Genomic DNA, 453,301 nt, shown 5'->3' with positions numbered 1-453,301 from the left:
CGATTGAAGAGGGCATCAAACAGAAACTGGCGGAAGTGGAAAAAATCGCCAACAACCCGGCCAAGGCGGATTTTGACAATACCCTGGTGGCGCTGGAAAAAACCGGCGCGCTGCTGACGCGGGTGATGAGCGTGTTCGGCGCCATGACTTCGGCCAACACCAGCGACGCGCTGCAGAAGCTGGATGAAGAAGTCTCGCCGAAACTGGCGGCGATGGATGACGCCATTATGCTCAACAGCAAGCTGTTTGCGCGTATTAAGGCGGTGTATGAGCAGCGCGACGCGCTGAAGCTGGATGCGGAATCCCGCCGTCTGCTGGAGGTGGCCTACCAGAGCTTTGAACTGGCCGGCGCCAACCTGTCGGACGCCGACAAAACCAAACTGAAGGCGCTGAACCAGGAAGCGGCGACCCTCAGCACCCAGTTCACCAATAAACTGCTGGCGGCGGCGAAGAACGGCGCGCTGGCCATCAGCGACAAGAGCAAGCTGGACGGCCTGTCCGCCGGCGAGCTGGCGGCCGCGGCCCAGGCGGCCAGCGAGCGCAAACTGGACAAGCAGTGGCTGCTGGTGCTGCAGAATACCACCCAGCAGCCGGATCTGCAGACGCTGAAGGATCGCGATACGCGCAAGGCGCTGTTCGACGCTTCGTGGACGCGCGCCGAGAAGGGCGACGGCAACGACACCCGTCAGACCATCGCCCGGCTGGCGAAGATCCGCGCCGAGCAGGCCAAGCTGCTGGGCTTCCCGGACTACGCCTCGTGGAAACTGCAAAATCAGATGGCGAAAACGCCGAAGGCGGCGCTGAGCTTTATGCGCGATATCGTACCGGCGGCCACCGCGCGCGCACAGCGTGAGGCGAAGGATATCCAGGCGGTGATCGACCGGCAGAAAGGCGATTTCAAACTGGTGGCCTGGGACTGGCAGTACTATGCCGAGCAGGTGCGCAAGGAGAAGTACGATCTGGATGAATCACAGATCAAACCTTACTTTGAGCTGAATAACGTGCTGAACAACGGCGTGTTCTACGCGGCTAACCTGCTGTACGGCATCAGCTTTAAACAGCGCAAGGATATTCCGGTGTATCAGCCGGACGTGCGGGTGTATGAGGTGTTTGATAAGGACGGTAAATCGCTGGCGCTGTTCTATACCGACTACTTTAAGCGCGACAACAAGGGCGGCGGCGCCTGGATGAGCAACTTCGTCGAGCAGTCGAAACTCAACGGCACCAAACCGGTGATTTACAACGTCGCCAACTTCACCAAACCGGCGCCCGGCCAGCCGGCGCTGCTGTCGTATGACGATGTGATCACCATGTTCCACGAGTTCGGCCATGCGCTGCACGGCATCTTTGCCGATCAGCAGTACCCGAGCCTGTCCGGCACCAATACCGCGCGCGATTTTGTTGAGTTCCCGTCGCAGTTTAACGAGCACTGGGCGCGCGACCCGAAAGTCTTCGCCCACTTCGCCAAGCATTACCAGACCGGCGCGGCGATGCCGCAGGAACTGGTCGACAAGATCAACAAGGCCGACAAGTTCAACAAGGGCTACGACATGACCGAACTGCTGGCGGCGGCGCTGCTGGATATGCACTGGCATATGCTGAGCGCCGACCAGCCGCAGCAGGATGTCGACCAGTTTGAGGCGCAGTCGCTGCAGAAAGATAACATCGATCTCAGCTATGTGCCGCCGCGCTACCGTTCCAGCTACTTCCAGCATATCTGGGGCAACGGCTACGCCGCCGGCTATTACGCCTATCTGTGGACTGAAATGCTGGCGGACGACGCCTTCCAGTGGTTCAGTGAACACGGCGGCCTGACGGCGGAGAACGGCCAGCGCTTCCGCGATATGGTGCTGTCGCGCGGCAACAGCGAAGATCTGGAGAAGCTGTATGAAACCTGGCGCGGTAAGGCGCCGAGCATTGAGCCGATGCTGATTAACCGCGGCCTGAAAGAGCAGTGATTTATCTCTAGAGGGTGTCCGGGCAACGAGCCGCCTTCCGCCAGGAAAGGCGGCTCGTTTATTATAGCGGACCAATCAGATGGAGCGGGTGACGCCGCCATCGACGCGGATATTCTGGCCGGTGACGTAGCCTGCGCCTGCCGACAGTAAAAAGGCTACGGTGTCGGCGATCTCTTCGACGGTGCCATAGCGTCCCATCGGCACGCTGTCGCGGCGTTCTGCGACTTCCGGCAGGCTGTCGATCCAGCCGGGCAGCACATTGTTTATGCGCACATTCTTCGCCGCATAGCCATCCGCAAAGAGTTTGGTGAAGCTGGCAAGACCCGCCCGGAACACTGCCGAAGTCGGGAACTCGGCGGACGGCTCGAACGCCCAGGCCGTCGAAATGTTGACAATGGCGCCACCGCCTTGCGCTGCCATGATCGGCGCGACCAGACGGATCGGGCGCACGGCGCTCAGCAAATAGACATCCATGCCCTGGTGCCACTGTTCATCAGTGATATCGAGCAGCGGCGCACGCGGGCCGTGACCTGCGGAGTTGACCAGCGCGTCGATTCGCCCCCACGTCGCCATCGTCAGATCCACGATTTGCTTCACGTCGTCGAGTGACTGGTTTGAGCCGGTGACGCCGACGCCGCCCAACTCGTTGGCCAGCGCCTCGCCCTTGCCCGACGAGGAGAGGATGGCGATACGATAGCCATCCTGAGCCAGTCTGCGTGCGGCCGCGGCTCCCATACCGGATCCACCGCCCATGATAAGCGCAACTTTTTCTTCAGCCATGACGGCCTCCTTTGGTTAGGTTCTGCCGCCATTGTGTCAGGTGACAGCCGAAGTTGCGTGTGATAAATAAACGTCTCAGACTGTAGAAAAACTATAGGGTATCGCTATGACGCCATCCCGCCGTAAACTTCCTCCGCTCAATGCCCTGCGTGCATTCGAGGTCTCGGGGCGCCGGCTGAGTTTTCGGGCCGCCGCCGAGGAGCTGGGCGTCACCCAGGGCGCGGTTGCGCAGCAGGTGCGCGCGCTGGAAGAGCATCTGGGCCAGGCCCTGTTTCAGCGCTTGCCGCGCGGCCTGGCCCTGACGCCGCAGGGCGCAAGCTACCTGACGGAGGTGACCCGCGCTTTTGATACGCTCGGCGATGCCACCGGACGGCTTCTGGAGCGGCCGGACACCGTTACCATCAGCGTGACGCCGACCTTCGCCGCGAAGCTGCTGATCCCCCGTCTGGCCGAGCTGAACGCCGCGCTGCCCGGCGTGGAGCTGCGTACGGTCGCCACCGAAGCGCTCTGCGATTTTGAGCGCGATCAGGTGGACATTGCCATACGGTTAACCTGTCCTCCGTTCCCGTCCGGGCTGGAGGCCAGGCTGCTGTTCCACCAGGAGCTGGTGGCGGTCGCCAGCCCCCATCTGGTCAAAGAGTTACCGCTCCCGCTGTCTCCGGAACAGATTGGGGCGTTTCCGCTGTTGCATGATTCGCAGGGCCACTGGCCGCTGTTTCTGCGTACCGGCGGCAAGCTGCCCGGCGCGGTATTTAACCAGACGACGCTGGCGCTGGATGCGGCGCTGGCTGGGCAGGGGATCGCTCTGGCATGCCGGGCGTTTGTGGCCGGCGATCTCAAGGCCGGGCGTCTTGTACAGGTCGCGGAGGAGAGCATGATCAAAGAGCCCAGCTATTTCCTCGTCCGCAAGCGCTCATCCTTACCGCGCGCCCAGCGCGATGCGGTATGGGACTGGTGCGTAGATCGGCTCTCGCTGGCTGGCGTTTAGCGCGGCCGGCCGGTGCCCGTTGATGACTACGGCGCTAATATTCTCACCCGCCGCCAATCTGAATAGACGCGGTGATATCAGTCCGTCAACCGCCTGATTCGGTCATTATTAAATAGTTAACTTCCGATAATAATATCTTGTTGCCGGCGGCTTGCTAACTTTTAAACCTGGCCTATTATTTATTCACAGCAAATTATGCTGTATCTATGGTGATAATAGGAGAGGTCATGAAAAAGTATAATCTGTACCTGGCGCTGCTGTGCCTGGGTGCACCGGCATTGTCTTTTGCTCAGCCTGCAAACCATAATAAGATTGCCGTCGGCGAAAAATCGCCGGCGCCATTTCACGGCACGCCGACTCAGCCTATTTCTCGTCAGCAGTTATGTTATAACGGCGGGAATTTCCATTGGCCGCCGGATGGCGCCAATATTCCCGATCCGGCGTGTAAGATTGCTTATCAGCATAATTATAATAAATACAAAGATAAGCTCGATAACGAAAATCAGCTGATCGAGCAGTCAAACTATCCCTTTGTGCAAAAAGATGAATTTGCCAAACTGATACCTGATTATAATAATCAGGATAAAGTCAAAGAAGCCATTCCGGACGGGCAGCTGTGTTCCGGCGGCAATGTCGGTACGGAAAAAGACAGCAAGAAGGATTATCTGTGGAATGATAAATCCGGGATGGACGTTGCCGCGAGCTGGACCGCCAGCAATGTTAAGCTGAATGACAACGGTGAAATAGACATTGTTTATCATGCAACGGCGACGCATAACCCCAGCTTTTTCGAAGTTTATTTATCCAATGCGGATTATAAAGCCAGCGAGCGGCCGCTGAAGTGGAGCGATCTGACGCTGCTGAAAAAGGTCACCGATGCCAAATTGGAAGGGTCGGATTATAAGTTCTCCGCACCGGCCAATAATGCCAAAGGTGAGCGCGTGCTGTTTATTCGTTGGCAACGCATCGACCCAGCCGGTGAAGGCTTCTACAGTTGCAGCGATATTAATATTCAATAAATAATAACCGGGGCGAAGCGCGCTTCGCCCATTAAAGAAGGACGGAAGCCGCGATCCTACGGCGTCACGTCCTGATAACCAGCAAATCAGCTTTTTGCATAAAGACCAGAACTTAAAGGAGGCCTTTCTGGGCAAATGTGATCCGGGTCGCCTCATTTAAATCCATGCTTTTCAGTGCGCTAGGGGATACCCAGGCAATCTCCTGAAATTCCTCATTAAACGTAATCGTCCGGTTTGTACTGATACAGTCAAAGATGAGGTAAATCATGTAAATGTCCTCGGTGGTACCATCCGGGTACGTTTTAGTACGGATATCATCACGAAAGGCCCAGGGTCTAACGTCTGTGATATGCAGTACTTCGCCTAGTTCTTCCCTGATTTCACGCCTCAGTGCAGTTTCCATCGTCTCGCCAGGCTCCATTCCGCCGCCGGGCAGCGCCCATTGTCCCGGGAATACCCCACGGTCGGAGGCCATTTTACACAGCAGAAACTCACCTTCATTTTGAATCACTGGGCACACTATTACTCGCTGGCGCATTTCATGTCCTCAACATCATGGCTTTCTGAATAGCTTTATCAGAAATTTCCCGTGTCGGTATATTGGCTACGATGTATAAAAAACGGCCAGGCTTTAGCCTGGCGCGTAATCAATAATGTGCTCTTTATTGGCTACAGCCTGGCGCGATACGCCTCTTCGGCCTGCGTCAGCGTGGCCCAGAACGGCCGTGGCGGCTGATTGTTCAGCCGGTCGACCAGAATATCCAGATGGGTGTGCCAGCCGCCGGCGACGCTCAGCATCTGGCTGCGGTCGGCCAGGCGGCGGTGGGTGACGGTCAGCAGCACGTTGTCGCCTTGCTCGGTCAGCTCAAAGGTAACCTCTGACGGGCGCTCCTGGCCTTTCTCTTCCCAGGTGATGCTCAGCACCTGCGGCGGAAACAGGCAGATAATATGCCCCGGGTTGGTCACCGGGCCGCTGTATGCCTTGTATTCCGCCGGCGCGGGTTCATCTTTGCCCGCCAGTTCGCCGTTGTTGAATACCAGCTCGAACGGCGCGCCGCGCTCCAGCTTCATGTCGCCCGCCGCCAGCCAGGTGGCGCGCTTGTCGGATTCGGTGAGGTAGGCCCAGACGCGTTCAATCGGGCCGGGCAGCAGACGCTGGATCCTCAACGTGCCGGTTTCAATCACCATACCGTAATCATTCATCGTTCACTCCTTGGGAGTGGACGGCTCCGACTGCCGCAGCGCCTGTTCCAGCGCATCGAGTCGTTCCGCCCAGAAATGTTCATAGGATTGCAGCCATTGCATGGCCTGCGCCATCGGCTCTGGTTCGAGTCGGCAAATATGGTTTCTTCCCTGCACGGTGCGCTGCACCAGGCCAGCCAGTTCCAGGGCTTTGATGTGCTTGGAGGCGCCGGCGAAACTCATGTTCAACGGCGCGGCCAGCTCGCCGATACTGCGCTCGCCCTGCGACAGTCGCGTCAGGATCGCGCGTCTTGTCGGGTCGGCCAGCGCGTGAAAAACGGCGTCCAGCTGAGAGTGCGGTAATTTAACCATATGGTTGAATATAGAACGATGCGTCGGATATTCAATCTCTTTTTGTCTGGTTTTTCCTGGCGACGTGATGCAGGTGGCAAAAAGAGGATAAAGGCAGGAAACGTGACGAATAGCGCTATTTTTGGCATAAATACGCTATTTTTTCGCCATAATCCTATATTTTCAGCCACCGCTGTCGGCAATGATCTGCCGTCATGGGAGATTTTTCGGAGAAAACGCATGGAAACCATAGAGCAGCGGGTGCTCGGCGCGCTGGCCAGACTGCAGGGGATCAACAAATCCAATATGTCGATTGACGCGGATTTCTTTTTCGATCTGGAAATGGACTCGCTGGATCGGGTGGAGGCGCTGACGCTGCTGGAGCAGGAGTTCGCGCGGGTCATTCCGCTGGCGGATGCCGCCAAATTCAACCGGGTGCGCGACGTGGTCGATTACCTGACGCCGCCGCGCGCCTGAGGAGCCTGGCGCGTCAGCGCATCGCCTTCATCAACGCATCAAGAAATACGCCGACCCGCAGCGGCAGGTAACGATGGCTGGGAAACAGCGCCCAGACGGCTAACGCCTGTGGCTGCACATCCTGCAGTTCAAGTGCGACCAGCTCACCGCGGCGCAGCTCTTCCCGGATATCCCAGTGGGTGAGTTGCGCCAGCCCCAGCCCGGCCTTACACAGTGTGCGCACGCCCTCCACGCTGCTGCAGCTAAAGCGGCCATCGATGCTGATCCCGGTCGTCTGGCCGTCGTTACAGAACGTCCATTGCAGTACGTTGCTCAGCCGTAAGCAGGTAAAGCGGGCGAGATCCGCCAGCCGGTTCGGGCGACCGTGCCGTTGCAGATACGCCGGCGCCGCGCACAGCACGCGCGGATTATCGGCAATCTTGCGGGCGATCAGGTTGGAATCCCGCAGCGGCGCGACGCGGATCGCCACGTCAAAGCCCTGCGCGACGATATCGACCACCTCGTCGCTCAACTGCAGATCCACTTTCATCTCCGGGTTTTCCGCCAGCAACGTCGGGATAAGCGGCACCAGAATCCGCTGGCCGAGGCCGGAGGGGGCGGTGACGCGCAGCTGTCCGCCTGCGCCTTGCCGCTCGCTGGAAAACAGCACCCGCGCGCTTTGCTCCGCTTCCAATATGGTGCGCGCATAAGGCATAAACTCCGCGCCCTCGGGGGTGAGGGATACCGCGCGGGTGGTGCGGTGCAACAGACGCACTCCGAGCGAGGCCTCAAGCGCCGCCAGCCGGCGCGAGACCGACATCGGTGACATATCCAGACGGTGCGCCGCCTGCGTCAGGCTGCCGGTCTGGGCCACCTGCAGGAAAATTTCAATCTCTTTCAGGTTCATTATAACGAATTCCGTTATACGGGTTTATCTGGCCTCGGTATTTTTCCTAACCAAACCCGGGATTACACTTGGTTTTGTTTATAATAAGCCAGCCGAGGAGGCCTGTCATGAATCATTCCGCATTGTTCCAAAGCCAGCAAATTAACCAACTGTTGTTACCCAACCGGCTGGCGGTGGCGCCGATGACGCGGGTTTCCGCCTCTGCCGACGGCGTCGCGGGCGAGAGAATGCGTCAGTATTATCAACGCTTCGCACAGGGAGAGTTTGGCCTGATCGTCAGTGAAGGCATTTATATCGACCAAGCCTGGTCGCAGAGCTATGAGTTTCAGTCCGGGCTGGTGAACGAGGCGCAGCAGCGCGGCTGGCGACAGGTGACGCAGGCGGTGCATCAGCACGGCGGCAGAATTTTCGCGCAGCTGCAACATGCCGGCGCGCTGTCCCAGGGAAACCGCTACCGTACGCAGACCGTAGCGCCTTCAGCGCTGCGGCCGAAGGGCGAGCAGATGACCTTTTACCGTGGTGAGGGGCGCTATCCGCTGCCGCGGGCACTGGAGGACGGGGAGATTCAACAGATTATCGCGGACTTCGCCGCCGCGGCGGAGCGTGCGCTGCATGCCGGTTTTGACGGCATCGAGATTCATGGCGCCAATGGCTACCTGCTGGACCAGTTCTTCACCGCCTACAGTAATCAGCGCGATGACCGCTGGGGCGGGGATATTATCGGCCGGCTGTCGCTCAGCCTGGCGGTCATCGACGCGGTGCGTCAGCGGATTGGCCGCGCGGTGCCGCTGGGCATCCGCGTGTCACAGGGCAAGGTGAATGACTTTGGCCATAAATGGGCCGAAGGCGAGGCCGGGGCCAAGGCGGTGTTCCAACGGCTGGCGACGTCGGGCATCGATTTTCTGCACGTTACCGAACATGAGGCGTGGCAGCCGGCGTTTGATGCCGCAGGCGAGTCGCTGGCGGCGCTGGCGCATCGCCATGCGCCGTCGCTGACGCTGATTGCCAACGGCGGGCTGCATCAACCGCAGCGGGCGCTGCAGCTGACCGAGCAGGGCGCCGATGTGATTGCGCTGGGGCGCGGTGCGCTGGCGAATCCTGACTGGCCGCGGCGGGTGCGCCAGGGGTTAGCGCTGCAGGCGTTCGACCGCGCGCTGCTCGGGCCGATCGCCGATATCAAAGCCAGCGAGCTGCGGCTGGCATCGGGCGACGTCCCTGTCGCCGTACGGCCTACAGCCAGCCTTTGATCTGCCGGATGATTTCGGCGGTGGAAATACCGTAACGGTCGTGCAGGGTCGGCAGCGCGCCGGCCAGCAGGAAGGCGTCCGGCAGGGCGATCTGCCGGAACGCCGGCGTCACGCCGTTGCGCAGCAGGGTTGAGGCCACGGCTTCCCCCAGCCCGCCGATCTGCGAATGGTTCTCCGCGGTGATCACCAGGCGGCCGCTTACGCCGGCCTCGCGCAGAATGGTCTCCTCATCCAGCGGTTTGATCACCGGCGAATGCACCACCGCCACGCTGACGCCGCTCTGTTCCAGTTGTTCCGCCGCCTCCAGCGCGCGCATGGTCATCAGGCCGCTGGCGATAATCACCGCATCTTTGCCGTCGCGCAGCCGCTGGGCCTTGCCGTGGCGATACTGATAATCATAGCGGTCGAGCACCAGCGGCACCTTGCCGCGCAGCAGGCGCATATACACCGGCCCCTGATGCGCCGCCACCGCCGGCACCATCTGGCTCAGCTCCAGCGCGTCGCAAGGGTCGATCACCGTCAGGTTCGGCATGCCGCGAAAGATCGCCAGATCTTCGGTCGCCTGATGGCTGGGGCCGTAGCCGGTGGTGAGCCCGGGCAGCGCGCAGGCGATTTTAACGTTCAGGTTCTCTTCGGCAATCGCCATACAGATAAAGTCATAGGCGCGGCGGGCGGCGAACACCGCATAGGTGGTAACGAACGGCGTAAAGCCTTCGCGCGCCATGCCGGCGGCGGCGCTCATCAGCAGCTGTTCCGCCATCCCCATCTGGTAAAAACGTTCGGGAAAGGCCCTGGCGAACAGGTGCAGATCGGTGTATTTGCTCAGATCGGCGGTCAGGCCGACGATGTCGTCGCGCTGCCGGGCCAGCGCGACCAGCGCTTCGCCGAACGGCGCGGACTGCGTCGGCTGGCCCTCGGCGGCGATGGAGGCGATCATCGCCGAGGTGGTTAAACGCTTTTTGCCGCCGGCGGCCGTGGTTGTGGTCTGGTTCATGGTTGTTCTCCGATTTCCAGTGCGGTCAGCGCCTGATCCCATTCATGTTCATCCACGCGGATAAAGTGCGTTTTTTCCCGCGCCTCAAGGAAGGCGACCCCTTTGCCCATGCGGGTATCGCACAGGATCACCCGCGGCTGCGGCTGGTCGTGGCGACGCGCGGCGTCGAAGGCGGCCACCAGCGCCGCCAGATCGTTGCCGTCCACCCGCTGCACATGCCAGCCGAACGCCTGCCAGCGGTCGGCCAGCGGTTCGAAGGACAGGATCTCCGACGAGTGGCCGTCCGCCTGCTGATTATTGACGTCCACCAGCGCAATCAGGTTATCCAGCCGCCAGTGCGCGGCGGACATCACCGCTTCCCAGGTGGAACCTTCGTTGAGTTCGCCGTCGGACAGCAGGTTGTAAATAAACGCCGGGTTGCCTTTGCGCTTCAGCCCCAGGCAGGCGCCCACCGCAATACCCAGCCCGTGGCCCAGCGAACCGCCGGTGATCTCCATGCCGGGGGTGTAGGCGGCCATGCCGGACATCGGCAGGCGGCTGTCGTCGGCGCCGTAGGTTTCACGCTCATCAAGCGGCAGGATGCCGGCCTCCAGCAGCGCGGCATAGAGCGCGATGGCGTAGTGGCCGATCGACAGGTAGAAGCGATCGCGCTGTTCCCAGTCGGGATCGTCCGCGCGGTAGCGCAGGGCGTGAAAGTAGCTGACCGCCAGCAGGTCGGCGGCGCCGAGCGCCTGGCCGATATAGCCTTGCCCCTGCACCTGGCCCATAATCAGCGCGTGCCGGCGGATGTTGTACGCCCGCTGTTGCAGCGACGGCGCGGTGGAATGCGGTAAATCAGTGCTATTCATCGTTTAACTCCGTGTTTATCGGTTAACCTGCGCGGCCGGGATGCGGAACACCAGCAGCGAGCCGGCCAGCAACACCAGCGTAATCAGATACATGCCCCACGCCGGCGAGCCGGTGAAGCTGCTGATGCCGCCGATCAGGTAGGGCGAAAAGAACCCCGCCAGATTGGCGAAGCAGTTCACCGCGGCAATGCCGGCGGCGGCGGACATGCCGCCCAACAGGTTGGTGGGCAGCATCCAGAACAGCGAGGAAGCGGAGAGAATGCCCGCCGCCGCCAGACAGAGGAAGGCGACCGACAGCGCGACATAATGGCCGAACTGGGTTGCCAGCAGCAGCGCCGCCGCGCCGACCAGCATCGGGATCGCCAGATGCCAGCGCCGCTCACGGCGGCGATCGCCGCTGCGTCCGGCCAGAATCATCGCCACGATGGCGCACAGATACGGCAGGCTGCTGAGCAGGCCGATCTGCAGCGGTTCGCTGATGCCGGCGTTGCGCACCAGCGTCGGCAGCCAGAAGGTGAGCGCATACTGGCCCATCACCACGCAGAAATAGATCAGCGCCAGCAGCCACAGCCGTCTGTCGCTGATAAACGCGGCGATGGTGCCGTGCTGATGCTTGTGCTGCTCGTCGGCGTCCAGATCGGCGCGCACCAGCCGTTTCTGGTGCTCATCCAGCCACGGCGCGTCTTCCACCCGGTCCTTCAGCGCCAGCAGCACCACCAGCCCCATCAGCAGCGTCGGCACCGCCTCCAGCGCAAACATCCACTGCCAGCCCGCCCAGCCGTGCACGCCGGCAAAACGCTCCATGATCCAGCCGGAGATCGGGCCGCCGATCATGCCGGACAGCGGAATGGCGATAAACCACAGCACCGTCATGCGCGCGCGCCGCGCCGCCGGGAACCAGTAGGTGAGGTACAGCAGCAGGCCGGGCGCCAGGCCGGCTTCCGCTACGCCGAGCAGAAACCGCAGCAGGTAAAACTGCCAGGCGGTTTCCACCAGGGCGAACAGGCCGGAAATCAGCCCCCAGGTGATCATGATGCGGGCGATCCAGCGTCTGGCGCCCACCCGGTGCAGAATCAGGTTGCTCGGCACCTCAAAGAAGAAGTAACCGATAAAGAAAATGCCGGCGCCGAGGCCGTAGACGGTTTCGCTGAGCGCCAAATCGTCCATCATCTGCAGCTTGGCGAAGCCGACGTTTACCCGGTCAAGGTAGGCGCACAGATAGCACAGCATCAAAATCGGCATCAGCCGCCAGGCGATCTTGCGGTATGCGCCGTCGCGCGCGCCGGCAGCGGCGGTCAGGTTAAGCGTTGTCATGATATCCACTCCTGAAACAGACAGGCGATCCCCCGCAGCGCGCGGGGGCCGTAGGGTGACGCGGCCCGGTCAGTGAATCAGCATGCCGCCGTTCACGTCCAGCGTAATGCCGGTCAGGTAGCTGGAGAGATCGCTGGCCAGGAACAGCGCGGCGTTGGCGACGTCCTGCGCATTACCCAGCCGGCCGAGCGGAATGGCGTCGATAATGGCGTGCCGGCGCTCGTCCTGCATCAGGCCGCCGGTGATATCGGTCTGGATCAGGCCGGGGGTGATGCTGTTGATGCGGATCTGCTCCGGTGCGAATTCGCGCGCCATCGCCTTTGCCAGTCCGAGCACGCCGGCCTTGGCGGCGCTGTAGTGCGGGCCGCCGAAGATGCCGCCGCCGCGCTGGGCGGACACCGACGACAGGCAGACGATGCTGCCGCCGCCGTTGGCGCGCATCGCCGGGATCACCGCCTGCGACATCAGCAGCGTGCCGCGCAGGCTGACATCCAGCACGCGGTCGTAATCCTGCATGCCGATCTCCAGCGTTTTTACCGGCTGAGTGATGCCGGCGTTGTTGACCAGCACGTCGATGCGGCCGTAGTGCGCCAGAATCTGCGCCACGGCCTGGCTGACCGCCTGCGGATCGGCGACGTCCGCCGCCAGCCCCAGATGGCCGTCGCCAAGCTGCTGCGCGGCATGGGCCGCCGCGCGGCTGTCCAGATCCAGTATCGCCACCCGGGCGCCCTGGGCGGCAAAGCAGGCGGCGGTGGCGCGGCCGATGCCGCGCTCGGAGGCGGCGCCGGTGATTACGGCGATTTTATTGTTCAGTAACATCTGCGACTCCTGAGGATTGTGGTTTTTTTACGGCCGTCGCGGCCGGTAGGGTGTGTTCAGCATTGGAGGAGACGCACTTTTCGGCAATGCAAAAAAATTCAGTCGATGCTGAATTAAACTTATGTTTTGATCGGCTTAACGTTTTCAGCCCCGGCGACGTGACAGGCTGTGACAATTCATCACCAGCGGAGGTACGGCGGTTGGAAATACAGAAGGCGGCGATCCCCTCAATCAAGGCGCTGCAGGTGTTTGAGCAGGTGGCGCATTTCGGCAATGTGGCGCGGGCGGCGGAGGAGCTGAACATCACGCCCTCGGCGGCCAGCCATCAGTTGGCCAAGCTGGAGAAACTGGTGGGCAACTCGCTGTTTAACCGTTCGGCCAAAGGGGTGAGCCTGACGCTGGCGGGGGAGACTTACCTGCGTGAAATCAGCCAATTGCTGCTGAATCTGGCCCAGGCTACGGCGCAGATCCGCGATGAGAAAGAGAACAACGCCCTGCGTATTCACTGCGCTCCCAGCTTCGGCCTGCTGTGGCTGCTGCCGCGGCTGAAACAGCTGCATGAAGCCTGCCCGGAGCTTAACGTGACACTGTCATGTTCGTATGAAAACCTGTCGTTCAGTCGTGACAATATCGACGTGGCGATCCGCCACGGCTTTCCGGACTGGTCGCCGTTTGATATCAAAACGATCCGCGATGAATTTATTACCGCTATGGCGTCGCCGGACTATCTGCGGCGGCATCCGGCGCCGACGCCGGCGGCGCTGGCGGAGCACCGGCTGATTTTGTCGGAAACGCCGCTGATCCAGTGGCCGCAGTGGTTTGCCGCCCACCATCTGCCGCAGCCGGAGCGCCCCTGGGTGTTCAGCTTCGATCGCTCTTACATGAGCCTGCAGGCCGCGCGTCTGGGGCACGGGGTGGTGCTGGAGAGCGAACTGCTGGCGCAGGACTATCTGCGCGACGGTTCGCTGGTGAGGCTGTTTCCGCCGGCGCTGAGCCTGCCGGTCAGCGCGCATCATCTGGTCTATCCGCGTGGTTTTGGCCAGCTGGCGCGGGTGAAGCGTTTTCTGCACTGGATGCAGCAGGCGCTGGACAGCGACAAGGTGTGCTGAGCGCGCTATCATCACGCCTTTGCCACCCCAGACAGCGGAGAGTCAGCCATCAACCTTGAACATGCGGAACAGTTGTCGCGCGATAAAACGGATTACCGCAAGCGGCTGGCGCTGATCGCACAGCTGCGTCAGCAGCCGAGCGACGGCGGCCGGGCGATTTTGCAGCGTATGCTGCAGGAGGACTTCGTCCTGAGCGTGCGGCAGGCGGCCTGGCAGGCGCTGCATGAACAGGGAGTGAGCTGCAAGCGTCCCAAAGCGCCAAAGCCGGTGCCGCTCCTGCCGCCGGAGCGGCGCTGCAGAAGGGTGCTGGAAGCGATCTATGACCTGCTGTGGCCGTGGACGTAACCTCCGTCAGCCGGAGCGGCGGCTCATCAGGCTACCACGGCGCATTGATACCCGCGCCGTGGAGATCCGGCATCCCGGGCCTTAAGCCAGCGCCTGCATGGCCTGAAGTGCGGGGGTATCGCCTGCGGTGACTTCAATAATTTTGCGGCTGACGGCAGGGGTGTCGATCAGCGCGGCAAGGGTCGCCGCCACATCCTCACGCGGGATCAAACCATAAGGAATAGCGAGGCCCGCGTTAATCCGCCCGCTGCCGGCGTTATTGGTCAGGGTGCCGGGGCGCAGAATCACCCAGTCCAGTGGGCTGGCGGCAAGGTGCACATCAGCCTGTTTTTTCACCGCCATATAGTTTTCGAAGGTATCGGAAGGCGCCGCCTTACCGCGCCCGGCTTCCGGGAAGGCGGAAACCAGCAGAAAGCGCGATACGCCGGCCTTCTGGGCCGCAGCCACGGCAATCTCCAGCCCGCGACCGTCGATGGCGTTAGTCATCTCCTTACCGCCTTTTCCGCCTGCGCCGGCGCTGAACACCAGCACATCGCTGCCGGCGATAAGATCCGCCAGCGCCTGTTCATCCAGCGACTGCAGATCGCCGCGGACCGGCGTGGCGCCCAGCAATTTAAGGGGCGCTTCCTGTTCCGGATGACGGTACATCGCCAGCGCCTGATGGCCCGCCCGGGCCAGTTGTTGAGCCAGACTGCGGCCAACGTTGCCTGCGCCGCCGATAATAAAGACTTTTTTCATTTGCGTTTGCTCCGGAAAGTGAGACATCACGGACTAAGGTAGCATCTGGCCGGGGGCTTTTCATATTCATTGCGTGACAATGTCACTTTAACGCGCTGTTTTTCCGGCAATCGCGGGCCTTACATACAAGAATGACCTGCTGTGGCCGTGGAGGTAACGCCCGTCAGCGGCGCAGCGGCGTCAGGATTAAATCGTCCTGCGCGACGGGTTTGCCTTCCGCAGTAACAAACCCCGGCTGCACCGGCTGGCCGCTGTGCTTCTCCGTCAGCTGGAGATGCGGCTCATCATGTAAGATATGCTGATGGCCCCAGACCATCAGCGCGGCCAGAACCGGCCCCAGACTGCGGCTTTTATCGGTCAGCACATATTCATATCTTTCACGCATTCCGGATTCCTGATAGCTGCGCTTCGCCAGCAGATCCTGCTCGACCATTTTCGCCAGGCGGGTAGTGAGCGTCTGTTTCGTGGCGCCGATATGTTCACGCATCTGTTCAAAGCGGGTAACGCCGTAAAACACCTCCCGCAGAATCAGCAGCGTCCAGCGGTCTCCCAGCAGTTCGGCGGCCTGCGCCAGTCCGCATAGCGCAGGGGATACCGGCGTCAGCGCGATGTTCTTTGACATGATCAATTTCCTCACCTAACATGAGTCTTGTTTTTAGACTTAGATTAACTATACGGAGATTATTATGCCATTTGTGAACGTACAAACCATCAAAGGTATCCTTAACGACGCCCAAAAGCGCGAACTGCTGACGCGGATCACCGATCTGATGGTGGAAGTGGAAGGGCGCGGCGACGCCGCATTTCGTCAGTCGGTGTGGGTCAGAATCGACGAGCATGAACCTGAGCAGTGGAGCCTGGGCGGCCTGCAGCCGACGGCGGCCATGATTGTGGCGAAATTCCCGCCGGCCTGAGTCCGGGATTCCGGGCTGGCCGGACGATTACCGGGCCGCTTTTTCGCGCCGGTAGTCGTCCGCATCAATGCCATAACGTTTGAGTTTGTTATACAGCGCGCCGCGTGACAGGTTCAACGCCAGCGCTACCTGACGGAGGTTGCCGTTCTTTTCAGTCAGACACAGGATAATCAGGTTTCTCTCATTCTCCTGCAGGCTGCGACTGCCGGGTGTCGCCAGGGCGTGTGACGCGCCGACGGCGTGCAGCGTATCCGGCAGATCCTGCTCATCAATGATGCGGCCCTCCGTCAGGTTGAGGGTACGTTCGACGACGTTCTCCAGCTCGCGCACGTTGCCCGGCCAGGCGTAGGCTTCCAGCCGGCGCAGAGCGTCGGCGGTAAAGTTTACCGTCTCGCGCCCCTGCGTTCGGCAAATCTGCTCGCAGAATCCGGCCGCCAGCTCGCTGATATCCTCTTTGCGTCGGCGCAATGGCGGGATATGCAGATCGATAACATTCAGGCGGAACCAGAGGTCGTGTCTGAACGCGCCGCCGGCGGCCTCTTTTTCCAGATCGCGGTGGCTGGCGGCGATGATACGTACATTAACGTTTATCGGACGATTGCCGCCGATGCGCGTCACCTCGCCCTCCTGCAGCACGCGCAGCAGACTGGCCTGCGCCTCCAGCGGCATATCGCCGATCTCATCCAGAAACAGCGTGCCGCCGTCGGCCAGTTCGAACTTACCCGCTGCACCACCGCGGCGTGAACCGGTGAACGCGCCGTCCTCATAGCCGAACAGTTCGCTTTGCACCAAATCGCGCGGGATTGCGCCGCAGTTTACCGCCAGAAAAGGGCCGTTACGCCGTGCGCTGCTGTTGTGAATTGATTGGGCGAACAGCTCTTTTCCCGTACCGCTCTCACCGCTCAGCAATACGGTGCTGTCGCTGCGGCTGGCGGTGCGTGCACGGTTACGCACCGCCTGCATGGCGGCCGACTGGCCGAGGATCATATCGAAGTGGTAGCTGGCGCTGCTGCCAATTACCTTGTGGGTGATATCGCGGATGCGGCGATTTTCCCGCAGGGAGATGACTTTGCCGCCGTCCGGCGTGCAGACGACGGAAATCAGGCAGGTGATGCGGCTGCGGCCGTCGGGACAAAAGGTAATGCTGCGATCTTTACAGGCGTTCAGCGTTTTCAGGGAACAGGATTCCGGCTGTAGAACGCTATCGATATCCAGATGGTCCACGCGCTGTGCGATGCCCAATACCTGACTGGCGTAGCCGTTGAGCTGGCGGATGTTGCCGCGTTGCCCCAGTACGATCACGCCTTCGTTGATGGACTCCAACACCGATTGCTGTTCATCGACCAACTGGCGCAGCATCAGCTGCTGGGAGATCGCCTCTGCCGCTGCCTGCACGGTGCCCAGTGTATGGTAGTGAAAATTGCCGGAGCTGGCGGTGAGCGTCAGCACGCCGATCGTTACGCCGTTTTCATCCCTGACCGGCGCGGCGGCGCAGTGCTTATCGCGCCGCCGCAGGGCGCTTTTGTAATTCTCGCCGTTAAGCAGGTATACCAGGCGGTTTTCGCTCAGACAGCGGCCGGTACAGTTGGTGCCGGCGATGTCCTCACTCAGCATACTGCCGACCGGCGTCAGATCCTGGCCGCAAAAGTAGAGCGTAATGCCGTTGGCATCCGTGAGATTAATGTGTCCGTTCGGGTTATAGGCCAACAGATTGCGCATCACGCCGCGGGCAATGGCGATCAGCGGGGCATTGCGTGCCAGTATCGTCTGCAGCCGTCTCTCTTCACAAAACCGATACTGGAAATGGTCGGGGTCGATACCGTTGCTGCGGCTGCGCGCCCAGGATGCGTGTACGGCGGCGCGTACGCCGGACGGCGTTTCACCGTGCCAGAATACCCGCCAGGCTTGGTGCAGTGCTTTGATATAGCGGCTGAAAGCCTGCTCGTTATTGAGCCTGGCGATTAGCTCCCACTCCTCATCCCAGTAACGTTCCGGTGTGTCATTCATACATGGCGTCCGCAGTGCGCAAAGTGTTCAGTATAGAGACATGTGACGTGAACATGTCTTCTTTGTGAACACTTTGTGATCGCGATCGTTTTTTAATTTTTTATATAAAACAACAGTTTAAATATTGGCATGGCGGTTGCTAAGCATTATCGCTCTGGCGAGCAGAGCAATAAATCTAACAATAAAAACGTGGAGAGAAAGCGCCATGTCGAAACGCAAACACAACGTTCCCTACATTCTGTTCATCTGTGCCATCGCCTCACTCAGCGGCGTGATCCTGGGCTACGACGCATCGGTGATTTCGGGGGTGATTGACCCGTTAACTGAGCATCTGTCGCTGTCGCCGGCGGAGAGCGGCTGGGCCGTCTCCAATGTGATCCTCGGCTGCGTGATCGGTGCCTGGGGCGTCGGATACCTGTCTGACCGCTGCGGACGCAAAAGCACCCTGATCGTCACTGCGCTGTTGTTTATCATTTCCGCCGTCGGTTCTGCGCTGGCGCACGATCTGACCGATTTTGTGATTTACCGCATGATCGGCGGGCTGGCTGTCGGCATGGCGTCCGCCGTCACGCCGCTCTATATCGCCGAGGTATCGCCCAAAGATCTGCGCGGCCGGATGCTGGGCATGCAGCAAATGCTGATGGTCGGCGGACAGTTGATCGTGTATGTGGTGAATTTCCTGATCGCCAGGGGCATGCCGCACGAGTGGTTGGTCGCCACCGGCTGGCGCTGGATGCTGGCTTCAGGCCTGGTGCCCTGCGTACTGTTTCTGCTGCTGGCGTTCTTTATGCCGGAGTCGCCGCGCTGGTACGCGATGCGCGGCAAGCAGGATAAATCTCTGAGGGTGTTAGGCTCGCTGTCTACCCCGGAGCACGGTCAGCGGCTACATGCGGAGATTGTGCGTTCGCTGGCCGTTGAGCAGGAGACAGAGCGAGAGAAGAGGCCGGGTATCCTGCAGGATAAGAAAGCCAGTTACATTCTCTGGATCGGCTGCGCCATCGCCGTACTGCAGCAGGTGTCCGGCATCAATATTCTGCTCTATTTCGCGCCGTCGCTGCTGCAGAACGTGACCGGCAACACGCAGGACTCGCTGTTTCAGAGTATTTTCCTCGGTATCGCATTGCTGGCGGGCGTCGCCGTCGCGCTGTTGGCCGTAGACCGCCTGGGTCGTCTTCCGCTGTTGCGCTGGGGGTCGTTAGGCTGCGCGTTATTTCTGTTCTTCACCGCCTGGACGTTTATGCAGGAGATGACGGGCTATCTGCCGATCGTCGGGCTGGTCGGCTTTGTGTTGGTATTCGGCCTTTCCTGGAGCCTGGGCGCCTGGCTGCTGATCTCTGAAATTTTCCCCAACCGCATACGTGCTGTGGCGATGGGTTTTGCCTTCTGTTCGATGTGGGCGGCCAATTTTATCGTCACGCAGAGCTTTCCGATGATGAACCGCAGCCCTGTGCTGATGGCGCATTTCCACGGCGGGTTTCCGCTGCTGCTATGCGGCGCATTCAGCCTGATTGCGTTTTGGTTTGTCGGGCGTTTCCTGCCTGAAACCAAAGGGGTTTCCCTGGAGCATATTGAACCACTGATGCTGTCGAAATCCCGGCGCTTTGGCGGAGAACAGGCGGATCTCTCCGCCACTCGGCCGGTTTCCCACACTAAATAGTTCGTACCTTACTGATAAAAGGAGCTTGTTATGGCAGTAGCAAAAAGAGTGCGCATTGGTTTGATTGGCGCAGGGCGGATGGGCAGTTTTCACGCTCAGACGCTGGCACAGCGTATACCGGGGGCGATGCTGACGGCGGTGGCCGATCCGGTGCCAGGGGCGGCGGAAAAGCTGGCGGCGACGTTGGGCGCTCCGCACGCCTACACCGACCCGCAGGCGCTGTTTGACGATGAGGATATCGACGCGGTGGTCATCGCTTCGCCGGCACGCACCCATGCTGAACTGGTGGCCGCAGCGGCACGGTCGGGTAAAAGCGTCTTTTGTGAAAAGCCAATGGCGGTAACGCTGGAGGAGGCGGACCAGGCTATCGCAGCGGTACAGCAGGCGGGCGTGGTGCTGCAGGTCGGTTTTAACCGCCGGTTTGTCAGCGGTTTTGCCTCTGCCTATCAGGAGATTAAGGCCGGTCATATCGGCGTTCCGCAGCTGATGCGTTCGGTAACGCGCGACCCGGGTCTGGGGGACCCAACGCCGATCCCGCACTGGACGATTTTCCTCGAAACCCTGATCCATGATTTCGACATTCTGCTGCATCTGAACCCCGGCGCGAAGCCGGTTGAAGTGTATGCCATGGCTGACGCGCTGGTGCGGCCCGACTTTAAAACCCGCGGCCTGCTGGATACCGCAGTGGTCAACATTCGCTTTGATAACGGCGCTATCGCCACCGCCGAGGCCAACTTCCAGGCGGTGTACGGCTACGATGTGCGCGGCGAGGTGTTCGGCAGCCAGGGCATGCTGCAGGCGGGCAATATCAATCTGAATAACTGTGTGCGCTACAACGCGCAGGGAATCGCTATCGATACCGCTCGCCGGGATACGGATCTGCTGCGCGATGCCTATATCGACGAACTCAGCGATTTTGTACGCTGCGTGGCGACGGGGGAAACCCCGCAAGCAACGGGGCAGGATGCGCGCAACGCGCTGGAAATTGCGCTCGCCTGCATCGCCTCGGTGCAGCAGTCTAAGCCTATCGTATTGTAAGGGAGCACGCGCATGTCAAACTTTACGCTTTCCGTCTGTGCCGAAATGGTGTTTCTCGATTTACCGTTTATTGAGCGGGTGCGACGCATTCATCAGCTGGGGTTCGGCGTTGAAATCTGGGACTGGACGCAGAAAGATATCGAGGCGCTGGCGCAGACCGGAGCGCGCTTTACCTCGATGACCGGCTATATCACCGGCAACCTGCATGACGATGATGCGATCGTCCAACTGCTGGACAGCGCGCAGGAGTCGCTGCGGGTGGCACAGCGTCTGAATTGTCCGGTGCTGAACCTGCACGGCACCGGGCTGGATAATCGTGGACTGCCGGTCAGGCCGGTTACGGTGACAACCGGCGAGATGTGGCTGAAAGCCGCGCAAACGCTGCGTTCACTGGCCGCGCTGGGGGAGCAGGCGGGACGCGTCTTTACCCTGGAGAACCTGAATACGGCGGTCGATCATCCCGGCACGCCGTTCGCCAGGGCGGAGGAGACGCTGGCGCTGGTCAGCGTGGTGGACAGCCCGTTCGTCAAGATGAATCTCGATATCTATCATGCCCAGATCGGCGAAGGAAACCTGTGCGAACTCATCCGCCGCAGCGCCGCGCATATCGGCGAAATACAGGTGGCCGACGTGCCGGGGCGCTGCGAACCGGGCAGCGGTGAGATCAACTATCCGGCGATCGCCCGCGTTCTGAGAGAGATTAACTATCAGGGCGTGGTGGCGCTGGAGGGATGGGCGTCCGGCGATGCGGAACGGGCGCTGCAGGCGTTCCGCACGGCGTTTTCGTAGCCGTTTTTTTGATCAGGCGCCCGCGCGGATGCCGCGTCGGCGCCTGTGCAAGAGGAAGATCATGATGGATATCACCAGACGAATACGGATTGGCGTCAGCCCGCTGTCCTGGACTAACGACGTACTGCAGGATCTGGGGGACGAAATTCCGCTGGCGACCTGTCTGCACGAGGCGGCGGCGGCGGGCTATCAGGGGATTGAACTGGGTCGTAAATTTCCCCGTACGCCGCAGGCGCTGCGGCCACTGCTGGACGCGGCGGGGCTGCGGCTGGCCTCCGGGTGGTTTAACGGTTTTCTGGCCGAACGCGATACGGTAGAAGAGTTGGCGGCGGTGCACGAACATGCGCAGTTACTGCAGGCGTTGGGTTGCGAGGTCATGGTGTACGGCGAGTGCGGCGCCATGCCGGGCGATGCGCCGCTGGATCTGCCGTTGTCGCGCTCGCCGCCGCTGAGCCAGGTGCATGTGGCGGAGTACGCCGCGCGGGTCAGCGACTTTGCACGGCGGATCCGGCAGCGTTATGGGTTGCGGCTGGCCTATCACCATCATCTGATGATGCTGGTCGAGCGCGATGACGAGGTGCATGACTTTCTGCAGGCCTGCGACGAGCAGGTCGGCATCGTGCTGGACTGCGGCCACGCTGCTGCTGCCGGGGTGGATATTGCCCGGCTGATTGAGCGTTATGGCACACGTATTGTCCATGTGCATCTGAAAGACGTGCGCGGCGATGTATTGCAGGCGGTACTCGCACAGAATATGAGCTTTAACCAGGCGGTGCGGCAGGGGCTGTTTACCGTGCCGGGCGAAGGCGTGGTGGATTACCGACCGGTGATCGATTTTCTGCGCGCTTTTGCCTATCACGGCTGGATTATTATCGAGGCGGAACAGGACCCGCGTCAGGCCCCGCCTTTAGTGACGGTGTCACGTGCACGTGACTGGGTACGACGGCAGATTGAACGACAGGAGGCGGATTGACTCAGCCGGCGGCGTGTCGCGCCGCCGTTACATCATGGTACGTAATCCCCCGGCAATGACAGGGAATACATTGCCGGATTTCGGCAATTCAAAGGTAAATTAATTGTTTTTCAGCGGCTAAGACGCCCTTTAATAATAACGACATGTTAAATCACATGGGATGACGACATGTCCTGGCGAATCAGCATTCTGGATAAAAGCCCGATCGCGGAAAACGAAAGCGCCGCCGAGGCGCTGGCACGTACGTTGCGTTTGGCGCAGCTGGCGGAGGCCGCCGGTTTTCACCGCTTCTGGCTGGCCGAACACCACAATACCCCCCAACTGGCGAGTCCGTCGCCGGAACTGCTTATCGCCTGGATCCTCGGCCAGACGCAGCGCATCCGCGTGGGTTCCGGCGGCGTGATGCTGCAGCATTACAGCCCGTATAAAGTGGCGGAAAACTTCAACCTGCTGGCGTCGATTGCGCCGGGTCGCGTGGATCTCGGCGTAGGCAAAGCGCCCGGCGGTCTGCCGCTCTCCACGCGGGCGTTGCAGCACGGGCACAACCCGCAGGAGAAAGGCAGTTTTGCCGACCAGCTGACGCAGCTGGACCGCTGGCTGGCGCCCGGCGGCGACGAGCCGGTGCGCGCCACGCCGCTGCCGCCGCAGCCTGCGCAAGGCTTTTTGCTGGGAGCCAGCGTCGAGAGCGCGTTGCTGGCGGCGCGGCTGAACTGGCGCTTTGTCTTTGCCGCGCACCTGAACGGCGATGCCGAACTGCTGCGTGAGGTGCTCAGCGCCTGGCGGGCGCACGGCGGGCGGGAAACGCTGGTCGCCGTACCGGCGATCGTCGCGCCGACGCAGGACGAGGCGCAGCGGCTGGCGAGCCGCGTCGAGGTGTGGGGCGTCGAGCTGGCAAACGGCCAGCGCGTCAGCGTGGCCAGCGAAGAGCAGGCCTACGCCTTCGCCCGCCAGGCGGGCAGTGAGCCGCTGCGCATCGCCCGGCGCGCGCAGTCGCTGCTGACCGGTCAGCCGGCGGCGGTGTTGGAACAGCTCGAAGCGCTGCATCAGCGCTGGGGCATTGATGAATTCATTATTGATACCCCGATCGCCGACGGCGAGGCGCGCCTGCGCTCGCTGCAGCTGCTGGCGCAGGCCTGGCAGGCCCGGGAGGTGGCGGCATAAGCCTGGGCAACGGTGGCTGCCGGCCCGCGCGGTCTGCCTCATTCATCGTTTAATCCTGAACACTTTTAGCGAGCCTGCCGCCCGCGACTTTGGCGCCCGGGCGGAACAAGCGCTGCACCAATGTTAATTAAGGGGAACACTATGTCCGCACCACGACAGCTGCGTCTGGGCACGATGCTGCACGGCGCCGCCGGCAATATGTCCGCCTGGCGTCACCCGGCGGTGAGCGCCGACGCCAGCATTAATTTTGAGTTTGCCAAAGCCACGGCGCTGAAGGCGGAAGAGGGCAAGTTTGACTTTCTCTTCGTCGCCGACGGTTTGTACATCAATGAAAAATCGATCCCGCACTTTCTTAACCGTTTTGAACCGCTGACCGTGCTGTCGGCGCTGGCGAGCGTCACCCGTAATCTGGGGCTGGTCGGCACGCTCTCTACCTCGTACAGCGAGCCCTTTACCGCCGCGCGTCAGTTCGCCAGCCTCGATCACCTTAGCGGCGGCCGCGCCGGCTGGAACGTGGTGACGTCGCCGCTGGAAGGATCGGCAAAAAACTTTTCCCGCACCCAGCACCCGGAGCATGCCCTGCGCTATCGCATTGCCGACGAATATCTTGAGGTGGTGAAAGGGCTGTGGGACTCCTGGGAACAGGACGCCTTTGTGCGCGACAAGGCGAGCGGCCGCTTCTTCGACCCGCAAAAGCTGCATACGCTGAACCATCACGGCGATTTCTTCCAGGTGGCGGGGCCGCTGAACATCGGCCGTACGCCGCAGGGACGGCCGATTATCTTCCAGGCGGGCGCCTCGGACGACGGTAAAAAACTGGCGGCGCGCCATGCCGACGCCATCTTTACCCACCATAACACCCTGGCCGACGCGCAGGCGTTTTACCGCGACGTAAAACAGCAGCTGGAGCAGCACGGCCGCCGCGCTGATGAGCTGCACATTTTCCAGGGCGTCAGCGTGATTGTCGGCCGCGATGCGCAGGAGGTGGAGCAGCAATACCAGAACACCGCGGCGCTGGTTTCGGTGCCGGATGCGCTGAATTATCTGGGCCGCTACTTTGAACATCATGACTTCAGCCAGTATCCGCTGGATGACCCCTTCCCGGAGCTGGGCGAGCTGGGACAGAACAGCTTCCGCAGCACCACCGACGCGATCAAACGCCAGGCCCGCGAACGCGGCCTGACGCTGCGCCAGGTCGCGCTGGAGGCGGCGTCGCCGCGCCCGCGCTTTGCCGGCACGCCGGAGCAGGTGGCCGACGGCCTGCAGCAGTGGTTCGCCGAGTACGGCGCCGACGGCTTTATTATTCAGGGCGGCACGCCGGAGACCTTCCCGCGCTTTGTGGATCAGGTGGTGCCGATCCTGCAGGCGCGCGGCCTGTTCCGACGCGACTATCCCGGCAGCACGCTGCGCGACAGCCTGGGGCTGGCGGAGCCGGCCAATCAGTTCACCGCACGCTAAACCATACAGGGAAACGTTATGCAGAAATCATTGCTTCTTCTGGCGCTGGCGCTGGCGCTGGCCGTGACGCCGGCCGTCCGGGCAGAGAATGTCACTATTAACGGCGCCGGCATCAGCCTGGACGCCAATAAAACGCCGATCCACAGCGTGAAAAACGCCGCCGCCATCGCGCAGCTGCCGCCGGGGCATCGCTTTGCCGTGCCGGGCAAGCTGACCGTCGCCATTGCCGGGCTGAACGTGCCGCCGCTGACGCTGTTCGCCGATGACAATAAAACGCTGCTCGGCAGCGAGGTGGATATCGCGCGCCTGGTGGCCGACAGCCTGGGGCTGGAACTGAACGTGGTGCCTACCTCGTGGGAGGACTGGCCGCTCGGCGTCGCCTCCGGCAAGTATGACGCGGCGATCAGCAATATCACCGTCACCAAAGCGCGCAAGGCCAGGTTTGATTTCGCCACCTACCGCAAAGATATGCTGGGCTTTTATGTCAAAACGGGCAGCCCGATCGCCTCGCTGCAGAAGGCGGCGGATATTGCCGGGCTGCGCATTATTGTCGGCTCCGGCACCAATCAGGAGGCGATTTTGCTGGCGTGGAATGCGCAGAATCTGCAGGCCGGGCTGAAGCCGTTTACGCCGATCTACACCAGAGACGATGCGGCGCAGACGTTGGCGCTGCAGTCCGGGCGGGCGGACGCCTGGTTCGGCCCCAACGTCACCGGCGCGTGGAAGGCGGCGCTGAACGGTAAAACCCGCCTGGCGGGCAGCGTCGACGGCGGCTGGCCGAAAGCGGCGCATATCGCCGTAACGCTGAAAAAGGGCAACGGCCTGGCGCTGCCGGTCCAGACCGCGTTGAACGGCGTGATCAACAACGGCGACTACGCCAAAGTGCTTAATCGTTGGGGGGAAGGCGTGGAGCGCATCACCGCCTCGGAACTGAATCCCGCCGGGCTGGGTGATTAAGGAGGCCGTGATGAACGAACGCTTTCGTGACGTATCGCCGGAAGATGCCGAACTGCAGCCGATCCTCAGCGGGCTGTTCGGCGAGTACGCCGCGCGTTATGACGACTACTTTTCCCGCCATACGGAGGTGGAGCTGACGGAATGGTACCTGCCGCCGCAGGGGCTGTTTATCGTCCTGGAGCGCGACGGCGTGATTATCGCCACCGGCGCCTATAAGCCGTATGACGCGCAGACCGCCGAGATCAAACGCATCTGGACCGACAGGGCGCTGCGGCAGCAGGGGCTGGCCGGCCGGGTGGTGCAGGAGCTGGAGCGCCGGGCGCGGATGGCGGGCTACCGCCATATCTATCTGACCACCGGCTTTCGCCAGCCGGAGGCGGTGAAACTCTACCTGAGCCAGGGCTATACGCCGCAGTTCGATCCCAGCCGCGATCCGGAAGAGTACGCCCGGCCGCCGTTTGACGGCAAGCTGCGCTTTATTAAAACCCTGCTGCACGCCGCGCTGCGCCAAACTGCATAAGGAACGATGAATGAAAAATGGTGAAACCATCAAAGTGGTGCCGGCGCGTTATCCGCTGCGCGCCGTCGGCGCCGTCGTCGCGCTGCTGCTGCTGGCGGCGGTGGTGCAGTCGGTGGCCTTTAACCCGCGCTGGGAGTGGCGGGTGTTTGCCCGCTGGTTTTTCGACCCGGCGATCCTGGCGGGGCTGGGGCAGACGCTGCTGCTGACGCTGATCGGCACGCTGTTAAGCGTCATCGTCGGCGGCATGCTGGCGCTGGCGCGGCTCTCCTCGTCCTGGCTGCTCAGCACGCTGGCGTTCGGCTATATCTGGCTGTTCCGTTCGCTGCCGCTGATCGTGGTGCTGATCGTCCTGTATAACTTCTCCTACCTGTACGACACCTTATCGTTCGGCGTGCCCTTTACCGGCCTCAGTTGGGGCAGCTTCGCCACCATCGACGTGCTCGGTCAGTTCTCCACCGCGGTGATCGGCCTGACGCTGGTGCAAAGCGCCTACAGCGCCGAGATTATCCGCGGCGGCTTTTTAGGCGTCGATCACGGTCAGTACGAGGCCGCCGCGGCGCTGGGGCTGTCGGCGTGGCGGCGCACCGTGCGCATTATCCTGCCGCAGGCGCTGCGCACCATTCTGCCGGCCGGCTTTAACGAGATTATCAGCCTCGCCAAGGGGACGGCGATGGTGTACGTGCTGGCGATGCCGGAGCTGTTCTACACCGTCCAGATGATTTACAACCGCACGCAGGAAGTGATCCCGCTGCTGATGGTCGGCGCGGTCTGGTATCTGGCGATCACCACCGTGCTGTCGCTGATCCAGTATGCCGTGGAGCGCGGGCTGGCGCGCAGCGAACGCCGCTCGGCGGTCAATACGACGCGCGCCGCCGGCCGGGTGCGCACGCCAACCCCACAGGAGCCTGCCCATGTCAGCTGAAGGTCATATTTCCATTACCGGCGTCAGTAAATACTTCGGCCGCCACAAGGCGCTGGACGATGTGTCGCTGGAAATCCCGCCGGGATCGGTCACGGTGATCCTCGGGCCGTCCGGCTCCGGCAAATCGACGCTGCTGCGCGCCATCAACCATCTGGAGCGGGTAGATGAGGGCTTTATCCAGATCGACGGCGACTATATCGGCTATCGCCGGCAGGGCGACCGGCTGTATGAGCTGAAGGAAAAAGCGATCCTCAAACAGCGGATCAACGTCGGCTACGTATTCCAGAATTTCAATCTGTTCCCGCATCTGACGGTGCTGGAAAACCTGATTGAAGCGCCGGTGGCCCACAGGCGGCTGAGCCGTCAGGCCGCCGTGGCGCAGGCGTATGAACTGCTGGAGGTGGTCGGTCTGCGCGATAAGGCCGACGCCTGGTCACGCCACCTGTCCGGCGGCCAGCAGCAGCGTATTGCCATTGCCCGCGCGCTGGCGCTGCGTCCGCGGGTGATGCTGTTTGACGAACCGACCTCGGCGCTGGATCCGGAACTGGTGGGCGAAGTGCTGGACGTGATAAAAAAGCTGGCGCGCTCCGGCACCACGCTGGTGGTGGTGACCCATGAGATTGGCTTTGCCCGTGAGGTGGCCGACCAGGTGGTGTTTATGGTGGACGGTAAAATCGTCGAACAGGGCAGCGGCGATGAACTGCTCAACCGCCCGCGCCACCCGCGAACGCGTCAGTTTTTGTCGAAAGTTCTGTAACGGCGCGCCGCGGTGCGCCGGGCAGCGTCACTCAATCTCCCGGCACGCCGCGGCAATCATCGTTCTGAGCCAGCGGTGCGCGGCAGGCTCCTGCGTACGCTGATGCCACAGCAGATGAAACTCAATCGGCGGCATCGCCAGCGGCGGCGGATAGCTCAGCAGCGCGTCGCGACAGGCCGCCCCTGTCGCTGCCCGGCGCAGCAGCGTGCTGACATAATCCGTACCGGGCAGCAGCGCCGGAATGGCGAACATGCCGGGCAGCGTCAGCGCCACCTGGCGGCTCAGTCCGCGCGCCCTGAGCATCTCATCCACCAGGCCGTAGCGGTTGCCCTCCGGCGACGCCAGAATGTGCTTCATCGCCATAAAGCGCTGCAGGGTCATCTCGCCGGGCGCCGCGTCGCCGTTTTTTCCCGTCAGGGTGACAAACTCATCGCTCAGCAGCGGAACGGACAGGATCCGGCTTTGCGTCTTGCTGGGCGTGACGCTCAGCGCCACGTCAATTTTGCCGCTGTCCAGCAGCGCCACCGTTTCATCCCGATCGGTAAAGGCGCGGATATGCAGCGTGCCGTGCGGCGCCTGCGCCGCAAACGCCTTACTCAGCGCCGGCAGCATGATGTGCAGCGGATACTCCGTCAGCCCCAGGGTAAAGCTGAGCGCCTGCGCCGCCGGATCGAAGGTCTCGGCGGGCTGCATAACGCTGCGGATGCGCGCCAGCGCCTCGGCGACCGGCGGGGCGATGCCCTGTGCTTTAGCGGTCGGCAGCAGGCCTTCCGCACTGCGGATAAACAGCGGGTCATCGAACACCCGCCTCAGGCGCGCCAGCGCCGCGCTCATGGCCGGCTGGCTGACGCCCGCCATCGCCGCCGCTTTGGTGACGTTGCGCTCTGTCATCAGCGCGTTAAACGCCGCGAGGAGATTGAGATCGAAACCCTCAAAATTCATATTTTGTATATTACTCTATACATGATATTTGTTGGATTGATGATGTCACGACGGTGAATACTACGCAAGGCGGTGAGCTGCACCGCTGATTGCAAAGGCTTTCAACCATGACTCATACCGACGATCTGACCCGACGTTTACAGGCGGAGCGCGCCGCCGTCGAAACGCTGTACCGCGCTTTCAATGATAAAAACCCGGAGCTGCTGAACCAGGCGGTCACCGACGACTGGCAGGATATACCGCTGGCGCCGGGACAAGGGCCGGGGCCGGAAGGATTCAAACCGCTGCTGATCGGGTTTATCGCCGCGTTTCCCGATATTCATATCACTATTCACGAGATGCTGCAGGAGCCGGGCAAGGCCGCGGTGCGCGCTGAAATTACCGGCACGCACCTGGGCGATCTGATGGGTATCGCGGCGACCGGCCGCCGCATCAGCGTCCGGCTGCACGAGTTCCACACCCTGAACGGCGAACGCGTCACCGCCACCTGGCACATGGAAGACTGGCTGGCGCTGTACCAGCAACTGGGCCAGCTCCCGCCGCTATAATCAATACGCTTGCCGGCGGCGCGGGTGCGTCGCCGATGTCCAATCAGCCCGGCGAAGGCGCCGGACAGGAGAATACGTATGTCAGTGGAGAGCAAAAGCGCCATGGTGACCGGCGCCAGTAAGGGCATAGGGCGCGATATCGCGTTGGCGCTGGCCCGTGACGGCTTTGATATCGTGCTGGGCTTCGGCCGGGACCGCGCGGCGGCGCAGGCGGTGGCGGAGGAGATCGCCGCGCTGGGGCGGAAAACCGTTCTGGTGGCGGGAGACGTCGCGTCGCCGGAGGTCGTGACAAACCTGTTCAGCGCCGCGCAGAGTACGTTTGGCCGGCTGGATACGGTGGTGATCAATGCCGGCATTATGCGTATGGCGCCGATTACCCGCGCCAGCCTGGCGGATTTTGACGCGATGATGAGCGTCAACGCCCGCAGCGCGTTTCTGATGATGGCGGCGGCCGGCGAACAGCTGCGGAGCGGGGGCAGCATTATTGCGCTGTCGAGCAGCGTGATTGCCAAATCGATGCCCGGCTATGGCCCCTATATCGCCTCCAAGCTGGCCGTCGAGGGGCTGGTGAAGGTGATGGCGAATGAGCTGCGCGGCCGGGATATTACCGTGAATGCGGTGGCGCCGGGGCCGACCGCCACCGAACTATTCCTGCACGGTAAAAGTCAGCAGCAAATTGATGCGCTGGCGCAGGCCGCGCCGCTGGAAAGGCTGGGCCTGCCGCAGGACATCAGCGCCGTGGTGGCGTTTCTGGCCGGCGGACAGGGGCGCTGGATTAACGCGCAGACGATCAGGGTCAACGGCGGTTTTGCCTGAGCGCCACGATCTGGCGATGTGATGATCAGTAGATTTGCTTCACTGCGCTGCGGGGAATATCGCCGTCCAGATAGAAGGCTTCGGACTCCGCTTCGCCGCACAGATTTTCCAGCGCTTTTCGGACGGTGTTCGGCGAGACTTTTTGCGCCGCCATCAGACGGTCCGCATCGTCCAGCAGGATCTGCGCGGTGGTTTTAAAGCGGCCGGAGAAGGCGGTGGCGTCGATTTGCACCACGGTGCGGCCGGCGGCGAAACGGTTGGCGGTTTGCAGTGAGCCGCTCAACGACAGCACGCCGCCGCGGCTGCCGCCGGTGCGCGCGGTGTGTTTGATAATATCCGCCAGATAGTCGTCGCCGTGCTTTTTATCCGTTTCCTCGGAGCGCTCCAGACCGTAAACGTCGATCTCATCGCGGTCGGCAACGTGCGCGCGATACAGCGTCGTGGGCAGCGGGTTGTCGCGGGCGAAGTCCCGCAGGTCATGAATGGAGCGGAAACCGGTCGGATCGACGCTTCTGTCGTTTTGGTCGTGGCCGCGCTGCAGCAGGTCCGCCACGGTGATGGGGCGCGAGGTTTCTTGCTGCTGCGGCTGATTGACGCGGTTGTTGCTGAAGACGTTTTTGATCTGTGGCATTTTCACATTGATGAACCCTGACTGAATAAACTGCCATTGAGTGGCGACAATGCGCGATGAGTTTCAATTTTTTTGTAAAGCCCGGGGATCGACGTATGATAATTCCTACTGCCATCCCGCTTTGGAGAACTGCACCATGACGTCAACGCACCATGCGCCGCCTGCAGAGGACTGGCTGACCCTGCGGCGTGACGACGACACCGGTATTGAAAGCGTTCACGCCCATTTTCGCGGCCACGCTTACGATCCCCACGATCATGATGAAATGCTGGTTGGCGTTACCCAGCAGGGTCTGCAGCGCTTCAACTGTCACCGGTCGCTGCATACCAGCCGTCCCGGGCGGGCGATCCTGATTGAACCGGGCGCGGTGCATGACGGCCACGCGCCGCAGGATGAGGGCTTTACCTACGGCATGCTGTATCTGCCGCAGGGCTGGGTAACGGAGACGATGTGCCGGCGCGGGCTGGGGGATATCTCGACGCTGGAAGGGGCGTTCCGCCATACGCTGACCGACGACGCCGGCCTGAACATGGCGATCCGCCAGGCGTTCTGCGCCGTGCATCACAATGAAGGCCGGCTGGCGCGCGACCAGAGCCTGGATCGGCTGATCGATCTGCTGGCGCGCCATATTCAGCTGAAGCCCACCTCGCTGAGCGATGAGTCGCAGGTATTGATCAACCGTCTGCGTGAGTATCTGCACGCACATATGGCCGACAATATCGGGCTGGATGAGCTGGCCAGCCAGAGCGGCATCGACCGCTTTCGCCTGACCCGCCAGTTTAAAAAAGCCTTCGGCCTGTCGCCCCATGCCTATTTGGTGCGGCTGCGTCTGCGCGCCGCGCGCATGCGGCTGGCGCAGGGCGAACGGCCGGCGCAGGTGGCGATGCAGGTGGGCTTTGCCGATCAAAGCCATCTGGGCCGCTGGTTCCAGCGCGCCTACCGGCTGTCGCCGCAGGCCTATCAGCGTCAGTGCACAAACGTTCTATACTGACCAAGCGCCGATCGCCGATGATGCGTTTTTTCGCAACCCACGGAGTATCGGCAGTCATGTTTGAGAGTAAAATCGCCTTTATCGTACGTAACGATCTGGCCGCCTGGCAGCGGCTGAATGTGGTGGCTTTTCTGGCGACGGGGATTGCCGCCGCCGCCCCGGAGATTCTGGGCGAGCGCTACCAGGACGGGCACGGCCGCCAGTATGGCGCGATCGCCGGCCAGCCGATGCTGATTTTTGAGGCGGATATCGCCGGCCTGCAGAGCAGCCACCGCAAGGGGCTGGAGCGTGAACTGACCCTGATCCCCTATGTGCACGCCATGTTCGCCACCGGGCACGATGAGGCCAACCGCCAGGCGTTCCTGGCCGAGGACGCCGATAACCTGAACCTGGTCGGTCTGGCGCTGCACGGGCCGAAAAAGGCGGTAGATAAGGCAATCAAGGGGCTGTCGCTGCACGGCTGATGCTATTATGGCCGGCGGCGCCCGTTGGCGCCGCCGATATTTTTGAGTTGAGGCGTAGAGAGAAGATGAAAATCAGCGAGCTGGCGAAACGTTCCGGGTTGAACGCCTCACGTATTCGTTTCTATGAGCGGGTGGGATTATTGAAGGCGGTTAAGCGGCAGGCCAACGGCTACCGCAGCTATACGCCGGACGCCGTGCAGGAACTGCGGGTGATCGTGGCCGCGCAGAACGCCGGTTTCAGCCTGGATGAGCTGCGCGCATTGATGCCGGTGACAGCCGGCCAGTGGGATCACCAGCGGCTGATCGACACCTTGGCCAGCAAGCTGCGGGATATTGAACGGCTTGAGGCGCAGTTGGCGCAGAGTAAGGCGCAGTTGCAGACGGTGATGGCGGATATTCTGGCCAAGCCGGCAGAGCTGGACTGTGCCGACAATGCCAAACGGGTGCTGGCGAATATTGAATCCCAGAGCGTCGCGGACGCAGACGCTAAACCGCAGCATTAATCGCCATATCGCGCTCTTGACCTTAAACTTAACGTTAAGGTTAGGCTTTGGGCTTATTATCTCCCGAGGTAAAGCCGATGAATGTATTTGACGAATTAGTGTTGCCGAATGGTTCACGTATCCCCAACCGTATTGCTAAAGCCGCGATGGAAGAGAATATGGCGGATGCGGATCATGCGCCTTCTGACTCGCTGCTGCAGCTGTATCAAACCTGGGCCGACGGCGGCGCGGGGTTGTTGATTAGCGGCAACGTGATGGTCGACAGCCGGGCGATGACCGGTCCCGGCGGGGTGGTGCTGGAGGACGATCGTCATCTGGCGCGCTTTACCCGCTGGGCGCAGACCGGCCAGGCAAACGGCGCGCAGTTCTGGCTGCAGATCAACCATCCCGGCCGGCAGATGCCGGCTGAGCTGGGGCAAACCGCCTGGGCGCCGTCCGCCGTGCCGCTGGATTTGGGCAACATGTCCAAACACTTCGCCATGCCGCAGGCGATGAGCCAACCGATGATCGACGAAACGATCGCCCGTTTTGCCGCCAGCGCGCGGCTGGCGGAGCGGGCCGGATTTTCCGGCGTGGAGATCCATGCCGCCCACGGCTATCTGATTAGCCAGTTCCTGTCTCCCCTCAGCAATCAACGCACCGACCAATGGGGCGGTTCGCTGGAAAACCGCGCCCGCCTGCTGCTGGCGATCGTCCGCGCCGTGCGCGCGGCGGTGTCGCCGCAGTTTGCCGTAGCGGTAAAACTGAATTCGGCCGATTTCCAACGCGGCGGCTTCAGCGCGGATGATGCGCTGCAGGTGGTCGGCATGCTGAATGAGTTAGCGGTGGATCTGGTGGAGCTGTCCGGCGGCAGCTACGAAGCGCCGGCGATGCAGGGCGCGGCGCGCGACGGGCGCACCCTGGCCCGCGAGGCCTATTTCCTTGAGTTTGCCGCGGCGATTCAGCAGGTGGCCAAGATGCCGCTGATGGTGACCGGCGGCATCCGCCGCCTGCCGGTGGCGCAGCAGGTTATCGACAGCGGGGTGGCGCTGGCGGGCATCGGCACCGCGCTGGCGTTGGATCCGGCGCTGCCGCGCGCCTGGCGGCAGGGGCAGCACAGCGAGCCGAGCCTGTCGCCGATCGGCTGGAAAAATAAAACGCTGGCGTCACTGGCGAATATGGCGCTGGTCAAGTTCCAGCTGCGTCGTCTCGGCCGAGATAAAAAGCCGGCGCCGCAGGTTTCACCGCTGCGCGCGCTGCTGGCGCAGCAGGTGATCAACGCACTGAGCGCCCGCCGTTACCGGCGCTGGATCCGCGCCAGAGAGTGATTGGCGGGGGAGAAGGATAGAGACGGCAGCCTGACGCCGCCGTCTTTTCGTCGGGGAGAGGTTACCAGCCTTTAATCGCGTCGCCTTTGTACACTTCCATCGCTTTGTCGGCGACCTGCTGGGACTGGAAGGCGTCTTTCAGCTCCTGAATCTTCTTGCTGTCCTTATTATCTTCACGCGCGACGATCGCGTTGACGTACGGCGAGTCTTTCTCCTCCATAAACAGACCGTCGCGCACCGCGGAAAGCCCGGCCTGGGCGGAGAAGTTGGTGTTGATAATGGAGATCGCCACGTTCGGATCGTCCAGCGTGCGCGCCAGCTGCGGCGTATCCACTTCAACAATCTTCAGGTTTTTCGGGTTGGCGGTAATGTCCATGGTGCTTGGCAGGTAACCAACGCCGTCCTTCAGCGTAATCAGCCCCTGCGCCTGCAGCAGCAGCAGGCTGCGGCCCAGCGTGGTGACCTCGTTGGAGATGGTAATGGTGGCGCCGTCTTTCAGCTCGCTGATATTTTTTATCTTGTGCGAGTAGGCGGCGATCGGGAACACGAAGGTTTTGCCGACAACGGCAAACTTATAGCCGCGCTCCTTCGACTGATCCTCCAGGTAAGGCAGCGTCTGGAAGGCGTTGGCGTCGACGTCCTTATTGTTTAACGCTTCGTTAGGCAGCACGTAATCGTTAAAGGAGATGACGTCGACATTCAGGTCATATTTCTCTTTTGCGACCTGCTGGACGACTTTCCAGATGGCTTCATCCGGGCCGGTATTGATCGCCACTTTAACGTTATGTTCGTTATCCGGTGAACAGGCGGATAACAGCACGGCGGAGGTGGCGATTAACGCCGAAAACAGCAGTTTTTTCATCAACAATACTCTCCGGTATCAATTAGTTAACCGATACTATGATATTCATTACCCGCTGTATAGTTGTTTGCTGAAATCATTCTCCTCCCGCTATCCGACAGGCGGCGCGCCCGGGATCAGCGCGCCGCCGTTCGTTTATTGCGCGCTATGCCGGGCGGCAAACGCCGCCAGCTGCCGGTTAAAGCGCGGCGCTTCCTCGATAAACGGCGCGTGGCCGGAGTCGTCATAGATCTGGCTCTCAATGCGCGGGTTGACGCTCCGCGCCCTGGCCAGCGCGGCCTGCGGGTTGACCAGCGCATCGTGCCGGCCATAGATAAACAGCAGCGGCACTCGGGCGTTTTTCAGCCCCTGTTCCAGCGGGATGGTCATCGTCGGCACCGCGCGCTGCATCGGCCAGGCGGCCAGCGCCGCGTTGGCCAATAGCCGTTCGAAAGTTTCCCGATCCGGCTGCTGATAAAAACACAGGCGCAGGAAGGCGCGCTCGCCGTCCAGATGGGTGGCCAGGCGTTCATCGGTCATCGCGCTGTACACCGCCGGATGGGCGGGGAGCTGCGCGGGGGTTAATTCCACCACGCCGTCGACGTAGACGGCGCCGCTGAGGTTTTTGTCGCCGTAGGCCGCCAGATAGTTGGTGATCACCGCGCCGCCCAGCGACCAGCCGACCAGCAGCGGCCGCCGGGCCTGCGTCGCGTCGATCACGGCGGCCAGATCGTCCGCCCAGCGTTTGCCGTCGCGGTAGGCCGCTTCCTGCTGCGGCTTGTCGGAGAGGCCGTGGCCGCGCAGGTCAAAGGTGATCAGCCGGTAGCGCTGCAGCTGCGGATCCTGCTGCTGCTTTATCCAGTTCAGGTGGCTGCCCAGCAGGCCATGGATAAAGATAATCGGCGGGCCGGCGGGGTTGCCGGACTCTTGCACCGCGATGCGCACGCCGTCGGGCGCGCGGACGCTGTAGCTTTTCTCGGCGGCGGGCAGTGCGGCGGAAACCAGCGCCAGCATCAGCGCCAGAAGAAGGTGACGAAGGGATAACGGCATAAAAAGCTCCTGTCTCAATAACGATTCCCGGCTATGCTAAACCCTGACATTAATGTCAGAGTCAAGCGGCTATTCAGGGGGAAAGATGCAGTTATCAATCGGCGAGCTGGCGCAAAAAACCGGCGTCAGCGTACGGGCGATCCGTCATTACGACGCGAAGGGGCTGGTGGCCTCGGCGCGCGGCGAGAATGGTTACCGCTATTTTTCCGAACGGGCGATCGTTCAGGTGCGCCAGATACGGCGGCTGATTACCATCGGCTTCAGCATTGCGGAGATCCGCGCGTTTCCGGACTGCATGCTGCTGGTGGAGGGCGCCGCCTTCTGCCCGGAAACTCAGGCGCTGCAGTATCAACGCCTGGCGGATATCGAACGGCAGATTGAAGAGCTGGAACAGCGGCGGGCGCAGCTGATGGCGACGCTGGCCGGCGCACCGGCGAGGAAGAGCGCTTAATCCGCGCTGTTACGCAACGCGGCGAAAATTTTCGCGTAAATCTGCCGCACGGTCTCCTGCTTGTTGCGGTTGTAATCGGTCATGGTATTCACGCCTTGCCGCGCGCGCCGTTTACTGGCGACGTACCGCTGCCGGTCTTCGGGGTGGTCGATCAGCCAGTCGCGAAACAGCCGGTGGCGCAGGTGCTCGGGGCTGCCGATGGCAAATACGTGCAGATTGATCTGCGGCGCATCCAGACGCAGCATCCGGTGCTGATACCATGACGGCTCGCGTATGGTATGGACGTAGCCCAGGGCGGTCAGCGGCGGTATATAGCCCGCCTCATTCGCCGGGTCGGCCACCAGCAGATCGATATCAATAATCGGTTTGGCCGCCAGCGCCGGCACCGCCGTGGATCCCACATGCTCAATATGCAGCGCGTACGGCCCCAGTGCGCGCTCCAGCCGCGCTTTTTCCTGCGCGAAGCGCTGCGGCCAGCGCGGGTCATAATCGACGACGTCGATCTCTTCCTGCCGCGGTTTGCCGGCGACCCACGGGTTTTCATCAGGGTCGCCGTCGGCGAAGTGCATCACGGCTTCACGTTCGGCGGCGGTGAGGGGAAATGAGGCAGACATAACGACTCCGTGGCTGAAGGCAAAAAAACACCGCCGTCGGCGGTGTCGTCAGTATAGCCCGGAACCCGGCGCAAAGGGACTACAGGCCCCGTTTTTCCATCAGCAGCGCCAGATCGATCAGCCGGTTGGAGAAGCCCCATTCGTTATCATACCAGGCGAGGATCTTCACCATCTTGCCGCCAATCACCAGCGTCGACAGCCCGTCAATAATGGAAGAGCGCGGATCGCCGCGGTAGTCGCTCGACACCAGCGGCTGGTCGCTGTAGCCCAGAATGCCCTGCAGCGGCCCCGACGCGGCGGCGGCGCGAAACGCGGCATTAATGTCTTCGGCCGTTGCCTCGCGCTGCAGGTTGACCGTTAAATCGACGATGGACACCACCGGGACGGGAACGCGCAGCGAATAACCGGTCATCCGGCCGTCCAGCTCGGGGATCACTTTGCCTATCGCCTTGGCGGCGCCGCTGGAGTACGGCACGATGGAGACGGCGGCGGCCCGCGCGCCGCGCAGATCTTTTTCCGGCTGGTCGTGCAGCGCCTGGCTGTTGGTATAGGCGTGGGTGGTGTTCATCAGGCCATGCTCAATGCCGAATGTCTGATGCAGCACCTGAGCGGCGGGCGCCAGGCCGTTGGTGGTGCAGCTGCCGTTGCTGACCACCTGATGCCGTACCGGATCGTACTGCGCGTCATTGACGCCCATCACGATGGTGATGTCGTCATCCTTGGCCGGGGCAGAGATAATCACGCGCTTGGCGCCGCCGTGGGTGATATGCGCCATCGCTTTGGCTTTCTCGGTGAACAGGCCGGTGGCTTCGATGACCACGTCTACGCCGGCGCTGCGCCAGGGGATCGCCGCCGGATCCCGCTGTGAAAACACGCGGATCGTCCGGCCGTCCACCACCAGCCCGCCGTCAGCGGCCTCGACCTGCGCCGCAAGCGTGCCGGCGAGTGAATCATATTTCAGCAGATGGGCCAGGGTGCGGCTGTCGGTGAGGTCGTTAACCGCCACCACCTGAAAATCCGTCCGTCCGAGCGCCGCGCGCAGCACGTTGCGCCCGATCCTGCCGAAGCCGTTGATGCCTACGTTGACCATGATGAACTCCTTCATTATCGATGTCTGTCATCAATGTAGTGCGGCGGCGCTTTGGCGTAAATGACAATAAACAATCAATTCAGGACAGATGGCGCGCGCAGAAACGCTGCCGGTACTCGGTCGGCGTCAGGTGCAGATTCCTCTCGAACACCCGGCGCAGGTTGAGGCCGCTGCCGAAGCCGGTATCCGCGGCGATTTGCTCAATGCCCAGCGTCGTCTGCTCCAGGCGCTGTCTGGCGGCGTTCAGCCGCACCTCTTCAACATATCTGGCCGGCGTCACGCCGGTAGCGCGGGTAAACACCCGGGTGAAGTTGCGCGGGCTCATCGCAACGCGCTCCGCGAGCTGGGTGACGGAGAGCGGCTGGGTGAGGTTCTCCGCCAGCCAGCTCTGCAGCTGACAAATCGGGCCGTCGCCGGCCTGATGCAGCAGATAGCGGCTGAACTGCGCCTGTCCGCCGGGACGCCGCAGGAACATGACCAGATCCTGCGCTACATCCCGCGCCAGGCTAAAACCGTGATCTTCTTCAATCAGCGCCAGGGTCAGGTCGAAGCCGGAGCTGACGCCGGCCGACGTCCAGACCGCGCCGTCCTGCACGTAGATTGGCCCGTGGTCGACCGTCACCCGCGGAAACTCCGCCTGCAGGCGATCCAGCAGCCGCCAGTGGGTGGTGGCATGGCGGCCGTCCAGCAGACCGGCCTGCGCCAGCAGCAGCGCGCCGCCGCAGATGGAAGCGATCCGACGGGCATGGGGCGCGGCCTGCTGCAGCCAGTGCACCACGCTCAGGTTCTCGGCGTCGGACTGGCCCTTGTTGGCCACCATCACGGTGTCGTAGGGGCGAGCAGGATCGAGATCGCACAGTCGCTGGTCGGCCAGCAGATTCAGCCCCGAGACGCCGTGCACTACCCGGTGCGTCTGGGTGGTGGCAACCGTCACCCGATAAGAGGCGCCGGGCGCATCCGGCGGCAGCAGGCGGTTGGCCTGGGTAAGAATATCGGCGACGCCCGCCGCCTCAAACAGCATGCCCCCGTCGGGGACGATAATCAGAAAATCATGCATGGCGGATAATGTCTGTAAAAGATGAATAAGGACACTATAACGCTTGTTTAACGGGGGAGGCTAGCGCTAGTGCTGGTGATTTAATATGAAGCGCTGCTGAAGTTATTGACATTAAAGCCAGGTTTAAGGTTATCACTACAAGCCGGTGGTTGGCCGGCGTAGGCAACCCATAGGCAGCGTGCGCCAGCCCTGAGGCGGTTAACGCACATGTTGACACCGTGCGGTGTCTCTGCCGGTTAAACCATTTTGATTGAAAATAGCTAATCATTTAATCATAGCGATAGGGAATAGCATCGTGATGAATGTCCATATCGCCACTATCCTTAAACAGAGCCATCGCCGGCATTGCCGCGCAGTTGGCGAAACTGGTTCACACCATAAACCTGAGGGAGAAATGCAATGGGATTTGTCACAACGAAAGACGGCGTCGAAATTTTCTACAAAGACTGGGGCCCGAAGGACGCACAGGTTATCTTTTTCCACCACGGCTGGCCGTTGAGTGCGGATGACTGGGATGCGCAAATGCTGTTTTTCCTGGCGCACGGCTACCGCGTCGTCGCTCATGACCGCCGTGGTCACGGGCGCTCCAGCCAGGTCTGGGACGGGCATGATATGGATCACTACGCCGATGACGTGGCGGCGGTGGTCAGCCATCTCGGCATTCAGAAAGCGGTGCACATCGGCCACTCGACCGGCGGCGGCGAGGTAGCGCACTACATTGCCCGCCACGGCGACAGCCGCGTCGCCAAGGCGGTGCTGATCAGCGCGGTGCCGCCGCTGATGGTGAAAACCGACGCTAATCCCGGCGGGCTGCCGAAGTCGGTATTTGACGATATGCAGGCGCAGCTGGCGGCCAACCGCGCGCAATTTTATCATGATATCCCGGCGGGGCCGTTCTACGGCTATAACCGTCCCGGCGCCAAGCCGTCCGAAGGCATTATCAACAACTGGTGGCGACAGGGGATGATGGGCAGCGCCAAGGCGCATTATGACGGTATTGTCGCCTTTTCTCAGACCGACTTCAGCGACGACCTGCGCAGCATCACCGTGCCGGTGCTGGTGATGCACGGCGATGACGACCAGATTGTGCCGTATGACATTTCCGGCCCGCTGTCGGCCAAGCTGTTGCCGAACGGCACGTTGAAAACCTACCACGGTTTCCCGCACGGCATGCCGACCACCGAGGCAGAAACCATCAACGCCGATCTGCTGGCATTTATCCGGCAGGGTTAATCCGCTTGCATAAGCCGGGGATCTCCCCGGCTTTTTTTATCGCGAGTCAGGATGGCGCGAACAGCGCATGTTTCTCGGCCAGTGCGGCCAGCAGGGCGACGGTCTGGTCAATCTGCTGATAGCTGTGTCTGGCATTGACGATAAAACGGATGCGTCCGTCATGTTCCGCCACCATCGGGTGGGCGACCGGGACGGAAAACACCCCATTCTTGTACAGCTCAAAGCAGGTTTTCAGCAGCTTTCTGGTATCCGGAATATAGATCGGCACAATCGGCGTCTGGCTGTTGCGCAGGTCGAAACCGGCCTTTTGCAGCTGAGCGCGCATATAGCGGTTCTTCTCATGCAGTTCACGGCCGATCTCCGGCTCCGTTTCAATAATCTCCAGCGCCGCCAGCACCGCGGCGGCGTCGGCCGGGGTAAAACAGGCCTGAAACGCATAGGCATTGGCGCTCCACTGCAGGTAAGAGGCATAGCGGCGGGACATGGCGACAAAGCCGCCCAGAGAGGCCGCCGCCTTGGAAAAGGTGGAGGCGATAAAGTCCACCTGCTCCGTGACGCCGGCCTGCTGGCACAGGCCGCGGCCGCCGTCGCCGTAAATACCGAAGGCGTGCGCCTCATCCACAAACAGCAGGAAGTTATAGCGCTGTTTGAGTTGCACCAGCTCCGCCAGCGGGCAGATGTCGCCGCTCATCGAATAGGCGGACTCAACAATCACAATGGTTTTTCCCCGGCAGGTTTGCTGCGCCTCGCCGAGTTTACGCGCCAGATCCTCAATGTCGTTGTGCTGAAAGGTGACCCAGCGCCGCGCCGGCGACTGCCGGATGCCGTCGCGGATCGAGGCGTGGGACTCCTCATCGATCAGCACGCAGTCGCCTTCCTGACACAGCGCCGCCAGCGTGCCCAGATTGGCGGTAAAGCCGGTGGGGAACAGCATCACCGCTTCCTTGTTGAACCAGCGCTGCAGCGTCGCCTCGATTTTCCGGTGCAGAATATTCATCCCGCCGGAGATGGCCGAGGTGCCACAGCCGGTGCCCATCTGCCGCACCGCCTCGATCGTGCTGGCAATCACCTTCGGGTGGCGGTTTAACCCCAGGTACAGGTTGGTTGACCAGATGGAGCAGTCGCGCGGCGCGTCCTCCAGTGAGGTCGCCACCGGGGAGGCGGCGTCGCTGCCGCGGCAGGAAAAGGCGTCGAAGCTGTAAATGCCCTCGCGGGACTGCCTGTGGCGCAGGGCGTCCATCTGTTCGGCAATCACCTCCACGTCCCGAATGCCGGAACGCTTCAGGTGCATCAGCAGGGTGCCGGTGGTGTTGCGGTAAATATCCTCATCGTCTGATACGTCCTGGGTTAAGTTTTCAACAGAAATCATGGCAATCTCCTGGATTACGGATTAACGGGGCGGCCCCGTATGAATACGATAAATAGAACTCTTTATCGTCTCTGTCTGCGATAACCCTGGCGAAAAGAAAAAGAAAACGCGTCACGCCGGCGGGAATATTGGCGCGATAAGGCTGAAATTTGTTGTATAAATCTCTGGCTAAAAAGCATTAGCCTGATTAAGGCTAGAAAACAACGCGGGTTTATTCAAGCTGTCATAAAATAAATATTCAGCGCAAGTGAGTGATTGGGTAAGATGTTGATTTTAAATCTTCTGCTTTATTTATCGTTAGCTAATATATTTTTGTTGAATAATAATTAATGTTAACCTGTGCAGGATTATTTGATTAAAATTAATAAATTCAATAATAAAAATCTGATTATCGTTAACTAATTAAAATCGTGAGCGAGAGTGGTGAAAAGAGGGCGGCGGGCAGGATTATTTCTCTGCCCGCCGCGTCAATTATGGCGGGGTTATTTCACGCAGCGTCACGCAGGCGTCGAGACCGCCCTGCGGCTGGTTGCGTAACGTCAGCGTGCCGGCCATCTGGCTTGCCAGCTGCGCGGCGATCGCCAGCCCCAGCCCGGTGCCGCCGGTGTGGCGGTTGCGCGACGCCTCCAGCCGGTAAAAGGGCGCCAGCACCGCCTGCAGCTCATCGTCGGGGATGCCGGGGCCGTCGTCGCACACGTGCAGCGTCACCTGGCCCCGCTGCGGCGCCGCCAGCGTGACCGTCGCCCGGCGGCCGAACTTCAGCGCATTATCAATCAGGTTGGTCATGATGCGCCGTAACGCCTGCGGCCGCACGGCGAAACGGTCGTCGCCGCTGCACGGCAGGAAGACGACGGCTTTGCCGATGTCCTGATAGTCGCAGGCCAGGCTGTCGAGCAAGGCGTTCAGGCTGACGCGCTGACGCGGCTCTTCCAGCGTTTCCGCCGAGCGGGCAAAGGCGATGCCTTCCCGCACCAGCCGGCTCATGGTATCCAGATCGCCCAGCAGCTTGTCACGCAGCGCCGGCTGTTCCGCCATCTCCACCCGCAGCTTCATCCGGGTAATCGGCGTCTGCAGATCGTGTGAGATGGCGGCGAGGATCTGCGCGCGCTCCTTCAGGTGATCCTGAATGCGCGCCTGCATGGCGTTAAACGCCCGCGCCGCCTGGCGCACCTCCGCCGGGCCGTCCTCAGGCATGGTCTGCGCGGCGTCGGCGGTCGGTTTCAACGCATCGACGGCCAGGGTAAAGCGGGTAAACGGCCGCACCACCTGAAGCACCGCCAGCCAGGCGCAGCACAGCAGCAGCAACAGTTGCCCGCCGAGCACCAGCGGCAGCCAGCGCGCAATTGCCGGCATGCGCGGCCAGAGATCGAGCGTCAGCGGGGCGCCGTCGTGCAGCGTCAGGTGCACCTGAATATGCTCGCGCGGCCCCGGAATGGCGCTGATGTTGATGGCGTAACGGCCGCCCAGCGCCTCCTGCAGTGAGCGCACCGCACCGCGCGTGCGCCAACCGGTGGGATAGGGACCGCTGTCGCCTTTCGTCAGTTGGTAGCGGTAATTGCCGCGCGCCAGCCTGGGCAGCCACTGCGGCCGTTCCGCCGCCGGCAGGCGGTCGAGAATGGCGACGCTGGTCGCCACGTCGTACTCCAGGTTGCCCAGCATCACGCTTTTGGCGCTGCTCATCCGTTCGATCATCAGGCTGACCAGGGTCATGCCGTTGGCCAGCAGCAGGCCGCATGCCACGATCAGCAGTAAACGCGCCAGCAGCGTTCGCGGCCACAGCCTCACGGCCTGGCCTCCTTAATCACCACCGGCGCGGCGAGCACGTAGCCTTCGCTGCGCACCGTTTTGATATAGGCGGGTTCGCGCGCGTCCTCCCGCAGCCGCTGACGCAGGCGGCTGATCAGCAGATCGATAGAGCGTTCGAACAGTTCGGCATCGCGCCCCTGCGTCAGATTAAGCAGTTGGTCGCGCGACAATACCCGCTGCGGGTGATCAAGAAACACCCGCAACAGCCGGTACTCGGCGCCGCTGAGCGCGACGATGGTGTCGTCGCTGTCCAGCAGGTGGCGGTTGACGGTGTCCAGACGCCAGTCGCCAAAGGCGATCACGCGCCCGGCCTCGGTAATCTGCAAGTTGGGCGGCAGCGCGCGGGTGCGGCGCAGGATCGCCTTGATACGCGCCAGCAGTTCGCGGGCGACAAAGGGTTTTACCAGATAGTCGTCGGCCCCCATTTCCAGCCCGAGAATGCGGTCGGTGTCTTCATTGCGCGCCGTCAGCATCAGTATCGGCAGGTTGCGTTGCGCGTCGCTGCGCAACTGGCGGCACAGCGTCAGGCCGTCGTCGCCCGGCATCATGATATCCAGCACCACCAGATCGACATGGCTGGCGGCCAGCACCGCGCGCATTTCGCGGCCGTTTGCCGCACCGACGGCGCGATAGCCGGACTTTATCAGGTAATCCGTGACCAGTTCGCGGATATCGCGGTCATCATCCACCACGAGGATGTTATCAATATGCTCCAAATGAAACCCCTGTTTCTGGTTGGTCGGCGAGCGGCGTAACGCCGGAAAGGCCGCAGCAGGGCGCCGCGGCCTGTATACACCTTACAGCGCGGCGGCGTCCACCACCGCCTGTACAAAGTCGTCCGGCGCTTCTGCCGGCGGGTTATGGCCGATATTGCCGCTAAACGTGCGATGCTGATATTTACCGCTGAATTTCGCCCGGTATGTTGCCGGCGCGGGATGCGGCGCACCGTTGTTATCCCCTTCGATGGTGATGGTCGGCACGCTAATCACCGGCAGCGCGGCCAGCTTGCGCTCATAAGTATCATAGCGGGATTCGCCTTTTTCCAATCCCAGCCGCCAGCGATAATTACTGATGGTGATCGCCACGTGGTCGGGGTTATCCAGCGCCGCCGCCGCTTGCCGGAAAGAGGTCTCGCTGAACGACCAGCCCGGCGAGGCCTGTTGCCAGATCAGCCTGGCGAAATCATGGGTGTTTTTGGCGTAGCCGGTGCGGCCGCGCTCGGTGGCGAAATAGAACTGATACCACCATTGCTGCTCCGCCTGCGGCGGCAGCGGCTGTTTGCCGAGCGCCTGGCTGCCGATCAGATAGCCGCTGACCGACACCAGCGACGTCACGCGCTCCGGCCACAGCGCCGCGACAATATCGGCCGTGCGGGCGCCCCAGTCGAAGCCGGCAAACACCGCCCGTTTAATGCCCAGCGTATCCATCAGCGCCACCACGTCTGCGGCCATCGCCGACGGCTGGCCGTTGCGCGGCGTGGCGGCCGAGAGGAAGCGGGTGCTGCCGTAACCGCGCAGATAGGGCACGATCACGCGGTAGCCTTTCGCCGCCAGCTGCGGCGCCACCCGGGCGTAGCTGTGAATATCATACGGCCAGCCGTGCAGCAGGATCACCGCTTCGCCGTCGCGCGGGCCGATATCCACATAGCCGACGTTCAGCACCCCGGCGTTCACCTGTTTAACCTGGTCAAACGCCGCTGCGTAATCGGCGGTGGTCTGCGCTGCGGCGAGCGCACTGCCTGCGGCGGTCAGCATCAGCGTCGCCAGCAGAGATTGTTGCATCAGTTTTTTCATCGTGGGTTCCTCGGGATTAGGGGCGTTCAACGCAGCGGACGGAAGGCGCGGCGTAGCTCAGCGGTGAAAATGGCGGGCTGTTCCCAGGCGGCGAAATGTCCGCCGCGCGGCGCGGCCTGGTAATAGCTGAGTGTCGGAAACGCCTGCTCGGCCCAACGTTGCGGCGTCTGGTAGATTTCCCCCGGGAAGACGGAAATGGCGACCGGCACCTTGACCGTCGTGGTCTGCTGGGCGGACGCGCTGAAGTTGTTGTTATTGTTTTCCCAATAAAAACGCGCGGCGGACGCGGAGGTCTGGGTCAGCCAGTACAGGGAGAGATCGTCAAGAATTTCGTCGCGCGTCAGTACGCGTTCCGGCTCGCCGCCGCTGTCTGTCCATTGGGCGATTTTATCGTACGACCACGCCGCCAGCGCGGTCGGGGAATCATGCAGCGCGTAGCCGATCGTCTGCGGCCGCGTCACCATCATCGCGCCGTAGGCGGCGTTGCGGGTAAAGAAATGGCTAAGCCGATCGAATGCCCGCTGTTCGTCCGGCTGCAGCGCCACGGGCGCAGGCTGGCCCAGATTAATCGCGCTGACCAGCGCATCCGGCACGGTAGCCGGCATGGTCAGGTGAATGCCCAGCAGACCGGCGGGCGCCTGACGCCCCATCGCGTTGGAAATCACCGAACCGTGATCGCCGCCCTGAGCGACATAGTGCGTATACCCCAGGCGCTTCATCAGCGTATCCCACATGCGTGCAATGCGCGCCGGCTGCCAGCCGGTATCGTGCGGGCGTTGTGAAAAACCGTAGCCGGGAATGGAGGGGATCACCACGTCGAAGGCGTCATCAGCCCGGCCGCCATGGGCGACAGGATCGGTCAGCGGGCCGATAACTTTCAGAAACTCCAGCACGGAGCCGGGCCAGCCGTGGGTCATGATCAGCGGCATGGCGTTGCGCTGGCGCGAACGCACGTGGATAAAATGGATCGCCAGGCCGTCAAGGCGGGTCACATACTGCGGCAGGCCGTTGAGCCGGCTTTCCACCTTACGCCAGTTGTAACCGTTCGCCCAATATTCCACCAACGGACGGATTTTATGTAACTGCAGGCCCTGTGAGTCATCGCTCACCGTTTCCTTATCGGGCCAGCGGGTTCTCGCCAGCCGGAATTTGAGATCGGCCAGCTCGCTGTCGGCAATGGCGATGGTAAACGGATGGATCTGGTCGTCGGTCGGCGGCACAACGGGCTGGCGGACCGGCGTCGCCCAGGCGTGATCCAGCAAACCGATGGCGGCGGCGCCCGCCGCGGAGGCCAGCAGTAAACGCCGGCGAGATGCATCGGGTAACTCGTTATCTGAACGGTTCATATTTCACCTTTAATGGGAGGCGTGCGATACCGGCGCATGCGGCGGTACGGTGAATTCCACGGTCTTGCTGTCAATCGGCCGGTGCGTCGGGTCGGCGAGGGCGATGGTGACCTTATGCTTACCCGCAGGCAGTCCGACCAGGATCACCGGTTCGCCGCTGGCGTCCGCCCAGTGCCACGGGTTGTCGTCGACGGTTACGTGAATATGGCCGATGCGCGGCGCCACCTGGCGCGCCTCGGGGCCGTATACCGGCTCAATCCGCAGGTTTTCCGCGCGGTACTGAATAAACACCGCGCCTTTACGCAGCGGGCCGGCCAGCGGCGCATCGACAATCAGTTTTGCCGGCGGCTGCGGCCGTTCCAGCGGGGCGACGGCGGCCGGGCCGAGAATATCGGCGGCGCTGTGTGCGCCCGGTTCTGCCGACCAGGCGCAGGTTGCCGAGGTAAAAATCAGTAACGGGGACAGGATAAGTTTACGTAGCATGGTGGTTGCTCCTTGTTAGCGCGCCATTCGGAGAGGAATGACAACGCTGTTAGGAGACCACGCGCATGTATAGGGCGTGTTAGCGGAACGCCGCGTTATTGCATCGTCGTGTACCCGGCTGGCCGGCAGATACATTGCGATACAATAGACGGCGCGTTAGTGGCTTGGCGTGGCGGCGATTCAGCCGTCGGCCGCGTGGCTGCCGCGCCGTTTCTCTATCGCCCATTTGAGCAAGGCGGCGCAGCGGTAGAAGCCGTGGGCGAATTTGCCATAGGGGATCGTCAGGAACAGCGCCATCACCACGCCGAGATGGAGGGCCAGCAGGACGCCCATCCAGGCGCCGTCTCGGCCGGCCAGTAGGCCCAGGCCGCTCAGGCTGGTTAACAGCAGCAGCAGGATAAAACCGCGATCCATCGGTTTTTGCCGCGGGTCGCCATGCAGCGGCGAACGGCGCAGGTTCAGCCACAGTAATCCGGCGGGACCGACCAGCAGGCCGATGCCGCCCAGCGTGCCGAGGATGACCGGTACGCTGAGGAACGGATAGGGCGCCTGCCAGCCGGCGAAATAGTGATAGCCGGTGGCGGTGACGGTGGCGGCAAAACAGAGCATAAAGCCGTAGAAGGTGAAATGGTGAAAACGACGGCGCAACAGCGTAAAGGCATCGTCCGACTCATTGCAGCCTTTGCCGTGTCCGCCGTCGAGATACGTCAGGGTAAGGGCATGATGAGAGGCTTCGGCAAGGTCGGCGGAGCGTGGCGCGCCGGGGGATATCTCGCGCCAGAAACGTATAACGCCGGCCATCAGCAGCCCCAGCGCCAGCGTGAATACCGAGCCGAACATCCAGGCCAGCAGGTTGTGCGGGAAGATTTGGTAAAAATCACCGGCCAGCGGCGGATGACGCAGCGATCCCGTCAGCGCGATGGCGAGCAGTAAAAACAGCGTCAGCCCCAGGGCCAGCGCCAGGGTGACGGTGACGCCGGCGCGGCGGTACAGCGCACCCAAGGCCGCCGGACGGGCGTAATGCTGATAGGTCTCCAGCCGCACCTGCGCCATCGCCTGTGGCACGTTGATGGCAAACTCATGGGGCGGCGCGTACTGGCAGGCGTGCAGGCAGGCGCCGCAGTTGTGGCAGAGATTGGCCAGATAATTAATATCCGCCTTAGCGAACGCCAGCCGCTGGGTCATCGCCGGAAACACGGCGCAAAACCCTTCGCAATAGCGGCAGGCGTTACACACCTGCATCACGCGTTCAACCTCGGTTTCCGCCTCGCTCAGCACGTTGACGTCGATAATCCGTTGCTCAAGCGGCTGCATACTGCGCCTCCCGTGCCGCCAGAGCGGCCTCTTTACCGGCAATGCGGCCGAAGGTGGTGCCGATAGACATGCCCACCCCGGCGGTATAGCCCTTGCCCAGCACGTTGCCCGCCATCATTTCCCCGGCGACAAACAGGTTGCGGCTCGGCCGGCCGGCAAAGTGCACGGCCGCGCGATCGTTCACTTTCAGCCCAAGGTAGGTGAAGGTTATTCCCGGGCGCAGGGCGTAACCGTAATAGGGCGGCGTATCGAGCGGGCGCGCCCAGTGCGTTTTCGGCGGCGTCAGATGTTCCGTGCTGCAGTCGTCGAGCGTGGTGTGGTCGAAACGCCCCGGTCTGCAGGCCTGATTGTATTGCGTCACGGTGTGGGTAAAGCGCGCGGCGTCCAGCCCCAGCCGCCGGGCCAGTTCGGCCAGCGTGTCAGCCTGTACGCCGGGGAACACCGGCGGCATAAAATGGCCGATCGCTTTGCTGTCGATAATCGAATAGCCGATTTGTCCGGCCTGAAGGGCTACCAGACGCCCCCAGATGGCGTAACGCTTCGGCCAGAAGTCTTCGCCTTCGTCATAGAAACGTTCGGCATCGCGGTTAACCACAATCCCCAGCGACACGCAGTCTACGCGGGTGCAGATGCCGCCGTCATAGCGCGGCGCTCTGGCGTCGATGGCCACGCAGTGCGACTGGGAAGGGTCGCCGATAATGTCCGCGCCCGCGTCCATCATAAATTTGAGCAGTACGCCCTGATTAAAGCGGGTGCCGCGAATTAAAAAATTGTCGGCCGGCCATTCGCCGCGCGCATTTTGCCCCCAGGCCGCGCGCAGCCACGCGCGGTTGGATTCAAACCCGCCGGCAGCGAGCACGCAGGCTTTGGCTTCGATCCGTTCCTCTCCCGCCATGGCGGCGACAAAGTTTCCTTCCCGTAGCTCAAGCGACTGTACCGGCGTGTTGTAGCGGATCTGCACCCCCAGACGTTCTGCGCTGCGGTAATAGGCGTTCACCAGCGCTTTACCGCCGCCCATAAAGAACGCATTGGTGCGCGCCACGTGCAGCGCGCCCGACAGCGGCGGCTGGAAGTTAACGCCGTGGCGGCGCATCCAGTCGCGGCAGTGCGCAGAAGTGCGGATCACCAGGCGCGCCAGCGCTTCGTCGGTATGACCGTCGGTTACCCGCCGCAGATCCTGCCAGTACTCCTCTTCGCCGTAGCTGTCCACCAGGACATCCTGCGGCGCATCGTGCATGCAGCGTAAATTACGCGTGTGCTGCGAGTTTCCCCCGCGCCATTCGCGCGGCGCCGCTTCCAGCAGCAGCACCGACGCGCCGGCCTCACGGGCCGTCAGGGCGGCGCATAGGGCGGCATTGCCGCCGCCAATCACCAGTACATCGACCATTTCATCTCCACCTAACGCAGGATTAAATCTATCGTCGGAATGTATACGGGTGAGGCAGGCGGCCGCCATGCCGCAGAACTAAACGGGGCTTTAGCCGGCGTAAAGGGTCGCCCCCGGCCAACTGCCGGCATCGACCAGCTGGCGCATGACTTTGCTGAGCACCACGCGGGCGGCGAGGCCCGCCGGCGGAAGTTCATCATCGGAAAGGCTGACTAAAAAGTTGGGACGGCTCAGTATCGGATTCTGGATACCGATCACCCTCAGCGCGTCCTTATCCAGCAGGGAAATGGCCGCGCCGGGCTGGATCGTTGCGCCCACGCCCTCGCGCACCGCGCGCATCAGCAGGGCCAGTCCGTCAATTTCCGTCACGATATCGAGATTGAGCGCGTGCGTGCTGCAGATCTCCTGCAGAATGCCGCGCAGACCGTGCCCTTTGCTCGGCATAATCAGCGGAATGCCGGCGAGCCGGCCGGGAACGATTTGATCGCCGGGAATCTGTGCCAGCAGGGCATGAGCGCCGATTAAGAACAGCCGCTCCTCCAGCACGGGCCTGGCGCTCCAGCGCATGATTTTATCCGGCTGAAAGACCACGGCTAAATCAATCTGACGGGTATTGATCATGCGCTCAAGGTTGCCGGAAAGGCTCTCCACAATATGCAGACGCACGTCGGGATAGTTTTCACGCATGGCGTTAATAAACGGAATGCCGAGAACAGAGGCGGTGCTGGAAGAAAACCCCACGCTGACGTGGCCGGAAAGTCGCGCTTCCCGGGCGGCGAGAACCGCGTCGTCGGCATGACGCAGCGACAGCTGCGCCTGCGAATAAAAGGCCAGGCCGGCGCTGGTCGGCGTGACCCCGCGCGAGGTGCGTTGCAACAGACGGGTGGCGAGCTCATTTTCCAGGCGCGTCATCTGCTGGCTCAGTGCGGAGACGCCGATATTCAGATCCTGTGCGGCGTTACCCATACTGCCGGTTTCAACAATGCGTACGAAGTAGCGCAGCTGACGAAGCTCCATCCGACTCTCCCGATAAGCGTAGCGATAATCTGTCGGCCAACCCGCAGCCGCATTTTGGCGGTTATCTTACACAGAACCTGAAGGTGTCGTCATCCGGGGTTGGCGATATGTGACGTAGTTGTGTTTATCAGCAGGTAGCGGCTGTGAATATCGATATTTTTCTGGTTTGCAAGTGGATATTTATATAAAACAAAATCTATCAACCCAGCCTCGTGAATTTAATTGCGACTACGTTTAACCTAATAATGTAAATATAACGACGTAATATAAATCTGGTTTATTTTAATTTTTTAACAGTTATGTGGACTCATCCCGAAAAATAGCTTATATGAATTGGGGGTGTGAAATAATGGTTTTTCAAGGTGTGTTTATGATTAATGATGCATTTATAAAATTCAATGATATAGAAGGTGAGCTACAGAACTCAACTTGCAAAGATAACATTGAGCTACTGCGCTGGGAGTGGACTGTTGGTCAGATGCCATCTGCTAACTTAGGCAGTAGCGGTGGTACAGGGAAATTAGCCGTCGAGGGCCTTTATTTTGAACGCCACATCGATAAGTTCAGCCCGAAACTGCTTAGGCACTGTTTGCTGGGGGAATGTATTCCTGAGGCTGTTATTACCATAAGAAAGTCAGGTGGTTCGCCACTTGAATATTTTCGCATTACACTTCAAAACGTCATTATCATCGGTGTTCAGCCTGTCGGTTACCGTACTATGCGCGCACCCAGAGAGGAAGTGGGGTTATCTTTTTCTAGGATCAATATGGATTATGTAATACAAAGTGAAAAAGGGATTTTCATGGGTTTATCTTCCATGGGATATGATATTGAAGCCAATATTATAACTTGAGCCATTATGAGATAAAGAAAGGAACGGAATGTTATTTATAGATAAAAATGGCATGATAGATGCTGAACGTATTATCGTCAGAAGATTCAGAATGATAGAGCGAAGAAGACTGGAGAAGGTGAATGGAATTGTTGTACACCAGACCGGCGGATCCACTGCTGATAGTTCTTTTAATAGTTATAAAAACCCAGGGGCAAACGGGGCTCATTTTTTGATAGATAAAGATGGTTTGATTTATCAAACTGCTTCCGTTTTTAAGATCACCAATCATGTTGGAAATATAAGGTCCAGATGTTACATGGAAAGTAAATGCAACCCTTCAGAATTCTCAGCAGTAAAGCCATTATTGAATAAATATAGGCAGCTTTCCCGTTTGGAACAAAAGAAACCGTACCCGGAAAGGTATCCTGCCAACTTTGATTCTCTGGGGATTGAGATTGTCGGCAGGCCTGTTTCCGGCGAAGGTGAAAATGCAATTTATGAAAAGGTAAATCATAAACAAAATAGTGCATTGAAATGGTTATTAGCTGAACTCGCTGATACATTAAACATATCAATGTCTGAAGTATTCAGACATCCGGAAATATCGTATAAAGTTAAAACAGAAGCGAGCACGGCACAATGGTAAAATGTTTAATATTTATAATCTTACTGACAGGCATTATGCATTCCGTTGCGGCTGGTCATATTCCACTCAGGAAAATCACCGAGGTGAAGGTTGATGAAGTTGGGAAAAGCGAAGATACATCGGAAAATGTGAGGAAAGGGTGCCAAACGTTCAACATCACGGTTGCGGAAGTAAAGGATTTTTTCTCAAAATCATATCCTGTTCCGTTAATGTTCAATGCTCATGAGCGCTACTCTCCTTGTTATGCACAAGGAACGATTGCGTTTAGCGACAATACGCAGGGTAAGTGGAAAATATCTTCCAGTGGTGGGGGAACGCTAGTATGGGATACCGGTGATGTAGTCACGTTATTTTATAACGATTATAAATGGGTCGATCCTTTTGCTGACACCTATACCGTTGAAGATGAATCGCTGACAGAATGAAACGTCCGCCAGGTAACCTGCAAGCTGCCCGGGTTATTTGTCACCGTTACAAACTGTCCCGCAGCCGTGTGATGCGGTCATCCAATACAAGGCAGCTACGCACACTGACGGCGCCTCAGGGCCGATACCTATGGCAGGATCGCCGTTGGAACGTCTAACCTATTTTGTTACCCCCTTTGCATTGGAATAAAAATTTCATCAAATCATAGCGGCGATTACGCCAAATGTGATGCTGCCGTTTAGCAAACCAGCCGTAACGTCTGCTGCCATGAGAGAGTCCTCATGTGGCCCACCAAAATAAATATGACCGCCATCAAAGAATGTAATTTTCATTATTGTTAACAATGAAATTAACGTTCAGTATCGGGCGAATTTACTCGACAGAGTGAACGGCATAACGGCCGCAGGTAAAAACACGCTACGCGCTTTGTGATGGCCTTCTGCTGTGTGGCGTTGCCGAAAGTTTGCGTTACTTACAGTTCGTCGGTTTTAAACAGGAGACAACCGTATGATTAATGGCGTTAAACCACTAGACAGATCGCTGCGTTGGGGCATGGTGGGCGGCGGCGGCACCAGCCAGATTGGCTATATTCACCGCAGCACCGCGCTGCGCGACAACACCTTTACGCTGCTGGCCGGCGCGTTCGATATTGACGCATCGCGCGGGCGTGCGTTTGGCGAAAGCCTGGGCGTGGCGGCGGAGCGCTGCTATGCGGATTATCAGGCGATGTTTGCGGCGGAGGCGGCGCGGGAGGACGGCATTGAGGCGGTGTCCATCGCCACGCCTAACAACACGCACTACGCCATCTGCCGCGCGGCGCTGGAGGCTGGCCTGCACGTGGTGTGTGAGAAGCCGCTGTGTTTCAGCAGCCAGGAGGCGGAAGAGCTGGCCGCGCTGAGCCGCCGGCAGAATAAAATTATCGGTGTCACTTACGGTTACGCCGGCCATCAGCTGATTTTGCAGGCGCGGCAGATGATCGCCGCAGGGCAGCTCGGCGAAATCCGTATCGTCAATATGCAGTTTTGCCACGGTTTTCACGCCCAGCCGGTCGAGCAGGACAACCCCAGCACCCGCTGGCGCGTTGACCCGCGTTTTGTCGGCCCCAGCTACGTGTTGGGCGATCTGGCGACCCACACCTTATTCCTGGCGGAGACCATGGCGCCGGCGCTGAAGATTAAACGCCTGATGTGCGCCCGCCAGAGCTTTGTCAAAAGCCGCGCGCCGCTGGAGGATAACGCCCATGTGCTGATGGAGTTTGATAATGGCGCCGTCGGTACGCTGTGGTGCTCGGCGGTTAACAGCGGGTCAATGCACGGGCAGAAAATCCGCATCGTCGGCGAAAAGGCCAGCCTGGAGTGGTGGGATGAGCAGCCCAACCAGCTGCGCTTTGAAGTGCAGGGCGAGCCGGTGCGCATTCTCGAGCGCGGCATGGGCTATCTGGATGCGCAGGCGCTGCAGGACGATCGCATTGGCGGCGGCCATACGGAAGGGCTGTTTGAAGCCTGGTCGAATCTGTACCGTCGCTTTGCCATCGCCATGGACGCCAGCGACCGCCGCGATGAAGCGCTGTTGAAAGACTTCTGGTATCCCGACGTGCACGCCGGAGTGCTGGGAGTGCGCTGGGTGGAGCACTGTGTCCGCTCGGCGGATAACGGCGCTGGCTGGGTGGAATTTAGTTAGCAGGCCGGCGCAAACGGCGACAGGGAGGTTGCCGTTTCTATTGAATCACGATGGCCTGAAAGAAACATTGGGTTAATCGATCCGGTATATGCAACGCATGCGCCCAGCGGGTAACGGTGCGCTGCTCTTGTGCTTCCACCATGCCGCCCCAGACATCGACAAATTTATGCTCGTTAAAGAAAAACACGCCGGGGTCGGCGATCTCCGTAGTGGCAAACACGGCCAGCCATTTATCTTCAGCCAGCACTTTGGTGATGCCGATCGTTGCCAGCTGCACCTTTTCCGTCAGCGCCCCCTGAACCAACTGCTGATAAGTCTGCCGGTTATCGGCGTTAATCGCGCTTTCCAGCGGTGCGCAGTCGGTGGCGGCGGAAGTCATTTTGATAAATAGCAGGAGCGGGAGGGCAAACGCCAGCGCTGTTTTTCTCATCTGCGGGCCTCGTAGTATGTGGTGGCCAATAGAACAGGCGGGATCGGGTAAAGGGGACATCACCGCGTAAACGCGCTGCGGCGCAGGGTACGGCAGCGACTGCAGGGCTATTTTTTCTTTCTTGCTTCCCGGTCCATCGCGCGCTGCGCATCGTCATCCTCGCGTTCGTCTTGCTTCATCATGCAGTTGGCATAGGCATCGGTCCCGCGGGTAAAGCCGTAGCCGTCACAGACTTTTTGGTGATATTCCCGCGTCATGGCATCAAGCTCTTCATTGAGCCCGCAGCCGGATAACAGCACGACAGCCGCCGTAAACAATACTGCTCGCATGTGATTCCCCCGTGTTTTACCTTGAGACGTTTAATCATAGGTAAGGCTTTGGCGTTGCGCCAACCCGGGGCGGAGATGCCGTGCCGGAAGGGTGCCGGGCATCGGCGCTGGCAGGGCGAACGGTTGCGCATCCCTGCGCCCCGCGTTTACTTCAGTTTAAAGCCGCGCTCTTCCAGCGTGCTGCGCAGATGCTGGCGTCCATCCATATAGGCCATACTGGTTGCGGAGCTCTGTACGGCCTGCTTCCAGGTTTTTCCTTTCATTCCCTGCGCGTTGCGGAACGCCAGGAACGTCTCTTCGTAATGCTGCACGTTCTCGTCAAGATTCGCGGCATCGTAGCGGTTATGGTGCGCGACCACCTGTTGCGCCAGGCGCGGGCGAATACTGCCTGCGTCTGCGGCGTCCGGCCAGCCGACCACCAGACCGCAGACGACATAGCTGTGTTCCGGCAAGTTGATCAGCGCCGCCAGCTCTTTGGCTTTGTTGCGGGTTGCGCCGATATACACGGTGCCCAGCCCGATCGACTCCGCGGCGATCGTCGCGTTTTGCGCCGCCAGCGCGGCGTCTACCGTGCCTATTACCAGTGCGTCCAGATAGTCGTGCGCCTCGGGCGTCAGGCCGTCGGCGGTGGTCATGGTGTGATTGCGCGACAGGTCGGCCACCCACAGCAGGATGGCCGGCGCTTCATCAATGTAGCCGTTGGCCAGCCCGTCGGCGCCGGAGGAGAGTTTCCGCACCTGGGCTTTCAACTGCGGGTCGGTCACCGCCACTACGCTCCATTGCTGAAGGTTAGAGGAGGTGGAGGCGGACTGCGCGGCGGCGACCAGAGTTGCAAACCAGTGCTCCGGCAGCGGCTGCGCCGTAAAGCGTCGGACTGAGCGGTGGCTCAACAGGTTTTCAATCTGCGGATTCCAGATGATTTCCGCTGGCTTGTGTTGTTCGCCGTAGCGTTCGCTAAGCAGTGTATCTTTTATTGATGCGTCAGACATCGTTACTCCTGTCACGTCGGTGGTGGCACTCCGCTAATGGAATGACCGTTCAAAAATTAATGAAAAAGAATGGCCCGCAGGCCATAACTTTTGATAATTACAGGTTGTTCAGCAGTGCGACAATCGCCCGTTGCTGGCAGTCCGGCTGATGGACAATCCGGCCGAACGCGCGAAAACCAAAGTAGGCGCACATAAAGGCCATGGCCATTTCCGCCGCGTCCTTGTGGGCGGGGAACTCGCCGCTGGTAATTCCCTGCTGAAACAGCGCAGCGAACATGTCTTCCAGGCGTTTGATATAGGCGCGGCTTAACTGTTGGACCCGATCGTCCTTCGCCGCTCTTTCCAGCGGGGAGAAGATCGCCATACAGCCGTTTCTCTCCACGTCGCCGAGATCGATTTCGGTGCCTTTTTGCAGCAGCGTATGCAGGCGTTGCTTGACGGTGCCGGCAGACGAAAAGATTGACTGATGAAAATCAATACTTTCCTGGTGATAGCTCTCCAGCGCCTTATGATACAGCTGTTCTTTGCTGCCAAAGGCGGCGTAGAGGCTGCCGCGCCCCAGCCCGGTGCATTCAACCAGCATCTGGGCGGAGGTTGCCTCAAAGCCGTTTTGCCAGAAAGCCTCCCTCGCTGCCTGAATGACCTCCTGGTCATCAAATTCACGCGGTCTGCCAGCCATACTTCTCTCCTGCATTAACGATGCGGATCAGTAAACCATTATTGAACGTCCGTTACAATATGGGTTTTTATACATTGGGTGAATCTATCAGTGGGGCGCGTCAGCCATCGGTTGAACCGCTGACCGTTTCCCAGGCGTTGATCTCCGCCTGCATTCGCTGCAGCTTTTCTCTCACCAGCGTTACGGCATCGCTGCCCAGCAGCAGCGCTGTCGGTGGGGCCGGGCTGTCAATCAGCTGCAAAATGGCGTCGGCCGCCTTGCGCGGATCGCCGGGTTGATGGCCGCTGCGCGTCATCCGCGCTTCCCGGATCGGCCCGAAACTGTCATCGTAATCACTGATGCTGCGTGCGGCACGCACCATGGAGCGGCCGGCCCAGTCGGTACGGAACGAGCCGGGCTGAACGGCCGTCACGGCAATATTAAACGGCTTCAGCTCCTGCGTTAAGGTTTCCGAAATCCCCTGCAGGGCAAACTTGCTGCCGCAGTAGTAGCTGATGCCGGGCATGGTGATAAATCCGCCCATCGAGGTAATGTTAACAATATGGCCCGCGCGCCGCGCCCGGAAGTAGGGCAGAAACGCTTTCATCAACGCGACGGCGCCAAAGACGTTGACGTTAAACTGCTGCACCATTTCATCGATGGACGACTCTTCCATTATGCCCTCATGGCCGTAGCCGGCGTTATTCACCAGCACATCGACGGCGCCGACCTCGTGCTCAACCGCGGCAACCAGCGGCGGGATGGCGCTAAAATCCGTAACGTCCAGGGTCCGGCCGAAGCTGCGGCCGGGCGACAGGGCTTCGAACGCCGCTTTGGCCGGTTGATTTCTTACTGTGCCGACTACCCGGTGCCCGGCCAGAAGCGCCTGTTCCGCCAGCGCGCGGCCAAAACCGCTGCTGACGCCGGTGATAAAAAATAGCTTGGCTGGTTTCATGATATTTCCTCCGTTATGTGGAGCAGGCAGCATACGGCGGGCAGGCGACGACGCGTAGCCCGGATCCTCTCGGTGTTTTGCCTATTCCTATGAGTCGGCTGGACGCGACAGGGCTGCGGTGGCACACTGAAAATCTTCCCCACGGTTAGCGCAGGTGCTATGACACAGACATCCTCATCGGTTCGTCAGCAGATGGTGACGCTGCTGGATCGCCTGACGCCGCACGAAGGCTACAGCCTGACCGCGTTGCCCGACGTCCGTTTTTTACGATCCAACCGCCCGCTGCTGCGTACGCCGGTGCTGTATGAACCGGGAATTGTGATTGTGGTGCAGGGCAGCAAGCGCGGCTTTCTCGGTAATGATGTCTATTTGTATGATGCGCAGCACTATCTGATGGTTTCGGTGCCGGTACCGTTCACTATGGAAACGGACGCCAGCGCGGCGGAGCCGATGCTGGCAATCTATATCCGGCTGGATTTCAATCTGGCCGCCGATCTGATGCTGGCGTTGGATGGCCGCGGAGTGAGCGACGTCGATGCCCCGCGCAGTATGGTATCAAGCCGGATGGATGAGCCGCTCAGCCATTCCGTGCTGCGTTTCCTGCAGATTATGGCCTCGCCGCTGGATGCCGAGGTGTTAGGGCCATCGATGCTGCGGGAGCTTTATTACCGGGTGCTGACCGGCGAGCAGGGGCCGGTGCTGAGAAGTGCGCTCGCGCTGCAGGGCCAGTTCGGCAAGGTGGCGAAAGCCCTGCGTAAACTGCATGCCGAGTATCCTTCGCATCTGGATGTGGCCGCACTGGCGCGCGAGGCGGGCATGAGCGTGCCGACCTTCCACAGCCACTTTAAAACCGTCACCAACACCTCGCCGATGCAATACCTGAAATCGACGCGGCTGCATCAGGCGCGGTTACTGATGCTGCGCAATAATCTTACCGTTTCGGCCGCCGGCGTCCGGGTGGGCTATGAGAGCGTCTCGCAATTCAGCCGTGAGTTTAAGCGCCTGTTCGGGCTGACGCCGCTGCAAGAGGTGGAACGGATGAAACGCACCTTCGCCATACCCGCGCCGGTAACGCCTTTAGCATTTGTCTCTTCGCACTGAGCGGGATGTCTTATCCCTGGCCGTGCCAGCGGTTCCAGGCCAGAATCAGCAGCCAGGCGGCCGCCAGCCAGCATATCACCGCGGCGGTCAGCGCCGTCGGCAGTTTGACATAGCCCAGCAGAATATAGAGTGAAACCAGATAGGCCATATAGGGGAACACCGCCCACATGCCAAACAGGATGGTGGTGCGTAAATCTTCCAGGGAACGTTCGGTGCCGACAATATAGTGGGCGATCAGCGCGAAGGTAGGAAACAGGGGAACCAGACCGGCAATATAGTAGTTGCGTGATTTGGATAACACGCCGATCAGAATAACCACCAACGCACCGATTAACGCCTTGATTCCCAGCCCCATATCGCACCTTTGTAAGCTTTAAGCTACTGATTTGGTTATGTTGGCACGTCTGCTGGTCTTTTGCACGTGCAAAGTGGGGGGCGTTTTTGGCAATGGGGATTTGCAGGGCGGGTAGATGCGGGGCATATTACAGTATTGGGGCCCGGTCCCCGAAAGTCATACAAGGATGATGATGCAAATTCATGTAGGTCGCGCAACGTTACTTTTTGCCTCTGTTTTTCTGCTGGCAGGTTGTCCAGGAACCGGTGATCGGTTAACGCCTGACGAGACAGCCATGGCGAGTAACAGCGGGGAAGGCGTGTGTTTCCATGTTCCGGACAGCAAAAATTACCAGCCATCCTTGATTGCCATCAATCCCCGGGATACACCGCCGCAGCGGTTATCGGTGGTTGATGCCCCCGATTTAACGATAAACAACGGTATGTTGTGCATTCCCCCTGGCTTTTACTCTTTTCCGTCAGCAGGACAGTTTATCGTGCGCTATATACTCACCTCGCCGACGGATAGCGAATCACCAAGAAGCGTGGTGGCCGGTATTGAGTTATCGGACGGGCAGATTAAAAATATACCGCTCTCTGACGCAGAGATAACGCGTTGATGCATTATCCCCGCCGGTTCGCATTGTGAGATCGATATCATCTGACAGATAGCGGCAAACTCACTGCTAACTGTCAGATTAGACGTAAGCGCATCGCGATTAAGCGAGGATGCCGTGGGGATCCAGCACGTATTTCGCCGCCACGCCGGCATCAAAGCTGGCATAACCTTCGGCGGCGCTTTCCAGCGGAATCACCTTGGCATTGACAATCTTGGCGATGGGCAGACGGTCATGCAAGATCGCATTCATCAGCTGCCGGTTATAGCGTAATACCGGCGTCTGCCCGGTATGGAAGGTCTGCGCCTTGGACCAGCCGAGGCCAAACTTCAGGCTCAGCGAACCTTCGCGCGCGGCCTGCTCATGGGCGCCCGGGTCATCGGTGACGTACAGCCCCGGGATGCCGATATTGCCGGCCACGCGGGTGATATCCATCATGCTGTTTAATACCACCGCGGGCTGTTCTTTGCCCGAGTGCCCCTTGGCTTCAAAACCGACCGCATCAATGGCCGAGTCAACTTCCGGTACGCCAACCACCTCGGCGATCATCTCGCCAAGCCGATCGTGTTTGCCTAAATCGATCGGCACAAAGCCCATTCTTTCGGCATGCGCCAGACGCTCTTTATTGAAGTCGCCAACCATCACTACCGCAGAACCCAGGATCTGCGCGGAGGCCGCGGCCGCCAGGCCTACGGGACCGGCGCCGGCAACATAGGTGACAGAACCGACGCCCACGCCGGCGGTGATCGCGCCGTGGAAGCCGGTCGGCAGGATATCTGACAGCATGGTCAGATCGAGAATTTTCGCCAGCGCCTGGTCTCTGTCGGGGAATTTCAGCAGGTTGAAATCGGCATATGGCACCATCACGTACTTGGCCTGCCCGCCGACCCAGCCGCCCATATCCACATAGCCGAAGGCGCCGCCCGCGCGCGCCGGGTTAACGGTCAGGCACACGCCGGTATCCAGCTCACGGCAGCAGCGGCAGCGGCCGCACGCCACGTTGAAGGGGACGGAGACGATATCGCCGACGTTAAGCATCTCGACGTCGGAGCCTTTCTCTATGATTTCCCCGGTGATTTCATGCCCCAGCACCATGCCGGCCGGTGCGGTGGTGCGGCCGCGGACCATATGCTGGTCGGAACCGCAAATGTTGGTAGACAGGACTTTAAGAATGACGGCGTGGTCGATTTTTTTGCCCGATGGGCTGACGAATTTTGGTTCATCAATATCCATCACTTCCACTTTGCCCGGCCCCTGGTATACAACGCCTCTGTTTGATGAGTGTCCCATAGTTGCTCCGTATCATGCTGTAAGATGTCTATCTCTGAAGCAGAGCGAGCACTAAGTACCGCGATAGCGCACGGGTTCTGCACGCCCAGTCTAGGGGAAGGCTGGGGTAGCCACTGATCTGATAACGACATAGGTAATTCTTATAACCCGTCTGATCGCGACATCGGGGAAAAAGCATAGGGTATGGCTGCGCGTCGGCAGTGGCTATGGACGGTGCTGACAGATGAAAGCCGAGCATAAAAAAAGAGAATTGCCCATTTAAAACCCTAATAAAGGAGAAATGAATAGAGCAATTCTGAAGGAGGGACGGTACGTGATTATAATTTAATATGATACGGTACGAATAAAATATAAATCGGATAAAAACGACATATCAATATCTGAAAGCGACCAGCGATATGATGTGTTTTTAAACTAAACTACTCGCTATCGATAGATAATCATCAATAAAAACAAAATCAATCGGTTAGTTTCTGCATGCCATTAAATCGAGCGTTCCCTCCCTGTAAATGAAAATCCTATGACGCGGTTAACCCATTTTATTCAGTGGGTTAGGCGTTGATCCTGTCAGGTGAAATGCTGCTGCGCCGCGTATTATCCCGGTTATGTTGAACACGGAATAACTTTATGCAACTCTGTCCGGGTAGCTATATCCTGGCTGTGCTATTTATCCGTAACGGGATTAACATCTGGCCGCCGGTTTTAAAAATAGAATTATTTACGCAATAAACATGCATGGGGAAACCATTCCTCTGTGATGTTAACCCACGTCTGGTCAGAACATTCAAGCAGGGGGAAGATGTCTATGAATAATATAGCGCCCGTTTCGACAGCCACGCTGCGTAAGGTAACGACGGCGGCGGCGATCGGTAATTTTGTCGAGTGGTTTGATTTTGCCGTTTACGGTTTTCTGGCGACGATTATCGCACAACAATTTTTCGCGTCAGATCTGCCGCAGGCGGCATTGCTACAGACGTTCGCCGTCTTTGCCGTGGCTTTTGCCCTGCGCCCGCTGGGCGGGGTGATCTTTGGCGTGCTGGGGGATAAGCTTGGCCGCAAGCGTATTTTGTCGTTGACCGTGCTACTGATGGCGGGATCGACCACGATCATTGGTCTGCTGCCTACCTATGCCAGTATCGGCGTGCTGGCGCCGCTGCTGCTGACGTTAACCCGCTGCATTCAGGGCTTTTCCGCCGGCGGTGAATATGCCGGGGCCTGCGCCTATGTGATGGAGCATTCCCCCAATCATAAACGCGCCTGGTACGGCAGCTTTATCACGGTTTCTACCTTTTCCGCCTTTGCGGCGGCAGCGACGATCACTTATCTGCTGGATGCCGGCCTGAGTTCGCAGCAGATGAGCAGTTGGGGCTGGCGTATTCCTTTCCTGGTGGCGGCGCCGCTTGGCCTGGTTGGGGTTTATCTGCGGCTGCGTATGGAAGAGACGCCGGCGTTTCGCGAGGCGCTGGCTGAATCCGCCAGTGCGCATGCGCCATTAAGCGAAACGTTACGCCAGCAGGCGGGCAACATCCTGCGGTTGGGAGCGTTTATCTCTCTGACGGCGCTGTCGTTTTATATGTTCACCACCTATTTCTCCACCTTTTTGCAGCTGGAAGGGCACTTCAGCCGCGCTTCCGCGCTGCTGGTTTCCACCGTTGCGCTGCTGTTTGCCGCCGGGATGTGCCCGCCGGTCGGGGCGTTGTGCGACTGGATAGGGAGGAGAAAAACCATCGCCCTGGCGGGCGTCTGGGTGATACTGAGCGTCTATCCTGCCTGGCAGTTGGCCAGTTCAGGCCAGCTGTGGGCGGCGATTCTCGGCGATTTGCTGTTGGCGACCGGGGCGGTATTGTCCGGCGTGGTGACCGCGGCGCTGCTCTCGGAAGTGTTTCCTACCCGCGCGCGCTATACCGCCTCCGCCATCACCTACAATCTGGCCTATACGATCTTTGGCGGAACGGCGCCGCTGGTGGCGACCTGGCTGATCGATTACACCGGCAGCAGCGTTGCCCCGGCATTTTACCTGGCGCTGGTGGCGTTGCTGGCGTTGGCTGGTGGCCTGGCGCTGCCGGAAACTTCGCGCATCTCGTTAAACGGTGAACAAGATAAAACGCCGGCGCGGGCCGGCTTCAGCGCCTTGAAAGCAGGGGGAGATAACTAGACGTTTCGTCGGTGTGTCTAACGCTTGCAAAGGATCCCGGCTCCGCTTCAGGGGCTGCCTATTCGGATAATGATTTATTTGTTGCGGGACTGTAAAATGCCACGGTAACGGTAATTATATTAAACGGATAGGCATCCCCCGGGACGGAGGAAATACATTGAGATTACGTAAAAAATTAAGTTTTGCATTGATTGCTTGCTCTTTGACATCTCTCATCAGCGGGTGTGATAACACAAGCACGCAACAAACGGACAATGTATCCAGAGAGCATTATCCGGCCCAGGTGGCTTTAGCCTCAATGGGTGAGACGTTTCAGGACAGTGTGACCAACTTAAGCGTCACTCAGCACGTGAACCGTGGAGAATCGCCTGATAAAGCGCAGGTCACCATTGAAGAGTCAGGCTTGTTGGATGATTCTGTCTATGCGGAAAAAACCGTTTTTACCATGAGTTATCAGGACGATAAATGGCAAATAGTGAGTCAGGTAAAAACGCAGCAATGCAGGCCTGAACGAGGGCATCAAGATTTTTCAGAGAAGCCATGTAACTAAGTTGCCTCTATAACCCTAAATACCACTGGATGATGGTAAATGCTCAAAAGTGATAACGTAATGCCACGTGCCTACAAACAGGTGGACGTATTTACCACCTCGCCACTGCAGGGTAACCCTCTGGCGGTGATCCTCGAGGCCGAAGGCCTGAATGATGCGCAGATGCTGGCGTTAGCGCGCTGGACCAACCTTTCAGAAACGACGTTTGTGTTCAAACCGACCCATCCGGATGCAGACTACCGAGTGCGCATTTTTACCCCTGAAAAAGAGTTACCTTTTGCCGGACACCCGACGCTGGGCACGGCCCATGCCTTGTTGGAGAGCGGGTTAGAGACCCAACGGCCGGGGGTGATTATGCAGGAATGCGGCGTTGGTCTGGTGGCGGTGAATATTATGCCGGAAGGCACGCTGGCGTTTGCCGCACCGGAGGTTACGCTGCGTGCGTTGACGGTTGAGGAACGGCAGCAGCTGACGGCCGATTTTCAGCCGGCGGTGATAGCCACAGATATTATGCCGGTGGTTGCCGATATGGGCATTCGCTGGCTGATGGTGCGTATGCCCGATGCGCAATCCTGCCTGGCGATAACGCCGGATCAGCCGATGATTAAGCAGATGCAAATTGACCATCAGGTTGACGGCGTGGTGGTTTATGGCGCTTATCCATCCGGCGATCCGGCGGATTATGAAATACGGGCGTTTCTGGTTGAGTGGGATAAGTTGGTTGAGGATCCGGTTACCGGCAGCGCCAATGCGTGTCTGGCGCGTTTGCTGCAGGCCAATCACTTTCCCGACGGCGGTGTGACGGAGCAGGGCTATCAGGTGCGGCAAGGCACCCAACTGCACCGGGCAGGCCGGGTCAGCGTGCGTTTTATTGACGGCGAGCCGTGGATCGGTGGCCAGAGCTGCACGTTGATTGAGGGTTTGCTGCGTATTTAGCCGTTGGCGAAATCTGCCAGAGCGCGAATTGATGGAAAATTTCACGTAACGCGCTCAAAAAAGAAGGGCGTTTTGATCCATTTCTCCGGGCTGACGTTGACCAATCACCGGAGATCCCGCGGCATTTGCCGGCGACGCGTCGTAATGCGCGTGTCGTCGGCGAATTGCTGTGAAAATTACAGATGTGATGGTTCGTTTAGGCTGAAGGACAGACTGAATCAGTTCCTCACCTGCTGCCGTAGGTGTGACGCTCTTGGTCGTGCGATTAAGCAGGCGAACCCCGAGCCGGGTTTCCAGTCCCTTCAAGGCATGACTAAGCGCTGACGCACTGACACCTAACTCAATCGCCGCACGGCTGAAACTGCGATGACGTGCAATAGCCATGAAATAAATGAGATCGGCAACATCAGCTCTGCTTATTTGCATACAGAATAGTTTTCCTTGTGTGTTAAGGTCCGAATGGTCAGTTTACAGTTTGTGTTTATCGGCCTGAAATTTCCTGATGGTTGTCAGAAACTATACCGGGCTGTCTGTTGATAAGGGAATGATATATACCATAGACCGATTAGGGCCATCCGTTGCTGAATTTTTTTCACAAGTCCATCCATTCATATCCTCTCACTGAACATGCTGTGCTTCGTTATTCTTGAAAATTATGCGCTCTGGCCGTCGGTCAGGGCGGAACTCTCACATAACGGAGCCGTTTATGAACTATACGCATCTTGGCCGCACCGGTCTGAAAGTCAGCCAGCTTTGTCTCGGAACCATGAATTTTGGTGACGTCACCGACGAGAAAACCAGCGCCCGCATTCTGGATGAAGCGCTTGAGGCGGGTATAAATTTCATTGATACAGCCGACGTATACGGTACTGAACAATCACCCGATATCCAGCAAGGTTCAGGCCTGTCCGAAGAGATCATTGGTCGCTGGCTTCAGCAGGGTGGCCGGCGTGACCGTATCGTTCTGGCGACGAAGGTCTATCAGCCCATGGGACCTGGTCCGAACGATCGCCGTCTTTCTGCTTATCATATTCGCAAGGCCTGCGAGGACAGTTTGCGACGGCTTAAGACCGATCACATTGACGTCTATCAGATGCATCACATCGATCGTCATACGCCATGGGAAGAGGTCTGGCAGGCCATGGAACTCCTCGTTCAACAGGGAAAAGTTCTTTATATCGGTAGCAGTAATTTCGCCGGCTGGGACATTGCAACTGCGCAGTCAGTTGCCACGGCCCGCCATTTCCTTGGCCTGGTGGCCGAGCAAAGTCTTTACAATCTGACGGCCCGCACCGTTGAACTGGAGCTCATTCCCGCATGCCGTCATTTTGGCCTGGGGCTGATTCCCTGGAGCCCACTAGCCGGAGGGTTGCTTGGCGGCGTATTGAAAAAGATGGCAAGCGGGCGCCGTGCAAGGCCTGCATTTGCCCGTCAAGTTGAACAATACCGTTCGCAGCTGGAAGCCTACGAAGGATTATGTGAGGACCTCGGCGAAACCCCTTCCGATGTGGCGCTTGCGTGGCTCCTACAGAATCCTGTCGTTACCGCTCCACTTATCGGGCCTCGTACTGTTGAACAGCTGAAAGAGGCGCTTCACGCAACAACAATAACGCTATCAGACGACACCATAAGCTGTCTCGAAGAGATCTGGCCTGGGCCCGGGGGGGAAGCACCACAGGCTTATGCCTGGTAATTGCTAAATTAATGAATCCTTACCACGTCATATGGAGTTCCAGTTTATGAGCAAGATGATGCATGACAAGCATTCTGCAGCCGAACCCGCTTCCCAGGATCGTCGTAATTTTCTTATTGCCGGAGCCGGTTTGGCGTTGGCCACAGCCACCCTTGGCAGGAGCGGTGCAGTTATGGCGAAACCGGCTGGTCAGGACACGTCGAACAGTCCTTCGGATGCTGTTCCAGTCCAGAAGGAAACCTTAACCACGCGTAAACTCGGCTCGCTGGAGGTTTCCAGCATGGGACTAGGGTGTCTGCCTATGGTGGGGTATTACGGCGGTGGTCCGCGCGATCGTAAAGCAATGGTTTCGCTCATCCGGGCAGCCTTCGAACAAGGTATCACGTTCTTTGATACAGCCGAGGTGTATGGCCCCCATCTCAGTGAAGAATTTGTCGGGGAAGCACTGGCTCCCATTCGCGATCGTGTGGTGATTGCCACTAAGTTCGGTTTCGGCGTGGAGGAAGGTAAGCCGACATCCCTTAACAGCCGCCCTGACCATATCCGCCGTGCCGTAGAGGGCTCGCTAAAGCGTCTGAAAACGGACCACATCGATCTTCTTTATCAGCATCGCCCCGATCCGAACGTGCCGATCGAGGATGTGGCGGAAACCGTGAAGGCGCTGATCCAGGAGGGTAAAGTGAAACACTGGGGGCTGTCGGAAGCGGGTGCAAGGACAATCCGGCGCGCGCATGCGGTGCTCCCTGTGACAGCTGTACAGAGTGAGTATGCCATGTGGTGGCGTGAACCGGAGACGCGGATATTTCCAACGCTCGAAGAGCTGGGTATTGGCTTCGTACCTTACTGCCCGACCGCCCGCAGTTTCCTTGCCGGGGCAGTCAATCCAAGCCAGCGGTTTGACAGCACAGATCGGCGGCATAACCTGCCACGCTTCCAGCCTGATGCTCTCGCCAAAAACATGGCGCTGTTTGAATTTGCGCAGTCGTGGGCCCGTCGCAAAAACACCACTCCGGTTCAGTTCGCACTGGCCTGGGTTATGGCACAACGACCATGGATTGTCCCCATCCCGGGTACTACGCAGTATCCGCACTTAATAGAGAATATCGGTGCACCGAAAGTTCAGTTGACGGACAGCGAACTACGCGAAATCGATGCGGCGCTTGCCAAGATCCCATTGCAGGGCGGTCGCGCAGATCCGTTTACCGAAAGTCAGTTTGATAAAAGTTAAATGGTGATTGCCACCTTCATACATACTGTCACCAGGGGACTGTAGGCGCAGTCTCCCACTGTGTTATTGCAGGGGATAAACCGTATACCGTCTGGCGATCCGACCAGGAAGCCACGAGTTGTTCATTGTCACCAACAGCGGGACCGAACCTGGTGGAGCGATGATTTTTCTTTCGGCTGCATTCGCGCCGGTACCGCTTATTTTTTCACATCAGTGACCTAAAATAAGTGGCTTGGGAGACCCGGCAATGCCGGGCCAGGGTAGGGTATTAACGGTTCTGTATTGCTGACGGCGGCGTGAGTGAAGGCGGCGTATCCGGAAGCGGGGGAATGATACCGTCAACGGGGTGCGGCAGATAGAGTGCCTCGAGTTCCGTGATTTCTGCTGCGCTAAGTGAAAAGTCCAGCGCGCTGATAGCCGTAGAAAGATGCTCTGGTTTCGTCGCGCCGATGATCGGTGCTGTGATGACCGTTTTTGATAACAACCAGGCAATGGCAACATGGGCTCTTGGCACATCGTGCTTTTCGGCAATTCTGGCAACAACATCAATAACGGGTTTATCCAGAAGGGCTGCGTTTTCATACATTTTTAACGCAAAGGCATCGTTTTTCGTTCGTCGGGACATGATACTCCAGTCGCGGGTGAGCCTGCCGCGTGCCATCGGGCTCCAGGGGATTACACCAACGCCCTGGTCTTCACAAAGTGGCAGCATCTCGCGCTCTTCTTCACGGTAAAGCAGGTTGTATTGCGGTTGCATCGTAATAAATCGGGTCCAGCCGTTACGCTCAGCAGTATGCTGCATTTTTGCAAAGCGCCAGGCTTCCATAGAAGATGCGCCGATATAACGTACTTTTCCTGCTTTAACGAGGTCATGCAGAGCCTCCATGGTCTCTTCAACAGGCGTAGTGTGGTCAAAGCGGTGAATCTGAAAGAGATCCACATAATCCATACCTAAGCGCATCAGGCTATCGTCAATAGATTGAAAAATGGCCTTGCGGGAAAGAAACCCGGTATTGGGTGAGTTACGCCACGGAAAGAAGGTTTTTGTCGCCACAACGATCTCGTCGCGTCTGGCCATTTCTTTCAGCGCCTTCCCTGTGATCTCTTCAGAACTTCCGCCCGAGTAGATATTCGCGGTATCAAAAAAATTAATGCCAGCTTCAAGCGCCTGACGAATGAGCGGACGTGACGACTTTTCATCCAGGGACCAGGGTTGAGGCAGACGTTTAGGTTCACCATAGCTCATACAACCGAGACAAAGACGGGAGACTTGCAAACCGCTACGACCCAGATTCACATACTTCATTCTGTGTTCCTTCTTATTTGCCAGTAATTCTGTATGTGACAGGTTATTGCACTGGCATGAAGGGAACCAGCATGTGCGATCGAATGGTGTTGTGAGTTTTTTTCACAAATAGTCGTAATCGACTGTGGATTTTACATAGAAGGACAGAATCGCTTGAAATGATACTGCTTGAGTCGACGGTGCCCGGAAGCCAAGATGAGCAGCGCAATAACGTAATGGATAGAGAAGGGGCAAACAGGTTGTCACATCCATTAGTATTCACTGGCCAGGCACATCAAGTAGAGCGAGAGAGAACGTGAACTAATGGTCCCACGAACATCATTTAACATAATATACATTATGCGCACCAAGGTAACGATGCGCGGAATCTAAGGCTTTGGGCTTTGCTATGGGCTTTATGTGAATCATCCGCGCTTTTGCCACTGCCATCCTGCGGACTCATTTTTTGCCTGTTGACTGGATCGATGCCAACAGCTCAACGATATTCTGCGGATAAACAGTCTCTCTGGTTGTTTTGAGTTCTTGTTCACTCCACCAGTGATGCGCGCTGATAATCTGCTGTTCATCGTGGTTCCGGTTATCACCGTTGATCTCCTGATGACCCATCACGCGCACGACGAAAAACTTTTCTTCAGCTTTCACCGTTTCACCACTCGGTAACGTCATGACAAAATCTCGCTGTGCTACGCTTGCGCCTATCTCGTCACACACAATGCCGGTTTCTTCCTGTAGTTCTCTGATGGCGGCTTGTTCAAATGACTCTCCGTGTTCAACGCCGCCGCCTGGCGTTGCCCAGTATGAACGTCCTGCCAGCGCATCGGCATCATGCGTAAACTTAAACAGCAAAACATAGCCTGACGAATTGATAACAAAAAGCCTGGCTGCCGGCCGTGATCGCATCCTTCCTCCCGATCGCGCTACGTGAAATCTGAGAGCCATTGGCTATCCTAGTCCTGCAGATTTCACCAAAACGCGCCATTTTTGGTGTTGTTTTTGCTTGGTTCTGCCAGTTGATCATCTTATCCAGACCAGATAATAATGCTGGAAAGTAACTCTATGCCATAAGACTCATTATGGTGATCGGACATTGTTTATCAAGGAAGGATATGCTTATTTAACGAAGCTACCCATAATAAATCATACAGATACCCTATGGGATATCCGATCGGTGCGTTTATCGGGCTGGTTTTTATCCTCGCAAGCTTAATCTGTCTCAACAGCGCCATGTTCGTTAAGACAATGGCATTCTATTTACATAACCGCGTGTGGCGTCGGCAGCTCAAACTGCAGCAATTACCTAAACGGAAATAATGGCTGCTGTTTCACGGGCCAGAGACAAATCGGGATGCCCTTTGGCATCCCGCGATGAGTTTTAAACCGACCCTTCTTTTTCGATCACCAGGATGCGCGCCTCTCCCTGCGGATGCGCCACGTGCTCGCATCCGACATCGGCATAGAAGATATCGCCGGCATTAAGCAGCACCTTTCTGATCTCGCCTTGCTGTTTGTAATGCATCTCGACGCTGCCGTCCATCACGGCAAAAACCTCTTGTCCGTCATTGATATGCCATTTATAGGGCCGATCGGTCCAATGCAGGCGTACCGTCGTACCATCTAAATTGGCAATATTGAGCGCTCCCCAGGCCCGATCTGCAACGAACTCTTTACTGACGAATGTCTTCATAAACCATCCAGGCTGATTTATCGATTAAAACGGCGCTGTCTACTTTACTCCCTGCGCGCAGCGATTGGTATCAGGCAGTGTCTGAGCAGACCACCGTTTGGGCAACCTTTCATTCGCCATCAAAATCCCTCTATGATTTAACATAATACCTCCTGCATCATACCTATTTGTGACGCTGTCACATAAATATATCCAGTATCCCCTCCGCCAGATCAAATTCTTGCGTGATTTACCCGCCAATTTGGTCGTTTTGATCTACGTTTAAAGCGAGCGCCGATAAGGTCAGTGAATTATCTACGTGACACTGTAACACTTACCTATGCCCTCGGGCACGACACACTTTCACCACGAGAGGAAAACGCCATGATGAACCGATGGATTTTATCCGCCGCCCTGCTGCTGCCCGCCTTTGGCGCGACGGCGGGCGCTTACGACAGCCTGGCCTTTGCGCTGAATCAGCAAACGTTGATTAACGATCTGCGTGCGCACTGCCAAATCGCCAAAGAGGTGCCGGACGAGAAGATAAAATCGGTCTTTACCAACAGCAAAGAAAACCACGAGGCGCTCATCGCCACTGCCAGCGCGCTGAAGAACCACCAGCAAGAGCAGTATCAGCAGCAGCTGCAGCGTATTCGCTGCCCGGACTTTACCCGGCAGTAAACTCAGTGTGACCAGCGGTTACGTCCGGCCTGCTTGGCGCGGTACAGCGCCGCGTCGGCCTCGGCGAGCGTCTGCTGCGGCGTCTGCCGCCCGTCGGTGGCGGCAACGCCCAGGCTGACGCTGACAAAACGGCCGATCGCCGAGGCGGCGTGGGGCAAAGCCGCCTCCTCTATCCGGACGCGGACGCGTTCGGCAACCTGCGCCGCCTGCTGTGCATCGGCATGCGCCAATACCAGCGTAAACTCTTCGCCGCCGTAGCGGGCAACCAAATCTTCCGGCGTTCTGACCGCCGTCGCCAGCAGCCCGGCGACCTTGGTCAGGCAGGCGTCCCCCGCCTGATGACCATAGCGATCGTTGTAATGCTTAAAGAAATCGACATCGACCATGATCAGCGCCAAAGGAACCTGAACTGCGTGCAGACTGGCAAGATGAGACTCCAGCGCCCTTCTGTTGGCCAGCCCGGTTAACGGGTCCTGCAGCGTCAACGTCTCCAAACGGGCAATCAGCTGCCGGTTTTCCTGATGCCTGGCCCAGGCCTCATCGAACCAGCGCAGCAGGATCCGGCGGCCGTAAATCACGATGGCGGTGAAGATCAGCCATATGGCGGCAAAATGGAGGTTTATCCCGTGGTTGAGATGCACGCTGGCCAGCGGCATGGTCAACCATAGCGGCGTCAGGAACAGCGCCAGTCCCGACAGGTAAAAATAGAGCGACGCCATACCGGTCAGCATTAAAATACATACCAGCGGCCAGGCGAACGGCAGGCGCCAATAAGCGACAAATCCATAGCTGCTGACGGCCCAGCACACTCCCAGCAGCGGCAGCAGCAGTAAGGCGCAGCGGCGCACATAGCGGCCGCTGCTATCGCGACGGGAAACGCCCCACAAAATCAGTGACGCCGTCACCACCAGCAGCATCACACCATCCATCAGTAAAGGGATAACGGCGTTGATATGCAGCGCGGCGTCAAAACCGGGGAACAGCAGATTACGCAATGCCACCAGCATGGCGAAGGCGATATTGACGGACGCCAGCCAGGGAAGACTGGCGCCTATCGCCTGGTTAACCATATCGCGCCGGTTTGCCCAGTGCGACGATGCGGCCAGCGTACGCCGACATTGTTCCATTTTATTCATAGACGCAGACGACTCCTGAATGGTGGCCTGCTGTCATAGTAGTGCAAAATGCGCCTGCCGGCGTCAGCGTCCGTTACGTTCAGGACAAACGTTGCTCCAGCCGCTGGTAAATCAGCATGCCGGCCACCATCGCCAGCACGAAAACCAGCCCTTTGACTGCCCCCGCGCCCAGCAGCACCAGCCCCGGCCCCGGGCAGATCCCCGCCAGGCCCCAACCGATGCCGAACAGCGCCGCCCCGCCGATCAGCCGTTTATCAATCTGCGTGGCGACGGGCAGCACCATTTTCTCGCCATAGCGCGGCCGATGACGCCGTTGCGCCATGCGGAAGGCGAAAAAGCTGACGCCGATCGCCCCGCCCATCACCAGAGCCAGCGATGGATCCCAAACGCGGGTGACGTCCAGAAAAGCGAGGACTTTTTGCGGGTTGGCCAGTCCGCTGACGATCAGGCCCAGACCGAACAGCAGACCGGCAAGCAGTGAGAAGACAATGTGCATATCAGGCTCCTATCATCCAGACGGTGATCATCGCCGTCACGATAAATGTCGCAGTGGCCGCCAGCGAACGCCGCGACAGCCTCGCCAACCCGCACACCCCGTGCCCGCTGGTACAGCCGGAGGCGTAGCGCGTGCCGATGCCCACCAACAGCCCGGCAACGATCAGCCGCGGCCACGAAGCCGCAATCTCAATCTCCGGCAGCGGCGCGGCCAGTCGGTACAGCAGCGGTGACAGGACCATGCCGATCAAAAAGGCCAGCCGCCAGCCTTTATCCCTGGTTGCCCGCGTCAATAGGCTGCCCATGATGCCGCTGATACCGGCGACGCGGCCGCAAAACAGCAACAGCATCCAGACGGCGCCGCCGATCAGCAGGCCGCCGAAAAAGCTCTGCAGCGGCGTAAAGTGCGCGATATCAATCGTCATGATGCTTCTCCTCTTCATTCGCTGCCGGGCAATACAGCTGATACAGCGTCGTCAGCAGCACCAGCACATCCGGCGAGGCGATACGATAGAAAATCTGTTTGCCGGCGCGGCGGGTAGCCACCAGCTGTTTACGCCGCAGGACGCCCAGCTGTTGCGACAGCGTAGGTTGGGTAATGCCCAGCGCGGTTTCCATTTCCCCTACCGACGCCTCGCCCTGGCTGAGATGGCACAGCAGCAGCAGGCGATCTTCATTGGCGATGGATTTGAGGATCTCTGCCGTCCTGGCGGCGGCAGCGCGCATTTGTTGTTGATTTATCGGAGTCATTGTCAGGTGCACCGCAATATCATTCAATATACATATTTATATAATATAAAGTTGCATATTGATGTCAATCGGATCGGCGTGTTGGGTGATGACGCAAATAGGTGGAACACGATGCCGGGCGATGGCACCCGGCATCAGCAAGCGGCATTAACCGTTGGTCAGTTTCGCTTTGGTTGGCGTGGCGGTAAAGCTGACGTCGCTACAGCTGAAGAAGGTTTCCCGCGCCGGATCGATGCGCTCCCACTGTACATACAGCAAGGTATGTTGACTGTTTACCCGATCTTGCGGAATTTCCACCTCGATCTGATAAACGCCACCGTCAGTACCCGGCGGAACAATCACCTCGGTGACCTTCAGCGGTTCCAATGCGTCCCAGCTCAGCTTCTGCGTGGTTGGGTCAAACTCTTTTTTGGCGATATAAATATCCCACTTGCTGGGCTCATGGATCTTGGTGGCGTCATAGTACAGCGTCGCCTTGCCGTCTTTAACCGTGACGCTGGACACCTGCCAATCTTTATGCGGCTGGTCGATGCCTTCAAACTTGGCGATCCCGGCGGAGCACAGATGCCCGTCAGGCACTTTATCCGCTGGCGAGCCGGTGCCTTCCAGGTTTTGTGAGTAGGCCGGCCATTCGGTGAACATCTGTCGACGCTCCCAGATCGGGATGCTGTCCTGTTTAAACAGGAAGGCGGCGCGGCAGGCGGCGTTCGGAATTTTAGAGCCGTCGTCGGGGTAGTTATAACCGCCGTCATTCTCGCAGACCACCTGACGCGCTTTGGGGATCAGCGTAGCGCCATGTTTCGGGCCGATGCTTTGTTGGGCTTCCTGCCCCGCTTGTTGCTTGGCTTCCTCAGCCTGCGCGGACAAGGAACAGGTTAACGCCAGCAGAGCACATAATGACAGGGTCTTGGTGTGGTTACTCATCGGGTACTTTCCTTATGCGAACGTTCCAGCCTTCAGGCAATGAAGGCTGACCTTGATACGGCGGGGTTAATAACTGCCCCGCCACCTACAAAAATCCGCATGGTGTTGAAGTAATGAATAACAGCAAAGTCGGGCAAGGAATATGACAGTTTCGTGACGCCAGATTACTGTAGGCCAGGCCCCGGGAACGCGCAAACTTGCTTCGGTGAACCAATTATTAGATGAGTAACGGTTAACAAACGGCGCCGGTAAAAAATTCAGAGCTTTCTGTCTGTGCGGCAATGACGGCGTTCGATATGCCTTTTGCTGGTTTAGCCGGCGGTTAATTAATAACTTTTTGCTCTATGCGCACGCAGGTTATCCCGCCGTAAAAACCCTTATTATTTATCCTGGAAACGGCTAGCGATAAAATAAATGTGGTTTATAAATAATCGCTTAGCGTTTGCCACCGTCGTCGCAGGCATCTTCTTCTTCTACATAATGATAAAAATTCCTTTACAAGACAGTATGTTGCAAAAAAGTAACAGCCCGCCCTCTTGTTAAACCCGTCGCGATTCTGTTATGGCGCCCACTTCCGGCCATTAAATCAACAACATATTGATTCATATAGGGAAAATCTAAACAAAATTAAACAAAATAAATGATTGAGCCACAGGTTAAAAAACAATATATTGGGCGCGCTTTTAGGTAGAGCAAATCATTTGTTAATTCAATTTATTCAATCAGGGGTTGCCAATAACCCTGGTTGTAGGAGTGATATGATGACGGATAAAGTCCGTATTGATACTTTAGGTGCCGATTCATTTAATGGAAACAACGAAGCCTATTTGGCCAGACAGGCCGAATTTGAATCAAACGTTAGGAGTTACCCTCGTAAATTGCCATTAGCGATTGCGAAGGCTCAGGGTGTCTGGCTGACCGATGTTGAAAACAAACAATATCTGGATTGCCTGGCCGGCGCCGGTACGTTGGCGCTGGGTCATAATCATCCTGATGTCCTGCAGAGCATCCAAAATGTCATTACCAGCGGCTTGCCGTTACATACGCTCGATCTGACCACGCCGTTAAAAGACGGTTTCTCCGCCCACCTGCTCTCTTTACTGCCGGGCCAGGGGAAAGAGTACTGCCTGCAGTTCTGCGGCCCGTCCGGCGCTGACGCGGTGGAAGCCGCGCTGAAACTGGCGAAGAAGCACACTGGCCGCAGCGCCGTGATCAGCTTCTCCGGCGGTTACCACGGTATGACCCACGGCGCGCTGTCGGTCACCGGCAACCTGTCGCCGAAAGAAGCCATCAACGGCATGATGCCGGAAGTGCAGTTTATGCCTTACCCGCATGAATACCGCTGCCCGCTGGGTATCGGCGGCGAAGCCGGCGTCAAGGCGCTGAGCTACTACTTCGAAAACCTGATTAACGATGTCGAAAGCGGCGTACGCAAACCGGCAGCGGTGATCCTGGAAGCCGTTCAGGGTGAAGGCGGCGTCAACCCTGCCCCGGTCGAATGGCTGCAGCGCATCCGTAAGGTGACGCAGGAGCACGGCATTCTGCTGATCGTCGACGAAGTGCAGGCTGGCTTTGCCCGTACCGGTAAATTCTTCGCCTTCGAGCACGCCGGTATCGAGCCGGACATCATCGTGATGTCGAAAGCGGTCGGCGGCGGTCTGCCGCTGGCGGTGCTGGGCATCAAGAAGCAGTTCGACGCCTGGGAGCCTGGCCACCACACCGGCACCTTCCGCGGCAACCAGCTGGCAATGGCCACCGGCCTGACCACGCTGAAGTACCTGCAGGAAAACAACATTGCCGATAAAGTCGCCGCACAGGGCGAATGGCTGAAAGGCAAACTGGCTGAACTGCAGCAGCGTTACCCGGTTATCGGCCACGTGCGCGGCCTGGGTCTGATGCTCGGCATCGAGATCGTCAAGCCGCACGAAGCGCCGGATCACATGGGCAGCTACCCTGCCGACGGCGAGCTGTCCGCGCTGCTGCAGAAAAAATGCTTTGAAGGCGGCCTGATTCTGGAGCGCGGCGGCCGTCACGGTAGCGTGCTGCGTCTGTTGCCTTCCCTGCTGATCAGCAATGAAGAGCTGGGCGTGTTCCTGGATAAATTTGAAAATGCTCTGTTGAGCGCGGGCGTCAAGCCTGTCTGAGTGGAGTTGAACGTCATGTCCAAACCAAACCCGATTCTGGCCGGTTCAACGCAGAGCATTGAAGCCTACCAGCAGGCGATCGCCCAGAGCAGCGAGGCGGTGGCGCAGTGGCTGCAGCAGCCTGAAATGTATCAGGGTAAAACCGTGGCCGAACTGCGCGAACGCATTCAGCTGGACTTCAATCCGCAGGGCCTGGGCAACCAGGCGGCGATTGAACGTGCGGTGGAATACTTCCTGCAGGACAGCCTGGCGGTGCACCATCCGCAGTGCGTGGCGCACCTGCACTGCCCGAGCCTGGTCGTCAGCCAGGCCGCCGAGGTGCTGATTAACGCCACCAACCAGAGCATGGACTCCTGGGACCAGAGCCCGTCTGCCACCATCATCGAGATGAAGCTGATCGAGTGGCTGCGCGAGCGCGTGGGTTACCAGGCCGGCGACGCCGGCGTGTTCACCAGCGGCGGCACCCAGAGCAACCTGATGGGGCTGATGCTGGCGCGCGACGCCTTCTTCGCCCGCCAGGGACATTCTGTGCAGCAGGACGGCCTGATCGGCGACCTGCGTAAAATCAAGGTGTTCTGCTCTGCCAATGCCCACTTCTCGGTGCAGAAGAACATGGCGCTGCTGGGCTTCGGCTATCAGTGCGTCACGCAGGTGAAGACCGACGAGTACGCGCGCATGGATCTGAACGATCTGGCGGAAAAAGTGGCGCAGGCGCACGCCAACGGCGAACAGATTATGGCGATTGTCGCTACCGCCGGCACCACCGACGCCGGGGCGATCGACCCGCTGCGCGATATCGCGCAGATTGCGGCGCAGCACCAGATCTGGCTGCACGTCGATGCCGCCTGGGGCGGCGCGCTGCTGCTGTCTGAGCAGTACCGCCACTATCTGGACGGTATTGAACTGGTGGACTCCATCACCCTGGACTTCCACAAGCAGTTCTTCCAGACCATCAGCTGCGGTGCGTTCCTGCTGAAAGAGGCGCGTCACTATGAGCTGATGCGCTATCAGGCGGCCTATCTGAACTCCGAGTTCGACGAAGCGCAGGGCGTGCCGAACCTGGTGTCCAAATCGCTGCAGACCACCCGCCGTTTTGACGCGTTGAAACTGTGGATGGGGCTGGAAGCGCTGGGACAGAAGCAGTATGCCGAGATTATCGATCACGGCATTACCCTGTCGCAGCAGGTGGCGGAATACGTCAGCGCGCAGCCGACGCTGGAACTGGTGATGCAGCCGCAGCTGGCCAGCGTGCTGTTCCGCTCGCGCCCGGCGCAGCAGACGGACGACGCCGCGGTGGCGTTGCTGAACCAGCGCATCGGCGATAACCTGCTGGAATCCGGCCAGGCCAACGTCGGCGTGACCGAGTTTAACGGCGTCACCTGCCTGAAGCTGACGCTGCTGAACCCGACGGTCACGCTGGACGACGTCAAGCGTCTGCTGGACCTGGTGGACAGCGCCGCGCAGGGCCTGGCGAACGCCTAACCGCTCCGCCGTCACGGCTAAGCCGGTAACCTGCGGGTTGCCGGCTTTTTTTATGCCTCACTTCTCATCGTGCTGCGCATTGCGCGCCAGATTCTGCTCCATTTCATCCAGCGCCGCCTGGTTATCCAACCCCCACTGATACATCTGCTCAATCGGCTGCGCCAGCGTGCGCCCCAGCGGGGTCAGCGAGTATTCCACCTTCGGCGGCACCACCTGATACACCTTACGGGCAATCAGCCCGCGCAGCTCCAGCTCACGCAGCGTCTGGAACAGCATCTTCTTGGAGATCCCCTGCAGGCTGCGCTGCAGCTCGCCGGTGCGTGCGCCCGGCTGCGGCCAATGCCACAGCGCATGCAGCACCATAGTGCTCCACTTGACGGCAAACAGCGACATCAGCCGGCGCGGCGCCGAGTCGGCATAAAAATAGACTTTCCCATCGATCCAATCCGGCATGTCACACTCCTGAACTTCATGGTTACCAAATGGTGACTACTATCAATAAAGGAACCTTTTGTCTATAGTCTGCCGCCCTAGCGCTGTAGCCTCTACGGCTGCGGGCAGACCAGATAACTGAAGGTGACACGATGAAAATTAACGCTATCGCGGCCAGCCACGCCGACCGCCCGTTGGCTCCCGTCCAGATCGCGCTGCGTGATGTGCAGCCGCAAGACGTCAGCATTGAGATTCTGTACTGCGGGGTGTGCCATTCCGATTTGCATATGGCGCGTAACGAATGGGGCGTCAGCAACTACCCGCTGGTGCCGGGCCATGAGATTGTCGGCCGGGTGCGGGCCACCGGCGCGGCGGTAACCCGTTTTCAGCCGGGCGACCTGGTGGGCGTCGGCGTGATGGTGGACTCCTGCGGCGACTGCCACTTCTGCCGCCAGCAGGAAGAGCAGTACTGTGAAAGCGGCTTTGTGCCGACCTATAACGGCACCGACAGATACACCGGCAGGCTGACCACCGGCGGCTACGCCGAGCAAATCGTGGTGGACCAGCATTTTGTGGTCTCGGTGCCGCAAAACCTGCCGTTGCACGCGGTAGCGCCGCTGCTGTGCGCCGGCGTGACCGTCTGGTCGCCGTTGCAGCATCTGAAGCTGCAGCCGGGCGCCAGGGTCGGCGTGATCGGCCTCGGCGGCCTGGGACATATGGCGGTGAAACTGGCCAGCGCGCTGGGGGCGGAAGTCACGCTGTTCACCACCTCGCCGGAAAAAGGCGCCGATGCACGGCGTCTGGGCGCCAGCCAGGTGGTGGTGTCTAAAGATGCCGGGCAGATGGCCGCCCAACAGCACTCGCTGGACATCATCCTCGACTGCGTGGCTGCGCCGCACCAGCTCGATCCCTACCTGGCCTGCCTGAAAACCAACGGCCATCTGGTGCTGGTCGGCATTCCAGACAGTCCGCACCCGCCGACGGACGTCACGCCGATGGTGTTCCGCCGCCTGAGCATTACCGGCACCTCCATCGGCAGCATTGCGGAAACGCAGGCGATGCTCGATTTCTGCGGCCGCCACAATATCACCGCCGACGTAGAGCTGATTGCGGCCGATGAGGTGGAAACGGCGTTCAGCCGCATGCTGCAGGGCGATGTAAAATACCGTTTTGTTATCGATATGCAGCGCGCCCGCTGGGATCAATAACGTTTATCTTGCGGCCCGCCTTAATTGGCGGGCCGATTGTTGTCGACAAATGAAATACGCGTCATACCTATTTCTTATTATTAATTCAGCGTGAGATAAAGATTATTGCCTGACGCCAGTTGCAGCAGGAAATGTTATTAATTTTGACGCAGCGCACAATTGGCGGCATTTCTGTGAACTGCATCATTGTTAATTAACTGGTCATATCAGTTTAAAACCATGAGCGATATCACGAAAAACAACTTCGGGTTCTTTATTGGCCGGCTGCGGGTAGCACTGATTATCCCCCACGTGTTGCCATTGAGTTTCAGTCATTTAAAATCAACTAATTACGTAAAAGCCTTTGTGGTGGAAACATCTTTTTAACCAGCGGATTATGCCATTGATTCAGCCAATCATCCCACCGTCGGCGGGATTTACCAGCATTCCGTCCGCCAAAGAAATAAATAAAACCTATGCGGCCATAATTATTTCCTTGGCCCTATTGAATCAGGCTGATTTAGCGTCCATTGCAATCACAACAGAAAAAAACCAATAATTACCACGCTGAAACAGAAATTATTTTCTCACGCTTTCTCTTATCTTCAAAGCATCCCATGTGCCTTTCCCCCGCTGACTATTTACCGGGGAGCAGACCGGCGCCGCTGTTGTCCGGCGCTAAGGAGAACGCAGATGAAGTTAGAGGATCCCCGTCTGTTTCGTCATTTCGCCTGGATTAACGGCGAGTGGTGCCACAGTGAATCCGGCGCTGAATGGCCGGTGCATAACCCGGCCGATAACAGCCTGCTGGGCTATATCCCGCTGCTGGAGCCGGCGCAGATCGACCGGGCGGTGGATGCCGCCGAGCAGGCATTCGCCCGCTGGCGTCAGGTGCGCGCCGACCGGCGTGCGGCGCTGCTGATGGCCTGGTATCAGCAGCTGTTGGCGCACCGCGACGATCTGGCCACCCTGCTGGTTTATGAGCAGGGCAAACCGCGCCGCGAGGCCGAAGGCGAAGTGGACTACGCCGCCGGCTTTATCCGCTGGTTTGCCGAAGAGGCGGTGCGGATCAACGGCGAAACGCTTGCCGTGCATATCGACGGCACCCTGCCGGGCACGTTGAAAGAGCCGGTAGGCGTCTGCGCGCTCATTACCCCCTGGAACTTCCCGCTGGCGATGATCACCCGCAAGGCGGCCGCGGCGCTGGCCGCCGGCTGCAGCGTGCTGGTGAAACCCGCCAATGAAACGCCCTTTTCCGCGCTGGCGCTGGCCGAACTGGCGGAACGCGCCGGGCTGCCGAGCGGCGTGTTTAACGTTATCACCGGCGACCCGCAGGCGGTCTGCGCTCAATTGTGTGAAGAACCGCGCGTGCGCGCCCTGTCGTTTACCGGCTCCACCCGGGTGGGCAAGCTGCTGCTGGCACAGTGCGCCGGCAGCGTGAAGCGCGTGTCGCTGGAGCTGGGCGGCAACGCGCCGTTCGTGGTGGCGCCGGATGTGAATATCGACGAAGCCGCAGCGGCGGCGATCGACGCTCGTTTCCAGACCAGCGGTCAGGACTGTCTGGCCGCCAACCGCATTATGGTGCATCAGCAGATTCACGAGGCGTTTATTGAGGCGTTCACCGCACGGCTGCGGGCGCTGAAGGTCGGCCCCGGCGACAGCCCGGACAGCGATATCGGCCCGTTGATCCACCGTCAGGCGGTCGACAAGGCGCAGGCTCTGGTGGATGACGCCCTGTCCCGCGGCGCGCGCCTGATCCACGGCGATCAGCGTCAGGCGCCCGGCGATAACTACTTTATGCCCACCTTGCTAATCGGCGTGACGCCGGCGATGCGGGTCTGGCAGGAGGAGAGCTTCGCGCCCATCGCCGCCGTGGCCGCCTGGCAGCACGATGATCAGGCGATCGCGCTGGCCAACGCCAGCGAATACGGGCTGGCCGCCTACCTGTGGACCCACGACCAGCGCCGGGTGTGGCGCTACATCCGCGAGCTGGAGTACGGCATGGTGGCGGTGAACAGCGTCAAAATGACCGGCGTCACCGTGCCCTTCGGCGGCATCAAGCAGTCCGGCCTGGGGCGCGAAGGCGGCCGCACCGGCATCGATGAATATCTCACTACCCGCTACTTCTGCCTTGGCGGATTGTCAGGCGAACCCACTCAGCCCTCAGTGACAGGAGAATGATCATGGAACAGCGCAACGATTTGATTTCCCGCGACCGTCAGGTGACGTTTCACGCCTCCACCCATCTGCGCGACTACGCGCACGGCGAGCTGCCGGGCCGGGTGATGACCGGCGGCAGCGGCATTATGGTGCGCGACGCCGACGGCAATCAGTTTATCGACGGCTTTGCCGGTCTGTACTGCGTCAATATCGGCTACGGCCGTGAGGAGATGGCCGAGGCCATCTATCGTCAGGCCAAAGAGCTGGCGTACTACCACACCTATGTCGGCCATACCAACGAACCGTTGATTGAGCTGTCGGAAAAAATCATCGCCAAGGCCGGGATGAACATGTCCAAAGTCTATTACGGCATGTCCGGCTCCGACGCCAACGAAACCCAGATCAAGCTGGTGCGCTACTACAACAATATCCTCGGCCGGCCGCAGAAAAAGAAAATCATCTCGCGCCAGCGCGGCTATCACGGCTCCAGCATCGCCGCCGGCTCCCTGACCGGCCTGGCGTCGTTTCACGACCATTTCGACCTGCCGATTGACGGCATACTGCATACCGATGCGCCCTACTACTACCAGCGGGCGCCGGAACTGGCGGGCATCAGCGAGCAGGCGTTCTCACGCCACTGCGCCGAACGGCTGGAGGCGCTGATCCTGGCGACCGGCCCGGACAGCGTGGCGGCGTTTATCGGCGAACCGGTGCTGGGCACCGGCGGCATCGTGCCGCCGCCGGAGGGTTACTGGCCGGCGATTCAGGCGGTGTTGGACAAGTACGACATCCTGCTGATTGCCGATGAGGTGGTCTGCGGTTTCGGCCGTACCGGCCGCGAGTTCGGCTCCCATACCTACGGGATGCGGCCGGATCTGATCACCATCGCCAAGGGGCTGACCAGCGCCTATCAGCCGCTGTCCGGGGTGATCGTCGGCGACAAGGTGTGGCGCGTGCTGGAACAGGGCACCTGCGAATACGGCCCGATCGGCCACGGCTGGACCTACTCCGGTCACCCGCTGGGAGCGGCGGCGGCGCTGGCCAACCTGCAGATTATCGAGCGGGAGAATCTGGTGCAGAACGCCGCCGACACCGGCGCCTACTTCCAGCAGCGCCTGCGCGACAGCTTTGCCGACCACCCGCTGGTCGGCGAGGTGCGCGGCGTGGGGCTGATGGCGGCGATCGAATTCTCCGTGGATAAACAGCGCTGCCGGCCGTTTGACCCGGCGCTGAAGGTCGGGCCGCGCGTATCGGCGGCGGCGCTGGACAACGGGCTGATCGCCCGCGCCATGCCGCAGGGGGATATTCTCGGCTTCGCGCCGCCGCTGGTGATAAACCGCGCCGAGGTGGATGAACTGGTCGATCGCGCGCTGCGGGCGGTGAACCGGATGGCCGACCAGCTTGCCGCCTCCGGCCAGCTGCGCTGACGGAAGGAGTGACGATGAACCCTGAACTTCCGGGCGGCGTGACGCTGGCGGATGTCTGGCAGGCGCGGCGACGCATCCGCGGCCAGGCGGACCACACGCCGCTGCGCTATTCGCCCTATCTGTCGCAGCGCTATCGCGCGCGGGTCTGGCTCAAGCTGGAGAACCTGCAGCCCACCGGCGCCTTTAAGCTGCGCGGCGCCAGCAACATGATCGCCGCCCTGCTGGAGCAGTACGGGCCGCAGCGGCTGCAGAGCGGCGTGATTACCGCCTCCACCGGCAATCACGGCCGGGCGGTGGCCTGGGCCGCCCGCGAGCTGGGCATTCCGGCCACCGTCTGTCTCTCCTCACTGGTGCCGGCCAATAAGGTGGCGGCCATCGAGGCGCTGGGCGCGGAGGTCTGCCGCTGCGGCGACAGCCAGGACGAAGCGTTTGAGACGGTGCATGAACGGGTGCAGAGCCGCGGCCAGGTGGCGATCCCGCCCTTCGACCACCCGCTGATTATCGCCGGTCAGGGTACGCTGGCGCTGGAGATCCTCGAGGCGCGGCCGCAGCTCGATATGGTGCTGGCGGGCCTGTCCGGCGGCGGCCTGCTGGGCGGCATCGGTCTGGTGATGAAGCAGCTCAGCCCGCGCACCGAGGTGGTCGGCGTCAGCCTCAGCGCCGGGGCCGCGATGTGGCATAGCCTGCAGGCGGGCAAACCGGTCAGCGTGGCGGAGACGCCGAGCCTGGCCGACTCGCTGGGCGGCGGCATCGGGCTGGATAACCGCCACACCCTGGCGCTGGTGCGCGCGACGATGGACAGCCACTACCAGGTGCCGGAGGCGGCCATCGCCCGGGCGATGGTCACCCTGCTGGAACAGGAAAAGATGTTGCTGGAAGGGGCCGCCGCCGTCGGGCTGGCGGCGATTGAACACCACCGGATCCCGATCGCAGGCAAGGAGGTGGCGCTGGTGCTGAGCGGCAACAACGTCGCGCTGGAAACCTTCGACCGGGCCAGACAGGAGCAGGCACAGGATGCAGATCTATAACCGACAGCAGATTAGCGCCGCGGTGCGGCTTGACGCCGACGCACTGGCGGCGGTCGAGGCGGGGTTTCGCGCCCTCGGCATGGGCAACGTGGTGCAGCCGCCGATCCTCTCGATGGCGCTGCCGGAGGTCAACGGCGAAGTGGACGTGAAGACCGCCTGGATCCGCGGCAGCGACAGTTTCGCCATCAAAATCAGCCCCGGCTTTTTTGATAACCCCCGGCGCGGGCTGCCCAGTCTTAACGGGCTGATGGTGGTGCTGAGCGCCGAAACCGGCATTCCGCGGGCGCTGCTGCTGGATGAGGGCTACCTCACCGCCATCCGCACCGCGCTGGCCGGCGCGCTGGCGGCCAGGTACCTCGCCCGGCGGGAGAGCCGCCGCGTCACGCTGATCGGCGCCGGCGAACAGGCGCGGCTGCAGCTGGCCGCCCTGCGGCTGCTGTTCCCGGTCGAGCGGGTGTCGGTCTGGGCGCGGCGTCCGGAGGCGGCGCAGCGGCTGGCCCGCGAGCTGGCGGAGGACGGGCTGCAGGCGGCGGGATACCCGCAGATCGGCGCCGCCTGCGCCGGCGCGGACATTATCGTCACCACCACGCCCTCCCGTGAGCCGCTGCTGTTTGCCGAGCACCTGACGCCCGGCGTACACGTCACCGCCATGGGATCCGACAGCCCGGAGAAACGGGAGGTGGATATCAGCGCCCTGCTGCACGCAGACCACGTGGTCTGCGACCTGCGCAGCCAGAGTGAGCGCAACGGCGAGCTGAAGGTATTTCAGGGGCGGCAGCCGCCCTTCACGGTGCATGAATTGGGCGCGTTAGTCGCCGGCGGTACGCCGCTGCGCCTGACGACGCAAGAGATCACCCTGTGCTGCCTGACCGGCACCGGGGTGCAGGACAGCGCCATCGCCGCTTTTGCCCTGGCGCAGTTAGAGCAGTCGCAGTAACCCCGCGCCCTGGGTACAGGGTAAACAGGCCGGCCTCTCCTCAGCCGGCCAGGGCTTCCACGCTTGCGATAAGTGATAAAACAGCATGTTGACGAAAACTTTGCCCTTCACACGCGAAGAGTACGACCAGCGGATCGCCAAAACCCGCGCCGCGATGGCGCAGCAAGGCATCGAGCTGTTGGTGGTCAGCGACCCTTCCAATATGGCCTGGCTGACCGGTTATGACGGTTGGTCATTTTACGTACATCAGTGCGTGCTGCTGGGGCTGGAGGACGATCCGGTGTGGTTCGGCCGCCTGCAGGACAGCAACGGCGCGCTGCGCACCTGCTGGATGGATGACGAACGGATTATCGGCTACCCGGAACGGCTGGTGCAGAATCCTGACGAACACCCGATGCGCTGGCTGGCCCGGGAGGTGCTGCCGATGTTCGGCTGGCGTCAGGCGCGCATCGGCGTGGAAATGGATAATTACTACTTCTCCGCCAAGGCATTTCTCAGCCTGCAGCTGGACTGCCCGCAGCAGGCGTTTATCGACGCCACGGCGCTGGTGAACTGGTGCCGGGCGGTCAAATCGCCGCGCGAGCTGGAATATATGCGCATCGCCGCGCGCATCGTCGGCAAGATGCATGAGCGCATCTACCAGATGGTGGAACCGGGGCTGCCGAAAAACATGTTGGTGGCGGAGATCCAGCGCTGCGCCATCGAGGGCTGGGTGGACGACAGCGGCGTGCGCTTCGGCGGCGACTATGCGGCGATCGTACCGCTGCTGCCGGGCGGCGCCGACGCCGCCGCTCCGCATCTCACCTGGGATGACCGGCCGTTCCGTCAGGGTGAAGGCACCTTCTTTGAAATCGCCGGCTGCTACCGCCACTATCACGCGCCGCTGTCGCGCACCATTTTCCTCGGCGACGCGCCGGACCACTTCCTGCGCGGCGAAGAAGCGCTGCTGTCCGGCATTGAGCTGGGGCTGGCCGCCGCCCGTCCCGGCAACAGCTGCGGCGACGTCGCCCGGGCGCTGGAGAGCGCCATGCGCCGCGCCGGCATCGATCGCGGCGGCGCGCGCTGCGGCTACCCGATCGGCATCAGCTACCCGCCGGACTGGGGCGAGCGCACCATGAGCCTGCGCGCCAGCGACGACACGCCGCTGCAGCCCGGCATGACCTTCCACTTTATGCCCGGCCTGTGGATGGACGACTGGGGGCTGGAAATCACCGAGAGCATCGTTATCACCGCACAGGGCGCTGAAGTGCTGTGCGACTATCCACGACGTCTGTTTGTTAAATAAGGAGCCAACAGCATGAGTCATGAAAAACCCAGCCCCGTGTATGCCGGGGTGGATTTCGGCCAGCCCGGCGTGCAGCACGGCTTCCTGAAGCTGCCCTGGTCCCACGATAACTCCGCCTGGGGCGCGGTGATGATCCCGGTGACGGTGATCAACGGCGCGCCGGGGCCGACGGCGCTGCTGACCGCCGGCAACCACGGCGATGAGTACGAAGGCATTATCGCCCTGCTGAAGCTGGCGAACACGCTGCAGGCCGAGGAGGTTCAGGGGCGGGTGATCATCGTGCCGATGATGAACGCGCCGGCGGTGCAGGCCGGCACGCGCACCTCTCCCATCGACGGCGGCAATCTTAACCGCAGCTTCCCCGGCGCGCCGGACGGCGGCGTCACCGCGCAGATTGCCGACTACTTTACCCGGGTGCTGGTGCCGATGTGCGACGTGGCGCTGGATCTGCACTCCGGCGGCCGCACGCTGGAGATTATGCCCTTCGCCGCGCTGCATGCGCTGGACGATGAGCGCCAGCAGGCCGACAACCTGGCCGCCGCGCAGGCCTTCGGCGCGCCGCTTACCGTGATGATGTATGAACTGGACGCCAGCCAGCTGTACGACACGGTGGTGGAAAGCCAGGGCAAAGGCTTTGTCACCACCGAGCTGGGCGGCGGCGGCACCACCACGCCGCAGCGTCAGCAGCTGGCGGAGCGCGGCGTGCGCAATTTTCTGGCCCATCACGGCGTGCTGACGCAGGCGCCGCAGCCCTGGGAGGGAGAAACGCAGCTGCTTGATATGCCTGATGCATCCTGTTATGTACAAAGCGAGCACTGCGGCATTCTGGAGTTTCTCTGTCCACTGGGCCAGCGCGTAAGCGCGGGTGAACGGCTGGCCCGCGTTTATGATCCCTCCCGCAGCGGCCAGCCGCCCGTGGAATACCGGGCGCAGCGCGACGGTATTCTGCTGGCGCGGCGCTTTCCGGCGCAGGTTGCGATGGGAGACACACTGGCCGTTATTGCCCGGGAGATCGTATCGCCATAGCGATAAACGGCCCCGGCGCGCCGGTCGCCATTAAGGATGTAATCACCGTATGAAACTCGATCGCTATGACCTGAAGATCCTCGACATTCTGAGCAAAGACGGCCGCATTACCAAGTCGCGGCTGGCGGAGTCGATAAACCTGTCCGTCAGCCCCTGCTGGGAGCGGGTAAAACGTCTGGAGCAGGCCGGACTGATCGAAGGGTATTACGCCAGGCTCAACGCCCGGGTGCTGATGAAGCGCCTGCCGATCTGGGTGTCGATCGAGCTTAACCAACATAACGCAGAGAGCTTTGCCCGTTTTGAAAAACGCGTGCTCAATACGCCAGAACTGACCGAATGTGTGGCAGTGGGCGGCGGCGTGGATTACTGGGCCAAATTCGAAACGCTGTCTATCGACGAGTATCAGCGTCTGATTGACAGCTGGCTGGATTCTGACCTGGGCATCGAACGCTATTTTACCTATATCGTCACCAAAAACGTGAAGTCCGTCGCGCCGCTGCAGAGCCTGCGCCGCGAAGGCGACATAGAGGTATAAACGCAGGGAATATGGGTAATGCCGTGGGCGGCGCTTCGTTCCCGCCGCCCCGCTCTCCAGATTAATCATGGAGAAAAATAATGAATAGCAACACAACACCTGCACCACAAAATCACGCAGACGCGGTACCCGATGTCACCATCATCGACAAATCCCTGGTGAAACGCGCCGTGGCGGCGGCCTCGCTGGGCAACGCCATGGAGTGGTTCGACTTCGGCATCTACGGCTATCTGGCCGTGACCCTGGGGATGGTGTTCTTTCCTGAGATCAGCCCCGGCGCCCAACTGCTCTCCACCTATGCCGCTTTTGCCGTCGCCTTTCTGATCCGCCCGCTCGGCGGCATGTTCTTCGGCCCGCTCGGCGACCGCATCGGCCGCAAACGGGTGCTGGCGCTGACCATGATTATGATGGCGCTCGGCACCTTCGCCATCGGGCTTATCCCGAGCTACGCCAGCATCGGCCTGTGGGCGCCAGTGCTGCTGATCATGGCGCGCGGCGTACAGGGCTTCTCCACCGGCGGCGAATACGGCGGCGCGGCCACCTTTATCGCCGAATACGCCCCGGACAGAAAGCGCGGCCGGCTGGGCAGCTGGCTGGAGGTCGGCACCCTGCTGGGACTGATCTTCTCCGCCGCGCTGGTCACCACCATGACCCTGCTGCTGGGCAATGAGGCGATGCGCGAATGGGGCTGGCGGGTGCCGTTTCTGATCGGCGGTCCGCTGGGGCTGATCGGCGTCTGGCTGCGCCTGCGGCTGGAAGAGACCCCGGCCTTCGCCAAGCATATGGAAAACAGCGCGCCGCCGCCGGGGATGCGCCAGCAGTGGCAGGAGATCGTCACCCATCATCTGCGCGCTTTCCTGCTGTGCATCGGCATGGTGTTTATCCTGAATCTGGCCGATTACATGCTGCTGACCTGGATGCCCGGCTACCTGAACGTGGTGCTGGGGCTGAGCGAACTGGCGGGGCTGACCATCGTAGTGGCGGCGATGCTGTGCATGATGGTGGTGCTGCCGTTTATGGGGGCGCTGTCCGATAAAATCGGCCGCAAGCCGCTGTGGACCATCGGCTGCGTCGGCTTTCTGCTGCTGACGCTGCCCTGCTTTTACGCGCTGGGCAGCCAGAACCTGGCGCTGACCTTTATCGGCATGCTGGTGATGGGATTGCTGTTGACCTGTTTTCTCAGCACCGTGGCCTCCACGCTGCCGGCGCTGTTCCCCACTGCGGTGCGCTACGGCGGGCTGGCGATCGCCTATAACCTCTCCACCTCACTGTTCGGCGGCACCGCGCCGCTGCTCAGCGCCTGGCTGGTCAACGTCACCGGCAACCCGCTGGCGCCGGCCGGCTACCTGATGTTCGGCGCCCTGGTGGGGCTGATTGCGGTGCGGATGAGCAAAGAGAGCGCCTGTCAGCCGCTGGAAGGCTCGCCGCCGGCCATCGAATCCCGCGCCGAGATTATGGATCACCTGTATCGCCATCAGCGCCGCAAGCGTCTGCGTCTTTCAGCCCTGTCCAGCGACGGCTGAGGATAAAAAAACGCCGTCCGGCTGATGCTGCCGGACGGCGCTCGCAGTTTGGCCGGGTTAGCGGGCGGCGCTGACGCGCCAGACGCTGTCGCCGGCGTCATCGGCAATCACCACGCCGCCCTGCTTATCCATCGCCAGGCCGACCGGCAGGCCGCGCACCTGCTTCTGGTCGTCGGTCAGGAAGCCGGTGACCACCGGCTGCGGCTGGCCGACCGGTTTGCCGTTTTCAAACTTCACCCACACCACCTGATAGCCGTTGAGCGGCGTGCGGTTCCAGCTGCCGTGCTCGCTGACAAACGCCCCGCCGCGGTACTGCGGCATATTGTCGCCGGTGTAGAACAGCAGCCCCAGCGGCGCAACGTGCGAACTGAGCGCATAGTCCGGCTTGATCGCCTTCTCCACCAGATCCGGCCGCGGCGGCTGCGCGCGCGGATCGACATGCTGGCCGAAGTAGCTGTACGGCCAGCCGTAGAAGCCGTTTTCCTGCACCGAGGTCATATAGTCCGGCACCAGATCGGAGCCGATCTCATCGCGCTCGTTGACGATAGCCCACAGTTTGCCGCTCTGCGGCTCCCACTGCAGCCCGGTCGGATTACGCAGGCCGGCGGCATAGATACGGCTGGCGCCGCTGGCGGCGTCAACCTCCAGCACCGCCGCGCGCCGATACTCGGCGCCGATGCCGTTTTCCGTGATGTTGCTGTTGGAACCGACCCCGACATACAGCTTGCTGCCGTCCGGGCTGGCGAGCAGCGCTTTGGTCCAGTGGTGATTCAGCGGCCCGCCCGGCAGTTCGGTCACTTCAACCCCCGGTTCGCGGATCTCGGTCTGTCCCTCCTGGTAAGGGAACTTCACCAGGCTGTCGGCATTGGCCACCCACAGCGTGTTGCCGATCAACTGGATGCCGAACGGCGAGCGCAGGTTTTCGATAAAGGTATGTTTTTGCCACTGGCCGTTAACGTTGCGCAGCAGCGTAATGCGGTTGCCGCCCGCGCCGCCTTTGCCGGAGGCTTTCTGCACGATGCCCATAATCAGCTGCTTCGGCCGCGTGGTGGGCTTGGCCGGCGCGTTGGATTCGGCCACCAGAATATCGTTGTTCGGCAGCACGTAAACCTGGCGCGGATGCATCAGGCCATCGGCGATTTTCTCAATCTTCAGCCCTTCCGCCACCTTCGGCTGCTCACCCTGCCGCCAGGCGGCGCCTTCCGGCACCTGCATCGGCGGCATCAGGAAGTTTTTCGCCTGCGGCAGCTCCGGGTCCGGGCCAATCTGTTTCTGCGGATCCAGCTGCGCGCCATTATCGCACCCGGCCAGCAGTGCGCTGAGGATGGCGGCGGTCAGGACGGTATTGAATTTTTTCATGGTCGGCTTCTCCTTAAGCGGCGCGTTGACGTAACGCAAATTGCACATTGCCCAACAGCAGCAGGATCACCACCAGGGTCGAGAGCGTAACGCCCAGCGGCACCACCGCATAGGCGTCGCGGCTGTGAATAAAGGCGTTGACGATCGCCAGCACGATCGCCAGCAGATTCAGCCAGAAGTGCAGCGTGGCCCCGCGCTCGCGCGCGCTTTTGCTGAACCAGACCTGCCCCAGATTAATCAGCCGGGGAATAATGGCGATCACCAGCCCGAAGGCGATCAGCCAGCTGGCGGCGTGGGTCCACATCAGGACAAAGGTTTTGAGGTAAATAATGTCGAAAATCCAGGCGGCGACAAAGAATCCGAGCGGAATCGGGTTCAGCAGTTCATACAGCGCCACGGCAAGCGTCGATTTTCCCGAGGTATTGTGGTGGATATTCATGTCCGTCTCCTAAACGCATCCAAAGGTAGGCATAACGACCAACGTACAGCCGCGCCTGTAATAGATTAGTAAAGATGATGAAAGACGCGGACAAGGCGGATAAAAAAAACGCAGAAGAAAACAACGAAAAAAACAGGGGTAATCGATTTTAGAATCCTCTGAGCGCACGGATATATTGTTGCAGAAAAACTAAGGATATATTTCACCGGCGCGGCAATAGCCATAAATAACGTGCGCTATTTGGTGGTAAATACGCCATGCGGCGCTACGCCGCGATAGCGAAGCATGAATTGTTCAGCAGGCGCACCGCAGTGCCTCAGGCCGCATGATTGCTGGCTCCAGACGATCCGCGGCCTGCATGGCGGCGGCGAAAAAACGCGCGCCCTACCATTAAAGCTCTACCATATCTGTGAAATAAGTCTCATACTTGCGCATCTTTATTGGTTCCAGGGTCAATAAAGCGACCGGCCGATCGCTATTTTCGGCTCGGTTAAACAAAAAACAGAATGCTTTTTGAGATTTGGCTTATTCTCAAAATGAAGCTTTTTTAATTCACGGTGGTTAATTCTATGGAAAAAAAACACCCCTCATCCATCCTGATCCTATTAACAGCGCTGTTCGCTGCGTTAAGCGGCGTATATCTGTTAGTCGGCGGGATATGGTTGACCAAACTGGGCGGCTCGTTCTATTACATCGTCGCCGGTGTGGTAATGTTAATAACCGCATGGCTGTTGTACCGTCGCCGTGCTACTGCCCTGTTGCTGTACGCCCTGTTCCTGCTGGGCACGGTGATTTGGGCGCTGTGGGAAGTCGGCCCTGACTTCTGGGCGCTGACGCCGCGTCTCGACGTCACCTTCTTCTTCGGTCTGTGGATGGTGCTGCCGTTCATTTACCGCAAACTGGTTGCCGGCGGCAAACTGGCCTACGGCGCGCTGAGCGCGGTGCTGGTGCTGACCGTGGCGGTGCTGGCCTACGCGGTGTTCAACGACCCGCAGGAGATCCACGGCACGCTGGATCCGGCGCAGACGCAGGCGGTGGTCGATCAGGCCGCGCAGGCTGACGCCGCAGACTGGCCGGCCTACGGCCGCACCCAGGAAGGCACCCGCTACTCGCCGCTGAAGCAGATCAACGACAAGAACGTTGCTCAGCTGAAAGAAGCCTGGACCTTCCGCACCGGCGATCTGAAAACCGAGAATGACCCGGGCGAGATCACCAACGAAGTGACGCCGATTAAAATCCGCGACACGCTGTATCTGTGCACCGCGCACCAGAAACTGTTTGCGCTGGACGCCGCCACCGGTAAAGAGAAGTGGCAGTTCGATCCGCAGCTCAAATACAACTCAACCTTCCAGCACATCACCTGCCGCGGCGTTTCTTATCATGAAACTCCGGCTGCGGCGCAGGCCGATGCCAACCATACGCCGGCAGCCCAGTGCGCCCGCCGCATTATCATGCCGGTGAACGACGGCCGTCTGTTTGCGCTGGATGCCGAAACCGGCAAACGTTGCGCGGACTTCGCCGACAACGGCGAGCTGAACCTGCAAAGCAACATGCCGCATGCGACGCCGGGCCACTATGAGCCGACCTCGCCGCCGGTGGTCACCGACAAAGTGATCGTCATCGCCGGTGCGGTAACCGATAACTACTCTAACCGCGAACCTTCCGGGGTTATCCGCGGCTTTGACGTCAACAGCGGCAAACTGCTGTGGGCCTTCGACCCGGGCAGCGCCGATCCGAACAAGATCCCGGCCGACGAACACCACTTCGTGCCGAACTCGCCGAACTCCTGGGCGCCGGCGGCCTATGACGCCAAGCTGGATATGGTTTACCTGCCGATGGGCGTGTCCACTCCGGATATCTGGGGCGGCGACCGCACGCCGGAAATGGAGCGCTACGCCACCGGTCTGCTGGCGCTGCACGCCAGCACCGGTAAACTGGCCTGGTTCCACCAGACCGTGCACCACGACCTGTGGGACATGGATATCCCAGCCCAGCCGACGCTGGCGGATATCACCGGTAAAGACGGCAAGAAAGTGCCGGTGATTTACGTACCGACCAAAACCGGCGATATCTTTGTGCTGAACCGCACCAACGGTGAGCTGGTGGTGCCGGCGCCGGAACGTCCGGTGCCACAGGGCCCGGCGAAAGGCGACCGTCTGTCACCGACGCAGCCGTTCTCCGCCCTGACCTTCCGTCCGGCGGAAAAACTGACCGGTGCGGACACCTGGGGCGCCACCATCTACGATCAGCTGGTGTGCCGCGTGATGTTCCACAGCCTGCGCTATGAAGGCATTTTCACCCCGCCGTCCGAGCAAGGCACGCTGGTGTTCCCGGGCAACCTGGGGATGTTTGAATGGGGCGGCCTGTCGGTGGATACCGACCGTCAGGTGGCGATCGCCAACCCGATGGCGCTGCCGTTCGTCTCCAAACTGATTCCGCGCGGTCCGGGCAACCCGATCGAGCCGGATGAAAACGCCAAAGGCGGCAGCGGCTCCGAGTCCGGCATTCAGCCGCAGTACGGCGTACCGTACGGCGTAGAGCTGAATCCGTTCCTGTCGCCGCTGGGCTTCCCGTGCAAACAGCCGGCCTGGGGTTACATCTCGGCGGTCGATCTGAAAACCAACCAGATCGTGTGGAAGAAACGTATCGGCACCGTGCGCGACAGCTCGCCGGTCCCGCTGCCGTTTAAAATGGGTATGCCGATGCTGGGCGGTCCGGTGACCACCGCGGGCAATATCTTCTTTATCGGCGCGACCGCGGATAACTACCTGCGTGCGTTTAACGTCAGCAACGGCGATAAACTGTGGGAAGCGCGTCTGCCGGCCGGCGGCCAGGCAACGCCGATGACCTATCAGGTTAACGGCAAGCAGTATGTAGTGATCGCCGCAGGCGGCCACGGCTCGTTCGGCACCAAGCTGGGCGACTACATCGTCGCTTACGCCCTGCCTGACGGCACCGAAAGCAAGTAATCTGACGCGCTGACGCGTGTGAGTACCGCAGATGGCCGCCCCGCAGGGCGGCCATTTTTTTGTCTGCCATTCCTGAAACCCTGTCTCATCTCCACAGGGCGCGCCGGAAAACAGCCTGAGCTTGTGCTGCTGATTTTTTCAGCATAACGAGGTATGCTTGTATGCATACCGCGAGTATGTATACAGAGGTGCATGATGAAGCAGCGTATTACCGTGACGATCGACAGCGACAATTACCGGGTGCTTAAAGAGGCCGATGTGAATATATCCGGATTGGTCAACAGGGCCATGCAGAATGAAGCCCGGCGTCTGCGTGCCGAACGCTGGCGTGCTGAAAATCGGGAGGGGATGGACGAAGTGGCCCGCTTTATTGAAATGAATGGCTCGTTTGCTGACGAAAACCGGGACTGGTGAGATGCAGTTCCGCGTTTACACCTACCAGCGTGAGAGCCGCTACAGTCTGTTTGTGGATGTCCAGAGTGATATTATCGATACGCCCGGCCGGCGGATGGTTATCCCGCTGGTCAGCGCCCGGCAGCTGTCAGACAAGGTTCCGTATGAACTGTATCCGCTAGTACAGATCGCCAATGAAAGCTACCGTCTGATGACGACGGAGATGGCCAGCGTTCCGGCTTCGGTAACCGGCGATGAAGTCGCCGACCTCAGCCCGTGGGAGACGGAAATTAAGGATGCGATTAACCTGATGTTCTGGGGGATCTGAGGATCCGGTGAGCCAATGGCCGTTGCGCTCTGCCGCACAAATCGCCGTTTGGCACCGGCGGCGGTTGCCCTGTCCCGGCAGATCGGGGAACATAGACATTCACCTGCCGATATAGTGAAACCATGATGACCCCCTTACCGCCCCGCGCCGTATTTGACGGCCATAACGACCTGCTGCTCAAACTGTGGCTCGAACATCCCGACGATCCGGCCGGCGCTTTTTACCAACAGGTCCCAGGCGGCCACCTCGACTATCCGCGCATGCGGCGCGGCGGCTTTGCCGGCGGGCTGTTCGCGGTGTTTATCCCGCCCGTGGCGTATGTCGCCCAGCAGCGCGGACAGAGCGAAGCGCAGGTGCAGAGCTATTTCGATCCGCTGACCATCGTCGAACAGCAGATCGCCATCATGTATCAGCTGGAACAGGCGGCGCCGGAACGGCTGCGCATCTGCCGCACGGCCGACGATATCCGCCAGTGCCGGGCCAGCGGGCAGATTGCCGCGGTGCTGCATATTGAGGGCGCCGGCGCGCTGGACGCGGAGCTGTCGCAGCTGGAGCATTTCTACCGGCTGGGCGTACGCAGCATAGGGCCGTTCTGGAACGTGCCTAACGCCTTCGGCGAAGGGATCCGCGGCGCGTTTCCCGGATCGCCGGACAGCGGCCCCGGCCTGACCGCCGCCGGCAAGGCGCTGATCGCCGCCTGCAACCGCCGGCGCATCATGATCGACGTCTCACATATGAACGAAAAGGCCTTCTGGGACACCGCCGCCCTCAGCGACGCGCCGCTGGTGGCAACCCACTCCAACGCCCATGCGCTCTGCCCGCAGCCGCGCAACCTCACCGACGCCCAGCTGGACGCCATTGCCCGCAGCGGCGGCATGGTCGGCGTCAATTTCGGCACCGCCTTTTTGCGCGCCGACGGCAAACGGGACAGCGCCAACACCGATTTGACCGAAATTGTTAAACATATTGAGTTTTTAATCGCTAAACTTGGTGAAGATCACGTTGGCTTCGGCTCGGATTTTGACGGTGTGAATGTGCCGCAGCCGCTGGCGGACGTCAGCGGGCTGCCGGCGCTGATGGAGGCGCTGGCGCAGGCGGGGTTTGACCAGCCGCTGCTGGACAAGCTCTGCTGGGACAATTGGCTTAAAACGCTAACTGTCAACTGGCGCGCATAGCCAAAAACTTTTACCCTTTAAAGGTTGCGAAGTTCATCACATTTATTCAACATCGCAGCGGCCGGATGTAAACGGTTTTCTTAATGGGCGTTTTTTGCCCACGACAATAAAATAGGAGTATGACATATGACCACCTGGACCAAACCTGAATTCGTCGACCTGCGCCTGGGCCTGGAAGTGACGCTGTACATTTCCAACCGTTAATTGCCCGTCATGCCCGCCCCGTGCGGGCATCTCTTTGGTTTCCCCTTATCTGGTCCACACATGCAGATTAAAGTTCTCGGCTCTGCGGCAGGCGGCGGTTTCCCCCAGTGGAACTGCAACTGCAAGAATTGTCAGGGCGTGCGTAACAACACCATCAAGGCGTCGCGCCGCACCCAGTCCTCCATCGCCATCAGCGACGACGGTAAAAATTGGGTGCTGTGCAACGTCTCCCCCGATATCTGCCATCAGCTGCTGGCTTCGCCTGAATTGAATAACCCCGACGTGCTGCGCGGCACCGGCATCGGTTCGATCATTCTGACCGATAGCCAAATCGATCACAGCGCGGGTTTACTCAATTTGCGTGAAGGCTGCCCGCACCACGTCTGGTGCACCCGCGAAGTGCACGACGACCTGAGCAACGGCTTCCCGCTGTTCACCATGCTGTCGCACTGGAACGGCGGGCTGATCCACCACCCGGTCGAACCGCTGGCGAGCTTCCAGACCGCGGTCTGCCCGACCATCCGCTTTACCGCCATCCCGCTGCTGAGCAACGCGCCGCCCTATTCGCAGTATCGTCACCGTCCGCTGCCGGGCCATAACGTCGCGCTGTTCGTCGAAGACACCGCGCGCGGCAGCAGCCTGCTGTATGCGCCGGGGCTGGGCGAGCCGGACGACGCCCTGCTGCCGTGGCTGCAGCGCGCCGACTGCCTGCTGATTGACGGCACGCTGTGGCGCGACAATGAGCTGGCGGACACCGGCGTCGGCCGCAACACCGGCAAGGACATGGGCCATTTGGCGCTGGCGGAAGAACAGGGTCTGGCGGCGCTGCTGGCCTCGCTGCCGGCAAAACGCAAAATCCTGATCCATATTAATAATACCAATCCGATCCTGGACGAAGATTCCGCCGAGCGTCACAGCCTGACGCAGGCCGGCATCGAAGTGAGCTGGGACGGTATGAACATCGACCTGTAGGTTAACGCCATGACACAGCAACCCCCCCTTTCCCCGGCCGAATTTGAAGCGGCGCTGCGGGCGAAAGGCGCGTATTACCATATTCATCATCCGTACCATATCGCCATGCACAACGGCGAGGCGACGCGCGAGCAGATCCAGGGCTGGGTCGCCAACCGCTTCTACTATCAGACCAGCATCCCGATCAAGGACGCGGCGATTATGGCCAACTGCCCGCAGCCGGACGTGCGGCGCAAATGGGTGCAGCGCATCCTCGACCACGACGGCTACGGCGGCAGCGAAGGCGGCATCGAAGCCTGGCTGCGGCTGGGGGAAGCGGTGGGCCTGCAGCGCGATACCCTGCTGTCCGAAGAGCTGGTGCTGCCGGGCGTACGCTTCGCCGTTGACGCCTACGTCAACTTCGCCCGCCGCGCCTGCTGGCAGGAAGCGGCCTGCAGCTCGCTGACCGAACTGTTTGCGCCGCAGATCCATCAGGCGCGCCTCGACAGCTGGCCGCAGCACTATCAGTGGATCGAAGCCGAAGGCTACGACTATTTCCGCAGCCGCCTCGGCCAGGCCAACCGCGACGTGGAGCACGGGCTGGCGCTGGCGCTAGAGTACTGCGACAGCGTCGAGAAGCAGCAGCGTATGCTGGAGATCCTGCAGTTTAAACTGGATATTCTGTGGAGCATGCTGGACGCCATGACCATGGCCTATTCCCTGAACCGAGCGCCGTACCACACCGTGACCGATGCGCGGGCGTGGCATACCCAGAGGCTGGTGTAATGACGTTGAATCCTGAACAGACCCCGATGTTCCGCCGCGGCTACCGCCTGCAGTGGGAAGAGGTGCAGCAGAGCCATGTGATTCTGTACCCTGAAGGCATGGCTAAACTGAACGACAGCGCCGCCGCCATTTTGCAACTGGTGGACGGCAAGTCGACGCTGCAGGGCATTATCGACCAGCTGAACGCGCGCTTTCCCGGCGCCGACGGGCTGGCGCAGGACGTACTGGATTTTTTCCAGCGCGCCTATGAGCAAAAATGGGTAATTTTCCGTGACTGAACATGCTGTAAAACCGTCGGTCAACCCGCCGCTGTGGCTGCTGGCGGAGCTGACCTACCGCTGCCCGCTGCAGTGCCCCTACTGCTCCAACCCGCTCGACTTCGCCGCGCAGGAGCAGGAGCTGACCACCGAGCAGTGGATTGAGGTGTTCCGCCAGGCGCGGGCGATGGGCAGCGTGCAGCTGGGCTTCTCCGGCGGCGAGCCGCTGGTGCGCAAAGACCTGCCGGAGCTGATCGCCGCGGCGCGCGATCTGGGGTTCTATACCAACCTGATCACCTCCGGCATCGGGCTGACGGAGAAAAAGCTGCAGACCTTCGCCGACGCCGGTCTGGACCATATCCAGATCAGCTTCCAGGCCAGCGATGAAACGCTAAACGCGGCGCTGGCCGGCAACCCGAAGGCCTTCCAGCAGAAGTTGGCGATGGCGAAAGCGGTCAAGGCGCTGGGCTACCCGATGGTGCTCAACTTTGTGCTGCACCGGCATAATATTGACCAGATCGACCGCATTATCGAGCTGGCGATCCAGCTGGAGGCCGACGACGTGGAGCTGGCGACCTGCCAGTTTTACGGCTGGGCGCAGCTGAACCGAGAAGGCCTGCTGCCGACCCGCGAGCAGATTGCCGATGCGGAACAGGTGGTGCAGCGCTACCGCGAGAAAATGGCCGACAGCGGCAACCTGGCCAACCTGCTTTTCGTCACGCCGGACTATTACGAAGAGCGGCCGAAAGGCTGTATGGGCGGCTGGGGCGCGATCTTCCTCAGCGTGACGCCGGAAGGTATGGCGTTACCCTGTCACAGCGCCCGCCAGCTGCCGGTGAAGTTCCCGTCGGTGCTGGAGCACAGCCTGGAGCATATCTGGTATGAATCGTTCGGCTTTAACCGCTACCGCGGCTACGACTGGATGCCGGAGCCTTGCCGCTCCTGCCCGGAAAAAGAGCAGGACTACGGCGGCTGCCGCTGCCAGGCGTTTATGCTGACCGGCGACGCCAGCAATGCCGATCCGGTCTGTTCCAAGTCACCGCACCACGGCACGATTCTGGCGGCGCGCGAGGCGGCGAACCAGACGCAGATCGGCATCGATCAGCTGCGGTTCCGCAACCGTACCAACTCACAGCTGATCTTTAAAGGTCAGGCCTGAACATGTCCCAGCCCCCGCTCACGCTGCGGCTCGCGAGCGGCCTGCGGCTTAAGCTGCTCGCCGATGCCGCCGCGCCGCGCGCGGCGGCGTTGATGCAGATTGACGCCGGCAGTTACCACGAACCGTCGGACTGGCCGGGGCTGGCGCACCTGCTGGAGCATATGCTGTTTCGCGGCAGTCACACCTTTGACGGCGACCAGCGGCTGATGAGCTGGGTGCCGGCCCACGGCGGCCGCCTCAACGCCACCACCCGCGAAACCGCGACCCACTTCTTTTTTGAGCTTGACGGCGAACGCTTCGCCGACGGCCTGGCGCGGCTGATCGACATGCTGGCCGCCCCGCTGCTGGCCCTGCCGGCGCTGGCGCAGGAGGTTGAGGTGATCGACGCCGAATACCAGCTGCTGTGCCAAGACGCCGATACGCTGTGCGAGGCCGCGCAGCAGCAGGCGTTTGACGGCATTGCCGCCATGCGGCGTTTTACCGTCGGCAACCGCCGGGCGTTTGGCGACGATATGCCGGCGCTGTGCGCCGCCCTGCGTGATTTCCACCGCCGCCATTACCACACGGCGAATATGACGCTGTGGCTGCAGGCGCCGCTGCCGCTTGCGCAGCTGCGGCAGCTGGCGGAAACGCTGACGCAGCCGCTGCCGTCCTGCGTCGTCGCCGACAGCACGGCGGCACCACGGCTGATCCCGCGTGACGATCGTCGGCTGAATTTGCCGGGACTGCCGCAGCTGCGTTTCACCTTTGCGCTTAACGCGGCGGATGCCGCCGCCCGTGACGGGCTGCGCCTGCTGGACGCGCTGCTGCAGGACGAAGCGCCCGGCAGCCTGATGGCGCACCTGCGCCGCAGCGCCTGCTGCGATGCCGTCCGCCTGCAGCATACCCCCTGCGCCGACGATCGCGCGCTGCTGACGTTTATCTTCAGCGTCAACCGCGGCAGCGCGGCGGAGGCGGCAATCATTGAAAACGCCCTGCTGGGCTGGCTGCAGCAGCTGCCGTCGCTCAGCGCCGCGCAGCGTGAACACTACGCCCGGCGCGGCAATCAGGACTTTATGCGACTGACGCCGCTTGACCAGCTGCGGGCGCGGGCATTCGGCCTGCCGCCGCTGGCGGAAAATGCGCCGTGGCCAGCCTGTCTGGCCGAACTGACGGCCGGCAACCTGCGCCGCCTGTTGGTCAGCGCCGAGACGGCCGCCGAATCGCGAATGGTGCAGGGGTTGCCGCTGGCGCTGACGCCTTTTGTCGCCGCCCACAGCGCGCGCCGGCCGCCGGATTACCGTTTCTACCCGCGCCACGACGCCCCGTCGACGCCGTTGGCGCTGCCTACGGAACGCGCGCCGCTGAGCTGGCGCGCCGACGGCGATCATCCGCCGGTGCTGCTGCTGCGCCCCGCGCCGTCTACGCCGCTGGCGTCCGAACAGGCCGCGTTGCTGACGTCGGCGCTGCGCACGCTGGCGGCAGAAATTACCCATCAGGGCGGTTCGCTCGGCTTCACGCAGAGTTACGGCGTCTGGACGCTGCAAGTGTCCGGCGACGCGCCGCTGCTGTGCCGGGCGCTCAGTCAGATCAATCAGCGCCTGACCACTCTTGACGATGCACTTAAGCAGGAGGCGGCGCTCAGCTGGCAGCGTACGCAGCTGCGCGCTCAGGGCGAAATCGCCGTGCGCCGTCTGGCGGCGCAATTGCCGGAGGTGCTGGCGCCGCCGGTCGACGCGGTGAGCTGGCAGGCGACGCTGTTTGCCGGCGATGCGGCGCTGCATCAGCAGCTCAGTCAGCTGCTCTCCGCCTTTCCGGCGCCGATCGTCACCGCGCAGGATGTCATGCCGATCGCCGCCGCGCCGCCGGTGCGGCTTAGCGACGACCGCGCCGATGACCGCACGCTGCTGCTGTTCTATCCGCTGGCGGACGCCACGCCGACGGCGCGGCTGGCGCTGCGGTTGCTGGCGCAGCTGTATGCGCCCCGCTTCTTCCAGCGGCTGCGCGTCGAGCTGAATATCGGCTACGTGGCGCACTGCGCCTATCACCGCTGCGCCGATCGCGACGGCATGCTGTTTGCCTTACAGTCGCCGCGCTGCAGTCTTGAGCAGTTACACAACTATACCCATGAGTTTTTACAGCAGATGAGGCAGGAATTAGCCGCGCTGGACGCAACGGCGCTGCAGCAGGCGAAACAGACGCTGGCGCAGAGCCTGCAATCCGCCGCCGGCGATTATTGGCAGCGCACGCGGGACGAGGTGTTGGAACAGCGGCCGGACGCCGCCGCGCTGGCGGCGCTGGATTTGCCGGCGCTGCTTGACGGACAGCGCCGGTTGTTTACTGCGGACTGAATGAGCGTTTAGGTCGCGACATCCTGGATAAATTCCAGACACACAGCGCTGCCATCCTATAACGGTAGTCCGTCGTCGCGACGCCATGCCTCAGATCTAAATCTTCACATTAATCATTTTTATACGACACATATCTGTAACGACAAAAAACGAATCAAATGGTACAATGCCTGTCTTAACGGTCTCATCGCCCCGCCATGCCCCGCTTCGGTGGCGCAATGCCGGCCAGCGATTACACTTTGTTAACACATGACGATAGGTAATATGATTCGGGAGAGTCACTGATATGTCTGATATAAATGCCCGACCGGGCATGAAAATATGGTGCGTGTTATTGGGGATCGTCCTCGCCGCCACCGGGCTGTTTTTCGCCATTGCCGGCGGCAAGCTGGTCTCGCTGGGCGGCAGCTGGTACTTCCTGATCGCCGGCGTGGTGACGCTGTTGGCGGCCATCCAGCTGTTCCGCCGCCGCTCGTCGGCGGTAGTGCTGTTCCTGCTGGTGTTTATCGGCACCCTGATTTGGTCGGTGATTGACGCCGGCTTCGACTTCTGGCCGCTGGTGTCGCGCCTGATGGTGCCGACCGGCCTGATGCTGCTGGCGTTTCTCACCTGGCCGGCGCTGCGCAAGGCGGAAGGTAAAGCGCCGCTGGGCAAACTCTCCTATCTGCTGTCGGCGCTGTTGGCCGTTGGTATGGGCGTGACCTTTGTGCAGATGTTCCAGCCGCATCCGACCGTGGCCTTTAGCGGCGAGCAGCTGCCGCTGGTGCCGGTGGATAAAGCCAAACAGCAGAAAGACTGGGACAACTACGGCAATACGCCGGGCGGCGACCGTTTTGTGGCGCTGGACCAGATCACCCGCGACAACGTTAAAGATCTGAAAGTGGCCTGGACCTTCCACACCGGCGACATCCCGCTTAGCCCGGACGGCAACGGCGCGGAAGATCAGCAGACGCCGCTGCAGGTCGGCAACCGCATTTTCCTCTGCACCCCGCACAATAACGTGATTGCGGTTGACGTCGACAGCGGCAAACAGATCTGGAAGCGTGAAATCAACGCCCAGTCTCAGGTCTGGAACCGCTGCCGCGGCCTGGCCTATTTCGACGTTAACAAGCCGATTCCGCAGCCGAGCGTTCCCGGCTCCACCCCTGCCGCGCCGGTAGCGCTGGCGGCCGGTGACAGCTGCCAGCGTCGTATCCTGATGAACACCATCGATGCTCGCTTGGTGGCGATTAACGCCGACAACGGCGAGTTCTGCCAGCACTTTGGCCAGAACGGCATCGTCGATCTGAAAGCCGGCCTCGGCGACGCCGCCGATCCGAAATATCAGCTGACCTCCGCGCCGACCCTGGCCGGCACCACCGTGGTGGTGGGCGGCCGCGTGGCGGATAACGTTCAGACCGATATGCCCGGCGGCGTACTGCGCGGCTTTGACGTCATCACCGGCGCCATGCGCTGGGCGTTCGACCCGGGCAACGACGACCCGAATGCGGCGTTGAAGCCGGGCCAGCACTATGTGCGCAGCACCCCGAACTCCTGGGCGCCGATGTCCTACGACCCGGCGATGAACACCGTGTTCCTGCCGATGGGCAGCTCGTCGGTGGACCTGTGGGGCGCCAACCGCACCAAGCTGGACCACAAATATGGCGCGTCCATCCTGGCGCTGGACGCCACCACCGGCAAAGAGAAATGGGTCTACCAGACCGTGCATAACGATCTGTGGGACTTCGATATCCCGATGCAGCCGAGCCTGATCGACTTCCCGATGAAGGACGGTAGCACCAAACCGGCGCTGGTGTTTGGTGCGAAAACCGGCCAGATCTTCGTGCTGGATCGCCATACCGGCAAGCCGCTGACCGAGGTCAAAGAGCTGCCGGTGAACACCCGCAATATCCCGAACGAGCAGTATTCCGCCACCCAGCCGTTCTCGGTCGGCATGCCGCAGATTGGCGCGCAGAAGCTCAGCGAATCGGATATGTGGGGCGCCACGCCGTTCGATCAGCTGATGTGCCGCATCAGCTTTAAATCGATGCGCTACGACGGGCTGTTTACCGCACCGGACACCGACGTCTCCCTCAGCTTCCCCGGCTCGCTCGGCGGCATGAACTGGGGCGGCCTGTCGGTTGATCCGAACAACCACTATATCTTCGCCAACGATATGCGTCTGGGCCTGTGGGTGCAGATGATTCCGCAGAAGCAGGAAGACGCCAACGCGCCGGCCAGCAACGGCGGTGAGTCGGTGAATACCGGTATGGGCGCGGTGCCGCTGAAAGGCACGCCGTATGCGGTAAACAAAAACCGCTTTATGTCGCCACTGGGCATTCCGTGCCAGAAGCCGCCGTTCGGCACCCTGTCCGCCATCGATCTGAAGACCCAGAAAGTGGTCTGGCAGGTACCGGCCGGCACCGTGCAGGACACCGGCCCGTTCGGCATCAAAATGCATGCGCAGATGCCGGTCGGCATGCCGACGCTGGGCGGTACGCTGGCCACTCAGGGCGGCCTGGTGTTTATCGCCGGTACGCAGGATTACTACCTGCGCGCCTTTGACTCGTCCACCGGTAAAGAGGTGTGGAAAGCGCGCCTGCCGGTCGGCAGCGGCGGCACTCCGATGAGCTATATCTCACCGGAAACCGGCAAGCAGTACATCCTGATCTCCGCCGGCGGCGCACGTCAGTCGCCGGATCGCGGCGATTACGTGATTGCCTACGCGCTGGATAAATAATCCCGCCCCGTAAGATGAGATAGCCCGCTTGGTAATCAAGCGGGCTTTTTTATGCCTTCTCTGCCGCTGTCGCGTCAGCCGACGGTCAGCACAATTTTGCCGATATGTTTACCGCTGTCCATTTCCTGATGGGCGCGCGCCACATCGTCTAATGGCCAGGTCTGGTAGATCAGCGGCGGGCGGCACTGGCCGCTTTCCAGCAGCGGCCAGACGTGCTGCTGCAGCTCACGGGCAATCTGCGCTTTTTCCGCTTTGCTGCGGGCGCGCATGGTGGAACCGGTCACCCGCGCGCGCTTGAGCACCAGCTTCATCAGGTTGGCCTTTTCCGCCTCGACGCCGCCGAGGAAACCGATAATAATCAGCTGGCCGTCCTTCTTCAGCACCTCGATATTCTGGTTAAAGTAGCTGCCGCCCATAATATCCAGCACCGCGTCAACGCCGACGCCGTTGGTGTGCCGGGCAATCGCCGCCACAAAATCTTCGCTGCGGTAGTTGATGCCGATGCCGCCCAGTTCGGCGATGGCGGCGCATTTCTCATCGCTGCCGGCGGTGGCGTAGGCGGTGATGCCCAGCGCCCGGCACAGCATCAGCGCCGTGGTGCCGATACCGCTGGTGCCGCCGTGGATCAGTACGCTGTCGCCCGGCTTCACCCGCTGGTCGGCCAGCAGGTTGGCCCAGACGGTGAAGAAGGTTTCCGGCAGCGCCGCCGCCTGCTCCATGCTGAACACCTGCGGTACCGGCAGCAGTTGGGTTTCCGGCACCACGCAGTACTCGGCATAGCCGCCGCCGTCGGTCAGCGCGCAGACGTTAGCGCCCAGGGCAAAACGCGTCGCCCCTTCTCCGCGCGCCACGATCTCGCCGGCGATCTCCAGGCCGGGGATCGGCGTCACGCCGGCGGGCATCGGATATAATCCCTGCCGCTGCATAATATCAGGGCGGTTAATCCCCGCCGCCCGGACGCGCACCAACACTTCACCGGCGCCGGGACGCGGCAGCTCCGCGCTGACCGCCTGTAATACCTCAGGGCCGCCGGCCTCGCGGATAATGATTTGCTTCATACTGGCCGGCAGCGCCGTGCCGTTCGTTTCAACTGACATACCATGATCCCGTTTTACGTTAACTCTGTTACCATTTAGCTTAAACTTGGTACACACAGGCCACAAATGCCAGTTTTAGAATTCATTGTTGCAATATTGGAACGTAAAGATGCAGAACCTGGATGATATGTATTACTTTGCCCGCGTGGTCGAACACGGCGGCTTCAGCGCCGCCGGGCGCGCGCTGGGAATCCCCAAATCACGGTTAAGCAGACGCATCAATGCGCTGGAAGAGCGGCTGGAGATCAAACTGATCAACCGCTCCACCCGGCAGTTCTCCGTCACCGAGCTGGGCCACGCCTACTACCGCCACTGTATGGAGCTGACCGCCGCGGCGGAGGCGGCGCAGGCGATCGTGCACCAGAGCCAGACCGAACCGAAAGGCGGCATCCGCATCGCCTGCCCGACGGCGCTGCTGAATTTTCTGGTGACCGGCATGCTGGCGCGCTATATGAAGCGCTATCCGAACGTTGAGATCTATCTGGAGAGCACCAACCGCCAGGTGGATATTCTGCGGGAAGGCTTTGACCTGGCGCTGCGTATCGACGTGCCGCCGCTGCCCGACAGCGGATTGGCGAGCAAACGGCTGTCGCCCTGCACTTATCAACTGGTCGCCAGCCCGCAGCTGCTGGAAAAGTACGGCGCCATCGGCGATCCGGCGGCGCTCGACCGCTACCCCAGCCTGTCGGTCACCACCGCCTATCAGTCGCACGAATGGCAGCTGCACGGCCCCGACGGCGCCGAACGCCGTATCCGCCACAGCCCCAATCTGGTGACCGACGATATGATCACCCTGCGCCGCGCGGCGCTGGAAGGCCGCGGCGTGGTGCAGCTGCCGACCTTTGTGGTGTATAAGGATCTCAAGCGCGGCAAACTGCGCACGGTGCTGCCGGCCTGGCAGCCGAAACCGGCGGAGGTGAACGCCCTGTTCCCGTCGCGGCGCGGCCTGATGCCCGCCATCCGCAGCCTGCTGGATGCGCTGACGGAGGAGTTCGCCCATATTGATGTGGCCGCCCTGTACGCCCGCTACCAGCAGAGCGGCGACGGCGACGCCTGTATCCTGATGGATGAGTCCTGACCGCCGGGCAGCGCTAGCCGATAACCAGAATGCCCAGGCGCTCCATCAGCTGCGCCGCCTGCTCGCTGTCCAGCTTCACCCCTTGCAGGTCAACGCCGCGCACGTCCAGCTCGCCCAACTGCGAGTTGGTCAGGTCGCAATGGGTGATATCGGCGGCGCGCCAGTCGAAGGCGTCAAATTCACCGCCGGACAGATCGGAGCCGCTGAAATTCGCCCCCAGCACCTGCGCGCCCTGCCAGCGGTTTTCCCACAGCTCGCACTTTTCCAGCACCACTTTCGAAAAGTTGGCGTAACTCAGGTTGCTCTTGGTGATGTAGGCGCTGCAAAACCAGGTGCGTGCGGTGATCATGTTCATAAAGCTGGCGCCGCGAAAATCCGCGCCCTGCGCCCGGCATTCACGGATTTCAATGCCTAACGCGCTGACGTTTCTGAAGTCCGCCATGGATAAGTCACAGCTTTGGAAGCTGGCGTCCTTCAGCTGCGCGCGGTTGAAGCTGCACCCGAGCCGGCTGTCGCGGTCGTAGAAGGTGCAGCCGATAAACTCGCTGCCGGTCAGGTCCGCCCCCGAAAAATCACAGTTGTGAAAGGTCGCATTTTCCGTTTTTGCGCCGGTAAAGCGGTTGCGGTCGATCTTTTCGCCATCCAGGGTCAGCGTCATAGCAAGTACCTGTTTATCCATACATATATTGCGTATTGTAGCCCCCTTTTTGCCGCCGGGTAAACTGGATAATAGCGTCCGGCCTGTGTTATTATTCGCCACGTTTCCTTTTCCCATATCACCCTGAGGCATTGATGCTGGAGCATGTAATCATCTGATAATTGGTTTCCCATTTCTCTGAAAACGGGACTGATTATCACCACGCTAAAACTTTTTACGCTGACACCCGGTGTCGGTTCGTTTTTGCATATGATGATTACAGGTAATTAACAGCATGAATATCTCCCGTCAGGAACAGCGGACGCTTCACGTCCTCGCCAAAGGCGGACACATCGTCCACACCCGGGCCGCCTCCGGCCGCGTAATTGCAGTGGAATGTTACAGTCGTGAAGGACTGTTGCTGAGCGACTGCACGCTTACGGTATTCAAAAAACTGCGGACGAAGAGACTGATTAAGTCAGTCAATGGCCAGCCGTACCGCATCAATACCACCGGCTTGGCGCACGTCCGCGCGCAGCTCGACAATCGTTAAAACCCCATTGCCTACCGGCGCGATCGGCTCCGCCGGTAGGCTTATTGACGTGACAGCAATATCTATCAGGTAATGATATGAACATAACCATTAGTTTAGAAACCCCGCAGGATATCCCCCAGGTGCAGCAGGTGATTGCTGACGCTTTCGGCTCCCACGAAGAAGCGGCATTGGTGAATCAGCTGCGCCAAGACCCAGGTTGGCTCCCAGCGCTGTCGCTGGTTGCCAAAGACCGCCATGGTGCGGTTATCGGCCACGTTGTCTGCACCCGCGCCAGCGTCGGCGCCCATCCGGCGGTAACGTTGGCGCCGCTGTCGGTGCATCCGGCGCATCAGGGTTCCGGCGTCGGCAGCGCACTCATGCTGACCTGCATTGAGGCAGCGCGCGCCGCCGGCGAGAAAATCATCACCGTTCTTGGGCATCCGCAGTATTACCCGCGTTTTGGCTTTATGCCGGCGGCCGGCTGTGGGGTGACCTGCCGCCTCAATAACGGCCCTGACGACGCCAAAATGGTGATGTCACTGGATGGCGCGCCGATTCCGCCCGGCGAAATGGGGTTTTGCCGCCCGATGACCGAGGCGATTCAGGCCTATCAGCCGGCGGCGGATAACCCGCCGGCAACGAATTAAGACCTCCACCCGCAGCGCCTGATAATAAGGCGCTGTTTTTTCGGTCGATATAGGCGAACCCGTATTGAAACGGCACGGAGATTAGGTAGTATCCGCTGTGCGAATTATGCACAGCGGCATAGTGAACAGGGACAGGAAGGATTCTTAGGGATGAGCAGAGCAAGGGTTAGGGTATCGGCAATCGTGCTTGTTGCCATTGGCGCTATGTTCGCCTTCGCCTGGCCCTATATAAAAATGGAATTTGCCGGTAGCGCATACTATACCCAGCAAGATAGTCGGGAATATGCGTTCTACACGCCTGAACTGCTGAAAAACATGCCGCGTATCGCGGAGCACTACAGATTTGAGTTTGGTAACGTCAGCGGGCCGGAGGCGCAGGTCTTTACTGTTAGATTCGACAACGCAACGGATACAAGCAAGATTCGCAGTTACCTAGCGTCTGCGGGCTATCAACCACAGTCGCGATGCGACGTTGAAGCAGAGTGCTGGCGCACTCCGCAGTCCAAAGATGTTGTGACCTTGATTAAATATACTTCGCCAAATAGCGTTGTGGTTCAAATCTACCGCAGCCCATATATAGAGTAAGCACTATGCCTTCCACCCCATCAGCAGCGCGCCGGCAACCAGCAGCGCCGCGGCAATCAGCCGCTGTGCGGAGAGCGGTTGAACGGTCATCGCCAACCAGCCGGTGCCGTCCAGCAGCATCGCCACCACCACCTGTCCGACCATCACCAGCGCAATCATACCGGCAGCGCCGATCTTCGGAGCGACGGCGGTGGTGGCCGACAGCACAACCGCACCGCATACGCCGCCCAGCCAGGCCCAATACGGCAGGCCGGCCATCTGCGACAGCTTCGGCCAGGGTTTACCGGCGGCCAGGGCCAACAGCGCCAGAATCAGCGCCACCGCCAACGCGGAGATGGACGCCGCCCACAGCGGCCCGCCAACCGCTCGACCCAGTCTGGCGTTAACCGCGGCCTGCAGCGGCAGCATCGCGCCGGCGGCAAGCGCCAGCGCCGGATAAAGACCATTCATAACGTCGCCCAGAATGCCGTTAGCTCATCCGCTATACGGCCGGGCGCCTCTTCCGGCAGATAGTGTCCAGCTCCGGCAATCACCCCGCCGCTGACGCGGTGCGCCAGCCCTGCCATTGCTTTAACGATGCCGTCGCCCACGCCGCGCTCGGCGCCCAGCGCCAACACCGGCAGCTGCAGACGCGTCTCAGCCCGACGCTGGTTAGCGGCCACGCCCGCCGGGGAAAAGGCCGCCTGATAATAGGCCGAAGCGGCGGCCAGCGCGCCGGGCGCCGCCAGCTGACGGGCGTATACGGCAATATCCTCCGGCGCAATCGTCCAGCCGCGCAGCGTTTTGGCGCGGAACAGCCAGGTCAGAAAGGCGCTTTCTTTGCCGCTAATCAATATCTCCGGCAGATCGTCCAGGCGGTTAAAGGCAAAGTGCCAGCTGCGCAGGTTGGCCTCGGCGGCATCCAGATCGTTGCGCGGCGTCGACAGGCCGGGGATAAGCGCATCCATCACCGTCAGGCTGCGGAAATCCTGCGGCCAGTCGCTGGCGCAGGCGTAGGCGATCCAGCTGCCGACGTCGTGCCCGACCAGATCAATCGGGCCGTCCGTCAGCAGGCCGCTGGCGACGGCGAACTCATGCACTTCCGCCGCAACGGTTTGCAGATCATAGTCGCCGCGCGGCGCATCGCTCTCGCCCATGCCGCGCGGATCTAACGCGATGACCCGGCGTCCTGCCGCCGCCAGCTGCACCATCAGGTAGCGCCAGGCATACCAGCTCTGCGGCCAGCCGGGGATCAGCAGTACCGGCTCGCCCTCGCCGCCGGCGACGTAGTGCAGATTAACGCCGCGCACCGTACAGGCGCCGTGGTGAAACCTGGCCCAAAAATCGGTGCGGGTAAAAAACTCTGCGCCGACGTGCGCCGGCATGTCGTGATGGTCAGACATCGTATCCTCCTTTAAATGGAAATAATCATTTCCTATTTGGGTAAAAAATTTTTAATCGAGCAGGCACATCGCTTTATGAATGATGCGCGTCATAGATTCTTCACTGGCGCCGGTCTTACCCAGCACGCGCATGCCGCGCGTCAGCGCGATCAGCAGCGTGGCGGTGACGGCCGGCTCGCACGACGCGGCGACGCTGCCGTCTTGCTGCCCCTCTTCCAACAGGCGGCTCAGCTGGCTTTCCCAGCGCTGCTGTTGGGCGGCCAGCCGCCGGGCGATCTCGTCATCATAGGCGGACAGCTCAACGGCGGTGCCGACGATCAGGCAGCCCTGACGCCCTTCAGAGCCGCTGCTGAGTTTGGCGTAGGCGGCCAGAAAGGCGTACACCTTCTCCCGTCCGCTGCGGGCGGCGTCGGTGGCAGCCCGCACGCTCTCAATACGCTGCGCGATATAGTAATCCAACGTGGCGAGGAACAGCCCGCGCTTATCGCCCCAGGCTTTGTAGATGCTGCCCGAGGTGAGATTAAGCGCCCTGTTCAGATCGGCGATGGAGGTGCCGTGGTAGCCATACACGCTGAACTGTCGCACCGCCTGCTGCAGTGCGCGTTCAGTATCAAATTCGCGCGGTCGGCCGCGCTGGCTTGGAGAGATATTATTCATACCGCCAATATAGGAAACGATCATATTCTTTGTCAACCGAAGGTTTTCCCGGCGGCGGTATCGCTATCCACGGCGGTGCGATTACTCCAGCAGGTAAACCCGCGCCTCGTAAGGGCGCAGCGTATGTGACACTGTCACATCGAGGTAGTTGCCCAGCTGCAGCACCGCCCCGTCCAGCGGCAGCGCGTCGGCGGCGAATGCGGCGTCGCGCGCGCTCAGGTTGCAGAGGATCAGCATCTGCCGCGCCTCTGCCTGACGGGCGTAGGCGTAGATCTGCGGATGCTCGGGCAGCAGCAGCTGATAGCGGCCGTACACCAACAGCTGGCGATACTGCCTGCGCAGAGCGATCAGCGCCCGGTAAAACTGGAAGACCGAGCCGGGTTGCCGACGCTGCGCCGCCACGTTGATCTGCCGGTAGTTCGGGTTGAGCGGCAGCCAGGGCGTGCCATGGCTAAAGCCGCCGTTTTCGCCGCTGTCCCACTGCATCGGCGTGCGCGCATTATCGCGCGCGCTGCGGCGCAGCAGGGCCATCGCATCTTCTTCTGTTCTGCCCTGTCGGCGCAGTTCGGCATAACGGTTTTTCGCCGCCACGTCGTTAAAATCGCCGACGTGGTTAAACGGCGCGTTGGTCATGCCGATCTCCTGCCCCTGATAGATATAGGGCGTGCCCTGCATCAGAAAATACATCGCCGCAATCGCCGTGGCGCTTTCACGCCAGTAGCGCCGGTCGTCGCCCCATTTGGACACCACGCGCGGAATATCGTGGTTTTCCACGTACAGCGCATTCCAGCCCTTGCCGTCCAGCAGGGTCTGCCAGCGGGTAAAAATAGCTTTAAGCCCGGCCAGATCGAGACCGGCGTCCGGCTGCTGCTCCCAGAGTCTGACGTGTTCGAACTGAAAGATCATGTTCAGCCGCTGCCGCTGCTCGCCCACCCAGTCTTCACCCTGCTCGGCCGAGGCGCCGTTCATCTCGCCCACCGTCATAATGTCGTAATGGTGGAAGGTTTGGCGGCACATCTCATCCACATAATCCAGTAGGCCGGGATAGTTCAAATGGCTGGCGAACGACGGCACATAGGGCAACCCCTGCGGATTAGGCAGATCCGCCAGCGTCGGCTCTTTTTTCATATGGCAGATGGCGTCGATGCGGAAACCGTCGATGCCCTTATCCAACCACCAACGCATCATGTCATACACCGCCTGGCGCAGCTGCGGGTTCTCCCAGTTCAGATCGGGCTGGCGGGCGGAGAACAGATGCAGAAAATATTGCCCGCTCTGCGCATCGTAGCGCCAGGCGGAGCCGTTAAAGATGCTCTCCCAGTTATTCGGCTCTTTGCCGTCGCGGCCATCGCGCCAGATATACCAGTCGCGTTTCGGGTCGTTTTTTGATGACCGGGACTCAAGAAACCACGGATGTTCGTCGGAGGTGTGGTTGACCACCAGATCCAGAATCAGCCGCATGCCGCGCGCGTGAACCTGCGCCAGCAGCACGTCAAAGTCGGCCATGGTGCCGAACTCCGCCATAATTTGCTGATAGTCGCTGATATCGTAGCCGTTATCGTCGTTGGGTGAGCGATACATCGGGCACAGCCAGATCACGTCAATCCCCAGTTCCTGCAGATAGTCCAGTTTGTCGCGCACGCCGTTCAGGTCGCCGATGCCGTCGCCGTTGCTGTCCATAAAGCTGCGCGGATAAATCTGGTACACCACCGCCTCTTTCCACCACCGTTGTTTCATGCCTGCTCCTTCGGTTAGTGCGCCTGCACAGAGGGAAGCTGGCGCGGGAACGCCCGGCCGTAATGATCAAACAGATAGCAGCACTCCACCGGCAGCCGCACGCCGACGGTCTCGCCCGCCGTAATCGGCGATCGCTGCGGATTACGCAGCACCCAGGGTTCGCCGGCGTTGCCGTTGTCCAGGTAGAGGTAGGTCTCGTTGCCCATATGTTCGACAAACATCACCTCCCCCTGATATTCGCACTCCTCCAGCCGGCCGCCCTGAATATGCTCCGGGCGGATGCCGAGGTTGACGCTTTGCCCTTCCGCCGCCTGCGGCGTCGCCACCGGCAGCACCAGCTGCTTGCCGTTATCCAGCTCCACCACGCTCTGCCGTTCGCCGGCGCGCTTGAGCACCGCCGGGATCAGGTTCATTTTCGGCGAACCGATAAACTGGGCGACAAACTCGTTGGCGGGATGGTCATACAGCTCCAGCGGCGTGCCGACCTGTTCGATATGCCCTTTGTTCAGCACCACGATGCGGTCGGCCAGCGTCATCGCCTCCACCTGATCGTGGGTGACGTAAATAATGGTGGCCTGCAGGCGCTTATGCAGCGCGGCCACCTCCATCCGCATCTGGACGCGCAGCGAGGCGTCCAGGTTGGACAGCGGCTCGTCAAACAGAAACAGTTTGGGTTCGCGCACGATGGCGCGGCCGATCGCCACCCGCTGACGCTGGCCGCCGGACAGGTCTTTGGGCTTACGATCGAGCAGGTGATCCAGCTGCAGCACGCGCGCGCTGTCGCGCACCCGGCGGTCAATTTCGCTTTTGCCGACCTTCGCCAGCTCGAGCGCAAAGGCCATATTCTGATACACCGTCATATGCGGATAGAGCGCGTAAGACTGGAAAACCATGCCGATGCCGCGTTCCGCCGGCGAGTCGTCGTTAACGTAGTTACCGTCGATATACATGCCGCCGCCGCTGATCGCCTCCAGCCCGGCGATCATCCGCAGCAGGGTCGATTTGCCGCAGCCGGACGGGCCGACGATCACCACGAATTCGCCGCTGTTGATCTGCAGATCCAGCGATTTAATCACCTCGGCGTGGCTGCCGTAGCGTTTTTGCAGTTTTTCCAGCGTAAGTTGCGCCATAAGGGTCTCCTGTTCGCGACGTCGATGGCGGCGGAGCGACGTGCGCCCCGCCGCAGCGGCTTATTTCAGATAGTCCAGCCACGGGCTCTGGCGGGAGATCATCAGATCCACCAGTTCCGGAATGGCGCGGCACTTGTCGTTCACCGAATCCACCAGCAGCGCCTGGATCACCAGATCGCGCGAGCCGTTGATCACCGCCTCGGCGGTCAGGTCGTGCACCGCAATCTGGTTGCTGAGCAGCCCGCCGATGCCGGCCGGCATCTCCACCTTGATGCCGTGAATGCCCTTTTTGTCGACGATCGCCGGCACTTCCACCGCGATAAACTCCGGCAGCTGTTTGATAAAGCCGCGGTTGGGAATATTCACCGCCGCCTCTTCATAGCCGGCGTCGGTCAGCATGCCTTCCATAATCGGCACCACGCGCTCTTTCAGCTTCAGCTCGATGCGCGGCTCAACGTGGCCGAGGTAGTTGCGGTAGAAGGTGTAGAAATCGAGAATGCCGCGGTGGTCGCTCACCTCGTAGGCCCAGCGGATATACTCGCCGAAGTGGCTGTCGCCGGTGATCGGCAGATGATGGAACTTCTCCAGCACCTCTTTGAACAGCGTGCGGTCCGCCCACGGATAGAGGCTGTCTTTGCCGCCGAGCGCGTCGCGTTCGGTGCTGCCCTCCGTCTCCACCAGTTTGCCGTGCTGGCGGGTGTAGGCGAGAATATCGCTGTAGCCCGGCAGACGCTCGAAATAGCCCGGCGCCTTGGCGCGCACGTCCGGATAGGCGTCGCGTCCGCTGTCCTTATAGCTGGCCTCCAGCAGGACGCTGAAGTGGTTCAGACCGGCGGCGCGCAGCTGCAGGTTGCTGAACGGCGTGCCGAGCATTTCCGGCAGATAACGCTCCAGCGAGGCGATTTCGTGGCACATGCCGACAAAGTTCAGCTCGGGGAACTTGCGCTGCACCGTGGTGCAGATACGGCTCATCGGGTTGGAATAGTTGAACACCCAGGCGTCCGGACAGATATCGGCGACATCGGCGCAGATAGCCAGAATCGGCGGGATGATGCGCAGCGAGTGGAACAGCCCGCCCGGGCCGCCGTTTTCGCCGTAAACCTGCTGGATGCCGTACTGCTGCGGGATCTGCCAGTCCTGATCCCACAGGGCGAAGCGGTCGCCGACCTCGATGGAGATAATCACGAACTCGGCGCCCTGCAGCGCGGTTTTACGGTCGGTGGTGGCGCTGATGCTGAACGGCAGATCCTGCGCCGCCAGGAAGTCGCGCGCGGTTTTTTCCGTTACCGCCAGCGAGGCGGGGTTGATGTCGTGCAGCACAATCTCACTGCCGTACAGCGTCTTGCTCTGGAAGATATCCCCCAGGGTGCCGAAGCCGAACTGTGCGCTGCCCGCGCCCACCAATACGATTTTTGTCGCCATTGCGTTTTCCTCTCAGGGTTAGTCGAAATATCAGCCTTTTACGGCACCGTTAGTTAAGCCGCTGACGATGCGGCGCTGGAAAATCAGCACCAGCACCACAATCGGCAGCGTGACAATCACCGAGGCGGCCATAATCGCCCCCCACGGCAGTTCAAATTGCGAAGCGCCCTGCAGCATGCCGATGGCCACCGGCACGGTGCGTTTGCCGCTGGAGATGACAAACGTCAGCGCGAACATAAATTCATTCCAGGCGCCGATAAACGCCAGCAGCCCGGTGGTCACCAGCGACGGCCCCATAATCGGCGCAAAGATGCGGCTGATGATGGTCCAGGTGCCGGCGCCGTCGACGATGGCCGCCTCTTCCAGCTCCTGCGGGATGGACTTCATAAAGGTGGTCAGCACCCAGACGGTGAACGGCAGCGAGAAAGTGGCGTAAGACAGCACCAGCGCCCCCAGCGAGTCATACAGACCGAGAAAGCGCACCAGCTCGAACATGCCGGACAGCACCGCCACCTGCGGGAACATCGACACGCACAAAATGGTGAACAGCAGGTATTTGCGGCCGCGGAAGGAGATGCGCGCCAGCGCGAACGCCGCGGTGATCGACACCAACAGGCACAGCCCCACCGTTACGCCGGCCACCAGAATCGAATTCAGCAGGCTGCGGGCGATGCCGTTTTCCATCAGCGCGGTAATATAGTTGCCCCAGTGCCAGGCATCCGGCAGATAGGCGACGCGGAACAGATCCTGTCCGCCGCGCAGCGAGGTAATCAGCGCGTAATAGAACGGAAACAGGCAGATCACGCTGGCCAGCGCCGCGCCGGCGTAGATCATCGCGCGGTGGCCGAACTGCCGTTGTTGACGCGTCAGTTTCATGCGCGTTTCTCCTTATCGTTCAGGCGGGACAGCGTCAGGAAGCAGGCGGCAATGCCGGCCACCATCATAAAGACCAGCACCGAGGCGGCCGAGCCGCTCCCCATCTCCTGGTAGCTGACCATCTGGTCGCGGGCATAGCCGGAGACCGACACCGTGGCTTCGCTGTTGGAGGTCAGCACGTAGATCAGGTCGAACACCCGCAAAGCGTCCATCACCCGGAAAATCAGCGCCACGATCATCGCCGGCATAATCAGCGGCAGCGTAATGCGGCGGAAGCGCTGCCAGGCGTTGGCGCCGTCCACCCGCGCCGCCTCGTACAGATCGCCGGGGATCAGCTGCAGCGCCGCCAGCAGCATCAGCGCCATAAACGGCGTGGTTTTCCACACGTCGGCGATCACCACCGCCCACATCGACAGCCCCGGTTCGGCCACCCAGGCCAGCGGCGTATCAATCAGGCCGGTTTTCAGCAGCAGATCGTTCACCACGCCGTACTGGTCATGGAACATCCAGCCCCACATTTTGGCGGAGACGATGGTCGGGATGGCCCACGGCACCAGAATGGCGGTGCGCACCAGCCCCTGGCCGCGGAACTTCTGGTTCATCAGCAGCGCCAGCAGCATGCCGAACAGCAGCTCCAGCGAGACCGACAGCAGACTGAAGCGCAGGGTATTACCCACCGCCTGCCACCACAGCGGGTCGGCCAGCACGCCGTAGCTGCGTTCCTCGGCCAGGTCGAGATAGTTGGCAAAGCCGACAAAGCGCCACTCGTCCGGCGTATCCAGCATGGCGTCGGTAAAGCTGTAAAACAGCGTGCGCAGCAGCGGCCAGCCGGCGATCGCCAGCAACAGCAGCAGCGCCGGCGCAACCAGCAGCCAGGCGATGCGGCTGCGCTTTTGCTGATAGTTCAGTTTGTGGCGCGTTGGCGCGCGCTTCTCCAGCGGCGGATGGGCCACCGTCAAGGACACAGAGTGCGTATCGCGTTTCATGGCATATGGCTCCTGATGGTTAATCGGCGGCGCTTAGCGCCATCCCCGGGCGCGGATGCGTTCCAGACGCGCCTGCAGCGTCTGCACGGCGCCGGCCCCATCGCTGTCGCGACGCAATACGTTGAACGAGGTGTTGTAAATCGCCTTGGAGACCTGGGCGTATTTGCGCCGCGTCTGGGTCGCCGGCCGCGGCGTGGCCTTGGCCAGAATGCCGCTGAAGGTCGCCAGATACGGCGCCTGCGCCAGCACCTGCGGATCCTGATACAGCGCCTGACGCGACGGCGCCCAGCCCAGCAGCCCCTGCGCTTTTTTCTGCGATTCGGCGTCGCTGACAATCTTCAGCAGCGCCACCGCCGCCTGCGGATTCTTGGTGTAGCTGCTGATCGCCCACTGCCAGCCGCCCAGGGTGCTGACCGACTGGCCGTCGGCGCCGCCCGGCACCGGCATCACCCCCACCTTGCCGCGTATCGCGCTGCTTTTGTCCTGCGTCAGTACATAGGCGTACAGCCAGTTGCGCATAAAGACCGCATCGCCGTTCTGGAACAGCGCGCGCCCTTCTTCCTCCATATAGCCCAGCACGCCCGGCGGCGCGATGGTGCCGACCCAGCCGGCGGCCATTTCCAGCGCCTGCGCCGCGCGCGGGTTATTGACGGTGATATTGCCGTCGGCGTCGATAAAGGTGCCGCCGCCCTGCGAGGCCACCCACTCCAGCGCGTTGCAGGTCAGCCCTTCATAGGATTTGCCCTGGAACACCAGCCCCCACAGCCCTTTATGCCCGTTGGCGCGCTCCGCCTGTTGAATGCGCGCGGCGATGCGCGTCAGCTCGGCCCAGGTTTTAGGCGGCTGTTCGCCGTATTTCTCCAGCAGGTCCTTGCGGTAGTAGAGTGCGCCGGTATCCATATAGGCGGGGATCGCCTTGACGCGGCCATTCACCATGTCGTTCTGCCAGGCTGCGGGAAAGAAATCCTGCCGCATGTCGCTGACGTACGGCGTCAGATCGAGCAGGTGTTTATTGAGCACGCCGATCCACACCGTATCGGCCTGGAACAGATCGATGGCGTTGGCGTCTCTGGCGGCAAACAACTGCTGAAACAGCGACAGCTTCTCGTCAGAGGCGCGGGGTAAATCGATAAACGTCAGGGTGTGCCCGGTCTGGGCTTCAAAGCGCTGTTTAACGTAGCGGCAGAACTCGCGCCCCTCTTTGCTGGGTGCGCACTCCATCCTCAGCGTATCGGCCTGCGCCAGCGCCGGCAGCAGCGCCAGCGAGCAGGCGGTCAGGTTTAACAACAGTTTTCTCATGGCGTCCCCTGTGCGGAATCAATCGGCATAGGAGCACGCTATCGGCTGGGGGACATTGGCGGAAATTGTTTTTCACACCTACGATATAGAAACTATCTATATCAACAGCGGAAAACATGATCGTGGACAAAATTCTGCGCCAGTTTATCGAAGTCGCCATGTTTAAAAATGTGAGTCATGCAGCAAACAAACTCTGCCTCAGCCAGCCGACGCTGACGCATAACATGAAGAAACTGGAGGAGAATCTGGGCGTCCAGCTGCTGGAGCGCACCTCCACCGGCGTAACCACCACCCAGTACGGCGAGCTGCTGCTGGAACAGGCGCAGATGATGCAGCGTATCTATGACAATACCCTGCTGAAGATGGCGGCGATCAAGGCGCGGCAGGCGCAGAGCCTGCGCATGGGCAGCGGCCACGCCTGGTGGCATATGTTTGTGCGCGACTGCTTTAACCGCTACCGCGAGCAGCACGCCACGGTCAATATCCATATCGATCTGGGCAACCATCTGCGGCTGATGGATCTGCTGCTGGGCGGAGATATCGATCTGTTTATCGGCCATGAAATCCAGGGGCTGAACCCGAAGGCCGGCATTACTTTTCTGCCGTTGTTCGCCACCTCGGACACGCTGTTTGCCCGCCGCGACCATCCGCTGCAGGGGCGCGCCGTGCGGCCGGACGACCTGCTGGATTATCCCTGCGTAGAACTGACGCCGGATGAGACCCGCTATCAGCATATGGTGGCGGACATGCAGCAGAAGAAGCTGACGCGCAACCGCCAGCATCTGGCGGAGCGGGTGATCTGGTCCACCAACTCGATGATGTCGGCCATTGATATGGTCAATGATTCTGACGCGGTGATGCTGACCTATCCCCGCTGTATGGCCGGCTACTTTGCCCGCTACGGCATCGCGCCGCTGAACATGGAATCATCCAATATCTGTACCGTGGGGATGTATCTGATGCGGGAAAAGGCGGACGCGCCGCACGTACAGCAGATGCTGGCGCTGATGCGCCAGCATATTGAACGGCTGGGGCCGCAGCTTCAGTAGTCGCGGCCGGCGGCCTCGCTCAGCGCCTGATACAGCGAACGGGCGTTGCCGGGGCCGACCACCAGTTGATACTCAACGCCGTTTTCCCCGTCCGGCACCTCCAGCAGGGCCTTGATGCCCTCCAGCCCGGCGATGCCGTCACGGTTCAGGCCGCGGTCCTCATTCAGCGAGACGCGGATGCGGCTGGCGCAGTAGCGCAGACGGCGCACGTTCTGCGCGCCGCCGAAGGCCGTCAGCAGTACGTCGGCCAAATTGCAAAGCGTCATAACTCTCCCTCCGAAAGCATGGACATGCCCTTTCAGCATAGAGCGGGCGTCCGGGGAAGGGAAATTGATTTAATCCGCGGGGATATAGATTCTTTCTATGTCCGGCGCGGCATACGCAGCGCCGGTGCGGGAATCAGCCGTTCTGTTCCTCTTCATCGGCCGCCAGCTGCTGCTGGCGCTGTCTCATCACCACCACCTCCTGCGGGCTGGAGAGATGCACCTGCTCCTGACGCAGCAGCTTGAGGATGTTGAACAGCAGCTCGCTTTTGGTGGATCCGACCATCCGCGGGCTGGCGACATAGCCGGTGACGCTGAGGATAATGCCGTCTGGGCCAAGCTGGCTGAAGCGCACATAAGGGGCCGGCGACTCCAGAATCGCCTCATATTCCTGGTAGGCGGTCAGCAGCAGGCTGCGCACCTGCTCGGGGTCTATTTCGGTCGGGAACGTCAGGGCGATGGTCACCACCCCCTGCGCATTGCCCATGGTGGCGTTGCGCACGTTCTGCGAAATCAGCTGCGAGTTCGGCACGATCATGGTGGAACGGTCGCTGAGCTGGATTTCAGTGGCGCGCACGTTGATGCGCCGCACGTCCCCTTCCACGCCGCCGATGCCGATCATATCCCCCACTTTCACCGGCCGTTCGGTCAGCAGAATCAGGCCGGAGATAAAGTTCTTCACAATCTCCTGCAGGCCGAAACCGATACCCACCGACAGCGCGCTGACGATCCAGGCCAGGTTATTCCACTGGATGCCCAGTGCGGCCAGCGTGATCAGAATCAGCAGCACATAGCCGACGTTGGTGAACAGCGTCACCAGCGAGGCGCGGATGCCGACGTCGTTGATGGTTTTCGGCAGCAGCTCGTTATTCAGCCAGCGGCTGCTGGCGCGCAGAATATAGCCGCCGATCAGCAGGCAGATCAGCGCGTTGATCAGATTGCCGGGCACGATATGCAGCTTTTTCAGCCCTTCGCCGCTGAGAATGGCGACAATTTTTTCCAGCAGCGAGTTCGGCGTGGTGGTGCCGAAGGTGCCGTTGAGCAGCGCCACGATCATCAGCAGCAGCAGCCCGCATTTGAAGGCGGCGGTAAAGACGATGGTCAACTGTTCCAGATGGCGTTCACTCAGGCCCAGCGAACGCATCAGCGAACGGCCGCTGGCGGTATGCGGCGAGAAGATGGCGCTCCAGAGGTCAGTGGAAAACTGAATCAGGAAGTAGAACGCCATCAGCACCAGCGTTGTCCAGATCACCTGGTAAATCAGGAAGCGGGCAAACGAGATATAGCCGATCAGCAGCGCTAGCAACACCGCCAGCGACACCAGCAGCGTGGCGATTTGCGCCAGTCCGCCGATCATCGAGCGTTTTTCCAGCTGTTCGCCCTGGCGTTCGCTGTGCTGACGCAGGCGATGGGCGCGCAGCGGTATCGCCAACAGCACCAGCGCCATCAGCGCGGCCAGCAGACCATTGCCGAAAATGGTGGTGCTGAGGCTGGCGCCGATCACGTTGTTAATCAGCTCGACGGTGCCGAACGCCAGCACCAGCGCCGCCAGCAGCGGCGAGAAGTTGCCCAGGCCGGCGGCGATGGTGTCATCAATGGCCGCCAGCCGCCAGGAAGGACGCCGGTTGGATAAAAACGCCCGCCCTAAACCGGCGATCAGCGCGCAGAAAATCCCCAGCCGGGTAAAGCCGTCGGCAAAGTCCTGCAGCATCGGCGACAGCTCAGCAACGCGGGAAAACGTCTGGTACAGCAGGTTAAGCGCCAGCGCGGTGGTGCACAGCGTAATCAGCGAGGTGCCGAGCGCGCTGAAGCTGCGGCGCAGTCGGCCGTCCGGCAGATAGCGGATGCTGAACCAGGCGAGCATCTGCTCGGAGAAATAGCGCCCCAGCGACCAGATAACGCCGGCCAACAGCAGCAGCCCGGCGGTGCCGTAGCGCCACGGCTCCTGCCAGCTGGCGTTCCAGACGGTGCGCAGTTCGCCGGCAAACTCCGTCAGCCGCTGGCTGTCCTGCGGCTGCGGCGCGATCGCCGGCGCCCAGAATGACAGGCTGAGCACGCTGCCGGAGTTCAGCGCCAGCTGGGTCTTAAACGCCACGCGGCGTAAATCGCCGATCTGCTGCATCAGCTCATGGGTGCTGCTGCGGATGGCCTGCGAACGCTTCACCGAATCATCCAGCAGCTTTTTGCTGTTGTTCAGGCTGTTGCGCTGCTGCGCCACCGCGGCGGTTTCCGCCAGCGCGCCCGGCGCCGGCGGCGGGCCGAGCACGTCAAGCTGCCCTTTCAGCTTGTCCTGCATCGGTTGCAGGTCGGTCAGCAGCTGTTCGGCGTTGGCCGCCAGCTGCTGCGTGCGTTCCTGCAGTTTGCTCAGCTGATTATCGGTAGTGGCCTTGGAAACCTGTTGCTTAATATCGTCCAGGTCTTTTTGATAGTCTTTCAGCGCGGCGGTAATATCCTGCTGGCTCAGCTCGGCCTGTTCGGCAGGCTGCTCCCCTTCGGCGGCAAAGGCGCCGGATGACGCCAGCGGCAGCCCGCACAGCACCAGTATCAACAGAACGATCCGTAACGGCCTTATCATAAATCTCGATGCTCAACATGATGGATAGACAGACAAAACAGACGGAACAGCCCCGGCTCTTCCGTCTATAACAATAAACCGAGATTATGATAGCTGCTTAATGATGGGCAGAACATCGGAATCCTGCGCGCCGTCACCACGGCCGCGCGGCGGCGCTCAATCCTGCGGTTTAGGGCGTTTTTTTTCGCCGCGCCGGCCGGCAAAACGCCAGATCAGGCCCAGCAGCACCAAGGCGCCGAAGAAGGTCAGCAGCAGGCTGATAAAGAAGGCGGATTCACCGGTAGAGGTGAAGTAGATCTCGTTGATACCGACGGAGATCATCAGAATGGCATACAGCAGAACAAAAATTGAAATAATCATGATAGCGACACACTGTGCAACAGCATCCAGGTTAGGTCGTTACAATCTCCTCCCCGTAATACGCAGCGTGATTGCGGGGAGGAGCGGACTGGGTGGATCGTTAAGATTCATTTAGTCGTCCCATTTGGTGCTCAGATAGGCTGCCAGCAGTCCAAGAGTGCTGATCACACCCAGAAAGCCGAGAAATACCGTCATGTTTCCCATTTTCATTTCCTCAGGTTTAAGTGTTTTCGATAATGACCTCACGTCGTCGCATTAAGGGTTTCAACCTCCGTATCGCCAGGAACAGGAATCTGCAGTGGGGTTATTGATGGCGGAACCACCGCCCCGCTACGCTTTTATTTCGCGGGGATTATAGGTTGGATTGATTTATGTTGCCGATAAATATGCCGTTTGTTTAGGGGATGTTTAATAACCGCCGCCGACGCCGGGCCAGTCGCTGTCTTTCGGTGTTTGGTTAAATAAATCCAAGCAAACTCCTGTTTTGCTATAAAAATTGCAAGCCGCTAATTAAAAAAATTATGCCGCGGTTTATGTTGTCCATTCGCAGGAACAGCGGTTTTATATCAATCACGGATAGAAAACATGGCACTATATGGAAAGTTTATAGTTAATGATGCGGATTATTCACCGCTGACGCTTTATGGTATCGGTACGTTTCTCGCCTTCTCCGGCAACGGGAATTACCGTAACGCGCCGGGGTGCGGAGCCATCCCCGATAACGGCCCAATCCCGGCCGGGAAATACTGGATTGTGGATCGCCCTTCTGGAGGCGTCAGGGAGCCAATAAAGACGTGGTTTAGTGACGTGGTAAACAATAACTTATATAACGTGCCAACGAGTAAAAATGACTGGTTCGGACTATTCAGAGACGATAGTTCGATAGACGATTACACATGGATAAACGGGGTTAGGCGAGGAAACTTTAGACTACATCCGGGCACTCTGTCCCTTGGCTGCATTACGTTAAAACACCACTCGGATTTTGCTGCAATTCGTACCGCGTTGCTTAGAACCAAGACAGTCTCCGTCAGAAATACGAGATTGCATGCATATGGTATGATTGATGTGATTAGCCACGGAGAATGCAAGGTAAACGGATGAAAAAGACAGTTTTAATACTGGCAAGGATAGCTGTTTTCATCGTATTAATGATGATCATGGGTGCGTGGTTACCATATCTCTATTTCATTAGAGTAAATATGAGTCATATCATGTCATTGGACACTGCAATATATATAACGGATATTATCGGTGGATATCCAGAGCCATATGACCTTGCAGCGCTATTAATTGCATTTTTTTTGAATATTCTTATATCAATAGTGTGTTGCAAGTTGATCTTCATGTTAGCCCGGCGATTGAAAAAAACAATTTCCCCGTTAAATTAAATTATGGCCGGTTAACACCGGCCGTTTTCCAGCCGATCGCCGGGAAAACGACGCCCGAGCGTGTTCTTACCCACACTGGATTATACCGCTCACCACGCGCCGCTCGGCGCTCTCAGGCCTGCGGGTGTTACCTGCCTCATCCTGTCGCTTCCGGAATAAAAGTAATAACAGTAAAATCAACCTATTGAAAAGTTACGTCTATCGCAGCCATAGGTTAATAAAATCACCGGGGTAAACTACGATTAATGAGCACCCGGCGACAAGCGCCGGGTACGGCATGAGCGTCCCATGCTGGGGCGCCCTTATCATTAACGGGTATATGGCGCCCACAGCGGCGCCGAGTCAAACGCCACACGGCTAAGCAAGGTTAATTATGGCACGCACTACCCCTATCGAACGTTACCGCAATATCGGCATCTCGGCACATATCGATGCCGGCAAAACCACCACCACCGAGCGGATTCTGTTTTACACCGGGGTCAGTCACAAGTTGGGCGAAGTTCACGACGGCGCGGCAACGATGGACTGGATGGCACAGGAACAGGAGCGCGGGATCACCATCACTTCGGCGGCGACCACCTGCTTTTGGAACGGTATGGAACATAATTATCCGCAGCACCGCATCAATATTATCGACACCCCCGGGCACGTCGATTTTACCATTGAGGTCGAGCGCTCCATGCGCGTGCTCGACGGCGCGGTAATGGTCTATGACTCGGTGGGCGGCGTGCAGCCGCAGTCGGAAACCGTCTGGCGGCAGGCCAATAAATATCAGGTGCCGCGACTGGCGTTCGTTAACAAGATGGACCGCGTCGGCGCCAACTTTTTCCGCGTGCGGCAGATGATGATCGACCGCCTGAAGGCCAACCCGGTGCCGATCGTCATTCCGATCGGCGCTGAAGACCACTTCAGCGGCGTGGTGGATCTGATCCGCATGCAGGCCATTTTGTGGGACGACGCGACTCAGGGCATGACCTTCCGCTTTGAGGCGATCCCTGCCGAGCTGCAGGCCGAGGCGGACGAATGGCGGGAAAAAATGGTGGAAGCCGCCGCCGAAGGCTCGGAAGCGCTGATGGAAAAATACCTGGCCGGCGAAGCGCTGAGCGAGGCGGAAATTACCGCCGGCCTGCGCGCGCGCACCATCGCCGGCGAAATCCAGCCGATGTTGTGCGGCTCGGCGTTTCGTAATAAAGGCGTGCAGCGCATGCTGGACGCGGTGATCGAACTGATGCCCTCGCCGCTCGACGTACCGCCGATGGCCGGCCACGACGAGGATGACCATATCGTGGTGCGCCGCGCCGACGATGAAGAAAAATTCTCGGCGCTGGCGTTCAAACTGATGACCGATCCGTTCGTCGGCCAGCTGACGTTTGTGCGTGTCTACTCCGGCGTGCTGGCGAAAGGCAGCAGCGTCTACAACCCGGTAAAAGGCAAGAAAGAGCGCATCGGCCGCATCGTGCAGATGCACGCCAACGACCGTAAGGACGTCGACGAACTGCACGCCGGCGATATCGCCGCCTGCGTCGGCCTGAAGGACGTCACCACCGGCGATACGCTGTGCGATCCCGACGCGATTATCACGCTCGAGCGCATGGTGTTCCCGGAGCCGGTGATCGCCCAGGCGATCGAGCCGAAAACCAAGGCCGACCAGGAGAAAATGGGCATCGCCCTGCAGCGTCTCTCCTCCGAGGATCCGTCGTTCCGCGTGCGTACCGATGAGGAGTCCGGCCAGACCATTATCTACGGCATGGGCGAACTGCATCTGGAGATTATCGTCGACCGCATGCGGCGCGAATTTGGCGTAGACACCAACACCGGCAAGCCGCAAGTGTCATACCGCGAAACCATCCGCAGCAAAGTGAGCGATGTGGAAGGCAAATTCGTGCGCCAGTCCGGCGGTAAGGGGCAGTACGGTCACGTGGTGCTGACGGTCGAACCGAACGAGGCCGGTAAAGGCTTTGAGTTTTTCGATGAGATCAAGGGCGGTGTGGTGCCGGGGGAATATATCCCGGCGGTGAAAAAAGGCATCCAGGAAGCGCTGAACAACGGCATTCTGGCCGGGTTCCCGGTGGTGGACGTCAAGGTGCATCTGACCTTCGGCTCTTACCACGACGTCGACTCCTCGGAACAGGCGTTCCGCATGGCGGCGATCTTCGGCTTCAAAGAGGCCTGCCGTCAGGCGAATCCGGTGATCCTGGAGCCGATTATGAAGGTGGAAATAGAAACGCCGGAAGAGTATGCCGGCAGCGTGATGGGCGATCTGTCATCCCGCCGCGGCCAGCTGCAGGGGATGGAGGATATCGCCGGCGGCGGCGGCAAAGAGATCCACGCCAAGGTGCCGCTGTCCGAGATGTTCGGCTACTCCACCACCCTGCGCTCGATGACCCAGGGACGCGCCACCTTTACCATGGAGTTCAGCCACTACGCGGAAGCGCCGCGCAGCGTGGCCGATGAGATCATCAGCCAGCGCGCCCGGTAAGTTCCCTCCCGCCTGCCGCCGTCGGCGGCAGGCATTACGCCTTGCTGTCCACCGAGACCACCACCGGCTCCGGCCGGATGCGCATGGCGTAAATCACCCCAATCATCAGACAGGCGATGCCGGCGCAGGTCAGCAGCGGCGGCCAGCTCTGGCGCAGCATAAAGGTATAGGCCAGCCCGGCCAGAATTTCGAACACGATCAGCGGCCCGACCAGCACCGTCGGCAAACGTTGGCTGGCTTCGTTCCAGCACAGCGTGCCGATCCACGAACAGAAAAGCCCGAGCGCAATCATCAACGAGACAAACACCCAGGGCCTGGGGCCGAACGGCAAAGCGAACTCGGGCTGCGTCAGCGCCAGCTGGCCGCACACCAGCAGATAGCCGACCAACGACAGCGGCAGCGTCGCCACCCCCATCGCCGTCGCCCAGGTGGCCGGCCGCAGCTGCGGATGCTCGCGCAGCCAGCGCGCATTGCGCAGCGGATACCAGGTCCAGCAGATCACCGCCAGCAGCGCCAGCGCCAGACCGCTGACGTAACGCCAAAGGTCCACCGGCACCGTACTGCCGCGCAGTTCGGCAACGTTAACCAGCACCAGCCCCAGGGCAATCAGCAGCAGCGCCGGCGTCAGCCGACGCCAGGAGAGCCGCCCTTCATGACGGCCGTAACACAGGTTGGCGGTGACCGACATCACCACCGGCAGGGTGCCGATAATCATGGTGGAGATCGGCGCACCGGTGCGCTGAATAGCGCTGGCCAGGCACAGGTAATACAGCAGGTTACCGATAGCGGTAAACTTCAGCGCCTCCAGCCAGTCCCGCCGCCGCAGCTTTTTCAGCCGCTGGCGATCGAGCCAGGCCAGCGGCAGCGCAATCAGGCCGAACGCCAGATAGCGGCCGGTGGACTGCAGCGCGGCGGGATAATCCGGCACGATCAGCGGCCCGACGAAAATCAGCCCCCACAGCAGCCCGGCAGAAAGCGCAAACATAATCCCTAAAAACATGGTGACTCCATAAAAAGAGCCAGAGCGTAGCAACGCTCTGGCAGTGTGCGAACCGGTAACGGCCGCCAATCTAACGCAATCGGGCCGGGTTGGCTTGTAGCAAATTGCTGTTTTAGCGCTTATCAGGCGGGAAATACCTGTTTTTGATAGCCGCTGGGGGTGACGCCGTAACGCGCGGCGAAGGCGTGCGTCAGATGCGACTGATCGCTCAGCCCCACCGCCGTCGCAACCTGCGCCGCCGGCAGCCCCTGCGTCAGCAGCTGTTTGGCGCGATACAGGCGGATCGCCATCAGCATCTGGTGCGGCGTCACGTGGAACTCCGCCTTGAATTTACGCTGAAAGTGAAACGGGCTGAGCATCACCAGCGCTGCCAGCTGCGCCAACGTTACCGGTTGGGCATAGTTGTCCCACAGATATTCCCGCACCCGCGCAAAACGGTGGGCGGTTTCCGAGCAGGCTGGCCGCGCGCCGCGCGCATGGGGACGAAAAATATCGACAATATCCAGCAGCAGGCCGTCCTGCGCCAGCGGATCCTCCGCCTGCCACAGCGCGCTCAGCGTGGCGGTGATGCGCTGCGCCGCCAGCGGATCGTGGCGTACCGCCTCGTTGAACCATAGGGTCTCTTCACCGCTGATTTGCGCCAGCGTTGCCGGTTCCAGATAGATCATGCGGTAGTGCCAGCCGCCGTCGCTGGCGGATTCGCCGGTGTGCAGTTCATCGGGGTTCATCAGCACCAGCGAACCGGGCGCCGCCAGGTGCTGCGCCCCCCGGTAGCGAAAACGCTCCGCGCCCTGCACCACGGTGCCGATGCCAAAGGCGTCATGGGTATGGGGCGCAAAGGCGTAGCGCTCGATGTAGGCATGATAAAGCTCTACGCCGGCATGCTGCGACAGATGACGAAAGCGGGCATGGTCTTTTTTATCGGGGAATCTGTCGGGTACGCCTTGCACGTCAGAGCATCCTGTTGGCTACAATTCAGTAGCGAAGCATAGTTGAAAATTGCCTGGCTTTTGAGTGGTACGTTCACATCTTGTGCGTTGCCGGGACGAAAATCCACGCCGGGCTAGAATTCGCCGGGCGAACATGCCACCCTAGACGACTGGTCTAATCCCACCGAAGGAACCCATGATGAAAATTCTAATGGTGCTCACATCACATGACCAACTGGGCGACAGCGGCAAAAAAACCGGCTTCTGGCTGGAAGAGTTCGCCGCGCCCTATTATATCTTCAAGGATGCCGGCGTGCAGCTGGTGCTGGCCTCGCCGGCCGGCGGCCAGCCGCCGCTGGATCCGAAAAGTAACGAAGAGGATGCGCAAACCGCCGACACCCGCCGTTTTGTCAACGACGCGCCGGCGGTAGCGGCGCTCTCCTCCACCCGGAAGCTGGCGCAGATCGTACCGCAGGAATTTGATGCGGTGTTCTATCCGGGGGGCCACGGGCCATTGTGGGATTTGGCCGAAGACCACCACTCGATCGCGCTGATCCAGGAAACGCTGGCGCACGGCAAGCCGGTTGCCGCCGTGTGCCACGCGCCGGGCGTGCTGCGCCACGTCAAAGACTCCCGCGGCCAGCCGTGGGTGAAAGGCAAGTCCGTCACCGGTTTCAGCAACAGCGAAGAGGACGCGGTCGGTCTGACCGACATCGTCCCGTTCCTGGTTGAAGACGTGCTGAAACAGAACGGCGGCCGCTATAGCAAAGGCGAGGACTGGGCATCGTACGTGATCACCGACGACCTGTTGGTGACCGGCCAGAACCCTGCCTCATCGGCGGCCGCCGCCAAAGCGCTGCTGGCGCTGTTGAATCAGAAGTAAGACATGAAAAGAGGCCTTATGTACCCAAATACGCAATTATTTATTGATGGTGAATGGCGCGACGCCGTCTCCGGTAAAACCCTGAACGTCACCAACCCGGCCACCGATGCCGTTATCGGCCAGGTAGCGCACGCCGGCGAAGCCGATCTGGAGCTGGCGCTGGCCGCCACCGAACGCGGTTTCAAACTGTGGCGTGAAACTTCCGCCCACCGCCGCGCCGCCATTATGCGTCAGGCGGCGGTGCTGCTGCGCGAGCGCGCCGGGGACATCGCCAAAGTGATGACTGAAGAACAAGGTAAGCCGGTGGCGCAGGCGAAAGTCGAGATCCTCGGCGCCGCCGACGTGGTCGACTGGTTCGCCGGCGAAGCCAGCCGCACTTACGGCCAGATTATTCCGTCGCGCCAGCAGGACGTGCAGCAGCAGACGCTGAAGCTGCCGGTCGGCCCGGTGGCCGCCTTCACGCCGTGGAACTTCCCGATTAACCAGATCGTGCGCAAACTGTCCGCCGCGCTGGCGGCCGGCTGCTCCATCATCGTGAAAGGCCCGGAAGAGACGCCGGCCTCACCGGCCGCGCTGATTCAGGCCTTCGTCGACGCCGGCATTCCGGCCGGCGTGATCGGTCTGGTGTACGGCACGCCGGCGGAGATCTCCGAATACCTGATCCCGCACCCGACCATCCGCAAAATTTCCTTCACCGGCTCCACCCGGGTGGGCAAGCATCTGGCGGCGCTGGCCGGCCAGCATATGAAAAAAGCCACCATGGAGCTGGGCGGTCACGCGCCGGTGCTGATTTTTGACGATGCCGACCTGGACGCCGCGGCGAAAGAGCTGGCGGCTGCCAAGTTCCGCAACGCCGGACAGGTGTGCATCGCCCCGACCCGCTTCCTGATCCAACAGGGTGTTTACGACGCCTTTGTCGAGAAATTTACCGCCGAGGTGAATAAACTGGTGGTGGGCAACGGCCTGGAGGACGGCGTCACCATGGGGCCGATGGTGCTGGGCCGCAGCGTCGACGCGATTGAAGCCTTTGTTGAAGACGCCATCGCCGCCGGCGCCAAACTCACCACCGGCGGTCAGCGTCTGGCCGGCAACGGCAACTTCTTTGCGCCGACCGTGCTGCGCGACGTGCCGTTGAGCGCGCGCGCCATGTCGGAAGAGCCGTTTGGCCCGGTGGCGCTGCTGCGTCCGTTCAAGGATTATGACGAAGCCATCGCCGAAGCCAACCGCCTGCCTTACGGCCTGGCGGCCTATGCCTACAGCCGCAACATCGCCACCGTCAACGCGCTGGGCCGCGACGTGGAAAGCGGTATGCTGACCATCAACCATATCGGTTTCGGCCTGCCAGAAACGCCGTTCGGCGGCGTGAAAGACTCCGGCCACGGCACCGAAGGCGGCAGCGAAGCGATCGAAGCCTATCTGGAAACCCGCTTCGTCACCGTCGCCGGCCGTTAATCCGTCGACGTTGGTTACCCAACAGCCGGTTAGCGATCGCTAACCGGCTTTTTTTATTCCCGTCATCCCTGCCGCTGCATAAAACGCCGGCGCCACGGCAGCAGCAGCCACAGCGCCAGACCGGCGGTGATAAAGTCCAGCGCAATCGCGCAGCCGAACACCAGATGCCAGCCGCCGGTGTATTGATACATCAGCGCCGCCAGCGGCCCGCCGAGAATCGAACCAATGCCCTGCGACATGTACAGCCAGCCGTAATTGGCGGTGGCATGCCGGCTGCCGAAGGTATCCGTCAGCGTTGACGGAAACAGCGAGAAGATCTCGCCCCAACCGAAAAACACCACGCCGGACAGCAACACAAACAGCAAGGCGTTATCCCGCGACAGCAGCCACAGCGTCATCGCGCCCCCTTCCAGGGCAAACGCGATAAACATGGTTTTTTCCCGGCCGTAGCGGTCGGAAATAAAGCCGAACAGCGGCCGCGTCAGGCCGTTGGTAAAGCGGTCCAGCGTTAACGCCAGCGGCAGCGCCGCCATACCGAGCACCACCACGTCGGCAATGCCGAAGTCACGGGCGAATATCGCCATTTGCGAGGTCACCATCAGCCCGGAGGTCGACATCATCGCCATCATGGCGAACATCAGCCAAAACAGCGGCTCGCGCAGCATCTCGCCGGAACGGTACTGGCGCGACGACTGCGCCACAAAGCGGCTGGCCGGCGCCGTGGCCTCCTCCGGCGGCGCTTTCAGGCCCTGGCTGGCCAGCAGCCCGACCAGTGAGAAAATAGCGCCGAACAGCCACAGCGTATGCTCAAGACCGTAAACCGCCAGGCTGTTCGCCACCGGAAAAGTGGTCAGGATAGCGCCCATGCCGTAACCGGCGGCCACCGCCCCGGCGGCAAAGCCGCGCTGCTGCGGGAACCAGCGCACCATCAGCCCGACCACGCCGACGTAAACAATGCCGGTGCCCAACCCACCCAGGCAGCCATAGGCCAGGTACAGCCCGGTCAGGTTGGCGACCTGGGAGGCCAACACCCAGCTCAGTCCCGACAGCAGCGTGCCGATGGCGATCAGGCGGCGCGGGCCGAAGCGGTCAATCAGTTTGCCCTGAAACGGCGAGAAAAAGGTCTGCAGGATAATCAGCAGTGAAAACGTCACCTGCAGTTCCGCCAGGCCGACGCCCATTTTCTCCGCCAGCGGACGGGTTAATAATGTCCAGACATATTGCGGGCTGGATATTGATGCCATACAGACCAGCCCAAGAAATAACTGAATCCATTTGGTGCGTGCGCTGACAACGACGGGAAGGTTAAGCGTGGTCATATTTCCTCCGGCAAAAGGCCATACGCCCTATTTGGCGCAGGCAACGATGCGTTATATTGAATAAGCGTGCTTCCGGAGGTATGCATCAGGCATGCCACTATCAATAAGTTATTATTAAACAGTGGGTAACAGCAGGTGCGCGCTGTTTTATTACGGCATAAATTCACTGCGGGCGTGCAGCGGGAGTTATTTTAGTGCAGCCAGGTCGCGCTTATTTGCCATTAATGAAAAATATCACTATGTCTATTAATTTAATTTATTACATCTTCACATGATCAATAAACGCCCTGAGCTTCGGCGCCAAATATTTTCTGCTGGGGAAATAAAGATAGAAGCCGGGGAAAGTCGGTAGCCATTCATCCAGCAGCGTCACCAGTTCACCACGTGCGAGGTATGGCTGAAAGGTCTCCTCCATGCCAAAGCTGATGCCGCCGCCTGCGCAGGCGGTGCGCACCATCACGCCCATATCGTTCGTGGTGAGCTGAGGATTGACGGCCACATCAAAATCGCGCCCCTGCTCGGCAAACTCCCAGCGATAGGGAGAGGCGCCAGGCTCTTTGCGCCAGCCGATGCAGCGGTGATGAATCAGCTCATGCGGATGCTGCGGCGTGCCGTTCCGCGCCAGATACGCCGGCGAGGCGACTGCAATCTGACGCTGCATGGCCGACACCGGCACCGCGACCATATCCTGTTCGATAATCTCGCCGAGCCGCACGCCGGCGTCATAACCCTGCGCCACAATATCGAACTCATCATCGGTAATGGTGATATCCAGCTCTACCTGCGGGTAGGCGGTGATAAAGCTCGCCAACAGATCGCCGCCGATCATACGTTCGGCAATGGAGGAGATCGCCAGCCGCAGCAGGCCGCGCGGTTCCGCCGCCCGTTCCACCATCTCCCTGACCGCCCCGTTAAGCTGCATGATGGCGGGCGCGGTCTCCGCGTACAGCCGTTCCCCCGCCTCGGTCAGTCTGATGCTGCGCGTGGTGCGCTGCATCAGCGAGATATTGAGGCGAGCCTCCAGACGGCGCAGCGTCTGGCTGACTGCCGATCGCGTTACGCCCAGCCGTTCCGCCGCCAGGCGAAAATTACGCGTTTGCGCCACGATGACAAACACCTCAAGCGCGTTTTTATCAAGCATCATTGGTTAGCTACCGTCACCAGTCTGTAAAGCAGTCAGCGGATTATCTTTATAGTCCGGCCAACGTAAGATTGCCAACGTTAATCAGACAGGAGAAAAACCATGACGCAGAAAGTGATCTTGATTACCGGCGCCTCCAGCGGCATTGGCGCGGGCATCGCCCGGGAGCTGGCCGCTGGCGGCGCCCTGCTGCTGCTCGGTGCGCGTCGTGAGGCGCGTTTGGCCGCCCTGGCCGATGAGCTGCGCTTCAGCGGCGCGGAGGTGGCGGTTCAGGCGCTCGACGTAACCCGCCGCGACTCGGTGCAGCGCTTTATCGACCGCGCGCTGCAGCAATGGGGCCGCATCGATGTGATGATCAATAACGCCGGCGTGATGCCGCTGTCACCGATGGCCTCGCTCAAGGTGGAGGAATGGGAGCAAATGGTCGACGTAAACATCAAGGGCGTACTGTACGGGATTGCGGCGGTATTACCGCCGATGCTGGCGCGCGAGTCGGGACATATCATCAATATTGCCTCGATCGGTGCGCTGTCGGTGTCGCCGACCGCGGCAGTTTACTGCGCCACCAAATTCGCGGTACGGGCGATTTCCGAAGGGTTACGCCAGGAGAACCGCCAGCTGCGGGTCACCTGCGTGCACCCCGGCGTAGTGGAAAGTGAACTGGCCGATAGCATCACCGACCCCACCGCCGCTGAAGCGATGAAAAGCTACCGCGCCATCGCCCTGCAGCCGGACGCTATCGGCCGTGCGGTGCGTTACGCCATTGAGCAGCCGGAGGATGTCGATGTGAATGAGATCGTAGTCAGACCGACGCGCACGCAGTAGCCAACAGCCGGCCCGCGCTGCATGCCGGTGCGGGCCGCACCATTCTTCCGTTTGCGCCATATCACGAAACCCGACCTTCATCCGGCGTCCGGCCGCTTCTGCTGCTACTTTCTTTAGGCCGAACGCTGCACCGCCCTGCAGGCTGCCGTCCGGCAAGGAAAAACCTAATAAGAATCTACCCTACAAGGAATCATTATGCAGACCCGTCTGTTCAAAATCCTGACGCTCAGCGCCGCCATCATGGCGGCAAGCACCCCGCTGCTGGCAGCGGAACTCAACGCCGGCGCCGTCGCCGCGCCGGATGAATACGGCGCCAAGGTGGCGGCGCAGATCCTGAAGGCCGGCGGCAATGCGGTCGACGCCGCGGTGGCCACCGCGTTTACCCTGGCGGTGACCTATCCGGAGGCCGGCAATATCGGCGGCGGCGGATTTATGACGCTGTATGTCGACGGCAAACCCTACTTCCTCGACTACCGTGAAACTGCGCCGCAGGCTGCCAGCAAAGGCATGTACCTGAATGAAAAAGGCGAAGTGATTGAGAACCTCAGCCTGATCGGCAGCAAGGCCGCCGGCGTGCCGGGCACGGTGCTCGGGCTGTGGGAGGCGCATAAAAAATTCGGCAAGCTGCCGTGGGCCGAGCTGCTGACGCCGGCCATCGGCTATGCGCAACAGGGCTTTAAGGTCGCCGGTCAGCAGTATCAGTACCGTGAAGACGCCAATAAGCTGTTTGCCGGCAAAACCAACTTTGGCGACTACTTCGGCAAGATGCAGCCGGGCGTGGTGTTTAAACAGCCGGAGCTGGCGAAGACACTGGCCCGCATCGCCGACAAGGGCGCGACGGACTTCTACCAGGGTGAGACCGCCGCCCTGCTGCTCAAGCAGATGCAACAGGACGGCGGGCTGATCAGCGCGCAGGATCTGCAGAACTACCGGGTTAAATGGCGCGAGCCGATGCAGATCAGCTGGCGCGGCAATACCCTGTATACCGCCCCGCTGCCCAGCTCCGGCGGTATCGCGCTGGCGCAGCTGCTGGGCATCAAGGAAGATCGCGCGGCGGATTTTCGCGGCGTAACGCTGAACTCGGCGCGCTATATCCACCTGTTGGCGGAAATTGAGAAACGGGTATTTGCCGACCGCGCCGACTATCTGGGCGATCCGGACTTCAGCCAGGTGCCGGTAGAGAAGCTGACCGCCGCCGACTACCTGCAGAAGCGCGCGGCGGAGGTTAATCCGCAGGCGATCTCCGCCACCGAGAAAGTGCGGCCGGGCCTAGAGAGCCACCAGACCACCCACTTCTCCATCGTGGATGCCGACGGCAACGCGGTCAGCAACACCTATACCCTGAACTGGGACTTCGGCAGCGGCGTGGTGGTCAAGGGCGCCGGCTTCCTGCTGAATGATGAGATGGACGACTTCAGCGCCAAGCCCGGCGTCGCCAATGCGTTTGGCGTGGTCGGCAGCAACGCCAACGCCATCGAACCGGGTAAACGCATGCTCTCCTCGATGAGCCCGACCATTGTCACCCGCGACGGCAACGTGACACTGGTGATCGGCACGCCGGGCGGCTCGCGGATCTTCACCTCAATCTTCCAGGTGCTGAATAATATTTATGACTACCACCTGCCGCTGCAGCAGGCGGTGGCGGCGCAGCGGGTGCACCATCAGCTGCTGCCGAAAGACACCATCTACTTCGACGGCTTCGCGCCGTTAACCGGCGACGTGGCCGCACAGCTGAAGAAGATGGGCTATACGCTGGAAGATCAGGGTTGGAATATGGGGGATATTCAGGTGATTCGGGTCAATAACGCGACGCCGGAAACCGCCTCGGATCCGCGCGGACGCGGCACCGGCCTGGTGGTCGCCAGGTAAACAGGTAAAGACACAGCCCGGCTGCGGCCGGGCTGGTGCAATTACGCTTTATTCAGTTTGGCATTGACGGCCGCCGCGATGGTTTCATAGCGCTGCCGCATTTCCTGCGCCTCAAGATGGTTGTCATACAGCGCCTGATAACGCTCGGCGCAATAAATCAGCACGATGGGCAGCAGGCTGCACAGGTAAAACGGCACAAAACTCTGCGGCAGCTTCAGCATCTGGAACAGCAGACAAATCGCCACGCTCCACAGCGCCACCGCTATCAGCCAAATAACCAGCCGCCACGGGCGCGCCAGCCTGGCGGTCAGCGCCCAGGGGGCGCAGGGCGCGAAGTCCGCCGCGATATTGCCGATCAGCATATCGCCCAGGATCACATAGCGGCGCGGACGGATGGCAAAGAAGAACATAAACAGCATCACTATCGTCAACAGAATCATAAACGCGACGATAAACGCCGGATTGCCGTAGCCGGCCGCCAGGCTGAACTCGGCCTTGCGGCCGATAGGCAGCACCAGCGCGAAGTTGACCAACAGCCCGAGCAGCAGATCCTCCGCCAGACAGGCGGGTAAACGCCGCGGCCGCGACGCATAGTTTGCTTTGTCTTTATGAATCATCATCGCCTGCCGGATTAAGAAGGGAACGGAACGATCCAGCTGCCAGAGCATCACCGCCGGCAACAGCACCACGCCCAGCAGACCGATCAGCGGATAGCGGTACTGCGGCCCGCACAGCCACGCCGCCAGGCTCAGCAGCACCACCACGGTGAGCGTCAGCAGCGAGGCGGCCAGCGGCTGATAAAACAGCCGGGACGCGCCGCCCAGCGACAGGTGCTCGATACGCCGCGCAATTTCCTCCGGCGTTTCATACACCCGCATGGTAAAGACCGTATAAACCCAGTAGCCGCGACCGTCGCGCATCATGCTCCAGACGATCGACAGGCTAATCGCTCCCAGCCCGGCCACCATCTCCCACAGGCTGATATCGATCACATTGCGCAGCAGCGATGAGGTCAGCAGCGCGGAGACCAACACGACAGGAATGCGCGCTGCCCGCAGGTAGCGCGTGCTGAAGGTATCAAAATTCGGGATCATCCGCGTTACCCTGCCTGCTGCTGCACGTCGCGCTGCAGCTGATAGTAATGTTGAATATCATGCCCGCTGTCGGCGGCGTAGTGCTCATGCAGCAGATGGCTCAGCGTTTTTTTATTGCTGATCTCCAGAAAACGGCGGTAGCCCATGCCTGACCACAGATCCATGCTGTCGCGCCAGCGCACGGTATCGGTCAGGTGATGCGCCAGGTTTTCCTTAATCTGCGCAATGGCGTACTCCGCCCGGCCGCTGCGGTTCATGATGACCGGGCAGCTCGGCGAGGAGAACGGCAGCGCCGCCAGCGCTTCGCGCATCTGCGCCACCCCTTCCGCCATCAGCGGCGTATGCCAGGCGCCGTTCACCGCCAGCTTGATGGTGCTCACGCCCTGACGCGCCAGCTGGCCGATCAGCGTTTTCAACGCCGCCACATCACCGCCGACCACCTGCTGCTGCCGGCCGTTATCGCAGCAGACATTCAGCCGATCGCTGAGCTGCATCTCGTCGATCAGCTGCCGCAGCGCCGCATACTCGAGCGGTTTCACCACATACATCGCCCCTTTGCGCTGCTCCGCCAACTGCTGCATGATGGCGGCACGCCGGCTGACGGCGCGGAACAGGGTTTCCAGATCCATGACCCCGGCCGCGTACAGCGCGCTGTATTCACCGGCGCTATGGCCGGCATAGCCGCTTTCCAGCGGCGCCTGACGCTCGCGCAGCAGCGTCAGCATCGCCGTGTTGACCGTGGTGACCGCCAGCTGCTGATACAGCGTTTTGGTCAGCCGCATCATCGGCCCTTTCTGGCACAGCTTACGCACGTCGATACCGGAGATATCGCTGGCGCAGTCCCACACCGCGCGGGTGCCCGGCGACACATCGCACACATCGCCGCCCATACCGACCATCGGCGACCCCTGCCCCGGAAAGAGCACCATCCAACCCTCGGCCAACGTAGGCGCCATACAACGATTACCAACTGATTCGCATACCTGCATACAAGTTCCCTTTTTCGCCAAAGATGCCAAATTCGCTGTCTCTGCGGCCAAAACTGGCGATGGCGCCAGCGTACAATTCAATATTGTTTTTCATCGGCGCGCGGAGATGCACATTCAGTACCGTGCTGTAATCGATCAGATTGGCCATGCTCGACACGGACCAATCGATCTCCCCGACCCGTTCCTTGTTGGTACGGGTGTAAAGCGTCAGATAATGTTTGCCGAACAGATTGCCGCTGCGGCTGACGTTGGTGTTTTCCGCCGCCATCAGGCGTGAATACTGCTGGAAACTGTCGCGTACCACCGGCAGCCAGAACGGATCCAGTATGTTGGCGTAGCCGCCGTTGACAAACTTGATGGTGTCGGTGTTGTTGCGCCATTCACTGCGGCTGTAGCCCTGACTTTGGCCATAATATTCCACGCCGAACTCCGTCTGTTCGGCGGTGGTGTAGCGCAGCCCGACGCCGATCTCCCCTTCGACGCCCTTGCCGTTGATCCGGTAGGCCTCCTCGCGGTAGATCAGGTCTTCACGCATGCCGCGCGCGTAGCGGCTGTCCAGGTGCCGCCAGGTTTCCCCGTGGGATAGCGACCCCTCGATGCTGAAAATCAGGCTATCGCTCAGGTTGCCGCTGGTGCCCAGCGCCAGCGTTTTTTGCTGGCCCGCCAGCAGCGATATCGTCGGGTTGAACTTATTCAGCCCGGTCGAGGTGTAGCTGGCGTAGTAGCGCTCGCTGCCGTTGGTGCGCAACAGCGCATCCCATTCCGACGCGGCTTCGCGCCGCTGCGGAAAGCGCCTCAGCCGCGGCAGCACCGCCAGCGTATAGGTACCCTCTTTGCGGTACAGCGTGCCGCCTGCGCCGTAGCTGCCTTCATCGTACAATCCGCGCCAGCTGTCGCCGGTGGCGTATACCCGCGCGGTGCGCAACCCACCGCTGACGTTGCGCAGCACGTCCAGTGGCGAGCGTGAGAACAGATAGCCGCTGGTATGGCGCAGTTTGCCCAGATCGAGATACAGGTTATCGCGCAGCGTCAGGCTGGCCACCAGTTCATTGAGGATCGCCACCCCCTGCTGCCGTTTATCCTCCAGATCGCCGGGAGTACGCGCCTGCTGCGTATAGGCGCCGCTGGCCTGCCCCTTGACGCTCAGCGTGTCGCCGAGGGTGCAGCGCGCCACCGACGTCAGATACAGGTTGGCGATGGCGTTGTTGCGAAACGCCGGATCGTCAAACTTCCATAGCGATCCGGACGTCAGCGCCCCCACGCCCTCCACGCCGGCGAAACCGCGCTGCAGCCGGCACTCCGCCGCCGCCCAGGCGTTGCCGCCGCAGGCCAGCAGCATCAGCCCCGCCAGCGGCAGCCGGTTGACGCGGATCATCCGTTCAGTCTCATCAGATACTCTTTCTGGAAATTACTCTCCGGCAGCGATTCCAGCACCAGATTGCTGTATTGCATGGTGGTGTAATTGTCCTTGCGCAGCGCGTCCTCCACCACGATGGTGCCCGGCCGCATGCGCCCCAACGCCTGCTGATAATCGCGGTAATAAGAGCGTTTGATCAGCACGCCGTCCGCCGACAGGAAGTCCGCCCGGCTGGGGTTGCCGCTCTCCTTCTCCACCCAGTAATCGATCGCCGGATAGGTGACGTAAGGCCAGCGGCGCTTCAGCGTCAGCTTGTAGCAGACTTTGTCGCCGCAGGCCTCTTCGCCGACCAGCGTGGAGATGTAGGAGTAGTCAAAGTCCGCCGCCACCACGTCGCCGTTGGAAACCTGTCCCATCAGCCGCTGCTGACGCGATATCGGGATCGGCCGCCGCAGATCGGGGGCGTAATACCACATTTTGTCCAGGTCGGAGAGCAGCGCCTTGCCGCGATCGCGCGCCGGCGACACAAAGCGCACCAGCGCGCGCGCGTCGCCTTTCTCATAGCGTTCCGACGGTTTATAAAAACGCATCGAAATATCCAGCACCTGCTGGTTCTCGGTAATATCGCGCCCGCCGCGGTGCTCGGTCAGCGTCAGGGTATAGCGGAACGGCTGCTCCGGCGCCCTGACCCGGTCGGCATGGCGGATAATGTCGCGCGCGCGCTGGTCTTCCTGCGTCAGTTTCTCCAGCTCGGCGCGATCCAGCGACTTCGGCAGCGACTCGTCGGCCCACGCGCCCAGCGAGGTGGCGCAGAGCAGCCAGCCGGCAATCATTGAGATTCTCATGGCCTGTTCTTCCGTAAATAGGGGTTAAGCTTCCAGCGACATGCCCAGATCCGCCGTCAACGTAGTGCCGCGTATGGCGCTGGAACGGTCGGAAATCAGGAACGACACGATATCCGCCACTTCCTGCGGCTCCAGCAGCCAGCGGCGCGGCGAGTGCTCGTAACGGTCATGCAGCGACGGCCACAAATCTTTCAGGAACTGCGCCATATCGGTGTTGACCATGCCGGCGCACACGCCGTTGACGCGGATATTGCGCGGATACAGCTCCACTTCGAGGTAGCGCACCAGGTTCTCCAGCGCCGATTTGGCGATGCCGAGCGGGTATTTCGGCAACACCCGCTGGCTGCCCATGCTGGAGATGGCGCAGATCGTGCCGCCGTCGCTCATCAGCGGCGCCACTTCCTGCACGCAGGCGGTATTGCCGATCAGGTTGGTGTTGAACAACAGCTTCCAGTCGCTGCGCGTCATCTCCATAAAGCCTTTGAACGGCGCGGCGGCGGCGTTCAGCACCAGGTGGTCGATGCGCTCCACGCCGTCCGCCCGCAGATTTTTGATCATCGCCTGAATATCGCGCGTCTCACCGATATCGGCCTTCGCCAGCCGCACCTTGACGCGGGTTTCCGCCGCCTGAAAGCGCTGCAGGCCGGCGGCGCTTTTGCCCTGATCCTTGCGGTAGTTGAGGATCAGGTCATAGCCTTCCGCCGCCAGCGTTTCCGCCACGGCCATGCCGATGCCGCGCCCGGCGCCGGTAATCAGTACGGTTTGTCCTTTGGTCATTGATGTTCTCCCTGAGTGTTAAACGAAACGGAACGCTTCTGCGATCACCAGTTTTGAGGCGCGACGCGCCGGAATAATGGAAGCAATCAACGCGGTCACCAGCGGCAAGGCGCAGGAGAACCAGAACAGATTGATGTCCTGATCCCACATGACAAAGGCCAGATAGCCCTGGGTGTAGCCCGGTGACGGCGGCATCGGGATGCCGTTGATATTGATGATGGAGGCGATCAGAATGCCGAAGCTGACGCTCAGCACCGAGCCGATAATGCCGATAATGATGCCTTCCAGAACGAACAGGCGGCCGATATAGGATTGGCTCAGCCCCAGCGCCCGCAGCGTGGCGATCTCACGCGTGCGCTCCACCACGTTCATCATCAGGGTGTTGCCGATCATAAACACCACGATCACGCTGACGATAGATTTGATAAACAGGAAGATGCCTTCAAACAGGTTCACCACCTGGTGGTAGAACACCGCCAGATCGTCCCAGGAGCGCGCCTCCAGCGGCAGCTGCCGCTGTTCGATCAGCCGGTTGATCTGCGCCAGCACCGCCGGCGTCTGTTCGGTGTCCTGCAGCATAATGATGATTTTGCTGACGTCGCTGGTCTGCAGCAGGCGCTGCGCGGTTTTCAGCGGCAGTTTGATCGCCGTGTCGTCATACTCTTTAATGCCGGACTGGAACACGCCGCGCACCTGGGAGGACATGGCGTTCTGCCCGCCCTGCGGGTTAACTACCAGCATATCCACCCAATCGCTGTAGCCGGCCGACAGCGTGTTGGCGATGCCGGAGCCGACGGTGATGTCCTGCTGTTCGACGCGCGACAGATCGCTGCCGGAGACAATGCGGTCCAGCGAGCCCAGCACCAGCGAGGTTTCCGGCTCAATGCCCACGCCGGTAAAGAAGGTCGAGGTGCCGGTATCGTACTGGGAAATAATGCCGGAAAACGCCAGCTGCCCGGTGACGGTGGCGATCTGCGGCGCAATCTGCGCATCCGCCAGCAGCAGCTGCTTCACCTCGTCATAGTTTTTAATGGTGTACTGCAGCGAGTTGTTGGCGCCGCCGGTGAGATAGCCCTTCTCATACAGCTGAATATGGCCGATGTTGGTGCGGATGGTTTGCTCCCGCAGCGCCCAGAACGAGTAGTCGACGAAGCCGCCGAAAATAAACACCGCCACGCCGCCCAGGGTGATGGCCAGCAGCGTCACGCCGGAGCGCCGGCGCTGGCGGAACAGGTTGAGGAAGGTGTAGCGGATATCGGTCGGTTTACGCAACGCGGTGACGATCACCACCAACAGCGCGTACACGATAATGATATTGGAGATCCAGAACAGGATATTCATCATAACGCAGCCTCCGCCAGCGGCTGGATCACCAGCTTCAGCTCAGCCGGCGACCACGCCGGCGCCGGCTGCTTGCGCAGCGCCAGCAGGCGCTGCCCCTCGTCACCCTGCTCGCCCAGCGCCGTCCAGGCCGCGGCGGCCTGCTCCTGCTGCCGGCAGGTTTCCAGCGCGCGCGCCGCCATCAGCGTCACCATTGGCCGCAGCGCCGCCGGCAGCGCTGCGCTCTGCTGCAGATAGCCGGTATCTTTTACCGCCACCACGCAGCGGCCGTTGTCGGCCGGTACAAAAGCGTCCATCCGCGCCCGCAGAAAGCGCAGACGCCAGTTGTCTTCATCAGTTTCCGCCGCCTCGTCAATATAGAAAAAGCCCAGCTTGGAGGCCTCGGCGGCGCGCAGGTAGTTCTTTTTGTTTAAAAAATCCGTGGCGATAAACAGCTGACCGTAGCCATAGAACATCTTGCCGACGCTGTAGTCCGGATGCTGTTCAAACTGCGCCTTCAGGCTGGCGGTCGCGCGGTTCAGCTCGGCGATCGGCGCCTGGGCGCTCACCGTCAGTATCGCCTGCAGCCGCTCGTTCCCCGGCGCTGCCCGCTCATCGGCGACGGCCGGGGCGCTGACGCCGGCGGCCAATAACATTGTTACACCGTAACGCTTAAGCATTGAGAAAGTCATTGTTCAGCTCTCCGTCCTTGATTTCCAACACGCGTCTGGCCTGATCGCGCAGCTGCAGCGAGTGGGTCGAAATCACAAAGGTGGTTTTCAGTTGCTGGTTCATCGTCAGCAGCAGGTCGACAATCTCCTGCCCGGTGCGGGTATCCAGGTTACCGGTCGGTTCGTCGGCGACGATCAGCCGCGGCCGCTTGACCAGCGCGCGGGCAATGGCCACCCGCTGCTGCTGGCCGCCGGACAGCTCGCCGGGCTGGCGGCGATAGTGGTCAATCAGCCCCACCTTCTCGATCATGTCCATCACCTGGTCCTGCGCCACGCGGCGGCTGAAGCCGTTGAGCATCAGCGGGTAATAAACGTTGTCGAACACGCTCAGCACCGGCAGCAGATTGAAGAACTGAAAGACAAAGCCGATGGCGTCGGCGCGCAGGCGCGCGGTCTGCTTATCGTTGAGCGTCGCCAGATCGTTGCCCAGCAGATAAACGTGGCCGCCGGTCGGGTAGTCAATGCCGGCCATCAGGTTCAGCAGCGTACTTTTGCCGCTGCCGGACGGCCCGCACAGCGCGATAAACTCGCCGTCGTGAATCTCGGTGCTGATATCTGCCAGCGCGGTGATGGCGCCGGGGCCTTTACCGAAGCGTTTGCTGGCCTGTTGCAGGGACACCACCGGCAAGGGTTGCGCAGCCTGTATCGTCATAATCCTTTTTCCTGAACGTTGGGCGGTAAATGGGAGGCCTCCGGCACCAGCCGCAGGCGATAGTCGGCGGAAATTTCGTACGCCAGATAGCCGTCCCGGTTGACCCAGGTGCGGTGATTGGCGTCCCGCCGTTGGCCGCTGCTGACGATCTGGCACAACCCCGGCGTCGCAACGCCGTCGCCGGGCAGCGTCAGCTCGCCGACGCCGACGTAATGGCTCTCGGTCTGCACCACCGCGCCGTCAATCGGCATCAGCATCCGGTGGCTGCTGCGCGTCCCCGCCTGCTGCGGCGCACAGGGTTTAGGAAAACGCAGGGCGAACAGCGGGAAATCAAACGTCGCTTTGGCCACCGTCAGCGTCTCCGGCGGTTGCTGGTCGCGGCGCACCGTCAGCGTCAGCGCCTGCGCGCCGGGTTGCCAGCCGCCGCTGACCTGGCGCGTCCTGCCGTCGTTATCTTCCTCAATCCGGTAGCTGAACCCGCCGTCGACGCCGTAGCGCACCTCATCGCGGTAGCGGTACTGGTGCGAACTCAGCAGCACCCGCCAGCGGAACTGAATGCTGGCCTGCTGCAGATAGCTCTTGCTGTCCGGCTGCCAGCGCTGGCTGACGCGGTACTCCCCGATCGGCGTATCGCCGCGCAGCGGCAGAATGTGGTACACCGCCTGATAGTCGGGCCGCGGCGCGGCCGAAAGCGGCGCGGCGGCGAGCAGCAGCAATAACGCGCCTCTCTTCACGGCATCGCCTCCGTCAGCCAGTTCTCCAGCAGCCAGGCGCCGCCCTGTCCATCCAGCACGCTCAGCAGCGTATGGCCGGGCGACGACGGGAACTGCTGCAGATAGCGCCAGAACAGCGCGGGGTTCATGCAGCCGCTGTCGCCGTACAGCTCATTCAGCGCCTGATGGCCCAGCGCGGCGGGCAGGCGCTCGAACGCCCGCTGCTGCAGCTGGCGCAGCGCGCCGGCCGGCGGCGTAACGCCCAGCACCTGGCGGGTATTGGCGCCGCAGTGCTGCAGCCAGCCGTCCGCCAGACAGCGCGCGGCCTGACCCGCAGCGTCCGGCAGCCGCAGGTAGCGGCTGAGGTGCAGCCAGGGGCCGCCCGGGGCGGTTTTTTTCAGGATCAGGCAGCCGACCCGCTCCACGCTGGCCTGGCTGTTGCCTTGCGCGCCGCCGCGCGGGCGGGCGTAACGCTGCATCTCCGAAAAGACCAGCACCGGGATGCTGCGGAAGTGGCCGCAGATAATCACGTTGTCGCTGAGGTCGCTGTTCAACATGTCCTGCGCGATCAGCAGCGCGCTCATCAGGCCGTTGCGCTCGCCGCGCAGCTTGCCGCTGAAGCCGTTGATGCCGTAGTCGCGCACGATATTTTTCGGCAGGATGTCGACGCTCAGCGCATCGCGCCAACTGTTTACCTCTTCAAAGGTGGTGGTTTCCCCCCAGGAATCGACGTACAGCAAGGCGTTACGCTCATGGCGCAGCTGAAACTCGCCCTTGGCGCCCAGTTGCGCCACCGCCTGATGGCAGGCGTCCCCCAGGCCGTTCAGCCAGTCGCGGTAGTTGGCTTTACGCAGCGCCTCGGCGGGCTGTACCGCGTCGTCAATACCGAAACGGCGCAGCAGCCACTGGCCGCTGCCGGCCCTGGCGTTGGCTTTCTTATACTGGGCCGCTTCCCAGACGTTGAACCAGGTGGGTTGAAAACGCTGCAGCAGCGTACCCGGCTCCAGCAGGGAGAAACCGGCCAGACGGACGGCCGCCGCCGGTATATGACGTTCAGACGAATTACTCATCGATGCCCTCCCGGCAGTCTGAAAGCACCATGGCGATCACCGATCCGTCCAGCCCGATGCCGGACTTGAGCAGGTGCGGCGTGCGCAGCGGCAGCGGCGGCGCATCCATATGTACGCGGATCGCCAGGGCCGCGTCGACCGGGTGGCGGCCGGTGGCGGCCAGCAGACGCCGCTGCAGCAGCGCATCCGCCGCCAGCATAAAATCCAGCACGCCGCTGCAGGTGGCGACATAACCCGCCTGCCCCTTGTAGCTGACCACCGGAATGCCGTTTCTGCCCCAGACCTTCTGCAGCGCCATCGCTTCGGCCTTGTCGCCGGCGACGGTGCCGTTGGCGTGCGGCAGCGCACAGGCGATATCCTGCGGCGTCAGGCCGGCCGCCTGCAGCGCGCCGTCGATGGTTTGCGCAATGGTGCGGAAATCGGCGGTAAAGGCGCCGCCGCGGCCGCCGCTGCTCTGGCGGCACACTGAACTGCTGATGGCGATCGCCGGGGTGACGCCGCGCCGCCGGGCGTGCTCTTCGCTTTCAATCACCAACGCCACCGCGCCGTCGGCCAGCAGTACGCTGTTGTCCTGATTATTGAACGGCTGCGACTGACCATTGCCGAGCATGTCCTGCCCGCCCATAAACACCACGTCCTGCAGCACGATCTTCAGCCAGCCGGCCACCAGCGCCACGTCGGTCTGGCCGGCGGCGATGCCGGCCTGCGCCAGATGCAGCGCCGTCAGCGAGGAGTTGCTGGCGCTGTACACCGAGGTCGGCGGCCAGTCGAGGCGATAGGTCTCGACAAAGCGGCGCGCCAGCGCGTCCTGCGCGTAGCTGTCGGCATGCAGCTGTTTGATCGCCGGGAAAAACAGCAGATCCTCCGCATCGTTGCGATCCTGATAGCCGGCAAAGTCGGCGATATTCGGCCGCATGCCGTTGCCGGCCAGGAATACCCGCACGCGCGGCCCCTGCAGCGCGGACGCCGACAGGCCAGCCATCGTCAGCGCCTCATCAATCACCGGCTGCAATTGCTGCCACGGCGCGGCGTCGGCGCGCGCCGCCCGCGCCGTATGCGGGTTATTGCCCAGACGCAGGTTCTGCCAGTCGTCGTCGTTGTCAAACCAGGGCGCGCTCGTCGCGCAGCGTCCGGCGGCAATCGCCTCAATCAGCGTCGGAACATCCGCCGCCAGCGGACTGCACTGCCCCCAGCCGCTGGCTATCACCCGCTGTTTCACGCTGTCTTCCTCAGCACCACGGCGTAGTGGTTGCCGCCTTCAGTAGCGCCGATCACCAGCGCCGTATTCACCGCCTGCTGCAGCGGCGCGGTCACGAAATGGAAATCTTCGGCGCAGAACTCCTGCGTATACGGGATCGGCAGGATCTCACCGCGCTGCATAATCTCGCTGACCACCGCGATATTGAGCAGGCCAATGCTTGATTCGACCAGACCGAACCAGCCGTTATAGTTGACCAGCGGCACCCTGCGGCGCGCCTCACCAAGGCTGCGGCGCAGCGCATCGATCTCCACCGCGTTGCGCAGCGGCGTGCCGTCGCTGGTGCCGCACACCAGGTCTAGTTGATGCGGTTCGAGCCCCGCTTCCTGCAGCGCCTGTCCGATGGCGCGCGACAGCGAGGCAGACCGGGCCACAACATCATGGGGTTCAAAGAAGCTGCCGTCGTTGTCTTTGCCGTAGCCGATGATTTCGGCGTGAATATGCGCCCCGCGCGCCTGAGCATGGTGCAAATCTTCCAGGAGCAGCATCGCCGCCCCTTCACCCGGGATGTAGCCTTGTGCATGATTGCTGTACACCTGAAAAGCCGCCGGATCGCAGGTCAGCTGCAGATCGCCGCTGAGCGCCTGCAGATACACCGCGAAGGTGCTCATGTTTTCATCCGCGCCGCCGACGATTACCTGCGGCTGCAGCGCCTGGCGCACCAGCTCGTAACCATAGGTCAGCGCCCCTAATCCGGCGTTGATGCCGGTCGCCAGCGAGGTGTTATACCCCTTGATGCCCTCGGAGATGGAGCAGAAGGTGGAGATGGCGTTCATCAGCGAGCCGGGGAATTCCGAGGTCCGCACCTTGGTCGGGTCCGGGAACAGGCTCTGCAGATAGCGGTCCACCGTCGCCTGCGGGCCTTTGGACATGCCGAGGATCATCCCCAGCGTCTGGCCGTCGCGCTTGATTTTGCGCCCGGCATCATTCATCGCCTGCGTCAGCGCCAGCAGCGCAAAGGTGCTGATCAGGTTGGCCTTGCGCGGGTCGAAGCGGCGCAGCGTCTTACGCGGGTCCAGATCGGTGATCTGGTGTACGCCGGTCGCCTTGTCCAGTTCGCTGTCAATGTCCATGCCGGCGAAGCGCTGGTTGAGGAAGGCGCGGGATTCGCTGTTCTTGTTGACCGCCCCCAGCATCTGCCGGAACTCTTCGCGCGTGCTCTCATCCAGCTGCAGCTGCGTCAGGCCGTCCGGCGTCTGCTGTTGCCACATGCGCTGCAGCATCGCCTGCAGCGTGTGGCCGGCGGCGCTGACCGCGCCCATCCCGGTGATCGCCACGCGCTTCGCCGCGTACACGCTCGTCGGGCTCTGCTCCGGCTTCACGCTGGCGATAACGCAGCAGTTGTTGCCGCCGAAGGCGTAGTTGTTTTTCATAAACAGCCTGACGTCGCCGTCCTGGAACTCGTTGGGCACATAGTTGAGGTCGCAGTTGGGACGCGGCGTGGTGAAATTGAGCGTCGGCAGGATTTTGTTTTCCGGCAGCGTCAGGAAGCAGGCGATCAGCTCAATGATGCCGGCGGAACCGATATTGTGGCCGACATAGGCCTTGGTGGAGCTGACCGGAATGTCCATGATGTTGGGAAACACTTTCTTCATCGCCAGCGTTTCACAGCGGTCGTTGGCCTCGGTGCCGGTGCCGTGCGCGTTGATATAGCCGATATCTTCCGGCGTCAGCGCCGCATTCTGCAGCGCGTGGCGCATCACCTGCACCGCGCCCTCGCCGCGCGGATCCGGCGCGGTTTCATGGTAGGCGTCGCAGGAGGTGGCGTACGACACCATCTCACCGTAGATGGTCGCGCCGCGCGCCACCGCGTGCTCATACTCTTCCAGCAGCAGCGCGCCGGCGCCTTCGCCGATCGACATGCCCGGCGAGCCGGAGAACGGGCTGGACGGCGTGCGTTTCATCGCGTGCAGCGCATAGAAGCCGGCGAAGGTCGGCAGATAGATAGGTTCGGTGCCCACCACCAGCGCGGTGCTGTTTTTGCCGTTCTGGATCAGGTCATAGCCGATGCCCATGGCGTTGGTGCTGGCGGTACAGGCGGTGGCGACCAGCTCAAAGCCGCCCTTCAGCCCCAGCAGCGAAGAGACAATCGCGCTGCACGAGGCGAAACTGCCGGAAATGATGGCCTTCTGCAGTGAAAATGCCTCCATCCGCTGCTCAATCAGCGGGATAAAGGCTTCGGTGCCGGCCGAGGAGACGCCGATGATCAACGCCGTTCTGTCACGCAGCGCGCCCGCCGGCAGTTTCCCCTGCTCCAGCGCCTCATGGCCCACTTTATAAGCCCACAGCGCGGCGTTATCCAGCGAGGCGACCATCTCGTCGGACAGCCCCGGCCAGCTCAGCGGCTGCAGCACTTCCGAGGCGTTGGCGTCTTCAAACCACTCCAGGTATTTTTTGCTCGGTTTAATACCGCAGGTTTTATCGAACAGCGCCTGTTTGAATTCAGGCACGTTGGTGGCGATGGAGGAGAGATGCCCCATCCCGGTGATCACCACCCGTTTGCGAGTAACAGTCATAATGTCTTCCGTGTCATGTCTTCCGTGTCGGCAAACCCGAATTGAGGGTGACGCGCCCGTGACGGGCGCGTCGTGAGCGTCAGGCCTGCGGCGGCTTGTCGGCCGACGCCTGCTCTGCCTGCTCCTGCGCGGCTTTTTCCGCCGCTTCCTGCTCTTCCTTGATGCGCTGCCATTCAAACTGCTGCAGCAGATCGCGCGGACGCGTGCTGTCGACGTAGCTGTGCTCCGACGGGTTGATCAGGAAGCTGTAGTTGCGGGCAAACGGCACCGCAGCGGTGTTTACCGTCACCAGCGCGTCGCCGCACTGCACCTGATAGCAGTCGATATCCGCCCAGGCCCAGGCGTTGTGCAGCATCAGACGGCCCAGACAGGCGTCCAGATCGGCGGAGTAGTCGCAGACGATCACTTCACCGATGCACTCGCCGTTCAGCAGCACTTTATCGCCGCGCTGCGGCATCGGCTCGCTGCGGCCGGCGATGGTCATGCCGACGGCGCGCTGGGCGACGCCCTGTTCAACGCGCTCGCCGACGGCCTCCTGGCCGGTAAACTGATCTTTGTCGTAACGCACCGTCCACTGCATCTGCAGCTCGATCGGGCAGCGGCTGTAGTCGTTGAACAGCCCCGGCTCCCAGCACGGGTTCTCCAGACGGGCCAGGCGCTGATAGTCCAGACCGCCGGTGCGCAGGTCGAACTTCTCGCCGGCTTCCAGCAGCTGCTGCCAGACGTCGGCCAGTTCATCGCGCGGCCCCATCAGCTTGTAGGAGAACTCGCCGTGTTTGCCGCTGCGCAGCAGGATCAGTTCGTCAACGTGCATATGTTCCTGGAACGGCAGGCCGATCACGTCCATTCCGTACAGTTCCGCCAGCAGCTCCCAGGCGTACGGCCCTTCGAGGTGCAGCGTGCCCCAGTCCGGCGTCAGCGGCTCAATGGCCTCGATTTCATCGAACTCTTCCTCGTTGCCCGCCAGCTGGTCGCGCAGCAGCTGGCACAGGGCTTCGCCGCTCATCCACTCGGAAATCAGCAGGAAACGCTCATCATCGCAGGCGATGTACAGATCGCTGACGATCATGCCGTCCCGATCGAGGATCAGACTGTACATCGCCTGTTCGTCGCGGATGGAGGAAACGTCGCCGGCCACCACCTGGTTGAGCAGCGCCCAGGCGCTGTCGCCGCTGACGCTGGCGATGCCGAAGTGCGAGTAGTCGACCAGTAGAATGTTTTTGCGCAGCGCCTGATGCTCCGCCGCAGCGTCGAAGTAGCGCAGCGGGACGGCCACGCCGTTGCGTTCGCCCATGATGGCGCCATTTTGCTGATGAATATCGCTCAGTTTCATGCCTTCTCCGCCTCTTCTGCTGCCTTTTCTGCCGCCATTTCGCCCTGTTTGGCGATCACAAACGACGCCAGGGTATTCACACTGCGCATATAGGAAGGGTCGTCGCCCTCCTTCACCCGGATATTGAAGGTTTCATCGAGCAGTACGATCACCTCGGTGGCGTCCACCGAATCCAGCTTCAGCCCGCTGCCGAACAGCGGCGTATCGTCATCGATCTGTTGTACGTTCTGGTACAGGTTGAGACGTTCGATCAGCCCCGCCTTGATTTTTTCCAGTACCTGTTGTCGTTGTTCAATTACGGCGTTTAGCCCGGTGTTACTCATGGTGTTGCTTCCCCACGGTTAATTAATCTGGATGCCCTTGGCTTCCGCAATGCTGCGGTCGATGCGGAAATTGACGATGCGGCCGGCGCAGGCGATATGACGCCCGACGCGGGCTTCCACTTCGTAATGGTGGAAGCCGTTGGGATCGGCGAACGCCAGCTTGCTGTGCACTTCAATGGTGTCGCCCGGGTTGACCACATGGCGGTATTTGACGTCCTGCGACGCCAGAAAACCGATGATGCGGTGGCGCTCGGCCATCACCCGTTCGACCCCCTCGGCGTTGGCCAGCGAGCGCGCCACCTCATCGAACTTCTTCAGCGGCGTTGCGGTTTCCCGCTCATGGCGCTGGCAGTAATCGCACAGCAGGCTGAAATATTCGCTGGCCTGGCCGAAAATCTCAGCGATCAGCACGCCCGGCATCACCGGGTTATCCGGGAAGTGGCCTGGAATATAGGGTTCATTAAAGGTGACGTGCTTGATCACGGTGATCGAGCCTTTCTCGCCGGGGGTAAAATCCACGATGCGATCGACCATGAAGATCGGTGCGCGCCAGGCGCCCATCCGTAGCAGCACCGAAGGGGTAACCAGACTTTTGTTATAGTTAGCCATGCGACTTTCCTGTCAATTAACGCATAATCAGGCCGCCATCGGCGATCAGGGTCTGACCGACGATGTAGCTGGATGCGTCCGAGCTCAAAAACGCCACCACGTTGGCAATCTCGTCCACATGACCAAGACGCTTGAGTGGAATGGCGGACATCACGTTGCGCACAATCTGGCGCGGAACTTTCTTCACCATGCGCGATTCGATCATCCCCGGCGCCACCGCGTTCACGCGCACCCCTTTGCTGGCCATCTCGGCGGCCAGCGTGCGGGTAAAGCCGACGATGCCGGCCTTGGCCGCGCTGTAGTTGGTCTGGCCAAAGCTGGAGGTGACGCCGGATACCGACGAAATATTGACGATCGCCGCCTGACGCGCGAGGCGCAGCAGGCGCATACACTGCTTGGTCATATTAAAGGTGCCGTACAGGTTGACCTTGATGACCTGATCGAACTCCTCAAAGCTCAGGGCGCTGAATAAATTATCTTTATAAATACCGGCATTATTAATTAATACATGAATAGAACCGGCTTCAGCATCCAGCGTATTCACCAACTCATCGACGGATTGAATATCCGACACATTGCACTGGTGAATATTTAACGCCTGGCCCTGCGGGTGTTTGGCCTTTAATTTTTCCAGACCGCTAACGTCGTTATGGTAAATTGCATACACCGTTGCGCCCTGTTCAAGATATTTCTTGCATATAGCCAGACCAATATCTCCACTTGCGCCGGTAACCAGCACATTTTTCCCGTTTAAATCAGGATATATCGCCATAAATAATCCTTTATATTAACACGTCAACTAAATGCCGCCGCGGCAATAGCATGCGTACGGCAATGTGAAATACTCAGCGTAGATTGCGCCAGGCCGCGCGCTTTCATCAGGCGGGCAAACTCACCGGAGAAGAAATAAAAGGGCCGGCCTAATTCATCGTGGCGCACTTCAATGTCATGGAAGGCAATACCAAGGCGGAAGCCGGTGCCCAGCGCCTTCACCGCGGCCTCCTTGGCCGCCCAAAAGCCCGCAACGCGCTCGCAGTTGTGCGTAATGTCGCCCAGCTCACGCCGTTCATCATCGGTTAAAAGGCGGTGCAGTAATTTATCTCCGCTGCGCGTTATTGCCGTTGCGACACGATCTATATCTATAATATCGACACCAAGATTCACTCTGACTTTATCCTTAGTCATTAAATCCAAAAAATTATTGCCCGACGAATGCGGACAATATTTAACGGTAGGAATGAAGAATATCCATTCCTGAAGGCTGAGTGCGATTTTCATTGAGTAAATACGGCGGGATTCCATCCGCGTCTGATGGAGAATGTTAGCGCATGTTATTTCAAACAATCAACAAAGCACCAAATAAAAAGAGCTGACCATATCAAATTGGAGCTTTAACCTGAATTTCAAATTAAAATCAAAACATAAATGTTAAATAAAAATAAAATACAACATAAAAAACCATAAAAATAATTTTATGTGACATTTCATGCCTTGAGAATCTTCCTTGCGCGTTAAAAACCTCCTACGTCGGCAGGAATATTTTTTGATAATGAGTGAGAAATTACCCAGAAATTGATTATAAATATAAAAACCAGCCAATAATTCGGCTGGCTTAATGTTTTATTGCAGCGAATAAATAATAAAGCCACACTCACGCCATCCCTGATGCCGGATGGCGTGACGCGCGGTGAACCTTACTTCGCCAGCTGGGTGGAGTAGTTGGCCGGCACCCAGCGATAGCCGTTGCCCTCACGCTGCACGTGCCCCAGCCCCGGGAAGGAAATATGCGCGGCGGCAACCCAGAAGCCCTCTTTCGCCGCCTGCGCCAGGATGCGTTCGCGCGTGGATATCGCCTGCCGCCGGTCGACGTCAAAGTGAATCGCCACCTGCGGCTCCGGCATCTGCACCGCTTTGGCATGGATAATATCGCCCCACAGCACCAGCGTCTGCCCTTCGCTCTCCACGCGGTAGGTAACGCTGCCCGGCGTATGGCCGTAGGCCGCCTGCGCCTGAATGCCCAGCGGCAGCCGCGCCGGAGCGCTGAAGGTTTTCAACTTGCCGGCGGCGATCAGCGGGTTAAGCGCATCGGCGGATTCTTTAAAGGTGTGTCGCTGGCTCTCTTCCACCTTGCTTTGGTTGGCATCGTTCAGCCAGAAGTCCGGATCGCGCTTATCGACATAGACATCCGCATTGGGGAACGTCGGTTTGCCCTGCTGTGACACGCCGCCGGAGTGGTCGCCGTGCACGTGCGTCAGCAGCACCGCATTGATGCTGTCAGCCGGGTAGCCCGCCGCACGCAGGTTTTCCAGCAGGTGGCCGCCATTATTGCCAAACAGCTGGCCGGCGCCGGTATCCACCAGCACCCGCTGCTTGCCGTCGTCAATCACGAAGGTGTTGAGCGAGGTTTCCGCCTGCGGCGTCATTGCATCTTCCGCCATACGGCGCTGCAGCGTTTCCTTGTCAATCGGCACCAGCAGCTGATCGAGCGGAATGGTCACCGTACCGTCAGACACTGCGGTAACCGTCAGTTTGCCCAGCGTCATGCGGTAATACCCCGGCGCCTGCCGTGTGGTATCAGCGGCCTGCGCCGCAGCGGTGGTCATCAACAGGCCGGCGGCCAGCACTAAATGTCGTTTCATAGCTTCCCCATATGATATTTAACGTCGTCTTTAACGCTGGCAGAGATTATTGTATTGTCCAATAACATCATTCAAATTGATTGGGCTGATTGTGAACATCAGAGAAAATGATTTTAATCGTATCGATCTGAATTTACTGACGGTATTGCTGGTGCTGTACCGTGAACGCAGCGTGACGCGCGCGGCGCAAAAGCTGTTTCTGGGGCAGCCGGCGGTCAGCGGCGCACTGGCGCGCCTGCGTGAGATGTTTAACGATCCGCTGTTTGTCCGTTCGGCCAAAGGCATGGAGCCGACGCCGCGCGCCGTGTCGCTGGTGGCGGAGCTGGCGCCGCTGATGGAAAATATGCAGCAGGTGCTGTTTCAGCAGCCGGAGTTCTCTCCCGCCCGCGCCCGGCAAACCTTTCGCCTGGGCGTGACCGACTGGGTGGAGAGCTGGCTGATCCCGCCGCTGTATCAGTTTCTGCGCCGCCACGCCCCCGGCGTCCGTCTGCAGGTGACGGCGACCGATCCGTTTCAGGATGCCGCGCTGCTGATGCGCGACGAGATCGATTTGGCGATTTCGGTCGCGGTTGACGCACCGCACGCGGTGGTGCGCCAGGTGCTGACCACCATGGGTTACCAGACTTTCTGGCACCCGCAGCAACAGCAGCCGTCGACGCCGCTGACGCTGGAGGCCTATACCCGCGCCGACCATCTGCTGGTTTCCTACCTCGGCGCCGACAGCAGCCAGATCGATCGTCAGCTGGCCACGCTGGGTAAACGCCGCCGGGTGGTTTACACCACGCCGCACTTTGCCACGCTGCCGCTGCTGCTGCAGCGCAGTGCGGCCTTCGCCACCGTGCCCGCGGGGCTGGAGACAAACTGGCGACAGCATTACGGGCTGTGCGCCAGCCCGCCGCCGCTGGAGATCGCGCCGTTTGAGGTGGCGATGCTGTGGCACCGCCGTCGCGACCGCGAACCGGCGCTGCTGTGGCTGCGTCAGACGGTGAACACGCTGCTGGCGGAGGCCGGCCGCCGCGGCTGATAGCGTAAACAGACGGCGATTTTGCCCCGTTTTCCCCTCTTTGCTTTCCTTACGCGCGCATTACAGTGACCGTTGGTGTTGTAGCAAGTCTTACACAAGGTCTTTCTGAGCGTGACGAAACCTTTTTTACGCAGCGGCAGTCTGGATAGGCTGGTCGCGCTGGGGGAAAATGGCCAGCCCATTTATGCCCAGGCGCAGTCAATCCGCGAGGCGCTGCGCCTCAAACAGCAGCCGGCGATCGCAGATTGTCTGGCGATTCCGCAATTAAACGCCCAACAAGATCGCATCGATTGGTATGCGCCGTTCAGCGGCCAGGTGCGCCCGTGGTCCGCGGCCGACGATAATCAACGACGTGCGGCGCTGACGCAGCTGGACGCCTGCCTGACTGACGTTGAAGCGCTCAGCCGGCAGGCGGTGGCCGCGCCGCAGGCGGCCCTGCAGCGCTTCGGCGCCTTACTGCGCTACCTGCTGCGCTTTCCCGATATGCAGCACGTCTATCTGGTTGACGGCAAACCGGTGCTGACCTTCTGGGGGTTCAGCCATGCCGAGCAACGCAGCGACGACGATCCGTTCGCCTGCCTGCGCCCGGACGACGCCCCGCCGCCCGCCGTAGCGGCTCCCGCTGCCGCCACCGCACCCGACATGCCGGCTGCAGCGCCGATGGTTCCGCCCCAGCCGCGCGCCGCCGGCCGACGCCGGCTGCTGCTGCCGGCTATCGCCGTGGTGATGGCGACGCTGGCCTCGCTGGGCTGGCACTGGCGGCAGTCTACCCCCGCCGACACGCAGGCCGCCGCGCCCGTACCTGCGCCTGCGCCAGTGCGTCCGGCCGCGCCGCCGGCGCTCAAACCCCTGCCGCCGTTGCCGCTGGACAAGGCGACGCTGCTGCCTCCCCCCGCGCCGGTTACCGCGCCCGTCGCGCCGCCGGATGAGGGCAACGCGCTGATCATGCCAGCGGCGGCGGTGAAAGCCGGCTCTACCCGCTTTCTTAACGGGCAGTGGCGCGCCATGGCGGACGTCAAAACGCCGCTCACCGGCAGACTGCCCAGCCTGCTTTACCGGCTGCACAACGGCACAGGCAGCGTCACGCTCCGCCAGGCGGATAACGTGCGCTGTCAGGTCAATGTCGAAACCGGGCTGATGCCGTCCGGCAAGCTGGTGATCAACAGCCGCAGCAAAGCGCGCTGCAGCGACGGCTCCCGCTATCAGATGCCGGAAATCGTCTGTCTGCCGCAGGAAGAACGCCCCGCCGCATGTAGCGGCCGCTACGGCCCCGACACGCTTTATCCCATGACGATCACGCGCGAGAAAAAATAATGCTGGCGACGCTTCCCCATTACCCCGCTCAGGTTACGCTGGTGCAAAACAGCGGCGTACAGTTTCTGGACTTCGGCCTGCCGCCGGAGGAAACCACGCCGGCGCTGCCCGGCGCCTACGTGCGTAAAACCGCCAACGGCCCGCTGCTGCAGCTGCGCTTTGACCCAGCATCAGGCAAACATCTGTTGAACCATGACGACGGCGCGCCGCCGGAAACGGTGCGGCCGGAGCTGCGCCTGCCGTTCGAGCGTTCGCTGGCGCTGCTGGCGGAGCAGTGGCTGCCGCTGCCCTTTTTCCGTTTCAGTCAGGCGGGCGGATTTCTCAACGGCCCGGCAAACTGGGCGCGCATGCGTTTTACCCCGTTGACCCAGCCCGATGAGGACGGCTGCCTGTGGCGCATCACCCTGGCGTTTGATACCCAGCGGCAGGAGACGGATCCGCCGGCGCTGGCGCCGGACGCTAACGACGTCAGCGCCGGGCTGGCGTTCGCCCTGGCGCACCATAGCCGCGATCTCGATGAATTTCTCGATCAGACCTGGGTAGACGGCTGGCTGCGGGACGTGTTCCGCCAGCAGGCCGCGGCGCGTGAACGGCGCAGTGAAAACGCGCTGCATGGCGCGCTGAAGACGTTTGAATACCAGGCGCACTATCTGAACCTGCTGACGCTGCTGGGAGAGCGGCTGCGGCTGCCAACGATCCGCCTGATTGCCGACGGCCCGCAGGCGGCGCCGGTGCCGGTCGACCTGATCCTCGACGTCGGCAACTCCCACACCTGCGGCATAGTCGTCGAGCAGCATGCGCAAGAGCGCGACGGCCTGAAGCAGACCTGCGCGCTGCAACTGCGGGACTTCAGCCAGCCGCACCGGCTGCATCAGGCGCCGTTCGACAGCCGGCTGGAGTTTGCCCAGGCGTCGTTCGGGCCGGAGAATTACTCTTTCCAGAGCGGGCGCGAGCGGGCGTTCTGCTGGCCGTCGCTGGTGCGGGTCGGCGGCGAGGCCAGCCGGCTGGCGGCGCAGCGTCAGGGCGCCGAGGGCAGCACCGGCCTCTCCAGCCCGCGCCGCTACCTGTGGGACGAGCAACCTTATAGCCACGGCTGGCGCTTTAATCAGCCGCAGGAGCCGATGGCCGCCGCCGCGCCGCTGTCGTTGCTGCTGAACGATGAGGGGCAGCCGCTGTACACGCTGCCGCCGGCGCAGCGGCTGCCGGTCTTCAGCGCCCACTACAGCCGCAGCGCGCTGATGACCTTGATGCTGAGCGAGCTGCTGGCGCAGACGCTGATGCAGATCAACAGCGTGGCCCAGCGGCTGACCCAGCCGCACGGCAACGCGCCGCGGCGGCTGCGGCAGATTATCCTCACCCTGCCCGCCGCGATGCCGAAACCGGAGCGCGAACTGTTCCGCCGCCGCATGGGCGAAGCCGTCGTTCTGGTCTGGACGGCGCTCGGCTGGCAGGCCGACGACGCGCCGCCGCAGCCGGAGATCCAAATGGAGTGGGACGAGGCCACCTGCGGCCAGATGGTGTATCTGTACAACGAAACGCAGGTCAACTTCGCCGGCGACAGCAAAGCGTTTTTTGCCGCCATGGCGCGCCCGGATCGCCCCGCCGACCAGCGCGGCGCGGCGCTGCGCATCGCCTCCATTGATATCGGCGGCGGCACCAGCGATCTGTCGGTCACCCAGTTCTCGCTGGATGACGGCCTGGGACATAATGTAAAAATCATCCCGCAGCTGCTGTTCCGCGAAGGTTTCAAACTGGCGGGAGACGATATCCTGCTGGATGTGATCCAGCGCTATCTGCTGCCGGCGCTGCAGCAGACGTTGGAGCGGGCCGGCGTGGCGCACCCCGCCGCGCTGATGGACACGCTGTTCGGCAATCAGGGGCGGCTCGACGGCCTGTCGACGCGCCGCCAGCAAACGACGCTGCAGCTGTTTATGCCGCTCGGCCGGGCGATTCTGCAGGCCTACGAAGCGTACGATCCGCTGGACGCCGGCGCAGAGCTGGCGGCCACCTTTGGTGAGCTGCTGAGCCAGAGGCCGACCGACGGCGTACTGCACTTTATCAACGCGGAGGTTCAGCGCCAGCTTGGTTCTGACGCGCCGGCGTTCGACATTCTGCACACCCCGCTGCTGCTGCCGCTGCGCGATCTGCACGCGGCGTTTTTATCCGGACAGATCCGCATCGCCGCCTGCCTGCGCGCCCTTTGCGAAGTGGTGGCCCATTACGCCTGCGACGTGCTGTTGCTGACCGGCCGCCCCTGCCGGCTGCCGGGCGTACAGGCGCTGCTGCGCCACCTGCAGCCGCTGCCGGCGGGCCGCATGCTGTCGCTGGACGGCTATCACGCCAGTCAGTGGTATCCGTTTGCCCGCCACGGACGCATCGACACGCCGAAATCCACCGCGGCGGTCGGCGCCATGCTGTGCCTGCTGGCGCTGGACCTGCGCCTCGGCAGCTTTTACTTCAAGGCCGGCGATTTTCAGCCGTATTCCACCCTGCGCTACCTCGGCATGCTGGATGCCCGGCAGAGCCTCAGCGACGCTAACGTCTACTACCGCGATATCGATCTGGACCGCCGCGACTTCAGCCTGGATGCGCGCGCCTTTAGCCTGCGCGGCCCGCTGCGTCTGGGCTTCCGCCAACTGGATAATGAGCGCTGGCCCGCCTCGCCGCTGTATAGCCTGCAGATTGTCGATGCGCAGCTGGCGCGTCGGCTGGCCGGCAACGCGGTGCTGCAGGTGCAGCTGCAGGTCGCCGACGGCGAACGGTTCGAACTGGCGGCCGCCACGCTGGACGACGGCGAAACGGTGCCGCTGTCGCACCTGCAGCTGAGATTAAATACCCTGGCGGCCGGCGACGGCGCGGCAAACCATTACTGGATCGACAGCGGGAGCGTGTTTCAACCATGAATGCTATTTCTTTACCGGCACGCCGCCTGCAGGACGTTGCGCAACAGGCGCTCGACTGGCTGCAGGACGCGCGTCCTGATTCGGCGCGGCTGGCGGCGGAAGCGGAGAGTCTGGCGCTGCGCCTGCGCCGCTGCCGGCGCGACGCACGGCGGCTGGCCGCCGCCTTTGACGACCACTGCAGCCTGGGGATCTACGGCCATGCGCCGCAGGTAAAAACCGCGCTGCTGCGTCAGTTGGGCATAGCCCGGCTGCCCGTCGGGCAACCGGCGCTGACGCTGCGCTATCGCCGGACGCCGCAGCCGGCAACGCCCTGCCTGACGCTGCTGGAGGAGAGCGACCTCGCCGGGCTGCTGTTTTTCGCCGCCGGCGCGCTGCCGCCGGACCGCCAGCGGCTGGCGGCTGGCCTGTCCGCCCTGAGCCGTCAACCCGCTTCATCACCGTCGCCAAGCCTTGACGAAGACCGGCTGCTGACGCTGTGGGAGACTCTGAGCCATTACCAGCCGCAGATCGCCGACGATCCGTTCTGGCCAGCGGCGCTGACGCTGGCGCCGGGCCTGAGCATCGACCAGCGCACGACGCTGTTCGCCCCGCTGTGGGGGGAACGGCCGGCGTTCAGCGCGCTTTATCGCCGGCTGGCGCACCGGCTGCAGGATCTTGGCGGCCGCCGCTTTGCGCTGACGACGGACAGCGACGCGCTGAGCGCGGTGATCGACGGCTCAGCGGCGGAGTGGCTTAACGACGAAGATGCATGCTATACCGTACTGCAGCCGCTGTCGGGGGAACAGACGCCACAGCGCTGTTCGCAGGCGGAGCTGGCGCTGCTGGCGGCCGAGCTGACGCTGAGCACGCCGTCGGGCGACGACATCTTTAATCATCCCGTCGATCTGCTGGATATTCCCGGCGTCGACGCCGAATGTGAGCAGACGCTAACATCAATCCTGCTGTCTGCCAAACGCCGCTGGCTGTTGCACCGCAGCGGCGATTGCAGTCAGCCCGATCTGCTGCTGGTCAGCAGTGCGGCGGCCGAGCGACAGGCGGTATTACCGGCCGCTAAAGCGCTCGCCCGCTGGCAGCGCGTGCAGCAGGGCTGCCTGCCGGCCCCGGCGGACAAACCGGATGTTATCTGGCTGCTCACCGCACGCAGCGACGCCGCACAGGCGTATGAAGCCGCCGTACAGCGCCATATCGGCCTGCCGGGCGTCCACTGGGGCACGCTGCTGGCGCAGGATGCGCAAGACACCCGACGCATGCTGGATTACCTGACGACGGCGATCGATCGTCACGCCCGCCAGCGGCGGCTGGACGACCAGCGGCAGGCGCTGCTTGATATTCTGACGAAAACGGTGCTGGGCGACTGGCTGCCGACGGCGGACGGCGATGAACACCGGCAACAAGAGCAGATCGCCCGGCGTCTGCTGCAGACGCTGCAGGCGCGCACCGGGACGCACGGCGATCTGCTGCAACAACTGCTGCCGCCGCAGGAAGCGCTGCTGCATCTCTATCAGCAGCCGGCGCCGCTGGCCGGCGATCGGCCGCTCGGGATCGGCATCGAGCTGGATCTGCTGGCGCCCTTGGCCGCCGGCGGCGATAGCTCCCCGCCGGCGTCATCTTTTGCCGACGCTGTGCTGCGCCTGTGGCTGGCGCACCTGCGCCGTCTGGCGGATAACCGCGCGCTGCAACGGCAGCTGGATATCGACGGCCGCTGCCTGAACCTGCTGGCCGATACGCTGATTAACGCCGCCTGGCGGCTGGGCATCGACCGCCAGCTGCGCGACGCGCTGGCGACGGACAGCGGCAATGCACAGCGGCAAACCTCGCTGGCGCTCGGCGTGCTCGGCGACTTTGTCGCCTGGCTGGGCTTTCAGCAATGCCCGCCGCCTCAGCGCCCCGCCAGCCGCATCCATCAGGGACAGCCGATTTTTGTCTCCCCGCATGCATCGTCCGGCGATCCGGCGACGTCGCGCCTGACCCGGCTGGCAACCGCGCCGGTCAATAACGCCGCTTTCTATGTCTATGACTGGCTGGTGGGATTGCAGACGCTGGCGGAAGACAACGCCGGCCAGCGCGCGGCCGCCAGCCTGCCGACGCGGCAGCAGCAGCGTCTGGCGCACATTGTGGCGGCGCTGGATGATGACGGATTGACGGGGGAGTAACCGGCAGACGGTGAAGAAAAAGTCGTATCAATACAGGATATAAAGCAATATGGGGCCGCAGCCCCATAGCGGGAACGATCAGTAACGATCGACGCTGACAATCTGCTCCAGCGGCAGTTTGCCGATGCGCGGATAAGGCTGGCTGATGCCCTTGCCGATCGCCACCATCAGGGCGATCTGGTAATGATCCGGCTTATTGACGACCTTGCCGACCGCCTCAAAATCGAAGCCGTCCATCGGGCAGGAGTCATAGCCCTGCGCCTGGGCGGCCAGCATCAGCGTCTGGGCGAAAATGCCGCTGCTGCGCATGATTTCATCGCGCTGCACCTGCGGCTTGTCACGGTAATACTGGTCAATCGCCGGATAGATAAACTGCTGCACCGGCTCCGCCGCCTCGCCCCAGATGTTTTGCACCTGTGATTCCCAGCTGGACAGGTCGCCGCACAGCAGCACCAGCATGGAAGCATCGGTCACCTGCGCCTGATCCCAGGCCAGTTCGCGGATCGCCGCACGCTGAGCGGCATCTTCCACCAGCAGCGGACGCCAGTGCTGCAGGTTAAATGCGCTCGGCGCATTTTGCAGCGCGATATTCAGCAGCGCCTTTTTCTCATCCAGCGTCATCACATGCTGGCTGTCGAACTGTTTGGTCGCCCGGCGTTGGGCAATTGCGTCAAGCGTATTCATCCGTAACCTCATTGAATTTATATGTAACGTCGCTGCTATTCTCAGAATATTTCATCGCATGTCCAGCCCGCGCCGTGCCGGTGAGCACGTTTTGTCAGGTTCCCTGCCGCAGATAGGCGGCCATTTCGTCCTCCGGCACCATCCCGCCGCCGGTGGCCCACACCACGTGGCTGGCGTTTGCCATCTGCTGCTCACTCAAACCTTGCTGCGCCTGCCACTGCGGGTTAGCAACCACTCTCCACGGCCCCGGCATGCCGGCCAGCGCCGAAGGCTCCAGCCGGATCTGCTCATGCCGATCCAGCAGCGCCAGCAGCTGGTACATCTCCTCATCGCTCAGGGTATAAAAACCGTCCAGCAGGCGCTCCATCGCCCGGCCGACAAAGCCGGAAGGCCGCCCCACCGCCAGGCCGTCCGCCGCCGTCAGGTTATCGATGCCGATATCCTGCACTGCTATCGCGTCGTGCAGGCCGGTATGCACGCCCAACAGCATGCAGGGGGAATGGGTCGGTTCGGCGAACAGGCAGTGAACATGGTCGCCGAAGGCCAGCTTCAGGCCGAACGCGACGCCGCCCGGCCCGCCGCCCACGCCGCACGGCAGATAGACAAACAGCGGATGCTGCTCATCCACCACGATGCCCTGCCGCTCGCACTGCTGCTTCAGCCGGCCGCCGGCCACCGCGTAGCCGAGAAACAGCGTTTTTGAATTTTCATCGTCGATAAAGAAGCAGTGCGGATCCGCCGCCGCCTGCTGCCGCCCCTGCTCTACCGCCACGCCGTAATCTTCTGCATATTCGATGACGTTCCCCCCATTTTCCCGCAGCTTCTGCTTTTTCCAGCCGCGGGCGTCGGCGGACATATGCACGCTGACGTTAAAGCCCAGTTTGGCGCTGATAATGCCGATCGACAGCCCCAGATTGCCGGTCGAACCGACGGCGATGCGGTAGCGGCTGAAGAACGCGCGGAATTCGTCGGAAAACAGGCGCGCATAGTCATCTTCCGGCTGCAGCAGGCCGGCGCCCATCGCCAGCATTTCCGCGTGGGTCAGCACTTCATAAATACCGCCGCGCGCTTTGATTGAACCGGAGATCGGCAGATGGCTGTCTTTTTTCAGCCACAGCCGTCCCGTCAGAGCGCGGCCATAACGGTCGTTCAGCGCCTGCCGCATGGCGTCGATCGCCACCAGTTCCGATTCAATCACCCCGCCCGTCGCGCGGGTTTCCGGGAAGGCTGCGCTCAGATAGGGCGCAAAACGCGCCAGACGCTGCTCCGCCTGCGCCACGTCCTCGCGCCCCAGGCCGACAAACGGCAGTCCCTGCGCCAGCGTGGTGGCGCGCGGGTTAAACCAGGTGAGCGGTTCCAGAGCCTGCAGTCTGGCGACCAGCGGATAGTCGGCGATTAACGCGTTAAGTTGTTGCGGAGTCATGGCATCAGGCCTCTTGGGTGGGTAGGTCGACAGCATGCCATAAACCACGTGGAAACATCACTCAGACGATAAGCGCTTTATGCATCTATCACGTCGCCGGCCGTTTGATTTTTTTAGCGTCGGCAATCGCGTCCGCCAGCCGATTCAAAATATTATCCACGTCTTGTGCGCCGATAATCAGCGGCGGCAGGAAGCGTAATACCGCAGCGTGGCGGCCGCCGGTTTCCAACAGCATGCCGCGCTGGAAAGCCGCCTCTTTAATCCTGCGCGCCAGTTCGCCGTTACGCTGGCCGCCAAATTCGCCATGGGGATGGATGATTTCAACGCCTAACATCAGCCCGCGGCCGCGAATATCGCCGAACTCCGGGTGCAACGCGGCCAACGCATGCAGTCCCGCCGACAGTTTTTCCCCCATATTGCGCGCATGGTCATCCAGCCTATCGCGCTGCAGGATTTCCATGGTCTTTTCACCGGCCGCCATGGCGATCTGGTTGCCGCGGAAGGTGCCATCGTGGATCCCTTTGGGCCAGACATCCAACGCCTGGTCATACACAATCAACGACAGCGGGTAGCCGCCGCCGACGGCTTTTGACAAGATCAGCACGTCAGGAACAATACCCGCCTGCTGGAACGCAAACATGCTGCCCGTGCGGCACAGACCGGTCTGTACTTCATCAATAATCAGCGGAATTTGGTGCTGCTGCGTCAGTTCGCGTAACGCGCGCAGCCACTCTGCAGACGCCGGAATACAGCCGCCCTCGCCCTGTACGATTTCAACCAGTACGCCGGCCGGTTTGGCGACGCCGCTTTCCGGATCGTCGAGAAGATTTTTCAGGTAATCGATGGAGAGTTGGTCGGTCTCTTGACCGTCAGTACCGAAGGGACAGCGGTAGCGATACGGGAAAGGCGCAAAATGAATATGCTCGGCGCCGACGCCGGCATTCACTTTGGAAAACAGATTGCCCATCGCCGCCAACGCGCCCCGCGTCATGCCGTGATAGGCGCCGTGAAAAGCGACGATCGGCTGACGCTGGGTGGCAAAACGCACCAGTTTCATCGCCGCTTCAACGGCGTCTGCACCACAAGGGCTACAAAAATGAATTTTCGCGCGCTGGGCAAACGTCGGCGGCAAAAGATTAAACAGCCGGTTGATAAACTGATGTTTGGCCGGCGTGGTGAGATCCAGCACCTGCTGCACATGGCCGGAGGCAAGAAAATTCAGCAATGCCTGTTTAACCTCAGGATGGTTATGGCCTAATGACAGCGCCCCCGCACAAGACAGGCAGTCAATATACTTTTTGCCCGTATGATCCTGCAGCCAGATCCCTTCCCCTGATGTAAACAAGGTGGGAAAGGTTACCGCGTAATTCCGTGCGTTGGATTCCCTTTGCGTCACCGCTTCAAACTCATGCATAGTCTCTCCTGAAAATCAGATAAAATTAATTAACGATTAGAATCAATGAGATAAGACAAGCTCATACTGTACTAAGGAAAGAGAGATAAGCTTTGTTTATAAATCGCCAATAGTCAATTTATGCTAATGTTTGCCACTTGATTAAATATCGCCATTTTAATATTAAATATCGCGATAATTAAAAAGTAAGGAATAACACACCAGAACAAATAAAATAAGCAGAGGGATATATGAAATAAAAGAATGGGAGAGATAATTACAGATAAGGTTTTTTACTTAACAATATTCCGCTATCAATCAACAATCTGTCTGGAAAATAGTTTGCCCGTCACTCCGGGGGCGTTTTCCCTCCCCGCGGCGGAGAGGGAAAACGTCGTAGCTGCTTTACCCTTGATGATTAGCCGCCGCCTCCAGCGCGGCGATGTCGATTTTACCCATTTTCAGCATTGCTTCGGCCACGCGCTGCGCTCTGGCCCGATCGTCGCCGCGGATCAGCTCGCCCAGCCGTTTCGGCACCACCTGCCAGCTGATGCCCCAGCGGTCCTGCAGCCAGCCGCAGGGTTCGGTCTTGCCGCCTTCGCTGAGCGCCGCCCACAGGCGATCGACCTCAGCCTGATCGTCGCATTCGGCGGCAATCGCAAAGCGGTGGGTAAAGGGATCCATCGGGTGAGCCTCAAACGCCAGATAACGCTGGTCACCCAGGATAAAGCCGGCCATTTTGACGCTGCCCGCCGGGCCGGACGGTGAATCCGCGGGCAACGTTGAATGCCATTCCAGCTTCGAGCCGGGAAACAGCGCGATATAGCAGGTCAGCGCTTCTTCCATCTCTTGCGCAAACCACAGTTGCTGCCTGATGATGGCCATAGCGCCCTCCTTTACTCATCGAGCAGCGTGGAAAAACCGCCGAAAATCATCCGCGCACCGTCAAAGGGCATCTCGTTGCCGAACTCCTGCATGCGCGGGTCGCTGCGCATCTTGCCGTTCGCCTCGTCGCGCACCTGTTTGGACGGATACTCAATCCAGCTGAATACCACCACCTCGTCAGCCGTGGCCTTCACCGCGCCGCGAAAATCGGTGACTTTACCGTCGGGTACGTCGTCCCCCCAACACTCCACCACGCGGGTGGCGCCGAACTCCTTAAACAGCGGCGCGGCTTTCGCCGCGAGCGCCCGGTACGCCTCCTGATTGGCGGCGGGCACCGCCACCACAAAACCGTCTACATATTTCATGTTCAGGCTCCTCTGTCTTGTCAGACAGTCAGGTTGTTGACGGCGCCGGCGGAAAACCGGCGCCCCCTACCATTTTAGTCGCCCGTGCAGATAGTCACGCAGGTTAATCAATTTTATCCGCCGCCGGCAGCGCCGTGCCGCCGCCCATCACCTTATACAGCGTGATCAGGTTCTGGTAATGGGTCTGCTGCACGGCGATCAGCGACTGACGCGCGCTGTACAGCGTGCGCTGCGCCGTCAGCAGGTTCAGATAGCTGTCGACGCCGTGGCGGTAGCGCAGCTCCGCCAGCTGCGCGTACTGCTGCGCCGCCGCAACGTTGCCGCGCTGCGCGCTCAGCTGCTGATGCACGGTGGCGCGGCGCGCCAGCGCGTCCGACACCTCCTGAAAGGCGGTCTGCACCGTCTTCTCATAGCTGGCGACATAGGCCTTCTGCTGGGCGTTGGCGTAATCCAGCGTCGCCGAGTTATAGCCGCCGCTGAAAATCGGCAGGCTGATGCTCGGCGCAAACGACCAGATTCCGGCCCCCTGGCTGAACAGCGATGACAGCGACGCGCTGCCGACGCCGCCGCTGGCGGTCAGCGAAATGGTGGGGAAAAACGCCGCCCGCGCCGCGCCGATATCCGCGTTGGCCGACTTCAGCGTGTGTTCGGCCGCCAGCACGTCCGGCCGGTTCAGCAGCACCTGCGACGAGACGCCCGCCGACAGTTCCCGCATGCTGCCGGCCAGCGCCTCGATGCCCGCCGGCAGCAGATCGGCCGCAACCGGCTGGCCGACCGCCAGCACCAGCGCATTGTTGTCCTGCGCCACCAGGGTGGCGTATTCGGCCACGTCGGCGCGCGCCGCCTGATAGACGGTGTCCGCCGAGGCGACGTCCACCAGAGAAACGATGCCGTGCCGCTGGTTGTTGCGCGTCACCGCCAGCGAGCGCTGCGCGCTGGCCATGGTGTCCTGCGCCGCCGCCAGATTGCTGCGATCGGCCGCCAGCGTGATCCACGCTTCCACCACGGTGGCGATCACCGATAAGCGCGTGCTGCGCGCCGCCTCGGCGCTGCTCAGGTAGCTTTCATACTGGGCGCGCGTCTGGCTGCGGTTTTTGCCGAACAGATCCAGTTCAAAAGCGCTGGTGCTGGCCTGCGCCTGATAGCTCTGACTGATGGCGGTGGCATTGCCGCTGCCGCTCAGCGCCCGTGAGCGGCTGCCGTCGAGGCCGGCGTCAAGGGTCGGCAGCAGCGAGGCGCGGCTCTGCGCATACTGCGCGCGGGCGGCGGCGATATTGGCAATCGCCTCACGCAGATCGCGGTTGGCGTCCAGGCTCAGCGCCACCACCTGCCGCAGACGCGGATCGGTAATGTAATCGCGCCACGCCACCTGCGGATACCCCGCCGTCTGGCTAGCCGCGGCGCTGTCGCCGAGCGTGACCGGCAGCGCCGGCCGCTGATAGTCCGGATCCAGCGACAGGCAGCCGGTCAGCAGCCACGGCAGTGAAACCACCGCCAGCCGTTGCAACAGCTTATTCTGCGTCATGTGAAGTATCCTTATCATCGGTCAGTCCCTGCGGCTTACCGGCGAACACGCGGCGCACCAGGACGAAGAACAGAGGAACAAAGAAAATGGCCAGGACGGTCGCGGTCAGCGTGCCGCCAAGGATGCCGGTGCCGATGGCGATCCGGCTGTTGGCGCCGGCGCCGCTGGACAGCGCCAGCGGCAGAATACCGGCGCCGAAGGCCAGCGAGGTCATCAGAATCGGCCGCAGCCGCAGCGCCGCGGCCTCCACCGCCGCCGCGGTCAGGGTGGCGCCGCGCCGGTAGGCGTCTTCGGCAAACTCGACGATCAGAATGGCGTTCTTCGCCGACAGGCCAATTACCGTCAGCAGCGCCACCTGGAAGTAAACATCGTTCTCCAGGCCGCGCAGGCCGATCGCCAGCAGCGAGCCGACCACGCCCAGCGGCAGCACCATCATCACCGAGAACGGAACCGACCAGCTTTCATACAGCGCGGCCAGGCACAGGAACACCACCAGAATGGAGATGGCGTACAGCGCCGAAGCCTGCCCGCTGGTCAGCCGCTCCTGATAGGACAGACCGCTCCAGGCGTAGCCGGTGCCGGCCGGCAGCCGCTCCGCCAGTTTGGCCATTTCATCCATCGCCGTGCCGGAGCTGACGCCGGATGCGCCCTGTCCCTGGATTTCATACGCCGCCAGACCGTTGTAGCGCGACAGGTTTTCCGGCCCGTTGATCCAGCGGCTGCTGGCAAAGGCGGAGAACGGCGTCATGCTGTCGTCGCTGCCGCGCACAAACCACTTATCAATGTCCTCCGGTTTACTGCGGTATGGCGCATCGCCCTGCAGATAGACCTTTTTCACCCGGCCGCCGTCGATAAAGTCATTGACGTAGCTGCCGCCCAGCGCGCTGCTGAGCGTGCTGTTGATATCGCTGGTGCTCAGCCCCAGCGCGCTGGCTTTGGCATCGTCAACGTCCACCTGCAGCTGCGGCATATCCGGCAGCGTATTGGCGCGCACCGCCGACAGCGAGGCGTTTTCACCGGCCTGCTGCAGCAGCTGGTTGCGCATCGCCAACAGCTGCGCGCGCGTGGTGCCGGCGCGCGCCTGCAGTTCAAAGGTAAAGCCGTTCGACTGGCCGAGACCGGACACCGACGGCGGCGTCAGCGAGAAAATCTGCGCGTCGCGCTCGCGGGAAAAGTGGGCCATCGCCCGCTTGGCGATCGCATCGGCGCTGTTCTCGCTGCCCGGCCGCTCGCTCCAGTTTTTCAGCGAGATAAACCCCATGCCGGCATTCTGTCCGCTGCCGCTCAGGCTGAAACCGGAGACGGTGAACACCACGCTGACGTTGTCTTTCTCTTGAGTCAGGAAGTAATCCTTGATTTTATTGCTGATAACCGCGGTGCGCGCGTCCGTCGCGCCGGCCGGCAGGGTAAACTGCACCATCACATAGCCCTGATCTTCCGTCGGTAAAAAGCCGGTCGGCAGGCGGAAGAACATCAGCCCACAGCCCGCCAGCACCACGGCGTACAGCAGCAGATAGCGCGTCGGGCCGTGAATCACCCGGCCGACCCGCTGTCGGTAACGCGCCTGCAGCCGCTGGTAGCCGCGGTTAAACCGGCCGAACAGCCCGCGGGTGCCGTGCTGTTCATCCAGGGGTTTGAGCAGCGTGGCGCACAGCGCCGGGGTCAGCGTCAGCGCCACCACCACCGACAGCACCATGGAAGAGACGATGGTGATCGAAAACTGACGGTAGATGACCCCAGTCGAACCGCCGAAGAACGCCATCGGCAGAAACACCGCCGACAGCACCATCGCAATGCCGACCAGCGCACCGGTGATCTCCCCCATCGACTTTTCCGTCGCCTGGCGCGGCGGCAGCCGCTCTTCACGCATCACGCGCTCAACGTTTTCCACCACCACGATGGCGTCATCCACCAACAGACCGATGGACAGCACCATGCCGAACAGCGTCAGGGTATTGATCGAGTAGCCGCACGCCGCCAGCACCCCGAAGGTGCCAAGCAGCACCACCGGTACGGCGATCGCCGGGATCAGCGTGGTGCGCAGGTTCTGCAGGAAGACAAACATCACCACCACCACCAGCACAATCGCTTCCAGCAGGGTTTTCACCACCTCTTCGATCGAGATATGGATAAAGTCGGTGCTGTCCAGCGGGTAGGCCACCTTATAGCCCTGCGGCATGCCGCGCTGGAAATCGCTGATGGCGGCCTTGACCGCCTGCGCCGTCGACAGCGCATTGGCGCCCGGCGCCAGCATCACCGCAATGCCGGCCCCCGGATGGCCGTTGACCTGCGAGTGGGCGCTGTAGTCTTCCGCCCCCATTTCCACCCGCGCCACGTCGCCCAGGCGCACCAGCGCACCGCTGCCGGCGCTTTTAACGATAATCTGGCGAAACTGCTCCGCCGTCTGTAGCCGCGAACGCGACATCACCGTGGCGGTCAGCTGCTGATCGCCGCCCGACGGCAGCGCGCCGAGCTTGCCCGACGACACCTGAGTGTTCTGCGCTTCAATGGCGCTGGTCACGTCCGACGGCATCAGCGAATAGGACGCCAGCTTGGTCGGGTTAAGCCAGATGCGCATGGCATGCTGCGCGCCAAACACCCGCACGTCGCCCACGCCCTGCACCCGCGCCAGCGTATCCTGCATATTGCTCACCAGGTAGTCGGAGATATCGTTGGCGCTGCGGCGGTCGGTTTCATCGTACAGCGCCATAATCAGCAGAAAGTCGCTCTGCTTTTTGGTCACCGTGATGCCCTGCGCCGTCACTTCGCTCGGCAGACGGCTCTCCGCCTGCTGCACCTTGTTTTGCACCTGCACCTGGGCGATATCCGGATCGGTGCCCTGATCAAAGGTGACGCTGATCGAGACCGAACCGTCGGAACTGCTGGAAGAGGAGAAATAGAGCAGACCGTCGAGGCCGGTCAGCTGCTGCTCGATCACCTGCGTCACGCTGTTTTCCAGCGTTTCCGCCGAGGCGCCCGGATAGGTGGCGGAAATCGCCACCGACGGCGGCGCCACGTCCGGGTACTGTGAAATCGGCAGCGAGCGGATCGCCATCAGGCCGCACAGCATAATGATAATGGCGATGACCCAGGCGAATACCGGGCGACGGATAAAGAATTTCGCAAACATGTTACTGCACCTTATCCTTGGCGGTCGCCACTTCGACGGCGCTGACCCGGCTGCCCGCCTTCACCTTATCGGTGCCTTCGACAATCAGCCGATCGCCCGCCTGCAGGCCGGAGGTCACCAGCCAACTGCTGCCAATCACCCGGTCGGTAACCACCCGGCGCTGTTCCACCTGATTCTGTCGGTTTACCACCCAGGCGGTGGCGTTGCCGTCGGCATCGCGGCCGATCCCCTGCTGCGGCGCCAGAATCGCCTGCGGATCGACGCCGTTTTCCACCGTCGCCCGCACATACATGCCCGGCAGCAGCTGGTGCTGCGGGTTGGGCACCACCGCCCGCAGGGTGACCGAGCCGGTTGACTCATCCACCGCCACTTCGGTTAATGCCAGTTTTCCCTGCTGGGCATAGGCCGTGCCGTCCTCCAGCTGAACCTTCACCGGCACCGTCTGCGACGTTTTGACCCCCGCCAGGCGTTTGCGCAGCTTCAGCAGCTGGCTGCTGGACTGCGTCAGGTCGATATAGATCGGATCCAGCGCGCGGATAGTGGCCAGCGCGTCGCTCTGACCGGCGGTCACCAGCGCACCGGGAGTGACGGCGGAAATGCCGATACGGCCGGCAATCGGCGCCCGCACCTGGGTGTAATCCAGATTGACTTTGGCGCTGGCTACCGCCGCGCGGTACTGCGCAACCGACGCCAGCGCCTGTTGATAGCTCGCCTGCGCATCATCGGCGTCCTGCTGAGACACGCCGTTTTCTTTCACCAGCGCCGCATAGCGCTGTGCCTTAAGGCGGCTGGATTTTACCGTCGCCCGGGCATTCTGCAGCTGCGCCAGCGCCTGATCGTAACTGGCCTGATAGCTGGCCGGGTCAATCTGATACAGCAACTGACCCGCCTTCACCTCCGCACCCTCGGTGAACAGCCGCCGTTTGATAATGCCGTCAACCTGCGGACGCACTTCAGAACTCATCGCGGCGGTCACTCGTCCGGAAAGCTCGCTGCTCAGCGTCACCGGCCGGGCCTGCAGCGTCCGCACGCCTACTTCCAGCGGCCCCGCCGCCGGCGCGTCCGACGGCCGATCGCAGCCGCTTAGCAGCAGCGACAGGCCGAACAGCGCAACACGTGTTACTCGCATAGAAAATCACCGATAGATAAAGAATGAACGTTTATTCTCAATGATAAGGAGATCGCCGATGCGCAACCGTCAGGATTTGGTAAAGGTTACAGAAGCAGAGTGAAAAAGTGGTTAACAGCAGCGAAATACTGCACACAGTGTGCAGAACGCGCTGCGGCGGTTTACGATAAAAAAAGGGCCGAATCGTCTGCCGATTCGGCCCTGCTTGCTGGCATAATGCGATTATGCTTCGGCGTTGGCGGCCGTGGGTTTGACGCGCGCTTCCGTAGCCGGCTTCGCCTGTACGGCGGCGGCTGGCGCAGATTTTTCTTTCTTCTTGCCGGCGTTGGAAATCAGGTTAAACAGTTCGCCCAGGCCGTAAATCGCCCCGAGCAGCACCGCTACCATCACCGGCACCAGAATCACCACCATCGCCAGGCTTTCTAACATCTCAATCATCGTCGTCTCCTGGTCAATACAATTAATAACGGCGCACCTGGCCGTCAGCGGAAAAATGAGCAAAATATCCCCTCCCGAAGAGAGCGTTCTCTCAGGGATTTTTCCTCATCGAATAAAGATGTCCTATCTGTGACAAGAGTGGTCACACTTTGACGTGGATCAATGTAACGTACACAGTTACATTAAAGCAATGCAAAAAAATGCTCTTTAAAGAGCCAATGATTCATCGGATTGATTAATTGGGCAGGTGTGACGTCGATGCCGGTTCGCAGGGGGTAAAAGGATAGCCGGCGCAGGCTTCTACCCGGCCGACGATATCGGCCAGCGTGGTTTTCGCCAGCGCATGGTCCATCTGGCGGCTGATGCGCTCAAACTCGTCTTCCAGCACGGGAACTATCGCGTGGCCGATATAGCAGGCATCGTTGGGTTTGGAACGGTGCAGCGGGAAGTAAGGCTGCTCTTCCACCGCATGGTAGATATCGCGCAGCGTAATCTCGTCGGCCGGCCTGGCCAGCAAGGCCCCGCCCCCCTGTCCCATTTGCGAATGCGTCAGCCCCGCTTCCGCCAGCGCGCCGAGAATGCGGCGCACCACCGTCGGGTTGGTATTCACACTGCGGGCAATATCCTCAGAACGCACCGCCTGGCCGCGGAACAGCGTAATATTGGTAAGTATGTGAATAGCAACGGCAAAACGGGTTGAGGTAGACACGCTGGCACCTGCTGTATTTCTTATGACCGGATAAGAATGTCATATCTGTGACACGAGAGTCCCATACTGAATAGCGGGTCGCCAAAAGTCAATTCATGCGGCGTACGCTTTTAGCTTTTTGTGTCATTGGTAACACAATCGCACCTGCGCCGATAATATCGCGCTTTTCTCCGCCATGTCCGCGTCCGCCGCGCGGCGCTGCAGGCTGCCTCTGCGCACGCGACGATTTCCCGCACAGGAAAATAAGGTTCCCCCTACAAAAAATTAAGAATATTTCCCTATTTTATTTTTGAACGGCGGAATACATTCACTGCAACTTTTACCGAGGCATTAATCTTTACGTTATCGTTTATTAATTCCTCACTTTTACCAGGAAATACTATGAACATTAAACGTACCGCTGGCGTAGCTGTTTTGATTCTGTCAACGCTGTCTGTTACTGCGTGTGGTCACATGTCTAATCGCGATCGTAATACCGCCGTCGGCGCCGGCGTCGGCGCTCTGGGCGGCGCGGTGCTGACCGACGGCAGCACCCTGGGAACCCTGGGCGGCGCTGCACTGGGCGGCATCATCGGCCACCAGACCAGCCGTTAATCACCGTTAATTCCGACGTTGCAGCCGCTCCCTGGCTGCAACGTCGGCTAATTTATTTCACGGCTAATTAATACCTTTATTTCCCTTTCACCGCGGACGCTGAAAAATAGCATAGCGCTGCCGCCGTCTATTTTCTTTTTAACGTTCACCACGCGTCGCTTATTCCAGCGCCTTATCGCCGGTTTCTTCAAAACGGGCGACCGCCAGCAGCGAAATTAATACGCAGATCATCATATACCAGGCCGGCGCCATTTTATTGCCGGTAATGTCCAGCAGCCAGGCGGCCATCAGCTGCGCGGTGCCGCCGAACAGCGATACCGCCACCGCGTAGGCGCTGGCCATATAGCTGGCGCGGATATGGCGCGGGAAGCTTTCCGGCATCAGCGCGTAGGCCGGCGCGGAGCCCATGGTGTAGAACAGCATCAGCACAATCATCACCGACATGACCGCCGGCAAGGTGGGAAAGTGCGTCATGGCCCAGAAGGCCGGGTACAACAACAGCAGCAGCATCAGGCGGCCGAACATCGCCAGCGGTTTACGCTTGCGCAGTTTATCCGACCAGGCGCCGTAGATCGGACACATCACAAACGAAATCACGCTGGTCGCCAGCGCCACCATAATCGACAGCCGCTCCGGCAGCCCCAACTGCTGGATACTGTAGGTCGGCAGGTAGTAAATCATGATATAGCTGGAGACCGACATGCCCATGATTGAAAAAACCGTCAGCAGCCAGTTGCGCACGTGGCGCGCCTCGAACATCCGCCGCTCTGCCGGTTTGGCCGCCGGCGGCTCGTCAACGATATGCCGGCGCAGATAGATGCCCACCGGCACAATCAGCGTGCCGAGCAGGAACGGAATGCGCCAGCCCCACTCCGCCAGCGCCTCCGCCGACAGGCTGAAGGTCAGAACGGCGGCCACCGCCGCCCCCAGCAGCGCTGCCGCTCCCTGGCTGGCGAGCTGCCAGCTGGCGCGAAAACCGCGGCGCTCGTCGGAGCCGGTTTCCAACAGCGTGGCGGTAGCGGCGCCGAATTCGCCGCCCTGGGCAAAGCCCTGAATCAGCCGCGCCAATACGATCAGCGCCGGTGCGGCCACGCCGATGGCGGCATAGTTGGGCGCCAGGCCAATCATCGCCGCCCCCAGCGCCATCAGCATAATGGTCAGCGTCAGCGCCGCCCGGCGTCCCTTTCTATCGGCATAGTAACCCAGCACCACCCCACCGAGCGGCCGGGCGACAAAGCCGATGGCAAAGGCGGAAAACGCCAGCATGGTGGAGATGACCGGATCGTGGCTGGGGAAAAACTGTTTACTGATCGCCAAGGCGAAATAGCTGTAGACGGTAAAATCATAAAACTCGAGAAGATTACCGAACACGGCAGCGACAATAATCTTCCGCTGCGAGGTTTCAACCGTGTGCATAGACCCTGCTCCTGTCTGTTAACCCTGTCTGTCATTAAGGCCGCGCCAGGCGGCGTATCGTTGTTATGGTTATGCCGTGAGGAAACGTTCCGTCAGCCGCGCCCAGTAAGCGGCGCCGACCGTCAGGTTGGCATCGTTAAAGTCGTAGGCGGCGTTGTGCAGCATGGCGCTGTCGCCATTGCCGAGGCGCATAAAGCAGCCCGGACGCTGCTGCAGGTAGTAGGCGAAATCCTCACTGCCGGCGATCGCGGGAAACGGCGCGACCACCTGCTGTTCGCCCAGCAGCTCTGTGGCTACCTGACGGGCGAATTCAGTTTCCTGTGGGTGATTGATCAGCACCGGGTAACCCGGCAGGATGTCGACCTCGGCGCGCGCGCCGTAGCCGGCGGCATGCTGCTGCGCCAATTCGCTGATGCGCTGTTTTAACTGCTCGCGCACCTGCGGATTAAACGAACGCACGCTCAGCTCCATCGTGGCGCTTTGCGGGATGACGTTGGCGGCGTGGCCGGCATGCAGCGAGCCGATGGTGACCACCGCCGCCTCGGTCGGGTCGATATTGCGCGCCACCACCGTCTGCAGCGCCATCACCAGGCTGCTGGCGGCAACCAGCGGATCGACCGCCAGATGCGGCCGCGCCGCATGGCCGCCCTTACCGTGCAGCGTGATGGTGATGGTATCGCAGGCCGCCATAAAAGGGCCGCTGCGGAACATCATGGTGCCGGCGGGATAGCCGGGATGGTTATGCATGCCGAAAATGGCGTCGCACGGGAAGCGTTCAAACAGACCGTCGGCGATCATGCGCTGCGCCCCGCTGTTGCTGCCCACCTCTTCCGCCGGCTGAAACACCAGGTGCAGGGTGCCGGAGAAGCTGCGGCTCTGCGCCAGATAGCGCGCCGCCCCCAGCAGCATGGCGGTATGGCCGTCATGGCCGCAGGCATGCATTACGCCCGGCTGCCGGCTGCGGTAGGCGTGGTCGCCGCTTTCCTCGATCGGCAGCGCGTCCATATCGGCGCGCAGCGCCAGCCGCTTGCCGCCATCGCCGACCTGCAGCGTGCCCACCACGCCATAGCCGCCGATGCCGGTGGTGACCTGATAGCCCCACTGCCGCAGCTTGTCCGCCACCAGCGCGGCGGTTTGCTGCTCAACGTTGGACAGTTCAGGATGCTGGTGCAGGTGGCGCCGCAGCGCGGTCAGCTCCTCCTCCAGCGGCGCGACATCCGTCAACTCCGTATAATTACCGTTACTTTTCATTTGGTTACACCCATCAATCAGTAAAGGGAACCATCGAGTCTAGCACCGGTTTTTTACTGCTCACATAACATACCGCGTGCTATTGTGTTGCCTTTAAGTCAACAATCGAGGCGGCAATCATGCGTGGGGACAGCTTTGTCAGCGAGGTGGATGAGCGCCAGCTGCGTTATCTGTATGAAGTGGCCAACTACGGCGGCGTGCGCGCCGCCGCCGATAAACTGGGCGTTAACGCCTCCGCCGTCAGCCGCCAGCTGGCGCAGTTGGAACACAAGCTGGATATGGTGCTGCTGGAACGTCAGGGGCGCGGCGTCACGCTGACGGAAATCGGCCTGCATCTGGTGGATTTCTACCGCGAACGTCTGCAGCGCCAGCAGGAGCTGACGATGCAGCTGCAGGAGTTCCGTCAGTTAAAGCGCGGACATATCGCCATCGGCGTCGGCGAAGGGTTTATCGACCGGCTGCTGGGCCGCGCGCTGCGCGATTTCAGCGAGCACTATCCGGATATCGTGGTGGACGTGCGCTGCGGCTCCACCGCCGAGATTATCGCCATGGTGCGTGAAGGCCAGGTGGATATGGGGCTGTGCACCGGCGTTGACGATTTTGATCCGCGGCTCAAGGTGCGCTCGTTTCGCGGTGCGCCCTTTTCCGCCGTGGTCAGCGTCAGCCATCCTTTGGCCGGACAGCGCAGCGTGACGGTGCGCGAGCTGCAGGCCCAGCGGCTGATTTTTATGCCCGACCACTTTGGCGTACAGCGCTATCTGCACGCGCTGGCGCAGGCCGAACAGATCCACTTCGCCCCGTCCTACCGCTGCAATATGTTTACCGCCGCGCAGGCGATCGCCGCCGCCGGGCTGGGCGTGGCCTTTATGTCCAGCGACGCCACCCGGCATCCGCTCGACGAGCGGCGCGTCACGGCGATCCCGATCGATCATCCGATCGCCCGCGCCTTTCCCAGCCAGCTGATCTGCCGCGCCGGGCGGCGTATGACGCCCGCGGTCAGCTACCTGTGGAAACAGCTGGAGCGCGGCATGATGCGCACGGGCGGGAAGTCATAACGGGAAGAGACGGCCTGCCGGTACGTTGCCCGGCAGGCCGCGGGGGATCAGCCTTTAATGCTGGATACCACGTTCAGCGGCTGGGCGTCCGGCAGGATATTCATATGCTCCAGCACCTGGCCCATGATTTTACCGAACACCGGGCCGGCCACCGAACCGCCGAAGTGTTTGCCGGCTTTCGGGTTGTTAACCATCACCACCAGCGCCACCTGCGGGTCGCTGGCCGGCGCGACGCCGGCGGTGTAGTTGATATAGCCGCCGTCGTATTTGCCGTTGCTGCCCATTTTCTCCGCGGTGCCGGTTTTAATCGCCAGACGGTAGCCCGGCACCGCGGCGCTGACGCCGCTGCCGCCCGGCAAGGCGTCGCTTTCCATCATATGCACCACCGATTTCACCACCGAGGCCGGCATCACACGCTGGCCCACCACCGGCGGCGTCACCTTGGTGATCGACAGCGGCCGGTAGACGCCGAACGCGCCGATCGCCGCGTACTCGCGCGCCATCTGCAGCGGCGTCACCCGCAGGCCGTAGCCGAACGAGAAGGTCGCGCGCTCAATATCCGCCCAGCGAGTGCGGTGCAACGGCAGATAGCCGCTGCTTTCGTTACCGATGCCCAGCTCGGTCGGTTTCCCCAGGCCAAAGTTCTGGTACACCGCCGGCAGGATGGTGGCCGGCATCGCCAGCGCAATATGCGACACCGCGATATCGCTGGATTTTTGCAGCACGCCGGTGATACTCAGCTTCGACCAGTGCCCCACGTCGCGGATCAGGTGGCCGTTAACCCGGTACGGCGTGGTGTCCAGCACGGTATCGGGCTGGATCAGATGGCGGTTGAGGCCGACCATCACCACCAGCGGTTTCACGGTGGAACCCGGCTCGAAGCTGTCGCTGCTGCACACATTGCGGATATTCTGCGACGGCGCGTTGGCGTAGTTATTCGGGTTAAAGGTCGGGTAGCTCGCCATGCCGAGCACTTCGCCGGTGTTGACCTTCACCAGCACCGCACAGCCGGAGTCCGCCTGGTTGGCGATCACCCCGTCGCGGATCTGGGCAAACAGCACATACTGAATAAATTTATCAATGCTCAGCGTAATGTTCGGCGGCGGCACCGGATCGACGTTTTTCAATACGTTAATCACCGCGCCGTTGCCGTCTTTCTGGTACACCCGCAGGCCGTTTTTGCCCTGCAGCAGGTGGTTAAAGCCGCGCTCGATGCCTTCCAGCCCCTGATTATTCTGGCCGACAATGCCGATCAGCCCGGCGGCGTCTTGCCCCATCGGATAAAAGCGGCTGAAGTCCTGCTCGCTGCTGACCCCGGTCAGATGCAGCTTCTTGATATATTCCGCATTGTCATCCTCTACCTTGCGCGCCAGGTAGACGAAGCGTTTGCGGGCGTTGCGCTGGATCAGCGCCTGAATATCGCTCAGCGGCATCTTCAGGATATTGGCCATGCTCTGCCAGCGTTCGTCGCCGGTATTGGTATGGGTGTCGATAATATGTTTCGGGTCAAGCACGATATCGCGTGAAGAAACGCTGACCGCCAACGCTTCGTTATGGCGATCGCTGATCATACCGCGGTTGGTCGGCACCACCTGAGTACGCACCGAGCGCTGATCCGCCTGGCTGGTCAGCTGCTGGTGCTCCAGCAGCTGCAGATAACCGACGCGCAGCATCAGCAGGATAAAGCACAGCAGTATCCCGGCGCAGATCCAGCCAAAGCGTAATGATGAGTAATTTTTAACGTTCTTTTTTGAAGATGGTGCCACTGTTAACCCTGCGTTTTTATTCGGATTCTTTATCTCTGCAGTCTACCCAGAAAAATCTAAGCGGAAGGTTGCAGTTTGTAAGAAAGTAACAATAAGCTTCAGTTACTGTTGCACATCGGCACTGTCACTCATCGGCGCCTTCACTTTCTCCGGTTCACCGGCCGGCGGTGCGTTGGCCGGGTCGAAAATATGGTCGAGGATCGCCCGCGCGGTCGGCCCGGCGACCACGCCGTCTCCCCCGCCGTTCTCCAGGATCAGCGCCATCGCCACCTTCGGGTGTTGATACGGCGCAAACAGGGTGTAGAAGATATGGTCGCGCAGCCGCACCGGGATCATTTTGGCGTTATAGGTCTGGTTCTCCTTCAGCCCGAACACCTGCGAGGTGCCCGACTTGGCGGCAATGTGGTAAGGCGCGCTGTGGAACAGCTTGTAGCCGGTGCCGTTAGGCAGGTTAGCCATGCCGTACATGCCGTTGCGCACAATGCCCCAGTACGGCGAGTTGGGGTCGCCGACCTGCGCGCCGTGCGCCGGCTGCCGGTAAAGGCTGACCTGCGCGCCGCGCTTCATGGAGTACAGCAGGTGCGGATTTTTCACCTTGCCGTTATTGAGCAGAATGGTCAGCGCCTTGACCATCTGTATCGGCGTGGCGATCCAGTAACCCTGGCCGATGCCCACCGAAATGGTATCCCCCTGATACCAGGTCTTTTTGTGCACCCGCTGTTTCCACTCACGGCTCGGCAGCACCCCGTTGTACTCTTCATTCAGGTCGATGCCGGTCGGCCTGCCGTAGCCGAACTGGCTCAGCCAGCTGTGAATGCGGTCGATCCCCAGGTCGAAAGCCACCTGATAGAAGAAGGTATCGGCGGATTCTTCAATCGCTTTGGTGACGTTCAGCATGCCGTGGCCGCTTTTCAGCCAGTCGCGGTAGCGGCGTTTGGTGCCGGGCAGCGTCCAGGTCGGCGCGCCGAAATAGGTGGTGCTCGGCGTGATCACGCCGGAAAATAAAGCAGACAGCGCCATATAGGGCTTCACCGTTGACGCCGGCGGATACAGCCCCTGGGTCGCGCGGTTGATTAGCGGCAGATCGGGGTTGGACAGCAGCGTTTTATACGCCTTGTAGCTGATGCCCTTCACAAACGGGTTGGGATCGTAGCTCGGGCTGGAGACCATCGCCAGAATACCGCCGTCGCGCGGATCCTCCACCACCACCGCCGCGCGCTGGTTCTTCAGCACCGATTCGATGTACTGCTGCAGACGCACGTCCAGCGTCAGATAGATGTTTTTACCGGCCTGCGGCGGCTGCTCTTTCAGCAGCCGGACGATGCGGCCATGGTTATCCACTTCCACTTCCCGATAGCCGGTCACGCCGTGCAGCTCTTTCTCGTAATAGCCTTCGATGCCCTGCTTGCCGATGTTGTGGTCGGCCGCATAGTTCTCCATCTCTCCGCTTTCGCTCAGCCGTTTAATGTCGCGATCGTTGATTTTCGACACGTAACCCACTACGTGCGCCAGCTGCGCGCCGTAGGGGTACTGCCGCTGCTGATAGCTGTCAACCGTCACGCCGTTAAAGCGGTACTGGTTAACAGCGAAGCGCGCCACCTGCGTTTCGCTCAGTTCGCTTTTTAACGTCACCGGCTTATAGCGGCTGGTGTGCGCCATTTCATCGCGGAAGCTGCTGATATCGTCCGGCGTTAAATCGACAATCGGCGTCAACGCCTGCAGCAGCGCTGACATATTGGTGATTTTGCTGGGGACGACCTGCAGTTGATACAGCGTAAGGTTGCGCACCAGCGGCACGCCGTTACGATCATAGATCAGCCCGCGGCTGGGGGCGATCGGCACCATTTTGATATCGTTCTGATTGGAGCGCGTCTGATAGAAATCGTGTTGTTTCACCTGCAGGCGGTACAGGTTGTAAATCAGCGCGCCGAAGCAGGCCACAACGACCAACAGCGCCACGCCGGCGCGGCGGACAAACAGCATTTCCTCGGCGGAATGGTCGCGAATTTTCTCTTTTAATAGGGCCATGCGGGGCGGGTTACCTGTCTGACTGTCTCTTTCCCGCTGTAAAAACAACGGGTTGAAAAACGGCCAAGCATAGCGTTATTCCGCGGGCCTCCCCATGAAAAGGTTGCTAATGATGTAGCAGAAATGTTTCAGCATGTTTGAATGTGTCGCGAAACGGTAATTTCTCCGCGCGCGGGCATTGAGCCGCCAATCAGGCCGGTGCTATAATGTGATCCGGATCACGTTGCTGATCCTGTTTTTCTTCACGTCGCTTCCACCGCTCTGCGTTATCGGCACGCCGAATTGAGACGGACGAACGCCAATTTGTAGTCAAGGATCTGTTTCGATGAGTACCATAGCCACGGGCTTTATCATGATGCGCTGGGAGTTGCTGAGCGCCGTCATGATGTTTATCGCCAGTCAGTTAAACGTTGTTTGCCGTAAAGCCAGCCGTAACGGCATGGCATTTATCTTCAGCAGCCTCGGGCTGTTTACCACCATCTGGTTTGTGATGGGCCTGATGGGCATCACCCTGACCGTGGAAGGCGTATCGCACTTCTGGGCGGTGAGCAAAGATGTGTTTATCGATGTGATGAGCCAGATGCCGACCGACTGGCCGATCCCCTGAACGACATGCGCCGGCCTGACGACCGGCGCGCTGGGTTTATGGCGCCGGCGGTACCGGGCAGCTGGTATCACCTTCCGGGCAGTTCAGCAGCTTGTCAAACTCCGCGCTGCGGGCCTGCGTTTTCTCCGTCAGGCAGCTGCTCAGCACAAACCCGTGCAGCGAACCGCCTTCGCTGGCGCCGGTGCTGAACTGGCAGTCCGCATCGCGAAAGCCAATCCAGGCGCGCTGCGCGGCAACCAGCCGTTTGGCAGCGGCCTCATCCCCTTTTAGCCGGCTCTGCAGCTGTTTATAACGCGCATTAAGCTGCGCATCCGCCTGCTTGTACTCGCCGGCGGCGCAGACGTTCATTTCGGTCTGGCTAGTTTTATCGCCGCACGCCTGCGCCGCCCACGCCGTTTGTGATGCCGTCAACAGCAGCGCGACACCCAACAGAGCTACTTTCATCATGCCTCCCGGCCAAGTTTGTTCTTTTGCGAATTTGCGTATTGAGCTGTCAGTGTAATCCCTTTAATCAATTGGCGGGAATTTTATGACGGGATGTTGTTTCGCCGCACTATCCACCTGATTCAGTGGGGAGATCGCTGTAACCGCTCTGAGCACTTAAGGTCCGCTAACTTTTTCTCCGCTTTTTGCTGTATCAGCGTGAAGAATTCTTGCGCCGAGCTTCCCCAGCACTCTGGGACAAAATCGCTAGAAAATTGTATAGCCATTTCCTCGCTCAGACGCTCGGCATAGGTGGCTTGAAACTCTCTCGCCTCCTCAAGAATATCACCGATCACTTGGTAACCGCTTTGTTCCAGAAAACCATCAATCACCCCTTCTACAGTTTCAGCATCGGTAAACAGGTCGTAGTCCTGACCAAAATAGAGACTAATCAAATGGTTTAATTCGCTGAAATCTCCATTAAATCGCATATGTAGGCCCCTGCCTGAGAGAAACATTGGCCGACGCCGCTGCGCGGAGCCGGCGCACGGTGCTCAATCCTTCAGCTGTTTCTCCAGAATATCCGCCGCTTCGGACGCAGCCCCTTTATACAACGCCATGTGCTTGTTCGTTTTCTTGCCGATATAAATAAACATGCCGGCCATCAGCAGGAACGGGCTGGCCACATAAATCCCCAGGAAGCCCAGCCCGAAGAGCAACGGAACCAAAAGAATAATTGCGGAGATAATTAAGCAAATCCAGCCCAGCACGCTAAAACTTTTACCAAACTTCTGCACGCCATTGGTCTGAGCTTCCAATAATTTCCTGGTATGACTCATTAGCAAACTCCCTGTTTGTTATCGATAGAATTAAACCGTTTCAACCGCGGCGGTTGATATTGGCTGCGCTGATTCTATGCCTGCCCCCGATAAAATCAACGCTCCAGCACGCAATTTTATACCTTACAAAACAATAACATCACAATCTCATCGACGATAAAAAATAAAGACGAATGACTCATCATAAAAATGAATTCACGACTTCATCTGTAAACGAAATATTCACAAAAAACGGTAATTACACGCGCTAAAAATATCTATTTAATACGCAGCCCGCAGCGGCTGTTTATTTCTCCGCTCCGGCCACCACCAAGCCGCGGATGATTTCCCTCACTTCCTCTCATCAAATCCATCCTGAGGCGCGGAAACTTGCGCGAACCGGGATAACCCATTAGGGTTAATTGTGATGCGTATCACAAAATCCACTCCGGGGCGCGCGCTCCGCGCCGGCCGCGCCACGTAATGATCGATGGAGATAAGATGCTGACGTTGAAAGACAATTTGCTGATTTTTTCCGACCTGGACGGCTCACTGCTGGATCACGACAGTTACAGCTGGCAGGCGGCGCAGCCCTGGCTGCAGCGGCTAAACGCCGCGCGCCTGCCGGTGATTATTGCCAGCAGCAAAACGGCGGCGGAAATCATCGTGCTGCAGCAGCGCCTTGGCCTGAGCGCCTTTCCCTTTATCGCCGAAAACGGCGCACAGGTCGTCTTCCCTGCCGCCTGGCACCGTCCTGCGCGCGTTTTTGGCGCAGACTATGCCGCCATTGTTAACGCATTGCGCCGGCTGCGCGCCAGCTTCGCCTTCCGCGGCTTTGCCGACGTCGACGACGCAACGGTGGCGCAGTGGTGCGGATTTACTCCGGCTGAAGCCCGGCTGGCGCGACAGCGGGCGGGCACTGAACCGCTGCGCTGGCTGGATGATGAACGGCAGTTGGCCCAGTTTCGCCGTGCGCTAGCGCAGCAACGGCTGGCGCTGACCCGCGGCGGCCGCTTTTACCACGTAATGGGACGCGGCGTCAGCAAGGGCCGCGCCGCACGCTGGCTGACCCGTCGCTATCAGTTACGCCATCAGCGCGCCTTCGCCACGCTGGCGCTGGGGGACGGACCGAACGACCTGCCGCTGCTGCAAAGTGCGGATTATGCCGTCCTGATCCGTGCGCGGCATGGCGCAGCGCTCCGGCTGCCGGCGACGCGCCGTGGCCGGCTGTACCGCAGCCGGCAAACCGGCCCGGCCGGCTGGAGCGAGGGACTGGACCATTTCCTGTTATCCGGCAACGTACGGAGGATCGCCCATGAGTGAGTTTTATCAGGACGGTATCATTACCAACTTCCATAATCTGACCCGCCGGCCGGTCGAGGAGCTGGAGTATGAACTGCAGGTGTTCGCCGGCCGTACGCCAATGGGGCTGATTTTGCCTTCGCTCTACTCGGAGCTGGAGGGCGCGGCGCTGGACCATATCGTCGCCACGCTGGCGCAGGTGCCCTATCTACAGGAGATCGTTATCGGTCTGGACCGCGCCGACCGGCAACAGTTTGAACATGCCAAACGCTTCTTCAGCCGCCTGCCGCAGCGACACCGCATCTTGTGGAACGACGGTCCGCGCCTGGCCGCCATCGCCAGCCGGCTCAGTGATAAGGGGCTGGCGCCGAGCGAACCCGGCAAGGGGCGCAACGTCTGGTTCTGCAGCGGCTATACCCTGGCGTCGCGCCGCAGCAGCTGCGTAGCGCTGCACGATTGTGACATTGTCACCTACGATCGTCAGCTGCTGGCCCGCCTGCTCTATCCGCTGGCCAACCCGCACTTCCATTATGATTTTTGCAAAGGCTATTACGCCCGCGTGGCGGACGGTAAATTAAACGGCCGGGTCGGCCGGCTGCTGGTGTTCCCGCTGCTGAAATCGCTGCAAAAAGTGTACGGCAACTCGGACTTTCTGGACTATCTGCGCAGCTATCGCTATCCGCTGTCCGGCGAGTTCGCCATGCGCACCCATATACTCAACAACCTGCGCATTCCCAGCGATTGGGGGCTGGAGATCGGCGTTCTGTCGGAGGTGCAGCGCACCACCGCCACCAACCGTATCTGCCAGGTGGATATTGCCGATAATTACGATCACAAACACCAGCCGATGTCGGAACACGACCCCGCCGGCGGCCTGCAGCGGATGGCGACCGATATCACCAAGGCGCTGTATCGCAAACTGGCGATCCAGGGCGTCAGCATCACCGGCGACTCTTTCCGCGTGCTGCGCGCCACCTATTATCGCACCGCGCTGGATATGATCGACGCCTTCGACCACGACGCCAGAATCAACGGCCTGACGTTCGACCGCCACAGCGAGGAGTCGGCGGTGGAGCTGTTCGCCCATGTGATTACGCAGGCCGGCCAGCAGTTTATGGAGGCTCCGGCGGAGAGCAAACCGTTTGTGCCCAGCTGGAATCGCGTGCAGTCGGCCTTCCCCGATATTCTGCAGCAGCTGTATCAGGCGGTGGAGGAAGATAATCAATAAGGCGGCTCAGGCCGGTGCGTTTCCCTGGCGCATTTGCTGCGGCGTCATGCCGTAGTACGTCTTGAAGCGGTTGCTGAAGTGGCTGGCGGAGCTGAAACCGCAGGCCAGCGCGATCTGCGTTACCGGCAGTCCGCCGTGACGCAGCAGGTGCGCCGCCCGCTGCAGCCGCGCCCGCATCACGTATTGGTGCGGCGCCAGGCCGGTATCGTGTTTAAACATGCGGGCAAAGTGAAATTCGCTGAGCCCGGCCTGCGCCGCCAGTTCACCCAGCAGCAGCGGCTGTTCCAGATGTTCATGGATAAACTCACACACCCGGCGCAGCACCGCCGGCGCCAGCCCGCCGCGCACCGACGGCAGCCGCCACTGCAGCTGGGTATAGTGCTGCAGCAGGTGCGACATCAGCATGCCGGCCGCGCTGCTGATGGTCAGCTGATTGGCGCGCTCCTGCCAGTCGACGTTCAGCAAAAACTGCCGGTAGAGCCGCGTAATCTGCGCATCTTCACCGAAAGAGCGCGCCTCGACGTTGATCGCCGCCGGGCTGCGATCCCAGGTCTGTTCAACCAGCTGCCGCAGATGACCATCGGTACAGTACAGATGGACAAACGACAGGCTGCTGCGCACGTCCCAAGTTGACTCATACTGGCGCGGCATAATGCAGAAATGGTCCGGCCCGCCGCCGTTGCGCCAGCCGCCCGGCACTTTTTGGTAGCACTCGTAGCCGTCGGCGACGTACAGGCTGAGGGTATGGTGGTCGGCGCTTTCCTGGGTGATGCGATCGTCGCAGTTGGACCAGGCAGCCAGCTCCACGCCGGACGCCAGGCGCAGGTGATGATGCAGCTGTGCCTTATGCTCATGCAGGGTGGCAAACGCCTTGTACGCTGACATGCCGTGCTCCGGGTGGTAAACAGGTTCTCAGTGTAAGGCGTTGCACGGCGCGGCACCACCGGGCCGCGAAAAAAAGCGCAAGAATATGCAACTCGCCGCAAACGCCGGCAAGCGCCCTGCGGCCCGGCCGCGCATAATCGCCCCTCTTGCCCTTTTCCCGTCGGAGTATTTACCTGATGAATGTGTTGTTATACCTGGCGGTGGTGCTGATTTGGGGCACCACCTGGATTGCGATTAGTCTGCAGCAACAGGGGACGGTCGCCATTCCGGTCTCCATCAGTTACCGCTTCGTCATCGCCGCGCTGGTGCTGTGGCTGGCGCTGCTGCTGACCCGCCGGCTACGCCGTATCAGCCTGCGGGACCATCTGTTCTGCATCCTGCAGGGCTGCTGCGTGTTCGGCCTGAATTTTTACTGCTTCTATCTGGCGGCCGCCACGATCGGCAGCGGGCTGGAGTCGGTGATTTTTTCCATGGCGGTGCTGTTCAATGCGCTGAACGCCCGGATTTTCTTTGGTCAGCGCCCCGGCCCGAACCTGCTGCCCGCCGCGTTGCTCGGCATCTGCGGCATTGTCGCGCTGTTCTGGCACGAGCTGCGCGACGCACAGCCGGCGCCGGAACTGCTGCGCGGCGTGGGGCTGTGCCTGCTCGGCACGCTGGGCTTTTCGCTCGGCAATATGATCGGCAGCCGCCATCAGCGCCGCGGGCTGGATATTCTGTCGACCAATACCTACGCCATGAGCTACGGCGCGCTGCTGATGGGGCTGCTGGCCTGGGCGCAGGGCGCGTCGTTCCAGATTGAGTGGAGCAGCCGCTACCTCGGGTCGCTGCTGTATCTGGCGATTTTCGGTTCGGTCATCGCGTTCGCCGCCTACTTCAGCCTACTGGGGCGCATCGGCGCCAGCGCCGCCGCTTACAGCACCCTGCTGTTTCCCCTGGTGGCGCTGACCATTTCGACGCTGTATGAAGGGTACGTCTGGCATGGCAACGCGGTGCTCGGCCTGTGTCTGATCCTGCTCGGCAACCTGGCGATGTTCAGTAACCCCCGCTGGTTCAGGCGCTTAGCGCCGCGCCGCGTCGCATAACTGCACGCATCATGGTGCAGCTGCCCGCCCACCGTGATGCGTTAGCGGGCAACGTCGGATAGCTGCACCTATAAATCAATGAGTTATAAGTTGGCACGATTCCTGCCACAGCTCCCTGCCACAATTTTTCAGCAAGGAGAAGTGCAGATGCAAGACAGCCATACAATGAATGTAAAACGCAGACAGTTATTAAAACTTTCGGGCGCACTGGCCGGCGGCGTCGCGCTGGCGGGGCTGAGCCGCAGCGCCCTGGCCGATGCGCTGCCGTCGTCATCCGCGACGTTCAGCGCGCCGACGGCCGAGCATCCTATCCGCATCAATTTCAATGAAAATCCGCTCGGTATGTCGCCGCGGGCGCAGGCGGCGGCGCGCGACGCCGTGGTCAAGGCCAACCGCTACGCCAAAGAGGAAATTATTGCGCTGCGCAGTCAGCTGGCCGGCCGCTATCAGCTGCCTGATGAGTCTATTCTGCTGACCGCCGGCTCTTCGGAGGGGATTCGCGCGGCCATCGAGGCTTACGCCACGCTGGATACCCAGCTGGTGATCCCGGCGCTGACCTACGGCGACGGCGAGCATTTTGCCGCCATCGCCGGGATGAAAATCACCAAGGTGCCGATGCTGGCCGGCTGGCAGTTCGATATTAACGGGCTGAAGCAGGCGGTCGCCAACCACGCCGGCCCGTCGCTGGTGTATCTGGTCAACCCGAACAACCCCACCGCCACCATCACGCCGGCCGATGCGATCGAACCCTGGATCGCCAGCAAGCCGGCCAATACGCTGTTTATTGTTGATGAAGCCTATGCCGAATTCGTCAACGATCCGCGCTTCCGCTCGGTCGGCCCGCTGCTGAAACAGGGCGCCGACAACGTGATCCTGCTGAAAACCTTCTCCAAAATCTACGCCATGGCCGGCATGCGCGTGGGGTACGCCGTGGCGCAGCCGGCGCTGATCGCCCGCCTGGCCAATCACGTGGCCGGCGAGAAGATCAATTTTTGCGGCGTGGACGCCGCCCTGGCTTCGCTGCACGATGACGCCTTCGTCACCTACAGCAAGAAAAGCAACGATACCTCGCGGCAAATCTTGCTGCAGGCGCTGGATGCGCTGAACCTCGACTATTTGCCGTCGGAAGCCAATTTCGTGTTCTTTAAGCTCAACACGCCGCTCGCCGCCTTCCAGCAGCAGATGAAGCAGGCGGGCATTCTGGTGGGGCGCGCGTTCCCGCCGGCCGACGACTGGTGCCGCATCTCGCTGGGGACGCCGCAGGAGATGACCTATGTCGCCCACACCCTGAAACAGTTCCGCAGTCAGAAACAGCTGTAACCGCCCGTCGCCCCGTCGTCACGGCGGGGCTAGCGCCATCCCGTTGACCGTTCTTTACCCCGTGCGCGCCTATTAGCCACTATACTCACAACTCTTTCGCTTTTTATAAGGACTTCAGGATGTTAAAGCTTTCCCGTTGCGCCCTGCTGGCGGGCGTGCTGCTGCCCTGCACCGTCAGCGCCGCGGCAACCGCGCAGTACGGCGTCGAACTACAGGGTTTTCACTACCCTTATCCGCTGCAAAAGTTCAGCTTCCGTACGCAGGGCCAGACGCTCAGCATGGGGTATATGGATGTCGCGCCCGACGGCGACGCCAACGGCCAGACCGTGGTGCTGATGCACGGGAAAAACTTCTGCGGAGCCACCTGGGAAGAGACGATCAAGGCGCTGAGCCACGCCGGTTATCGGGTGATCGCCCCGGATCAAATCGGCTTTTGCAGTTCCAGTAAACCGCCGCATTATCAATACAGCTTCCAGCAGCTGGCGCAAAATACCCACGCACTGCTGAAAAAACTCAATATTTCTACGGTCACGCTGGTCGGCCACTCCACCGGCGGCATGCTGGCAACCCGCTATGCGCTGATGTACCCGCAGCAAACGCGGCAGCTGGTGATGGTCAACCCGATCGGTCTGGAGGACTGGAAGGCGAAAGGCGTGCCCTGGCGCAGCGTCGATCAATGGTTTGAACGCGAGCTGAAAACCAGCGCCGCCGGCATTAAACAGTATGAGCAGCACACCTACTACGGCGGCCGCTGGCAGCCGCGCTACGACCGCTGGGTCGATATGCTGGCCGGGCTGAACAACGGCCCCGGCAAACGACTGGTGGCGTGGAACTCGGCGCTGATCTACGACATGATCTATACCCAGCCGGTCTATTACGAATTTAACAACCTGCAGATGCCGACGACGCTGCTGATCGGCACCGACGACACCACGGCGATCGGCAGCGATATCGCCCCGCCGGCGGTCAAGGCGCAGGTCGGTAACTATCATCAGCTGGGCAAACAGGCGGCGAAGCTGATCCCGCAAGCAACGCTGGTCGAGTTCCCGGGGCTGGGCCACGCGCCGCAGATGGAGCAGCCGGAGAAATTCCATCAGGCGCTGCTGAAGGCGCTGCGCGCACAGGGGTGAATTGGCGGAGTCGACGCCCGCGCTCTACCCTTAAAAGGTAATAATCAACCGAGGGTAGCATTATGCGACGGATTATCGTTGGCGCCTTTCTCAGCCTGGACGGGGTGATGCAGGCGCCGGGCGCGCCGGAAGAGGACCGCGCGGGCGGCTTTCGCTACGGCGGCTGGACGGTGCCGTACTGGGACGACCAGATCGCCGCCGCCATGGGCGACCTGTTCTCGCGGCCGTTCGACCTGCTGCTGGGGCGCCGAACCTATGACATTTTCGCCGCGCACTGGCCCTATGTGGAAAGCGACCCGGACGCCGGCAGTTTCGACCGCATCAGTTACGACGCCGCCTGCCTGTTCAATCAGGCGACCAAATATGTCGCCACCCATCACAGCGACACGCTCTGCTGGCATAACAGCCACTCCCTGGGGCCGAACGTGCCGGCGGCGCTGAACGCGCTGAAGGCCGAAGACGGGCCGGATTTGATCGTCCAGGGCAGCGGCGAGCTGGTGCAGCAGCTGCTGTCCTACGATCTGGTGGATGAACTGCGGCTGCTGATTTATCCGGTGCTGCTGGGGGACGGCAAACGGCTGTTCGCCGAGGGGCTGACGGCGATGGCCTTTACGTTGGAAAAAGCGCTCAGCACCCCCAGCGGCGTGGTGATTGCCAACTACCAGCGCGGCGGGGAAATTGAGCTGGGCACCTTTGCGTTGGAACGCGCCCGCGAGCCGGAGCATCCCTGGTGAACTGCGCGCGGGCAGAGGCTGTCCGCGCCCGGCATCAGGCCACCAGCAGCCCCAGCAGCGCGCCGCCGGCCAGCACCCACAGCGGATGCAGCCGCTTGCTCATACCGAGCAGCGTGGCGACGCCAATCAGCAGCGCCAGCCGCCAGTTGCCGGCCGACGCCTCGGCGATTAACGCGCCGCTGGCGGCGACCAGCCCTACCGTCACCGGCACCAGCCCCGCCTGCACGCAGCGCCGCCATGGCCGATCCTTAAAGCGTTTCCACCCCTGCATCACCAGCAGGGTCACCAGCGATGACGGCACAAACTTGGCCAGCGATGACACCAGCAGCCCCGCCCAGCCGGCGACGTGCCAGCCGATCAGCGGCACCACCATCATATTCGGCCCCGGCGCCGCCTGCGCCATGGCGAACAGCGCGCTGAACTCCTGCGCGCTCATCCACTGATGCACCTCGACCACCTGCCGCTGCATCTCCGGCAGGATGGTGATACCGCCGCCGAACGCCATCAGAGAAAGCTCGCTAAAAATAACCGCCAACGCGATCAGCAGCGGGATCATAACCATTTCCTCCAGGCCAGCAGAATGCTGAGCGGCGCCAGCGTCAGCATGGTCGGCAACAGCGGCAGACGCAGCCAGGCGATCGCCAGCAGGCACAGCGCGGCAATGGCCAGCGCCAGCCAGCGGCCGCGCAGCGGCTGCAGCATCTTCAGCGCGGTCGACAGCAGCAGGCCGGCGGCGGCGGCGGCCAGCCCGGCGAACAGATGCTGAACATGCGCGTCGTTCTGAAAGCGCGCATAGACCGCGCCTAGCGCGACCACAATCGCCGTCGGTGCGCAAATCAGCCCCAGCAGCGCGCAGCAGGCGCCGCGCAGGCCGCGAAACTCCATGCCGACCGCCACCGACAGATTAATGATATTGCCGCCGGGCAAAAACTGGCACAGGCCAAGCAGCTCGGTAAACTGCTCGCCGCTGAGCCAGCGTCGCTCCTCAACCAGCATCCGCCGCGCCAGCGGCAGTACGCCGCCGAAGCCGATCAGCCCCAGCAGCAGAAAACCCTGGAACAGCGCCCAATTGCCGGGCGCCGCCGCTTCTGTCGGCCCCTTCACCACGTTCGTTTCTGCCATCACGTCTCTCGCTCATTATCTGATGGCTGGTATGATGCGCGCGCGCATGCCATGATGTCTAATGCATTTCCTGGACATCAACCATACTTTAAAGGTATCTCAATGATTGAACTGCGCCGGCTGAAAGCCTTCGTCACCGTGGTTGAGGAAGGCAATATTACCCGCGCCGCCGAGCGGCTGTGCATTCAGCAGCCGCCGCTCAGCCGCCTGCTGCAGGGGCTGGAGGAGGAGCTGGGCGTGCAGCTGCTGCAGCGCCTGCCGCGCGGCGTACGTGCGACCGACGCGGGCAACGTGCTGCTGCACGAGGCGCGGACGCTGCTGGCGCGCGCCGCCACGCTGGGAGACGCGGTGCGCCGCGCCGCCCGCGGCGAACAGGGGCATATCGCCATCGGTTTTACCAGCTCGGCGGCGCTGCATCCGTTCGTACCCAATCTGCTGCGCCGCTACCGCGAAATCCTGCCGGATGTCACCACCCAGTTGGAAGAGGCCGGCAGCGGAGAACTGATGGACGCCTTGGTTGATGAGCGTCTTGACGCGGCCTTTGTGCGTTCGCCGGTCAGCGAGATCCCCGGCGTCAGTATCGAACCGGTGCTACGCGAAAGTATGCTGATCGCCCTGCCGGTCGGCCACCGGCTGGCTGACGAGCCACAGACGCCGCTGCCGCTGGCGGCGCTGGCCAGCGAGGCGTTTATTCTTTACCGTCGCCCGGCGGGACAGGGGCTGTACGATGCCATTCTCGCCGCCTGCTACCGCGCCGGCTTCAGCCCGCGCATCGTGCAGGAGGCGCCGCGCCTGCCGGCCACCCTCAGCCTGGTGGGCGCCGGGCTGGGGTTGTCCATCGTGCCGGCCTCGATGCGCCGCCTCGGCGGCGACGGCATCGTTTATCGCGCCATCAGCGACGCCGATGCGCCCGGCGCACCGCTGTATCTGGCGCTGCGCAGCAATCGCCACTCGCCGATCGTCAGCCGCTTTCGCGATCTGGTCAGCGAAGCGGTGGCGGCAGAAAAATAGCCTGCTTATTATTAATCTCGGGGCGTTTGCTCAAAACCTCGCCCCGTTCCCCCTATTTTCTCCACATTTGCTCGGCAGACTCACGACGGTATCTGTTAATCGTTTAGTCAAAAAGTCACGGTGTCATGTCATTGTTGAATTCTCTTTCCCGCCGGCTGATTGCCGCCGCAGCCGCCTGCGTCATGCTGTCCGCAGTTTCCGTCGCCCAGGCTGCTGCCCCGCTCGCCCTGCACTCCCGCGCCGCCCTGGTGGTCAACGCCAGAACCGGCAAAACGCTGTATCAGAAGCAGGCCAACCGACGCATGCCGATCGCCTCGCTGAGCAAGCTGATGACCGCCATGGTGGTGCTGGATAACAAACGCCCGCTGGGCAATAAAATCAAGGTGACCGGCGCCGACCGTGATTTACTGAAGAAAACCCATTCGCGCCTGACCATCGGCTCGGTCCTCAGTCGGCGCGATATGCTGCACATTGCGCTGATGTCGTCGGAAAACCGCGCGGCGGCGGCGCTGAGCCGCTACTATCCCGGCGGCCGACCGGCCTTTGTCGCGCGGATGAACCGCAAAGCGCGCCAGATCGGCATGACGCACACCCGTTTTCGCGATCCGACCGGGCTGACGCCGCGCAATGTCTCCACCGCGCGCGATCTGCTGAAAATGGTCAACCACGCCTATCGCTATCAGACCATCCGCGCCTTCAGCACGGATAAACAGCAGATTGTCCATCCCGGACGCGGCCAACTGGTGTACCGCAGCTCCAACGGCCTGATTAATAACCCTGCCTGGCATATCCGGCTGCAGAAGACCGGCTACACCAACGAGGCCGGCCACTGTCTGGTGGTGCGCACGGTGATTAAAGGCCAGCCCGTGGTGATGATTCTGCTGGGTTCACAGCAGCGCTACGGCCACTACAGCGACGCTATCCGCCTGAAAAGCTGGCTGGAATCCTGATCCCGAACGGCCGCGTCCCGCGCGGCCGCCCTGCTGACCGCCAGCGCCGATATTTTCTCCCGCCGTGACGCTTCCGCTATCTGGCTATCGCATCTTGCCGCGCGCAGCGCGATAATCGATGACAGACTCTTTTCGATTAAAGGAAGCGCCCATGCCACAGTTTTCCCCTTTGTCGCCTGCGCCGATCGATGTGATCAGCATTCAGTCGCAGGTTATTTACGGCAGCGTCGGCAACGGCATTGCCTACCGCACCCTGCTGGCCAAAGGGTTGCAGGCCCTGCAGGTGCCGACGGTGCTGTTCGGCTGCCCGCCCTACTATGGCCCGCCGCACGGCGGCGTGATTCCCGACGACTGGTTCGGCGGTTTTCTCGAGGATTTGCTGGCGCGCGGCGTGGCGCAGCAGGCGCGCGCGGTGATCGTCGGTTACCTGGGCAATGACAGCCAGTGCCGGCTGCTCGATGACTGGCTGCGGCGCGTCCGGGCGCTCAACCCGCAGGTGCTGATCGTGATTGACCCGGTGATGGGCGACTACGGCGAGGGGGTGTACGTCAATCAGCGCCTGGTTGACTGCTATCGCTCACCGTTCCTGCAGCTGGCCGACGGACTGACCCCCAACGGCTTTGAGCTGGAGCAAATCAGCGGCACGGCGCTGACCAGCCGGGAACAAATCGTGAGCGCCGCGCGGGCGCTGCTGAATGACGTCACCCGCTGGGTGCTGGTGACCAGCGCCCCCGACCAGCAGACGGCGCCGCAGGATATCAGCCTGCTGTGGGTCACCGCCGATGAGGTCAAGGCCATCAGCCACCGCAAGATTGACGCCAACGTGAAAGGCACCGGCGATATGTTTACCGCGTTGCTGGTCAGCCGGCTGCTGGCCGGGGAACCGGCGGAAAACGCCGTTTACCAGGCGATTGACGAAGTCTGCGCCGCACTCACAGAGGCGGCGCGTTACGGGTGGGGAGAAATTGGCCGCCTGTCGACGTCGGCGTAACGCAGGCCGGCGCGGTACGCCGCGCCGGGATTCTAACGCTTTTTCTTTTTATTGAAGTCCAGATCGAAGGCATACACGGCGCTTTGCAGTTTGCGCATCGTGATGGGACTGACATCGGTAAAGCGGCAGGAAAGACGGGAAAACTGCCGCTTCTCTCCCTCTTCTTCCGCGTTAACGTCGTGATCTTCAGTGATCGCCAGCAGCTCCATATTCACTTTAAAGGTGCCGTAGCCGTCCAGATTCAGCTGGACTTTGTGAAAGATAAAGCCGGGATGCAGGAAAGATGGGATCTCCCCGTCCAGACGCAGGCCAGCGCCGCCCACGGAAATATCGTGGATACGCAGCTGCAGCGGGGAACCGTCGGGATACTCGCCATGGCAGTAGAAATCGCGCCAGTAAGGCGTGGTAATCCGCGGTTGGCGACGGCGCTGAATATACTTCAGCTCTTTCGGCAGCTGGGCGGAAAACGCCTCGCTTTCCTGATGCCGCACCCGCTCCGCGCTGTCGACCAAAAATTCAATTTTGGCATCATAGCCTTCAACCACCACCTGCAGCTGGCCGCCGGTGCACTGCTGGCAGTCGCTGCAGTCAAACACGATATTGCCGGCGCCCACACTTAATAGCTGGCTGTAGAAAAATTGCTGTTGTTGATTCGCGATGCGCATCGGCGTGCGCTGCTTGTAGATATCCCGCAAAATAGCCAGAACTTCAAAACGCTCTTGCTTGATAAACAGTCCGTTATTGAGCTGCTCCACTCGTCTCTCCTGACTTTTCCACTCGTGCTTACAAAATCCTTACGCTTATCATCACTGGGAATAATCCTAAAGTCAAATTTACATACTTTTACACCTAATCCAAGGGATATCTGCTACTTACCACTTTCCGGGCCGGCGCGACGGCGGACAAAAGCGCGCGCGCCCCTGACGGTTGCGGCGTCAGGGGCGGCGTAAATGGAGGGATAACGGGTTAAGGCGCGGGGCGCTGGCGCGGCAGATCGTCTGCGCCCGACGCCGCCTGATGAATGGCGATATAGCGCTGATAGCGGGCCGGCTTGAGCCTGGACAGATCGACCAGCACCAGCCCGTCGATGCAGTTATTAAAGGCCGGATCGGTGCCGAAATCGATAAACTGTACGCCGCCCGGCTCGCACAGTTCGCTGTACTGTTTGTACAGCGTCGGGATTGAGCAGCCCAGGTTATTCAGCAGGCTCTTCAGCCGTACCAGATCGCCTTGATAATCATCGCCGGCGAACTGCGCCAGCACCTGCGGCAGCGAAGCAGGATAAGGCTGACGCGACTGGGCCAGCGGATTGTCCGCGGCAAAATAGAGCCGGTAAAAGGCAATCAGCAGATCCCGCGCCGCAGCCGGCATGCCGCCGGAGATTGACACCGGGCCGAACAGATAACGGTATTGCGGATACTTGGCCAGATAGGCGCCGATGCCCAGCCACAGATAGTCCAGCCCGCGTTTTCCCCAGTAGGTCGGCTGGATAAAGCTGCGCCCCAGTTCAATGCCCTGCGCCAGTATCGGCATCATATCGCGGTCATAGTCAAACAGGCTGTTGCTGTAGATGCCCGCCAACCCTTTACGCTCCAGCTGCTCGCCGGTGGGGATAAAACGGTAGGCGCCGACGATATCCAGCGCATCCTCATCCCACAGCACCAGGTGATAATAGTCGTCGTCGTAGCTGTCCAGATCGCGGCGGCGGCCGGAGCCTTCCCCCACCGCGCGGAAGGCGATTTCCCGCAGCCGTCCCAGTTCCCGCAGGATCGGCGAGCGCGCGTCGTCCTGCCGGCGATAGAGGAAAATTGCTTTGCCGTCGGGGGTGTTTCCCAGCAGTTCGCAGGCCTTCAGCGCCTTTTTCAGCTCCTGACGCTCTTCCGGCAGGGCAATCGGTGATTCGCTGGCGAACAGCCCGCTTTTTCCCTGGCCCAGACGGTAGACATGGCGGCGAAAACGTCCGGCCAGCTCACGGGCGCTGGTGTGGCCGTCATGCCAGTTGTTAAACGGAATGCGGCCGCCGATGCGCAGTTTGATGCGGCCGCCGCGCTGCTGGAACATTTCACGCACCAGCAGCAGCGTCGACAGCGGGCGATAGGCCAGCGAGGCGAGGTAAAACAGCGTACTGTTGCGGGCGCTGATATGAATCGGCACGATCGGCGCGCGCACTTTAGCCGCCAGTCGCAGAAAACCGGTATGCCAGTGGCCGTCGCGGATCCCCTGCGGGCTGATGCGCGACACCTCTCCGGCCGGGAACATAATCAGCACGCCCTGCCGCTCCAGCTGCTGCTGCATGGCCTGGATCTGCTGACGGCTGGTTTTGTACGCCACATTATCGACCGGCACGAACAGGCTGCTCAGCGGTTCGATATAGCTCAGCACCTGGCTGGCGACCACTTTCACATCCTGACGCACCGCCGCCACGGCGCGCAGCAGCGCCAGACCGTCCAGCGAACCAATCGGATGATTAGCCACCAGCACCACCGGCCCCTGGCTCGGGATGTTTTCCAGATCGCCGTCCACCAGTTCGCAGCTGAGGTTGAAATAGTCCACCACCTGTTCCACCAGATCCAGACCGCGCAGGTGCGGATAGTCGGCGGCAAACTGTTTAAATTCTTTTTCGAAGAGCAGATTTCTCAGCAGGCTACGCTGCCAGGCGGGGGGATTGCGATGTGGAAAAGCGTCTTGCAGCAAAGTGTCCAAGCTAAACATCGTGTTATCTCCTTGGCCTAGTCGCAGCAACGGTAAGCCAGCGGTATGACTGCGACATGTCAGAAAGATGACGAAAAAATTAAACCTCCCGCCGCGCCGCGCCATCCCGGGCGGTGAAAAAGGCATCAGGTGTATTGAGCATAGTTCGGCTTTGGCTCTGATTCAAAAATACGCCGCCGCCGGCGCAGTAATCCCTTGTGGGTAATGCGCAGGTTAATGTCCGAAAACCGCCATCGCCGTACAGGGTTTCATGCAATAATCGGGGCATCAGTAAAGAGGAGTGATCGTATGCAGACATTTTTAATTGACCGGATGCCCACCCCGGTGGGCGAGCTGGTGCTGATCGCCGATGAGCAAGGTCAGCTGCGCGCCGTCGACTGGACCGACTATTACGACAAGCTGATCAGACTGCTGAACACCCATTACCGCCGCGACGGTTTCCGACTGCAGGAGCAGCGCGACCCCGGCGGCCTGAGCAGCCTGATGCAGCGCTACTTTGCCGGCGAGCTGGCGGTGATCAACGATATCCCGGTGATGACCGCCGGCAGCGAGTTCCAGCGCACCGTCTGGCAGCAGCTGCGCCGTATCCCGTGCGGGGAAACCATCACCTATGGCGAACTGGCCAAACGCATCGGCCGACCGACCGCCTCACGGGCCGTCGGCATGGCGAACGGCTCCAACCCCATCAGCATTGTGGTGCCCTGCCACCGGGTAATTGGCTCACAGGGCGCGCTGACCGGCTATGCCGGCGGCGTGGCGCGCAAGCAGTGGCTGCTGCAGCATGAAGGCTTTCTGCCCAAGGCGTTGCTGTAGCCGTCTCTGCCCGTCTTAATCATGATGGCCGCCCCTGCGCGGCCATCATGCCCCGAAAGAGCGACGCTTAGCGTGCTAACAGCATAAAAGCGCCATGAGCTGATTAAATATCGCACAACATGCCCCTATTCTTACTATTGTTTCCCTTATCAGCTGACGCAAAAGATGTTAAAATTGACACATATCAATTATTGCGTGAGCGTAATCTATGATCCCTGAAAAACGCGTGACCCGTCGTATCCAATCCGGTGGTTGTGCGATCCACTGTCAGGATTGCAGCATCAGCCAACTGTGTATCCCCTTCACCCTCAATACCCATGAGCTTGACCAGCTCGATAACATCATTGAAAGGAAGAAGCCGATCCAGAAAGGCCAGACCCTGTTCAAGGCCGGTGATGAACTGAAATCCCTGTATGCGATCCGTTCAGGGACCATCAAGAGCTACACCATTACCGAACAGGGCGACGAGCAGATTACCGGTTTCCACCTGGCCGGCGATCTGGTTGGCTTTGACGCCATCGGCTCGCTGAAGCATCCGAGCTTTGCCCAGGCGCTGGAAACCTCCATGGTGTGCGAAATTCCGTTCGAAACCCTTGATGACCTGGCCGGTAAAATGCCGAATCTGCGTCAGCAGATCATGCGGCTGATGAGCGGCGAGATCAAAGGCGATCAGGATATGATCCTGCTGCTGTCGAAGAAGAACGCGGAAGAGCGGCTGGCGGCGTTTGTCTATAATCTGTCGCGCCGCTTCGCCGAACGCGGCTTCTCACAGCGCGAGTTCCGCCTGACCATGACGCGCGGCGATATCGGCAACTACCTCGGCCTGACGGTAGAAACCATCAGCCGCCTGCTGGGCCGCTTCCAGAAAAGCGAAATCCTCAGCGTCAAAGGCAAATACATTACCATTGAGAATGCGGACGCGCTGTCGCAGCTGGCCGGCACCCCGCGCATTAGCGTCGCCACCGTCTGATACCCTCGCCGGATCAATAATTTCTAATTATTGATCCGGCTCATCCTCTCTCCACTGTTCTGTTTTTCAATGTTGGGTTACTCTGTAAATTAACAGACTGTTGATTTCAGCTGTAAGGAGGCCCTAATGGCGATGTATCAGAATCTTCTGGTGGCTATTGACCCCAACCAGGACGACCAGCCGGCGTTGCGCCGTGCGGTATACCTGGTCAAGCGGAATGGCGGGCGCATCAAGGCCTTCCTTCCTATCTATGACTTCTCTTACGAAATGACCACCCTGCTGTCGCCCGATGAACGCACGGCGATGCGCCAGGGCGTGATCAGCCAGCGCGCCGCATGGATCAAGGAACAGTGTCGCTTTTACCTGGAAGATGGCGTGCCGATCGAAATCAAAGTGGTCTGGCACAACCGTCCGTTTGAGGCCATTATTCAGGAAGTGCTGAGCGGACAACATGATTTACTGCTGAAAATGGCGCATCAGCATGACCGGCTGGAATCAGTGATTTTTACCCCGACCGACTGGCATCTGCTGCGTAAGTGCCCGTGCCCGGTGTGGATGGTGAAAGATCAGCCCTGGCCGGAAGGCGGCAAGGCGCTGGTGGCGGTTAACCTGTCCAGCGAGGAGCCGTACCACGACCCGCTCAATATTCGCCTGGTGCAGGAAACCGTCGAACTGGCGGAAAACGTTAACCAGACTGAAGTCCATCTGGTCGGCGCCTACCCGGTTACGCCGATCAATATCGCCATCGAACTCCCCGATTTTGACCCCAGCGTTTACAACGACGCCATTCGCGGCCAGCATCTGATCGCCATGAAAGCGCTGCGCCAGAAATTCTGCATCAATGAGGAATTTACCCACGTCGAAAAAGGTCTGCCGGAGGAAGTGATTCCGGATCTGGCCGAGCATCTGCAGGCCGGCGTGGTGGTGTTGGGCACCCTGGGGCGCACCGGTATCTCCGCCGCGTTTATCGGCAATACCGCCGAACATGTGATCGATCATCTGAAATGCGACCTGCTGGTGATCAAGCCGGAAGACTTCAACTGTCCGATTGAGGCCGATGAGGATGATGAGCACGACGATGAGGACTGAGGCCGCGCCGCAGCCGTAAAAAACAAACAGGGCCCCGCGGGGCCCTGTTGACGTCTGGCTGAGAATTACAGCTCGATAACGTCGAAGCGTACGTCCGGGTTGACGTCCGCATCGTAGTCCACGCCTTCCAGACCGAAGCCGAACAGGCGCAGGAATTCCTGCTTGTAACCGGTGTAGTCGGTCAGCTCGCTCAGGTTTTCCGAGGTGATGGACGGCCACAGGTCACGACACGCCTGCTGCACGTCGTCACGCAGTTCCCAGTCGTCCATACGGATGCGCTCGTGGTCGTCCAGCGATTTGTCGTCGCCGTACAGACGGGTGCGCATCAGACGGTAGACCTGCTCCATGCAGCCTTCATGGATGCCTTTCTCTTTCATGATCTTGAAGGCCATGGAGATATACAGCGGCATCACCGGAATGGCGGAGGACGCCTGGGTCACCACGGACTTCAGCACCGCCACGTGCGCGGTGCCGCCTTTGGCGGACAGGTCGCCGCGGATAGCGGTCGCTGCGCGGTCCAGATCTTCTTTCGCCCGGCCCAGCGTGCCGTGCCAGTAGATTGGCCAGGTCAGGTCGGTGCCGATATAGGAGTAAGCCACGGATTTCGCGCCTTCCGCCAGCACGCCGGCACCTTCCAGCGCGGACATCCACAGTTCCCAGTCCTGGCCGCCCATCACGGTGATGGTGTTTTCAATTTCTTCTTCCGTCGCCGGTTCAACGGTGGCGGAGACGATCTGATCCTTGTTGGTGTCAATCGCCGTGGTGGTGTACACCTCGCCGATTGGCTTCAGTGCGGAACGCACCACTTCGCCGGTTTCCGGCATCTTACGTACCGGAGAAGCCAGCGAGTACACCACCAGATCGATCTGACCGAGGTCCTGCTTGATCAGTTCAATCACTTTCTCGCGGCATTCGTTGGAAAACGCATCGCCGTTGATGCTTTTCGCGTACAAGCCTTCTTCTTTGGCAGCCTTGTCGAATGCGGCGGAGTTGTACCAGCCGGCGGTGGCCGGTTTGGTTTCGGTGCCGGCTTTTTCAAAGAACACGCCGATAGTGGCTGCGCCGCTACCGAAAGCCGCAGCGATGCGGGAGGCCAGACCATAACCGGTGGAGGCGCCGATAACCAGTACGCGTTTCGGGCCATCAGCGATAGCGCCCTGCTGCTTGGTATAGGCAATCTGGCGACGTACATTGGCTTCACAGCCCACCGGATGAGTGGTGGTGCAGATAAAGCCGCGAACCTTAGGTTTGATAATCATATTGGGTCTAGGATCCGTTAAATGGATGAAATCGGGACATAAGATACCGCATTACGCCCCTTAATTGTGATCTGATGTGTTGGATTGCACAAGTTATGAGCAATTCGCCGCGAAATTCCGCATTTTTTACCCGCCTATCCGCCCATGCTGCCCGACGGCGCGCCGCCAGACGGGCGTCAGTCGTCCGGCAAGTCCCAGTGCGGGTTCCAGGCCACTTCCCACAGATGCCCGTCCGGGTCACGGAAATAGCCGGCATAGCCGCCATAAAACGTCCCCTGCGCAGATTTGACGATCCCGGCCCCGGCGCGCTGCGCCGCCGTCATAATGGCATCAACCTCCGCCCGGCTGGCGACGTTGTGCCCGATGGTAAAGGCGGTTGAGCTGATGGGCGTTTTCGCCAGCCCGGTGTCGTGCGCCAGGTCGTCCTGCGCCCAAAGGGCCAGTTTGACTCCGCCGGCCAGCTCAAAGAACGCCACCGCGCCGTGCTCAAACTCGCGGCCGATGATGCCTTCGGTCGCCAGGCCCAGGCCGTCGCGGTAAAAAGTCAGGGATTTTTCCAGATCGGCGACGGCCAGCGTCAGCACGGAAATTCTCGCTTTCATCTTTCACCTCAGGCTGCTTATAGGTGACATTGTCACTCAGTCGCGCGTGCAACACGCGTCCCCTTCGCTCGGTGATTCACCGTTTATAAACTACTCAGCATAGGCGGCGCGCCGGCCTGGCGCAAAAAAATGCCGGCCACGTAATGTGGCCGGCATGGTGGTTTTCAGCAGGATGACGCCGGACAATTACAAGGCGTTTTTAATCGCATCCACGCTGGCTTTGGCGTCGCCGAACAGCATCTGGCTGTTTTCCTTGAAGAACAGCGGATTCTGCACGCCGGCATAGCCGGTGTTCATCGAGCGTTTAAACACGATAACGTTCTGCGCCTTCCACACTTCCAGCACCGGCATGCCGGCGATTGGGCTGCGCGGATCTTCCAGCGCCGCCGGGTTGACGGTGTCGTTGGCGCCGATCACCAGTACGGTATCGGTATCGGCGAAGTCGTCGTTGATTTCGTCCATTTCCAGCACCACGTCGTACGGCACCTTGGCTTCCGCCAGCAGCACGTTCATATGGCCCGGCAGACGACCGGCGACCGGGTGAATGCCGAAGCGCACGTTGATGCCGCGGGCGCGCAGTTTTTCGGTGATTTCAGCCACCGGATACTGCGCCTGCGCCACCGCCATACCGTAGCCCGGGGTGATGATCACCGAGCTGGAATTACGCAGCAGCTCGGCCACCTCTTCCGCCGTGGTTTCGCGGTATTCGCCCATCTCTTCCGCCTCGCCGGTGGATGAACCGTCGGTGCCGAAACCGCCGGCAATCACGCTGATAAACGAACGGTTCATCGCCTTACACATAATGTAAGACAGGATGGCGCCGGAGGAGCCGACCAGCGCGCCGGTGACGATCAGCAGATCGTTGCTCAGCATAAAGCCGGCCGCCGCCGCCGCCCAACCGGAATAGGAGTTGAGCATCGACACCACCACCGGCATATCCGCCCCGCCGATCGAGGCCACCAGATGCCAGCCGAACGCCAGCGCAATCGCCGTCATCACCAGCAGCGCGAACACCTGCAGCCCGACGCTGTCGCTGGAGACGAACATCACCATCAGCAGGAAAGAGACCACCAGCGCCGCCAGGTTCAGCTTATGGCGGTTCGGCAGCATCAGCGGCTTGGAGGAAATTTTGCCGCGCAGCTTGCCGAACGCCACGATGGAACCGGTAAAGGTCACCGCGCCGATAAAGATGCCGAGAAACACTTCGCTCAGATGGATATTTTCCATCACCGGCTCCATCGGCGCGCCGTGGTCCAGATAGCTGTTGAAACCGACCAGCACCGCCGCCAGGCCGACGAAGCTGTGCAGCATCGCCACCAGCTCCGGCATCTCGGTCATTTCCACCTTTTTGGCCAGATAAACGCCGATTGAGCCGCCGATAATCATCGCGATGATGATCCAGCCTACGTTGCCGGCGTCCGGCCCGAGGATGGTGGCGATCAGCGCAATCGCCATGCCGGCAATGCCGAAGCGGTTGCCCAGCTTGGAGGTTTCATGACGCGACAGCCCCGCAAGGCTCAAGATAAATAAAATAGCGGCAACAATGTATGCAGCTGTAACTAATCCACCAGACATTGGTTACCCCTTATTTACGGAACATCTTCAGCATGCGCTGAGTGACGGTGAATCCACCAAAAATATTGATGCTGGCAATCAGCACGGCGATAAAGGAGAGGAAACTCACCCAGCCGCCGTGGCCGATCTGCAACAGGGCGCCCACCACGATAATGCCTGAAATCGCATTGGTGACCGACATCAACGGCGTATGCAGCGCGTGGCTGACGTTCCACACCACGTAGTAACCGACCACGCAGGCCAGCGCAAACACGGTGAAGTGCGACAGGAACTCTTTCGGCGCCGCGTCCGCCAGCCAGCCGAACAGCACCACCGCCAGCGCCATCAGGCCATACTTCAGCCATGGCGAGAGCGGTTTTTTCTCCTCTTTGACCGGCGGCTCCACGGCCTGCGCCTGCGGTTTCGGCTGGGCGGAGACCTGGATCGGCGGCGCCGGCCAGGTAATCTCGTCCTCGCGCACCACCGTCACGCCGCGGATCACGCTGTCTTCAAAGTCGATATCCAACTCGCCGTTTTTCTCCTTGGCCAGCAGCTTCAGCAGGTTGACCAGGTTGGTGCCGTACAGCTGGGAAGATTGGGTCGGCAGGCGGCTCGGCAGATCGGTATAGCCGATGATCTTCACCCCGTTATCGGTGGTGGTGATGCGGTCGGCCACGGTCAGTTCACAGTTGCCGCCGGTTTGCGCCGCCAGATCGACGATCACGCTGCCCGGCTTCATGCTGGCGACCATCTCTTTGGTGATCAGCTTCGGCGCCGGTTTGCCCGGGATCAGCGCGGTGGTGACGATAATGTCCACCTCTTCCGCCTGCGCGGCGAACAGCGCCATCTCCGCCTTGATAAAGGCCTCGGACATCACTTTGGCATAGCCGTCGCCGCTGCCCGCTTCTTCCTCGAAGTCCAGCTCCAGGAATTCCGCGCCCATGCTCTGCACCTGCTCCTTCACTTCCGGGCGGGTGTCGAAGGCGCGGACGATCGCCCCCAGACTGCCGGCGGCGCCGATGGCCGCCAGGCCGGCAACGCCGGCGCCGATAATCATCACTTTCGCCGGCGGCACTTTACCGGCGGCGGTGATCTGCCCGGTAAAGAAGCGGCCAAATTCGTGCGCAGCCTCCACAATGGCGCGATAGCCGGCGATATTGGCCATCGAGCTCAGCGCATCCATCGACTGCGCGCGTGAGATCCGCGGTACGGAGTCCATCGCCAGCGTGGTAATGCGCCGCGCCGCCAGTTTTTCCATCAGCTCAGGGTTCTGCGCCGGCCAGATAAAGCTGACCAACGTGCTCCCTTCACGCATCAGGGCGATCTCCTCTTCCTGCGGCGCGTTGACCTTCAGGATCAGATCCGACTGCCACACCTCGGCGGTGTCGACCACCGTCGCGCCGGCCTGTTCGTAAGCGACATCTTCAAAGCTTGCCAGTTTGCCCGCATCGCGCTCAATGGCGACGCTGAAACCCAGTTTCAGCAGCTGCTCCACCGTTTTCGGCGTGGCAGCGACGCGAGCTTCATTGGCCAACCGTTCTCTAGGTACACCAATACGCATAATATTCCCTTCCGGATTATGATCTTATTATCTTCCAACCCCATAGTGATAACGCCGTCCCCGCCCCCTTTGCCCAAGGCTGGCGGCGGATAGCGGGCGGCGCTATCTATAACCTACTGAAAATAGGATCGATGATCTACGTTTGCTTAACCCATCGGATGAGTTTTTACATAAAAATTCACGCACGGATATGACAAAACTCAATTTTCCCCGAGAAAAACGGCCGGAGCGCCAATAAAAACAGGCAGTTTTCTTCTCACCGCAAATCCGCGCAAACACAGCCTGCTGCGGCGATGCGGCATAAAAGTTATAGAAATGTGAATAAACAACGCTTATCCAAACAAAATCTTTATTATGGATACTTATACTTGAAGCCAACGGAAAATAACGCCGCCGCATTAACAGATTTGTCTCATGCGATGCCATAAAATGCTGAGACACCTGCCAAGATTACATGTAATAATCAATGGCTGAATAACACCTCAACAGTTCAGCACGTTATAAACGTTAATGCGCTAGGCGAAAGGATTTTTTATGAAGCTGAAGAACACGATCATCGCATCAGCCTTGTTATCACTTACCGCGCTGTCCGCTCATGCTGCGCAAGAGTTAACGCCTGAGAAAGCGGCGGCGATCAAGCCGTTTGATCGCATCACCATCACCGGCCGTTTCAACGCCATCAACGAAGCCGCCACCGCCGTCTCTCGCCGCGCCGACAAACTGGGCGCCGACGCTTTCTATATTCAAGACATTAATAATAGTAACAACGGCGGCAACTGGCGCGTAACGGCAGACATTTACCGCAGCGATGCGCCGGAAGTAGAGAAAAGCCACTACCGCGTCTTCAACGGCGTGAAAGAGCTGCCGAAAGAGCAGGCCTACCAGTTAGAGCCGTTTGATACCGTCAGCGCCAGCGGTTTCTTCCGCAGCCAGCCGGACGTGAACGACGCCATCTCCAAACTGGCGAAGAAAAAAGGCGCCGATTCCTTCTTTATCGTCCGTCAGGTCGACGCCAACCAGGGCGGCAACCAATATGTGACCGCCTACGTCTACAAAGCCAATGCGCCGAAACGCGTGGTACAGAGCCCGGATGCAATTCCGGCCGACTCGGAAGCCGGTAAGGCCGCGCTGGCCGCCGGCGGCGCCGCTGCGGCGAAGGTCGAGATCCCGGGCGTCGCCTCTTCCGGCTCGCCAAGCCGTGAAGTCGGCCGCTTCTTCGAAACGCAGTCGTCAACCGGTAAGCGTTACACTGTCACCCTGGCCGACGGCACCAAGATTCAGGAAGTGAACAACGTGACCGCCGCGCAGATGCAGCCGTTTGACTCCGTGACCTTTACCGGCCACTTCAACAGCATGACCGACGTCTCCACCGAAGTGGCGAAGCGTGCGGCCGCCAAAGGCGCCAAGTACTACCACGTCACCCGCCAGTGGCAGAACAAGAGCGGCGGCAACCTGACCGTCAGCGCCGATCTGTTCAAATAATCCGCGTTTTACTCCCTTCTGCGGGCAGCCCTGGCGCTGCCCGTTTTTCTTTCCGCCGCGACTGAATAACTTTTTAACCGTTCCGCATATTCAATCATTGCATCCCGCTGCGTCCGTCCGTAGAATCTGCGCCGTTTTTCAGGGTTGATTGTCTCCAGCCTGAAGTATGGCGGCGATAAACGCACGGTGATCGTCACCCTGTCTTTACTGCTCAATCGGCGCTCTCCAGCTGTTTATTCTGTATTCGGGATCCTTCATTGGAAAAAAAATTAGGTCTACTCGCATTAACCGCTCTGGTGCTCAGTTCCATGCTCGGCGCCGGGGTATTCAGCCTGCCGCAAAATATGGCGGAAGTGGCCAGTCCGGCGGCCCTGCTGATCGGCTGGGCCATTACCGGCGTCGGCATTCTGTTCCTGGCCTTCGCCATGCTGCTGCTGACCCGGCTGCGCCCCGATCTGGACGGCGGTATCTTTACCTATGCCAAAGAGGGTTTCGGTGAACTGGTCGGCTTCTGCTCCGCCTGGGGCTACTGGCTGTGCGCGGTGATCGCCAACGTCTCTTATCTGGTGATCGTCTTCGCCGCGCTGAGCATTTTTACCGACCGCAGCGGCTCGGTGATCTTCGGCGACGGCAACACCTGGCAGGCGCTGGTGGGGGAATCCGTTCTGCTGTGGGTGGTGCACGCGCTGGTGCTGCGCGGCGTACAGACCGCCGCCAGCATCAATCTGGCCGCCACGCTGGCCAAACTGCTGCCGCTCGGGCTGTTTGCCGTGCTGGCGGTTATTGCCTTTAAAATGGACGTATTCACCCTCGACTTCACCGGCGTAGCGCTCGGCAAGCCGGTGTGGGAGCAGGTGAAAAACACCATGCTGATCACCCTGTGGGTGTTTATCGGCGTGGAAGGCGCGGTGGTGGTGTCGGCGCGCGCGCGTAATAAAAAGGATGTCGGGCTGGCCACCATGCTGGCGGTGGTGTCCGCGCTGGCGGTCTACCTGCTGGTGACGCTGCTGGCGCTCGGCGTGGTGCCGCGTAGCGAGCTGGCGCAAATGCGCAACCCGTCGATGGCGGTGATGATGGTCGATCTGCTCGGCCCGTGGGGCGATGTGATTATCGCCGTCGGTCTGATTATCTCGGTGTGCGGCGCCTACCTGAGCTGGACCATTATGGCGGCCGAAGTGCCGCTGCTGGCCGCGCAGCACGGCGCCTTCCCGAAAGTGTTCCGCCGGCAGAATAAGAACCACGCCCCGTCCGCCTCGCTGTGGCTGACCAACGGCGCGGTGCAGATTGCGCTGGTGCTGATCTGGTTTACCAGCAGCAACTACAACTCGCTGCTGACCATCGCCTCGGAAATGATTCTGGTGCCCTATTTCCTGGTCGGCGCCTTCCTGTTCAAAGTGGCGCTGCAACGCAATGACAAACGCCTGATTGCGGCGGCCAGCGGCGCCTGTCTGTACGGCATCTGGCTGCTGTATGCGTCGGGACTGATGCATCTGCTGATGTCGGTGCTGCTGTACGCGCCGGGGCTGCTGGTGTTTATCTATGCCCGCCGCGGCCATGATGAGGTGAAGTTGCTGAACAAGCTGGAAAGAAGCAGCATTCTGCTGCTGTTGCTGGCCACCGTGCCGGCCGGCTGGTTTATGCTGCAGTGATAACCAAAAGGACCGGGTGCAACACCCGGTCATTTTTACTGCGCGCTGATGGTGAGCCGCTCACCCACCTGCGTTAATACCACCCTTGCCGCACACTCCTGCTGAATCGCCGCCAGTTGGGCTTTGTCCAGCGCATAGGGCAGCAGAATATCAAATACCGCCAGCCCCTGCTGTTGCCCCAAATCGATCAGGCGTACGATGTTGGTTTCATCGCTGACCTGGGTGGAGACCACCTGCAGGGCCAGCTCTTTTAACTGCTCAGTACGCGTCTGCGTGGATACCGTACGTGATTTCAGCACCATGCCGAATATCGGCATAACGCCGTAAATTGCATCAACAAAGCGCCAGTGCTTCTTGCACGATGCAGACAGAAATTCCATGTAGTCAAAGCAGATTGTTTCACTGCGCGCGACGGATGCAAGGTGACCGTTACTCATCCCCTCAGTTCCTCTTTTGGCCAGCGTATACCCTGTCGCCCTGGATATTCAGGGTATATTACATCCTGAAATGGATAATCGATGCGAAGCTATAACGATTTTACGCCGTATAATGGCATAATTCCCCTATTGTTTGCCAGCCTGTCCAGGAGCTTTAATCGATGGAACCCCATGACTCTGCGCCGGTACTGATCACCGGCGGCGCCCGCCGCATAGGCCTGGCGTTGGCCCGCTCGCTGCTGCAGCGCCAGGTGCCGGTGATCGTCGCCTACCGCAGCGACTATCCGGCACTCGCCGAGCTTAAATCACTGGGCGCCACCTGTATTCAGGCCGACTTCGCCACCCACGACGGCATCTATCAGTTTGCCGAACAGGTGCGGGAAATCGCCCCCAAACTGCGGGCGCTGGTGCATAACGCCAGCGCCTGGCAGGCCGAATCGCCGCATACGCCGCCGGAACAGGTGATGGCGTCGATGCTGCAAATCCACGTTTACACCCCCTATCTGCTCAATCAGCTGCTGGAGCCCTGCCTGCGCGGTCAGGGACAGGCCGGCGCCGATATTATCCATCTGACGGATTACGTGGTGGAAAAAGGCAGCGACAAGCATATCGCTTACGCCGCCAGCAAGGCGGCGCTGGATAACATGACCCGTTCGTTCGCCCGCAAGCTGGCGCCGGAGGTGAAGGTCAACGCCATTGCGCCGGCGCTGATTATCTTTAACCCCGGCGACGATGAAGCCTATCGCCAGCAGGCGCTGCAAAAGTCGCTGATGAAAGTCGCCCCCGGCGAAAGCGAAGTGGTCGAACTGGTGCACTACCTGCTCGGCAGCCGCTATGTGACCGGCCGCACCCACGGCGTCGACGGCGGCCGTCCGCTGCGTTGACCGGAGCGCATGGCGCAATGTGTAACGGCGCGCTATGCTGAATGCCGTCTTGCTGAGAATCCCCCGGAAAAAATGCACAAAATTGTTTTTGTAGAAGACGACGCCGACGTCGGTAAATTAATCGCCGCCTACCTGGGTAAACATGATATTGAGGTGCTGGTCGAGCCGCGCGGCGATAGCGCCCAGGCGCGCATTGCCCAGGAGCAGCCGGATCTGGTGCTGCTGGATATTATGCTGCCCGGCAAAGACGGCATGACGCTGTGCCGCGATCTGCGGCCGCAGTTTCACGGCCCGATCGTACTGCTGACGTCGCTCGACAGCGATATGAACCATATTCTGTCGCTGGAAATGGGCGCCAACGACTATATCCTGAAAACCACGCCGCCGGCGGTGCTGCTGGCGCGCCTGCGCCTGCATCTGCGCCAGGGCGCCGCGGGGCATGACGACGCCGCGCCCCTGACGCCGCACAACGCGCTGCACTTCGGCCTGCTGTGCATCGACCCGGTTAATCGCCAGGTGACGCTGGCGGACGAAACCATCACCCTGTCCACCTCCGATTTTGACCTGCTGTGGGAGCTGGCGACCCACGCCGGGCAGATTATGGACCGGGAGGCGCTGCTGCAGAACCTGCGCGGCGTCAGCTATGACGGCCTGGATCGCAGCATCGACGTCGCCATTTCCCGCCTGCGTCGCAAACTGTACGACAATGCGCTGGATCCCTTCCGCATCAAGACCGTACGCAACAAAGGCTACCTGTTCGCCCCCAACGCCTGGGAACCGGCGCAGCCATGAGAAAACTCTTCGTACAGTTCTTTCTGCTGCTGTTCGTCTGCTTTCTGGTGATGGCGATGCTGGTCGGGCTGGTGTACAAGGTCACCGCCGAACGCGCCGGCCGTCAGTCGATGGATGACCTGATGAAAAGTTCGCTGTACCTGATGCGCAGCGAACTGCGGGAAATCCCGCTCAAGGACTGGAATAAAACCATCGATACGCTGGATCTCAACCTCTCCTTCCAGCTGCATATTGAACCGCTGGGCAAGCAGAAGCTGAGCGATGAGATGAAAACGCGGCTGCGGCTGGGGGAAATCATCGCGCTGGACGATCAGTACACCTTTATGCAGCGCATTCCGCGCAGCCATTACGTGCTGGTGGTCGGCCCCATTCCCTACCTGTTCTATCTGCATCAGGTGCGGCTGCTGGATCTGGTGGTGCTGCTGCTGATCGGCCTGTCGCTGGCGCTGCCGGTCTTTCTGTGGATGCGCCCGCACTGGCAGGACCTGCTCAAGCTGGAAAACGCCGCACAGCGCCTCGGCGCCGGGCATCTGGATGAGCGCACCCATTTTGATCCCACCTCCAGCCTCAACCGGCTCGGCGTGGCCTTTAATCAGATGGCGGACAATATCAATACCCTGATCGCCAGTAAGAAACAGCTGATTGACGGCATCGCCCACGAGCTGCGCACCCCGCTGGTGCGGCTGCGTTACCGGTTGGCGATGAGCGATAACCTGTCCGACGGCGAACAGCAGGCGCTGAACCGCGATATCGGCCAGCTGGAGTCGCTGATCGACGAGCTGCTGACCTATGCGCGCCTCGACCGCCCGCAGGTGGCGCTGAATATCGAGCCGATCGACCTGCCCGGCTGGCTGCAGGACAAAACGGACGATCTGCGGCTGATTCATCCTGAGCGCGATATTGCGCTGGATATTCCCCACCGCGGCGACTTCGGCGGCGTGGATCTGCGCCTGATGGAGCGGGTGCTGGATAATCTGGTGAACAACGCGCTGCGCTATGCGCAACGGCGTCTGCGCATCGGCCTGTGGTTCGACGGCGATATCGCCTGCCTGCAGGTGGAAGACGACGGACCGGGCATTCCGCCGGACGAGCGCCAGCGTATTTTTGAACCCTTTGTACGGCTGGACCCCAGCCGCGACCGCGCTACCGGCGGCTGCGGCCTGGGACTGGCCATCGTGCATTCCATCGCCGTCGCCTATCAGGGCCAGGTGTTTGTCGACGCCAGCCCGCTCGGCGGCGCCAGTTTCCGCTTCTGCTGGCCGGTAAAATCCCCGCTCCTATTAAAAAACGCCGCTACCGCCGATTAAGCGCTGCCGCTGTTTAGTAAACAGCGGCGGCTGCGCATGACAGTTTTCACAAAAGCGATATTCGCCGGCGTTCCCCGCCCGCTTGCCGCTTGCCTGCGCCACCGTTCCCTTATAGATTGCAGCCTATCGGCGCAGCAACGCCGTCCGCAACGGCTTCTCGCGGCCGGCAACCATAAGGATAGCAACAAGATGGCCAATATTCGTGACGTTGCCCGGCTGGCCGGCGTTTCTATCAGCAGCGTGTCGAACCTGCTTAATCATCGCACCCATCAGATGAGCGCGGAAACGCGGTTGCGTATTGAGCGGGCGATGGAGGAACTGCATTACCGCCCGCTGAGCGCGCCGCCGCGCCAACCCGGACAGCCGAATATTATCGGTTTGCTGGTGCCGTCGATTGTTAACCCCAGCTTTTCGGCGCTGGCGCACGAGGTTGACCTGTCCGCGCGGGCGTATCGCTACCGCGTGCTGCTCGGCAACTCATACCGTCAGGAAGACGAGGAGCGCGCCTTTATCAGCGATATGTTCGCCCACGGCGTGCGCGGCATTATCGTCGCGGCCAGCGATATCCGCCAGACGCATTTTGTCCGCAGCGCCGAGCAAGGGATGATGATCGTCAGCTATGACAACCGCTTTACCGGTAGCATGGCGGCCGATACCCGGCTGGTGGACAGCGTCTCCATGGATAACGTTGAAGCCGGCCGTCTGGCGGCGCAGCACCTGATTGAACGCGGCTGCCGGCAGATTATATTTGCCACCGAAGCCACCCTGACGCTGAGCCGCAGCAATAAAATCGACGGTTTTCTGGCGGCGCTGCGCAGCCATCAGCTGCCGGCGTATGAACGGGTAATCGAAGGCAAGGCCAGCAGTGAATATGGCGACACGGAGATGTTTGAGCTCGGCCGCTCGATGGTCAACCGTATACTCGCCATGACGCCCCGCCCGGACGGCATTGTGGCGATCAACGATGCGCTGGGCATTGGCCTGATGACCGGGCTGCGCGCCGCCGGAGTGCGCATACCGCAGCAGATGTCCATCGTCGGCATCGACAATATTTCGCTGGCCGGCTTTGCCGAACCGGGGCTGACCTCGATGATGCCGCCGCAGGCCGCCATGGCGCAGGTGATGGTTGAACGCTTAATCCGGCGCATCAACGACCCTCAGCTGCCGCCCGGCGAATTTCTTTTTCCGCCGACCCTGGTCAGCCGCCGGTCAGTCAAAGCGTAACGGCCGCTCAGCGCCAGCTGCGATATTGCAACGGTAGAGATAAACAAGAGGAATAAATAATGAATGCCAACGGCACGGTCATCATCGATTAACGCCCAATAGCAGCACGCAAATAACACGTTTATTCATTACACCGGCGAGCGCCAAGCGCCGGGGACGGATCACGCCAATAAACCTATCTCGGATAAATAATCATGAATAACAGAACGCCGCAGGATATTGAACGCAGCGCAATAAGAAAGCTGACGCTGCATATCGTCCCTTTAATGATTTTATTATATTTCCTGGCTTTTCTTGACCGCAATAATATGGCCTATGCCGCCATGGCGCTGGAAGACAGCCTGGGGCTGACCGCCTCGGCGTTCGGCTTTGCCTCCGGCATTTTCTTTATCGGCTATTTTATGTTTGAGATCCCCAGCAACGCCGGCACGATCAAGTTCGGCCCGCGCATCTGGTTCGCCCGCATTTTGATCTCGTGGGGCATCTTCGCCACCCTGCTGGGCTTTGCCCGCACGCCGATGGAGCTGTATATCTACCGTTTTATGCTGGGCGTATGCGAAGCCGGCTTTTTCCCGTCGGTGGTTTATTACTTTACCGTTTTCTTCCCGGAAAAGTACCGCACCAAAATCCTCGGCATGTTTATTATTGTGCAGCCGCTCTCCAATGCCATCGGCTCGCCGATCTCCGGTTTTATTCTGAATATCGATCAGGGCTGGTTCGGCCTCGAATCCTGGCAACTGCTGTTTATTATTGAAGGCGTACCGCCCATTATTATCGGCCTGCTGATTCCGTTTATCATTAAAAACTCACCGAAAGAGGTTGGCTATCTGGACGTAGAAGAAAAAGCCTGGCTGATGAATAATAACCAGCGCACCAAGTCCGGTTCAAAAATTACCCTGGGCGATTTTTTTAACGGGATTAAAAATAAAAAATACCTGATTTACGCCCTGCTGAATTTCGGCATGGTCTGCGGCATTTATGGCTTTGGCATGTGGCTGCCCTCCATCCTGACCGCCATTTCCGGCGGCGATATTCTCCACGTCAGCCTGCTGGCGTTGCTCCCCTACGGGCTGGGCGCGCTGCTGATTTATCCGTGGAGCCTGTGGGCCAGTAAAACCCGGCAAATCGCTATTTTTGCCGGCATCAGCATGGTGATGGCCGCCATCGGCCTGGCCGGCGCGGTGGCGTTCTTCCAATACAACCTGTTTGTCTCACTCTCTTTCCTGTGCCTGGCCGCCGTCGGCATCTACACCGCCGTGCCGTCGTTTTTATCCATGCCGGCCAATATCTCCTCGGGCGCGTCGGCCGCCGCCGGCCTGGCGGTGGTGAGCTGCATCGGCAACATCGGCGGTTTTGTCGCCCCCTATGTGGTGGGCGTCCTTAACGACCTCACCCGCAGCAGCATCCCGGGGCTGATTTTCCTGGCGCTGTGCCTGCTGGTCACCGGCCTGATCTGCATTTTTTACTGCGCTAAACAGCGCGAAGGCGTCATCAGGGCGTAACTCACTTTTCATCCTTAACACGAGGTATTCATCATGGGTCATCTTAGCGGCAAGAAAGTCTTTATCACCGGCGCGGAGCAAGGCATCGGCCGGGCCACGGCGGAGCAGCTGATTCAGGCCGGCTGCGATATTTACCTGCACTACCACAGCGGCGAAGAAGGCCCCAAGGCGTTGGTGGCGCTGGCGCATTCGCTGGGGCAGCGTGCGGCTTACGGCTACGCGGATTTGATTGAGACCGCAGACGCTGAACGCTGCGTGCGCGCCGGGGCCGAATTTCTCGGCGGCATTGATATCCTGATCAATAACGTCGGCGGCATCGTCGGCCGTAAATGGCTCGGGGAGATCGACCGTCAGTTCTGGCAAACGGTGCTGGACGTAAATATGACCACCATGCTCAACGTCACGCAAAGCGCGCTGCCGTTCCTCAAGGCGGCGCCGGACGGCGCCAGCGTCGTCAATCTGGCCTCGCTGGCCGGCCGCGCCGGCGGACATTCCGGTTCGCTGGTTTATTCGTCCTGTAAAGGCGCGGTGCTGACCTGGACGCGTTCGCTGGCGGCGGAACTGGGGGAGCATGGCGTGCGGGTCAATGCGGTGGCGCCCGGGCTGATCCTCGGCACGCGTTTTCACGATCGCCACACCACCCAGGAATCGGCGGAAGAAACCGTCCGCGCGATCCCGCTGGGCAGAGCCGGCACGCCGCAGGATGTGGCGCGGGTCATCACCTTCCTGGCGGCGGAGTATGACGGTTTCGTCTCCGGCGCCACCATCGATATCAACGGCGGTATTTACCGTATGTAATCCCTCCCCCAGCCGGTAGCCCGCAACGGCGGCCGGCAATGCTGACGGAGAACTAACCATGATTAAATCAGCGCTTATCCACCCGCAGCTGCTCGGCGCATTGGCGGCATGCGGCCACAAAAGTCAGCTGCTGATCGCCGACGCCAACTACGCGGTCACCACCAACGCCCGCAAAGACGCCACCGTGGTGTACCTCAATCTGTCGCCGGGAATGATCCCCGCGCCGCTGGTGCTGGAAAAAGTCCTGACCTGCATCAACGTGGAACATGCCGCCCTGATGACGGCGCCGGCCGATTATCCCCATGCGCCGGCGGATGAATACCGGCGTTTGTTGCCGGACGGCTGCCCCGTCGCCTATCTGGAGCGGGAGCAGTTTTACGCCGAGGTCAAATCGGAACGCACGGCGCTGATTATCGCCACCGGCGAGCAGCGGCGCTTCGCTAACCTGTTGCTGACGGTCGCCCCCGTCTTCTGATCGGCCCTGCTGCGCGGCCGATTTCATAGCGCACTTTCCCTACCAACAACGCGGCGGCCGCAGAGTGCCGCCTTGCCGCTCATCCAATGTATGTTGTAACTAAAATAACAGAGAAACGCGCCAGCATACCACACGCGGCCGGCGCGTTTCCCTGTCAGTGCGGCGACATATGCTGCGCAATCAGCGTCGCTAACGGCACGCGCAGCGGCTGCGGCAGATCATGGCCCATATCCGGCACAATATGCAGCCTGGCATGCGGAACCGCCCGCGCCACCGCTACGCCCCCGGCCTTGCGCACCATCCGGTCGGCGCTGCCGTGGATCACCAGCGTCGGCGCCTGAATACGCCGGCTGTAGCGCCGCAGATCGCCGCTGCCCAACAGGGCGGAAAACTGGCGCTGCAGCCCTTCGCTGTCGCCGCCGCGCTGCAACAGCCGGCGGACCAGCGCATCCAGCTCCGGCTCCTGCATCGGGTACCGTTTACTGGCCAGCAGGCGCAGGCGGGTTTTACAGTAGTGCTGCTGCTGCGCGCGCGACGCCTTAACGGGAAACGGCCGCAGCAGCTGGAATAGCAGCGACGGCGCCGGCGGCGGCAGCAGCGGCTGATTGGTGCTGGAAAACAGCACGATTAGGCTGCGCACCCGCTGCGGGTATTCCGCGGCCAGAACCTGGGCAATCATGCCGCCCATCGAACCGCCCAGCACGTGCGCCTGTCGAATCTGCAGATGGTCCAGCAGCTGAACCGCATCGGCCGCCATATCCGCCAGCGTATAAGGCACCGCGCTCTGCCAGCCGAGCTGGGCGCGCAGTATCAGCAGCCACAGCGGCTGCCGGCGACGCCCGCTGGTTTTGCCGGACAGGCCGACATCGCGGTTGTCAAAGCGAATCACCCGATAGCCCTGCTCAACCAGCGTCCGACAGAATTCGTCCGGCCACAGCAGCATCTGCGCGCCAATGCCCATAATCAGCAATAAGGGCGGCGCGCTTTCGTCGCCCCAGTCTTCATACGCAATCGGCAGGCCGCCGTTTGGCGCTATCCCGGTTCGCACCGTAATCTGCTGCATAAACAACCTCTTAATCTCCGCCTCGCTGAGGCCAGTGTAGCATGTACATACCGTTACACGCCGAAACCAATCATGCACGGAAAGCCGGCGGCGCTTCCCCTATGCTGTTATCCACGGCCCCGCAGTGGGGTTAAGACACGAAAAATCACTTGAGGAACCGACAATGAAAAAAGCATTAGCTCTGGTTGTTGCCGCTGCAATGGGCCTGTCCAGCGTCGCCTTTGCCGCCGATGCCGCCACTCCGGCAACCCACACCCACGCCAGCCACCATCACGCGGTTAAAGCGAAAAAAGCGCCGGAACAGAAAGCACAGGCGGCGAAAAAACACGTGAAATCCGCCCACAAAAAGGCGCCGGTGCAAAAAGCCCAGGCGGCGAAAAAAACGCACAAGCACGCCAAACACCAGAAAAAAGCGGCGCACTAATCCGTCCGGGCGCCCCGCCTGACCGCGTATGACGTTCATCCAGACACCCGGCCCGCCGGGTGTTTTTTATCGGAGGCTGTCATCTATGCTGCGCCGTTATCTGTTCGAAATCGTACTGGCCGTGCTGATTGTTTGCGGCCTGATCGCCGCGGCGTTTTATCTCTGAGCATCAACGCCCGTTCATGCAGAATTTATTGAAAAATCAATCAGCGAACGTTCCAACACGGCAATTTCCGTCTATAGTAGACATTCAGTGAGTTTATGGATTACCCCGTATCAGGCAAGAGATCTATGCGCATATCCGCTTTGCTGTTGTTGTGCTCATTTCCACTGATGACCGCCGGACCGGCCCGGGCCGACGGCCCCTCCCATGCGGAGAAAACCCGCCTGTTTTTTGGTAAAGACGATCGTATCAAGGTCAGTGAAACCCAAGGCTGGCCGTGGCAGGCTATCGGTCAGATCGAAACCGTCAGCGGCAACTTATGCACCGCCACCCTGATTTCACCGCACCTGGCGCTGACCGCCGGCCACTGCGTACTGGCGCCGCCCGGCGTGCTGGACAAGGCGGTAGCGCTGCGTTTTATCGCTCAGCCCAAAGGCTGGAAATACCAAACGGATAAGATTGAAACGCTGGTCGATCGGAAATTGGGGAAGAAGCTGAAGCCGGACGGCGACGGCTGGATCGTGCCGCCGGGCGCGGCGGCCTATGATTTCGCGCTGATACGCCTCAAAGAGGAAAAACCGCTGCCGCTACGGCCGCTGCCGCTGTGGCAGGGCGATACGCCGACCCTGACTCAGGCGATGAAACAGGCCAGACGGCTGATCACTCAGGCCGGCTACCCCGAAGACCATCTGGACAGCCTGTACAGCCACCAAGGCTGCAAGGTGACCGGCTGGGCGCAGCAAGGCGTGCTGTCGCACCAGTGCGATACCCTGCCCGGCGACAGCGGCTCACCGCTGCTGCTCAAAACGGCGGACGGCTGGCGGCTGATCGCCATTCAAAGCTCGGCGCCGGCGGCCAAAGACCGCTATCGCGCCGACAACCGGGCGCTGGCGGTGACGGCCATTTACGCACAGCTGAAAACGCTGGCAGAAAAGAAACCTCATTAGCGCACCAGTCCTGCGGCCCCTGCACCGGGGCGCAGGGTCATAGCATTAATAAAATTTACAATTCATATTCCCGGCCGGTGAACAGCAGCCGGCCACGCCCGCCGCAACAGCGATTAATACAATGATTTTTCAGATATCATACGCGACTTGATCGATATTACTCCGCTGCTTTTTATCATCCCGCCCACAAAACCCGTCATTTTATATTAGGGTTAACGATGTAACAGCGTACATTACGCCCAGTTATCTCCACGCATCCGCTATGTTACCCACGGAGAAAACCATGAAAAAACCATCCGGCGCCCACTACACCCATCTTGCCAACATACTGTTATGAGCAGGGAAACCGCTGCCTGGTCTCTGCACACGGCGCTGCAGGCGATACGGGAACGAAAATTAAATGCGTCCGAATTTCTGCACGATCTGCTCGCTCATGAACGACAGGTCGGCGATTTCAACGCTTACATCACGCCGACCCGCCGACAGGCGCAGAACCACGCAGCTACGGCCGATAAGCTTGCCGGCCATGCAGGCGCACTGTGCGGCATTCCCTTGGTGGTCAAAGATAATATTGACGTCGCCGGCGTACCGACAACCGCAGCGACGCCAAGCCTGCGGCACCATGTGCCAACGGTGGATGCGGCAGTGTGGCGACGGTTATCCCATGCCGGCGCCGTGCTGCTGGGTAAAACCAGTATGCATGAGCTGGCTTATGGCATCACCGGCGTTTGCTCCGCGGCTCCCAGCGCGCTCAACCCTGTGCTGCCAGGCTATCTGGCCGGCGGCAGCAGTTCCGGCACCGCGGCGGCGGTTGCCGCCGGCCTGGCGCCTGCCGGGCTGGGCACCGATACCGGCGGTTCAGTACGCATTCCGGCGGCGCTATGCGGCATTGTCGGCTTCCGGCCTACCACCGGTCGCTATCCTCACGATGGCATTCTGCGTATTTCCCCCTCCCGCGACACCGCCGGATTAATGGCGCGTACGCTTGAGGACATCATCCTGTTGGATGCGATTATCACCGGCAACGCGCGTAAGACGCAGACAGCGGCCATCTCGCCCCGTCAGATACGTCTTGGCGTTCCGCTGCCGGCATGGCGCGGCCTTTCACCTGAGGTAGCACAGGTGGCCTACAGCTCCCTAGACATGCTGGAACGGGCCGGCTATCAGCTGGTTGAGACCGGCTCCGAGCTGCTTGCGGCCGCTCCGGAGGCGCTGCTCGACAGCGCAACGTCAATCCCTCTGGCTGAAACCGCCGACGCCATTGCGGACTATTTACACGCTGCAGGGTCGCGCATCACTTTCTCTGAGGTAGTGCAGGCCATTGCCTCGCCGGATGTCTTTCAACTGCTCGCCCCGCTGCGCGACGCGCCCTACCCGCAGCTACGCTATCGCCGGGCCATTGCCAGACAAAGCAGCCAGCGGTTGGAAGCCGCAGAAGCGCGCCGGGCGTACCGCGTCGATGCCGTCGTGATGCCAACCACCGCTCTGACGGCCGCCACCGCCAATATCGGCGAGCACGTAGAGATTAACGGCGCAAGCATGCCGACCTTCCAGGCCTATATCCGTAATACCGCCCCTGCGACCATTTTAGCGCTGCCTTCCATCACCCTGCCCGCCGGCGTCACCGTCGGCGGTGCGCCCGTTGGTTTACTGTTGGACGGCCATCCTTATCGCGACACACATCTGCTGCACATTGCCTCGCACTGTTTTCAGCTTCTCAATCCATAGGGAAAATAGCCTGATGCAATCACCTGACGATATCTTGAATTCCGGCAGCCTGCCAAATCCACTGACCGATGCGCAGCTGATTCACGACTGCGCCCTACCGGACAGCCTGATCTACCTCAGCCTTGGCGAAACCTGGACGCCGCCGCCCGATGGACTGACTGCCGCCTTGCAACGGCTGCCCGCCCACACCCATGGCTATACGCTTTCTCCTTACGGCCTGCCGGCCCTGCGCCAGATTTTGAAGAGCTATATCACCCGCACGCATCAACTGCCCGCCGACGGCGCCTACGACGTCGCCGTCAGTCAGGCCGGCACGCGCACGGCCATGGCTAATTTTGCCGAATACCTGTTAAGCCGCCATAACGGCCCGCAAAGCGTACTGGTTCCCGATCCCGGATGGGATTACTCGGGGATATTCGCACCGATGGGGTTTACCGTTCATCGCTATCCCATGCTGGCAGAGCAGGATTGGCAGCCCGTCCCCGAGCAGCTGACGCCGCTCATGACGCCCCATTCACTGCTGGTGCTCAACCCGCAGCACAACCCCACCGGCGTCGAATGGTCGCCGCAGACGGTTACGCGACTGATTCAGGCCGCGCTGGAGCGCCAGTGCGCCATCCTGATTGATGACGCCTACTACGCGCTGCATACGCCCGGACAGTCGCCGACCAACGCACTGCGTACTTTAATTGAACAGGCTGGCTCATCAGCGGTTCCTCCCTGGCTGGCCGTGCGGACGCTGGGCAAACAGTTCCGCTGTAACGGCTGGGGGATTGGCGCGCTCAGCGCCGCGCCGGAAACGCTGGCGGCGCTCGCCCATATCGCCCATCAGCGCACCTATGGCACGGCGCTGCCTCTCCAGGCGGCCATGGCGAGCTGGCTGCAACAGCCGGCCGCCGACCACTACCTCGACCGTTTGCGTCAGCACTATGCCGCTAACCGGGAACTTGTGGCGCAGCGGCTCGCCGGGCTGCTGGGCTTCCCGCAAAGCGCCATTCACGCGGGGACATGCACCTCTTATATGCGCTTTCAGGTGCCGCCCAGGTTAGTGCGGCATGGCGATGAGGAGTACTTCCGTCGCCTCTGCCTCAGCGCCGGCGTGCTTCCCGGACGCGGCAGCATGATCGAGGGAAACGCCCCGGATGCGCCGGCCTATGTACGCCTCCACCTCGGACATACGTCAGAAGAACTTGAACGGGCGCTGCAGCGGCTTCGGAGAGCGGAATTAGGCTGGGAGTAATGCGGCAGGAATGGCGAAAACGGACGGGAAGCCGCCCCGGCCGTTTTCGCCGGCTGACGTTAAGCCGACAGCTGTTCGATGGTCTGCAGGATGCGTTTGTCAGACACCGGATACGGGGTGCCCAGCTGCTGGGCGAACAGGCTGACGCGCAGCTCCTCAATCATCCAGCGCACCTCTTTCACCTCCGGTTCTTCCCGGCGCTTCGGCGGCAGCTTGTGCAGCCACTGCTGCCACGCCTGCTGAATCTGCTCCACCCGCAGCATCTGGGCGCGGTCGCGGTGCGGATCGATCGCCAGTTTCTCCAGACGGCGCTCGATCGCCTGCAGATAACGCAGCGTATCCGGCAGGCGCTTCCAGCCGTTATTGGTGACAAAACCGCGGTACACCAGCCCGGCCAGCTGCGCTTTAATGTCCGAAAGCGCCAACGCCAGCGACATATCCACCCGTCCCTTCAGGCGTTTGTTGATGTTAAACACCGCGGTCAGGATCTGCTCGACCTGCTGCGCCACTTCCACCACCGTGTCGTTCAGCTCGGCGCGGATGCGCTCCTGCAGGCTGGCGAACGCCTGTTCCTGCCACACCGGACCGCCGTATTCGGCAATCAGCTTGTCGATGCCGCAGGAAATGCAGTCGTCGATCAGATCCAGCACCTTGCCGTACGGGTTGAAGTACAGCCCCAGCTTGGCCTTGTTCGGCAGTTTTTCATGCAGGTACTTGATGGGCGAAGGAATATTCAGCAGCAGCAGGCGGCGCGTGCCCTGCCACATCGCCTGTTGCTGCTCCTGCTCGCTGTCAAACAGGCGGATCGCCACGCTGTCTTTTTCATCGACCAGCGCCGGATAGGCCTTCACCGAGTAGCCGCCGCGCTTCTGCTCGTAAAACGCCGGCAGCTCGCCAAAGCTCCAGATATGCAGATCGCTCTGCTCCAGCCCGTCGTCGGCCACCGCCGACAGCGTTTCCTGCACCTGCTCTTTCAGCTGCAGCTTCAGCGTTGCCAGATCTTTCCCTTCGCGCAGGGTCTTGTGCTTGTCGCCCAGCACGCGGAAGGTCATTTTCAGATGATCGGGCACCTGTTCCCACTGCCAGTCGTCGCGTGACACCGTCACGCCGGTCATGCGGCGCAGCTCGCGCTCCAGCGCATCCAGCAGCGGCATCTCCAGCGGCGTCACCCGCCCCAGAAAGGCTTCGGCATAGTTCGGCGCCGGTACGAAATTACGCCGCACCGGCTTCGGCAGCGATTTGATCAGGGCAATCACCAGTTCACGGCGGATCCCCGGGATCTGCCACTCAAAGCCGGCCTCTTCCACCTGATTCAGCAGCGGCAGCGGTATATGCACCGTCACGCCGTCGGCGTCGGTGCCCGGCTCAAACTGATAGCTCAGCCGCAGCTTCAGGTTGCCCTGATGCCAGAAATTCGGATAATCCAGCGCGCTGATTTTATTCGCCCCATCTTTGATCAGCATCGCTTTCTCAAAGTTGAGCAGCTCCGGCTGCTGTTTCGCCGCCTGTTTCCACCATTTATCAAAGTGGCGCGCCGACACCACATCGGCCGGAATACGCTGGTCATAGAAGCTGAACAGCGTTTCGTCATCCACCAGAATGTCGCGCCGGCGCGATTTGTGCTCCAGCTCTTCCACCTCCGCCCGCAGCTTCAGGTTGGCGCTGAAGAACGCATGGCGCGTCTGCCAGTCGCCCTCCACCAGCGCATGGCGGATAAACAGCTCCCGGCACAGCAGCGGGTCGATGCTGCTGTAGTTGACCTGGCGCGCCGCCACAATCGGCAGGCCGAACAGCGTCACCTTCTCACTGGCCATCACCGCGCCTTGCGATTTCGACCAGTGCGGCTCGCTGTAGTGCTGCTTCACCAGGTGCTGCGCCAGCGGCTCAATCCACTCCGGTTCGATACGCGCCGCAATGCGTCCCCACAGTTTGCTGGTTTCCACCAGCTCCGCCACCATCACCCACTTCGGCGGCTTTTTAAACAAGCCGGAACCGGGGAAGATGGAGAAGCGCGCGTTGCGTGCGCCGCTAAACTCCTGTTTATCGGCGTCTTTCTGGCCGATATGCGACAGCAGCCCGGTCAGCAGCGCCGTATGCACGCTGCGCGCGTCCGACGGCTCGCTGTTGACCGGCAGCCCAAGCTCCTTCACCACCTGCCGCAGCTGGGTGTAGATATCCTGCCACTCGCGCACCCGCAGATAGTTGAGGAAATCGGTGCGGCACAGGCGGCGGAACTGGCTGGAAGAGAGCGCCTTCTGCTGCTCTTTCAGGTAATCCCACAGGTTGACGAAGGTCAGGAAGTCGGAATCCTTGTCGGCGAAGCGGCGGTGCTTCTCGTCGGACGCCTGCTGTTTATCCAGCGGCCGCTCGCGCGGATCCTGGATCGACAGCGCCGCGGTGATGATCATCACCTCGCGCACGCTGCCGCTGTTGCTGGCCTCCAGCACCATCCGCGCCAGACGCGGGTCGATCGGCAGCTGCGCCAGCTGGCGGCCGCGCGCGGTCAGCTGGTAGTGGCCGTTCGCCGCGCTGTTAATCGCCCCCAGCTCTTCCAGCAGCCGGACGCCGTCCTGCACGTTGCGCTTGTCCGGCGCCTCCACAAACGGGAACGCGGCGATATCGCCCAGCCCCAGCGAGGTCATCTGCAAAATGACCGACGCCAGGTTGGTGCGCAGAATCTCCGGGTCGGTAAACTCCGGCCGCGACAGGAAATCCTGCTCCGAATACAGGCGGATGCAGATACCTTCCGAGACGCGGCCGCAGCGCCCTTTACGCTGGTTGGCCGACGCCTGAGACACCGGTTCGATCGGCAGCCGCTGCACCTTGGTGCGGAAGCTGTAGCGGCTGATGCGCGCGGTGCCGGGATCGATAACGTATTTAATCCCCGGCACCGTCAGCGAGGTCTCCGCCACGTTGGTGGCCAGCACGATGCGCCGGCCGTGGTGCGACTGAAACACCCGGTTCTGCTCGCTGTTCGACAACCGCGCATACAGCGGCAGCACCTCGGTATGCGGCAGATTCAGCTTGTTCAGCGCATCGGCGGTGTCGCGGATTTCGCGCTCGCCGCTCATAAAGATCAGGATATCCCCCGGCCCTTCGCGCCCCAGCTCGTCCACCGCGTCAAAGATGGCCTGCAGCTGGTCGCGGTCGCCGTCGTCGGCGTCATCCGCCACCGGCCGATAGCGCACTTCCACCGGGTAGGTGCGGCCGGAAACCTCAATCACCGGCGCATTATTGAAGTGGCGCGAGAAGCGCTGCGGGTCGATGGTGGCGGAGGTGATGATCACCTTCAGATCCGGACGCTTCGGCAGCAGCTCGCGCAGATAGCCGAGAATAAAGTCGATGTTCAGGCTACGCTCGTGCGCCTCATCGATAATCAGCGTGTCATACTGCATCAGCAGGCGGTCCTGCTGGATCTCCGCCAGCAGGATACCGTCGGTCATCAGTTTGACCAGCGACTGTTCGCCGACCTGATCGTTAAAACGCACCTTATAGCCGACGCTGCCGCCCAATGGCGTCTCCAGCTCGTCGGCGATGCGGTTGGCGACGGTGCGCGCCGCCAGACGACGCGGCTGGGTATGGCCGATCAGCCCTTTCACCCCGCGCCCCAGCTCCAGGCAGATCTTCGGCAGCTGGGTGGTTTTCCCCGAGCCGGTTTCACCGGCGACGATCACCACCTGATGGTCGCGAATCGCTTCCAGAATCGTCTGTTTCTTCTGGCTGACCGGCAGCCCCTGCGGATAGCTGATGGCCGGACAGGAGGCGGCGCGCGACTGCACTTTCTGCAACGCGACGGCGATATCGCCGGCAATTTCATCGGCGACCGCCTGCTGAGCATCGGAATTTTTGATTTTGCGCGCGCCGTGCAGCCGGCGCTGCAGGCGCTGTTGATCACGGAGCATCAGCTCGCCCAGTTGGGAAGATAATGCCGCGAGCGGAGATTTCACGTTTGGTATTCCTTTTTCCGCGCTGCCGCAACGGCTGGTCGGCAGCGCCATGTCAATTGAGTTCAGCCGATAACGCTGTTATCCCCGTCATACTTCAAGCCGCAGATGCGTTGGCCGCGCTCAGTCACCTGAATCATTGACCAGCGTCAACTCATCGGAAGTCCATCCCTTGCCGCCTTCCTGCAACTTGAATTATTTAGGGTATATGTCCGATAGAGTAGCACAAGGCGTTTTTTCTCCATAACCCCCCTGTTTAGCCACAGAATTGTCTTTCAATAAAATCGAACAAAGATCTCGAAATATTCCGCTATCCCTGCCGACGAAAGCCAAATAAAGTGTAATCCATGCGAGGGGTGCCGAGTCCTGCGGCTCCCCATCCTCACCCAACGGTTCCAACACGGCGGGTATTACGATTACGTAAGGAATTAACGATGAGCAAATTACTGGTTCTGAAATCGAGCATCCTGGCAAACTACTCACAGTCTAACCAACTGAGCGACTTCTTCGTCGAGCAGTGGAGCAAAAACCACGGCGGCGATACCATCACCGTACGTGACCTGGCGGCGAACCCGGTGCCGGTGCTGGATGGTGAACTGGTTGGCGCCCTGCGCCCTTCCGACGCGCCGCTGAGCCCGCGTCAACAAGAAGCGCTGGCGCTGTCTGATGAGCTGATCGCCGAGCTGCAGGCTAACGACACCATCGTGATTGCCGCGCCGATGTACAACTTTAACATTTCAACCCAGCTGAAAAACTACTTCGACCTGATTGCCCGCGCCGGCGTAACCTTCCGTTACACCGAGAACGGCCCGGAAGGTCTGGTGAAAGGCAAACGCGCAATTATTCTGACCAGCCGCGGCGGCGTTCACAAAGGTACGGCGACCGATCTGGTTGAACCTTACCTGCGTCTGTTCCTGGGCTTTATCGGCATCACCGACGTGGAGTTCGTGTTCGTCGAAGGCGTGGCCTTTGGCCCGGACGTCGCCGGCAAAGCGCAGGAAGAAGCCAAAGCCGTACTGGCTCAGGTGCTCACCGCCTGATTCTGCTCCGAGGGCGCCGCGTGCGCCCTCAAACGTTTCTCTTCTCCGCCCGCTATTTTTTCAGCCACTGGCCGTTAATGCCGCGCACGTATTCCCCCTGCGCCGCCCGCGTCACCAGCTTCTGCCCGGTCATGCGCGCCACTTCGTCCAGCGTAATGTGGTTACCCTCGGCAATTTTCTGGTACTGCTCCGTCCGGCCGTCATTAATACGTTTCACCAGCGCCAGCGTCTCGTCATCCTGCTTCAGCGGCGCCACATAGCCGCTCAGCGTTTCGCCGACGCGCCCCTGCTGTTTCGCCTCGTCCAGCGTCAGCGCCATCACGCTGCTGCTGAGCAGCCAGCCGGCGCCGACCAGCCACAAATATCGCTTTTTCATTTACCGGCTCCTAAAACAAATCGCTGCGGTTTTTCAGCATATTTTCGACATCCTTATCCACTTTGATATGGATTTCATGCTCAATCTTGACGTTCATATTGATGGTGATCGGCTCTTTCGGCGTCGCCACCTCAATACGCGGCACGCAGCCGCTGAGCAGCACGCCGCCGACGGCGACCGCCAGGGCCGGCCCGGTAATGATTTTCATGGTTGTTCCCCTGGTTGTGCGAGGGCCTGTTCCAGCCACTCCTGCAGGTTGTCGCCAAAGCGCAGGCTGCGCCACAGCTGAAATACGTTTTCCTGATGGCTATAGTTCAAAATAACCTCTCGTTTGGCGCTTTTCTGCGGGTTAACCCCGTCGATTTTGGCCGTTAACGTCAGTACGCCCAGGTTGTCGAGATCGACCCTGGCCTGTGAACGGTGTATTTCCATATAGCGCAGCCAGTCGATCGCCGCGCCGGTCGCCATATTGTTGCCGGCGATGGCGTCGGCCATATCCTTGTCCAGCCGCAGCGTCAGCAGGCCGGCGTTGGCGATCCAGCCGTCGCGCACCAGCCACTGCGAGTTGTTCAGATACAGCGGCAGCTCGCCGTTCACCCGGCCGGACATGGCGAACTGTTTCGGCTTCAACGCGGTAAACAGCGCGCTGAGATCGACGCGGTCCAGCTTCAGCACCGCGGCGTCGTGCTGCGGCAGGCGCAGCGCCGACAGGCCGATATGGCCGTTCAGCATATCCACGCCGACGTTGCTCAACGTCAGCGGCTGCCGCTCGCTGTAGGGATAGTAGCCCTGCAGGTCGGCGGTGATATTCTGCATCTCAAACAGATTACTGAGCGATTTGATACGCAGCGTCACCGGCTGCTTGGCGCCCAGCAGCCACAGGTGGTTCTGCAGCCGGTAGGACATCACGAAATCCAGACCGCTCAGTTCGCCGTCCTTCATCCACATGCCGCCGTTTTTCACCACCCAGTGGCCGCCGGCGGCGAAGCCCTGTTCGCGCGCGGCAGAGAACGCCGCCTGCGCGTAAAACTCGCCGTCGCGCAGCGTCATGTTCAGATCCGGAGCCAGAAACGGCTGGAACACCGCCAGCCGCTGCTTCGGCCACCAGCCTTCTCCGCGCAGGCGCTCGCCGTCCCAGCGGCCGCGCAGCGCGATCGGGCCGATATCCTGCGCCTGCAGCTTGCCCTGCCATTGGAAGTTCTGCGGATCGCGCCCTTGCAGCCGCAGCGCCAGCGTCGACGCCGGCAGATGGCCGCCGCCGCTGAAGCTGACCTTGTCCGCCACCAGCTGCAGTTCGCCGTTCAGCGCCGGACGCGCCTCATCGCGCTGCCAGCTCAGCGGCTTGTTCAGCGTCAGACGCGGCGCATCCACCGTGACCATGCCGTATTTCAGCCGGTCAAAGCCGGTGGACAGCCGGTCGAGCGTCAGGCGGCTGTCCCGCCAGTCGCCGCTGCCCGCCACGTCCCACTTCGCCTGTAGCGGCGGCAGCTGACCGTTGCCCCAGTAGCGCCACTGCCAGCGGCCTTTGTCCGGCCAGAAATCCTGCGCCAGACCGTCGAGATGCAGCCTGAAGCGTCCCCAGTAGCTGTCGCTGGCGCGGATAATCGACTGCAGGCGGCCGGTAATGCCGTTGGCGGTAACCTTGACCCCGGCCAGCGGCAGGCGCGCCTCTTCCAGCTTCATTTCCGGCGAGGCCTTGCCCCAGGCGCGCAGCAGCGAGCCCGGCCGCAGCTCCAGCGTCGGGTTAAGAATAGAACCGCTGACCACGCCGGGAATCGACGCCGTCAGTGAAAAATCCGCCAGGTTGGCCTGCCCGGTGAGCTGAAAATCCAGGTTGCTGCGCGTCAGGCCGACGCTGCCCGGCCCCAGCGTCAGCACCGCATTGCCCTTGCCGTTGTGCCCGGCGGTGAGCACGTTCAGCCGGGCGCTGATTTGCGTTTCATCCAGCCCCTTGCTCCAGTCGTGCAGCGCAATGCTGACGCCGCCGCTTAGCGGCTGATCGATATACGGCCAGCGCCATTCGCCTTTATCGATGCGGATCTGCTGCGGCGTGATCGCCCAGGGTAAGGTCGCCAGCGGCTGTCGATCGCCTTTTTCCGTCAGCGTCACCACCCCTTGCCCCTGCTGCCAGCTGATATCCATCAGCAACGGCTGCTGCAGATAGGCGGTCTGTACTTCACCGCGAAGCTTGCCCTGCGGCGGCAGCGTGGAGAAATCACTGGCCACGCTGATAGCGCCGCTTAGCTGCAGCGGGTGCGGGCTGTTGGGCGGCAGCACGTTCAGCGAGGAGATCGTCAGCTGCTGCCGGTCGTCCAGCAGCGCTTCGGCGTTGAGGTTTTTTCCCTGGTAAGACAGCCGCTGGCCCGCCGCGGTGTTGCGCAGCTGCAGACTGCCGGCGTAGTGCTGCCAGGGAAGAATGGAAAGTTGTTTGATGGTCAGGTCGATCGCCGGCAGCTGGCGCTGCAGCGCGTCCAGCGTCAGCGGCGCGTCGCCGTCGTCACCAGCGGGCAACTGGCTCAGGCAGGCGCTGTCGACGCTGAGTTTATCGCTGTCCAGCTGCCAGCGGCCGGCGCGGTAATGCAGACGCGTCGGCCCCAGATCCGCCAGCAGGCACTGCTGCGCTTTATATTGCGCCCCCGCCAGCGATAAACCGCCGTCTTGCCAGCGCAGCGGCCCCTGCAGCGCCAGCTGACTGCCGGCCGGCAGCCAGTGCGAGAGCACGCGCGGCAGCCAGCGCGGCGTTGTTTGCCACAGGGCCGCCAGCAGGATCGCCATCCCCGCCACAATCCCTATGAATATTCTCAATCGTTTAGCCATTAAATGATTGCTTCATTCCTAGATAAGGCACGCCCGCAGTTGCATTAAGTCTATGCCAGAAAGGGGAATTATGATGGCACGATTTTAGACCAGGGTGAAGTTAGACAGGACGCTGACGGGCTGTTTCTGCCATTTTCACCGATTTTTATTCAACATGTGTCGATTTTGTTTACATATTAGCCGCCGGGAGAACAGCATATTTCAGACTTTTGTTATTGTCGTTGCTGGTGATGATTAATAGTCTTGCAATGATTCTAATAAGTAAGTGATATACCCACCGTATCCTAACGTGATGGTATATGTGAAGAAGCCATTTCCCCACCCCCAGACGTGGGGATTTTTTTGCCCGCGCCGCGTCTTTCCCGCCCCGTCTCCTGATGGCTAACTAATTGTCAAAATTGGCAAAAAAAACTAAACTAGCCGTAAGAATTATCGGTGGAGAAACCACAATGAAACTGGCGATATACAGCACGAAACAGTATGACCGCAAATACCTTGAGTTGGTGAATCAGCAGTTTGGTTATGAACTTGAGTTCTTTGATTTTCTGCTCAGCAAGAAAACGGCCAAAACCGCGATCGGCTGTAAAGCGGTATGTATCTTCGTCAATGACGACGGCAGCCGCGAAGTGCTGGAAGAGCTGGCGGCGCTGGGTGTGGAAATTCTGGCGCTGCGCTGCGCCGGCTTTAACAATGTCGATCTGGCCGCGGCGGAGCAGCTCGGCATCAAGGTGGTGCGCGTGCCGGCCTACTCGCCGGAAGCGGTGGCGGAACACGCCGTCGGCCTGATGATGAGCCTCAACCGCCGTATTCACCGCGCCTATCAACGCACCCGCGACGCCAATTTCTCCCTGGAAGGGTTGATCGGCTTTAATATGCATAACCGCACCGCCGGGGTGATCGGCACCGGCAAAATCGGCGTGGCCACCATGCGTATTCTGAAAGGCTTCGGCATGACGCTGCTGGCCTACGATCCCTATCCCAGCGCCCAGGCGCTGGAGCTGGGTGCGGAATACGTCGATCTGCCGACGCTGTACGCCCGCTCGGACGTCATCACCCTGCACTGTCCGCTGACGCCGGAAAACCATCATATGCTGGATGCGCAGGCCTTCGCCATGATGAAAGACGGCGTGATGATCATCAATACCAGCCGCGGCGGCCTGATTGACTCCGCCGCCGCCATTGACGCGCTTAAGCAGCAGAAAATCGGCGCGCTCGGCATGGACGTGTACGAAAACGAACGCGATCTGTTCTTTGAGGACAAATCCAACGACGTGATTCAGGATGATGTCTTCCGCCGACTGTCGGCCTGCCATAACGTGCTGTTTACCGGCCACCAGGCCTTCCTGACGGAAGAGGCGCTGACCAGCATTTCTGAAACCACGCTGCAGAATATCGACCAGCTGACGCGCGGCGAAGCCTGCGCCAACCAGCTGCATGGCTGAACCCCAGGAACAATAACCTCAGGAGAGTAAACGATGAAAGCATGGATCCCGCTGGCGCTGGCCAGCACGCTGCTGGCCGGCTGCGCCGGCGGTACGCCTGCCGGCAAACCGGTACAGGAAAGCGATCTGCTGCACCACAACTTTGTGCTGCAGAGCGTAGACGGCGTCGCCGCCAATGCGCAGCAAGGGCGCGGCCCGAGCATTGAGTTCGGTGAGAAAATGCATATCTCCGGCTCAATGTGCAACCGCTTCTTCGGCAACGGCCAGCTGGACAACGGCGTGCTGACGGTCAAGAACCTGGCCACGACGCGCATGATGTGCCCTGACCCGCAGCGTAACCAGTGGGATCAGATCATCGGCAGCGTGCTGAATAACGGCGCGCGCGTTACGCTGGCCGCGCAGCAGCTGACGCTGAGCGATGGCCAACACACGCTGGTCTATACCCTGAAAGACTGGGTGCAATAAGCCCGCACGATCCTCCGGGGGGCGGCGCTTAGCCGGCGCTGGCGCAGGCCCCCTGACCTAACGCCCACTCCTCGCACTGCTTGCCGTCCGGCATCTGACACATTCTGACCGCTTCGCCGTTCAGCGTATGGGCGATGGTGGTGGTGCCGCCGACGTTGGCGCAGTGCGCGCTGGTCGGTAAGTGGTCAATTCTGGCGCTGGTGCCCTGCTGCTGCGGCTCATCATTATTGCTGCTGCACGCGGCCAGCAGCAAAACGGCGCCGGCCAGCGACCATTTGTGCATTTGCATTGCCATTGTTTTTCTCCTGAACCCGATGTGATAAAAAATAACAGCGCCTCTTGGCGGGCGCATGGTATTGCAATTAATACAAACCTATTTAATTTAGCCTGTTCGTTTAATAATGAGAATAAGGCGACGTCATTATTTTGCGTTTTTTTTCACCACCTGCAGCGTAATAAACGGCAAGCCGTATCACACCCCGCCGCCGGCCCGGCGCACCGTGGCTCAGGCGGCCGACGGCACGCCGCATTTTCTGCCACGTGGCAAGCGCGGCGCAGCGCGTATGCTAGAGACGCTAAGAGATTAGCATTCCACTATTTTTCAGTTAATTAACTGAGCTCTTCACCCCGCATGATTAGCGTCATGCGGGTTTTTTTATTCATCGTATATATTAGTGAGCGCTGGTTTTGGACAACAGATTAATCACTAATACGCCGGCGACGATTAATCCCATGCCGATAATTGCCGGCCAGTCGAGCTTCTGGTTATAAATAAACACCGCGGCGATCGATACCAGAACGACGCCCATGCCGGACCAAATCGCGTACACAATGCCAAGCGGCATGCTTTTCACCACCATCGACAGCCCCCAAAAGGCCACGCCATAGCCCAGCACCACCACCAGCGAGGGCCACAGCCGGGTGAACCCCTCCGACGCCTTCAGCATGGTGGTGGCGATCACCTCGGCGATAATCGCCATGGTTAAATACATCAGTCCCGTCATTTGCCTAACTCTTCTGTTAATACCCAACGCCGCCATTATGGCGACCAAGCGCTAAATTATGGTTAAACCGCGCCGCGGCCGCCAGCAAATAACGTGCTTTTATTGCGACATATCAGGTTACAACTCCCCTGCCGCCAAAGCGTCCCTCTGCACACAAACGTGATAAAGAATGCGATTTTCCCTCTGCTAGACTTTATTTAACGTCCTTTTTGCCGGTTTTTTTCCCGATTCCGGGGCATTTTTTTCCGCATGGCGCAACGCCATGGCGCTGAAATAAGGTACTTCCCATGATTACGACAGATGGCAACCATGCCGTTGCGTCGGTGGCTTACCGCACCAGCGAAGTCATCGCGATTTACCCCATTACTCCCAGCTCCACCATGGCCGAGCAGGCGGACGCCTGGTCCGGCGACGGCCGCCAGAACATCTGGGGCGACACGCCGCGGGTGGTGGAAATGCAGTCGGAAGGCGGCGCGATCGCCACCGTGCACGGCGCCCTGCAAACCGGCGCGCTGTCGACGTCGTTTACCTCCTCGCAGGGATTGCTGTTAATGATCCCGACGCTGTATAAACTGGCCGGCGAGCTGACGCCGTTTGTGCTGCACGTCGCCGCGCGTACGGTGGCGACCCATGCCCTGTCGATTTTCGGCGACCATTCCGACGTGATGGCGGTGCGCCAGACCGGCTGCGCCATGCTGTGCGCCAGTAATGTGCAGGAGGCGCAGGACTTCGCCTTGATTTCACAGACCGCGACCCTTAACAGCCGTATCCCGTTTATTCACTTCTTCGACGGCTTCCGCACCTCGCACGAGATCAACAAGATCGTGCCGCTCAGCGACGATACCCTGCGGCAGATGATGCCGCAGGCGGCCATTGCCGCCCACCGCGCCCGGGCGCTGTCGCCGGAACGCCCGGTGGTGCGCGGCACCTCCGCCAATCCGGACACCTATTTCCAGTCCCGCGAGGCGGCCAACCCGTGGTACGCGCAAACCTATCGCCACGTCAGCGAGGCGATGACGCAGTTCGCCGCGCTGACCGGCCGGCAGTATCAGCCGTTTGAGTATTACGGCCATCCCGACGCGGAACGGGTGGCGATCCTGATGGGATCGGCGATCGGCACCTGTGAGGAAGTCATCGATGCGCTGCTGGCGCGCGGTGAAAAGGTCGGCATGGTGAAAGTGCGGCTGTTCCGTCCCTTCTCGGCCATGCACCTGCTGGAGGTGCTGCCGGCCAGCGTGCAGAAAATCGCCGTGCTGGATCGCACCAAGGAACCCGGCGCGCCGGCCGAGCCGCTGTATCTGGACGTGATGAGCGCGCTGGCCGAAGCCTTCAGCCGCGGCGAGCGCGCCACCCTGCCGCTGACGATCGGCGGCCGTTACGGTCTGTCATCCAAAGAGTTCGGCCCCGACTGCGCGCTGGCGGTCTTTGCCGAACTGGCGCTGGAACGGCCGCGGCCGCGCTTTACCGTCGGCATCTTCGATGACGTCAGCGGGCTGTCGCTACCGCTGCACGACAATCCGCTGCCGTCCCGCGCCACGCTGGAGGCGCTGTTCTACGGCCTCGGCAGCGACGGCTCCGTCTCCGCCACCAAGAACAACATCAAAATCATCGGCAATAGTACGCCGCTGTTTGCCCAGGGCTACTTTGTCTACGATTCGAAAAAGGCCGGCGGCCTGACGGTATCGCACCTGCGCGTCAGCGAACGACCGATCAATTCCGCCTATCTGGTCAGCCGCGCCGATTTTATCGGCTGCCACCAGGCGCAGTTTATCGATAAGTACCAGATGGTCGAACGCCTGAAAGACGGCGGGATTTTTCTGCTCAATACGCCTTACGACGCCGATGAGGTCTGGGATCGGCTGCCGCAGGAGGTGCAGGCGCTGCTGCGGCAGCGTCAGGCGCGCTTCTATATTATCAACGCGGCCAAACTGGCGCGTGAGTGTCAGCTTGGCGCGCGTATCAACACCGTGATGCAGATGGCGTTCTTCCATCTGACGCAGATTTTGCCGGGTGATATCGCCCTGCAGCAGCTACAGGACGCCATTGCCCGCAGCTACAGCAGCAAGGGGCAGGAGATTGTCGAGCGCAACTGGCAGGCGCTGGGGGCAACGCGTCAGGCGCTGACCGCTATCGCGCTGCGGCCGGTCAACCCCGCCAGCCCGCAGCGTCCGCCGGTGGTGGCCGACGCCGCGCCGGACTTTGTCAAAACCGTCACGGCGGCGATGCTGGCCGGGCTGGGCGATGTGCTGCCGGTTTCCGCCTTCCCGCCGGACGGCACCTGGCCGGTGGGCACCACGCAGTGGGAAAAACGCAATATCGCCGAAGAGGTGCCGATCTGGCGGCCGGATCTCTGCACCCAGTGCAACCACTGCGTCGCCGCCTGCCCGCACTCGGCCATTCGCGCCAAAGTCGTGCCGCCGGCGGCGATGGAGCACGCGCCGTCCAGCCTGCAGTCGCTGGACGTCAAGGCGCGCGATATGCGCGGGCAAAAATACGTGCTGCAGGTAGCGCCGGAAGACTGCACCGGCTGCAATCTGTGCGTGGAAGTGTGCCCGGCCAAAGACCGCCAGCAGCCGGAGATCAAAGCGATCAATATGGCTTCGCGGCTGGAGCATCTGGAGGAAGAAAAAGCCCATTACGACTTCTTCCTGCAGCTGCCGGAAATCGACCCGACGCAGCTTGAGCGCATCGATATCCGCACCTCGCAGCTGATTACGCCGCTGTTCGAATATTCCGGCGCCTGTTCCGGCTGCGGGGAGACGCCTTATATCAAGCTGCTGACCCAGCTGTACGGCGACCGTCTGCTGATCGCCAACGCCACCGGCTGTTCATCCATCTATGGCGGCAACCTGCCCACCACGCCGTACACCACCAATGCGGCCGGCCGCGGCCCCGCCTGGGCCAACTCGCTGTTTGAGGATAACGCCGAATTCGGGCTGGGCTTCCGCCTGACGGTCGATCAGCACCGCCGGCGCGCCCTGCGTCTGCTGACGCTGCTGGCGCCACGCCTGCCGGCGGAGCTGGTCAACGGGCTGCGGCTGGAAGATATCGCCCCCGCCCTGCGGCTGCAGCAAATCGCCGAGCTGCGCACCCGGCTGGCGCAGTTTGACGATGACGACGCCCGTCAGCTGGCCGACGATGCCGATCACCTGCTGGATAAATCCATCTGGCTGATCGGCGGCGACGGCTGGGCTTACGATATCGGCTTCGGCGGATTGGACCACGTGCTGAGCCTGACGGAGAACGTTAATGTGCTGGTGCTGGACACCCAGTGCTATTCAAACACCGGCGGCCAGCAGTCGAAGGCCACGCCGCTCGGTGCGGTGACCAAGTTCGGCGAACACGGCAAGCGTAAGGCGCGTAAGGATCTCGGCGTCAGCATGATGATGTACGGCCACGTGTATGTGGCGCAGATTTCGTTAGGCGCGCAGCTGAACCAGACGGTCAAGGCGATTCAGGAGGCGGAAGCCTATCCCGGTCCGTCGCTGATTATCGCCTACAGCCCCTGCGAGGAGCACGGCTACGATCTGGCGCTGAGCCACGACCAGATGAAACAGCTGACCGCCAGCGGTTTCTGGCCGCTGTTCCGCTTCGATCCGCGCCGCACGCAGGAAGGCAAAGCGGCGCTGGCGCTGGATTCGCGGCCGCCGAACAGCGAGCTGGCCGCCACGCTGCTGAAAGAACAGCGTTTCCGCCGTCTTAACAGCCTGCAGCCGGAGGTCGCCAGCGCGCTGTATCAGGAAGCGGCGCAGGAACTGCAGCAGAAATACGATTTCCTCAGCCTGCTGGCCGGCAAGGCGGAGAGATCCACCAGCGAGTAACCTCATCGGGCGCGCCTAAGGCGCGCCTTTCCCGTTATGCCGCCTCATCTCACCTTCCTACGCCAATGCGTACAGACTAATTACATCCACCTATCCTGCTGGAGCGTCATATGCATCAACTATCCGAACTCATTGCTCGCGAACAAGAAAAATTTGCTGCCAACGATTTTTTTTACCGGCTGACCGATCGGACCCGCCCATTAGAACAACGCTTATCTTTTCTTCCCCGCATGTCCCACTTTATTATGAGCTTTGCCGATATTAATCAATTCGTGTTGCCGTTTTCCGCGCCCAAAGACCAATGGGAACGGGCAGTCAACCAACATGCTCACGAAGACGCCAATCATTGGCCCTGGTTTATCCACGATCTGCAGCAGCTTGCTATCGACCACAGCGCGCCGCTCAGCGATACGCTGCGTTTTCTCTGGTCAGAGCAGTTAGCCGCATCAAGACAACTGACTTATCAACTCATTGCCATGATCGCTAATCAACCGGCAAAAATCCGTCTGGTGGTCATTGAAGTAATGGAAGCTACAGGCAACGTGATGTTTACCGCCTTAAGTTCGGCCATCGCCGACAGCGGTCTGACGCTGAAATTTTGCGGCGATCTGCACCTCAGCCATGAATCCGGCCATGCGGCTAATGCGGCGGTCAGCACGATTGACGACCTCCCCTTTAGCGCTGACGAATACCGGGAGGTCCAAGCTATTATCCATCAGGGTTTTACAGCCTTTACGCATTTTGTTCATCGGCTGTAGCCGGGTTTCGACAAAAAATAGATGGGGCCTGCGTATAGCCTGTCGTATGGTTTTAACGCCACAATATAAATCTCATCTCATGTCGACACCTCCCCCGTTCGCCGCCATGCCAGGTGAACGCCCGGCAGCAGCAAAACCCGCTGGCATTCGTCGCCATAATCCGTACCATACACGCCAAACTGCACCGATGCCGCAAGCCATGTTGATGCTCTGCGGTCAGGGCGTCACCGCATTTCAGCACTCGGCAGGCGGATGGATTTCTCCTATCCGTCCGTTGAATGGTAAACTGGCCGCTACCGGCGCCATATCCCTAGTGCAACCCAATGAGAACGAGCACGATTTAAATGTCAGAAAAACAAACAGTGAGCCAGAAAGAACAGTACAACCTCAACAAGCTGCAAAAGCGCCTGCGCCGCAACGTGGGCGAGGCCATCGCCGATTTCAATATGATTGAAGAAGGCGACCGCATCATGGTTTGTCTGTCCGGCGGCAAAGACAGCTACACCATGCTGGAAATTCTGCGCAACCTGCAGCAGAGCGCGCCGGTTAACTTCTCGCTGATCGCGGTCAACCTGGATCAAAAGCAGCCGGGCTTCCCGGAGCACATCCTGCCGGCCTACCTCGATGGGCTGGGGGTGGAGTATCAGATCGTCGAAGAAAACACCTACGGCATCGTGAAAGAGAAAATTCCGGAAGGCAAAACCACCTGCTCACTGTGCTCGCGCCTGCGCCGCGGCATTCTTTACCGTACCGCCAGCGAGCTGGGCGCCACCAAAATCGCCCTTGGCCACCACCGCGATGATATTCTGCAGACGCTGTTCCTCAATATGTTCTACGGCGGCAAAATGAAGGGCATGCCGCCCAAGCTGATGAGCGACGACGGCAAACACGTGGTGATCCGTCCGCTGGCCTACTGCCGCGAGAAAGATATCGAACGCTTCGCCCAGGCGAAAGCGTTCCCGATCATTCCCTGCAACCTGTGCGGTTCGCAGCCCAACCTGCAGCGCCAGGTGATTGGCGACATGCTGCGCGACTGGGACAAACGCTACCCCGGCCGTATTGAAACCATGTTCAGCGCGATGCAGAACGTGGTGCCTTCGCACCTGTGCGACACCGAGCTGTTTGACTTCAAAGGCATTCAGCACGGCGACGAAGTGGTGAACGGCGGCGATCTGGCGTTTGACCGCGAAGAACTGCCGCTGCAGCCGGCCGGCTGGCAAGCGGCGGAAGCCGACGACATCGTCGCCGCGCCCGAGCGGCTGAACGTATTGGAAATCAAATAAGTTCACGCGCCATGCGTCCCCGACGGATGGCGCGTTCCCCTCGCCTGGCTTTACGATCCCGCTCACATTTGGCGCTAAAAAATCGCCTGTCGTCACCGGCTTTACCCTATACTGTTTTTTCATACAGTAATATGGAGTTTACCGATGAACATTACCCCCTGTCTGTCCCACGTCTCCGTCGGGACCAACCATTTTGACCAGGCGGCGGATTTTTATGACCGGGTGCTGTCCGCCCTGGGCTGCCGTCGCGTGCTGGAGCACCATGGCGCCATCGGTTACGGCCGCGACTACCCGGAATTCTGGCTGCAAACCCCGATCGACGGCCTGCCTGCCGGCGTTGGTAACGGCATCCACATCGGTTTTTTCGCTACCAGCAAGCAGCAGGTCGATGAATTCTATCGCCAGGCGCTGCAGGCCGGCGCGACGGATGAGGGCGCACCCGGCTCCAGGCCGCACTACGGCGAGCAGTATTACGGCTGCTTCGTCCGCGATCTGGACGGGCATAAAATTGAAGCCAGCTTCTGGGATGAAGCGGCGGCCTGAGCCGGCAGCGTAACGCGCCGACGGCCGGAGGCGGTGAAAAAAAGACAAAAAAATGCCGGTGATAAAACACCGGCATCGTGTGAATCAAATTTGCTATGCAGTAATTCTAAAATAAGAAAGTAAGACAATTATGGAGCGCAACGCCCATCGCTTGACGTTGCATTCACCTGCGAGAAGAATAATGCCGCATTCTCCGGCGGCAAATGTTGATTTCGCGCAACTTTAATCAGGTTTTGCCGAAGTTTCTCCGCCTGATGGCTACAGCCAGCGGCTGCGTTTCAGCCACCAGGTCACCCCCGCCCCCAGCGCCACCAGCAGCAGGCAAAACAGCGCAAAGCCGAACGGCTTGTCGCCGCCGGGAATGCCGCCCAGGTTGACGCCGAACAACCCGGTCAGGAAAGTGGCGGGCAGAAAGACCATCGCCAGCAGCGACATCGTGTAAGTACGCCGGTTCATGGCGTCCGCCAGCACGCTGGTGATTTCATCGGCGAGTATCGCCGTCCGCGCGATGCTGCCGTCCAGGTCGTCCAGGCCGCGCCCCAGCCGGTCGGCAATGTCCTGCATACGGCGGCGGTCGTCATCGCTCATCCAGGCCAGGCGATCGCTGGCCAGCCGGGCGAACACGTCTCGCTGCGGCGCCATATAGCGGCGCAGCACGATCAGCTGCTTGCGAATCAGCGCCAGCTGGCCGCGCTCGGGGATCTGCTGATCCAGCAGCGCATCTTCCAGATCGATAATCTTATCGTGCAGATCCTCGATAAATTCGCTGGCATGGTCGGTCAGCGCGTCGCTGACTTCCACCAGCCAGCTGCCACAGTCGGTCGGCCCCACGCCGCTCTGCAGTTCATCAACCACTTCATCGATGGAATACACTTTACGGTGGCGCGTGGAGACAATCAGCTTATCGGTGATAAACACGCGGAACGTCACCAGCTGGTCAGGACGCGAATTAACGTTAAAGTTAATCCCACGCAGCGTAATCATCGTGCCGTCCCCCTGCCGCGCCACGCACGGCCGGGTGCTGTCGCCGGCCAGCGCATCGCGGACGGAATCCGGCAGCAGCGGCGTTTCACTCAGCCATTGCTGGCTCGCCGGATGGGCATAGTCCAGATGCAGCCAGCCAGGCTGCTGACTGGTGATGCTATCCTGCGGGCCGATCGGCGTTACGCCCCCCTTGCCATCCAACTGAAAGGCGTACACCGCATCGGCAATGTGTAGTTGGCTGCCGTCAATGACGTCCATTCACTACCCTCTTATCTTGATTCATTAGCGCAAAGTCTAGTCTTTATGCTTTTAAAATCAAAGCAGAAGCCGGTAAGCACCGATGTCAAAGGCGGCTAGAAAAGCCCCGATTTCCTGCGTAATTGTTACCCTTTATTATCCATTAACATTTGCACATCCTTTTTAATTCCAAACAACAATAAAAAATCAACAAAAGTAGGTTTACCTCAAATTTCATCGGCATATACTTGCGTCTACCTACGAGGAGGTAGTGTAGTTATGTTAAGAGATCATTTGAAAATAGATGAAAGCCATACGCTGGAGAAGGTTAATCATATCCAGCTGCGTCACCAAGGTCAGGAAGAGATTAGCGAATTTATCGTTAAGGACGCCGGCGGTAACCCCATCGGCAAGGTTTCCGTTCATGACCACCTGAGTACCCGCCGTTCCTACCCAACCTCCTACCGTGTGACTCAGACCGACATGGCTGGCCGCGTTGTCGTTGATACCCTGAGAGAAGTTCTCTAACGCCGTTATCTGACGAGCCGGTGAGAACCCAAACCCGCTATTTCAGCGGGTTTTCTGTTTCTGCCGCACAACAATCGTTCGCTGAACTCAGCACACTCTGACTCCAGTCATAAAAAGCGCGCACGGCGGGAGGCAGATATCTGTTCTGCGGATACACCAGGGATAAGGGTAAATCAAAGGCGTCGTCGTTCAGGCACGCAATAAGCGCCCCGCTGCGCAAATAGGGAGCCGCCAGATAGCTGGCTACGCGAATTAACCCCAGCCCCTGTACGCCGGCCTGTATGTAAGCATCCGTATCGTCTACCACCAGCGTTTCCGGCATCCTGATCGCCCGCACGGCGGCGTCATGCGCAAAAAACCACTCTGTCGTGCGTCCGGTCCGGTGGTTAAGGTATCCCACCGCGCGATGAGCATTCAGATCGTCCAGACACCTCGGCTCGCCATAGGCATCAAGGTATTGCGGCGCCGCCAGCACCACCCATTTAAAATTCGCCAGCGGACGGGCCACCAGCGTGGTGGAGTCCTCAATTCTCCCCGCCCGGATCACGCAGTCGTAGCCCTCCCGTATGAGGTCCTCCACCTGATCGCTTGAGCAAAGCATGAGATCCAGCTCGGGATAGTGCTGCAAGAACGTCTGTATTTTGGGAATGATGCAGTGCCGGGCCAGGGATTGCGGCATACCGACTTTAAAGCGCCCTTTGGGTTGACCCGATTTGCCGGGAAATGAAGACTCCATGGCGGCGATATCAGCCAGCAGCCGTTTACATTCCGTGTAGTAGCCTTCTCCGTCGGACGTCACGCTGAGCTTACGCGTGGTTCGCTGCAACAGCTGCAGCCCCAGGTAAGCTTCCAGCTCCTTAATCACCCGGGATACCGTTGAGCGCGGCATCCCCAGCACTTCCGCCGCCTTGGCAAAACTCTGTGCCTCAACGACCTGCGCATATACCCGCATTGATTCCAGTCTATCCACCTTTTCCCCCCGACGGCGCACCACAATTATCCCATATTGACGAACAGTCTAACCTACAGCCGCTGACTTATCGAACGCGGCTCACCACCGTAAACTTGTCCCACACTCCATCAACACCAGCAGTGAGGTAGCAAATGCCACAACATGACGTGAGCGCAGATAAACGAGTATTGGTGCTGGGAGCGGGACAACTGGGAGATGCGGTACTGGATGCGCTGCTGCCGGCGGTCACACAACGCAACGGGGCGGTTACCGTCATTGTTTCGCCCGCTTCCCGCGATACACACGGCAAACTGCGGTCGGCGACTCATCAAAAACATGCTGATGCCGGCGCAACCTTTATCGGCGTAGATCTGGCCGCCTGTTCGACTGAACAGTTAAGCAGGATATTTAAGCCGTTTGATACCGTGATTAACTGTATGGGGTTCGTTGCCGGGACCGGTACGCAGCTCAAGATCACGCGTGCGGTGCTGCATGCCGGGGTACGGCGATACTTCCCCTGGCAGTTTGGCGTTAATTACGATGTGGTCGGTAAAGGGAGCGGCCAGCCCGTCTGGGATGAACAATATGATGTCCGGACGCTATTACGGGCGCAGAGCACCACGGAGTGGGTGATTATTTCAACCGGTATATTCACCAGCTTCCTCTTCGAACCGGCATTCGACGTCGTCAATTTATCGGCCAACACCCTCAACGCATTAGGGGGATGGGACACTCAGGTTACCGTCACCTCGCCGGCCGATATCGGCCGGCTGACCAGTGCCATCTATTTACATCAGCCGCGCATCGTCAACGACGTCATCTTTGTCGCGGGGGAAACGACATCATACCGGCAACTGGCGGCAACGGTTGAGCACGTGACGCAACGGCGCTTTAGCAAAAACGTGTTCACCCTGCCGGCGCTGCTGGAGGAACTGCGTTTACGCCCGGATGACCCGATGCTGCGCTATCGCGTCGCATTCGCCCGGGGTGACGGCATGTGGTGGCCAATGCGCGACACCTACAATGCGCAACATGCGATTCAGACCCAGGATATTGCCTCCTGGCTTACGGCATCGATTTAGCCCCCAATAAGAAACGGCCGGTGCGTAACAACGCACCGGCCGCTTTAGCGAGGAAACAACGCCCGTCAATGTTTGACGATATACATCGTCTGGCTATAGGCCACGTCTTCCGGGTTGGTAATCGGGTAGCCTTTTACCCAGGGTTTGATCAGGCGGCCGTTAGTGTACTGGTAAATCGGTGCGATCGGCGCCTGATCGGCCAGGATCTGCTCCGCCTTGTTGTAATCGTCGTTCAGCGCCGCCGGGCTGGTGCGCCGGCTGGCTTCCGCCAGCACGCGGTCGTAATCGGCATTGCGGAACTTGGCAATATTACCGGCATGCGACGACCCCAGCAGCGACAGGAAGGTGGACGCCTCGTTGTAATCCCCCACCCAGGAGGCGCGGATCACGTCAAAGTTGCCGGTATTACGGCTGTCGATATAGGTTTTCCACTCCTGATTCTGCAGTCTGACGTTCACCCCCAGCTTTTTCTTCCACATTGAGGCCACGGCAATGGCGATCTTCTGGTGGCTTTCCGAGGTGTTGTACAACAACGTCAGTTTCAGCGGGTTGTCCGGGCCATAGCCGGCAGACTGGATCAGCGCCTTGGCCTGCGCGTCCAGCTCCGCCTGCGATTGCTGCTGCAGCAGGCTCTCTTTGGCTTTAAAGCCGGCGGTCACGTCCGGGGTGAAGTGGTAGGCCGGTTTTTCACCGGTGCCCAGCACTTTTTCGGCGATAATTTTGCGGTCGATGGCGTAGGACAGCGCCTTGCGCACCCGCACATCGTTGGTCGGCGCGCGCTGGGTGTTAAACGCATAGTAATAGGTGCCCAGCTGATCGGGGGTGTAGACCTGATCCGGAATATCCTTCAGCAGCTTGCGGTACATATTCTTCGGGAAGGATTCGGTAATGTCGATATCCCCCGCCAGATAGCGCTTGGTGGCGTTGGATTCCTGATTGATCGGCACAAACGTCACCTTGGTCAGCACGGTGTGTTTATGGTCCCAGTAGTGTTCATTCGGCGCCAGCACCAGCTTCTCATTCACCACCCGCTGCTGCAGTTTAAACGCGCCGTTGCCGACCAGGTTGCCCACCTTGGTCCAGTCGCTGCCGTATTTCTCCACCACCGCTTTCGGCGCCGGGAACAGGCTGAAGTTGGCGGTCAGGCTGACAAAGTACGGCACCGGCTTGTTCAGCTGCACCTTCAGGGTATGGGCGTCCACCGCCGTCACTCCCAGCTTGTCGGCCGGCAGCTTGCCGGCGATGATTGCGTCGGCGTTCTGGATCCCCGCCAGCTGGGCAAACCAGGCAAACGGCGACAGGCTTTTCGGGTCTACCAGCCGCTGCCAGCTGTAGACGAAATCTTCCGCCGTGACAGGGTCACCGTTTGACCAGCGCGCATCTTTGCGCAGGGTAAAGAGGAAGGTCTGGTTATCCGAGGTCTGCCAACGGCTGGCGACGCCGGGGATAATATTGCCCTGCGCATCCTGATTCACCAGCCCTTCAAACAGGTCGCGCGCCACCTGCGCCTCCGGCAGGCCAACGGCTTTAATCGGGTCGAGCGACGCGGGCTCATCTTTGATATGGCGCACGATTTCCTGTTTATCCGCCAGCACCGTACCGGCCGGCACCTGGGCGGCGCTGACGCCGACGCTCAGGCAGGCGGCCGCTGCGCACCCTGCCAAACGGAAACCCCGTTGAATTTTTTCTCTCGCCATCGTTATTATCCCGCGTTAACCATCTGAATTTTTTATCATATACCCAAAAGCGCCGCGGCGCATCATGGCGGCGGCGGCGCTGTGGGAAAAACGGTGCTGACGGTGCAAAAATGCGATAGCGGCCCGCTTTACGCCGCCGAACCATCGGCCGACGGCGCGCTCCGGGGCTTAGTCGTAGAGGTGGATGGTGCGGATACGGTAGGTGAACTCTTCACCTTCTTCTTCATCAAAGATGGTGAACTGGCCGTTCTCCTCCAGCGCCCTTTGCTGAATATCGGTGGTCTGCAGCTGGCGATCGTTGGCGTCGTCATAGCCGTAATCAAGGTAGAAGCTGTTTTTCTGGTAATCCACATGCAGAGTAAACGGGTAGTTGGATTCGTCCCCGCGTCCGTCATCGTTTTTCACCACGCCGAACCACTCCCCCTGGCGGATCTGATTCTCATCATCCACGCCGCACAACAGCGTGATCGTGTCCTGCTCGTGTTCCGTGTAACTGGCGACTATTCTGGCGACTGGCATAGTAAATCTCCTTGCTGATTATCGGCTTGGCTGTCTGCTTAGTATAACAAGCGGCGGCGGCGACGGCAGCGAACATTACGCCGCGCCGCCGCCGACCGCTCAGATAAGCCGCAGGGCAACAATGTAGTGGGAAAGTCGCAGCAAAGCGTAATACACTGAATAAAATAACAATGCATTTTCACCGACTGACGACACAGGGCGACACCATGACTCAACAACGACCGCGTAGTGAACGCGGCCAGCTGGCCGTGGCAGGAGAAAGTTACGGAAAATCGTTATTAGGCGCACCGCTGCTCTATTTTCCCGCCGCCGCGCGCGGCCCGGACACCGGGCTGGTGATAGCAGGCACGCACGGCGATGAAAATGCCGCCGTCGTTACCCTGTCCTGCGCCTTGCGCAGCCTGTCTCCCGCCGCGCTGCGCCACCATGTGGTGCTGGCGGTCAACCCGGACGGCTGCCAGCTCGGGCTGCGCGCCAACGCCAACGGCGTGGATTTAAACCGCAATTTTCCCTCCGCCAACTGGCGCTCCGGCGATACGGTGTACCGCTGGAACAGCGCCGCGCCGACGCGGGAGGTGAAGCTGTCAACCGGCGGCCGCCCTGGCTCCGAACCGGAAACCCAAGCGCTCTGCCATCTGATCCACCGGCTGAAGCCGGCCTGGGTGGTCTCTTTTCATGAGCCGCTGGCGTGCATTGAAGATCCGGCCAGCTCACACCTTGGCGTCTGGCTGTCGCACAAATTCGCCCTGCCGCTGGTCAGCAGCGTCGGCTATGAAACGCCGGGATCGTTCGGCAGCTGGTGCGCCGACCTGTCGCTGCCGAGCATCACCGCCGAACTGCCGGCCATCTCCGCCGATGCCGCCAGCGAACAGTATCTGGAGGCGATGATTGAGCTGCTGACCTACCCGCTGGCATCCCGCCCTTAGGCGTCGCCCAGCCGGATGACGCCGCAGGCAAAATCCAGGCCGGGTTCGACGTCCTGCGCCAGCCAGGTCGGCCCGTCCAGATCGACAAAGCGCGCCGCGGGCGCCAGCGGCAATGCCGCCGCCACCGCCCGCGAGGTGCACAGCATACAGCCGAGCATCAGCGTAAATCCCTGCTCGGCGGCCTGTGCGGCCAGCGCCAGCGCCTCCGTCAGCCCGCCGGTCTTATCCAGTTTGATATTGACCATCTGATAGCGGCCGGCGAGCCGGGCCAGATCGTCACGGGTATGGCAGCTTTCATCGGCGCAAATCGGCAGCGGATGGATAAAATTGGCCAGCGCCCGATCGTTGCCGGCCGGCAGCGGCTGTTCCAGCATCGCCACCCGTAAATCCGCCAGCAGTTGGCAGCGCGCCGCCAGCCCCTCCGCCTGCCAGGACTCATTGGCGTCGACGACCAGCGTCGCCTCCGGCGCCGCGTCGCGGATCGCCACCAGGCGTTCGCTGATCAGCCGGTCGTCCAGTTTGATTTTCAGCAGCGTAGCGCCGCGGCGGCTCAGCTCCAGCGCGGCCCGGGCCATCGCCTCCGGCGTATCAATACTGACGGTCTGCGCCGTCGTCACCTGCGGCGGCGGCTGTACGCCCGTAGCCTGCCACAGCGTCTGCCCCTGCCGGCGGCACGCCAGATCCCATAAGGCGCAGTCCAGCGCATTACGCGCCGCGCCGGCCGGCATCCGCTGCTGCAGTTCCTCACGCGACAGGCCGCGTTCGATCTCCGGCCTGATCGCTTCCAGCTGCGCCAGCACCGAGCTTTCACTCTCGCCGTAGCGCGGGTACGGCGTGCACTCTCCCACGCCGCAGACGCCCTGCTGCTCGATTTCCACCACCACCACGCTGGCCGCGCTGCGGCTGCCGCGTGAAATAACAAACGCGGCGCGCAGCGGCCAGGCCTGTGGGTAAAAACGCATGCTTCTCATCACCGCTCCTGGTTGAATAGTACGCGTAATATCAGCGCGCTACGCAGGGGTATGCCAATATATACAACTGTTTAGCCAATTTTGTATACCCAAGCGCCATGCATTGACATAGACTGACGGCAAGGTGTGAACCTAATGTTAAAATGAGCGTCAGCCGCTCGCCGATTAGGTGCACATCTTTTGTATAAACACCTGTCAAAGGAATCTAACCATGACTCAGACCGTAAAGTTCCAGAGTAACCCCGTTGCCGTGGCCGGCCAACTGCCGAAAGCCGGCGAGCAAGGTCAGCCGTTCACCCTGGTGGCAAAAGATCTGTCCAACGTTGCGCTGAGCAGCTTTGCCGGCAAGCGCAAGGTGCTGAATATTTTCCCAAGCATCGACACCGGCGTCTGCGCCACTTCGGTGCGTAAGTTCAACCAGCTGGCCAGCGGCCTGGACAACACCGTGGTGCTGTGCATCTCCGCCGACCTGCCGTTCGCCCAGTCCCGTTTCTGCGGCGCGGAAGGCCTGAGCAATGTGGTCACCCTATCCACCCTGCGCGGCGCCGAGTTCAAGCAGACCTACGGCGTGGAAATCGCTGACGGCCCGCTGGCCGGCCTGACCGCGCGCGCCGTGGTGGTGCTGGATGAGCAGGACAAGGTGCTGTACAGCGAACTGGTGGCAGAGATCACCTCTGAGCCGGACTACGACGCCGCGCTGGCGGCGCTGAAGTAATTCGCGCATAAAAAAGCCCGGGCAATCCGGGCTTTTTTCCGTCCTTACTCGTCGGCGTCTTCCGCCGGCTTGCGGCTGCTGAGGCCGTAATCGCGCAGCTTATTGGCGATCGCGGTATGCGATACCCCAAGACGCTTCGCCAGTTTACGCGTGCTGGGATAGGTGCGGTACAGCCGGGTCAGCACCGAACGTTCAAAACGCTTGCTGATCTCATCCAGCGTTCCGTCAATCGCCTCATCCCCCAGCGACATCTCCACCTCAAACTCCGGCAGCACGATATCCTGCGGGCGCAGCTCAAAGCCTTCGGTCTGCGTCAGCGCGCGATAAATTGCATTTTTCAGCTGGCGCACGTTCCCCGGCCAGCCGTACTTGCTGAGGAAGCTGTTCAAATCGCTCGACAGCTTCGGCCGGGCGACGCCCTGCTCATCGGCAAAGCGCGCGACGAACAGCTCGGTCAGCGGCATGATGTCCTGCGGACGCTCGCGCAGCGGCGGCACCGTAATGGTCAGCACGTTCAGACGGTAATAAAGGTCCTCGCGGAACTCGCCGCGCTGCACCAGCTCAATCAGGTTTTTCTGCGTGGCGCAGATCACCCGCACGTCGACGTGCACCTCATGATCTTCGCCGACGCGGCGGAAGGTGCCGTCATTCAGGAAGCGCAGCAGCTTGGTCTGCATCTGCGGCGACATTTCGCCAATCTCGTCCAGCAGCACCGAGCCGCCGTTGGCCTGCTCGAAAAAGCCCTTCTTTGCCGCGCCGGCGCCCGGGTAGGCGCCCGCCGCATGGCCGAACAGTTCGCTTTCCGCCACGTCATCCGGCAGCGCCGCGCAGTTGAGCGCCAGGAACGGCTGTTTGCCGCGCGGGCTGCGCAGGTGGCAGGCGCGGGCCAAAATGTCCTTGCCGGTGCCGGTATCGCCGACGATCAGCAGCGGCGCATCCAGCATCGCCAGTTTGCGCGCCTGCTCCAGGACCTGACGCATCTTCGGGCTGACCGCCACGATATGGTCAAACTCGGTATCGTCGTTCACCGACAGATTCTGCAGCTGCCGCCCCATGCGCGCGGTGGATTTCAGCATCACCACGGCGCCGACCACGTCCGGCTGCTGGTTTTCATCTTCCAGGTGGATCGGCGTAATATCCATCAGGAAATCCTGACTGCGGATCACCACCCGCTCAGAGTGCGGCGCGGCGTGCTCATTCTCCAGCCAGCGGCTGAAGTTATAGCCGCCAATCAGCTGCCCCGCCGTCTGGTTGCGGATCTTGTCTTCGTTCAGGGCGAACAGCGCCAGCGCCGCCGGGTTAGCCAGCTCGACCTTGCCTTTCATATCGATGGAAAATACCGGCTCCGGCATGGATTCCAGCAGCGCGCGCAGCGCCCGGTGTTCACGCTCGGAAGGCATAAAGCTGACGGTGCGCACGTCGGTCACGCCGGCGATGCGGCGGATTTCCGCCATCAGGGCGCGGAAAGTATCGAAATCAAGCTGGGAAAAATTCAGGTAAATCCGGCCGATAGGATCGATTTCGATACCGCGTAGATCAATGCTGCGTAATACCAAGAGATCCAGCAATTCTCGGGTCAGACCGATCCGGTCTTCGCAAAATACTTCCAAACGCATCAGTATTGGCCTTCTCTGCAGGTTTTGCGTACGCGGGATAAGTGGCGCTCATCATACTCTCTCATCCCGGACAGAAGAAACGTTCTGTCAGCAAAAGTTGACAGAACGCTGATTTATCATTGTGGTTATTGATTCTAAGCGCAAATGAATAACACCATCCGCGTCATTTTAGCTTATTGTCAGATATTTATCATGGCCTTGAGATTATTTTTGGATAATTATCACGAAATTACAGCAGGATGTTCTTTCGTCAACGCCGGCTTACGCCGTACGGGAAAACGCCGCACCGGGCGGTGCGGCGGCGGGATTATCAGGCTTTCTTATCGCCCTTTTTCATCACGTCCTTCAGCTGACCAACCAACTGGCCGCGGAAATCACTCAGTTTGGGCTTGTCGTCCTCCAGCCACGGCAGCGGCCGGCACAGCTCCATCGCCTTGATGCCCAGACGCGCGGTCAGCAGACCGGCGCCGATGCCCTGCGCGGCGCGGGCGGACAAGCGAGCCGCCAGATCCTGCGACACCCAGTCCATCCCGACTTCGCGCACCAGTTCCGAAGCGCCGGCGAACGCGATGTTCAGCAGCACCAGACGGAACAGGCGGATGCGGCTGAAATAGCCCAGCTCGATGCCGTACAGCGCGGCGATGCGGTTGATCAACCGGATATTACGCCAGGCGATAAACGCCATATCCACCAGCGCCAGCGGGCTGACGGCGATCATCAGCGTCGACTCCGCCGCCGAACGGCTGATTTCACGCCGCGCCTGGTTATCCAGCACCGGCTGCACTAACCGCGCGTACAGCGCCACCACCTCACGGTCGTTCTGGGTTTCATGCAGCGACGCCTGCCAGCGCTGCAGCGCCGGATGCCCCTGATCCAGCCCGGCCTGGCGCGCCAGTTTTTCGCAGAACTCTCGCCCCTTGCCCAGCCCGTGGCTGTGCAGCAGCTCCCGCGCCTCGTCGCGCTCTTCGGCGCGCTGGCGCAGGCGATACAGGCGGCGCCATTCCGCCACCACCGATCCGACGCCGGCGCCGACGATCAAACCGCCGGCGACGCCGCCGCCGAGCGCGATCCAATCCTGCTGCAGCCAGGCCTGATGCACCCACTGCACGCCCTGCGCCACCACGCTGACGCCGAACAGCGTCAGGCCGGCGGTGACCATTTTGCGCCACAGGCTGCGCTTCGGCTTCAGCGCCGCATTGACGATGCCTTCAACGCGCCCTTCTTCTTCTTCCTGCTCCAGCTCCGGCGCGGCGGGAAAGAAGTTATCCGCCTGCTGCTGATCAAAGGCCATGCCGGCGCGCAGCGTCGGCTCCTGCGGCGGCTGCAGCGGCTCTTCAAAATCGATCCGCGGTTTTATCGGCTCGCTCATCGCACTTTATCTCCCAGCAAAAACTCCATCACCGCGTCCAGACGAATATGCGGCAACGGGCTGTCCACGCTCATCGCGCGCGGACGAAATTCATCAAAGTGGAACCCCTGCTGCTGCCAGAACGCCGGTCCCGGCAGGCGCGCCGGCACTTCGCCGGGGAAAACCGTCAGCGGCGCGCCGTCCGACAGGCGGTTGCCTTTTAGCGCCGGAATGCGCTGGCCCTGATGATCCACCATGCCGCTCTCGGTCGCCTGCACCGAGGCCAGCCCGACGCAGTCCATGCTGATGCCCTCAAACGCCGCGTTCTGCCAGGCCTCCTGCACCAGCTGCTGCAGCAGCGACACCAGATTGGCGTGCTGATCGGCGGTGATATGGTCGGCCTTGGTGGCGGCAAACATCAGTTTGTCGATGGTGGGCGCAAACAGGCGGCGGTACAGCGTGCGCTTGCCGTAGTGGAAGCTCTGCATCAGCTGCGTCAGCGCCAGACGCATGTCGTTAAACGCCTGCGGCCCGCTGTTGAGCGGCTGCAGGCAGTCCACCAGCACGATCTGGCGGTCAAAGCGCACAAAGTGTTCTTTGTAGAAGTTCTTCACGATCGACTGGCAGTAATAGCCGAAGCGGGCGCGCAGCATGCCGATGTTGGTGTGCTTGTCAGCCTGCGCCAGCCTCGATTCGCTGCCGGCGTCGACGTTCGGCCACGGGAAGAACTGCAGCGCCGGCGCACCGGCCATATCGCCCGGCAGCACAAAGCGTCCCGGCTGAATAAAGTGCAGCCCTTCGGCCTTGCAGCGCAGCAGATAATCGGTGTAGGCCTGCGCGATCGCCGCCAGCTGGTTTTCATCGGCGGGCGCCAGCGGATCCAGCGCGTTGCACAGCGTCAGCCACGGTTTGGCCCATTCGGCGCGGTCGCCTTGCAGCAGCCCGGTCATCTGTCGCGACCAGGCCAGATAGTCCTGCTCCAGCATCGGCAGGTCGAGCAGCCATTCGCCCGGATAATCGACGATCTCCAGATACAGCGTCGAGGTCTCTTTAAAATGGCGCAGCAGGGAGTCGTTGGAACGGTAGCGCAGCGCCAGGCGAATTTCGCTGACGCCGCGGGTGGGGGTCGGCCAGGTCGGCGGCGTGCCGTACAGCTGCGCCAGCCCCTCATCATAGGTAAAACGCTGAATGCCGAGATCGCGTTGCGGGATGCGTTTTACCCCCAGCAGGCGCTCTTCACGCACCGGCGAAAACAGCGGCAGCCGCGCGCCGCTGTGAACGTGCAGCAGCTGATTAACCAGCGCGGTAATAAAGGCGGTCTTCCCGCTGCGGCTCAGGCCGGTCACCGCCAGACGCAGGTGGCGGTCCATACCGCGGTTGACCAGCGAGGTTAATTCATTTTTTAATCGTTTCATTCTTCTCCTTGGCATAAATACCCAAAATCACTCAGCGCTGCGGCGGGGCTGCGTCGTCCACCGCCCAAGGCAGCCTGCGACTCAGCGGGTATAACGCCCGAATGCCTTATTCAGCCCCTTGCGGAACATCGGCTCCAGCACCATCGCCAACAGCAGGCGCAGCGGTTTACGGCTGACGGTTCTCAGCAGCCATGAGGTGGCCCCCGCCGGGCCGTAACTGAGTAACGCTATGATGATGACTTTAGACAATCTCTTCAACATTGCACCAGCTCCTCGTTGGAAAGTGGCGGATTTGCCGCCGTTGGCGGCGTGGTTTGCTCTGGTCATAACAGCCCTCCGGCCAAGGTGACGGCGGCGCTCGGGCGGCAACCGTCAATTACAGCTGACGAAAACGGCTCTGTACGCCGAAGGTATCCGAGGTCACGTAGCGCTCAACCTGGCGCAGCTGACGCTCGCCGCTGCCCAGTTCATACTCCAGCTGATCCAGCAGCTGGCGCGGCGTACGCTGATGTTCGCCGTCAAAACGGCTCGCCGGCGCCGCTTCCAGCAGGTAGCCCATGGCGAAATAGGCGACGACGGTAAAGAAAAACAGGCCGAAAATCATCGACAGCACTACCATCACGCGGATCAGACGTACCGGGACGTCAAAGTAGTGCGCCAGACCGGCGCAAACGCCCTTCACCATGCCCTCTTCAGGCACGCGATACAGTTTTTTACTGCCCAACAAATTTGCCATCAGGACTGCCTCCAGTTCGGATGTTCGGCATCCAGGATCTCTTCCAGCGCCTGAATACGTTCGCGCATGCGTTTGGCGTCTGCCGTCAGCTGCGTCAGCCGCTGCATTTCCTGATGCGACAGCTGGATCCCGTTCTGTTGCCGATTGCTGTAATGCAGCCAAAGCCAAATCGGGGCGACGAACAGCACAAAAATCGTCAATGGAATGGCTAACAATAACGCACTCATTTCAACTCCTTGTTATTCCCGCCTGCCGGACGTCGCGCTGCGGCGTCGGCACGCCGGGGTTCTGTTATCGGATATCGGACGGCGGCCGCCGGGCGGCCGCAAAACGGTTACTCTGAGCGGTTCATCTTGGCTTTCAGCGCCGCCAGCTGCTCGCTGATGGCGTCATCCGCCTTCAGTTCGGCGAACTCCTGATCCAGGGTTTTCTTTTTCCCCAGGCTGACGCTTTCGGCTTCCGCTTCCATATGGTCGATACGGCGCTCGAACTGCTCGAAACGCGCCATCGCCTCATCCAGCTTGCCGCTGTCGAGCTGACGACGCACCTCGCGGGAGGAAGACGCCGCCTGATGGCGCAGCATCAGCGCCTGCTGGCGTGCGCGGGTTTCGGTCAGCTTGCTTTCCAGCTCGCCGATTTCGCTCTTCATCCGGCTCAGGGTTTCTTCCACCGTCGCCACTTCCTGGCTCAGGGTGGCGATCAGATCGGACACTTTCTGTTTTTCAATCAGCGCCGCACGCGCCAGATCTTCTTTATCTTTGCGCAGCGCCAGCTCCGCTTTTTCCTGCCAGTCGTCGAGCTGTTTCTCACCCTGCTCGATACGACGCAGCAGCTGCTTCTTCTCCGCCAGCGCGCGCGCCGAGGTGGAACGCACTTCAACCAGCGTGTCTTCCATCTCCTGAATCATCAAACGCACCAGCTTCTGCGGATCTTCCGCCTTATCCAGCAGCGTATTGATGTTGGCGTTCACAATGTCGGCAAAACGAGAAAAAATACCCATAATTCACTTCCTCTTGGTGTCAGTGGCGTCTTCAGCGCCGTCGTAAGTCATACTGCGGACGCCAAGATATAATCAAAATGCGTGCCAACTTTTATTTCACTGAAATTAAAGGATTATTTATTTTTGACTCTGCCGCACCATGCTGTAAAGTGATTATTTTCACCAACTATTGGCGAATTTCATCATGAGCGAGCAGATCGAACCCCTGTTGGGCGAAGCGAACGCCTTTGTAGAAGTATTGGAACAAGTCTCGCAGCTGGCAACCCTGAACAAACCGGTGCTGGTGATTGGCGAGCGCGGCACCGGCAAGGAGCTGATCGCCCACCGCCTGCACTATCTGTCCAACCGCTGGCAGGGGCCGTTTATCTCCCTCAACTGCGCCGCACTGAATGAAAACCTGCTGGATTCCGAACTGTTCGGCCATGAGGCCGGCGCGTTTACCGGCGCGCAGAAGCGCCATCTGGGGCGGTTTGAACGCGCCGACGGCGGTACGCTGTTTCTCGACGAACTGGCGACGGCGCCGATGCTGGTGCAGGAAAAACTGCTGCGGGTGATTGAATACGGCCATCTCGAACGCGTGGGCGGTAGCCAGCCGCTGCAGGTGGATGTGCGCCTGGTGTGCGCCACCAACGACGATCTGCCGGCGCTGGCGGCGGCCGGCAAATTCCGCGCCGATCTGCTCGACCGGCTGGCGTTTGACGTGGTGCAGCTGCCGCCGCTGCGCCGGCGCCAGCAGGACATCATGCTGCTGGCGGAGCACTTCGCTATCCAGATGTGCCGCGAACTGGCGCTGCCGCTGTTCCCCGGCTTTACCGCCCATGCGCGCGAGACGCTGCTCGGCTACGGCTGGCCCGGCAACGTGCGCGAGCTGAAAAACGTGGTCGAGCGCTCGGTGTACCGCCACGGCAGCAGCGAGCAGCCGCTGGACCGCATCGTGATCAACCCGTTCGCCCAAAGCGCGCCGGCGGCTACCCCGGCGGCAGAACCGCAGGCGAACGGCGGCCCGACGCTACCGCTGGATCTGAAGGGTTGGCAGAACGAACAGGAGAAACGGCTGCTGGAACAGGCGCTGCGCCAGGCGCGTTTTAATCAGCGCAAGGCGGCGGAACTGCTGGGGCTGACCTACCACCAGCTGCGCGGCATGCTGAAAAAACATGCGCTGCAGCCCGGCGAGGAGCCGTCCGCCTAGCGTTACGCCAGCGACGCCATAATGTGCGCCCGCAGCCACTGGTGGGCCGGATCGCGGTGGCTGCGCTCATGCCATAACATCACCATCTCGAAGCCCGGTACGGCCAGCGGCGCTTCCTGTACCTGCAGGGCGGGATTGCCGCGCGCCAGCCGTTCCGGCAGCATCGCCACCAGATCGCTGGCCAGCAGCGCCGAAATGGCAAACAGAAAATGCGGCACCGACAGCACCACCCGGCGCGACAGCCCCGCTTCCGCCAGCGTTTTATCGGTCACGCCGTAAAAACCGCCGCCGTCCGGCGATACCATCACATGCTCCAGCGCGCTGAACGCCGCCGGCGTCAGCGGCGCCGCCAGCGCCGGATGCCCGGCACGGCCCGCCAGCACATAGCGTTCGCTGAACAGCCGCCGCTGCCGCAGCCCCGGCGGCGCATCGTCCAGCGTGTGCAGCGCCAGATCGATATCGCCGTTTTCCGCCCCTCTGGCTATCTGCGCCGGCGCAACCTCCATCACAGCCAGCCGGCTGCCCGGCGCGGCCTGACGCAGCGTGCGCAGCGCCGGCAACAGAATCGTCGATTCGCCATAGTCAAACGCCGCCACCCGCCAAGTGTGGCTGGCCTGCGCCGGATCGAACGGGCTGCCCGGCTGCACCGCCTGCTCCAGCGTCGCCAGCGCCTGCCGTAGCGGTTCGCGCAGCGCCAGGGCGCGCTGCGTCGGCCGCATGCCGCGTGGCCCCGGCAGCAGCAGCGGGTCGTGGAAGATCTCGCGCAGCTTGGCCAGATGAACGCTCACCGCTGGCTGCGACACATGCAGCCGCTGCGCGGCGCGGGTAACGTTATTTTCCGCCAGCAGCACGTCCAGCGTCACCAACAGGTTAAGATCCAGCCGCTTGAAATTATCCATGCTTATACCTGGAATATCTGAAATTAATTTCTAATATACCTCAGCGGCGCCTACTCTGCAGTCTCTGACCATCACGGAGAGTACAGCATGAAGATACTACTGGTTTACGCCCACCCGGAGCCGCATTCACTGAACGGCGCGCTGAAAGACTTTACCGTCAGCCACCTGCGGGAGGCCGGCCATCAGGTGCAGGTTTCCGATCTGTACGCCATGCGCTGGAAAAGCCTCCTCGACGCCGACGATAATCTGGCGGCCCAGACCGACGCGCCGTTTAACCCGTCGCTGGATTCTCAGCGGGCGTTCGCCAACGGCACGCAGAGCCAGGATATCGCCGCCGAGCAGGAAAAACTGCTCTGGGCGGACGTGCTGATTCTGCAGTTTCCGCTGTGGTGGTTCTCGATGCCGGCAATCATGAAAGGCTGGGTGGATCGGGTCTACGCCAACGGCTTTGCCTATGGCGTGGGGGAACACTCTGACGCACGCTGGGGCGACCGCTACGGCGAAGGCACGCTGGCGGGCAAGCGCGCCATGCTGATCGTCACCGTCGGCGGCTGGGAGTCGCACTACGCCGCGCGCGGCATCAACGGACCGATTGAGGATATTCTGTTCCCGATTCAGCACGGTATTCTGCACTTTCCCGGCTTCGCGGTGCTGCCGCCGCAGGTGATCTACCGCAGCGACCGTATGGATGACGAGCGCTTTACCGAGCTGCGCAACCAGTTGGCGCAGCGCCTCGACGGCCTGGCGCATACGCCGCCGATTCCGTTCCGGCGGCAGAACGGCGGCGACTATGAGATCCCGGCGCTGACGCTGCGCGCGGATCTCGCCCCGGGGCAAAGTGGATTTGGCGTGCATCGTGAATAAACAGGGATCGACAGGCAAAAAAAAAGCCAGCACCCGAGCTGGCTTGAAAAATAATACTGGAAGCAATGTGAGCAATGTCGTGCCTTTCACGTCTGTGCCGCAGGGAGCGGCCTTCCGTGAACGACCAGCTGATGATAATGGTTCTCAATATCAGCTGTAAAGCTTTTTATTGAGAATTTTTCTCATCTCCATAGCAACATTGTGCAATTACCAGGCAGGGAACGGGTCGGCCATCTCCCTCCAGTACTCCACTCCCGCCGCCATCTCCGCATCGCTCAGCAGGCAGGCATCCAGCCGACGCACGATCTCCGCCTGCGGCAGGTGCTGGCCGATAAACACCAGCTCCTGCCGCATATCGCCGAACGGTTCGACCCAGCGCTGCAGAATCTGCGCCCGCGTCTCATCGTCCTGCGGCCACTTCTCCTGCGGGATGGCGCGCCAGAACAGCCCGGCAAGGCCATAGCGGGCAATGCCGCCGGCCTGGCTCCACTGGCCGGCGTGCTGCGGCCGCGTCGCCAGCCAGAAAAAGCCTTTCGAACGCAGCAGGTTGCCGCCGCCCCAGTCGCCGTTAATCAGGCGGTAGAACCTGTCCGGCGCAAACGGCCGACGGGCGCGGTAGACAAAGCTGCTGATGCCGTAGTTTTCCGTTTCCGGCAGGTGCTCGCCGCGCAGCTCCTTCAGCCAGCCGGGCGCGCGCTGCGCCCGTTCAAAGCTGAAGCGACGGGTGTTGAGCACCTCGTCCAGCGGCAGCGTGCCCGGGGCGATCGGGATAATTTTTGCTTCGGTATTGAGGCTGGCCAGCGCCGCCGTGACCTCCGCCAGCTGTTGCGGCGTCAGCAGATCGGTTTTACTCACCAGTATCACGTCGCAAAACTCGATCTGTTCAATCAGCAGGTCCGCCACGCTGCGCAGGTCATCCTCCCCCAGGCTTTGTCCGACTTCCTGCAGGCTGGCCGCCTGCTGGTACTGAGCCAGGAAGTTAACGCCGTCCACCACCGTCACCAGCGTGTCCAGCCGGGCAAACTGCGACAGGCTCTCACCCGCCTCATCCTCAAAGGTAAAGGTCTCCGCCACCGGCAGCGGCTCCGAAATGCCGCTGGATTCGATCAGCAGGTAGTCGAAGCGCCCGGCCTGCGCCAGCTCACGCACCGATACCAGCAGATCCTCCCGCAGGGTGCAGCAGATGCAGCCGTTGCTCATTTCCACCAGCTTTTCCTGCTGCCGGTCGAGGGTGATTTCATTAGTCAGCAGCGCAGCATCAATATTCACCTCGCTCATATCATTGACGATCACCGCCACGCGCATGCCCTGGCGGTTGTTCAGTATATGGTTAAGCACCGTGGTTTTACCGGCGCCGAGAAAACCGGACAGTACCGTAACCGGCAGTGGTTGCATGGCCGTCTCCCTAAAATTCATTGCGTAATGCCTGATAGCCGCGCACCAGTTCGACGTTGGTGGCGGCCACCTCTTCAGAAAATTGCAGCGCGTCGCGATCGACCCGGCCGTAGCGCGACAGGTCGCAGTCCGCGCCGACCCGCTCGGTGGAGGGGATATAGCACTGCTCCGGCAGCGTCACGCCGTCCACCACCGCGTTGTAGCGCACCACGCAGCCGCGGCGCAGGTGGCAGTTGAACAGCACGCTGTTAAAGCCGACGAACACCCGCTCGTCGATGCGGCACGGCCCGTGCACAATGGCGCGGTGGGCGATGGAGCTGTAGCTGCCGATGGTTACCGCCGCGCCGCTTTTGGAATGGATCACCACGCCGTCCTGAATATTGGCGTGGGCGCTGATAACGATCGGCGCCATATCGCCGTCGGCGTTCAGCTCATCGGCGCGGATCACCGCGTAAGGTCCGACGTAAACGTAATCGCCGATAATCACCCGCCCGCAGATAATCGCGGTGGGATCGATATAGGCTTTGGCGGAGACCTGCGGCAGATGGCCGCTGGGATTTTTACGCAGCATCCGCGCCCTCCCGCCAGCTCAACTGGGCCACCGCGTTATGGGCGTGCAGGCTCTCCTGATGCTCCACCCGCACGCTGAAGGCGCGGTAGCAGCAGGCGCGGCGCAAGGCGTCATGCAGACGGCGCGCGGCGTCTTCACAGAACATCAGGTTGCGGCCGTTGGCCAGCGCAAACGCCTGCTCGTCCTGACGCTTGACCAGCGTCTGCACCGGCGTCCCCAGCGCCTGCTCGATGCGGTCGATCAGCGAGATCGCCGGCAGCACTTTTTCATCGCCGGACAGGGTCACGGTCACCCACGCCCAGCTGCGCTGGCTGTGCGGCGTCGCCGGCATGCCGTGCGCGCCCAGCCAGTCAAACACCTGCTGCACCTCGAGCGCCCCGTCATCCGTCTCGATATCCACCAGAAACTGCTGCTGCGCCGCCTGACGGCTGAGGGCCGCCGACGCCGGGCAGGTCGATGAATAAGGCACGCCGACCTGCAGCGTCAGCATCGGCCGGCGCTCCAGCGTCGCGCTGATGTGCAGCGGGTAGCTTTTCCAGCCGCGCTGCGGGCTGAGCAGCGCCGCACGCGACAGCAGCAGCTCGCCGCCGATCTCCAGCCGCACCCGCTCGCTGTCCGCAGTTTGCGACTGTAAACACGCCGCCAGCGTATTGATGATGCGCCGCGGCGTCAGTTCGCCCTGCGTCAGCGCATCCAGCGTCAGATACAAACGCGACATATGAATGCCGCGCGCGCCGTCGCGGTTGGCGCAGACGCTGACGCCGACGCTTACTTCGGCATTGAACGGACGCCCCGCCACCTCCAGCGGCAGCGCAATGCCCTGCATGCCCACCCAGTCAAGGGCGATATCGCTCAGCTCGCCGCGCCCGCTCTGCACGTCCGGCAGCGGCTGCCGGTAAGCCATGGCCGTGTTTCCCATATTTCCCCTGCAGTTGTTGGTAACCAGGCGAAAACGGTAACATGAAATAGATATGTTATAACATAACAATTTACTTTTTTTCCCCGCCTGCGCGCCGCCGGCAGGCAGGTTGCTCAATCAAGCCGCAGAAAAATCGACGTTTTTATCTGAAGAATTGGGCAGTTCGCCAGAGTACGGTACACTAACGCTATCGCTTATTAACCCATGAAGCCTCTATGCGTGGTTTACCCATTTGGATCCTGTCGTTATGCCTCGGCAATTCGCTGCTGGCCGCCGCTGCGGCTGCGCCCGCCGCCAACGCGCCGGCGCCCCTGCCGGACGTGCATCGCAGCGGTTTTGTCTATTGCGTCAACGGCATCCTGAACACTTTTAATCCGCAGATGGCCAGCAGCGGCCTGACGGTCGATACGCTGGCGGCGCAGCTGTACGATCGCCTGCTGGACGTTGACCCCTATACCTACCGGCTGATTCCGGAGCTGGCGCAGCGCTGGGAGGTGCTGGACAACGGCGCCACCTACCGCTTCCACCTGCGCAAGGACGTGCCGTTCCAGCACACCGCCTGGTTTACGCCAACCCGCAAGATGAACGCCGACGATGTGGTGTTCAGCTTTGAGCGGGTGTTTAACCACAAGCACCCGTACCACGACGTCAACGGCGGCGACTACCCGTACTTCGACAGTCTGCAGTTCTCCGACTCGGTGCAGAGCGTGAAAAAGCTCGACAACTACACCGTCGAGATCCGCCTGCAGGCGCCGGACGCCTCGTTCCTGTGGCATCTGGCCACCCACTATGCGCCGGTGCTGTCGGCGGAGTACGCCGATAACCTGAGCAAGGCGGGCGACCAGCAGTTGATCGACCGCGAGCCGGTCGGCACCGGGCCTTTCCTGCTGAATGAATACCGCTCCGGGCAATATATCCGCCTGGCGCGCAACGAAGCCTACTGGAAAGGCGAGCCGCGCATGGCGCAGGTGGTGATCGATCTCGGCGCCGGCGGCACCGGCCGGCTGTCGAAACTGCTGACCGGCGAATGCGACGTGCTGGCCTATCCGGCCGCCAGCCAGCTTTCCATTCTGCGCGACGACCCACGCCTGCGCCTGACGCTGCGCCCGGGGATGAACATCGCCTATCTGGCCTTCAATACCCGCAAGCCGCCGTTCAATAATCTCAAGGTGCGGCAGGCGATCGCGCTGGCGATCAACAACCAGCGCCTGATGCAGTCGATTTACTACGGCACCGCCGAAACCGCCGCGTCGATTCTGCCGCGCGCCTCCTGGGCGTATGACAACGACGCGCACGTCACCGCCTACGATCCGCAGCAGGCGCGCCGCATGCTGAAAGAGGCCGGCGTCGATAATCTGCAGCTGAAGCTGTGGGTGCCGACCGCTTCACAGTCCTATAACCCCAGCCCGCTGAAAACCGCAGAGCTGATCCAGGCCGATCTGGGCCAGGTCGGCGTGCACGTGACCATCGTGCCGGTAGAGGGCCGCTTCCAGGAGGCGCGGCTGATGGAGATGAACCACGATCTCACCCTGACCGGCTGGGCCACCGACAGTAACGACCCGGACAGCTTCTTCCGGCCGCTGCTGAGCTGCGCGGCAATCCGCTCGCAAACCAACTATGCTCACTGGTGCGACCCCGGTTTTGATGAAACGCTGCAAAACGCCCTGCTGTCGCAACAGCTGGCGCAGCGCATCGAAAGCTACCGCCAGGCGCAGAAAATTCTGGAGCAGCAGTTGCCGGTGCTGCCGCTGGCGTCATCGCTGCGCCTGCAGGCCTACCGTTATGATATTAAAGGGCTGGTGCTCAGCCCCTTCGGCAACGCGTCATTCGCCGGCGTGTATCGTGAAACGGCGGAGGGAGAAAAACCGTGATTATCTTTACTCTGCGCCGCTGTCTGCTGCTGATTATCACCCTGTTTTTCCTGACGCTGGTGGGCTTCAGCCTGAGCTATTTCACCCCGCACGCACCGCTGAGCGGCGCCGGGCTGTGGGACGCCTACCAGTTTTACTTCACCAGTCTGCTGCACTGGGACTTCGGCGTGTCCAGCATTAACGGCCAGGCGATCGGCGAACAGCTGCGCGAAGTGTTCCCGGCCACCATGGAGCTGTGCATTCTGGCCTTTGCCCTGGCACTGTTTATCGGCATTCCGCTCGGCATTATCGCCGGCGTGATGCGCGGCAAATGGCAGGATACCGCCATCAGCACCTTTGCGCTGCTGGGCTTCTCCATGCCGGTGTTCTGGCTGGCGCTGCTGCTGATGCTGTTCTTCTCGCTGCATCTGGGCTGGCTGCCGGTTTCCGGCCGCTTCGATCTACTGTATCAGGTGCAGCCAGTCACCGGTTTTGCGCTGATCGACGCCTGGCTGTCCGACTCGCCGTACCGCAGCGAGATGATCGCCAGCGCGCTGCGCCATATGATTTTGCCGATCGCCGCGCTGGCGGTAGCGCCGACCACCGAAGTGGTGCGGCTGATGCGCATCAGCACCGACGAGGTGTTCGGCCAGAACTATATCAAGGCGGCGGCCACCCGCGGCCTGTCGCGCTTTACCATTATCCGCCGGCACGTGCTGCACAACGCGCTGCCGCCGATCATCCCGAAGCTGGGGCTGCAGTTCTCCACTATGCTGACGCTGGCGATGATCACCGAGGTGGTCTTCAGCTGGCCGGGGCTGGGCCGCTGGCTGATTAACGCCATCCGTCAGCAGGATTACGCCGCCATTTCCGCCGGCGTGATGCTGGTCGGTTCACTGGTCATCACCATCAACGTGCTGGCCGATATTCTGGGTGCGGCAACCAACCCATTGAAACATAAGGAATGGTATGCCCTTCGATAACGTATACCGCGAAAAGAAAATGCCGAGCCCGCTGCGCTATACCTGGCGGATCTTTTACGGCGACGCGCTGGCGATGATCGGTTTCTACGGCGTGATTGCGCTGGTGCTGCTGTCGCTGTTCGGCAGCCTGCTGGCGCCCTATGCGCTCGATCAGCAGTTCCTCGGCTATCAGCTGCTGCCGCCCTCCTGGTCGCGCTACGGCAACGTCTCGTTCTTCCTCGGCACCGACGATCTGGGACGCGACCTGCTGAGCCGTCTGCTGACCGGCACCACCGCCACCTTCGGCTCGGCGCTGGTGGTGACGCTGGGCGCCGCCTTCTTCGGGGTGATCCTCGGGGTGCTGGCCGGCGTGACCCACGGCCTGCGCTCGGCGGTGCTGAACCATATTCTCGACACCCTGCTGTCGATCCCTTCGCTGCTGCTGGCGATCGTGGTGGTGGCGTTTATCGGCCCGAAACTGGAGCACGCCATGCTGGCGGTATGGCTGGCGCTGTTGCCGCGCATGGTGCGCACCATCTACAGCGCGGTGCATGACGAGCTGGAAAAAGAGTACGTGGTGGCGGCGCGGCTGGACGGCGCCTCGACCCTGCAGATCCTGTGGTATGCGGTGCTGCCCAATATCGCCGCGGTGCTGGTGACCGAATTCACCCGCGCGCTGTCGATGGCGATCCTCGATATCGCCGCGCTCGGCTTCCTCGACCTCGGCGCGCAGCTGCCGTCGCCGGAATGGGGCGCCATGCTCGGCGATTCGCTGGAGCTGGTGTACGTCGCCCCCTGGGCGGTGATGCTGCCCGGCGCCGCCATCCTGATCAGCGTATTGCTGATCAACCTGTTGGGCGATGGCATGCGCCGCGCCATCAATGCGGGAGTGGAATAATGCCGTTGCTCGATATCCGCAATCTGACGATTGAATTTATGACCGCCGACGGGCCGGTCAAGGCGGTGGACCGCGTCAGCATGACGCTGAGCGAAGGTGAAGTGCGCGGCCTGGTGGGCGAATCCGGCTCCGGCAAGAGCCTGATCGCCAAGGCGATCTGCGGCGTCACCAAAGACAACTGGCGCGTCACCGCCGACCGCCTGCGCTTTGACGACATCGACCTGCTGCAGCTGACGCCGCGCGAACGCCGTAAACTGGTGGGCCACAACGTCTCGATGATTTTCCAGGAGCCGCAGTCCTGTCTCGACCCGTCGGAAAGCATCGGCCGGCAGCTGGCGCAGGCGATCCCCGGCTGGACCTATAAAGGCCGCTGGTGGCAACGCTTTAACTGGCGGCGTCGCCGGGCGATTGAGCTGCTGCACCGCGTCGGCATTAAAGATCATGACGACATTTTGGGCAGTTTTCCCTATGAACTGACCGAGGGCGAGTGTCAGAAAGTGATGATCGCCATCGCGCTGGCCAACCAGCCGCGCCTGCTGATCGCCGATGAGCCGACCAATGCGATGGAACCCACCACCCAGGCGCAGATTTTCCGCCTGCTGGCGCGGCTGAATCAAAACAACAACACCACCATTTTGCTGATCAGCCATGACCTGCAGATGATGAGCAAATGGGCCGACCGGGTTAACGTGCTCTACTGCGGCCAGACGGTGGAAAGCGCCCGCTGCGAGGAGTTGCTGGCGGCGCCGCACCATCCGTATACCCAGGCGCTGATCCGCGCCATGCCGGATTTCGGCCGCTCGCTGCCGCACAAAAGCCGGCTCAATACCCTGCCGGGGGCGATCCCCTCGCTGGAGCACCTGCCCATCGGCTGTCGGTTGGGGCCGCGCTGCCCTTACGCGCAGAAAAAATGCATCGAAACCCCGCGCCTGCGGGCGGTGAAAAATCACCTGTTCGCCTGCCACTTCCCGCTCAATATGGAGGAACAGTGAGATGGAAACGCTATTGGAAGTGCGCAACCTGAGCAAAACCTACCGCTACCGCAGCGGTCTGTTCCGTCGCCAGCACGTCGAGGCGGTCAGGTCGGTGAGCTTTACCCTGCGCGAGCGCCAGACGCTGGCGATTATCGGTGAAAACGGTTCGGGCAAGTCCACGCTGGCGAAGATGCTGTCCGGCATGGTGGAGCCAAGCGCCGGCGAACTGCTGATCGACGACCATCCGCTGAGCTACGGCGACTACCGCTACCGCAGCCAGCGCATCCGCATGATTTTTCAGGATCCGAGCACCTCGCTCAATCCGCGTCAGCGCATCGGTCAGATCCTGGACGCCCCGCTGCGGATGAATACCGATCTGGAACCGCTGGAGCGCGAGCGGCGCATCAACCAGACGCTGCGCCAGGTCGGCATGCTGCCGGACCACGCCTATTATTACCCGCATATGCTGGCCTCCGGCCAGAAACAGCGCGTGGCGCTGGCGCGGGCGCTGATCCTGCAGCCGAAGGTGATCGTCGCCGATGAGGCACTGGCCTCGCTGGATATGTCGATGCGCTCGCAAATCATCAACCTGATGCTGGAACTGCAGGAGAAGCACGGCATCTCCTACATCTACGTCACCCAGCACCTGGGGATGATGAAGCATATCAGCGATCAGGTACTGGTGATGCATGAGGGGGAAATCGTCGAACGCGGCAGCACCGCCGAGGTGCTGGCGGCGCCGCTGCACGAGCTGACCAAGCGGCTGATCGCCAGCCACTTCGGCGAGGCCCTGACCGCCGACGCCTGGCGGCGCGACGGCGGCGGCCGCTGATGGCCACACGTCCGGGCGGCCTCGGCGTCGCCCGGACGGCGCGCGGTTTATGCGTCAGGCGCAAATACAAATTACATTTTTGTGATATATCCTTATATTTTATTCCCTTCAGTTATTGATTAGCACGTAACATTATTTTATCTCGCTATTCGAATCAGTGAAGATATCCCTACGTTGAGTTGATTAAACAACAGGATATCTCACTGATGACGAGTCCACGCCTCAGGGAACAACCGCGCCAACCTCACAATAGCCAGTGGTATCATGAGACCCAGCGCAGCGTACGCGGCTATCTGCCGCTGGAGCCGCAGGCCGCTCTGATACGCGATCGCTTTTTACTGGGGCTGGGCGAGTTCACTGACCCGGCATTGAATCAGGCGCTGATCGCCCGCGCGCCGGTGTTTGGCGCCTCGCTGGCCTGTTGTCACGTGCTGTTTCCCGAGCAGGTTGCGCTATCGCGCCACGTGACACTGTCACCCTACGATCGCCTCTGTACCGCGCTGACGGTGGCGCAGGTCACCGGCGTGCAGTCGCTGTGTAGCCACTACGCCGCCCGCCTCGCCCCGCTCGACAGCCCCGACGCCTCCCGTGAAAGTAATATCCGCCTAGCGCAAATCACCCAATACGCCCGCCAGCTTGCCACCCAGCCCACGCTGATCTGCCGTAAGGCGCTGCAGCAGCTGAGCGACGTCGGCCTGAGCGTGGCGGATATCGTTTCCTTCGTGCAGATAATCGGCTTTGTCAGCTATCAGGCGCGGGTGGTCGCCGGCATCGCCGCGCTGGCGGGCCGTCCCGCGGCGGTGGCGCCGGGCTTCACCACCCAGCAGGACGCCGAGCCGCTGCGCCTCGACCAACGCCCGCCAATCTGGCAGGCACGCCTGGCGCCGCTGCAGCCCGCCGAGGCGGCGGCCGAACAGCTGGACGTGCTGGACCAGAGCCACCCGGACGCGCGTACGGAGGATTACTACCTGCTGCTGGCCCACGATGCCGCCGCCCTGCGCGAGCGCAACGGCGTCTTTAACGGTATTCATGGCGGCAATAATGATGAAGAGAACGGCCGGCTGATGGCGCTGGCGGCGCTCTGCGCCTCGCGCATCAACGGCAGCCGTTACTGCGCCGCCGGCGTAGCGGCGGATCTGCAGCACCCGCCGCTGGTGCACGCCCTGTGCGACAGCATCGACGACGGCTATCAGCGCGCGACGCCCCGGCAACAGGCGGTGATTCAGGTCAGCAGCGCGTTAACCCGCAGCCCGGAAAAGTTTACCCCGCACAGCGTACAGCCGCTGTTTCAGCAGGATGTGACGCAGGCACAGGCGCTGGACCTGATATTGACCAGCGCGCTGTATGCCTGGGAAAACCGTCTGCGCTATAGCCTGGGCGATACCCTGGCCGCCGGCGCGCAGCAAGAAGACGCGTAGTTTACTGCAGCAGCCAGCTCTTGGCGGCGTCAAAGAAGTGCTGGGCCAACGGCGTCGCCCGGCCCGGCTCGGCAATCACCACCGCCGCGTGGCGCGACATCGGTGCAATGGCGATCGGCCGCCGCTGCAGCTGCGGCGTCATTTCCGGCAGTAAATTGCCGCGCGGGAAGATGCCGCAGCCCAGACCGACGAAAATCCCCTGCACCAGCTGCAGCAGCGAGCTGGTTTCCAGCCGCGTATGCAGCGTTAGCCCGGCTTCGCGGAAATTTTGATCGATATAACGGCGGAAGTAGCGCGACGGCTCGGCCAGACACAGCGGCAGCGCGGCCACCTCGTGCAGCGTCAGCGGCGCATCCCCCACCAGCTGCGGGAAATGCTGCGGATGGAACAGCAGATCGATGCCGCTGTCCTCCAGCGGCTGCGACTGAAAATGCAGCTCGTGCAGCGTCTGCAGCTCGAAAAAGCCGATGCCGATATCCACCGTATGGGCGGTCAGGGCCTCCAGCAGCTGATCGGCGCTGAGCACCGAGACGCGAAAGTCCAACTGCGGAAATTTGGCGCTGACCGATTTAAGCAGCTGCGCCAGCGTGATGCTGCACTGCGGCACCGCGCCAATCACCAGCGTGCCGTTCACCCCGTGCTTGAGCGACGCCACCTCCAGCTTCAGCCCCTGATACACCGAGACGATTTCCCGCGCCCAGGCCAGCACGCGCTCGCCTTCGGCGGTAAAGCCTTCGAAATTATTGCCGCGGTTGATTAACGCCACGCCCAGCTCTTTTTCCAGATTTTTCAGCCGCATGGACAGCGTCGGCTGGCTGACGAAGCTGGCTTCCGCCGCCCGGCCGAAATGGCGTTCGCGCTCAAGGTTACACAGATAAATCAGCTGCTTAATATCCATTAATTTGCTCGGATGATGATTTCTGAAATCAGTATATCATTAAGCGCCGAAAAGCGGACCCGCACTGCGTCAGCCGGGCCCGGGCGGGAGGCGTTATAGTTTGAGTTTGACGTAATCCGCCAGGCGTGAGAAGACGCCGCCCTGATTCACCGGCTGCAGCGCCACCAGCGGCAGCGTCGCCAGCTGCCGGCCGTTGTCGCTGAGGCGCACTTCCCCGACGGTCTGTCCCGCCTTCAGCGGCGCTTCCAGACGCTTGTCATTCAGTACATACTGGGCTTTCAGCTTCTCCATCTCGCCTTTCGGCAGGCTGAGGACGTGATCCTGACTGACGCCCACCTGCACCTGCGATTTATCGCCGTACCAGACCGCCTCATTACCCAGCGCGGCGCCGGCCTTGAACACCTGAACGGTGTCAAAGTCACGCAGCCCCCAGGTCAGCAGCTTACGCGCCTGCTCTTCACGCCCCTTCGAGCTTTTACCGCCCATCACCACCGCGATCATCCGGCGGTTGCCCTCGGTCGCGGAGGCGATAATGTTGAAGCCCGCCGATGCCGTGTGGCCGGTTTTCAGGCCGTCGACGTGCAGCGTTTTATCCCACAGCAGGCCGTTGCGGTTCTGCTGGGTGATGCCGTTCCAGGTCAGCGATTTTTCGCTGTACATATGGTACTCCTCCGGCTCGCTCAGGATGATCGCCCGCGCTATCTGCGCCAGGTCGCCGGCGGTGGTGAACTGCCCCGGCGCATCCAGGCCGTGCACCGTTTCAAAGTGGGTGTTTTTCAGCCCCAACTGCGCCGCTTTTTGGTTCATCAGCTGTACAAAGGCCGACTGGCTGCCGGCTACGTAGTCAGCCATCGCCACGCAGGCGTCATTGCCGGAGTCGATAATAATGCCGCGGCTGAGATCGCGCACCGTGACCCTGTCACCTGGTTTTAAAAACATCAGCGAAGAGCCTTTGAACACCGGATTGCCGGCGCCCCAGGCGTCCTGACCCACCGTCACCACGTCGTCCAGGCTGATTTTATGCTGGTCCAGCGCATGGTCGACCACCAGCCCGGTCATCAGTTTGGTCAGACTGGCGGGGTTGCGCCGCTCATCGGCATGATCCTGCGCCAGGATCTGGCCGGTCACCGAGTCCATCAGGACATACGAAGCCGCATCGATTGCCGGCGGAGTCAGCGCCACACTCTGCGCCGGCGCTGCCGCCGCCTGGGCTGCCAGCGGCAGTAACATTCCACATACAACGGCCAATACACTAGGCTTCACAAATATATCCTCTTCATATCATTCTATTTTAGCCGGGCTAGACTGCACCAAACGGCGCGGCAGCGGAATCGCCAGTCTTTTGCAGCAGATAACAGAGTGCAACCATTTGTATGCGTTACTCCCGCCCGGTAATAAACCGCGTCTATGGCGCCATTGGCACAGTTTATTAGACGCCCACCGCGCGTCTGCCTACACTGGCGCCGATCATCAGCAAATATTTAAAAATAATTTCACCTTTTCATTACAAACACCTGCGGCGAATAATAAGATGAAATTCAAACCTGCAATCAAACCCTACACCTCACCGGCCGGCGGCTGGGGCGCATTAGCCTCCACCACCCGTTACCTGCGCGACAGCAAGCAGGTGCTGAAAAATATCCGCAACCTGCTGCGCGTCAATCAGGCGCGCGGTTTCGACTGCCCGGGATGCGCCTGGGGCGATGACAGCCACAGTACCTTCAACTTTTGCGAGAACGGCGCCAAGGCGGTCAGCTGGGAAGCCACCCGTCAGGCGGTGACGCCGGCGTTTTTCGCCGCCCACAGCGTCAGCACGCTACGCCGCCAGAGCGACTATTTTCTCGAATATCAGGGGCGGCTGACCCATCCGATGCGCTACGACGCCGCCAGCGACCATTACCGCCCTGTCTCATGGCAAGAGGCCTTCGCGCTGATCGCACAGCATATCGCGCGCCTGGACAACCCGTCGCAGCTGGAGCTGTATACCTCCGGCCGCGCCAGCAATGAAGCGGCCTACGTCTATCAACTGTTCGGCCGCATGCTGGGCACCAGCAACTTTCCCGACTGCTCCAATATGTGCCACGAAGCCAGCGGCATCGGGCTGAAACAGAGCATCGGCGTCGGAAAAGGCACCGTGCGCCTGGATGACTTTAATCAGGCCGACGCCATCTTCGTATTTGGCCAGAACCCCGGCACCAACCACCCGCGCATGCTGCACAGCCTGAAGCAGGCGGCCGACCGCGGCGCGCGCATCGTCAGCTTCAATACCCTGCGCGAGCGCGGGCTGGAGCGCTTCGCCGACCCGCAAAGCCCGCTGCAGATGCTGACGCCGGCCGCCACGTCCATCAGTTCCGCCTATTATCAGCCGAAACTGGGCGGCGATATGGCGGCGGTGCGCGGCATGGTGAAGGCGCTGCTGGAAACCCACCGTCAGCAGCTGGCGGACGGCCTGCCGCCGCTGTTTGATATGGCGTTTATCGAGCAGCATACCGTCGGCGTCACCGCCTATCTGGCGCAGGTTGACGCCTGCCGCTGGGAGACGCTCGTCGCCCAGTCCGGCCTGAGCGAGGCGCAGCTGCGCGAGGCGGCGTCGATTTATCAGGGCGCCAAACGGGTGATTTGCACTTGGGCGATGGGCATTACCCAGCACAAACACTCGGTGGCGACGGTGCGCGAGATCGCCAACCTGCAGCTGCTGTTCGGCCAGTTGGGCAAGCCGGGCGCCGGCCTGTGCCCGGTGCGCGGCCACAGCAACGTGCAGGGCAACCGCACGGTCGGCATCGACGAGAAGGCGCCGGCGGCGCTGCTCGACAGCCTGGCGCAACACTTTAACTTCAGCCCCAACCGCCAGCCCGGCCATAACACGGTGCAGGCCATTGAGGCGATGCTGCGCGGCGAGGTCAAGGTGCTGCTGGCGCTCGGCGGCAATCTGGCCGCCGCCGCGCCGGACAGCGAGCGCACCGCCCGCGCCCTGCAAAACTGCGCGCTGACGGTGCAGATCAGCACCAAGCTGAACCGCAGCCACCTGTACGTCGGTAACGATGCGCTGATCCTGCCGACGCTGGGACGCACCGAACAGGATATTCAGGCCGGCGGCGCGCAGTTTATTACGGTGGAGGACTCGTTCAGCATGGTGCATGCGTCGGAGGGCATCAGCCCGCCGCTGGCGACGACCCAGCGCTCGGAAACCGCCATCGTCTGCGGCATCGCCGACGCGGTGCTGGGCAACCAGCGTCTCGACTGGCAGGCGCTGGCGGCGGATTACGGCCTGATCCGCGAGCATATCGCCGCCACGCTGCCCGGCTTTGACAACTTTAACCAGCGCTGTGAGATCCCCGGCGGCTTCTATCTGGGCAACGCCGCCGCCGAACTGCGCTTCGCCACCCCCAGCGGCAAGGCGGAGTTCAGCGCCGCCCCGCTGCCGGCGCAGCGCTCGCCGGCGGAGGACGGCGCGCCGGACGCCTTCACCCTGCAGACGCTGCGCTCCCACGACCAGTACAACACCACCATTTACGGGCTGGACGACCGCTACCGCGGCGTGTACGGCCAGCGCGAGGTGCTGTTTATCAACCCGGAGGATCTGGCGCAGCTGGGGCTGAGCGAGGGGGAGCACGTCGAGATTGAGACCCGCTGGCATGACGGCATTACCCGCCGGGTCAGCGGCTTCAAACTGGTCAGCTACGCCATTCCGCGCGGCAACCTGGCGGCCTACTACCCGGAAACCAACCCGCTGGTGCCGCTGTCGAGCTTTGGCGACGAAACCGGCACGCCGACCTCGAAATCCGTTCCGGTTGTTATCAGACGTTGCCAGATGTTACCGTCGGGCACACGCCTCCTGTAAGACAGGGTATACTCGGCACAGCGTCACAGATCAGGCAGCAAGGAGAAAAACGATGCCTCTGAACGATTTATTAAACCTGCCGGGCGTTACTGCCCAGCCGGAAAACGCCACCGACGGCTATGTGTTTAACCACACCATGATCCGCGTAAAGGATCTGAGCAAAGCGCTGGATTTCTATACCCGCGTGCTGGGCTTTACGCCGGTGTACAAAGAAGACTTCGCCGAAGCGGCGTTCACCATCGTGTATCTGGCCCGCGTACCGCGCGACCAGATCCCGCAGGACGACGAGCAGCGCAAACAGTGGGCGCTGAGCCAGCCGGGGATCCTCGAGCTGACGCACAACCACGGCACAGAAACGCAGCCGGACTTCAGCTACCATAACGGCAACGGCGAGCCGCGCGGCTTCGGCCACCTGTGCGTCACCGTGCCGGACGTGCGCGCCGCCTGCGAGCGTTTTGAGCAGATGGGCGTCACCTTCCAGAAACGCCTGCACGAAGGGCGGATGAACTACGTGGCATTTATCAAAGATCCGGACGATTACTGGATTGAGATCCTGCAGCCGACGCCGCTGCAGGCATAACGGCCCCGCCGTCCCGGCCCCACACGGCCGGGACGCTTTCCCCCTCGCCCGCAGAATGGGCAAAAATAGCCCGCCCGGCCGGGAAAAGCGTGACGTCAGGCTTGCCCGCAGCGGGTGATTCGCGTAAAACTGTCAGCCGCAAATCTTGCCACTCACAACCCATTCACTGGACGATATGTTTCAAGATAACCCGCTGCTGGCGCAGCTTAAACAGCAACTTCACTCTCAGACCCCGCGCGTTGAAGGCGTGGTAAAAGGTACTGAGAAAGGCTTTGGCTTTCTTGAGGTAGACGGTCAAAAGAGCTATTTCATCCCACCGCCGCACATGAAAAAAGTCATGCACGGGGATCGCATCGTCGCCACGCTGCATACGGAAAAAGAGCGTGAAATCGCCGAGCCGGACTCGCTGGTCGAGCCGTTCCTGACGCGCTTTGTCGGCCGGGTGCAGAAAAAGGACGACCGCCTGTCGATCGTGCCGGACCATCCGTTGCTGAAGGACGCCATTCAGTGCCGCCCCGCGCGCGGCCTGAGCCACGACTTCCAGGCCGGTGACTGGGCGGTGGCCGAGATGCGCCGTCACCCGCTCAAGGGCGACCGCACCTTTTACGCCGAACTGACGCAGTACATCACCCACGCCGATGACCACTTCGTGCCGTGGTGGGTGACGCTGGCGCGCCACAATCTGGAGAAAGAAGCGCCGGAGATGGCGGCAACCCACGCTCCAAACGACGCGCTGCCGCGTGAAGATCTGACCGCGCTGAATTTCGTCACCATCGACAGCGCCAGCACCGAGGATATGGACGACGCCCTGCTGGTGCAGGAGAACGCCGACGGTACGCTGCAGCTGACCATCGCCATCGCCGATCCGACCGCCTTTGTTGACGAGGGCAGCGCGCTGGACGATATCGCCCGCGTCCGCGCCTTCACCAACTACCTGCCGGGCTTCAATATCCCGATGCTGCCGCGCGATCTGTCCGACAACCTGTGCTCGCTGCGCGCCAATGAGCGCCGTCCGGTGCTGGCCTGTCGCGTCACCCTCGCCGCCGACGGCGCGCTCGGCGACGATATTCACTTCTTCGCCGCCGAGATCGAATCGAAAGCCAAACTGGTGTACGACGAAGTCTCCGACTGGCTGGAAGGCATCGGCGACTGGCAGCCGCCAAGCGACGCCATCGCACAGCAGATCACCCTGCTCCAGCGCGTCTGCGCCGCGCGCAGCGCCTGGCGTCACCAGCATGCGCTGGTGTTCAAGGACCGGCCGGACTACCGCTTCGTGCTGGGCGAACAAGGCGAAGTGCTGGATATCATCACCGAGCAGCGCCGCATCGCCAACCGCATCGTGGAAGAGTGCATGATCGCCGCCAACGTCTGCGCCGCCATCGTGCTGCGCGACCGCCTGGGCTTCGGCATCTACAACGTGCATAACGGCTTCGACCCGGCGCTGGTTGAGCAGGCGGTCACCGTGCTGCAGGCCAACGGCGTGGAAGCCGATGCCGGCAAGCTGCTGACGCTGGACGGCTTCTGCGAGCTGCGCCGTCATCTGGACGCCCAGCCGACCCAGTTCCTCGACAGCCGCATCCGCCGTTTCCAGACCTTTGCGGAGATCAGCACCGAGCCAGGTCCGCACTTTGGCCTGGGGCTGGAAGCCTACGCCACCTGGACCTCGCCAATCCGTAAATACGGCGATATGGTCAACCATCGCCTGCTGAAAGCGATCATCAGCGGCCAGCCGGCGGAAAAACCGCAGGACGCCATGACGCTGCAGCTGGCGGAACGCCGCCGCGCCAACCGCATGGCGGAACGCGACGTCGGCGACTGGCTGTATGCCCGCTTCCTGCAGGACAAAGCCGGCACCGATACCCGCTTCAATGCGGAGATTATCGACGTGACGCGCGGCGGCCTGCGCGTACGCCTGCTGGATAACGGCGCGGTCGCCTTTATCCCGGCGCCGTTTATCCATGCGGTGCGCGATGAGCTGGTGTGCAGCCAGGATACCGGCAGCGTGCAGGTGAAAGGCGAAGTGGTTTACCGCCAGAGCGATACGCTGCAGGTCAACATTGCGGAAGTCCGCATGGAAACCCGCAACGTGATCGCCAAGCCGGCGGCGTAAGCCTCCGCACTCCCCTCCGGGAGTACAAACATGACCAGGCCGGGCTGACGCCCGGCCTTTTTATTGGCCGCCGACGGTGTTTCATCACATTGTTTTTACAATAAAGCAATACTAGCCTCACATTTCTTCGCCGAACGACTTCTTTTCCCGCCTAAAACTCCTATTTTTAAGCTGTATTCATTACCCATAACAACATCTCTGTTTATCTCTCTGCACACCAAGGAGTTGTTTACCATGAAGAACGTCAAGTCCGGAATTATCTGGCTGGTGGTGGCGTTAGTCGGTGCCGGCGCGTTCGCCATGCTGGCGCTCAGCCGCGGCGAACACGTGAATGCGGTCTGGCTGGTGGTGGCGTCCGTCGCCTGTTACAGCATCGCCTACCGCTTCTACAGCCTGTTTATCGCCAAGAAGGTGTTCGAACTGGATGACCGCCGGCTGACGCCCGCCGAACGGCACAACGACGGCCTGGACTACGTGCCCACCAACAAGTGGGTGCTGTTCGGCCACCACTTTGCCGCCATCGCCGGCGCCGGCCCGCTGGTCGGCCCGATACTGGCCGCGCAGATGGGCTTCCTGCCCGGCACCATCTGGATCCTGGTCGGCGTGATGATGGCCGGGGCGGTGCAGGATTTTCTGGTGCTGTTTATCTCCACCCGCCGCGACGGCCGCTCGCTGGGGGAGATGGCCAAACAGGAGCTGGGCGCCTTCGCCGGGGTGATCACCATGCTGGGGGCGCTGGGGGTGATGATCATCATCCTGTCGGCGCTGGCGCTGGTGGTGGTCAAAGCGCTGGCGGACAGCCCGTGGGGGCTGTTTACCATCGCCGCCACCATTCCTATCGCGCTGTTTATGGGCATTTACATGCGCTTTATCCGCCCCGGCAAAATTGCCGAGATCTCGCTGATCGGCTTTGTGCTGATGCTGCTGGCGATTATCTACGGCGGCAACGTGGCGCAGCACCCTTACTGGGGCCCGTTCTTTACCCTGCACGGCACCACGCTGACCTGGGTGCTGGTGATTTACGGCTTTGTCGCCTCGGTGCTGCCGGTCTGGCTGCTGCTGGCGCCGCGCGACTATCTGTCGACCTTTATGAAGATCGGCGTGATTATCGGTTTGGCGGTGGGCATCGTCTTCGCCATGCCGGAGCTGAAAATGCCGGCGGTATCGCGCTTTATTGACGGCAGCGGCCCGGTATTCTCCGGCGCGCTGTTCCCGTTCCTGTTTATCACCATCGCCTGCGGCGCCATCTCCGGCTTCCACGCGCTGGTATCCAGCGGCACCACGCCGAAACTGGTGGAGCGGGAAAGCCACATGCGCTTTATCGGCTACGGCGCGATGCTGATGGAATCCTTCGTCGCCATTATGGCGCTGATCTGCGCCTCGGTGCTGGATCCCGGCGTCTACTTCGCCATGAACTCGCCGGCGGCGCTGATCGGCACCACGGTGGAAAACGCCTCGCAGGTGATCAACGGCTGGGGCTTCGTGGTGACGCCGGACACGCTGGCGCTGATCGCCCAGGAAGTGGGCGAAAACTCGGTGCTGTCGCGCGCCGGCGGTGCGCCGACCTTTGCCGTCGGCATGGCGCATATTATCAGCGAGGTGTTCAACAGCCGCACGATGATGGCCTTCTGGTATCACTTCGCCATTCTGTTTGAGGCGCTGTTTATTCTGACCGCCGTCGACGCCGGCACCCGCGCCTGCCGCTTTATGGTGCAGGATCTGGTGGGCGTGGCGGTTCCGCGCCTGGCGAATAACCGCTCCTGGCTCGGCAACCTGGCCGGCACCACAGTGGCGGTGGCCGGCTGGGGCTTCTTCGTCTATCAGGGCGTTATCGACCCGCTCGGCGGCATCAATACCCTGTGGCCGCTGTTCGGCATCGGCAACCAGATGCTGGCCTCCATGGCGCTGATCCTCGGCACCGTGGTGCTGTTTAAAATGAAGAAGCAGCGCTACGCCTGGGTCACCATCGTGCCCACCGTCTGGCTGTTCATCACCTCGATGACCGCCGGCTGGCAGAAAATTTTCCACGAAAAGCCGAGCATCGGCTTCCTGGCGCAGGCGAAGAAATTCTCCGCCGGCATTGAGCAAGGGGAGATTATCGCGCCGGCCAAAACGCTGCAGGATATGCAGACCATCGTGTTCAGCAACCAGATTAACGCCGCGCTCTGCGGGTTCTTTATGCTGGTGGCCGTCACCATGCTGATCTCGGCCTTCTTCGTGATCCGCCGCGCGCTGCGCTCCAATACGCCGACGGTGCAGGAAAGCCCGGTGACGCTGCGGGAGGAAGCCCGCCAGGCCTGAAGCGCCGGTTAACCAGCATTGCCGTCAACCGGCGGCAATGCTTTCCCCGACCCACAGCGCACGCATGGAGATGACGGCGTGGGCATTACCCGCTACTCTATGGCGCAGTTTGCCTTAACCCGTTATCCAGGAAGCCGTTTATGTCTCACGCTGAATACAATCGCATTGGCGGTTGGCTGCTCGCCCCCATGGCCTATCTGATCGTTACCCTGCTCAGCGCCAGCCTGATGCTGGTGCTGTACGCGATGGCGATTATCACGCCGGAATCGCGCGACTATCTGCTGACCAACGCGCATGCTTTTACGCTGCAGTGGTATTTCTCCGTGCTGACGACGCTGGCGATGTGGGTCTTCACCCTGTGGCTGCTGTGGCTGTTCTGCCACCGCTCGCAGCGCTTTCCCAAACTGTTTCTGGTGTGGCTGCTGATTACCGTGCTGCTGGCGATTAAATCCTTCGCCTTCGCGCCGATTCCCGACGAAGTGGCGGTGCGCAGCCTGGGCTGGCCGCTGCTGATGGCGGCGATTTTTGTTCCTTATCTGCGCCGTTCGCAGCGGGTGAAACATACTTTTACCGAATAATTACAGTGGGAAACGCACGATCCGAACGGTTATTCGTGCGTTTTTTGACCAATTCACGGCAAAAATGTATTATCGCTGCGATTCATTGGTTGTCGTTCTACCGCTGATTTCCGATAATAAGCGGCTTTTCTTTTTTTAGGCGTTGCAATGACCGAATACCTGCTTCTTTTTGTCGGCACCGTACTGGTGAACAACTTTGTCCTGGTGAAGTTTCTTGGCCTGTGCCCGTTTATGGGCGTCTCCAAGAAGCTGGAGAGCGCCATCGGCATGGGCATGGCGACCACCTTTGTGATGACGATGGCTTCCATCAGCTCCTGGGTGATCAACACCTTTATTCTGGTGCCGCTCGATCTGATCTACCTGCGCACGCTGGCATTTATCCTGGTTATCGCCGTGGTGGTGCAGTTCACCGAAATGGTGGTGCGTAAAACCAGCCCGGCGCTGTACCGTCTGTTAGGCATCTTCCTGCCGCTGATCACCACCAACTGCGCGGTGCTCGGCGTAGCGCTGCTCAATATCAACCTGGGCTACAACTTCCTGCAGTCCGCCGTCTACGGCTTTAGCGCCGCGGCGGGCTTCTCGCTGGTGATGGTGCTGTTCGCCGCCATCCGTGAGCGTCTGGCGGTTGCCGATGTGCCTGCGCCGTTCCGCGGCTCCTCCATCGCGCTGATCACCGCCGGGCTGATGTCTCTGGCCTTTATGGGCTTTACCGGTCTGGTGAAATTCTAATGAGCGCGTTGTGGATTGCCATTGCGGCATTAAGCGCCCTCGGGCTGCTGTTTGGCGTGGTGCTCGGCTTTGCCGCGCGCCGTTTTGAAGTGGAAGAAGATCCGGTTGCCGAGCAGATCGACGAAATCCTGCCCCAGAGCCAGTGCGGCCAGTGCGGCTACCCCGGCTGCCGTCCCTACGCCGAGGCGGTCGCCAACGGCGAGATGATCAACAAATGCGCCCCGGGCGGCGAGCAGGTGATGCTGAAGCTGGCCGAACTGCTCAACGTTGAACCCCAGCCGCTGGACGGCGGCGAAGAAGTCGCCCAGCCGGTACGCAAAGTGGCGTTTATCGACGAAGCCAACTGCATCGGCTGCACCAAATGTATTCAGGCCTGCCCGGTCGACGCTATCGTCGGCGCCACCCGCGCCATGCATACCGTTATTGCCGATCAGTGCACCGGCTGCGACCTGTGCGTCGCGCCGTGCCCGACAGACTGTATTGAAATGGTGCCGGTCGCCGCCACCACCGCCAACTGGAAATGGGATATGAAAACTATCCCGGTGCAAGTCATTCACGTGGAGCAACATGTTTAATCTGTTCACCGCCTTTAAAAAAGATCGCATTTGGGATTTCGACGGCGGGATCCATCCACCTGAAATGAAGACGCAGTCCAGCGGCGCCCCGCTGCGCACCGCCCCGCTGCCCGATACCTTTATTATTCCGCTGCAGCAGCACCTGGGGCCGGAAGGCGAACTGCTGGTACAGGCCGGCGACAGCGTACTGAAAGGCCAGCCGTTGACCATGGGCCGCGGCCGTACGCTGCCGGTGCATGCGCCGACCTCCGGTACGGTGATCGCCATCAAACCGCATATCACCGCTCACCCGTCCGGCCTGGCCGAACTGTGCGTGATTATCCGCCCCGACGGCGAAGACCGCTGGTGTGAACGTCAGCCGGCGGCCGACTTCCGCCAGCTGGCGGCGGACGAACTGATTCAGCGCATTCATCAGGCCGGCATCGCCGGGCTGGGCGGCGCCGGCTTCCCCACCGCCAGTAAGCTGCAGGGCGGCGCTCACGGCGTGGAAACGCTGATCCTCAACGCCGCCGAGTGCGAACCCTATATCACCGCCGACGACCGCCTGATGCGCGAGTGCGCGGAAGAAATTCTGCAGGGCACCGATATTCTGCGCCATCTGCTGCAGCCCAAAACGACGCTGATCGGCATCGAAGACAATAAGCCGGAGGCCATCGCCGCGCTCAAAGAGGCGCTGCGCGCGCATCCGGACATCGGTCTGCGGGTGATCCCGACCAAATACCCGTCCGGCGGCGCCAAACAGCTGACCAAGATCCTGACCGGCAAAGAGGTGCCGCACGGCAAACACTCTTCCGCCATCGGCGTGCTGATGCAAAACGTCGGCACCGCCTTCGCCATTAAGCGCGCCATCGTCGACGGCGAACCGTTAATCGAACGCGTGGTCACGCTGACCGGTGAGGCGCTGAGCCAGCCGGGCAACCTGTGGGCGCGCATCGGCACCCCGGTGGAACATCTGCTGAAATTCGCCGGCTTCCGGCCACAAAGCCAACAGATGGTGGTGATGGGCGGCCCGCTGATGGGCTTCACCCTGCCCGCGCTGAACGTGCCGATCGTTAAAATCAGCAACTGTCTGCTGGCGCCGAGCGTCGATGAGATGGCGCCGCAGGAGCCGGAACAGTCCTGTATCCGCTGTGGACTGTGCGTCGACGCCTGTCCGGCCGGCCTGTTGCCGCAGCAGCTGTACTGGTTCAGCCGCGGCCAGGAACACGACAAGGCGCGCCAGCACAATCTGTTTGACTGCATCGAGTGCGGCGCCTGCGCCTATGTATGTCCGAGCAATATTCCGCTGGTGCAGTATTACCGCCAGGAGAAGGCGGAGATCAAGGCGATCGATCAGGAAGCGGCGCGCGCCGCCGAAGCCAAAGCCCGTTACGAAGCCAAACAGGCGCGCATGGAGCGCGAGAAACTGGCGCGTGAAGAGCGCCACAAAAAAGCGGCGGTCAAACTGACCGATAACGACCAAAGCGCCGTTCAGGCGGCGCTGGCGCGCGTACGCAGCAAAAACGACGCTGCGGTTGGCGAGGTGCAGCCAGGCGCCGCACCGGATAACAGCGCCGCCATCGCCGCCCGCGAGGCGCGCAAGGCGCAGGCGCGGGAGCGTAAAGCGCAACAGCAGGTTGATGCGCCGGCGGTTGACGCCGCCGAGGCTGACGATCCGCGTAAGGCCGCCGTGGCCGCCGCGCTGGCGCGGGTAAAAGCCAAAAAAGCCGCCCAGCAGGCGGACGACGCACCGGCTGAAGCACCGGCCCCGGTTGCTGCGGAAGAAACTGACCCGCGTAAAGCCGCCGTCGCTGCCGCCATCGCCCGCGCCAAGGCCAAGAAAGCAGCAGCCCAGCAGGCGGACGACGCGCCGGCTGAAGCACCGGCCCCGGTTGCTGCGGAAGAAACTGACCCACGTAAGGCCGCCGTCGCTGCCGCCATCGCCCGCGCCAAGGCCAAGAAAGCGGCAGCCCAGCAGGCAGACGACGCGCCGGCTGAAGCGCCAGCCGCTGCGGAAGAAACTGATCCGCGCAAGGCCGCCGTCGCTGCCGCTATCGCCCGCGCCAAGGCCAAGAAAGCGGCTGCTCAACAGGCAGACGACGCGCCGGCTGAAGCGCCAGCCGCTGCGGAAGAAACTGACCCGCGTAAGGCCGCCGTCGCTGCCGCCATCGCCCGTGTGAAGGCCAAAAAAGCCGCTCAACAGGAGGACGACGCGCCGGCTGAAGCGCCAGCCGCTGCGGAAGAAACTGACCCGCGCAAGGCCGCCGTCGCTGCCGCCATCGCCCGCGTAAAGGCCAAGAAAGCGGCGGCTCAACAGGCGGACGACGCGCCGGCTGAAGCGCCAGCCGCTGCGGAAGAAACCGACCCGCGCAAGGCCGCCGTCGCTGCCGCCATCGCCCGCGTGAAGGCCAAGAAAGCTGCCCAACAGGCGGAAACCGAGAAATAGCCCTGACCAACGCCTCGCGCTCTGCGAGGCGTTTTTACCGCATTGCAGACGCAAGATAATCAGCAGAGAAAGGATCGTAACACGGGGGATTCCCCACGCGGCCCCGCGCTAGCGGATTGTCGGCCGACGTGCGGAATTAGTCGATAGAAATCAGGTAGGTATAGTCAACGTCAATCTGACGCAGTTTAGAGTCCATCTGCCATTGGTTAATCTCGATAATCTCCATCTCCACGCTGCCCTTCACGTCATGACGCAAGCCGGGCATCACATGGGTGCTCAGGTAGGCAAAAAATTGGATGCACTCTTTTGCCGACCCCTTATGGGTAATCGAAATATACTCCCGCGGCGGCAGCGTAATATTATCGGTATGGTGACCGGACACGATATCCTTGCGGTGCTGCGCCTCAACCGCCATGGAGTGGATGCCGGAGCACAGCCCCTCGCTTTGCAGCCGCGCGGAGTAGATGCTGTACACCTTGCGGCAGCCGACGTCCAGCCCCTTGAAGAAGTCATTAAAGATCTCATCTTTCATCGCCATACAGGAGTCATGCTCAATCTCCTGTTCTTCAAAATCCAGCTGGCGTGAAAAACCGACCAGCTGCATTTCCGGCAGCGTCAGGCGTTTGACTTCCGGGTAGTAGCCTTTGTCGTACTGCGCTGCAAAGCTAAAGCGCGGCATCAGATTTTTCACGTCCCATTTATCCATGGAACGGTAGCGATTCGGCGTGGTGCCAAAGCGCTGTTTAAACATACGGGTAAAGGTTTGTTGTGAATCAAATCCCAGTTCGTCAGAGATATCGATAATCGAACGGTGGGTGATGCGCAAAGCCACCGCCGCGCGGGTCAGGATACGCGAGCGGATATAGGTCGCCAGCTGAATGCCGGTGATGCGCTTGAATTTACGTTGCAGATGCCATTTGGAGTAACCGGAGATGCGTGCCACTTCATCCAGGTTCGGGCGTGTTTCCAGATGTATTTCTACCCACTCGATCAGCTCTTCAATAAAAAATATGTCTTCATTCGTCATTATTATCAATTCACTAACTTAGTAAGACTCGGGATAGTAACCTGTATACATTATATCATGGTTGATATTTTGTGCGAAAAAATGTACCTAAAATAACATGTTATCAGTACGGGAATAGGGTCTGCGTGATTTTATACTGCACGCCCGGGTAGTCCAGAATTAAGCTAACGCAAAACGCGGCGGAATAAAACCAACACGATGACACGGGTAAAGCTAACAACATGTGCTAAAAACCCAATACCCTCATCATCAATGCGTATTACCCTTGGTATGAATAAGGTAGAATGCTGCGTTTGCGCCTTCCGTGCAACGCGGCTGCTCTGTAGAGCATCGCGGCCAATCGGTTAGCGCGTTTCAATTTTCCTGCGCCCGCCTTGGGCGCGTTAAATCTGCCGCAATACGGCAAAGACAGGTGTAGTGATTCTATGAAGTTTAGGCCGGTAAAACAGTCCGCCACCAAAGGCTTACATATCGCCAGTTCCCCTTTTACCCATAACCAGCAGAGCACCAGCCGCATTATGCTCTGGGTGATGCTGGCCTGTATTCCGGGGCTGGCGGCGCAAATCTGGTTCTTCGGCTATGGCTCCCTTGTGCAGACGGCGCTGGCTATGGCGACCGCCCTGCTGGCGGAAGGCGCGGTGCTGGCGCTGCGCAAGCAACCGGTGCGCGCCCGGCTGGCGGACAACTCCGCCCTGCTCACCGCCCTGCTGCTCGGCATCAGCCTGCCGCCGCTGGCGCCGTGGTGGATGGTGGTTATCGGCACGCTGTTCGCCATCGTGATCGCCAAGCAGCTGTACGGCGGTCTGGGGCAAAATCCGTTCAACCCGGCGATGGTCGGCTACGTGGTGCTGCTGATCTCCTTCCCGGTGCAGATGACCAGTTGGCTGCCGCCGGAAGCGCTGCGCGCCGAGGCGCTGCCGTTTCACGATGTGCTGCTGAGCATTTTCAGCGGCCAGACCGGCCAGGGGCTTACCCTGCACCAGCTGCAGATGGGCGTTGACGGCGTCAGCCAGGCCACGCCGCTGGACGGCTTCAAAACCGGGCTGCGCAGCGGCCACTCGGTAGAACAGGTGCTGCAGACGCCAATCTTCGGCGGCGCGCTGGCCGGCGTCGGCTGGCAATGGGTAAACCTCGGTTTCCTCGCCGGCGGGCTGTTTATGCTGGGGCGCAAACTGATCCACTGGCAGATTCCGTTCAGCATGCTGGCCGCCATCGCGCTGTGCTCGGCCCTGGCCTGGCAGCTTGACCCGGCGCATCAGGCGTCGCCGCTGATCCATCTGTTCTCCGGCGCCACCATGCTCGGCGCATTCTTTATCGCCACCGACCCGGTCAGCGCCTCGACCACGCCGAAAGGCCGCCTGATTTACGGCGCGCTGATCGGCGTGCTGGTCTGGCTGATTCGCGTGTACGGCGGCTACCCGGACGGCGTGGCCTTCGCAGTGCTGCTGGCGAACATCACCGTACCGCTGATCGATCACTACACGCAGCCGCGTGTTTACGGCCATCGCTAAGGAGCCATCATGCTAAAATCAATGCGCAAGCATGGCACAACGCTGGCCTTGTTCGCCGCGGCCACCACCGGCATGACCGCGGTGGTTAACGGGCTGACTCAGAAAACCATCGCCCACCAGGCGGCGCTGCAGCAAAAAGCCTTGCTCGATCAGGTGCTGCCGCCCGAACATTACGATAATGATATGCAGGCGGAGTGCTATCTGGTCAGCGATCCGTCGCTGGGCGATACCGGCGCGCACCGGCTGTATCTGGCGCGCAAACAGGGTAAGCCTGTGGGCGCCGCGCTGGAAACCACCGCGCCGGACGGCTATTCCGGGGCGATAAAGCTGCTGGTCGGCGCTGATTTCAGCGGCACCGTGTTCGGCAGCCGGGTGGTTGAACACCATGAAACGCCGGGGCTGGGTGATAAAATTGAGCTGCGCATCAGCAACTGGATCACCTTCTTCAGTAACCAGAAAATTACCGGGCCGGATGATAAACGCTGGGCGGTGAAAAAGGACGGCGGCATGTTCGATCAGTTCACCGGCGCCACCATCACGCCGCGTGCGGTGGTCAACGCCGTACGCCGCACCGCGCTGTATATGGAGACGCTGCCGCCTAAACTCGACCATCTGCCGGCCTGTGGAGTCAGCCAATGAGTGAAGCAAAAGAGTTAATGATTCAGGGGTTGTGGAAGAACAACTCCGCGCTGGTGCAGCTGCTGGGGCTGTGCCCACTGCTGGCGGTGACCTCCACCGCCACCAATGCCCTTGGCCTCGGGCTGGCGACCACGCTGGTGCTGATGATCACCAACGGCTCCATCTCCGCCCTGCGGCGGCTGGTGCCGAGCGAAGTGCGCATCCCTATCTACGTGATGATTATCGCCGCCGCGGTCAGCATCGTGCAGATGCTGATCAACGCTTACGCTTTCGGCCTGTACCAGTCGCTGGGGATTTTTATTCCGCTGATCGTCACCAACTGCATCGTAGTCGGCCGCGCCGAAGCGGTCGCCGCCAGAAAACCGGTCAACCTGGCGCTGATCGACGGCCTGTTTATCGGCCTGGGCGCCACCGGCGCGATGTTCGTGCTCGGCTCCATGCGCGAGCTGATCGGCAACGGTACGCTGTTTGACGGCGCCGATATGCTGCTGGGCAGCTGGGCCAAGGTGCTGCGGATTGAAGTGGTGCATTTCGACAGCCCGCTGCTGCTGGCGATGCTGCCGCCGGGCGCCTTTATCGGCCTCGGGCTGATGCTGGCGGTAAAGTATGTGATTGATGAGAAGATGAAAGCGCGCAAGGCGCAGGCCACCGCCGCCGATGCGACGCCGAAGCACGGAGAGCCAGAGAAAGCCTCATGAATAAACAAAAACGCCTGGAAATACTGACCCGTCTGCGTGACAACAACCCGCACCCTACCACCGAGCTGACGTTCAGCACGCCGTTTGAACTGCTGATCGCCGTGCTGCTGTCGGCGCAGGCCACCGACGTCAGCGTCAATAAGGCCACCGCCAAGCTGTATCCGGTGGCCAATACGCCGGCGGCGATGCTGGCGCTGGGCGTGGACGGCGTCAAAGAGTACATCAAGACCATCGGCCTGTTTAACAGCAAGGCGGAGAATGTGATCAAAACCTGCCGCATTCTGCTGGAGCAGCACGGCGGCGAGGTGCCGGAAGATCGCGCGGCGCTGGAAGCGCTGCCCGGCGTCGGCCGCAAAACCGCCAACGTGGTGCTGAATACCGCCTTCGGCTGGCCGACCATCGCCGTTGATACCCATATTTTCCGCGTCAGCAACCGCACCGGCTTCGCGCCGGGTAAGAATGTCGATCAGGTGGAAGAGAAGCTGCTGAAGGTGGTGCCGCCGGCGTTCAAGGTCGACTGCCACCACTGGCTGATCCTGCACGGGCGCTATACCTGCATTGCGCGCAAGCCGCGCTGCGGCTCCTGCCTGATTGAAGACCTGTGCGAATATAAAGAAAAAGTCTACCCGGACGCCTGATCGACCGCCGGGCGCATACCGCGTCCGGCGCCGCCCTCCTGACGCTCCTTTTTATCAGAAATGTGACGTTGCGCAGCATTAACCGCGTCAATGACGCGGATTTACGCAGAATCTGATATTCCACTTAATTTCAAGCGAAAAATTAGCATAAAATTGCGGCCTGCATCACGATTCACTCGAAACAACTCATTCACAACTGAGCTACACGTTTTGCTATATTTCGATAATTCCATAAAACAACCGTTATGCATGACATTGCAACAGATTATCACTCACAGCTATTGATATGGTCTAATAAAAAGACAAATAGCAGAACATATCACTACGCTCGGCGTGAATATCTTTTATACAAAACAAAAGCTCGGTAAAACAAAAAAATGCAAACGTTAATTCTGCATAACATTTGCAACATAGTTGTTTCCCTGCGTCGCCGTTATATGTAACCGAATATGACAAAGTGCTTGCCAGGTTGACAAAGATAGTGAACATTAACCGCCGTCATCCCATCTTATAACAACGCAGAAGGATGCTTTCGGCATCACCTTTTGTATTTTCCTGTCACTTATGACGGGTCGTGAAAAATCGAGGTACTTGTGTCAACAGCAAACAACAAACACCCGGAAGACATCAGTCTTAATGCTTTTAAACAGCCGAAAGCATTCTATCTGATCTTCTCCATCGAACTCTGGGAACGCTTCGGCTACTACGGCCTGCAGGGCATTATGGCGGTGTACCTGGTCAAGATGCTTGGCCTGAGCGAAGCCGACTCCATCACCCTGTTCTCCTCTTTCAGCGCCCTGGTTTATGGCTTTGTCGCCATCGGCGGCTGGCTGGGGGATAAAGTGCTCGGCACCAAGCGCGTGATCGTGCTGGGGGCGCTGGTGCTGGCGGCCGGTTATGCCATGGTGGCCTACTCCGGCCACGAGATCTTCTGGGTTTACCTCGGTATGGCGGCCATCGCCGTCGGCAGCGGCCTGTTTAAAGCCAACCCGTCCGCGCTGCTGTCCACCTGCTATGAAAAAGATGATCCGCGCCTGGACGGCGCCTTCACCATGTATTACATGTCGGTGAACATCGGCTCCTTTATGTCGATGCTGGCCACCCCGTGGCTGGCGGCCAAATACGGCTGGAGCGTCGCCTTCTCCCTGAGCGTGGTCGGTATGCTGATCACCCTGGTCAACTTTATGATGTGCCATAAGTGGGTGAAGCAGCACGGCTCCAAGCCGGACTTCAAACCGCTGCACCTGCCGAAACTGCTGATGGTGCTGGCCGGCATCGTGGCGCTGATCGCCGTCTCCACCTGGCTGCTGCACAACCAGACGATCGCCCGCTGGGCGCTGGCGATTATCTCCGCCGGCATCGTGATAGTGTTCGCCAAAGAGACCTTCTCCATGCGCGGCGCCGCGCGCCGCAAGATGATCGTCGCCTTCCTGCTGATGCTGGAAGCGGTGGTGTTCTTCGTGCTCTACGCCCAGATGCCGACCTCGCTGAACTTCTTCGCGATTCATAACGTGGAGCACAGCATTCTGAGCATTCCTTTTGAACCGGAACAGTATCAGGCGCTGAACCCGTTCTGGATTATGGTGGCCAGCCCGATTCTGGCGGCGCTGTACAATAAAATGGGCGACCGCCTGCCGATGCCGCACAAGTTCGCCTTCGGCATGATCCTGTGCTCCGGCGCCTTCCTGGTGCTGACCTGGGGCGCCAGCTTCGCCAACGACGCAGGCATCGTCTCCGTAAACTGGCTGATTCTGAGCTACGCGCTGCAGAGCATCGGCGAACTGATGATTTCCGGCCTGGGCCTGGCTATGGTGGCGCAGCTGGTGCCGCAGCGCCTGATGGGCTTTATTATGGGCTCCTGGTTCCTGACCACCGCCGCCGCCGCGCTCATCGCCGGTAAAGTGGCCGGTCTGACCGCTACCCCGGCCGGCGAGATCAACGACGCCCACGCCTCGCTGGCGGTTTACAGCCACGTCTTCCTGCAGATCGGCATCGCCACCGGGGTGATCGCCATCCTGATGATGCTGACCGCGCCGAAGCTGCACCGCATGACGCTGGACAACCCCGAGGACGCCACGCAGAAAGCCCCGGCGACCTCCACCAGCCACTAACCGCTCTCTGGGCACAAAAAAGCCGGTCAACTGACCGGCTTTTTTTATGCGGCCGTTTACCCTGCCGTTTTGTCTGCGCCGTTCAGGCTGTGCCAGAGGAATTCGCTGACCAGCGCGGCGTTAAACGCCGACTGCTGCTTATCCGCCGCAGCGCTGTGGCCTCCGGCGGTATTTTCATAGAAGTACGCCTGCTGATAGCCCATCTGCTGCATGCGCGCCGCCATTTTGCGCGCGTGGGCCGGGTTAACCCGGTCGTCGCTGGTCGCGGTCAGGAACAACACCGGCGGATAGGCGACGTCCGCCTTCAGGTTATGGTACGGCGAGAAGGTGCGGACGTATTCCCACTCCTGCGCCTTGTCCGGGTCGCCGTATTCGGCAATCCACGACGCGCCGGCCGACAGCTTGGTATAGCGCCGCATATCCAGCAGCGGCACTTCACAAACGATACAGCCGAACAGTTGCGGGTAGTGCGTCAGCATATTGCCGACCAGCAGGCCGCCGTTGCTGCCGCCGCGCGCCGCCAGCTTTTGTGACGATGTCACTTTTCTGGCCGTCAGATCCTGCGCCACGGCGGCAAAATCCTCATAGGCGCGGTGGCGGTTCTGCTTCAGCGCCGCGCGGTGCCAGGCCGGGCCATACTCACCGCCGCCGCGGATATTGGCAATCACATACACGCCGCCCCGCTCCAGCCAGGTCGGCGCACGCGCCCCCAGATAGCTCGGCAGCAGCGAGACGTCAAAACCGCCGTAGCCGTACAGCAGCGTCGGGTTAGTGCCGTCCAGCCGCAGTCCTTTACGCGCCACCTGGAAATAAGGCACCCGCGTGCCGTCCTGCGACGTGGCAAAATGCTGGCTGACCTGATAATCCTCGGCGGCGAAGTCCTGCGGCGCCTGCTTCAGCAGTTCCGGTTCGCCCTCCTCGTCCAGACTGCCCAGATACAGCGACGTCGGCTGCAGGAATCCGCTGACCGTCAGAAAATAATCATTGGTCTTATCGTCAATGCCGCCGGCGGCGACGGTGCTCAGCTCAACCGGTACGCCCAGCGGGCGCGACTGCCAGCGCTCGCCCTGCGGCGTCAGCACCTCCAGACGGTTGGCCACATCCTGCATGATGCCGACGATCAGGTGATCGCGCGTCGAACTATAACCGCTCAACGCCTGGTTGGCGCTGGGGGTAAACAGCACCTCCAGCCGACGCCGGCCGGCCAGATAGTCGTCGAATTTGGCCGCCAGCAGCGCGCCGGCCGGATAAGTCCGCCCCTCCAACTGCCAGTCACTTCTCGGCTTAATCAGCAGCCAGTCGCGGTGGCTGTTGATCTCCGCATCAGACGGCGCCTCAATACGCTGCTGCTCGCCATTGGCATGCAGCAAGAAGGTTTCCTGCCGGTAGAAGTCGATCATGCGCACGATATAGTCGCGCTCAAAACCGGGCGTATCGTCGTGATACGCATAGGCGCGCATATCCTCCGGCTGCGCCTGATACAGCGTTTCTGCGCTCTCCAACGGCGTACCGCGCCGCCAGCGCTTCACCGTGCGCGGGTAGCCGGAATGGGTCAGCGAACCGCTGCCGAAATCGGTGGCGACAAACAGTTCGTCAGCGCTGGCCCAGGACACCACGCTTTTCGCCGTCGGCAGACGGAAGCCCTGTTCGACAAAGCGTTTGTCGTGTAAATCGAACTCGCGCACTTCCACCGCATCGCCGCCGTCCGGCGACAGGTTAATCAGGCAGTAGCGGTATTCGGGCGCCAGCGGCTGTGAACCGTGATACACCCACTCTTTCCCTTCCGCTTTGCCCAGCGCGTCGATATCCAGCACCGTTTCCCAGGCCGGCTGCGGCTTGCGGTACTCATCCAGCGTGGCGCGGCGCAGCAGACCGCGCGGGTTTTTCTGGTCCTGCCAGAAGTTGTAGTAATAGTCGCCATATTTACGGACCCAGGGGATCTGCGTCTCTTTATTCAGAATGTCCAGCACCTGCTTTTCCAGCTGCGGAAAAGCGCGGCCCTGGGCGAACTGCTGCAGCGTGCGCTGATTCTGCTGTTTGACCCAGCTGAGCGCTTCGCTCCCCTGCAAAGGTTCCAGCCACAGCTGATCGTCAGCGGGCGGCTGTTCGCCCGCCATGGCAAGGCGGATACTGTTAGGCAGTGAAGTCATGGCGATAACGGCTCCTGCGGTTTGTGCACCGAGTTTCAGAAATTGACGTCGATTAGCGAACGGCACCATCAAGCTCCTTTTGCTGTGCGGCATAACCGGCACGGTTAAACAATCAAATGAGAGTAATTATCAACAAACTACCCCGTCGTCGCCGGGCTGTCAAAACGCGCGTGCGGGATTAAGCCCGCGGATAGTGGATCAGATCGTGAATATGCACCACCTGCGCGCCACTGTTGCGGTAGGCATGGCGACGGTCGGCCTGAAAGCGCATCGCCTCACCGGCCGCCAGGCGGTGCCAGCGGTCTTCGATCGCCAGTTCCAGCTCACCGCTCAGCACCACCACATGTTCAATCACCCCCGGTTCGTGGGGCGTCGATTCGCTGAAGGCGCCGGGCGCCAGCTCGATGGCGAACATATCAAAACCCAGCTGCGGGTCAAACGGGAACAGCGGCGTGACGCGCATCGCGGCGTTCTCCTGGATAAAGGCCGGCAGCGCACCCTGACGCTGCACCGTCGGCGGCGGCGATGACGGCGCCAGAAAAGCGGAAAACGCCACGTTAAAGCCGGTGGCGATCTTCCACAGCGTCGCCACCGTCGGGCTGGACTCTTCGCGTTCGATTTGCCCCAGCATCGCCTTGCTGACGCCGGTTTGCTCGGCGGCCTGGCTCAGGCTCCAGCCGCGCTGGCGGCGCAGCGTTTTCAGGGTGTGCGCCAGGTGGCCGCTCATCGGTTGCATGGTTTCTCCTTCTGTGACTGCGCCGATTATAGCGCCTTGTGCGCTATAACGCACAATGCTATGCTCGGCGCAGATCGTGCGCTATAACGCACAGGCGTCGGGGGAGACGATGAAACAGGCAAGCGGGACACTTCTGCCGGCGTTGATCGCCGGCTTTGTCGCCGTACTGGTAGGCTATACCAGTTCGGCGGCGATTATCTTTCAGGCGGCCGCAGCGGCCGGCGCCGACGCGCAGCAAATTGGCGGCTGGCTGAGCATGCTCGGGCTGGCGATGGGCATCAGTTCGCTGGGGCTGTCATGGTATTACCGCACCCCCATCCTTACCGCCTGGTCAACTCCCGGCGCGGCGCTGCTGGTCACCAGCCTGCCCGGCACCTCGCTGCCGGAAGCCGTCGGCGTGTTTATCTTCGCCTCCGGGCTGATGCTGCTGTGCGGTATTACCGGCCTGTTCGCCCGCCTGATGCGCGTTATTCCGCCGGCCATCTGCGCCGCCATGCTGGCGGGCATTCTGCTGCGCTTCGGACTGGACGCCTTCGGCGCGCTGCAGGGCAATCTGCCGCTGGCCGGCACGATGTGTCTGACGTATTTGCTGGCGCGCCGTCTGCTGCCGCGTTACGCCATCGTGCTGACGCTGCTGGCCGGGCTGGCGGTCGCCGCGTGGCAAGGCGCAATTGCGCCGATACCGCTGCAGGGCGCCATTGCGCCGCCGGCATTTATCGCGCCGCAGTTCAGCCTTTCCGCACTGCTGGGGATCGGCGTGCCGTTCTTTATCGTCACCATGGCGTCGCAGAATGCGCCGGGGATTGCCACGCTCAGCGCCGCCGGCTATCAGGTGCCCACCTCGCCGCTGATTAGCTGGACCTCGCTGACCGCGCTGCTGCTGGCGCCGTTCGGCGGCTTTTCCGTCTGCATCGCCGCGATTACCGCCGCCATCTGCATGGGGCCGGAGGCGCACCCGGATCCCAAACGGCGCTATCTGGCCGCAATGGCGGCCGGCGGTTTTTACCTGCTGGCCGGGCTGTTTGGCGGCATCATCGGCCTGTTGCTCAGTGCGCTGCCTGCGGCGCTGATCCACACCATCGCCGGGCTGGCGCTGCTGGGCGCCATCGGCGGCAGCCTGCAGCGCGCTCTGCACGATGAGCGACAGCGTGACGCGGCGCTGATTACCTTTCTGATCACCGCCTCCGGCGTCACGCTGTTCGGCGTCGGCGCGGCGTTCTGGGGGCTGGCCGGCGGCGTATTCGCCCATCTGCTGCTGGCGTGGCCGGCGCGGGCCGGCCGCTGAGGGAGCGATCGCATCCGGGCGGGTTTTCTGCTTAACTGGAGAACAACACGTTGGCAGCACCCCGTCTGCACAGCGTCCATTTCGCGATAACGTGACAAGGTAACGCATCTATGTCTGAACATGCCGCACAGCTACGCCAGAAACTGATCCGCAATTACCATCAGGTCGCCAAACGGCACGACAGCCGGCCGCCGCTGTACGACAGCATGTCGGCACGGCTGGGCACCGGCACCGCCGCCAGCAAGCTCGGCGCCTCCATCGATACCGTCGCCCCCGGAAAACGCTCCTGCCCTTACCACTTCCACTACGGACAGGAGGAGATGTTTATCATTCTGGAAGGCTGCGGCACCCTGCGCGTCGCCGGCGAGATGCTGCCGGTCAGCGCCGGCGATACCATTTTTATCCCGCCGGGGCCGGACTATCCGCACCAGTTGATCAACAGCTCCGACGCGCCGCTGACCTACCTGTCCATCAGCACCCGCGAGCAGCCGGAACTGGTGGAATACCCGGATTCCGGTAAATATCAGGCGATGGCGTTTACCGGCGACTATCAGGCACGCTATCTGCAGCGGCCTTCAGCGTCGCTCGATTACTGGCAGGATGAACCCTGAGTCGTCCGGCGGCGACAGCCCCAGCGCGTTTGCCGCCAGTTCCGCCACGCGGAAATCAATATCCGCCGTATCGCCGTCCTCCATAAACCAGGCGGCGGACAGTCCGGCCCAGGCCAGGATCCACTGCAGCAGACGCCGCCTCTCAAAGCCGGCCAGCGCGCAGACCTGCTCAACCCGGCGCTGAAAGCGCTGCGGGTCGGTGGCGATGCCGTAGTTGGGATTGCAAAAGATGTTAGCGTAGTCAAAACCGCGCTCGCCGTACAGACGTTTGGGATCGATGGCCAGCCAGCCGCGCTCGCCGAAATCCAGCACATTGTCGTGGTGAATATCGCCATGCAGCACGCCCTGCTCGCGCGGGCTGCCCAGCAGCTCCGCCGCCACGCTGGCGCTCAGCCGCAGCATGCCGCCGTGCGCCTGCGCCGCCGGCCACAGCGAAGCAAACCACTGATCCAGCGGGATCAGCGTCGGCAGCGGCTGCGCGCGCGGCCGGTGCAGCCTGGCGACCACCTGACACAGGATCGCCGTCGCCCGTTCGTCATCACCGGCGCGCACCAGCTGGGTCAGCGACTGCGTCCCCTGCGCGCGCTCCAGCAACAGCGCGTCGCCGTGGCAGGCCAGCACCTGCGCTGCGCCGTCGCCCTGCCACCAGCACATCAGCCGCGCGCCGAATTTTTCCTCCGGTTCGCGGGCAATTTTCAGCATCGCCGGCGCCCCCTGATGGCGCACCGGCATCAATAGGCTACTATGGGTTTCAAACGCCTTACCGTCCGGCGTCAGCGCCCAGCGCTGCAGATAGGGAGTAAAAGCCTGATTCATCGCCCTCTCGCATCTCGATAACTGAAAGCGCGGGCGCACGCACGCGCCGCCCCAACGTCCAGTGTACTGACTTTTTTACCTTCGCCTTAAGGAGAAATCACCCATGTCTGCACCAAAACGCATTAATTACCCATTTTTGACCGTTCCCGGCGGCCCGTACGTGCATGCGGTGCGGCACCGCGATCTGCTGTACGTTTCCGGGCTGACGGCGTTCGGCGGCGAGGCGCAGGGCGCATCTGCCGCGCGGCAGACGCAGGCCGTTTTACAGCAGTTGGAGGCCATCGCCCGCCATGAGGGCGGCGACCTGACGGGGCTGATTAAACTGACGATTTTTCTGACCGATATCGCCGACCTGCCGGCGGTGCGTCCGGTGCTGGCGGAGAAACTGGCGGACGCGCTGCCGGCCTGCTCCCTGCTGGCCGTCAGCGCGCTGTTTTCTGCGGACGTAAACGTTGAGATTGAAGCCGTTATCGCGCTGTAAACGGCGTCACAGCGCCCCTTCGTCCACCACGCAGGGGCCGACGGTCATCCAGGCGCGGGCGATTTTTCCCTGGCTAATCTCATAGCTCACCAGCACGTCCATACTGCCGCGCCCGTTCGGGAAGTTACGCGTTACCCGCAGCTGATCGACCACTTGATTGGCGACCACAATCCGCTTCACGCGCTCGGCAAACAGGCTCGGCTCGCGAAACAGCGCGATATGGTATTCGCGCAGCTCCGCCTTGCCGCTGGCCAACAGCTTGTCAGGATGTTGATAATACTGCGCATCCTCGGCCCAGCAGGCGAGAAAAGCGTCGATATCCCGCGCGTTGTGAGCCTCAAGCTGCTGTTGCACCAACTCTTCCGGTCGTAACGTTCGATGGTTCATCACATTCTCCTCGCGGTGGTTACAGTGCGGCGATCTCCGTCACCCGGTGCTGAAACACATAGGGGTCTGAAATCAAACCGTATGCCTCATCATCCGGATAAGTGACCGCCTGCTGATAATTCTCGCCGGCAAACAGCCTGATGGCCGCCAGCGATTCCCAATACGTCGCCAAAAAGAAGTGCGCATAGTCGCCCTGCAGTTCCTGCCGGACAAAAGCGCCACAGTTTCCAGCCGTTGCCTTAGCATGCTGCACGCCTGTGACAGCCAGATGATCGGCAAAGCCCTGCCGGTGTTGCAGCGGCACACAGCCGTGCCAGGTGCGTACGATCATATCGCCCTCCGCGATGAATAAAAAATCACATTATCAGAATAAATAAGTGAGCGGGTAGTAAAAGCCGCTTCCCGACGTCCCGTGATGCCTCGCCCCGACGCCATCATTAAGAAAAAACTCAGATTAACCGGTTCGGTAATCGCTAAATCTCTGCTAATTTATTGCTAATAAAAATCTCAGACAGGGCAATCATGCAGAAAAAACCGGTGCTCGACGAAGCCAGACAGTTGAAACGCCTGAACGCGGCAACGCGGCGGCAGTCCCACGTCTATAAATGGTTTGCGCTGATCGCCGCACTGGATACCCTGCTGGTGTACTGTTATGACCGGGATATGCGCAATATGGTGTTTTCCGGCACGGTGGCGCTGGTATGCGGCTATCTGTGGATCCGCGATCGCAACAAGGCGCGCGCCTACCGGCGTGAGTTTGACCGCAAATACGGCGTCCGGAACGACGTCTGACGCCGCCGCCCCGGCTAGGCAGCCACCACAAAAAAGTTATCATTTTCGCCGCAGTAATTCGCCGCTATGCGCGGCTTTGATAGATGGGATGAATCATGAGCAAAATGGTATTTTGCCGCGGCTGCGGCAAAGAAATTCACGAAACGGCAAGAAGCTGTCCACACTGCGGCGCGCCTCAATCGGTGCCCGGCGAGAAAAACCGCATTGCCGCCGCGCTGCTGGCGTTCTTTCTCGGCGCATTCGGCGTACATAAATTCTATCTGGGGAAAATTGGCCAGGGTTCCTGTACCTGATTTTCTGCTGGACGCTGATCCCGTCCGTTATCGCCTTTATTGAGTTTATTCTCTACCTGTGCCAGTCCGACGAAGAGTTTGCCAGAAAATACGGTTAAACAACGCCTCGATATAAAGGGGTTACGGCAAGTCCTTATATCTGATCCTTCAACCGCATCGCAGGCAGCGGCTTTTTTACCATTGTTGCAGCAACGAGCCGCCCCTCTCTGTAAACATGACCGTCGCCACAGCGCCATTAACTAATGACAGCTGTGGCGGCATATGCCCAATATCAACATCATATAGAACGGGAATGGTAAGCTGGCCTAATGCGGAACAAATAGCATCAAAATAATTTTGTTGTTCAGGATTCGTTACAACCGGCGCGGCACTTCTGCCAATCAATATACCGCTAACGGCGTCAAACCAGCCGTGTATACGCAAGCTGTATAAAGTCCGGGTTAACTCACAAGGCGCCATTTCTGCATTTTCAAAATACAATATAACGCCATCATCGCGATACTGCCGACAAAATAACGGAAAATTGCCAAATTTTGTCCCGGCTAATCGTGATATTGTCTCTAAACAGCCGCCAAGCAGACGTCCTCTAAAACTGACAGAAGTGAGTTGTTCATCCAGACATTTCCATCGTGTCGGTTGCGTAAGATTAAACCCTTTATCTGTCGCTTCTCCCCATCCATTTTCAGCAAGTTGAAAAGCGTTTGATGAGCGCTGTGTAACCACTGTTCCGCGTTCGCTTTCCATAATGCGCCAGATCGCCTGCGTTGTCGGATCCAGAGTTTTGGCGCCAAGATCCATCAGATTAGGGCCGTGTAACGTCGCCCAGCCGGCCAGCGTCGTTAAAGGGAAATGTAAGGTACTCAGATCGGAAAATCCCATAAACCATTTCGGTTCGTTTTTCGCCAACAGCTTAAAATCCAATAGTTCGAGCAATTCCATCGCCAGTTCGCCCCCCCACGGCGGCATCACCGCTTTGACCGCTGGATCCGTTAAAAAAGACATCAGCTCTTGCGCTCGCTCTCGCCTGCCCGCACTTTTATTCTTAAACTGCTTACGCAGGCACTCTCCTTCAACAACGCTAAAGCCTCTTTGCTTAAGCGCGGCTATCGCAAAATCCAAACGAGGATGCAACGCGGCCGGAACGCCAGATGACGGCGCTGTTATGGCAATCAGATCACCCTGAACCAATTTGGGGGGGAAACGGAGGCCCATATCACTCCTTATAACACCCTGGCGTTATTCCAGGACAGAAATCCAAAATGCCAAGTCTAGTTGAGAATTACTGCAAGCTCGAGGTCAGGCATTTCCCGCCATTGAAAATTCAGGCGACGCAGATATATCAACGCGTCCCGCCATACGGGTTTTATTGCCCGCGCCGCGCTATTAGCGAAACTCATCAGCCTGCGGCCATCATGAATAACAATGTTATCAACCTGTTATAAATTGACAGCCCGATCGGGAATATTCATCATCACCACCTATTATCCCGCGATGAGAACGCCCTCATGCCGCTGCAACGCGCCCTGCCGTAGAGACAGAATGCGCTGACAGGACGATGCGCCGCTTGCCCACCCGGCTTCTCTGAACGGTCACTCAGAAGGAATTTTTATGGCCTCTTTTTCCGGTATTTGGGTAGCGTTAGTCACCCCGTTTAATCAACACAGCGTCGACTTTCCCGCGTTAAAACGCCTGGCGCAGCATCTGCTGGCCGCCGGCGTTGACGGGCTGGTGGTATGCGGCACCACCGGCGAAGCCGCCGCGCTCGATAAAGAGGAACAGCTGGCGGTGCTGGACGCGGTGCTTACCGTCGCGCCGGCGCACCAGGTGGTGATGGGGCTGGCCGGCAACAATATGACCGCCACCCTGCAGATGCAGCAGGCGATTCAACAGCGCGATATCGCCGGCGTGCTGGTGCCCGCCCCCTATTACATCCGTCCGTCGCAGTGCGGGCTGGTTGAGTACTTCACCACGCTGGCCGACGCCTCGCGCGTACCGGTGATCCTGTACAACGTGCCTTACCGCACCGGCGTGACGCTGGAGCTGGATACCTTGCGCCAGATTGCCCGCCATCCGCAGGTGAAAGCCATCAAGGAGTGCGGCGGTAATCCGGACGTCACCATGGCGCTGATCGATGACGGCGAGATTGACGTGCTGACCGGCGAGGACAACCTGATCCTCTCCACGCTGTGTCTGGGCGGCACCGGGGCGATCTCGGCCTCGGCGCACCTGTATCCGGAACGCTTTGTACAGCTGGTGCAACAGGTCGCCGACGGCGATCTGCCCGCCGCGCGCGCCAACTTCTATGCGCTGCTGCCGATGATCCGCCAGATGTTCAGCTTCGCCAACCCGGCGCCGGTCAAAGCGGCGCTGGCGCAGCAAGGGCTGTTGCGCAACGAGCTGCGCGCGCCGATGCAGACCGCGCCGCAGGCGCTGCAGCAGCAGCTCGCCGTCACGCTGGCGCAGCTGCAGCCGCAGGGCGAGGCTGTCAGCGAAATTTGTTAGCTGAAGCGCGGCAATTTCATCGCGGCGACGCTAGGATAGAGAGTTAGGCATGCACGCCTTTCATCCTTATCAAGGAGTCAACGATGAAACTGTTCTATAAAGCCGGCGCCTGTTCCCTGTCCCCGCATATCGTGCTGCGCGAGGCGGGGCTGGATTTCACCGCGGAAAAAGTCGATCTGGCCAATAAAACCACCGAGAGCGGCGCCGACTATCTGACGATTAACCCCAAAGGACAGGTTCCGGCGCTGCTGCTGGACGACGGCAGCCTGCTGACCGAAGGCGTGGCGATAGTGCAGTATCTGGCGGATCGGGTGCCCGACCGTCAGCTGATCCCGCCGGCGGGCACGCTGTCGCGCTACCACGCGATTGAATGGCTGAACTTTGTCGCCTCCGATCTGCACAAGGGCTTTAGCCCGCTGTTTAATCCGAAAACGCCGGAAGAGTATCTGGCGATTGCGCGCGCCAAACTGGAGCAGCATTTCCGCTATCTTGACGACACGCTGGCGCAGCGGCACTACCTGCTGGGCAGCCGCTTCAGCGTCGCGGACGCCTACCTGTTTACCGTACTGCGCTGGGCGGTGGCGCTGCAGTTCGATCTGCAGCGCTATCCAAACCTGGCCGGCTATATGAAACGGGTGGCGGCGCGTCCGGCGGTGGCCGCCGCGCTGAATGCCGAAGGGTTGCAGTAAGCGTTGGTCTTCCCCGCCGTCGCGGCGGGGAAAGTCTTATTCCCCGAGCTTCACCGCCGCAAAATAGCAGCGCGGGTTGACGATATAATCCTGCGCGGCGACCACCTGCAGTTCATACTCGCCCATCTCCTTGGTGATCAGCATCACCTCATACACCGCCGCCGTCACGTGCTCCAGCGCCTGATCCAGCGCCTTACCCTGCAGCAGATCCACCAGCAGCAGGCCGCTGGTCAAATCGCCCACGCCCACCGGCTGACGGCTGCCGAAATCCACCAGCGGCCGGCTGATATGCCAGGCCTCATCCGCCGTCACCAGCAGCATCTCAAACGCGTCGCGGCGATAGCCGGCGCGGCTCAGGTGCTTCACCAGCACCACTTTCGGTCCGCGTGCAATCAGCACGCGCGCGGCGTCAACCGCCTGTTCGACGGAGGCTACCTCACGCTGGCTGAGCTGCTCCAGCTCCAGCACGTTCGGCGCCACCATATCGCTGCACGGCAGCGCCTGCTGACACAGAAACTCCGCCACGCCCGGCGCCACGATGCAGCCCTTCTCCGGGTGGCCCATCACCGGATCGCAGAAATACCAGGCATCGGGATTCGCCTGTTTCACCTGACGCACGATATCCAGAATATGGCCGCCCTGCTCGGGGGAGCCGATATAGCCGCTCAGCACCGCGTCGCAGCGCTGCAGCTGGTCGATATCCGCGATGCCCTGGGCGATCTCGCTCAGGTGGCTGGCGGGCATCACGCAGCCGGTCCAGCGGCCGTACTGCGTATGGTTGGAGAACTGCACGGTATTCAGCGGCCAGACGTTAACGCCCATGCGGCGCATGGGGAACTCCGCGGCGCTGTTGCCGGCATGACCGAACACCACGTGTGATTGGATGGAAAGAATGTTTTTCATTGGCGTGCGCAAATCTCAAAGGCCGGGGGCGTGCCGTTCCGGCCGGGTAATGACAAAGGGGCCCGCTGCGGGCCCCTTTCTGTTAATTGCGGTTACTGCCACTCAACCAGGCAGTAATGTTTTTTACCGCGACGCAGCAGCGTATAGCGGCCGAACAGGCGGTCGTCATCGCTGAAGACGTATTCCGCGTTGGACTGCTTCTCGCCGTTCACGCTTACCGCGTTGGAGCCGATCATGGTGCGCGCCTGGCCGCGTGACGGCACCAGCTCGGCGTTAACCAGCGCCTGCTGCAGATCGGCGTCTTTGTCCAGTTTGACCGACGGCATGCCGTCCTGCGCCAGCTGTGCGAAGTCGGCTTCGGTCATCTCATGCAGCGCGCCGGAGAACAGGCTCTGGGTAATACGCTGCGCCGCCGCCAGCCCCTCTTCGCCATGCACCATACGGGTGACTTCTTCCGCCAGCACGTACTGGGCGCGCGGCGCCTTGCCGCTGTTGCGATCCTCTTCCTCCAGCGCGTTGATATCTTCCAGGCTGATAAAGGTGAAGAACTTCAGGAAGCGGTACACGTCCGCATCGGCGGTGTTGATCCAGAACTGGTAGAACTTGTACGGGCTGGTTTTTTCCGGCGCCAGCCATACCGCGCCGCCTTCGGTCTTGCCGAACTTGGTGCCGTCCGCCTTGGTGATCAGCGGCACGGTCAGACCGAACGCCTGCTGCTGGTGCATGCGGCGGGTCAGGTCGATGCCGGAGGTGATGTTGCCCCACTGGTCGGAACCGCCAATCTGCAGCACCACCTGATGACGGCGGTGCAGCTCGGCAAAGTCGTAGCCCTGCAGCAGGTTGTAGGAGAACTCGGTAAAGGAGATGCCGACGTCGTCACGGTTCAGGCGCTGCTTCACCGCTTCTTTGTTGATCATCTGGTTAACGGAGAAGTGTTTGCCGATATCGCGCAGGAAGGTCAGCACGTTCATATCGCCGAACCAGTCATAGTTGTTGGCGGCGATGGCGCTGTTGTCGCCGCAGTCGAAATCGAGGAACGGCGACACCTGTTTGCGGATCTTCTCCACCCACTCGTTAACGGTTTCCGTGGTGTTCAGCTTGCGTTCCGCCGCCTTGAAGCTGGGATCGCCGATCAGGCCGGTCGCCCCGCCCACCAGCGCCACCGGCTTGTGGCCGGCGAGTTGGAAACGCTTCAGGCACAGCAGCGGCACCAGATGGCCCAAATGCAAGCTGTCAGCGGTCGGATCGAAGCCGCAATACAGCGCAATTGGCCCTTGCGCCAGTCGCTCTGCTAACGCTACCTCGTCCGTCACCTGGGCCACCAGGCCCCGCTCTTGCAATTGTTGAATCAGGTTGATGCTAGCCATCAATTTCTCCATGTATAAACGAATGCACCTTTGCCGGTACACGGCCTTCCGCCCGCTGGCGGAATAATAAAATCGGAATGAAGCGCATAGAATAAAGCGCCGGCCTCAACTCTGCCAGCGCTTAACGGTATTTTCTGCCCGTCAGGGCGCCAGTCGGTCAATTTTCCAGTCATTCCCGTCACGCTGGTACAGGAAACGGTCATGTAAACGGTGTTCACCGCCCTGCCAGAACTCAACGGAGTCGAACCTGACGCGGAAACCGCCCCAGAAGCTGGGCAGCGGCACCTCGCAGGACTGGAATTTCTGCTTCAGCTCGAGGAATTTGCTCTCCAGCACGCCGCGCGCCGAAATACGCGTCGACTGCTGCGATACCCAGGCGCCAATCTGGCTGTCCTTCGGCCGGCTGCTGAAGTATTTCATCACCTCCAGCGTCGACAGGCGCTCCGCCGTGCCGAGGAAGCTGACCTGCCGGTCCAGCATATGCCAGGGGAAATGCAGGCTGATTTTCGGGTTATGCGCCAGCTGCTGCGCCTTGCGGCTGCCAAGGTTGGTATAGAACACCAGCCCTTTGTCGTCGTAGTGCTTGAGCAGAACGATGCGCTGATACGGCTGCCCCTGTTCATCCACCGTCGCCACACACATGGCGGTCGGATCGGCCAAGCGCGCTTCGCAGGCCTGCTGCAGCCAGCGTTCAAACAGATCCAGAGGGTTCGCCGTAAGATCCTGACGACGCAGGCCGCCGCGGGTATATTCGCGGCGCAGGTCCGCGACATCAAACTGAGAGTTATCAGACATCTGGTGTATCAACCAACCGAAAAATAGGTGGGGTTATTCTGCGCCCGACGCGCCATAATCTCAATCTTTACCGCACGCCGGGCGCCGTGTCAGTTCACCAGCGTACAGTCGCTCATAATCACTTTATCGTCGCGTTCGACGAATGCGCTCTGCCCTTTGGACCAAAAGGTATATTTGCCGTCGCCGTATTTGGCGCCGGAGGCGGCCAGCTGCTGCTTCAGCGTCAGTTGCTGGCCGTCCAGCAGCAGGTTGACCGTGCTGTCCTCACCGTTAAGCGCCACGGTCAGCGGCGTGGTGCCGCACTGATAGTGCAGCACCTGACTCTGCTGCGGCAGGAAATAGCTGCACCCGCCGAGCGCCAGCGCCAGGCCGGCAAGAAGATATTTTTTCATCGGGTTATTCCTTAATAGTCAGGCGATCGTTTTTATCCTAACAGAGCGTGCGCGGGTGCGACGGGAAAACCGGATAAATCCCACCGAGCAGCGTTTCGCGGCTGGCGCCGGTCACCGACGGCAGGTTACCCGGCTGGCCGGACAGGGTGCGGAACGCCAGCCAGGCGAACGCCAGCGCCTCCATATCGTCGCCGCTGATGCCGAAGCTGTCGGTGGTGCTGACCTCGGTGCCGGGCAGCAGCGCCGCCATGCGCGCCATCAGCAGCGGGTTGCGCGCCCCGCCACCGCACACCAGCAGCCGCTCGCTGCCGCCGGCCAGCATCACCTGCTCGCAGATGGTGACGGCGGTCAGCTCCACCAGCGTGGCCATCACGTCCGCCGCGCCGATGCCCGGCAACTGCGCCAGCTGCTGCTCCAGCCAGCCGATATTGAAGTACTCCCGGCCGGTGCTCTTCGGCGCCGGCAGCGCAAAATAGGGATCCGCCAACATCTGCTGCAGCAGCGGCAGGCAGACCCGCCCGCTCATTGCCCAGACCGCATCCTGGTCATACGGCTGTTGGCGATGGCGCCATATCCAGGCGTCCATCAGCATATTGCCCGGCCCGGTGTCAAAACCACGCACCGGCATGCCCGGCAGCAGCATGGACAAATTGGCGATGCCGCCGATATTCAGCACCATGCGCCGCTCCGACGGGTGCGACAGCAGCGCCTGATGAAACGCCGGCACCAGCGGCGCGCCCTGTCCGCCGTAGGCCATATCGCGGCGGCGGAAATCGCCGACGGTGGTAATGTTGGTCAGCGCAGCGATGCGGTTATTGTCGCCCAGCTGCATCGAAAAGCGCGTTTCCCCTTCCGGCTCGTGCCAGATGGTCTGCCCGTGGCAGCCGATGGCGGTGATCTCATGCGCCGGCACGCCGGTCTGCGCCAGCAGCCCCAGCACCGCTTCGCCGAACAGCGTGCCCAGCCGGGCGTCCAGTTGCCCGACGGCGGACACCGTGGTTGGCTGGCCCTGGCACATGCCGAGGATCTCATGCTTGAGCGCAATCGGCAGCGGATGGCTATAGCTGGCCTGCTGCGCCACCATACGTTCATCAATGGCGGCCAGCACCACGTCCACTCCGTCCAGACTGGTGCCGGACATCACGCCGATATAGCGGCCTGACTTCATAAACCTATCCTTTACCCATCACGGGTATGCCTAATCGTTGTCACTCAGATAAATAAACCAGAATTAAACTATTAACGCCATGAATTAGGATGCCTTTTTTGCGATTGTGAGAGAAAACGTTTATTTTTAACGCGCGCCGGGCGCATGTTTCCCCCCAAGCGTCACGGGGAATGTGTGATAAATTTAAACCACCGTTTATTATTGGTTGAGCGGTGTACGATTATGCTGGAAGGAGCGATAAAGAGTGGCGCTGCGCGGCCTTATCCGCCCAAAGTCATTCGAGTTGCAGGAAGGCGGCCAGGGAAGGAATCCCGATGAGCTTGCTCAAGGTGGCGGAGTGCAGCCAACACGCCGGCAGCCTGAAGTATGGCGGGTATAGGCATTTACGCAGCTTTGGACCATACTTTGTCTATCTTTCACCGAATCTCGCCTGGGATGGCCAGGTTATGGAATACTAAAATCAGGAGTTTTATATGATCAAACGTCTTATCGTTGTTGCTCTTGCCGGGCTGACGCTGGCCGGCTGTGCCAATGATTCCATGTCTGGCGATGTTTATACGTCGGCGCAGGCGAAGCAGGTGCAGCAGGCCAGCTACGGCACGCTGGTTTCCGTGCGTCCGGTGAAAATCCAGGGCGAAGGCGGTTCTAACATGCTCGGCACCATCGGCGGCGCGGTGATTGGCGGCTTCCTGGGCAACACCATCGGCGGCGGCACCGGCCGCAGCCTGGCCACCGCAGCGGGCGCGGTTGCCGGCGGCGTGGCCGGCGATCAGATCGGCGAAGTTGCCGGCCGCACCGCCGGCGTCGAGCTGGAAATCCGTCCGGACACCAAAGGCGACAACATTGTCGTGGTGCAAAAAGCGGGCGCCACCAAGTTCAGCCCGGGCCAGCGCGTGCGCATGGCGCGTTCCGGCAACACGGTTACCGTTTCCCCGCTGTAAACGCACCGTTTTCCAACGTAAAACCGGAGGCCCTGGCCTCCGGTTTTATTTTTTGCTGCTGTAAATGTAATCGTGCAATGCTTTAAAAATTATTGTTTATTCTGTAAATCGGTAATGTTCTGCTCAAGTTTACTAATCAGCGTCACCAACAGCTGCACCTCTTCCGGCGTGATGCCGCTCAGGATTTCGCCGCGCGTCGAACTGATAACGCTGTCCACCTCACGAATAATCGGCGCTGCGGCCTCGGTCAGTTTAATACGCTTCGCCCGCCGATCGTTGGCGCAGATATGCCGCGTGATCAGCCCCTTCTCTTCCAGCTGGTCCAGCGTACGCACCAGTGAAGGTTGCTCAATGCCAATCGCCTTAGCCAGCTGAATCTGCGACTGCTCCGGCGGCAGCCGACTGATATTGTGCAGCGTTACCCAATGCGTCTGAGTGAGCTCCAGCGGTTTTAGCCGATGATCGATGAGCGCGCGCCAAACACGAACCAATCGTGCTAAATCCGAACCTAACGTTGATTCCACTTACCCCTCCTTATAATTAGCATGCTAATATTAATCTCCCAGATGATACTCTATTTTGGGTAAATCACATTAAAAATACAAATGTATATAATGGATATTCTCAAATTCGCCAGTAAACTTAGCAGCATTTGGTTACCAAATATTCGAATATATTACACATTTGCACGTAGGAATAGTTAAATTGATTACCCCATGGTTACATTCGAGCGCACCGCTGCCCGATTTGGTATTGGGCGCATCGCTTTATTTCCCCCCCATGTTTAAAGCATTCTTACTGGGCCTGGTTTTTTGGCTGCTGGCGCATCGCCTGCTGCGCAACTGGCTCTATTCCGGCGAAATCTGGCATCCGATGTTAATGGATTTATCCATTTTCATCATTGCCGTCAGCGGCTCTTTGTGGATCTTAGCGAGTTGGTAACCGATGAAGTATAAAACATTAAAATATTTTTCCACGGTGATTGTCTGCGCCGTCGCCATTTGCGCCGGCTGGTGGCTGTGGAATTATTATATGCAGTCTCCCTGGACCCGCGACGGCAAAGTGCGCGCGGAACTGGTCAATATCACACCGGAAGTCTCAGGCCGGCTGACCCAAATAACCGTACACGATAACCAATATGTTTCCGCCGGCAGCCTGATTTTCAGCCTGGATGCCGAGCCTTACCGCATCGCGCTGGCGCATGCCGACGCGGCGCTTGCCAAGGCGCAGTCTGACCTGGCGAAGGCCGAGCATGAAGCCGCGCGCCGGCGTGGACTGCCGCGCGACGTTATTTCCAGTGAGTCGTTAGACGCTGCAAATTTAACCGCCCAGGCAATGAAAGCGGCGTATAAAGCGGCGCAGGCAAATCTTGAACAGGCAAAATGGAATTTAAGTAAAACGCAAATTTATGCGCCGACCGATGGCTATATCACTAATTTGCAGGCGCGGGTGGGTAACTATGCCAGCGCCGGCTCCCCGCTGGTGGCGTTGGTCGATGTGCACTCCTTTTATGTGCTCGGCTATTTCGAAGAAACCAAGCTCAAGCATATTAAAGAGGGAAACAAAGCGGACATCGTTTTATATAACGGCAATGTGCCTTTACAGGGTGAGGTCGAGAGCATCGGTCGCGCTATTTATGACCAAAGCGTCGAAAACGGCGGCGATTTATTAATGGATGTTAAACCCAATGTCCCCTGGGTGCGTTTGGCGCAACGCGTACCGGTGCGGATAAAATTGCGCGATGTGCCCGCCGATCTGACGCTGGTGGCCGGCACCACCTGCACCATTTCGATACATCAGTAGGCTTAATCAATGAACCTGCCGTTTCTGGAGTGGAAACGTACGCCCTGGGGCCGCGCTACCGGCGGCCAGTGGCGCTACGCGCTGCGTAATTCGCTGGCGATGTGTCTGGCGCTCTGGGTGGCGTTCGCCCTCGACCTCGACGAACCCTACTGGGCGCTGACCTCGGCGGCGGTAGTCAGCTTCCCCACGGTGGGCGGCGTTATCAGCAAAAGCATCGGTCGGATTATCGGCAGCCTGGTCGGCGCCGCGGCGTCGGTCGCCATCGCCGGCCACTGCCTGAATGACCCCTGGCTGTTCACGCTGTTTATCGCCGCCTGGATCGGGCTGTGCACCTATATTTCCAACCACTACCAGAATAATGTCTCCTATGCCTTCGCCCTGTCGGGCTACACCGCCGCCATTATCGCCTTCAGTACCGTCAACATGACGGATACGCTGGATATCTTCGACCTCGCCCAGGCGCGCGTCTGCGAGGTGATTACCGGTATCCTGTGCGGCGCGCTGATGATGATGATCCTGCCCAGCACCTCCGACGGCGCAACGCTGCTGACCTCGCTGCGCCGCATGCATCTGCGCCTGCTGGAGCACGCCGACATGCTGTGGCGTCCGGAGATTACGCCGCAGATCCGCACCTCGCACGAAGGGGTCATCAGCCAGATCCTCACCATGAACCTGCTGCGGATTCAGGCGTTCTGGAGCCACTACCGGCTGCGCCGGCAAAACCATCTGCTCAACTATATGCTGCACCTGCAGCTGCGCCTGACCAGCGTCATCTCCAGCCTGCGGCGCATGCTGCTCAACTGGCCGGATCCGCCGGCCAACCTGGCGCCGGTGCTGGCGCAGCTGCTGGAAGAGCTGCGCGATGCGCATACCGACAAATACCGGCTGGCGAAAATCCTGCAGCAGATCGCACCGCGGGACGAGGCGGACTACCGCCACCGCGCCTTCTTCCTGCGGTTGCGCAACTTCTGCTGGCTGTATCTGCAGGCCAACCGCTGGCTGCTGCAGCTGGAAAGCGCCACGCCGGTCAGCAGCATGCAGCCTCCGGCGGTCAGCGCGCTGGCGCGCCATACCGACAGCTATGAGGCGGCCTACAACGGGGTGCGCACCTTTTTAAGCATCGTGATCGGCTGCGCCTACTGGATTAACACCCAGTGGGAGGCCGGCAGCGCCGCGCTGACGCTGACCGCCATCAGCTGCGTGCTCTACTCCGCCACGCCGTCGCCGATCAAAAGCATCACCACGCTGTTAAAGGCGCTGATTCTACTGTCCGTCGGCTGTTTTGTGGTGAAGTTCGGCCTGATGGTGCAGATCGACGATTTCTGGCTGTTCTGCGCCTTTCTGTTCCCGGTGCTGGTCACCATGCAGATGCTCAAACTGCAGCACCCGCCCTACGCGGCGCTGTGGGGACAGCTGATCGTTTTTATGGGCTCTTTTCTCACTATCACCAACCCGCCGAGCTACGACTATCAGTCGTTCCTCAATGACAATATCGGCAAGATCGTCGGGGTGCTGCTGGCCGGGCTGGCCTTTCAGATCCTGCGCCCCAGCTCGGACAAGCGCAAAAGCCGACGCATTATTCGCGCCCTGCGGCGCGACTTTATCGACCAGCTGAGCAGTAAGCCGCAGCTGCGTCAGAGCCGGTTTGAATCGCTGATTTACCACCGCATCAGCCAGCTGAATCAGAGCCAGGATCAGGAAGCGCGCACCTGGCTGCTGCGCTGGGGCGTGGTGCTGCTCAACTGCAGCCATATCGTCTGGCAACTGCGCGACTGGCAGACGCGCTCCGACCCGCTCGCGGCGGTGCGCGATCGCTGTATTCACTGCCTGCGCGGCATTATGACGGAGAAAGGCGTCCAGCACCGTTCGCTGGATACAACGCTGCAGGAGTTACAGCGGATCAGCGATGCGCTGGCGCAGCATCATGAGCCGGCGGCGCGGGAACTGGCCGGGCTGGTGTGGCGGCTGTACTGTTCGCTGCAGCAGCTGCGACAGGCGATCGCCCCGCCGCAGGACGACGGAGCCACCGTCACGGCGACCCCGTCCTGACGCGTGGTTATTTAATCACCCCGCAGGCGAAGCGATCGCCGCCGCCGCCCAGCGGTTTCGGCTGGTCGGCATGGTTATCGCCGCCGACGTGCACCATCAGCGCCTTGCCTTCAATCTCGCTGATTTTTTTCAGCCGCGGCGCCAGCACCGGGTAGCTGGCGGTGCCGTCCTCGGCCACGTAGATGGCCGGCAAGTCCCCCAGGTGGCCATCAGCATACGGCCCCAGGTGTTTGCCGGTTTTCTGCGGGTCAAAGTGGCCGCCGGCCGCCAGTGCCGCCACCGCCTTGCCCTCTTTCATCGCCGGTTCGCAGCTGCCGTTTTCATGTACGTGAAAACCGTGAATGCCGGCAGGCAACGCTTTTAGCTGCGGCGTGAACTGCAGCCCGTACGGCGTTTCGCTGATGGCGATCTTGCCAATATCCTGACCGATGCCCTGCGCGGTCACCAAATGTATCTCCACCTCTTCCGTTGCCGCCTGGGCGACGCCGCAGGCCAGCAGACCGATTGCCGCACACCAGAAATGTTTCATAAATCAACCTCTCCATTCATGTCCGTTATCGAACCTTGAGTATATACCCGTCATACTTCAAGTTGCAGGTGCGTTGCCGGCGCTCAGTCACCCGAATCACTTACCGGTGTAAGCTTATCGGGATTCCTTCCCTTGCCGCCTTCCTGCAACTCGAATTATTTAGGGTAACTACCCGTCATACTTCAAGCTGCAGGTGCGTTGCCGGCGCTCAGTCACCCGAATCACTTACCGGTGTAAGCTCATCGGGATTCCTTCCCTTGCCGCCTTCCTGCAACTCGAATTATTTAGGGTACAACAAACAGGCATCACCACACCCGGCGGGTGCACAATATTGCCTGTCCGGCTCGCATAATTATCCATCTGTGCTAATACTTTTTTACCGCTTGTGGTCTGTCATCTGACCAGTTGTCATTCGGCTTACCCTGTTTAACCTACACCCCGGCTGCCGAAGATCATCATACGAATCACCAACATAACGGCAACCGGCATCAAAAGGAACTGGCTATGGGCATTTTTGATTACCGTGAGACGGACGCTGCGGCGTCTAAAACGCTGTTCGCCGACGCGATGGCGATCTCCCACTATGCATACCATAACATCGACAACGGTTTCGCCGTCGGCTACCAGCATAACGGCTATGGCCTGGGACTGCCGCTGACCCTGGTCGGCGGCATCCTCGGCAGTACCGACTCGCAGGGCGCGCTGCCCGGCATTCCCTGGAACCCGGATGCGGAAAAAGCCGCGCTGGAGGCGGTCACCGCCGCCGGCTGGACGCGGGTCAGTGCGCAGCAGCTGGGCTACCAGGGAAAAACCGACGACCGCGGCACCTATTTCGGCGAAAGCAAGGGCTACGAAACGGCGCAGGCGGAGGTGCTGGCGAAATATGACGACGCCGGCAGGCTGACCGAGATTGGCATCGCCTTTCGCGGCACCAGCGGGCCGCGCGAGTCGATCATCAGTGACAGCATCGGCGATGTGATTAACGATCTGCTGGCCGGCTTCGGCCCGGCGGGCTATGCCGACCACTATGCGCTCAACGCCTTTAATACCCTGCTGGGGGACGTGGCGCGTTTTGCGCAACAAAACGGCCTGAGCGGTGAAGACGTGGTGGTCAGCGGCCACAGCCTGGGCGGCATGGCCGTCAACAGCATGGCCAGCATGAGCGACGCGCACTGGGGTGGTTTTTACTCGCACGCCAACTATGTGGCGTTCGCCTCGCCCACCCAGCATCAGGGGGACGATCGGGTGCTGAATATCGGTTACGAAAACGATCCGGTGTTCCGCGCCCTCGACGGCAGCACGATGACCGCCGGTTCGCTGGGGGTGCATGACGGCGTGAAAGAGCACGCCACCAATAATATCGTCAACTTTAACGATCACTACGCCTCCACCGTCTGGAATGCGCTGCCGTTTTCCATCCTGAATATTCCCACCTGGCTGTCGCACCTGCCCAGCGCCTATCAGGATGGCCTGACGCGGGTGCTGGACTCGGCGTTTTACGCCCTTACCGAGCAGAACTCGACGGTGATCGTCTCCAACCTGTCCGACGTTACCCGCGGCGACACCTGGGTGACAGATCTCAACCGCAATGCCGAGACCCACAGCGGGCCGACGTTTATCATCGGCAGCGACGGTAACGATTTGATTAAGGGCGGCCAGGGCAACGACTACCTCGAGGGACGCGCCGGTGATGACACCTTCCGCGACGGCGGCGGCTATAACTGGATCCTCGGCGGCGACGGCAGCAATACGCTGGACATTGAGCAATCGCTGCAGCAGCGTGAGGTGGCGTACGACGGCGTCAACCTGTATCTGCGCGACGCCGACGGCGGCATTACCCTCGCCGAGAATATCGCCACGCTGCGCAGTAAAGAGTCGCAGCTGATCGTGCTGAATAAAAACGTTGACCATCAGGTCACCGCGGATGGTCTGCTTTCGGCGTCCGGGCTGACCGCCTACGCCGATTCGCTCAACGGCGGCGACGGCGCCGACAGCCTGACGGCGACGCAGGCCGGCGGCTGGCTGTTCGGACTGGCGGGCGACGATACGCTGAACGGCCAGTTCGGCGGCCATACGTTTGTCGGCGGCGCCGGCAACGACCAGCTGCAGGCCGGCGGCGGCAACAATACGTTTCTGTTCAGCGGCAGCTTCGGCCACGATCGGTTGGAAGGATGGCAGGCGAGCGACAAACTGGTGTTTATCGGCGCCGGCAGTCAGGTCGAGTATCACCAAGCGGATAACAACCTGACCATCGGGCTGGGTGACAACAGCGTCACGCTGGTCGGCGTCAGCCAGCAGTCGCTGCAGGACGGCCAGCTGATTGTGGCCTGATTAACGCGCCGGCCGGCAGCGGCCGGCGCACGCCGTCAGGGAACGTCGTACCCCAGCGCCGCCTTGCGGATGCGGAACCACTGCTCGCGGCTCAGCGTCAGCTGCAGCGCCCCCAGCGCCGATTTAACCCGTTCAATTTTGCCCGAGCCGATAATCGGCAGCGGCGCGGACGGCAGGCGCATCACCCAGGCGTAGACCACCTGTTCAATCGTCTCGGCGCCGGTCTCCTGCGCCACGCGCTGCAGTTCGTCACGCAGCGGCTGGCACTCCGCGCCGCTGAACAACCGCCCGCCTCCCAGGCAGGACCAGGCCATCGGCCTGATGCGCAACTGCTGGCACTGATCGAGCGTACCGTCCAGCAGCGCCGGCTGGTGCAGCGGTGAAATCTCAACCTGATTGGTGACCAGTGAAAACGGCAGGCGGGACTGCAGCAGCGTAAACTGCGACGGGGTAAAGTTGGACACGCCGAAGTGGCGCACCTTGCCGCTTTTATGCAGCTCGACGAAGGCCTCGGCCACCTCGTCGGCCTCCATCAGCGGATCGGGGCGGTGAATCAGCAGCAGATCGAGATAATCGGTATGCAGCTTGTGCAGCGACTGCTCGGCGCTGCTGACGATATGGTCACGGTCGGTGATATAGTGGCCGATCGGGTTGCCCGGTTTGGCGGTGGTGGCGATGCCGCATTTACTGACCAGCTCCAGCCGCTGACGCAGCGCCGGCCGCAGCCGCAGCGCATCGCCGAACGCCTGCTCGCACGCATAGCCGCCATAGATATCCGCGTGATCGACGGTGGTGATCCCCAGTTCCAGGTGCTGCTCAATAAACCCCAGCAGCTGCTGCGGTGACATGTCCCACTCCATCAGCCGCCAGTAGCCGCAGACCATGCGGGAAAATTCCGGCCCCTGCGGCGCAATATGAATACGATGACCCATGTTCAGACCTCATAACGGTGTTTTCTCCAGCATACACAAGCCGGCGACGCAGGGAAACGCCGCGCGCGGCGGCCCGTGCGCAGGATCGGAAAATTCGTGGGAATGAGGCTTAGAACAGCGAAGGCTGGTCGGGATCGTGCTCTTCCGCCGCCTTATTGGCGCGCTGCAGGCGCAGCAGACGCTGGCGGCACAGGCGCAGCACCTCGCGCTTTTGCGCGTCGCTCATGTTCATCCAGCCGAAACGCTCCTCGCGGCTGCGCAGGCAGCCACGGCAGTATCCGCGCTCATCGGCCTGACAGATGCCGCGGCACGGGCTGGGAATGTCGAAGAACTCAAGTTGCTGCGGCACACCACCTCCTGACTCGTCCCTTAATTGAAGACGTCATCGCCGTTGATGGCAAGCGACTTTTCCGCCAGACGGCGAAAATAATCGCGTAAATAGCGCAGCGCCTGGCGGGTTTTCTCCGGCATGGCGCGCTCCAGCGTCAGCGCATGCAGCCGCAATGGCGTCGGCCGCCAGGCGGGCAGCAGCGCAATCAGCTCGCCGCGCCGCAGCTCATCGCCGATCTCATACAGCGGCTGGCCGGAGATGCCCAACCCCATCCGGGTAAAGGCGCGCATCACGTGCATGCTGTCGCTGACGATCTGCCCCTGCGCCTGCCGCAGTTTGAACACCTCCCCCGACGCATGATGCAGATCCAGCGGAAATCCGGCGTTATTACCGCTGATCCAGCGGTGATGCTGCAGCGCCTGCGGCGTTTCCGGCACGCCGTGCTGGCTCAGGTAGCGCGGCGCGGCGCACAGCACCATCGGCCATTCGCTCAGGGCGTGCGCGATCATCGAGGTGTCCGCCAGCTGCCGGTTGACCCGCAGCGAAATATCCACCCGCTGCTCAATCATGTCCACCACCCGGTCATCCGCCAGCACCCGCAGCGTCAGCTGCGGATGCGCCTGCAGCAGCGGCGCCAACGCCTCGGCCAGCGGCCCGCCGCCGATGCCGACGGTGGTGGCGATGCGCAGCTCCCCCACCAGCGTATCCCGCAGTTCCGCCAGCCGCTGCTGCGCCTGTTGCGCCTGCTGCAGCATGGCTTCACAGCCGGGGTAGAACGCCGCGCCGGCTTCGGTCAGCGCCAGCTTGCGCGTGGAGCGGTGCAGCAGCGGCACGCCGAGCGACTGCTCCAGCGTGCGCAGGTGCTGGCTGACCGCCGATGACGACATGCCCAGCCGCCGCGCGGCCGCCGCCAGTGAGCCTTCGGCCACCACCACGGCAAACACCGCCATTCGGTTGAGTTTATCCATCACTATAAAGTTTTACTTAATAAAGAAAGCACCAATATGGCACTAATCAAATCGGTTGTTAAGGTCTAGAGTAACCATATCGCGCCGGATATTCCGGCCCCTCGGTTGCCTTATCACTTATCAGGAGTCAGCAGATGAAAATTGCCATTATTGGAGCCACCGGTTTTGTTGGGCGTCGCGTCGTCGATGAGGCGCTGGCGCGCGGGCTGGACGTCACCGCCATCGCCCGGCAGAAAAAAGATTTGCCGGATAACCCGCGCCTGCATATCGCCCTGGGCGACGTGGCCGATACCGGCTGGCTGACCACCCAATTGCGCGGCCAGGATGCGGTGATCAGCGCCTTTAACCCCGGCTGGGGAGAAGAGAACCTGTATGACAAAACCGTGGCCGGCATGCAGCAGATCCTCCGCGCGGTAGACGCCGCCGGCGTGACGCGTTTTCTGGTGGTCGGCGGCGCCGGCAGCCTGCAGGTCGCGCCCGGCGTAGAGCTGGTCGATACGCCGGAATTCCCGGAAAACATCCGCCCCGGCGCCCGCGCGGTGCGCGACTTGCGCAACCAGCTGCTGCAGAACCACAGCCTGGACTGGACCTATCTCTCGCCGGCCGCCATGCTGGAGCCGGGGCAGCGTACCGGCCAGTTCCGCCTCGGCACCACCAGCCTGCTGATGAACGGCGATGCGCCGGCGCACATCTCGGTAGAGGATCTGGCGGTGGCGATCGTCGACGAAATTGAAAAGCCGCAGTTTATCCGGGCGCAGTTTACCGCCGCCTACTGATATCGCCGGCCCCGGCCGCCCTGCGCGGCCGGCGTGCCGCTAAGGTTATCTTAAGTTTCACCCGCTAAATTTCCCCGCATTATCTTCTACAGGATGACAATGCGGCAATGCGGTTACCTTCAAAATTCTCCTGCGGCAGTCTGGGCTTTATTCTCGCCTGTACGCTGTTTTTTACCCTGTTCCAAAACGCGCTGTTTTTGCATACGGCGTGGTCATATATCCGTTTCGGCAGTGTCAGCAGTCTGCTGTTCGCCGCCAGCATGCCGCTGGTGATCTTCTGCGCGCTGAACATCATTTTCAGCATACTGACCGTGCCCTATCTGCGTAAGCCGTTAATGATCCTGTTCCTGCTTGGCAGCGCCGCGGCCAACTACTTTATGTACAGCTACGATGTGGTGATCGACGGCGATATGATACAAAACGCCTTTGAAACCAACGCGCAGGAGGCCAGCGCGCTGCTGACGCCGCAGCTGGGGCTGTGGCTGCTGCTGCTGGGCGTGCTGCCCGCCGTCGCGGTGTACTTCGTCAACATTCGCCAGACCCGCCCGTGGTGGTACACGCTCGGCCTGCGCGCCGCCAATATCATGCTGTCGCTGGTGGTGATTCTGCTGATCGCCGCGCTCTTCTATAAAGACTACGCCTCGCTGATCCGCAACCACAAAAACGTAGTGAAAATGCTGACGCCGTCGAACTTCGTCGCCGGCACGATTAAGTTCACCGAACAGCGCTACTTCACCCGTAATCTGCCGCTGGTGAAAATCGGTGAGGACGCCCATAAGGGGCCGCTGATCCGCGCCGAGCAGAAAAAGACGCTGGTGATCCTGGTGGTCGGCGAGACCGCGCGGGCGGAAAACTTCTCACTGGGCGGCTACGAGCGGGACACCAACCCGCGGCTGCGGCAGGACAACGTGATCTATTTTAACCACGCCGCTTCCTGCGGTACCGAAACCGCGGTGTCGGTGCCCTGCATGTTTTCAAATATGACGCGCAGCGAGTATGACGCTACCCGCGCCGAGCATCAGGAAGGCCTGATGGACGTGCTGGCCCACGCCGGGGTCAATGTGCTGTGGCGCGATAACGATAACGGCTGCAAGGGCGCCTGCGACCGCATTCCCCACATCGATATGACCAAACTGCAACTGCCGCAGGATTGCGACGGCGACGTCTGTATGGACAACGTGCTGCTGTATCGTCTGAAGGACTATATTGACGGCCTGAAAGACGATGGCGTGATCGTGCTGCACCAGATGGGCAGCCACGGGCCGGCCTACTACCGCCGCAGCACATCTGCGTTCCGCCGCTTTACCCCGACCTGCGACAGCAACCAGATCCAGGACTGCAGCCACCAGCAGCTGGTCAATACCTATGACAATTCGCTGCTGTACACCGACGCCATGCTCGACAGCACCATCAAGCTGCTGCAGCAGTACAGCGGACGTTTTAATACTGCGCTGGTTTACCTGTCGGATCATGGCGAATCGCTGGGGGAAAACGGCATGTACCTGCACGGCACGCCGTACCTGTTCGCACCGAGCCAGCAGACCCACGTGCCGTTCCTGATGTGGATGTCGGCGGACTATCAGCGCAGCTTCGGCATCAACCGCCAGTGCCTGCAAAACCGGGCGCAGCAGGACGCCGTATCGCAGGATAACCTGTTCCACACCCTGCTCGGCATGCTGAACGTGCAGACTCGGGAGTACCAGCCGCAGCTGGATATTCTGCAGCGCTGCCGCAGCGACGGCGCTTAACTTCCCCGCGCCGCTGAGGCACAATACCCACCGTCACGGCCGGCGCCCGCAGCGCCGGTTTTTTTCTTTCCCTCTTGATCTAGACCAACTGGTCTATTATGCTCACCCTCATGACGACGAAACATACGCACGGCAACATCGATACACGTGAACACCTGCTCGCCACCGGCGAGTCGCTCAGTCTGCGCCTGGGGTTTACCGGCATGGGACTCAGCGAGCTGCTGGCCACCGCCGGGGTGCCGAAGGGCTCGTTTTATCACTACTTCCGCTCGAAGGAAGCCTTCGGCGAAGCGATGTTGCAGCGCTATTTCGCCAATTATGACGTCGCCATGCAGGCGCTGTTCAACGACAGCGGCAACGATGCCCGCCACCAGCTGCTGAGCTATTACGCGCAGGCCATCAGTTTCCACTGCCGCAGCGAATGCCATAACTCCTGCCTGGCGGTAAAACTGTCTGCCGAAGTCAGCGACCTGTCGGAGCCGATGCGCCATGCACTGGAAACCGGCAGTGCGCAGGTGATCGGCCGTCTGCAGGACGCCATCGAGCGCGGCATTCGCGAGGGCTCGCTGGCGATAGCCATGAGCCCGGCGGCCACTGCCGAAACGCTGTACGCACTGTGGCTCGGCGCTTCACTGCGCGCCAAGATCCGCCGTTCGGTTGCGCCGCTGACCAGCGCGCTGGAAAGTATTGAACTGCTGCTGCGCCCGGCGCAGCTTTAAACCCGCCCCTGCGATGCGCCAAAAGGCGCCACAGGGGTTTTATTTAACGCGTTACTAGACGACCGGTCTATTCAATATAGGATGCGCTATGAAAGCTGAAAAATTGTTCACCCCGCTGAAGGTTGGCGCGACCACGTTGCCCAACCGTATCTTTATGGCGCCGCTGACGCGTCTGCGCAGTATTGAGCCGGGCGATATCCCCACCCCGCTGATGGCGGAGTATTATGCCCAGCGCGCCAGCGCCGGCCTGTTGATTACCGAAGCCACGCAGGTTTCCTTCCAGGCGAAGGGCTATGCCGGCGCGCCGGGGCTGCATACCCCGGAACAGATCGCCGCATGGAAGAAAATCACCCAGGCGGTGCATGAAAAGAACGGTCATATCGCCGTACAGCTGTGGCACGTCGGCCGTATCTCCCACACCAGCCTGCAGCCGGGCCAGCAGGCGCCGGTCGCCCCGTCCGCCATCAACGCCGACACCCGCACCACGGTGCGCGATGAAACCGGCGCCTGGGTGCGAGTGCCAACCTCCACGCCGCGTGCGCTGGAAACGACGGAGATCCCCGGCATCATCAATGACTTCCGCCAGGCAACCGCCAACGCGCGCGAAGCCGGCTTTGATTACATTGAGCTGCACGCCGCGCACGGCTACCTGCTGCACCAGTTTATGTCGCCGGCCTCCAACCAGCGCAGCGACCAGTATGGCGGCAGCATCGAAAACCGCACCCGCCTGACGCTGGAAGTGGTCGACGCCAGCATTGAGGAATGGGGCGCCGAGCACGTCGGCATCCGTATTTCCCCGCTCGGCCCGTTCAACGGCCTGGATAACGGTGAAGATCAGGAAGAAGCGGCGCTGTATCTGGTGGAAGAGCTGAACAAGCGCAATATCGCCTTCCTGCATATTTCCGAGCCGGACTGGGCCGGCGGCAAGCCTTACTCCGACGCGTTCCGCGATGCGGTGCGCGCGCGCTTCAGCGGCATTATCATCGGCGCCGGCGCCTATACGGCGGAAAAAGCCGAAGCGCTGATCGACAAAGGCTATATTGACGCCGTGGCCTTTGGCCGTAGCTATATCGCCAACCCGGATCTGGTTGAACGTCTGCAGCAGGATGCAGCACTTAACGAACCCCAGCCGGAGAGCTTCTACGGCGGCGGCGCACAGGGCTATACCGACTATCCGTTCCTGACGAAGTAACCCGCAACGCCTGCAACAAGGGCCGGCACGCTGCCGGCCTTTAGTTTTTTATCGATAATGGTGCACGCGATTTAGTGACAACGTCACAAGGGATACTCCCCCGCCGCGCCATTTGAATTCCCTTCTGCGACAACGCTATACTGAACGTCGTTTCAATAACTCGGCCGTTAACCACGGCAAACACCTGCTATTAGAGGAAATTATGCGCTTACTCCATACCATGCTCCGCGTCGGTGATCTGCAACGCTCTATCGACTTCTACACCAAGGTATTAGGCATGCGCTTGCTGCGTACCAGTGAGAACCCGGAATATAAATACTCGCTGGCCTTCGTCGGCTATACCGAAGAGAGCGACGGTGCGGTCATTGAGCTGACCTACAACTGGGGCGTCGACAGCTACGAGATGGGCAGCGCCTTCGGCCATCTGGCGCTGGGCGTCGACGACGTCGCCGCCACCTGCGACGCTATCCGTCAGGCCGGCGGCAACGTCACCCGCGAAGCCGGCCCGGTCAAAGGCGGCACCACGGTGATCGCTTTTGTGGAAGATCCGGACGGCTATAAAATCGAACTGATCGAGAATAAACACGCCGGCCACGGCCTCGGCAACTAAGTTTCCGTCGGGCGCATTCTGCGCCCGTTTTATTATCCGCCTGATAACCGCCTGCACGCCGCGGCAAAATTTGCCATAATGCGCGCTGCATTCGATGAAGATAAGAAACTGATGGCCGAGAAAAGTGATCTTAACGCCCTGAGTGGTCGTTTTCGTGGGTTTTATCCCGTAGTAATAGATGTAGAAACCGCCGGCTTTAACGCCCAGAGCGACGCGCTGCTGGAAATCGCCGCCGTAACGCTGAAAATGGATGAGGACGGCTGGCTGCAGCAGGATGAGACGCTGCATTTCCACGTTGAGCCGTTTGAAGGCGCAAACCTGCAGCCGGAAGCCCTGGCGTTCAACGGCATCGATCCGCACAACCCGCTGCGCGGCGCGGTCAGTGAATATGACGCGCTGCACGCCATTTTCAAAGCGGTGCGCAAAGGCCTGAAAGAGCAAGGCTGCAACCGGGCGATTATCGTGGCGCACAACGCCAACTTCGACCACAGCTTCCTGATGGCGGCGGCAGAACGCGCCGGCCTGAAGCGTAACCCGTTCCATCCGTTCGCCACCTTTGACACCGCCGCGCTCAGCGGGCTGGTGCTGGGGCAGACCGTGCTGGCCAAAGCCTGCATTGCCGCCGGCATGACCTTCGACAGCAGCCAGGCGCACTCCGCGCTGTATGATACCGAGCAGACCGCCCTGCTGTTCTGCGAGCTGGTCAACCGTTGGAAACGACTCGGCGGCTGGCCGCTGGCGCTTGACGCCGGCGACGACGAGTAACGCAAAAAAATGGGCGCTGCCGGTTTGTGCCGGCTGCGCCCACGTGCTTTACGTCAGAAACAGCGCCGTTACGACTGCTGATCTTCCTGCTTATACTTTGCCGCCGTCTCTTTGATCAGCGACTGCAGTTCGCCGCGCTGATACATTTCGATGATGATATCGCAGCCGCCGACCAGTTCGCCGTCAACCCACAGCTGCGGGAAAGTCGGCCAGTTGGCGTACTTCGGCAGCTCGGCGCGGATGTCCGGGTTCTGCAGAATATCTACGTAGGCAAAACGCTCGCCGCAGGCGGACAGCGCCTGCACGGCCTGGGCGGAGAAGCCGCAGTTCGGCAGCTTCGGCGAACCTTTCATGTACAGCAGAATCGGGTTTTCTGCGATTTGTTGCTGAATTCTTTCAATCGTCGTCATTATTGCTTCCTCAAGCCATCGGATGGCTACAACATGCGTTACACCGGGCTATTGTAGCGGCTGCGGCCGTTGCAAAAAAACGCCATCTTTTGCAAGGACATTCCGCCGGCCGCACCTGCGGCTCCGGCAACGCCCCTGCGCGCTAAACATGCCCGCAGAATAACATTTTTAATCCGACCATTTCACTAATATATTTTCAGCGCCGTCCGGCGACGGAATATTAACCAGCGCGGGCAAGGCGACGCTTTTTTCCTCGCTCGGCGATTAAATTTCAGTCAGGGGAAATGTTATTAACGTTTTCTCACAATATGGATTACGCTTTATTAAGTTCCGCGCTGTTTTATATCGCGGATTTGGGGAATACTGTGTTTAATTCAATCTCTGACTCGGGACCAAGGTTGGTAACGTCGACATGCGTCTAATTGTTACGCTTTTTGTGCTGCTGTTTACCCAGCTGTTCTTCAATCTGGCGCACGCTGCGCCACAGTCGCGCGTGGCCGCCGAACCGCGCAAAAGCCACGTCAGCGACGCGCGCCCGGACGAGCGCAGGAAAAAGAAAGCGCTGAAGAGCAATAAAAAAAGCCGCACCGCCGCGACGCCGAAAACCACCAAGGTTAAAACGGTTAAAAGCTCGACGATTAAAACCGCCAAGAAAACCACCCGCGTTAAATCCACGCGTAAAGCAACGCATCTGGCAAAAATTAAAGTTACCCCGCCGAAGAAAGGTTATAAAAAAGGCTACGGACGTCATCGCACTCACGGCCAGGCCACCAGCAAACTGCTGAGCGACGATAAACCGCTTAAACTGACCGCCGCGCATAAAAAACGCTACCAGCGGGCGAAGCAGACCGCGATGGCCAAGCTGATGAATCAGATGGGCAAGCCCTATCGCTGGGGCGGCGCCTCGCCGCGCACCGGTTTCGACTGCAGCGGGTTAATTTATTACGCCTATAAAGACGTGATGAAAATTAAAATGCCGCGTACGGCGAATGAAATGTATCACCTGCGCGATGCGGCGCCGATTAAGAAAAGCGAATTGGAAAAAGGCGATCTGGTATTCTTCCGCATTAACAACCGCGGCGCGGCCGATCACGTCGGCGTTTATCTCGGCGACGGCAAGTTTATTCAGTCGCCGCGCACCGGCAAGGATATCCGCATCAGCCAGCTGGATAATGACTACTGGCAGAATCACTACGTCGGCGCCCGCCGCGTGATGACGCCGAAAAACGTGCGTTAGTTCCCCCATGGCTGAGCCTGGCTCAGCCATTTATCCCCCGCCGGCGTCACTGTCGACGCTTTAAGCAGTTGAACGCTTAGCACGTTTTAAACCTTCCCTTCCCTTTGAAAGTCGTTAGAATTAATAACCTTAAAAAAAACATAACAACTCGATGCCCGGATATACCCGCAATAATTCGCGTGGCGGACAGCGGCAAGGGAAGGCATCCCGAAGGACTTACTGCGGGATGACTGAACGCAGCCAACGTCTCTGCAGCCTGAAGTATGACGGGTATAAGCAGCACGGTTTCGTCTGAGGGGTCACCCGCACCACCACATCCCGCAGGCGGCCATGGGCATCTGGCGCTATATCAATAAGGAGAAAGCAATGTCGTTTGAATTACCTGCATTACCGTACGCCAAAGACGCTCTCGAACCGCACATTTCCGCTGAAACGCTGGAATACCACTACGGCAAGCACCACAACACCTACGTGGTAAACCTGAACAACCTGGTGAAAGGCAGCGAGTTCGAAGGCAAAACCCTGGAAGAGATCGTGAAAACCTCTACCGGCGGCGTGTTCAACAACGCGGCGCAGGTGTGGAACCACACCTTCTACTGGCACTGCCTGTCGCCTCAGGGCGGCGGTGAACCTACCGGCGCGGTGGCTGACGCCATCAACCAGTCCTTCGGCTCTTTCGCCAAGTTCAAAGAAGAGTTCACCAAATCCGCCGTCGGCAACTTCGGCGCCGGCTGGACCTGGCTGGTGAAAAAGGCCGACGGCTCGCTGGCGATCGTCAACACCTCCAACGCGGCTACCCCGCTGACCGGTGACGACAAACCGCTGCTGACCGTGGACGTGTGGGAACACGCTTACTACATCGACTACCGCAATGCGCGTCCTAACTACCTGGAAAACTTCTGGGCGTTGGTTAACTGGGCATTCGTGGCGGAAAACCTGGCGTAATCGTCAGTTATCTGGCCAACAGAAAAGGCGCAGTGTTTACTGCGCCTTTTTATATTTCGCCGAACAATCAGTTCAGCGCAGCAATAAAACTAAAGGCAATAATCATCACCAGCGCGCAGGCGGTGGTGAACAGTGACAATTTTAACTCGGTTTCCATCAGAAACTCCCTTATCTGTTTCTCGACGCCAGCATAAAGCCCACAGTATTAATGGGTCAAATTATTTTCCCACAGTTCGCGGCAATCCCCAATTGATTTTGCGCAACGCCCGATAATGTTGCGGCAAAAAAAGGGCCAAGATTAAAATATTCGCCGCTTTCCCGACGGATAATGCTGATTTGCTCTTCCACTTTTGCGCAATATACGCCAAAATTCGCAGTTCACTGCTGCGTACCGGCCACGCGCCCCTCCGAACTAAGCAAGCGGCTTACGACTTCCAAACTAAAAACTACGTTTTCGAGATTTTGGAGCAGGATATACGCAGGCAAACGATTAACAACATACTTACATACTGCAAACATGTGAGTTCAGGAGTCATCTTTACATGGCAACGATTAAAGATGTGGCCAAACGCGCGGGCGTTTCCACCACCACCGTTTCCCACGTCATCAATAAGACCCGTTTCGTCGCCGAAGAGACCAAGGCGGCGGTCTGGGCAGCCATTAAAGATCTGCACTATTCGCCGAGCGCGGTTGCCCGCAGCCTGAAGGTCAACCACACCAAATCCATCGGCCTGCTGGCAACCTCCAGCGAAGCGCCCTACTTTGCTGAAGTGATTGAGGCGGTGGAAAACAGCTGCTACAGCAAAGGCTACACCCTGATTCTGTGCAACTCGCACAATAATCTGGACAAGCAGCGCGCCTATCTGGCGATGCTGGCGCAAAAACGCGTCGACGGCCTGCTGGTGATGTGTTCCGAATACCCCGATCAGCTGCTCGGCATGCTGGAAGACCACCGCAATATCCCAATGGTGGTGATGGACTGGGGCGTGGCGCGCAGTGACTTTACCGACACCATTATCGATAACGCCTTCGAAGGCGGCTATCTGGCGGGCCGCTATCTGATCGAACGCGGCCACCGCGAGATCGGCGCCATCCCCGGCCAGCTGTCGCGCAACACCGGCGGCGGCCGCCATCAGGGTTTCCTGAAGGCCCTGCAGGAAGCCAATATTGAGTTGCGCAACGAGTGGATCGTACAGGGCGACTTCGAACCGGAATCCGGCTATAAGGCGATGCACCAGATCCTGTCGCAAAAGCACCGCCCGACGGCGGTATTCTGCGGCGGCGATATTATGGCGATGGGCGCCATTTGCGCCGCGGACGAGCTGGGCCTGCGCGTACCGCAGGATATTTCAGTGATCGGTTATGACAACGTGCGCAACGCGCGCTACTTCACCCCGGCCCTGACCACGGTGCACCAGCCGAAAGAGCGTCTGGGTGAAATGGCCTTCACCATGCTGCTGGACCGTATTATCAGCAAGCGAGAGGAGTCGCAGGTGATCGAAGTGCATCCTAAACTGATCGAGCGGCGTTCCGTGGCCGACGGTCCCTTTATCGATTACCGCCGCTAAGCACGGCAGGCCGGCGCGTTTACGCCTCCGCCGGCCCCTGCTCCTCACTCAGCCACTCCTGATTCAAGGTTTCACTGTCCCCCAGATAATCCAGCAGCCAGGCGATGGCCGGCGACTGGTTAGGCTGCTGCCAGGTCAGGCAGCAGGCGCTGGGGGGAAACGGCTCCTGTAACTGCAGCACCGCCAGCTCACCACGCGCCACCAGCGGCAGCACCCGGTGCGCCGGCGCCATGCCGACGCATAAGCCGCCGCGCAGGCAATCCACCGCCGACACCCAGTCCGGCACCACCAGCCGACGCTGGTTATCCAGCGACCAGGTGACGCGTTTGGGCAGGCTGCGCGAGGTATCCTCCAGCAGCAGCGCCGGATAGGGGCGCAGCTGTTCATCGCTGAGCGCGCCGCTCAGCCCGGCCAGCGGATGCTCGGCGCTGACCACGCACAGCCAGTTCATAAAGCCCATATCGCGAAAGGCGAACCCGCCGCCGGTGGGCACCGCGCGCGTGGCGCCGATCGCCATTTCGGCGCGGCCGTCCACCAGCGCATCCCAGACGCCGTTAAACACCTCCGGCTGCAGCAGCAGTTCAACGTCCGGGAAGTGGCGATAAAAATCCAGCACCAGCTGCCGGCAGCGCTGCGGCTTTACGATCAGATCGACGGCGATCTTCACCTGGCCGCGCCAGCCGTTGGCGACCTGCTGACACTGACGCCGCGTGTCGAGCATTTTTTTGATAACAGCGCGCGATTCCTGTACAAACAGCGCGCCGGCCGGCGTCAGCGTCACGTCGCGATGGCGCCGCTCAAACAGCGGCACCGCCAGCCACTGCTCCAGCTGGCGCACGGTATAGCTGACCGCGGAAGGGACACGGTGCAGCTCCTGCGCCGCCGCGCTGAAACTGCCGGTACGCGCCACGGCGTCGACCACATCCAGAGAATATTCAGACCACATGCGTTTGCCTGCAAAATTTTTCAAACCAGTATGCAAATATTACCGTTTCACAACCAGAGATCCAGCCGGATACACTGCGCGGCGTGAAAACCTGCATCACAAATAACGACTGAGAACGACTATGCGAAACTTTGGATTTATGTGTTATCTGGCCGGCCTGAGTATGCTCGGCTTTCTGGCCACGGATATGTACCTGCCGGCCTTCGGCATGATGCAGCACGACCTGCAAATTTCTCCCGGCGCGATCAGCGCCAGCCTGAGTATCTTCCTGGCCGGCTTCGCCTTTGCGCAACTGCTGTGGGGCCCGCTGTCCGACCGGCTGGGGCGCAAACCGGTGCTGCTGATTGGCCTGGCGCTGTTCGGCCTCGGCTGTCTTGGCATGCTGTGGGCCACTAATGCGCTGCAGCTGTGGACGCTGCGCTTTATCCAGGCGGTCGGCGTCTGCGCCGCCGCGGTGACCTGGCAGGCCATCGTCATCGACCGCTATCCCGGCAGCCGCGCCAACCAGGTGTTCGCCACCATTATGCCGCTGGTCGCCCTCTCCCCGGCGCTGGCGCCGCTGGTCGGCGCCTGGCTGCTGAACCATCTGAGCTGGCGCGCCATTTTCGCCGTGCTGCTGGCGATCACGCTGCTGTTGCTGCTGCCGACGCTGCTGCTGCGTGACAAGCCGCGCCCGCGCGCCGACGAAGGCGCCGCACCCGGCATCGGTTTCCTGCAGCTGCTGAAGTCGCCGCTGTACAGCGGCAACGTGCTGGTATACGCCGCCTGCTCAGCCGGTTTCTTCGCCTGGCTGACCGGTTCGCCGTTTATTCTGGGCAGTATGGGCTACACTCCGAACGATATCGGCCTGAGTTACGTGCCGCAGACGCTGGCGTTTCTGCTCGGGGGGTTCGGCTGCCGCAGCGCATTAAGCCGTACGAACGGCAATACGCTGCTGCCGTGGCTGCTGGTGATGTACGCCGTCAGCATGGTGGCGCTGTATCTGGTTGCTACCCTGACCACGCCGACGCTGACCACGCTGCTGATCCCCTTCTGCCTGATGGCGCTGGTTAACGGCGCCACCTACCCGATCGTGGTGGCGAATGCGCTGACGCCGTTCCCGGAAAGCACCGGTAAAGCGGCGGCGCTGCAAAATACCCTGCAGCTGGGCCTGTGTTTCGTCGCCAGTATGCTGGTGTCCGCCTATATCGCGCAGCCGTTGCTGGCGACGGTAACGGTAATGGTTGCCACGGTCGTCCTGGCCGCCGCCGGCTATCTGCTGCAGCGCGGCAGCGGCGCACGCCCACAGGACGCCGAGCACCGTCAGCATGCTAACTCTGCGTCATAATTACCCATAATAATATTCACTTAAATGACATGTCTGCCGAGCACGATTTACGGTTGAGTAAGCGTCTCGGCAGGCCTATACTCAAAAAAGCGCTAAAAATAACATAGCAATTTCTCGTATTAACCCGTGGCGTTTCGTGGTCGCCAATGGCGTCACTTTTTTACTTTAATTGATGAGTTTACCCTGCCAGCCGGTACGGGCTTCTCTTTTGAATTTTCCTCTGTTCATGTCGGATATCGGACGCCGCGGTGCAATCTTCCGCAGGTATACGTATGTGCCTACCCAAATTGGCTAAGCTTTTTAGGTGGCCATAAGTCAGAAGAAAGGTGATGGAGAAACTAAATGAGTTCATCGTGTTTAGAAGATCTGAGCATCCAGGATAACCAATGGTATCGTATCGCCCATGAAATGCTCAGCATGGCCGATATAGAAATAAACGGCACCCGACCTTTCGATATTCAGGTAAAGAACCCCGAATTTTTTAAACGCGTGCTGCAGGAAGGCTCTCTCGGGCTGGGCGAAAGTTATATGGACGGCTGGTGGGAGTGCGAGCGGCTGGACTGTTTCTTTCAACGCGTGCTGACCGCCGGCCTGGAAAGAAAACTCCCCCACCATTTTAAAGACACGCTGCGCATTGCCGCCGCGCGCCTGACCAATCTGCAGTCCAAAAAACGCGCGTGGATCGTGGGGAAAGAGCATTACGATCTCGGCAACGATTTATTTACCCTGATGCTGGATCCTTATATGCAATATTCCTGCGGCTACTGGAAAAGCGCCGAGACGCTGGAACAGGCGCAGGAAAATAAATTGCGCATGATCTGCGACAAGCTGCAATTACAGCCGGGCATGCGCCTGCTGGATATTGGCTGCGGCTGGGGCGGGCTGTCGGCGTTTGCGGCCAAAAATTACGGCGTGTCGGTGGTGGGCGTCACCATTTCCGCCGAGCAGCAGAAACTGGCGCAGGCGCGCTGCGCCGGGCTGGACGTGGATATTCAGCTGCAGGATTACCGCGATCTGCATCAGCAGTTTGACCGCATCGTCTCGGTCGGCATGTTTGAACACGTCGGGCCGAAGAATTACCGCACCTATTTCGAGGTGGTTGAGCGCAATTTAAAACCCGACGGTTTATTCCTGCTGCATACCATCGGCTCAAACAGAACCGATATGAATGTCGATCCGTGGATCAATAAATATATCTTCCCTAACGGCTGCCTGCCCTCCGTGGCGCATATTGCCCAGACCAGCGAAGGCCGCTTCGTGATGGAAGACTGGCATAATTTCGGCGCCGACTACGATCGCACGCTGATGGCCTGGTATGAGCGCTTCCAACAGGCGTGGCCGCAGCTGGCCGAACGCTATTCCGAGCGCTTTGAGCGGATGTTCAGCTACTATCTTAACGCCTGCGCCGGCGCCTTCCGCTCGCGCGATATTCAGCTGTGGCAGGTGCTGTTCAGCCCGAAAGGCGTTGAAGGCGGCATCCGCGTCCCGCGCTGAGCGCCGCAAGCCAGCAGATGACCGGGCGACATCATGAAAAGCCGCAATTCATTGCGGCTTTTTGGTCGGTAACCGTCCCATTTTAGCGAACATGCTGCGTACGGCCGGCATAAAAAAATCCGTAACCCCTGCAGGTTACGGATAGTCTTCACAGCGCGGCGTCATCCTAACGCCCGGAGGTGATGATTCATTGTCCATCACCCCGTCCTGGCGCGGCCGCAGGTCATTGCGCCGCTATCAGCCGCAGTAGACGCGCGTGATTTTATCGTCCCGATCGCCGAGGAAGTTCAGGCGGGTCAGGTTGAAATCCATGGTGACCGCTGAATTATAAGGAATGGTGCGCACCTGACGGGCGTCGATCTGCACGCCGTCCAGTGAAGAGAGCGGTTTGCCCACGTAGTTTTGATATTGCGACGCGCCGCAGGTGTCATCCGCATCGACCGACGACGCCGTCGCGCCGTTTTCTGACGTACTGCTACAGGCAGCCAGCGTCATCAGCGCCGCCAACATCAACGTTTTCCGATAAAACTTCACGTTTAGCTCCTCTTTTTTTGCGTTCAACCCTGTCACGTCCGCTCAGGGGTTCGGCGTAGCCGCGCCTGGATTCTGCGCCAGCGCCGCTTCTCGGCTGGCCAGGACGCGCTCTACGGTATCCACCACCGCCTGCGTTTGCGGATCGATTTCAATATTCACCTTGTCGCCCAGGCGTTTTTTGCCCAGCGTCGTGCGCTCCAGCGTTTCCGGGATCAGATGCACGCAGAAGCGGTTGTTCACCACCTCGCCGATGGTCAGGCTGATGCCGTCAATACCGACAAAGCCCTTGTGCAATACATACTTCATCAGATCGGCACTCGGCATGCGCAGCCAGACCTGACGGTTGTTTTCCGAGGTAAAGATCTTGGCGATTTCTGCGGTGCAGATAATATGGCCGGACATCAGGTGGCCGCCGATCTCATCGTTGAACTTCGCCGCCCTTTCCACGTTGACCTTGTCGCCGACCGCCAGGCTGCCCAGATTGGTCAGGCGCAGGGTCTCTTTAATCAGGTCGAAGCTGACGCGGTTGCCGTCGACCGCCGTAACGGTCAGGCAGCAGCCGTTGTGCGCCACCGACGCCCCCAGCTCCAGGCCGGGCAGCAGCTCGTCGGGCATTTCAATCACGTGGGTACGGAAATTGGGTTTTTCTTCTACTGCAACCAGCGGCGCAATGCCTTGTACGATACCGGTAAACATGGATGCCTCTTTCTGAAAATTGATATACAGCGCTGGTAGGCAGTGTGCCCCAGATGGCGGAGAAAACCAAACCCGCAGCGGTAAAAAATCGCTGTCTGCGCACGAAATAGACCCACAACGGCGCCGTTAACGACTATTGTGCACTACACTGCGCCAGTGGCTTAAATAAGTCCGAACGGTTACAATACGCCGGTAATAATTCCGCGATTAAATTGCTGTCCATTCGCGACAGCCGTTCTTTCATTGCTTAATACTCAAAAAGGTGTATGCGTGCAGAAGTACTTTATTGAAGCGCGTAGTTTATTAGCCCTCGCTATTCCGGTAATTATCGCGCAAATCGCCCAGACGGCGATGGGCGTGGTGGATACCATTATGGCGGGTGCATACAGCGCCACGGATATGGCTGCGGTTGCAGTCGGCACATCTATCTGGCTACCGGCTATCCTGTTCGGCCACGGCCTGCTGTTGGCCTTAACGCCGGTGATCGCCCAGCTTAACGGCTCCGGCCGCCGCGAGCGCATCGCGCATCAGATAAGCCAGGGGTTCTGGCTGGCGAGCGGCGTCTCGCTGCTGATTATCGCCGTGCTGTACAACAGCAAATATATGATCGATATGATGCACAATGTCGATCCGCAACTGGCGGAAAAAGCCGTCGGCTATCTGCACGCCATTATGTGGGGCGCGCCGGGTTATTTATTCTTCCAGGTGATGCGCAACCAGTGTGAAGGATTATCAAAAACCAAGCCGGGGATGGTTATTGGTTTTATCGGTCTGCTGGTTAATATTCCCATTAACTATATTTTCATTTACGGCAAATTCGGCATGCCGGAACTGGGCGGCGTCGGCTGCGGCGTCGCCACCGCCAGCGTCTATTGGGTGATGTTCCTGCTGATGCGCGGCTACGTGCGCCGTGCGCCGTCGCAGCGCGACATCAAACCGGAGCGCGCCTGGTCGCCGGTCGACTGGGCCACGCTGCGCCGCCTGGTCGGCATCGGCCTGCCGGTCGCCCTGGCGCTGTTCTTTGAAGTGACGCTGTTCGCCGTGGTGGCGCTGCTGGTGTCGCCGCTCGGCATCGTCGCCGTCGCCGGCCACCAGATCGCGCTGAACTTCAGCTCGCTGATGTTCGTGCTGCCGCTGTCGCTCGGCGTCGGCTCCACCATCCGCGTCGGTCACCGGCTGGGAGAAGGCAACGTCGACGGCGCGCGCGTCGCCGCCTACAGCGCCATCGGCGTCGGCATCGCCATGGCCTGCTGCACCGCGCTGTTCACCGCCCTGCTGCGCGAGCCCATTGCCTTGCTGTATAACGACACGCCGGCGGTGGTCGCCATGGCCTCCCACCTGATGCTGCTGGCCGCGATCTACCAGATCTCGGACTCGATTCAGGTGATCGGCAGCGGCGTGCTGCGCGGCTATAAAGATACGCGTTCGATCTTCTTCATCACCTTTATCGCTTACTGGGTGCTGGGGCTGCCGAGCGGTTATCTGCTGGCGCTGACCGACTACATCGTGCCGGCGATGGGGCCGAGCGGTTTCTGGATCGGCTTTATTATCGGCCTGACCTTCGCCGCCATCATGATGGTGCTGCGCATGCGTTGGCTGCAGCGTCAGCCGGCGGCGCTGATTTTACAGCGCTCCACCCGCTGATTTTTCCGCCGGCCCCTCCCCGGGCCGGCCACTTCCCAGCCGCAATCTGCGGAAAAAACCGCCTCACTGCGCATAAGCGCAGCAGTCGCGCGAAATCGCGGATAAAATTACGTTTTTCCCCTTGCCAGCAGACAGCTTGCTCGTTAATATTCGTCCCCGCTGTCAGCCATGACAGACAGGAAAACGATGCGTCCGTAGCTCAGTTGGTTAGAGCACCACCTTGACATGGTGGGGGTCGGTGGTTCGAGTCCACTCGGACGCACCAAATTCCTACAGCAGTTCAGTGCGTCCGTAGCTCAGTTGGTTAGAGCACCACCTTGACATGGTGGGGGTCGGTGGTTCGAGTCCACTCGGACGCACCAAATTACTGCAGCAGTTCAATGCGTCCGTAGCTCAGTTGGTTAGAGCACCACCTTGACATGGTGGGGGTCGGTGGTTCGAGTCCACTCGGACGCACCAAATCATCTCTCCTGATTTGGCGCCCAGAATTTTTCCTTTTTTATCCCCTATTATCCGTTCCTTGATTTACAGCGTCTGACCTTATGTCGCCTCACGAGCCTATTTGGCGCCCGCCATGGCGAACGCCGCGTTGACTTATTTGGCCGGTTTAACCTCGGTCACCCAGGTGGGTAAGTCCCAGGTGCCTCCCAGCCGGATATAGCGACACATCCCCGTGGTGGCTTCTATGCTTTTGCGGAACGTCATGCCATCCCACACCCAATTAGCCATCCCCCAGCAGTCACCCAGACCACGTCCTTTCTGGCTCATGAAAATTTCCCCCTCATCATAGCCAGAACCTGATGAGGTGATGAGCTGCGGTTTGCCCTCGAGTTTACTGTCAACCACCCAATAGCCGTACCCTTCGTTATATGCCGCCCGCCAGCAGAGCGCGGAAATCAGCACGTGCGCGTCGTCCAGCGGCGTCAGCCCGATCGTTTCTGCGTGTTCTTCTTCCTCATCCTCTGTCGGCCGGATGCGCTCACAATCCTCATCTTCACCCAGGGTTGCCAGCAGTTTCGGTTTCAACACCGCCAACTCCGGAGCTGTCAGCTCCCGCTCCTGCGCCTTTTCCATCTGAACACGCTGAACGATCGGTGCGGGTATCGCGGCACGCACGCTGCCTTCCGGTTTATTACCGGTTTTGCTCAACGCGCCCGGCGTCCCGATACGTCCCTGCACGTCATCCATTTTCAGCAGCACGGCATAGGCCCCGTCGCCGGAGAGCACGAAAGACTCGCTTCCTCCTCTGAATTCCACCTTCCCGCTGCCTTTAATCGCCTGAATCAGACTGCGCGTCTGTTTTTCCGACAGCAGCCAGGTATCGTCGTCACCAGATCTAACGCTGCCGGCCTGCTGGTCGTTAATCCAGAGCGTCAATGCGTCAAACGATAAATTACCGTCAGACTCAATTTCCCCCAACCGGACTGCACCGGTAACAGCACTTCGCGCCCCGGCCTGGCGGATTAACAGCACGGAACCGCCCTTTCCCTCACCGGAACTGTACCCCGCCGCCCGGCAGGTCAGCGTGTTATCACAAACCACTTCCCAATCTTTGTGGCTGAATGACACGCCGCTGTTTGCCGCCAGCGCGGGCGCGCTGAGGATCATCATGCTCAATAACCCCGTGAAGGCGCTATTTTTCATTGTTCCATCTCTCCATAATGGGTCATTGCAGGTCGTCCGCGCTATACTTACGCCAGAACGCATCTCTCCCTGGCATATCTTCTTTTCATTAATCAAACCTTCTTGCCGTATCCTCGGCTATTTCCTGTCAACCGGGAAACGAAGCCCTATCATTATCGTTTTTATCCCTATAATCAACGAGGATTAAGGGTTGCTCGTCATTCGCAGGCTAACAGACAAAAACTGCATCGAGCAGGCAACACGCCTTATCCGACGGTGCAAAAACTTTGGCGCCGCCGCGCCGATCGGCTATCATCGGCGGCCTGATTGACCAAGAGGGTATTATGTTGAAATTTATTGCCGCATCGGCGTTTAGCACGCCCGATAATGGCCAGTCCCGCCGTGAGGGACAGCTGAGCGACGGCCGCGCCGCCGCGGAAGTCCGCTTTGACGCCGGCGCCTTCGGTCAGTTGCAAAAGCGTGATGGCGCCGTGCAAATCCGGGTGATCGACGGCGAATTCGAATTTACCGTCGGCAGCGATATTCTTCTGCTGCAGGCTGGTGAAAGCGTGACGGTTGCGGCGCAGGTGCCCAGCGGCTGTTTCTGCCTGGCCGCCGGCACGCTGCTGGAAATCAGCGCCTTAGGTTAACGAGCGCGACGTTTTATTTACACCGTGATAATTTGCGCAACAAACTCGCCGCACCAGCGCGCATTTGCGCCACATCTGCTCTCTTTTTGACTAAACCTGCGCCAGTCATCGGTTTTTTGTTTTGTTTCCCACCCTGATGGCCTTATAATGCGCGCGTCTTTCAGTTGAATGGTTTCAGCCCTTGATCTGTGAAAACGCAATAACAACAATCTTATTTTCCGCACGTTTTCGCCGTATCCCCGCACGCCGGCGCGGGCTGAATTTTTCCGCCCCATTTCAGCCGTGGTCACCTATTCTTAACTATGCTCTGCCCTATCAGGCTCGACTCAAATTCCATACCGACGGTCTGACCGCCGGCTTTATTCGCTTTATTATCCATCACAACTTGTAGAAAAAATCGTCATGAAAAAGACCAAAATTGTTTGTACTATCGGTCCCAAAACCGAATCGGAAGAAATGCTGACCCAGTTGCTGAACGCCGGCATGAACGTCATGCGCCTGAACTTCTCACACGGCGACTATGAAGAGCACGGCAACCGCATCAAAAACATGCGTGCGGTAATGGCCAAGACCGGCACCACCGCCGGCATCCTGCTGGACACCAAAGGCCCGGAAATCCGCACCATGAAGCTGGAAGGCGGTAAAGATGCGGCGCTGGTGGCCGGCCAGACCTTCACCTTCACCACCGATCAGAGCGTGATCGGCAACAGCGATCGCGTTGCCGTCACCTATCCTGGCTTCGCCGCCGACCTGAAAATCGGCAACACCGTGCTGGTTGACGATGGCCTGATCGGCATGGAAGTGACCGATATCAGCGAAAGCGAAGTGGTGTGCAAGGTGCTGAACAACGGCGACCTCGGCGAAAACAAAGGCGTTAACCTGCCGGGCGTGTCCATCCAGCTGCCGGCGCTGGCGGAAAAAGACAAGCGCGACCTGATCTTCGGCTGCGAGCAAGGCGTGGACTTCGTCGCCGCCTCCTTTATCCGCAAACGTTCCGACGTGCTGGAAATCCGTGAGCACCTGAAAGCCCACGGCGGCGAGCAGATTCAGATCATCTCCAAAATTGAAAACCAGGAAGGCCTGAACAACTTCGACGAAATCCTCGAAGCTTCTGACGGCATCATGGTAGCGCGCGGCGATCTGGGCGTGGAAATCCCGGTGGAAGAAGTGATCTTCGCGCAGAAGATGATGATTGAAAAATGTAATCGCGCACGCAAAGTGGTCATCACCGCCACCCAGATGCTCGACTCGATGATCAAGAACCCGCGCCCTACCCGCGCGGAAGCCGGCGACGTCGCCAACGCCATTCTGGACGGCACCGACGCGGTTATGCTGTCCGGCGAGAGCGCCAAGGGCAAATACCCGCTGGAAGCGGTCAGCATCATGGCGACCATCTGCGAGCGCACCGATAAAGTGATGCCGAGCCGCATCGACAGCCTGAACGACACCCGCAAACTGCGCATCACCGAAGCGGTATGCCGCGGCGCGGTGGAAACCGCCGAGAAACTGGCGGCGCCGCTGATCGTCGTTGCCACCAGCGGCGGCAAGTCGGCCAAATCCGTGCGTAAATACTTCCCGGACGCCAACATCCTGGCGCTGACCACCAACGAAGTCACCTGCCACCAGCTGGCGCTGAGCAAGGGCGTGATCCCGCAGATGGTCAAAGAGATCGCCTCTACCGACGACTTCTACCGCATTGGTAAAGAAGCGGCGCTGGCCAGCGGCCTGGCGCAAAAAGGCGACATCGTGGTGATGGTTTCCGGCGCGCTGGTGCCGAGCGGCACCACCAATACCGCTTCCGTTCACGTGCTGTAATTTAAAAAGTGACAGAAATCTGCTGGACAAAACGCCGCTCTGCGGCGTTTTTTTTTACCTGAGTAAACGATATTTCCGAAAACGCAATAGCCGACGCGTCATTATTAAGGCAATAATGAATAGGAGCAGTCTGATGGAATCCGGCTGTTTTGCTTCACTTTTTTAACTATTGTGTAAAACAAGATGCAAGTTTGAGCGAACGATCAAAATAAAGCCCTCCAACGCAAAAAATTTATTCTCTTTCGAAAAAAGTTTGTGTAATACTTGTAACGCTACATGGAGATTAACTCAATCTAGAGGGTGTTATAATGAATCGTACTAAACTGGTACTGGGCGCTGTAATCCTGGGTTCTACTCTGCTGGCTGGTTGCTCTAGCAACGCTAAAATCGATCAACTGTCTTCTGACGTTCAGACTCTGAACGCTAAAGTTGATCAACTGAGCAACGACGTGAACTCTATCCGTTCCGACGTTCAAGCAGCTAAAGACGACGCAGCACGTGCTAACCAGCGTCTGGACAACCAAGCTCATTCTTACAAAAAGTAAGAGAGTTTCGGTAACTGAAAACGGCGCGCTCTGTGCGCCGTTTTTTTATGCCTGTCGTTCCCGCTTCGCCCGCCCTTTCCTGACATCCCCAGCCAATGAGATAAAAAAAAGCCCAGCGCCTGGCTGAGCTTTACCGTTTACGCGCGCTGTACGCTACTGTGCCTGGCTGATCGGCGCCGCCTGTGTCTCGGCCTGCTTACTGCCGCCAAACAGCTGTACCGACGGCAGAGGGACGTCTGCGGGGTTCTGCCCGACGCTCACCAGCACCGGCATGCCGGAGCGGCGCGTCATCGCGCTGTCAAACACCGACTTGTCCGTTTCTGCGCTATCGACGAATTTCTGCTGCGACTTGGACAGCGTAATCGGCATGGTCTGCGGATCGTCGCTTTCCACTTTCGACAGCGGCTGATGCACTTCCGCATAGCGCTTACCGTCCGGCTCCACCGATACCTTCACCGGCTCGTTGATAATCTGCACGCGGGTGCCCCTCGGCACGCTGTTGAACAGCGCTTCGATATCGTCAGGGCGCAGGCGGATACAGCCGGAGCTAACGCGCATGCCGATGCCGAAGTTGGCGTTGGTGCCGTGGATCAGATATTCCCCGTGTCCCATCGCCAGGCGCATGGCGAACAGCCCCATCGGGTTATTCGGCCCGGCCGGCACCACCGCCGGCAGCGTCTCACCCTTCGCCGCGTAGCGCTTGCGAATATTGGCGGTCGGCGTCCAGGTCGGGTTCGGGATCTTCTGGCTGACCGAGGTGACCTTCAGCGGCGTATGCATGCCGGTCTGGCCGATGCCGATCGGGTAGACAATCACCTTATCTTCCCCTTTCGGGTAGTAATACAGCCGCAGCTCCGCCAGGTTGACCACAATGCCTTCACGCTTGGTGTCCGGCAGCAGCATCTGCGTCGGAATGGTCAGCACCTTGCCCGGCTTGGGCAGGTAAGGATCGGTGCCGGGGTTGGCCTCCAGCATCCCCAGCAGGCCAATCTGGTATTTGGCGGCGATCGCCTCCAGCGAGAGACCCTCATTCGGTACGGTGTAGGTGGTATTTTCGCCAATCAGGCGGCTATTCGCCGGCGGCAACGGATATTCGGTCGCGTTAGCCGCCTGACTGCCGGCTAACACGGAGGCGAATAGTACGCCCATCAATGTCAACGCACGTTTCATACTCTTCCCTATTTTTCAGTACGGTTCGGCCACAAGGCTAACTGCCGCCGGTTTACGGGTAAATCAGACATTCACCTGTTTAATACTAGCAACGTTGGGTGTAAAGGCAATAAGTCGCCTAAAAATCAAGGTGTTATAACCTAACTCCAGGCAGGATTTGTCAAGATAACGTCAACAACTAAGCATTTGAAAAAACGTTGATTTGCGATGGACGGGGCTATTTGGCGGCGTTTTGTAAAGGCTCATTGACATAATCAATGAGCCGGTACGACGGGCGGGAAAAGTATTACAGCTGCGCGGCTTTTTGCCGGATGGCGCGGATCATCGCCTCCAGCCCCTGCGAACGCGACGGCGTCAGATGCTGGCTGAGCGCCAGATCGGCAAAGAAAGGACGTACGTCCAGCTCGACGATCTGCTGCGGCGTCAGGTCGCGGTAGACAATAAACACCACCGTCAGCAGGCCTTTGACAATCGCGGCGTCGCTGTCGCCGCTGAACTCGACCTGGCCCTGCGCGTTTTTGCGCATCAGGATCCACACCTGGCTCTGGCAACCCGAAATCAGGTTCTCCGGACGGTGCGCCTCCTCCGCCAGCGGCGGCAGGCGGCCGCCCAGCTCGATCACATACAGGTATTTCTCTTCCCAATTCAGGCAGCGTGAAAAATTACGCGCCAGTTTATCTTTATCCGGCAAGTTGGCCATCAGGCTTCCTATCGTTGTTCCGCCGCCGGGCGCTTAGCCCAGCAGCCGCTGAATTCGCTGCAGACCGGCCACCAGCCGATCCACTTCCTCGCGGGTATTGTACATCGCCAGCGAAGCGCGGCACATGCTCGGCACCTGATAAAACGCCATCAGCGGCATGGCGCAGTGGTGACCGGTGCGAATAGCGATGCCGTACTGGTCCAGGAAACTGCCGACGTCATAGGCGTGGTGCTCCCCCAGGTTGAAGGCGATCACCCCGGCGCGCTGCGCCGGCCCGTAGGCGCGCAGCTGCGGCACCTGCTGCAGCGCCTCCTGCGCATACTGCATCAGCGCCTGCTCATACTGCTGAATCTGCGCCAGCCCCAGCTGCGATACGTAGCTCAGCGCCGCGCCCAGCCCCATAATGCCGGCGGTATTGGGCGAGCCGGCCTCAAAGCGCCACGGCGCCTCGGCATAGGTGGTGCCCTGCGTCAGGCTGACCTGCTGGATCATCGAACCGCCGCCTTCCCACGGCGGCATCTGCTGCAGCAGATCGGCCTTGCCGTACAGAATGCCGATGCCCGACGGGCCGTACAGCTTATGGCCGGAGAATACGTAAAAATCGCAGTCCAGCGCCTGTACGTCCACCTGCTGATGCATCACCGCCTGCGCGCCGTCCACCAGCACTTTCACCCCGGCGGCGTGCGCCCGGGCGATAATGTCGTGCAGCGGGTTGACGGTGCCCAGCACGTTGGAGACCTGGGTAATCGCCAGCAGCCGGGTGCTGTCGTCGATCAGGCCGGGCAGATCGGCCAAATCCAGCGTACCGTCCGGCTGCAGCGGCCAGACGCGCAGCGTCACGCCGCGCGCCTGCGCCAGCATCTGCCACGGCACGATATTGGCGTGGTGCTCCATCTCGGTGATGATGATGCTGTCGCCCGGCTGCAGCAGGCTGCCGTAGCTGTTGGCCACCAGGTTGATGCCCTCGGTGGTGCCTTTGACGAACACAATCTCTTCCGCCGACGCGGCATTGATAAAGCGCGCCGCCTGTTCACGCACCGCCTCCATCTGCTGCGTCGCCTCGGCGCTCAGGCTGTGAATGCCGCGGTGCACCGCGGCGTAACCATGGCGGTAGAACGCCATTTCGCGCTCAATCACCGCCTGCGGCTTTTGCGCGCTGGCGGCGCTGTCGAGGTACGCCAGCGGCTGACCGTTGACCTCACGCGCCAACAGCGGAAAGTCCCGGCGCACCTGTTCAATCGGAAAACTCATACGGCCTCCCGCGGCAGGCGCTGTGCAATATGCGCCAACACCCGCTCGCGAATCACATCATTGCCGATGCCTTCGGTCAGTTCGGCGGCAAAGGCGAAGATAATCATCTGCTGCGCATCATGCTTGGCGATGCCGCGCGACTGCAGATAGAACAGCTGCTCTTCGTCGATGCGGCCCACGGTGGCGCCGTGGCTGCACTTGACGTCGTCGGCGTAAATCTCCAGCTGCGGCTTGGTGTCCACCTCCGCCACCTTGCCCAGCAGCAGGTTGTGGTTGGTCATCTGGCCGTCGGTCTTGATGGCGTGCTGCGCCACCTTGATCATGCCGTTAAACACCGCCCTGGCGCGGTCGCTGACCACGGTTTTATGCAGCTGACGGCTCTCACAATAGCCTTTGTTATGCTCCAGATAGCTGCGGGTATCGCAGATCTCTTTCCCCACCGGCAGCACCAGGCTGTTGAGCTGCAGATTGGCGCCTTCGCCGTTCAGCTGCGCGCTGGTGTTGTGCCGCGTCAGGCCGGCGCCCAGCAGGAAGCTGTCGCTTTTCACCCGCGCGTCGCGGCCAATCTTCAGGTCGTTATGGGCAAAGTGGTAGCTCGGCTGATTCTCAAACGCCAGCTTGCAGTGGTGCAGTTGGGCATTGTCGCCCACCGTCGCGGTCAGGCGCGCGCCGGTAAAGTGCGCGTGCTCATTCAGACTGACGTAATGTTCGATCACCTCCGCCTGCGCGCCGGCCGCCACCTCCAGGTGGTGGCGATGGTGCACGCTGTTGATCTCGCCGGCGCCGCTGCGCCCGCTGCTGATATGCAGCAGATAGAGCGGACGGGCGGCCACTTTGCCGGCCGGCAGGCGAATCAGGCTGCTTTCCGGCGCCAGGCTCTCGGTCAGGTGCAGGAAGATCTCCGGCTGAATCGGCTCCGGCAGCTGATACCCGGTCAGTTCCAGCTGGTAGTCGCCGAGATCGGCGTCGCTCAGATCCGCCTGATAGCGGCCGTCGACAAACACCAGCCGGTAGGCGTCGAGGGGCAGCGCCAGCTCGGCGCAGCGCTCGGCGCTCACCGCCGCCGGCTGCGGCGCATGGAACTGCTGCTCCAGCAGGCCGTCCAGCGGCGTATATTTCCAGTTTTCATGTTTGCGCGTCGGCCAGCCCAGCCGCAGCGCCTGCTGCCAGTTGGTCAGGGCATGCGGGGAGTGCTCACCGCCCTGCGCCTCAAACAGGCTGTAGAGCTGTTGCAGCGCGCGTGAATTATTGTTGGTCGGCAAGCCAGCCATAGCCCTGCTCCTCCAACTGTTTCACCAGAGAGAAATCACCGGATTTCACGATGCGCCCCTGGGAAAGTACGTGGACGTAATCCGGTTTGATGTAATCCAGAATACGCTGATAGTGGGTGACGATAATAAAGGCGCGCTTGCCGTCGCGCAGCGAGTTCACGCCGTTGGCGACGATTTTCAGCGCGTCGATGTCCAGCCCGGAATCGGTCTCATCCAGAATGCACAAATCCGGCTCCAGCGCGGCCATCTGCAGAATATCGTTACGCTTCTTCTCACCGCCGGAGAAACCGACGTTCACCGAGCGGCTCAGCAGGTCGGCCGGCATATCCAGCAGCGCGATCTTCTCTTCGATAAAATCGGCGAAGTCGAAACGGTCCAGCGCCTCCAGGCCGCGGTATTTGCGCACCGCATTGACCGAGGTCTGCAAAAAGAAATGGTTGCTGACGCCGGGGATCTCCACCGGGTATTGGAAGGCGAGAAAGACCCCTTCGCCGGCGCGATCTTCCGGATCCAGCTCCAGCAGGTCCTTGCCCTTAAAGGTGACGCTGCCGCCGCTGACCTCATACTCTTCACGCCCGGCCAGCGTCGCGGACAAGGTGCTCTTGCCGGAGCCGTTCGGCCCCATGATGGCATGCACTTCGCCCGGTTTAATCTCCAGACTCAGTCCTTTCAGGATCTCATTGTCTTCCGCGCTGACGCGTAAATCTTTAATACTTAACATGCTGTATCCTCAGGTGGCGTTGTCACGCCCAAAATCTTGTCGCTGCCGCCAAACCGGCAGGGTTAACCGACGCTGTGCTCCAGGCTGATGGCCAGCAGCTTTTGCGCTTCCACCGCGAATTCCAGCGGCAGTTCGGAGAAAACGTCCTTACAGAAACCGTTGACGATCATCGAGATGGCGTCATCTTCGCTGATACCGCGCTGCAGGCAGTAGAACAGCTGGTCATCACCGATTTTCGAGGTGGTGGCTTCGTGCTCCAGCTGCGCGCTGTTGTTGCGCGCCTCGACGTACGGGAAGGTGTGCGCCCCGCTGTCCGGGCCGATCAGCATCGAATCGCACTGGGTGAAGTTACGCGCGTTTTCCGCCCCCGGCAGGATTTTCACCAGTCCGCGGTAGGTATTCTGGCTGTGGCCGGCGGAGATGCCCTTGGCAATAATGGTCGATTTGGTGTTTTTGCCGATATGGATCATCTTGGTGCCGGTATCCGCCTGCTGATGGCCGCTGGTCAGCGCCACCGAGAAGAATTCGCCGATCGAATTGTCCCCCTGCAGGATGACGCTGGGGTATTTCCAGGTAATGGCCGAACCGGTTTCCGACTGGGTCCAGGACATTTTGGAATTAGCGCCTTCACACAGCGCGCGCTTGGTGACGAAGTTCAGGATGCCGCCTTTGCTTTCGCCGCCGGCGAACCAGTTCTGCACCGTCGAGTACTTCACCTCGGCGTCTTTATGCAGGATCACCTCCACCACCGCCGCGTGCAGCTGGTAGCTGTCGCGCACCGGCGCGGAGCAGCCCTCGATATAGCTGACGTAGCTGCCCTCATCGGCAATCAGAATGGTGCGTTCAAACTGGCCGGTTTTCGCCGCGTTGATGCGGAAATAGGTGGACAGCTCCATCGGGCAGCGCACGCCTTTCGGCACATAGACGAAGGTGCCGTCGGAGGCCACCGCGGCGTTCAGCGCCGCATAGAAGTTATCGTTAGACGGCACCACCCGGCCGAGGTACTGACGCACCAGCTCCGGATGTTCCTGAATCGCTTCGCCGAACGAGCAGAAGATCACCCCGCTCTCCGCCAGTTTCTCCCGGTAGGTGGTGGCGACGGACACCGAGTCGAAAATGGCGTCCACCGCCACTTCACTGCCCTCGCGCACCGGCACGCCCAGCTGTTCGAACGCCTGCTCCACTTCGCTGGTCAGGTAGCCGTTGTCGTTCAGCGCGGCGCCCGCCTGCTGCTCGGCCCCCGGCTGGGAGCCGCAGGCGTCGTCGCAGCTGCCGCAGGACGGCGCCGAGTAATAGCTGTAATCCTGATAGTTCAGTTTGTCGTAGTTGGCCTTCAGCCAGTGCGGCTCTTCCATCTGCAGCCAGGCGCGGTAGGCCTCGAGGCGGAACTCCAGCATCCACGCCGGTTCGTTGCGCTTGGCCGAAATCGCCCGCACCACCTCTTCGTTAATGCCTTTGGCAAGCTCATCGGTCTGCAGCTGGGTAAAGAAGCCTTCCTTATAGCGTCCCTCGCTGACCCAGGCCTGCACGTTATCAGGAACTTCTACATTTACATTGCTTCGTGTCATGGCGATCACATCACTCAAACGCCAAAGCTCTCGCCGCACCCGCAGGCGTGCTGAGCTTTGGGGTTATTGAACTTAAATATCTGATTCAGCCCTTCGCGGACGAAATCCACCGTGGTGCCGTCGATAAACGGCATCGCTTTAAGCGGCACGTACAGTCTGGCGCCGTCGCGCTCAAACAGCAGATCGTCGTCGGCCGGCTCGCGGGTCAGATCCAGCACGTAGCCGAAGCCGGCGCAGCCGGACTGTTTTACGCTCAGCTGCAGCCCTTTAACCTGCGGGTCCTGCTGCATCAGCTTGATAATTTGCTGCACGGCGCTGTCGCTGAGCGAAATGCCCTGCCAGGTCTGCTCGTCCAGCGAAAAAGTGCCAACATTTTCTGTTTGCATATGACCTACCTCTTACTGGTCTCTGACGAGACGCATCATCCTCTTCCCGTCGTGTTACACGCGACGCGCGCACGCTGCGCGGGATATCTGCCAGCCATGTTAGTGATAATGATTATCACTTCAACCGTTGGTTTTGCAGGGGTATCGCCCCAGCGCACCAATTTTCCCTCTTCCGGCCGGCAAGCTACGCGGACACCTGCCGCCACCACGGCCGACCTTCGGCGCAAGCTCATCGCTAATCAACTGAATAACATAAACTTTATTTACCCCTACGCCGCCTGACGCGCTGTCCCGTTTTGCTGCCGTGCGCGTCCTGGGACGCTGCCTTAAACATTCATAGAAAATACCTATTTCTGCGTGCTGTCTGGTTTAAAAATGCCCTCGCACGCCAAAACGCCACCGGCATCACGCCGGCGGTAAATTTCCCTTACAGGTTAAAGTTTAGTCGCTCACGGACAAATGGATCGTCGTGCCCTGAGTGCCGGCGCAGGAAAAAAATTTATCACGGATGATTGATCGCCGCCGCGGCTGCAAATATGATAATGATTATCATTTACTTTATCAGGCGTAGGCGAATGAATATCTCGATGAATGCATGGCTGCTGGGCAAGATTGATGACTACAAATTCAGTATCCGCGACGCCACGGTGGATTTCTATATGGCGGAAGCAGCGCTCAAGCGGCCGACGTGCAACGTCGACCACCTGAAGCGTTATAACAGCGTCTGTCTGAATATGGCCAATCTGTGTCTGGAAAACGGCGATGACGACAGCTACCTGCACGCCCTCAGCAAGCTGCATAACCGGCTGATCGTCGAGATCAACAACCCGCAGCGCTGTCAGCTGTTTCGGGTGCAGAGCTACCATTTTGCGCGCCATACCCTGACGCTGATCTGTCAGAAATACGCGATGGAGGGAACCTGGGAAAAGGCCAACGCCTATCAGAAGGACTTCGTCAAACGCGTGCCCTTTCAGCTGTAAGGGCGCGGCATAAGGCCCGGCGCTGACGCCGGGCCGTGACGTGTTATTCAATCACCGCCGTAGTCAGGCGGGAGATACAGCACAGCTTGTCGCGCTTGTCGAAAATCTCGATCTGCCAGACCTGATTGCGCCGCCCGGCGTGCAGCGCGCGGCAGACGCCGCGCACCCGGCCGTCGAACGCCGGCCGCAGGTGGTTGGCGTTGATCTCCACCCCTACCACCTGCTGGTCGCCGGTGGTGCACAGGTAGCCGGCCATCGAACCCAGCGACTCCGCCAGCACCACCGACGCGCCGCCGTGCAGCAGGCCGAACGGCTGCGTGGTGCGCGGGTCCACCGGCATGGTGGCTTCCAGAAAATCATCGCCGATGTGGGTAAATTCAATCCCCACATGGCCCACCATGCAGCCCTCACCGGAACGGTTTAACTGTTCCAGCGTTGTCTCTCGTTTCCACAGCTTCACGCAATCATCTCCAGCAGCGCCTGTAATGGATGCCGCACGCCGTTGCCCTCAATCCGTTTGACCTGGCTGCGGCAGGAATAGCCGGTAGCCAGGCAACGTTGACGCGGCAACCGCTGCAGCGCCTGGTGCCATGATAACTCATAAATCCCGAGCGAATTTTGCAGGTTCTTGCTTTCATGGCCGTAGGTGCCGGCCATGCCGCAACAGCCCACGCTGACGTTTTCCAATTTGGCGCCGAAGCGGGCGAAGATCGACGCCCACTGCTGGCTGCTGGCCGGCAGCGCGGTAGTCTCGGTGCAGTGGCCGAACAGATACCAGGCTTCGCCGGTCGCCGGCTGCTCGGCCCGCTCCGCCAGCAGCGTCTGCAGCCATTCATGCACCAGCTGTACGCGGAAGTCGCCGCGCGACTCGCCGAGGATCTCCTGGTACTCATCGCGGTAACACAGCACCAGCGCCGGATCGACCCCGACCAGCGGCATGCCCAGCCGGGCGACGCGGTTGAGGAAATCGGCGGTCTTGCGCGCCGTTTTGGCGAAGCGCGTCAGGAAGCCTTTCACGTGCTGCGCCTTGCCGTTCGGCGAGAACGGCAGCAGCACCGGCCGATAGCCGAGTTTTTCCACCAGCCGGACAAAATCCGCCACCACCACGGCGTCGTAATAGCTGGTGAACGGATCCTGCACGATCAGCACATACTGGTCGCGCGCGGCATGCGGCAGCGCCTCCAGCTGTTCAAGCGTCATATTGATCGCCTGATGGCCGGACAGCTGCTGGCGCAGCGTCGGGCTGGACAGCAGCGGCACATCGACCATACCGATGGCGTTACGATTGAGATCGCGCAGCCACGGCTGCTTCAGGAAGAAGTTGAACACCTTCGGCGCCTTGGCCATCAGCGGCGCATAGCTCTCCACGCCGGCCACCACGTAGTCGCTGGCGGGGCGCAGATAGCGCGTGTGGTACAGCTGCAGAAAGCGCGAACGGAACCCCGGTACATCGATTTTGATCGGGCACTGGGTGGAGCAGGCTTTACAGGCCAGGCAGCCGGACATCGCCGCTTTCACCTCGTGCGAGAAGTCATACTCGCCCTTACCGGCGTACCAGCTGTTGCGCGTTTTTTCGATCAGGTTGCGGAAGCTCATGCGCTGCTGCGGCAGCTGCTGCTCCAGCTGTACCGGATCGACGCCCTGCTCGCTCAGCAGGCGCAGCCATTCGCGCACCAGCGCGGCGCGCCCCTTCGGCGAATGAATGCGGCTGCCGGTAATTTTCATCGACGGGCACATCGGACTGCGCGCGTCAAAGTTAAAGCACAGGCCGTTGCCGTTGCACTCCATGGCGCCGCGGAAGGAGCTGCGCACGGCGATCGGAATGCGGCGATCCAGCGTGCCGCGTTTTACCGCGTCTACCTTCATCATCGGCGCATCGACGCCGAGCGGCGGGCAGATTTTGCCGGGGTTCAGGCGGTTGTCCGGATCGAACGCCGCCTTGATGCGGCGCAGCTCTTCATACAGCGCCTCGCCGAAGAACGCCGGGCTGTATTCGGCGCGGAAGCCCTTGCCGTGCTCGCCCCACAGCAGACCGCCGTACTTGGCGGTGAGCGCCACCACCTCGTCGGAGATCTGCTTCATCAGCATCTCCTGCTGCGGGTCGCACATATCCAGCGCCGGCCGTACGTGCAGCACCCCGGCGTCAACGTGGCCGAACATGCCGTAGCTGAGGCCGTGGCCGTCAAGCAGCTGGCGGAATTCGGCGATATAGTCCGCCAGATGCTGCGGCGGCACGCAGGTGTCTTCCGCAAACGGAATCGGTTTGGCCTGCCCTTTGGCGTTGCCCAGCAGCCCGACCGCCTTTTTGCGCATGCCGTAGATCCGCTCGATGCCGGCCAGATCGCCGCACACCTGGTAGCCGATCACGCCGGCCTGCCGCTCCGCCATCAGCGCGTCCAGCCGCTGACACAGCGAGTCCAGCTGCTGTTCAATCAGCGCTTCGTCATCGCCGGCGAACTCGACGATATTCAACCCCAGCATCTCTTGATCCGGCACGTCGGCGATCAGCTCGCTGACCGAGTGCCAGACAATATCTTCCCGCGCCAGGTTCAGCACCTTGGAGTCGATGGTCTCCACCGACAGCGCCTTGGCCTCCACCATAAACGGTGCGTTGCGCAGCGCCGAGTCGAACGAATCGTATTTGACGTTCACCAGCCGGCGTACTTTAGGCAGCGGCGTAATATCCAGCCGCGCTTCGGTGATAAACGCCAGCGTGCCTTCGGCACCGGTCAGAATGCGCGTCAGATCGAAGGTCTGCAGATCGTCGCTCAGCACGTGGCGCAGGTCATAGCCGGTCAGAAAACGGTTGAGCCGGGGGAATTTCTCCAGGACCAGCGCGCGCTGGTCGCGGCAGCGGTTCAGCACGGTGTGGTAGATGCGCCCTTCGGCGGTTTGTTCCTGAGCAATCGTTTCCGCCAGCGTCGTCGGCATAGCGCGGGTGTCGATCATATCGCCGCCCAACAGCACCGCACGCAGGCCCAGAACGTGGTCGGAGGTTTTACCGTACACCAGCGAGCCCTGCCCGGAGGCGTCGGTATTGATCATGCCGCCCAGCGTGGCGCGGTTACTGGTGGAGAGTTCCGGTGAGAAGAAGTAGCCGAACGGCTTGAGGTATTGATTGAGCTGGTCTTTGATCACCCCGGCCTCAACCCGTACCCAGCCCTGCTCCAGATTAATATCCAGAATGCGGTTCATATGGCGCGACATATCCACCACGATGCCGCTGTTGAGCGACTGGCCGTTGGTGCCGGTGCCGCCGCCGCGCGGGCTGAAGGTCAGCGTATTGAAACGCTCCTCGCCGGCCAGACGGGCGATCAGCGCCACATCGGCGGTTGAGCGTGGAAACAGCACCGCCTCCGGCAGCAGCTGATAAATACTGTTATCGGTCGCCATCGTCAGGCGATCGGCATAGCTGGTGGCGATATCGCCGTTAAATCCGTTGTGCTTTAACGCTTCCAAAAAATCCAGCACCCGCTGAACCAACCCGGGCGCCTGAGCTATTTGTGGGATCATTGCTTTTGTAGACCCTGTCCGTCTCGTTTTTATGCGCTGATAAACGCGGAATCAGGTCCGTCGCGGGCCTGCCCTAAATTTTTGTTATCGCTATCTATGCCCTGCATAGTTCGAGTTACAGGAAGGCGGCAAGAGAAGGAGTTCCGCTGAGCTTGCTGCGGCAAGCGATCGGCTGACTGAACGTAGCCAACACGTCTGTAACTGGAAGTATGACGGGCATACACGACATATTGAAATGGATATTCAGGAAAAACAAGCGGAACGGGCCACCTTTAGGCAAACGCTTGCCGGATCGGATAAAACATCGTCGTCGCCAAAAAGGCGGTACGCCAGAGCAGGTATTCCACTTCCCCTCGATGGCACTCTCATCAGTATTAATTATCTGTCTCTCTGTGAAATTTAACCAAAATGCATCATGATTAATGGGAACAACGGAATCTATCCCCCGTCATGCGCTGGCGGGCGGGTACTACCAACCATAGGATGAGAGCCTTTCATGACACTCCCACAACCTCGTTACGATTTACCAAGGCTAATTTTTGGCGTGCTGTTTATTGCCATTATGATCATCGCCTGCTTCTGGGTGGTGCAGCCCTTTATACTCGGCTTTGCCTGGGCCGGCATGGTGGTGATCGCCACCTGGCCGGTGCTGCTGAAACTGCAGAAGCTGCTCTGGGGACGACGCTCGCTGGCGGTGCTGGTGATGACGCTGCTGCTGGTGCTGCTGTTCGTAATGCCGATTGCGCTGCTGGTTAACAGCGTGGTGGACAACAGCGCGCCGCTGGTCGCCTGGGCCAGCACGCCGGGCAAGGTACATATTCCCGATCTGGCCTGGCTGCATGCGGTGCCGATGATCGGCGACAAGCTGTATGACAGCTACCACACGCTGATCCAAAGCGGCGGCGGCGCGCTGATCGCCAAGGTTCAGCCCTACTTCGGCCGCACCGCGACCTGGTTCGCTTCGCAGGCGGCGCATATCGGCCGCTTCCTGATGCACTGTTCGCTGATGGTGCTGTTCAGCGCGCTGCTGTACGCCCGTGGTGAACAGGTGGCGCTGGGTATCCGCCACTTCGCCGTGCGCCTGGGCGCCGAGCGCGGCGACGCCGCCGTGCTGCTGGGCGGCCAGGCGATCCGCGCCGTGGCGTTGGGCGTGGTGGTCACCGCGCTGGTGCAGTCGGTGCTGGGCGGCATCGGGCTGGCGATCGCCGGCATTCCGGCGGCGGTGCTGCTGGCGGTGCTGATGTTTATCTTCTGCGTCGCGCAGCTCGGCCCCCTGCCGGTGCTGGTGCCGGCCATTATCTGGCTCTACTGGAGCGGCGACACCACCTGGGGCACCGTGCTGCTGGTCTGGAGCTGCGTGGTGGGCACGCTGGACAACTTCCTGCGGCCGATCCTGATCCGTATGGGCGCCGATTTGCCGATGGTGCTGATTCTGTCCGGCGTCATCGGCGGCCTGCTGGCCTTCGGCATGATCGGGCTGTTTATCGGTCCGGTGGTGCTGGCCGTCTCCTACCGTCTGCTCACCGCCTGGATGAACGAAACGCCGGAGCCGACCGCCGACCTGGAAGAAGTCGCCAAAGATTTGGAAGAGATGTAATTCAATCGCGCCTGCCCGCAATGGGCAGGCGCATTGACAGCATTAATCTCATTCCCCCCCCCTCAGGCCAATCCGTATTAATATAAAACCTATTTTGTCACACCGAACGTCACGTTAATAAACATGCTGAAAGAATACATGTTCCATTGCGCTAAATAAGAAAAAAAAATAGGCATTTAATGATTCAAATTTCAATTATTAGGACAAATCTTAATGACTAAATCGCGCTAAGTGCTTAGTATCATTGCCATATCTTACTTTAACTCGCTGAAGCCAAGCAAGTTTCCGAACAATGTAATGCCATACATATGAATTGCTGTGTGTAGTCTTTGCCCATCTTTATGATGGGCTTTTTTTTATTCTATTTTTCAACGCCATTATTTTCTCACCCCAGCCAAGTTACATTCGGAAATAAAATAGCCGCAACAAAGTTGCGGCTATGGCATTATTCTTAATTTAATTAAAATGGCTTATTTTTGTTGCGCCAGATTAATCCAGGTCTGCACCACGGTATCCGGGTTCAGCGACAGGCTGTCGATGCCCTGCTCCATTAACCACGCGGCAAAATCTTCATGGTCGGAAGGCCCCTGCCCGCAGATGCCGACGTATTTGCCGTGGCGTTTGGCCGCCTGAATCGCCATCGCCAGCAGCGCTTTCACCGCCTCGTTGCGCTCATCAAACAGTTCCGACACCACGCCGGAGTCGCGGTCCAGCCCCAGAGCCAGCTGCGTCATGTCGTTGGAGCCGATGGAGAAGCCGTCAAAGTGCTCAAGGAACTGGTCCGCCAACAGGGCGTTGGACGGGATTTCGCACATCATGATCACTTTCAGGCCATTTTCGCCGCGTTTCAGCCCCTGCTGCGCCAGTTCGGCCACCACCGCTTCCGCCTGCGCCACGGTACGGACGAACGGCACCATGATTTCGACGTTGGTCAGCCCCATGTCGTTACGCACGCGTTTCACCGCTTCACACTCCAGCGCAAAGCAGTCGCGGAAGCTGTCGGAAACATAGCGACCCGCACCGCGGAAGCCCAGCATCGGGTTCTCTTCGTGCGGTTCGTATTTGTCGCCGCCGACCAGGTTGGCGTACTCGTTGGATTTAAAGTCGGACAGGCGCACGATCACCCGCTTCGGCCAGAACGCGGCGCCCAGCGTCGCAATGCCCTCCACCAGGCGGCCGACGTAAAACTCGACCGGATCGTCGTAGCCCTGCATCATGCCGCGGATTTCCGCCTGCAGTTCCGGCGTCTGCTGGTCAAACTCCAGCAGCGCGCGCGGGTGCACGCCGATCATGCGGTTGATGATAAACTCCAGACGCGCCAGGCCGACGCCTTCGTTCGGCAGGCAGGCGAAGTCGAACGCCCGATCCGGGTTGCCGACGTTCATCATGATTTTCAGCGGCAGCGCCGGCAGTTCGGTCACTTCAGAGCTCTGCACGCTGAATTCCAGCTCATCCTGATAGACATAGCCGGTGTCGCCTTCGGCGCAGGAAACGGTGACCTTCTGGCCGTCTTTCAGCAGATCGGTGGCGTGGCCGCAGCCCACCACCGCCGGGATGCCCAACTCACGCGCGATAATCGCCGCGTGACAGGTGCGGCCGCCGCGGTTGGTGACAATCGCCGCCGCCTTCTTCATGATCGGCTCCCAGTCCGGGTCGGTCATATCGGTCACCAGCACGTCGCCCGGCAGAATGCGATCCATTTCACTGATGTCGTGGATCACCTTCACCGGGCCGGCGCCGATGCGGTGGCCGATAGCACGCCCTTCCACCAGCACGCTGCTGCTGCCGTTCAGCTGGTAGCGTTCCATTACCTGGCCGTTGGAGCGCACGGTCTCCGGACGCGCCTGCACGATCAGCAGCTTGCCGGTATGGCCGTCTTTGGCCCACTCGATATCCATCGGGCGGCCGTAGTGTTTTTCAATCAGCATCGCCTGGTGCGCCAGCGCCTGCACTTCGTCGTCGCTGAGGGAGAAGCGGTTGCGCTGCTCGTCCGGCACGTCTTCGATCTGCACCTGCTTGCCGTGATCCTGCGACGGCGCGTACACCATGCGGATTTTCTTCGAGCCGAGGTTGCGGCGCACGATGGCCGGCTTGTTGTTCTGCAGCGTCGGCTTGTGCACGTAGAACTCATCCGGGTTCACCGCACCCTGCACCACCATTTCGCCCAGGCCGAAGGCGGAGGTGATAAACACCACCTGATCGAAGCCGGATTCGGTGTCGATGGTGAACATCACGCCGGAAGAGGCCAGATCCGAACGCACCATGCGCTGTACCCCGGCGGACAATGCCACGCCGCGGTGATCGTAGCCCTGATGCACGCGGTAAGAGATGGCGCGGTCGTTAAACAGTGAGGCAAACACGTGTTTAATCGCCACCATCACGGCGTCGATGCCCTGCACGTTAAGGAAGGTTTCCTGCTGGCCGGCAAACGAGGCGTCCGGCATATCTTCAGCGGTGGCGGAGGAACGGACGGCAAACGAGGCCTCCGCTTCGCCGTCGGCCAGCTGCTGGTAAGCCAGAGTGATTTCGCGCTCAAATTCCGGGTGGAACGGCGTATCAATAATCCATTGGCGGATCTGCGCGCCGGCCTGCGCCAGCTGCGTGACGTCGTCAACGTCGGTGTTATCCAGCAGTTGGTAAATGCGTTGGTTAACGCCGCTTTGTTCCAGGAAATCGTTAAACGCCTGTGCGGTGGTGGCAAAACCGTTTGGCACGGCCACGCCCAGATCGGAAAGATTGGTGATCATTTCACCGAGCGAGGCATTTTTGCCGCCAACGCGGTCAACATCGTTCATGCCAAGCTGGTTATACCAAAGCACATTACGCAAGTCTGGGCCATTGTTGGGCATCGAGACAATCCTTATTGCTATCAGTAGGGTATAGACGGACTTTAGGCTGCGCATCGGCTGAGCACCCTGCCGACATAAATGCCGGGCCGGTTATTTCGCGTTGCTCATCGCTTATGGGGCCTGAGCGCAGCCTACTTCAATTGCGTTAACTGCTCGTTGGTTTGAGCGTAACCAGACTAGCACAATCATTCATGAGAAATGGAAAGGTGAATCGTTCAACCCAATGAAGAAAATGGATTTTAAGAGTATTACCCAAGTGAAATATTACGCGTGGTATCGTTCCCTTTTTGGTCAAGCGCGTTTTATTTCAATAAATTACATAATATTTAAACTTTAAATTGAAAAACTGCCCCCGCCGACGCGAGGAAGCTCGCTTTTCCGCCCCCGCGCCCTCTTTGCGGCCAGGATTAATATTTCATAAAAACAGAAAAAGGGTTTCAGACGGCAATCGGCTGCCGATTATTCCTATTTTGCCCCGCCGCTGCCCATTCCCTGAGCAAGCGTCTCTTGTCGTCACACTTTTTTTGTTAGCCTCTTTACCGCCGAATCATCTGGAGCCCATTATGCTTAACCTTCAGGCAGCGCTATTGCCGCAGCAGCAGGATTACTGTTTCTCAATTAAGGAGTCACGGGTGGAAAGAAGCGTTTTCTATATTTCGGACGGCACCGCCATTACCGCAGAGGTATTGGGCCATGCGGTGCTGTCGCAGTTTCCGGTCACGGCGACCACCTATTCGCTCCCGTTTGTCGAAACCGAAGCGCGGGCGCGCGCCGTCAGCCAGCAGATCAACGCCATTTACCAGCAGACCGGCGAACGCCCGCTGGTGTTCTATTCGATTATTTCGCCGGAAGTGCGTCAGGTGATCGTGCAGAGCGAAGGCTTTTGCCAGGATATCGTGCAAGCGCTGGTCGGCCCGCTGCAGCAGGAGCTGAATGTCGATCCGACGCCGGTGCCGAACCGCACCCACGGCCTGACCGCCAGCAACCTGGGCAAATATGACGCGCGCATCGCCGCCATCGACTACACCCTGGCGCACGACGACGGCATCTCGCTGCGCAATCTCGATCAGGCGCAGGTGATCCTGCTGGGCGTCTCCCGCTGCGGTAAAACCCCCACCAGCCTCTATCTGGCGATGCAGTTCGGCATCCGCGCCGCCAACTACCCGTTTATCGCCGACGATATGGACAACCTGCAGCTGCCGGCGGCGCTGAAACCCTTCCAGCATAAACTGTTCGGCCTGACCATCGATCCGGAACGGCTGGCCGCCATCCGCGAAGAGCGGCGGGAAAACAGCCGCTACGCCTCGCTGCGCCAGTGCCGGATGGAGATTGCCGAGGTGGAGGCGCTGTTCCGCAAAAACCAGATCCGCTACCTCAACAGCACCAACTATTCGGTGGAGGAGATTTCCACCAAAATCCTCGATATCCTCGGCATGAGCCGTCGCATGTTCTGATCGTGCCGCTTCGCTCACGCCGCGTGAGCGGCGTGACGGTACGCCACGCATTTTTTTTGCCGTGTCAGGTCAATAAATCTCATTTTGTACGGTTGAAATCAGCTGCTTTTGCGTTATTGTGATCGTCATCACTTCCCGGTACTCCCGCCGTAGAAGAAAAACAGATTCAGAGAACGACATGCACAAAACAGATGAACTGCGGACCACGCGCATCGACAGCCTGGTTACGCCGCAAACGCTTGCGGACAAGCTGCCGATTTCCACGGCGGTTGCCGCTAACGTGACAGCGTCACGTAAACGTATCGAACGCATCCTGTCAGGGGAAGATAAACGCCTGCTGGTGGTGATCGGCCCCTGCTCGATTCACGACATCGACGCCGCGCTGGACTACGCCGGCCGCCTGAACGCCATGCGCGAACGCTACCAGGATCGGCTGGAAATCGTGATGCGCACCTACTTTGAGAAGCCGCGCACCGTAGTGGGCTGGAAAGGCCTGATCTCCGACCCGTCGCTGGACGGCAGCTACCAGGTCAACCGCGGCATTGAAATGGCGCGCAAGCTGCTGCTGGACGTCAACCAGCTCGGCCTGCCGACCGCCACCGAATTTCTCGATATGGTGATCGGCCAGTATATTGCCGACCTGATCAGCTGGGGCGCCATCGGCGCGCGCACCACCGAAAGCCAGATCCACCGTGAGATGGCCTCGGCGCTCTCCTGCCCGGTCGGCTTCAAAAACGGCACCGACGGCAACACCCGCATCGCCATCGACGCCATCCGCGCCTCGCGCGCCGGCCATATGTTCCTGTCGCCGGATAAAAGCGGCCAGATGACCATCTACCAGACCAGCGGCAACCCGTACGGCCATATCATTATGCGCGGCGGCAAAACGCCGAACTACCACGCCACGGATATCGCCGCCGCCTGCGACAGCCTGCGCGAGTTCGACCTGCCGGAGCAGCTGGTGATCGACTTCAGCCACGGCAACTGCCAGAAGCTGCACCGCCGCCAGCTGGACGTGGCCGAGGACGTCTGCCAACAGATCCGCGCCGGCTCCTCCGCCGTCGCCGGGGTGATGGCGGAAAGCTTCCTGCTGGAAGGCACGCAGAAAATCGTCGCCGGCCAGCCGCTGACCTATGGCCAGTCCATCACCGACCCATGCCTCAGCTGGTCGGACAGCGAACAGCTGCTGGCGATGCTGGCGGACGCGGTGGATACCCGCTTCTGACCCGCCCCCGGCCGGGGTTTAGCGCCCCGGCCTGCCGCGACAGCGTCTTGCACCTTACGCCGGCGCGGCGCATTTTTTTCCCCGACCCCATTTTTACGATAAATCCCCCACCGAGGTTTAAGGCATACTGCGGACTGTTTCAATCAGCCTTGACAGCCGACATGACCGAACAACTTCATATAACACTTGTCGTGGAGCTCAGCCGTTGGATAGAAAACCATCTGGGCCGAGCCATTCAGTTACCCGAACTCGCCGCCTACTCCGGCTATTCGCTTTGGTATATGCAGAAGGTTTTTAAGGAGATTTCCGGCCATTCGCTGGGGCGTTACATCCGCGAACGCCGGCTGATGGGCGCGCTGCGCAAGCTGCGTTTTTCCGAGCAGAGCCTGTTTGATATCGCCATTGATTTTGGCTTCGGCTCGCAGTCGCACTTTTGCTATATGTTTAAAAAGCGCTTCGGCTGTACCCCGTCCGAGCTGCGCAGCTCACCGGCGCTGCCGATCGCGCTGACGCCGCCGCTGCATGAACAGCTGCCGCAGGCCGCTTAACCGGGTTTTCATCCATACGTAAGTTATATCAGTGCCGGGTGCCGTCAACGCCCGCTGTTGCTCTGCCACCGCAGTGAACGGCAATTGCCGGAGCCGTAGACGCGGCGCCGGCCCCCGCATTTAGGCACGTTCTGCCTGTGCCACCTCAACCGGACATCCCTGTCCGGTTGCCCCTGTCTCAGGTTCCTTGTTCGACAGCCCGTGACGCGCACTGAAGGTCAACACCCGAATCTGTCGCTACCGGGCCACCTAACCCACCGCACTGACGTTAAGCCCCCTTTCATCTTAAAACTCATAGCTTACCGATACTTTCACCGTGCGCGGATCGCCCTGGAACAGGTAGGTGCCGGTGTCCTCAACCCCTGACCAATACTTCTCATTGGTCACGTTATCCACCCCGACGCGCCACACCATCTCATGGCGATCCTGATTAAGCCGCTGCCGGTAGCGCACTCCGAGATCCAGCGTGGTATAGCTGTCAAGCTTCTTGCTGTTGGCGGCATCAGCATATTGCGAACCGGAGTGCCGCAGCCGCGCGGTGGCGGTCAGCCCCTCGACCGGCTTGATATCGTATTCGGCCCCCACCACCGCGTAGAAACGCGGTACGCCGATCGCATCATGGTCGTCGTTGACGCCGTTCTGGGTTTTGCTCAGCGTCGGCTGCAGCCAAGTGGCACTGCCGTTCAGCCGCAGGCCGTACAGCGGCTCGCCGAACACGTTCAGCTCGACGCCGCGGTTGCGCTGTTCGCCGTCCAGCCCGTAGCGTCCGCTGTCATCCTGCAACGCCGACGGTTTTTTAATCTCAAACAGCGCCAGCGCGCCGCCGATACGGCCGAAATCCACCTTCACGCCCACTTCGTTCTGCTTCGAATGGGCCACGCCGGTGCTCTGGCCGTAGTTGCTGGCGCCCAGCGGCGCAATGCTGCCCGGCTGCAGGGCCTCAGTATGGTTGGCATACAGCGACAACTGACGCCATGGCTTGTACACCACGCCGTAGGTCGGCATCCAGCGACTGGCGTTATAGCGCGAATCGGCCTGCTCCGCGCCGCTGGCGTTATCATAATCGCGCACCACCACTTTCTGATGACGCGCCGCCACGGTCAGCAACAGCCGGTCGTCCAGCAGCCCCAACGTATCGCTGAACAGCCAACCCTGCGTGCGCGAACGGCTGGTGGTCAGCGGATCGTCGTAGTTGCCGCCGAAGTAGCTGTTCTCGGGGATCGCCACCTCATCGGTATGGTAAATATTGGTGGTCGGGTTATTGGTCGACATGCGCCAGGCGGTTTTATCGCGCTTGGTCAGCGCGGAGTAACCCACGTTGACCTGATGCGTGATCGGCCCACTGGCGAACCTGCCGCGCACGCCGGCCATCCCGCTGAATGCGTCGATAATACGGTTGGTATCCAGCCGGCCGATGGTGGCGTTGCCGCTGGTGTCCAGCAGCTTCGGCGCGCCGTAGACGCCGGTTTCATGGCCGTGCTGGCCACCGACGCCGGCGTATGCCGTCCAGGCGGCGTTCAGATCGAATTCGGCGCGCGCCATGCCGAACTGGTTGTCGATATCGCTGTAGGCCCAAGGCTGGCTGTAGTTATGGCCGCTGTCCGGCACCGCCGGCACGCTGTCGATACCGCTGATATTGACGCCCATGGTGCCGCCGTGGAAGCTTTTCTTCTGGTAGCCCAGATCCAGCGAGGCCCGCAGCCGCTCGCCGCGGTAGTCCAGCCCCAGCGACAGCATGGTGGTGCGCAGTTTACTGTCGTCAACCGCGGCTTCCCCTTCGCGGTGCACCAGATTCACCCGCGCGCCAAAGCGGTCGTCGTCGCCAAAGCGGCGGCCGGCGTCCAGCGTACCGCCAAGCTGCGACGCCGAGGTATAATCGACGCCCACCCGCGTCAGCGGCGTCTCTTCCGCATGCTTCGGCTCCAGATTGATCATGCCGCCGACGCCGGACGAGGCGGCGCCGTTAACCAACGAATTAGCCCCTTTAAAGATCTCGACGCGGTCGATCATCGCCATATCCACCACCTGACGCGGCAGCACGCCGGCCAGACCGCCGAGGGTCAGATCGTCGCCGTCCAGCTGGAAACCGCGGATGCGATAGCCTTCGGCAAAGTTGCCGTAGCCCTGCACCGGCTGCACGCCGGCGTCATTGCTGACCACCTCGCTGACGGTCTTCGCCTGCCGGTCCTGCGCCATTTTCGCGGTGTAGCTGATGACGTTGAACGGCACGTCCATCGCCCGCTGCTCGCCCAGCATCCCCAGACGACCGCCATAGGCCACCTGCCCGTCCAGATAGGCCGGCAGCGGATCGTTACCGCCGGGGGTAAAGCCGTCGTCGCGCGCGCCCTGCACGACCAGCGTCTCTTCCTGCGGCTGCGCCGCCTGTACGCCCTGGGTCAGCGCGCCTATCGCCAGCGCCAACAGCGTTTTGCCCAAACATTGAGCGTATATGGTGTTGTGCATAATAGTTTCAGCAAAGTAAGCAAAAAATGGCCCGCATCAGCGGGCCTGAAAGATTATTGATTCAGCGGCAGCCGCACGATGCTATCCGGCCCCTGGGTGGAGCCGTCTTTGTTGAACGCCTGCTTCACCGTGACGTACAGGGTTTGTCCGTCGGCGGACAGCAGCAGGCTGTTCGGGTGCGGCGGCAGGCTGACGCTGCGTTTTGTCGCGTAGCTGTGCGCATCCAGGATCAGCAATTTGCCCGATTCGCGCTGGGTGAGGTACAGCTCCTGGCGCTGCGGGTTAAACTTGACCGCCAGCGAATCGCCGTTGTCCAGTTGCTTCAGCAGTTTGCCGCTGCGGATATCCAGCACCAGCGTGGTTTTGGCTTTCGAGTTGTCGGTAACGAACAGCCGGCCGTCGCGCGTATCTTCCGCCAGATTAAGCAGCAGCGCCGGCTTCTCCCCCAGCGGCCGCCAGCGCTGCTCAATCGCGTAGCTGTGCGGGTTGATCACCAGAATTTCGCCGCCGCCGTTGGCGGCATACAAGCGCCCGGTCTGTGCGGAATAGTGCAGGCCGGTCACCCACTTCCCGGCGTTGTTAATGCGCTTTTTCAGCTTCAGCGTTTTGGCATCCACCACCCAAATCACGCCGGGATCCGCCACGCCGCCGATAAACAGCCGGCCGTCGTGCCAGAGAATTTCACGCGCGCCATACGGGAAGCCCTTGTCATTACGCTCGCTGAACAGCAGGCGGCCGGTGATTTTGCCGCTGGCGATATCCAGCGCGCTGACGCCGCCGTCGAGCGAGTTGGTGACATACAGCGTCTTGCCCTGCGGATCCATCGCTACGCCGAAGTTTTTCAGATCGGTATGGGTGATCCCCAGCACCTTCAGCGTGGCGGGATCCAGCTTATAGATCGCGCCGCCCTGCACGTCCTTAAAGCCCTGCGCGCTGGCGACGTACAGCGCCTGCCCGTCCGGCGTCAGGGCCATTTCATACAGCCCTTCGCCCAGCGCGTTGTTTTGCAGCCGCGCATTGTTTTGCAGCGGCGCGCCCTGCGCGGCCGCCGGCGCGTCTGCCGCCGCGGCGGAAACGTGGCCGCCCTGCTGGGCGCTGCAGCCGGCCAGCGCCAGCCCGATCAACAACATCAGCGCAGATTTTTTCTTATTCATCGGAACCCTCTTTTTCAGCATAAAAATTAGAAACTGTAGTTGGCGGTCACAGACAGATTGCGCGGCGCGCCGTACACCACGTACTGGCTCACGCTGGTGTCGTAGCGTTTATCAAACAGGTTGTTGAGGTTGGCCTGCAGCGACAGCCGTTTGGTCAGCTGATAGCGGCCGAACAGGTTGACCAGCGCATAGCTGCCCTGCTCGGCGTGCAGGGTGCCGTTGCCTTCCGGCCCGGCCACGTCCTGCCAGGTGTGCGACTGCCAGTTCACCCCGCCGCCGACGGTCAGCTCACGCAGCGCCGGTGGGTTGTAGGCGGCGAACAGCTTCACGCTGGTGCGCGGCAGGGTCGGATTGACCGCCTCGCCCTCGCCGTCCTGCGCCACATAGCGGGTCGCGCCGAAGGTCATCTGCAGGTTGTCGGTCACCGCCCCGTTGACTTCAAACTCAATGCCTTTACTGACGGTGCCCTGCGCCGCGTAGTAGGCCGTTTCGCTAGTGCCGGGGATCACATGGCCGCTGCTTTGCGCCACGTTGTCCTGTTCAATGCGGAAGATCGCCAGCGAGGTGGTCAGGCGGCTGCTCAGCCAGTCGCCTTTCAGGCCGGCCTCGTAGTTTTTACCGCTGACCGGCGACAGATAGCGGCCGCTGCTGTCACGGTAGGTCTGCGGCTTGAACACCGAGGTGTAGCTGGCGTAGGCGGACCAGGCGTCGTTGATGTCATACACCAGCCCGGCGTACGGGGAGACGTTGTTTTTCGCCATATTCTGCGTCAGCGTGCTGGTGCTCCATTGGGTATAGCGCGCGCCGGCGATCAGATGCAGCGGATCCGCCAGTGAAATGCGCGTCGCGGCATAGGCTGATTTCTGGTGGATGGTGTCCTGCTGCGCCACGCTCATCTCGCCCCAGTCGCTTTCCGGGAACTGGCCGTTCCAGTGATTGAAGTTGCCGACGTCATCGGCCGACAGGTTGGCGAAGGCGTTCAGGTAGCGGTTGGTCTGCCGGCTGTAGCTGACCCCGGCCATCAGCTGATGCTGGCGGCCGAACAGCTGATACGGCCCGCTGGCGAAGGCGTCAATGGCATGCACCTTGCGCGTACCGGTGTTGTAGCCGGTGCCGCCGACCACCGGATAATCCGGGTAGGCACTGACGCCGATGCCGCTGTCGCGGTCGAAGAAGCCGTCGATATACAGCTGTTTGCTGTCGAGTTTGGTTTCGCTGTGGGTGCCGTTCAGGGTGAACTGCCAGCCGTTGCCGAAGCGCTGCTTCAGCGTGGCGAACAGTTTGCGCGACTGCTTGTCGTTATAGGCCCAGTCCGGCGCGGTGTTGAACGAACGTGAATAGTCGGTTTTGCCGCCGTCGCGATACCAGCGCGGCACGCCGCCCCAGGGCGGGCTGTCGGCGTTGGTTTCCTGATACTCATAGCCCGCCGACAGCGTGGTGCTGTCGCTCAGGTCGGCGTCCACCACGCCGTACAGGAACTTCTTGTTGGCGCTGTAGCGGTCGATATAGCTGTCGTTATCCTGATAGCCGGCTACCATGCGGCCGCGTACATTGCCCGAGTCCGTCAGCGGCGCGGAGAGATCCAGCACATAGCGCTGTTTGTTCCAGCTGCCGTAGCTGGCGGAGAGATTGCCGGTAAAGGTTTTGCTGTCCGCATGCTTGCGCACCATATTCACCGCGGCGGACGGGTTGCCCGCACCGGTCATCAGGCCGGTTGCGCCGCGCACCACCTCAATGCGCTCATACAGCGCGGTGTCCGAGGCGGAATCCCCCAGGTTCCAGCGCTCCTCGAACACCGTGGGAATATCATCCACCATATAGTTATCAATCAGAAAACCGCGCGAATAGAAGGTGCTGCGGTCAAAGTCGGCCACTTTTTCCGATACGCCGGTGGTGTTTTTCAGCACGTCGCCCAGCGTTTGCATCTGCTGGTCCTGCATGCGCTGCCGGCCGATCACGCTGACCGACTGCGGAATATCGCGGGGGGTCAGATTCATCTTGGTGCCCGCCCGGGTAATCGGCACGCTGTAGTCCTGCTGCGTGGCGTCATCGTCGCCGGCGGCGGCTTCCACCAAGATGTTGTCTTCCTGCTCCGTCGCCTGCGCGGCGGCCTGCGGCAGGTGCAGCGCGGCGCTCACCAGTACGGCAAGGGCTGACAGCGCCGGCATCGCCCGGCCGCCGACGATCAGGGTACGGACGCGGCCAGGCCGGCTACGGCGTTTAGCCAAAATCATTATTTTATCCTTACGGGTTTTATTATTGTCAGTGGGCGACATGCGCCGGCGTGATGGCCGCCGCGCGCTGGCGCCGATTTTCCCTGTGCCCGTGTTCAATCACCTGCAAGCGCGGCGATCCCGGTATTGATGTCTTTCCCTGCGGCATATTAATCACGCGATAGCACAAAGGCCTCGCACAGTAATACGAATGAGAACTATAATTATTTGTATTGTTGATGTAAAAACATATTGCAAAAAATCGTTAGTCAGCTAGCTATCGCCCTGCAGCCTGACGCGATGTATCTTTCAGTTTCGCTATCAAGGAGTGACCGGCCGTGCAGCCCTCGCGTTTATTTCCGCTGTTTTCCCCCCTACTGACCTGTCTGCTGCTGTCCGCCCCGGCGGGCTATGCCGCGGACGCCGCCTGGCCGCGCACCCTGCATACGCCGCAGGGCGACGTGGTGCTGCAGCAGCCGCCGCAGCGCATCGTTTCCACCAGCGTGACGCTGACCGGTTCGCTGTTGGCGATTAACGCCCCGCTGGTCGGCACCGGCGCCACCGCACGCAACTCGACGGTGGCCGACGGCCAGGGGTTTTTCACCCAGTGGAGCCAGGCCGCGCAGGCGCGCCGGCTGAAGCCGCTGTATATCAGCGAGCCCAACGCCGAAGCGATCGCCGCCGAAGCGCCGGATCTGATCGTGATGTCCGCCACCGGCGGCGACTCCGCGCTGAAGCTGTACGACCAGCTGTCGGCCATCGCCCCGACGGTGGTGATTGATTACGGCAATATCAGCTGGCAGGGCCTGACGCAGCGGCTGGGCAAGATCACCGGCCATGAGGCGGATGCGCAGGCCGCCGTCGCGCGCTTCGAGCGGCGGGTGGCAACGCTGAAACAGCGTATCGCCCTGCCGCCGCAGCCCACTTCGGCGCTGGTGTATTACGAAGACGGACGCGGGATGAATATCTGGACGCCGGCGTCGGCGCAGGGGCAACTGCTGCAGGAGCTGGGCTTTACCCTCGCGTCGCTGCCGCCGGGCATCAGCGGCAACAGCGCGCAGGGCAAGCGCAACGATATTATTCAGCTCAGCGGGGAAAAAATGGCGCGGGCGGTCACCGGCGCTACCGTCCTGCTGTTTTCCGCCGACGGCCGGACGGTGAATAAGTTTGCCGGCAACCCGTTTCTGTCGCAGCTGCCGGCGGTGCGCCGGCAGCGGGTTTACGCGATGGGTCTGGATACTTTCAGGCTGGATTATTACAGCGCCAACAATCTGCTGGACGCTCTGGAGCAGCAGTTCGCCAACGTGACACCGTAACTCAAAGCGTGCAACTCAGGGCCGGGAGTCCGCCGCCGCCGGCTCCCCGCCCGCCGGTTCCTCCTCTTCCTCCTGCGGCGACGCAGGCAGCGCACAGTGGCGCAGCGTACGCACGCAGCACGCCAGCAGCACGCCGATCGCCGCGGCCGCTCCGCCGAAGGTCAGCACGCTGAGCAGCGGCGTCAGCACCCTGCCGACCACGCCCAGCCCCAGCGCTCCCAGCGAGTCGCCGGTAACGTCCTGCGCGGTGCCGAGACTGTTCACCCGCCCCAGCAGATGGTCCGGCGTGTTGCTCTGGATCAGCGTAAACTGCAGCAGCGAGGCAATGGCGTTGGCATAGCCGTAGCACACCAGCGCGATCAGCGCCGGCAGCAGGCTGCTGAACACCCCCAGCGAGGCGATGGCGACAAACGCACAGATCGCCGCGCTCAGCATCAGCACCCCCGGCCGCGGGAAACGCGGCACCCAGCCGCTGGTAAAGGCTCCCAGCATCGCCCCCAGCGGCACCGCCGAATACATCAGGCCGACGGCCGAGGTGCCCACCTGATAGGTCTCCTGCGCCAGCGCCGGAAACAGAATGCGCACCGCGCCGACGATGCTCATCAGCATCCCCAGCAGCACCACCGATCCCACCACTTTGTGCCGCCAGACAAACTGTACGCCGCTGGCCAGCGCCCGCAGCGGATGTTCCGGCTCCTGCGCCTGCGGCCGCAGCGTCGGCAGCCGCGTCAGCGGGATCAGCGTGCCCAGGGTGCCGGCCGCCGCCACGGCAAACGCCGCCCCCACGCCGCCGGCGACGATAATCACGCCCCCCAGCGCCGGCGCCAGAATCGCCCCCAGACGCACGGTGATCATGCTGAGCGCGCCGGCGGCGGCCAGATTTTCCCGCCCCACCAGCAGCGGGATCACCGCCATCAGCGCGGTCATGCCCAGCGCACCGAAGAAGCCGTCCCAGGCGGCCAGCAGATACAGCGCCCACAGCGACGGCGCCGGGGCGAAGGCGTTCAGACTCAGCGCCACAAAGCCCAGGCCGCAGGTGCCGCGCGCAAACAGGATCAGCTTACGGCGGTCGAAGCGGTCGGCCAGCACGCCGCCCAGCATCAGGCCGATAAACATGCCGACGCCGTCCAGCGCCACCGCCACCCCGACCTGCAGCGTCGAACCGGTCATCGCCTGGATCTGAATCGGCACGCCGACCGCCAGCATCCCCAGCGAAAACACCGACAGCATGCGGGCGCAGAAAATCGCCCGGAAATGCGCATTGTTTTTCAGCAAACTGAAATCAAGCAAAAAAGAGGGTTTAGCCATAATGTCTCACATTCAACCTTGTCATTATTGTCCGCACTCGTTAGCTGAGGCCGGCGGCCGCGGCAGCCGCCGGCCCGTCGGTCAGGCCAGTCGGTACTGGCGGGTTAACAGCGAATGCAGCAGCGGCCCGAGCGTTTCCAGCGACGCCGGCGACAGAATATCCGCATGTTCGCAGGCCTGCGGGTAGCAGATCAGCCGCTGCAGATACGGCGCCCAGGCGGCGTTGACGTCCATCTCCGCCGGCAGCGTCTTGCTGGCGACAAACAGCGTCGCCGTGCCGTCGAAGCGCGCGCTGTGGGCCGTGGACAGCAGGCGCACCGCGTCCTGGTAGTTGGCGACGATGTCGTTGAACATCGCCGTCTTCTCCGCCCGCAGCGCCGGATCGCCATCATCCTCCGCCATAAACTCCGCCTGCTCCTGCGCCACTTCCTGCTGCGCCTGTTCCTCGCTCGGCCCGCTCCAGTCCTGACCTTCCGGCGGATAGGTATCGAGCATGCCGAGGAACGCCACCTCTTCCCCCTGCTGCTGCAGGCGCGCCGCCATCGCATGGGCCAGCGTACCGCCCAGCGAGTAGCCCAGCAGGTAGTACGGGCCGTGCGGCTGCAGGCGGCGCAGGTTCGCCAGATGACGATCGACCATCTGTTCCAGCGTGTCGCAGCGGGCGATCGCCCCGTCCGGCCGCGGCGACTGCAGGCCGATCAGCGGGAAGGCGCCCGGCAGATGGCGCAGCAGGCCGGCGTACTGCCAGGCGAAACCGGAGGCCGGATGCAGACAGAACAGCGCCGGGCCGTCGCCGTCGCGCAGCCGCAGGATTTCGCCGGCGCCGCGGCTTTCGGCGCTGCCGCCCGGCTGCGTCTCATCCAGCAGCGCCGCCATATATTCCACGCTGCGGGCAAACATAATCTGCCCAACCGACAGCGAGCGCCCCGACTGCTGACGCAGCTCCGCCGCCAGCCGCATGGCGAGCAGCGAATGCCCGCCCAGCGTGAAGAAATCGTCCCCAGCGCAGATGCCGTCGCGCTGCAGAATACGGCTGAACAGCCCGGCCACCAGTATCTCGCTGTCGCCGTGCGGCGGCCGCCCCGTCGCCTGCCGGTACTGCGGCTGCGGCAGGGCTTTGCGGTCCAGTTTGCCGTTGGCGCTGAGCGGGAAACTGTCGGTCAGCACGTAGCTGACCGGCAGCATATGCGCCGGCAGACGCTGCGCCAGCGCCTGCTGCAGCGCGGCGGTATCCAACTCAACGCCCGGCTGCGGCACCAGCCAGGCCACCAGCTGGCGCATATCCGCGCCGCCGGCGGGAGCGGCCTGCGGCGACAGCACAATGGCATGCGCCGCCGCCTGCGCCACGCCGGGCTGGGCCAGCAGCGCCTGTTCGATCTCACCCAGTTCAATGCGCTGACCGCGGATCTTCAGCTGGTCGTCGCTGCGTCCCAGATATTCGACGCTGCCGTCCTCCAGCCAGCGGGCGATATCGCCGGTGCGGTACATACGTTGGCCGTCCCCCGCCGGCGACGCCACAAAGCGCTGGGCGGTCAGATCGGCGCGCTGCAGATAGCCTATCGCCAGCTGTACGCCGCTGAGGTACAGATCGCCCGCGCAGCCGACCGGCACCGGCCGCAGCAGCGCATCCAGAATGTGCAGCTGGGTATTCCACACCGGCCGGCCAATCGGCACGCCGGCGCCGTCGATCGCCGCCAGCGCCGCGCCAAAGGCCGGCTGATAGCTGACGTCCACCGCCGCTTCGGTCGGGCCGTACAGGTTATGCAGCGGCGCGCCAACCTGCGTCTGGTAGCGGGCCGCCAGTTCGCACGACAGCGCCTCGCCGCTGCAGAACACCTGCTTCAGGCTGCGCACGCCGCGCGGCGACGCCTGTTCGGCCAGCGCCTCCACCCAGATGGCCAGCATCGACGGCACAAAGTGCAGCGTGGTGACGCCGTAGTCGTCGATCAGCGCCGTCAGCGCCTGCGGATCGCGGTGCGCCTCCGGCGGCGCCATCACCAGCCGCGCCCCCACCATCAGCGGCCAGAAGAATTCCCATACCGAGACGTCGAAACTGCACGGCGTCTTTTGCAACACCACGTCGCGCCCGTCGAGCGGATAGGCATGCTGCATCCAGTACAGCCGGTTGATAATCGCCCGATGGCTGACCACCACCCCTTTCGGCCGCCCGGTCGAACCGGAGGTGTACAGCACATAGGCCGCGGCGTCGGGGTCGACCACCGGCGCCGCGTCGTCCGCCGGCAACGGTTCGCCAGACGGCGACACCTCATCAAACGTCAGCACCGACGCCAGCGCGGCGAAGCGCGGCTCCAGCGTGCTGTCGCTGATAATCAGCCGCGGCCGCGCGTCCGCCACCATATAGGCCAGCCGTTCATCCGGGTAGCCGGTATCCAGCGGCAGCCAGGCGGCGCCAAGCTGCACGATGGCGCTCAGGGCCAGGCTCAGCCGCACCGAACGCGGCAGAGCGACGGCGACGATATCCCCCGGCCGGATGCCGGCCTGATGCAGACGCAGCGCCAACTGCCGCGTCTGCTGCTGCATTTCGCGGTAGCTGAGGCAGTGCTGCGCATCCTGCAGCGCCACGGCGTCCGGCGTGCGCGCCGCCTGCTGCGCCACCGCCTGCGGCAGCGTGGTCGCCGCCAGCGGCTGCGCGGTCTGGTTCACCGCCGCGATCAGCGCCTGCTCCGGCGGCGTTTGCAGCTGCCACTGCGCCAGCGGCCGGTCCGGCTGCTCGATCCACTGCGTCAGCAGCAGCATCAGCCGGTCGGCAAAGCGCTGCGGCTGCGGCACCGACGTGCGGTACTCCATCAGCAGACGCAGACGCTCGCCCGACAGCACCAGCAGCGTCAGCGGGTAGTGGGTATAGCCTTTGTTGGCGATGGCGTCGCAGCGCAGCGCCCGATCGCCCCCCAGCAGCGCGCCGTTGTCGGGATAGTTCTCCACCACCAGCAGCGTGTCGAACAGCGTGCCGGCCCCTGCCAGACGCTGAATTTCGCCCAGCCCCAGATCGTCATGCTCCAGCAGCGCGATCTGCTGCTGTTGCAGCTCCGCCATCTGCTCACACAGCGAACGCTGACCGTCCAGCCGCACCCGCACCGGCAGCGTATTGCTGAACAGGCCGACGTGCTCCTCCACGCCGTCAATCTGGCCGAAACGGCCGGACACCGGCGAGCCGAACACCACGTCCTGCTGGCCGCTGTGGCTGGCCAGCTGCAGCGCCCAGATGCCCTGCATCACGCTGTTCAGCGTCAGGCCGCGCTCGCGGCACAGGCTCAGCAGCCGCTGCTCCAGCGCCGGCGGCAGCGTCATCGCCAGTTCGTACACCGCCTCATCGTGCGGACGATCGCCGAACAGCAGCGTCGGCCGCGCGTCCTGCAGCGTCTGTCGCCAGATCTGTCGTGACGCCTCGGCGTCGCGCGCCGTCAGCTGCCGTACTATATCGCCGTAGCGCGTGCGCAGCGGCGTCAGCGCCGTCGGCCCCTGATACAGCGCGGTCAGCAGATCCCCCAACACCACCGGCGTCGACCAGCCGTCCACAATCAGGTGGTGAGCGTTAAGGAACAGCGTATAGCGCGCCTCATCGCCGTGCCTGACCAGCAGCGCATGCAGCATCGCCCCGCCCTGATTGAACAGATCGCGCGTCAGCTCCTCCTGCTCCAGCGTGTGCAGCGCCTGCGCTTCCTGCTGCGCCGACAGCGCCGGCAGCTGCTGCACGTCCAGCGGCCATGGGCTGTCGCCCTCCGCCAGCAGCGGCAACAGCTGCAGCGGCTCGCCCTCATTGGCAAAGCGCGCCGCCAGCTGCGGATGACGACGCACCACCGCATCCAGCGCCTGCTGCAGACGCTGTTCATTCAGCTCGCCGCTGAGGCTCAGACGGGTCAGCGAGTTATAGCTGCCGCCGACCGCCGCGGTCTGGGCATGGAACAGCAAACCGTGCTGCAGCGGCAACAGCGGCAGCGCGTCCGCCAGCGGCCCGTGACGCTGCTGCCACTGCTGCAGCTGTCCGTCGCTGACCGCCAGCGGCGCCAGTTCGGCCGCCACCAGCGTCGCCGCCGCCTGCGCCGGCTGACGCGCGGCAAACGCAACCAACTGGCTCAGCGCCTGTCCGATGCCGTCGTGCAGCGCCGCGATATCCTGTTCGCTGAAAATCGCCGGCAACCAGCGCCAGTTCACCGCCAGACGCGGCAGCGCGCCCTCCTCGACAAAAATATTCACTTCCAGCGGGTGGCTCAGCGTCTGCTGCTCATCCTGCGCCACCGCAAAGACGTCGCGGAAACGCTGCTGCGTGCGCTGCGGCGTCCACAGCGCCTGTTCCTGAGCAAAGCGCCCGAGATAGTTGAACAGGATCTCCGGCGCATTGCGCGCCGCCAGTTCGCTCAGCTCAGCCCGGTGCTGCGGATGCAGGTAGCGCAGCTGGCCGTAGCCGATACCGCGATCGCGCACCGCGCGCAGCACGCCCTTCACCGCGCGCACCGCCTGATGCGCCGGCGCGTCGTCCAACGGGATCAACAGCGGATACTCCGCCGTCAGCCAGCCGAGGGTGCGCGCCAGATCGTTGGCGCCGACGTCTGCGCGGCCGTGCGACTCGACGCCGACGCGCAGCTGCGCGGCGCCGAAACGCTGACGGCAGGCCAGCGCCAGCGCGCTGAGGATGATCTCTTCCACGTTGGCGCGGTAGCTGTGCGGCAGCGTTGCCAGCAGCGCGGCGGTCAGTTCACCGTCCAGCAGCATGCGTCGCTCACGCAGCGCCGCCGGGCGATCGTGCTCCACATCCAGCGCGCGCGTTCCCAGCCGCGGCGCGCCGTCCGCCAGCATCGCCCGCCAGAACGGCAGCTCCGCCGTGCGCGTCGTGCTATCTTCCCGCAGCCAGCGCGACCATTCATACAGCGAGGTCTCTTCCGCCGGCAGCGTCGGCGTTTCGCCGTGCATCGCCGCCTCCGCCAGCTGGCGCAGCTCCTCCAGCAGGATGCGCCAGGAGACGCCGTCGGTCGCCAGGTGGTGAATGGTCAGCACCAGCCCCTGCGACCGGCCGTCGCCCTGTAGCAGCACCGCCTGCATCATGACGCCGGCGGCGGGATCAAGCCGGCTCAGCGCCTGGTCGAACGCCTGCTCGGCGGCCGCTTCCAGTTCCCCTTCCGGTGTCTGCACCCGCAGGCAGTCGGCCCCGGCGCTTTCACCCACCCACAGCTGCCCGTCGCGGGTGCGCGCGTCCAATACCGGGTGCGCCGTGCGCAGCTGCGTCAGCGCGTGGCGCAGTTGGCCGGCCTCCAGCGCCGCCGGCACGCGCAGAAATACCCCGTGAGCAAACAGGCGGTTGATATCGCCCTGTTCGCCGAACGCATGCAGAATCGGCAGGCCGTCGAGCGGCCCGTGCTGCACCGCACGCGCCGGCTGGCGCTGCATCGCCAGCGGCTGCATCGCTTTCGCCATCCGCGCCGGCGTAGGCTGCGCAAAGATATCGCGCGGCCGCAGCAGATAGCCGGCGCGCCGCAGCGCGGTGCCCAGCCCCATCGCCGAGATGCTGTCGCCCCCCAGCGCAAAGAAATCATCGTCGGCGCCGACGCGCTCCATACCCAGCAGCTGCGCCATCGCCTGGCAGATCAGCCGCTCGGCGTCGTTGGCCGCGGCGCGGCTGACGCGACTCACCGCCTGCTGCGGCTGCGGCAGCGCCTGACGGTCGATTTTGCCGTTAACGTTCAGCGGCAGCTCGTCCATCACCACCAGCAGCGCCGGCACCATATAGTCCGGCAGGCGGCTCGCCAGCGCCGCCAGCAGATCGTGTTGCAGCGTCGGCGACGCCCGCAGCGCCGCATCCTGCACCGAGCAGTAGCCGATCAGCCGGTGAGTGGCGCCGATCGCTTCGGCAATCACCACCGCGCGTCCCACCTGCGGCAGCGCCGCCAGTGCGCTTTCCACCTCGCCCAGCTCCACGCGGAAACCGCGCACTTTTATCTGGTGATCGGTGCGGCCGATAAACACCAGCTGTCCGTCACTGTTCCAGCGCATCAGGTCGCCGCTGCGGTACATCACCTCGCCGCGGCGGAACGGGTTGGCGACAAAGCGCGCCGCGGTCAGGTCCGGGCGGCGCAGATAGCCGCGGGCAATGCCTTTACCGGCGATATACAGCTCGCCGGCGACGCCGATCGGTACCGGCTGCAGCCGTTTATCCAGCAGCCACACCTCGGTGTTGGCCACCGCGCGCCCCACCACCGGCTGGTCGGCGGCGGCAACCGGCGCGCCCAGCGTATCCACGGTGTACTCCGACGGCCCGTAATAGTTGTGGATCTCCACCTCCGGGTGCTGCTGCATCAGGTTCCACAGCGTCGGCGTCGCCGCCTCGCCGCCGATCATCACAAACGACGGCAGCGGGAACTCGCCCTGCAGCAGCCCGCAGTCCACCATCTGCGAGAAGAAGGACGGCGTGATATCCAGCAGATCCACCGGCGTCCGGCGGGTCTGCTCCAGCAGCGCCCAGGCGTCGCGCCGCAGCTCTTCGTCGAAGATATACAGCTCGCAGCCCATGATCATGCAGAACAGCGGCTCCCAGGAGGAGTCGAACGAGAACGAAGCGGTGTGTCCGGCGCGCATGCGCCGCCCGTGGCGGGCCTGGTACTTGGCAATCGCCGGGCCGAACAGATAGGCCTGATGGGACAGGAACAGATTCAGCAGGCCGCGATGGGTCGACATCACCCCTTTCGGCCGACCGGTCGAGCCGGAGGTGTAGATCATATAGGCCAGATGGGCCTCATGCAGCGGTTCGCGGCGTTCGGCATCGTCAAGCGGATGAGACGCCGCCGCGGCGCACAGCGCCCGGCAGTGCGCGTCATCCAGACACCACACCTGCGGCAGCTCCGGCATCTGCGGCAGCGTGCCGCGCTGCGTCAGCAGCAGCGCCGGCTTGGCGTCGTCACACATCAGCGCCAGACGCTCACGCGGGTAGTCCAGATCGAGCGGCATATAGGCCGCGCCGCTGGCCAGCACCGCAAACAGCGCCACCAGCGTGTCGACCGAGCGCGGAATGCCGATCGCCACCACGTCTTCCGCGCCGATGCCGTGGTCAATCAGCACCCGCGCCAGCTGCATCACCCGCTCCGACAGCTGGCGGTAGCTGAGGCTCTGGCCGTCGCACGCCACCGCCGTTTCCTCCGGCTGCTGCGCCACCCGCTGCAGCAGCGCGTCAACGATCGAGGTCATGCCGGCGGGAGCCGCCAGTTCGCGCCCCCGTCCCCAGGCGGCCAGCCGCTGCAGCTCCGCCTCGCCAATCAGCGGCAGTTCGCCGTTCGGCTGGTGCGGCTGACGCGCCAGTTGCTGCAGCAGATGACCGATGCGCTCGGCATGCTGACGCAGCGTGGCGGCGGAATATTTCTGCGGGTTGGCCACCAGCGAGACGTACAGCGCCTCGTTGCGGAAACCCAGCTCAAACTCCAGATCGTCCACCGGCCCCATCGCCAGCGTATGCGTCACCGCCGGCTGGCCGTCAAAGGATAAGGCGCTGTGATACACCTTGACGTTGATCACCGGGCCGTACAGCTCCTGCTGCTGCCCCACCAGCCCCAAATCCCGCCGGATCTGCTCCGCCTCATAGCGCTGATGGCGACGCACCTGTTTGATCTCCGCCACCACCGCCCGGCAGGTTTCCGCCAGCGACATCTGCTGCGTAACCGTCAGCTGCAGCGGCAGCACATTCACCACCGGCCCGATCGCCGCCAGCGCCTGCGATCCCATGCGGCGCATAAACGGGAAGCCCACCGACAGGCGGCTTTCGCCGCTGATGCGCGCCAGATACACCACCAGCGCCGCGGTGACGATGTCCGCCGGCTGCGCCTGCTGCAACGCGTCATCCGCCTGCAGCGCGTCGAACAGCGCCGCCGGCAACACCAGCGACTGCTTGAGCGGCCGCGCATCGTCTGCCACGGCGCAGCTTTCGTGCGACAGCGACAGCGTCGGCGGCAGATCGCTCAGCCGCTGCTGCCAGAACAGCGCCGCCCGCTCCGCCGCCGGCGAGCTTTCCCACTGACGGTACTCCTCCACCACCTCGCCGAACGGGGTAAACGGCGACGGCGACGGCGCTTCCCCCTGACGCAGCGCACGATAAATATCGGCGATACGCCGGGTCACGGCGTCAAAGCTGAAACCGTCCAGCATGATATGGTGGAAACGCTGATACCAGAACCAGCGCCCGGCGCCGACGCGGATCACCGCCTGACGATACAGCGGCCGCTCGCCGTCGGCGGGCAGCGGCTGCGCCAGATCGTCCTCCATCAGCGCCAGCGCGGCCTGCTCCGCGTCCGGCCGCTGGCTGAAGTCCAGCCACTCGGCGGGCGCGACCTGCGCCGGATCGGCCCGCAGCGGCAGGCGCTGCTGCGGCACACCGTCCGCCGACTCGTAGAACTGCGCCTGCACGGTATCGGCCTCCGCCAGCCCCTGGCGGATGGCGCGCTCCAGGCACGAACGGTCAATCTCGCCGCGCAGTTCGGTGTAGTGCGCCACGGCAAAGCTGTTGCGCCGCTGCGCAATCTGATCGGCGATCCAGATGCCCGGCTGCGCCGCAACCAGCGGACAGGTTTGATAATCGAGCCGGGTTTCAGGCAGTGAAAGGGTTTCTGACATGCTTGCTATCCTTTTCCTTAAACGGAATCTATCGGAACTTGAGCGCGCGGGTTACTGCGCCGGCGTCACGCTGTTTTTCAGCACCGCGGGGCGCATGTCCTGCCAATGCGCTTCGATAAACGCGATGCACTCGGCGCGCGTCGCCGGCCCCATCACCTCGTGCCAGCCTGCCGGCACGGCGGCAAACTGCGGCCACAGCGAATACTGCTGTTGCTGATTGATCAGCACCAAAAACGGCAGGCTTTCATCATCAAAAGGGTTTTGTTGTTCCTGAGTCATTTCCATCACCTGTTAGTCGAAATGTATGTCGTCCATAGCGGAAAGCAGCCAGTGCAATCCGTCCAGCAGCCCGCCGCGCCAGCACAGCGCGTCGTGGCCGCCGGAAAATACCCGGTAGTTGACCCGATGCCCGGCGGCCTTCAGCGCCTGCTGCATCTGTTGATTAACGAATTCAATATCCTCTTCCCGGCTGCCGGCCTCCTGAAACACCGTCAGCGTGCCGGCGGCCACCCGGCCCTGACGCACCTGCTGCGTCAGCCAGCCTTCGTCAAACTCCGCCCGCCGGGCGAAATCGGTGACGTACTGCACCGTCGGCCACCAGAACGAGCCGGACTGGCTCAGCACCCGGCCGAAACGCTGCGGCCAGTGCAGCCCGGCGTACATCGCCGCCAGACCGCCGTAGCTCTGCCCCGCCACCACGGTGCGCGCGCCGCTGTCGCTGAACGCCATGCGTTGCCGCACCAGCGGCAGCAACTCCGCCTGCAGCGCCAGCCAGAAGTCGGCATTGCAGGGCAGCTCCCGCTCGCGGTGCTGCCCGTCAATCACGTCAACCAGCAGATAACAGGCGGCCGGCAGGCGGCCCGCCGCCGTTTCACGCGCCAGCACCGGCAGCAGCGGCTGGCCGTCAACCCAGTTCTGGCCGTCCAGCAGGATCACCAGCGGCCGCTCCGCCGCAGCGGCGCCCTCGCCGCTGGCGTAGGCCCAGATGCGGCGCTGATTGCCCAGCGCTTCGCTGCGCCAGAGGAACTGATGTATATGCGCCGGATCCAACGGCGGCGGCGCGGTCAGCCAGGCGCGCTGATCGGCGGCGTCCGGCCCCTGCGCCAGCGACAGCGGTTGACCGATGCGGGTCGACGCGGCGGGATACGGGTTTAACGGGTCGGCAATCGCCAGCGGGAAAAGGGAGATCCACCAGGCGCGCTGCTGCTGGCGGCACTGCGCCCGATCGGCGCTGAAAAGCGGAGGAAGCTGCGCGTCCTGCACCGGGATCAGGCTGTAACTGCCGCGCCAGTCGCGCGGCAGCAGGAATGAGCCGTGCCAGATATCCGTACCCGCCAGGCGCCGTAACGTGCTTGGCTCGGTACTGTGGTGGTCGGTCACGCCGTTGATATCGAGATAGACCCGCCGGATCGGCGAGCGGCGTTCGTCCCCGTGCGGATCGCGCCACAGCCAGGTAAAACGCACCTGTTGCCGGTCATGCTCTTCGACCACCGGCGTTCCCCGCTGGGCAATCTGTCGCCACCACGCCGGCTGCCCGGCCGTCTCGGCCTGCAGCCAGCGGCTGACCGTCCCTGCCGCTACCGTGCTCTGTGCGCTTACTGCCGCTCCCTGCCGGGCGGCTGGCAAAATATGCATGTAATTCCTTACGGTAAAATGAGGTACTTTTACGAAGATTTACAATCGTATTGATAATCATTCTTATTTTCAATATCATTTGCGAGCTTTTTTGCTGTGGCGGAAATGACAGCAAATCAGTGACGGCCAACTGGTGGGATAAACGGGGCCGCAGCAGGCGGCGTGGACAGCCACGTACGCCTCCATACAGCAAAAATTGACTCAGGGGTTAAAATGAGATTGAAAAACAAAGGGATAACTAGAAAACAACCGGCCGCGCCCGGGCAGCTGTTCTATTTGTTATTTTCACCTTCCCTCATCCTGTTGCCGGCGCTGCCGGGCCATGCGGCGGACGAAGAGAACATCATCGTGACCGCGCAAAGCGTCACCGCGCCGCTGAGAGGACCGGTGGCCAAAGACAGCGCCGCCGGCACCAAGACCGCCACGCCGCTGCGCAAAACGCCGCAGGCGATTTCCGTGATCACCCGCCAGCAGATGGACGACCAGGCCGCCCTCTCCGTTTCCGACGCGCTGAACTACACCAGCGGCCTGCTGACCAACTACCGCGGCGGCTCCAACCGCAACGACGAGGTGATCGCCCGCGGCTTTCGCTATATGCCCAAGTTTCTTGACGGTCTGAGCTACGGCCTTTCCGGTCAGGCCGGCGCGGCGGGCCAGATCGATCCCTGGCTGCTGGAACGCGTTGAGGTGGTGCATGGCCCGGCCTCCGTGCTGTACGGTCAGGTAAACCCGGGGGGCATTATCAGCATGACCAGCAAGCGCCCCACCGCCGAGAGCATTCATAAAATCCGCCTCAGCGGCGGCAACCGCCACTACGGCGAGGCGGCGTTTGACTTCGGCGGCCGGCTGAACGATGACAATACGCTGTTCTACCGGCTGAACGGCGTCGCCAGCACCCAGCACCAGTCGATGAAAGACAACAAGCAGCAGCGTCTGGCCATCGCCCCGGCGCTCACCTGGCTGCCCAATGCCGACACCAGTTTCACCCTGCTGACCAGCTACCAGAATGAGCCGAAGGCCGGCTTCCGTAACTTCCTGCCCGCCAACGGCACGGTGTTTTCCACCAGCGCGGGGCGGATCCCCTACGACCTTAACGTCAGCGATCCGAGCTACAACCAGGCGAAGCGCGAGCAAACCTCGGTGGGCTATATTTTCGACCACAGCCTCAGCGACGCGCTCACCTTCCAGCAGAACCTGCGCTACACCAATATGGATGAGTCCTACAAATATCTGGTGTACACCTTCGACGCCGACGACCGTAACGACCACTCCATCAATCGCCGGCCGCAGCACGATAAAATCGAGTCGCAGGAGCTGGGCATCGACAACCAGCTGAAGGCTGAATTCGCCACCGCCGACGTCAGCCACACGCTGCTGGGCGGGCTGGATTACAAATGGAGCGACGTGGACAGCAAGCTGTGGCGCGACAGCGGCGACCAATACATTCTCGACTGGGCGCACCCGACCCCGGTGCATATCGATGAAAGCACCTTCAGCCTGGCCACCAGCAGCCGCAAAAAGCTGGATCAGTTGGGGATCTACCTGCAGGATCAGCTGGAGTGGCAACGCTGGAACCTGCTGCTGTCCGGCCGGCAGGACTGGTCGGAAGTCCGCACTCAGGATCGCGTGGCGGACAGCGACGTGCAGCAGAACGACAGCAAGTTCAGCGGCCGTGCCGGCCTGCTGTACGCGTTTGATAACGGGCTGTCGCCGTACGTCAGCTACAGCACCTCCTTCGAACCCAACCTGAGCAGCGGCGCGCCGGGCAGCGATCCGTTCAAACCCACCACCGGCGAGCAGACCGAAATCGGCCTGAAATATCAACCGCCGGGCAGCAACACGCTGCTGACCCTGTCGGCTTTTGATATCACCCAGAAAAACATCACCGCCTATAACAGCGTAACCGGCTATAACGAGCAGGTCGGCAAGGTGCGTTCCAAAGGGATTGAGGCCGAAGCGCACGCCCAGCTGACGCCGTCCATCAACCTGATCGCCGCCTACAGCTACACCGATGCGGTGACCAAGGAGAGCGCCATCAGCGGCCAGGTCGGCCATACGCCCGCCAGCATTCCGCGCCACGCCGCCTCCGCCTGGGGCAGCTACCGCTTCCGCCACGGCGCGCTGCAGGGGCTGACGCTCGGCAGCGGCGTACGCTATACCGGCACCAGCTGGGGGGATTCTGAAGGTGGGTTTAAAATTCCGCACTACACGCTGTACGACCTGATGGCGAAATACGAGTTGGAACAGGCCAGCCCGGCGCTGCGCGGCGCCACGCTGCAACTGAACGTCAACAACGTGGCGGACAAGCACTACGTCGCCTCCTGCGGCAACACCTCCGCCTGCTTCTACGGCAGCGGCCGCAGCGTTATCGCCTCGCTGGCTTACAGCTGGTAAGCGCCCCGCCGGCGGCCGTGATAACGCGGCCGCCGGCGTTTTTCGTCACCACGTCTAGCTTATCCGGACGGCGGCGCCGCTCACCGACAGCTCCAAACGCGCTGCCATGGCGGGTCACTAAATTGCAAATAAAGCGACTATCGAATCCTTAGCCTCAAAAAGCAAGAAAACCTGTTTAGTTTCAATAAATTACAAACCAATCACCATGAATTTAGGCATGCAACACCTTGCATTCCATTCCAATAAAATCATGCACTTACCAGTTCTCTCGTTTTAATTCGGGAAAATTTCGGCAGCACAATCACCAAAACAAATATGATGCAGGGAATCATAATTAGACCGAGCTCCATCCCGGCCACCATATCTTTTGAGGTGCTGCCCCTGCCGATGTTCAACCCACACGAACACTACGAGGCCGGCATTGGGGCAGCAGATTTTATATAGGTTCAGAGTTTAAATTTTCAAGGCGTCGCAGTGGGCAGTTGATGGCTGTATTGACGGTTTCTCATGCCCGTCTATACTTTTCAACAAGGGCAGATATAGCCCGCATATACCTACCTGATATACCCGGCGTCGTGTCCGGGCTTTTTTTTGCCCACAGCGCAGACGTGATCGATCACCAGCTCCTCCATATATAGTCCAATCATGCGTGGGTACCGCTCGACTATCCTCGATACACATCACAAATCAGAAACATTATGTTGCAAATAGCAAAATAATAACACACACTAAGTTTAAGTGGACTTTTACGTACCCACTTACTAAATGGATATCCCAAACTTTAATCCCGGCATGCTATCCATCATGCTGGGATTTTTTTGCACCCTGCCGATATTGATTTAAAATTAAAAATCAAAGGCACTTATAGCCTCGACATATGCCTACCTAATAGCCCGGTGCCGTAGCCGGGCTTTTTTTTCGTCAGCATATGAACTGCAGTAACTACAACCCAAGATTTAGCTCGACCCCGTCGGTGATTTCAGCCGATTTTTTACTTTGTCATTTCAAAGTTAAGGAGCAGCAATCGAATGACCATAGATGAGAAAATCGCCAAATCAAAAGTCCTAGCATCTCGAGTCCCACGTGAAATAATTGAGGAAATGGAAACCGTAAAGTTAGAAGGGGAATCGACAACACACTTCATCGTTTCGGCCATGCGTGGTGAAATTATCCGCAGAAAAACAGAGGGTGGGCGCGAAAGCCCCCTCCTATCCTCCTTAGATGCACTAACTCGCGTTGAAACCATCGGAACAAAAGCTGTCTCTGAAATAGAGCAGCTCATTGATATTGCTCGTGAGGAGCTTCAACGCCGGATAAGCGGTAAGGTTGGAAGTGGGATGTAACCCGCCATGAAATAGTATGTCATATCTCTTGAGCCAATCATTTCAATCCGTTATCGTTACCCAGTGAAAGAATTCCTTTCACACTGTCTATTGCTTTAAGCCGTTCATTCCCCCGGTTGTCGTGGCCGGGATTTTTTTGCCTGCCATGTGCTCGTCTATACAACTTGATCGATTTAACCGATCGATACCAAAAAACCGATCTATACAACCAATTGTTATTTTGCATACAAACCGTGTAATCATTGACCACATACCAACTACAACAGCACCAGGGAATCCCCTCACTGCGCCCATGCCTGCACCGCATGGGCTTTTTATTACGGCAGGAACAGCATGAATACCTTCATTAAAGCATTCGTTCGACTCGGCGCCGCTGTGTCTGCGCTTTCCCTTATCTCTGGGTTCACCCACTGGCCCGAGGCCATGTTCATCTATAACTTCGTGATGTTAGCCATCTGGGTGCATGCAGAGTGGGACTGGCATCGAAAATGACTAATAGCCGGGAGATATCCCCCGGCGCCCATCACTAAACGACCACCCCATACGTGTTTTTGAAGTAACGCTGAGAACGGCCGTATTGAACCTTCAGCTCATCCAAAGATAACACCCGGTCATAAATCAACACTTCAGCAACAGCCAGCCCTGTATTGGGACTTGAAGGCGGCACCGGCGGCAAGTTTGGATTGCGCCAGGTGATAATGCGATAGAAGCTTTCCGCATCCTTTTCCGTCACCGAACGTTCGGCCAGATTCGCGCCTTCAGCGAGTGTTGCCGGGATAATGTCAGCGCTGGCAGAAGGTACATATAAGCCGCCCTGGTTACCTGCGCCATCAACAGTGACAGCAGTAAATACAAAGTTGTTACGGCTTGAAGTCGCCTCAGAAGGCCCTGCCGCCGTACCATACAGTTTTTCATTGTAGGCTTGACCGCCAATACTCAATGAACGCCGGCGAAGTGCGTCCACTGATACATCCGTAATGGCAATGCCTTCCCCGTTTGCCGAGGCCGACTGCACAATGTTCCCTACGGGGTAACCGAACGTATTCACATCAGCAGCCTGGCGGTACACCGCAATCATGGTGCGCTGCAGTCCGTCCGGTACATCGGTAATAAAACCGTTATCTTTATCGCCTGTCACAAAGAACGCGTTAAATACTGGCATACCGACAGCCTTTAACGTGTGTCCGTTCCCAGACAGATCGGAGAAACCATCCCCAAAACGCCATCCAGCCATCAGGCCCGACACCGTGGCAAACGGCTCAAACAGCGGTGGTAATGTTGGGTTCTTAATTTCCATATCCAGATTGCGAATAATCGTTGTCATTTCGTTACCTTACTTAAAAAATTACGCACCAGTTGTGCAGTTTGCGCAAAACACCTGCGCTGTCTGTGTAGTTTTCGCCAGGTAAATCCCCTTCGCTATCGCGCAGGTTGCCGCGCGGCCCCGTCGTTCTGCCGTTCGTCAGCGGATCACCTGCCTTGCCCCATCCGTAAGTGACGATTTCGCTATCGCGCAGTGGCCGCGATGTCGTGATGCGGACACGGTCGGGGCCAGCAATATCGACGGACGTGATAATGTCTATGACGTCGAGCGAAACGCTGTCACGAATGTAGAACCCCATGTTTTCCGCCGGCGCCACCCAGTCTGTATCGAAAACCAGCGGCGGAGCCGGCACGTTGAAATAGAGCATGGTGAAGATGCCCTGCCGGATTTCATCGATCACATCAAGACGATGCATACGCGTCACGCCCTCCAGCATGTCCCGCCGCTTTTTGTAAATCATGCGGCCCGTATACTGAGAGAACATGTAGTACGTTTCAGGCATACCGTGGATGTGGTCTGATGCGTAGTAATCACCGATGTAGCCGGGGTAAGCGATTTCCGTTTTACCCAGCATTGCAGCGTCACGCAGTGCCAGAGCGACAAGCGGGTCACGGCGTCTGTACGCCCGGTGCGTGCTGAGCTGGTAGCTGATAAAAATGGGGTCAAACAGTTGGCCGGTGATCGCTTTTTTGTCTGCCAGCGAATCGGCGATGTACTGCAGGTAAATAGCGAGATAGTCAGCGCGCGACGTCTGATCGCGATAATCTGATTCGCCCTGCATCCACACAACAGCCAGTTCAGCAAACGTTCTTCCTTCGTCAGCGGCCAGGCGTAGACTGTTGGTAACGTGGGCGATCATGCGGCTATAGGCTGCAGTGCCTTTAATCAGGTTCTTGATAGGCTGACCGCCAGTGCCGGGCGCAGAACCGATATAGGCGCTGGCCTGATGGTCAAAGGGTAGCCCAGTTTCTGCCTGGATCATTTCCACCAGCTTATGCGTCGCGCCGGTAACAGGAGTTTCCGCCGCCGGCCAGGTTCCCTCTGACGGTTGGTAACGCTTTTCCACCAGTGGCACCAGTGTGTCCGTGTCGGTCATCCCGCTGTTGTTATTGGTGCTGAATCCCTTGTTCCCATAGCGCTGTTCTGTGCTGACCGGTTGCGGGTCATCGTTAGGGTTCGCTGCACCAAGAGACAACGACTGCCCCTCACTGCGCACCCCCATGTAGTCATAAGGACGGAACGGCACCGGTGGAACATCAGGCTTTGGTGGCGTAGAGCCAATCACGGGAATATCCAGGTCGGTTTCATACCCTGGATCACAGGCATAAGGGACATAACCTTTATCGACAAACACAACGCCTGGTGGCCCCGGAATTTCAACAATCTCAACCCGGCCAATGATAACGCCGCCCATTTTCGAACCGCCGATATACGGCACGTTTTTTTTATCCGTCTGCGCCCAATCATATTCATGATGGTTGGCAAAGTTTTTAAACTGTACGCCGGTAATATTTACGTCACCGTTTTCTGTATAGTTAATCGGTGACACGCCGTTCGCAGCAAAAAAACCGCCCCCGACTAATACCCCTTCTGTGTCATAGACCTTTTTTTCAACGCCATACCCCTGCGTGCGCTTATCTACCTCACCACTCTGTGATAATGATTTGCTCGCAAAGTCAATGGCATTCTCAACATCACTGGCACCGGCTGCACTTGCAAACTCCAGTGCGGTGCCATTCAGGTTCATATAATATTTAAAACCTTTCCCTTCCCCCTGGCCGACGCGGAAGCTTTTCCCGAAAGGCGTACCGGCAAGGCCGGCAATCGTTCCATCAGGATCATCAGGGGTGATGTAATACGTGTTGGCGTCAGCAGTATTCTCCGCCCTTCCTGCGGCATCCTCAGCCCTTTCCGTCAATCCGTCCAAAACAGACTTGTCGGCAAAAAGTTTGAAACCGTCTACAAGACTGACGAGATTACCGGAGCGATCAGAAACCAGCGACTTAATGAGTAATGACATTAATATTTTTTTGGTTCGCAATAAACCATCACCGTCGCTTTGAGAAATAACAAGAAGGTCATCAATTAACGAATTTTCAGCCGAAGGAAGTTCCGATATTTTCATTTCCTTATCGACACCGATGGGGTCACTGACCACCTTTTGCTTTAACCTGCTAACCATGCTGCAGACTCCCGTTATGTTTTATAAAAATAGCCAATACCATCATCTTTCTTTTTCCCCGATTTTTTCCCGCCCTTCCCTTTTGGCGGCTTGATATCCGTTGCCAAATTGAACGCGAACGACATTCCCTGGGAGGTGAGAGAAAACACCAACGATTCGATTAACCAGCTCCGATCCTCCACCGTGCCGAAGCCCTGGGTAATAACCCGGCTCTCTGCCGTCAGTGGAATATGTGCCGGCCGGCACGGCCCGCTGAGCGTCATGCGGCGCTCATTACGGCTTACCTGCGTTTTTCTGGATTGCGCGCTGTGGTTGGCGGCGGTTTTGGTCGGCTGGGTGAAGGGGTGGGATTGTGACGGACCATCATGTTCGAGTGACTGCGTTTTCGTTCGCCCGTCTTCCGGGTCAAAGTACGCGACACTGATTTTTCCCTTCTTCCCACCCTCACCTTTTTTACCGGGGCCAGTCGTTGCGCCGCGCTGCTGGCCATCGGTATAACTCCATTCCGATACCTCCTCCTTTAAAATCGTTACGCTGGCAAGCGCCTTCCCGCCGACGCTTAACGATTCCCCCTGCTGGAGAAACAGCCAATAGCCGCCGGACGGCTTACTGATCGCATTAAAACGACTGGCCAGCCGGGTCATTAACGCGGCATCCGATTCATTGACCTGATCGAGGTGCCCGACAGCGATATCTGCCAGTGCGCCGGCCACTTTGGGGATCAACCCGTTGTCACTGGCGACAGTCTTCACAATGTCGCCCAGGTTCACGTCGTCCCAGCTGCGGCTTTTCTGGTTCAGCACGTCACCGGGCTGGCGCTGGGCGTTCATCGGCGCAGCCGTGGCATAAATAACGATTTTGCGCGGCGGGCCACTGCTGGAAATACCGCTGACAACAAACCATCCCTTGTCCTGCAATACCCCGTTAAACCCCAGCCCTAGCCGCAGTCGCGCGCCCTTGTTAGGGAGCGCCATGGTTTCCGACAAAATGGTGATCTGCAGTTCGTCGGCCTTTGCCGTGGCGCCGCCGTTATCCGTCAGCCTGATTTCCACCAGGTTCTCACGCATCAGCGCAGTAATATCCCGCCCTTCCGCCGTGAGGCTGAACTCCGGGCGATATTCTTCTCTCTGCACGTTTTCCATATCAATCCCACAGTTGAACCGTTGACTCTGCAACCTGCGTTTCGATATCAGGCAGCGTAATGATCAGGCCGGAAGGGTATATCGCCCCCAGCGCGGCCAGCTCCCTGTTGGCATCCAGCACTTCCGTCAGCGTCTGAGGGAGGTTTGCCAGACCGTAATGCCTGGCGCAGATGGCATCCAGCACATCGCCTTCATGGGTTATGTATGTCGTCGGCATAATGTTTTATCGTGATCGAGTAGGTTTTCTTTCGCGGAGAACCACCAGGCAGGAATGCCAGCGTGGTATCGGTAAAGTCCGTAATCACCCACCAGCCCAGCACATCCCCGGCGCCACTAACTAGCTGTTGAGGTTGAGCCTTGTCGGCGAGATCATAAAGCGCATCGATGGACGTGACCCCGTTGCGAAAAAAAGCGTGGGCCTCACCGTCCAATTTGACGCTGCGGGCTTCCTTGCCCGTGTACTGCAGCAGGTCCTGTTTGCCGATCCGCTCCTGCTCCTGCCAGCGCCAGCGCGCCTCCCGTGTCAACTGGTTATAGGCTGCCGTATCGATGGAGAATTCAAAGTCGCCCAGCATCATCATGATCTTGGCATTTTCTGCCGGGCGCCCGTTCGGCGCATTGTAGCTGTACGCACCGGTTATCGTTCCGATGATGTCTATATCGCTCATCCGCTCCAGCCTCCCGGCGCGTCATACATCGCATTGTTCCCGTTGAATACGTCCAGCTTGCCGATCTGCGTTACCGCGTTATCGGCGATGCTCTTGGCGTCCTGCCCCGGTGAACCGTTGACGGTCATATAAATATTATTCCGGCGGTTGTCGGTGACAGTGGACTTCTCTTTATCTGGGCCTGCCGCGCTCTTCAGCGCTTTCCAAAACTCACTCATAACAGGGTCGGGGGCTGTTTTATCTCCGCCAACAGCGGACAGCATCTTATCCTCAGCTTTAGTCCAGTACTGCCAGGGGTTGGTAAAGCGGTCTTTTGACATTGACCACTGCGTGTCATGGTAAATATCCTTCAGCTTGCCGACCTTCTCCGGGTCGCTGATAACCGACTCTAACCAGGAACTTTCCCCCTTCTCTTTGGCTACCGACCTGGCTTTATCCACATCACCCGATGCCAGTGCGTGAACGATGGCACGGCGATCAGTGTTTTCATCCGGGACAAATTGCCCCAGCCACTTCGCAATGCGTATGGCCACCTTGCTGAAAGTGATCAATCCGTTCCCGAACTCAATCAGCGCAGGTATCCATGAGTTGCGGATCGTTGACGCAATCACCTCAATACCGCCGTTTTTGAACCAGTCGGACAGCTCATCGGCCAGTTTCGTGACCATCGGAGCCAGGTCGCCGCCCAACTTGCCGGCGATCTGGTCCACAGCGCTGCTCCAGACCGTCCGCAAGTTGCTGAACGCGATGTTGCTGCGCATCGCCCCCTCAGCGCCGTCACGGGTCACCAGGTTGTATCGCTTCTGTTCGTTCATCAGGTCACGATAGCTTTTACCGGTCAGGCGCATGTAGGTCAGGATTTTGTTGGCTTCACCGCCGAAGATGGAGTCCGCGTACCCTGCAGCCAGCTGTTCGTTATCCAGTTTCAGCAGACGTTCAAAAATGCTCGATACCTGGTCTTCATTGCTTTTGCCGTACATATCGCCGGCCTTGAACCCCAGCAACGGGAAGTTCTCTGCGATAGCGCCTTTCGTCGGGTCCTTCTTAAAATCCGAGACCTTATTGCGGTACTCTTCAAACAGGTCTCCGAAGTTCTCCCCGTTCAGCCCCATCTGCTTACCGAGGCTCTGCCAGGCATTGAACGTATCGATGTTCACACCGTAGCTTCGGGCAATGCCGTATGACTCAGCGGTTTCCGCATTAGAACGAACAGGAGACATGACCGCACCGATCCCCGCCCCGATTAACCCGCCGGCAGCAGCAATCCCCAACCCGGCGCCAAGCGTCCGGCCTGCCCGGCCAATAAAGCCACGCCCCACAGCGCCCGCCCGGCGAAAACGTTCAGCGCGCTGCAGGCTGCGGTTCAGCGATTCCTGCTCCTGCTCAGTCCGTTTGATAGAGCGCGTCACAGTGTCGTAATCGCGCTTCAGGGCGCTGACATCCTTGCCCGCCAGCTTGGTTTGCTTCATCCGATCCGCCAGCGCCTTTTGCTGCTTGGCGAGGTGTTCAGATTGTTTCTCGACGGTTTTCAGCCCTTTGTTAAGCCCGTCCGTCGAGCGGCCCCAGCTGCCGTCGATGTTGCCGCCAAACGTTATGACGGCTTTCAATTTTTGACTTATGCTGCTCATTTACTCACCCGCTCATATTCGTCTTTAACAAAGTCGTAAAAGGCGGAAAACGGCATGGAGAGCCAGTCCCCCATGCTGTAATTCAGGGTGCGGCCAACCAGCCTCAAGGCTTGTCGGATGTCGCCTTCTGACGCTCCCCAGGAGGCAGCAAAAAATTGTTCCAGGCCGCCTCAAGCTGGTAATAGTCAGCTGCAGTCAGTTGATAGACGTCCTCAACATTCATGCCGCACAGATCGGCCAGCATGCCGATTTCCTTTTCTGCATCGCTCCCCGGACGTTTGACATACTCGATGCGGTCACGCACCAGCGGTTCGCGCATCGTGACTTTTTCAAGCTTGCTGCCATCGGCCAGCGTCAGCGGGGAGTACAGTTTGATTTCTACGTTGCTGCCTGGGTAATTCATGGTATTGCTCCAATAAAAAAGCGGCACAAAGGCCGCTTAATGGTTGTTGAGTGGGGATTAGATGCGGATTTTGCTGCGCAGGCCGCCCAGCTGATCCACGCCGTTCACACGGCGGATAAAACGCTCGGTGTCGATTTCAAACAGCTCCATACCGTCGCGCGTCTGCTTGTAATAGCTCATCGCAATCTCAACCGTGATCGCCGTTTCCCCCATGTTTTCATTGCCCCGCGCATCCGGCGTGACCTTCGAGACGAACCCTTCAATCTCTTCGATCGTGCCGACTGCCCGGCCGTTACTCAGATAGCCCTGATACGCCATAAAGCGCGGGCGGCTACCGGAGATAAAGCCAAATCGGCTCAACACGTCGGTATCAATGCCCCAGAACTTGATAGAGCACGTCAGCGCCTCCATGCCATCATCCAGCGGGGTCGGTGCATCCTGGGCACCGGTACGCAGCTGGGTGGTGACAATGGACAGCTCCGGCGGCGTAAACTCATGCGCGCCGGTAACACGGAAGCCGCCGGCAAAAATGGTCCATGCCCGTAACGTATTTTTTTCGCTCATTGTGCGGTCATCTCCTCAACGGCGTAATCATTATTGATGCGCACACGCATGGTGATGCGCTCGGTCGGCGACTTCGGCCCGAAGTCATAGTTGATATACAGCACACCAGCGGCCAGGGATTCCGCCGTGTTCAGTTCTTCGTCCAGCCACGCAGTACCGCCAAAGATGGCACCCAGGCCAACAAGCTGGCGCAGGTAGGCATTCACCGTGCCGAGAATGTCATCAGCCGTCTCTTTATCCAGTGGCCGGTCGTTATAAATCATGACCGTGTTCTGGATACTGTCTTCGATAACGTCTGCAGTGCGGCGAACCGACTCGAAACGCCACTGGGGATGATCGATGCACAGGCGGTTGCCCCAATGCTTGTACCCCGTGCGGCGGATGATGGTGCTGACGTTCTGCATGTTCAGCAGGTTTGCTTCACAGTTCGGATCGCCGAGAATAAACTCGTCAACCTGCTCAAGGCCGAGAATGCTGTTGATGTCCTGATTGGACTTGCTCCACCACCAGCCTTTCTCCAGATCGATGCGCGCCCGCAGGCCAGCCGCAAAGGCGGAATACGGCCGGAACTCCAGCTCGCCGCTGGCATTCACTTTTTGCACCCGAGGCCGCAGCAGTTCGACGCGGCCACCGTACATCTGCCGGCGCTGCACAACTTCCGGCAACGTTGCCATCGAGGCGCAGTCCAGATACGCCACCGCGCGGAGTTTTTCGGCTGCCGTTTCCAGCCCTTTGCCGATACCGTCATCTTCACTGAACCCCGGCGCAATCAAGATGCGAGGGCGATAACCGTTGACCGATTCACTGGATGACCAGGCGCTGATCCCCGCCAGGATATTCGCGCGGATATCGATATTGAAAATCTGGTCAGACAACAGGCGCTGTTCATCCTCGGCGGTGATCGGCTCTTTTTCCTCGGTAGAGACAGTGACCGGCTGTTCATTATCTTCAACGCGCACAATGACGATCAGCGCGTTGGTCTGGTCGGCAATCTCCTGCACAGCCGGAGGGATAGTCCCTGCACTGCCCAGCGCCCGCATCTGCGTACCGCCAACGACGGCTACCGGTGTGTTGAGGGGAAAGGGTTCATCCTGCCCGCCGGACAGTACCACGCTAAACGGGCTGACCTTGCCGGTGTCGGCGCCCGGTAATACGGTGACCAGGCTGTCTGTCAGTGCCAGAACCGCGTCGGACACCTCTTGCGCGGTGGCGGTGAGTTTGCCGTCGGCATCGCTGGCCAGCAGAATGTCCAGCACGCCTCGCGCATAGGTAGCACTGGTTTTTCCGCCGGCCGGCGCCGCAGCAGCGGTCACGCGGAGCTGGTTACCTGCCCGCCCCGGCTGCGAGGCCGTAAACGTCAGCTCATTATCCAGCAGCGCAGTCCCGGTGACGGCCTGCGCCTTGGTTCCCGGCGATGCGTCCGGGGCTGTACCGACCAGGCCGATAACCGCAGTCTGGATCGTGGTAACGGCAACCGTCCCACTTGTCAGTTCAATTGTTTCTACGCCGTGCAATTCGGCCATAGTATCCTCCAGGCATAAAAAAACCCGCTCGGCGGCGGGTCATTGTTTAATTGGGGTTGGTCGGGTTGGCCAGGAGATATCCGGCGCCTGATTAACATCGATACGGCTTAGCGCCAACCGGTATTTTTTCCACTCTGTCAGAGCCGTCTGTTCAGCGTCTGTCGCGTCGCCGAACTCTACCGCGTCCTGCAGCGGTGCAATGGCTTCAGCGGCTTCAGCGCTACGTTGCGCCAGCTCATTCTTTGCCATTTGAATCTGATCGCTCAGCGCCTTCGCTTCATCCGTTACCCATTTCTCACCGTCCCACGTGTCATACGGTGTTTTCGGCGGAGTAAACGTACAACCGTCAGGTAAAGGGCCGACCTCAAACATGATGTGTTTATTCGCCTGCGCATCCCAGTACGGTGAGCCTCGGTAATCATTAACATATTGCCATTGCCCATCATTCCAGACGCCAGCCTGGCCGGTTTTCGGCGCACACTTCGTTGTCGTGCAGTTGGCTGGTAGTCCGGTGTGTGGCGCGACATAAAAATTCAGGGTGCCGGTAAAAACGTTATTTTCATCGAAATTGTAAATCCACATCCAGCGCGGCTGGGCAGAAAATTCGAAGTCTGTGCTCATTATGCAAGCCTCACGATATAGTTAAATGCAATGTTTTTGACGGTGGTTTCCGGGTTGCCGTCCGGGTTTATGCGACCGCCGTGGCTGTGCCAACCTATCGGGACATCGTGCGTATGAGACGGCAGAGGTTCAATCAAGCCAAAGTCAGCGAAACTTCTTTCCTGGTCAATGCTGTGGCGTGAACTTTCGCCGCCGTCCAGAGAAGTGTTAGAGCGGTATGAGCGTAATTTCAGCTGATAAGCGCCGCCCGGCGTAGTCTGCCTGGTGCCCAGGTCAGTGCCATCAATCTCCAGTCCATGCCCGTGATATTTGTTGCCGTCGGCTTCAAAGGTCAGCAGCTCGCGACCGTCCGGTTTGCCCTTAATCGTATTACCGCGCATATCCGGCAACACGCCGGACGGATAGGCTTGCGCAAGGCGCGGGTAAATGGTCTTATCAAATCCCTGGCCTAACAGGAATGCATAACCGGGTGGCGGTGAACTTAGCGGCCAGGGGATAGGGGCACCCACCGGCATCAGTGGTGCGTTGCCCACATAAACTTCATCGCTGACCGTCAATGTGCCGATTTGTGCCGTTTTGGCAATGGATAGCGTGTTTGCGCCAAGTGCTCCACCGATACTCACTTCGCCATCGACAGCAATATTATTTTGGACATGTAATTTTCCGGACATAACGTCACCGGATTTTTTCACATATCTCTTATCTGCCTCTGAAATGGTTAACGCGGAGACATTGGGATCGACCTCAATCACCACGCTCTCAGCATGCGTCAGCGTCATCACGAAGTTAATGATGATCTCTTTCATCACCGGCGCACCGTCAGCCGGCAATACCGTGTCCGGGTAATCACCGTACGCCACCAGCACACCGTCGGCGCTGACCAGCCCCACTTCTCGCAGAACTTTGCCGGGATACTTCCTCGCTTCGATAACGGTCTGGCCGCTAATCATTCCTTCCGTTGATGCCCCGCCGGTAAAGGGGGCATCGCCGAACTTGTTCACCAATGCCGTCGCGCCGGGATTCGGGGTTATTGGTTTACCGCCACCGTCACCAAACGCCGCCAGCGTAATTTTTACGACGGTTCCCGCCTGGTAAGCGGCCTCGATCGCCGCCGCGCCGGCAGTCGTCAGAATAAGACCACTCATTAAGTTAACTCCCGTAACTGGTTATCTCGGACGTCACCATGTAGGAGGCCGAGTATGCGGTGCCTTGTGTAGCATTTTGAAAGGACATGTCGAACCACGAACGCAGGTTTTTACTGCGCATCACCGCGTTCTTAAAATCCTGAATATGCTGCTCGTTCACCGGGTTCCCGGCTTGCTCAACCACCAGCGAAAACGTGTACGGCTCCCCGCGCGGCGTCTGTTCAAACCACTCGGTTAACTGGTAGGTGAAGGGCAGACCTTCCAGCGCCGTCTCTATCGCACCACGCGTCCCCCGGTGCCGGTGAATATAGGTAGCGCTCCGTATGGCTGCGCGCTTTTGTTCCTCGCTCCACTCAGGCAACCAGGTATCTACGCTGTATTCCCATGCCAGCCATGGGAGCAGCTCCGCCGGGCACGTGTCGGGGTTCTTTACGGCGCGGATGAGGTCGGGGATCGACAGCACCTCTGTCGTGGTTGCCTCTTCCAGCGCCCGTTCGGCGGGCAGCGCATTAGGCGGCAATAACGTTTTATGCATCGACATTGACGATCACCTTTTTCAGCGTGATTTCCGTGCAAAGCGGCGCCTGACCGATATCCATCAGCAGATCATCGACCGGCGAGGCCAGTTTAACCGTGACCACACCCGGCTGATGCAGCGCCCGGTCAATCCCCGAACGTGATACGCGGCTGCCGATCCGGTGTGTCTGTTCGAGGTAGGTTTCCAGCGCCCGCCGTGATGCACTCATCACCGTGTCGATATCCGGGCCGGAGGGGATGTAAATATCTGCCGTTACCACGAACTTCACCATTGCCGCCGGCTTCACGGTGACAAAGTCGGTCATGGGCCGGACGTCCTTCGCATTAACGGCCTGATTGACCTTTTCCAACACCTCCGCCGTGGGGATACCGTCGTTATCACGGGAAAGCACGTAAATATCAACCTCGCCGCGTCGGCCATGATCCAGCGGCCCATAGGCGCGAACATCCAGAATAGAGGGGTCTGCAGAGGCGGCAAAGAAGGTGTAGGCGTTCTCGGCGCCGGCGGTGCTGAGTCGTGACCAGGCCAACTGGATGCGCGTGCGGAACGCGTCATCATCTTCATAAACCGGCTCAACCGGCGGCACTGCATTCGGATCGCCCGGATTTATCAGCAGCCGCGCCACGTCAAAGTTTGCGCCAATCTGGTCAAGGTCTGCGCCTTTTGCGCTGGCCAGCAGCACGGCGCGGATGGAGTCATTCATCGCCACGCGTAACAGCGTGGAGTGATAGGCCAGAACTTCGCCCTGTTTGTACACCGGATCGGAAGGTAGCAGCGCATCATAGACCGGGTCCAGCCCGCGCAGACGGTTTAACCATCCTTCAAAAATCAGGCCGGCGTCCGGGACTTTCACCGCATCCGGCACCGGCAGCTCGGAAAGGTTAATTGTTGCTGAATTCGTCGCCATTAATGCTTATCTCCGTCAACGTGATCGGCTGGCTGCTCTCTATGTCCGTGCCAACGATGGTGAGGTCAAAATGACCGTGGGTAACAAACGCCACCTGCACCGATGACACACGAATGCGTGGCTCCCAGCGAGCCAGGGCGCCGGCCGTCGCCGCAATAATACGGACGCGGTTGCTTTCGTCCTGCGGGTTATCGACCAGATCAACCAGCTCGCTCCCGTAGTCACGGCGCAGCACACGCGAGCCGATCGGCGTGGTGAGTATGTCAATGACGGATTGCCGTAAATGCTCAGTGCCGGAGAGCCGCTTGCCGTTGCCGGCATTAACACCGTGCATGATTACCCCCATAATAAAAAACCCGCACAATCGCGGGTCACATCTTGCTGTTTGGCTCGCCTGTCGTGCCGCCGCTGTCTCCTGGGTGAGCGTGGTTGTTATAAACCTCCCTCACCCGATCCAGCGTGCTCTTGCCATCCGATATCTGGCCGCTGACGGACAAGTCCCCGTTAATGCCGGTGTTGGCATTGATCTGCGTGACACCCTGAACCGTCAGAGTGTCGGTGATCTCCACCGGGCCGCGCAGCGTCCCCTTACCCTCAATCTCATACGTGCCGCCTTCGGCAATAATGATTTTCAGGGCATGGGCATCGCGGTCATAACGGATTTGTGTGCCGTCACTGTATCGGGTGACATGCTCGCTCTCGCTCCCGTCCGGGACCGGCATTTTCCCCGTGTTCCAGCCGGGGAACACCCGGCCGTTATTCAGGTCGCCGGCTTCGCTGATGACGGTAACGGCATCCCCTACGGCAATCGGGTTAGAGTCAGCCCTGTTGGCGCTGGATGACGGCTGGCAGACCGGCAACCAGGTCGTGGTGATGCCGCCGATTTCTACCCGGCATTGCGGCTGCGGGCCGTGCTTAACTGCCTGAACGACACCACGGCGGATCATGTTGGCCACGCGCCGGGCAAGGTCCCCCATATCCTGTGACATCATTCCTCCTTGCGCTTGTAGATAAGCCGGTAATCATTAATGTGCGCAGCACCAATTTCCGGCGCCGCACCCAGCCAGACTTCACGCAGCGGACCGGCAACCGATTCGAACGGGTCTTCCCCCATGGCCGCAGACTGGCTATACGTGATGCGCCAGACGATATAATCATCCATTGCAGGATCGAAGCTGTCCGGCCCCGCGCTGATAAACGCAGCCGGCTGCAGCCCTTCAAGCCCGAAGGTTTGTCCGTTGATCCACTGGCTGATATCCGCCGCCGCCGATCGGGCGAAAATTTGGGGTTTATCAATGGTGTTGCTGGCCTTGTCGATCACCACAAACAAATCACATTCAAACTCAACATTGAGCTGCCCGTCACTGCTTGGCGACTGTTCCCAGCCCATGATCGAAAAGAACACGGCCGGCGTGGTGAGCTGCGTTGCCTGTTCCGGGTAGTCGTCGGCATTGTTTACCCACGACAACGACCGCAGCGCTTCAATGACCGCGTCGTGATAGGTCGGCATTAAAATAGGCTTGGCCACTTACTTCCTCCAGCTGTTCACATTAACCCGCGCCTTTACCCTGCCCCGGATATCGGTTTCAAAGTGATGCAGAAATATTTCAACAACATCCGCAAACGCGTTGTCTTCGATGTAATCCAGCATCGGCGCATAAATATCGACTTCGGCTTCGCGGGTACGCCGCGTCGCCGGGTCGCGGATCAGCACCGTCCGGCGTCCTTCTCGTTTGCTCCGTCCGACCTCGCCATTCTCAAACGTTTTGGCTGACAACAGGTTGCCGCGCGGTTCAAAGCCCACGGAGTTTGCCCGCCGGCGCGACGGAGCATAACGCCCGGTTTTCGGGTCACGGCGGGTATGATGCGGACGCATACGTCCGTTAATACGCCCCTTCAGGTCCTTGACCTTGATTGCATTCAGACCGAACCACAAGCGCCCTTCATCCAGCAACGAGCCGCGAGAAACACGAAAGGAAAGCAGGCGCTTTCTCACCATTGCCATACTGCGCGGCGCCAGCCCATCCTTGATATCCGCCATGGCCCGTTTGCGCATGGTGGCGGCGGTTCGCTTCAATGCGCGGGAATACGCGGTCATGTACTGCTTGTGCGTTGCCCCGACGGCCAGGGCAATGTCACGCAGAACCATGGTGTCGATATCGATCGGGAGATCACGGCGTAACCGCGTAGTCCTGGCCATCGTTACTTACTCCATGTGTTAATGGGGTCCACCTCTTTCCCAGGGACGCCTCTGGCAAGCTTCACGCGCGTTCTGCCCGCTTCATCAGCACCAATATGCGTCACCCAATAGCTGGCCCCGCCGATCAACGCCTGGCATTTTTTTTCAAGTCCAACAATGTCAGCCGTATACACGCTGATAGCTGGCGCATGATCCTGAATTTCACCGCCGCCCTGCACCAGGGCCATATCATCCGGGCTTTCAAAAATTGCGACGACCGGACGGGCTTGCCCCTCAATGACTAAAACCACCGAGGGGTCTTCGGCGAAATAGCGGTCCACACGACGATCAGCACGCTGCATCCGTTCCGTGAACCGGTTCATTTAGAAACCCAGCCGCACCGGGGCTTCTTCCTGTCCGGCCTCGCCGGCGCTCCATGCCGAGCCGGCCAGTGGGAACGCTGCAGCAGCTTCTGCGCCGTCGGTAGCTTTTGCTGTCAGCGCGCCAGTGGCATCCAGGTAAACCTTGTCACCCACCGCCCAGGTTTCATCCGCTACCTTTGGCAGAACAAACACCCCGACGGTATGCAGCACGCCCCACGCCCCTGCGGGGATATCGGCATGTGCAACACCGACAATGCCACCGACAGCCACCGGCTGACCGGACTCAATCAGTGTTGCCGACGTGTTCTCGTAATCCAGCGTGGTGCCATCCTGCTGTAAATTCTTTGCCATAATGATTTTCTCCAGAAAGTAAAATGGGTGGCGACGCCACCCACGGACATAAAAAAACCGCCGTATCAGGCGGTTTATCAGGCTTTGCCGGTAGACTTCACCAGACCGCGCCAATCCATCGGCGCGACGCCGGCGTCAATGCGTACCTTGAACGCCGCACCGTCAATGGTGAAGCCCTGCTGCTGCTCCAGATACGGTGTATCAATGCCATCCAGATACGCCACTTCGATCGTGTCCTTGCCCTGTGCTGCCGTCAGATACCATGCTTCCGCGCTGTTATCATCCAGACGCGCTTCGGAGATAACTTCCACAAAGTTCTGGATCGGGTTGTTGATGCCGCTGTTGGCATCTGCGCCCGGTACGCTGGCAGAGCGGATCAGCTGATTGGCTTTCGACTCCAGCGCCACCGGCGTCAGCATATAAGCCGGACGAATGTTAAGCTTACGCTTGCCGTTGGTCTGCAGCAGCATCGCCTGGCGGGCCTTATCCAGTCCGTCAATAGTGAGAGGCTGGTTCACCAGGTTATTGTGATCCGCACTGAACAGGGCTTTCCCGTCGCTCATTTTCTGGTTGCTGGTCAGCACCGCCCAGACCAGCTCACCGACGGTGTAACGTGCTGCGCCGCCCATCATTGCAGGAATACGCGTCAACATGTCCATGTCATCGTTAATGATGGTCTGGCGGTCAATGCTGAACAGTTCGCCATAGGTTGCCAGGGCGATAGGCTCCCCTTTATCACCGACCGTAATGTATTTGTATTCCGCACCCGGCTTCACTTCACGCAACTTGTCCAGCGCGCCCAGGCCAACGCGGTGCGCGGTTTTAAAGTCGGTCAGCGTGCCTTTACGCGTCCAGCGGTCAAAGGTTTCATTCGCCTCTTCCCACCCTAACAGCGCAGATTTATGGGCCACATCCATCAGGATGTTGCCAAAGTCGGAACTTGAATGGGTGAATGCCAGACCGACCACACCCTGACCAGACATGCCGGCAACACCAATGCCGCGATCAGCCAGCGAGGCGCGCGCCAGTTCACGCAGCGTCATCCCCTGATATGGGTTGTCTTTTTCCGCCTGCGCATGACCGGCACGGCTCATTACAGAGGCGCGGACCGAATCACCGACCAGGTTACCGTTGCCGGCATGGATATGCGCGGCACTGGCGCCAATGCTCGGCGTGGTGCCTTCCGCCAGCTTAGCCAGCAGACGATCTTTCGCCATGTTCGCATCGCAGCTCATGTCGTTGATGCACTCGGTGCGCAGCGCGGCCAACTGAGGAAAACCATCAAAGACGGCACTCACATCCGTGATGCGTGCGGTGTTGTTGGCCTGCAGCGTCTGCTGCAGCTGCGCCGCCAGCGCCGCCACATCGATTTGTGGAGCCTGTGCGACCGGCGTGGATGGCGCAGGAGCCGGTTGAGAGACCGGAGCCGGGTTCTGTGGATTTTGCGCGTTAGGTACCGAGGTCTGCGCACGTGCGCCGAAGAGGTGATTAGCTGCTTGTGGCATATTGTGATAATCCTTCAGTTTGTTTTGATTGAGCGATGCGGCTGCATCGAGTGGTTCTTCCAGCACATCAGCGAAGCCTTTAGCAACCGCCTCCGCACCATCCATCCAGGTTTCGGCCTTCAGTAACGCCGCGATTTCTTCCCGCGACAGACCGGTTTTCGACATATACGCCGCCAGCATCATCTCCTCGTTACGATCGAGGAAATTGGCATAATCGCGCATTTCGTCAGAATCCCCGGCCATGCCGCCCCACGGCTTGTGGATCATGATCCAGGCATTGGAGGGCATATGTACCGTGGCATTCGGCAGGCAGGCGATAACAGAAGCCATGCTCGCCGCCAGGCCGTCGATATAGATATCGACCTGCCCGGTCAGCCGCTGCAGCGTGTTGTAAATGGCAAACCCGTGCATCACATCCCCGCCGGGGCTGTGGATGTGCAGCTCAACATTTGTGGCCTCGAACACGCCGGCGTCGCGGCAGTCGTTGATAAAGGATTGCGCCGAAATACCCCAGCGGCCGATCTCTTCATAGAGGTAGATTTCTACCTGTCCCGGACGGCCCAGCGCGGCGCGGATTTCATACCAGGTTTCGGTATTCACCGCGTCGATACCGCTAAGACTTGCTTTCGGGGTCATCCACCCCGGATTTTTTTGTTTCATTCGCTTTCGCTCCTGAGTCGTTGGCTGCGTCAGAGTCCAGCACCAGACCGTGATCGCGGTTAAATTCAACTTCACGTACACGCTGGCGTTTAATCTCCTGCGGTGACTTGCCGCGCGCGCGTACCCATTCGGCCTCGGTGCCAGCCCCACCGCGCACGATGGTTTTCCACGATTCAGCCTCTTTCACCGGATCAATCCACGGCATTACCGGCCCCAGATAGAGCGCGTTGTACAGCGAGGACATATCCACATCATCGGGAAGGCGGATTTTAGACAGACGCAACATGTCTACCCAGGCACGGTAAACCGGGCGGCTGTATTGACCGACAAACCAGTTCTGCAGGACGTTGTAGCCCTCGAACCCTTCCACCAGCTCCTGGCGCTGGCTGGAATAACTGCCGTTATAGTCGCGGGAAATACTGGAATAACCGCTGCGCGTACCGCCGGCAACGGCGCGGAGCTGGCCGTTACGGTATTCAGACAGGTGTACATTGGGCCGGTTTGACTCAACCATCCCCAAATCCTCACCGGGGCGCAGTTCGTCGAAGATCATGCCCGGCGCAATGTCAAAGTTACGCGCCGTGCCTGGCTCCGAAAACTCCGCCTCATCACCAGAAGCGCCATCGCCACGCTTGATATAGAAGCTCAGCGCCGCAGCGATACGCGCGGCAACACGTTCCGACTCTTCGTAATCTTTGATATCAGCCAGACGGGTAATCACACCGTGTAGCAAACTGATCCCGCGCAGCTGGTGCAGCCGCTTGCGCATTGCCAGGTGCAACATGTTTTCGGCCGGCACCCGCTTGGTCGCCGTAGACATACGCAGCGTGCTGGCTGGATGTGCCTTATACACGTTGTAAGCCACCGGCCGCCCCCAGGCATTAACCTCAATGCCCTGCTGAACATTCCCGCTGCCAAGGCTCCCCAGATTCATCGGCACAAAGTCCGCCTCCAGACATTCCAGAGACAGCTGGATGCCTGTGGCATGCTTCAGCCCCGACACCGGCCCCCGCACCAGTTGCGAGAACACTTCGCCGTCACGCAGTGCTGAGCGCAGGATCAGCCGTTCAACCTCGGCGCGCGTAAACATGCCGGTGACTTCTGGCCGGACGGACCATTCGGACCAGTGCGTAGCCAGCAGCTCCGCGCATTCCTCATGCAGCGTGCCATCCTTCCGTAACGGCTGCGGCTCGACCTGAATACCCTGCGCCCCGACGACTCGTTCTTCCAGTTTGTCGAGGATGCCGATCACAATGTCGTGGTTTTCGTCCAGCCAGCGCGCCTGCTCACGCAACGACACACCGGCCGCGAATACGGCCGAATCAGCAGAACGCCCCTCGCGCTTGGTTTTTTGCAGCCGTGACACGTTGGCCGCTTCATACGCCCGCAGCTGATAACGATTTTTGGCGCGTGACAAGGCCCACCCTGGCGCCACAACGCCGAGTGTCTTTTCTATAAATCCCATGGGTTACCTACACGAAGTTAGCGAGCTTATACCCACCGCCACGACAGGACGCCTTTCGTAGCCGGCCTTCCCAATATTCCAGCTCTGCACGCATCGCCGCCGGATCGTGGTTTGTGATGGTGCGGCCGTTGACGCCGGTAAAGGACACGGATTTACCGTCGAGCGAGTCCGTGTAGAACCCCCTGACACGCACCACCATGTCCCGGATTTCCTGTTTCGTCATAACCAGCCTCCTCCCCCCGTACCGCCACCGTTCATCCATCCGCTAGAGGTATGCTGAGGCGCAGCCTGTTTCGGTTCCGCCTTGGTTTTTTTCTTCGTCAACACGACCTCCCTTGATGAGTTCTCGTTGAAAATATTGGGGTTCGTATCTTGTGATTCAGCCCAGGCTGGCGGCTCATCCCACTTGATACGCTCGTAACGGCGTAACATCACGACGGCATGCACATAACAAAACAGGTCAAAGGCTTCGTTATTGCCCTTCCCTGGCTTACGCCACTTGCCATCTGATCCACGCTCTTCGTAGGTAAGTTCGTCAAAAAACCATTCCCCCAACCAATTCGGGAAGTGAATATACCCGGCGCCTGGCGCTTCACGACTCAGCGCGTTACTGAGCTGGTCTTTCAGCGTGTCGGTCTGCAACAGGTAGACAGGAACGTCACCGCGCGCAGCTGCGCGGCGGTCGCTTCGGTCTGTGTTGTCCGGGTGGATTTTTGTAATGGTTTTCTGACGCCGGGTGCTGTCCCCTTTAATGAGATACACCCGCTTATGCACGCCATCGCGGCGGCACTGACGCCAGAATTTATACGCGTTGTCGGTCACGCCATCTTCGCCGCCGCTGTCTACGGCCATGGCGAGGATTGGCATACGCTTGTCCTGATTGCTTTGCAGCCGGTACGTTTTATCGAGCACGTCAGTGATCAGCAAGTTCCAGTCCTCCGGGTATGCCCCCGGATGGATCGGCAACGCTTCACCTGTATCGGGATCACACCGCATCGACTGCTTGATGTTGTACCGGTCCACCAGCCACCGCTCGCCGTTTTCGCCATAGCCGACAATCTGGACCACAAAGCGGCGATTCTTGCCGCCCTGCACATCCACCGCCGCGATCAGGAATCTGACCTTTGGCGGTACCAGGCGTTTACCGTAATCCTCCACGCGCGCCAGCAGTTCGTCACTGCGGCGCTGTTCAGAGGCAGAACGCGGCAAATACGGCCGGCCCCAGTCGGTATTGATAACCGCCTTGAGCGTTTCCTCCGATCCCGTTGTTTCGTAATCCTGCTCAGCGGTCAGCAGCTTGTAGACGAGCTGTGACCAGGTCTGATATGCCGCCGCCGGCCCCTCCATCCAGAATGACGCAATACGGGAGCGGCGCGGCTCGCCTGTCCGGTTGCCTTCGGCGTCGATCGACTCCCCTTCACGCAACCACACACCAGACTGGTTCAAGGTTCGTTTCATATCTGCCGTTATCGTGCCGCTGCAGTGAGGGCAACACATATGCGCAGACTCGCTGGCCTTGACCGGATCGGGAATTTCCCGGTATCCGGTCATCACTTCCATGATCGGCTGGAAATATTCGCCGCAGTGCGGACACTGCCAATACCATTTGCGGCGATCGCCACGGTTGAACAATGAAAGGATGCCGGTGGTTGGCGGGGCCTCATGCTCTGAGCGGCGGCGCCATTTTGAATCCAGAATATCTCGACCTGGTGAACTCTCTACCAGCGTCATGCCGGCACTCATAAACGTTGTGGTACGTTTTGACGCCAGCGTGAACCCGTCGCCCTCGCCGTCGATATCTTCCTGCATCCGGTCATAATCTGTCAGCGCGGTGCATTTGTAGTCCGACGAGGACATGATATTGACCGATGGCCAGCCAATCTTCAGATAGTTCCCCGCCAGAAAGGTCCGATCGTGAACGTTGTTATCATTGCGCCGGGGGCTGAGACGCTCAGCCACGTCTGGACTCACGCGGAACGTTCGCGCCAGGCGCTTTTTGGAGTGTTCCCGCGCTTTCTCTTCCGAAATTTGTACGACCAGCATATCGGAGGGATCGCACACGATGTTGTAAACAATCCAGCCATCAATCAGGCCGATCGTTTTCCCCGTACGCGCCGGGCCAACAAACACCACCGCGTCGTATTCACGTGACGCCAGGCAGTTCATCGGCTCAATCACATACGGCGCCACGCTCGGGTCCCACTTAACAGAGTTGCCCGCGCCCATAGGCACCCGCATAAACTTTTCAACAGCTTCGGCAACCGGCATGCGGCGCGGAGCCTGAATAATACCGGCCATATTCCGCCGGGTTTCTGCTGCTGATGCCTGTGCGACCATTACTCCTCCTCGGGCATTTCCTCCTCAATCTCTGTATCAGCGTTCATAACCTTCAGCGCTATCTGATCGCGCAGGTCATCGATAATAGACTGCACACGAGAAACGGCAGACGGCGGCAGCGCGCAATCACGCTCCAAAATATCCGGTAATGTTTCCAGCACCTGAACCATCGCCTTTGCCATCGCAGAGAATTCGCGGGCAACGTCTTCTGCAGGGATCAGTTCATTGGTTTCCTGTTCAAACTTGAGCCGCTCGCGTTCCGACTGGAACCAGGCTTTTCTGTCAGGCGGTAGCATTTTGTCAACATCATCCACCGGCGCAGACTTCACCAGTTCAGCCAGCACATCCGGCAGCGTGTAAAGCTTCAGCTTGGCATTACTGCCGGGGGCAGGTTCAACGTTTTTCAGACGCGCAGCGATGGTTTGCCGATGTGATCCCGTAATTGCCGCCAGCTGATTCAGGTTCAGCCTGACGTTCTCCAATTCTTTATCCATGATGATGAACACTTTTTATACGATTCGACATCTTGAAAAAATAATCTCAAGTGAAAACAATTACGTGAGCACATGATGATGATGTCAATAAAATGCAAAAAACTAGCCGTTTCCCGCGTGTCGCCGCCCCCTCGGTGTTCAAAATCACGAAAGGGACCCGCAAAAATGGGAATAATTATCATTTATCAGGTCATTTTCACCGGGGTGACGCCGGAGGTGGAGACGGCTTAACGAGTGGGGTTTCGATATCGGCAGGCTTTTCTATGAATCCGACGCCATGCTCTACCTGAAACGCTTCTGAAAGTGTTGCGTCTCGCCAGGCTGTTTCATATTGGCGCGCTGTAACCTGCGTTCCTGCAGTAATGGTTTTCTTTTCCAGCACAACCTCAACCTGCAGCACAGGCTTACCTGTCAGCAACTGACACCGGCCACGTGCTCGCCCTGTGATGCCTTTCTCAATAATTATTTCATGCGTCATAGGTCTATGCATGATGAGGCCTTAGTTAATGGATTTTGAGCAACAAAAAACCCACCAATTGGTGGGCTTAGCTCAGTGCTTTGAAGTGGCTTCCGCTATCTTCTGCTCGGTTTTCTCTTTCAACCTTTTGGACTCAGCAATCACTTCATCGACTGTTTTACCGTCCATAATCTTTAGGTACATGTTCTCCGCTTCTTTTTCCGCTTCGCGCCCTGGTCCGATGTCCACGCTAGTAACAACATCGGTGTACCGCGAAATATCCAACGTGGCCTGCTTTAACTCCGCTTTCTTCTCATCAGACAATGAAGCGGAAATATTTTCACCTGAATACAACAGCGCTCCCTTGCTGGAACCATCAAACTTCGGTGCCTGGTCACAACCTACAAGTGATAGTACGACGATTATCGGTAATAAATAGCGTTTCATTTCGCCTCCTGCTCATTCGATATTGCGTAATGTAACAGGCTTGCCATTATCTGTAATGCCTATCTTGGTGTCGGCGGCTTTCTTCCCGCCATTTATCTACTCATTGAGGGCGAGAAGACTCAGTGGCTTTGTTTTTCGCATTCGGTATCGGTCAATAAGCAACCTTTGACTTACAAACCCTCATCACTCCGATGCATTTTTGCTTTTTGTTTATTGACTTACATCAACTAATCTAAGTCAGTTCCCGGTAGCATTGGGACAACCGTGAAATTCCCTGGTGTTGTGTCTGTGTACACTTTGCCCCTCTCCTTGAGGGGCTTTTTTTGCGCATTACGCAAACTCCTTGTGAACGCTAAGTGATAGAGAGCAAAAACCACCTCCAAAAGAGGTGGCTCTACTCACTTTAGCGATTAAATCAAATCACCGATAAATTTAGCTGTAACGCGAAGTTGAGCTTGTGGGATTCCTCTGACTGCCCCAGATAGAACATAGCCATTTTGCGTTTCACCAATAAGCATCTCCATTGTGTAATTATTCACGCCTTGAATAACATTCACTGCTTGAGGATTATGTTGAGACACATGCAGGTCCAGCTTATCGCCTTGAACACGCCCCTGATAGGTAAAGCCGAAATCCCCACCGTTAATTGCGTTGTCTTGTACAACGACAGTTCCTTGACCAACATCGTTGTTATTGCTGCTGAATGTAACAAAATAAATACCGTTTTTCATATTTCACCTTATTTTATTGTCAAATAGCTTAGGCATTATAGCTATTTTATAGACTCAGAAAAGGCGATTAATTACACATTCCTAAAAGAGTTGACATCCTTTAGCTGACTGAACTCAAAATTGTGAACTACAGAACATATCTTATCTTCTGCCTACAGTCTCCCGCCATTCTTTCAACGTGACTACCTGCCCGGTACAGATTGATAGGGCCATTTTCAGCGCCAGAGTATATGCGCCAATATCTCCCCACGTGCTGCCGGCCAGTTGCGGCTGTTCGCAGGGTTTGAACACTGATTCAGGAGGAAGTCGAACTATCGGATCCGGCGGATCCGGCACCCGTTCCGCGCAGGAGGTCAATGACAGAGCCAGGAGCATCACGCTTAGCGCAGTCGTCATTTTTAATCGCATCACGATATTTCCTTTGATAATCTTGGCCTTGCTGGCGCAGATGCTGCTCTCTCTGTTGCTGTTCCGCCATCAATGCACGATTACGGGCGTCATCCGCGCGCATTGTTGCGAGCAGTTCGGCCTGCTGCGCCAGCGTCTTTTTCTGCTGTTCAGCCTGCTGTTCCACCATCCGCAACTCTTTGCGCAGCCCCCAGTTGCTGGCCGCGAAATAAATCAGTGACGTGATAGCGAAAGCCACCAGCGCGGCCTTGATGTGGAATAACAAGTTCATCGCTGCCCCCAGGTGCAAACGGTATTTTCCACCTCGCGACGGGTGACAAGCCCTTTCCACTCTTTGCCGCCGGCGTACTTCCAGCGCTTCAGTTCACCACATGCGCCGGTGGGATCGCCCGCATTCAATTTTTTCAGCATCGTCGAACGAATAAATGCATTCGGGCCGACGTTGTAGGAGAACGAGTAAATCGCGGCGCGCTGGGTTTCCGTGGTTTTCACCTTGATAAACGGATCGACGATGCGAGCAACTTTTTGCAGATCGGCATTAAGGAGCGCGTCGCATTCTGCGTCGCTGTATCGCTTGTCGGGGATAATATCGGCACCGGTATGTCCATCGCAGACCGTCAGAACGCCGACGACGTCGCGATAGGCCACATACCGCCGCCCCTCTAATCCATCATGGCCGCCGAGCATCGCAGTCGCGATAACGACAGCACCACCGCCGCCGGTAATGGCTGCGATAATTTTCTTCCTGAGTTGTGGTGTCATGGTTAGTCCTTCTGCGGCGGCGCCGTCACATACCCACGCTTTAGCGCCGCTTCATATGCTTTCGTCTGCCGATTTTTGAAGTAGACGTTAACGGCGAAGGTCGCCACGCCGATAACAAAGCCGCCGACGACGGCGATCAGGTTCCAGTCGAGGTCATGCAGCCAACGCGCAATACCGCCCCAACAAATGAGGCCGCCCGATGTGCAATACCCGACCGCGGTGGCGATTTTGTCAGGCATGATTATCTTCATCCTTTCCCCCTTGCCGGGGCTTGTCCCGGTCTCCGGGTAATAGAAACGAAAAAGGCCGAGTGTTAGCGCAGCCTCGAATAGGTGCCAGATACGATCTGGCTGTGCATTCCGGTCTCTGATATCGTTGAATCGCGACAAACAACCCTATAGAGATGGAGAATTTTATATGAGTCAGTCAAATAAGCCTGCCGGCGAGAGTAAACCTCAGCCAGCAGAACAACCGAAACCAGCACCAGTAAGACCCGGCGACTTTTCGGTTGGTCGTATGTTTGTTGGCAACTCCCAAGATGATGTCAACAGAAAAAATAAGCAATCGCAGAGATAAATAGAGCGCAGACCGGAGTGATGATGGTCGCCATCCTTGCTTTGGTCAGCCTTTTCCTTATTTTCTTGTTGTCGCTTGCTAATTCACTGGCGGTTAGACACAGAGCATGCAGCCTATACCGCCTCATCACTGACAGGCGATTACACTCACCGCTGAATCCATTGCTTTTGAAATAATCAAAATGCTCTTGGTTAATGGACTTATAATTTTGAGTGTAAAGCTGATCCGGAGATGCATAAACTAGTCCACGCATGTGAACGGTTAGAACCTGCGTTACCAGGTAGATCGCGCACAGTGACCAGTAGAGGATAAATATCGCAAGCCCTGCACTGAGGAAATCTATACTCGCCCTCTGCGTAATCAGCAAAAACGACGAGCCAATACCTACAATCAGGATACTGAGCAGCTTGTAGCCGTTTTCTTTATTCACCATGTTTGACTGGTAAATATCCTTGATGCACGCCTCGCCCTGAGCTTCCAGAAAATCGACCAGTTCATCGTCGGCATCCAGAAAGTAATCATCAGGCAAATTTTTCATAGCTATGTCCCTGTTGGCGTTGCAGTGAAAGGATTTTACCTCAATGTCATCTGGTACAACATACATGATGGGTCCTTGCCGTAATCTCGCCCCTAAAATAGAAAAGCCCCGACATTAGTCAGGGCTTGTTACCAGTCTTTCCTGGTCGTCACTTTTAAGCACAGTAGCATCTGGGGGACATCACTGTTCAAAAAGCATGCCACGAAGAAGCGCGTCATGTATATCCAACTATTCTGAATTCATAAGAGAGAAGATGCCTAAAAGTCGCTATCGCTCTCAGTGAAACCCCGTCAGAACGAGGTTTTGGAAGTTGCTAAGCTACGTGACTACGTAACCACTCTTATCACGTTACAACACTTTTTGCGTACGCGTTAACACTTTTGTGCTTTAATATTTTTAATGTATTGCATTTTTCAACAATTAAAGCATTCGCAATATCTTCTTGGTATGGACCTCCCTTTTATGTACTGTATATAAAACCAGTACAGTGTAAGGATTTTTTGATGAACAAGTTTGCAAGATTACTTTTAACAGCAAGCTCTATCGCACCAGTTTGTATAACTCTGATATTTATAGGTTTCGCCAAAAATGTGCATTGGTTGATTTATTCATCTGCAACTATTTGCATTCTAAGCTTTATCTCATGTGTGTTTTTTATACAATACGCAAAGAAATACCTTGTCGAATTAAGTAAAAATATCGACTCCATATCCCCTGCTAACAAGGAGGTCACTAACTACTTCCTAAGCTATTTATTTCCATTACTAGGGACTGACTCTATCTCGTCAGATTGGAAATATGCTGTATTTTTTTATATATCACTACTTTTTTATATTAGTTTTTCTGAGAACTACAATTTCAACCCACTCCTTTCCTTGATTGGATATAAATTTTATGAAGCGGAAGATGACACCGGAGTTGGTTTTGTTCTTATATCGAAAGAGGTAATTACAGATGTAAAAAGAAAAAATTTCAAAGTGGTAAAACTAACCGACTATACTTACCTACACATTAATAGGTGAAAATATGCCTTTATTTGCAGTAATGGACAAAAACACAGCAACTAGAATCGTTAGGATCGAAACTGACAAGGATGCTGATGAAAAAATAACCAGCCTTTTCAAGGAGCAGTATGAATATTTCGAGACTCATTACGAAGATTCTATTGAATACTGTGCAGGTTATACCCCGAGTTATAATGAGTGTCATTTTTTGGATGGCTTTGTTGAGGCTGATGATCTAACTGATGCAGTAAAAAGAAGTACCGCCATTACGACGTGGGATCCTACAGTTATTCCTATCGATAATATTAAAGCATTGTTCGTTGGGGTAGACTTCCCTAACGATAATAAGAAAATAGCCCTGCAAGCCTTCAATCGGGGCCAAATTCTAGATGTGAGCAAATCACTATGGCTTAGCAAAAGTGCTTTCAAAATGTCAACATCTATCGGATTCAATGTAGATGAGAAGCTTGTTGCAACGATTAGAGGAAATAAAATAAAATTTAAAAGCCTTCAAAAACTAAGAGGAATTTTCGATATGGATCGATATTTCTCTGAAGCAACAGATGCTGACATTAAAGCCTTCAGTCAACATGACAAGTTCAAGACGGAAGACGGTTTTGATATGAGTATTATTGCAGATACGGTTATCAGAACAAAAATAACCCTAATCAACAATTCAGGAGTCCTAGATAATGAAACCAGCTTGTTAAAAAAAGCCGCTGAGGATGTTGGATTTGAATTGAAAACTTACAATGAAAATGGAGTAGAGAAAATTCTCATCCCAACCACAAAGAAAGAAGTTAAATTATTGCTGACCTTTTTAGATGAAGACATTTTCATTGCTGCCATTAGCAAAATAAGATTCAAGTCCAATTCAAAAAGACCAATGAAATAAATAAAGGCCCGTATAATCGGGCCTTTACACCTTTTTATACACTTGTAGTTAGCCTAACATTGAGCATAGCCAAACATCCCCCGATAAACCCCTCGGCAGTTTGCATTTCCTTCCGCACCGTGCCATCAGAACACTTACGCCGCTTGGCTATCTTGCGCAGCGAAATGCCATAAACATGGTGTGCAATCACCAGGTCGTACTCGTCGGGCTTATACTTTTTCAGCCTGGCCACGCAGCCATCGATTAGCAGCCCGTCATCATCGTTACAGGACTCTTTCCCCGCACTTGCCGGCGGCAGCAGCCCTTTGAAACCGGCGGCGATCGGTGAGTAGTCGATACCACTGCTTTCACGTGCCCATACGCCCCAACGAGACAACACCTCATACATATCGAGCATCATAATTTCCCCTCACCTCTCAAGATTGCTTGCGTGCGGAATACCCCCTCGGCGTGCATCAGCCGCAGGTCATCGCGCGTATATTCTGTTTTCGTTCTGCCGTCTATCGCGTCGTGGCATGCGCTGCACGCCCACGCCGCTTGTGCGTCGTCCGGCTTTATCGCTGTCCCGCACGTACCTGCGAGCCGGTAATGCGCGGATACCGTGGTTTCTGGGTTGAAGTTGCAGACGCCGGGGATCCGCACCTGGCATTCTCGACCGCGAGCTTCTTTGGTTAATTTGCTCATGACGTGTACCCCATCAACTGGGCGGCCGCGTTTTCTGCAGACTGTTGATCGGGGAAAGTGCGAAACAGGATGTAGTTCCAGAGCACATCAAGGACGGCTTTATAAAATTCGCCGAATTCGATGTCGTCCATTTTGGCGAACGAGATCGACTTTGGCTCATTACGAGTGGTTCCGTCAGGCATGACGAATTTGGTGGAGAAGCCCGCCTGAATAGTTACCCATGCCCGGAAAGCTTCGAATGATTTTGCGGCGCTGATATTCCCGGCTCGCTTTCCTGCTATATCCGCAAGATATTCATCGGCGGCGGCCTGCAACGCATCTTCACCGCCGGCGTAATATGCGAGGAATTTTACATACCCATTCACAAGCGCTTTGTCTGTGGGGGATATGGCGCCACCAGTCGGCTGCCAATAGTCGAAGCCGAGATTCAGCAACGAGAACAACTTGCGGTGAAATGCCGGGTTTCTGGCCTGTTTGAAATCGGCGTATAAAACCGAGCCGACTTTTTTGGATCGCAGAAAATCCCTGGCATCCCTGGTTGCGGGTACCAGCAGGTCACCTGCTGCTTTGATGTACGAATACTGCGCCATTGATAATCTCCAGTAGCGCAGCAGTTGCTCAGAATTTTAACGAGCTGGGTGTTCAGTCCAGCCGGTTAATTATAGCGCGTTTCCATCAGGTCTTACAACTGAATAACCTGCGGATTTTGCCAGTTCAATCAACGCGTTAAATGATACTATGTATTCGTTATCCTTAACGATGCGAGTGCCGGTTATCGCTCCATTCTCGCAGGTGATAACCATTCTTCCTGTGCTTGGCAATGATTTAACTAAATCTTTAATATCAATCAATTATCTATCTCTTCATTGTGTATTGCAAGGTTATCACAACAAACAACTGTATAAAAAAACAGTATTGATTTTTGTTTCATTGCCAAACAAACATTCTATTGGAATACTAATGCGCTGCATTTTCTTTGGGGGGTACTATGGAAAGAAATCATGAAATATTTTCATTTTTTAAAAGCATCTCAACCACATTAGCTTTAGAGTATGGGAGAATTTCTGCACGCTCAAAAGAGGATCCAGGCACTGCCGGTGACGAAGGGGAAGAAAACTGGAAAGAACTACTTGAACATTGGCTTCCAGCAAACTATCGAGTTGTGACTAAAGGCCGATTATTATCAAGTAATGGCGACGCCAGCCCCCAAATTGATATAATAGTTTTGAAACCTAGTTATCCTCCATTCCTTACCGACAAAAAATACTATCTGATAGACGGAGTTGCTGCAGCATTTGAATGTAAAACAACACTCAGGCCAAGAGATTTAGAAAAGGCATTTGAAACGGCAGCAACCATCGCAAAACTATGCAAGAAAAAAACAGGAAACCCATGTGTTGAACTTCTCCCTCCTGTTCCCTATGGAATCTTAGCTCATTCTCATGCATGGAAGGGCGAAGAGGAGGATGTGGTTAATCAACTTTCAGTAAAAATAAGAGAATTGGGTCAAAAGTATGCACAACATCCTCGAGAACTCTTAGAAAGCATTTGTATAGCAGATCTTGCTGGCTGGACTACTGGACACGCAACGCATATGTTTTTTATGCTAAACAACGATCAAGAGCCATCCCGAGAAGTAAAAAAAGCAGCATTTGAAATAATAAAGGGGAAACATCCAGGATTTCACTCAAGAGCATTATTTCAAGCCAATGGGTATGATGTCTTGTTTATATACAGATCCTACTCGAAATACTTCACTCAATATGTAAAGAAACCTCGTGAAGGCATAAAAACAGAGATTCTCAGAGAGCAATTTACTCCTATTGGAGCGTTCGTTTATTCGCTATACAAAAAATTATCTTATCGGGATAAAGCTGTAGCAAGTATTTCTGACTATCTTTCAGACGTGCATATACCTGGGGGGTCAGGTGCTCTAGGGCCAGACAACGGCATTATATGGGGCAATGATGTGTTTTCCAAACATGTTCAGGAACAAATAAATCAAGGCCGCAGGGAACATGACGGTGATTGGCGCGATATGTATTTTTAATATTATCGGGATGAGCCGATATGTGGCGGATAACTCCGCCACTATAAATCACGCTGCCTTTCTCCAAACGCAATAATGCGGCATGTTCACCCTTACCAGTGCCTCTGCAAATGGCGGCGGCACAGAGTTACCACAACGCGCAACCTGCTCAGATTTAGCCCAGCGGGTGCCGTCGATATCCTGATCTATGATGTAGCTACGCGGGAAGCCATTTGCGTTATACAGCTCGCGCGGCTCCAGCATGCGCATACAAATATCGACCACCATGTATTCGCCGACCTGGATAATCTGCGGGCGCGGCGCCGGGAACAGGTGGCTGTCGTCCGGTTCGTCGCTGAATTCGTCCATCAAACGCGCGCAGCACCAGGCGTTATAACGTTGGTCGTCGGTGATCAGCGTCGGCTCGCATTTCACCTCGGTGAGGCCAAACCGATCATGCGTCGGCACTGTGTGCATCGGGGCGTCGACGTCGATCCCGTCTTTCTCGTTGCCGTAGTATTTCTGCAGGTACGCCGTTACATGCCCGATGTGATTGCCACCGGCGGTGAGGGTTGGCGCTGGCGCATTCGTCGGCCGCCCGTCTTTGCATGTACCACGCAGCTGCACCAGATGCGACGTACATAGTGAGTGGTGATCGACCTGCGTCACCGTGTGCATTGGTTCGTCCATTCCCAGCCCGGCGCCGGTGTAGTTCCCGCCGTAGTGCTTGATCAGATTTGCGGCTACAACGGCGTGCTTGATGCCACCAGCAACGACGGTTCCCAGTGGCGCGCGAATATTCAGGATGCGCGGCGACTGTCCTTTCCGTTCTCCATAGCCCATCTGGATCAACGATGCCGATGCCAGCGCGGTATGCGATTCCGTCGGGATAGTCGCCATCGGTGCAGTAATGCTGCGCGGCTTGCCGGAATATGTCGGGCCGCCAGCCCCCACCAGCACCGCGCTGGCCAGCTGCGTTTTACCGCCACCACCAGGCATAATCGTGCCCACTGGAGCATTGGCGCGCTGGCCGGTGCTGTTCCCAAACTGACGCACAACCACCGGCGCCGCCACTGCGAAACCATGGGTTTGCGTGACCGTTTGCAGCGGCAGGCGGCCGGACTGGCCCCGGAAACAGTCGTATTTGGTTCGGTTGGACGTGTGATTGCACTTCACAGCGAACGGTTCGATCAGTAGGTGTTCTGCTTTGCTGGTGACAGTAGTCAGCGGTGTGCCGGTGGCATACTGCCGGCCGTCTCCACCGAACCCTGTTTGTCCGATTTGGACGATGTACGGATCCGGACAGTCGATAACGTAGCGTTTCAACCCTTTCACGATACGGCGCAGCGTGTTGTCCGCCAGCGGCTTTTTTCGGCCCATGATGCTGCGCGTTGGGATTGACCAGTCGATGCACTCGGCGGCAGTACGGTAGGGCTGCAGTTGCCCCGCCAGCACCCCTGCGCTATCCGGTGCGCCATGTGACGGTTCTGGCCATACAACAGATTCCCCGTCACAACGAGCTACGACAAACAGGCGCTTGCGGATTGTCGGGGCGCCATAGTCGCAAGCCCGTAACTCCTTGTGATCGACGTTGTAGCCCAGGCCGGCCACCAAGCGGCGAGCATCTGGGCCGTCAATATCGATCTGCAGGAATTCGCAGGCTTCGGCCAGCGCCGGACAATCTGGCGCCACGCCACTGCTCAACATGCCGATAAAAGCGCGGAACGTCTCGCCAGCGCGTGAGGTGTCAGGGAATAAATGCCCCTTACTGTCCGTTTTCAATGGCCCCCATGACCGGAATTCCTCCACGTTCTCGAGCATCAAAAACCGAGGCCGTACCGCCAGCGCCCACCGGAGCACCACCCATGCCAGGCCGCGGATCTCCTTTTTAACTGGAGTTCCGCCTTTGGCTTTACTGAAATGCCGGCAGTCGGGTGAAAACCAGCCCAACAGCACCGGTAGGCCCCCCGTGGAGATCTTCGGGTCAACGCTGAAGATATCTTCCGGGTAATGCAGGGTTCGCGGGTGGTTAACGGCATGCATGGCCATGGCCACCGGGTTATGGTTCATTGCGATATGCGGCTCATAGCCCAGAGCCTGCTTGATCCCTTCACAGCTTCCGCCACCACCGGCAAAGCCGACAACGACAAGCCCGTGATCAATGTCGGGGCGAAAATCGACAATCTGCTGTCGGCGCGCCAGGGCATGTGCGTTTTTTTGGATATCCCGAGGATCTAAGCGGTTCAGGAACATCCTGTTCATCTGTTGCAACACTGCCTGTTTTTCGTCACTGTTCAATGGGTGTACCGGCAGTACCGACGATGCACACTGCTTCACTTCCGTTGGCCAAATATTCATTACAGCCCCTTCCTCTCTCTGCATTCACGCCAGTAATTCAGGCGCGCTCTGAAATGTTCGCGGTATTGCTCCGGTGCTTCTTCAATCGCTACCAGCACTTTTGTGCGGGTGATTTTCCGTGCGTACAGGTCACGGATCAGGCCGCAGGCGCGCAGGTCGTACTGCTCCAGGTCGCGTTGTTCCTGCGTCCAGGCTCCTCGATTGAATGGCAGGCCGGGCGGTAAGTAATCCGATTGCCCGGCCATCGGTCAGACGCTCCCTGATGACTTCTCAGAGTTGGCGTAATAGCACCCGTCTACTTTTTTCAGCGTGTATTCAGGGGTCGGTTTTTCGTGCCGAACGATATCGACGTGCGGGGAGTTGAGCATCTGCGTCAGGCGCGTCTGCAGGTTCCGTTTCGTCAGTCCATGCCCCGGGTAATGTTTATCAAGGGCCATCATCACACCGTTAAACGTGAGGGTTTTACCGAGCATGACAGCGGCAAGATTTCGCGCTGGAGAGCCCGTTTTTACCGGTTTCACCTTGGCGCGAACCGTCCGATCTTTTTTGGCTGGCTTGGCTTTTTCGTGGCGTGGTTTGATTACCTGCACCGGTACCGGCGGCAGAACGAACGCAGAACGGGTACGCGCCCGGGCGCCGGCATTCATACGCCAAATAATCAGCGCAGTGTGATCGCAGCCATCATCGATAACTGCCGAGGATTTTGCGTAGAACAAATCTGTAGTCGTCATATGGGTCTTTCCTATGGTCAAAAACGCGCTGGTCAGGCGCTGGTTAAAATTTCTTGCTTGAGTAAGGTCTTTGCTTGGGTTGTGGGTTTTGAGCCTCCTGAGCCATTCTGGTGGCCTCCTGTGCGCTGACTTGATCAACCGGCAGGAAGTGGCCGTTTTTGAACTCTTGGTAAACGGTGCCGTTCTCGCCAAAGCGGTTTTTGCCGACGATGACTTCGGCGAAGCGTGCTGCCGGGCTGTCGGGGTTGTAAACGCCCTCCCGGTACAGCATGAGGATACTGTCTGCGTCCTGCTCAATAGATCCGGAATCACGCAGGTCGGACATAATCGGCCGCCGGTTTCCCGCCGGACGTTCATCGACTTTGCGTGACAGCTGGCTGAGTGCGAAACACGGCGTTCGTGTGCGCATCGCCATCGTTTTCAGGCTGCGTGATATGTGCCCGACGGCCAGGTCGTTACGCTCCGCCTTGGGCTTTTTGATCAGCCCGAGGTAATCGACCATGACCATGGACAGATGCGGGTGCCGGCGCTTGTGCGTCTCCGCGATTGCCTGTATCTGGTCAACGGTCAGATCCGTGGCATCGACGATCCAGATATCGCGCTCGTTCAGCGTTTCCAGCGCGCTGCTGATACGGCCCCAGTCTTCGTCGCACATCTCAAGAGGATTACGCAGCTTTGAAACAGGCAGGTTCCCGGCGCCGGCGACGGAACGTTCCACCATTTGCAGGGCGGCCATCTCCATGCTGAAAATCAGTGCACCGCCGCCGTTCCGGGTCGCTCCCTCGACAACTTTCAGCGCAAATTCTGTTTTACCCATGCCCGGGCGGCCGGCAATCACAACGAGATCCTGCGGGTTGAAACCGCCGGTTATCGCGTCCAGCTCATCGATGCCGCTCAGCAGGTTCCGGGTTTCCGCATCACCGGTCATACGCTTATCCAGCAGATCCATGTAACCACCCAGCAGCTCGCCAAGGTGTACCGGCACCACACCACCAGCATCAGCAGTCATCTCGATCAGCTTCGTGACCGATGCCTGCACGGCCTCGTCGCGTTGTTCTTGGTTCCTGGCGCCGCGGATAGCGTCGGCCCCTTCCTGCAGCAGTTCGGCCATCACCCTGCTACGCCAGCCTTTGACGGCCAGATTGGCAAAGCCTTTCAGGTTGGCCAGTGCGCCAGGTGCGCGGCTGATCTCAACCAGCGACGACAGGCTGCTGCCGCCCAACTTTTCGCTGATCAGCACGACGTCGATCACGCCATCTGTCAGCGCCTGCTTTTTGATTTCCCGGTATGTGTCACGGTGAAACCTGACACTGAAAGCCTCTTCAGGCATGGTCGCGATAACGTCCATCGCGTCCGGCGTGGCGCCGCCGATCAGCAGGCCGCTCAGCACCACGGCTTCCATTTCCTGCTGTGTCATAACGCACCCTCACGGGTTTTTGTCAGCACGTCAGAACGCAGCAGGTAATCGAACCCGGCGCGCCAGGTGCGGTTGTTGTCGCCAAAATAAAACGGCCCCGCAGAATCCCGGAACGTCTCAAAGTACGCCCGGACGACATCGAGCGTCGGTTCATGCAGCTCGCCAAGCAGGCGTTTGATTTGCCGCTTGCGCTTGTCGTTCAGCTCCTGAACCTTCGGCAGTCGTTCACCGAGGATTTCGTTGTAGGCGTCAGCCACGTCCTGGTATTTAATTTTTGGCGGCTCAACCGGCGCGTCAGCGTCGTCCCCCTGGGGGTTAGGGGGTATAGGTTCATTGACTGGTTCTAAACTGACTGGTTCTGGGTGCAGCTCCTGCACCCTCCCCCCTGCAGCAGATGCACCCATGGGTGCAGGATTTGCACCATAGGGTGCAGCATTTGCACCATACTCCCCCAGCACTAAGTGATAGATATTTGAGCGATTAAGGCCGTTCTCTGCTTTGCGCTCTTCGATGCGCAATAAGCCATCTTTCACCAGTTGCTGAATGTGATTTTGGGCGGAGCGTTTGGAGATCTCACACTGTTCGGCGATGTACTGAACTGCTGGCCAGCACTCCCCCTGATCGTTGGCGTTATCAGCCAGCTTTAGCAGCACCAGCTTGCGCAGCGGGTTTCCCACTTTGATTTTCATCGCCCGAACCATCATTTCCATGCTCATGATCAGATCCCCAGTGAATCCGCAAGCTGGCGGCACGCATCCTGGTACTGCTCCGGCGATAGATTTTCGTCACGCAGCTCTGCCTTGTGCTGCTCGTACTGTTCCCAGATGCTCGCCCTTCTCTCTTCGAAGATCGGACGAATATCCGCGATGTCTGCCGGTGCCCCGTTCAGGCGCCAGCCATTCCGGTATGTGATGTGATCGGTCATTGGTCTTTCCTAGCTGTGGTGTTAAACGCTGGTCAGGCGTTGTGTGTCTTGTAATGCGCTGAGCGCTCCGGCAATTCGCTGCTGCGTATCACAGGCATCGAGCAGAATTGCGATAACTGCCGCGGCAAATTCACGGATGGCCACGGACAGCAGATACTGCATCGACACCCCGCCCAGGCGGGCGCGCCTATCAGCAGGTAAAGCTGCGGCCATCGCGTCGGCCAGCTCTCTAACCTTTGCCCTGGCGGCCTTCGACTCCCCGCGTAACCAGCGGAAAATCTGCTGTCGGTTATTGTTTATTGCGCGCCAATCAGCCCGGCCGAAATCATCCTCGATCGGGTGTAGGCGCACCGCTGACGAATCGCCGCCCAGCATGAACCACATCCGGCTTATCTCGATGGCCACATGTTCCTGTCCGCGTTCTGTTGCCCAGGCTGCTATCTCGTCTTTCAGGTTTTCGATGTTTTCCACGTCGCGTCTCCTGTCGCTGTAAATCTGATTACGCGTAATCAGATTTTGTGGGGGTTGGTTGTTAAGCTTCATTCGTTTGTTGCTGATAAAGCGCCGGGTCATATTTCAATGCGCCATCGGTAAGCCGTTCTAAACGGGCCGCTCGTTTCTCTGGGATTAACACTCCCCAGGCGCTAGCAGATGGCAATTTAACCCCAGCTGCCTGAGCCAATTTGGTCAGGTTGCCGAAGTGCTTAATAGCTTCAGATTTGTACATATCGCCTCCGATTTGTAAGTTATGGCTAACAAATTAGATGGTAATACTAACTTAGTCAATAGAATTTAGTATTAGCTAACTATGACAACACAGACTCCAGGCTCTCGAATTAGAGCACGCCGCAAAGAAATGAAGTTAACGCAACGGAGCCTCGCGCAGGCTCTGGGTATTTCTCACGTCTCAGTTTCACAGTGGGAACGCGATGATAGTGAACCCTCTGGAAAAAACCTTTTTAGCCTTAGTCGCGCCCTGCGGTGCTCGCCTACCTGGGTTCTTTTCGGTGATGAAGAGCAACAACCATCTCAGGTCGATGAAATCCCGCGCCAACTCAATGAGCAACAAATACAGCTACTTGACCTGTTTGACCAACTGCCAGAGTCCGAAAAGGAAATCCACCTATCAACGCTGCGGGACAAAGTTGACGACTTCAATAAGCTATTTGAAGAACTACTGAAGGCCCGTAAAGGCAGAAAAAATATTTAATGTAATATCAATAATTTAAATTATTCACGCCAAAAATGTTAGCTATAACTCAATTTTAATATTGCAATTGAAATTAGCCATGACTAACATAATCCCATCAACAGCGCACTAACCATGCAGCGGTTGTTCAGAATGTTCCGCCAGCCGGGCGTTACGCGGCAAAAAATTACCATTGCTGTGTGTAGTCTTCGCCCCGTGCGTCGGGGCATTTTTTTCACACTGCATGAATTAGGAAAGACCGACGGGCATGACCAGCCCTGACAGCCGGGAAAGACCGGCAACATACAGACGTAAAAAGGCCCGCCGAAGCGGGCCTCTTTACCCCGGCGCCGACCAAAGCAACCGGGATTTGCCGGGAACCACCCCGGCTAGGAAAGACCGATATCACCAACGAAGGCACTACCGATCAGTGCCGATTATATCAGGAGTTGCTATGAAAGCACTACAGATACCCGTCACGCTCTACATTCACGCAAATATTGACCAGTACGCACAAAACAAAATCTCCGTGTTCACCATGGATATGTCGCAATACCCCGAGTACGTGCTGCTGGAAACCCGCCAGATCCACATCGATGTAAACCAGCCAGAACCGATCGACATTATCGGCAAACAGGTTGAAGCGCTGCAGCTGGAAAAAGCACGTCTGACCGATGCCACTTGCAAGCGTATTTCTGAAATCGACGATCAGGTGCAGCAGCTGCTTTGCATTGAGCACTGCCCTGTCGATGCCGACGAACTCCCGTACTGAGGTCGCGGCCATGGATATCGAAACCCACAACCTGCGCGCCGAGCTGGCGCTCTACGAACAACACGACACCGCCGCGCAGCGCGACCAGTTCGAGGCGGCAGCAACGCACGGATACTCCGACGAGGCGATCGAGGTGTTTACGTACATCGACGGCGAAGATGCGGACACCCGTGACCGGCTTCTGATTGCGGTAATGATGGCAACGCCCGACACCCTGCCGCAGCGCCAGCGTGAGTTATACAGCTGGTATTGCGACAACGTGAAAGCCGTATTGCGCGATAAATTTTAACCAACCCCGGCGCCTGACCAGCGCCGGATACTTCAAAAGGAAAGACCGAAAATGCCAACTTATATCTCACTTTTTGAACCAAAGAAAAAAGCCCTGGCGGCCGGCGCCGTACCTCTTGTTATTGCACTGGATGCACCGAGCAAGCGTGCGGCTGAAAGCATCGCGCTCGGTAAGCTGTTCGAAGCGTATCCAGAAGGTGGCGACAGCTTCCTCTCCCCAAAAACCGTAGAGGATCAACCTGGCGCCCCTCGCCCAGCCATTGGCCAGTTCGATGAACAGTTTGCGGCCGAGAACGAGTTCGACGGTAAGGCGTGGTCACCGAAAGCGCCCGAACCGGAGCCAGAAGCGCAGACCGGTGCGGTAGATTTAATGTCTCAACCGGCGAACGTTCGGATCGCCGCGGTAGTGATGTATGGCGACGGTGACATCGATAACAGCCAGCTGTCGCTTGTAGTCGATATGCTCAATGATGACGAAACGCCTGATGATACGGGTATGCGCGCTGTAATCGATGGCCTGGCATCGGTGACGCAAGTCGGTGCCATGTACCCATCTGCGGTGTATAAGCTGGTTTCCGCACTGTTCCAGCAGGCTGGCGAATCCATGCCATCACAGGAGGATGTGGCAGCGTTCGCGCACTCCTGGGTAACCAACCCTTCAGACCGTGAAAGCCTGAAGCTGTCCGGCACCGCTACAAACGTAGCTGTCGAAAATGATGCGCCAGCAGAATCCGTGCACGATGACGAGCGAGGGTACCCACACACACTGGACAGCCTCGATTACGAAATCTCTGCAGCCCTTCTGCCGATGGACTTCGATATCTTTAACATTCCAGTGGCGATCCATCGCCAAGCAAAAGAGGTTGTGGCCAAGAAGGAAAGCCCATGGAAAGAATGGTCGGCAATGCTGCGTAAAACCACTGGAGTTTTGGAGTTTAGCCGCGCGCAAATCTTCGACCTGATTCGTTCGGCTAATCCTGACCTGCACCAGTTCCCGACAAGCCACAGGGAATACATCAACGCCAATCTCGGCCGCCAGTCAGCACCCAAAGGCAAAGCCAAAGAACCGCAGGTCGCTTCTCTGGGGGATGGGAAATTTACCATTGACGGCCTGACCGGTGAGCAGCCGGACACCGCCACAAATCAAGCCGAAAAAACGGAAGTGGCTCAGCAGCAGGAAGTTAACGACGCCACGGCGGAGCAGGCCAAGCAGCAACTGGATCAGATGGGCTATGGCGTTTACGCCAGCGCGCCAGAGGATAAATCCCCGGCTCTGCAGCAGGCTGAAGAAAACGCAGAGCGCGCAGAGGAACTGGCAAAGCAGCCAAAGGCCGACGATTTCCAGCAGCGCGCTGCACAGGTTGAGCAGGTGATCGCCGAGCAGCCAGCAGAAGCCCAGCAGAATCTCGACATCTGGAAACGCGTCATGCGCACAGATCCTCGATACACGAAGCCGATCGAGGGGGCCGGTTATGTCGGTACCAGCATCAACAGCGAATACATGTTTATGCGCGCAACCGAAATTTTCGGCCCTATCGGCACGGGTTGGGGATTTGACATTGTCGAAGAGAAGATGATCGCCGGCGCACCAATGAGCGAGGCGGTATTCGAAGGCGGGAAAATTATTGGTAACCGCATTTTGCGCGACGCCGACGGTTCTATCTTGTTCGAGCAGAACCATAACCTGCAGGTCGAGTTTTGGTATGTCCTGAACGGAACCAAAGGCCGCGTTACAGCTTATGGCGCCACGCCGTACATGTACAAAACGAGACGCGGTTTTATGGCTGACAGTGAAGTGATGAAAAAGAGCCTCACCGATGCGATCAAAAAGTCACTTTCCATGCTGGGCTTCTCTGCCGATGTATTCCTCGGCTGGCATGACCTGCCTGAATATCGGGAAGAGAACGCAACGGAGTTCGCTATCAAGAACGCCAGCGACAAAGCCGAAGACGTCACGCGACTGCGCGAAGAGCTGGACGAGAAACTGTCTGCAGTGGCCGACACCATTAGCACGGCCGTTACCGTCAATGAAGCCAGCAAAGTTTATAGCTCGATCGCTCGCGAAGTGGAAACGCACCGCAAAGCAGCCGAGGCCAAAGGTGATACAGAACACGCTAAATACCTGGCCAGCCGTCTGCGCCGCCTTACCGTTCTGAAAGAAGAGCGCATCGCCACACTGTCAGAGGAGAAAGCATCATGAGCGTCAACGCCATTGCATTAGCATCCGATTACGCCAAATTACAGGCGCTGGTTGAAACCTCTGACGAGCTGACGCCGGAGATGATCGCTGACACCCTCGAGGGCATCGAGGGTGCACTGGGCGACAAGCTGGACGCCGCCTTTATCCACGTGCGCAATATCGAAGGGCAAGCCGCCATATTGGCAGAGGAAATAAAACGCCTGACCGAACGTAAGAAGTCATTCGAGAACCGTGCAAAATCGATCCGCAAGTACGTGCTGACGTGCCTGCTAGCCAGCGGCCAGGGCACCATAAAAACCACGGCCAATACGTTCACGGCCAGAAAAGGTACGGCGAGCATTGTTGTCGATAATGCCGATATTCTTCCCGACGAGCTGGTTACCGTGCAAACCGTCGTTTCACCAGACAAGAAAGCCATTAAGGAGGCAATCGAGAACGGCGTGGAAGTTAAAGGCGCGCATATCGAAATCGGCGAACCGTCTCTGCAGGTTCGGTAATCATCCGGCCCCGGCAACGGGGCCAATAATGAGGATCTCACATGCTGAGAATGTATCTGGCCAAGGGTGATGCCGTGCACGTGACATTCCCCGACGGCTCAACCGGAATTATTGAAGTAGAAAGCCGCAGCGAATTGGCGTTTCACTTTCCCCAGAAAGTGCGCCTGGCGCGGGAAAAGCAGGCGTTCAAAAAGTTGATTAATGATAATCAGAAATAACCCGCCGCCACCGCTAAATTGTCCCCTCTCCCACACAACGAGGAAATGGCAATGCAGCGGTGGCAACCAGGAATGATCCTGCTTTCTGATTTCGATCTAAAAATTGGCCGTCTATCTTCCAGCGTTCGCAAAACAACACTGGCCGATGCGGACATTAAACGGGCTTGTCGTGTGACCGACGACAGCATAGCCAAGATGATAAAACCGAGGAAAGACCATGCCCAACAACCCGATCCCAAGGGGGTGGGATAATCACCGCCCCGCTGACTGTGGCAAAGAAAAGCTGCTCACTTTGAAAGAATGGTGCGACGGCACGTACGAGAGCTACAAACCGAACATTCAGACACTCTGGCGCTGGGCGCGCAACGGCAATTTCTACCCACCAGCGGAGAAGCACGGCAGTCGTTACATGCTGAAGCCCGGCACGATTTACATCAAACCCAACGATCCGTCGTTGGGCAAGAAAATTAAGGAAGCGCAGAGCGCCGCGCCGGCGCGCGAGGCGTTTATGGAGAAAGTGATCAATGACACGGCGAAAAGGGAGGTATGACATGCAATTGCCTAAAAATCTGACTTATCGCCAAAAAAGCAAGTCATTCTACTGGCGGAATCCGATCACCAAGAAAGAGATTTCAATGGGGGCAATTTCCCGCCGTGATGCAATCGCTCAGGCGATCGAAGCCAACCACTACATTGATCAGAACTACTCACCAGTACTGCTGCTGGAGAAGATTAAAGGCACCCACGAATACACGCTAAACAACTGGTTAGAGCGGTACTACATTCTATTCGAACGTAGAAATCTATCAGCTAAAACGTGCAGATTCCGCCGTCAGCAATTTGCCGTCATCAGCGAAAAAATGGGCAGCATGATCCTGTCAAAAATCACCACTCGGCATATCGCAGAATTTCTTGAAATATGGGTAAGGCAGGAGAAAAAGACAATGGCGGCAGCGATGAGGACAGTGCTATCTGACATCTTCCGAGAGGCTATCGTTGAAGGTCATATCGAAAGCAACCCGGTCACTCCAACGAGATCGGCCAAACCGGTTATAAAGAGGGAGCGGCTGGAGCTAAAGCAATACATTCCAATACGTGAAGCAGCTGACACCCTGCCGGCATGGCTCTCATTGGCAATGGATCTCGCACTTGTCACCGGCCAGCGACGTGCAGACATCGCAAAAATGAGGTTTGATCACGTCGTGAATGGCCGTTTGCTGATCGAGCAGGATAAAACAGGGGCAATGATTGCCCTTCCCCTGAACCTTGAGCTGCAGGCCGTTGGCTTGCATTTGGGAGCAGTGATTGACCGTTGCCGCCAGGTCAGCAAGACAGATTACATGATTAGCGCTGGCATCCGTAAAAACAGCCCTGACGGGGCGATAAGCCTAAATAGCCTGACTGGTAAATTTGCTATAGCACGGAAATTGACGGGAATAGAGTTTGAAGCCAGTCCTCCACCATTCCACGAGATCCGCAGCTTGTCTGGCCGGCTTTATGAGAAGGAAAAAGGGAAGGATTTTGCACAGAAATTGCTGGGGCATAAATCGGGGGTTATGACAGAAAAATACCTTGATGCACGCCGGAAAGAATACGTTATGCTTTAAAAAGTAACTATCAAAATTCGAGTAAATTTCGAGTAATTTCGGAACGATAAAAATAAAAGGCATGGAATCAGATAGTTACAAAAAGTATACCTATCGAATCCGTAGGCCAATTCAAATATCTCTTACTAAAACCAAAGGATATCTTAACGGTATTCATCGAGTGCAAAGGGAGTAAGAAATGAGCAATCCAACCGACAAATCAACGTCTTCACCGACCGCGAAATGCCCTTTCCATGCCGACGTGCCTGAGCAGTACGCCGGCGGCGGCACCACCAATCAGGACTGGTGGCCCGACCAACTGCGTGTGGATCTGCTGAACCAGCACTCCAACCGCTCTAACCCGTTGGGTGAGGATTTCAACTACCGCGAAGAGTTCAAAAAGCTGGACTACGCCGCGTTAAAAGCGGATATCCACCATCTGCTGACCGATTCACAGTCGTGGTGGCCGGCGGACTGGGGCAGCTATATCGGCCTGTTTATCCGCATGGCCTGGCACGGCGCCGGCACCTACCGCGCCGTTGACGGTCGCGGCGGCTCCGGCCGCGGGCAGCAGCGCTTCTCGCCGGTCAACTCCTGGCCGGATAACGTCAGCCTCGATAAGGCGCGCCGCCTGCTGTGGCCGATCAAACAGAAATACGGCCAGAAAATTTCCTGGGCGGATCTGTATATTCTGGCCGGCAACGTGGCGCTGGAAAAATCCAGCTTCCGCACCTTCGGCTTTGGCGCCGGCCGCGAGGACGTCTGGGAACCGGATCTCGACGTCGACTGGGGCAATGAAAAAACCTGGCTGGCGCACCGCCACCCGGAAAGTCTGGCGCACCAGGCGCTGGGCGCCACCGAAATGGGGCTGATCTACGTCAACCCGGAAGGCCCGGAAGCCAGCGGTGAACCGCTGTCGGCCGCCGCCGCCATCCGCGCCACCTTCGGCAATATGAGCATGGACGATGAAGAGACCGTCGCGCTGATCGCCGGCGGCCACACGCTGGGTAAAACCCACGGCGCAGCGTCCGGCGACCTCCTCGGCCCGGAACCGGCCGCGGCGCCGCTGGAGCGTCAGGGTCTCGGCTGGGCCAGCAGCTACGGCAGCGGCTCCGGTCCCGACGCCATCACCTCCGGTCTGGAAGTGATCTGGTCGCAAACCCCGACCCAGTGGAGCAACAACTTCTTCGAAAACCTGTTCAAATATGAGTGGGTGCAGACGCGCAGCCCGGGCGGCGCCATTCAGTTTGAAGCTAAAGACGGGCCGGACATTATTCCCGATCCGTTTAACCCGGGAGTGAAACGTAAGCCGACCATGCTGGTGACCGACGTTACGCTGCGCCTCGACCCCGAGTTTGAGAAAATCTCGCGTCGCTTCCTGAATGACCCGCAGGCGTTTAACGAAGCCTTCGCCCGCGCCTGGTTCAAACTGACCCACCGCGATATGGGGCCGAAAGCGCGCTACCTGGGGCCGGAAGTACCGAACGAAGATCTGATCTGGCAGGATCCGCTGCCGCCGGCGGTGCACCAGCCAAGCGCTGCCGATATCGACAGCCTGAAGACGGCGATCAAAGCCTCCGATCTCAGCGTCAGCCAGCTGGTCTCGGTCGCCTGGGCGTCGGCCGCCACCTTCCGCGGCGGCGATAAGCGCGGCGGCGCCAACGGTGCACGACTGGCGCTGGCGCCGCAGCGGGACTGGGAGGTCAACGCCATTCCGGTCAGCGTGCTGCCGACCCTGAAGGCGATTCAGCAGGCCTCCGGCAAAGCGTCGCTGGCAGACGTGATCGTGCTGGCCGGCGTGGTGGGCATTGAACAGGCCGCCGCCGCCGCAGGCGTACAGGTTAAGGTGCCGTTCACCCCGGGCCGCGTCGATGCGCGTCAGGATCAGACCGACGTTGAAGCGTTCAACCTGCTGGAACCGCTGGCCGACGGCTTCCGTAACTACCGCCGCTCGCCGAACGGCCCGACCACCGAAGAGCTGCTGATTGACCGGGCGCAGCTGCTGACGCTGACCGCGCCGGAAATGACCGTTCTGGTCGGCGGCCTGCGCGTACTCGGCGCCAACTTCGACGGCAGCCAGCACGGCGTCTTTACCGACCGCGTCGGCGTACTCAGCAACGACTTCTTCGTCAATCTGCTGGATATGCGCACCGAATGGCAGGCCACCGACGACAGCGCAGAGCTGTACGAGGGCCGCGACCGCCAGAGCGGCGAGGTGAAATACACCGGCACCCGCGCCGATCTGGTGTTCGGCTCTCACTCGGTGCTGCGCGCGCTGGCGGAAGTTTACGGCAGCAGCGACGGGCAGGAGAAATTTGTCCGCGACTTCGTCGCCGCCTGGACTAAAGTGATGAACCTGGATCGCTTCGATCTGGCGTAACTGAACGATAACGGCAATACTCAAGCCTCCGCATGCGGAGGCTTTTTTATTTGCTGTTATTACGCCGCTACTAAGGCTAGCTGGCCGGCAGAGGATACGAAGCAATCATCAGGGAGCAGCATATGGGATTTCTGGGATTTATCAGCCAACGGGCGTGCCGGCGCTGGCAAGACGCGTCGCCGTTTCTGCCGGCATTCAGCTTTTATGAAAGACACCAATCGGCGCCGATCGACGCCGCACCGCAGGCCATTATTCACGCGGTGCAGACGCTGGACGTGCTGGAGGATCCGCTGATTCGGCGCCTGATGGCATTGCGCCAGCTGCCGGAGCGGCTGCGCCGGCGCGCGGCGCCCGTGCGCCCCTTCGGCTTTGACAGCTTTACCCCGCTGCATCAGGATAGTCACGAACTCTCCCTCGGGCTGGTCGGCCGTTTTTGGCGGCCGACGCTGGCGCTGCCGAGGCCGGAGGACGCCAGACAATTTCTTCAGTTTGCCGACCCCGGCGCCGCCAAGTTGGTGCTGCGCTTTAAGGTGATTAGCGACCCGGCCGGCCAAACGCGTCTGTGCACCGAAACCTTTATCTACTGCCCGACGCCGCAGGTGAAAGCGCGTCTGGCCTGCTACTGGCTGTTGATCCGCCCGGCCAGCGGCTGGATCCGACGCCGCACCCTAAGCGCGGTCCGGCGTAAGCTGGCGGCAAACGCCTCATCGTTCCAGCCGTAGAACACTCTGACTTACTCTCGCCAACTACCTGCCTTTACCCGCCTGAGCTAAGGTTATCAACAGAGCGCGGCAGCGGGTCGCGCCCTCCCTGCCGGCGGCGTTTGCGCCGGCGTCCTGCACCAATATCGTCATCATTAAAGGAGTAAATTATGGGCAAGCCTTATGTCAGACTGGATAAAGAGCAGGCGGCGGTACTGTTGGTCGATCATCAAACCGGGCTGCTGTCCCTGGTGCGCGATATCGACCCGGATAAATTTAAAAACAACGTGCTGGCGCTGGCCGATCTGGCCGCCTATTTCAACTTACCCACCATCCTGACCACCAGCTTTGAAACCGGACCCAACGGCCCGCTGGTGCCGGAGCTGAAGGCGCAGTTTGCCGACGCGCCCTATATCGCCCGTCCCGGCAATATCAACGCCTGGGATAACGAGGATTTCGTCAAAGCGGTGGAGGCCACCGGCAGAAAACAGCTGATTATCGCCGGCGTGGTGACCGAAGTGTGCGTGGCATTTCCGGCGCTGTCGGCGATTGAAGCGGGCTATGAGGTGTTTGTGGTGACCGACGCCTCCGGCACCTTTAACCCTATCACCCGCGATGCCGCCTGGCAGCGCATGACCCAGGCCGGCGTGCAGCTAATGAACTGGTTCGGCGTGGCCTGTGAGCTGCACCGCGACTGGCGCAACGATGTCGAAGGGCTGGGTAAACTGTTCAGCGAGCATATTCCCGATTACCGCAACCTGATGAGTAACTTTGATTACCTGATGCAAAAATAATCCCCCCCTGCGGCAGACGCCCGGCGTCTGCCGTTTTTACTGCGAATCCGTGACCTGATACGGGCGCTTGCTCTACACTATGAGGGTCATTTACCGAGACAGGATCCGCCGCATGCTCCCATCGCTGTTATCCATTCCCTGCACCACCTTACAGGGCGAAGCCAAAACCCTGGGGGACTTCCCGGCGCGCGCCTATCTGGTGGTGAACACCGCCAGCAAATGCGGCTTTACCCCGCAATACCGCGGGCTGGAAAATCTGTGGCGCTACTATCGCGACCGCGGCCTGGTGGTGATGGGCTTTCCCTGCAACCAGTTCGGCGCGCAGGAGCCGGGCGACGCGCAGGAGATCGCCAGCTTCTGCAGTCTCAACTACGGCGTCAGTTTTCCGCTGTTCGCCAAGATAGCGGTCAACGGCCCGGAAGCACATCCGCTGTTTAACGAGCTGAAGCGCCGCGCGCCCGGGCTGCTGGGCAGCCAGCGCATCAAATGGAACTTCACCAAATTCCTGCTTACCGCCGACGGCCAGCGCGTCACGCGCTTTGCGCCGCTGACCAAGCCGGAGCGCCTGTTCGAGCGTATTGAGACGCTGCTGAAATAACCCTTCCGCCGGGCGGCCGCCCTTGCCCGCCGCCCCCGCTTGTCACGTTAAAACCCCGATCGCACCGGTAAGCAAATTTTCCTTGCTGTAACCGAATGTTCACATGATAATGATTATCACTACGATAAACATTATCAGTTAACCCCTTATTTTTCAGACGGCCATTATGGACAATAAACAGCACGCAGCGCCCGTCGCACCTGCCGCCTCCCGGCAGGAAACGGCCACCCTACCCAGCTATGACAGCCAACAGCTGCTCGGCCGCGACGGCGTGGCGATTATTACGCATCAGGGTCAACGCTATCAGCTGCGCCAGACCAAAGCGGGTAAGCTGATTCTGACCAAGTAACACCCACAGTTCCCATGCCAGCCACCCCGATCGGGCACGATCCAGGCAGCCAGCAAATCATTTGATATGTTGTAAAACATACGGAGAGTTGCACTATGCCTGCTATTTTCGCCACCCCGCGGCGTCTGTCCGCCCTGAGCCTGGCCATTGCCTGCGCCCTGCCTACGGTGGCTTTTGCCGACGCCAGCACAGTTTCCCACGCCGAGCCGCAGCCCGCGGCCGACGACACCATGACGGTGGTCGCCACCGGCAACCCACGCAACAGCTTCAGCGCGCCGATGATGGTCACGGTGATCGACGGCGCATCACCGCAGGCGCAGACCGCCGGCAGCGCCGCCGATCTGCTGCGTCAGGTGCCGGGCATTACCGTCACCGGCACCGGCCGCAGCAACGGCCAGGATATCATGCTGCGCGGCTATGACCGCCGCGGCGTGCTGACCCTGGTGGACGGCGTGCGTCAGGGCACCGATACCGGCCACCTTAACGGCACCTTCCTCGATCCGGCGCTGATCAAACGGGTAGAAGTGGTGCGCGGCCCGTCGGCCCTGCTGTACGGCAGCGGCGCGCTGGGCGGCGTGATCGCCTATGAAACCGTCGACGCCGCCGATCTGCTGCTGCCGGGACGCAACAGCGGCTTCCGGGTTTACGGCAGCGCCGCCAGCGGCGATCACAGCCTCGGCATGGGCGCCAGCGCCTACGGCCGCAGCGACAGCCTGGACGGCCTGCTGTCGTTCGGCACCCGCGACGTCGGCAACCTGCGTCAGGGCAACGGCTTTGACGCGCCGAACGATGAAAATATCAATAATCTGCTGGCCAAAGGCACCTGGACCATTGATGAAAACCAGTCCCTGAGCGGCAACCTGCGCTATTACAACAACCGCGCGCAGGAGCCGAAAAACCCGCAGACGCCGGCCGCCTCCGCCAGTAATCTGCAGACCGATCGCTCCACCATTCAGCGCGACGGGCAGCTGACCTACAAACTGAAACCAACGGGCCAAGCGTGGCTGGACGCGCAGGCGCAGCTGTATTACTCCGAAGTGCAGATCAACGCCCACCGCGACGGCAGCGAGGACGAGGCGCGCAAGCAAACCACCCGCGGCGCCAAGCTGGAAAACCGCACCCGACTGTTCAGCGACAGCGCGGCGGCGCACCTGTTCACCTACGGCGGTGAGGCGTACAAGCAGGAACAGACGCCGGGCGGCGCCACCGAAAGTTTCCCGCAGGCCAAGATCGACTTCACCTCCGCCTGGCTGCAGGATGAGATCACCCTGCGCGATCTGCCGGTGACGATCCTCGCCGGGACGCGCTACGACAACTATAAGGGCAGCAGCGACGGCTACGACGACGTCAACGCCGATAAGTGGTCGTCGCGCGGGGCGGTCAGCATTACCCCCACCGACTGGCTGATGCTGTTCGGCTCCTATGCGCAGGCGTTCCGCGCGCCGACCATGGGGGAAATGTACAATGACGACAAACACTTCTCGATCCCGATGGGTCCCACCACCATCACCAACAACTGGGTGCCGAACCCGAACCTGAAGCCGGAAACCAACGCCACTCAGGAGTATGGTTTCGGCCTGCGCTTCGACGACCTGCTGCTGGCCGACGACAGCCTGCAGTTCAAGGCCAGCTACTTTGACACCAAAGCCAAAGACTATATCTCCACCGCCGTCACCATGGAGATCGGCGCCGGCCCGCGCGGGCCTTACTGCATCAGCTGCACCACCTACTCCACCAATATCGACCGCGCCAAAATCTGGGGCTGGGACGCCGCGCTGAACTATAAAACCCGCTGGTTCGGCTGGGATCTGGCCTATAACCGCACCCGCGGCAAAGATGAAACCAGCGGCGACTGGATCGCCAGCATCAACCCGGACACAGTCACCAGCGTACTGGACGTGCCGCTGGGGGAAAGCGGCTTCGCCACCAGCTGGGTCGCCACCTTCACCCAGCGCTCGACCCACGTGCCCAGCGGCACCGCCGAACAGGCCGGCTACGGCGTCAACGATTTTTACCTCAGCTACAAAGGCCGCGCCGGGCTGCAGGGGCTGACCACCACCGTGGTGCTGGGCAACGCCTTCGATAAAGAATATTACTCGCCGCAAGGCATTCCGCAGGACGGACGTAACGCCAAACTGCTGGTCAGCTATCAGTGGTAACGACAGGAGAATAGCCATGAACAACGATCTCTATGCCCGCTATCAGCAGGCGAAACAGGATCACCCCGGTAAATACGCGCGCGATCTGGCGGCGCTGCTCGGCGTCAGCGAAGCGGAGCTGACCCACGCCCGCGTCGGCCACGATGCGCGCCGTCTGCAGGCCGACGCCCGCACGCTGCTCGCCGGGCTGGAGCAGGTCGGCGTCGCCAAAGCGCTCACCCGCAATGACTATGCGGTGCATGAGCAGATGGGCCGCTATTGCAACCAGCGGTTAGACGGCCACGCGGGGCTGATCCTCAACCCGCGCGAACTGGATCTGCGGCTGTTTCTCGGCCAGTGGGCCAGCGCCTTCAGCCTGAGCGAAAGCAACCAGCGCGGCGTACGCCACAGCATTCAGTTTTTCGATCGTCAGGGCGATGCGCTGCATAAGGTGTACAGCAGCGATGAAACGGACCTCAGCGCCTGGCTGGCGCTGGTGGAACGCCACGCCGCGCCGGACAATCCGCCGCTGGCGCTGCAGCCGGCAGAGCCGGCCCGGGCGGAAAACCGCGACGCCGACGCTGCGCGCATTGACGGCGAATGGCGCGCCATGACCGACGTGCATCAGTTTTTCCAGCTGCTGAGCCGCCATCAGATTGGCCGTCAGCAGGCGTTCCGCGCCGTCGGCGACGATCTGGCCTACCGGGTCGATAACGGCGCGCTGGCGCAGCTGCTGAACGCCGCGCAGCAGGCGCAGAACGAAATCATGATCTTCGTCAGCAACCGCGGCTGCGTACAGATCTTTACCGGCCAGATTGAACGCCTGCTGCCGCAAAACGGCTGGCTTAACGTGTTCAACCGGCGCTTTACCCTGCACCTGATTGCAGACGCCATCGCCGAAAGCTGGATCACCCGCAAACCGACCAAAGACGGCATCGTCACCAGTCTGGAGCTATTCGCCGCCGACGGCACGCAGATCGCCCAGCTGTACGGCCAGCGCAGCGAGGGCCAGCCGGAACAGACCCTGTGGCGCGAGCAGATCGCCGCCCTGCAGACGCGGGGCATCGCCGCATGACGCGCTCACTCTCGCGGGCGCTGGCGCTGTGCGCGGCGCTGATAACGCAGCTGGCCGCGGCGGCGGAACGCATCGTCTCCATCGGCGGCGACGTCAGCGAAATCGTCTATGCGCTCGGCGCCGGCGATGAGCTGGTGGCGCGCGACAGCACCAGCCTCTCCCCCGCCGCGCTGCAGAGCCTGCCGGACGTCGGCTATATGCGTCAGCTGAACGCCGAGGGCATTCTGGCGCTGCGGCCAACGCTGGTGCTGGCGAGCGATCTGGCGCAGCCGGCGCTGGTGTTCCGCCAGCTGGCCGACAGCGGCGTGCGCGTGGTGCATATTCCGGCCGACAGCGCGCCGGAGGCGGTCAGCGAAAAAGTCACCGCCGTGGCCGCCGCGCTGGATCGTAAACCGCAGGGAAAACGGCTGATCGCGCACTATCGTCAGCAGCTGGCGGCGCTCAACGCCCGACCGCTGCCGGTCAAAGTGCTGTTTATCATGAGCCACGGCGGCATGACGCCGATGGCCGCCGGGCAGGACACCGCCGCCGACGCCGCCATCCGCGCCGCCGGGCTGCGCAATGCGATGCAGGGCTTCAGCCACTACCGGCCGCTGTCGCAGGAAGGGGTGATCGCCAGCGCGCCGGACCTGCTGCTGGTTGGCCGCGACGGCGTGAAAACCCTCGGCGGCGTGCAGCAGCTGTGGCAACTGCCGGGCGTCGCGCTGACGCCGGCGGGGAAGAAACGTCGCGTGCTGGTGGTCGATGATATGGCGCTGTTGGGATTCGGCCTGCAGACGCCGGACGCCCTGATTAAGCTGCGCCGCGCCGCGGAGCAGCCGTAATGCCGTGCCGTCGCTCACCGCGGCTGGCGCTGGCGACGTTGCTGGTTCTGCTGACCGTGCTGTCGCTGGCTGCCGCCAACTACGGCGCGCTGACGCTGTCGCTGCGCACCCTGTGGCAGCAGCCGTTCAGCGACGCCGCCTGGCATATCTGGCTGAATATCCGCCTGCCGCGGGTGCTGCTGGCCGTGCTGATCGGCTGCGCGCTGGCGCAGGCCGGCGCGGTGATGCAGGGGCTGTTCCGCAACCCGCTGGCGGATCCCAGCCTGCTGGGGATCAGCAGCGGCGGCGCGCTGCTGGTGGCGCTGTCGATCGTGATGCCGTTCGCCCTGCCGGCGGTGCTGGCGCTATATGGCCAGATGCTGGCGGCGTTTATCGGCAGCCTGCTGGTGTCGGCGCTGATTTACGCCATCAGTCGCGGCGGCCACGGCAGCCTGTCGCGACTGCTGCTGGCCGGCATCGCCATTAACGCGCTGTGTATGGCGGCGGTCGGCGTGCTGTCATACCTCAGCAACGACCAGCAGTTGCGTCAGTTTTCCCTGTGGATGATGGGCAGCCTGAACCAGTCGCAATGGCCGACGCTGGCGGTGGCGGCCTCGCTGATCCTGCCCGCCGGCCTGCTGACGCTGCTGCAGGCGCGCCGCCTCAACCTGCTGCAGTTGGGGGATGAGGAGGCGCACTATCTGGGGGTGAACGTGGCGCGGGTCAAGCTTCAGCTGCTGCTGCTCAGCGCCCTGCTGACCGGCGCGGCGGTCGCCGTCAGCGGCGTGATCGGCTTTATCGGCCTGGTGGTGCCGCACCTGATGCGGCTGCGGCTGGGCGGCGATCACCGCTGGCTGCTGCCCGCCTCGGCGCTGGGCGGCGCCTGCCTGCTGCTGGTCAGCGATACGCTGGCGCGCACGCTGGTGGCGCCGGCGGAGATGCCGGTCGGCCTGATGACCAGCCTGCTGGGCGGCCCCTATTTTTTATGGCTGGTGATGCGCCAGCAGGAGCGTAACCGTGGCTAAACCCGCCAGCCTGACGGCGCAGCAGCTGCGCTATCGCCTGGGCGAACGCCGGCTGATTCATGATGTGTCGCTGAGCATTACCAGCGGCGAAATGGTGGCGATTATCGGCCCCAACGGCGCCGGCAAATCAACCCTGCTGCGCCTGCTGACCGGCTATCTGCAGCCGGACTGCGGCGAATGCCGCCTGCTGGAGCGGCCGCTGGAGCTGTGGACGCCCGAGCAGCTGGCCAGAGTGCGCGCGGTAATGCGCCAGCACAGCGAGCTGGCCTTTCCGTTCAGCGTCGAGGAGGTGGTGGCCATGGGGCGCACGCCGCACGGCATGCGCGACGCGGCGCAGGCGGTGCAGGCGGTGATGGCGCAGACCGACTGCCTCAGCCTGGCGGCGCGGGATTACCGCCAGCTCTCCGGCGGCGAACAGCAGCGGGTGCAGCTGGCGCGGGTATTGGCGCAGCTGTGGCAGCCGCAGCCGGCGGCGCGCTGGCTGTTTCTCGACGAACCGACCTCGGCGCTGGATCTCTACCACCAGCAGCATACGCTGCGCCTGCTGCACGACCTGACGCGGCGACAGCCGCTGGCGGTATGCTGCGTACTGCACGATCTCAACCTGGCGGCGCTGTACGCCGACCGCATCCTGCTGCTGCATCAGGGACGGCTGGTGGCCGACGGCACGCCGGCCGAGGTGCTGCAGGCCGAGACCCTCACCCGCTGGTATCAGGCGGATCTCGGCGTGATGGCGCACCCGGAATCCGCCACGCCGCAGGTGTATCTGCGCCGCTGAGCCGCCGTCAGCTGGAGCAGGAGATCTCCAGGTGCTTGCCCCACTCCGGCGGCAGCGCCGCCAGCGCGTCATAGCGCGCGTCGTCGTCATACGGCTTCAGCAATGCCTGGTGCAGATGCGCCAGCTTGCTGACGTCGTCCTGCTCCGCCGCGGCGATCGCCTCCTGCGCCAGGTAGTTGCGCAGGATCAGCTTCGGGTTCACCGCCTGCATCGCCTGCCGGCGCTGCGCATCGCTCACCTGCTCCTGCTGCAACCGCTCGCGGTAGCGGCGGTACCAACCGTCAAACGCCTCGCGGTCGATAAACTCATCGCGCAGCGGCGTCTGCGCCTGCTGCTGTTCCACCTCGCTCAGCAGGCGGAAGGTGCGGGTATAGTCGCGCCCCTCCTGCGCCATCAGGCTCAGCAGCTCGGTAAGCAGATCGTTATCCTGCCGCTGCTGGCTGAAGAATCCCAGCTTGGCGCGCATGCGGTCGCCATAGGCGCGCATCAGCGCCGGCTCATACGCCGCCAGCGCCTGCTGCAGCTGCTGCGGGGTCATCAGCGGCGACAGCGCCTGCGCCAGGCGGTGCAGATTCCACAGCGCCACCGCCGGCTGGTTGTCAAAGGCATAGCGCCCCTGATGATCCGAGTGGTTGCAGATATAGCCCGGCTGATAGTCGTCGAGAAAACCGTAAGGGCCGTAGTCGATGGTCAGGCCGAGAATCGACATATTGTCGGTATTCATCACGCCGTGGGCGAAGCCGACCGTCTGCCAGTCCGCCATCAGCCGTGCGGTGCGCTCCGCCACGTCGGTGAACCAGAGCAGATATTTATCCTGCTGGTCGGCCAGCTGCGGCCAGTGACGTTCAATGACAAAATCGGCCAGTTGCCGCACCTGATCCGGCTGCTGGCGGTAGTAGAAATGTTCGAAATGGCCGAAGCGCACGTGGCTTTCCGCCACCCGCAGCAGCATCGCGCCGCGCTCGGGCTGCTCGCGGTAGACCGGCTGGTCGCTGGTGACCACCGTCAGCGCGCGCGTGGTGGCGATGCCCAGATGGTGCATCGCCTCCGACGCCAGAAACTCGCGGATCGCCGAACGCAACACCGCGCGGCCGTCGCCCATGCGGGAATACGGCGTCAGGCCGGCGCCCTTCAGGTGCCAGTCGAGGTGCGTGCCGTCCGGCAGGCGCTGCTCCCCCAGTAAAATACCGCGTCCGTCGCCCAGCTGCCCGGCCCAGACGCCGAACTGATGGCCGCTGTAGACCTGCGCCAGCGGCTGCATGCCCGGCAGCAGGCGCTCCCCGCTCCAGACCGGAGTATTTTCCGCGTTAAACCAACTGTCATCCAGCCCCAGCTGCTGCGCCAGCGGCGCACTGTGGTACAGCAGGCGCGCCCCTGTCAGCGGGGTGGGCGTCAGGGCGGTATAAAAACCGGGTAGCTGCCGGTAATAGGCATTATCAAACTGCGGCATAGGATCTCCGTGGCAACGGGGCGCGCCGCCTCTGACGGCGGTGCGCGGGGATTCCGCCTACTCTACTGCCTGCGACGGCGGATTAACACGGAGTAATTGCAAGGAGAAAGGCATAGGTAGGAAAAACCGGCGAGTTTTCAGCGTGCGTCACTACCATCTGCGGTTAAATCAACGCCGGTTACACGCTTTATTTATGTGGATATATTGACGATATTAAATACTTTCCGGGCTATTCATTATCCGGCGCACCGGCGGTAATAAATTCTGTCGGTATTATACGCAGCGTATCCAACCGTTCTGCATCGACGGCCGGCCATAAGAAACCCTGCAGGCCGAAAACACCGGCGCGATCCAGATGGTTAAAATAGGTTTTATTTTCTATACCGCTGACGATAATGCCCTTACACAATAAATTGATATTTCTTAACAGCGAATCCAGCACCGTATCGGAACCAGGGTGGGAAAACAGCCGCCAGTAAAAGCGTTTGTCTATTTTTACATAGCTGAACAGGCCATCGTACAGCGGCGTCAGCGTAGCCTGTCCGGAGCCGAAATCATCCAGCCACAGCGTGAAATTCTCGCTGAGCCGGCGGATAGTCTCATTGTTTTTCCCGTCCGACAGCCGGGGAAAGCTTTCGCTGATTTCAATCACAATAAACGGCTGCCGCCGCAGGCGCTGACGCAGTTCATTATCCTGCAGCAGTAATGTCGCCAGCGCCTCGTCAACGTTAATCGTTAATAACACCTGATGCATAATAAACCAGTCTGCCCAGGCCTCGATCAGCGCCAGCTGCTCATAAAATAACGCGGCCTTCTGCGCGGCAGGCAATAAATTAACGCCAATCTCCGTCGGCATCGCCAGAGCGCCGTCCTGGCTATTGAAACGGCTTTGAATGTCTACCGCCAGCAGTCGACCTCCGAGAGTATAGACAGGCTGAAATACGTGGCGAATGATAAAGTCGGTTTCAAATTGGATTTTCATTTTAATGCCGGAATAAAAATGGCGAACATCTCATCGTATATCAATAATTTTTATCGATCAATCATCGATGGATTGATCGGAAATAACGATGCGCATACCAATAAATAAGTATTAGATTGATAGCTTTAAACGATAAAAAAGTCACGCCCGCGGCTGAAAAATGAGATAAAACTGAGGGAGCAAATAGTTTACAGCACCCGACCCTGCGCTATTTCTCACTTAGCGCATTGCAGTATGCTAACAATTTGAGTTAATTATTTTAATTAACCAGAAACACCCATCACCACCAAGAAATATCTTATCTTTTGTTTTTTCATGCACGCCGATTTGCGTTACGTCGGATTTAATCTGATTAGAGAACAATTATCGCCGTTATTCGCGACATTGAATGACGGGGAAAATGCTCATCCGATTTTTTGCCGCGCAGGACCCCGCAACGGACGATAAATCACGGGCAGCGACGGACAAGATCCGCCGTCGCCCGGCTTGAACGAGGATTATTTGATGGTTTCGCTGAGCCAGTCGCACAGCTGCATCAGCTCCGCCCGCTGGGCCGGATACTCATCGGCCAGCTGCCGGCAGCGTGCCGCTACCGCGTCGCTGCGGTAGGCGCAGCCCACCAGCAGTTCGGCCAGCCGCTGCAATGCCGCCGGCTGCAGGCTGTCGGTAAAAATCTGCGAGCGGCTGATCGCGCCCTGCTCAACGTCAAAAAAGATATCCACCCCGCCCCAGCTGAAACGCTCGTCCAGCAGATGGCTGAAGGCCGGCGCCTTGCCGAAATTCCACGCCCAGCTGCTCTGTTTGGCAAACTGTTCGGCAAAATTGGGCAGGTCGGGATACACGTCGGGCGAGATCACTTCCGCCACGGCGCTGCCGCCGTAATAGGCGAAAAACGCCTGCACGATGGCGTCGCACACCTGTTGGTGGCCGATCGTCGGTAAAAACTCCGCCAGGTTGGCCACCCGTGAACGCACCGAGGTAATGCCTTTGGCCTGCAGTTTTTTCTCATCGGGGTTCAGGTAGTCCGCCAGGCGGTTCAGATCGGCGTTCAGCAGCAGCGTGCCGTGGTGGAAGCCGCGATCCTGCGTTTCACGGTAGGCGGAGCCGGAGATCTTGCGCGGGCCTGCGGCGGTGTCGATCACCAGATCGTTGCGCCCGGACGCCGTAGCCCGGATGCCCAGCGTCGCCAGCGCCTGCAGGATAATCTGCGTCGATACGCTTTTATCGTAGCCCGGCTTGCCGGCCATAAAGGTAAAGCAGGTGTTGCCCAAATCATGGAACACCGCCCCGCCGCCGCTGCTGCGGCGCGCCAGCCGGATGCCGTCCTGCTCCATACGCCGGGTGTTGCACTCTTTCCACGGGTTTTGCGACTGGCCGATCACCACCGTTTCCGCATTGCGCCACAGAAACAGGATTTTTTGCGTGCTCATCTCGCGGAAGATGCACTCCTCCACCGCCAGGTTGAACCAGGGATCGTAAGAATCAGAAATCAATACGCGCAGGGCCGTCATTGCCGTTACCAGTCAGAACATCATGCCGTCATGATAACGGAATACGACATTTTCGCTTACCGAAAAAAGCGGGCGCCTAGATGCGGCGCGCCTGCCAATACACTTTTTTCCAATACACGTTGTTCAGCGAGGAGCGGATCACCCCGCGGCTGGTAGAGGCGTGAATAAACTGATCGTTGGTGTCATAAATCCCGACGTGCAGGCCGTTTTCTCCGTGGCCGGTTTTGAAGAACACCAGATCGCCCGGCATCAGTTCATCGCGCGAGACTTTATTGCCGATTGAGGTCTGATCTTCCGTCGAGCGCGGCAGCTGCATATCGAAACGGTCGCGGAAGGTGCGGTAGACAAAGCCGGAGCAGTCAACGCCGCCGCGATCCAGCCCGCCGTAACGGTAAGGCGTGCCGTGCCACTGCTGCAGCTGTTCGTTCAGCTGCGCCACCACCACAATGGAGTCCGCCAGCCGGCCGCTCGGCGGCGGCGCGTGGCTGCTGCAGCCGGCCAGCACCAGGCTGAGCAGTAAGAACCAGGTACGCATTGTTATCATCCCTTGCTTGCCTAGATTGCCGCATCGCCCGCGCGGCGGGAAGTCACGGCGCCATGCGGCTAATTTATCCTCGCCGGCGTAAAAAAGGCAAGTTTCAACCGGGATAATTCTGATATCACGCCAATTTTTAGCGCTGCCGCGCCTTCCGCCGCGTAATCAGCCATACCCCCAGCAGAATCAGCAGCGTCCCCAGGCTTTTTGGCAGGCTGGCGGATTCGTTAAACCACGGCAGCGCCACCGCCGCCAGATACACCAGCGCGTAGCTGATGCTCAGCAGCGGATAGGCGCGGCTCAGCGCCAGGGTGCGCAGCGCCATCAGCCAGCACAGCATCGACAGCCCGTAGCCGGCAATGCCGGCGGCCACCGCCAGCAGCGGCGTCAGGCTCTCCGCCGTCGGCAGCGTCATGCTCAGCGACAGCGGCGGCAATTGCATCATGCCCCACTTCATCAGCAGCTGTGCAACGCTGACCAGCAGCACGCTGGCGATGCCCCAAACGTAGCCCTTGTTCATAGCGGCAGGCTCATCAGCACAATCCCCGCGACAATCGTCACCACGCCGCACCAGTGGCGCGGGGTAATCGACTCCTTAAACACCCGACGCGACGCCAGCGTCACCAGCACGAAATTCAGGCTGAGCATCGGATAGGCCTGGCTGAGCGGCAGCCGCTGCAGCACCGCCAGCCATACCGCCATCCCCGCCGCCAGCAGCGTCAGCGCCAGCGCCAGCCAGCGCAGCAGGTAGCGACGGCGCACCGCGGCCGGCAGCCGCCAGCCGCGCGCCGCCTGTTTCTGACACAGCTGTCCGCCGCAGGTCAGCAGACACGCCAGCAGCACCAGCAGATAGCCGCTCATGGCTGCTGCTGATACCAGTACAGTACGTAGCGGTTCATGCGCTGCACCTTATCCGGCGGCGGCAGCCGATCGGACAGCTGCTCCCCGCGCGACAGCTGCAGCGCCAGCGACACGCTGCCCTGCCGGCGCGCCTGCGCCAGCCACGCGGCGAATTCGTCGCCGCCGATAAACCGCTCACGCGCATCGGCATAGCCCAGCCCATACCCCACCTCGCCCTGTTCGTTGTACATCAGCACGTCGCTGCGCTTTAGCTGCCAAGATAAACCGGCGGCCAGCCCCACGCTGTCGCTCAGCACGTAGCGGCTGTGCGCCAGCAGCGTCTGATTGGCGCGGATAAAGTTCTGCGGCTGTTTGGCGTCAATCACCTGCTGCGGAATGGCATAGCCGATCAGCAGGCACAGCAGCAGCGGGCAGGCCGCCGCCCACGGCCAGCGACGGGCGCCGTTGCCGAGCGACAGCACGGCAAACAGCAGCCAGCCGGCAAACGCCGTTGCCCCCAGCGCCAGTTTTATCCCCTCGTGCGCGCCGAACAGCGGCGCGCCCGGCAGCAGGCCGCTGCCGAGCAGCAACAGCGCCATCAGCCCCAGCGCGCCGAACAGGCCGTTCAACAGCGCGTTCACCCGGAATACCCGGCTGCGCAGCGCGCTCAGACGCTCTTCGGCATACTCCGCCATCAGCAGCGCCAGCGGCGCCATACAGGGCAGAATATAGGTCGGCAGTTTACCCTTGGCGATGCTGAAAAACAGCAGCGGCATCAGCACCCAACTGAGCAGGAAAAACAGCTCCGGCCGCGCGGCACGCTCGCGCCAGCCCTTCAGCAGCGAACCCGGCAACAGCGCCAGCCACGGCAGTACGCCGGCCATCAGCACCGGCAGGTAATACCAGAACGGCGCCTTATGCTGCGCGTCACTCTCCGCAAAGCGCTGGATATGCTCCACCCAGAAGAAGTAGCGCCAGAAGTCCGGCTCACGTTCGGCGATCGCCAGCGCCCACGGCAGGCTGAGCAGCGTCGCCGTAACGATCGCCAGCGGGCCGTAGATCAGCAGGTCGCGCACGCGCCGCTGCGCAATCGCGATCGGCAGCACCGCGATCACCGGCACCGCCAGCGCCAGAAAGCCTTTGGTCATAAACCCCATGCCGCAGGCCAGACCGAGCAGCGCATAAGCGCCCAGCTTGCCGCGCACCGAGGCCGCCTGCAGCGCCAGATAGTAACTGACCATCGCCGCCGTCATCCACAGCGCGATCATCGGGTCGAGCACGCTGTAGGTGCCGATGCTGAACACCAGCACCATCGACAGGAATATCAGCGCCGCCAGGCCGGCGCGGCGCGCGTTGCGCCACATCAGCAGCGCCAGCGCAAACACCAGCAGCGCACTGACGCCGCTGCAAAACGCCGAACCGAAGCGCACGGCAAAGTTGGAGTCGCCAAACAGCCACTGGCTGATATTGTTAATCCAGTAGCCCGCCACCGGTTTTTCAAAGTAGCGCAGCCCCAGCAGATGCGGCACCACCCAGTCGCCGCGCTGCAGCATTTCGCGGCTGATTTCCGCATAGCGGGTTTCATCCGGCTGCCACAGCAGACGGCCGTTCAGCGGCAGCAGATACGCCAGCGCAAAAAACAGCGCGGCAACGATGGCCCAGGCGTGTTTTAACGACTTCATGCAACGTCCTTCACTTCAGTTTGACGGCCCAGCCAGCCTTCACGGCCGGGAAACGGCGCGCGCTCAATGTCACCGACCGGCAGCGACGTCACGTCCGCCGGCAACAGCGCGCTCAGCGGGCAGAATTCTATGCCCTGCCGCTGCGCCCGCTGCAGTAGCTGCTCAAACATCGCCGCCTGCGACATGCCCTCCACCTCGGTGTGGATGGTGTACACCGGCACGCCGGCGTCCCGTTCTATCGCCTGCAGAATGTAATCATTAAAGCCCGCCATACTGACTTCGCGGCCGATCGCCTCATCAAAGGTCGGCAGCGTCACCGGGATTTGCACCGTCCCCAATGAGCCGTCGTCAAGACGCGGACGGAACGGCCGCGTGCCGCGGCAGTCGCTGTTGTAGTCAAAGCCGAAGCGCTCTTTCACCGTCAGCACGCGCCGGTCGGCGCGCCAGCCGGCGACCGCCGAACAGCGCACCGGCTGGCCGATGGCGGCGCTCAGCGCATCAACGCCCAACTGCACCTGCCGCGCCAGCTGCGCTTCGGACCAGCGCCCGGCGTTGGCCTGCCAGCCCTGGTGATCCCAGGCGTGCAGCCCGACCTCATGGCCGGCGGCGGCGGTCTGCTGCATCAGCGGCGCCAGCGTGCGCGCAATATGGCGGCCGGGCCAGGCGGTGCCCGCCAGCAAAATATCCCAGCCGTAAAGCGAGGCGGCGTTGGAGCGCAGCATCTTCCACAGAAACTGCGGCCGCAGCAGGCGCCATAAATGGCGCCCCATATTGTCCGGCCCGACGCTGAAGAAGAAGCTGGCGCGGATACCGTACTGCTCAAACAGCGCCAGTAGACGCGGCACCCCGTCCCGGGTGCCGCTGAAGGTGTCAACATCCACCCGCAGGCCGACTTTCCTCATGCCTCCTCGCTCTCCTGCACGGTGGTGCGCAGGAAGTAGTCCAGCGTTTCGGCGACGGTCTGCTGCATGGCGATGGTCGGCTGCCAGTCCAACAGGCGACGGGCGTTGCGGATGCTTGGCTTGCGGTGTTCCACATCCTGATAGCCCTGACCGTAATAGCTGCTGCTTTCCACGTTTTTAAAGCCGGCGAACGGCGGGAAACGGTCGCGCAGCGGGTGGTCGTTAAAGCTGGCCAGCAGCATCTCCGCCAGTTCGCGAATGCTCGCCTCGTTGGTGGGATTGCCGATATTGACGATCTGGCCGTCGCACAGACCGTCGCGGTTTTCAATAATGCGGTACAGCGCCTCGACCCCGTCGTTAATATCGGTGAAGCAGCGCTTCTGCGCCCCGCCGTCCATCAGTTTGATCGGCGAGCCTTCCACCAGATTGAGGATCAGCTGGGTGATGGCGCGCGAGGAACCGATACGCGCGGCGTCCAGGTTGTCCAGCCGCGGCCCCATCCAGTTGAACGGCCGGAACAGCGTGAACTTCAGCCCCTCTTTAGCGCCGTAGGCCCAGATCACCCGGTCGAGCAGCTGCTTGGATACCGAATAGATCCAGCGCTGTTTGTTGATCGGCCCGACGATCAGGCGGGAGCGATCTTCGTCGAACTCCTTATCGTCGCACATACCGTACACTTCCGACGTGGACGGGAAAATGATGCGTTTGTTGTACTTCACGCAGTCGCGCACGATCTTCAGGTTCTCTTCAAAATCCAGTTCGAACACCCGCAGCGGATTGCGGGTATATTCGATCGGCGTGGCGATCGCCACCAGCGGCAGCACCACGTCGCATTTCTTGATGTGATATTCGATCCACTCGGAGTGAATGCTGATATCGCCCTCGACAAAGTGGAAGCGCGGATTGTCCAGAAAACGGCTGATGGCGTCGGAGCCGATATCCAGCCCGTAGATCTCATAGCGGTCTTCCCGCAGCAGACGCTCGGTCAGGTGGTTGCCGATAAAACCGTTCACCCCCAGGATCAGCACGCGGGTGCGGCGCTTCAGCGCCGACTGCGGTTTGGCCAGCAGGCGCACATCGGTCACGATGCCCATCTCCTGCGCCAGCCGGCTGCCCTGCACGTACAGACCGGCCTCATTCTGCCCGGCGATAATCTCCAGCGCGCCTTCGCCGCAGGCCACCACCAGCGGCGCGATGCTGAGCACCGTGCCGGGCTGTTTGTCATGCTCAATCGCCAGCGGACGCGAGCGCCAGACGATCAGTTTGCGCTGCCCCAGATAGCTGAACGCGCCGGGATACGGCTCGGTCACCGCCCGCACCAGGTTATGGATAGCGCCGGCGCTGTGGTGCCACTGGATTTCACCGTCGGCGGCGCTGCGGCGGCCGAAATAGCTGGCCTGGGATTCATCCTGCGGGCTGAAGGTTGCGCTGCCGTTTTTCAGCTTCGGCAGCTGCTCTTCCAACAGGTGCGCGGCCGCCGCCAGCACTTTTTTGTGCAGCGTCAGCGCGCTGTCCTCCTCGGCGATCGCCACCCGCTGCTGGCCGACGATATCGCCGGCGTCCGGCCGTTTGACCATTTTATGCAGCGTAACGCCGGTTTCGCTTTCGCCGTTGACCAGCACCCAGTTCACCGGCGCGCGGCCGCGGTAGCGCGGCAGCAGCGAACCGTGCAGGTTGAAGCCGCCCAGCGGCGCCAGCGACAGCACCTCGTCGCTCAGCAGGTTACGGTAGTAGAACGAGAAAATAATCTCCGGCTGCAGTTCGCGGATACGCTCGACCCACAGCGGGTGGTTGACGTCCTCCGGCGCATAGACCGGCAGCCCCAGCTCGGCCCCCAGGCGCGCAACCGAAGAGAAAAAGTGGTTTTCGCCAGGCGCGTCGGTATGGGTAAACACTGCCTGAATATCGTAGCCTGCGTCAGTCAGCGCCTGCAGACCGGCGCAGCCAATATCATGGTAAGCAAATACAATCGCTTTCATCGTTCTTCTTCCTGAGTCTTTGGGTCTGACCGTTTGCCGACCACTTTCTGAACAAAATAACGCGGGCGCGCACGCACGTCGGTGTAGATGCGCCCGATGTACTCACCGAGCAGCCCCATGCCGACAAACTGCGCGCCGATAAAGGTGAACAGCACGGCAAACAGCGTGAAGACCCCGCCCTCCGCCCACTCCGGCCCCAGCACCAGACGCAGCGTGAACAGCAGCAGCGCCAGGACAAACCCGCACAGCGCCACCACGCTGCCGACCACGCTGAGCAGACGCAGCGGCGTGGTGGTCAGACAGGTGAGCAGGTCGTACATCAGGTTAATCAGCTTCATCAGGCTGTATTTGGAGTCGCCGAACTCGCGCTCGGCGTGCCGCACGTCTATTTCCGTCGTGCGGCGGGCGAAGGTGTTCGCCAGAATCGGAATAAAGGTGCTGCGTTCGTGGCAGTGCAGCATCGCCTCGACGATATGACGCCGATAGGCGCGCAGCATGCAGCCGTAATCGCCCATCGATTTGCCGGTGGCGCGCTGGATCATCAGATTGATCACTTTGGAGGCGCTTTTACGGAACCAGGAGTCCTGCCGGTTGGCGCGTACGGTGCCCACCACGTCGTACCCCTGCTCCGCCACGCTGACCAGCCGCGGGATCTCTTCCGGCGGGTTTTGCAGATCGGCGTCCAGCGTAATCACCAGATCGCCGCTCACCTGATTAAAACCGGCCATAATCGCCGAATGCTGGCCGTAGTTGCGGTTCAGCAGCACCGCGATGACATGGCTGTCCGGCCGCTCGGCCGCCGCGGTCAGCATATCGGCGGAGGCGTCGCTGCTGCCGTCGTCCACCAGAATGATTTCATACGCCTGCGTCAGCTGATGACAGGCCGCCGTGGTGCGTTCCAGCAGCGCCGGCAGGCTCTCCTGTTCGTTATAAACCGGGATGACGACTGAGACTTTGTTGATCGGTTCAACCTGCGACACGGGACGCCTCCAGTAAGCTGAACAGCGCGCTGACCACGCGGTCGACGTCCGCCTCGCTCATATCCGGGAACAGCGGTAGCGTACACAGCCGCGCCGAGTTCCATTCGGTATGCGGCAGGCGCAGCTGCGGATAGCGCTCACGGTAGAATTTTTGCGTGTGCGCGGCGCGAAAATGCAGCCCGGTGCCGATGCCCAGCGCCTTCAGGCGCGCCATCAGCGTATCGCGGTCGAAACCGCAGCGTTCGGCGTCCACCCGCACCATAAACAGGTGCCAGGCGTGGTCGTGCGGATAGTCCGGCAGCCCCAGCGGCAGGAACGGCGTACCCTGCAACGCCTGCAGGTAGCGCTCGGCCAGCGCCTTGCGGCGCGCGTTCAGCTGCGGCAACCGCGCCAGCTGCACCACGGCGATCGCCGCATGAATGTCGGACAGGTTGTATTTGTAGCCGGGCTCCACCACTTCCGCCTGCGGCGTGCGGCCCTGGGTCTGGCGATCGAACGCATCCACCCCCAGACCGTGAAACTTCAGACGCCGCACGCGCTCGGCCAGTTCCGCGTCGTCGGTGGCGATCAGGCCGCCTTCGGCACAGGTCAGGTTTTTTATCGCATGGAAGGAGAAAATTGCCGTGCCGCGCGCGCCGACCCACTCGCCCTGATAGCGGGCGCCCACCGCGTGTGCGGCGTCCTCAATCAGCGGCAGCTGGTGTCGCTGCGCCACCTCGCGCAGTGCATCCAGCGGCAGCGGCGCGCCGGCGTAATGCACCGGCACAATGGCTTTGGTCCGGGGGGTTATCGCAGCCTCCACCGCGGCGGCGCTGACCATCAGCGTCTCGCGATCAACGTCAATCATCACCGGCGTTGCGCCCAGTAATTCGATCATATTGAGGGTCGATACCCAGGTTTGCGACGGGGTAATCACCTCATCGCCCGGGCCGATGCCGAGCGCCATCAGCGTAATATGCATGCCCGCCGTGGCGGAACTGACCGCTACCGCATGCCGGCAGCCAAAGGTGCGGCAAAAATCCGCTTCCAGCTGCTGATTTTGCGGCCCGGTGGTGATCCAGCCGGACGTCAGCACCTTGCCTACCGCCGCAATTTCTTCATCGCCAATTGCCGGGCGAGAGAAAGGCAAGAATTGATCCATAGTAAACCTCAAAGATTGCAACGTGATTTCAATTACAATGTAAGGCGTTTTTATTTAACGGATAGTAAACGCCGGAGAAAGTCGTTTCCGGTTGTTCCATGGTCAATGTACGGCGACAAGCTTAACTGAACCTTAAGATGAAATTCATTTTCTGCGGAAGTTTTGACGGCGGACTCGCCGAAGGGGAAAGTGTAAATTCACCCAAAAACAATAAGTTATAATTATTAACAATTATCCCTTAAAATAAGTGAACTTATTTAGCCTAGCACGCGAGGCGTGTTTTTCAAGGAAATGGGCGTATTTAAGTCAAATATAAACCGGCGCGGCGCCGGTAATTAGCCGGCTATTTTATCCAGTCTGTTGATATTTCGTTTATACAGAAGAGACGGCAAGAGAAGGAATCGCGATGCGCTTACTCCGATCGATGGTTCGGCTGACTGAGCGCAGTTGCAGCCTGCGGTATGACCGACCGGAATAATACGCTCAGGCGGTGGTCGTCATAATCCAGCGCCGATCGCCCACCGCCTGCATATGAAACTCCACGTCATAAATCTGCGACAGCAGCGCCGGCTCCATCACCTCACGCGTGGCGCCCTGCCGCAGCACCTGCCCGGCCTGCAGCAGCCAGACGCGATCCGCCTGCTGCAGCGTATGGTTGAGATCGTGCGCGCACACCAGCGCGCTGCGCCCGCTGCGGCAGAACTCATGCAGCAGGCGATCCAACGCCACTTTCTGCGCCACGTCGAGCGCACTGGTCGGTTCGTCCAGCAGCAGCAGCCGGCCGTGCGGGTTAATGCTGGGCCATACCTGCAGCAGCGCCGCCGCCAGCCGCACCCGCTGCCACTCGCCGCCGGAAAGCTGCTGCAGCATGCGCGACAGCTTATCGCTCAGTTTCAGCTGCTGGCACAGGTAAAAAATCGCGTTTTCCACCGCCTGCGGCGCAGCGCCCGCCGGCTGGTGCAACGCCAGGTACTGAAATACCGGCATCAGCGCCGCCGGCGGCTGTTGCTGGCTCAGATAGGCGCGCCGCCGCGCCAGCTCAGCGGCCTGATAGTCGTCCAGCGGCCGGCCGTCCAGCGCGATCGCGCCTTCTCCCGGCAGCAGCCCCGCCAGGCGCGCCAGCAGGCTGCTCTTGCCGGCGCCGTTCGGGCCGATCAGATGCACCTGCCACCCCGCCTCGACCTGCGCGTTAAACGGGGCCAGACGCCCCGCGACCCCAACCTGGCTGAGCTGCAGCATCGTCATCCGCTTCCTTAACGGCCCAACGCCTGCTCAACCGCCGCCGTCAGCTGCGGATCTTCCGGCGTCATATCCGGCGCAAAGCGCTGGATCACCTGGCCGTCGCGGCTAATCAGGAACTTTTCAAAGTTCCACAGGATATCGCCGGGCTGTTTCGGCCCCTGATCCTTACTGATGCGTCGCGCCATAAACTCGCTGCCCTGCGGCGCCAGCGCAACGGGCTGCGCGGCAATCAGCGCCTGGTACAGCGGATGACGGTTAGCGCCGTTCACCTCAATCTTGCTAAACAGCGGGAACTGCACGCCGAAGGTGGTCTGGCAAAACGCCTGGATCTGTTCATTGCTGCCCGGCTCCTGCGCCAGGAACTGATTGCACGGGAAGCCCAGCACCGTCAGCCCCTGCTGGCGATAGGTTTCGTACAGCGTTTCCAGCCCGGCGTACTGTTTGGTCAGCCCGCACTCAGAAGCCACATTGACCACCAGCAGCACATCGCCCTGATACGCCTGCAGCGTGGTCTGGCGATTGTCGATCGTAGTCAGCGGAATGTCATAAATAGCCTGCGTCATCATCGTTATCCTGTCAGTTTGCGAGTCGTTATGGGTAAAAGCCCGGCGTCGGGGCCGGATGTCAGCCCCAGCTTACGCCCTCACCCGGGTCAGTAGCCAGATAAACAGCGGCGCGCCGAGGGTGGCGGTCACCACGCCGATCGGCAGCTCCGCCGACAGCAGCGTAATACGCGCCAGCACATCGGCGGCCAGCAGCACGCCGGCGCCGGCCAGCGCGCAGCCCGGCAGCAGATAGCGCTGATCGGTCAGGCCGCTCAGCCGCAGCATATGCGGGATCACCAAGCCAACAAAGCCGATGACCCCCGCCAGCGCGACGCTGACGCCCACCAGCCAGCCAACGGCCAGCACCAGCAGGTTGCGCCACAGATGCAGCGGCAGACCCAGCTGACGCGCCTGGGTTTCCCCCAGCGTCATCAGGTTAAGCGCCTTGCCCTGCCGGCACAGCCACAGCACCGCCGGCAGCAGCGCCAGAATCAGCCACTTCTGCCGCCAGTCGACGCCGCCAAAGCCGCCCATCATCCAGTACATCAGCTGGCGCAGATCCAGACTGGAGCTGAAGTAGACCGCCCAGGTCATCACGGCGCTGCAGACGATGCCCAGCGCCACCCCCACCAGCAGCAAACGCGCATTGGTCAGACGCCGCCGACGGGCAAAGCCGAGCAGTAAAAAGGTCATCGCCAGCGCGCCGACAATCGCGCTGAGGCTCATCCACGCCACCGGCAGCAGGCCGTGGCTCAGTAAGACCGTCAGCACCAGGGCTACGCCGGCGCCGTTGGCCACTCCCAGCAGCCCCGGCTCCGCCAGCGGGTTTTCAAACAGCGCCTGCATCACCGCACCGGCCACCGCCAGGCTGGCGCCCACCAGCATCACCGCCAGCGCGCGCGGCAGGCGCAGCTGCCAGACAAATAGCTTGGCGGCATCGCCAAACCACTGATTCGGCCACAGCCAGAGATCGCCGGCGCTCAGGCTGAACACCAGCGCCACCGCCATGCCCAGGGCCAACAGTGTCAGGTAGCGCCGGTCGCGCCGGCGTTGGTGGTTAAGTAAAAGCGTGAAGGTCTGGCTGGTCGGCATAAACGCGGCAATTCCCTGTGGGCCGAAGGCGTCGGCCGAACGTTAACATCTGTAGTTAAATATTAGGGGGTTAACGTCGTCAGGGAAAGCCTTTGTCGCCCGGCGGCGGGGAAAAGGCGGCGGCAGGCGCGTCCCTGCCGCTCAACGGACGGGCGCGCCTACCCGCCGGAGTGAAAAGCAATCAGCGCTGTTCATCGCCTCGCGCCGGATACGGCCGAGCGTCGTGTTGCGCGCCGCGGCCGCCATCATGACCATCGCGGCGCTCGTGTGGCGACGTCTGCCGTTCTGGCGCACCGTGCCGGCCGCGTTCGCCGTCGGCATGATGCGCATCACCGTGGAACGGATTGTCGCCACGGCGTCCTTCCCCATGCGGCGCCGAAGACCGCCAGCGGCCGCCGTCCCAGTAATCGCCGCGCTCGTTGCGCTCGCCAATGCCGCGCCCCTGATGCGCATGCCACCACTGCGGCGGACGCCAGTCATAGCCGTCCCAGTAGTAGCCTCTATCATCCCGATCGCCCAGATGCAGCGACACGCCGGGCACATTGATATCAATAGACACGTCCGCCTGCGCCGCCACCGGCAGCAGTAAACACATCAGCAACAGCATTTTATTCATGGGATAGTCTCGGGTTATTTTTAGTCGGCGCTGTTATAGCAGGCCGGTTATTTATCGACTATCGCAACGGCTCCTATTTGCAGATTGTTTTCGGCATCCTTACGCCATACTGACATTACGCTGCCAGCGTCAACATAAATATGGCTGCTAACAGCGCTTAACGATTTACTGACGGACGCCGCCGCCGGCCGCGATTTATAATTCGTTAAACCTTGCAACCGGGAAATTGATTATGACTAAACGTATTGTCGCCCTGGCCGGCGTCGTCCTGCTCACCACCCTGCTGAGCGCCTGCTGCTTCGGCCCGCATGGCGGCGGTGGACCGCACGACGGAGGCCACGGCGGCCCGCGTGGGGACTATCGCCACCGCTAATATCAGGGGCTGCGGCCCCGTTTTTGGTCTATATATGAAGGTTAATTAACGTTACCCTCTTATTTTAACGCTCCGCGTGGAAATACATATTATCGCCCCATGTGGATTAAGATATTAATTTGCTACCAATCTGCACATCCCACGGAAGGATTTTACGGCTCAGCGCTCACCTCTGGCATAACTGCATACGCCAACAGTGGCTATGACCAGCACCATAAAAATTACTGCGCTTAAAGCCCGTTGCCACCAGTCATCGAACCAAAAAAATGAGACAAACACGCCAATAGAGAATATTCCGCCAACAATAGCCTCAATGAGATGCAAAGCCCCTTTCCCCGCAACCATTCCTTTGGCTATTGATTTTACATCCATGTATTCCTCTGCAACTTGTTGAATTTCTCCTAACAATACAAACAACTTGAAGAAAAATCCACCTATCTCCTAACCAGCACCGGCCCGACACGTCCTTCTTGTTAAATTAAAAGAGCCGCTATGCAAGACATGAAAAAGGCCGCATCAGCGGCCTTTTTAGTGTTACTACCCGTGTCAGTTTTTCGGGCTCGCGTTTTCCACCCGGCTTTTTAACTTCTGCCCCGGACGGAAGGTCACCACGCGGCGCGCCGTAATTGGGATGTCTTCGCCGGTTTTTGGGTTACGCCCCGGACGTTGATTCTTGTCGCGCAGGTCGAAATTGCCGAAACCGGACAGTTTGACCTGTTCACCGTTTTCCAGAGCCCGACGGACTTCTTCAAAAAACAGTTCTACCAAATCTTTCGCATCCCGTTTGCTAAGCCCCAGCTTTTCAAACAGGTGTTCAGACATTTCAGCTTTAGTAAGCGCCATAGGTTCAATCCCTCAAGGATGCTTGGAATCGCTGTTTTAGAGCCTCTACGCATTTTGCAACGGTAGCGGCGATCTCCTCTTCTTCCAGTGTACGGGCGGTATCCTGCAATACCAGACTGATAGCCAGGCTCTTATAACCCTCTGCTACGCCCTTGCCGCGGTACACATCAAACAAGTTTACGCCAACTATCTGATTTGCGCCAACTTTCTTACACTCCGCCAAAATATCTTCTGCCGGCACGTTTTCAGCCACCAGAACGGCGATATCACGACGGTTTGCCGGGAAGCGAGAAATCTCCCACGCCTGAGGCACGACGCGGCTTGCGACCTTATCCCACTCCAGTTCAAACACCACGGTGCGGCCGTTAAGATCCAGTTTACGCTCAAGTTCCGGGTGAACCACACCGATGAAACCAATGCGCTCGCCGTGTAAATAAATGGCCGCACTCTGCCCCGGGTGCAACGCCGGATTGGCCTCCGCCTTGAACTGAATGTCGGACAATTTACCGGTCAGCTCCAGGACAGATTCCAGATCCCCTTTTAAATCATAGAAGTCCACCGGCTTTCTTGCCAGATCCCAGTGTTCATCATGGGTATGGCCGGCAATCACCCCTGCCAGCATGACATCCTGACGGATACCCAGATCTGCTGAACTATCAGGAACAAAGCGCAGGCCGCTTTCAAACAGGCGCAGACGCGTCTGCTGACGGTTCTGGTTGTAGACCACCGCCGACAGCAGGCCGGTCCACAGCGACAGACGCATCGCCGACATCTCGACCGAGATCGGGCTTGGCAGGATCAGCGCCTCTTCGTTCGGGTGCAGCAGCGCCTGAACTTTAGGATCGACAAAGCTGTAGGTGATCGCTTCCTGGAAGCCGTGATCGACCAGCAGGGTTTTCACTCGCTTCAGCGTCAGATCGGCCTCGCGGTGACGGGTCATCACCAGGTCGGCGCGCACCGGCACGTCAGGAATATTGTTGTAGCCGTAGACGCGGGCCACTTCTTCCACCAGGTCTTCTTCGATTTCCATATCGAAACGCCAGCTCGGCGCAACCGCCTGCCAGTCGTCGCCCTGCTCGGTCACTTCACAGCCCAGACGGCGCAGAATATCGCTCACCTGTGCGCTCGGCACCACGTGGCCAATCAGGCGGTCCAGCTTCTCGCGGCGCAGCGTGATGGTCGCGCGCTGCGGCAGTTCGCCTTCGTGCGTCACGTCGATCACCGGGCCGGCCTGGCCGCCGCAGATATCCAGCAGCAGACGGGTGGCACGTTCCATCGCCTGGTACTGCAGCGCCGGATCCACGCCGCGCTCGTAGCGGTGGGAGGCATCGGTATGCAAACCGTGACGACGCGCGCGGCCGGTAATGGCCAGCGGGCTGAAGAATGCGCACTCCAGCAGCACGTCCTGCGTTTCTTCATTCACGCCGGAATATTCGCCGCCGAAGATACCGCCCATCGCCAGCGCTTTTTGCTCGTCGGCAATCACCAGGGTATCGGCCTGCAGTTTGGCTTCGTTGCCGTCCAGCAGCGTAATGGTTTCCCCTTCGCTCGCCATGCGCACGTTGATGCCGCCGCTGATGCGGTTCAGATCGAAGGCGTGCATCGGCTGGCCCAGTTCCATCAGCACGTAGTTGGTGATGTCCACCACCGCGTCAATGGAGCGAATGCCGCAGCGACGCAGCTTTTCGCGCAGCCACAGCGGGCTTGGCGCCTTAACGTTGATGCCTTTTACCACGCGGCCCAGATAGCGCGGGCACGCCTGCGGCGCAGAAACGCGGATCGGCAGGGTCGCGTCGATGGTGGAGGCAACCGGCGTCATATCCGGCACGTTCAGCGCCAGCTGGTTCAGGACGCCGACGTCGCGCGCCACGCCGATGATGCCCAGGCAGTCGGCGCGGTTCGGCGTCACGCTGATTTCGATCGCATTGTCGTCCAGCTGCAGGTATTCACGGATATCGGTGCCGACCGGCGCATCCGCCGGCAGTTCGATAATGCCGTCGTGATCGTCGGAAACGCCCAGCTCGGAGAAGGAGCACAGCATGCCTTCGGACGGTTCGCCGCGCAGCTTGGCCGCCTTGATTTTAAAATCGCCCGGCAGCACGGCACCCACGGTCGCGACCGCTACTTTCAGGCCGGCGCGGCAGTTAGGCGCGCCGCAGACGATGTCCAACAGACGGTCGCCGCCAACGTTAACCTTGGTAACGCGCAGTTTATCGGCGTTAGGGTGCTGGCCGCACTCGACCACCTCGCCCACCACCACGCCGGTAAACGCGCCGGCAACCGCTTCCACGCCGTCCACTTCCAGGCCGGCCATGGTGATTTGTTCGGATAATGCTTCGCTGCTGATGGCCGGGTTTACCCACTCGCGCAACCAGAGTTCACTGAATTTCATGTGATATTCCCGCCTTACTTAAACTGTTTGAGGAAACGCAGATCGTTTTCGAAGAATGCGCGCAGATCGGTAACGCCATAGCGCAACATCGTCAGACGCTCCATGCCCATGCCGAAGGCGAAGCCGGAATACACTTCAGGGTCGATGCCCACGTTACGCAATACGTTCGGGTGCACCATGCCGCAGCCCAGCACTTCCAGCCATTTGCCGTTTTTGCCCATCACGTCGACTTCGGCGGAAGGCTCGGTGAACGGGAAGTAGGACGGACGGAAACGCACCTGCAGGTCTTCTTCAAAGAAGTTGTTCAGGAAGTCGTGCAGCGTGCCCTTCAGGTTGGTGAAGCTGATGTCTCTATCGACGATCAGGCCTTCCATCTGGTGGAACATCGGGGTGTGGGTCTGATCGTAGTCGTTACGATAGACGCGGCCCGGCGCGATGATGCGGATCGGCGGCTGCTGGTTTTTCATGGTGCGGATCTGCACGCCGGAGGTTTGGGTGCGCAGCAGACGCTTGGCGTCGAACCAGAAGGTATCGTGGTCGGCGCGCGCCGGGTGGTGGCCCGGGATATTCAGCGCATCGAAGTTGTGGTAGTCATCTTCAATTTCCGGCCCGGTCGCCACGGAAAAGCCCAGCTCGCCGAAGAAGGTTTCGATGCGGTCAATGGTGCGGGTGACCGGGTGCAGGCCACCGTTTTCCATGCGACGGCCCGGCAGGGAGACGTCGATGGTCTCCGCCGCCAGACGCTCGTTCAGCGCCGCGCTCTCCAACGCGTTTTTGCGTGCGTTAAGCGCTTCCTGAACCTGCTGTTTCGCCTGGTTGATCACCGCCCCTGCGGCCGGACGCTCTTCCGCCGGCAGTTCACGCAGCGACTGCATCTGCAGGGTAAAATGGCCTTTTTTGCCTAAATATTCGACGCGTACCAAATCTAACGCGGCAACATCCTGGGCATCTTCTACGGCTGCCTTGGCATTGGCAACCAGCTCTGCGAGATGTGGCATTGCTTTCCTCTTCCTCTGGCCGGTGTGGCCCGCTAAATAGTCGTTAAGGGATTACCGTTTAATAATACCTTGATAAATAAGTAGTTATCTATCTTTTCGTCCGCCTTTTGGGCAAAAAATCACGTTTTCTTTCGCCCAAAACAAAAAAAGCCTCCACAGGGGAGGCTTAGGCGCTACTTTCCGTTTCTTTTCTTACGCGCAAAGCCTCCTGAAGTCAGGCGCTAAAGTAAAAAAAGAAACGGAAAATAGCAGCGTGCATGCTTGCATTACCTTGTTGGTTGCGGTTGACCACATTGATAAAACGCGGGTCAATAAAAGTCAACATCTGCCCGACGGGCAAAGATTAAAAGAGGGAGCAAGCTCCCTCTTCCACTGACTTACGCCAGAGCTGCTTTCGCTTTTTCAACCAGTGCGCCGAAGGCCACTTTGTCGAATACTGCGATGTCAGCCAGGATCTTACGGTCAATTTCAATAGAGGCTTTTTTCAGGCCGTTAATGAATTTGCTGTAAGACAGACCGTTCTGACGAGCAGCTGCGTTGATACGTGCAATCCACAGCTGACGGAACTGACGCTTACGCTGACGACGGTCGCGGTAAGCATACTGACCTGCTTTGATTACTGCCTGGAAGGCAACACGATATACGCGCGAACGGGCACCGTAGTAGCCTTTCGCCTGCTTCATGATTTTCTTGTGACGTGCGCGTGCAATTACACCACGTTTTACGCGAGCCATATGCTCTCTCCTAAAGTCTTATTCTTGAATCAAAAAATGTGGCTTATGCGTACGGCAGGCACGCGGTAACCAGGACCAGATCGTTTTTAGACACCATGCCTTTCGGACGCAGGTGACGTTTACGCTTGGTTGCTTTTTTGGTCAGAATATGACGCAGGTTAGCATGTTTACGCTTAAAACCACCGCTGCCGGTTTTTTTGAAGCGCTTGGCTGCACCACGTACAGTTTTAATTTTTGGCATTTTAATTAAATCCACTTCGCATTGTTAAACAACGAATCAGTGAGGCGAATAAAACCCACACAACGCAAGCGCTGCGCGGGTTCGATTACTTGGAAGCCTTACTGTTTCTTCTTGGGTGCGAGCACCATGATCATCTGGCGGCCTTCGATCTTCGTAGGGAAGGACTCGACCACTGCCAGATCCATATCTTCACACAGGTCTTTACGGACGCGGTTAAGCACTTCCATGCCGATCTGCTGGTGCGCCATTTCACGCCCGCGGAAACGCAGGGTGATTTTGGCTTTATCGCCGTCTTCCAGAAAGCGAATCAGGTTGCGTAGTTTGACCTGATAGTCGCCATCATCGGTACCAGGCCGGAATTTGATTTCCTTGACCTGAATAACTTTTTGTTTCTTCTTCTGCTCTTTCGTCGACTTGCTCTTCTCGTAGAGGAATTTGCCGTAATCCATGATTCGGCAAACCGGCGGTTCGGCGTTAGGACTGATCTCGACTAGATCGACGCCAGCTTCCTCAGCCTTTTCAAGAGCTTCTCTCAGACTGACAATACCAATCTGCTCGCCATCCAAACCTGTCAAGCGAACCTCTTGGGCGCGAATCTCTCCGTTGATGCGATTAGGGCGCGCCGGTTGAACTCGTTTTCCGCCTTTAATACTTTATTCCTCCAGTTGATGAAGACTACGGCTGCGAATCTCGTGCAGCAGCTTGTCTACGACTTCACTTACGTCCAGGCTTCCCAGGTCTTTGCCACGGCGGGTACGAACGGCAACTTTGCCTGCTTCGACCTCTTTGTCGCCGCACACCAGCATATAGGGAACCCGACGTAAAGTATGTTCGCGAATTTTAAAGCCAATCTTCTCATTTCTCAAGTCCGCTTTAACACGAATACCTGCATCTTGCAGTTTTTTGGTTAATTGCTGGACGTAATCAGACTGACCGTCGGTGATATTCATCACCACCACCTGCACAGGGGCGATCCAGGTTGGGTAGAACCCGGCGTACTCCTCGGTCAGAATACCGATGAAGCGCTCCATGGAGCCCAGAATAGCGCGGTGAATCATTACCGGCACCACGCGTTCGTTGTTTTCGCCAACGTACGACGCGCCTAAACGGCCCGGTAAGAAGAAATCGAGCTGCACGGTACCACATTGCCATGCACGATCCAAACAATCATGCAGAGTAAATTCAATTTTTGGTCCGTAGAACGCGCCCTCACCCGGCTGATATTCAAACGGAATGCCGTTCTCAGTCAGCGCGGCCGCCAGGTCGTCTTCCGCTCGGGTCCACATTTCGTCGGTGCCGATGCGTTTCTCCGGACGGGTGGATAATTTCACCGCAATCTTTTCGAAGCCAAAGGTGCCGTACATATCGTAGACCATTTTGATGCAGTCGTTCACTTCGGCGCGCACCTGATCTTCAGTACAGAAGATATGGGCGTCGTCCTGGGTGAAGCCGCGCACGCGCATCAGGCCGTGCAGCGAGCCTGACGGCTCATTACGGTGGCAGCTGCCGAACTCGCCCATGCGCAGCGGCAGGTCGCGGTAGGACTTCAGGCCCTGGTTAAAGATCTGCACGTGGCCCGGGCAGTTCATCGGCTTGATGCAGTATTCACGGTTCTCCGAAGAGGTGGTGAACATCGCGTCCTTGTAGTTATCCCAGTGGCCGGTTTTTTCCCACAGCACGCGGTCCATCATAAACGGACCTTTCACTTCCTGATACTGGTACTCTTTGAGCTTCACGCGCACAAAGGCTTCCAGCTCGCGGAAGATCGTCCAACCGTCGTTATGCCAGAACACCATGCCCGGCGCCTCTTCCTGCATGTGGTACAGGTCGAGCTGCTTGCCGATTTTACGGTGGTCGCGCTTGGCCGCTTCTTCCAGACGCTTCAGGTAGGCGTTCAGCTGCTTTTTGTCCGCCCAGGCGGTGCCGTATACGCGCTGCAGCATTTTATTTTTGCTGTCGCCGCGCCAGTAAGCGCCGGAGGTCTTCTGCAGCTTGAAGTGGTGGCAGAAACGCATGTTCGGCACGTGCGGACCGCGGCACATGTCGATATATTCTTCGTGGTGATACAGGCCCGGATGGTCATCGCGGCTGATGTTTTCATCCAGAATCGCCACCTTGTAGCTTTCGCCGCGGGCGGCGAAGGTGTCGCGGGCCTCTTGCCAGCTGACCTTTTTCTTGATGACGTCATAATCCTTGTCAGCCAACTCATGCATCCGCTTTTCCAGCAGATCCAGGTCTTCCTGCGTCAGGGTATGGTCCAGGTCAACGTCATAATAGAAACCGTTGTCGATCACCGGGCCGATGGCCATTTTGGTGTCCGGCCACAGCTGTTTGATGGCATGGCCCAGCAGGTGCGCGCAGGAGTGGCGCAGAATCTCCAGCCCCTCTTCGTCCTTGGCGGTGATAATCGCCAGTTGCGCATCGGATTCAATCAGATCGCAG

The 453,301-nt window shown here is 60.2% G+C and carries 437 protein-coding genes, 3 tRNA genes, 4 pseudogenes and 1 other annotated feature (2 of these 445 only partly in view); of the genes and pseudogenes, 199 read left to right on the top strand and 245 right to left on the bottom strand.

Features of this window, described 5'->3' with window-relative positions; genetic code table 11:
• A protein-coding gene (dcp, locus tag I6G83_RS19105) for a peptidyl-dipeptidase Dcp (protein WP_054305698.1) crosses the window boundary here: on the top strand, nucleotides 1-1,958 show its 3' portion. 244 nt of this gene lie to the left of the window's left edge; the window shows 1,958 of its 2,202 coding nt (coding positions 245-2,202); the start codon falls outside the window, past its left edge; the stop codon is at nucleotides 1,956-1,958.
• Nucleotides 1,959-2,033: 75 nt separating this feature from the next.
• Here the strand turns inward: dcp and I6G83_RS19100 are convergent, their stop codons facing one another.
• The gene (locus I6G83_RS19100; protein ID WP_054305627.1) at nucleotides 2,034-2,738 is read right to left on the bottom strand and encodes an SDR family oxidoreductase; all 705 of its coding nucleotides are present in this window, start codon (nucleotides 2,736-2,738) and stop codon (nucleotides 2,034-2,036) included.
• Nucleotides 2,739-2,844: 106 nt separating this feature from the next.
• Here I6G83_RS19100 and I6G83_RS19095 point away from each other — a divergent pair, with 106 nt between their 5' ends.
• Both I6G83_RS19095 and I6G83_RS19090 read left to right on the top strand, forming a co-directional pair.
• A complete protein-coding gene (locus tag I6G83_RS19095) occupies nucleotides 2,845-3,726 on the top strand; it encodes a LysR substrate-binding domain-containing protein (protein ID WP_054305628.1) in 882 nt (293 codons plus the stop codon).
• Between the two features lie 227 nt (nucleotides 3,727-3,953).
• Nucleotides 3,954-4,745, top strand: a complete 792-nt coding sequence (locus I6G83_RS19090; protein WP_054305629.1) for a lytic polysaccharide monooxygenase — start codon at nucleotides 3,954-3,956, stop codon at nucleotides 4,743-4,745.
• A gap of 112 nt (nucleotides 4,746-4,857) precedes the next feature.
• Here the strand turns inward: I6G83_RS19090 and nudI are convergent, their stop codons facing one another.
• The 3 genes from nudI to I6G83_RS19075 form a co-directional block, all read right to left on the bottom strand.
• Nucleotides 4,858-5,283 (bottom strand): nucleoside triphosphatase NudI, encoded by a 426-nt coding sequence (gene nudI / locus I6G83_RS19085; protein WP_054305630.1) that lies wholly within the window; start codon nucleotides 5,281-5,283, stop codon nucleotides 4,858-4,860.
• 131 nt (nucleotides 5,284-5,414) lie between these two features.
• Nucleotides 5,415-5,948 (bottom strand): SRPBCC family protein, encoded by a 534-nt coding sequence (locus I6G83_RS19080; RefSeq protein ID WP_054305631.1) that lies wholly within the window; start codon nucleotides 5,946-5,948, stop codon nucleotides 5,415-5,417.
• A 3-nt stretch (nucleotides 5,949-5,951) separates the two neighbouring features.
• Nucleotides 5,952-6,299, bottom strand: coding sequence for an ArsR/SmtB family transcription factor (locus tag I6G83_RS19075; protein WP_015672447.1), 348 nt, complete (start codon nucleotides 6,297-6,299; stop codon nucleotides 5,952-5,954).
• Between the two features lie 219 nt (nucleotides 6,300-6,518).
• On the opposite strand from I6G83_RS19075, the gene I6G83_RS19070 reads away from it, so the two are divergent.
• Entirely contained in the window at nucleotides 6,519-6,755 is a 237-nt protein-coding gene (locus I6G83_RS19070) for an acyl carrier protein (RefSeq protein ID WP_015672446.1), read from the top strand.
• 13 nt (nucleotides 6,756-6,768) lie between these two features.
• On the opposite strand, the gene I6G83_RS19065 is transcribed toward I6G83_RS19070, so the two are convergent.
• A complete protein-coding gene (locus tag I6G83_RS19065; RefSeq protein ID WP_054305632.1) occupies nucleotides 6,769-7,641 on the bottom strand; it encodes a LysR family transcriptional regulator in 873 nt (290 codons plus the stop codon).
• A gap of 107 nt (nucleotides 7,642-7,748) precedes the next feature.
• Here I6G83_RS19065 and I6G83_RS19060 point away from each other — a divergent pair, with 107 nt between their 5' ends.
• The gene (locus tag I6G83_RS19060; protein ID WP_054305633.1) at nucleotides 7,749-8,888 is read left to right on the top strand and encodes an oxidoreductase; all 1,140 of its coding nucleotides are present in this window, start codon (nucleotides 7,749-7,751) and stop codon (nucleotides 8,886-8,888) included.
• Here I6G83_RS19060 and I6G83_RS19055 read toward each other — a convergent pair.
• From I6G83_RS19055 to I6G83_RS19040, 4 genes are all read right to left on the bottom strand, one after another.
• A complete protein-coding gene (locus I6G83_RS19055; RefSeq protein ID WP_054305634.1) occupies nucleotides 8,872-9,882 on the bottom strand; it encodes a transketolase family protein in 1,011 nt (336 codons plus the stop codon). The two genes, I6G83_RS19060 and I6G83_RS19055, sit on opposite strands and share 17 nt — an antisense overlap.
• Complete coding sequence (locus I6G83_RS19050) at nucleotides 9,879-10,730, bottom strand: transketolase (protein ID WP_054305635.1); 852 nt, start codon at nucleotides 10,728-10,730, stop codon at nucleotides 9,879-9,881. Before I6G83_RS19050 ends, I6G83_RS19055 begins: the two co-directional genes overlap by 4 nt.
• A gap of 15 nt (nucleotides 10,731-10,745) precedes the next feature.
• Nucleotides 10,746-12,044: an MFS transporter gene (locus I6G83_RS19045; RefSeq protein WP_054305636.1), complete on the bottom strand. Its 1,299-nt coding sequence runs from the start codon at nucleotides 12,042-12,044 to the stop codon at nucleotides 10,746-10,748.
• 69 nt (nucleotides 12,045-12,113) lie between these two features.
• Nucleotides 12,114-12,863 carry an SDR family NAD(P)-dependent oxidoreductase gene (locus tag I6G83_RS19040; protein ID WP_054305637.1) on the bottom strand — a complete coding sequence of 250 codons (750 nt, stop codon included), beginning with the start codon at nucleotides 12,861-12,863 and terminating at the stop codon, nucleotides 12,114-12,116.
• Between the two features lie 200 nt (nucleotides 12,864-13,063).
• Between I6G83_RS19040 and I6G83_RS19035 the strand changes: the two genes are divergently transcribed.
• Entirely contained in the window at nucleotides 13,064-13,972 is a 909-nt protein-coding gene (locus tag I6G83_RS19035) for a LysR substrate-binding domain-containing protein (protein WP_054305638.1), read from the top strand.
• Between the two features lie 72 nt (nucleotides 13,973-14,044).
• Nucleotides 14,045-14,317 (top strand): hypothetical protein, encoded by a 273-nt coding sequence (locus tag I6G83_RS19030; protein WP_054305639.1) that lies wholly within the window; start codon nucleotides 14,045-14,047, stop codon nucleotides 14,315-14,317.
• 81 nt (nucleotides 14,318-14,398) lie between these two features.
• Here I6G83_RS19030 and I6G83_RS19025 read toward each other — a convergent pair whose 3' ends face one another.
• Nucleotides 14,399-15,055 carry an NAD(P)-binding oxidoreductase gene (locus I6G83_RS19025; protein ID WP_054305640.1) on the bottom strand — a complete coding sequence of 219 codons (657 nt, stop codon included), beginning with the start codon at nucleotides 15,053-15,055 and terminating at the stop codon, nucleotides 14,399-14,401.
• A 163-nt stretch (nucleotides 15,056-15,218) separates the two neighbouring features.
• Complete coding sequence (locus I6G83_RS19020) at nucleotides 15,219-15,677, bottom strand: winged helix-turn-helix transcriptional regulator (protein WP_054305641.1); 459 nt, start codon at nucleotides 15,675-15,677, stop codon at nucleotides 15,219-15,221.
• A 64-nt stretch (nucleotides 15,678-15,741) separates the two neighbouring features.
• Here I6G83_RS19020 and I6G83_RS19015 point away from each other — a divergent pair, with 64 nt between their 5' ends.
• Nucleotides 15,742-15,969 (top strand): tautomerase family protein, encoded by a 228-nt coding sequence (locus I6G83_RS19015; protein WP_054305642.1) that lies wholly within the window; start codon nucleotides 15,742-15,744, stop codon nucleotides 15,967-15,969.
• Nucleotides 15,970-15,996: 27 nt separating this feature from the next.
• Here I6G83_RS19015 and I6G83_RS19010 read toward each other — a convergent pair whose 3' ends face one another.
• Nucleotides 15,997-17,976 carry a sigma-54-dependent Fis family transcriptional regulator gene (locus I6G83_RS19010; RefSeq protein WP_054305643.1) on the bottom strand — a complete coding sequence of 660 codons (1,980 nt, stop codon included), beginning with the start codon at nucleotides 17,974-17,976 and terminating at the stop codon, nucleotides 15,997-15,999.
• A gap of 205 nt (nucleotides 17,977-18,181) precedes the next feature.
• Between I6G83_RS19010 and I6G83_RS19005 the strand changes: the two genes are divergently transcribed.
• The 10 genes from I6G83_RS19005 (at nucleotide 18,182) to I6G83_RS18960 (ending at nucleotide 28,208) form a co-directional block, all read left to right on the top strand.
• Nucleotides 18,182-19,633 carry a sugar porter family MFS transporter gene (locus I6G83_RS19005; protein WP_054305644.1) on the top strand — a complete coding sequence of 484 codons (1,452 nt, stop codon included), beginning with the start codon at nucleotides 18,182-18,184 and terminating at the stop codon, nucleotides 19,631-19,633.
• A gap of 30 nt (nucleotides 19,634-19,663) precedes the next feature.
• Nucleotides 19,664-20,671 (top strand): Gfo/Idh/MocA family oxidoreductase, encoded by a 1,008-nt coding sequence (locus I6G83_RS19000; protein ID WP_054305645.1) that lies wholly within the window; start codon nucleotides 19,664-19,666, stop codon nucleotides 20,669-20,671.
• Between the two features lie 12 nt (nucleotides 20,672-20,683).
• Nucleotides 20,684-21,460 (top strand): TIM barrel protein, encoded by a 777-nt coding sequence (locus I6G83_RS18995; protein WP_054305646.1) that lies wholly within the window; start codon nucleotides 20,684-20,686, stop codon nucleotides 21,458-21,460.
• Nucleotides 21,461-21,524: 64 nt separating this feature from the next.
• Nucleotides 21,525-22,433 carry a myo-inosose-2 dehydratase gene (iolE, locus tag I6G83_RS18990; protein ID WP_054305647.1) on the top strand — a complete coding sequence of 303 codons (909 nt, stop codon included), beginning with the start codon at nucleotides 21,525-21,527 and terminating at the stop codon, nucleotides 22,431-22,433.
• 168 nt (nucleotides 22,434-22,601) lie between these two features.
• The gene (locus tag I6G83_RS18985; protein WP_054305648.1) at nucleotides 22,602-23,594 is read left to right on the top strand and encodes an LLM class flavin-dependent oxidoreductase; all 993 of its coding nucleotides are present in this window, start codon (nucleotides 22,602-22,604) and stop codon (nucleotides 23,592-23,594) included.
• 141 nt (nucleotides 23,595-23,735) lie between these two features.
• Nucleotides 23,736-25,052, top strand: a complete 1,317-nt coding sequence (locus I6G83_RS18980; RefSeq protein WP_054305649.1) for an LLM class flavin-dependent oxidoreductase — start codon at nucleotides 23,736-23,738, stop codon at nucleotides 25,050-25,052.
• An 18-nt stretch (nucleotides 25,053-25,070) separates the two neighbouring features.
• On the top strand, nucleotides 25,071-26,009 hold the full coding sequence (locus I6G83_RS18975; RefSeq protein WP_054305650.1) for an ABC transporter substrate-binding protein: 939 nt from the start codon (nucleotides 25,071-25,073) through the stop codon (nucleotides 26,007-26,009).
• A 10-nt stretch (nucleotides 26,010-26,019) separates the two neighbouring features.
• On the top strand, nucleotides 26,020-26,529 hold the full coding sequence (locus I6G83_RS18970; protein WP_054305651.1) for a GNAT family N-acetyltransferase: 510 nt from the start codon (nucleotides 26,020-26,022) through the stop codon (nucleotides 26,527-26,529).
• Nucleotides 26,530-26,539: 10 nt separating this feature from the next.
• Nucleotides 26,540-27,451 carry an amino acid ABC transporter permease gene (locus I6G83_RS18965; protein WP_054305652.1) on the top strand — a complete coding sequence of 304 codons (912 nt, stop codon included), beginning with the start codon at nucleotides 26,540-26,542 and terminating at the stop codon, nucleotides 27,449-27,451.
• Nucleotides 27,435-28,208, top strand: a complete 774-nt coding sequence (locus tag I6G83_RS18960) for an amino acid ABC transporter ATP-binding protein (protein ID WP_054305699.1) — start codon at nucleotides 27,435-27,437, stop codon at nucleotides 28,206-28,208. Before I6G83_RS18965 ends, I6G83_RS18960 begins: the two co-directional genes overlap by 17 nt.
• A 27-nt stretch (nucleotides 28,209-28,235) precedes the next feature.
• On the opposite strand, the gene I6G83_RS18955 is transcribed toward I6G83_RS18960, so the two are convergent.
• Nucleotides 28,236-29,150 carry a LysR family transcriptional regulator gene (locus I6G83_RS18955; RefSeq protein ID WP_054305653.1) on the bottom strand — a complete coding sequence of 305 codons (915 nt, stop codon included), beginning with the start codon at nucleotides 29,148-29,150 and terminating at the stop codon, nucleotides 28,236-28,238.
• Between the two features lie 107 nt (nucleotides 29,151-29,257).
• Here I6G83_RS18955 and I6G83_RS18950 point away from each other — a divergent pair, with 107 nt between their 5' ends.
• Together I6G83_RS18950 and I6G83_RS18945 are read left to right on the top strand one after the other, a co-directional pair.
• Nucleotides 29,258-29,698, top strand: coding sequence for an ester cyclase (locus I6G83_RS18950; protein WP_054305654.1), 441 nt, complete (start codon nucleotides 29,258-29,260; stop codon nucleotides 29,696-29,698).
• 78 nt (nucleotides 29,699-29,776) lie between these two features.
• The gene (locus I6G83_RS18945) at nucleotides 29,777-30,514 is read left to right on the top strand and encodes an SDR family oxidoreductase (protein ID WP_054305655.1); all 738 of its coding nucleotides are present in this window, start codon (nucleotides 29,777-29,779) and stop codon (nucleotides 30,512-30,514) included.
• Nucleotides 30,515-30,539: 25 nt separating this feature from the next.
• Here the strand turns inward: I6G83_RS18945 and I6G83_RS18940 are convergent, their stop codons facing one another.
• Complete coding sequence (locus tag I6G83_RS18940; RefSeq protein ID WP_054305656.1) at nucleotides 30,540-31,145, bottom strand: hypothetical protein; 606 nt, start codon at nucleotides 31,143-31,145, stop codon at nucleotides 30,540-30,542.
• A gap of 136 nt (nucleotides 31,146-31,281) precedes the next feature.
• Here I6G83_RS18940 and I6G83_RS18935 point away from each other — a divergent pair, with 136 nt between their 5' ends.
• The 4 genes from I6G83_RS18935 (at nucleotide 31,282) to I6G83_RS18920 (ending at nucleotide 34,410) form a co-directional block, all read left to right on the top strand.
• Nucleotides 31,282-32,136 (top strand): AraC family transcriptional regulator, encoded by an 855-nt coding sequence (locus tag I6G83_RS18935; RefSeq protein ID WP_054305657.1) that lies wholly within the window; start codon nucleotides 31,282-31,284, stop codon nucleotides 32,134-32,136.
• A gap of 56 nt (nucleotides 32,137-32,192) precedes the next feature.
• Nucleotides 32,193-32,600, top strand: coding sequence for a DUF2000 domain-containing protein (locus I6G83_RS18930; protein WP_054305658.1), 408 nt, complete (start codon nucleotides 32,193-32,195; stop codon nucleotides 32,598-32,600).
• A 65-nt stretch (nucleotides 32,601-32,665) separates the two neighbouring features.
• A complete protein-coding gene (locus tag I6G83_RS18925) occupies nucleotides 32,666-33,103 on the top strand; it encodes a MerR family transcriptional regulator (protein ID WP_054305659.1) in 438 nt (145 codons plus the stop codon).
• 77 nt (nucleotides 33,104-33,180) lie between these two features.
• Nucleotides 33,181-34,410: an NADH:flavin oxidoreductase/NADH oxidase family protein gene (locus tag I6G83_RS18920; protein WP_054305660.1), complete on the top strand. Its 1,230-nt coding sequence runs from the start codon at nucleotides 33,181-33,183 to the stop codon at nucleotides 34,408-34,410.
• Nucleotides 34,411-34,471: 61 nt separating this feature from the next.
• Here the strand turns inward: I6G83_RS18920 and I6G83_RS18915 are convergent, their stop codons facing one another.
• Together I6G83_RS18915 and I6G83_RS18910 are read right to left on the bottom strand one after the other, a co-directional pair.
• Nucleotides 34,472-35,272, bottom strand: coding sequence for a MetQ/NlpA family ABC transporter substrate-binding protein (locus I6G83_RS18915; RefSeq protein WP_054305661.1), 801 nt, complete (start codon nucleotides 35,270-35,272; stop codon nucleotides 34,472-34,474).
• 135 nt (nucleotides 35,273-35,407) lie between these two features.
• Complete coding sequence (locus I6G83_RS18910; RefSeq protein ID WP_054305662.1) at nucleotides 35,408-36,301, bottom strand: alpha/beta fold hydrolase; 894 nt, start codon at nucleotides 36,299-36,301, stop codon at nucleotides 35,408-35,410.
• Nucleotides 36,302-36,386: 85 nt separating this feature from the next.
• Here I6G83_RS18910 and I6G83_RS18905 point away from each other — a divergent pair, with 85 nt between their 5' ends.
• A complete protein-coding gene (locus I6G83_RS18905; protein ID WP_054305663.1) occupies nucleotides 36,387-36,752 on the top strand; it encodes a MerR family transcriptional regulator in 366 nt (121 codons plus the stop codon).
• Here I6G83_RS18905 and I6G83_RS18900 read toward each other — a convergent pair.
• The 3 genes from I6G83_RS18900 to I6G83_RS18890 form a co-directional block, all read right to left on the bottom strand.
• Nucleotides 36,749-37,366: a GrpB family protein gene (locus tag I6G83_RS18900; protein WP_054305664.1), complete on the bottom strand. Its 618-nt coding sequence runs from the start codon at nucleotides 37,364-37,366 to the stop codon at nucleotides 36,749-36,751. The genes I6G83_RS18905 and I6G83_RS18900 overlap by 4 nt on opposite strands.
• 79 nt (nucleotides 37,367-37,445) lie before the next feature.
• A complete protein-coding gene (gene gap, locus I6G83_RS18895) occupies nucleotides 37,446-38,456 on the bottom strand; it encodes a type I glyceraldehyde-3-phosphate dehydrogenase (RefSeq protein ID WP_054305665.1) in 1,011 nt (336 codons plus the stop codon).
• Nucleotides 38,457-38,535: 79 nt separating this feature from the next.
• Nucleotides 38,536-39,513: a GlxA family transcriptional regulator gene (locus I6G83_RS18890; protein ID WP_054305666.1), complete on the bottom strand. Its 978-nt coding sequence runs from the start codon at nucleotides 39,511-39,513 to the stop codon at nucleotides 38,536-38,538.
• Between the two features lie 399 nt (nucleotides 39,514-39,912).
• On the opposite strand from I6G83_RS18890, the gene I6G83_RS18885 reads away from it, so the two are divergent.
• Nucleotides 39,913-40,746: an alpha/beta fold hydrolase gene (locus I6G83_RS18885; protein WP_054305667.1), complete on the top strand. Its 834-nt coding sequence runs from the start codon at nucleotides 39,913-39,915 to the stop codon at nucleotides 40,744-40,746.
• A gap of 46 nt (nucleotides 40,747-40,792) precedes the next feature.
• Here the strand turns inward: I6G83_RS18885 and I6G83_RS18880 are convergent, their stop codons facing one another.
• From I6G83_RS18880 to tcuR, 9 genes are all read right to left on the bottom strand, one after another.
• Complete coding sequence (locus I6G83_RS18880) at nucleotides 40,793-42,115, bottom strand: aminotransferase class I/II-fold pyridoxal phosphate-dependent enzyme (protein ID WP_054305668.1); 1,323 nt, start codon at nucleotides 42,113-42,115, stop codon at nucleotides 40,793-40,795.
• 471 nt (nucleotides 42,116-42,586) lie between these two features.
• Entirely contained in the window at nucleotides 42,587-43,900 is a 1,314-nt protein-coding gene (locus I6G83_RS18875) for a sensor histidine kinase (protein ID WP_054305669.1), read from the bottom strand.
• The gene (locus tag I6G83_RS18870; protein WP_054305670.1) at nucleotides 43,897-44,637 is read right to left on the bottom strand and encodes a response regulator; all 741 of its coding nucleotides are present in this window, start codon (nucleotides 44,635-44,637) and stop codon (nucleotides 43,897-43,899) included. Before I6G83_RS18870 ends, I6G83_RS18875 begins: the two co-directional genes overlap by 4 nt.
• A gap of 81 nt (nucleotides 44,638-44,718) precedes the next feature.
• Nucleotides 44,719-45,675 (bottom strand): alpha/beta fold hydrolase, encoded by a 957-nt coding sequence (locus tag I6G83_RS18865; protein WP_054305700.1) that lies wholly within the window; start codon nucleotides 45,673-45,675, stop codon nucleotides 44,719-44,721.
• A gap of 65 nt (nucleotides 45,676-45,740) precedes the next feature.
• Nucleotides 45,741-47,060 (bottom strand): epoxide hydrolase family protein, encoded by a 1,320-nt coding sequence (locus I6G83_RS18860; protein WP_054305671.1) that lies wholly within the window; start codon nucleotides 47,058-47,060, stop codon nucleotides 45,741-45,743.
• Nucleotides 47,061-47,069: 9 nt separating this feature from the next.
• Nucleotides 47,070-47,543 carry a DUF6130 family protein gene (locus I6G83_RS18855; RefSeq protein ID WP_054305672.1) on the bottom strand — a complete coding sequence of 158 codons (474 nt, stop codon included), beginning with the start codon at nucleotides 47,541-47,543 and terminating at the stop codon, nucleotides 47,070-47,072.
• A 180-nt stretch (nucleotides 47,544-47,723) separates the two neighbouring features.
• Nucleotides 47,724-48,857 carry a tricarballylate utilization 4Fe-4S protein TcuB gene (gene tcuB / locus I6G83_RS18850; protein ID WP_054305673.1) on the bottom strand — a complete coding sequence of 378 codons (1,134 nt, stop codon included), beginning with the start codon at nucleotides 48,855-48,857 and terminating at the stop codon, nucleotides 47,724-47,726.
• Entirely contained in the window at nucleotides 48,844-50,244 is a 1,401-nt protein-coding gene (tcuA, locus tag I6G83_RS18845; protein WP_054305674.1) for an FAD-dependent tricarballylate dehydrogenase TcuA, read from the bottom strand. Before tcuA ends, tcuB begins: the two co-directional genes overlap by 14 nt.
• 90 nt (nucleotides 50,245-50,334) lie before the next feature.
• A complete protein-coding gene (gene tcuR / locus I6G83_RS18840) occupies nucleotides 50,335-51,261 on the bottom strand; it encodes a tricarballylate utilization LysR family transcriptional regulator TcuR (protein WP_054305675.1) in 927 nt (308 codons plus the stop codon).
• Nucleotides 51,262-51,631: 370 nt separating this feature from the next.
• Between tcuR and I6G83_RS18835 the strand changes: the two genes are divergently transcribed.
• The 4 genes from I6G83_RS18835 (at nucleotide 51,632) to I6G83_RS18820 (ending at nucleotide 54,848) form a co-directional block, all read left to right on the top strand.
• A complete protein-coding gene (locus I6G83_RS18835) occupies nucleotides 51,632-52,114 on the top strand; it encodes an Hcp family type VI secretion system effector (protein ID WP_054305701.1) in 483 nt (160 codons plus the stop codon).
• 28 nt (nucleotides 52,115-52,142) lie between these two features.
• Nucleotides 52,143-52,742 carry a peptidoglycan recognition protein family protein gene (locus tag I6G83_RS18830; RefSeq protein ID WP_072186095.1) on the top strand — a complete coding sequence of 200 codons (600 nt, stop codon included), beginning with the start codon at nucleotides 52,143-52,145 and terminating at the stop codon, nucleotides 52,740-52,742.
• 83 nt (nucleotides 52,743-52,825) lie between these two features.
• Nucleotides 52,826-53,167 carry a hypothetical protein gene (locus I6G83_RS18825; protein ID WP_225365588.1) on the top strand — a complete coding sequence of 114 codons (342 nt, stop codon included), beginning with the start codon at nucleotides 52,826-52,828 and terminating at the stop codon, nucleotides 53,165-53,167.
• Nucleotides 53,168-53,675: 508 nt separating this feature from the next.
• Nucleotides 53,676-54,848 (top strand): Gfo/Idh/MocA family protein, encoded by a 1,173-nt coding sequence (locus I6G83_RS18820; RefSeq protein WP_054305677.1) that lies wholly within the window; start codon nucleotides 53,676-53,678, stop codon nucleotides 54,846-54,848.
• Nucleotides 54,849-54,885: 37 nt separating this feature from the next.
• Here I6G83_RS18820 and I6G83_RS18815 read toward each other — a convergent pair whose 3' ends face one another.
• The 5 genes from I6G83_RS18815 to I6G83_RS18795 all read right to left on the bottom strand — a co-directional run bounded on the left by I6G83_RS18815 (nucleotide 54,886) and on the right by I6G83_RS18795 (nucleotide 58,209).
• Nucleotides 54,886-55,278 (bottom strand): hypothetical protein, encoded by a 393-nt coding sequence (locus tag I6G83_RS18815; protein ID WP_054305678.1) that lies wholly within the window; start codon nucleotides 55,276-55,278, stop codon nucleotides 54,886-54,888.
• 107 nt (nucleotides 55,279-55,385) lie between these two features.
• Nucleotides 55,386-55,607: a hypothetical protein gene (locus tag I6G83_RS18810; protein ID WP_138111542.1), complete on the bottom strand. Its 222-nt coding sequence runs from the start codon at nucleotides 55,605-55,607 to the stop codon at nucleotides 55,386-55,388.
• 146 nt (nucleotides 55,608-55,753) lie between these two features.
• Nucleotides 55,754-56,596 carry a nitroreductase family protein gene (locus I6G83_RS18805; protein WP_054305680.1) on the bottom strand — a complete coding sequence of 281 codons (843 nt, stop codon included), beginning with the start codon at nucleotides 56,594-56,596 and terminating at the stop codon, nucleotides 55,754-55,756.
• A 97-nt stretch (nucleotides 56,597-56,693) separates the two neighbouring features.
• A complete protein-coding gene (locus I6G83_RS18800; protein WP_054305681.1) occupies nucleotides 56,694-57,275 on the bottom strand; it encodes a TetR/AcrR family transcriptional regulator in 582 nt (193 codons plus the stop codon).
• 100 nt (nucleotides 57,276-57,375) lie between these two features.
• Nucleotides 57,376-58,209 carry an oxidoreductase gene (locus tag I6G83_RS18795; protein WP_054305682.1) on the bottom strand — a complete coding sequence of 278 codons (834 nt, stop codon included), beginning with the start codon at nucleotides 58,207-58,209 and terminating at the stop codon, nucleotides 57,376-57,378.
• Between the two features lie 159 nt (nucleotides 58,210-58,368).
• Between I6G83_RS18795 and I6G83_RS18790 the strand changes: the two genes are divergently transcribed.
• Nucleotides 58,369-59,310: an AraC family transcriptional regulator gene (locus tag I6G83_RS18790; protein ID WP_054305683.1), complete on the top strand. Its 942-nt coding sequence runs from the start codon at nucleotides 58,369-58,371 to the stop codon at nucleotides 59,308-59,310.
• A gap of 10 nt (nucleotides 59,311-59,320) precedes the next feature.
• On the opposite strand, the gene I6G83_RS18785 is transcribed toward I6G83_RS18790, so the two are convergent.
• Complete coding sequence (locus I6G83_RS18785) at nucleotides 59,321-59,665, bottom strand: GlpM family protein (RefSeq protein ID WP_015672411.1); 345 nt, start codon at nucleotides 59,663-59,665, stop codon at nucleotides 59,321-59,323.
• 166 nt (nucleotides 59,666-59,831) lie between these two features.
• On the opposite strand from I6G83_RS18785, the gene I6G83_RS18780 reads away from it, so the two are divergent.
• Nucleotides 59,832-60,263 (top strand): putative T6SS immunity periplasmic lipoprotein, encoded by a 432-nt coding sequence (locus I6G83_RS18780; protein WP_082394652.1) that lies wholly within the window; start codon nucleotides 59,832-59,834, stop codon nucleotides 60,261-60,263.
• 99 nt (nucleotides 60,264-60,362) lie between these two features.
• On the opposite strand, the gene fdhA is transcribed toward I6G83_RS18780, so the two are convergent.
• Complete coding sequence (gene fdhA, locus I6G83_RS18775) at nucleotides 60,363-61,550, bottom strand: formaldehyde dehydrogenase, glutathione-independent (RefSeq protein ID WP_015672408.1); 1,188 nt, start codon at nucleotides 61,548-61,550, stop codon at nucleotides 60,363-60,365.
• Between the two features lie 805 nt (nucleotides 61,551-62,355).
• Between fdhA and I6G83_RS18770 the strand changes: the two genes are divergently transcribed.
• The 3 genes from I6G83_RS18770 (at nucleotide 62,356) to I6G83_RS18760 (ending at nucleotide 65,191) form a co-directional block, all read left to right on the top strand.
• A complete protein-coding gene (locus I6G83_RS18770; RefSeq protein WP_054305702.1) occupies nucleotides 62,356-63,705 on the top strand; it encodes an MFS transporter in 1,350 nt (449 codons plus the stop codon).
• Nucleotides 63,706-63,862: 157 nt separating this feature from the next.
• Complete coding sequence (locus tag I6G83_RS18765) at nucleotides 63,863-64,255, top strand: hypothetical protein (protein ID WP_225365589.1); 393 nt, start codon at nucleotides 63,863-63,865, stop codon at nucleotides 64,253-64,255.
• A 39-nt stretch (nucleotides 64,256-64,294) separates the two neighbouring features.
• Nucleotides 64,295-65,191: a PhzF family phenazine biosynthesis protein gene (locus tag I6G83_RS18760; protein WP_054305684.1), complete on the top strand. Its 897-nt coding sequence runs from the start codon at nucleotides 64,295-64,297 to the stop codon at nucleotides 65,189-65,191.
• Nucleotides 65,192-65,376: 185 nt separating this feature from the next.
• Here the strand turns inward: I6G83_RS18760 and I6G83_RS18755 are convergent.
• Nucleotides 65,377-65,617 (bottom strand): annotated as a pseudogene (locus I6G83_RS18755) (LysR family transcriptional regulator); the annotation flags it as partial.
• 280 nt (nucleotides 65,618-65,897) lie between these two features.
• Between I6G83_RS18755 and I6G83_RS18750 the strand changes: the two are divergent.
• The 3 genes and pseudogenes from I6G83_RS18750 to I6G83_RS18740 all read left to right on the top strand — a co-directional run.
• Nucleotides 65,898-66,884 (top strand): aldo/keto reductase, encoded by a 987-nt coding sequence (locus I6G83_RS18750; RefSeq protein ID WP_054305686.1) that lies wholly within the window; start codon nucleotides 65,898-65,900, stop codon nucleotides 66,882-66,884.
• 280 nt (nucleotides 66,885-67,164) lie between these two features.
• Nucleotides 67,165-68,112, top strand: a complete 948-nt coding sequence (locus I6G83_RS18745; RefSeq protein WP_197910551.1) for an aldo/keto reductase — start codon at nucleotides 67,165-67,167, stop codon at nucleotides 68,110-68,112.
• 91 nt (nucleotides 68,113-68,203) lie between these two features.
• Nucleotides 68,204-68,329 (top strand): annotated as a pseudogene (locus I6G83_RS18740) (SMP-30/gluconolactonase/LRE family protein); the annotation flags it as partial.
• Between the two features lie 51 nt (nucleotides 68,330-68,380).
• Here I6G83_RS18740 and I6G83_RS18735 read toward each other — a convergent pair.
• The 3 genes from I6G83_RS18735 to I6G83_RS18725 form a co-directional block, all read right to left on the bottom strand.
• The gene (locus I6G83_RS18735) at nucleotides 68,381-69,418 is read right to left on the bottom strand and encodes an aldo/keto reductase (protein ID WP_054305687.1); all 1,038 of its coding nucleotides are present in this window, start codon (nucleotides 69,416-69,418) and stop codon (nucleotides 68,381-68,383) included.
• Nucleotides 69,419-69,856: 438 nt separating this feature from the next.
• Nucleotides 69,857-70,318, bottom strand: coding sequence for an NUDIX hydrolase (locus I6G83_RS18730; protein WP_054305688.1), 462 nt, complete (start codon nucleotides 70,316-70,318; stop codon nucleotides 69,857-69,859).
• A 472-nt stretch (nucleotides 70,319-70,790) separates the two neighbouring features.
• Entirely contained in the window at nucleotides 70,791-71,102 is a 312-nt protein-coding gene (locus tag I6G83_RS18725) for a cupin domain-containing protein (RefSeq protein WP_054305689.1), read from the bottom strand.
• Between the two features lie 363 nt (nucleotides 71,103-71,465).
• Here I6G83_RS18725 and I6G83_RS18720 point away from each other — a divergent pair, with 363 nt between their 5' ends.
• Nucleotides 71,466-71,762, top strand: coding sequence for a YicS family protein (locus tag I6G83_RS18720; protein WP_054305690.1), 297 nt, complete (start codon nucleotides 71,466-71,468; stop codon nucleotides 71,760-71,762).
• A 2-nt stretch (nucleotides 71,763-71,764) separates the two neighbouring features.
• Here the strand turns inward: I6G83_RS18720 and I6G83_RS18715 are convergent, their stop codons facing one another.
• The 5 genes from I6G83_RS18715 to I6G83_RS18695 all read right to left on the bottom strand — a co-directional run bounded on the left by I6G83_RS18715 (nucleotide 71,765) and on the right by I6G83_RS18695 (nucleotide 75,067).
• Nucleotides 71,765-72,898, bottom strand: a complete 1,134-nt coding sequence (locus tag I6G83_RS18715; RefSeq protein WP_054305691.1) for a GGDEF domain-containing protein — start codon at nucleotides 72,896-72,898, stop codon at nucleotides 71,765-71,767.
• A gap of 79 nt (nucleotides 72,899-72,977) precedes the next feature.
• Entirely contained in the window at nucleotides 72,978-73,394 is a 417-nt protein-coding gene (locus I6G83_RS18710) for a DUF6691 family protein (RefSeq protein WP_054305692.1), read from the bottom strand.
• A gap of 1 nt (nucleotide 73,395) precedes the next feature.
• Nucleotides 73,396-73,818 carry a YeeE/YedE family protein gene (locus I6G83_RS18705; RefSeq protein ID WP_054305693.1) on the bottom strand — a complete coding sequence of 141 codons (423 nt, stop codon included), beginning with the start codon at nucleotides 73,816-73,818 and terminating at the stop codon, nucleotides 73,396-73,398.
• The gene (locus I6G83_RS18700) at nucleotides 73,808-74,143 is read right to left on the bottom strand and encodes an ArsR/SmtB family transcription factor (RefSeq protein ID WP_072186099.1); all 336 of its coding nucleotides are present in this window, start codon (nucleotides 74,141-74,143) and stop codon (nucleotides 73,808-73,810) included. Before I6G83_RS18700 ends, I6G83_RS18705 begins: the two co-directional genes overlap by 11 nt.
• Nucleotides 74,144-74,290: 147 nt before the next feature.
• Nucleotides 74,291-75,067 (bottom strand): lytic polysaccharide monooxygenase auxiliary activity family 9 protein, encoded by a 777-nt coding sequence (locus I6G83_RS18695; RefSeq protein ID WP_082394649.1) that lies wholly within the window; start codon nucleotides 75,065-75,067, stop codon nucleotides 74,291-74,293.
• 758 nt (nucleotides 75,068-75,825) lie between these two features.
• On the opposite strand from I6G83_RS18695, the gene I6G83_RS18690 reads away from it, so the two are divergent.
• Both I6G83_RS18690 and I6G83_RS18685 read left to right on the top strand, forming a co-directional pair.
• On the top strand, nucleotides 75,826-77,211 hold the full coding sequence (locus I6G83_RS18690) for a diaminobutyrate--2-oxoglutarate transaminase (protein WP_174545387.1): 1,386 nt from the start codon (nucleotides 75,826-75,828) through the stop codon (nucleotides 77,209-77,211).
• A 15-nt stretch (nucleotides 77,212-77,226) separates the two neighbouring features.
• Entirely contained in the window at nucleotides 77,227-78,693 is a 1,467-nt protein-coding gene (locus I6G83_RS18685; protein ID WP_062778922.1) for a pyridoxal phosphate-dependent decarboxylase family protein, read from the top strand.
• 57 nt (nucleotides 78,694-78,750) lie between these two features.
• On the opposite strand, the gene I6G83_RS18680 is transcribed toward I6G83_RS18685, so the two are convergent.
• On the bottom strand, nucleotides 78,751-79,146 hold the full coding sequence (locus tag I6G83_RS18680; RefSeq protein WP_054307792.1) for a winged helix-turn-helix transcriptional regulator: 396 nt from the start codon (nucleotides 79,144-79,146) through the stop codon (nucleotides 78,751-78,753).
• A gap of 131 nt (nucleotides 79,147-79,277) precedes the next feature.
• On the opposite strand from I6G83_RS18680, the gene I6G83_RS18675 reads away from it, so the two are divergent.
• The 9 genes from I6G83_RS18675 (at nucleotide 79,278) to I6G83_RS18635 (ending at nucleotide 90,233) form a co-directional block, all read left to right on the top strand.
• Nucleotides 79,278-80,333, top strand: coding sequence for an NAD(P)-dependent alcohol dehydrogenase (locus tag I6G83_RS18675; RefSeq protein WP_054307791.1), 1,056 nt, complete (start codon nucleotides 79,278-79,280; stop codon nucleotides 80,331-80,333).
• 672 nt (nucleotides 80,334-81,005) lie between these two features.
• The gene (locus tag I6G83_RS18670) at nucleotides 81,006-82,493 is read left to right on the top strand and encodes an NAD-dependent succinate-semialdehyde dehydrogenase (RefSeq protein ID WP_054307790.1); all 1,488 of its coding nucleotides are present in this window, start codon (nucleotides 81,006-81,008) and stop codon (nucleotides 82,491-82,493) included.
• Nucleotides 82,494-82,495: 2 nt separating this feature from the next.
• Nucleotides 82,496-83,899, top strand: a complete 1,404-nt coding sequence (locus I6G83_RS18665; RefSeq protein ID WP_054307789.1) for an aminotransferase — start codon at nucleotides 82,496-82,498, stop codon at nucleotides 83,897-83,899.
• Between the two features lie 14 nt (nucleotides 83,900-83,913).
• On the top strand, nucleotides 83,914-84,927 hold the full coding sequence (gene eutB, locus I6G83_RS18660; protein ID WP_054307788.1) for a hydroxyectoine utilization dehydratase EutB: 1,014 nt from the start codon (nucleotides 83,914-83,916) through the stop codon (nucleotides 84,925-84,927).
• The gene (locus I6G83_RS18655) at nucleotides 84,914-85,864 is read left to right on the top strand and encodes a cyclodeaminase (protein ID WP_062778925.1); all 951 of its coding nucleotides are present in this window, start codon (nucleotides 84,914-84,916) and stop codon (nucleotides 85,862-85,864) included. The genes eutB and I6G83_RS18655 overlap by 14 nt, the downstream gene beginning before the upstream one ends.
• Before the next feature lie 85 nt (nucleotides 85,865-85,949).
• Nucleotides 85,950-87,149, top strand: a complete 1,200-nt coding sequence (doeA, locus tag I6G83_RS18650) for an ectoine hydrolase DoeA (RefSeq protein WP_054305393.1) — start codon at nucleotides 85,950-85,952, stop codon at nucleotides 87,147-87,149.
• A 12-nt stretch (nucleotides 87,150-87,161) separates the two neighbouring features.
• A complete protein-coding gene (doeB, locus tag I6G83_RS18645) occupies nucleotides 87,162-88,175 on the top strand; it encodes a N(2)-acetyl-L-2,4-diaminobutanoate deacetylase DoeB (protein ID WP_015672390.1) in 1,014 nt (337 codons plus the stop codon).
• Between the two features lie 49 nt (nucleotides 88,176-88,224).
• Nucleotides 88,225-88,710: an Lrp/AsnC family transcriptional regulator gene (locus I6G83_RS18640; protein ID WP_015672389.1), complete on the top strand. Its 486-nt coding sequence runs from the start codon at nucleotides 88,225-88,227 to the stop codon at nucleotides 88,708-88,710.
• Nucleotides 88,711-88,790: 80 nt separating this feature from the next.
• Nucleotides 88,791-90,233 carry an MFS transporter gene (locus I6G83_RS18635; RefSeq protein WP_054305392.1) on the top strand — a complete coding sequence of 481 codons (1,443 nt, stop codon included), beginning with the start codon at nucleotides 88,791-88,793 and terminating at the stop codon, nucleotides 90,231-90,233.
• 57 nt (nucleotides 90,234-90,290) lie between these two features.
• Here I6G83_RS18635 and I6G83_RS18630 read toward each other — a convergent pair whose 3' ends face one another.
• Both I6G83_RS18630 and I6G83_RS18625 read right to left on the bottom strand, forming a co-directional pair.
• On the bottom strand, nucleotides 90,291-91,592 hold the full coding sequence (locus tag I6G83_RS18630) for a PQQ-dependent sugar dehydrogenase (protein ID WP_054305391.1): 1,302 nt from the start codon (nucleotides 91,590-91,592) through the stop codon (nucleotides 90,291-90,293).
• Between the two features lie 13 nt (nucleotides 91,593-91,605).
• Nucleotides 91,606-92,025, bottom strand: a complete 420-nt coding sequence (locus I6G83_RS18625; RefSeq protein WP_371851003.1) for a DUF2231 domain-containing protein — start codon at nucleotides 92,023-92,025, stop codon at nucleotides 91,606-91,608.
• A 575-nt stretch (nucleotides 92,026-92,600) separates the two neighbouring features.
• Here I6G83_RS18625 and I6G83_RS18620 point away from each other — a divergent pair.
• From I6G83_RS18620 to I6G83_RS18570, 11 genes are all read left to right on the top strand, one after another.
• Nucleotides 92,601-95,000, top strand: coding sequence for a glucose/quinate/shikimate family membrane-bound PQQ-dependent dehydrogenase (locus tag I6G83_RS18620; RefSeq protein WP_054305390.1), 2,400 nt, complete (start codon nucleotides 92,601-92,603; stop codon nucleotides 94,998-95,000).
• A gap of 195 nt (nucleotides 95,001-95,195) precedes the next feature.
• Entirely contained in the window at nucleotides 95,196-95,414 is a 219-nt protein-coding gene (gene ccdA / locus I6G83_RS18615) for a type II toxin-antitoxin system antitoxin CcdA (RefSeq protein ID WP_054305389.1), read from the top strand.
• 1 nt (nucleotide 95,415) lies between these two features.
• Nucleotides 95,416-95,721 carry a type II toxin-antitoxin system toxin CcdB gene (ccdB, locus tag I6G83_RS18610; protein WP_054305388.1) on the top strand — a complete coding sequence of 102 codons (306 nt, stop codon included), beginning with the start codon at nucleotides 95,416-95,418 and terminating at the stop codon, nucleotides 95,719-95,721.
• 122 nt (nucleotides 95,722-95,843) lie between these two features.
• Nucleotides 95,844-96,896: a dipeptidase gene (locus tag I6G83_RS18605; RefSeq protein WP_152972177.1), complete on the top strand. Its 1,053-nt coding sequence runs from the start codon at nucleotides 95,844-95,846 to the stop codon at nucleotides 96,894-96,896.
• Between the two features lie 126 nt (nucleotides 96,897-97,022).
• Nucleotides 97,023-97,100, top strand: a complete 78-nt coding sequence (pqqA, locus tag I6G83_RS18600) for a pyrroloquinoline quinone precursor peptide PqqA (protein WP_004937827.1) — start codon at nucleotides 97,023-97,025, stop codon at nucleotides 97,098-97,100.
• A 60-nt stretch (nucleotides 97,101-97,160) separates the two neighbouring features.
• Entirely contained in the window at nucleotides 97,161-98,072 is a 912-nt protein-coding gene (gene pqqB, locus I6G83_RS18595; protein ID WP_054305386.1) for a pyrroloquinoline quinone biosynthesis protein PqqB, read from the top strand.
• Between the two features lie 9 nt (nucleotides 98,073-98,081).
• The gene (gene pqqC, locus I6G83_RS18590; protein ID WP_054305385.1) at nucleotides 98,082-98,837 is read left to right on the top strand and encodes a pyrroloquinoline-quinone synthase PqqC; all 756 of its coding nucleotides are present in this window, start codon (nucleotides 98,082-98,084) and stop codon (nucleotides 98,835-98,837) included.
• Entirely contained in the window at nucleotides 98,837-99,115 is a 279-nt protein-coding gene (gene pqqD, locus I6G83_RS18585; RefSeq protein ID WP_054305384.1) for a pyrroloquinoline quinone biosynthesis peptide chaperone PqqD, read from the top strand. The genes pqqC and pqqD overlap by 1 nt, the downstream gene beginning before the upstream one ends.
• Nucleotides 99,108-100,253, top strand: a complete 1,146-nt coding sequence (gene pqqE / locus I6G83_RS18580; protein WP_015672380.1) for a pyrroloquinoline quinone biosynthesis protein PqqE — start codon at nucleotides 99,108-99,110, stop codon at nucleotides 100,251-100,253. Before pqqD ends, pqqE begins: the two co-directional genes overlap by 8 nt.
• A gap of 2 nt (nucleotides 100,254-100,255) precedes the next feature.
• On the top strand, nucleotides 100,256-102,583 hold the full coding sequence (gene pqqF / locus I6G83_RS18575; RefSeq protein ID WP_072186085.1) for a pyrroloquinoline quinone biosynthesis protein PqqF: 2,328 nt from the start codon (nucleotides 100,256-100,258) through the stop codon (nucleotides 102,581-102,583).
• Nucleotides 102,584-102,869: 286 nt separating this feature from the next.
• Nucleotides 102,870-105,302 (top strand): glucose/quinate/shikimate family membrane-bound PQQ-dependent dehydrogenase, encoded by a 2,433-nt coding sequence (locus tag I6G83_RS18570; RefSeq protein WP_054305383.1) that lies wholly within the window; start codon nucleotides 102,870-102,872, stop codon nucleotides 105,300-105,302.
• Between the two features lie 74 nt (nucleotides 105,303-105,376).
• Here I6G83_RS18570 and I6G83_RS18565 read toward each other — a convergent pair whose 3' ends face one another.
• Nucleotides 105,377-106,360, bottom strand: a complete 984-nt coding sequence (locus I6G83_RS18565; RefSeq protein ID WP_054305397.1) for an NAD(P)H-quinone oxidoreductase — start codon at nucleotides 106,358-106,360, stop codon at nucleotides 105,377-105,379.
• 148 nt (nucleotides 106,361-106,508) lie between these two features.
• Between I6G83_RS18565 and I6G83_RS18560 the strand changes: the two genes are divergently transcribed.
• Nucleotides 106,509-107,477, top strand: coding sequence for a LysR substrate-binding domain-containing protein (locus I6G83_RS18560; protein ID WP_054305382.1), 969 nt, complete (start codon nucleotides 106,509-106,511; stop codon nucleotides 107,475-107,477).
• A 13-nt stretch (nucleotides 107,478-107,490) separates the two neighbouring features.
• Here the strand turns inward: I6G83_RS18560 and I6G83_RS18555 are convergent, their stop codons facing one another.
• A complete protein-coding gene (locus I6G83_RS18555) occupies nucleotides 107,491-108,135 on the bottom strand; it encodes a Qnr family pentapeptide repeat protein (RefSeq protein WP_054305396.1) in 645 nt (214 codons plus the stop codon).
• Nucleotides 108,136-108,409: 274 nt separating this feature from the next.
• On the opposite strand from I6G83_RS18555, the gene I6G83_RS18550 reads away from it, so the two are divergent.
• From I6G83_RS18550 to I6G83_RS18540, 3 genes are all read left to right on the top strand, one after another.
• On the top strand, nucleotides 108,410-108,667 hold the full coding sequence (locus I6G83_RS18550) for a YjhX family toxin (protein WP_054305381.1): 258 nt from the start codon (nucleotides 108,410-108,412) through the stop codon (nucleotides 108,665-108,667).
• 77 nt (nucleotides 108,668-108,744) lie between these two features.
• Nucleotides 108,745-109,296, top strand: coding sequence for a GNAT family N-acetyltransferase (locus I6G83_RS18545; protein ID WP_054305380.1), 552 nt, complete (start codon nucleotides 108,745-108,747; stop codon nucleotides 109,294-109,296).
• A gap of 150 nt (nucleotides 109,297-109,446) precedes the next feature.
• Complete coding sequence (locus I6G83_RS18540; protein ID WP_054305379.1) at nucleotides 109,447-109,881, top strand: hypothetical protein; 435 nt, start codon at nucleotides 109,447-109,449, stop codon at nucleotides 109,879-109,881.
• Between the two features lie 3 nt (nucleotides 109,882-109,884).
• Here I6G83_RS18540 and I6G83_RS18535 read toward each other — a convergent pair whose 3' ends face one another.
• From I6G83_RS18535 to I6G83_RS18495, 9 genes are read right to left on the bottom strand one after another with little or no spacing between them, the layout of a single operon-like run.
• Entirely contained in the window at nucleotides 109,885-110,331 is a 447-nt protein-coding gene (locus tag I6G83_RS18535) for a DMT family transporter (RefSeq protein WP_054305378.1), read from the bottom strand.
• Entirely contained in the window at nucleotides 110,328-111,263 is a 936-nt protein-coding gene (locus I6G83_RS18530; protein WP_082394642.1) for an alpha/beta fold hydrolase, read from the bottom strand. Before I6G83_RS18530 ends, I6G83_RS18535 begins: the two co-directional genes overlap by 4 nt.
• A gap of 51 nt (nucleotides 111,264-111,314) precedes the next feature.
• Nucleotides 111,315-111,956, bottom strand: a complete 642-nt coding sequence (locus tag I6G83_RS18525; RefSeq protein ID WP_197733906.1) for a TetR/AcrR family transcriptional regulator — start codon at nucleotides 111,954-111,956, stop codon at nucleotides 111,315-111,317.
• 45 nt (nucleotides 111,957-112,001) lie between these two features.
• Nucleotides 112,002-113,657, bottom strand: coding sequence for a glycoside hydrolase family 13 protein (locus I6G83_RS18520; protein WP_054305376.1), 1,656 nt, complete (start codon nucleotides 113,655-113,657; stop codon nucleotides 112,002-112,004).
• Between the two features lie 14 nt (nucleotides 113,658-113,671).
• A complete protein-coding gene (locus tag I6G83_RS18515; RefSeq protein ID WP_054305375.1) occupies nucleotides 113,672-114,787 on the bottom strand; it encodes an ABC transporter ATP-binding protein in 1,116 nt (371 codons plus the stop codon).
• 60 nt (nucleotides 114,788-114,847) lie between these two features.
• Nucleotides 114,848-116,209: a family 4 glycosyl hydrolase gene (locus I6G83_RS18510; RefSeq protein ID WP_054305374.1), complete on the bottom strand. Its 1,362-nt coding sequence runs from the start codon at nucleotides 116,207-116,209 to the stop codon at nucleotides 114,848-114,850.
• A 30-nt stretch (nucleotides 116,210-116,239) separates the two neighbouring features.
• Nucleotides 116,240-117,085: a carbohydrate ABC transporter permease gene (locus I6G83_RS18505; RefSeq protein WP_054305373.1), complete on the bottom strand. Its 846-nt coding sequence runs from the start codon at nucleotides 117,083-117,085 to the stop codon at nucleotides 116,240-116,242.
• Nucleotides 117,082-118,071: a carbohydrate ABC transporter permease gene (locus tag I6G83_RS18500; protein WP_054305372.1), complete on the bottom strand. Its 990-nt coding sequence runs from the start codon at nucleotides 118,069-118,071 to the stop codon at nucleotides 117,082-117,084. Before I6G83_RS18500 ends, I6G83_RS18505 begins: the two co-directional genes overlap by 4 nt.
• Before the next feature lie 33 nt (nucleotides 118,072-118,104).
• Entirely contained in the window at nucleotides 118,105-119,370 is a 1,266-nt protein-coding gene (locus I6G83_RS18495) for an ABC transporter substrate-binding protein (RefSeq protein ID WP_054305371.1), read from the bottom strand.
• 116 nt (nucleotides 119,371-119,486) lie between these two features.
• Here I6G83_RS18495 and I6G83_RS18490 point away from each other — a divergent pair, with 116 nt between their 5' ends.
• Nucleotides 119,487-120,419, top strand: a complete 933-nt coding sequence (locus I6G83_RS18490; protein ID WP_054305370.1) for a LysR family transcriptional regulator — start codon at nucleotides 119,487-119,489, stop codon at nucleotides 120,417-120,419.
• Here I6G83_RS18490 and I6G83_RS18485 read toward each other — a convergent pair.
• From I6G83_RS18485 to mgtS, 4 genes are all read right to left on the bottom strand, one after another.
• Nucleotides 120,413-120,685, bottom strand: a complete 273-nt coding sequence (locus I6G83_RS18485; RefSeq protein ID WP_054305369.1) for a PTS transporter subunit EIIB — start codon at nucleotides 120,683-120,685, stop codon at nucleotides 120,413-120,415. The two genes, I6G83_RS18490 and I6G83_RS18485, sit on opposite strands and share 7 nt — an antisense overlap.
• Nucleotides 120,686-120,818: 133 nt before the next feature.
• A complete protein-coding gene (locus I6G83_RS18480) occupies nucleotides 120,819-123,257 on the bottom strand; it encodes a DUF3772 domain-containing protein (RefSeq protein WP_054305368.1) in 2,439 nt (812 codons plus the stop codon).
• A gap of 156 nt (nucleotides 123,258-123,413) precedes the next feature.
• Complete coding sequence (locus I6G83_RS18475) at nucleotides 123,414-123,617, bottom strand: hypothetical protein (protein WP_015672358.1); 204 nt, start codon at nucleotides 123,615-123,617, stop codon at nucleotides 123,414-123,416.
• Between the two features lie 111 nt (nucleotides 123,618-123,728).
• Entirely contained in the window at nucleotides 123,729-123,827 is a 99-nt protein-coding gene (mgtS, locus tag I6G83_RS18470) for a protein MgtS (RefSeq protein ID WP_371851001.1), read from the bottom strand.
• Nucleotides 123,828-124,202: 375 nt separating this feature from the next.
• Here mgtS and I6G83_RS18465 point away from each other — a divergent pair, with 375 nt between their 5' ends.
• Together I6G83_RS18465 and fusA are read left to right on the top strand one after the other, a co-directional pair.
• Nucleotides 124,203-124,721, top strand: a complete 519-nt coding sequence (locus tag I6G83_RS18465; protein WP_072186084.1) for a DUF2778 domain-containing protein — start codon at nucleotides 124,203-124,205, stop codon at nucleotides 124,719-124,721.
• A 660-nt stretch (nucleotides 124,722-125,381) separates the two neighbouring features.
• Nucleotides 125,382-127,487 carry an elongation factor G gene (gene fusA / locus I6G83_RS18460; protein ID WP_015672355.1) on the top strand — a complete coding sequence of 702 codons (2,106 nt, stop codon included), beginning with the start codon at nucleotides 125,382-125,384 and terminating at the stop codon, nucleotides 127,485-127,487.
• Nucleotides 127,488-127,521: 34 nt separating this feature from the next.
• Here the strand turns inward: fusA and I6G83_RS18455 are convergent, their stop codons facing one another.
• Both I6G83_RS18455 and I6G83_RS18450 read right to left on the bottom strand, forming a co-directional pair.
• A complete protein-coding gene (locus tag I6G83_RS18455) occupies nucleotides 127,522-128,487 on the bottom strand; it encodes a DMT family transporter (protein ID WP_054305366.1) in 966 nt (321 codons plus the stop codon).
• Between the two features lie 122 nt (nucleotides 128,488-128,609).
• The gene (locus tag I6G83_RS18450) at nucleotides 128,610-129,437 is read right to left on the bottom strand and encodes an AraC family transcriptional regulator (protein ID WP_054305365.1); all 828 of its coding nucleotides are present in this window, start codon (nucleotides 129,435-129,437) and stop codon (nucleotides 128,610-128,612) included.
• Between the two features lie 178 nt (nucleotides 129,438-129,615).
• Between I6G83_RS18450 and I6G83_RS18445 the strand changes: the two genes are divergently transcribed.
• Both I6G83_RS18445 and I6G83_RS18440 read left to right on the top strand, forming a co-directional pair.
• Nucleotides 129,616-130,299 carry a type 1 glutamine amidotransferase domain-containing protein gene (locus I6G83_RS18445; protein WP_054305364.1) on the top strand — a complete coding sequence of 228 codons (684 nt, stop codon included), beginning with the start codon at nucleotides 129,616-129,618 and terminating at the stop codon, nucleotides 130,297-130,299.
• Nucleotides 130,300-130,317: 18 nt separating this feature from the next.
• Entirely contained in the window at nucleotides 130,318-131,751 is a 1,434-nt protein-coding gene (locus I6G83_RS18440; protein ID WP_054305363.1) for an NAD-dependent succinate-semialdehyde dehydrogenase, read from the top strand.
• Nucleotides 131,752-131,813: 62 nt separating this feature from the next.
• Here I6G83_RS18440 and oxlT read toward each other — a convergent pair whose 3' ends face one another.
• Both oxlT and I6G83_RS18430 read right to left on the bottom strand, forming a co-directional pair.
• Nucleotides 131,814-133,070 (bottom strand): oxalate/formate MFS antiporter, encoded by a 1,257-nt coding sequence (gene oxlT, locus I6G83_RS18435; RefSeq protein ID WP_054305362.1) that lies wholly within the window; start codon nucleotides 133,068-133,070, stop codon nucleotides 131,814-131,816.
• Nucleotides 133,071-133,329: 259 nt separating this feature from the next.
• Complete coding sequence (locus I6G83_RS18430; protein WP_062778928.1) at nucleotides 133,330-134,214, bottom strand: LysR family transcriptional regulator; 885 nt, start codon at nucleotides 134,212-134,214, stop codon at nucleotides 133,330-133,332.
• A gap of 99 nt (nucleotides 134,215-134,313) precedes the next feature.
• Between I6G83_RS18430 and I6G83_RS18425 the strand changes: the two genes are divergently transcribed.
• Both I6G83_RS18425 and ggt read left to right on the top strand, forming a co-directional pair.
• Nucleotides 134,314-135,036, top strand: a complete 723-nt coding sequence (locus I6G83_RS18425; protein ID WP_054307944.1) for an SDR family oxidoreductase — start codon at nucleotides 134,314-134,316, stop codon at nucleotides 135,034-135,036.
• 195 nt (nucleotides 135,037-135,231) lie between these two features.
• A complete protein-coding gene (gene ggt, locus I6G83_RS18420; protein ID WP_062778931.1) occupies nucleotides 135,232-136,905 on the top strand; it encodes a gamma-glutamyltransferase in 1,674 nt (557 codons plus the stop codon).
• Nucleotides 136,906-136,946: 41 nt separating this feature from the next.
• On the opposite strand, the gene I6G83_RS18415 is transcribed toward ggt, so the two are convergent.
• The 18 genes from I6G83_RS18415 to I6G83_RS18330 all read right to left on the bottom strand — a co-directional run bounded on the left by I6G83_RS18415 (nucleotide 136,947) and on the right by I6G83_RS18330 (nucleotide 155,131).
• A complete protein-coding gene (locus tag I6G83_RS18415) occupies nucleotides 136,947-137,999 on the bottom strand; it encodes a hypothetical protein (RefSeq protein WP_054306670.1) in 1,053 nt (350 codons plus the stop codon).
• A gap of 5 nt (nucleotides 138,000-138,004) precedes the next feature.
• Nucleotides 138,005-138,955 (bottom strand): ACP S-malonyltransferase, encoded by a 951-nt coding sequence (locus I6G83_RS18410; protein ID WP_062778934.1) that lies wholly within the window; start codon nucleotides 138,953-138,955, stop codon nucleotides 138,005-138,007.
• A gap of 7 nt (nucleotides 138,956-138,962) precedes the next feature.
• Nucleotides 138,963-140,363: a hypothetical protein gene (locus I6G83_RS18405; RefSeq protein WP_054306672.1), complete on the bottom strand. Its 1,401-nt coding sequence runs from the start codon at nucleotides 140,361-140,363 to the stop codon at nucleotides 138,963-138,965.
• The gene (locus I6G83_RS18400; protein ID WP_232238926.1) at nucleotides 140,360-141,190 is read right to left on the bottom strand and encodes an outer membrane lipoprotein-sorting protein; all 831 of its coding nucleotides are present in this window, start codon (nucleotides 141,188-141,190) and stop codon (nucleotides 140,360-140,362) included. The genes I6G83_RS18405 and I6G83_RS18400 overlap by 4 nt, the downstream gene beginning before the upstream one ends.
• 24 nt (nucleotides 141,191-141,214) lie before the next feature.
• Nucleotides 141,215-141,967, bottom strand: coding sequence for an SDR family oxidoreductase (locus I6G83_RS18395; protein ID WP_054306674.1), 753 nt, complete (start codon nucleotides 141,965-141,967; stop codon nucleotides 141,215-141,217).
• An 18-nt stretch (nucleotides 141,968-141,985) separates the two neighbouring features.
• The gene (locus I6G83_RS18390; RefSeq protein WP_082763337.1) at nucleotides 141,986-143,311 is read right to left on the bottom strand and encodes an ABC transporter permease; all 1,326 of its coding nucleotides are present in this window, start codon (nucleotides 143,309-143,311) and stop codon (nucleotides 141,986-141,988) included.
• Entirely contained in the window at nucleotides 143,308-143,943 is a 636-nt protein-coding gene (locus I6G83_RS18385; protein ID WP_054307332.1) for a hypothetical protein, read from the bottom strand. Before I6G83_RS18385 ends, I6G83_RS18390 begins: the two co-directional genes overlap by 4 nt.
• Nucleotides 143,944-143,959: 16 nt before the next feature.
• Nucleotides 143,960-144,670, bottom strand: coding sequence for an ABC transporter ATP-binding protein (locus tag I6G83_RS18380; RefSeq protein ID WP_082394693.1), 711 nt, complete (start codon nucleotides 144,668-144,670; stop codon nucleotides 143,960-143,962).
• Nucleotides 144,667-145,404 (bottom strand): hypothetical protein, encoded by a 738-nt coding sequence (locus tag I6G83_RS18375; RefSeq protein WP_138111516.1) that lies wholly within the window; start codon nucleotides 145,402-145,404, stop codon nucleotides 144,667-144,669. Before I6G83_RS18375 ends, I6G83_RS18380 begins: the two co-directional genes overlap by 4 nt.
• Nucleotides 145,401-146,453 carry a hypothetical protein gene (locus tag I6G83_RS18370; RefSeq protein ID WP_054307334.1) on the bottom strand — a complete coding sequence of 351 codons (1,053 nt, stop codon included), beginning with the start codon at nucleotides 146,451-146,453 and terminating at the stop codon, nucleotides 145,401-145,403. Before I6G83_RS18370 ends, I6G83_RS18375 begins: the two co-directional genes overlap by 4 nt.
• A complete protein-coding gene (locus tag I6G83_RS18365) occupies nucleotides 146,446-147,672 on the bottom strand; it encodes a beta-ketoacyl synthase N-terminal-like domain-containing protein (RefSeq protein ID WP_054307335.1) in 1,227 nt (408 codons plus the stop codon). Before I6G83_RS18365 ends, I6G83_RS18370 begins: the two co-directional genes overlap by 8 nt.
• A complete protein-coding gene (locus I6G83_RS18360; protein WP_062778937.1) occupies nucleotides 147,669-150,227 on the bottom strand; it encodes a beta-ketoacyl-[acyl-carrier-protein] synthase family protein in 2,559 nt (852 codons plus the stop codon). Before I6G83_RS18360 ends, I6G83_RS18365 begins: the two co-directional genes overlap by 4 nt.
• Nucleotides 150,228-150,306: 79 nt before the next feature.
• Nucleotides 150,307-151,560 carry an aminomethyltransferase family protein gene (locus I6G83_RS18355; protein ID WP_054307336.1) on the bottom strand — a complete coding sequence of 418 codons (1,254 nt, stop codon included), beginning with the start codon at nucleotides 151,558-151,560 and terminating at the stop codon, nucleotides 150,307-150,309.
• The gene (locus tag I6G83_RS18350) at nucleotides 151,557-151,883 is read right to left on the bottom strand and encodes an acyl carrier protein (protein WP_054307337.1); all 327 of its coding nucleotides are present in this window, start codon (nucleotides 151,881-151,883) and stop codon (nucleotides 151,557-151,559) included. Before I6G83_RS18350 ends, I6G83_RS18355 begins: the two co-directional genes overlap by 4 nt.
• A gap of 18 nt (nucleotides 151,884-151,901) precedes the next feature.
• Nucleotides 151,902-152,492 carry a 3-hydroxyacyl-ACP dehydratase FabZ family protein gene (locus tag I6G83_RS18345; RefSeq protein ID WP_054307338.1) on the bottom strand — a complete coding sequence of 197 codons (591 nt, stop codon included), beginning with the start codon at nucleotides 152,490-152,492 and terminating at the stop codon, nucleotides 151,902-151,904.
• Between the two features lie 16 nt (nucleotides 152,493-152,508).
• Nucleotides 152,509-153,264, bottom strand: a complete 756-nt coding sequence (locus tag I6G83_RS18340; RefSeq protein WP_054307339.1) for an SDR family oxidoreductase — start codon at nucleotides 153,262-153,264, stop codon at nucleotides 152,509-152,511.
• A gap of 23 nt (nucleotides 153,265-153,287) precedes the next feature.
• Complete coding sequence (gene acpS, locus I6G83_RS18335; RefSeq protein WP_225365808.1) at nucleotides 153,288-153,770, bottom strand: holo-ACP synthase; 483 nt, start codon at nucleotides 153,768-153,770, stop codon at nucleotides 153,288-153,290.
• 416 nt (nucleotides 153,771-154,186) lie between these two features.
• Complete coding sequence (locus I6G83_RS18330) at nucleotides 154,187-155,131, bottom strand: MBL fold metallo-hydrolase (protein WP_054307340.1); 945 nt, start codon at nucleotides 155,129-155,131, stop codon at nucleotides 154,187-154,189.
• A gap of 88 nt (nucleotides 155,132-155,219) precedes the next feature.
• Between I6G83_RS18330 and I6G83_RS18325 the strand changes: the two genes are divergently transcribed.
• The 4 genes from I6G83_RS18325 (at nucleotide 155,220) to I6G83_RS18310 (ending at nucleotide 162,525) form a co-directional block, all read left to right on the top strand.
• On the top strand, nucleotides 155,220-156,155 hold the full coding sequence (locus tag I6G83_RS18325) for a LysR family transcriptional regulator (RefSeq protein ID WP_054307343.1): 936 nt from the start codon (nucleotides 155,220-155,222) through the stop codon (nucleotides 156,153-156,155).
• 111 nt (nucleotides 156,156-156,266) lie between these two features.
• The gene (locus tag I6G83_RS18320; RefSeq protein ID WP_062778940.1) at nucleotides 156,267-157,469 is read left to right on the top strand and encodes an SrfA family protein; all 1,203 of its coding nucleotides are present in this window, start codon (nucleotides 156,267-156,269) and stop codon (nucleotides 157,467-157,469) included.
• The gene (locus I6G83_RS18315) at nucleotides 157,469-160,372 is read left to right on the top strand and encodes a virulence factor SrfB (protein ID WP_054306591.1); all 2,904 of its coding nucleotides are present in this window, start codon (nucleotides 157,469-157,471) and stop codon (nucleotides 160,370-160,372) included. The genes I6G83_RS18320 and I6G83_RS18315 overlap by 1 nt, the downstream gene beginning before the upstream one ends.
• Nucleotides 160,369-162,525 (top strand): virulence factor SrfC family protein, encoded by a 2,157-nt coding sequence (locus tag I6G83_RS18310; protein ID WP_062778943.1) that lies wholly within the window; start codon nucleotides 160,369-160,371, stop codon nucleotides 162,523-162,525. Before I6G83_RS18315 ends, I6G83_RS18310 begins: the two co-directional genes overlap by 4 nt.
• A 78-nt stretch (nucleotides 162,526-162,603) precedes the next feature.
• On the opposite strand, the gene I6G83_RS18305 is transcribed toward I6G83_RS18310, so the two are convergent.
• From I6G83_RS18305 to I6G83_RS18260, 10 genes and pseudogenes are all read right to left on the bottom strand, one after another.
• Nucleotides 162,604-163,209, bottom strand: coding sequence for a nitroreductase family protein (locus I6G83_RS18305; RefSeq protein ID WP_054305067.1), 606 nt, complete (start codon nucleotides 163,207-163,209; stop codon nucleotides 162,604-162,606).
• Between the two features lie 94 nt (nucleotides 163,210-163,303).
• Nucleotides 163,304-164,632 carry a D-serine ammonia-lyase gene (locus I6G83_RS18300; RefSeq protein ID WP_054305066.1) on the bottom strand — a complete coding sequence of 443 codons (1,329 nt, stop codon included), beginning with the start codon at nucleotides 164,630-164,632 and terminating at the stop codon, nucleotides 163,304-163,306.
• An 88-nt stretch (nucleotides 164,633-164,720) separates the two neighbouring features.
• Nucleotides 164,721-166,046, bottom strand: a complete 1,326-nt coding sequence (locus I6G83_RS18295; RefSeq protein ID WP_054305065.1) for a diaminobutyrate--2-oxoglutarate transaminase family protein — start codon at nucleotides 166,044-166,046, stop codon at nucleotides 164,721-164,723.
• Nucleotides 166,047-166,430: 384 nt separating this feature from the next.
• The gene (locus tag I6G83_RS18290; protein ID WP_054305064.1) at nucleotides 166,431-166,910 is read right to left on the bottom strand and encodes a VOC family protein; all 480 of its coding nucleotides are present in this window, start codon (nucleotides 166,908-166,910) and stop codon (nucleotides 166,431-166,433) included.
• A gap of 11 nt (nucleotides 166,911-166,921) precedes the next feature.
• On the bottom strand, nucleotides 166,922-167,275 hold the full coding sequence (locus I6G83_RS18285; RefSeq protein ID WP_054305063.1) for a DUF1428 domain-containing protein: 354 nt from the start codon (nucleotides 167,273-167,275) through the stop codon (nucleotides 166,922-166,924).
• Nucleotides 167,276-167,378: 103 nt separating this feature from the next.
• Complete coding sequence (locus tag I6G83_RS18280; RefSeq protein ID WP_269151357.1) at nucleotides 167,379-168,800, bottom strand: efflux transporter outer membrane subunit; 1,422 nt, start codon at nucleotides 168,798-168,800, stop codon at nucleotides 167,379-167,381.
• Nucleotides 168,787-171,930: an efflux RND transporter permease subunit gene (locus I6G83_RS18275; protein WP_054305062.1), complete on the bottom strand. Its 3,144-nt coding sequence runs from the start codon at nucleotides 171,928-171,930 to the stop codon at nucleotides 168,787-168,789. Before I6G83_RS18275 ends, I6G83_RS18280 begins: the two co-directional genes overlap by 14 nt.
• 1 nt (nucleotide 171,931) lies before the next feature.
• A complete protein-coding gene (locus I6G83_RS18270) occupies nucleotides 171,932-173,059 on the bottom strand; it encodes an efflux RND transporter periplasmic adaptor subunit (protein WP_054305061.1) in 1,128 nt (375 codons plus the stop codon).
• A gap of 306 nt (nucleotides 173,060-173,365) precedes the next feature.
• A pseudogene (locus I6G83_RS23595) lies at nucleotides 173,366-173,497 on the bottom strand (AcrZ family multidrug efflux pump-associated protein); the annotation flags it as partial.
• 235 nt (nucleotides 173,498-173,732) lie between these two features.
• A complete protein-coding gene (locus I6G83_RS18260; RefSeq protein ID WP_054305060.1) occupies nucleotides 173,733-174,206 on the bottom strand; it encodes an Rrf2 family transcriptional regulator in 474 nt (157 codons plus the stop codon).
• Between the two features lie 381 nt (nucleotides 174,207-174,587).
• Between I6G83_RS18260 and osmB the strand changes: the two genes are divergently transcribed.
• Nucleotides 174,588-174,800, top strand: a complete 213-nt coding sequence (gene osmB, locus I6G83_RS18255; protein ID WP_015672315.1) for an osmotically-inducible lipoprotein OsmB — start codon at nucleotides 174,588-174,590, stop codon at nucleotides 174,798-174,800.
• Nucleotides 174,801-174,959: 159 nt separating this feature from the next.
• On the opposite strand, the gene I6G83_RS18250 is transcribed toward osmB, so the two are convergent.
• On the bottom strand, nucleotides 174,960-176,216 hold the full coding sequence (locus I6G83_RS18250) for an MFS transporter (RefSeq protein ID WP_054305059.1): 1,257 nt from the start codon (nucleotides 176,214-176,216) through the stop codon (nucleotides 174,960-174,962).
• A gap of 69 nt (nucleotides 176,217-176,285) precedes the next feature.
• Complete coding sequence (locus I6G83_RS18245; RefSeq protein WP_015672313.1) at nucleotides 176,286-177,467, bottom strand: M20 aminoacylase family protein; 1,182 nt, start codon at nucleotides 177,465-177,467, stop codon at nucleotides 176,286-176,288.
• 119 nt (nucleotides 177,468-177,586) lie between these two features.
• On the opposite strand from I6G83_RS18245, the gene I6G83_RS18240 reads away from it, so the two are divergent.
• On the top strand, nucleotides 177,587-178,522 hold the full coding sequence (locus I6G83_RS18240) for a LysR family transcriptional regulator (protein WP_015672312.1): 936 nt from the start codon (nucleotides 177,587-177,589) through the stop codon (nucleotides 178,520-178,522).
• Between the two features lie 47 nt (nucleotides 178,523-178,569).
• Here the strand turns inward: I6G83_RS18240 and I6G83_RS18235 are convergent, their stop codons facing one another.
• Nucleotides 178,570-180,288 carry a penicillin-binding transpeptidase domain-containing protein gene (locus I6G83_RS18235; protein WP_054305058.1) on the bottom strand — a complete coding sequence of 573 codons (1,719 nt, stop codon included), beginning with the start codon at nucleotides 180,286-180,288 and terminating at the stop codon, nucleotides 178,570-178,572.
• A gap of 102 nt (nucleotides 180,289-180,390) precedes the next feature.
• Entirely contained in the window at nucleotides 180,391-182,316 is a 1,926-nt protein-coding gene (gene mrdA / locus I6G83_RS18230; protein WP_054305057.1) for a penicillin-binding protein 2, read from the bottom strand.
• Nucleotides 182,317-182,641: 325 nt separating this feature from the next.
• Here mrdA and I6G83_RS18225 point away from each other — a divergent pair, with 325 nt between their 5' ends.
• On the top strand, nucleotides 182,642-182,923 hold the full coding sequence (locus I6G83_RS18225) for a YjcB family protein (RefSeq protein ID WP_015672309.1): 282 nt from the start codon (nucleotides 182,642-182,644) through the stop codon (nucleotides 182,921-182,923).
• A gap of 36 nt (nucleotides 182,924-182,959) precedes the next feature.
• Here I6G83_RS18225 and I6G83_RS18220 read toward each other — a convergent pair whose 3' ends face one another.
• From I6G83_RS18220 to I6G83_RS18210, 3 genes are all read right to left on the bottom strand, one after another.
• On the bottom strand, nucleotides 182,960-183,370 hold the full coding sequence (locus I6G83_RS18220) for a lysozyme inhibitor LprI family protein (RefSeq protein ID WP_232238925.1): 411 nt from the start codon (nucleotides 183,368-183,370) through the stop codon (nucleotides 182,960-182,962).
• 119 nt (nucleotides 183,371-183,489) lie between these two features.
• Nucleotides 183,490-183,837, bottom strand: a complete 348-nt coding sequence (locus I6G83_RS18215) for a contact-dependent growth inhibition system immunity protein (protein WP_062778946.1) — start codon at nucleotides 183,835-183,837, stop codon at nucleotides 183,490-183,492.
• 63 nt (nucleotides 183,838-183,900) lie between these two features.
• A complete protein-coding gene (locus I6G83_RS18210) occupies nucleotides 183,901-184,185 on the bottom strand; it encodes a hypothetical protein (RefSeq protein WP_126532736.1) in 285 nt (94 codons plus the stop codon).
• A 480-nt stretch (nucleotides 184,186-184,665) separates the two neighbouring features.
• Here I6G83_RS18210 and I6G83_RS18205 point away from each other — a divergent pair, with 480 nt between their 5' ends.
• The gene (locus tag I6G83_RS18205; protein WP_054305054.1) at nucleotides 184,666-185,487 is read left to right on the top strand and encodes a mannosyl-3-phosphoglycerate phosphatase-related protein; all 822 of its coding nucleotides are present in this window, start codon (nucleotides 184,666-184,668) and stop codon (nucleotides 185,485-185,487) included.
• Nucleotides 185,480-186,694, top strand: a complete 1,215-nt coding sequence (locus I6G83_RS18200) for a glycosyltransferase family protein (protein WP_054305053.1) — start codon at nucleotides 185,480-185,482, stop codon at nucleotides 186,692-186,694. Before I6G83_RS18205 ends, I6G83_RS18200 begins: the two co-directional genes overlap by 8 nt.
• Nucleotides 186,695-186,700: 6 nt before the next feature.
• On the opposite strand, the gene I6G83_RS18195 is transcribed toward I6G83_RS18200, so the two are convergent.
• Nucleotides 186,701-187,579: a helix-turn-helix domain-containing protein gene (locus I6G83_RS18195; RefSeq protein ID WP_054305052.1), complete on the bottom strand. Its 879-nt coding sequence runs from the start codon at nucleotides 187,577-187,579 to the stop codon at nucleotides 186,701-186,703.
• A gap of 176 nt (nucleotides 187,580-187,755) precedes the next feature.
• Here I6G83_RS18195 and I6G83_RS18190 point away from each other — a divergent pair, with 176 nt between their 5' ends.
• From I6G83_RS18190 to I6G83_RS18175, 4 genes are all read left to right on the top strand, one after another.
• A complete protein-coding gene (locus I6G83_RS18190; RefSeq protein ID WP_054305051.1) occupies nucleotides 187,756-188,661 on the top strand; it encodes a DMT family transporter in 906 nt (301 codons plus the stop codon).
• 147 nt (nucleotides 188,662-188,808) lie between these two features.
• Complete coding sequence (locus I6G83_RS18185) at nucleotides 188,809-189,981, top strand: pyridoxal phosphate-dependent aminotransferase (RefSeq protein ID WP_054305050.1); 1,173 nt, start codon at nucleotides 188,809-188,811, stop codon at nucleotides 189,979-189,981.
• A gap of 119 nt (nucleotides 189,982-190,100) precedes the next feature.
• A complete protein-coding gene (locus tag I6G83_RS18180; protein WP_054305049.1) occupies nucleotides 190,101-191,111 on the top strand; it encodes an alpha/beta fold hydrolase in 1,011 nt (336 codons plus the stop codon).
• Between the two features lie 62 nt (nucleotides 191,112-191,173).
• Nucleotides 191,174-191,845 carry a dihydrofolate reductase family protein gene (locus I6G83_RS18175; RefSeq protein ID WP_054305048.1) on the top strand — a complete coding sequence of 224 codons (672 nt, stop codon included), beginning with the start codon at nucleotides 191,174-191,176 and terminating at the stop codon, nucleotides 191,843-191,845.
• A gap of 34 nt (nucleotides 191,846-191,879) precedes the next feature.
• Here the strand turns inward: I6G83_RS18175 and I6G83_RS18170 are convergent, their stop codons facing one another.
• Together I6G83_RS18170 and I6G83_RS18165 are read right to left on the bottom strand one after the other, a co-directional pair.
• Nucleotides 191,880-192,401 carry a chromate transporter gene (locus I6G83_RS18170; protein ID WP_054305047.1) on the bottom strand — a complete coding sequence of 174 codons (522 nt, stop codon included), beginning with the start codon at nucleotides 192,399-192,401 and terminating at the stop codon, nucleotides 191,880-191,882.
• Complete coding sequence (locus tag I6G83_RS18165; protein WP_054305046.1) at nucleotides 192,398-192,967, bottom strand: chromate transporter; 570 nt, start codon at nucleotides 192,965-192,967, stop codon at nucleotides 192,398-192,400. Before I6G83_RS18165 ends, I6G83_RS18170 begins: the two co-directional genes overlap by 4 nt.
• A gap of 96 nt (nucleotides 192,968-193,063) precedes the next feature.
• Here I6G83_RS18165 and I6G83_RS18160 point away from each other — a divergent pair, with 96 nt between their 5' ends.
• From I6G83_RS18160 to I6G83_RS18150, 3 genes are all read left to right on the top strand, one after another.
• Complete coding sequence (locus I6G83_RS18160) at nucleotides 193,064-193,978, top strand: LysR family transcriptional regulator (RefSeq protein WP_054305073.1); 915 nt, start codon at nucleotides 193,064-193,066, stop codon at nucleotides 193,976-193,978.
• Between the two features lie 125 nt (nucleotides 193,979-194,103).
• Complete coding sequence (pbpG, locus tag I6G83_RS18155) at nucleotides 194,104-194,928, top strand: D-alanyl-D-alanine endopeptidase (RefSeq protein WP_054305045.1); 825 nt, start codon at nucleotides 194,104-194,106, stop codon at nucleotides 194,926-194,928.
• A 151-nt stretch (nucleotides 194,929-195,079) separates the two neighbouring features.
• Nucleotides 195,080-195,919: a PfkB family carbohydrate kinase gene (locus I6G83_RS18150; RefSeq protein WP_054305044.1), complete on the top strand. Its 840-nt coding sequence runs from the start codon at nucleotides 195,080-195,082 to the stop codon at nucleotides 195,917-195,919.
• A gap of 32 nt (nucleotides 195,920-195,951) precedes the next feature.
• Here I6G83_RS18150 and I6G83_RS18145 read toward each other — a convergent pair whose 3' ends face one another.
• On the bottom strand, nucleotides 195,952-196,674 hold the full coding sequence (locus I6G83_RS18145; protein WP_054305043.1) for a flagellar brake protein: 723 nt from the start codon (nucleotides 196,672-196,674) through the stop codon (nucleotides 195,952-195,954).
• A 211-nt stretch (nucleotides 196,675-196,885) separates the two neighbouring features.
• Nucleotides 196,886-198,631 (bottom strand): lysophospholipid acyltransferase family protein, encoded by a 1,746-nt coding sequence (locus I6G83_RS18140; RefSeq protein WP_054305042.1) that lies wholly within the window; start codon nucleotides 198,629-198,631, stop codon nucleotides 196,886-196,888.
• 288 nt (nucleotides 198,632-198,919) lie between these two features.
• On the opposite strand from I6G83_RS18140, the gene ogt reads away from it, so the two are divergent.
• The 3 genes from ogt to uspE all read left to right on the top strand — a co-directional run bounded on the left by ogt (nucleotide 198,920) and on the right by uspE (nucleotide 201,503).
• A complete protein-coding gene (gene ogt / locus I6G83_RS18135; protein WP_054305041.1) occupies nucleotides 198,920-199,444 on the top strand; it encodes a methylated-DNA--[protein]-cysteine S-methyltransferase in 525 nt (174 codons plus the stop codon).
• A 208-nt stretch (nucleotides 199,445-199,652) separates the two neighbouring features.
• Nucleotides 199,653-200,414: an FNR family transcription factor gene (locus I6G83_RS18130; protein WP_054305040.1), complete on the top strand. Its 762-nt coding sequence runs from the start codon at nucleotides 199,653-199,655 to the stop codon at nucleotides 200,412-200,414.
• A 126-nt stretch (nucleotides 200,415-200,540) separates the two neighbouring features.
• Nucleotides 200,541-201,503, top strand: a complete 963-nt coding sequence (gene uspE / locus I6G83_RS18125; protein ID WP_054305039.1) for a universal stress protein UspE — start codon at nucleotides 200,541-200,543, stop codon at nucleotides 201,501-201,503.
• A 65-nt stretch (nucleotides 201,504-201,568) separates the two neighbouring features.
• Here the strand turns inward: uspE and fabV are convergent, their stop codons facing one another.
• The 4 genes from fabV to pntA form a co-directional block, all read right to left on the bottom strand.
• Entirely contained in the window at nucleotides 201,569-202,762 is a 1,194-nt protein-coding gene (gene fabV, locus I6G83_RS18120; RefSeq protein WP_015672283.1) for an enoyl-ACP reductase FabV, read from the bottom strand.
• Nucleotides 202,763-202,938: 176 nt separating this feature from the next.
• Entirely contained in the window at nucleotides 202,939-203,364 is a 426-nt protein-coding gene (locus I6G83_RS18115; RefSeq protein ID WP_054305038.1) for a VOC family protein, read from the bottom strand.
• Nucleotides 203,365-203,550: 186 nt separating this feature from the next.
• Nucleotides 203,551-204,939, bottom strand: a complete 1,389-nt coding sequence (pntB, locus tag I6G83_RS18110; RefSeq protein WP_054305037.1) for a Re/Si-specific NAD(P)(+) transhydrogenase subunit beta — start codon at nucleotides 204,937-204,939, stop codon at nucleotides 203,551-203,553.
• A 10-nt stretch (nucleotides 204,940-204,949) separates the two neighbouring features.
• Entirely contained in the window at nucleotides 204,950-206,479 is a 1,530-nt protein-coding gene (gene pntA, locus I6G83_RS18105) for a Re/Si-specific NAD(P)(+) transhydrogenase subunit alpha (RefSeq protein WP_054305036.1), read from the bottom strand.
• Nucleotides 206,480-207,013: 534 nt separating this feature from the next.
• Here pntA and ydgH point away from each other — a divergent pair.
• A complete protein-coding gene (gene ydgH / locus I6G83_RS18100) occupies nucleotides 207,014-207,961 on the top strand; it encodes a DUF1471 family protein YdgH (protein WP_015672280.1) in 948 nt (315 codons plus the stop codon).
• A gap of 8 nt (nucleotides 207,962-207,969) precedes the next feature.
• Here the strand turns inward: ydgH and I6G83_RS18095 are convergent, their stop codons facing one another.
• The gene (locus tag I6G83_RS18095) at nucleotides 207,970-208,176 is read right to left on the bottom strand and encodes a hypothetical protein (RefSeq protein WP_152972171.1); all 207 of its coding nucleotides are present in this window, start codon (nucleotides 208,174-208,176) and stop codon (nucleotides 207,970-207,972) included.
• Nucleotides 208,177-208,218: 42 nt separating this feature from the next.
• Between I6G83_RS18095 and I6G83_RS18090 the strand changes: the two genes are divergently transcribed.
• Nucleotides 208,219-209,610 (top strand): amino acid permease, encoded by a 1,392-nt coding sequence (locus I6G83_RS18090; protein ID WP_054305035.1) that lies wholly within the window; start codon nucleotides 208,219-208,221, stop codon nucleotides 209,608-209,610.
• Nucleotides 209,611-209,645: 35 nt separating this feature from the next.
• Here the strand turns inward: I6G83_RS18090 and I6G83_RS18085 are convergent, their stop codons facing one another.
• Complete coding sequence (locus I6G83_RS18085) at nucleotides 209,646-210,047, bottom strand: hypothetical protein (protein WP_054305034.1); 402 nt, start codon at nucleotides 210,045-210,047, stop codon at nucleotides 209,646-209,648.
• A gap of 161 nt (nucleotides 210,048-210,208) precedes the next feature.
• Here I6G83_RS18085 and folM point away from each other — a divergent pair, with 161 nt between their 5' ends.
• The 7 genes from folM (at nucleotide 210,209) to I6G83_RS18050 (ending at nucleotide 217,029) form a co-directional block, all read left to right on the top strand.
• Nucleotides 210,209-210,931 (top strand): dihydromonapterin reductase, encoded by a 723-nt coding sequence (gene folM, locus I6G83_RS18080; protein ID WP_054305033.1) that lies wholly within the window; start codon nucleotides 210,209-210,211, stop codon nucleotides 210,929-210,931.
• 72 nt (nucleotides 210,932-211,003) lie between these two features.
• The gene (gene rstA / locus I6G83_RS18075; protein ID WP_015672276.1) at nucleotides 211,004-211,723 is read left to right on the top strand and encodes a two-component system response regulator RstA; all 720 of its coding nucleotides are present in this window, start codon (nucleotides 211,004-211,006) and stop codon (nucleotides 211,721-211,723) included.
• The gene (rstB, locus tag I6G83_RS18070; protein ID WP_054305032.1) at nucleotides 211,720-213,030 is read left to right on the top strand and encodes a two-component system sensor histidine kinase RstB; all 1,311 of its coding nucleotides are present in this window, start codon (nucleotides 211,720-211,722) and stop codon (nucleotides 213,028-213,030) included. The genes rstA and rstB overlap by 4 nt, the downstream gene beginning before the upstream one ends.
• Nucleotides 213,031-213,219: 189 nt before the next feature.
• Nucleotides 213,220-214,254, top strand: coding sequence for a LacI family DNA-binding transcriptional regulator (locus tag I6G83_RS18065; protein WP_054305031.1), 1,035 nt, complete (start codon nucleotides 213,220-213,222; stop codon nucleotides 214,252-214,254).
• A 194-nt stretch (nucleotides 214,255-214,448) separates the two neighbouring features.
• The gene (locus tag I6G83_RS18060) at nucleotides 214,449-215,756 is read left to right on the top strand and encodes an MFS transporter (protein ID WP_054305030.1); all 1,308 of its coding nucleotides are present in this window, start codon (nucleotides 214,449-214,451) and stop codon (nucleotides 215,754-215,756) included.
• A 33-nt stretch (nucleotides 215,757-215,789) separates the two neighbouring features.
• Complete coding sequence (locus tag I6G83_RS18055) at nucleotides 215,790-216,554, top strand: SDR family NAD(P)-dependent oxidoreductase (protein ID WP_015672272.1); 765 nt, start codon at nucleotides 215,790-215,792, stop codon at nucleotides 216,552-216,554.
• Between the two features lie 58 nt (nucleotides 216,555-216,612).
• Nucleotides 216,613-217,029, top strand: coding sequence for an RbsD/FucU family protein (locus tag I6G83_RS18050; RefSeq protein ID WP_054305029.1), 417 nt, complete (start codon nucleotides 216,613-216,615; stop codon nucleotides 217,027-217,029).
• A gap of 154 nt (nucleotides 217,030-217,183) precedes the next feature.
• Here the strand turns inward: I6G83_RS18050 and I6G83_RS18045 are convergent, their stop codons facing one another.
• Nucleotides 217,184-218,092: an alpha/beta fold hydrolase gene (locus I6G83_RS18045; RefSeq protein WP_054305072.1), complete on the bottom strand. Its 909-nt coding sequence runs from the start codon at nucleotides 218,090-218,092 to the stop codon at nucleotides 217,184-217,186.
• Between the two features lie 163 nt (nucleotides 218,093-218,255).
• Between I6G83_RS18045 and asr the strand changes: the two genes are divergently transcribed.
• The 5 genes from asr to I6G83_RS18020 all read left to right on the top strand — a co-directional run bounded on the left by asr (nucleotide 218,256) and on the right by I6G83_RS18020 (nucleotide 222,594).
• Nucleotides 218,256-218,516, top strand: coding sequence for an acid resistance repetitive basic protein Asr (gene asr, locus I6G83_RS18040; RefSeq protein WP_054305028.1), 261 nt, complete (start codon nucleotides 218,256-218,258; stop codon nucleotides 218,514-218,516).
• Nucleotides 218,517-218,544: 28 nt separating this feature from the next.
• Complete coding sequence (gene ydgU, locus I6G83_RS18035; RefSeq protein ID WP_015672268.1) at nucleotides 218,545-218,682, top strand: small membrane protein YdgU; 138 nt, start codon at nucleotides 218,545-218,547, stop codon at nucleotides 218,680-218,682.
• A gap of 125 nt (nucleotides 218,683-218,807) precedes the next feature.
• The gene (locus I6G83_RS18030; RefSeq protein WP_054305027.1) at nucleotides 218,808-219,626 is read left to right on the top strand and encodes a trypsin-like serine peptidase; all 819 of its coding nucleotides are present in this window, start codon (nucleotides 218,808-218,810) and stop codon (nucleotides 219,624-219,626) included.
• A 333-nt stretch (nucleotides 219,627-219,959) separates the two neighbouring features.
• On the top strand, nucleotides 219,960-221,354 hold the full coding sequence (locus I6G83_RS18025; protein ID WP_082394632.1) for an amidase family protein: 1,395 nt from the start codon (nucleotides 219,960-219,962) through the stop codon (nucleotides 221,352-221,354).
• Between the two features lie 13 nt (nucleotides 221,355-221,367).
• Nucleotides 221,368-222,594 carry a pyridoxal phosphate-dependent aminotransferase gene (locus I6G83_RS18020; protein ID WP_054305024.1) on the top strand — a complete coding sequence of 409 codons (1,227 nt, stop codon included), beginning with the start codon at nucleotides 221,368-221,370 and terminating at the stop codon, nucleotides 222,592-222,594.
• A gap of 59 nt (nucleotides 222,595-222,653) precedes the next feature.
• Here the strand turns inward: I6G83_RS18020 and hrpA are convergent, their stop codons facing one another.
• Nucleotides 222,654-226,541 carry an ATP-dependent RNA helicase HrpA gene (gene hrpA, locus I6G83_RS18015; RefSeq protein WP_072186063.1) on the bottom strand — a complete coding sequence of 1,296 codons (3,888 nt, stop codon included), beginning with the start codon at nucleotides 226,539-226,541 and terminating at the stop codon, nucleotides 222,654-222,656.
• 431 nt (nucleotides 226,542-226,972) lie between these two features.
• Between hrpA and I6G83_RS18010 the strand changes: the two genes are divergently transcribed.
• Nucleotides 226,973-227,578, top strand: coding sequence for an FMN-dependent NADH-azoreductase (locus I6G83_RS18010; RefSeq protein ID WP_054305023.1), 606 nt, complete (start codon nucleotides 226,973-226,975; stop codon nucleotides 227,576-227,578).
• A gap of 52 nt (nucleotides 227,579-227,630) precedes the next feature.
• Here I6G83_RS18010 and I6G83_RS18005 read toward each other — a convergent pair whose 3' ends face one another.
• From I6G83_RS18005 to I6G83_RS17995, 3 genes are read right to left on the bottom strand one after another with little or no spacing between them, the layout of a single operon-like run.
• On the bottom strand, nucleotides 227,631-227,954 hold the full coding sequence (locus tag I6G83_RS18005; RefSeq protein WP_015672264.1) for a YdbL family protein: 324 nt from the start codon (nucleotides 227,952-227,954) through the stop codon (nucleotides 227,631-227,633).
• A 10-nt stretch (nucleotides 227,955-227,964) separates the two neighbouring features.
• Complete coding sequence (locus tag I6G83_RS18000; RefSeq protein WP_015672263.1) at nucleotides 227,965-228,162, bottom strand: YnbE family lipoprotein; 198 nt, start codon at nucleotides 228,160-228,162, stop codon at nucleotides 227,965-227,967.
• Nucleotides 228,159-230,771, bottom strand: a complete 2,613-nt coding sequence (locus I6G83_RS17995) for a YdbH family protein (RefSeq protein ID WP_054305022.1) — start codon at nucleotides 230,769-230,771, stop codon at nucleotides 228,159-228,161. Before I6G83_RS17995 ends, I6G83_RS18000 begins: the two co-directional genes overlap by 4 nt.
• Nucleotides 230,772-231,220: 449 nt before the next feature.
• Between I6G83_RS17995 and I6G83_RS17990 the strand changes: the two genes are divergently transcribed.
• Nucleotides 231,221-232,213 (top strand): 2-hydroxyacid dehydrogenase, encoded by a 993-nt coding sequence (locus tag I6G83_RS17990; protein WP_054305021.1) that lies wholly within the window; start codon nucleotides 231,221-231,223, stop codon nucleotides 232,211-232,213.
• A gap of 33 nt (nucleotides 232,214-232,246) precedes the next feature.
• Entirely contained in the window at nucleotides 232,247-232,678 is a 432-nt protein-coding gene (hslJ, locus tag I6G83_RS17985) for a heat shock protein HslJ (RefSeq protein WP_015672260.1), read from the top strand.
• A gap of 28 nt (nucleotides 232,679-232,706) precedes the next feature.
• Here hslJ and I6G83_RS17980 read toward each other — a convergent pair whose 3' ends face one another.
• Both I6G83_RS17980 and I6G83_RS17975 read right to left on the bottom strand, forming a co-directional pair.
• On the bottom strand, nucleotides 232,707-232,967 hold the full coding sequence (locus I6G83_RS17980; protein WP_041412087.1) for a DUF333 domain-containing protein: 261 nt from the start codon (nucleotides 232,965-232,967) through the stop codon (nucleotides 232,707-232,709).
• A 382-nt stretch (nucleotides 232,968-233,349) separates the two neighbouring features.
• Entirely contained in the window at nucleotides 233,350-233,682 is a 333-nt protein-coding gene (locus I6G83_RS17975) for a DMT family transporter (protein ID WP_015672258.1), read from the bottom strand.
• A gap of 287 nt (nucleotides 233,683-233,969) precedes the next feature.
• Between I6G83_RS17975 and nifJ the strand changes: the two genes are divergently transcribed.
• The 4 genes from nifJ (at nucleotide 233,970) to I6G83_RS17955 (ending at nucleotide 240,087) form a co-directional block, all read left to right on the top strand.
• On the top strand, nucleotides 233,970-237,503 hold the full coding sequence (nifJ, locus tag I6G83_RS17970) for a pyruvate:ferredoxin (flavodoxin) oxidoreductase (protein ID WP_054305020.1): 3,534 nt from the start codon (nucleotides 233,970-233,972) through the stop codon (nucleotides 237,501-237,503).
• 110 nt (nucleotides 237,504-237,613) lie between these two features.
• Nucleotides 237,614-238,261 carry a hypothetical protein gene (locus tag I6G83_RS17965; protein ID WP_072186062.1) on the top strand — a complete coding sequence of 216 codons (648 nt, stop codon included), beginning with the start codon at nucleotides 237,614-237,616 and terminating at the stop codon, nucleotides 238,259-238,261.
• A 344-nt stretch (nucleotides 238,262-238,605) separates the two neighbouring features.
• On the top strand, nucleotides 238,606-239,544 hold the full coding sequence (ttcA, locus tag I6G83_RS17960; protein ID WP_054305019.1) for a tRNA 2-thiocytidine(32) synthetase TtcA: 939 nt from the start codon (nucleotides 238,606-238,608) through the stop codon (nucleotides 239,542-239,544).
• Nucleotides 239,545-239,688: 144 nt separating this feature from the next.
• On the top strand, nucleotides 239,689-240,087 hold the full coding sequence (locus I6G83_RS17955; RefSeq protein ID WP_054305018.1) for a VOC family protein: 399 nt from the start codon (nucleotides 239,689-239,691) through the stop codon (nucleotides 240,085-240,087).
• 258 nt (nucleotides 240,088-240,345) lie between these two features.
• Here I6G83_RS17955 and zntB read toward each other — a convergent pair whose 3' ends face one another.
• Complete coding sequence (gene zntB / locus I6G83_RS17950; protein ID WP_054305017.1) at nucleotides 240,346-241,329, bottom strand: zinc transporter ZntB; 984 nt, start codon at nucleotides 241,327-241,329, stop codon at nucleotides 240,346-240,348.
• A 258-nt stretch (nucleotides 241,330-241,587) separates the two neighbouring features.
• On the opposite strand from zntB, the gene I6G83_RS17945 reads away from it, so the two are divergent.
• A complete protein-coding gene (locus tag I6G83_RS17945) occupies nucleotides 241,588-241,836 on the top strand; it encodes a hypothetical protein (protein WP_015672253.1) in 249 nt (82 codons plus the stop codon).
• Between the two features lie 37 nt (nucleotides 241,837-241,873).
• On the opposite strand, the gene I6G83_RS17940 is transcribed toward I6G83_RS17945, so the two are convergent.
• On the bottom strand, nucleotides 241,874-242,806 hold the full coding sequence (locus I6G83_RS17940) for a LysR family transcriptional regulator (protein ID WP_054305070.1): 933 nt from the start codon (nucleotides 242,804-242,806) through the stop codon (nucleotides 241,874-241,876).
• A 134-nt stretch (nucleotides 242,807-242,940) separates the two neighbouring features.
• Between I6G83_RS17940 and I6G83_RS17935 the strand changes: the two genes are divergently transcribed.
• Entirely contained in the window at nucleotides 242,941-243,870 is a 930-nt protein-coding gene (locus I6G83_RS17935; protein WP_054305016.1) for an aromatic alcohol reductase, read from the top strand.
• Nucleotides 243,871-243,935: 65 nt separating this feature from the next.
• On the opposite strand, the gene I6G83_RS17930 is transcribed toward I6G83_RS17935, so the two are convergent.
• Together I6G83_RS17930 and I6G83_RS17925 are read right to left on the bottom strand one after the other, a co-directional pair.
• On the bottom strand, nucleotides 243,936-245,567 hold the full coding sequence (locus I6G83_RS17930) for a peptide ABC transporter substrate-binding protein (protein ID WP_054305015.1): 1,632 nt from the start codon (nucleotides 245,565-245,567) through the stop codon (nucleotides 243,936-243,938).
• Nucleotides 245,568-245,735: 168 nt separating this feature from the next.
• On the bottom strand, nucleotides 245,736-246,086 hold the full coding sequence (locus I6G83_RS17925; protein WP_054305014.1) for a hypothetical protein: 351 nt from the start codon (nucleotides 246,084-246,086) through the stop codon (nucleotides 245,736-245,738).
• Between the two features lie 206 nt (nucleotides 246,087-246,292).
• Here I6G83_RS17925 and mpaA point away from each other — a divergent pair, with 206 nt between their 5' ends.
• Complete coding sequence (gene mpaA, locus I6G83_RS17920; RefSeq protein ID WP_054305013.1) at nucleotides 246,293-247,012, top strand: murein tripeptide amidase MpaA; 720 nt, start codon at nucleotides 246,293-246,295, stop codon at nucleotides 247,010-247,012.
• Here the strand turns inward: mpaA and ycjG are convergent.
• Nucleotides 247,009-247,983 (bottom strand): L-Ala-D/L-Glu epimerase, encoded by a 975-nt coding sequence (gene ycjG / locus I6G83_RS17915; RefSeq protein ID WP_054305012.1) that lies wholly within the window; start codon nucleotides 247,981-247,983, stop codon nucleotides 247,009-247,011. The two genes, mpaA and ycjG, sit on opposite strands and share 4 nt — an antisense overlap.
• 211 nt (nucleotides 247,984-248,194) lie before the next feature.
• Here ycjG and tpx point away from each other — a divergent pair, with 211 nt between their 5' ends.
• Entirely contained in the window at nucleotides 248,195-248,698 is a 504-nt protein-coding gene (tpx, locus tag I6G83_RS17910; RefSeq protein WP_015672246.1) for a thiol peroxidase, read from the top strand.
• 44 nt (nucleotides 248,699-248,742) lie between these two features.
• On the opposite strand, the gene tyrR is transcribed toward tpx, so the two are convergent.
• The 7 genes from tyrR to pspA form a co-directional block, all read right to left on the bottom strand.
• The gene (tyrR, locus tag I6G83_RS17905; RefSeq protein WP_015672245.1) at nucleotides 248,743-250,314 is read right to left on the bottom strand and encodes a transcriptional regulator TyrR; all 1,572 of its coding nucleotides are present in this window, start codon (nucleotides 250,312-250,314) and stop codon (nucleotides 248,743-248,745) included.
• Between the two features lie 310 nt (nucleotides 250,315-250,624).
• Nucleotides 250,625-251,683 (bottom strand): YcjF family protein, encoded by a 1,059-nt coding sequence (locus I6G83_RS17900; RefSeq protein WP_054305011.1) that lies wholly within the window; start codon nucleotides 251,681-251,683, stop codon nucleotides 250,625-250,627.
• Nucleotides 251,680-253,077 (bottom strand): YcjX family GTP-binding protein, encoded by a 1,398-nt coding sequence (locus tag I6G83_RS17895; protein WP_015672243.1) that lies wholly within the window; start codon nucleotides 253,075-253,077, stop codon nucleotides 251,680-251,682. Before I6G83_RS17895 ends, I6G83_RS17900 begins: the two co-directional genes overlap by 4 nt.
• An 81-nt stretch (nucleotides 253,078-253,158) precedes the next feature.
• On the bottom strand, nucleotides 253,159-253,404 hold the full coding sequence (pspD, locus tag I6G83_RS17890; protein WP_015672242.1) for a phage shock protein PspD: 246 nt from the start codon (nucleotides 253,402-253,404) through the stop codon (nucleotides 253,159-253,161).
• A 49-nt stretch (nucleotides 253,405-253,453) separates the two neighbouring features.
• Complete coding sequence (gene pspC, locus I6G83_RS17885; protein ID WP_054305010.1) at nucleotides 253,454-253,813, bottom strand: envelope stress response membrane protein PspC; 360 nt, start codon at nucleotides 253,811-253,813, stop codon at nucleotides 253,454-253,456.
• On the bottom strand, nucleotides 253,813-254,040 hold the full coding sequence (gene pspB, locus I6G83_RS17880) for an envelope stress response membrane protein PspB (protein WP_054305009.1): 228 nt from the start codon (nucleotides 254,038-254,040) through the stop codon (nucleotides 253,813-253,815). Before pspB ends, pspC begins: the two co-directional genes overlap by 1 nt.
• 107 nt (nucleotides 254,041-254,147) lie before the next feature.
• Nucleotides 254,148-254,813, bottom strand: a complete 666-nt coding sequence (gene pspA, locus I6G83_RS17875; RefSeq protein ID WP_015672239.1) for a phage shock protein PspA — start codon at nucleotides 254,811-254,813, stop codon at nucleotides 254,148-254,150.
• Between the two features lie 184 nt (nucleotides 254,814-254,997).
• Here pspA and pspF point away from each other — a divergent pair, with 184 nt between their 5' ends.
• Nucleotides 254,998-256,002 (top strand): phage shock protein operon transcriptional activator, encoded by a 1,005-nt coding sequence (pspF, locus tag I6G83_RS17870; RefSeq protein WP_054305008.1) that lies wholly within the window; start codon nucleotides 254,998-255,000, stop codon nucleotides 256,000-256,002.
• 2 nt (nucleotides 256,003-256,004) lie between these two features.
• Here pspF and I6G83_RS17865 read toward each other — a convergent pair whose 3' ends face one another.
• Complete coding sequence (locus tag I6G83_RS17865) at nucleotides 256,005-256,901, bottom strand: LysR family transcriptional regulator (RefSeq protein ID WP_054305007.1); 897 nt, start codon at nucleotides 256,899-256,901, stop codon at nucleotides 256,005-256,007.
• Nucleotides 256,902-256,988: 87 nt separating this feature from the next.
• Here I6G83_RS17865 and I6G83_RS17860 point away from each other — a divergent pair, with 87 nt between their 5' ends.
• Entirely contained in the window at nucleotides 256,989-257,765 is a 777-nt protein-coding gene (locus I6G83_RS17860) for an NAD(P)H-dependent oxidoreductase (protein ID WP_054305006.1), read from the top strand.
• Between the two features lie 207 nt (nucleotides 257,766-257,972).
• Here I6G83_RS17860 and zigA read toward each other — a convergent pair whose 3' ends face one another.
• From zigA to folE2, 3 genes are read right to left on the bottom strand one after another with little or no spacing between them, the layout of a single operon-like run.
• The gene (gene zigA / locus I6G83_RS17855; protein ID WP_054305005.1) at nucleotides 257,973-259,160 is read right to left on the bottom strand and encodes a zinc metallochaperone GTPase ZigA; all 1,188 of its coding nucleotides are present in this window, start codon (nucleotides 259,158-259,160) and stop codon (nucleotides 257,973-257,975) included.
• A gap of 10 nt (nucleotides 259,161-259,170) precedes the next feature.
• Nucleotides 259,171-259,731 carry an LbetaH domain-containing protein gene (locus I6G83_RS17850; protein ID WP_054305004.1) on the bottom strand — a complete coding sequence of 187 codons (561 nt, stop codon included), beginning with the start codon at nucleotides 259,729-259,731 and terminating at the stop codon, nucleotides 259,171-259,173.
• Nucleotides 259,721-260,650 carry a GTP cyclohydrolase FolE2 gene (gene folE2, locus I6G83_RS17845; protein ID WP_054305003.1) on the bottom strand — a complete coding sequence of 310 codons (930 nt, stop codon included), beginning with the start codon at nucleotides 260,648-260,650 and terminating at the stop codon, nucleotides 259,721-259,723. Before folE2 ends, I6G83_RS17850 begins: the two co-directional genes overlap by 11 nt.
• A gap of 215 nt (nucleotides 260,651-260,865) precedes the next feature.
• Here folE2 and sapA point away from each other — a divergent pair, with 215 nt between their 5' ends.
• The 6 genes from sapA to I6G83_RS17815 all read left to right on the top strand — a co-directional run bounded on the left by sapA (nucleotide 260,866) and on the right by I6G83_RS17815 (nucleotide 267,584).
• Nucleotides 260,866-262,521 carry an ABC transporter substrate-binding protein SapA gene (gene sapA / locus I6G83_RS17840; protein WP_054305002.1) on the top strand — a complete coding sequence of 552 codons (1,656 nt, stop codon included), beginning with the start codon at nucleotides 260,866-260,868 and terminating at the stop codon, nucleotides 262,519-262,521.
• Nucleotides 262,518-263,483, top strand: coding sequence for a putrescine export ABC transporter permease SapB (sapB, locus tag I6G83_RS17835; protein WP_054305001.1), 966 nt, complete (start codon nucleotides 262,518-262,520; stop codon nucleotides 263,481-263,483). The genes sapA and sapB overlap by 4 nt, the downstream gene beginning before the upstream one ends.
• On the top strand, nucleotides 263,470-264,360 hold the full coding sequence (sapC, locus tag I6G83_RS17830; protein ID WP_054305000.1) for a putrescine export ABC transporter permease SapC: 891 nt from the start codon (nucleotides 263,470-263,472) through the stop codon (nucleotides 264,358-264,360). Before sapB ends, sapC begins: the two co-directional genes overlap by 14 nt.
• On the top strand, nucleotides 264,360-265,352 hold the full coding sequence (sapD, locus tag I6G83_RS17825) for a putrescine export ABC transporter ATP-binding protein SapD (protein WP_054304999.1): 993 nt from the start codon (nucleotides 264,360-264,362) through the stop codon (nucleotides 265,350-265,352). Before sapC ends, sapD begins: the two co-directional genes overlap by 1 nt.
• A 1-nt stretch (nucleotide 265,353) precedes the next feature.
• Nucleotides 265,354-266,166, top strand: coding sequence for a putrescine export ABC transporter ATP-binding protein SapF (sapF, locus tag I6G83_RS17820; protein WP_054304998.1), 813 nt, complete (start codon nucleotides 265,354-265,356; stop codon nucleotides 266,164-266,166).
• 206 nt (nucleotides 266,167-266,372) lie between these two features.
• On the top strand, nucleotides 266,373-267,584 hold the full coding sequence (locus I6G83_RS17815; protein ID WP_054305069.1) for a CMD domain-containing protein: 1,212 nt from the start codon (nucleotides 266,373-266,375) through the stop codon (nucleotides 267,582-267,584).
• A gap of 1 nt (nucleotide 267,585) precedes the next feature.
• On the opposite strand, the gene I6G83_RS17810 is transcribed toward I6G83_RS17815, so the two are convergent.
• Together I6G83_RS17810 and dacD are read right to left on the bottom strand one after the other, a co-directional pair.
• Nucleotides 267,586-268,482 (bottom strand): LysR family transcriptional regulator, encoded by an 897-nt coding sequence (locus I6G83_RS17810; RefSeq protein ID WP_054304997.1) that lies wholly within the window; start codon nucleotides 268,480-268,482, stop codon nucleotides 267,586-267,588.
• Nucleotides 268,483-268,575: 93 nt separating this feature from the next.
• Entirely contained in the window at nucleotides 268,576-269,745 is a 1,170-nt protein-coding gene (dacD, locus tag I6G83_RS17805; RefSeq protein ID WP_054304996.1) for a serine-type D-Ala-D-Ala carboxypeptidase DacD, read from the bottom strand.
• A gap of 268 nt (nucleotides 269,746-270,013) precedes the next feature.
• On the opposite strand from dacD, the gene I6G83_RS17800 reads away from it, so the two are divergent.
• The 8 genes from I6G83_RS17800 to rsxC all read left to right on the top strand — a co-directional run bounded on the left by I6G83_RS17800 (nucleotide 270,014) and on the right by rsxC (nucleotide 281,621).
• On the top strand, nucleotides 270,014-272,323 hold the full coding sequence (locus I6G83_RS17800) for an FdhF/YdeP family oxidoreductase (RefSeq protein ID WP_054304995.1): 2,310 nt from the start codon (nucleotides 270,014-270,016) through the stop codon (nucleotides 272,321-272,323).
• A 52-nt stretch (nucleotides 272,324-272,375) separates the two neighbouring features.
• The gene (gene gloA, locus I6G83_RS17795) at nucleotides 272,376-272,903 is read left to right on the top strand and encodes a lactoylglutathione lyase (RefSeq protein ID WP_015672223.1); all 528 of its coding nucleotides are present in this window, start codon (nucleotides 272,376-272,378) and stop codon (nucleotides 272,901-272,903) included.
• A gap of 175 nt (nucleotides 272,904-273,078) precedes the next feature.
• Nucleotides 273,079-275,013: an exoribonuclease II gene (locus I6G83_RS17790; protein WP_015672222.1), complete on the top strand. Its 1,935-nt coding sequence runs from the start codon at nucleotides 273,079-273,081 to the stop codon at nucleotides 275,011-275,013.
• Between the two features lie 234 nt (nucleotides 275,014-275,247).
• Nucleotides 275,248-277,314 (top strand): carbon starvation CstA family protein, encoded by a 2,067-nt coding sequence (locus tag I6G83_RS17785; protein ID WP_062778949.1) that lies wholly within the window; start codon nucleotides 275,248-275,250, stop codon nucleotides 277,312-277,314.
• Nucleotides 277,315-277,454: 140 nt separating this feature from the next.
• Nucleotides 277,455-277,892, top strand: coding sequence for a DUF2569 domain-containing protein (locus I6G83_RS17780; RefSeq protein ID WP_054306895.1), 438 nt, complete (start codon nucleotides 277,455-277,457; stop codon nucleotides 277,890-277,892).
• Between the two features lie 147 nt (nucleotides 277,893-278,039).
• Entirely contained in the window at nucleotides 278,040-278,621 is a 582-nt protein-coding gene (gene rsxA / locus I6G83_RS17775; RefSeq protein WP_015672219.1) for an electron transport complex subunit RsxA, read from the top strand.
• On the top strand, nucleotides 278,621-279,196 hold the full coding sequence (gene rsxB, locus I6G83_RS17770; protein ID WP_015672218.1) for an electron transport complex subunit RsxB: 576 nt from the start codon (nucleotides 278,621-278,623) through the stop codon (nucleotides 279,194-279,196). The genes rsxA and rsxB overlap by 1 nt, the downstream gene beginning before the upstream one ends.
• Entirely contained in the window at nucleotides 279,189-281,621 is a 2,433-nt protein-coding gene (gene rsxC / locus I6G83_RS17765; protein WP_062778952.1) for an electron transport complex subunit RsxC, read from the top strand. Before rsxB ends, rsxC begins: the two co-directional genes overlap by 8 nt.
• 136 nt (nucleotides 281,622-281,757) lie before the next feature.
• Here the strand turns inward: rsxC and I6G83_RS17760 are convergent, their stop codons facing one another.
• Entirely contained in the window at nucleotides 281,758-282,648 is an 891-nt protein-coding gene (locus tag I6G83_RS17760; protein ID WP_054306101.1) for a helix-turn-helix domain-containing protein, read from the bottom strand.
• A gap of 425 nt (nucleotides 282,649-283,073) precedes the next feature.
• Here I6G83_RS17760 and rsxD point away from each other — a divergent pair, with 425 nt between their 5' ends.
• The 5 genes from rsxD to dtpA all read left to right on the top strand — a co-directional run bounded on the left by rsxD (nucleotide 283,074) and on the right by dtpA (nucleotide 288,245).
• Nucleotides 283,074-284,159: an electron transport complex subunit RsxD gene (gene rsxD, locus I6G83_RS17755; RefSeq protein WP_054306102.1), complete on the top strand. Its 1,086-nt coding sequence runs from the start codon at nucleotides 283,074-283,076 to the stop codon at nucleotides 284,157-284,159.
• A 9-nt stretch (nucleotides 284,160-284,168) separates the two neighbouring features.
• Complete coding sequence (gene rsxG / locus I6G83_RS17750) at nucleotides 284,169-284,798, top strand: electron transport complex subunit RsxG (protein ID WP_054306103.1); 630 nt, start codon at nucleotides 284,169-284,171, stop codon at nucleotides 284,796-284,798.
• On the top strand, nucleotides 284,795-285,496 hold the full coding sequence (locus I6G83_RS17745) for an electron transport complex subunit E (RefSeq protein WP_054306104.1): 702 nt from the start codon (nucleotides 284,795-284,797) through the stop codon (nucleotides 285,494-285,496). The genes rsxG and I6G83_RS17745 overlap by 4 nt, the downstream gene beginning before the upstream one ends.
• Entirely contained in the window at nucleotides 285,493-286,134 is a 642-nt protein-coding gene (gene nth / locus I6G83_RS17740) for an endonuclease III (RefSeq protein ID WP_054306105.1), read from the top strand. The genes I6G83_RS17745 and nth overlap by 4 nt, the downstream gene beginning before the upstream one ends.
• A gap of 593 nt (nucleotides 286,135-286,727) precedes the next feature.
• A complete protein-coding gene (dtpA, locus tag I6G83_RS17735) occupies nucleotides 286,728-288,245 on the top strand; it encodes a dipeptide/tripeptide permease DtpA (protein ID WP_054306106.1) in 1,518 nt (505 codons plus the stop codon).
• A 56-nt stretch (nucleotides 288,246-288,301) separates the two neighbouring features.
• Here the strand turns inward: dtpA and I6G83_RS17730 are convergent, their stop codons facing one another.
• Nucleotides 288,302-290,395: a prolyl oligopeptidase family serine peptidase gene (locus tag I6G83_RS17730; RefSeq protein WP_054306107.1), complete on the bottom strand. Its 2,094-nt coding sequence runs from the start codon at nucleotides 290,393-290,395 to the stop codon at nucleotides 288,302-288,304.
• 178 nt (nucleotides 290,396-290,573) lie between these two features.
• Nucleotides 290,574-291,131 (bottom strand): helix-turn-helix domain-containing protein, encoded by a 558-nt coding sequence (locus tag I6G83_RS17725; RefSeq protein WP_054306108.1) that lies wholly within the window; start codon nucleotides 291,129-291,131, stop codon nucleotides 290,574-290,576.
• Nucleotides 291,132-291,240: 109 nt separating this feature from the next.
• On the opposite strand from I6G83_RS17725, the gene I6G83_RS17720 reads away from it, so the two are divergent.
• A complete protein-coding gene (locus I6G83_RS17720) occupies nucleotides 291,241-292,416 on the top strand; it encodes a benzoate/H(+) symporter BenE family transporter (protein ID WP_054306109.1) in 1,176 nt (391 codons plus the stop codon).
• 110 nt (nucleotides 292,417-292,526) lie between these two features.
• Entirely contained in the window at nucleotides 292,527-293,027 is a 501-nt protein-coding gene (locus tag I6G83_RS17715; protein ID WP_054306110.1) for a cupin domain-containing protein, read from the top strand.
• Here the strand turns inward: I6G83_RS17715 and I6G83_RS17710 are convergent.
• Nucleotides 292,992-293,843 (bottom strand): aminoglycoside phosphotransferase family protein, encoded by an 852-nt coding sequence (locus I6G83_RS17710; protein WP_054306111.1) that lies wholly within the window; start codon nucleotides 293,841-293,843, stop codon nucleotides 292,992-292,994. The two genes, I6G83_RS17715 and I6G83_RS17710, sit on opposite strands and share 36 nt — an antisense overlap.
• A gap of 103 nt (nucleotides 293,844-293,946) precedes the next feature.
• On the opposite strand from I6G83_RS17710, the gene I6G83_RS17705 reads away from it, so the two are divergent.
• Nucleotides 293,947-294,324, top strand: coding sequence for a RidA family protein (locus I6G83_RS17705; RefSeq protein ID WP_054306112.1), 378 nt, complete (start codon nucleotides 293,947-293,949; stop codon nucleotides 294,322-294,324).
• A gap of 6 nt (nucleotides 294,325-294,330) precedes the next feature.
• Here the strand turns inward: I6G83_RS17705 and I6G83_RS17700 are convergent, their stop codons facing one another.
• A complete protein-coding gene (locus tag I6G83_RS17700; protein WP_015672204.1) occupies nucleotides 294,331-294,711 on the bottom strand; it encodes a nuclear transport factor 2 family protein in 381 nt (126 codons plus the stop codon).
• Nucleotides 294,712-294,730: 19 nt separating this feature from the next.
• Nucleotides 294,731-295,042, bottom strand: coding sequence for a hypothetical protein (locus I6G83_RS17695; RefSeq protein ID WP_015672203.1), 312 nt, complete (start codon nucleotides 295,040-295,042; stop codon nucleotides 294,731-294,733).
• 191 nt (nucleotides 295,043-295,233) lie between these two features.
• On the opposite strand from I6G83_RS17695, the gene I6G83_RS17690 reads away from it, so the two are divergent.
• Nucleotides 295,234-295,503, top strand: a complete 270-nt coding sequence (locus tag I6G83_RS17690) for a hypothetical protein (RefSeq protein WP_054306113.1) — start codon at nucleotides 295,234-295,236, stop codon at nucleotides 295,501-295,503.
• 95 nt (nucleotides 295,504-295,598) lie between these two features.
• Nucleotides 295,599-295,894, top strand: a pseudogene (locus I6G83_RS17685) (NINE protein).
• 76 nt (nucleotides 295,895-295,970) lie between these two features.
• Here the strand turns inward: I6G83_RS17685 and I6G83_RS17680 are convergent.
• Nucleotides 295,971-297,008 carry a S66 family peptidase gene (locus I6G83_RS17680; protein ID WP_054306114.1) on the bottom strand — a complete coding sequence of 346 codons (1,038 nt, stop codon included), beginning with the start codon at nucleotides 297,006-297,008 and terminating at the stop codon, nucleotides 295,971-295,973.
• 396 nt (nucleotides 297,009-297,404) lie between these two features.
• On the opposite strand from I6G83_RS17680, the gene dapA reads away from it, so the two are divergent.
• Nucleotides 297,405-298,298, top strand: a complete 894-nt coding sequence (dapA, locus tag I6G83_RS17675; protein ID WP_054306115.1) for a 4-hydroxy-tetrahydrodipicolinate synthase — start codon at nucleotides 297,405-297,407, stop codon at nucleotides 298,296-298,298.
• An 83-nt stretch (nucleotides 298,299-298,381) separates the two neighbouring features.
• Nucleotides 298,382-298,987 (top strand): glutathione transferase GstA, encoded by a 606-nt coding sequence (gene gstA / locus I6G83_RS17670; RefSeq protein WP_054306116.1) that lies wholly within the window; start codon nucleotides 298,382-298,384, stop codon nucleotides 298,985-298,987.
• Nucleotides 298,988-299,023: 36 nt separating this feature from the next.
• Here gstA and pdxY read toward each other — a convergent pair whose 3' ends face one another.
• The 5 genes from pdxY to anmK form a co-directional block, all read right to left on the bottom strand.
• Complete coding sequence (pdxY, locus tag I6G83_RS17665; protein WP_054306117.1) at nucleotides 299,024-299,890, bottom strand: pyridoxal kinase PdxY; 867 nt, start codon at nucleotides 299,888-299,890, stop codon at nucleotides 299,024-299,026.
• 92 nt (nucleotides 299,891-299,982) lie between these two features.
• The gene (tyrS, locus tag I6G83_RS17660) at nucleotides 299,983-301,257 is read right to left on the bottom strand and encodes a tyrosine--tRNA ligase (RefSeq protein ID WP_054306118.1); all 1,275 of its coding nucleotides are present in this window, start codon (nucleotides 301,255-301,257) and stop codon (nucleotides 299,983-299,985) included.
• A gap of 141 nt (nucleotides 301,258-301,398) precedes the next feature.
• Nucleotides 301,399-302,052 carry a pyridoxamine 5'-phosphate oxidase gene (gene pdxH, locus I6G83_RS17655; protein ID WP_054306119.1) on the bottom strand — a complete coding sequence of 218 codons (654 nt, stop codon included), beginning with the start codon at nucleotides 302,050-302,052 and terminating at the stop codon, nucleotides 301,399-301,401.
• An 89-nt stretch (nucleotides 302,053-302,141) separates the two neighbouring features.
• Nucleotides 302,142-302,444: an MliC family protein gene (locus I6G83_RS17650; RefSeq protein ID WP_015672196.1), complete on the bottom strand. Its 303-nt coding sequence runs from the start codon at nucleotides 302,442-302,444 to the stop codon at nucleotides 302,142-302,144.
• A 37-nt stretch (nucleotides 302,445-302,481) separates the two neighbouring features.
• On the bottom strand, nucleotides 302,482-303,612 hold the full coding sequence (anmK, locus tag I6G83_RS17645; protein ID WP_054306120.1) for an anhydro-N-acetylmuramic acid kinase: 1,131 nt from the start codon (nucleotides 303,610-303,612) through the stop codon (nucleotides 302,482-302,484).
• A gap of 473 nt (nucleotides 303,613-304,085) precedes the next feature.
• Here anmK and I6G83_RS17640 point away from each other — a divergent pair, with 473 nt between their 5' ends.
• A complete protein-coding gene (locus I6G83_RS17640; RefSeq protein WP_054306121.1) occupies nucleotides 304,086-304,553 on the top strand; it encodes an outer membrane lipoprotein in 468 nt (155 codons plus the stop codon).
• A gap of 89 nt (nucleotides 304,554-304,642) precedes the next feature.
• Here I6G83_RS17640 and slyA read toward each other — a convergent pair whose 3' ends face one another.
• Nucleotides 304,643-305,077 (bottom strand): transcriptional regulator SlyA, encoded by a 435-nt coding sequence (gene slyA, locus I6G83_RS17635; RefSeq protein WP_015672193.1) that lies wholly within the window; start codon nucleotides 305,075-305,077, stop codon nucleotides 304,643-304,645.
• Between the two features lie 181 nt (nucleotides 305,078-305,258).
• Here slyA and I6G83_RS17630 point away from each other — a divergent pair, with 181 nt between their 5' ends.
• The 3 genes from I6G83_RS17630 to I6G83_RS17620 are packed head-to-tail and all read left to right on the top strand — an operon-like array spanning nucleotide 305,259 to nucleotide 308,405.
• Nucleotides 305,259-305,495: a DUF1656 domain-containing protein gene (locus I6G83_RS17630; RefSeq protein WP_071889324.1), complete on the top strand. Its 237-nt coding sequence runs from the start codon at nucleotides 305,259-305,261 to the stop codon at nucleotides 305,493-305,495.
• A gap of 3 nt (nucleotides 305,496-305,498) precedes the next feature.
• Entirely contained in the window at nucleotides 305,499-306,356 is an 858-nt protein-coding gene (locus I6G83_RS17625) for an efflux RND transporter periplasmic adaptor subunit (RefSeq protein WP_054306122.1), read from the top strand.
• Nucleotides 306,357-306,365: 9 nt separating this feature from the next.
• The gene (locus tag I6G83_RS17620) at nucleotides 306,366-308,405 is read left to right on the top strand and encodes an FUSC family protein (RefSeq protein WP_054306123.1); all 2,040 of its coding nucleotides are present in this window, start codon (nucleotides 306,366-306,368) and stop codon (nucleotides 308,403-308,405) included.
• Nucleotides 308,406-308,412: 7 nt separating this feature from the next.
• On the opposite strand, the gene sodC is transcribed toward I6G83_RS17620, so the two are convergent.
• Entirely contained in the window at nucleotides 308,413-308,934 is a 522-nt protein-coding gene (sodC, locus tag I6G83_RS17615; protein ID WP_054306124.1) for a superoxide dismutase family protein, read from the bottom strand.
• 504 nt (nucleotides 308,935-309,438) lie between these two features.
• On the opposite strand from sodC, the gene I6G83_RS17610 reads away from it, so the two are divergent.
• Nucleotides 309,439-311,265 carry a polyurethane esterase gene (locus I6G83_RS17610; RefSeq protein ID WP_054307841.1) on the top strand — a complete coding sequence of 609 codons (1,827 nt, stop codon included), beginning with the start codon at nucleotides 309,439-309,441 and terminating at the stop codon, nucleotides 311,263-311,265.
• A gap of 35 nt (nucleotides 311,266-311,300) precedes the next feature.
• Here the strand turns inward: I6G83_RS17610 and I6G83_RS17605 are convergent, their stop codons facing one another.
• From I6G83_RS17605 to I6G83_RS17595, 3 genes are all read right to left on the bottom strand, one after another.
• The gene (locus tag I6G83_RS17605) at nucleotides 311,301-312,197 is read right to left on the bottom strand and encodes an aldo/keto reductase (RefSeq protein WP_054307840.1); all 897 of its coding nucleotides are present in this window, start codon (nucleotides 312,195-312,197) and stop codon (nucleotides 311,301-311,303) included.
• A 109-nt stretch (nucleotides 312,198-312,306) separates the two neighbouring features.
• Nucleotides 312,307-312,546, bottom strand: coding sequence for a DUF1289 domain-containing protein (locus I6G83_RS17600; RefSeq protein ID WP_054307839.1), 240 nt, complete (start codon nucleotides 312,544-312,546; stop codon nucleotides 312,307-312,309).
• A gap of 20 nt (nucleotides 312,547-312,566) precedes the next feature.
• Nucleotides 312,567-313,496, bottom strand: a complete 930-nt coding sequence (locus tag I6G83_RS17595; RefSeq protein WP_015672185.1) for a LysR substrate-binding domain-containing protein — start codon at nucleotides 313,494-313,496, stop codon at nucleotides 312,567-312,569.
• 134 nt (nucleotides 313,497-313,630) lie between these two features.
• Between I6G83_RS17595 and I6G83_RS17590 the strand changes: the two genes are divergently transcribed.
• The 6 genes from I6G83_RS17590 (at nucleotide 313,631) to rnt (ending at nucleotide 319,306) form a co-directional block, all read left to right on the top strand.
• Nucleotides 313,631-314,272 (top strand): NAD(P)-dependent oxidoreductase, encoded by a 642-nt coding sequence (locus tag I6G83_RS17590; protein WP_054307838.1) that lies wholly within the window; start codon nucleotides 313,631-313,633, stop codon nucleotides 314,270-314,272.
• A 107-nt stretch (nucleotides 314,273-314,379) separates the two neighbouring features.
• Nucleotides 314,380-316,020, top strand: a complete 1,641-nt coding sequence (gene eptA / locus I6G83_RS17585) for a phosphoethanolamine transferase EptA (RefSeq protein WP_054307837.1) — start codon at nucleotides 314,380-314,382, stop codon at nucleotides 316,018-316,020.
• A 98-nt stretch (nucleotides 316,021-316,118) separates the two neighbouring features.
• Nucleotides 316,119-316,739 (top strand): TetR/AcrR family transcriptional regulator, encoded by a 621-nt coding sequence (locus tag I6G83_RS17580; protein WP_054307836.1) that lies wholly within the window; start codon nucleotides 316,119-316,121, stop codon nucleotides 316,737-316,739.
• A gap of 88 nt (nucleotides 316,740-316,827) precedes the next feature.
• Entirely contained in the window at nucleotides 316,828-317,931 is a 1,104-nt protein-coding gene (gene nemA / locus I6G83_RS17575; RefSeq protein ID WP_054307835.1) for an alkene reductase, read from the top strand.
• Nucleotides 317,932-318,133: 202 nt separating this feature from the next.
• A complete protein-coding gene (gene gloA / locus I6G83_RS17570) occupies nucleotides 318,134-318,541 on the top strand; it encodes a lactoylglutathione lyase (protein ID WP_015672180.1) in 408 nt (135 codons plus the stop codon).
• 78 nt (nucleotides 318,542-318,619) lie between these two features.
• On the top strand, nucleotides 318,620-319,306 hold the full coding sequence (rnt, locus tag I6G83_RS17565; RefSeq protein WP_015672179.1) for a ribonuclease T: 687 nt from the start codon (nucleotides 318,620-318,622) through the stop codon (nucleotides 319,304-319,306).
• Between the two features lie 68 nt (nucleotides 319,307-319,374).
• Here rnt and I6G83_RS17560 read toward each other — a convergent pair whose 3' ends face one another.
• Nucleotides 319,375-319,719: a Grx4 family monothiol glutaredoxin gene (locus I6G83_RS17560; protein ID WP_099050080.1), complete on the bottom strand. Its 345-nt coding sequence runs from the start codon at nucleotides 319,717-319,719 to the stop codon at nucleotides 319,375-319,377.
• Between the two features lie 409 nt (nucleotides 319,720-320,128).
• On the opposite strand from I6G83_RS17560, the gene I6G83_RS17555 reads away from it, so the two are divergent.
• Entirely contained in the window at nucleotides 320,129-320,953 is an 825-nt protein-coding gene (locus tag I6G83_RS17555) for a C40 family peptidase (protein ID WP_054307834.1), read from the top strand.
• A 366-nt stretch (nucleotides 320,954-321,319) separates the two neighbouring features.
• A complete protein-coding gene (gene sodB / locus I6G83_RS17550) occupies nucleotides 321,320-321,898 on the top strand; it encodes a superoxide dismutase [Fe] (protein WP_041412084.1) in 579 nt (192 codons plus the stop codon).
• A gap of 67 nt (nucleotides 321,899-321,965) precedes the next feature.
• Here the strand turns inward: sodB and cydH are convergent, their stop codons facing one another.
• A complete protein-coding gene (gene cydH / locus I6G83_RS17545) occupies nucleotides 321,966-322,055 on the bottom strand; it encodes a cytochrome bd-I oxidase subunit CydH (RefSeq protein WP_099050037.1) in 90 nt (29 codons plus the stop codon).
• A gap of 385 nt (nucleotides 322,056-322,440) precedes the next feature.
• Here cydH and purR point away from each other — a divergent pair, with 385 nt between their 5' ends.
• On the top strand, nucleotides 322,441-323,466 hold the full coding sequence (gene purR / locus I6G83_RS17540) for an HTH-type transcriptional repressor PurR (protein ID WP_015672174.1): 1,026 nt from the start codon (nucleotides 322,441-322,443) through the stop codon (nucleotides 323,464-323,466).
• Nucleotides 323,467-323,485: 19 nt separating this feature from the next.
• Here the strand turns inward: purR and punR are convergent, their stop codons facing one another.
• Nucleotides 323,486-324,412 (bottom strand): DNA-binding transcriptional activator PunR, encoded by a 927-nt coding sequence (punR, locus tag I6G83_RS17535; RefSeq protein ID WP_054307833.1) that lies wholly within the window; start codon nucleotides 324,410-324,412, stop codon nucleotides 323,486-323,488.
• A 121-nt stretch (nucleotides 324,413-324,533) separates the two neighbouring features.
• Here punR and punC point away from each other — a divergent pair, with 121 nt between their 5' ends.
• Complete coding sequence (gene punC / locus I6G83_RS17530; RefSeq protein ID WP_054307832.1) at nucleotides 324,534-325,739, top strand: purine nucleoside transporter PunC; 1,206 nt, start codon at nucleotides 324,534-324,536, stop codon at nucleotides 325,737-325,739.
• Nucleotides 325,740-326,081: 342 nt separating this feature from the next.
• Nucleotides 326,082-327,233, top strand: a complete 1,152-nt coding sequence (gene cfa / locus I6G83_RS17525) for a cyclopropane fatty acyl phospholipid synthase (RefSeq protein ID WP_054307831.1) — start codon at nucleotides 326,082-326,084, stop codon at nucleotides 327,231-327,233.
• 237 nt (nucleotides 327,234-327,470) lie between these two features.
• Here the strand turns inward: cfa and I6G83_RS17520 are convergent, their stop codons facing one another.
• Together I6G83_RS17520 and I6G83_RS17515 are read right to left on the bottom strand one after the other, a co-directional pair.
• A complete protein-coding gene (locus I6G83_RS17520) occupies nucleotides 327,471-327,767 on the bottom strand; it encodes an I78 family peptidase inhibitor (protein WP_062778981.1) in 297 nt (98 codons plus the stop codon).
• 42 nt (nucleotides 327,768-327,809) lie between these two features.
• A complete protein-coding gene (locus I6G83_RS17515; RefSeq protein WP_054307830.1) occupies nucleotides 327,810-328,463 on the bottom strand; it encodes a riboflavin synthase in 654 nt (217 codons plus the stop codon).
• Nucleotides 328,464-328,733: 270 nt separating this feature from the next.
• On the opposite strand from I6G83_RS17515, the gene I6G83_RS17510 reads away from it, so the two are divergent.
• The 4 genes from I6G83_RS17510 to I6G83_RS17495 all read left to right on the top strand — a co-directional run bounded on the left by I6G83_RS17510 (nucleotide 328,734) and on the right by I6G83_RS17495 (nucleotide 330,566).
• Nucleotides 328,734-330,107 carry an MATE family efflux transporter gene (locus tag I6G83_RS17510; RefSeq protein ID WP_054307829.1) on the top strand — a complete coding sequence of 458 codons (1,374 nt, stop codon included), beginning with the start codon at nucleotides 328,734-328,736 and terminating at the stop codon, nucleotides 330,105-330,107.
• 188 nt (nucleotides 330,108-330,295) lie between these two features.
• Nucleotides 330,296-330,372, top strand: a tRNA-Val gene (locus I6G83_RS17505).
• 20 nt (nucleotides 330,373-330,392) lie between these two features.
• A tRNA-Val gene (locus I6G83_RS17500) sits at nucleotides 330,393-330,469 on the top strand.
• A 20-nt stretch (nucleotides 330,470-330,489) separates the two neighbouring features.
• Nucleotides 330,490-330,566, top strand: a tRNA-Val gene (locus I6G83_RS17495).
• 135 nt (nucleotides 330,567-330,701) lie between these two features.
• Here the strand turns inward: I6G83_RS17495 and I6G83_RS17490 are convergent.
• The gene (locus tag I6G83_RS17490) at nucleotides 330,702-331,751 is read right to left on the bottom strand and encodes a DUF1176 domain-containing protein (protein ID WP_054306137.1); all 1,050 of its coding nucleotides are present in this window, start codon (nucleotides 331,749-331,751) and stop codon (nucleotides 330,702-330,704) included.
• A 323-nt stretch (nucleotides 331,752-332,074) separates the two neighbouring features.
• Between I6G83_RS17490 and I6G83_RS17485 the strand changes: the two genes are divergently transcribed.
• The 3 genes from I6G83_RS17485 to I6G83_RS17475 all read left to right on the top strand — a co-directional run bounded on the left by I6G83_RS17485 (nucleotide 332,075) and on the right by I6G83_RS17475 (nucleotide 334,740).
• Complete coding sequence (locus I6G83_RS17485; RefSeq protein ID WP_054306140.1) at nucleotides 332,075-332,380, top strand: cupin domain-containing protein; 306 nt, start codon at nucleotides 332,075-332,077, stop codon at nucleotides 332,378-332,380.
• A gap of 402 nt (nucleotides 332,381-332,782) precedes the next feature.
• Nucleotides 332,783-334,195, top strand: a complete 1,413-nt coding sequence (gene pykF / locus I6G83_RS17480) for a pyruvate kinase PykF (RefSeq protein WP_054306136.1) — start codon at nucleotides 332,783-332,785, stop codon at nucleotides 334,193-334,195.
• Between the two features lie 308 nt (nucleotides 334,196-334,503).
• Nucleotides 334,504-334,740 (top strand): major outer membrane lipoprotein, encoded by a 237-nt coding sequence (locus tag I6G83_RS17475; protein ID WP_015672157.1) that lies wholly within the window; start codon nucleotides 334,504-334,506, stop codon nucleotides 334,738-334,740.
• A 153-nt stretch (nucleotides 334,741-334,893) separates the two neighbouring features.
• Here I6G83_RS17475 and I6G83_RS17470 read toward each other — a convergent pair whose 3' ends face one another.
• The 7 genes from I6G83_RS17470 to sufA all read right to left on the bottom strand — a co-directional run bounded on the left by I6G83_RS17470 (nucleotide 334,894) and on the right by sufA (nucleotide 341,807).
• Nucleotides 334,894-335,910 (bottom strand): L,D-transpeptidase family protein, encoded by a 1,017-nt coding sequence (locus tag I6G83_RS17470; RefSeq protein WP_054306135.1) that lies wholly within the window; start codon nucleotides 335,908-335,910, stop codon nucleotides 334,894-334,896.
• Nucleotides 335,911-336,196: 286 nt separating this feature from the next.
• Nucleotides 336,197-336,610, bottom strand: a complete 414-nt coding sequence (gene sufE, locus I6G83_RS17465; RefSeq protein WP_015672155.1) for a cysteine desulfuration protein SufE — start codon at nucleotides 336,608-336,610, stop codon at nucleotides 336,197-336,199.
• Between the two features lie 33 nt (nucleotides 336,611-336,643).
• On the bottom strand, nucleotides 336,644-337,861 hold the full coding sequence (gene sufS, locus I6G83_RS17460; RefSeq protein ID WP_054306134.1) for a cysteine desulfurase SufS: 1,218 nt from the start codon (nucleotides 337,859-337,861) through the stop codon (nucleotides 336,644-336,646).
• On the bottom strand, nucleotides 337,858-339,132 hold the full coding sequence (sufD, locus tag I6G83_RS17455) for a Fe-S cluster assembly protein SufD (RefSeq protein ID WP_054306133.1): 1,275 nt from the start codon (nucleotides 339,130-339,132) through the stop codon (nucleotides 337,858-337,860). The genes sufS and sufD overlap by 4 nt, the downstream gene beginning before the upstream one ends.
• Nucleotides 339,107-339,853 carry a Fe-S cluster assembly ATPase SufC gene (gene sufC / locus I6G83_RS17450; protein ID WP_015672152.1) on the bottom strand — a complete coding sequence of 249 codons (747 nt, stop codon included), beginning with the start codon at nucleotides 339,851-339,853 and terminating at the stop codon, nucleotides 339,107-339,109. Before sufC ends, sufD begins: the two co-directional genes overlap by 26 nt.
• 62 nt (nucleotides 339,854-339,915) lie before the next feature.
• A complete protein-coding gene (gene sufB, locus I6G83_RS17445; RefSeq protein WP_054306139.1) occupies nucleotides 339,916-341,421 on the bottom strand; it encodes a Fe-S cluster assembly protein SufB in 1,506 nt (501 codons plus the stop codon).
• A 14-nt stretch (nucleotides 341,422-341,435) separates the two neighbouring features.
• The gene (sufA, locus tag I6G83_RS17440) at nucleotides 341,436-341,807 is read right to left on the bottom strand and encodes a Fe-S cluster assembly scaffold SufA (RefSeq protein WP_015672150.1); all 372 of its coding nucleotides are present in this window, start codon (nucleotides 341,805-341,807) and stop codon (nucleotides 341,436-341,438) included.
• Nucleotides 341,808-342,382: 575 nt separating this feature from the next.
• On the opposite strand from sufA, the gene I6G83_RS17435 reads away from it, so the two are divergent.
• The gene (locus I6G83_RS17435) at nucleotides 342,383-342,787 is read left to right on the top strand and encodes a hypothetical protein (protein WP_015672149.1); all 405 of its coding nucleotides are present in this window, start codon (nucleotides 342,383-342,385) and stop codon (nucleotides 342,785-342,787) included.
• Between the two features lie 43 nt (nucleotides 342,788-342,830).
• On the opposite strand, the gene menI is transcribed toward I6G83_RS17435, so the two are convergent.
• Nucleotides 342,831-343,247, bottom strand: a complete 417-nt coding sequence (gene menI, locus I6G83_RS17430; RefSeq protein ID WP_054306132.1) for a 1,4-dihydroxy-2-naphthoyl-CoA hydrolase — start codon at nucleotides 343,245-343,247, stop codon at nucleotides 342,831-342,833.
• Nucleotides 343,244-346,300 carry a D-2-hydroxyglutarate dehydrogenase YdiJ gene (ydiJ, locus tag I6G83_RS17425; RefSeq protein ID WP_054306131.1) on the bottom strand — a complete coding sequence of 1,019 codons (3,057 nt, stop codon included), beginning with the start codon at nucleotides 346,298-346,300 and terminating at the stop codon, nucleotides 343,244-343,246. Before ydiJ ends, menI begins: the two co-directional genes overlap by 4 nt.
• 496 nt (nucleotides 346,301-346,796) lie before the next feature.
• Between ydiJ and ydiK the strand changes: the two genes are divergently transcribed.
• Nucleotides 346,797-347,897: an AI-2E family transporter YdiK gene (gene ydiK / locus I6G83_RS17420; protein WP_015672144.1), complete on the top strand. Its 1,101-nt coding sequence runs from the start codon at nucleotides 346,797-346,799 to the stop codon at nucleotides 347,895-347,897.
• A 470-nt stretch (nucleotides 347,898-348,367) separates the two neighbouring features.
• Here the strand turns inward: ydiK and ppsA are convergent, their stop codons facing one another.
• Nucleotides 348,368-350,746, bottom strand: coding sequence for a phosphoenolpyruvate synthase (gene ppsA / locus I6G83_RS17415; protein ID WP_015672143.1), 2,379 nt, complete (start codon nucleotides 350,744-350,746; stop codon nucleotides 348,368-348,370).
• Nucleotides 350,747-351,378: 632 nt separating this feature from the next.
• Between ppsA and ppsR the strand changes: the two genes are divergently transcribed.
• From ppsR to I6G83_RS17400, 3 genes are all read left to right on the top strand, one after another.
• Entirely contained in the window at nucleotides 351,379-352,200 is an 822-nt protein-coding gene (gene ppsR / locus I6G83_RS17410) for a posphoenolpyruvate synthetase regulatory kinase/phosphorylase PpsR (protein WP_041412082.1), read from the top strand.
• A gap of 178 nt (nucleotides 352,201-352,378) precedes the next feature.
• Nucleotides 352,379-353,425, top strand: a complete 1,047-nt coding sequence (locus I6G83_RS17405) for a 3-deoxy-7-phosphoheptulonate synthase (protein ID WP_054306130.1) — start codon at nucleotides 352,379-352,381, stop codon at nucleotides 353,423-353,425.
• A gap of 161 nt (nucleotides 353,426-353,586) precedes the next feature.
• Nucleotides 353,587-353,973 (top strand): helix-turn-helix domain-containing protein, encoded by a 387-nt coding sequence (locus I6G83_RS17400; RefSeq protein ID WP_054306129.1) that lies wholly within the window; start codon nucleotides 353,587-353,589, stop codon nucleotides 353,971-353,973.
• Nucleotides 353,974-354,258: 285 nt separating this feature from the next.
• On the opposite strand, the gene I6G83_RS17395 is transcribed toward I6G83_RS17400, so the two are convergent.
• The 3 genes from I6G83_RS17395 to fhuE are packed head-to-tail and all read right to left on the bottom strand — an operon-like array spanning nucleotide 354,259 to nucleotide 359,758.
• The gene (locus I6G83_RS17395; protein WP_054306128.1) at nucleotides 354,259-356,436 is read right to left on the bottom strand and encodes a TonB-dependent receptor; all 2,178 of its coding nucleotides are present in this window, start codon (nucleotides 356,434-356,436) and stop codon (nucleotides 354,259-354,261) included.
• 53 nt (nucleotides 356,437-356,489) lie between these two features.
• The gene (locus I6G83_RS17390) at nucleotides 356,490-357,590 is read right to left on the bottom strand and encodes a YncE family protein (RefSeq protein ID WP_054306127.1); all 1,101 of its coding nucleotides are present in this window, start codon (nucleotides 357,588-357,590) and stop codon (nucleotides 356,490-356,492) included.
• Nucleotides 357,591-357,616: 26 nt separating this feature from the next.
• Complete coding sequence (gene fhuE / locus I6G83_RS17385; protein ID WP_054306138.1) at nucleotides 357,617-359,758, bottom strand: ferric-rhodotorulic acid/ferric-coprogen receptor FhuE; 2,142 nt, start codon at nucleotides 359,756-359,758, stop codon at nucleotides 357,617-357,619.
• Between the two features lie 383 nt (nucleotides 359,759-360,141).
• On the opposite strand from fhuE, the gene fepB reads away from it, so the two are divergent.
• Complete coding sequence (gene fepB, locus I6G83_RS17380) at nucleotides 360,142-361,119, top strand: Fe2+-enterobactin ABC transporter substrate-binding protein (protein WP_054306126.1); 978 nt, start codon at nucleotides 360,142-360,144, stop codon at nucleotides 361,117-361,119.
• 15 nt (nucleotides 361,120-361,134) lie between these two features.
• On the opposite strand, the gene entS is transcribed toward fepB, so the two are convergent.
• The 4 genes from entS to fes all read right to left on the bottom strand — a co-directional run bounded on the left by entS (nucleotide 361,135) and on the right by fes (nucleotide 372,672).
• On the bottom strand, nucleotides 361,135-362,427 hold the full coding sequence (gene entS, locus I6G83_RS17375) for an enterobactin transporter EntS (RefSeq protein WP_054306125.1): 1,293 nt from the start codon (nucleotides 362,425-362,427) through the stop codon (nucleotides 361,135-361,137).
• Between the two features lie 81 nt (nucleotides 362,428-362,508).
• Entirely contained in the window at nucleotides 362,509-371,037 is an 8,529-nt protein-coding gene (locus I6G83_RS17370) for an amino acid adenylation domain-containing protein (RefSeq protein ID WP_062778954.1), read from the bottom strand.
• 51 nt (nucleotides 371,038-371,088) lie between these two features.
• Nucleotides 371,089-371,316, bottom strand: coding sequence for an MbtH family protein (locus tag I6G83_RS17365; protein WP_054306616.1), 228 nt, complete (start codon nucleotides 371,314-371,316; stop codon nucleotides 371,089-371,091).
• A gap of 12 nt (nucleotides 371,317-371,328) precedes the next feature.
• On the bottom strand, nucleotides 371,329-372,672 hold the full coding sequence (gene fes / locus I6G83_RS17360; protein ID WP_054306617.1) for an enterochelin esterase: 1,344 nt from the start codon (nucleotides 372,670-372,672) through the stop codon (nucleotides 371,329-371,331).
• 213 nt (nucleotides 372,673-372,885) lie between these two features.
• On the opposite strand from fes, the gene I6G83_RS17355 reads away from it, so the two are divergent.
• The 3 genes from I6G83_RS17355 to I6G83_RS17345 all read left to right on the top strand — a co-directional run bounded on the left by I6G83_RS17355 (nucleotide 372,886) and on the right by I6G83_RS17345 (nucleotide 376,901).
• Nucleotides 372,886-375,066, top strand: coding sequence for a TonB-dependent siderophore receptor (locus I6G83_RS17355; RefSeq protein WP_054306618.1), 2,181 nt, complete (start codon nucleotides 372,886-372,888; stop codon nucleotides 375,064-375,066).
• Between the two features lie 1,028 nt (nucleotides 375,067-376,094).
• Nucleotides 376,095-376,409 carry a YlcI/YnfO family protein gene (locus I6G83_RS17350; protein WP_054306619.1) on the top strand — a complete coding sequence of 105 codons (315 nt, stop codon included), beginning with the start codon at nucleotides 376,095-376,097 and terminating at the stop codon, nucleotides 376,407-376,409.
• A gap of 333 nt (nucleotides 376,410-376,742) precedes the next feature.
• A complete protein-coding gene (locus tag I6G83_RS17345; protein ID WP_156484014.1) occupies nucleotides 376,743-376,901 on the top strand; it encodes a hypothetical protein in 159 nt (52 codons plus the stop codon).
• 34 nt (nucleotides 376,902-376,935) lie between these two features.
• Here I6G83_RS17345 and I6G83_RS17340 read toward each other — a convergent pair whose 3' ends face one another.
• From I6G83_RS17340 to I6G83_RS17190, 32 genes are all read right to left on the bottom strand, one after another.
• Nucleotides 376,936-377,733: a hypothetical protein gene (locus I6G83_RS17340; RefSeq protein WP_054306620.1), complete on the bottom strand. Its 798-nt coding sequence runs from the start codon at nucleotides 377,731-377,733 to the stop codon at nucleotides 376,936-376,938.
• A gap of 13 nt (nucleotides 377,734-377,746) precedes the next feature.
• Nucleotides 377,747-379,915, bottom strand: a complete 2,169-nt coding sequence (locus I6G83_RS17335; RefSeq protein ID WP_054306621.1) for a hypothetical protein — start codon at nucleotides 379,913-379,915, stop codon at nucleotides 377,747-377,749.
• Between the two features lie 14 nt (nucleotides 379,916-379,929).
• Nucleotides 379,930-381,057, bottom strand: a complete 1,128-nt coding sequence (locus tag I6G83_RS17330) for a contractile injection system protein, VgrG/Pvc8 family (RefSeq protein WP_054306622.1) — start codon at nucleotides 381,055-381,057, stop codon at nucleotides 379,930-379,932.
• Between the two features lies 1 nt (nucleotide 381,058).
• Nucleotides 381,059-381,274, bottom strand: coding sequence for a tail protein X (locus tag I6G83_RS17325; protein WP_054306623.1), 216 nt, complete (start codon nucleotides 381,272-381,274; stop codon nucleotides 381,059-381,061).
• Nucleotides 381,249-381,725: a phage tail protein gene (locus I6G83_RS17320; protein ID WP_054306624.1), complete on the bottom strand. Its 477-nt coding sequence runs from the start codon at nucleotides 381,723-381,725 to the stop codon at nucleotides 381,249-381,251. The genes I6G83_RS17325 and I6G83_RS17320 overlap by 26 nt, the downstream gene beginning before the upstream one ends.
• Nucleotides 381,722-383,353 (bottom strand): hypothetical protein, encoded by a 1,632-nt coding sequence (locus tag I6G83_RS17315; RefSeq protein ID WP_072186134.1) that lies wholly within the window; start codon nucleotides 383,351-383,353, stop codon nucleotides 381,722-381,724. The genes I6G83_RS17320 and I6G83_RS17315 overlap by 4 nt, the downstream gene beginning before the upstream one ends.
• A 103-nt stretch (nucleotides 383,354-383,456) precedes the next feature.
• Nucleotides 383,457-383,756, bottom strand: a complete 300-nt coding sequence (locus tag I6G83_RS17310; protein ID WP_054306626.1) for a phage tail assembly protein — start codon at nucleotides 383,754-383,756, stop codon at nucleotides 383,457-383,459.
• A gap of 57 nt (nucleotides 383,757-383,813) precedes the next feature.
• Nucleotides 383,814-384,320: a phage major tail tube protein gene (locus I6G83_RS17305; protein WP_054306627.1), complete on the bottom strand. Its 507-nt coding sequence runs from the start codon at nucleotides 384,318-384,320 to the stop codon at nucleotides 383,814-383,816.
• Nucleotides 384,317-385,843 carry a phage tail sheath family protein gene (locus I6G83_RS17300; RefSeq protein ID WP_054306628.1) on the bottom strand — a complete coding sequence of 509 codons (1,527 nt, stop codon included), beginning with the start codon at nucleotides 385,841-385,843 and terminating at the stop codon, nucleotides 384,317-384,319. Before I6G83_RS17300 ends, I6G83_RS17305 begins: the two co-directional genes overlap by 4 nt.
• 39 nt (nucleotides 385,844-385,882) lie before the next feature.
• The gene (locus I6G83_RS17295) at nucleotides 385,883-386,464 is read right to left on the bottom strand and encodes a tail fiber assembly protein (RefSeq protein ID WP_054306629.1); all 582 of its coding nucleotides are present in this window, start codon (nucleotides 386,462-386,464) and stop codon (nucleotides 385,883-385,885) included.
• The gene (locus I6G83_RS17290; protein ID WP_054306630.1) at nucleotides 386,464-387,609 is read right to left on the bottom strand and encodes a phage tail-collar fiber domain-containing protein; all 1,146 of its coding nucleotides are present in this window, start codon (nucleotides 387,607-387,609) and stop codon (nucleotides 386,464-386,466) included. Before I6G83_RS17290 ends, I6G83_RS17295 begins: the two co-directional genes overlap by 1 nt.
• A gap of 4 nt (nucleotides 387,610-387,613) precedes the next feature.
• Entirely contained in the window at nucleotides 387,614-388,150 is a 537-nt protein-coding gene (locus I6G83_RS17285) for a phage tail protein I (protein WP_082394670.1), read from the bottom strand.
• Entirely contained in the window at nucleotides 388,137-389,054 is a 918-nt protein-coding gene (locus I6G83_RS17280; protein WP_054306632.1) for a baseplate assembly protein, read from the bottom strand. The genes I6G83_RS17285 and I6G83_RS17280 overlap by 14 nt, the downstream gene beginning before the upstream one ends.
• The gene (locus I6G83_RS17275) at nucleotides 389,029-389,388 is read right to left on the bottom strand and encodes a GPW/gp25 family protein (RefSeq protein ID WP_033638731.1); all 360 of its coding nucleotides are present in this window, start codon (nucleotides 389,386-389,388) and stop codon (nucleotides 389,029-389,031) included. The genes I6G83_RS17280 and I6G83_RS17275 overlap by 26 nt, the downstream gene beginning before the upstream one ends.
• Nucleotides 389,389-389,425: 37 nt before the next feature.
• A complete protein-coding gene (locus I6G83_RS17270) occupies nucleotides 389,426-390,043 on the bottom strand; it encodes a phage baseplate assembly protein V (protein WP_054306633.1) in 618 nt (205 codons plus the stop codon).
• Nucleotides 390,043-390,582 (bottom strand): hypothetical protein, encoded by a 540-nt coding sequence (locus tag I6G83_RS17265; RefSeq protein ID WP_232238924.1) that lies wholly within the window; start codon nucleotides 390,580-390,582, stop codon nucleotides 390,043-390,045. Before I6G83_RS17265 ends, I6G83_RS17270 begins: the two co-directional genes overlap by 1 nt.
• The gene (locus tag I6G83_RS17260; protein WP_054306634.1) at nucleotides 390,583-391,254 is read right to left on the bottom strand and encodes a hypothetical protein; all 672 of its coding nucleotides are present in this window, start codon (nucleotides 391,252-391,254) and stop codon (nucleotides 390,583-390,585) included. It abuts the gene before it with no gap.
• Nucleotides 391,255-391,256: 2 nt separating this feature from the next.
• On the bottom strand, nucleotides 391,257-391,595 hold the full coding sequence (locus I6G83_RS17255) for a head-tail joining protein (RefSeq protein ID WP_232238923.1): 339 nt from the start codon (nucleotides 391,593-391,595) through the stop codon (nucleotides 391,257-391,259).
• A gap of 21 nt (nucleotides 391,596-391,616) precedes the next feature.
• The gene (locus I6G83_RS17250) at nucleotides 391,617-391,967 is read right to left on the bottom strand and encodes a DUF2190 family protein (RefSeq protein ID WP_054306636.1); all 351 of its coding nucleotides are present in this window, start codon (nucleotides 391,965-391,967) and stop codon (nucleotides 391,617-391,619) included.
• Nucleotides 391,968-392,044: 77 nt separating this feature from the next.
• On the bottom strand, nucleotides 392,045-394,132 hold the full coding sequence (locus tag I6G83_RS17245) for a ClpP-like prohead protease/major capsid protein fusion protein (RefSeq protein WP_082394671.1): 2,088 nt from the start codon (nucleotides 394,130-394,132) through the stop codon (nucleotides 392,045-392,047).
• Nucleotides 394,086-395,597, bottom strand: coding sequence for a phage portal protein (locus I6G83_RS17240; protein ID WP_054306638.1), 1,512 nt, complete (start codon nucleotides 395,595-395,597; stop codon nucleotides 394,086-394,088). The genes I6G83_RS17245 and I6G83_RS17240 overlap by 47 nt, the downstream gene beginning before the upstream one ends.
• 7 nt (nucleotides 395,598-395,604) lie before the next feature.
• Nucleotides 395,605-395,820: a hypothetical protein gene (locus I6G83_RS17235; protein ID WP_054306639.1), complete on the bottom strand. Its 216-nt coding sequence runs from the start codon at nucleotides 395,818-395,820 to the stop codon at nucleotides 395,605-395,607.
• Nucleotides 395,817-397,934: a phage terminase large subunit family protein gene (locus I6G83_RS17230; protein WP_054306640.1), complete on the bottom strand. Its 2,118-nt coding sequence runs from the start codon at nucleotides 397,932-397,934 to the stop codon at nucleotides 395,817-395,819. The genes I6G83_RS17235 and I6G83_RS17230 overlap by 4 nt, the downstream gene beginning before the upstream one ends.
• Nucleotides 397,934-398,428, bottom strand: coding sequence for a DUF1441 family protein (locus tag I6G83_RS17225; RefSeq protein WP_054306664.1), 495 nt, complete (start codon nucleotides 398,426-398,428; stop codon nucleotides 397,934-397,936). Before I6G83_RS17225 ends, I6G83_RS17230 begins: the two co-directional genes overlap by 1 nt.
• Before the next feature lie 196 nt (nucleotides 398,429-398,624).
• Nucleotides 398,625-398,906: a hypothetical protein gene (locus I6G83_RS17220; protein ID WP_138111475.1), complete on the bottom strand. Its 282-nt coding sequence runs from the start codon at nucleotides 398,904-398,906 to the stop codon at nucleotides 398,625-398,627.
• Between the two features lie 72 nt (nucleotides 398,907-398,978).
• Nucleotides 398,979-399,332, bottom strand: a complete 354-nt coding sequence (locus I6G83_RS17215) for a DUF6694 family lipoprotein (protein WP_054306641.1) — start codon at nucleotides 399,330-399,332, stop codon at nucleotides 398,979-398,981.
• Between the two features lie 410 nt (nucleotides 399,333-399,742).
• The gene (locus I6G83_RS17210; RefSeq protein WP_072186135.1) at nucleotides 399,743-400,063 is read right to left on the bottom strand and encodes a GrlR family regulatory protein; all 321 of its coding nucleotides are present in this window, start codon (nucleotides 400,061-400,063) and stop codon (nucleotides 399,743-399,745) included.
• Nucleotides 400,064-400,204: 141 nt separating this feature from the next.
• A complete protein-coding gene (gene lysC / locus I6G83_RS23770; protein WP_456291163.1) occupies nucleotides 400,205-400,438 on the bottom strand; it encodes an Rz1-like lysis system protein LysC in 234 nt (77 codons plus the stop codon).
• A complete protein-coding gene (locus tag I6G83_RS17205; RefSeq protein WP_054306642.1) occupies nucleotides 400,359-400,742 on the bottom strand; it encodes a DUF2570 domain-containing protein in 384 nt (127 codons plus the stop codon). The genes lysC and I6G83_RS17205 overlap by 80 nt, the downstream gene beginning before the upstream one ends.
• Complete coding sequence (locus tag I6G83_RS17200) at nucleotides 400,739-401,233, bottom strand: lysozyme (protein WP_054306643.1); 495 nt, start codon at nucleotides 401,231-401,233, stop codon at nucleotides 400,739-400,741. Before I6G83_RS17200 ends, I6G83_RS17205 begins: the two co-directional genes overlap by 4 nt.
• Before the next feature lie 2 nt (nucleotides 401,234-401,235).
• A complete protein-coding gene (locus tag I6G83_RS17195; RefSeq protein WP_082394672.1) occupies nucleotides 401,236-401,484 on the bottom strand; it encodes a phage holin in 249 nt (82 codons plus the stop codon).
• A gap of 293 nt (nucleotides 401,485-401,777) precedes the next feature.
• Nucleotides 401,778-402,347: a hypothetical protein gene (locus I6G83_RS17190; RefSeq protein ID WP_054306666.1), complete on the bottom strand. Its 570-nt coding sequence runs from the start codon at nucleotides 402,345-402,347 to the stop codon at nucleotides 401,778-401,780.
• A gap of 503 nt (nucleotides 402,348-402,850) precedes the next feature.
• On the opposite strand from I6G83_RS17190, the gene I6G83_RS17185 reads away from it, so the two are divergent.
• Nucleotides 402,851-403,369, top strand: a complete 519-nt coding sequence (locus I6G83_RS17185) for a hypothetical protein (protein WP_054306644.1) — start codon at nucleotides 402,851-402,853, stop codon at nucleotides 403,367-403,369.
• A gap of 4 nt (nucleotides 403,370-403,373) precedes the next feature.
• The gene (locus tag I6G83_RS17180; protein ID WP_054306645.1) at nucleotides 403,374-404,246 is read left to right on the top strand and encodes a hypothetical protein; all 873 of its coding nucleotides are present in this window, start codon (nucleotides 403,374-403,376) and stop codon (nucleotides 404,244-404,246) included.
• 34 nt (nucleotides 404,247-404,280) lie between these two features.
• Here I6G83_RS17180 and I6G83_RS17175 read toward each other — a convergent pair whose 3' ends face one another.
• The 4 genes from I6G83_RS17175 to I6G83_RS17160 all read right to left on the bottom strand — a co-directional run bounded on the left by I6G83_RS17175 (nucleotide 404,281) and on the right by I6G83_RS17160 (nucleotide 405,781).
• Nucleotides 404,281-404,643: an antiterminator Q family protein gene (locus I6G83_RS17175; RefSeq protein ID WP_054306667.1), complete on the bottom strand. Its 363-nt coding sequence runs from the start codon at nucleotides 404,641-404,643 to the stop codon at nucleotides 404,281-404,283.
• The gene (locus I6G83_RS17170; RefSeq protein WP_054306646.1) at nucleotides 404,643-404,930 is read right to left on the bottom strand and encodes a DUF1364 domain-containing protein; all 288 of its coding nucleotides are present in this window, start codon (nucleotides 404,928-404,930) and stop codon (nucleotides 404,643-404,645) included. The genes I6G83_RS17175 and I6G83_RS17170 overlap by 1 nt, the downstream gene beginning before the upstream one ends.
• A complete protein-coding gene (locus I6G83_RS17165; protein ID WP_054306647.1) occupies nucleotides 404,927-405,520 on the bottom strand; it encodes a DUF1367 family protein in 594 nt (197 codons plus the stop codon). Before I6G83_RS17165 ends, I6G83_RS17170 begins: the two co-directional genes overlap by 4 nt.
• A 69-nt stretch (nucleotides 405,521-405,589) precedes the next feature.
• On the bottom strand, nucleotides 405,590-405,781 hold the full coding sequence (locus tag I6G83_RS17160; protein WP_072186137.1) for a hypothetical protein: 192 nt from the start codon (nucleotides 405,779-405,781) through the stop codon (nucleotides 405,590-405,592).
• A 137-nt stretch (nucleotides 405,782-405,918) separates the two neighbouring features.
• On the opposite strand from I6G83_RS17160, the gene I6G83_RS17155 reads away from it, so the two are divergent.
• A complete protein-coding gene (locus tag I6G83_RS17155; protein ID WP_152972204.1) occupies nucleotides 405,919-406,980 on the top strand; it encodes a DUF6602 domain-containing protein in 1,062 nt (353 codons plus the stop codon).
• A gap of 48 nt (nucleotides 406,981-407,028) precedes the next feature.
• Here I6G83_RS17155 and I6G83_RS17150 read toward each other — a convergent pair whose 3' ends face one another.
• From I6G83_RS17150 to I6G83_RS17115, 8 genes are all read right to left on the bottom strand, one after another.
• The gene (locus I6G83_RS17150) at nucleotides 407,029-409,317 is read right to left on the bottom strand and encodes a DNA cytosine methyltransferase (RefSeq protein ID WP_054306648.1); all 2,289 of its coding nucleotides are present in this window, start codon (nucleotides 409,315-409,317) and stop codon (nucleotides 407,029-407,031) included.
• Nucleotides 409,317-409,562, bottom strand: coding sequence for a hypothetical protein (locus I6G83_RS17145; RefSeq protein ID WP_054306649.1), 246 nt, complete (start codon nucleotides 409,560-409,562; stop codon nucleotides 409,317-409,319). Before I6G83_RS17145 ends, I6G83_RS17150 begins: the two co-directional genes overlap by 1 nt.
• Nucleotides 409,563-409,565: 3 nt before the next feature.
• A complete protein-coding gene (locus tag I6G83_RS17140) occupies nucleotides 409,566-410,048 on the bottom strand; it encodes a hypothetical protein (protein ID WP_054306650.1) in 483 nt (160 codons plus the stop codon).
• A gap of 43 nt (nucleotides 410,049-410,091) precedes the next feature.
• Entirely contained in the window at nucleotides 410,092-411,465 is a 1,374-nt protein-coding gene (locus tag I6G83_RS17135; protein ID WP_072186138.1) for a replicative DNA helicase, read from the bottom strand.
• The gene (locus I6G83_RS17130; protein ID WP_072186139.1) at nucleotides 411,462-412,181 is read right to left on the bottom strand and encodes a helix-turn-helix domain-containing protein; all 720 of its coding nucleotides are present in this window, start codon (nucleotides 412,179-412,181) and stop codon (nucleotides 411,462-411,464) included. Before I6G83_RS17130 ends, I6G83_RS17135 begins: the two co-directional genes overlap by 4 nt.
• A gap of 2 nt (nucleotides 412,182-412,183) precedes the next feature.
• Nucleotides 412,184-412,390 (bottom strand): hypothetical protein, encoded by a 207-nt coding sequence (locus I6G83_RS17125; RefSeq protein WP_054306651.1) that lies wholly within the window; start codon nucleotides 412,388-412,390, stop codon nucleotides 412,184-412,186.
• A 21-nt stretch (nucleotides 412,391-412,411) separates the two neighbouring features.
• A complete protein-coding gene (locus tag I6G83_RS17120; protein ID WP_054306668.1) occupies nucleotides 412,412-412,861 on the bottom strand; it encodes a toxin YdaT family protein in 450 nt (149 codons plus the stop codon).
• Between the two features lie 61 nt (nucleotides 412,862-412,922).
• Nucleotides 412,923-413,117 (bottom strand): Cro/CI family transcriptional regulator, encoded by a 195-nt coding sequence (locus I6G83_RS17115; protein WP_072186140.1) that lies wholly within the window; start codon nucleotides 413,115-413,117, stop codon nucleotides 412,923-412,925.
• 129 nt (nucleotides 413,118-413,246) lie between these two features.
• Between I6G83_RS17115 and I6G83_RS17110 the strand changes: the two genes are divergently transcribed.
• The 19 genes from I6G83_RS17110 to I6G83_RS17020 all read left to right on the top strand — a co-directional run bounded on the left by I6G83_RS17110 (nucleotide 413,247) and on the right by I6G83_RS17020 (nucleotide 429,781).
• Nucleotides 413,247-413,600 (top strand): helix-turn-helix domain-containing protein, encoded by a 354-nt coding sequence (locus I6G83_RS17110; protein ID WP_370446987.1) that lies wholly within the window; start codon nucleotides 413,247-413,249, stop codon nucleotides 413,598-413,600.
• Nucleotides 413,601-414,033: 433 nt separating this feature from the next.
• Nucleotides 414,034-414,351, top strand: coding sequence for a hypothetical protein (locus I6G83_RS17105; RefSeq protein WP_054306653.1), 318 nt, complete (start codon nucleotides 414,034-414,036; stop codon nucleotides 414,349-414,351).
• 10 nt (nucleotides 414,352-414,361) lie between these two features.
• The gene (locus I6G83_RS17100; RefSeq protein WP_054306654.1) at nucleotides 414,362-414,640 is read left to right on the top strand and encodes a hypothetical protein; all 279 of its coding nucleotides are present in this window, start codon (nucleotides 414,362-414,364) and stop codon (nucleotides 414,638-414,640) included.
• Nucleotides 414,641-414,691: 51 nt separating this feature from the next.
• A complete protein-coding gene (locus tag I6G83_RS17095) occupies nucleotides 414,692-416,839 on the top strand; it encodes a hypothetical protein (RefSeq protein WP_054306655.1) in 2,148 nt (715 codons plus the stop codon).
• Nucleotides 416,836-417,336 (top strand): siphovirus Gp157 family protein, encoded by a 501-nt coding sequence (locus I6G83_RS17090; protein WP_054306656.1) that lies wholly within the window; start codon nucleotides 416,836-416,838, stop codon nucleotides 417,334-417,336. The genes I6G83_RS17095 and I6G83_RS17090 overlap by 4 nt, the downstream gene beginning before the upstream one ends.
• 41 nt (nucleotides 417,337-417,377) lie before the next feature.
• A complete protein-coding gene (locus tag I6G83_RS17085) occupies nucleotides 417,378-417,554 on the top strand; it encodes a hypothetical protein (RefSeq protein ID WP_169802931.1) in 177 nt (58 codons plus the stop codon).
• A gap of 51 nt (nucleotides 417,555-417,605) precedes the next feature.
• The gene (locus I6G83_RS17080; protein WP_072186141.1) at nucleotides 417,606-417,806 is read left to right on the top strand and encodes a hypothetical protein; all 201 of its coding nucleotides are present in this window, start codon (nucleotides 417,606-417,608) and stop codon (nucleotides 417,804-417,806) included.
• Nucleotides 417,772-418,104 carry an excisionase gene (locus I6G83_RS17075; RefSeq protein ID WP_054306657.1) on the top strand — a complete coding sequence of 111 codons (333 nt, stop codon included), beginning with the start codon at nucleotides 417,772-417,774 and terminating at the stop codon, nucleotides 418,102-418,104. Before I6G83_RS17080 ends, I6G83_RS17075 begins: the two co-directional genes overlap by 35 nt.
• Nucleotides 418,079-419,161, top strand: a complete 1,083-nt coding sequence (locus tag I6G83_RS17070) for a tyrosine-type recombinase/integrase (RefSeq protein ID WP_054306658.1) — start codon at nucleotides 418,079-418,081, stop codon at nucleotides 419,159-419,161. The genes I6G83_RS17075 and I6G83_RS17070 overlap by 26 nt, the downstream gene beginning before the upstream one ends.
• Nucleotides 419,162-419,339: 178 nt before the next feature.
• Nucleotides 419,340-421,520, top strand: coding sequence for a catalase/peroxidase HPI (gene katG / locus I6G83_RS17065; RefSeq protein WP_054306659.1), 2,181 nt, complete (start codon nucleotides 419,340-419,342; stop codon nucleotides 421,518-421,520).
• A 122-nt stretch (nucleotides 421,521-421,642) separates the two neighbouring features.
• On the top strand, nucleotides 421,643-422,242 hold the full coding sequence (locus tag I6G83_RS17060) for a hypothetical protein (RefSeq protein ID WP_054306660.1): 600 nt from the start codon (nucleotides 421,643-421,645) through the stop codon (nucleotides 422,240-422,242).
• Between the two features lie 149 nt (nucleotides 422,243-422,391).
• Nucleotides 422,392-423,015: an isochorismate family cysteine hydrolase YcaC gene (gene ycaC / locus I6G83_RS17055; protein ID WP_015672128.1), complete on the top strand. Its 624-nt coding sequence runs from the start codon at nucleotides 422,392-422,394 to the stop codon at nucleotides 423,013-423,015.
• A gap of 112 nt (nucleotides 423,016-423,127) precedes the next feature.
• Nucleotides 423,128-423,613, top strand: coding sequence for a glutathione peroxidase (locus tag I6G83_RS17050; RefSeq protein ID WP_015672127.1), 486 nt, complete (start codon nucleotides 423,128-423,130; stop codon nucleotides 423,611-423,613).
• A gap of 166 nt (nucleotides 423,614-423,779) precedes the next feature.
• Nucleotides 423,780-423,962: a hemin uptake protein HemP gene (hemP, locus tag I6G83_RS17045; protein WP_054306661.1), complete on the top strand. Its 183-nt coding sequence runs from the start codon at nucleotides 423,780-423,782 to the stop codon at nucleotides 423,960-423,962.
• Nucleotides 423,963-424,057: 95 nt separating this feature from the next.
• Nucleotides 424,058-426,121 carry a TonB-dependent hemoglobin/transferrin/lactoferrin family receptor gene (locus tag I6G83_RS17040; protein WP_062778957.1) on the top strand — a complete coding sequence of 688 codons (2,064 nt, stop codon included), beginning with the start codon at nucleotides 424,058-424,060 and terminating at the stop codon, nucleotides 426,119-426,121.
• Between the two features lie 16 nt (nucleotides 426,122-426,137).
• Nucleotides 426,138-427,175 (top strand): hemin-degrading factor, encoded by a 1,038-nt coding sequence (locus tag I6G83_RS17035; RefSeq protein WP_054307675.1) that lies wholly within the window; start codon nucleotides 426,138-426,140, stop codon nucleotides 427,173-427,175.
• On the top strand, nucleotides 427,172-427,999 hold the full coding sequence (locus I6G83_RS17030; protein WP_054307674.1) for a heme/hemin ABC transporter substrate-binding protein: 828 nt from the start codon (nucleotides 427,172-427,174) through the stop codon (nucleotides 427,997-427,999). Before I6G83_RS17035 ends, I6G83_RS17030 begins: the two co-directional genes overlap by 4 nt.
• The gene (locus I6G83_RS17025) at nucleotides 427,999-429,003 is read left to right on the top strand and encodes a FecCD family ABC transporter permease (protein WP_054307673.1); all 1,005 of its coding nucleotides are present in this window, start codon (nucleotides 427,999-428,001) and stop codon (nucleotides 429,001-429,003) included. The genes I6G83_RS17030 and I6G83_RS17025 overlap by 1 nt, the downstream gene beginning before the upstream one ends.
• On the top strand, nucleotides 428,996-429,781 hold the full coding sequence (locus tag I6G83_RS17020; protein WP_054307672.1) for a heme ABC transporter ATP-binding protein: 786 nt from the start codon (nucleotides 428,996-428,998) through the stop codon (nucleotides 429,779-429,781). Before I6G83_RS17025 ends, I6G83_RS17020 begins: the two co-directional genes overlap by 8 nt.
• Nucleotides 429,782-429,788: 7 nt before the next feature.
• On the opposite strand, the gene I6G83_RS17015 is transcribed toward I6G83_RS17020, so the two are convergent.
• From I6G83_RS17015 to I6G83_RS16945, 15 genes are all read right to left on the bottom strand, one after another.
• Nucleotides 429,789-431,231, bottom strand: a complete 1,443-nt coding sequence (locus I6G83_RS17015) for a protein adenylyltransferase SelO (RefSeq protein ID WP_054307671.1) — start codon at nucleotides 431,229-431,231, stop codon at nucleotides 429,789-429,791.
• 229 nt (nucleotides 431,232-431,460) lie between these two features.
• A complete protein-coding gene (locus I6G83_RS17010) occupies nucleotides 431,461-432,213 on the bottom strand; it encodes an EAL domain-containing protein (protein ID WP_054307670.1) in 753 nt (250 codons plus the stop codon).
• Nucleotides 432,214-432,710: 497 nt separating this feature from the next.
• Nucleotides 432,711-433,724, bottom strand: a complete 1,014-nt coding sequence (locus I6G83_RS17005) for a lipoate--protein ligase A (RefSeq protein WP_054307669.1) — start codon at nucleotides 433,722-433,724, stop codon at nucleotides 432,711-432,713.
• A gap of 76 nt (nucleotides 433,725-433,800) precedes the next feature.
• Nucleotides 433,801-434,259, bottom strand: a complete 459-nt coding sequence (locus I6G83_RS17000) for an NlpC/P60 family protein (RefSeq protein WP_015672117.1) — start codon at nucleotides 434,257-434,259, stop codon at nucleotides 433,801-433,803.
• Between the two features lie 136 nt (nucleotides 434,260-434,395).
• On the bottom strand, nucleotides 434,396-434,779 hold the full coding sequence (gene arnF / locus I6G83_RS16995) for a 4-amino-4-deoxy-L-arabinose-phosphoundecaprenol flippase subunit ArnF (protein ID WP_054307668.1): 384 nt from the start codon (nucleotides 434,777-434,779) through the stop codon (nucleotides 434,396-434,398).
• Complete coding sequence (gene arnE / locus I6G83_RS16990; protein WP_015672115.1) at nucleotides 434,776-435,120, bottom strand: 4-amino-4-deoxy-L-arabinose-phosphoundecaprenol flippase subunit ArnE; 345 nt, start codon at nucleotides 435,118-435,120, stop codon at nucleotides 434,776-434,778. The genes arnF and arnE overlap by 4 nt, the downstream gene beginning before the upstream one ends.
• Nucleotides 435,117-436,781 carry a lipid IV(A) 4-amino-4-deoxy-L-arabinosyltransferase gene (gene arnT / locus I6G83_RS16985; RefSeq protein WP_062778960.1) on the bottom strand — a complete coding sequence of 555 codons (1,665 nt, stop codon included), beginning with the start codon at nucleotides 436,779-436,781 and terminating at the stop codon, nucleotides 435,117-435,119. The genes arnE and arnT overlap by 4 nt, the downstream gene beginning before the upstream one ends.
• Nucleotides 436,778-437,683 (bottom strand): 4-deoxy-4-formamido-L-arabinose-phosphoundecaprenol deformylase, encoded by a 906-nt coding sequence (gene arnD, locus I6G83_RS16980; protein ID WP_062778963.1) that lies wholly within the window; start codon nucleotides 437,681-437,683, stop codon nucleotides 436,778-436,780. Before arnD ends, arnT begins: the two co-directional genes overlap by 4 nt.
• A complete protein-coding gene (gene arnA, locus I6G83_RS16975) occupies nucleotides 437,680-439,662 on the bottom strand; it encodes a bifunctional UDP-4-amino-4-deoxy-L-arabinose formyltransferase/UDP-glucuronic acid oxidase ArnA (RefSeq protein ID WP_054307183.1) in 1,983 nt (660 codons plus the stop codon). The genes arnD and arnA overlap by 4 nt, the downstream gene beginning before the upstream one ends.
• Nucleotides 439,659-440,642 (bottom strand): undecaprenyl-phosphate 4-deoxy-4-formamido-L-arabinose transferase, encoded by a 984-nt coding sequence (arnC, locus tag I6G83_RS16970; RefSeq protein ID WP_015672111.1) that lies wholly within the window; start codon nucleotides 440,640-440,642, stop codon nucleotides 439,659-439,661. The genes arnA and arnC overlap by 4 nt, the downstream gene beginning before the upstream one ends.
• The gene (gene arnB / locus I6G83_RS16965; RefSeq protein WP_015672110.1) at nucleotides 440,629-441,783 is read right to left on the bottom strand and encodes a UDP-4-amino-4-deoxy-L-arabinose aminotransferase; all 1,155 of its coding nucleotides are present in this window, start codon (nucleotides 441,781-441,783) and stop codon (nucleotides 440,629-440,631) included. The genes arnC and arnB overlap by 14 nt, the downstream gene beginning before the upstream one ends.
• 483 nt (nucleotides 441,784-442,266) lie before the next feature.
• A complete protein-coding gene (gene btuD / locus I6G83_RS16960; protein WP_041412077.1) occupies nucleotides 442,267-443,022 on the bottom strand; it encodes a vitamin B12 ABC transporter ATP-binding protein BtuD in 756 nt (251 codons plus the stop codon).
• Nucleotides 443,023-443,036: 14 nt separating this feature from the next.
• A complete protein-coding gene (locus I6G83_RS16955) occupies nucleotides 443,037-443,588 on the bottom strand; it encodes a glutathione peroxidase (protein ID WP_041411785.1) in 552 nt (183 codons plus the stop codon).
• A 72-nt stretch (nucleotides 443,589-443,660) separates the two neighbouring features.
• Entirely contained in the window at nucleotides 443,661-444,662 is a 1,002-nt protein-coding gene (btuC, locus tag I6G83_RS16950) for a vitamin B12 ABC transporter permease BtuC (RefSeq protein ID WP_054307184.1), read from the bottom strand.
• Nucleotides 444,663-444,843: 181 nt separating this feature from the next.
• Nucleotides 444,844-445,278 (bottom strand): DUF2502 domain-containing protein, encoded by a 435-nt coding sequence (locus tag I6G83_RS16945; protein WP_054307185.1) that lies wholly within the window; start codon nucleotides 445,276-445,278, stop codon nucleotides 444,844-444,846.
• A gap of 232 nt (nucleotides 445,279-445,510) precedes the next feature.
• Here I6G83_RS16945 and I6G83_RS16940 point away from each other — a divergent pair, with 232 nt between their 5' ends.
• A complete protein-coding gene (locus I6G83_RS16940) occupies nucleotides 445,511-445,651 on the top strand; it encodes a hypothetical protein (RefSeq protein ID WP_015672105.1) in 141 nt (46 codons plus the stop codon).
• 159 nt (nucleotides 445,652-445,810) lie between these two features.
• Here I6G83_RS16940 and I6G83_RS16935 read toward each other — a convergent pair whose 3' ends face one another.
• The 9 genes from I6G83_RS16935 to thrS all read right to left on the bottom strand — a co-directional run.
• The gene (locus tag I6G83_RS16935; RefSeq protein WP_054307186.1) at nucleotides 445,811-446,068 is read right to left on the bottom strand and encodes a hypothetical protein; all 258 of its coding nucleotides are present in this window, start codon (nucleotides 446,066-446,068) and stop codon (nucleotides 445,811-445,813) included.
• A 129-nt stretch (nucleotides 446,069-446,197) separates the two neighbouring features.
• On the bottom strand, nucleotides 446,198-446,494 hold the full coding sequence (ihfA, locus tag I6G83_RS16930; RefSeq protein WP_054307187.1) for an integration host factor subunit alpha: 297 nt from the start codon (nucleotides 446,492-446,494) through the stop codon (nucleotides 446,198-446,200).
• A gap of 4 nt (nucleotides 446,495-446,498) precedes the next feature.
• Nucleotides 446,499-448,886, bottom strand: a complete 2,388-nt coding sequence (gene pheT / locus I6G83_RS16925) for a phenylalanine--tRNA ligase subunit beta (RefSeq protein ID WP_054307188.1) — start codon at nucleotides 448,884-448,886, stop codon at nucleotides 446,499-446,501.
• A 14-nt stretch (nucleotides 448,887-448,900) separates the two neighbouring features.
• Nucleotides 448,901-449,884 carry a phenylalanine--tRNA ligase subunit alpha gene (gene pheS, locus I6G83_RS16920; protein WP_054307189.1) on the bottom strand — a complete coding sequence of 328 codons (984 nt, stop codon included), beginning with the start codon at nucleotides 449,882-449,884 and terminating at the stop codon, nucleotides 448,901-448,903.
• 140 nt (nucleotides 449,885-450,024) lie between these two features.
• Nucleotides 450,025-450,148: a sequence feature (Phe leader region), on the bottom strand.
• Nucleotides 450,099-450,143, bottom strand: coding sequence for a pheST operon leader peptide PheM (gene pheM, locus I6G83_RS16915; protein ID WP_121626058.1), 45 nt, complete (start codon nucleotides 450,141-450,143; stop codon nucleotides 450,099-450,101). It overlaps the preceding feature by 45 nt.
• A 113-nt stretch (nucleotides 450,149-450,261) precedes the next feature.
• Complete coding sequence (rplT, locus tag I6G83_RS16910; protein WP_004931417.1) at nucleotides 450,262-450,618, bottom strand: 50S ribosomal protein L20; 357 nt, start codon at nucleotides 450,616-450,618, stop codon at nucleotides 450,262-450,264.
• A gap of 43 nt (nucleotides 450,619-450,661) precedes the next feature.
• Entirely contained in the window at nucleotides 450,662-450,859 is a 198-nt protein-coding gene (gene rpmI / locus I6G83_RS16905; protein ID WP_004931418.1) for a 50S ribosomal protein L35, read from the bottom strand.
• A 98-nt stretch (nucleotides 450,860-450,957) separates the two neighbouring features.
• Entirely contained in the window at nucleotides 450,958-451,509 is a 552-nt protein-coding gene (gene infC / locus I6G83_RS16900; RefSeq protein WP_015672100.1) for a translation initiation factor IF-3, read from the bottom strand.
• Between the two features lie 3 nt (nucleotides 451,510-451,512).
• Nucleotides 451,513-453,301, bottom strand: the 3' portion of a protein-coding gene (gene thrS / locus I6G83_RS16895) for a threonine--tRNA ligase (RefSeq protein WP_015672099.1). It continues 140 nt past the right edge of the window; 1,789 of the gene's 1,929 nt are visible here — the last part of the coding sequence; its start codon lies beyond the right edge, outside the window; the stop codon is at nucleotides 451,513-451,515.

The organism is Serratia rubidaea (genome assembly GCF_016026735.1).
Classification (GTDB): domain Bacteria; phylum Pseudomonadota; class Gammaproteobacteria; order Enterobacterales; family Enterobacteriaceae; genus Serratia_B; species Serratia_B rubidaea.
Note: the sequence above shows the minus strand (reverse complement) of the source record. Positions and strands in the feature narration are given on the sequence as shown.

Bases quoted from the DNA above. Each gene is read 5' to 3' on its own strand.
- I6G83_RS18605 (WP_152972177.1), top strand. From the start codon at position 95,844: ATGATGACCCCCTTACCGCCCCGCGCCGTATTTGACGGCCATAACGAC.
- I6G83_RS17705 (WP_054306112.1), top strand. From the start codon at position 293,947: ATGTCTGCACCAAAACGCATTAATTACCCATTTTTGACCGTTCCCGGC.
- tyrS (WP_054306118.1), bottom strand. From the start codon at position 301,257: ATGGCTAGCATCAACCTGATTCAACAATTGCAAGAGCGGGGCCTGGTG.
- I6G83_RS18970 (WP_054305651.1), top strand. From the start codon at position 26,020: ATGAACGAACGCTTTCGTGACGTATCGCCGGAAGATGCCGAACTGCAG.
- I6G83_RS18465 (WP_072186084.1), top strand. From the start codon at position 124,203: ATGGCACTATATGGAAAGTTTATAGTTAATGATGCGGATTATTCACCG.
- I6G83_RS17275 (WP_033638731.1), bottom strand. From the start codon at position 389,388: ATGCACGGTGTTAATGCCGGCAACGGCAAGCGGCTCTCCGGCACTGAG.
- I6G83_RS18565 (WP_054305397.1), bottom strand. From the start codon at position 106,360: ATGAAGCAAATCATTATCCGCGAGGCCGGCGGCCCTGAGGTATTACAG.
- I6G83_RS17580 (WP_054307836.1), top strand. From the start codon at position 316,119: ATGCTCACCCTCATGACGACGAAACATACGCACGGCAACATCGATACA.
- I6G83_RS17295 (WP_054306629.1), bottom strand. From the start codon at position 386,464: ATGAGCACAGACTTCGAATTTTCTGCCCAGCCGCGCTGGATGTGGATT.
- ycaC (WP_015672128.1), top strand. From the start codon at position 422,392: ATGGGCAAGCCTTATGTCAGACTGGATAAAGAGCAGGCGGCGGTACTG.
- I6G83_RS17470 (WP_054306135.1), bottom strand. From the start codon at position 335,910: ATGAAACGTGCGTTGACATTGATGGGCGTACTATTCGCCTCCGTGTTA.
- I6G83_RS17145 (WP_054306649.1), bottom strand. From the start codon at position 409,562: ATGGCCGGGCAATCGGATTACTTACCGCCCGGCCTGCCATTCAATCGA.
- I6G83_RS18885 (WP_054305667.1), top strand. From the start codon at position 39,913: ATGGGATTTGTCACAACGAAAGACGGCGTCGAAATTTTCTACAAAGAC.
- I6G83_RS17230 (WP_054306640.1), bottom strand. From the start codon at position 397,934: ATGGTCGCACAGGCATCAGCAGCAGAAACCCGGCGGAATATGGCCGGT.
- I6G83_RS17620 (WP_054306123.1), top strand. From the start codon at position 306,366: ATGAACCTGCCGTTTCTGGAGTGGAAACGTACGCCCTGGGGCCGCGCT.
- I6G83_RS17330 (WP_054306622.1), bottom strand. From the start codon at position 381,057: ATGGAAAACGTGCAGAGAGAAGAATATCGCCCGGAGTTCAGCCTCACG.
- I6G83_RS17085 (WP_169802931.1), top strand. From the start codon at position 417,378: ATGCTGAGAATGTATCTGGCCAAGGGTGATGCCGTGCACGTGACATTC.
- I6G83_RS19055 (WP_054305634.1), bottom strand. From the start codon at position 9,882: ATGAACCAGACCACAACCACGGCCGCCGGCGGCAAAAAGCGTTTAACC.
- I6G83_RS17070 (WP_054306658.1), top strand. From the start codon at position 418,079: ATGACACGGCGAAAAGGGAGGTATGACATGCAATTGCCTAAAAATCTG.
- I6G83_RS17125 (WP_054306651.1), bottom strand. From the start codon at position 412,390: ATGACCGATCACATCACATACCGGAATGGCTGGCGCCTGAACGGGGCA.
- I6G83_RS18535 (WP_054305378.1), bottom strand. From the start codon at position 110,331: ATGAATGGTCTTTATCCGGCGCTGGCGCTTGCCGCCGGCGCGATGCTG.
- I6G83_RS18750 (WP_054305686.1), top strand. From the start codon at position 65,898: ATGAACTATACGCATCTTGGCCGCACCGGTCTGAAAGTCAGCCAGCTT.
- I6G83_RS16945 (WP_054307185.1), bottom strand. From the start codon at position 445,278: ATGAATAAAATGCTGTTGCTGATGTGTTTACTGCTGCCGGTGGCGGCG.
- I6G83_RS18480 (WP_054305368.1), bottom strand. From the start codon at position 123,257: ATGATAAGGCCGTTACGGATCGTTCTGTTGATACTGGTGCTGTGCGGG.
- rstB (WP_054305032.1), top strand. From the start codon at position 211,720: ATGAGAAAACTCTTCGTACAGTTCTTTCTGCTGCTGTTCGTCTGCTTT.
- I6G83_RS17240 (WP_054306638.1), bottom strand. From the start codon at position 395,597: ATGGGATTTATAGAAAAGACACTCGGCGTTGTGGCGCCAGGGTGGGCC.
- I6G83_RS18530 (WP_082394642.1), bottom strand. From the start codon at position 111,263: ATGTCTGACCATCACGACATGCCGGCGCACGTCGGCGCAGAGTTTTTT.
- ydiK (WP_015672144.1), top strand. From the start codon at position 346,797: ATGACACTCCCACAACCTCGTTACGATTTACCAAGGCTAATTTTTGGC.
- I6G83_RS18030 (WP_054305027.1), top strand. From the start codon at position 218,808: ATGCGCATATCCGCTTTGCTGTTGTTGTGCTCATTTCCACTGATGACC.
- acpS (WP_225365808.1), bottom strand. From the start codon at position 153,770: ATGAAAATCGCACTCAGCCTTCAGGAATGGATATTCTTCATTCCTACC.
- I6G83_RS18345 (WP_054307338.1), bottom strand. From the start codon at position 152,492: ATGGCTAACTATAACAAAAGTCTGGTTACCCCTTCGGTGCTGCTACGG.
- I6G83_RS18490 (WP_054305370.1), top strand. From the start codon at position 119,487: ATGATCGTGGACAAAATTCTGCGCCAGTTTATCGAAGTCGCCATGTTT.
- I6G83_RS18715 (WP_054305691.1), bottom strand. From the start codon at position 72,898: ATGAATAAAATGGAACAATGTCGGCGTACGCTGGCCGCATCGTCGCAC.
- pykF (WP_054306136.1), top strand. From the start codon at position 332,783: ATGAAAAAGACCAAAATTGTTTGTACTATCGGTCCCAAAACCGAATCG.
- I6G83_RS17150 (WP_054306648.1), bottom strand. From the start codon at position 409,317: ATGAATATTTGGCCAACGGAAGTGAAGCAGTGTGCATCGTCGGTACTG.
- I6G83_RS18655 (WP_062778925.1), top strand. From the start codon at position 84,914: ATGCAGATCTATAACCGACAGCAGATTAGCGCCGCGGTGCGGCTTGAC.
- I6G83_RS18300 (WP_054305066.1), bottom strand. From the start codon at position 164,632: ATGACTCCGCAACAACTTAACGCGTTAATCGCCGACTATCCGCTGGTC.
- I6G83_RS17165 (WP_054306647.1), bottom strand. From the start codon at position 405,520: ATGGCGCAGTATTCGTACATCAAAGCAGCAGGTGACCTGCTGGTACCC.
- I6G83_RS17595 (WP_015672185.1), bottom strand. From the start codon at position 313,496: ATGGATAAACTCAACCGAATGGCGGTGTTTGCCGTGGTGGTGGCCGAA.
- I6G83_RS17035 (WP_054307675.1), top strand. From the start codon at position 426,138: ATGAACAACGATCTCTATGCCCGCTATCAGCAGGCGAAACAGGATCAC.
- I6G83_RS18295 (WP_054305065.1), bottom strand. From the start codon at position 166,046: ATGCATGAGTTTGAAGCGGTGACGCAAAGGGAATCCAACGCACGGAAT.
- I6G83_RS19005 (WP_054305644.1), top strand. From the start codon at position 18,182: ATGTCGAAACGCAAACACAACGTTCCCTACATTCTGTTCATCTGTGCC.
- I6G83_RS17790 (WP_015672222.1), top strand. From the start codon at position 273,079: ATGTTTCAAGATAACCCGCTGCTGGCGCAGCTTAAACAGCAACTTCAC.
- I6G83_RS18675 (WP_054307791.1), top strand. From the start codon at position 79,278: ATGAAAATTAACGCTATCGCGGCCAGCCACGCCGACCGCCCGTTGGCT.
- I6G83_RS18670 (WP_054307790.1), top strand. From the start codon at position 81,006: ATGAAGTTAGAGGATCCCCGTCTGTTTCGTCATTTCGCCTGGATTAAC.
- I6G83_RS18175 (WP_054305048.1), top strand. From the start codon at position 191,174: ATGCGACGGATTATCGTTGGCGCCTTTCTCAGCCTGGACGGGGTGATG.
- I6G83_RS17400 (WP_054306129.1), top strand. From the start codon at position 353,587: ATGACCGAACAACTTCATATAACACTTGTCGTGGAGCTCAGCCGTTGG.
- I6G83_RS17135 (WP_072186138.1), bottom strand. From the start codon at position 411,465: ATGACACAGCAGGAAATGGAAGCCGTGGTGCTGAGCGGCCTGCTGATC.
- I6G83_RS18950 (WP_054305654.1), top strand. From the start codon at position 29,258: ATGACTCATACCGACGATCTGACCCGACGTTTACAGGCGGAGCGCGCC.
- I6G83_RS17260 (WP_054306634.1), bottom strand. From the start codon at position 391,254: ATGGCCAGGACTACGCGGTTACGCCGTGATCTCCCGATCGATATCGAC.
- sapA (WP_054305002.1), top strand. From the start codon at position 260,866: ATGCGTGGTTTACCCATTTGGATCCTGTCGTTATGCCTCGGCAATTCG.
- I6G83_RS17815 (WP_054305069.1), top strand. From the start codon at position 266,373: ATGACGAGTCCACGCCTCAGGGAACAACCGCGCCAACCTCACAATAGC.
- I6G83_RS18440 (WP_054305363.1), top strand. From the start codon at position 130,318: ATGTACCCAAATACGCAATTATTTATTGATGGTGAATGGCGCGACGCC.
- I6G83_RS18955 (WP_054305653.1), bottom strand. From the start codon at position 29,150: ATGAATTTTGAGGGTTTCGATCTCAATCTCCTCGCGGCGTTTAACGCG.
- I6G83_RS17015 (WP_054307671.1), bottom strand. From the start codon at position 431,231: ATGCCGCAGTTTGATAATGCCTATTACCGGCAGCTACCCGGTTTTTAT.
- I6G83_RS18020 (WP_054305024.1), top strand. From the start codon at position 221,368: ATGCAATCACCTGACGATATCTTGAATTCCGGCAGCCTGCCAAATCCA.
- I6G83_RS18805 (WP_054305680.1), bottom strand. From the start codon at position 56,596: ATGTCTGACGCATCAATAAAAGATACACTGCTTAGCGAACGCTACGGC.
- I6G83_RS17700 (WP_015672204.1), bottom strand. From the start codon at position 294,711: ATGAACCATCGAACGTTACGACCGGAAGAGTTGGTGCAACAGCAGCTT.
- fdhA (WP_015672408.1), bottom strand. From the start codon at position 61,550: ATGGGACACTCATCAAACAGAGGCGTTGTATACCAGGGGCCGGGCAAA.
- eptA (WP_054307837.1), top strand. From the start codon at position 314,380: ATGCGGTTACCTTCAAAATTCTCCTGCGGCAGTCTGGGCTTTATTCTC.
- pspF (WP_054305008.1), top strand. From the start codon at position 254,998: ATGAGCGAGCAGATCGAACCCCTGTTGGGCGAAGCGAACGCCTTTGTA.
- I6G83_RS17725 (WP_054306108.1), bottom strand. From the start codon at position 291,131: ATGCAACCGATGAGCGGCCACCTGGCGCACACCCTGAAAACGCTGCGC.
- I6G83_RS18835 (WP_054305701.1), top strand. From the start codon at position 51,632: ATGATTAATGATGCATTTATAAAATTCAATGATATAGAAGGTGAGCTA.
- hemP (WP_054306661.1), top strand. From the start codon at position 423,780: ATGGACAATAAACAGCACGCAGCGCCCGTCGCACCTGCCGCCTCCCGG.
- tyrR (WP_015672245.1), bottom strand. From the start codon at position 250,314: ATGCGTTTGGAAGTATTTTGCGAAGACCGGATCGGTCTGACCCGAGAA.
- I6G83_RS18720 (WP_054305690.1), top strand. From the start codon at position 71,466: ATGATGAACCGATGGATTTTATCCGCCGCCCTGCTGCTGCCCGCCTTT.
- sufC (WP_015672152.1), bottom strand. From the start codon at position 339,853: ATGTTAAGTATTAAAGATTTACGCGTCAGCGCGGAAGACAATGAGATC.
- nth (WP_054306105.1), top strand. From the start codon at position 285,493: ATGAATAAACAAAAACGCCTGGAAATACTGACCCGTCTGCGTGACAAC.
- I6G83_RS18710 (WP_054305692.1), bottom strand. From the start codon at position 73,394: ATGCACATTGTCTTCTCACTGCTTGCCGGTCTGCTGTTCGGTCTGGGC.
- I6G83_RS17130 (WP_072186139.1), bottom strand. From the start codon at position 412,181: ATGAGCATGGAAATGATGGTTCGGGCGATGAAAATCAAAGTGGGAAAC.
- I6G83_RS19080 (WP_054305631.1), bottom strand. From the start codon at position 5,948: ATGAATGATTACGGTATGGTGATTGAAACCGGCACGTTGAGGATCCAG.
- I6G83_RS17340 (WP_054306620.1), bottom strand. From the start codon at position 377,733: ATGACAACGATTATTCGCAATCTGGATATGGAAATTAAGAACCCAACA.
- I6G83_RS17175 (WP_054306667.1), bottom strand. From the start codon at position 404,643: ATGCTCGATATGTATGAGGTGTTGTCTCGTTGGGGCGTATGGGCACGT.
- I6G83_RS17190 (WP_054306666.1), bottom strand. From the start codon at position 402,347: ATGAAAAATTTGCCTGATGATTACTTTCTGGATGCCGACGATGAACTG.
- folE2 (WP_054305003.1), bottom strand. From the start codon at position 260,650: ATGGGAAACACGGCCATGGCTTACCGGCAGCCGCTGCCGGACGTGCAG.
- arnD (WP_062778963.1), bottom strand. From the start codon at position 437,683: ATGAGGAAAGTCGGCCTGCGGGTGGATGTTGACACCTTCAGCGGCACC.
- ccdB (WP_054305388.1), top strand. From the start codon at position 95,416: ATGCAGTTCCGCGTTTACACCTACCAGCGTGAGAGCCGCTACAGTCTG.
- I6G83_RS17025 (WP_054307673.1), top strand. From the start codon at position 427,999: ATGCCGTGCCGTCGCTCACCGCGGCTGGCGCTGGCGACGTTGCTGGTT.
- ihfA (WP_054307187.1), bottom strand. From the start codon at position 446,494: ATGGCGCTTACTAAAGCTGAAATGTCTGAACACCTGTTTGAAAAGCTG.
- I6G83_RS18935 (WP_054305657.1), top strand. From the start codon at position 31,282: ATGACGTCAACGCACCATGCGCCGCCTGCAGAGGACTGGCTGACCCTG.
- I6G83_RS17895 (WP_015672243.1), bottom strand. From the start codon at position 253,077: ATGAAACGATTAAAAAATGAATTAACCTCGCTGGTCAACCGCGGTATG.
- I6G83_RS17490 (WP_054306137.1), bottom strand. From the start codon at position 331,751: ATGAAAAATAGCGCCTTCACGGGGTTATTGAGCATGATGATCCTCAGC.
- ogt (WP_054305041.1), top strand. From the start codon at position 198,920: ATGCAGACATTTTTAATTGACCGGATGCCCACCCCGGTGGGCGAGCTG.
- I6G83_RS17935 (WP_054305016.1), top strand. From the start codon at position 242,941: ATGCCACAACATGACGTGAGCGCAGATAAACGAGTATTGGTGCTGGGA.
- mgtS (WP_371851001.1), bottom strand. From the start codon at position 123,827: ATGAAAATGGGAAACATGACGGTATTTCTCGGCTTTCTGGGTGTGATC.
- I6G83_RS18275 (WP_054305062.1), bottom strand. From the start codon at position 171,930: ATGTTTGCGAAATTCTTTATCCGTCGCCCGGTATTCGCCTGGGTCATC.
- I6G83_RS18760 (WP_054305684.1), top strand. From the start codon at position 64,295: ATGCTCAAAAGTGATAACGTAATGCCACGTGCCTACAAACAGGTGGAC.
- doeB (WP_015672390.1), top strand. From the start codon at position 87,162: ATGAGTCATGAAAAACCCAGCCCCGTGTATGCCGGGGTGGATTTCGGC.
- I6G83_RS18520 (WP_054305376.1), bottom strand. From the start codon at position 113,657: ATGAAACAACGGTGGTGGAAAGAGGCGGTGGTGTACCAGATTTATCCG.
- ccdA (WP_054305389.1), top strand. From the start codon at position 95,196: ATGAAGCAGCGTATTACCGTGACGATCGACAGCGACAATTACCGGGTG.
- mpaA (WP_054305013.1), top strand. From the start codon at position 246,293: ATGACTCAACAACGACCGCGTAGTGAACGCGGCCAGCTGGCCGTGGCA.
- I6G83_RS18920 (WP_054305660.1), top strand. From the start codon at position 33,181: ATGAATGTATTTGACGAATTAGTGTTGCCGAATGGTTCACGTATCCCC.
- I6G83_RS18945 (WP_054305655.1), top strand. From the start codon at position 29,777: ATGTCAGTGGAGAGCAAAAGCGCCATGGTGACCGGCGCCAGTAAGGGC.
- I6G83_RS19065 (WP_054305632.1), bottom strand. From the start codon at position 7,641: ATGAACCTGAAAGAGATTGAAATTTTCCTGCAGGTGGCCCAGACCGGC.
- I6G83_RS18205 (WP_054305054.1), top strand. From the start codon at position 184,666: ATGCTGACGTTGAAAGACAATTTGCTGATTTTTTCCGACCTGGACGGC.
- I6G83_RS17980 (WP_041412087.1), bottom strand. From the start codon at position 232,967: ATGCAAATGCACAAATGGTCGCTGGCCGGCGCCGTTTTGCTGCTGGCC.
- I6G83_RS17965 (WP_072186062.1), top strand. From the start codon at position 237,614: ATGCATCAACTATCCGAACTCATTGCTCGCGAACAAGAAAAATTTGCT.
- I6G83_RS18245 (WP_015672313.1), bottom strand. From the start codon at position 177,467: ATGAAAAGTAACGGTAATTATACGGAGTTGACGGATGTCGCGCCGCTG.
- I6G83_RS18855 (WP_054305672.1), bottom strand. From the start codon at position 47,543: ATGCTACGTAAACTTATCCTGTCCCCGTTACTGATTTTTACCTCGGCA.
- uspE (WP_054305039.1), top strand. From the start codon at position 200,541: ATGGCGATGTATCAGAATCTTCTGGTGGCTATTGACCCCAACCAGGAC.
- I6G83_RS19010 (WP_054305643.1), bottom strand. From the start codon at position 17,976: ATGAATGACACACCGGAACGTTACTGGGATGAGGAGTGGGAGCTAATC.
- I6G83_RS18905 (WP_054305663.1), top strand. From the start codon at position 36,387: ATGCAGTTATCAATCGGCGAGCTGGCGCAAAAAACCGGCGTCAGCGTA.
- I6G83_RS17335 (WP_054306621.1), bottom strand. From the start codon at position 379,915: ATGGTTAGCAGGTTAAAGCAAAAGGTGGTCAGTGACCCCATCGGTGTC.
- I6G83_RS18445 (WP_054305364.1), top strand. From the start codon at position 129,616: ATGAAAATTCTAATGGTGCTCACATCACATGACCAACTGGGCGACAGC.
- I6G83_RS17515 (WP_054307830.1), bottom strand. From the start codon at position 328,463: ATGTTTACCGGTATCGTACAAGGCATTGCGCCGCTGGTTGCAGTAGAA.
- I6G83_RS17320 (WP_054306624.1), bottom strand. From the start codon at position 381,725: ATGAGCGATATAGACATCATCGGAACGATAACCGGTGCGTACAGCTAC.
- I6G83_RS17300 (WP_054306628.1), bottom strand. From the start codon at position 385,843: ATGGCCGAATTGCACGGCGTAGAAACAATTGAACTGACAAGTGGGACG.
- I6G83_RS18475 (WP_015672358.1), bottom strand. From the start codon at position 123,617: ATGATTATTTCAATTTTTGTTCTGCTGTATGCCATTCTGATGATCTCC.
- I6G83_RS18250 (WP_054305059.1), bottom strand. From the start codon at position 176,216: ATGCACACGGTTGAAACCTCGCAGCGGAAGATTATTGTCGCTGCCGTG.
- I6G83_RS17390 (WP_054306127.1), bottom strand. From the start codon at position 357,590: ATGAATAAGAAAAAATCTGCGCTGATGTTGTTGATCGGGCTGGCGCTG.
- I6G83_RS17930 (WP_054305015.1), bottom strand. From the start codon at position 245,567: ATGGCGAGAGAAAAAATTCAACGGGGTTTCCGTTTGGCAGGGTGCGCA.
- ydgU (WP_015672268.1), top strand. From the start codon at position 218,545: ATGACGTTCATCCAGACACCCGGCCCGCCGGGTGTTTTTTATCGGAGG.
- I6G83_RS17075 (WP_054306657.1), top strand. From the start codon at position 417,772: ATGCCCAACAACCCGATCCCAAGGGGGTGGGATAATCACCGCCCCGCT.
- I6G83_RS17760 (WP_054306101.1), bottom strand. From the start codon at position 282,648: ATGACGAATGAAGACATATTTTTTATTGAAGAGCTGATCGAGTGGGTA.
- I6G83_RS18385 (WP_054307332.1), bottom strand. From the start codon at position 143,943: ATGTTATTGGCCGCCGGCGTCAGCGCCCCGGCCGTCGCCGATGAGCGG.
- rstA (WP_015672276.1), top strand. From the start codon at position 211,004: ATGCACAAAATTGTTTTTGTAGAAGACGACGCCGACGTCGGTAAATTA.
- I6G83_RS17730 (WP_054306107.1), bottom strand. From the start codon at position 290,395: ATGACTTCACTGCCTAACAGTATCCGCCTTGCCATGGCGGGCGAACAG.
- rsxC (WP_062778952.1), top strand. From the start codon at position 279,189: ATGTTTAATCTGTTCACCGCCTTTAAAAAAGATCGCATTTGGGATTTC.
- fhuE (WP_054306138.1), bottom strand. From the start codon at position 359,758: ATGCCGGCGCTGTCAGCCCTTGCCGTACTGGTGAGCGCCGCGCTGCAC.
- I6G83_RS19020 (WP_054305641.1), bottom strand. From the start codon at position 15,677: ATGTCAAAGAACATCGCGCTGACGCCGGTATCCCCTGCGCTATGCGGA.
- I6G83_RS17625 (WP_054306122.1), top strand. From the start codon at position 305,499: ATGAAGTATAAAACATTAAAATATTTTTCCACGGTGATTGTCTGCGCC.
- purR (WP_015672174.1), top strand. From the start codon at position 322,441: ATGGCAACGATTAAAGATGTGGCCAAACGCGCGGGCGTTTCCACCACC.
- I6G83_RS17640 (WP_054306121.1), top strand. From the start codon at position 304,086: ATGATCAAACGTCTTATCGTTGTTGCTCTTGCCGGGCTGACGCTGGCC.
- pspB (WP_054305009.1), bottom strand. From the start codon at position 254,040: ATGAGTGCGTTATTGTTAGCCATTCCATTGACGATTTTTGTGCTGTTC.
- I6G83_RS17610 (WP_054307841.1), top strand. From the start codon at position 309,439: ATGGGCATTTTTGATTACCGTGAGACGGACGCTGCGGCGTCTAAAACG.
- I6G83_RS18225 (WP_015672309.1), top strand. From the start codon at position 182,642: ATGAGTACCATAGCCACGGGCTTTATCATGATGCGCTGGGAGTTGCTG.
- I6G83_RS18005 (WP_015672264.1), bottom strand. From the start codon at position 227,954: ATGAAAAAGCGATATTTGTGGCTGGTCGGCGCCGGCTGGCTGCTCAGC.
- osmB (WP_015672315.1), top strand. From the start codon at position 174,588: ATGAACATTAAACGTACCGCTGGCGTAGCTGTTTTGATTCTGTCAACG.
- I6G83_RS18405 (WP_054306672.1), bottom strand. From the start codon at position 140,363: ATGATCCGCGTCAACCGGCTGCCGCTGGCGGGGCTGATGCTGCTGGCC.
- katG (WP_054306659.1), top strand. From the start codon at position 419,340: ATGAGCAATCCAACCGACAAATCAACGTCTTCACCGACCGCGAAATGC.
- fes (WP_054306617.1), bottom strand. From the start codon at position 372,672: ATGCATATTTTGCCAGCCGCCCGGCAGGGAGCGGCAGTAAGCGCACAG.
- I6G83_RS19000 (WP_054305645.1), top strand. From the start codon at position 19,664: ATGGCAGTAGCAAAAAGAGTGCGCATTGGTTTGATTGGCGCAGGGCGG.
- I6G83_RS18695 (WP_082394649.1), bottom strand. From the start codon at position 75,067: ATGAGTAACCACACCAAGACCCTGTCATTATGTGCTCTGCTGGCGTTA.
- I6G83_RS18630 (WP_054305391.1), bottom strand. From the start codon at position 91,592: ATGAAAAAATTCAATACCGTCCTGACCGCCGCCATCCTCAGCGCACTG.
- I6G83_RS19100 (WP_054305627.1), bottom strand. From the start codon at position 2,738: ATGGCTGAAGAAAAAGTTGCGCTTATCATGGGCGGTGGATCCGGTATG.
- I6G83_RS18505 (WP_054305373.1), bottom strand. From the start codon at position 117,085: ATGAAACTGACGCGTCAACAACGGCAGTTCGGCCACCGCGCGATGATC.
- I6G83_RS17435 (WP_015672149.1), top strand. From the start codon at position 342,383: ATGAATATCTCGATGAATGCATGGCTGCTGGGCAAGATTGATGACTAC.
- I6G83_RS18965 (WP_054305652.1), top strand. From the start codon at position 26,540: ATGAAAAATGGTGAAACCATCAAAGTGGTGCCGGCGCGTTATCCGCTG.
- pspC (WP_054305010.1), bottom strand. From the start codon at position 253,813: ATGGCAAATTTGTTGGGCAGTAAAAAACTGTATCGCGTGCCTGAAGAG.
- nifJ (WP_054305020.1), top strand. From the start codon at position 233,970: ATGATTACGACAGATGGCAACCATGCCGTTGCGTCGGTGGCTTACCGC.
- I6G83_RS18055 (WP_015672272.1), top strand. From the start codon at position 215,790: ATGGGTCATCTTAGCGGCAAGAAAGTCTTTATCACCGGCGCGGAGCAA.
- I6G83_RS18890 (WP_054305666.1), bottom strand. From the start codon at position 39,513: ATGCATGATTTTCTGATTATCGTCCCCGACGGGGGCATGCTGTTTGAG.
- I6G83_RS17860 (WP_054305006.1), top strand. From the start codon at position 256,989: ATGAAGATACTACTGGTTTACGCCCACCCGGAGCCGCATTCACTGAAC.
- I6G83_RS17290 (WP_054306630.1), bottom strand. From the start codon at position 387,609: ATGAGTGGTCTTATTCTGACGACTGCCGGCGCGGCGGCGATCGAGGCC.
- I6G83_RS17555 (WP_054307834.1), top strand. From the start codon at position 320,129: ATGCGTCTAATTGTTACGCTTTTTGTGCTGCTGTTTACCCAGCTGTTC.
- I6G83_RS18795 (WP_054305682.1), bottom strand. From the start codon at position 58,209: ATGAAACCAGCCAAGCTATTTTTTATCACCGGCGTCAGCAGCGGTTTT.
- pqqA (WP_004937827.1), top strand. From the start codon at position 97,023: ATGACCACCTGGACCAAACCTGAATTCGTCGACCTGCGCCTGGGCCTG.
- I6G83_RS18010 (WP_054305023.1), top strand. From the start codon at position 226,973: ATGAGCAAATTACTGGTTCTGAAATCGAGCATCCTGGCAAACTACTCA.
- I6G83_RS18360 (WP_062778937.1), bottom strand. From the start codon at position 150,227: ATGACTGTTACTCGCAAACGGGTGGTGATCACCGGGATGGGGCATCTC.
- I6G83_RS17005 (WP_054307669.1), bottom strand. From the start codon at position 433,724: ATGACGGCCCTGCGCGTATTGATTTCTGATTCTTACGATCCCTGGTTC.
- pheS (WP_054307189.1), bottom strand. From the start codon at position 449,884: ATGCCACATCTCGCAGAGCTGGTTGCCAATGCCAAGGCAGCCGTAGAA.
- I6G83_RS18730 (WP_054305688.1), bottom strand. From the start codon at position 70,318: ATGCGATCACGGCCGGCAGCCAGGCTTTTTGTTATCAATTCGTCAGGC.
- I6G83_RS18735 (WP_054305687.1), bottom strand. From the start codon at position 69,418: ATGAAGTATGTGAATCTGGGTCGTAGCGGTTTGCAAGTCTCCCGTCTT.
- I6G83_RS17310 (WP_054306626.1), bottom strand. From the start codon at position 383,756: ATGAATTACCCAGGCAGCAACGTAGAAATCAAACTGTACTCCCCGCTG.
- I6G83_RS17140 (WP_054306650.1), bottom strand. From the start codon at position 410,048: ATGACGACTACAGATTTGTTCTACGCAAAATCCTCGGCAGTTATCGAT.
- I6G83_RS17245 (WP_082394671.1), bottom strand. From the start codon at position 394,132: ATGAAACAAAAAAATCCGGGGTGGATGACCCCGAAAGCAAGTCTTAGC.
- I6G83_RS18865 (WP_054305700.1), bottom strand. From the start codon at position 45,675: ATGCTGACCGCCGCAGGCAGTGCGCTCGCCGCAGCGCAGACCACCGCC.
- I6G83_RS18415 (WP_054306670.1), bottom strand. From the start codon at position 137,999: ATGATCCCGAATTTTGATACCTTCAGCACGCGCTACCTGCGGGCAGCG.
- fusA (WP_015672355.1), top strand. From the start codon at position 125,382: ATGGCACGCACTACCCCTATCGAACGTTACCGCAATATCGGCATCTCG.
- I6G83_RS17185 (WP_054306644.1), top strand. From the start codon at position 402,851: ATGAACAAGTTTGCAAGATTACTTTTAACAGCAAGCTCTATCGCACCA.
- I6G83_RS18785 (WP_015672411.1), bottom strand. From the start codon at position 59,665: ATGGGGCTGGGAATCAAGGCGTTAATCGGTGCGTTGGTGGTTATTCTG.
- I6G83_RS18390 (WP_082763337.1), bottom strand. From the start codon at position 143,311: ATGATGAATATCCTGTTCTGGATCTCCAATATCATTATCGTGTACGCG.
- I6G83_RS18285 (WP_054305063.1), bottom strand. From the start codon at position 167,275: ATGAAATATGTAGACGGTTTTGTGGTGGCGGTGCCCGCCGCCAATCAG.
- I6G83_RS17100 (WP_054306654.1), top strand. From the start codon at position 414,362: ATGGATATCGAAACCCACAACCTGCGCGCCGAGCTGGCGCTCTACGAA.
- sufD (WP_054306133.1), bottom strand. From the start codon at position 339,132: ATGGCTGGCTTGCCGACCAACAATAATTCACGCGCGCTGCAACAGCTC.
- I6G83_RS17200 (WP_054306643.1), bottom strand. From the start codon at position 401,233: ATGACACCACAACTCAGGAAGAAAATTATCGCAGCCATTACCGGCGGC.
- pheT (WP_054307188.1), bottom strand. From the start codon at position 448,886: ATGAAATTCAGTGAACTCTGGTTGCGCGAGTGGGTAAACCCGGCCATC.
- tcuR (WP_054305675.1), bottom strand. From the start codon at position 51,261: ATGGAGCTTCGTCAGCTGCGCTACTTCGTACGCATTGTTGAAACCGGC.
- pqqD (WP_054305384.1), top strand. From the start codon at position 98,837: ATGACGTTGAATCCTGAACAGACCCCGATGTTCCGCCGCGGCTACCGC.
- arnE (WP_015672115.1), bottom strand. From the start codon at position 435,120: ATGAGCGGCTATCTGCTGGTGCTGCTGGCGTGTCTGCTGACCTGCGGC.
- I6G83_RS17605 (WP_054307840.1), bottom strand. From the start codon at position 312,197: ATGGGTCATCGTATTCATATTGCGCCGCAGGGGCCGGAATTTTCCCGC.
- I6G83_RS18550 (WP_054305381.1), top strand. From the start codon at position 108,410: ATGAATATCTCCCGTCAGGAACAGCGGACGCTTCACGTCCTCGCCAAA.
- I6G83_RS17485 (WP_054306140.1), top strand. From the start codon at position 332,075: ATGTTGAAATTTATTGCCGCATCGGCGTTTAGCACGCCCGATAATGGC.
- I6G83_RS18425 (WP_054307944.1), top strand. From the start codon at position 134,314: ATGACGCAGAAAGTGATCTTGATTACCGGCGCCTCCAGCGGCATTGGC.
- I6G83_RS18685 (WP_062778922.1), top strand. From the start codon at position 77,227: ATGTCCAAACCAAACCCGATTCTGGCCGGTTCAACGCAGAGCATTGAA.
- pdxY (WP_054306117.1), bottom strand. From the start codon at position 299,890: ATGAAAAACATTCTTTCCATCCAATCACACGTGGTGTTCGGTCATGCC.
- sapD (WP_054304999.1), top strand. From the start codon at position 264,360: ATGCCGTTGCTCGATATCCGCAATCTGACGATTGAATTTATGACCGCC.
- I6G83_RS18745 (WP_197910551.1), top strand. From the start codon at position 67,165: ATGGGACTAGGGTGTCTGCCTATGGTGGGGTATTACGGCGGTGGTCCG.
- I6G83_RS18690 (WP_174545387.1), top strand. From the start codon at position 75,826: ATGATGACGGATAAAGTCCGTATTGATACTTTAGGTGCCGATTCATTT.
- I6G83_RS17090 (WP_054306656.1), top strand. From the start codon at position 416,836: ATGAGCGTCAACGCCATTGCATTAGCATCCGATTACGCCAAATTACAG.
- I6G83_RS18770 (WP_054305702.1), top strand. From the start codon at position 62,356: ATGAATAATATAGCGCCCGTTTCGACAGCCACGCTGCGTAAGGTAACG.
- I6G83_RS18700 (WP_072186099.1), bottom strand. From the start codon at position 74,143: ATGACTCCGATAAATCAACAACAAATGCGCGCTGCCGCCGCCAGGACG.
- I6G83_RS17590 (WP_054307838.1), top strand. From the start codon at position 313,631: ATGAAAATTGCCATTATTGGAGCCACCGGTTTTGTTGGGCGTCGCGTC.
- I6G83_RS18060 (WP_054305030.1), top strand. From the start codon at position 214,449: ATGAATAACAGAACGCCGCAGGATATTGAACGCAGCGCAATAAGAAAG.
- I6G83_RS18640 (WP_015672389.1), top strand. From the start codon at position 88,225: ATGAAACTCGATCGCTATGACCTGAAGATCCTCGACATTCTGAGCAAA.
- I6G83_RS18430 (WP_062778928.1), bottom strand. From the start codon at position 134,214: ATGATGCTTGATAAAAACGCGCTTGAGGTGTTTGTCATCGTGGCGCAA.
- I6G83_RS18045 (WP_054305072.1), bottom strand. From the start codon at position 218,092: ATGCAGCAGATTACGGTGCGAACCGGGATAGCGCCAAACGGCGGCCTG.
- rsxB (WP_015672218.1), top strand. From the start codon at position 278,621: ATGAGCGCGTTGTGGATTGCCATTGCGGCATTAAGCGCCCTCGGGCTG.
- mrdA (WP_054305057.1), bottom strand. From the start codon at position 182,316: ATGGCCCTATTAAAAGAGAAAATTCGCGACCATTCCGCCGAGGAAATG.
- I6G83_RS17810 (WP_054304997.1), bottom strand. From the start codon at position 268,482: ATGGATATTAAGCAGCTGATTTATCTGTGTAACCTTGAGCGCGAACGC.
- I6G83_RS17235 (WP_054306639.1), bottom strand. From the start codon at position 395,820: ATGACGAAACAGGAAATCCGGGACATGGTGGTGCGTGTCAGGGGGTTC.
- pspA (WP_015672239.1), bottom strand. From the start codon at position 254,813: ATGGGTATTTTTTCTCGTTTTGCCGACATTGTGAACGCCAACATCAAT.
- I6G83_RS18705 (WP_054305693.1), bottom strand. From the start codon at position 73,818: ATGACGATTGATATCGCGCACTTTACGCCGCTGCAGAGCTTTTTCGGC.
- pntA (WP_054305036.1), bottom strand. From the start codon at position 206,479: ATGCGTATTGGTGTACCTAGAGAACGGTTGGCCAATGAAGCTCGCGTC.
- I6G83_RS18980 (WP_054305649.1), top strand. From the start codon at position 23,736: ATGTCCGCACCACGACAGCTGCGTCTGGGCACGATGCTGCACGGCGCC.
- asr (WP_054305028.1), top strand. From the start codon at position 218,256: ATGAAAAAAGCATTAGCTCTGGTTGTTGCCGCTGCAATGGGCCTGTCC.
- ggt (WP_062778931.1), top strand. From the start codon at position 135,232: ATGCAGACCCGTCTGTTCAAAATCCTGACGCTCAGCGCCGCCATCATG.
- pntB (WP_054305037.1), bottom strand. From the start codon at position 204,939: ATGTCTGGTGGATTAGTTACAGCTGCATACATTGTTGCCGCTATTTTA.
- I6G83_RS17995 (WP_054305022.1), bottom strand. From the start codon at position 230,771: ATGGCTAAACGATTGAGAATATTCATAGGGATTGTGGCGGGGATGGCG.
- I6G83_RS17250 (WP_054306636.1), bottom strand. From the start codon at position 391,967: ATGGCAAAGAATTTACAGCAGGATGGCACCACGCTGGATTACGAGAAC.
- I6G83_RS17110 (WP_370446987.1), top strand. From the start codon at position 413,247: ATGAAGTTAACGCAACGGAGCCTCGCGCAGGCTCTGGGTATTTCTCAC.
- I6G83_RS17650 (WP_015672196.1), bottom strand. From the start codon at position 302,444: ATGAAAAAATATCTTCTTGCCGGCCTGGCGCTGGCGCTCGGCGGGTGC.
- I6G83_RS18820 (WP_054305677.1), top strand. From the start codon at position 53,676: ATGATTAATGGCGTTAAACCACTAGACAGATCGCTGCGTTGGGGCATG.
- I6G83_RS18880 (WP_054305668.1), bottom strand. From the start codon at position 42,115: ATGATTTCTGTTGAAAACTTAACCCAGGACGTATCAGACGATGAGGAT.
- I6G83_RS17280 (WP_054306632.1), bottom strand. From the start codon at position 389,054: ATGGCGACGAATTCAGCAACAATTAACCTTTCCGAGCTGCCGGTGCCG.
- sapF (WP_054304998.1), top strand. From the start codon at position 265,354: ATGGAAACGCTATTGGAAGTGCGCAACCTGAGCAAAACCTACCGCTAC.
- arnA (WP_054307183.1), bottom strand. From the start codon at position 439,662: ATGAAAGCGATTGTATTTGCTTACCATGATATTGGCTGCGCCGGTCTG.
- pqqB (WP_054305386.1), top strand. From the start codon at position 97,161: ATGCAGATTAAAGTTCTCGGCTCTGCGGCAGGCGGCGGTTTCCCCCAG.
- I6G83_RS18940 (WP_054305656.1), bottom strand. From the start codon at position 31,145: ATGCCACAGATCAAAAACGTCTTCAGCAACAACCGCGTCAATCAGCCG.
- pqqC (WP_054305385.1), top strand. From the start codon at position 98,082: ATGACACAGCAACCCCCCCTTTCCCCGGCCGAATTTGAAGCGGCGCTG.
- I6G83_RS17095 (WP_054306655.1), top strand. From the start codon at position 414,692: ATGCCAACTTATATCTCACTTTTTGAACCAAAGAAAAAAGCCCTGGCG.
- gstA (WP_054306116.1), top strand. From the start codon at position 298,382: ATGAAACTGTTCTATAAAGCCGGCGCCTGTTCCCTGTCCCCGCATATC.
- sufB (WP_054306139.1), bottom strand. From the start codon at position 341,421: ATGACACGAAGCAATGTAAATGTAGAAGTTCCTGATAACGTGCAGGCC.
- I6G83_RS18410 (WP_062778934.1), bottom strand. From the start codon at position 138,955: ATGGCGCCTACGTTGGCCGAGGGTTGGATGGTGCTCTTTCCGGGGCAG.
- fabV (WP_015672283.1), bottom strand. From the start codon at position 202,762: ATGATTATCAAACCTAAGGTTCGCGGCTTTATCTGCACCACCACTCAT.
- I6G83_RS18165 (WP_054305046.1), bottom strand. From the start codon at position 192,967: ATGGCAGAAACGAACGTGGTGAAGGGGCCGACAGAAGCGGCGGCGCCC.
- ttcA (WP_054305019.1), top strand. From the start codon at position 238,606: ATGTCAGAAAAACAAACAGTGAGCCAGAAAGAACAGTACAACCTCAAC.
- I6G83_RS17365 (WP_054306616.1), bottom strand. From the start codon at position 371,316: ATGACTCAGGAACAACAAAACCCTTTTGATGATGAAAGCCTGCCGTTT.
- I6G83_RS18395 (WP_054306674.1), bottom strand. From the start codon at position 141,967: ATGACCAAAGGACAAACCGTACTGATTACCGGCGCCGGGCGCGGCATC.
- arnF (WP_054307668.1), bottom strand. From the start codon at position 434,779: ATGAACAAGGGCTACGTTTGGGGCATCGCCAGCGTGCTGCTGGTCAGC.
- I6G83_RS18210 (WP_126532736.1), bottom strand. From the start codon at position 184,185: ATGAGTCATACCAGGAAATTATTGGAAGCTCAGACCAATGGCGTGCAG.
- I6G83_RS17180 (WP_054306645.1), top strand. From the start codon at position 403,374: ATGCCTTTATTTGCAGTAATGGACAAAAACACAGCAACTAGAATCGTT.
- I6G83_RS19045 (WP_054305636.1), bottom strand. From the start codon at position 12,044: ATGACAACGCTTAACCTGACCGCCGCTGCCGGCGCGCGCGACGGCGCA.
- I6G83_RS18860 (WP_054305671.1), bottom strand. From the start codon at position 47,060: ATGAACCGTTCAGATAACGAGTTACCCGATGCATCTCGCCGGCGTTTA.
- I6G83_RS19015 (WP_054305642.1), top strand. From the start codon at position 15,742: ATGCCATTTGTGAACGTACAAACCATCAAAGGTATCCTTAACGACGCC.
- I6G83_RS17080 (WP_072186141.1), top strand. From the start codon at position 417,606: ATGCAGCGGTGGCAACCAGGAATGATCCTGCTTTCTGATTTCGATCTA.
- I6G83_RS18995 (WP_054305646.1), top strand. From the start codon at position 20,684: ATGTCAAACTTTACGCTTTCCGTCTGTGCCGAAATGGTGTTTCTCGAT.
- I6G83_RS17215 (WP_054306641.1), bottom strand. From the start codon at position 399,332: ATGAAACGCTATTTATTACCGATAATCGTCGTACTATCACTTGTAGGT.
- I6G83_RS18220 (WP_232238925.1), bottom strand. From the start codon at position 183,370: ATGATGAAAGTAGCTCTGTTGGGTGTCGCGCTGCTGTTGACGGCATCA.
- I6G83_RS18680 (WP_054307792.1), bottom strand. From the start codon at position 79,146: ATGCCGGATTGGATCGATGGGAAAGTCTATTTTTATGCCGACTCGGCG.
- I6G83_RS17720 (WP_054306109.1), top strand. From the start codon at position 291,241: ATGAAACAGGCAAGCGGGACACTTCTGCCGGCGTTGATCGCCGGCTTT.
- zntB (WP_054305017.1), bottom strand. From the start codon at position 241,329: ATGGACGTCATTGACGGCAGCCAACTACACATTGCCGATGCGGTGTAC.
- I6G83_RS18545 (WP_054305380.1), top strand. From the start codon at position 108,745: ATGAACATAACCATTAGTTTAGAAACCCCGCAGGATATCCCCCAGGTG.
- I6G83_RS18910 (WP_054305662.1), bottom strand. From the start codon at position 36,301: ATGCCGTTATCCCTTCGTCACCTTCTTCTGGCGCTGATGCTGGCGCTG.
- I6G83_RS18400 (WP_232238926.1), bottom strand. From the start codon at position 141,190: ATGAGAATCTCAATGATTGCCGGCTGGCTGCTCTGCGCCACCTCGCTG.
- pqqF (WP_072186085.1), top strand. From the start codon at position 100,256: ATGTCCCAGCCCCCGCTCACGCTGCGGCTCGCGAGCGGCCTGCGGCTT.
- I6G83_RS18340 (WP_054307339.1), bottom strand. From the start codon at position 153,264: ATGGCGATATATCCTGATTTAAACGGGAAAAATGTGCTGGTTACCGGC.
- I6G83_RS18115 (WP_054305038.1), bottom strand. From the start codon at position 203,364: ATGAAAGCGAGAATTTCCGTGCTGACGCTGGCCGTCGCCGATCTGGAA.
- I6G83_RS19050 (WP_054305635.1), bottom strand. From the start codon at position 10,730: ATGAATAGCACTGATTTACCGCATTCCACCGCGCCGTCGCTGCAACAG.
- ycjG (WP_054305012.1), bottom strand. From the start codon at position 247,983: ATGAGAAGCATGCGTTTTTACCCACAGGCCTGGCCGCTGCGCGCCGCG.
- I6G83_RS17205 (WP_054306642.1), bottom strand. From the start codon at position 400,742: ATGAACTTGTTATTCCACATCAAGGCCGCGCTGGTGGCTTTCGCTATC.
- I6G83_RS18900 (WP_054305664.1), bottom strand. From the start codon at position 37,366: ATGTCTGCCTCATTTCCCCTCACCGCCGCCGAACGTGAAGCCGTGATG.
- I6G83_RS17955 (WP_054305018.1), top strand. From the start codon at position 239,689: ATGAACATTACCCCCTGTCTGTCCCACGTCTCCGTCGGGACCAACCAT.
- I6G83_RS18510 (WP_054305374.1), bottom strand. From the start codon at position 116,209: ATGGCGACAAAAATCGTATTGGTGGGCGCGGGCAGCGCACAGTTCGGC.
- sufE (WP_015672155.1), bottom strand. From the start codon at position 336,610: ATGGCCAACTTGCCGGATAAAGATAAACTGGCGCGTAATTTTTCACGC.
- pdxH (WP_054306119.1), bottom strand. From the start codon at position 302,052: ATGTCTGATAACTCTCAGTTTGATGTCGCGGACCTGCGCCGCGAATAT.
- I6G83_RS19070 (WP_015672446.1), top strand. From the start codon at position 6,519: ATGGAAACCATAGAGCAGCGGGTGCTCGGCGCGCTGGCCAGACTGCAG.
- I6G83_RS18515 (WP_054305375.1), bottom strand. From the start codon at position 114,787: ATGGCGCAACTTACGCTGGAAAAACTGCAAAAACGCTACGGCAGCCAC.
- hslJ (WP_015672260.1), top strand. From the start codon at position 232,247: ATGAAAGCATGGATCCCGCTGGCGCTGGCCAGCACGCTGCTGGCCGGC.
- I6G83_RS17255 (WP_232238923.1), bottom strand. From the start codon at position 391,595: ATGCAGCGTGCTGATCGTCGTGTGGACCGCTATTTCGCCGAAGACCCC.
- doeA (WP_054305393.1), top strand. From the start codon at position 85,950: ATGTTGACGAAAACTTTGCCCTTCACACGCGAAGAGTACGACCAGCGG.
- I6G83_RS18540 (WP_054305379.1), top strand. From the start codon at position 109,447: ATGAGCAGAGCAAGGGTTAGGGTATCGGCAATCGTGCTTGTTGCCATT.
- pspD (WP_015672242.1), bottom strand. From the start codon at position 253,404: ATGACCAGAGCAAACCACGCCGCCAACGGCGGCAAATCCGCCACTTTC.
- gloA (WP_015672223.1), top strand. From the start codon at position 272,376: ATGCCTCTGAACGATTTATTAAACCTGCCGGGCGTTACTGCCCAGCCG.
- I6G83_RS17040 (WP_062778957.1), top strand. From the start codon at position 424,058: ATGCCTGCTATTTTCGCCACCCCGCGGCGTCTGTCCGCCCTGAGCCTG.
- anmK (WP_054306120.1), bottom strand. From the start codon at position 303,612: ATGAAGTCAGGCCGCTATATCGGCGTGATGTCCGGCACCAGTCTGGAC.
- I6G83_RS18570 (WP_054305383.1), top strand. From the start codon at position 102,870: ATGTCTGATATAAATGCCCGACCGGGCATGAAAATATGGTGCGTGTTA.
- I6G83_RS18620 (WP_054305390.1), top strand. From the start codon at position 92,601: ATGGAAAAAAAACACCCCTCATCCATCCTGATCCTATTAACAGCGCTG.
- I6G83_RS17195 (WP_082394672.1), bottom strand. From the start codon at position 401,484: ATGAAGATAATCATGCCTGACAAAATCGCCACCGCGGTCGGGTATTGC.
- I6G83_RS18485 (WP_054305369.1), bottom strand. From the start codon at position 120,685: ATGACGCTTTGCAATTTGGCCGACGTACTGCTGACGGCCTTCGGCGGC.
- I6G83_RS18560 (WP_054305382.1), top strand. From the start codon at position 106,509: ATGCAGAACCTGGATGATATGTATTACTTTGCCCGCGTGGTCGAACAC.
- I6G83_RS17865 (WP_054305007.1), bottom strand. From the start codon at position 256,901: ATGGATAATTTCAAGCGGCTGGATCTTAACCTGTTGGTGACGCTGGAC.
- I6G83_RS18790 (WP_054305683.1), top strand. From the start codon at position 58,369: ATGACACAGACATCCTCATCGGTTCGTCAGCAGATGGTGACGCTGCTG.
- I6G83_RS17780 (WP_054306895.1), top strand. From the start codon at position 277,455: ATGTCTCACGCTGAATACAATCGCATTGGCGGTTGGCTGCTCGCCCCC.
- I6G83_RS18130 (WP_054305040.1), top strand. From the start codon at position 199,653: ATGATCCCTGAAAAACGCGTGACCCGTCGTATCCAATCCGGTGGTTGT.
- I6G83_RS17030 (WP_054307674.1), top strand. From the start codon at position 427,172: ATGACGCGCTCACTCTCGCGGGCGCTGGCGCTGTGCGCGGCGCTGATA.
- I6G83_RS18925 (WP_054305659.1), top strand. From the start codon at position 32,666: ATGAAAATCAGCGAGCTGGCGAAACGTTCCGGGTTGAACGCCTCACGT.
- rplT (WP_004931417.1), bottom strand. From the start codon at position 450,618: ATGGCTCGCGTAAAACGTGGTGTAATTGCACGCGCACGTCACAAGAAA.
- arnB (WP_015672110.1), bottom strand. From the start codon at position 441,783: ATGGATCAATTCTTGCCTTTCTCTCGCCCGGCAATTGGCGATGAAGAA.
- I6G83_RS18065 (WP_054305031.1), top strand. From the start codon at position 213,220: ATGGCCAATATTCGTGACGTTGCCCGGCTGGCCGGCGTTTCTATCAGC.
- I6G83_RS19040 (WP_054305637.1), bottom strand. From the start codon at position 12,863: ATGTTACTGAACAATAAAATCGCCGTAATCACCGGCGCCGCCTCCGAG.
- sodB (WP_041412084.1), top strand. From the start codon at position 321,320: ATGTCGTTTGAATTACCTGCATTACCGTACGCCAAAGACGCTCTCGAA.
- I6G83_RS17850 (WP_054305004.1), bottom strand. From the start codon at position 259,731: ATGCTGCGTAAAAATCCCAGCGGCCATCTGCCGCAGGTCTCCGCCAAA.
- I6G83_RS18635 (WP_054305392.1), top strand. From the start codon at position 88,791: ATGAATAGCAACACAACACCTGCACCACAAAATCACGCAGACGCGGTA.
- rsxA (WP_015672219.1), top strand. From the start codon at position 278,040: ATGACCGAATACCTGCTTCTTTTTGTCGGCACCGTACTGGTGAACAAC.
- I6G83_RS18215 (WP_062778946.1), bottom strand. From the start codon at position 183,837: ATGCGATTTAATGGAGATTTCAGCGAATTAAACCATTTGATTAGTCTC.
- I6G83_RS18000 (WP_015672263.1), bottom strand. From the start codon at position 228,162: ATGAAAATCATTACCGGGCCGGCCCTGGCGGTCGCCGTCGGCGGCGTG.
- I6G83_RS17000 (WP_015672117.1), bottom strand. From the start codon at position 434,259: ATGCGTACCTGGTTCTTACTGCTCAGCCTGGTGCTGGCCGGCTGCAGC.
- I6G83_RS17405 (WP_054306130.1), top strand. From the start codon at position 352,379: ATGCACAAAACAGATGAACTGCGGACCACGCGCATCGACAGCCTGGTT.
- I6G83_RS16940 (WP_015672105.1), top strand. From the start codon at position 445,511: ATGACTAAACGTATTGTCGCCCTGGCCGGCGTCGTCCTGCTCACCACC.
- I6G83_RS17715 (WP_054306110.1), top strand. From the start codon at position 292,527: ATGTCTGAACATGCCGCACAGCTACGCCAGAAACTGATCCGCAATTAC.
- I6G83_RS18800 (WP_054305681.1), bottom strand. From the start codon at position 57,275: ATGGCTGGCAGACCGCGTGAATTTGATGACCAGGAGGTCATTCAGGCA.
- I6G83_RS19095 (WP_054305628.1), top strand. From the start codon at position 2,845: ATGACGCCATCCCGCCGTAAACTTCCTCCGCTCAATGCCCTGCGTGCA.
- I6G83_RS18280 (WP_269151357.1), bottom strand. From the start codon at position 168,800: ATGACGCAGAATAAGCTGTTGCAACGGCTGGCGGTGGTTTCACTGCCG.
- I6G83_RS18830 (WP_072186095.1), top strand. From the start codon at position 52,143: ATGTTATTTATAGATAAAAATGGCATGATAGATGCTGAACGTATTATC.
- I6G83_RS18810 (WP_138111542.1), bottom strand. From the start codon at position 55,607: ATGCGAGCAGTATTGTTTACGGCGGCTGTCGTGCTGTTATCCGGCTGC.
- I6G83_RS17115 (WP_072186140.1), bottom strand. From the start codon at position 413,117: ATGTACAAATCTGAAGCTATTAAGCACTTCGGCAACCTGACCAAATTG.
- I6G83_RS19025 (WP_054305640.1), bottom strand. From the start codon at position 15,055: ATGAAAAAAGTCTTTATTATCGGCGGCGCAGGCAACGTTGGCCGCAGT.
- I6G83_RS17325 (WP_054306623.1), bottom strand. From the start codon at position 381,274: ATGCCGACGACATACATAACCCATGAAGGCGATGTGCTGGATGCCATC.
- I6G83_RS17945 (WP_015672253.1), top strand. From the start codon at position 241,588: ATGTTAAGAGATCATTTGAAAATAGATGAAAGCCATACGCTGGAGAAG.
- I6G83_RS17975 (WP_015672258.1), bottom strand. From the start codon at position 233,682: ATGACGGGACTGATGTATTTAACCATGGCGATTATCGCCGAGGTGATC.
- I6G83_RS19090 (WP_054305629.1), top strand. From the start codon at position 3,954: ATGAAAAAGTATAATCTGTACCTGGCGCTGCTGTGCCTGGGTGCACCG.
- I6G83_RS17710 (WP_054306111.1), bottom strand. From the start codon at position 293,843: ATGAATCAGGCTTTTACTCCCTATCTGCAGCGCTGGGCGCTGACGCCG.
- I6G83_RS17355 (WP_054306618.1), top strand. From the start codon at position 372,886: ATGAGATTGAAAAACAAAGGGATAACTAGAAAACAACCGGCCGCGCCC.
- I6G83_RS19060 (WP_054305633.1), top strand. From the start codon at position 7,749: ATGAATCATTCCGCATTGTTCCAAAGCCAGCAAATTAACCAACTGTTG.
- ppsA (WP_015672143.1), bottom strand. From the start codon at position 350,746: ATGCCCAACAATGGCCCAGACTTGCGTAATGTGCTTTGGTATAACCAG.
- I6G83_RS18170 (WP_054305047.1), bottom strand. From the start codon at position 192,401: ATGATCCCGCTGCTGATCGCGTTGGCGGTTATTTTTAGCGAGCTTTCT.
- ydgH (WP_015672280.1), top strand. From the start codon at position 207,014: ATGAAGCTGAAGAACACGATCATCGCATCAGCCTTGTTATCACTTACC.
- I6G83_RS18975 (WP_054305650.1), top strand. From the start codon at position 25,071: ATGCAGAAATCATTGCTTCTTCTGGCGCTGGCGCTGGCGCTGGCCGTG.
- I6G83_RS17350 (WP_054306619.1), top strand. From the start codon at position 376,095: ATGACCATAGATGAGAAAATCGCCAAATCAAAAGTCCTAGCATCTCGA.
- punR (WP_054307833.1), bottom strand. From the start codon at position 324,412: ATGTGGTCTGAATATTCTCTGGATGTGGTCGACGCCGTGGCGCGTACC.
- tcuB (WP_054305673.1), bottom strand. From the start codon at position 48,857: ATGCAGCCGCTTGAGCAACGGATTATCGACGTCAACGTGCTGAGCGAG.
- I6G83_RS17105 (WP_054306653.1), top strand. From the start codon at position 414,034: ATGAAAGCACTACAGATACCCGTCACGCTCTACATTCACGCAAATATT.
- I6G83_RS18725 (WP_054305689.1), bottom strand. From the start codon at position 71,102: ATGAAGACATTCGTCAGTAAAGAGTTCGTTGCAGATCGGGCCTGGGGA.
- I6G83_RS18455 (WP_054305366.1), bottom strand. From the start codon at position 128,487: ATGTTTTTAGGGATTATGTTTGCGCTTTCTGCCGGGCTGCTGTGGGGG.
- I6G83_RS18240 (WP_015672312.1), top strand. From the start codon at position 177,587: ATGCGTGGGGACAGCTTTGTCAGCGAGGTGGATGAGCGCCAGCTGCGT.
- I6G83_RS17010 (WP_054307670.1), bottom strand. From the start codon at position 432,213: ATGAAAATCCAATTTGAAACCGACTTTATCATTCGCCACGTATTTCAG.
- cfa (WP_054307831.1), top strand. From the start codon at position 326,082: ATGAGTTCATCGTGTTTAGAAGATCTGAGCATCCAGGATAACCAATGG.
- I6G83_RS18150 (WP_054305044.1), top strand. From the start codon at position 195,080: ATGCCACAGTTTTCCCCTTTGTCGCCTGCGCCGATCGATGTGATCAGC.
- cydH (WP_099050037.1), bottom strand. From the start codon at position 322,055: ATGGAAACCGAGTTAAAATTGTCACTGTTCACCACCGCCTGCGCGCTG.
- I6G83_RS18310 (WP_062778943.1), top strand. From the start codon at position 160,369: ATGAATGCTATTTCTTTACCGGCACGCCGCCTGCAGGACGTTGCGCAA.
- I6G83_RS18780 (WP_082394652.1), top strand. From the start codon at position 59,832: ATGATGATGCAAATTCATGTAGGTCGCGCAACGTTACTTTTTGCCTCT.
- I6G83_RS17305 (WP_054306627.1), bottom strand. From the start codon at position 384,320: ATGAGCGAAAAAAATACGTTACGGGCATGGACCATTTTTGCCGGCGGC.
- I6G83_RS18180 (WP_054305049.1), top strand. From the start codon at position 190,101: ATGTTAAAGCTTTCCCGTTGCGCCCTGCTGGCGGGCGTGCTGCTGCCC.
- lysC (WP_456291163.1), bottom strand. From the start codon at position 400,438: ATGCTCCTGGCTCTGTCATTGACCTCCTGCGCGGAACGGGTGCCGGAT.
- tpx (WP_015672246.1), top strand. From the start codon at position 248,195: ATGACTCAGACCGTAAAGTTCCAGAGTAACCCCGTTGCCGTGGCCGGC.
- btuD (WP_041412077.1), bottom strand. From the start codon at position 443,022: ATGCTGCAGCTCAGCCAGGTTGGGGTCGCGGGGCGTCTGGCCCCGTTT.
- I6G83_RS18290 (WP_054305064.1), bottom strand. From the start codon at position 166,910: ATGGCCATCATCAGGCAGCAACTGTGGTTTGCGCAAGAGATGGAAGAA.
- I6G83_RS17370 (WP_062778954.1), bottom strand. From the start codon at position 371,037: ATGTCAGAAACCCTTTCACTGCCTGAAACCCGGCTCGATTATCAAACC.
- arnT (WP_062778960.1), bottom strand. From the start codon at position 436,781: ATGAAGTCGTTAAAACACGCCTGGGCCATCGTTGCCGCGCTGTTTTTT.
- btuC (WP_054307184.1), bottom strand. From the start codon at position 444,662: ATGCCGACCAGCCAGACCTTCACGCTTTTACTTAACCACCAACGCCGG.
- punC (WP_054307832.1), top strand. From the start codon at position 324,534: ATGCGAAACTTTGGATTTATGTGTTATCTGGCCGGCCTGAGTATGCTC.
- I6G83_RS18140 (WP_054305042.1), bottom strand. From the start codon at position 198,631: ATGTTTAGCTTGGACACTTTGCTGCAAGACGCTTTTCCACATCGCAAT.
- I6G83_RS18315 (WP_054306591.1), top strand. From the start codon at position 157,469: ATGCTGGCGACGCTTCCCCATTACCCCGCTCAGGTTACGCTGGTGCAA.
- I6G83_RS17210 (WP_072186135.1), bottom strand. From the start codon at position 400,063: ATGAAAAACGGTATTTATTTTGTTACATTCAGCAGCAATAACAACGAT.
- I6G83_RS17220 (WP_138111475.1), bottom strand. From the start codon at position 398,906: ATGACGCATGAAATAATTATTGAGAAAGGCATCACAGGGCGAGCACGT.
- I6G83_RS17225 (WP_054306664.1), bottom strand. From the start codon at position 398,428: ATGGATAAAGAATTGGAGAACGTCAGGCTGAACCTGAATCAGCTGGCG.
- I6G83_RS17170 (WP_054306646.1), bottom strand. From the start codon at position 404,930: ATGAGCAAATTAACCAAAGAAGCTCGCGGTCGAGAATGCCAGGTGCGG.
- I6G83_RS18305 (WP_054305067.1), bottom strand. From the start codon at position 163,209: ATGAATACGCTTGACGCAATTGCCCAACGCCGGGCGACCAAACAGTTC.
- I6G83_RS17690 (WP_054306113.1), top strand. From the start codon at position 295,234: ATGCAGAAAAAACCGGTGCTCGACGAAGCCAGACAGTTGAAACGCCTG.
- I6G83_RS19075 (WP_015672447.1), bottom strand. From the start codon at position 6,299: ATGGTTAAATTACCGCACTCTCAGCTGGACGCCGTTTTTCACGCGCTG.
- I6G83_RS17900 (WP_054305011.1), bottom strand. From the start codon at position 251,683: ATGAGCGAGCCGATAAAACCGCGGATCGATTTTGAAGAGCCGCTGCAG.
- I6G83_RS17680 (WP_054306114.1), bottom strand. From the start codon at position 297,008: ATGGGCCTCCGTTTCCCCCCCAAATTGGTTCAGGGTGATCTGATTGCC.
- gap (WP_054305665.1), bottom strand. From the start codon at position 38,456: ATGGTCAACGTAGGCATCAACGGCTTCGGCAGGATCGGGCGCAACGTG.
- I6G83_RS17315 (WP_072186134.1), bottom strand. From the start codon at position 383,353: ATGAGCAGCATAAGTCAAAAATTGAAAGCCGTCATAACGTTTGGCGGC.
- sapC (WP_054305000.1), top strand. From the start codon at position 263,470: ATGCCCTTCGATAACGTATACCGCGAAAAGAAAATGCCGAGCCCGCTG.
- entS (WP_054306125.1), bottom strand. From the start codon at position 362,427: ATGGCTAAACCCTCTTTTTTGCTTGATTTCAGTTTGCTGAAAAACAAT.
- I6G83_RS18200 (WP_054305053.1), top strand. From the start codon at position 185,480: ATGAGTGAGTTTTATCAGGACGGTATCATTACCAACTTCCATAATCTG.
- I6G83_RS18025 (WP_082394632.1), top strand. From the start codon at position 219,960: ATGAGCAGGGAAACCGCTGCCTGGTCTCTGCACACGGCGCTGCAGGCG.
- I6G83_RS18195 (WP_054305052.1), bottom strand. From the start codon at position 187,579: ATGTCAGCGTACAAGGCGTTTGCCACCCTGCATGAGCATAAGGCACAG.
- I6G83_RS17475 (WP_015672157.1), top strand. From the start codon at position 334,504: ATGAATCGTACTAAACTGGTACTGGGCGCTGTAATCCTGGGTTCTACT.
- I6G83_RS18355 (WP_054307336.1), bottom strand. From the start codon at position 151,560: ATGAAACTGAGCGATATTCATCAGCAAAATGGCGCCATCATGGGCGAA.
- gloA (WP_015672180.1), top strand. From the start codon at position 318,134: ATGCGCTTACTCCATACCATGCTCCGCGTCGGTGATCTGCAACGCTCT.
- rsxD (WP_054306102.1), top strand. From the start codon at position 283,074: ATGAAGTTTAGGCCGGTAAAACAGTCCGCCACCAAAGGCTTACATATC.
- I6G83_RS17270 (WP_054306633.1), bottom strand. From the start codon at position 390,043: ATGTCACAGGATATGGGGGACCTTGCCCGGCGCGTGGCCAACATGATC.
- nemA (WP_054307835.1), top strand. From the start codon at position 316,828: ATGAAAGCTGAAAAATTGTTCACCCCGCTGAAGGTTGGCGCGACCACG.
- sodC (WP_054306124.1), bottom strand. From the start codon at position 308,934: ATGAAACATTTCTGGTGTGCGGCAATCGGTCTGCTGGCCTGCGGCGTC.
- rpmI (WP_004931418.1), bottom strand. From the start codon at position 450,859: ATGCCAAAAATTAAAACTGTACGTGGTGCAGCCAAGCGCTTCAAAAAA.
- I6G83_RS18665 (WP_054307789.1), top strand. From the start codon at position 82,496: ATGGAACAGCGCAACGATTTGATTTCCCGCGACCGTCAGGTGACGTTT.
- tcuA (WP_054305674.1), bottom strand. From the start codon at position 50,244: ATGGTCGATGTACTGGTGATTGGCGGCGGCAATGCCGCCCTATGCGCC.
- I6G83_RS18815 (WP_054305678.1), bottom strand. From the start codon at position 55,278: ATGAGAAAAACAGCGCTGGCGTTTGCCCTCCCGCTCCTGCTATTTATC.
- I6G83_RS18380 (WP_082394693.1), bottom strand. From the start codon at position 144,670: ATGACGATACAGGCTGCGCAACCCTTGCCGGTGGTGTCCCTGCAACAG.
- I6G83_RS18330 (WP_054307340.1), bottom strand. From the start codon at position 155,131: ATGAAACGACATTTAGTGCTGGCCGCCGGCCTGTTGATGACCACCGCT.
- ydiJ (WP_054306131.1), bottom strand. From the start codon at position 346,300: ATGATCCCACAAATAGCTCAGGCGCCCGGGTTGGTTCAGCGGGTGCTG.
- zigA (WP_054305005.1), bottom strand. From the start codon at position 259,160: ATGCAACCACTGCCGGTTACGGTACTGTCCGGTTTTCTCGGCGCCGGT.
- sufA (WP_015672150.1), bottom strand. From the start codon at position 341,807: ATGCAAACAGAAAATGTTGGCACTTTTTCGCTGGACGAGCAGACCTGG.
- I6G83_RS18185 (WP_054305050.1), top strand. From the start codon at position 188,809: ATGCAAGACAGCCATACAATGAATGTAAAACGCAGACAGTTATTAAAA.
- I6G83_RS17285 (WP_082394670.1), bottom strand. From the start codon at position 388,150: ATGTCGATGCATAAAACGTTATTGCCGCCTAATGCGCTGCCCGCCGAA.
- I6G83_RS18555 (WP_054305396.1), bottom strand. From the start codon at position 108,135: ATGACGCTGACCCTGGATGGCGAAAAGATCGACCGCAACCGCTTTACC.
- I6G83_RS17395 (WP_054306128.1), bottom strand. From the start codon at position 356,436: ATGCACAACACCATATACGCTCAATGTTTGGGCAAAACGCTGTTGGCG.
- oxlT (WP_054305362.1), bottom strand. From the start codon at position 133,070: ATGACCACGCTTAACCTTCCCGTCGTTGTCAGCGCACGCACCAAATGG.
- I6G83_RS18985 (WP_054305648.1), top strand. From the start codon at position 22,602: ATGTCCTGGCGAATCAGCATTCTGGATAAAAGCCCGATCGCGGAAAAC.
- I6G83_RS18495 (WP_054305371.1), bottom strand. From the start codon at position 119,370: ATGAGAAAACTGTTGTTAAACCTGACCGCCTGCTCGCTGGCGCTGCTG.
- I6G83_RS17800 (WP_054304995.1), top strand. From the start codon at position 270,014: ATGAAATTCAAACCTGCAATCAAACCCTACACCTCACCGGCCGGCGGC.
- nudI (WP_054305630.1), bottom strand. From the start codon at position 5,283: ATGCGCCAGCGAGTAATAGTGTGCCCAGTGATTCAAAATGAAGGTGAG.
- folM (WP_054305033.1), top strand. From the start codon at position 210,209: ATGGAACCCCATGACTCTGCGCCGGTACTGATCACCGGCGGCGCCCGC.
- I6G83_RS16955 (WP_041411785.1), bottom strand. From the start codon at position 443,588: ATGACGCAGGCTATTTATGACATTCCGCTGACTACGATCGACAATCGC.
- I6G83_RS17990 (WP_054305021.1), top strand. From the start codon at position 231,221: ATGAAACTGGCGATATACAGCACGAAACAGTATGACCGCAAATACCTT.
- I6G83_RS18050 (WP_054305029.1), top strand. From the start codon at position 216,613: ATGATTAAATCAGCGCTTATCCACCCGCAGCTGCTCGGCGCATTGGCG.
- eutB (WP_054307788.1), top strand. From the start codon at position 83,914: ATGAACCCTGAACTTCCGGGCGGCGTGACGCTGGCGGATGTCTGGCAG.
- iolE (WP_054305647.1), top strand. From the start codon at position 21,525: ATGGATATCACCAGACGAATACGGATTGGCGTCAGCCCGCTGTCCTGG.
- I6G83_RS18370 (WP_054307334.1), bottom strand. From the start codon at position 146,453: ATGAGTAATTCGTCTGAACGTCATATACCGGCGGCGGCCGTCCGTCTG.
- I6G83_RS17925 (WP_054305014.1), bottom strand. From the start codon at position 246,086: ATGCCAGTCGCCAGAATAGTCGCCAGTTACACGGAACACGAGCAGGAC.
- I6G83_RS18350 (WP_054307337.1), bottom strand. From the start codon at position 151,883: ATGAGTAACACCGGGCTAAACGCCGTAATTGAACAACGACAACAGGTA.
- I6G83_RS18915 (WP_054305661.1), bottom strand. From the start codon at position 35,272: ATGAAAAAACTGCTGTTTTCGGCGTTAATCGCCACCTCCGCCGTGCTG.
- I6G83_RS17695 (WP_015672203.1), bottom strand. From the start codon at position 295,042: ATGATCGTACGCACCTGGCACGGCTGTGTGCCGCTGCAACACCGGCAG.
- I6G83_RS17785 (WP_062778949.1), top strand. From the start codon at position 275,248: ATGAAGAACGTCAAGTCCGGAATTATCTGGCTGGTGGTGGCGTTAGTC.
- I6G83_RS17050 (WP_015672127.1), top strand. From the start codon at position 423,128: ATGCTCCCATCGCTGTTATCCATTCCCTGCACCACCTTACAGGGCGAA.
- I6G83_RS17745 (WP_054306104.1), top strand. From the start codon at position 284,795: ATGAGTGAAGCAAAAGAGTTAATGATTCAGGGGTTGTGGAAGAACAAC.
- I6G83_RS18270 (WP_054305061.1), bottom strand. From the start codon at position 173,059: ATGCGAGTAACACGTGTTGCGCTGTTCGGCCTGTCGCTGCTGCTAAGC.
- I6G83_RS18500 (WP_054305372.1), bottom strand. From the start codon at position 118,071: ATGAAACGCGATACGCACTCTGTGTCCTTGACGGTGGCCCATCCGCCG.
- pbpG (WP_054305045.1), top strand. From the start codon at position 194,104: ATGTCATTGTTGAATTCTCTTTCCCGCCGGCTGATTGCCGCCGCAGCC.
- I6G83_RS17060 (WP_054306660.1), top strand. From the start codon at position 421,643: ATGGGATTTCTGGGATTTATCAGCCAACGGGCGTGCCGGCGCTGGCAA.
- sufS (WP_054306134.1), bottom strand. From the start codon at position 337,861: ATGAGTTTTCCGATTGAACAGGTGCGCCGGGACTTTCCGCTGTTGGCG.
- dapA (WP_054306115.1), top strand. From the start codon at position 297,405: ATGGCCTCTTTTTCCGGTATTTGGGTAGCGTTAGTCACCCCGTTTAAT.
- I6G83_RS18085 (WP_054305034.1), bottom strand. From the start codon at position 210,047: ATGAGTAACGGTCACCTTGCATCCGTCGCGCGCAGTGAAACAATCTGC.
- rnt (WP_015672179.1), top strand. From the start codon at position 318,620: ATGCGCGCTGCATTCGATGAAGATAAGAAACTGATGGCCGAGAAAAGT.
- I6G83_RS18190 (WP_054305051.1), top strand. From the start codon at position 187,756: ATGAATGTGTTGTTATACCTGGCGGTGGTGCTGATTTGGGGCACCACC.
- I6G83_RS18930 (WP_054305658.1), top strand. From the start codon at position 32,193: ATGTTTGAGAGTAAAATCGCCTTTATCGTACGTAACGATCTGGCCGCC.
- I6G83_RS17345 (WP_156484014.1), top strand. From the start codon at position 376,743: ATGAATACCTTCATTAAAGCATTCGTTCGACTCGGCGCCGCTGTGTCT.
- I6G83_RS17155 (WP_152972204.1), top strand. From the start codon at position 405,919: ATGGAAAGAAATCATGAAATATTTTCATTTTTTAAAAGCATCTCAACC.
- rsxG (WP_054306103.1), top strand. From the start codon at position 284,169: ATGCTAAAATCAATGCGCAAGCATGGCACAACGCTGGCCTTGTTCGCC.